At 68.3% G+C, this 371666-nt stretch carries 340 protein-coding genes, 3 tRNA genes, 2 rRNA genes, 1 pseudogene and 2 riboswitches (1 of these 348 running past the window's edge); of the genes and pseudogenes, 124 read left to right on the forward strand and 222 right to left on the reverse strand.

Features of this window, described 5'->3' with window-relative positions:
• The 5 genes in view from ftsY to ABZS29_RS32335 are tightly spaced (at most 43 nt apart) and all read right to left on the reverse strand, a layout consistent with a single transcriptional unit that may run on beyond the window.
• Positions 1-607 carry the 5' portion of a signal recognition particle-docking protein FtsY gene (ftsY, locus tag ABZS29_RS32315; RefSeq protein ID WP_355467736.1) on the reverse strand. The gene continues 575 nt to the left of window position 1, outside the view, so the window shows 607 of its 1182 coding nt (coding positions 1-607); its start codon is at positions 605-607; its stop codon lies beyond the left edge, outside the window.
• A 43-nt stretch (positions 608-650) separates the two neighbouring features.
• Positions 651-2321: a thiol reductant ABC exporter subunit CydC gene (gene cydC, locus ABZS29_RS32320; RefSeq protein WP_355467738.1), complete on the reverse strand. Its 1671-nt coding sequence runs from the start codon at positions 2319-2321 to the stop codon at positions 651-653.
• Positions 2318-3943 carry a thiol reductant ABC exporter subunit CydD gene (gene cydD / locus ABZS29_RS32325; protein WP_355467739.1) on the reverse strand — a complete coding sequence of 542 codons (1626 nt, stop codon included), beginning with the start codon at positions 3941-3943 and terminating at the stop codon, positions 2318-2320. The genes cydC and cydD overlap by 4 nt, the downstream gene beginning before the upstream one ends.
• Positions 3940-4923, reverse strand: coding sequence for a cytochrome d ubiquinol oxidase subunit II (gene cydB, locus ABZS29_RS32330; RefSeq protein WP_355467741.1), 984 nt, complete (start codon positions 4921-4923; stop codon positions 3940-3942). The genes cydD and cydB overlap by 4 nt, the downstream gene beginning before the upstream one ends.
• A gap of 11 nt (positions 4924-4934) precedes the next feature.
• Positions 4935-6350: a cytochrome ubiquinol oxidase subunit I gene (locus tag ABZS29_RS32335; protein ID WP_355467743.1), complete on the reverse strand. Its 1416-nt coding sequence runs from the start codon at positions 6348-6350 to the stop codon at positions 4935-4937.
• 80 nt (positions 6351-6430) lie between these two features.
• On the opposite strand from ABZS29_RS32335, the gene ABZS29_RS32340 reads away from it, so the two are divergent.
• Both ABZS29_RS32340 and ABZS29_RS32345 read left to right on the forward strand, forming a co-directional pair.
• Positions 6431-6817 carry a BlaI/MecI/CopY family transcriptional regulator gene (locus tag ABZS29_RS32340; protein WP_355467745.1) on the forward strand — a complete coding sequence of 129 codons (387 nt, stop codon included), beginning with the start codon at positions 6431-6433 and terminating at the stop codon, positions 6815-6817.
• The gene (locus tag ABZS29_RS32345) at positions 6814-7719 is read left to right on the forward strand and encodes a M56 family metallopeptidase (RefSeq protein WP_355467747.1); all 906 of its coding nucleotides are present in this window, start codon (positions 6814-6816) and stop codon (positions 7717-7719) included. The genes ABZS29_RS32340 and ABZS29_RS32345 overlap by 4 nt, the downstream gene beginning before the upstream one ends.
• On the opposite strand, the gene ABZS29_RS32350 is transcribed toward ABZS29_RS32345, so the two are convergent.
• From ABZS29_RS32350 to ABZS29_RS32370, 5 genes are all read right to left on the reverse strand, one after another.
• Positions 7712-8254: a dihydrofolate reductase family protein gene (locus ABZS29_RS32350; protein WP_355467749.1), complete on the reverse strand. Its 543-nt coding sequence runs from the start codon at positions 8252-8254 to the stop codon at positions 7712-7714. The genes ABZS29_RS32345 and ABZS29_RS32350 overlap by 8 nt on opposite strands.
• Positions 8255-8411: 157 nt before the next feature.
• Positions 8412-9503, reverse strand: coding sequence for a beta-eliminating lyase-related protein (locus tag ABZS29_RS32355; RefSeq protein ID WP_355467751.1), 1092 nt, complete (start codon positions 9501-9503; stop codon positions 8412-8414).
• 32 nt (positions 9504-9535) lie between these two features.
• The gene (locus ABZS29_RS32360; protein WP_355467753.1) at positions 9536-10207 is read right to left on the reverse strand and encodes a zf-HC2 domain-containing protein; all 672 of its coding nucleotides are present in this window, start codon (positions 10205-10207) and stop codon (positions 9536-9538) included.
• Complete coding sequence (locus ABZS29_RS32365; protein ID WP_355467755.1) at positions 10204-10728, reverse strand: sigma-70 family RNA polymerase sigma factor; 525 nt, start codon at positions 10726-10728, stop codon at positions 10204-10206. Before ABZS29_RS32365 ends, ABZS29_RS32360 begins: the two co-directional genes overlap by 4 nt.
• A 37-nt stretch (positions 10729-10765) precedes the next feature.
• A complete protein-coding gene (locus tag ABZS29_RS32370; RefSeq protein ID WP_355467757.1) occupies positions 10766-11242 on the reverse strand; it encodes a hypothetical protein in 477 nt (158 codons plus the stop codon).
• 22 nt (positions 11243-11264) lie between these two features.
• On the opposite strand from ABZS29_RS32370, the gene ABZS29_RS32375 reads away from it, so the two are divergent.
• On the forward strand, positions 11265-11636 hold the full coding sequence (locus ABZS29_RS32375) for a nuclear transport factor 2 family protein (RefSeq protein WP_355467759.1): 372 nt from the start codon (positions 11265-11267) through the stop codon (positions 11634-11636).
• On the opposite strand, the gene ABZS29_RS32380 is transcribed toward ABZS29_RS32375, so the two are convergent.
• From ABZS29_RS32380 to ABZS29_RS32435, 12 genes are all read right to left on the reverse strand, one after another.
• A complete protein-coding gene (locus tag ABZS29_RS32380) occupies positions 11626-12576 on the reverse strand; it encodes a zinc-dependent alcohol dehydrogenase family protein (protein WP_355467761.1) in 951 nt (316 codons plus the stop codon). The two genes, ABZS29_RS32375 and ABZS29_RS32380, sit on opposite strands and share 11 nt — an antisense overlap.
• Before the next feature lie 80 nt (positions 12577-12656).
• Positions 12657-13223 (reverse strand): TetR family transcriptional regulator C-terminal domain-containing protein, encoded by a 567-nt coding sequence (locus tag ABZS29_RS32385; RefSeq protein ID WP_355467763.1) that lies wholly within the window; start codon positions 13221-13223, stop codon positions 12657-12659.
• Positions 13224-13501: 278 nt separating this feature from the next.
• Complete coding sequence (smc, locus tag ABZS29_RS32390; RefSeq protein ID WP_355468357.1) at positions 13502-17065, reverse strand: chromosome segregation protein SMC; 3564 nt, start codon at positions 17063-17065, stop codon at positions 13502-13504.
• A gap of 247 nt (positions 17066-17312) precedes the next feature.
• The gene (locus ABZS29_RS32395) at positions 17313-17468 is read right to left on the reverse strand and encodes a hypothetical protein (RefSeq protein ID WP_238176310.1); all 156 of its coding nucleotides are present in this window, start codon (positions 17466-17468) and stop codon (positions 17313-17315) included.
• 192 nt (positions 17469-17660) lie between these two features.
• The gene (gene mutM, locus ABZS29_RS32400; protein ID WP_355467765.1) at positions 17661-18515 is read right to left on the reverse strand and encodes a bifunctional DNA-formamidopyrimidine glycosylase/DNA-(apurinic or apyrimidinic site) lyase; all 855 of its coding nucleotides are present in this window, start codon (positions 18513-18515) and stop codon (positions 17661-17663) included.
• A gap of 9 nt (positions 18516-18524) precedes the next feature.
• A complete protein-coding gene (gene rnc / locus ABZS29_RS32405) occupies positions 18525-19277 on the reverse strand; it encodes a ribonuclease III (RefSeq protein ID WP_355467767.1) in 753 nt (250 codons plus the stop codon).
• 13 nt (positions 19278-19290) lie between these two features.
• Positions 19291-19482: a 50S ribosomal protein L32 gene (gene rpmF / locus ABZS29_RS32410; RefSeq protein WP_131355175.1), complete on the reverse strand. Its 192-nt coding sequence runs from the start codon at positions 19480-19482 to the stop codon at positions 19291-19293.
• A gap of 67 nt (positions 19483-19549) precedes the next feature.
• Positions 19550-20065, reverse strand: coding sequence for a DUF177 domain-containing protein (locus tag ABZS29_RS32415; protein WP_355467769.1), 516 nt, complete (start codon positions 20063-20065; stop codon positions 19550-19552).
• A gap of 126 nt (positions 20066-20191) precedes the next feature.
• On the reverse strand, positions 20192-20665 hold the full coding sequence (gene coaD, locus ABZS29_RS32420) for a pantetheine-phosphate adenylyltransferase (protein ID WP_355467771.1): 474 nt from the start codon (positions 20663-20665) through the stop codon (positions 20192-20194).
• A complete protein-coding gene (gene rsmD / locus ABZS29_RS32425; RefSeq protein ID WP_355467773.1) occupies positions 20658-21218 on the reverse strand; it encodes a 16S rRNA (guanine(966)-N(2))-methyltransferase RsmD in 561 nt (186 codons plus the stop codon). Before rsmD ends, coaD begins: the two co-directional genes overlap by 8 nt.
• Positions 21215-23470: an ATP-dependent DNA helicase RecG gene (gene recG / locus ABZS29_RS32430; protein WP_355467774.1), complete on the reverse strand. Its 2256-nt coding sequence runs from the start codon at positions 23468-23470 to the stop codon at positions 21215-21217. The genes rsmD and recG overlap by 4 nt, the downstream gene beginning before the upstream one ends.
• Before the next feature lie 2 nt (positions 23471-23472).
• A complete protein-coding gene (locus ABZS29_RS32435; protein WP_355467776.1) occupies positions 23473-25089 on the reverse strand; it encodes a DAK2 domain-containing protein in 1617 nt (538 codons plus the stop codon).
• Positions 25090-25339: 250 nt separating this feature from the next.
• Here ABZS29_RS32435 and ABZS29_RS32440 point away from each other — a divergent pair, with 250 nt between their 5' ends.
• Positions 25340-26326 carry an SAM-dependent methyltransferase gene (locus tag ABZS29_RS32440; RefSeq protein ID WP_355467778.1) on the forward strand — a complete coding sequence of 329 codons (987 nt, stop codon included), beginning with the start codon at positions 25340-25342 and terminating at the stop codon, positions 26324-26326.
• A 73-nt stretch (positions 26327-26399) separates the two neighbouring features.
• Here the strand turns inward: ABZS29_RS32440 and rpmB are convergent, their stop codons facing one another.
• The 5 genes from rpmB to ABZS29_RS32465 all read right to left on the reverse strand — a co-directional run bounded on the left by rpmB (position 26400) and on the right by ABZS29_RS32465 (position 31831).
• The gene (gene rpmB, locus ABZS29_RS32445; RefSeq protein ID WP_355467780.1) at positions 26400-26621 is read right to left on the reverse strand and encodes a 50S ribosomal protein L28; all 222 of its coding nucleotides are present in this window, start codon (positions 26619-26621) and stop codon (positions 26400-26402) included.
• Positions 26622-26705: 84 nt separating this feature from the next.
• Positions 26706-28688 carry an aldo/keto reductase gene (locus tag ABZS29_RS32450; protein ID WP_355467782.1) on the reverse strand — a complete coding sequence of 661 codons (1983 nt, stop codon included), beginning with the start codon at positions 28686-28688 and terminating at the stop codon, positions 26706-26708.
• A 24-nt stretch (positions 28689-28712) separates the two neighbouring features.
• The gene (locus tag ABZS29_RS32455) at positions 28713-29543 is read right to left on the reverse strand and encodes a carbohydrate ABC transporter permease (RefSeq protein ID WP_355467784.1); all 831 of its coding nucleotides are present in this window, start codon (positions 29541-29543) and stop codon (positions 28713-28715) included.
• Entirely contained in the window at positions 29530-30552 is a 1023-nt protein-coding gene (locus ABZS29_RS32460; RefSeq protein WP_355467786.1) for a sugar ABC transporter permease, read from the reverse strand. Before ABZS29_RS32460 ends, ABZS29_RS32455 begins: the two co-directional genes overlap by 14 nt.
• A 1-nt stretch (position 30553) precedes the next feature.
• Positions 30554-31831: an ABC transporter substrate-binding protein gene (locus ABZS29_RS32465; RefSeq protein WP_355467788.1), complete on the reverse strand. Its 1278-nt coding sequence runs from the start codon at positions 31829-31831 to the stop codon at positions 30554-30556.
• Between the two features lie 120 nt (positions 31832-31951).
• On the opposite strand from ABZS29_RS32465, the gene ABZS29_RS32470 reads away from it, so the two are divergent.
• A complete protein-coding gene (locus ABZS29_RS32470) occupies positions 31952-32563 on the forward strand; it encodes an HAD-IA family hydrolase (protein ID WP_355467790.1) in 612 nt (203 codons plus the stop codon).
• 18 nt (positions 32564-32581) lie between these two features.
• Here ABZS29_RS32470 and ABZS29_RS32475 read toward each other — a convergent pair whose 3' ends face one another.
• Entirely contained in the window at positions 32582-33736 is a 1155-nt protein-coding gene (locus tag ABZS29_RS32475) for an MFS transporter (protein ID WP_355467792.1), read from the reverse strand.
• The gene (locus ABZS29_RS32480; protein WP_355467794.1) at positions 33733-34347 is read right to left on the reverse strand and encodes an HAD-IA family hydrolase; all 615 of its coding nucleotides are present in this window, start codon (positions 34345-34347) and stop codon (positions 33733-33735) included. The genes ABZS29_RS32475 and ABZS29_RS32480 overlap by 4 nt, the downstream gene beginning before the upstream one ends.
• A 47-nt stretch (positions 34348-34394) precedes the next feature.
• Between ABZS29_RS32480 and ABZS29_RS32485 the strand changes: the two genes are divergently transcribed.
• Positions 34395-35552, forward strand: coding sequence for an ROK family transcriptional regulator (locus tag ABZS29_RS32485; RefSeq protein ID WP_355467795.1), 1158 nt, complete (start codon positions 34395-34397; stop codon positions 35550-35552).
• On the opposite strand, the gene ABZS29_RS32490 is transcribed toward ABZS29_RS32485, so the two are convergent.
• Genes ABZS29_RS32490 through ABZS29_RS32500 form a run of 3 tightly spaced genes read right to left on the reverse strand, consistent with a single transcriptional unit; the run spans position 35542 to position 37920 of the window.
• Entirely contained in the window at positions 35542-36159 is a 618-nt protein-coding gene (locus ABZS29_RS32490) for a DinB family protein (RefSeq protein WP_355467796.1), read from the reverse strand. The two genes, ABZS29_RS32485 and ABZS29_RS32490, sit on opposite strands and share 11 nt — an antisense overlap.
• The gene (gene thiD, locus ABZS29_RS32495) at positions 36156-36956 is read right to left on the reverse strand and encodes a bifunctional hydroxymethylpyrimidine kinase/phosphomethylpyrimidine kinase (RefSeq protein WP_355467797.1); all 801 of its coding nucleotides are present in this window, start codon (positions 36954-36956) and stop codon (positions 36156-36158) included. The genes ABZS29_RS32490 and thiD overlap by 4 nt, the downstream gene beginning before the upstream one ends.
• A gap of 1 nt (position 36957) precedes the next feature.
• Entirely contained in the window at positions 36958-37920 is a 963-nt protein-coding gene (locus ABZS29_RS32500; RefSeq protein WP_355467799.1) for a thiamine-phosphate kinase, read from the reverse strand.
• Between the two features lie 131 nt (positions 37921-38051).
• On the opposite strand from ABZS29_RS32500, the gene ABZS29_RS32505 reads away from it, so the two are divergent.
• Complete coding sequence (locus ABZS29_RS32505) at positions 38052-38285, forward strand: Lrp/AsnC ligand binding domain-containing protein (RefSeq protein ID WP_041290445.1); 234 nt, start codon at positions 38052-38054, stop codon at positions 38283-38285.
• Positions 38286-38311: 26 nt separating this feature from the next.
• Entirely contained in the window at positions 38312-38767 is a 456-nt protein-coding gene (locus ABZS29_RS32510; protein WP_355467801.1) for a DUF3515 domain-containing protein, read from the forward strand.
• A 16-nt stretch (positions 38768-38783) separates the two neighbouring features.
• Here the strand turns inward: ABZS29_RS32510 and ABZS29_RS32515 are convergent, their stop codons facing one another.
• Both ABZS29_RS32515 and ABZS29_RS32520 read right to left on the reverse strand, forming a co-directional pair.
• A complete protein-coding gene (locus ABZS29_RS32515; RefSeq protein ID WP_355467803.1) occupies positions 38784-39884 on the reverse strand; it encodes a D-alanine--D-alanine ligase family protein in 1101 nt (366 codons plus the stop codon).
• A 19-nt stretch (positions 39885-39903) separates the two neighbouring features.
• The gene (locus ABZS29_RS32520) at positions 39904-41106 is read right to left on the reverse strand and encodes a cytochrome P450 (RefSeq protein WP_355467805.1); all 1203 of its coding nucleotides are present in this window, start codon (positions 41104-41106) and stop codon (positions 39904-39906) included.
• A gap of 111 nt (positions 41107-41217) precedes the next feature.
• Here ABZS29_RS32520 and ABZS29_RS32525 point away from each other — a divergent pair, with 111 nt between their 5' ends.
• Both ABZS29_RS32525 and ABZS29_RS32530 read left to right on the forward strand, forming a co-directional pair.
• On the forward strand, positions 41218-41853 hold the full coding sequence (locus tag ABZS29_RS32525) for a TetR/AcrR family transcriptional regulator (protein WP_355467807.1): 636 nt from the start codon (positions 41218-41220) through the stop codon (positions 41851-41853).
• The gene (locus ABZS29_RS32530) at positions 41843-43090 is read left to right on the forward strand and encodes a PLP-dependent transferase (RefSeq protein WP_355467809.1); all 1248 of its coding nucleotides are present in this window, start codon (positions 41843-41845) and stop codon (positions 43088-43090) included. The genes ABZS29_RS32525 and ABZS29_RS32530 overlap by 11 nt, the downstream gene beginning before the upstream one ends.
• On the opposite strand, the gene ABZS29_RS32535 is transcribed toward ABZS29_RS32530, so the two are convergent.
• Positions 43074-44237: an MFS transporter gene (locus ABZS29_RS32535; protein WP_355467811.1), complete on the reverse strand. Its 1164-nt coding sequence runs from the start codon at positions 44235-44237 to the stop codon at positions 43074-43076. The genes ABZS29_RS32530 and ABZS29_RS32535 overlap by 17 nt on opposite strands.
• On the reverse strand, positions 44234-44986 hold the full coding sequence (locus ABZS29_RS32540; RefSeq protein ID WP_355467813.1) for a DeoR/GlpR family DNA-binding transcription regulator: 753 nt from the start codon (positions 44984-44986) through the stop codon (positions 44234-44236). Before ABZS29_RS32540 ends, ABZS29_RS32535 begins: the two co-directional genes overlap by 4 nt.
• Positions 44987-45062: 76 nt before the next feature.
• Here ABZS29_RS32540 and ABZS29_RS32545 point away from each other — a divergent pair, with 76 nt between their 5' ends.
• Together ABZS29_RS32545 and ABZS29_RS32550 are read left to right on the forward strand one after the other, a co-directional pair.
• Entirely contained in the window at positions 45063-46223 is a 1161-nt protein-coding gene (locus ABZS29_RS32545; protein ID WP_355467815.1) for an MFS transporter, read from the forward strand.
• 2 nt (positions 46224-46225) lie between these two features.
• Positions 46226-47419: an MFS transporter gene (locus ABZS29_RS32550; protein ID WP_355467817.1), complete on the forward strand. Its 1194-nt coding sequence runs from the start codon at positions 46226-46228 to the stop codon at positions 47417-47419.
• Positions 47420-47481: 62 nt separating this feature from the next.
• Here the strand turns inward: ABZS29_RS32550 and ABZS29_RS32555 are convergent, their stop codons facing one another.
• From ABZS29_RS32555 to ABZS29_RS32565, 3 genes are read right to left on the reverse strand one after another with little or no spacing between them, the layout of a single operon-like run.
• Positions 47482-47730, reverse strand: coding sequence for a hypothetical protein (locus tag ABZS29_RS32555; protein WP_355467819.1), 249 nt, complete (start codon positions 47728-47730; stop codon positions 47482-47484).
• 10 nt (positions 47731-47740) lie between these two features.
• On the reverse strand, positions 47741-48748 hold the full coding sequence (locus ABZS29_RS32560) for a sugar phosphate isomerase/epimerase family protein (RefSeq protein ID WP_355467821.1): 1008 nt from the start codon (positions 48746-48748) through the stop codon (positions 47741-47743).
• A 14-nt stretch (positions 48749-48762) separates the two neighbouring features.
• Positions 48763-49839 carry a Gfo/Idh/MocA family oxidoreductase gene (locus tag ABZS29_RS32565; RefSeq protein WP_355467823.1) on the reverse strand — a complete coding sequence of 359 codons (1077 nt, stop codon included), beginning with the start codon at positions 49837-49839 and terminating at the stop codon, positions 48763-48765.
• 74 nt (positions 49840-49913) lie between these two features.
• Between ABZS29_RS32565 and ABZS29_RS32570 the strand changes: the two genes are divergently transcribed.
• Positions 49914-51023: an ROK family protein gene (locus tag ABZS29_RS32570; protein ID WP_355467825.1), complete on the forward strand. Its 1110-nt coding sequence runs from the start codon at positions 49914-49916 to the stop codon at positions 51021-51023.
• On the opposite strand, the gene ABZS29_RS32575 is transcribed toward ABZS29_RS32570, so the two are convergent.
• From ABZS29_RS32575 to ABZS29_RS32590, 4 genes are read right to left on the reverse strand one after another with little or no spacing between them, the layout of a single operon-like run.
• Positions 51012-52658: a hypothetical protein gene (locus tag ABZS29_RS32575; RefSeq protein ID WP_355467827.1), complete on the reverse strand. Its 1647-nt coding sequence runs from the start codon at positions 52656-52658 to the stop codon at positions 51012-51014. The genes ABZS29_RS32570 and ABZS29_RS32575 overlap by 12 nt on opposite strands.
• Positions 52659-52684: 26 nt before the next feature.
• The gene (locus ABZS29_RS32580) at positions 52685-53596 is read right to left on the reverse strand and encodes an aminoglycoside phosphotransferase family protein (RefSeq protein WP_355467829.1); all 912 of its coding nucleotides are present in this window, start codon (positions 53594-53596) and stop codon (positions 52685-52687) included.
• A complete protein-coding gene (locus tag ABZS29_RS32585; protein WP_355467830.1) occupies positions 53593-54594 on the reverse strand; it encodes an NAD(P)H-dependent glycerol-3-phosphate dehydrogenase in 1002 nt (333 codons plus the stop codon). The genes ABZS29_RS32580 and ABZS29_RS32585 overlap by 4 nt, the downstream gene beginning before the upstream one ends.
• Positions 54591-55370 carry a lysophospholipid acyltransferase family protein gene (locus tag ABZS29_RS32590; protein ID WP_355467832.1) on the reverse strand — a complete coding sequence of 260 codons (780 nt, stop codon included), beginning with the start codon at positions 55368-55370 and terminating at the stop codon, positions 54591-54593. The genes ABZS29_RS32585 and ABZS29_RS32590 overlap by 4 nt, the downstream gene beginning before the upstream one ends.
• Before the next feature lie 16 nt (positions 55371-55386).
• On the opposite strand from ABZS29_RS32590, the gene cofC reads away from it, so the two are divergent.
• The gene (gene cofC / locus ABZS29_RS32595) at positions 55387-56058 is read left to right on the forward strand and encodes a 2-phospho-L-lactate guanylyltransferase (RefSeq protein ID WP_355467834.1); all 672 of its coding nucleotides are present in this window, start codon (positions 55387-55389) and stop codon (positions 56056-56058) included.
• A gap of 1 nt (position 56059) precedes the next feature.
• Positions 56060-56266 (forward strand): hypothetical protein, encoded by a 207-nt coding sequence (locus ABZS29_RS32600; protein ID WP_355467836.1) that lies wholly within the window; start codon positions 56060-56062, stop codon positions 56264-56266.
• Between the two features lie 83 nt (positions 56267-56349).
• Here ABZS29_RS32600 and ABZS29_RS32605 read toward each other — a convergent pair whose 3' ends face one another.
• The 4 genes from ABZS29_RS32605 to leuC all read right to left on the reverse strand — a co-directional run bounded on the left by ABZS29_RS32605 (position 56350) and on the right by leuC (position 60686).
• Entirely contained in the window at positions 56350-56952 is a 603-nt protein-coding gene (locus tag ABZS29_RS32605) for an HU family DNA-binding protein (RefSeq protein ID WP_355467838.1), read from the reverse strand.
• A gap of 168 nt (positions 56953-57120) precedes the next feature.
• The gene (gene corA / locus ABZS29_RS32610) at positions 57121-58281 is read right to left on the reverse strand and encodes a magnesium/cobalt transporter CorA (RefSeq protein ID WP_355467840.1); all 1161 of its coding nucleotides are present in this window, start codon (positions 58279-58281) and stop codon (positions 57121-57123) included.
• A 366-nt stretch (positions 58282-58647) separates the two neighbouring features.
• On the reverse strand, positions 58648-59247 hold the full coding sequence (gene leuD, locus ABZS29_RS32615) for a 3-isopropylmalate dehydratase small subunit (RefSeq protein WP_355467842.1): 600 nt from the start codon (positions 59245-59247) through the stop codon (positions 58648-58650).
• Positions 59248-59261: 14 nt separating this feature from the next.
• On the reverse strand, positions 59262-60686 hold the full coding sequence (gene leuC, locus ABZS29_RS32620; protein WP_355467844.1) for a 3-isopropylmalate dehydratase large subunit: 1425 nt from the start codon (positions 60684-60686) through the stop codon (positions 59262-59264).
• Positions 60687-60798: 112 nt separating this feature from the next.
• Here leuC and ABZS29_RS32625 point away from each other — a divergent pair, with 112 nt between their 5' ends.
• Positions 60799-61518, forward strand: coding sequence for an IclR family transcriptional regulator (locus tag ABZS29_RS32625; RefSeq protein WP_012922430.1), 720 nt, complete (start codon positions 60799-60801; stop codon positions 61516-61518).
• A gap of 239 nt (positions 61519-61757) precedes the next feature.
• Here the strand turns inward: ABZS29_RS32625 and ABZS29_RS32630 are convergent, their stop codons facing one another.
• The 6 genes from ABZS29_RS32630 to ABZS29_RS32655 form a co-directional block, all read right to left on the reverse strand.
• Positions 61758-62636: a nucleoside hydrolase gene (locus tag ABZS29_RS32630; protein WP_355467847.1), complete on the reverse strand. Its 879-nt coding sequence runs from the start codon at positions 62634-62636 to the stop codon at positions 61758-61760.
• A 59-nt stretch (positions 62637-62695) separates the two neighbouring features.
• Positions 62696-62771 (reverse strand) — tRNA-Glu (locus tag ABZS29_RS32635).
• A 78-nt stretch (positions 62772-62849) separates the two neighbouring features.
• Positions 62850-62921, reverse strand: a tRNA-Gln gene (locus tag ABZS29_RS32640).
• Positions 62922-63039: 118 nt separating this feature from the next.
• Positions 63040-63924 carry a CPBP family intramembrane glutamic endopeptidase gene (locus ABZS29_RS32645; RefSeq protein ID WP_355467849.1) on the reverse strand — a complete coding sequence of 295 codons (885 nt, stop codon included), beginning with the start codon at positions 63922-63924 and terminating at the stop codon, positions 63040-63042.
• Positions 63924-65456: a glutamate--tRNA ligase gene (gene gltX / locus ABZS29_RS32650; RefSeq protein WP_355467851.1), complete on the reverse strand. Its 1533-nt coding sequence runs from the start codon at positions 65454-65456 to the stop codon at positions 63924-63926. Before gltX ends, ABZS29_RS32645 begins: the two co-directional genes overlap by 1 nt.
• Entirely contained in the window at positions 65449-66237 is a 789-nt protein-coding gene (locus ABZS29_RS32655) for a fumarylacetoacetate hydrolase family protein (protein ID WP_355467853.1), read from the reverse strand. Before ABZS29_RS32655 ends, gltX begins: the two co-directional genes overlap by 8 nt.
• A 41-nt stretch (positions 66238-66278) precedes the next feature.
• On the opposite strand from ABZS29_RS32655, the gene ABZS29_RS32660 reads away from it, so the two are divergent.
• From ABZS29_RS32660 to ABZS29_RS32690, 7 genes are all read left to right on the forward strand, one after another.
• Entirely contained in the window at positions 66279-66761 is a 483-nt protein-coding gene (locus ABZS29_RS32660) for a GNAT family N-acetyltransferase (RefSeq protein WP_355467855.1), read from the forward strand.
• On the forward strand, positions 66758-67624 hold the full coding sequence (locus ABZS29_RS32665; protein ID WP_355467857.1) for a 3-methyladenine DNA glycosylase: 867 nt from the start codon (positions 66758-66760) through the stop codon (positions 67622-67624). The genes ABZS29_RS32660 and ABZS29_RS32665 overlap by 4 nt, the downstream gene beginning before the upstream one ends.
• A gap of 9 nt (positions 67625-67633) precedes the next feature.
• The gene (locus ABZS29_RS32670; RefSeq protein WP_355467859.1) at positions 67634-67831 is read left to right on the forward strand and encodes a hypothetical protein; all 198 of its coding nucleotides are present in this window, start codon (positions 67634-67636) and stop codon (positions 67829-67831) included.
• Between the two features lie 22 nt (positions 67832-67853).
• Positions 67854-69764, forward strand: coding sequence for a potassium transporter Kup (locus ABZS29_RS32675; protein ID WP_355467861.1), 1911 nt, complete (start codon positions 67854-67856; stop codon positions 69762-69764).
• A gap of 82 nt (positions 69765-69846) precedes the next feature.
• Entirely contained in the window at positions 69847-70428 is a 582-nt protein-coding gene (locus ABZS29_RS32680; protein WP_355467862.1) for a DinB family protein, read from the forward strand.
• Between the two features lie 56 nt (positions 70429-70484).
• A riboswitch (cobalamin riboswitch) is annotated at positions 70485-70607 on the forward strand.
• A 134-nt stretch (positions 70608-70741) separates the two neighbouring features.
• Positions 70742-73576 (forward strand): ribonucleoside-diphosphate reductase subunit alpha, encoded by a 2835-nt coding sequence (locus tag ABZS29_RS32685; protein WP_355467864.1) that lies wholly within the window; start codon positions 70742-70744, stop codon positions 73574-73576.
• On the forward strand, positions 73558-74613 hold the full coding sequence (locus tag ABZS29_RS32690; protein WP_355468359.1) for a ribonucleotide-diphosphate reductase subunit beta: 1056 nt from the start codon (positions 73558-73560) through the stop codon (positions 74611-74613). Before ABZS29_RS32685 ends, ABZS29_RS32690 begins: the two co-directional genes overlap by 19 nt.
• 47 nt (positions 74614-74660) lie before the next feature.
• On the opposite strand, the gene ABZS29_RS32695 is transcribed toward ABZS29_RS32690, so the two are convergent.
• The 8 genes from ABZS29_RS32695 to ABZS29_RS32730 form a co-directional block, all read right to left on the reverse strand.
• Complete coding sequence (locus tag ABZS29_RS32695) at positions 74661-75488, reverse strand: hypothetical protein (protein ID WP_355467865.1); 828 nt, start codon at positions 75486-75488, stop codon at positions 74661-74663.
• Positions 75481-79992, reverse strand: a complete 4512-nt coding sequence (locus ABZS29_RS32700) for an AAA domain-containing protein (protein WP_355467867.1) — start codon at positions 79990-79992, stop codon at positions 75481-75483. Before ABZS29_RS32700 ends, ABZS29_RS32695 begins: the two co-directional genes overlap by 8 nt.
• A 347-nt stretch (positions 79993-80339) precedes the next feature.
• Positions 80340-80582, reverse strand: a complete 243-nt coding sequence (locus ABZS29_RS32705; protein ID WP_355467868.1) for a hypothetical protein — start codon at positions 80580-80582, stop codon at positions 80340-80342.
• Positions 80579-82168, reverse strand: a complete 1590-nt coding sequence (gene cimA / locus ABZS29_RS32710; protein WP_355467870.1) for a citramalate synthase — start codon at positions 82166-82168, stop codon at positions 80579-80581. Before cimA ends, ABZS29_RS32705 begins: the two co-directional genes overlap by 4 nt.
• 208 nt (positions 82169-82376) lie before the next feature.
• The gene (locus ABZS29_RS32715) at positions 82377-82781 is read right to left on the reverse strand and encodes a hypothetical protein (protein ID WP_355467872.1); all 405 of its coding nucleotides are present in this window, start codon (positions 82779-82781) and stop codon (positions 82377-82379) included.
• Between the two features lie 93 nt (positions 82782-82874).
• Positions 82875-83963: a branched-chain amino acid aminotransferase gene (locus ABZS29_RS32720; RefSeq protein WP_355467874.1), complete on the reverse strand. Its 1089-nt coding sequence runs from the start codon at positions 83961-83963 to the stop codon at positions 82875-82877.
• Between the two features lie 46 nt (positions 83964-84009).
• Complete coding sequence (locus ABZS29_RS32725) at positions 84010-85059, reverse strand: 3-isopropylmalate dehydrogenase (RefSeq protein WP_355467876.1); 1050 nt, start codon at positions 85057-85059, stop codon at positions 84010-84012.
• The gene (locus ABZS29_RS32730) at positions 85056-85235 is read right to left on the reverse strand and encodes a hypothetical protein (protein WP_132413808.1); all 180 of its coding nucleotides are present in this window, start codon (positions 85233-85235) and stop codon (positions 85056-85058) included. The genes ABZS29_RS32725 and ABZS29_RS32730 overlap by 4 nt, the downstream gene beginning before the upstream one ends.
• A gap of 123 nt (positions 85236-85358) precedes the next feature.
• Here ABZS29_RS32730 and ABZS29_RS32735 point away from each other — a divergent pair, with 123 nt between their 5' ends.
• A complete protein-coding gene (locus ABZS29_RS32735; protein ID WP_355467877.1) occupies positions 85359-85925 on the forward strand; it encodes a class I SAM-dependent methyltransferase in 567 nt (188 codons plus the stop codon).
• Between the two features lie 99 nt (positions 85926-86024).
• Here the strand turns inward: ABZS29_RS32735 and serA are convergent, their stop codons facing one another.
• The 6 genes and pseudogenes from serA to ilvD all read right to left on the reverse strand — a co-directional run bounded on the left by serA (position 86025) and on the right by ilvD (position 94572).
• Positions 86025-87623 (reverse strand): phosphoglycerate dehydrogenase, encoded by a 1599-nt coding sequence (gene serA / locus ABZS29_RS32740; protein WP_355467879.1) that lies wholly within the window; start codon positions 87621-87623, stop codon positions 86025-86027.
• Between the two features lie 80 nt (positions 87624-87703).
• Positions 87704-88888 carry a serine protease gene (locus ABZS29_RS32745; RefSeq protein WP_355467881.1) on the reverse strand — a complete coding sequence of 395 codons (1185 nt, stop codon included), beginning with the start codon at positions 88886-88888 and terminating at the stop codon, positions 87704-87706.
• Between the two features lie 133 nt (positions 88889-89021).
• Positions 89022-90041, reverse strand: a complete 1020-nt coding sequence (ilvC, locus tag ABZS29_RS32750; RefSeq protein WP_355468361.1) for a ketol-acid reductoisomerase — start codon at positions 90039-90041, stop codon at positions 89022-89024.
• 178 nt (positions 90042-90219) lie between these two features.
• Positions 90220-90723 (reverse strand): annotated as a pseudogene (ilvN, locus tag ABZS29_RS32755) (acetolactate synthase small subunit); the annotation flags it as partial.
• Positions 90723-92471, reverse strand: coding sequence for an acetolactate synthase large subunit (locus ABZS29_RS32760; protein WP_355467883.1), 1749 nt, complete (start codon positions 92469-92471; stop codon positions 90723-90725). The pseudogene ilvN and the gene ABZS29_RS32760, both read right to left, overlap by 1 nt.
• 433 nt (positions 92472-92904) lie before the next feature.
• Complete coding sequence (gene ilvD / locus ABZS29_RS32765; RefSeq protein WP_355467884.1) at positions 92905-94572, reverse strand: dihydroxy-acid dehydratase; 1668 nt, start codon at positions 94570-94572, stop codon at positions 92905-92907.
• A 54-nt stretch (positions 94573-94626) separates the two neighbouring features.
• Here ilvD and ABZS29_RS32770 point away from each other — a divergent pair, with 54 nt between their 5' ends.
• Positions 94627-95340 carry a class I SAM-dependent methyltransferase gene (locus ABZS29_RS32770; protein ID WP_355467888.1) on the forward strand — a complete coding sequence of 238 codons (714 nt, stop codon included), beginning with the start codon at positions 94627-94629 and terminating at the stop codon, positions 95338-95340.
• Here ABZS29_RS32770 and ABZS29_RS32775 read toward each other — a convergent pair.
• A complete protein-coding gene (locus ABZS29_RS32775) occupies positions 95337-96317 on the reverse strand; it encodes a hypothetical protein (protein ID WP_355467890.1) in 981 nt (326 codons plus the stop codon). The two genes, ABZS29_RS32770 and ABZS29_RS32775, sit on opposite strands and share 4 nt — an antisense overlap.
• 61 nt (positions 96318-96378) lie before the next feature.
• A riboswitch (ZMP/ZTP riboswitch) is annotated at positions 96379-96458 on the forward strand.
• Positions 96459-96475: 17 nt separating this feature from the next.
• On the opposite strand from ABZS29_RS32775, the gene ABZS29_RS32780 reads away from it, so the two are divergent.
• The gene (locus tag ABZS29_RS32780) at positions 96476-97387 is read left to right on the forward strand and encodes a 5-aminoimidazole-4-carboxamide ribonucleotide transformylase (RefSeq protein ID WP_355467892.1); all 912 of its coding nucleotides are present in this window, start codon (positions 96476-96478) and stop codon (positions 97385-97387) included.
• A 99-nt stretch (positions 97388-97486) separates the two neighbouring features.
• Here ABZS29_RS32780 and ABZS29_RS32785 read toward each other — a convergent pair whose 3' ends face one another.
• From ABZS29_RS32785 to ABZS29_RS32800, 4 genes are read right to left on the reverse strand one after another with little or no spacing between them, the layout of a single operon-like run.
• Complete coding sequence (locus tag ABZS29_RS32785) at positions 97487-98026, reverse strand: AAA family ATPase (RefSeq protein WP_355467894.1); 540 nt, start codon at positions 98024-98026, stop codon at positions 97487-97489.
• Between the two features lie 23 nt (positions 98027-98049).
• The gene (locus ABZS29_RS32790; protein ID WP_355467896.1) at positions 98050-98313 is read right to left on the reverse strand and encodes a MoaD/ThiS family protein; all 264 of its coding nucleotides are present in this window, start codon (positions 98311-98313) and stop codon (positions 98050-98052) included.
• Between the two features lie 2 nt (positions 98314-98315).
• A complete protein-coding gene (locus tag ABZS29_RS32795; RefSeq protein ID WP_355467897.1) occupies positions 98316-99401 on the reverse strand; it encodes an exo-alpha-sialidase in 1086 nt (361 codons plus the stop codon).
• A 25-nt stretch (positions 99402-99426) separates the two neighbouring features.
• On the reverse strand, positions 99427-100335 hold the full coding sequence (locus ABZS29_RS32800; RefSeq protein ID WP_355467899.1) for a 2-hydroxyacid dehydrogenase: 909 nt from the start codon (positions 100333-100335) through the stop codon (positions 99427-99429).
• Positions 100336-100426: 91 nt separating this feature from the next.
• Here ABZS29_RS32800 and ABZS29_RS32805 point away from each other — a divergent pair, with 91 nt between their 5' ends.
• From ABZS29_RS32805 to ABZS29_RS32830, 6 genes are all read left to right on the forward strand, one after another.
• Positions 100427-101806 (forward strand): FAD-binding oxidoreductase, encoded by a 1380-nt coding sequence (locus ABZS29_RS32805; RefSeq protein ID WP_355467901.1) that lies wholly within the window; start codon positions 100427-100429, stop codon positions 101804-101806.
• Positions 101803-103086, forward strand: coding sequence for a cyclopropane-fatty-acyl-phospholipid synthase family protein (locus tag ABZS29_RS32810; protein WP_355467903.1), 1284 nt, complete (start codon positions 101803-101805; stop codon positions 103084-103086). Before ABZS29_RS32805 ends, ABZS29_RS32810 begins: the two co-directional genes overlap by 4 nt.
• Positions 103087-103180: 94 nt before the next feature.
• Positions 103181-104089, forward strand: a complete 909-nt coding sequence (locus ABZS29_RS32815; protein WP_355467905.1) for an LLM class flavin-dependent oxidoreductase — start codon at positions 103181-103183, stop codon at positions 104087-104089.
• A gap of 31 nt (positions 104090-104120) precedes the next feature.
• Entirely contained in the window at positions 104121-105203 is a 1083-nt protein-coding gene (locus tag ABZS29_RS32820) for a PQQ-dependent sugar dehydrogenase (RefSeq protein ID WP_355467907.1), read from the forward strand.
• A gap of 125 nt (positions 105204-105328) precedes the next feature.
• Entirely contained in the window at positions 105329-106036 is a 708-nt protein-coding gene (locus tag ABZS29_RS32825) for a general stress protein (protein ID WP_355467909.1), read from the forward strand.
• A 5-nt stretch (positions 106037-106041) separates the two neighbouring features.
• Positions 106042-106893 carry a nucleotidyltransferase domain-containing protein gene (locus ABZS29_RS32830; protein ID WP_355467911.1) on the forward strand — a complete coding sequence of 284 codons (852 nt, stop codon included), beginning with the start codon at positions 106042-106044 and terminating at the stop codon, positions 106891-106893.
• Positions 106894-106956: 63 nt separating this feature from the next.
• Here ABZS29_RS32830 and gatB read toward each other — a convergent pair whose 3' ends face one another.
• The 3 genes from gatB to gatC are packed head-to-tail and all read right to left on the reverse strand — an operon-like array spanning position 106957 to position 110256.
• Positions 106957-108456, reverse strand: a complete 1500-nt coding sequence (gene gatB / locus ABZS29_RS32835; protein ID WP_355467912.1) for an Asp-tRNA(Asn)/Glu-tRNA(Gln) amidotransferase subunit GatB — start codon at positions 108454-108456, stop codon at positions 106957-106959.
• Entirely contained in the window at positions 108453-109958 is a 1506-nt protein-coding gene (gatA, locus tag ABZS29_RS32840) for an Asp-tRNA(Asn)/Glu-tRNA(Gln) amidotransferase subunit GatA (protein ID WP_355467914.1), read from the reverse strand. The genes gatB and gatA overlap by 4 nt, the downstream gene beginning before the upstream one ends.
• A gap of 1 nt (position 109959) precedes the next feature.
• Positions 109960-110256 carry an Asp-tRNA(Asn)/Glu-tRNA(Gln) amidotransferase subunit GatC gene (gatC, locus tag ABZS29_RS32845; RefSeq protein WP_344155145.1) on the reverse strand — a complete coding sequence of 99 codons (297 nt, stop codon included), beginning with the start codon at positions 110254-110256 and terminating at the stop codon, positions 109960-109962.
• Positions 110257-110468: 212 nt separating this feature from the next.
• Between gatC and ABZS29_RS32850 the strand changes: the two genes are divergently transcribed.
• On the forward strand, positions 110469-111113 hold the full coding sequence (locus ABZS29_RS32850) for an amino acid-binding protein (protein ID WP_355467916.1): 645 nt from the start codon (positions 110469-110471) through the stop codon (positions 111111-111113).
• 17 nt (positions 111114-111130) lie between these two features.
• Here the strand turns inward: ABZS29_RS32850 and ABZS29_RS32855 are convergent, their stop codons facing one another.
• The 6 genes from ABZS29_RS32855 to ABZS29_RS32880 form a co-directional block, all read right to left on the reverse strand.
• The gene (locus ABZS29_RS32855) at positions 111131-111355 is read right to left on the reverse strand and encodes a hypothetical protein (protein WP_355467918.1); all 225 of its coding nucleotides are present in this window, start codon (positions 111353-111355) and stop codon (positions 111131-111133) included.
• Between the two features lie 19 nt (positions 111356-111374).
• Complete coding sequence (locus ABZS29_RS32860) at positions 111375-112814, reverse strand: hypothetical protein (protein WP_355467920.1); 1440 nt, start codon at positions 112812-112814, stop codon at positions 111375-111377.
• Positions 112815-112904: 90 nt separating this feature from the next.
• Entirely contained in the window at positions 112905-115010 is a 2106-nt protein-coding gene (gene ligA / locus ABZS29_RS32865; protein ID WP_355467922.1) for an NAD-dependent DNA ligase LigA, read from the reverse strand.
• Between the two features lie 66 nt (positions 115011-115076).
• A complete protein-coding gene (locus tag ABZS29_RS32870) occupies positions 115077-116054 on the reverse strand; it encodes a methionine synthase vitamin-B12 independent (protein ID WP_355467924.1) in 978 nt (325 codons plus the stop codon).
• The gene (mnmA, locus tag ABZS29_RS32875; protein ID WP_355467926.1) at positions 116051-117142 is read right to left on the reverse strand and encodes a tRNA 2-thiouridine(34) synthase MnmA; all 1092 of its coding nucleotides are present in this window, start codon (positions 117140-117142) and stop codon (positions 116051-116053) included. The genes ABZS29_RS32870 and mnmA overlap by 4 nt, the downstream gene beginning before the upstream one ends.
• Positions 117142-118344: a cysteine desulfurase family protein gene (locus tag ABZS29_RS32880; RefSeq protein ID WP_355467927.1), complete on the reverse strand. Its 1203-nt coding sequence runs from the start codon at positions 118342-118344 to the stop codon at positions 117142-117144. Before ABZS29_RS32880 ends, mnmA begins: the two co-directional genes overlap by 1 nt.
• A gap of 193 nt (positions 118345-118537) precedes the next feature.
• Between ABZS29_RS32880 and ABZS29_RS32885 the strand changes: the two genes are divergently transcribed.
• From ABZS29_RS32885 to ABZS29_RS32910, 6 genes are read left to right on the forward strand one after another with little or no spacing between them, the layout of a single operon-like run.
• On the forward strand, positions 118538-121807 hold the full coding sequence (locus tag ABZS29_RS32885) for a serine hydrolase (protein WP_355467929.1): 3270 nt from the start codon (positions 118538-118540) through the stop codon (positions 121805-121807).
• Complete coding sequence (locus ABZS29_RS32890) at positions 121807-122892, forward strand: M20 family metallopeptidase (protein WP_355467931.1); 1086 nt, start codon at positions 121807-121809, stop codon at positions 122890-122892. The genes ABZS29_RS32885 and ABZS29_RS32890 overlap by 1 nt, the downstream gene beginning before the upstream one ends.
• On the forward strand, positions 122889-123671 hold the full coding sequence (locus ABZS29_RS32895) for a GNAT family N-acetyltransferase (protein WP_355467933.1): 783 nt from the start codon (positions 122889-122891) through the stop codon (positions 123669-123671). Before ABZS29_RS32890 ends, ABZS29_RS32895 begins: the two co-directional genes overlap by 4 nt.
• On the forward strand, positions 123668-124765 hold the full coding sequence (gene menC, locus ABZS29_RS32900; protein WP_355467935.1) for an o-succinylbenzoate synthase: 1098 nt from the start codon (positions 123668-123670) through the stop codon (positions 124763-124765). Before ABZS29_RS32895 ends, menC begins: the two co-directional genes overlap by 4 nt.
• Positions 124766-124813: 48 nt before the next feature.
• Positions 124814-126385, forward strand: coding sequence for a helix-turn-helix domain-containing protein (locus tag ABZS29_RS32905; protein WP_355467937.1), 1572 nt, complete (start codon positions 124814-124816; stop codon positions 126383-126385).
• Positions 126379-127176, forward strand: a complete 798-nt coding sequence (locus tag ABZS29_RS32910) for a MerR family transcriptional regulator (protein ID WP_355467938.1) — start codon at positions 126379-126381, stop codon at positions 127174-127176. The genes ABZS29_RS32905 and ABZS29_RS32910 overlap by 7 nt, the downstream gene beginning before the upstream one ends.
• On the opposite strand, the gene ABZS29_RS32915 is transcribed toward ABZS29_RS32910, so the two are convergent.
• From ABZS29_RS32915 to ABZS29_RS32925, 3 genes are all read right to left on the reverse strand, one after another.
• Positions 127173-127814, reverse strand: a complete 642-nt coding sequence (locus ABZS29_RS32915; RefSeq protein ID WP_355467940.1) for a hypothetical protein — start codon at positions 127812-127814, stop codon at positions 127173-127175. The two genes, ABZS29_RS32910 and ABZS29_RS32915, sit on opposite strands and share 4 nt — an antisense overlap.
• A 69-nt stretch (positions 127815-127883) precedes the next feature.
• Positions 127884-128831 (reverse strand): electron transfer flavoprotein subunit alpha/FixB family protein, encoded by a 948-nt coding sequence (locus ABZS29_RS32920; RefSeq protein ID WP_355467942.1) that lies wholly within the window; start codon positions 128829-128831, stop codon positions 127884-127886.
• A gap of 15 nt (positions 128832-128846) precedes the next feature.
• Entirely contained in the window at positions 128847-129641 is a 795-nt protein-coding gene (locus tag ABZS29_RS32925; RefSeq protein ID WP_355467944.1) for an electron transfer flavoprotein subunit beta/FixA family protein, read from the reverse strand.
• 278 nt (positions 129642-129919) lie between these two features.
• On the opposite strand from ABZS29_RS32925, the gene ABZS29_RS32930 reads away from it, so the two are divergent.
• Together ABZS29_RS32930 and ABZS29_RS32935 are read left to right on the forward strand one after the other, a co-directional pair.
• Entirely contained in the window at positions 129920-130678 is a 759-nt protein-coding gene (locus ABZS29_RS32930) for a PRC and DUF2382 domain-containing protein (RefSeq protein ID WP_355467945.1), read from the forward strand.
• Between the two features lie 71 nt (positions 130679-130749).
• Positions 130750-131484: a class I SAM-dependent methyltransferase gene (locus ABZS29_RS32935; protein WP_355467947.1), complete on the forward strand. Its 735-nt coding sequence runs from the start codon at positions 130750-130752 to the stop codon at positions 131482-131484.
• Here ABZS29_RS32935 and ABZS29_RS32940 read toward each other — a convergent pair.
• The 6 genes from ABZS29_RS32940 to ABZS29_RS32965 are packed head-to-tail and all read right to left on the reverse strand — an operon-like array spanning position 131471 to position 136954.
• Positions 131471-132304 (reverse strand): hypothetical protein, encoded by an 834-nt coding sequence (locus ABZS29_RS32940; RefSeq protein ID WP_355467949.1) that lies wholly within the window; start codon positions 132302-132304, stop codon positions 131471-131473. The two genes, ABZS29_RS32935 and ABZS29_RS32940, sit on opposite strands and share 14 nt — an antisense overlap.
• On the reverse strand, positions 132297-133133 hold the full coding sequence (locus tag ABZS29_RS32945; protein ID WP_355467951.1) for an acyltransferase: 837 nt from the start codon (positions 133131-133133) through the stop codon (positions 132297-132299). The genes ABZS29_RS32940 and ABZS29_RS32945 overlap by 8 nt, the downstream gene beginning before the upstream one ends.
• A gap of 4 nt (positions 133134-133137) precedes the next feature.
• The gene (locus tag ABZS29_RS32950; protein WP_355467953.1) at positions 133138-134088 is read right to left on the reverse strand and encodes a class I SAM-dependent methyltransferase; all 951 of its coding nucleotides are present in this window, start codon (positions 134086-134088) and stop codon (positions 133138-133140) included.
• Positions 134088-134867 carry an enoyl-CoA hydratase-related protein gene (locus ABZS29_RS32955; RefSeq protein ID WP_355467955.1) on the reverse strand — a complete coding sequence of 260 codons (780 nt, stop codon included), beginning with the start codon at positions 134865-134867 and terminating at the stop codon, positions 134088-134090. The genes ABZS29_RS32950 and ABZS29_RS32955 overlap by 1 nt, the downstream gene beginning before the upstream one ends.
• A 45-nt stretch (positions 134868-134912) precedes the next feature.
• Positions 134913-135950, reverse strand: a complete 1038-nt coding sequence (locus tag ABZS29_RS32960) for a Gfo/Idh/MocA family oxidoreductase (protein WP_355467957.1) — start codon at positions 135948-135950, stop codon at positions 134913-134915.
• Entirely contained in the window at positions 135947-136954 is a 1008-nt protein-coding gene (locus ABZS29_RS32965) for a Gfo/Idh/MocA family oxidoreductase (protein ID WP_355467959.1), read from the reverse strand. The genes ABZS29_RS32960 and ABZS29_RS32965 overlap by 4 nt, the downstream gene beginning before the upstream one ends.
• Before the next feature lie 165 nt (positions 136955-137119).
• Here ABZS29_RS32965 and glgX point away from each other — a divergent pair, with 165 nt between their 5' ends.
• The 6 genes from glgX to ABZS29_RS32995 all read left to right on the forward strand — a co-directional run bounded on the left by glgX (position 137120) and on the right by ABZS29_RS32995 (position 143605).
• Entirely contained in the window at positions 137120-139216 is a 2097-nt protein-coding gene (glgX, locus tag ABZS29_RS32970; protein ID WP_355467960.1) for a glycogen debranching protein GlgX, read from the forward strand.
• 62 nt (positions 139217-139278) lie between these two features.
• On the forward strand, positions 139279-140031 hold the full coding sequence (locus ABZS29_RS32975; RefSeq protein WP_355467961.1) for an SGNH/GDSL hydrolase family protein: 753 nt from the start codon (positions 139279-139281) through the stop codon (positions 140029-140031).
• A 40-nt stretch (positions 140032-140071) separates the two neighbouring features.
• Complete coding sequence (locus ABZS29_RS32980; protein ID WP_355467963.1) at positions 140072-140896, forward strand: MerR family transcriptional regulator; 825 nt, start codon at positions 140072-140074, stop codon at positions 140894-140896.
• Entirely contained in the window at positions 140896-141759 is an 864-nt protein-coding gene (locus tag ABZS29_RS32985; RefSeq protein ID WP_355467965.1) for a transglutaminase-like domain-containing protein, read from the forward strand. The genes ABZS29_RS32980 and ABZS29_RS32985 overlap by 1 nt, the downstream gene beginning before the upstream one ends.
• Before the next feature lie 48 nt (positions 141760-141807).
• Positions 141808-142383: a TetR/AcrR family transcriptional regulator gene (locus tag ABZS29_RS32990; protein ID WP_355467967.1), complete on the forward strand. Its 576-nt coding sequence runs from the start codon at positions 141808-141810 to the stop codon at positions 142381-142383.
• A gap of 13 nt (positions 142384-142396) precedes the next feature.
• Positions 142397-143605, forward strand: coding sequence for a Cmx/CmrA family chloramphenicol efflux MFS transporter (locus ABZS29_RS32995; RefSeq protein WP_355467969.1), 1209 nt, complete (start codon positions 142397-142399; stop codon positions 143603-143605).
• Positions 143606-143719: 114 nt separating this feature from the next.
• Here the strand turns inward: ABZS29_RS32995 and glgP are convergent, their stop codons facing one another.
• A complete protein-coding gene (gene glgP, locus ABZS29_RS33000) occupies positions 143720-146317 on the reverse strand; it encodes an alpha-glucan family phosphorylase (protein WP_355467971.1) in 2598 nt (865 codons plus the stop codon).
• Positions 146318-146556: 239 nt separating this feature from the next.
• On the opposite strand from glgP, the gene ABZS29_RS33005 reads away from it, so the two are divergent.
• Entirely contained in the window at positions 146557-148545 is a 1989-nt protein-coding gene (locus ABZS29_RS33005) for an alpha-1,4-glucan--maltose-1-phosphate maltosyltransferase (protein WP_355467973.1), read from the forward strand.
• Between the two features lie 570 nt (positions 148546-149115).
• Here the strand turns inward: ABZS29_RS33005 and ABZS29_RS33010 are convergent.
• A complete protein-coding gene (locus ABZS29_RS33010) occupies positions 149116-149670 on the reverse strand; it encodes a winged helix-turn-helix domain-containing protein (RefSeq protein ID WP_355467975.1) in 555 nt (184 codons plus the stop codon).
• Between the two features lie 290 nt (positions 149671-149960).
• On the opposite strand from ABZS29_RS33010, the gene ABZS29_RS33015 reads away from it, so the two are divergent.
• On the forward strand, positions 149961-154370 hold the full coding sequence (locus tag ABZS29_RS33015) for a S8 family serine peptidase (protein ID WP_355467977.1): 4410 nt from the start codon (positions 149961-149963) through the stop codon (positions 154368-154370).
• Positions 154371-154442: 72 nt separating this feature from the next.
• On the opposite strand, the gene ABZS29_RS33020 is transcribed toward ABZS29_RS33015, so the two are convergent.
• Positions 154443-154973 (reverse strand): winged helix-turn-helix domain-containing protein, encoded by a 531-nt coding sequence (locus ABZS29_RS33020; protein ID WP_355467978.1) that lies wholly within the window; start codon positions 154971-154973, stop codon positions 154443-154445.
• A 279-nt stretch (positions 154974-155252) separates the two neighbouring features.
• On the opposite strand from ABZS29_RS33020, the gene ABZS29_RS33025 reads away from it, so the two are divergent.
• The 7 genes from ABZS29_RS33025 (at position 155253) to ABZS29_RS33055 (ending at position 164265) form a co-directional block, all read left to right on the forward strand.
• On the forward strand, positions 155253-156335 hold the full coding sequence (locus ABZS29_RS33025; protein ID WP_355467980.1) for an OmpA family protein: 1083 nt from the start codon (positions 155253-155255) through the stop codon (positions 156333-156335).
• Between the two features lie 103 nt (positions 156336-156438).
• Positions 156439-157416, forward strand: coding sequence for a hypothetical protein (locus ABZS29_RS33030; protein WP_355467982.1), 978 nt, complete (start codon positions 156439-156441; stop codon positions 157414-157416).
• Between the two features lie 54 nt (positions 157417-157470).
• On the forward strand, positions 157471-157680 hold the full coding sequence (locus ABZS29_RS33035; protein ID WP_355467984.1) for a hypothetical protein: 210 nt from the start codon (positions 157471-157473) through the stop codon (positions 157678-157680).
• Positions 157681-157959: 279 nt separating this feature from the next.
• A complete protein-coding gene (gene treS, locus ABZS29_RS33040) occupies positions 157960-159657 on the forward strand; it encodes a maltose alpha-D-glucosyltransferase (RefSeq protein ID WP_355468362.1) in 1698 nt (565 codons plus the stop codon).
• Positions 159654-161075: an aminoglycoside phosphotransferase gene (locus tag ABZS29_RS33045; protein ID WP_355467986.1), complete on the forward strand. Its 1422-nt coding sequence runs from the start codon at positions 159654-159656 to the stop codon at positions 161073-161075. The genes treS and ABZS29_RS33045 overlap by 4 nt, the downstream gene beginning before the upstream one ends.
• Before the next feature lie 69 nt (positions 161076-161144).
• Entirely contained in the window at positions 161145-163379 is a 2235-nt protein-coding gene (gene glgB / locus ABZS29_RS33050) for a 1,4-alpha-glucan branching protein GlgB (RefSeq protein ID WP_355467988.1), read from the forward strand.
• Between the two features lie 10 nt (positions 163380-163389).
• Positions 163390-164265 carry a GNAT family N-acetyltransferase gene (locus ABZS29_RS33055; protein ID WP_355467990.1) on the forward strand — a complete coding sequence of 292 codons (876 nt, stop codon included), beginning with the start codon at positions 163390-163392 and terminating at the stop codon, positions 164263-164265.
• Here ABZS29_RS33055 and ABZS29_RS33060 read toward each other — a convergent pair.
• The 3 genes from ABZS29_RS33060 to ABZS29_RS33070 are packed head-to-tail and all read right to left on the reverse strand — an operon-like array spanning position 164258 to position 166732.
• Positions 164258-165088, reverse strand: coding sequence for a phosphotransferase (locus ABZS29_RS33060; RefSeq protein ID WP_355467992.1), 831 nt, complete (start codon positions 165086-165088; stop codon positions 164258-164260). The two genes, ABZS29_RS33055 and ABZS29_RS33060, sit on opposite strands and share 8 nt — an antisense overlap.
• Positions 165089-165099: 11 nt before the next feature.
• Positions 165100-166344 carry a sigma-70 family RNA polymerase sigma factor gene (locus ABZS29_RS33065; RefSeq protein WP_355467994.1) on the reverse strand — a complete coding sequence of 415 codons (1245 nt, stop codon included), beginning with the start codon at positions 166342-166344 and terminating at the stop codon, positions 165100-165102.
• Between the two features lie 16 nt (positions 166345-166360).
• A complete protein-coding gene (locus ABZS29_RS33070) occupies positions 166361-166732 on the reverse strand; it encodes a YciI family protein (protein ID WP_355467996.1) in 372 nt (123 codons plus the stop codon).
• Between the two features lie 155 nt (positions 166733-166887).
• On the opposite strand from ABZS29_RS33070, the gene ABZS29_RS33075 reads away from it, so the two are divergent.
• Positions 166888-168366: an NAD(P)/FAD-dependent oxidoreductase gene (locus ABZS29_RS33075; protein ID WP_355467998.1), complete on the forward strand. Its 1479-nt coding sequence runs from the start codon at positions 166888-166890 to the stop codon at positions 168364-168366.
• Here the strand turns inward: ABZS29_RS33075 and ABZS29_RS33080 are convergent.
• Entirely contained in the window at positions 168311-169450 is a 1140-nt protein-coding gene (locus tag ABZS29_RS33080) for a citrate/2-methylcitrate synthase (protein WP_355468000.1), read from the reverse strand. The two genes, ABZS29_RS33075 and ABZS29_RS33080, sit on opposite strands and share 56 nt — an antisense overlap.
• Positions 169451-169524: 74 nt before the next feature.
• Here ABZS29_RS33080 and ABZS29_RS33085 point away from each other — a divergent pair, with 74 nt between their 5' ends.
• Together ABZS29_RS33085 and ABZS29_RS33090 are read left to right on the forward strand one after the other, a co-directional pair.
• Complete coding sequence (locus ABZS29_RS33085; RefSeq protein WP_355468002.1) at positions 169525-170754, forward strand: citrate/2-methylcitrate synthase; 1230 nt, start codon at positions 169525-169527, stop codon at positions 170752-170754.
• Positions 170755-171468: 714 nt separating this feature from the next.
• Positions 171469-171639, forward strand: coding sequence for a hypothetical protein (locus ABZS29_RS33090; RefSeq protein ID WP_355468004.1), 171 nt, complete (start codon positions 171469-171471; stop codon positions 171637-171639).
• A gap of 431 nt (positions 171640-172070) precedes the next feature.
• On the opposite strand, the gene ABZS29_RS33095 is transcribed toward ABZS29_RS33090, so the two are convergent.
• Complete coding sequence (locus ABZS29_RS33095; protein ID WP_355468006.1) at positions 172071-172946, reverse strand: MurR/RpiR family transcriptional regulator; 876 nt, start codon at positions 172944-172946, stop codon at positions 172071-172073.
• A gap of 41 nt (positions 172947-172987) precedes the next feature.
• Complete coding sequence (locus ABZS29_RS33100) at positions 172988-173953, reverse strand: hypothetical protein (RefSeq protein ID WP_355468008.1); 966 nt, start codon at positions 173951-173953, stop codon at positions 172988-172990.
• 99 nt (positions 173954-174052) lie between these two features.
• On the opposite strand from ABZS29_RS33100, the gene ABZS29_RS33105 reads away from it, so the two are divergent.
• Entirely contained in the window at positions 174053-174499 is a 447-nt protein-coding gene (locus ABZS29_RS33105) for a MarR family transcriptional regulator (protein WP_355468010.1), read from the forward strand.
• Between the two features lie 6 nt (positions 174500-174505).
• Here ABZS29_RS33105 and ABZS29_RS33110 read toward each other — a convergent pair whose 3' ends face one another.
• From ABZS29_RS33110 to ABZS29_RS33125, 4 genes are all read right to left on the reverse strand, one after another.
• Positions 174506-175438: a tetratricopeptide repeat protein gene (locus ABZS29_RS33110; RefSeq protein ID WP_355468012.1), complete on the reverse strand. Its 933-nt coding sequence runs from the start codon at positions 175436-175438 to the stop codon at positions 174506-174508.
• 76 nt (positions 175439-175514) lie between these two features.
• Positions 175515-177191: an NAD-binding protein gene (locus ABZS29_RS33115; RefSeq protein WP_355468014.1), complete on the reverse strand. Its 1677-nt coding sequence runs from the start codon at positions 177189-177191 to the stop codon at positions 175515-175517.
• Between the two features lie 34 nt (positions 177192-177225).
• Positions 177226-178899 carry a methylmalonyl-CoA mutase family protein gene (locus ABZS29_RS33120; protein ID WP_355468016.1) on the reverse strand — a complete coding sequence of 558 codons (1674 nt, stop codon included), beginning with the start codon at positions 178897-178899 and terminating at the stop codon, positions 177226-177228.
• Between the two features lie 69 nt (positions 178900-178968).
• Complete coding sequence (locus tag ABZS29_RS33125; RefSeq protein WP_355468018.1) at positions 178969-179472, reverse strand: MarR family transcriptional regulator; 504 nt, start codon at positions 179470-179472, stop codon at positions 178969-178971.
• A gap of 44 nt (positions 179473-179516) precedes the next feature.
• On the opposite strand from ABZS29_RS33125, the gene ABZS29_RS33130 reads away from it, so the two are divergent.
• From ABZS29_RS33130 to ABZS29_RS33140, 3 genes are all read left to right on the forward strand, one after another.
• Positions 179517-180269 carry a maleylpyruvate isomerase family mycothiol-dependent enzyme gene (locus ABZS29_RS33130; RefSeq protein WP_355468020.1) on the forward strand — a complete coding sequence of 251 codons (753 nt, stop codon included), beginning with the start codon at positions 179517-179519 and terminating at the stop codon, positions 180267-180269.
• Between the two features lie 75 nt (positions 180270-180344).
• The gene (locus ABZS29_RS33135) at positions 180345-180707 is read left to right on the forward strand and encodes a YciI family protein (RefSeq protein ID WP_355468022.1); all 363 of its coding nucleotides are present in this window, start codon (positions 180345-180347) and stop codon (positions 180705-180707) included.
• Positions 180708-180710: 3 nt separating this feature from the next.
• Positions 180711-181964, forward strand: a complete 1254-nt coding sequence (locus ABZS29_RS33140; protein WP_355468024.1) for a DUF6596 domain-containing protein — start codon at positions 180711-180713, stop codon at positions 181962-181964.
• On the opposite strand, the gene ABZS29_RS33145 is transcribed toward ABZS29_RS33140, so the two are convergent.
• The 4 genes from ABZS29_RS33145 to ABZS29_RS33160 form a co-directional block, all read right to left on the reverse strand.
• Entirely contained in the window at positions 181930-182637 is a 708-nt protein-coding gene (locus tag ABZS29_RS33145; RefSeq protein WP_355468026.1) for a PH domain-containing protein, read from the reverse strand. The two genes, ABZS29_RS33140 and ABZS29_RS33145, sit on opposite strands and share 35 nt — an antisense overlap.
• 89 nt (positions 182638-182726) lie before the next feature.
• On the reverse strand, positions 182727-182885 hold the full coding sequence (locus ABZS29_RS33150) for a hypothetical protein (protein ID WP_355468028.1): 159 nt from the start codon (positions 182883-182885) through the stop codon (positions 182727-182729).
• 290 nt (positions 182886-183175) lie between these two features.
• Positions 183176-184132, reverse strand: a complete 957-nt coding sequence (gene meaB, locus ABZS29_RS33155; protein ID WP_355468030.1) for a methylmalonyl Co-A mutase-associated GTPase MeaB — start codon at positions 184130-184132, stop codon at positions 183176-183178.
• Positions 184132-185334 carry an acetyl-CoA C-acetyltransferase gene (locus ABZS29_RS33160; RefSeq protein WP_355468032.1) on the reverse strand — a complete coding sequence of 401 codons (1203 nt, stop codon included), beginning with the start codon at positions 185332-185334 and terminating at the stop codon, positions 184132-184134. The genes meaB and ABZS29_RS33160 overlap by 1 nt, the downstream gene beginning before the upstream one ends.
• A gap of 93 nt (positions 185335-185427) precedes the next feature.
• On the opposite strand from ABZS29_RS33160, the gene mce reads away from it, so the two are divergent.
• The 5 genes from mce to ABZS29_RS33185 all read left to right on the forward strand — a co-directional run bounded on the left by mce (position 185428) and on the right by ABZS29_RS33185 (position 191564).
• Positions 185428-185844, forward strand: coding sequence for a methylmalonyl-CoA epimerase (gene mce / locus ABZS29_RS33165; RefSeq protein WP_355468034.1), 417 nt, complete (start codon positions 185428-185430; stop codon positions 185842-185844).
• Between the two features lie 77 nt (positions 185845-185921).
• Positions 185922-186824, forward strand: coding sequence for a sensor histidine kinase (locus ABZS29_RS33170; RefSeq protein WP_355468036.1), 903 nt, complete (start codon positions 185922-185924; stop codon positions 186822-186824).
• Between the two features lie 136 nt (positions 186825-186960).
• On the forward strand, positions 186961-188292 hold the full coding sequence (ccrA, locus tag ABZS29_RS33175; protein WP_355468038.1) for a crotonyl-CoA carboxylase/reductase: 1332 nt from the start codon (positions 186961-186963) through the stop codon (positions 188290-188292).
• An 87-nt stretch (positions 188293-188379) separates the two neighbouring features.
• The gene (locus ABZS29_RS33180) at positions 188380-190194 is read left to right on the forward strand and encodes a transposase (RefSeq protein ID WP_355468040.1); all 1815 of its coding nucleotides are present in this window, start codon (positions 188380-188382) and stop codon (positions 190192-190194) included.
• Complete coding sequence (locus tag ABZS29_RS33185; RefSeq protein WP_355468042.1) at positions 190191-191564, forward strand: AI-2E family transporter; 1374 nt, start codon at positions 190191-190193, stop codon at positions 191562-191564. The genes ABZS29_RS33180 and ABZS29_RS33185 overlap by 4 nt, the downstream gene beginning before the upstream one ends.
• 403 nt (positions 191565-191967) lie before the next feature.
• On the opposite strand, the gene ABZS29_RS33190 is transcribed toward ABZS29_RS33185, so the two are convergent.
• From ABZS29_RS33190 to ABZS29_RS33215, 6 genes are all read right to left on the reverse strand, one after another.
• On the reverse strand, positions 191968-192687 hold the full coding sequence (locus ABZS29_RS33190) for a PIG-L family deacetylase (RefSeq protein WP_355468044.1): 720 nt from the start codon (positions 192685-192687) through the stop codon (positions 191968-191970).
• Positions 192688-192699: 12 nt separating this feature from the next.
• Positions 192700-193644, reverse strand: a complete 945-nt coding sequence (locus ABZS29_RS33195) for a GNAT family N-acetyltransferase (protein ID WP_355468046.1) — start codon at positions 193642-193644, stop codon at positions 192700-192702.
• A gap of 102 nt (positions 193645-193746) precedes the next feature.
• On the reverse strand, positions 193747-194514 hold the full coding sequence (locus tag ABZS29_RS33200) for an alpha/beta fold hydrolase (protein ID WP_355468048.1): 768 nt from the start codon (positions 194512-194514) through the stop codon (positions 193747-193749).
• A gap of 10 nt (positions 194515-194524) precedes the next feature.
• Positions 194525-194824, reverse strand: a complete 300-nt coding sequence (locus ABZS29_RS33205; RefSeq protein WP_355468049.1) for a hypothetical protein — start codon at positions 194822-194824, stop codon at positions 194525-194527.
• A gap of 51 nt (positions 194825-194875) precedes the next feature.
• Positions 194876-196267 carry a M28 family peptidase gene (locus ABZS29_RS33210; protein ID WP_355468051.1) on the reverse strand — a complete coding sequence of 464 codons (1392 nt, stop codon included), beginning with the start codon at positions 196265-196267 and terminating at the stop codon, positions 194876-194878.
• A 75-nt stretch (positions 196268-196342) separates the two neighbouring features.
• A complete protein-coding gene (locus tag ABZS29_RS33215; protein WP_355468053.1) occupies positions 196343-197389 on the reverse strand; it encodes an acyl-CoA desaturase in 1047 nt (348 codons plus the stop codon).
• A gap of 131 nt (positions 197390-197520) precedes the next feature.
• On the opposite strand from ABZS29_RS33215, the gene ABZS29_RS33220 reads away from it, so the two are divergent.
• Both ABZS29_RS33220 and ABZS29_RS33225 read left to right on the forward strand, forming a co-directional pair.
• Entirely contained in the window at positions 197521-198816 is a 1296-nt protein-coding gene (locus ABZS29_RS33220) for a sensor histidine kinase (RefSeq protein WP_355468054.1), read from the forward strand.
• Positions 198768-199412: a response regulator transcription factor gene (locus tag ABZS29_RS33225; protein ID WP_355468056.1), complete on the forward strand. Its 645-nt coding sequence runs from the start codon at positions 198768-198770 to the stop codon at positions 199410-199412. The genes ABZS29_RS33220 and ABZS29_RS33225 overlap by 49 nt, the downstream gene beginning before the upstream one ends.
• A 103-nt stretch (positions 199413-199515) precedes the next feature.
• Here the strand turns inward: ABZS29_RS33225 and ABZS29_RS33230 are convergent, their stop codons facing one another.
• The 4 genes from ABZS29_RS33230 to ABZS29_RS33245 are packed head-to-tail and all read right to left on the reverse strand — an operon-like array spanning position 199516 to position 202752.
• Complete coding sequence (locus ABZS29_RS33230; RefSeq protein ID WP_355468058.1) at positions 199516-200247, reverse strand: amino acid ABC transporter ATP-binding protein; 732 nt, start codon at positions 200245-200247, stop codon at positions 199516-199518.
• Entirely contained in the window at positions 200244-201095 is an 852-nt protein-coding gene (locus ABZS29_RS33235; RefSeq protein WP_355468060.1) for an amino acid ABC transporter permease, read from the reverse strand. The genes ABZS29_RS33230 and ABZS29_RS33235 overlap by 4 nt, the downstream gene beginning before the upstream one ends.
• Complete coding sequence (locus ABZS29_RS33240; protein WP_355468062.1) at positions 201092-201946, reverse strand: ABC transporter substrate-binding protein; 855 nt, start codon at positions 201944-201946, stop codon at positions 201092-201094. Before ABZS29_RS33240 ends, ABZS29_RS33235 begins: the two co-directional genes overlap by 4 nt.
• A 17-nt stretch (positions 201947-201963) precedes the next feature.
• Positions 201964-202752 (reverse strand): helix-turn-helix domain-containing protein, encoded by a 789-nt coding sequence (locus ABZS29_RS33245; protein WP_355468063.1) that lies wholly within the window; start codon positions 202750-202752, stop codon positions 201964-201966.
• 49 nt (positions 202753-202801) lie between these two features.
• Here ABZS29_RS33245 and ABZS29_RS33250 point away from each other — a divergent pair, with 49 nt between their 5' ends.
• The gene (locus ABZS29_RS33250) at positions 202802-203584 is read left to right on the forward strand and encodes a phytanoyl-CoA dioxygenase family protein (protein WP_355468065.1); all 783 of its coding nucleotides are present in this window, start codon (positions 202802-202804) and stop codon (positions 203582-203584) included.
• On the opposite strand, the gene ABZS29_RS33255 is transcribed toward ABZS29_RS33250, so the two are convergent.
• From ABZS29_RS33255 to ABZS29_RS33270, 4 genes are all read right to left on the reverse strand, one after another.
• Positions 203572-204603, reverse strand: coding sequence for a hypothetical protein (locus ABZS29_RS33255; RefSeq protein ID WP_355468067.1), 1032 nt, complete (start codon positions 204601-204603; stop codon positions 203572-203574). The genes ABZS29_RS33250 and ABZS29_RS33255 overlap by 13 nt on opposite strands.
• 51 nt (positions 204604-204654) lie before the next feature.
• Positions 204655-206433: a 3-hydroxybutyryl-CoA dehydrogenase gene (locus ABZS29_RS33260; protein WP_355468068.1), complete on the reverse strand. Its 1779-nt coding sequence runs from the start codon at positions 206431-206433 to the stop codon at positions 204655-204657.
• Between the two features lie 72 nt (positions 206434-206505).
• Complete coding sequence (locus tag ABZS29_RS33265) at positions 206506-206949, reverse strand: NUDIX domain-containing protein (RefSeq protein WP_355468070.1); 444 nt, start codon at positions 206947-206949, stop codon at positions 206506-206508.
• Positions 206949-207830: a class I SAM-dependent methyltransferase gene (locus tag ABZS29_RS33270; RefSeq protein WP_355468072.1), complete on the reverse strand. Its 882-nt coding sequence runs from the start codon at positions 207828-207830 to the stop codon at positions 206949-206951. The genes ABZS29_RS33265 and ABZS29_RS33270 overlap by 1 nt, the downstream gene beginning before the upstream one ends.
• Positions 207831-207888: 58 nt before the next feature.
• On the opposite strand from ABZS29_RS33270, the gene nucS reads away from it, so the two are divergent.
• The 3 genes from nucS (at position 207889) to glmS (ending at position 210764) form a co-directional block, all read left to right on the forward strand.
• Positions 207889-208548 carry an endonuclease NucS gene (nucS, locus tag ABZS29_RS33275; RefSeq protein ID WP_355468074.1) on the forward strand — a complete coding sequence of 220 codons (660 nt, stop codon included), beginning with the start codon at positions 207889-207891 and terminating at the stop codon, positions 208546-208548.
• A gap of 80 nt (positions 208549-208628) precedes the next feature.
• Positions 208629-208907, forward strand: a complete 279-nt coding sequence (locus tag ABZS29_RS33280; RefSeq protein ID WP_132400825.1) for a hypothetical protein — start codon at positions 208629-208631, stop codon at positions 208905-208907.
• Positions 208908-208943: 36 nt separating this feature from the next.
• Positions 208944-210764 carry a glutamine--fructose-6-phosphate transaminase (isomerizing) gene (glmS, locus tag ABZS29_RS33285; protein WP_355468076.1) on the forward strand — a complete coding sequence of 607 codons (1821 nt, stop codon included), beginning with the start codon at positions 208944-208946 and terminating at the stop codon, positions 210762-210764.
• Here glmS and ABZS29_RS33290 read toward each other — a convergent pair whose 3' ends face one another.
• Both ABZS29_RS33290 and ABZS29_RS33295 read right to left on the reverse strand, forming a co-directional pair.
• Entirely contained in the window at positions 210765-211052 is a 288-nt protein-coding gene (locus tag ABZS29_RS33290; RefSeq protein WP_355468078.1) for a transcriptional regulator, read from the reverse strand.
• On the reverse strand, positions 211052-211612 hold the full coding sequence (locus ABZS29_RS33295) for a hypothetical protein (RefSeq protein ID WP_355468080.1): 561 nt from the start codon (positions 211610-211612) through the stop codon (positions 211052-211054). Before ABZS29_RS33295 ends, ABZS29_RS33290 begins: the two co-directional genes overlap by 1 nt.
• An 82-nt stretch (positions 211613-211694) precedes the next feature.
• Here ABZS29_RS33295 and ABZS29_RS33300 point away from each other — a divergent pair, with 82 nt between their 5' ends.
• A complete protein-coding gene (locus tag ABZS29_RS33300) occupies positions 211695-212819 on the forward strand; it encodes a mandelate racemase/muconate lactonizing enzyme family protein (RefSeq protein ID WP_355468082.1) in 1125 nt (374 codons plus the stop codon).
• A complete protein-coding gene (locus ABZS29_RS33305) occupies positions 212816-213502 on the forward strand; it encodes a FadR/GntR family transcriptional regulator (protein ID WP_355468084.1) in 687 nt (228 codons plus the stop codon). The genes ABZS29_RS33300 and ABZS29_RS33305 overlap by 4 nt, the downstream gene beginning before the upstream one ends.
• Here the strand turns inward: ABZS29_RS33305 and ABZS29_RS33310 are convergent.
• The 4 genes from ABZS29_RS33310 to ABZS29_RS33325 are packed head-to-tail and all read right to left on the reverse strand — an operon-like array spanning position 213477 to position 217646.
• Entirely contained in the window at positions 213477-214727 is a 1251-nt protein-coding gene (locus tag ABZS29_RS33310; RefSeq protein WP_355468085.1) for a glucarate dehydratase family protein, read from the reverse strand. The genes ABZS29_RS33305 and ABZS29_RS33310 overlap by 26 nt on opposite strands.
• Entirely contained in the window at positions 214724-216226 is a 1503-nt protein-coding gene (locus ABZS29_RS33315) for a tripartite tricarboxylate transporter permease (protein WP_355468087.1), read from the reverse strand. Before ABZS29_RS33315 ends, ABZS29_RS33310 begins: the two co-directional genes overlap by 4 nt.
• Positions 216226-216666, reverse strand: a complete 441-nt coding sequence (locus ABZS29_RS33320; protein WP_355468089.1) for a tripartite tricarboxylate transporter TctB family protein — start codon at positions 216664-216666, stop codon at positions 216226-216228. The genes ABZS29_RS33315 and ABZS29_RS33320 overlap by 1 nt, the downstream gene beginning before the upstream one ends.
• Entirely contained in the window at positions 216663-217646 is a 984-nt protein-coding gene (locus ABZS29_RS33325; protein WP_355468090.1) for a tripartite tricarboxylate transporter substrate binding protein, read from the reverse strand. Before ABZS29_RS33325 ends, ABZS29_RS33320 begins: the two co-directional genes overlap by 4 nt.
• A gap of 101 nt (positions 217647-217747) precedes the next feature.
• Here ABZS29_RS33325 and ABZS29_RS33330 point away from each other — a divergent pair, with 101 nt between their 5' ends.
• Genes ABZS29_RS33330 through mmuM form a run of 6 tightly spaced genes read left to right on the forward strand, consistent with a single transcriptional unit; the run spans position 217748 to position 222857 of the window.
• A complete protein-coding gene (locus ABZS29_RS33330) occupies positions 217748-218626 on the forward strand; it encodes a LysR substrate-binding domain-containing protein (RefSeq protein ID WP_355468092.1) in 879 nt (292 codons plus the stop codon).
• Between the two features lie 52 nt (positions 218627-218678).
• Entirely contained in the window at positions 218679-219584 is a 906-nt protein-coding gene (gene kdgD / locus ABZS29_RS33335) for a 5-dehydro-4-deoxyglucarate dehydratase (protein WP_355468094.1), read from the forward strand.
• Entirely contained in the window at positions 219581-220900 is a 1320-nt protein-coding gene (locus ABZS29_RS33340) for an enolase C-terminal domain-like protein (protein WP_355468096.1), read from the forward strand. Before kdgD ends, ABZS29_RS33340 begins: the two co-directional genes overlap by 4 nt.
• A gap of 43 nt (positions 220901-220943) precedes the next feature.
• Entirely contained in the window at positions 220944-221081 is a 138-nt protein-coding gene (locus ABZS29_RS33345; protein ID WP_355468098.1) for a hypothetical protein, read from the forward strand.
• A gap of 14 nt (positions 221082-221095) precedes the next feature.
• Complete coding sequence (locus tag ABZS29_RS33350) at positions 221096-222004, forward strand: FAD-dependent oxidoreductase (RefSeq protein WP_355468100.1); 909 nt, start codon at positions 221096-221098, stop codon at positions 222002-222004.
• Entirely contained in the window at positions 221994-222857 is an 864-nt protein-coding gene (gene mmuM / locus ABZS29_RS33355) for a homocysteine S-methyltransferase (protein WP_355468102.1), read from the forward strand. Before ABZS29_RS33350 ends, mmuM begins: the two co-directional genes overlap by 11 nt.
• Here the strand turns inward: mmuM and ABZS29_RS33360 are convergent.
• Positions 222846-224225, reverse strand: coding sequence for a PLP-dependent aminotransferase family protein (locus ABZS29_RS33360; protein ID WP_355468104.1), 1380 nt, complete (start codon positions 224223-224225; stop codon positions 222846-222848). The genes mmuM and ABZS29_RS33360 overlap by 12 nt on opposite strands.
• A gap of 46 nt (positions 224226-224271) precedes the next feature.
• Between ABZS29_RS33360 and ABZS29_RS33365 the strand changes: the two genes are divergently transcribed.
• Both ABZS29_RS33365 and ABZS29_RS33370 read left to right on the forward strand, forming a co-directional pair.
• Entirely contained in the window at positions 224272-224733 is a 462-nt protein-coding gene (locus tag ABZS29_RS33365; RefSeq protein ID WP_355468106.1) for a carboxymuconolactone decarboxylase family protein, read from the forward strand.
• Positions 224730-225431 carry an isocitrate lyase/phosphoenolpyruvate mutase family protein gene (locus ABZS29_RS33370; protein ID WP_355468108.1) on the forward strand — a complete coding sequence of 234 codons (702 nt, stop codon included), beginning with the start codon at positions 224730-224732 and terminating at the stop codon, positions 225429-225431. The genes ABZS29_RS33365 and ABZS29_RS33370 overlap by 4 nt, the downstream gene beginning before the upstream one ends.
• A 42-nt stretch (positions 225432-225473) precedes the next feature.
• Here the strand turns inward: ABZS29_RS33370 and ABZS29_RS33375 are convergent, their stop codons facing one another.
• From ABZS29_RS33375 to ABZS29_RS33385, 3 genes are all read right to left on the reverse strand, one after another.
• The gene (locus tag ABZS29_RS33375) at positions 225474-231476 is read right to left on the reverse strand and encodes a DNRLRE domain-containing protein (protein ID WP_355468110.1); all 6003 of its coding nucleotides are present in this window, start codon (positions 231474-231476) and stop codon (positions 225474-225476) included.
• 125 nt (positions 231477-231601) lie between these two features.
• Positions 231602-232585 (reverse strand): helix-turn-helix transcriptional regulator, encoded by a 984-nt coding sequence (locus tag ABZS29_RS33380; protein ID WP_355468111.1) that lies wholly within the window; start codon positions 232583-232585, stop codon positions 231602-231604.
• 134 nt (positions 232586-232719) lie between these two features.
• On the reverse strand, positions 232720-234579 hold the full coding sequence (locus tag ABZS29_RS33385) for a hypothetical protein (RefSeq protein WP_355468113.1): 1860 nt from the start codon (positions 234577-234579) through the stop codon (positions 232720-232722).
• 85 nt (positions 234580-234664) lie between these two features.
• Between ABZS29_RS33385 and ABZS29_RS33390 the strand changes: the two genes are divergently transcribed.
• Positions 234665-235156 (forward strand): pyridoxamine 5'-phosphate oxidase family protein, encoded by a 492-nt coding sequence (locus tag ABZS29_RS33390; RefSeq protein WP_355468115.1) that lies wholly within the window; start codon positions 234665-234667, stop codon positions 235154-235156.
• Here ABZS29_RS33390 and ABZS29_RS33395 read toward each other — a convergent pair.
• The 3 genes from ABZS29_RS33395 to ABZS29_RS33405 all read right to left on the reverse strand — a co-directional run bounded on the left by ABZS29_RS33395 (position 235153) and on the right by ABZS29_RS33405 (position 239646).
• On the reverse strand, positions 235153-237186 hold the full coding sequence (locus ABZS29_RS33395; protein ID WP_355468117.1) for a sialate O-acetylesterase: 2034 nt from the start codon (positions 237184-237186) through the stop codon (positions 235153-235155). The genes ABZS29_RS33390 and ABZS29_RS33395 overlap by 4 nt on opposite strands.
• Before the next feature lie 87 nt (positions 237187-237273).
• Positions 237274-239256: a protein meaA gene (locus tag ABZS29_RS33400; RefSeq protein ID WP_355468119.1), complete on the reverse strand. Its 1983-nt coding sequence runs from the start codon at positions 239254-239256 to the stop codon at positions 237274-237276.
• A 75-nt stretch (positions 239257-239331) separates the two neighbouring features.
• The gene (locus ABZS29_RS33405; protein WP_355468121.1) at positions 239332-239646 is read right to left on the reverse strand and encodes an STAS domain-containing protein; all 315 of its coding nucleotides are present in this window, start codon (positions 239644-239646) and stop codon (positions 239332-239334) included.
• Between the two features lie 125 nt (positions 239647-239771).
• On the opposite strand from ABZS29_RS33405, the gene ABZS29_RS33410 reads away from it, so the two are divergent.
• The 3 genes from ABZS29_RS33410 (at position 239772) to ABZS29_RS33420 (ending at position 243771) form a co-directional block, all read left to right on the forward strand.
• On the forward strand, positions 239772-240104 hold the full coding sequence (locus tag ABZS29_RS33410; protein ID WP_355468123.1) for a hypothetical protein: 333 nt from the start codon (positions 239772-239774) through the stop codon (positions 240102-240104).
• Positions 240105-240357: 253 nt separating this feature from the next.
• Positions 240358-241257 (forward strand): methyltransferase domain-containing protein, encoded by a 900-nt coding sequence (locus tag ABZS29_RS33415; protein ID WP_355468125.1) that lies wholly within the window; start codon positions 240358-240360, stop codon positions 241255-241257.
• 15 nt (positions 241258-241272) lie between these two features.
• Positions 241273-243771, forward strand: a complete 2499-nt coding sequence (locus tag ABZS29_RS33420) for a DUF3516 domain-containing protein (protein ID WP_355468127.1) — start codon at positions 241273-241275, stop codon at positions 243769-243771.
• 99 nt (positions 243772-243870) lie between these two features.
• On the opposite strand, the gene fabV is transcribed toward ABZS29_RS33420, so the two are convergent.
• The gene (gene fabV / locus ABZS29_RS33425; RefSeq protein ID WP_355468128.1) at positions 243871-245058 is read right to left on the reverse strand and encodes an enoyl-[acyl-carrier-protein] reductase FabV; all 1188 of its coding nucleotides are present in this window, start codon (positions 245056-245058) and stop codon (positions 243871-243873) included.
• 70 nt (positions 245059-245128) lie between these two features.
• Positions 245129-246415 (reverse strand): UDP-N-acetylglucosamine 1-carboxyvinyltransferase, encoded by a 1287-nt coding sequence (gene murA / locus ABZS29_RS33430; protein ID WP_355468130.1) that lies wholly within the window; start codon positions 246413-246415, stop codon positions 245129-245131.
• 50 nt (positions 246416-246465) lie between these two features.
• Here murA and ABZS29_RS33435 point away from each other — a divergent pair, with 50 nt between their 5' ends.
• Positions 246466-247053, forward strand: a complete 588-nt coding sequence (locus ABZS29_RS33435) for a cob(I)yrinic acid a,c-diamide adenosyltransferase (protein ID WP_355468132.1) — start codon at positions 246466-246468, stop codon at positions 247051-247053.
• 363 nt (positions 247054-247416) lie between these two features.
• Here ABZS29_RS33435 and sppA read toward each other — a convergent pair whose 3' ends face one another.
• The 4 genes from sppA to ABZS29_RS33455 all read right to left on the reverse strand — a co-directional run bounded on the left by sppA (position 247417) and on the right by ABZS29_RS33455 (position 254383).
• Positions 247417-249069 (reverse strand): signal peptide peptidase SppA, encoded by a 1653-nt coding sequence (gene sppA, locus ABZS29_RS33440; RefSeq protein ID WP_355468134.1) that lies wholly within the window; start codon positions 249067-249069, stop codon positions 247417-247419.
• A gap of 78 nt (positions 249070-249147) precedes the next feature.
• Entirely contained in the window at positions 249148-252537 is a 3390-nt protein-coding gene (locus ABZS29_RS33445) for a S8 family serine peptidase (RefSeq protein ID WP_355468136.1), read from the reverse strand.
• Positions 252538-252650: 113 nt separating this feature from the next.
• Positions 252651-253757 carry a CU044_5270 family protein gene (locus tag ABZS29_RS33450; RefSeq protein ID WP_355468138.1) on the reverse strand — a complete coding sequence of 369 codons (1107 nt, stop codon included), beginning with the start codon at positions 253755-253757 and terminating at the stop codon, positions 252651-252653.
• Positions 253757-254383 carry an RNA polymerase sigma factor gene (locus ABZS29_RS33455; protein WP_355468140.1) on the reverse strand — a complete coding sequence of 209 codons (627 nt, stop codon included), beginning with the start codon at positions 254381-254383 and terminating at the stop codon, positions 253757-253759. Before ABZS29_RS33455 ends, ABZS29_RS33450 begins: the two co-directional genes overlap by 1 nt.
• Before the next feature lie 232 nt (positions 254384-254615).
• On the opposite strand from ABZS29_RS33455, the gene ABZS29_RS33460 reads away from it, so the two are divergent.
• Positions 254616-254966 carry a TraR/DksA C4-type zinc finger protein gene (locus ABZS29_RS33460; RefSeq protein WP_355468142.1) on the forward strand — a complete coding sequence of 117 codons (351 nt, stop codon included), beginning with the start codon at positions 254616-254618 and terminating at the stop codon, positions 254964-254966.
• Between the two features lie 15 nt (positions 254967-254981).
• Positions 254982-256244, forward strand: coding sequence for a replication-associated recombination protein A (locus ABZS29_RS33465; protein ID WP_355468144.1), 1263 nt, complete (start codon positions 254982-254984; stop codon positions 256242-256244).
• On the opposite strand, the gene ABZS29_RS33470 is transcribed toward ABZS29_RS33465, so the two are convergent.
• The 13 genes from ABZS29_RS33470 to ABZS29_RS33530 form a co-directional block, all read right to left on the reverse strand.
• Positions 256235-256666, reverse strand: a complete 432-nt coding sequence (locus ABZS29_RS33470) for a DUF2550 domain-containing protein (protein ID WP_355468146.1) — start codon at positions 256664-256666, stop codon at positions 256235-256237. The two genes, ABZS29_RS33465 and ABZS29_RS33470, sit on opposite strands and share 10 nt — an antisense overlap.
• A gap of 141 nt (positions 256667-256807) precedes the next feature.
• Positions 256808-257212 carry a F0F1 ATP synthase subunit epsilon gene (locus tag ABZS29_RS33475; RefSeq protein WP_355468148.1) on the reverse strand — a complete coding sequence of 135 codons (405 nt, stop codon included), beginning with the start codon at positions 257210-257212 and terminating at the stop codon, positions 256808-256810.
• Positions 257213-258667, reverse strand: a complete 1455-nt coding sequence (gene atpD, locus ABZS29_RS33480) for a F0F1 ATP synthase subunit beta (protein WP_355468150.1) — start codon at positions 258665-258667, stop codon at positions 257213-257215.
• A gap of 5 nt (positions 258668-258672) precedes the next feature.
• Positions 258673-259584 (reverse strand): F0F1 ATP synthase subunit gamma, encoded by a 912-nt coding sequence (locus tag ABZS29_RS33485; RefSeq protein WP_355468151.1) that lies wholly within the window; start codon positions 259582-259584, stop codon positions 258673-258675.
• Between the two features lie 6 nt (positions 259585-259590).
• On the reverse strand, positions 259591-261228 hold the full coding sequence (gene atpA / locus ABZS29_RS33490) for a F0F1 ATP synthase subunit alpha (protein ID WP_355468153.1): 1638 nt from the start codon (positions 261226-261228) through the stop codon (positions 259591-259593).
• Between the two features lie 94 nt (positions 261229-261322).
• Positions 261323-262120, reverse strand: coding sequence for a F0F1 ATP synthase subunit delta (locus ABZS29_RS33495; protein WP_355468155.1), 798 nt, complete (start codon positions 262118-262120; stop codon positions 261323-261325).
• A complete protein-coding gene (locus tag ABZS29_RS33500; protein ID WP_355468157.1) occupies positions 262120-262695 on the reverse strand; it encodes a F0F1 ATP synthase subunit B in 576 nt (191 codons plus the stop codon). The genes ABZS29_RS33495 and ABZS29_RS33500 overlap by 1 nt, the downstream gene beginning before the upstream one ends.
• A 29-nt stretch (positions 262696-262724) precedes the next feature.
• Complete coding sequence (gene atpE, locus ABZS29_RS33505; RefSeq protein ID WP_355468159.1) at positions 262725-262961, reverse strand: ATP synthase F0 subunit C; 237 nt, start codon at positions 262959-262961, stop codon at positions 262725-262727.
• Positions 262962-263038: 77 nt separating this feature from the next.
• Positions 263039-263821, reverse strand: a complete 783-nt coding sequence (gene atpB / locus ABZS29_RS33510) for a F0F1 ATP synthase subunit A (RefSeq protein ID WP_355468161.1) — start codon at positions 263819-263821, stop codon at positions 263039-263041.
• A 118-nt stretch (positions 263822-263939) separates the two neighbouring features.
• A complete protein-coding gene (locus tag ABZS29_RS33515; protein ID WP_355468163.1) occupies positions 263940-264155 on the reverse strand; it encodes a hypothetical protein in 216 nt (71 codons plus the stop codon).
• 90 nt (positions 264156-264245) lie between these two features.
• Positions 264246-264710, reverse strand: a complete 465-nt coding sequence (locus ABZS29_RS33520; RefSeq protein ID WP_355468165.1) for a hypothetical protein — start codon at positions 264708-264710, stop codon at positions 264246-264248.
• A gap of 219 nt (positions 264711-264929) precedes the next feature.
• Positions 264930-266051, reverse strand: a complete 1122-nt coding sequence (locus ABZS29_RS33525; protein WP_355468167.1) for an MraY family glycosyltransferase — start codon at positions 266049-266051, stop codon at positions 264930-264932.
• Positions 266051-266962: an L-threonylcarbamoyladenylate synthase gene (locus tag ABZS29_RS33530; protein WP_355468169.1), complete on the reverse strand. Its 912-nt coding sequence runs from the start codon at positions 266960-266962 to the stop codon at positions 266051-266053. Before ABZS29_RS33530 ends, ABZS29_RS33525 begins: the two co-directional genes overlap by 1 nt.
• 120 nt (positions 266963-267082) lie before the next feature.
• Between ABZS29_RS33530 and ABZS29_RS33535 the strand changes: the two genes are divergently transcribed.
• Positions 267083-268102, forward strand: coding sequence for an adenosine deaminase (locus tag ABZS29_RS33535; RefSeq protein WP_355468171.1), 1020 nt, complete (start codon positions 267083-267085; stop codon positions 268100-268102).
• Positions 268103-268108: 6 nt separating this feature from the next.
• Here the strand turns inward: ABZS29_RS33535 and ABZS29_RS33540 are convergent, their stop codons facing one another.
• Positions 268109-268264 (reverse strand): RICIN domain-containing protein, encoded by a 156-nt coding sequence (locus tag ABZS29_RS33540; RefSeq protein ID WP_355468364.1) that lies wholly within the window; start codon positions 268262-268264, stop codon positions 268109-268111.
• Positions 268265-268287: 23 nt separating this feature from the next.
• Between ABZS29_RS33540 and ABZS29_RS33545 the strand changes: the two genes are divergently transcribed.
• Together ABZS29_RS33545 and ABZS29_RS33550 are read left to right on the forward strand one after the other, a co-directional pair.
• The gene (locus ABZS29_RS33545; RefSeq protein ID WP_355468173.1) at positions 268288-268509 is read left to right on the forward strand and encodes a hypothetical protein; all 222 of its coding nucleotides are present in this window, start codon (positions 268288-268290) and stop codon (positions 268507-268509) included.
• Positions 268510-268583: 74 nt separating this feature from the next.
• On the forward strand, positions 268584-268721 hold the full coding sequence (locus ABZS29_RS33550; RefSeq protein WP_355468175.1) for a hypothetical protein: 138 nt from the start codon (positions 268584-268586) through the stop codon (positions 268719-268721).
• Here ABZS29_RS33550 and prmC read toward each other — a convergent pair.
• From prmC to ABZS29_RS33610, 12 genes are all read right to left on the reverse strand, one after another.
• Positions 268718-269539 (reverse strand): peptide chain release factor N(5)-glutamine methyltransferase, encoded by an 822-nt coding sequence (prmC, locus tag ABZS29_RS33555; protein WP_355468177.1) that lies wholly within the window; start codon positions 269537-269539, stop codon positions 268718-268720. The genes ABZS29_RS33550 and prmC overlap by 4 nt on opposite strands.
• Positions 269536-270612: a peptide chain release factor 1 gene (gene prfA / locus ABZS29_RS33560; protein WP_355468179.1), complete on the reverse strand. Its 1077-nt coding sequence runs from the start codon at positions 270610-270612 to the stop codon at positions 269536-269538. The genes prmC and prfA overlap by 4 nt, the downstream gene beginning before the upstream one ends.
• Positions 270613-270702: 90 nt before the next feature.
• The gene (gene rpmE / locus ABZS29_RS33565; protein ID WP_355468181.1) at positions 270703-270909 is read right to left on the reverse strand and encodes a 50S ribosomal protein L31; all 207 of its coding nucleotides are present in this window, start codon (positions 270907-270909) and stop codon (positions 270703-270705) included.
• A 476-nt stretch (positions 270910-271385) separates the two neighbouring features.
• Entirely contained in the window at positions 271386-273527 is a 2142-nt protein-coding gene (gene rho / locus ABZS29_RS33570) for a transcription termination factor Rho (RefSeq protein ID WP_355468183.1), read from the reverse strand.
• Positions 273528-273841: 314 nt separating this feature from the next.
• Positions 273842-274732, reverse strand: a complete 891-nt coding sequence (thrB, locus tag ABZS29_RS33575) for a homoserine kinase (protein ID WP_355468185.1) — start codon at positions 274730-274732, stop codon at positions 273842-273844.
• A 1-nt stretch (position 274733) separates the two neighbouring features.
• Positions 274734-275798, reverse strand: a complete 1065-nt coding sequence (thrC, locus tag ABZS29_RS33580; RefSeq protein ID WP_355468187.1) for a threonine synthase — start codon at positions 275796-275798, stop codon at positions 274734-274736.
• Between the two features lie 4 nt (positions 275799-275802).
• Entirely contained in the window at positions 275803-277095 is a 1293-nt protein-coding gene (locus ABZS29_RS33585; protein WP_355468188.1) for a homoserine dehydrogenase, read from the reverse strand.
• Complete coding sequence (gene lysA / locus ABZS29_RS33590; RefSeq protein WP_355468190.1) at positions 277092-278576, reverse strand: diaminopimelate decarboxylase; 1485 nt, start codon at positions 278574-278576, stop codon at positions 277092-277094. Before lysA ends, ABZS29_RS33585 begins: the two co-directional genes overlap by 4 nt.
• A complete protein-coding gene (gene argS, locus ABZS29_RS33595; RefSeq protein ID WP_355468192.1) occupies positions 278573-280231 on the reverse strand; it encodes an arginine--tRNA ligase in 1659 nt (552 codons plus the stop codon). The genes lysA and argS overlap by 4 nt, the downstream gene beginning before the upstream one ends.
• Before the next feature lie 62 nt (positions 280232-280293).
• Complete coding sequence (locus tag ABZS29_RS33600; protein ID WP_355468194.1) at positions 280294-280797, reverse strand: hypothetical protein; 504 nt, start codon at positions 280795-280797, stop codon at positions 280294-280296.
• 11 nt (positions 280798-280808) lie between these two features.
• On the reverse strand, positions 280809-280997 hold the full coding sequence (locus ABZS29_RS33605; protein ID WP_355468196.1) for a PspC domain-containing protein: 189 nt from the start codon (positions 280995-280997) through the stop codon (positions 280809-280811).
• Between the two features lie 119 nt (positions 280998-281116).
• Positions 281117-281950, reverse strand: a complete 834-nt coding sequence (locus tag ABZS29_RS33610) for a hypothetical protein (RefSeq protein WP_355468197.1) — start codon at positions 281948-281950, stop codon at positions 281117-281119.
• A gap of 78 nt (positions 281951-282028) precedes the next feature.
• On the opposite strand from ABZS29_RS33610, the gene ABZS29_RS33615 reads away from it, so the two are divergent.
• A tRNA-Arg gene (locus ABZS29_RS33615) sits at positions 282029-282100 on the forward strand.
• 209 nt (positions 282101-282309) lie between these two features.
• Here the strand turns inward: ABZS29_RS33615 and ABZS29_RS33620 are convergent.
• The 5 genes from ABZS29_RS33620 to ABZS29_RS33640 all read right to left on the reverse strand — a co-directional run bounded on the left by ABZS29_RS33620 (position 282310) and on the right by ABZS29_RS33640 (position 290405).
• The gene (locus tag ABZS29_RS33620) at positions 282310-283173 is read right to left on the reverse strand and encodes an SDR family NAD(P)-dependent oxidoreductase (RefSeq protein WP_355468199.1); all 864 of its coding nucleotides are present in this window, start codon (positions 283171-283173) and stop codon (positions 282310-282312) included.
• A gap of 49 nt (positions 283174-283222) precedes the next feature.
• The gene (locus ABZS29_RS33625; RefSeq protein ID WP_355468201.1) at positions 283223-283765 is read right to left on the reverse strand and encodes a DJ-1/PfpI family protein; all 543 of its coding nucleotides are present in this window, start codon (positions 283763-283765) and stop codon (positions 283223-283225) included.
• A 14-nt stretch (positions 283766-283779) separates the two neighbouring features.
• Positions 283780-286608, reverse strand: coding sequence for a glycoside hydrolase N-terminal domain-containing protein (locus ABZS29_RS33630; protein WP_355468203.1), 2829 nt, complete (start codon positions 286606-286608; stop codon positions 283780-283782).
• Positions 286609-286737: 129 nt separating this feature from the next.
• Entirely contained in the window at positions 286738-288372 is a 1635-nt protein-coding gene (locus ABZS29_RS33635) for a ricin-type beta-trefoil lectin domain protein (protein WP_355468204.1), read from the reverse strand.
• A complete protein-coding gene (locus ABZS29_RS33640; RefSeq protein WP_355468206.1) occupies positions 288369-290405 on the reverse strand; it encodes a cellulase family glycosylhydrolase in 2037 nt (678 codons plus the stop codon). Before ABZS29_RS33640 ends, ABZS29_RS33635 begins: the two co-directional genes overlap by 4 nt.
• 215 nt (positions 290406-290620) lie before the next feature.
• On the opposite strand from ABZS29_RS33640, the gene ABZS29_RS33645 reads away from it, so the two are divergent.
• Positions 290621-293269, forward strand: a complete 2649-nt coding sequence (locus ABZS29_RS33645) for a glycoside hydrolase family 9 protein (protein ID WP_355468208.1) — start codon at positions 290621-290623, stop codon at positions 293267-293269.
• Here ABZS29_RS33645 and ligA (ABZS29_RS33650) read toward each other — a convergent pair.
• The gene (gene ligA / locus ABZS29_RS33650; protein WP_355468210.1) at positions 293266-295257 is read right to left on the reverse strand and encodes an NAD-dependent DNA ligase LigA; all 1992 of its coding nucleotides are present in this window, start codon (positions 295255-295257) and stop codon (positions 293266-293268) included. The two genes, ABZS29_RS33645 and ligA (ABZS29_RS33650), sit on opposite strands and share 4 nt — an antisense overlap.
• A 50-nt stretch (positions 295258-295307) precedes the next feature.
• Here ligA (ABZS29_RS33650) and ABZS29_RS33655 point away from each other — a divergent pair, with 50 nt between their 5' ends.
• Positions 295308-296051: an MBL fold metallo-hydrolase gene (locus ABZS29_RS33655; RefSeq protein WP_355468212.1), complete on the forward strand. Its 744-nt coding sequence runs from the start codon at positions 295308-295310 to the stop codon at positions 296049-296051.
• Here the strand turns inward: ABZS29_RS33655 and zwf are convergent.
• The gene (zwf, locus tag ABZS29_RS33660) at positions 296048-297544 is read right to left on the reverse strand and encodes a glucose-6-phosphate dehydrogenase (RefSeq protein ID WP_355468214.1); all 1497 of its coding nucleotides are present in this window, start codon (positions 297542-297544) and stop codon (positions 296048-296050) included. The two genes, ABZS29_RS33655 and zwf, sit on opposite strands and share 4 nt — an antisense overlap.
• Positions 297545-297639: 95 nt before the next feature.
• Here zwf and ABZS29_RS33665 point away from each other — a divergent pair, with 95 nt between their 5' ends.
• From ABZS29_RS33665 to ABZS29_RS33675, 3 genes are read left to right on the forward strand one after another with little or no spacing between them, the layout of a single operon-like run.
• The gene (locus tag ABZS29_RS33665; protein ID WP_355468216.1) at positions 297640-297957 is read left to right on the forward strand and encodes a YciI family protein; all 318 of its coding nucleotides are present in this window, start codon (positions 297640-297642) and stop codon (positions 297955-297957) included.
• Entirely contained in the window at positions 297954-299144 is a 1191-nt protein-coding gene (locus tag ABZS29_RS33670; protein ID WP_355468218.1) for an RNA polymerase sigma factor, read from the forward strand. Before ABZS29_RS33665 ends, ABZS29_RS33670 begins: the two co-directional genes overlap by 4 nt.
• Before the next feature lie 18 nt (positions 299145-299162).
• Complete coding sequence (locus ABZS29_RS33675; protein ID WP_355468220.1) at positions 299163-299753, forward strand: maleylpyruvate isomerase family mycothiol-dependent enzyme; 591 nt, start codon at positions 299163-299165, stop codon at positions 299751-299753.
• Here the strand turns inward: ABZS29_RS33675 and ABZS29_RS33680 are convergent.
• Entirely contained in the window at positions 299716-301308 is a 1593-nt protein-coding gene (locus ABZS29_RS33680; protein ID WP_355468222.1) for a serine hydrolase domain-containing protein, read from the reverse strand. The genes ABZS29_RS33675 and ABZS29_RS33680 overlap by 38 nt on opposite strands.
• Before the next feature lie 76 nt (positions 301309-301384).
• Here ABZS29_RS33680 and ABZS29_RS33685 point away from each other — a divergent pair, with 76 nt between their 5' ends.
• On the forward strand, positions 301385-301933 hold the full coding sequence (locus tag ABZS29_RS33685; RefSeq protein WP_355468224.1) for a helix-turn-helix domain-containing protein: 549 nt from the start codon (positions 301385-301387) through the stop codon (positions 301931-301933).
• Between the two features lie 19 nt (positions 301934-301952).
• A complete protein-coding gene (locus tag ABZS29_RS33690) occupies positions 301953-302573 on the forward strand; it encodes a TMEM175 family protein (RefSeq protein WP_355468225.1) in 621 nt (206 codons plus the stop codon).
• On the opposite strand, the gene ABZS29_RS33695 is transcribed toward ABZS29_RS33690, so the two are convergent.
• Both ABZS29_RS33695 and cobF read right to left on the reverse strand, forming a co-directional pair.
• Positions 302492-304087, reverse strand: a complete 1596-nt coding sequence (locus tag ABZS29_RS33695) for a carboxylesterase family protein (protein ID WP_355468227.1) — start codon at positions 304085-304087, stop codon at positions 302492-302494. The genes ABZS29_RS33690 and ABZS29_RS33695 overlap by 82 nt on opposite strands.
• A 69-nt stretch (positions 304088-304156) precedes the next feature.
• Entirely contained in the window at positions 304157-304903 is a 747-nt protein-coding gene (cobF, locus tag ABZS29_RS33700) for a precorrin-6A synthase (deacetylating) (protein ID WP_355468229.1), read from the reverse strand.
• A gap of 94 nt (positions 304904-304997) precedes the next feature.
• Between cobF and ABZS29_RS33705 the strand changes: the two genes are divergently transcribed.
• The 9 genes from ABZS29_RS33705 (at position 304998) to ABZS29_RS33745 (ending at position 312343) form a co-directional block, all read left to right on the forward strand.
• Positions 304998-306161, forward strand: coding sequence for an MFS transporter (locus ABZS29_RS33705; RefSeq protein ID WP_355468231.1), 1164 nt, complete (start codon positions 304998-305000; stop codon positions 306159-306161).
• Between the two features lie 42 nt (positions 306162-306203).
• On the forward strand, positions 306204-307268 hold the full coding sequence (locus tag ABZS29_RS33710; protein ID WP_355468233.1) for a precorrin-3B synthase: 1065 nt from the start codon (positions 306204-306206) through the stop codon (positions 307266-307268).
• On the forward strand, positions 307262-307897 hold the full coding sequence (locus ABZS29_RS33715; protein ID WP_355468235.1) for a precorrin-8X methylmutase: 636 nt from the start codon (positions 307262-307264) through the stop codon (positions 307895-307897). Before ABZS29_RS33710 ends, ABZS29_RS33715 begins: the two co-directional genes overlap by 7 nt.
• Positions 307894-309390, forward strand: a complete 1497-nt coding sequence (locus ABZS29_RS33720) for a precorrin-2 C(20)-methyltransferase (RefSeq protein WP_355468237.1) — start codon at positions 307894-307896, stop codon at positions 309388-309390. The genes ABZS29_RS33715 and ABZS29_RS33720 overlap by 4 nt, the downstream gene beginning before the upstream one ends.
• Positions 309391-309468: 78 nt before the next feature.
• Complete coding sequence (locus tag ABZS29_RS33725; protein WP_355468238.1) at positions 309469-310065, forward strand: hypothetical protein; 597 nt, start codon at positions 309469-309471, stop codon at positions 310063-310065.
• Positions 310066-310120: 55 nt separating this feature from the next.
• Positions 310121-311170 carry an FAD-dependent oxidoreductase gene (locus ABZS29_RS33730; RefSeq protein WP_355468240.1) on the forward strand — a complete coding sequence of 350 codons (1050 nt, stop codon included), beginning with the start codon at positions 310121-310123 and terminating at the stop codon, positions 311168-311170.
• Between the two features lie 44 nt (positions 311171-311214).
• Positions 311215-311544, forward strand: a complete 330-nt coding sequence (locus ABZS29_RS33735) for a metalloregulator ArsR/SmtB family transcription factor (protein ID WP_355468242.1) — start codon at positions 311215-311217, stop codon at positions 311542-311544.
• Between the two features lie 2 nt (positions 311545-311546).
• Positions 311547-311984 carry an SRPBCC family protein gene (locus tag ABZS29_RS33740; protein WP_355468244.1) on the forward strand — a complete coding sequence of 146 codons (438 nt, stop codon included), beginning with the start codon at positions 311547-311549 and terminating at the stop codon, positions 311982-311984.
• Between the two features lie 2 nt (positions 311985-311986).
• Positions 311987-312343 (forward strand): VOC family protein, encoded by a 357-nt coding sequence (locus ABZS29_RS33745; protein WP_355468246.1) that lies wholly within the window; start codon positions 311987-311989, stop codon positions 312341-312343.
• Between the two features lie 11 nt (positions 312344-312354).
• On the opposite strand, the gene ABZS29_RS33750 is transcribed toward ABZS29_RS33745, so the two are convergent.
• The 3 genes from ABZS29_RS33750 to ABZS29_RS33760 form a co-directional block, all read right to left on the reverse strand.
• A complete protein-coding gene (locus ABZS29_RS33750; RefSeq protein ID WP_355468248.1) occupies positions 312355-313410 on the reverse strand; it encodes a DUF5937 family protein in 1056 nt (351 codons plus the stop codon).
• On the reverse strand, positions 313411-313881 hold the full coding sequence (locus tag ABZS29_RS33755; RefSeq protein ID WP_355468250.1) for a GyrI-like domain-containing protein: 471 nt from the start codon (positions 313879-313881) through the stop codon (positions 313411-313413).
• Positions 313882-313966: 85 nt separating this feature from the next.
• Positions 313967-314338: a cupin domain-containing protein gene (locus ABZS29_RS33760; protein ID WP_355468252.1), complete on the reverse strand. Its 372-nt coding sequence runs from the start codon at positions 314336-314338 to the stop codon at positions 313967-313969.
• Between the two features lie 63 nt (positions 314339-314401).
• Between ABZS29_RS33760 and ABZS29_RS33765 the strand changes: the two genes are divergently transcribed.
• Complete coding sequence (locus tag ABZS29_RS33765; protein WP_355468254.1) at positions 314402-314866, forward strand: MarR family transcriptional regulator; 465 nt, start codon at positions 314402-314404, stop codon at positions 314864-314866.
• On the opposite strand, the gene ABZS29_RS33770 is transcribed toward ABZS29_RS33765, so the two are convergent.
• The 8 genes from ABZS29_RS33770 to ABZS29_RS33805 form a co-directional block, all read right to left on the reverse strand.
• A complete protein-coding gene (locus tag ABZS29_RS33770) occupies positions 314863-316107 on the reverse strand; it encodes a serine hydrolase domain-containing protein (protein ID WP_355468256.1) in 1245 nt (414 codons plus the stop codon). The two genes, ABZS29_RS33765 and ABZS29_RS33770, sit on opposite strands and share 4 nt — an antisense overlap.
• Positions 316108-316180: 73 nt before the next feature.
• The gene (locus ABZS29_RS33775; RefSeq protein WP_355468257.1) at positions 316181-319036 is read right to left on the reverse strand and encodes a DEAD/DEAH box helicase; all 2856 of its coding nucleotides are present in this window, start codon (positions 319034-319036) and stop codon (positions 316181-316183) included.
• Between the two features lie 41 nt (positions 319037-319077).
• Positions 319078-319956 (reverse strand): alpha/beta hydrolase, encoded by an 879-nt coding sequence (locus ABZS29_RS33780; protein WP_355468258.1) that lies wholly within the window; start codon positions 319954-319956, stop codon positions 319078-319080.
• Positions 319957-320055: 99 nt separating this feature from the next.
• Positions 320056-320880: a chitosanase gene (locus tag ABZS29_RS33785; protein ID WP_355468260.1), complete on the reverse strand. Its 825-nt coding sequence runs from the start codon at positions 320878-320880 to the stop codon at positions 320056-320058.
• 110 nt (positions 320881-320990) lie between these two features.
• A complete protein-coding gene (locus tag ABZS29_RS33790; protein ID WP_355468262.1) occupies positions 320991-321863 on the reverse strand; it encodes a YegS/Rv2252/BmrU family lipid kinase in 873 nt (290 codons plus the stop codon).
• A complete protein-coding gene (gene tatC / locus ABZS29_RS33795) occupies positions 321863-322678 on the reverse strand; it encodes a twin-arginine translocase subunit TatC (RefSeq protein WP_355468264.1) in 816 nt (271 codons plus the stop codon). The genes ABZS29_RS33790 and tatC overlap by 1 nt, the downstream gene beginning before the upstream one ends.
• Before the next feature lie 21 nt (positions 322679-322699).
• A complete protein-coding gene (locus ABZS29_RS33800; protein ID WP_355468266.1) occupies positions 322700-323002 on the reverse strand; it encodes a twin-arginine translocase TatA/TatE family subunit in 303 nt (100 codons plus the stop codon).
• Positions 323003-323060: 58 nt separating this feature from the next.
• Entirely contained in the window at positions 323061-323225 is a 165-nt protein-coding gene (locus ABZS29_RS33805; RefSeq protein ID WP_165952621.1) for a hypothetical protein, read from the reverse strand.
• Positions 323226-323351: 126 nt separating this feature from the next.
• Between ABZS29_RS33805 and ABZS29_RS33810 the strand changes: the two genes are divergently transcribed.
• On the forward strand, positions 323352-324542 hold the full coding sequence (locus tag ABZS29_RS33810) for a winged helix DNA-binding domain-containing protein (protein WP_355468269.1): 1191 nt from the start codon (positions 323352-323354) through the stop codon (positions 324540-324542).
• Here ABZS29_RS33810 and ABZS29_RS33815 read toward each other — a convergent pair.
• Together ABZS29_RS33815 and ABZS29_RS33820 are read right to left on the reverse strand one after the other, a co-directional pair.
• Positions 324539-325510, reverse strand: coding sequence for a WYL domain-containing protein (locus ABZS29_RS33815; RefSeq protein WP_355468271.1), 972 nt, complete (start codon positions 325508-325510; stop codon positions 324539-324541). The genes ABZS29_RS33810 and ABZS29_RS33815 overlap by 4 nt on opposite strands.
• Positions 325503-326459: a WYL domain-containing protein gene (locus ABZS29_RS33820; RefSeq protein ID WP_355468273.1), complete on the reverse strand. Its 957-nt coding sequence runs from the start codon at positions 326457-326459 to the stop codon at positions 325503-325505. The genes ABZS29_RS33815 and ABZS29_RS33820 overlap by 8 nt, the downstream gene beginning before the upstream one ends.
• A 78-nt stretch (positions 326460-326537) precedes the next feature.
• On the opposite strand from ABZS29_RS33820, the gene ABZS29_RS33825 reads away from it, so the two are divergent.
• Both ABZS29_RS33825 and ABZS29_RS33830 read left to right on the forward strand, forming a co-directional pair.
• Complete coding sequence (locus tag ABZS29_RS33825; RefSeq protein WP_355468275.1) at positions 326538-327638, forward strand: DUF3866 family protein; 1101 nt, start codon at positions 326538-326540, stop codon at positions 327636-327638.
• A gap of 31 nt (positions 327639-327669) precedes the next feature.
• Positions 327670-328125, forward strand: a complete 456-nt coding sequence (locus ABZS29_RS33830) for a hypothetical protein (protein ID WP_355468277.1) — start codon at positions 327670-327672, stop codon at positions 328123-328125.
• 33 nt (positions 328126-328158) lie between these two features.
• Here ABZS29_RS33830 and ABZS29_RS33835 read toward each other — a convergent pair whose 3' ends face one another.
• The 10 genes from ABZS29_RS33835 to ald all read right to left on the reverse strand — a co-directional run bounded on the left by ABZS29_RS33835 (position 328159) and on the right by ald (position 339036).
• Positions 328159-329127, reverse strand: a complete 969-nt coding sequence (locus ABZS29_RS33835) for an FKBP-type peptidyl-prolyl cis-trans isomerase (RefSeq protein ID WP_355468279.1) — start codon at positions 329125-329127, stop codon at positions 328159-328161.
• Between the two features lie 142 nt (positions 329128-329269).
• Complete coding sequence (locus ABZS29_RS33840) at positions 329270-330544, reverse strand: GNAT family N-acetyltransferase (protein WP_355468281.1); 1275 nt, start codon at positions 330542-330544, stop codon at positions 329270-329272.
• A 52-nt stretch (positions 330545-330596) separates the two neighbouring features.
• Positions 330597-331958: a Pup--protein ligase gene (pafA, locus tag ABZS29_RS33845; RefSeq protein WP_325056951.1), complete on the reverse strand. Its 1362-nt coding sequence runs from the start codon at positions 331956-331958 to the stop codon at positions 330597-330599.
• A gap of 78 nt (positions 331959-332036) precedes the next feature.
• A complete protein-coding gene (locus ABZS29_RS33850) occupies positions 332037-332771 on the reverse strand; it encodes a pseudouridine synthase (protein ID WP_355468283.1) in 735 nt (244 codons plus the stop codon).
• A complete protein-coding gene (scpB, locus tag ABZS29_RS33855; RefSeq protein ID WP_355468285.1) occupies positions 332764-334419 on the reverse strand; it encodes an SMC-Scp complex subunit ScpB in 1656 nt (551 codons plus the stop codon). Before scpB ends, ABZS29_RS33850 begins: the two co-directional genes overlap by 8 nt.
• Entirely contained in the window at positions 334416-335387 is a 972-nt protein-coding gene (locus tag ABZS29_RS33860; protein WP_355468287.1) for a segregation/condensation protein A, read from the reverse strand. Before ABZS29_RS33860 ends, scpB begins: the two co-directional genes overlap by 4 nt.
• Positions 335388-335389: 2 nt before the next feature.
• Entirely contained in the window at positions 335390-335755 is a 366-nt protein-coding gene (locus tag ABZS29_RS33865; RefSeq protein WP_355468289.1) for a hypothetical protein, read from the reverse strand.
• Positions 335740-336777, reverse strand: a complete 1038-nt coding sequence (locus tag ABZS29_RS33870) for an AAA family ATPase (protein WP_355468290.1) — start codon at positions 336775-336777, stop codon at positions 335740-335742. The genes ABZS29_RS33865 and ABZS29_RS33870 overlap by 16 nt, the downstream gene beginning before the upstream one ends.
• A 217-nt stretch (positions 336778-336994) precedes the next feature.
• Positions 336995-337924, reverse strand: coding sequence for a site-specific tyrosine recombinase XerD (xerD, locus tag ABZS29_RS33875; RefSeq protein ID WP_355468366.1), 930 nt, complete (start codon positions 337922-337924; stop codon positions 336995-336997).
• The gene (gene ald / locus ABZS29_RS33880; RefSeq protein WP_355468292.1) at positions 337921-339036 is read right to left on the reverse strand and encodes an alanine dehydrogenase; all 1116 of its coding nucleotides are present in this window, start codon (positions 339034-339036) and stop codon (positions 337921-337923) included. Before ald ends, xerD begins: the two co-directional genes overlap by 4 nt.
• Before the next feature lie 276 nt (positions 339037-339312).
• Here ald and ABZS29_RS33885 point away from each other — a divergent pair, with 276 nt between their 5' ends.
• Entirely contained in the window at positions 339313-340143 is an 831-nt protein-coding gene (locus ABZS29_RS33885) for an LLM class F420-dependent oxidoreductase (RefSeq protein WP_355468294.1), read from the forward strand.
• Positions 340144-340236: 93 nt separating this feature from the next.
• Positions 340237-340932: a DUF4386 family protein gene (locus ABZS29_RS33890; protein ID WP_355468296.1), complete on the forward strand. Its 696-nt coding sequence runs from the start codon at positions 340237-340239 to the stop codon at positions 340930-340932.
• A 21-nt stretch (positions 340933-340953) separates the two neighbouring features.
• Here ABZS29_RS33890 and ABZS29_RS33895 read toward each other — a convergent pair whose 3' ends face one another.
• A complete protein-coding gene (locus ABZS29_RS33895; protein WP_355468298.1) occupies positions 340954-341370 on the reverse strand; it encodes a cupin domain-containing protein in 417 nt (138 codons plus the stop codon).
• A 28-nt stretch (positions 341371-341398) separates the two neighbouring features.
• Between ABZS29_RS33895 and ABZS29_RS33900 the strand changes: the two genes are divergently transcribed.
• Entirely contained in the window at positions 341399-341986 is a 588-nt protein-coding gene (locus ABZS29_RS33900) for a hypothetical protein (protein WP_355468300.1), read from the forward strand.
• Here the strand turns inward: ABZS29_RS33900 and ABZS29_RS33905 are convergent, their stop codons facing one another.
• From ABZS29_RS33905 to ABZS29_RS33915, 3 genes are all read right to left on the reverse strand, one after another.
• The gene (locus ABZS29_RS33905; RefSeq protein WP_355468301.1) at positions 341987-342706 is read right to left on the reverse strand and encodes a peptidylprolyl isomerase; all 720 of its coding nucleotides are present in this window, start codon (positions 342704-342706) and stop codon (positions 341987-341989) included. It abuts the gene before it with no gap.
• On the reverse strand, positions 342703-346020 hold the full coding sequence (locus ABZS29_RS33910) for a GH92 family glycosyl hydrolase (RefSeq protein ID WP_355468303.1): 3318 nt from the start codon (positions 346018-346020) through the stop codon (positions 342703-342705). The genes ABZS29_RS33905 and ABZS29_RS33910 overlap by 4 nt, the downstream gene beginning before the upstream one ends.
• A 113-nt stretch (positions 346021-346133) precedes the next feature.
• The gene (locus ABZS29_RS33915) at positions 346134-348695 is read right to left on the reverse strand and encodes a GH92 family glycosyl hydrolase (protein ID WP_355468305.1); all 2562 of its coding nucleotides are present in this window, start codon (positions 348693-348695) and stop codon (positions 346134-346136) included.
• 98 nt (positions 348696-348793) lie between these two features.
• Here ABZS29_RS33915 and ABZS29_RS33920 point away from each other — a divergent pair, with 98 nt between their 5' ends.
• Positions 348794-349144 (forward strand): VOC family protein, encoded by a 351-nt coding sequence (locus ABZS29_RS33920; protein ID WP_355468307.1) that lies wholly within the window; start codon positions 348794-348796, stop codon positions 349142-349144.
• Positions 349145-349263: 119 nt separating this feature from the next.
• On the opposite strand, the gene ABZS29_RS33925 is transcribed toward ABZS29_RS33920, so the two are convergent.
• Positions 349264-349590 (reverse strand): hypothetical protein, encoded by a 327-nt coding sequence (locus ABZS29_RS33925; protein WP_355468309.1) that lies wholly within the window; start codon positions 349588-349590, stop codon positions 349264-349266.
• Between the two features lie 15 nt (positions 349591-349605).
• Here ABZS29_RS33925 and ABZS29_RS33930 point away from each other — a divergent pair, with 15 nt between their 5' ends.
• Together ABZS29_RS33930 and ABZS29_RS33935 are read left to right on the forward strand one after the other, a co-directional pair.
• Positions 349606-351057, forward strand: a complete 1452-nt coding sequence (locus ABZS29_RS33930) for a helix-turn-helix transcriptional regulator (protein WP_355468311.1) — start codon at positions 349606-349608, stop codon at positions 351055-351057.
• A gap of 48 nt (positions 351058-351105) precedes the next feature.
• Positions 351106-351636: a flavoprotein gene (locus ABZS29_RS33935; protein ID WP_355468313.1), complete on the forward strand. Its 531-nt coding sequence runs from the start codon at positions 351106-351108 to the stop codon at positions 351634-351636.
• Between the two features lie 198 nt (positions 351637-351834).
• Here ABZS29_RS33935 and ABZS29_RS33940 read toward each other — a convergent pair whose 3' ends face one another.
• The 7 genes from ABZS29_RS33940 to steA are packed head-to-tail and all read right to left on the reverse strand — an operon-like array spanning position 351835 to position 359754.
• Positions 351835-352482, reverse strand: a complete 648-nt coding sequence (locus ABZS29_RS33940) for an NUDIX hydrolase (protein WP_355468315.1) — start codon at positions 352480-352482, stop codon at positions 351835-351837.
• On the reverse strand, positions 352482-354209 hold the full coding sequence (locus ABZS29_RS33945; protein ID WP_355468317.1) for a CTP synthase: 1728 nt from the start codon (positions 354207-354209) through the stop codon (positions 352482-352484). The genes ABZS29_RS33940 and ABZS29_RS33945 overlap by 1 nt, the downstream gene beginning before the upstream one ends.
• A 21-nt stretch (positions 354210-354230) precedes the next feature.
• Entirely contained in the window at positions 354231-355256 is a 1026-nt protein-coding gene (locus ABZS29_RS33950) for a glycosyltransferase family 4 protein (RefSeq protein ID WP_355468319.1), read from the reverse strand.
• Positions 355253-356818: a lipid II flippase MurJ gene (locus tag ABZS29_RS33955; RefSeq protein WP_355468321.1), complete on the reverse strand. Its 1566-nt coding sequence runs from the start codon at positions 356816-356818 to the stop codon at positions 355253-355255. Before ABZS29_RS33955 ends, ABZS29_RS33950 begins: the two co-directional genes overlap by 4 nt.
• On the reverse strand, positions 356815-357627 hold the full coding sequence (locus tag ABZS29_RS33960) for a hypothetical protein (RefSeq protein WP_355468323.1): 813 nt from the start codon (positions 357625-357627) through the stop codon (positions 356815-356817). Before ABZS29_RS33960 ends, ABZS29_RS33955 begins: the two co-directional genes overlap by 4 nt.
• A gap of 1 nt (position 357628) precedes the next feature.
• Positions 357629-358576, reverse strand: coding sequence for a copper transporter (locus tag ABZS29_RS33965; RefSeq protein ID WP_355468325.1), 948 nt, complete (start codon positions 358574-358576; stop codon positions 357629-357631).
• Positions 358573-359754: a putative cytokinetic ring protein SteA gene (gene steA, locus ABZS29_RS33970; protein WP_355468327.1), complete on the reverse strand. Its 1182-nt coding sequence runs from the start codon at positions 359752-359754 to the stop codon at positions 358573-358575. The genes ABZS29_RS33965 and steA overlap by 4 nt, the downstream gene beginning before the upstream one ends.
• Before the next feature lie 102 nt (positions 359755-359856).
• Between steA and ABZS29_RS33975 the strand changes: the two genes are divergently transcribed.
• Positions 359857-360333 carry a MarR family transcriptional regulator gene (locus ABZS29_RS33975; RefSeq protein ID WP_355468329.1) on the forward strand — a complete coding sequence of 159 codons (477 nt, stop codon included), beginning with the start codon at positions 359857-359859 and terminating at the stop codon, positions 360331-360333.
• Position 360334: 1 nt separating this feature from the next.
• Complete coding sequence (locus ABZS29_RS33980; RefSeq protein ID WP_355468331.1) at positions 360335-360727, forward strand: hypothetical protein; 393 nt, start codon at positions 360335-360337, stop codon at positions 360725-360727.
• On the opposite strand, the gene recN is transcribed toward ABZS29_RS33980, so the two are convergent.
• The 6 genes from recN to ABZS29_RS34010 are packed head-to-tail and all read right to left on the reverse strand — an operon-like array spanning position 360724 to position 366353.
• The gene (recN, locus tag ABZS29_RS33985) at positions 360724-362448 is read right to left on the reverse strand and encodes a DNA repair protein RecN (protein ID WP_355468333.1); all 1725 of its coding nucleotides are present in this window, start codon (positions 362446-362448) and stop codon (positions 360724-360726) included. The genes ABZS29_RS33980 and recN overlap by 4 nt on opposite strands.
• The gene (locus tag ABZS29_RS33990) at positions 362448-363377 is read right to left on the reverse strand and encodes an NAD kinase (RefSeq protein WP_355468335.1); all 930 of its coding nucleotides are present in this window, start codon (positions 363375-363377) and stop codon (positions 362448-362450) included. Before ABZS29_RS33990 ends, recN begins: the two co-directional genes overlap by 1 nt.
• Positions 363378-363388: 11 nt before the next feature.
• Positions 363389-364207 carry a TlyA family RNA methyltransferase gene (locus ABZS29_RS33995; protein WP_355468337.1) on the reverse strand — a complete coding sequence of 273 codons (819 nt, stop codon included), beginning with the start codon at positions 364205-364207 and terminating at the stop codon, positions 363389-363391.
• Positions 364207-364674 (reverse strand): hypothetical protein, encoded by a 468-nt coding sequence (locus ABZS29_RS34000; protein ID WP_355468338.1) that lies wholly within the window; start codon positions 364672-364674, stop codon positions 364207-364209. Before ABZS29_RS34000 ends, ABZS29_RS33995 begins: the two co-directional genes overlap by 1 nt.
• 1 nt (position 364675) lies before the next feature.
• Positions 364676-365197: a polyhydroxyalkanoate synthesis protein PhaF gene (locus ABZS29_RS34005; protein WP_355468340.1), complete on the reverse strand. Its 522-nt coding sequence runs from the start codon at positions 365195-365197 to the stop codon at positions 364676-364678.
• 43 nt (positions 365198-365240) lie between these two features.
• Positions 365241-366353, reverse strand: a complete 1113-nt coding sequence (locus tag ABZS29_RS34010) for an HAD-IIA family hydrolase (RefSeq protein WP_355468341.1) — start codon at positions 366351-366353, stop codon at positions 365241-365243.
• 24 nt (positions 366354-366377) lie between these two features.
• Here ABZS29_RS34010 and ABZS29_RS34015 point away from each other — a divergent pair, with 24 nt between their 5' ends.
• The gene (locus ABZS29_RS34015; RefSeq protein WP_355468343.1) at positions 366378-367538 is read left to right on the forward strand and encodes a DUF1015 domain-containing protein; all 1161 of its coding nucleotides are present in this window, start codon (positions 366378-366380) and stop codon (positions 367536-367538) included.
• Positions 367539-367540: 2 nt separating this feature from the next.
• Here ABZS29_RS34015 and ABZS29_RS34020 read toward each other — a convergent pair whose 3' ends face one another.
• The 5 genes from ABZS29_RS34020 to ABZS29_RS34040 all read right to left on the reverse strand — a co-directional run.
• The gene (locus ABZS29_RS34020; RefSeq protein WP_355468345.1) at positions 367541-368371 is read right to left on the reverse strand and encodes a CHAD domain-containing protein; all 831 of its coding nucleotides are present in this window, start codon (positions 368369-368371) and stop codon (positions 367541-367543) included.
• 216 nt (positions 368372-368587) lie between these two features.
• On the reverse strand, positions 368588-369532 hold the full coding sequence (locus tag ABZS29_RS34025) for a hypothetical protein (protein WP_355468347.1): 945 nt from the start codon (positions 369530-369532) through the stop codon (positions 368588-368590).
• A 26-nt stretch (positions 369533-369558) separates the two neighbouring features.
• Positions 369559-370698 carry a hypothetical protein gene (locus tag ABZS29_RS34030; RefSeq protein ID WP_355468348.1) on the reverse strand — a complete coding sequence of 380 codons (1140 nt, stop codon included), beginning with the start codon at positions 370696-370698 and terminating at the stop codon, positions 369559-369561.
• A gap of 592 nt (positions 370699-371290) precedes the next feature.
• A 5S ribosomal RNA gene (rrf, locus tag ABZS29_RS34035) occupies positions 371291-371408 on the reverse strand.
• Positions 371409-371570: 162 nt separating this feature from the next.
• A 23S ribosomal RNA gene (locus tag ABZS29_RS34040) occupies positions 371571-371666 on the reverse strand; the annotation flags it as partial.

The raw sequence follows: 371666 nt of genomic DNA on the forward strand, positions 1-371666 counted from the left end.
TGACGCCGACGACCAGGACAACGGCCGGCTGAGTGTCCCTGCGGCTCACCGCGAGCGACCGATCCATCGCCGGGTTCACCAGCTCGATCAGCTCCTCGCGGAGGATCTCCCGCGCCTGCGCGGGCCCGACTCCCTCGACCCGCATCCGCGTCCGCAGCTTCTCCACCAACTCCTGGGTGGGCGCGACGCCGACGTCGGCCGTGATGAGGGTGGTCTCGATGTCCTCCCACGCCTCCTCGTCGAGCTTGTCCCGCGACAGCAGCGCGAGCAGGCCCTTGCCGAGCGAGCCCTGCGACCGGGCCAGCCGCGCCCGCAGCCGAACCAGCCGGCCCTGCGCGGACTCGGGCTTGTCGAGCGCCGGCGCCTCCTCGGGCAGCTCGGTGTCCTCGACCGTGCGCGTCGGGGTGTCCCGCGGTGTCTCGGCGTCCTCACCGACCGTCGGCTCCGCCGTGTCGAGCGGGGCCGGACGCTGCGCCGGCGGCAGTTCGGAGCGGCGGCGCCGGGTCACGACCAGTCCGGCCGCGCCGCCCAGTACCACCACCGCGACGACGATGATCGCGATCAGGACCTGGTCAGTCAGCAAGGTGACAAGCTCTGGGGTCAACACGGTTCCCCATCTTGGCAGACGCCCGGCCCGCCGCCCGCATCAATCACGGCAGCCGCACCGACTGTCGCAGTGCGTGAGCGGGCGCTAACTCTGGCCGGTGGGTCAGCAGCACGACGGTCCGCTGCCCCGCCGCGGTGAACAGATCCTCCAGCAACGCCCGACCGGTCTCCTCGTCCAGATGCTCGGTCGGCTCGTCCAGGACCAGTACGTCGCGGTCCGCGAGCAGCAACCGGGCGAACGCCAGCCGCTGCCGCTCACCACCGGACAACCGGGCGCCGTGCTCACCGACCATCGTGTCCAGCCCGTCCGGCAGCCCCTCGACGAACACCCCGAGCCGGGCGAGGTACAGCGCGCGCCACAACCGCAGGTCACTGGCGCCGGGCTGGGCGAGCAGCAGGTTCTCCCGGATGGTCGTATCGAACACATGGCTCTCTTGTGTCAGCAGCCCGACCACCGACCGCACCTGGTCACCGTCAAGGCTCGCCAGATCCACCCCGTCGAGGAGCACTTCGCCGCTGCGAGGCTCCAGGAACCGAAGCAGCACCGCCGCCAGGGTGCTCTTGCCCGAACCACTCGGTCCGGTGATCACCACGCGACTTCCAGCTGGCATGCTCAAACTGAGCCCGTCCAGCACGTCGTCGTGCCGAAGCGGGTCGCTGCCTCGTCCGTAGTCGTCGTACCCGACGTGGAGCTGCTTCACCTCCAGGTCGCGTCCGCGCGGGAGCGGCGCGGGCGTGGTGGGCTCGTGCACCGGCTCCGGGGCGTCGACCAGCTCCTGCACCCGGGCGAGGGCCGCACGCACCCGGATGGCGAGCTGTGCGGCGGCCGGGATACCACCGAGAACATCGGCCAGGGCGAGCGGTGTCAGCACGAGCACCGCGAAGACCGCGCCGGTGATGTTCGCCGTACTGCCCAGCACGAGTCCGGCGATGCTCGCGCCGCCCACACACAGCACGAGGAGCGCTCCGCCGAGCCCAGCACTCCAGGCCGAGCGGCGCTCAGCCGCCGCCAGCCTCGCGTCCCGCGCGCTGAACTCCGCCAGTACGTCGTCCACCGCGTTGAACGCGACGATGTCACCAGCCGTCAGCAGCGTCTCGGTGGCAGCCGCGGCCACCTCACCACGCTCGCCCGCCAGCCTCCGCTCCGCCCGCGCCGCTGTCGCCGCCGTCAGCCAGGGCACGACGGTGCACGCGATCAGCACCGCCACCGCGACAGCAGCTCCCGCAGTCGGCAGCAGCAGCGCGAGGAGCGCCACAGTCGCAGTAGCCGTCACCATCGCGACCGCCACCGGCAGCAGCACGCGCAGCCACAGGTCGAGCACTGCGTCCACATCCAGCACCAACCGCGCCAGCAGATCGCCCTGCCTGCGACCGCTCAACCCACCGGGCGCGATCCGCTCCAACCGACCGGTGATCCGCGCCCGCGTCTCCCCCAGCACTCGGTACGCCGCATCGTGGCCCGCCAGGCGCTCGACGTACCGGAAGACGCCCCGGCCGACACCGAACGCGCGCACGGCCACGATCGGAACCATCAAGATCAGCACCGGCGGCTGAGCCGCAGCGGTCGTAATCAGCCACGCCGACGTCGCCAGCAACGCCACCGCAGAACCAGACGCAGCCACCCCCGCCAGCAACGCAAGCCCCAACCGCCACCAAACCCCACGCTCCGGCCGCACCAACCCCCAGCTCGCCGCGGCTTTGGTTCGCTTGCTCATGCGGTCACCAACTCTCGGGTCCCCACCACGACACTTCGGTCGGCGGCCGCCATCAGCGCGGGCCGGTGCGCGACCATCAGGACAGTCCGGCCGGTTGCACGCAGCCCGGCAACCACCGCCGCCTCAGCTTCGGCGTCCAGGCCCGCGGTTGGCTCGTCGAGCAGCAGCACCGGCGCATCGGTGATCAGTGCGCGCGCCAAGGCCACCCGTCGCTGCTGACCTCCCGACAGCAACTGGCCGCGCTCACCCACCGCCTTGTCCAGCTCCAGCTCACCAGCACCGGCTGCGTGCAGCGCCAGCCGCACGTCGTCATCCGAAGCGGACGGCCGACCCAACCGCACGTTGTCCGCGACTGTCCCCATCCGCAGGCCTGCCCGCTGCGGCACCCAGGCGAACTGCCGCCGCCACTCGGCCGGTTCGAACTCGTCCGCCGCACTGCCACCCATCACGACCACACCGCGCTCCGGCGCAACAAAGCCCAGCAGCACCGCGAGCACTGTCGACTTCCCAGCACCGCTGGCTCCGGTGAGCGCGACCACCTCGCCCGGCCGAACCTCCAGGTCAAACCCCTCGAGCGCCGGCTCCGACCGTCCCGGATACCGCACGGTCACGTCGAACAACTGCAGAGTGTGCGTCCGCAGGTCCGGTACGTCGGTCCGCTCGCCGCGCTCCGGCAGTGGCGTCTCCAGCACCCGGAACACCTCCTCACTGGCGGCAACCCCGTCCGCGCTGGCGTGGAAGTGCAGACCGACCTGACGCAGCGGCAGGTAGGCCTCCGGCGCGAGGATCAGCACCATCAGCGCGGTCTCCAGTCCGAGGTGACCATCGATCAGCCGAAGCCCGACGCCGACCGCGACCAGCGCCACCGAGATGCTGGCCAGCAGTTCGAGGACGAACGACGACAGGAACGCGACCCGCAGGCTGCTCATCGACGCCACCCGGTGCCGATCGGTCACCCGGCGTACGGCGTCCTGCTGGGCCTTGGCGCGACCGAACAGCTTCAGCGTCGGCAGACCCGTCACCACATCCGTGAAGTGATGAGCCAGCACGCCGAGCGCCTGCTGACGTCGTTTGCTGTGCGCCTGAGTCGCCCAGCCGATCAGCGCCATGAAGATCGGTATCAACGGAAGCGTGACGACGACCGTCCCGGCCGCGATCAGGTCACCGGTCGCCATCCAGCCGACCACTCCGGCCGGAACCGTTGCCGCGAGCACCAATTGGGGCAGGTAGCGGGCGAAGTACGGATCGAGGTCGTCGAGGCCCTTGGTCAGCAACGTGGTCAGCGCGCTGCTCCGCTCACCACTCAGCCACACCGGACCGAGCTTCAGGGCGTGCTCCAGCACCTGCCGCCGCAGCGTGGACTTCACGGCCGCCGCAGCACGCTGTGCCACCACCTCCTGCAGCCATAGCAACGCCGCACGCCCTGCCACTACTGCAGCGAGCGCCCAGGCGACGCCAGTCACGTCCTGGCCGTGCAGCACCGCCCCTGCGATGCCTTTGGCCAGCAGCACGGCCTGGACGATGATCAGGACACCGCTGGCGATACCGATCAGCACCGACGTCGCCAGGAAGGCGCGGGCCGCCTTGGCTCGCCGTAGCAACCGAGGATCGAGAGGCTTCATGCCACCACGACCCGCTTGCGGAACACCCAGTACGTCCAGCCTTGATAGAGCAGCACCATCGGCGTGAAGATCGCCGAGATGATCGTCAGGATCTTCAACGTGTACGCCGTCGACGCCGCCTCGACCGCGGTGAGCGTCGACTGCGGATCCAGCGTGGACGGGATCACCACCGGGAACAGCGCTGCGAACAACGACACCACGGCCAGGCCGGTTGCGACCGCCGTACCGGTGAAGGCCCAGCCCTCACGGCCGAACCGGTTGGCCACCAGCCCGCCGACGAAGGCCAGCGCCGCGGCACCGGCCACGAGAGCCGAAGCAGTGTCACCGCGCAGCGCCTGTGCCCACCAGAGGAAGGCGACTGTCAGCAGTGCCGTCACCACACCGAGCCGTCCTGCCAGCCGGTTCGCTCGCTCGCGCAGCACGCCCTCGGTGCGCAGCGCCAGGAAGATCGCGCCATGCGTGACGAACACCGCCACGAACGTCACCCCGCCGAGGAGTGCGAACGGACCGAACAGATCGCCCAGGCTGCCGACGAACTCGTGTGAGTTGTCCAGCGGTACGCCGCGGACCAGGTTGGCGAACGTGATCCCCCAGAGCAGCGCCGGCACCACCGACCCGATCGTGATCAACGTGTCCATCCGGCCGCGCCACGCCAGGTCGGCGCGCTTGCCGCGGTACTCGATGGCGACACCACGCAGGATCAGCCCGACCAGGATCGCGAACAGCGGCAGGTAGAACCCGCTGAACAGCGTCGCGTACCACTCGGGGAACGCAGCGAACGTGGCCGCGCCGGCCATCACCAGCCACACCTCGTTCCCGTCCCAGACCGGTCCGATCGTGGTGATCGCCGCCCGGCGCTCCGGCTCGTCCCGGCCGATCACCCGCAGCAGCGCCCCCACCCCGAAGTCGAACCCCTCCAGCACGAAGTACCCGGTCCACAGCCCCGCGATCACGAGGAACCAGACAGTCGTGAGCTCCATCAGTCAGCCCTTCAGTACGCGAACGAGAGCGGCTTGGCGGTTTCGGGATCGTCGTCCGGCTCAGATCCCGGTGCCGGTGCGTCCGTCCCGGCCAGGCCGGCGCGGATGGTGCGGAGCATCAGCTTCACCTCGACCACCGCGAGCACGCCGTACAGGACGGTGAAGCCGGCCAGCGACGTGATCACCTCCCCGGCTGTGGTGCCTGGCGAGACGCCGGAGGCGGTGGGCAGCAGCCCGAAGACCAGCCAGGGTTGGCGTCCGGTCTCGGTGAAGATCCAGCCGAAGCAGTTCGCCACCAGCGGCAGCAGCGGTAGCGGCGCGACCGCCCAGATCAGCCATGGGGCCGGCGCCCGGCCCTTCCTTGTTGCCCAGAGCAACCACAGGGCGATCGCGCCGGACGCCATCCCGACGCCGATCATCAGCCGGAAGGTCCAGTAGGCCAGCGGCACGTTCGGGCTGTAGGAGCCGGGGCCGTAGAGCTTCTCGTACGCCTCCTGCAGCGAGTTGATGCCCTGCACCTCGCCGTCGAAGTGACCGGTGCCGAGGAACGACAACAGGTACGGCACCTTGATCGAGAAGATCTCCTTCGACCCGTCCAGCGTGCCGATCGTGAAGACCGAGAACGAAGCCGGCTTCTCGGTCTCGTAGAGCGCCTCGGCGGCTGCCATCTTCATCGGCTGCACCTCGGTCATCACCTTGCCCTGCTGGTCGCCGCTGATCGCGACGCCGGCGCTGGCCGCGAGCACGATCACCGCGCCGATCTTGAGCGCGGTCCGGAAGATCTCCCGATCCACCGTCGGCCGTCGGAGCAGGTGCCAGAGCGCTACCGCGGCGACGAACGCACCGCCGACCATGAACGCGGCGAAGATCGTGTGCGGGTAGGTGACCAGCACGACCTTGTTGGTCAGCACCGCCCCGAGGTCGGTCAGCTCGGCCCGGCCGCGCTCGGCGTTGTAGCGGAAGCCGACCGGGTTCTGCATCCAGGAGTTGGCGGCGAGGATGAAGTACGCCGAGAGTTGCGTGCCCAGCACCACCATCCAGATGCAGCCCAGGTGCACGAGCTTCGGCAGCCGGTCCCAGCCGAACATCCACAACCCGATGAAGGTCGACTCGACGAAGAACGCGAGCAGCCCCTCCAGGGCCAGCGGCGCGCCGAAGACGTCGCCGACGAAGCGCGAGTAGTCGCTCCAGTTCATCCCGAACTGGAACTCCTGGACGAGACCGGTGACGACGCCCATCGCGATGTTGATCAGGAACAACTTGCCGTAGAACTTGGTCAGCCGCAGGTACTTCTCCTTGCCGGTCCGGTACCACGCGGTCTGCAGGCCGGCGGTGATCGCGACCAGCGAGATCGTCACCGGCACGAAGAAGAAGTGGTAGACCGTGGTGACGGCGAACTGCCACCGGGCCAGATCCAAGGTGTCCATGAGACCCTCCAGGGCCATCTACGACGGTACGTAGTAGATCGTAGCGCGGATCTACTACAACGCGTAGTTATACTGGTCACGTGACCAGTGAGGAAAAGGCCCCGCGGCCGCTCGGCGACCTCGAGCGGGTCGTCATGGAGCAGTTGTGGGCGGCGCCCGACGCACTCACCGTGCGCGCGGTCTACGAGCAGGTGTCGACGACGCGCGACCTCGCTTACACGACCGTGATGACGGTGCTGGACCGGCTGGCCAAGAAGAAGCTGACCGAGCGCGAGCGCGACGGCAAGGCCTGGCGGTACCGGGCGGCCGCACCGCGCGAGGAGCTGGCCGCCGACCTGATGCGCGACGCCCTCGACCGCGCCGGCGACCGGCGCGAGGCCCTGGTCCGGTTCGTCGACCAGGTCAGTGACGAAGAAGCGGCCTTGCTCCGGGAGGCGTTGGCCCGGCTGGAGGAGCGGGAGGGGTGATCACCCCGGTCCTGCTCGCCGTCCTGGCCCTGGTGCTGACCGGACCGGCGCCGGCTCTGCTGGCACGTTCCGCGTGGCCCTATCGGGTCCCGCGCGCTGCGGTCGCTCTGTGGCAGGCCATCGCGCTCGCCGCCGTACTGGCCGCGCTCGGCGCCGGTATCGCGCTGTCCTACTCCACCGCCGGCCAGCCTGGTGAGCCACGCTTCAATCCGTCCTCGCCCCGCGACCTCCTGGCCGCAGCGATCCTCGCCATGACCGCACTGGTCGTGCTGCGACTGCTGTGGGCCACCGGCAAGGTGGCTGTCGGCACCCGTGCCCGGCGCCGCCGGCATCGCGACCTGGTCGACGTACTGGCCACACCGGACGGTCTGGTTCCCGGTCTGCGTGTGCTGGCCGAGGAGACACCACTGGCCTACTGCCTCCCAGCCCTGCGCGGACATCGCGTGGTGGTCTCCGTCGGCGCCCTCGAGCGTCTCGACGAGTCCGAGCTCAAGGCAGTGCTCGCTCACGAGCAGGCACACCTACGCGCCCGGCACGACCTGGTGCTGGAGGCGTTCACCGCGCTCCACGCCGCGTTCCCGCGCTGGGTGCGCAGCGAGGTCGCACTGGAGCAAGCACGCACACTGGTCGAACTGCTGGCCGACGACGACGCACGCCGCCGCAACGGTCCGCGCCCGTTGGCGCGGGCACTGGTCGCTCTGGCCGGCTCACCCGCACCCGAGGCCGGCCTGGCTGCTGCCAAGTCGTCCACCGTGTTGCGAGTCCAACGACTGGCCGACCCGGAGCCAGGCAGCCCAGCACTCGCCGCCGGCACCTACACGCTCGCCGCACTGCTCCTGGTCGTCCCGACCATCACCGTCGCCGCCCCCATCGTGAAGGCGATCGTCAACGCGGTCAGTTAGGCCGATAGCGCAGCAGCACGCCGTTCCCAGCCCAAGGACGCGCCTCGATCAGCTCCAGACCCAGCCTGGAGCCGTCGGCCGGGAACAGGCTGCGCCCGGCGCCGAGCAGCAGCGGGCAGACGCGCAGCTCGACCTCGTCGACCAGGCCGGCGGCCAGCAGCGAACGGAACAGCGAGATGCTGCCCCACAGCATGATGTCTTTGCCGTCCTCGGCCTTCAGTGCGCGCACGGCGTCCAGGTCGCGAACCACCGTCGCCGGCTCGTGCGATCCCCACGGCGCATCCTCGATGGTCGTCGAAACGACTACCTTGCGCAGTGCGTTCAGCAACGGAGCCATCGGATGGTCCGCCGACGGCCAGACGCCGACGAACAACCGGTAGGTCTCGGCGCCGAGCAGCATCGTGTCGATCCGCTCGAAGGTCGCCCGGTCCTCGGCCTCGTGCTCGCCGATCGTGCCGAAGAACGAAGGCTCCCCAGCGGCGTCGGCGGCGTACCCGTCGAGAGTGACGTACTCCTGGAAGATGAGCTGTCTCATCGGAGGAGGCTAGCCGAAGTGTTTGCCTTCGCCGCGGGCTACAGCCAGCAGGACCAGCCCGGCCAGCACCAGCAGAACAACCATGGCAACAACGAACGTCAGCACTTCTCTCCCCGATTCCCCACACAGATCCCCAGCGTCTACGGGGTTGACGTCCTCAAGCCCGTAAAAGTTCCCCGTAGGCCTTGGTGATCTCGGCCACCGGCCACTGCAGGGTCTCCGGCGTGATCACCAGCTCGATCCACGACCACCCCGGTATGGCGGCCGCCTGCCACGGACCGCAGATCGACTCGCGGGTCCGCTCCATGCGATCGATGGCAGCAGCCTCGATCGCGGCGGTGTCCCGCGGCGCGTACACCTGGAACGAGTTGGTGTGCGGCGGATCGGGCACCACCCGATAGCCCTCGCCCTGCAAGGCGATTGCCACCTCGATCGCGCGCTCGTGCAGCTCGCCCATCAGTGGGAGCGCCGTACGGAGTCCCTCGCGCGCAGCGACGGCGTACGGGAGCATTGTGTAGAGGTTGCCGCCGAGTCGGCGCTGCCAGCGCCGGGACTCCGCGATCAGGTCCTCGGGTCCGGCCAGGACTGCACCGGCCAGACCGCCAAGGCCCTTGTAGAACGAGACATAGACCGAGGTGGCCAGCGCGGAGATCTCCGCCGGGCTGTGCTGCAGGTACGGCGTGCTCTCCCACAGCCGCGCACCATCCAGATGCAGCGGTACGCCGCGCTCCGCACAAGCCTCCGCGAACACGACCAGCTCATCCCAGGTCGGCAGTAGGAACCCCGGCTCACGGAGCGGCAGTTCCAGCGTCACTGCGGCGAGCTTGCCGGGAATGGCGGCCAGCTCGTCCGGCCGTGGCTGCCGCGGCTCGGACGTCAGGCGTTCGATGCGGAGCTGGTGCACCTCCTCCAGTGCGTTCAGTTCGTGCACCAGCAGGTGGGACTGCCCGTGGACCGCAACCCGCTTGCTTCCGGAGCGGTCGGCGTACACGCGCAGGACGCTCTGCTGCGCCATGATGCCGGACGGCATGAACACAGCGGCCGGCTTGCCGAGCAGCTCCGCGACCTCCTGCTCCAGGGCCTCGATGGCTCCGCCGCGGCCATAGGTGTCGTTCTCGTCTTCAGTAGCCGCCTCAGCCAGGCGTCGCAATCGCTCCGGCGCCGGCACCGACGCACGCGACAACCAGCGGTCGCAGTTCTCAGCGGCGGACTTGCGGCGGGCTCGGAGGTCGTCTGCGGAGGTAGCCACGAGTACATCCTCTCGCGCGCCGCAAGAAGATTTCAGACCGGTGTAGTGACGACGTGCTCGCCCTGCACCGTCTTGATCTCCACCGACTGCACCTGATCCGGAGGCACCAGCACTCCACCACCGAACCGGCTACCGCCCTGCGCGGCCTGGTCCGACACGAGCCAACTGCCCGCGGTCCACGTCTTGCCGGCCTTGTCGGTCACGACCATCACGCACTCCGCACCAGACTTCAGACCGGTGATCTGGACGCGCACCCAGGTCCAGCCCTCGCGGGGCTCCACAGTCGTCGTCATCGTCGTACCGCTGTTCGCATCTGTCGCCGTCACCTGCCTGGAACCCGGGACAGGCGCATCGGCCTGATCCACGGTCTGACGACCGATCAACACGCCGCCACCCAGCACCCCCGCCAGCACGACCACCGCGGCCGCAACCAACAGCCATGGCTTCCGTTTGCGGCTTGGCGCACGGGTGTCCCGCACCTCTCGCAAGGTGCGCTGCAGCAGCAGGTCACCGTCATCGGGAGCTCCGTCCAGGAACGCCTCCGGCGGCACCTCGCCGAGGAACTCCTTCATCTCCTCGAGCTCGGCCAGCTCGGTCCGGCACTCGGCACAGGTGGCCAGGTGCTCGTCCACCGCACGGCTCTCGGCAGGATCCAGCGCGCCCAACGCATAGGCGCCCAGCTGCGAGCGATCATGCTCACTCATTGGGTCACCTCCGGTCGAGCCAGCACCGCGCGCAGAGCTCGGAGGGCGTAGTACGTTCTCGATTTCACGGTACCTGGCGGCACACCGAGCTCCTTGGCCGCCTCGGCGACCGAACGACCTCGGTAGTACAGCTCCACCAGCACCTCGCGGTGCTCGGGCGAGACCTGGTCCAGAGCGCTCAGCACCACCATGGTGTTCACCACCGACTCGGAGTGGTCACCTTGGACCGGTGGCCGGTCTACAACGTCCGCTACCTCGACAGGTCGTGCTGCTCGCGCTCTAGCGCGGTCGGTGACGATGTTGCGAGCCACCGTCAGCAGCCAACCGCGCACCGAGCCTTTGGTCTGATCCAGGTCATCAGCGTGCTTCCACGCCCGCACCAGAGTCTCCTGTACGACGTCCTCCGCCGCAGCGCGGTCGCCGGTCAAACGGGTCGCGTACGCGAGCACGCTGCGCCCGTGCTCGGCGTACAGGGAGCGGACGAATGTCTCGGCCGCGTCCTGACCCTCGTAGGCACCCACCGTCGGAACGATAGCGGGTGCCCACGTGGGGTAGTACTCAGTAGCCGGAGTTGCCATCGCTCGACGGCTGAGTCGTGATCTTCTTGCCGTCCGGACCGACAACCCACCAGATACCGCCGACGGCCTGCCCCTTGGTCTCACCGGCTTTGGAGTCGGCGGCGAACAGGTAGAGCGGCATTCCTCCGACCGCCAACTGCTTGCTGCCGTCGGACCGGGTGATCGTCGAGACCTCCACGCCGTCCAGCTTCGGAGTGCTGTCGCCGGCCGCTACCGCCGGCCACTTGGCCAGGCAGTCGCCCTCACAGTTCGACTTTCCCGCAGTGTCCTTGTCGAACACGTACACGGTACGGCCGTTGCCGTCGACAAGGATCTTGCCGAGTCCACTGTCCGCCGTCTTGAGCTGAGCCGCAGCCCCCGTACTGGAGTTGCTGTCCGCGCCCTTGTCGTCACCGCAAGCAGTCAGTACACCGAGCCCCAGCACCATCGCTGCCACCACACCGGCCACACGCCTCATCAGGTCCTCCTCGAAATCTCCGTTGAACACCTGCCATACGTGCGGTCGCAGTCAGTGGTTCAATCGCGTTACGAGCCAAGAGATCCCAGCCGCGGTCCAGCGTGCGCTTACCGCGATCGACGAGCAGGACAACGACGCGTTCGTGGCAGCCTTCGCCGACGACGGGTACGTCGACGACTGGGGCCGCCAGTTCCGCGGTCACGAGCAGATCCGTTCCTGGAGCGACAACGAGCTGATCGGCAAGCGAGCGACGTTCACCGACACACAGGTGGCCACCCCGGGCAACCCGATCACCCTGCTCACGCAGGTCGGTGGCGACGGCTTCAACGGCCCGTCGCACTTCACCTTCGACGTCCAGGGTGATCAGCTCGCCTCGATGACGATCACGGCCTGAAGAGCACCTTCCCGCCACCACGGCCCGCGTGCTCTAGCGCCTTGGCGTACTCGGCGACCGGATAGGTGGCCGCCACCTCGGTGCGCAGTACGCCGTCCACGGTCAGCCGCACCAGGTCGCCGTACACGCTCTCGAGCTCGGCGCGGGGCGCACTGGTCGTCCAGTTGATGATCCACAGGCCGACGATGCGCAGCTGGCGATAGATGATGTCGCGCAGACCGACCGGCGGCGTCTGCCCGGTCACCGACGAATAGGTCACCACTGTGCCACCGAACTCGGCCGCCGAGGCGAGTGCTGCGGTTGTGGCGTCACCGGTCCCGTCGAGCACCAGCCGCAGCTGGTCATCGCCCAGCTCGGACCTGATCCGCTCGGCCAGGTCCGGACCGTCGACCAGCACCACATCCGACTCCAGCCCAGCAGCCGCTTCAGGACTCCGTACGACGCTCAACGTGCGCAGCCCGGCGTGGCGCGCCAACTGGATCACGGCCCTGCCGACCGCAGAGTTCCCGAGGTTCTGACCGACCCAGTCACCCGGCCGCAGGTCCACCTGCTTCAGCGCGAGGTAGGCGGTTAACGGGTTGACCCCGACCGTCGCGAGCTGCAGGGGATCACCCGCTTCCGGAAGCTCGATCAGGTTGGCGGTCTTCACTGCCACTACCTCTGCCCAGGTGCCCTGCTCGTAGTTCGGCACGATCAGCACGCGCTTGCCGAGCCACTCGCTGTCCGCCGGACCGCTCACTCGCCCGATGCCCTCGGTGCCGATCGCGAACGGCAGTTCCTGCGGCCGATAGCCGTACTTGCCCTCGGCAAGCTTCACGTCGGACGGGTTGACCGTCGCCGCCTCGATCGTGACCAGCACCTCCTCCGGCCCGGCCGTCACCACGCTCTCGTCGGCCACGATGTTCGCCACCGCACCGACCTCCTTCAGTACCAGTTTCATCGAGCTGCTCCTTCTAAGACGGTCGGTCATCTTGAGATCCTCGAACGAAAGCCGTCCTCAGTTGAGGACGGCTGAAAAGCTCAGGCCAGCAGCGCGTCGAACGTGACCGCGAAGAACGCCTCAAAGGCCTCGCCGGACTTATCGGTCCGCGCTTGCAGCAGCGCGCCTTCCCAGGCGCTGGTCAGGTAGCGAGCCGTCTGCTGCGGGTCGAGCGAGGCCCGGATCTGCCCCTCGGCCTGCCCCTGCGCGATCGCCTCGGCCAGGAGCTGCACCCAATTCCCCCAGCCGTCCTTCACGCGCAGCCGCAACGGCTCACTGTGGTCGACGATCTCGGCGCCGAAGTTGCCGAACATGCAGCCCTGGCTGAACTTCGGCTGGTCACCGCGCAAGAACTCGAAGTGCCGGCGCACCCGCTCCACCGGCGGCACCGTGCGGTCAGCCAGATCCGCCATCCGCAGCCGCTCGCCGTACCGCTCCAGCGCGACCGCGCCCAACGCTTCCTTGCTCTCGAAGTGGTTGTAGAACGACCCCTTCGGCACCCCCGCCCGGTCGGTGATGTCCTTCACCGCCGCCGCATTGAACCCCCGCTCCAGGAACAACTCCACCCCGGACTCGAGGATCTCCTCCCGCATACTCCGTCTGGCCATGACCCCAATATGACCGGTCGTCTCAGCAAACACAAGCCACCCCACCTTGAGCACCCCTCAACCACTCAGCGCGCGACCAAACGATCGATCCGTGCTCAAGGCGCCCGGCAGCCGCACTTTGAGCATCCCTCGACCGTCCTGCGCCCGGCCACATGGTCGAACCGTGCTCAAGGCGCCGGGAGGACGGCCCAGGCCATCACAACTGCCGATTCGGACGCAGGCTCACGCTCGGCTGGAGGGGATCCGGGGCCGATTGTGATGGGCTGGCGGTCCGCCTGCTACACGGGTTCGGGTTCGCGGATGCGTTGGGAGATGACGGCGGAGACGCCGTCGCCGCGCATGGTGACGCCGTAGAGGGCGTCGGCGACCTCCATGGTGCGCTTCTGGTGGGTGATGACCAGGAGCTGGCTGTTCTCGCGGAGCTCTTCGTAGATCTCCAGGAGGCGGCCGAGGTTGGTGTCGTCGAGGGCCGCTTCGACCTCGTCCAGGATGTAGAAGGGCGAGGGGCGGGCCTTGAAGAGAGCGACCAGGAAGGCGACCGCGACCAGGGAGCGCTCGCCGCCGGAGAGCAGTGAGAGGCGCTTGACCTTCTTGCCGGGCGGGCGGGCCTCGACGTCGATGCCGGTCGCCAGCATGTCGCTGGGGTCGGTCAGGATGAGCCGGCCTTCACCGCCGGGGAAGAGCCGGCTGAAGACGTGCTGGAAGGCGATCTCGACGTCGCGGTAGGCCTCGGTGAAGACCTGCTCGACGCGGTCGTCGACCTCCTTGACGATGTCCATCAGGTCGCGGCGGGACTTGCGCAGGTCCTCGAGCTGCTCGGACAGGAAGCGGTGCCGCTCCTCCATCGCGTCGAACTCCTCGAGCGCGAGCGGGTTGATCCGGCCGAGCTGGTTCAGCGAGCGCTCGGCGGACTTGAGCCGCTTCTCGACCTTGGCCCGGTCGAACGGCTCGCCCTCGAGCTCGAGGGTGTTGTCGTCGCCGTCCTTGGGCAGCGGCGGCACGAGCTGGTCGGGACCGTACTCCGCGACCAGCTGCTCGACCGCGATGCCCAGCTCGCCGAGCGCCTTCTCGTACAGCGCTTCGAGGCGCATCTTCTGCTCAGCCCGGGCCAGCGCGTCCCGATGCACGGTGTTGGTCAGCTGCTCCAGCTCGGAGCTGAGGTTGCGGCTGGCCGAGCGGGCCTGCGCGAGCGCCTGCTCCCGATCGGCGCGCTGTGCCTGGATCGCGGAACGCTCCGTCGCGGCCAGCTGCAGCGAGTGCTCCAGCCGGGCCAGCACGTGGCCGGTCGCCAGGTGCACGGCCTGCGCGGCCTCGGACTGGCGAGCGCGCCGAGCAGCTCGGGCAACCGCCCGGGCCCGCGCCTCGCGCTCCTGGCGGGCCGCACGCTCCAGCTGGTCGGCCCGGCCGGACAGCGCCCGGGCGCGCTCCTCGGTGGTACGCAGCGCGAGCCGCGCTTCCATCTCGGCCGCCCGGCCGGCCTTCGCCTCTTCGGCGAGCCGGTCGCGCGCCGACGTGTCAGGCTCGTCGCCCTCTTCGTCGAACATCTCGGCGTCGGTCAGCCGCTCTTCGAGCTCGGCCAGGCCGGACAGGTTCTTGTCGCGCTCGGCCTCGGCCGCGGCGATCGCCTCGGCCATCCGCTGCGCCTCGCCGCGGGACGCCTTGGCCAGCGACCCGAAGTGCGCGAGCTGCTCGGCCACCGCCGCCATCGCGGCATCCGACTCGTGCAGCCGGGCCAGCGTGATCTCGACGTGCTCCTTCTGCCGGGAGCGCTCGTCCTCCAGCGCCGCCAGCTCGAACCGCAGCCGCTCACTGCGCGCGGTCGCCTCGATCAGCTTCTCCGCGGCCTCGTCGACCGCCGACTGCACCTCGATCAGGCTCGGTGCCGCGTCGGATCCGCCGTACGCGAAGTGTGCACCCAGTACGTCGCCCGCCCGCGTAGCGCAGGTGACGTCGGGCAAGGTGCGGATCAGCGACTGTGCTGCCGCCACATCCTCGACGACCGCGACCTTGCGCAGCAGCCGGCGCAGGGCGGGCCGCAGGTTCTGCGGGCACTCGACGACATCGACGGCGTACAGAGCGCCGTACGGGAGGGTGGGCCAGGTCGCGTAGTCGTCGGCCGGCGCGTCACCGAGCAGCATCCCGGCGCGGCCGAGGTCGTGCTCCTTGAGATGACCGACGGCGGCCAGCGCTGCGTCCACATGCGTGATGGCGACCGCGTCGGCGGCCTCGCCGAGCGCGGCCGCGATGGCCGTCTCGTAGCCGGAGCGGACGCTGAGCAGCGCCGCGACCGAACCCATCAGGCCGGTGACCTGCTCGGAGGCGGCCAGCAGAGCGCCGGCGCCGTCCTTGCGGTTCAGGCCCAGCTCCAGGGCCTCCTTGCGGGCGCTCAGACCGGTCCGCTCACGCTCGGCGTCCCGCTCCTCGGCACGCAGCTTGGCCAGCCGCTCGTCCAGCTCGTCGAGAACCGACTGAGCCGCCTCGTACTGATCGTCGAGGCCGCGCTCACCGGCATCCAGGCCGGCGACCTGGGTCTCCAGGGCTGTGAAGTCGTGCTGGGCCTTGGCCGCGCGGGCCTCGGCCTCGTTCATGTTCGTGGTGAGCCGGCCGATCTCGGACTCCGCGGCGGCCGCGCGGCTCTTCAGCGCGTTCACCTGGCCGGTCAGCCGGGCCAGACCCTCACGACGGTCGGCGGCGGCCCGGATCAGCGCGGAGATCCGGCGCTCCTCCTCGGCCTCCTGGTTCTCCAGCAGCTGGCGGCGCTCGACGGCCTCGGCCAGCAGCTCGGAGTGGGCCTCGACCTCGGCCTCGATCTGCGCCTCGGTCTCGCGCACCCGGGCGGCCTCGAGCTCCAGCTCGTCGGGGTCGCGTCCCGAGCGCGGGCCGTCGTCGGCCTCGTCGTTCAGCGAGCGGATCCGGTCGGCGGCGATCCGGGCGGTGCCCTTGATCTTCTCGCCGAAGCCGGACAGCTGGTACCAGGTGTCCTGCGCGGCCTGCAGCGCCGGAGCGTCCTCGCGCAGCGCCTCTTCGAGCTCGGCCTCCAGGTCGCGCGCCTCGCGCAACTTGGCCTCGATCTCGGTACGGCGTTCCGTCATCCGCGCCTCGTCGGCCAGCTCGGCCTCGAGCGCGGACTGGGCCTGGACGATGTCGTCGGCGAGCAGCCGGGCGCGGCCGTCGCGGACCTCGGCCTGGATCGTCACCGCCCGGCGCGCCACCTCCGCCTGGCGCCCGAGCGGCTTCAACTGGCGGCGGATCTCGGTGATCAGGTCGCCGAGCCGGTGCAGGTTGCCCTCGGTGGCCTCCAGCTTCCGGATCGCCTTCTCTTTGCGCTTGCGGTGCTTGAGGACACCGGCGGCCTCCTCGACGAAGCCGCGGCGGCCCTCCGGGGTCGCGCGCAGGATCGAGTCGAGCTGGCCCTGGCCGACGATGACGTGCATCTCGCGGCCGATACCGGAGTCGCTGAGCAGCTCCTGGACGTCCAGCAGCCGGCAGCTCTGGCCGTTGATCTGGTAGTCCGAGCCGCCGTTGCGGAACATCGTCCGGCTGATCGTGACCTCGGCGTACTCGATCGGGAGGGCGCCGTCGGTGTTGTCGATGGTCAGCACCACCTCGGCGCGGCCCAGCGGCGAACGGCCGGAGGTGCCGGCGAAGATGACGTCCTCCATCTTGCCGCCGCGCAGTGACTTCGCGCCCTGCTCACCCATCACCCAGGCGAGCGCGTCGACGACGTTCGACTTCCCGGAGCCGTTCGGACCGACGATGCAGGTGATCCCCGGTTCGAAGTTCATCGTCGTGGCCGACGCGAACGACTTGAAGCCTCGGAGCGTCATGCTCTTGAGATACAAAGCGATGCTCTCCAACCCGTGAAAGGACAGACGATACCGAAGGAACCGTCGCAACTCGTAACGCTGTCGCTACCCGGGGAAGTAGTTCCGCCGCCCAGTCTACAAACCGGCGCGGGCAAAACCGTGCAGGCCTACCGGTCGGAGCGGCAGGCGGATGGATGGTGGGCGCACAACATTGAGAACAGCACAATCGGCGGAGGCCCGGAACGGGGGCCACCGCCGCCCTTGTGCAAGTAGTGCCAGGTCCTCAGACCGTGGCGGGAGTACGCAGAGCCTCGTCGACCGTCAGCAGCCGGCCCTCATGGACCTGTGCGACGAGATGGTCGTTCTCTGCCTGCAGACGCATCACGTGCGCCTCCAGATCGGCGACACGCCGGTTGAGCAGACGAACCTGCTCGAGCATGCGCGGGTCAGTGCCTCCAAGGTGCCCTAAAAGAGCCTTGGCCATTGTGCTGTCCTCCGGAAGGGTTCTGGCCGGGTGTGGCGCACCCCTGCTCAGATCGCGATGGGGAGCGCTGAAAATGTGTACCGTCTTTCAGAGTGACACCCGTTCGGCGGGCGGTCAACCTGGGCCACACTTATTAACAATACCTCGTCACCAGCGGACCAGCCGCGGAACCGGCTGACATCTCGGACAGCGGAACGAGGAGCGGTTCATGAACGGCTCGCGGCGGATCGGCCGGCCGTCCCGCGGGCACGGCGAACCCTCTTGTCCATAGACGTTCAGGCCGCGTTCGAAGTAGCCCGATTCGCCGTTCACGTTGACGTACAGGGCGTCGAAGCTGGTCCCGCCGACGCCGAGCGCCTCGGCCATCACCTCGTGGGCGTGCCGGAGAATTTCCCTTGCCTGCAAGGGTTTCAGCGAATCCGTGGCCCGCGCGTAGTGCAGTTTCGCCCGCCACAACGCTTCGTCCGCGTAGATGTTGCCGATCCCGCTGACCACGGTCTGGTCCAGCAACGCCCGTTTCAGCCCCGTACGACGGCGGCGGAGCGCGGCCGCCGCGGCCTCGGCGTCAAACAGCGGATCGAACGGATCCCGGGCGATATGGGCGATCTCGGCGGGCAGCTCGGCGCCACCCTCGGAATAGGACAGACCACCGAACATGCGCTGGTCCACAAACCGGACCTCTCCGCCGTCGTCGGCGAAGCGGAACCGGACCCGCAGATGCGCTTCGTCCGGCGCGCCGACCGGCTGAACCCGGAACTGGCCGCTCATTCCCAGATGGGTGAGGATCGCGTCACCCGAGGTGAGCGGTAGCCAGAGGTACTTCCCGCGCCGGGCCGGCTCCGCGAACACCTGCCCTTTGAGCCGGGCGACGAAATCGTCCGGGCCGGCGAGATGACGCCGGACCGGGCGGGGATGCAGGACCTCGACCGCGTCGATGGTGCGGCCGGTGGTGAAGTCCGCCAGACCGCGGCGGACCACCTCTACCTCTGGGAGCTCGGGCACCAGCGGATGTTACGGCTGCTGGGACGGGTCCGTGCTGTCGGGGTGCGCGGCGCGCAGGGCCTTCCAGGCGGTCTCGGCAGCTTGCTGCTCGGCTTCCTTCTTGCTCCGGCCGATGCCGTGACCGTAGGTGTCGGCCCCGATCCGGACCCGCGCCTCGAACGTCTTGGCGTGGTCGGGACCGGATTCGGCGATCACGTACTCCGGGACGCCGACACCGAGCTGGGCGACCAGCTCCTGCAGCGACGTCTTCCAGTCCAGGCCGGCGCCGAGCCGGGCCGAGGACTCCATCAGGTCGTCGAACAGCCGGTGCACGACGCTGCCGGCCACCTCGAACCCGCGGTCCAGGTAGACGGCGCCGATCAGTGCCTCGACGCAGTCGGCCAGGATCGACGATTTGTCGCGGCCGCCGGTGGCTTCCTCCCCACGGCCGAGCCGCAGGTACTTGCCCAGGTTGAGCTCACGGGCGACGCCCGCGAGCGCACGCATGTTGACCACGGCGGCGCGCAGCTTGGCCAGCCGGCCCTCCGAGAGGTCCGGATGGTTGCGGAACAGCGACTCCGTCACGATGACCCCGAGCACGGAGTCCCCGAGGAACTCCAGCCGCTCGTTGGTCGGCAGCCCGCCGTTCTCGTACGCGAACGAGCGGTGGGTGAAGGCGTGCTCCAGCAAATTGTCAGCCAGCGCCACGCCGAGCCGTTCGTTCAGCTCGGCGTAGAGCCCCCCGTGCGCCGGGTCAGGCCCGGCGTCGACTGATGAATTCACTGATGGGTGCCGTTTAGCTCTCGACGACCTGGCGACGCTCGCCCTTCGCGCCGTACTGGCCGCAGGTGGGGCAAACGGTGTGCTGCAGGTGCTTGGCGCGGCAGGCGGGGTTCACGCAGGTCACCAGCGACGGGGCAGTGGTCTTCCACTGAGCCCGGCGGTTGCGGGTGTTGCTGCGCGACATCTTCCGCTTCGGAACGGCCACGGTTATGACTCCTCGGTTCGGCCGGGGGCTGGTAGACCCGGCCGGCTGGTGTGCGTGTGTTCGTTGTTCAGTTGTCTTGCTGGTCGTTCTGGAGCAGTCCGCCCAGGGCGGCCCACCGGGGGTCTCCCCCGTCCTCGTGCTTGTGGCCGGGCTCCTCCACCAGGCGCACCCCACACTCGGGGCACAGTCCCGGACAGTCGTCCGAACACAGCGGCTGGAACGGTAGCGCGAGCACCACCTGATCCCGCAATGCCGGCTCGAGGTCGATCAGATCGCCCTCCATCCGGCTGGCCTCGTCCGGCTCGGCCTCGCTCTCCGGGTAGACGTACAGCTCCTGGACGTCAGCGAGGAACTCGTCCTCGATATCGACCAGGCACCGCGCGCACTCCCCGACCAGCCGGCCACTGGCCGATCCGGTCACGAGAACCCCTTCGACAACCGCTTCCAGCCGCAAGTCGAACTGGATGGGGTCGCCCTCGGGGACGCCGATCACGTCGATACCGAGATCTGCCGGTGCTGCGGCCGTGAAAGAGACTTCGCGCTGGGACCCGGCGCGGCGTGACAGCTCGTGGGTTTCGATCACGAGTGGGGACCGCGGATCCAAGACGCTCAGGACATCCCTTTCAGGCGTGGGCAGGCATAAATCTCGGTCTCAGCGAGACCGGTAGACCACATTATCAACTACCCGGCCCGACACCCAATTCGGGGCCTATCGGTGTTTCGCCTGTAACCGAGTGTGAACAGCCGGTGTCACAAAGGACGTGACGTCGCCGCCGAGTTTGGCGATCTCCTTGACCCAGCTCGAGGAGATGAACCCGTGCTCGGCCGCGCTCGGCAGGAAGACCGTGTCGACGCCGGTCATCCGGCGGTTCAGATGGGCCATCTGGAGCTCGTAGTCGTAGTCGGCCGCGGTCCGCAGGCCCTTCACGATCACGCTCGCGCCCTGCTCGGTGCAGAAATCGACGAGCAGGCCGTCGAAGGTGGTGATCCGCACGTTCGGGAACGGCTCGGCCAGCTCGGTCAGCATCTCGACCCGCTCCTCGTCGCTGAACAGCCGCTGCTTGGACCGGTTCACCCCGGCCGCGACGATCAGCTCGTCGAAGGCGTGCGCCGCCCGGGCGATGACATCGAGGTGGCCGATCGTGGGCGGGTCGAACGACCCGGGGAACACCGCCTTAGCCATGCCGGTGACCGTACCAAAGGCGGGCCTCGCCGTACTTGCGGTCGCGGAGCGCCGCGAACCCCTCCGGCCACTCCCACGGCTCCCGCTTCCCGCGCTCGACGACCACGAACGCGTCCGCGGCCAGCCAGCCGTTGCCGGCCAGCGCGACCAGCACGTCCTGCAGCTCGGCGGTCTCCAGCCGGTACGGCGGGTCGGCGTACAGCAGGTCGAACTCCGCCGGAGGCTCCCCCGCGGCCAGCTTCTCGACCGGCCGGCTCAGCACGGTCACTCCGGGCAGCCCGACCACCTTGATGTTCGCCGCGATCACCTCGACGGCCTTCCGGTCCGACTCGACCAGCACCACCTTGGCCGCGCCACGCGACAGCGCCTCGAGCCCGATCGCCCCGGACCCGGCGTACAGGTCGAGGACGTTCACGCCGTCGAAGCTGCTGAACTCCGCCTCCAGCGACGAGAACAACGCTTCCCGGGTCCGATCCGTGGTCGGCCGCGTCCCGTCCCCCGCCGGTACGGCGATCCGCCGCCCGCCGGCGACGCCACCGATGATCCGCGTCATGTCTTCTCCAGGTATTCGGTGGACTCGGACTCCAGGGCGCTGCGGACGAAGGACCTGAGCGCCGGGTAGTCGTTGAGCTCGGGGTCGATCGAGACCAGCGACTGGGCCACGTGCCGGGCGGTGAGGATGATCTCCTCGTCGCGCAGCACGCTGAGCAGCTTCAGGCTGGTCCGCTTGCCCGACTGGGCGACGCCCAGGACGTCACCCTCGCGGCGGGTCTCCAGGTCGATGCGGGACAGTTCGAAGCCGTCCGTCGTCGACGCCACCGCGGCCAGCCGACCGTACGACTTGGTGCCGTCCCACAGGTCGGTGACCAGCAGGCACAGCCCGGGCACCTTGCCGCGGCCGACCCGGCCGCGCAGCTGGTGCAGCTGCGAGATCCCGAACCGGTCGGCGTCCATGATCACCATCGTCGAGGCGTTCGGTACGTCGACGCCGACCTCGATCACCGTGGTCGCGATCAGCACGTCGACCTGGCCGGCCGCGAACCGGGACATCACCGCGTCCTTCTCGTCGGCCGGCAACCGGCCGTGCAGGATCTCCACCCGCAGGTCGTGCAGGATCTCGCCGAGGGCCTCGGCCATCTGCAGCACCGAGATCGGCGGCCGGGCCTGCTTCTTGCCGTCGCCGCCCTCCTCGTCGCCGGCCGCCAGCTCGCCTTCCTCGTCGGCCGCGTTCTTCACGTCGTCGCCGATCCGCGGGCAGACGACGTACGCCTGGTGGCCCTTGCCGACCTCCTCACGGACCCGTGTCCAGGCCCGCTCCAGCCAGTCCGGCTTCTGCTTGGCCGGGACGACGGAGGACTGGATCGGCGACCGTCCGGCCGGCAGTTCGGTCAGCGTCGAGACCGAGAGATCGCCGAAGACGGTCATCGCGACTGTCCGCGGGATCGGCGTGGCGGTCATCACCAGCACGTGCGGCGTGTTGTCACCGGACTTGGCGCTGAGCGCGGCCCGCTGCTCGACGCCGAACCGGTGCTGCTCGTCGACCACCACCAGTCCGAGATCGGCGAACTGCACCTTGTCCTCGAGCAACGCGTGCGTCCCGACCACGATCCCGGCGGCTCCGCTCGCGGCGTCCAGCATCGCCGTACGGCGGGCTGCCGCGTTCAGCGAACCGGTCAGCAGACCGACCTTCGTGGCGTGCTCCGCGCCGCCGAGCATGCCCTGCAGGGCGAGGTCACCGAGCATCTTGGTCAACGTCTTGTGGTGCTGCGTCGCGAGCACCTCGGTCGGGGCCAGCAGGACCGCCTGGCCGCCGTTGTCGACGACCGACAGCATCGCGCGCAGCGCCACCACGGTCTTGCCGGAGCCGACCTCGCCCTGCAGCAACCGGTGCATCGGGTGCGGCCGCTCCAGGTCCGCGAAGATCTCCTCGCCCACCTCGGCCTGGCCCGCGGTCAGCGAGAACGGCAGCCGCTCGTCGAACTCGTCGAGCAGCCCACCGGAGACCCTCGGCCGCGGGACCGCCTTCAGCGCGTCGGTGACCGCCCGCCGCTGCGCCAGAATCGTCTGCATCACCAGCGCCTCCTCGAACCGGAACCGGTTCTGGGCGTCGCTGATGTCCTTCTCGGTCTCCGGCAGATGCACCTTCCGCAACGCCTCGACCAGGCCGACGAGCTTCTCCTGGCGCCGGATCAGTTCCGGTACCGGATCCTCGAGATCCTCGCTCAGGTTGTCCAGGACGATCTTGATACTGCGCTCGATCGTTGCGGTGGGCAACTTCGCGGTCGCCGGGTAGAGCGGCCGGAACGGCCGGGCCCGGCGCTCGATCTCGGCCTCGCTGAGGTCCTCGTCGTCGAGGATCTCGGTGCCCGGAGCCTTGAGCTGCATGATGTCGCGGAACATCGTCACCTCGCCCCAGAACAGCGCCGCCGTACCGGGGGTCAGCTTGGTGGCCAGCCAGGGCTGGTTGAAGAACGCCAGCTCCAGATCGTGCTTGCCGTCGGTGACCACGACCTTGGTCAGCGTCCGGCGCCGGCTCCACTTGGAGACCTCGACCAGCGGGATCTCGGCCTTGGTGTCGAGCGAGCGGACGGTGACCTTCTTGACCCGGCCGTTGACCGTCGCCTGGTCGCCGACCTCCAGCTCGTCGAAGGGGGTCAGCTCGCCCTTCTTCAGGTACCGCCGTGGGTAGTGGCGCAGCAGGTCGCCGACGGTCTCGATGGCGAGCACGTCCGCGAAAGTCTTGGCCGTCTTGGCTCCGACGAAGTCGCGGAGCTTGCGGTCCATGTCGGCCGAAAAATTGACCACAGTCATTCCACCCCGATCAGCAACGGGTACCTGTCCTGCCCTCCGTCGTACACCACGACATCGACATCTTTGCGGTGCCGCCGTACGTGCCGCTCGATCGCGGCGGCCAATTCGGGGTCCGCGTCCCGCCCGGTCACGATGGTGAGCAGCTCACCGCCACCACCCAGCAGCCGGTCGACGACCCCGACCGCGGCCTCGGTCAGATCCTCGGTGATCAACGCGAAATCGCCGTCGACGACCCCCAAGGCGTCGCCGATCCGGCAGCGACCGGCCATCGTGTAGGCGTCCTTCACGGCGATCGTGACCGCTCCGTGCCGCGTCTGTCCGGCGGCAGCAGATTGGTGGACGACATCGTCGTCGAAGCTCGCCGCGGCGTCGTGGACGGCGATCGCCGCCAAGCCCTGGACCTGCGCCCGGGTCGGGATCACCGCGACTCGCAGACCGCCCTGGCGGGCCGCGGTGGCGGCGGCCTCGGCGACTGCGATGGAGTCCTTGTCGTTCGGCAGCAACACGATCTCGGTCGCCTGCGACTTCTCGATCGCGGCCAGGATCTCGCCGGTCGAGCAGCGTCGGCCCGGTCCGCCGACCACCACCTTGGCGCCGGCCTCGGTGAACAGCTCAGCCAGCCCGGCACCCGCGGCAACCGCGATCACCGCGCGACCCAGCGGCGCCTCGTGGTGTGGCTGGTCGGCGAAGTGAGTCACCCGGATCCGGTGCGGACGCCCGATCGCGATCCCGAGCTCGATCGCGGCCCCCACGTCATCGGCGTGCACGTGGACGTTCCAGAGGCCGTCTCCGCCGACGACGACCACGGAGTCACCCAGGGCTGCCAGCTGCCGCCGGAAGTCCGCCACGGCCTCGTCAGCGGCGTCCAGGAGGTACATCACCTCGTACGCCGGCCCCTCCGGATCCAGATCCCCCGCAACCTCCTGCGGTTCGACCCGAGCCGGTACGTCGATCGTGACCGCCCGGCCGGTGAGCACGGACTCCATCGCCCCGAGGATCACGACCAGCCCTGCTCCCCCGGCGTCGACCACGCCCGCCCGGCGCAGTACGTCGAGCTGCTCCGTCGTACGGGTGAGTGCGTGCCGCGCGGACGCGACCGCCGCCAGGCAGACCTCGGCGAGGCTCTTGCCGTCGTTAGCAGCCGTCATCGCCCCGGTGGCGGCCGCGCGGGCGACGGTCAGCATGGTTCCCTCGACGGGCTCCGCGACCGCGCCGTACGCGGCATCGGCGGCGTACGTGAGCGCATCGGCCAAGGCCGCGGCCTCACTCATCCGCGGATCAGCCAGTACGCCGTCGCTGTCGCGGTCCCGCGGCAGATTCTCGGCGAGCCGCATGCCGCACGCGCGCACAAGCTGCGAGGTGATGACGCCGGAGTTGCCGCGTGCCCCCAGCAACGCGCCACGGCCGAACGCCTGCACCGCCTCCGCGAACGTCAGCTCGCCCTGCGGCAGCGCCTCACACGCCGCCTCCCAGGTCAGGTAGAGGTTGGTCCCGGTGTCACCGTCCGGCACCGGGTACACGTTCAGCTCGTCGATCCCGGCACGCGCCCGCCGCAACTCCACCAACGCGGTCCGAGCCCACGCGCGCAACGCCCCGACCGTCAGTTCCTCCACGCCCGGAAGGTTAGTGCCTCCCACCTCACCCCGCTCGCCGGCCGACGCCACCCCGCCGTACCGGCACCTTGAGCACCCACCAACCACGCCCGTGCCCCACGAACGACTGATCCGTGCCCAAAGGTGGGTCGGCTGCTCTTTGGGCACGCGGCGGGGTGAGTGCCAGTACGGCGGGGTGCCGGGTACCCGGGGGCGAGTCGTTCGGGCGGTGGATGGGTGGATCCGCGTTCTGTTTCGGTACGGTCTGGTGGTGAGCGTGTTGTTCTCGGTTGCGGCCGACAGTTATGACTGGGCCGTGCGCGAGATCCGCGGCGAGTTCGGGAAGGTGCCGATCCAGCGGGTCGGTGCCGACATCGGCCGGGTGACCGGGCCGGAGGTGCACGAGCTGGCCGCGGCCTGTGCTGCGGGGCGGATCATGTTCGTGCGGCATCTGACGACCGAGCTCGGGACCTTCGACGAGTTGCCGCCGACCTACGAGCTAGCCGAGCTGATCCTGGGCGAGCTGCCGGAGTATCCGAAGGCGCTCGCGGTGCAAGCGTGGACGGATCGCGCGGGGACCGGCGGTTCGTACTACCACCGGATCGAGGAGGCTCTCACCGAGCGCGGGGTGGCGGTGACGCGCTCCGGGCAGAAGTGGGTGGTGTCGTGCTTCGAGAGTCCGCGGGCGGTGCTGCTCGGCGTCAACCGGCTCGCGGACAGCCTGTCGGACTGGCCGGGCGGCCGGATGCGGCTGGCGCGCGGCGAGGAGCGGGTGTCGCGGTCGGAGTTCAAGCTGGAGGAAGCGATCGCGACCTTCGGGCTGGAGCTGCGGCCCGGCGGCAAGGCGGTCGACCTGGGCGCCTCACCGGGCGGCTGGACACGGATCCTGCGGCAGCACGGCCAGGAGGTGTGGTCGGTCGACCCGGGCTACCTGGACGAGCGGCTGCTGGGTGACCGCGGGATCCATCACGCGGCGACGACAGCCGGCCGGTTCTTCGCGGAGAACCGGGTGCGGTTCGACGTCGTGGTGAACGACATGCGGATGGACCAGGTGCTGAGCGCCCGGATGATGCTCGACGCCGCCGCGCACCTGCGTCGTGACGGGTTGGCGATCGTCACGCTCAAGGGCGGCGGCAAGAACCCGCTCGACGGCGCCCGCCGTGGACTCGACGTGCTTCGCGCGGAGTACGACGTACTGCATGCGCGGCAGCTGCACCACAACCGCAACGAGATCACGGTCGTCGCCGAAAGACGGTGAACACACGAAGAGGCGCCCGGTGTGACACCGGGCGCCTAGTCAGGCCCTACACGGAAGGAACTGCGGGTCGGCTTCAGCTCTGGACGCGCTGGACCTTGCCGGCCTTGATGCAGGACGTGCAGACCTTCAGGCGGGTCGGGGTTCCCTTGATGATCGCCCGGACCGGCTGAATGTTGGGGTTGAAGCGACGGGGCGTACGCGCCTTGACCCGCCGGATCATCGCGCCCTTACCCAGACGGGCAACGCTCTTGCCAAACATCGGCTGCTTGCCGCAGACATCGCAAATCTTAGACATGATTCTCCGTGTTCAGGGTCTTGACACCGACAAACCATGTTACATGGGTGTGATGGCTCGACCAATTCGGTCCGCAGGCGCTCCTCAGGCAGTGAGGTACGCCACTTCTTCGTCGGTCAGCGAGACGGTCAGGCCAGGAGTAGAGGTCCGTGTCTCACTGATGTGCCGCGGCCCGATCAGCGGGAACACCGGGTACGGCTGGTGCAGCAACCAGGCCAACGCGATCGCGGTCGGCTCGACTCCCTTGGCCGTCGCGAGCTCGCGGGCCCGGTCCAGCCTACGGAAGTTCTCGTCGGAGTAGAAACACCGGACCAGTTCCTCGTCCGAGCGGTCCTCCGGTTTCGCCCGGCCGGTGAAGAATCCGCGCGCCTGACTCGACCACGGGAAGAGCGCGACCTGCCGCTCCCGAAGCCACGCCTGCGACTCGTCGTCCGACACGTGCCGGCACCCCGCCCACGGTACGTCGTACGCCCGGGCGAGGCTGAGGTGGTTGCTCAGCAGGGTGAACGGCTGCTTGCCGTTCGCCGCCGCGTAGGCGTTGGCCTCGTCGAACCGCTCCAGAGACCAGTTGGACCCGCCGTACGCCTTGATCCGGCCGGCCCGGAAGTGCTCGTCGAGGACGTCGACGAACTCCCCGACCGCGATCTCCTCGTTGTCGCGGTGCATCAGGTACAGGTCGACGTGGTCGGTCTGCAGCCGCTCGAGGCTCTCGTCCAGCTGCCGGTTGATCGACTCGGGGTCGCAGTGCGGCGTGTGCGCACCCTTGCCGATGACAACCACTTCGTCGCGGTTGCCGCGGGTCTTGATCCACTGCCCGAGCAGCTTCTCGCCGTACCCGCCGCTGTAGATGTAGGCGGTGTCGAACGTCGTCCCACCGCGCTCGACGAAGTCGTCGAACATCGTGGCGGCATGGCTCAGGTTGCGCTGGTTGTCGACGCCCATGACGAGCCGCGACACCGGCTTGTCGAGGCCGGGAACCGACCCGTACGTCATAGGCGCGTCGGACCGCTTGGTCAGCGGCCGGCCGCTCGCGGTCGGAACCGCCGCGTCGTCGCGCTCACTCGAGTACTGCTGGCCGATCGCTGCCCGCCAGGCGTCCTGGACCGTCAGGTTGCCGAGGGTGTCGGCCCAGGTCATCTCCGGCGCCTGCCGCGCCGAGATCGCGGCGGCGACCGCCTCGGCCTCGGCCGCGTAGATCAGCGCCGGCTCTGCGGAGATCTCGCGGGCCTCTTCACCGACCTTGTGCAGGGTGACGTGGGTCGGCTTGCCGTCGCCGCCGAACCACGGGTCCTCGACGATCAGGTAGCCCTTGCTGCCGACGATCCGCACCTGGTTCTGGTCGCCGAGCCGGACACCGGTCGTGACGTGGGCGGTGACCCCACCGTCGAAGAACAGCGTCGCGGCGGTCCACTCGTCCACGCCGGTCTCGCCGACGGTCCCGACCGCGTTGACGGCGGCAGGCTCGGCGTACGGGAGGCCGGTGGCGGCGCCCGCGATCAGACGCGCGAACGAGACCGGGTAGCCGCCGACGTCCAGGATGCCGCCGCCGGCGAGCTCGTCGGCGTAGATCCGGCTGGTCGGGTTGAAGGACGCGTTGAAGGCGAAGGTCGCCTCGATCTGGTGCACGGTCCCGAGCTCGCCGTCACGGACCAGCTGGGCGACCAGCTTGGTCTGCGGGAGGCAGCGGTACATGTACGCCTCCATCAGGAAGACGTCGTTGCGCACCGCCGCCTCGATGATCGCCTCGCCCCAGGCCCGGTTGATCGCGAGCGGCTTCTCGCAGAGCACGTGCTTGCCGGCCTCGGCCGCCTTGATCGCCCACTCGGGGTGGAGCGGATGCGGGGTGGCCACGTACACCGCGTCCACGGTCTTGTCGGCGAGCAGCTCGTCGTACGAGCCGTGCCGGTTCGGGATGCCGAAGCGCTCGCCGAACTCTTCGGCCGAGGCGAGCGACCGGCTGCCGACCGCGACCACCTCGTTGGTCGGCGACGTCGGCACCTGGTCGGCGAACCGGGACGCGATGTTCCCGGTTCCGAGGATGCCCCAGCGGAGTTTGCTGTCAGTCAAGAGAAGTCCGTTCGGGTTGTGAGGTCAGAATTTCATCGCACCGGCGGCGAGGTCCGCAATGAACGAGCGGGCCCCGATCAGGAACACACCGATCAACGGGATCACACTCATCAGTGCTCCCGCCATCACCATCGAGTAATCGGTGCCGTAGATGCCGTTGAGCTGGTCGAGCGCGACCTGCAGCGTGAGCCGGTTCGGGTCCGTCATCACGATCAGCGGCCACAGGTAGTCGTTCCAGACGTTGATGAAGGTGAAGATGCCGAGGAACGCCAGCCCGGGCCGCAGGACCGGGAGCCCGACGGTCAGGTACTGCCGGAAGAAGCCGGCGCCGTCGACCTTGGCCGCCGAGATCAATTCGTCCGGGATCGCGCCCGCGGCGTACTGGCGCATCCAGAAGATGCCGAAGGCGTTCGCGGCACCGGGGATGATCAGCGCCTTCAGCGAACCGATCCAGCCGAACTGCGCCAGCGTCACGAACTGCGGCACCAGCGACAGCTGGGCCGGGATCATGAAGGTCGCCAGCAGAATGCCGAACAGCACCTTCCGGCCGGGGAACTCGTACTTCGCGAACGCGAACGCGGCCAGCGAGTCGAAGAACAGCACCAGCACGGTGACCGACAGCGATGCGATCAGCGTGAGCAGCATCGAGCCGAAAAAGTCGACGTTGTCGAGCACCTTGCCCATGTTCTCGAACAGGTGCGAGCCGATCAGCAGCTTCGGCGGGTAGGCGAAGATGTCGGGCGTGGTGTTGGAGGCCATCACCACCATCCAGTAGAACGGGAACAGCGAGACCACGACGCCGAGCATCAGTACGACGTGACCGACGGTGATCCGCAAGCGCTCAGCGGGCGTCATCAGCAGCCTCCTTCTGTACGGCGATCTTCCGGTCCGCCCGGCGTTTGGCCCGGCTCGTCAGCCGCTCGGCGTCGCTGCCGCCGATCAGCCGCCAGTTGATGATGCTGAACAGCACGATCAGGATGAACAACGCCCAGCCGATCGCGGCGCCGTACCCGAACTGGTTCTTGATGAACGCGCTCTGGTAGAGGTACGAGACGATCGTCATGCCGGCGTCGCCCGGACCGCCGATGTTGTTGGTGTCGCCGAACAGCACCCGGGACTCGGTGAAGATCTGCAGCCCGCCGATGGTCGAGGTGACCGCGGTGAACAGGATCACCGGACGCATCATCGGCACGGTGATCCGCCAGAACGTCTGCCGGGAACTCGCACCGTCGACCTTGGCGGCCTCGTAGACGTCGGCCGAGATCGCCTGCAGGCCGGCCAGGTAGATGATCGCGTTGTAGCCGACCCAGCGCCAGGTGACGATGGTGGCGATCGCGACCTTGATCCCCCACGGCTGCGTCAGCCACTCGACCTTGCCGAGCCCGATCGACTGCAGGAAGGCGTTCAGCAGACCGAAGTTGTTGCTGAAGATCGAGCCGAAGACCAGCGTGACCGCGACCACCGAGGTGACGTTCGGGATGAAGTACGCGATCCGGTAGAAGGTGCGGAACCGGGTGGCGTTGTGCAGCGCGTTCGCGATCACCAGCGCGAGCAGCAGCATCGGGACCGTCGACAGCACCCAGATGATCATCGTGTTGCCGATGGTGTGCCAGAACTTCGGATCGCTGAGCAGGTAGCTGTACTGCTGGAGCCCGACCCACTTCATCGGGCCGATGCCGTCCCAGGAGTGGAACGAGATCCAGATGGAGAACAGGATCGGGAACGCGCCGAAGATCGCGAACAGGATGAAGAACGGCGAGATCGCGACGTACTGCGGGAAGGCCTGCCGGAACCGGTTCGGCCGCTTCTCCTCGGTCTCCTCGCCCGCGGACACGGCGGCGGGCAGGGCTTTGCTGACAGCCATCTCAGATCGCCCCCGCCCGGGTCAGCTCACGTTCGATCTGGTGCTGCGCGTCGTTCCACGCCTGGTCCGGCGACTTGCCGCCGGTCTCGACGTTGACCAGCTCGGCGCTGAGCGGCGACCCGATGATCGAGTCGTACGGCGAGAAGTACGCGCCGGGGTACTTCTTGGCGGACTCGGCGAAGGTGTCGACGATCCGCTGCCCGCCGAAGAACTCGTCCGGCCCGGAGAGTTTCGGGTCGGTGTAGGAGGCCGGCGTGGACGGGAAGAGCACCGGGTCGAGGAACGCCTGCGCTTGGTTCTTCGCCGTCTCCAGCCAGCTGATGAAGGCGAAGGCCGCCTCGGGGTTCTTGCAGTACTTCGTGATCGCCAGGAAGGACCCGCCGCGGTTGCCGGCGCCACCAGGAGACGCAGTCACCCGCCAGAGTCCCTTCGTCTTCGGAGCCGCGTTCTTCGGGCCGAGCTGTGCCCACCAGACGGCGCCGATGAACGCGACCAGCTTGCCGTTGCTGATGATCGCCTTCGCGTCGGTCGAGCCGTCCTGCGCGTTGGCCGACAACCCCTCTTTCACGACCCGGACAGCGAGATCGAATGCCTCCCGGACGTGGTCCTGGTCGCCGATGTACTGGCCGTCCGCGGTCATGTACCGCTTCGGCTGCTGCGCCATCCGGTAGGAGAAGATGCTGTTCACGTTGTCGGTGATCGACGATCCCGGCACGGCCTGCTGGATCTTCTTGCCGAGGGCGATATAGGTGTCCCAGTCCGGCGCCTGCCCGGCGATCGCCGCCGGATCGACGTCGATCCCGGCCTTGGCCAGGATGTCGCTGCGGTAGAACAGCGCGGTCGGGCCGGTGTCCATCGGGTAGGCCATCATCTTGTTCTGCGGGGTGACGCCGAGTTTCCACTTCCAGGGCAGGAAGTCCGCCTCGCGCTCCTTCGCGCCGAGCTCGTACAGATCGTGGAACTGGTCCGCGTTCGGGAAGTACGTCGCCACGTCGTCGTTGATCGCGACGATGTCCGGGACCAGCGACTTGCCGGCCAGTGCGGTCAGCACCTTGGTCTTGTAGTTGCTGCCGATCCGGGTCATCGCGAGCTTCAGCCCGTCGTACCCGGGGATGCTCTTCTCCGCCTGGCCGATCAGGTCGTCGTTGACCGAACCGACCCAGGTCCACATACTCAACTCGTTCGCGGCACCCAGCGAACTGCGGGAACCACAGCCGGTCAGCCCGGCGGCAGCGGCGGCGGCACCAGCTGCGAGGAACGTCCTTCTGCTCAACGGCATACGCCTCACCTGGCGCTTTCTGTTGGTTTTCGCCGGAAGGTGTCCAACTATGTTTACGTAGCCATTAGGTAAGCGCATACCGCTTAACCGGTCAAGGGGTGCGACTGACAGGATGTAGACATGGCGCCCTCAATTACCACAGTCCTCTTCGATGCCGATGGCGTCGTTCAGCGCGGCACCCACGACTGGGCCGCGCGGCTGCACTCGTTCGTCGACGGGGACGGCGAGGTCTTCGTCACCGATCTGATGATCTCCGAGCACCCGGCGCTGGTGGGCAAGGAGGAGTTCCGCGACGCGGTGGCCGGAGTCATGCAGCGGTGGAACGTCAAGGCGACGCTCGAAGAGGTGCTCGAGCCATGGAGCTGGTTCGAGGCGGAGCCGGTCGTGGTCGAGCTGATCCAGGGCCTGCGCCGGGCCGGCATCGAGTGTCACCTGGCCACCAACCAGCACGCCTACCGGCGAGCCATCATGAACGACGAGCGCTCGTACGGCGACTGGTTCGACCAGTCGTTCTATTCGTGCGACCTGGGTCTGCGCAAACCCGACCCCGAGTACTTTCGCGCGATCCTGTCCGCGACCGGCGCGCCCGCGTCGTCGGTGCTCTTCCTCGACGACCTCGAGGTGAACGTCGACGGCGCCCGCTCGATCGGCATCAACGCCGAGGTCTACGACTTGGCCACCGGCACCGACACGCTGGTCGACCTCCTGCGGAGTTACGGCCTACCGGTCTGAGGGCGGACGCCCAGGCCATCACAATCGGCGGGAGCGCACCTCGTCACGCGGGGACGCGCTCGCCGAGCTCAGTTGTGATGGCGTGGCGGTCCGGCTCAGCGCGAAGAGCGCCAGCAGGAGCGGGATCGTGATCAGGTAGGCGAGGCGGAGGTCCATGACGCGCGCCAGGGCCGCTAGGGCGGCTGGGGTGATCAGGATGGCGGTTCCGGAGGCCAGAGCGCCCAGGGCGGCCAGGCGGGTTGGGCTTAGGCCTGGCATGGCGACCAGGGCCGCGATGGTGACCGGGTAGAGCGGAGCGACACCGACACCGGCGATGACCAAGCCGATGGCGATCAGCGAGGGCGCATTGAGCAGACTGACCAGCAGCGTGCCCAAGATCGCCAGACTGCCGCCCACGACGACCGGGGACACGGAGCGCCAGTGGACCGGGCCGATGGCTCGCCCGATGGCCATTCCGATCGGGAAGCTGGTGCCCAGCAGCGCTGCGATGGCCAGAGCGAGCCCGGAGTCGACCAGCCGCGCCACTGCCCACACGACGAAGCAGAACTCCACCCCAACAGCCAGTACGACGCGCAGCCAGCCGAGGCCGACAGCCCGCCCGACCGCATGCCCGGACGGAGCCTCGGACAGCAGAGGCGGCACGGAGTCCGAGCCCTTGAGCGTGGCCAGCACCAGCAGCGGCGGTACGGCGATCAGCATCGCGGCCCGGCCGGTGATGCCGAGCGCATCGATCAGCCCGATCGTCAGTGGCGCGAGAATGCCGGCAGCACTGGCCACCGCGTTGACGCGACTCAGCTGTGCGGCCGCCGTAGCGCCGTGCAGCATCAAGGGCGCCACCAGCACGAGCAGGGCACCGCCTAGGCCGACACACAGCCCGCCGACGACCACGACGGCGTACACGGGAGCGAGTGCGAGCAGCGCGCCACCGGCGGCGCAGATGAGCGACCCGACCCGCAGCACGATGCCGATCGACCAGGAGCGAAGCAGCGCCGGACCTACCGCGGCGACGATGAACAGGCCGACGGCGAAGGCGGAGGAGAGCAGCGCCAGCCGGCCGGTGGGCTCATCGAGGTCGCGGGCCAGGATGGCGATACACGCGCCGAGACCGGCGAGCAGGAAGCCCAGCGACGAGAGAGCAGCTCCGATCTGGAACTGGTCGGACCGGGCGCTCATTCGGTGAACAGCTGGACGAGTCGGTGCAGGTCAGGCAGCCGGATGTCAGCCGCGATGCCCTTCAGACCGGCTGTGGTCGCGCCGGACGCGCGCCCGGCGGCCAGGCCGACCTCGGTGTCCTCGACGACCAGGCAGCGCTCGATCTGCACATCCAGCAGCTCGGCCGCCCGCAGGTACCCCTCGGGATCGGGCTTGCCGCGCTCGACGTCGTCGATGGTGATCAGGATCGAGGGCGAGATGCCGGCCGCCTCGAGCCGGATCTTCGCGAGCTGCCCCGGCGCACTCGTGTACACCGCCCACGGCAGGCCGAGCCGCTCGAGCGTCGCGACGATCTCGAGCGCACCGGGCGTCGGCGCGACATCGGAGACGTCGTCGAGCTCCAGGTCGAGGATGCGGGCGCCCGCGGCCGCACGCTCGGCGTCGGTCAGGTCAGGCAGGAAGTGGGCGACGGTAGCCCGGGCCGGATTGCCGTGCGCGACCGCCAGCACCTCGGCCGGCGGGAGCCCGTACTCGACCGCCCAGCGGCTCCAGCTCCGATCCACGACCGCGTCGGAGTTGACCAGCGTCCCGTCCATGTCGAACAGCACGGCCGCGATGTCCCGGATTCCCACTGCCCCTCCATTAAACTCGTACTCCGAGCATAAGGTAGGACAATGTTATGACCAGTAGCCGCCGGGGACAATGGCAGACCGCCGCGGAGATCCTCGCCCGGGTGAGCCGGGAGCCGGGGATCACGCGGGCGGCCGTGGCGCAGGCGCTCGGGCTCAGCAGCAGTTCGGCGACCGAGGTCACCGCGAAGCTCCGCGAGGTGCAACTGGTCGCCGAGGTCCCGGCACCGAGCCGGCGGCGCGGTCGGCCGACCACACTGCTGCGGGCGCATCCATCCGGACCGGTAGCGCTCGTGCTGGACCTCCGGCAGAGCAACTGGCGCAGTGCGGTCGTCACACTCGACGGCTCCTTCCTGAGCCAGGACGATCGGCGGCACCGCACTCGGCGAGCTGAGGTCGTCCTCGGTCACCTGCACAGCGCCGTACTGGCTGCGCAGGACCAGTACGGCGATCGGTTGCGAGCCGTCGGCCTCGCCGTACCGGGGACGCTGCGTGAGAACCACCTACTGCAGGCTTCGGCGCCGGAGTGGTTCGAGCTGGACCTCAACACGGTCACAGCGGGCACCGGCGTACAACTGCTGGTCGGCAACGACGCAACGCTCAGTGGTGTCGCCGAGGCGCGTACAGGTGCTGCAGCCGGGGCCGGTACGGCGCTGCACCTGATCATCGAGGCAGGTATCGGCGGGACGCTGCTGATCGACGGCGTACCGGTGCAGGGAGCGTCCGGTGCGGCAGGCGAGTTCGGGCACACACCCTTCGGCGACCGCAGCCAGCAGTGCCTGTGCGGCGCTCGTGGTTGCTGGAACCTGGAGATCGACGGTCGCGCGCTCGCCCGCCACCTGCAGGACCCCGACCCCGACGACCCCCATGCCTACACGCAAGCGATCCTGCGTCGCACAGACCGTACGGCGGTCCGCGCGGTCGAACAGGTGGTCACGGCGATCGCCGCCGGGCTTGCCGGACTGGCGAACGCCCATGACCCGGATGTCATCACGCTGGGCGGACTCGCCGTACCGCTGCGGGCAGCGGCGGAGGAACTGTTCGACAGGACTTTCCTGGAGGGCCTGATGACCTTCCGCCGCACTGCTCCCCCGCCTGTCCTCGCGGCCGCCCACCAGACGGACGGCCCGCTGCGAGGCGCCGCCGCACTGGCTCTCGACCATCTGACGACCGAAGACGCGATCGCCACCTGGGCAGCTACTCGGTAGTCGCTTCCACCGTCTCGGAGTCGGTCTCCTCGGCCACCTCAGGCTTCGGCTTGGGCACGATCGGAGGCTCCACCTTGGCCAGGATGCTGATGATGTCGTGCCGATGGTGCTGGATCTCGTGCGCGGTGTGCCGGATCACCCAGCCGAGTGAACGCGGCATCCGCACCGGGTAATTGTACAGACCGAGCTTGCCCAGCTGCGGCGGCGTCAGCACACGAGCGGCGGCGCCGAACTCCTTCGCGAAGCGGACCAGCGCGGCCGCGACCTCCATCGGGTCCTGGTGCTCGTACTTGGCCTGCTTGACCCGGCCGGTGCGGTCCATCGGCGCGTACACCGGACGGTCCTCGGCCAGACACTGGGCGATCCGCAGCCGCTGCACCTCCAGTACGTCGCGCACGTGGCACGCGTACTCGATCGCCGACCAGACCTCAGGCTCCGGCCGCAGCCGTACGACGTTGGCGTCCGGACCCGCGGCGGCCTTGATCAGCGCCATGCTGCAGTCGGCCGCCTGGCGGACCAGCAGCGTCACTGTGCCCTGCAGGTCACCGGTGTCGTAGTTGAACCCGCACTGCTCGCAGTACCCGTCGACCGGGGGCTGCTTCGTCAACTGCCACTCCCTCGAAATCTCCACGCGTGATCGACCGGACCGATGCCGCCGCCGAGGGCGAACCCGGCCTGGATCGCACCGGTCACGTACTCCTTCGCCGCACCGACCGCACTCTCGACGTCGTACCCACGTGCCAGGTAGGACGCGATCGCGCTGGCCAACGTACATCCGGTGCCGTGCGTGTGCCGATTGTCGGCCCGGACCGCACTGTAGGCCCGCCGGACCCCAGCGCCGTGCAGGACATCAACCGACTCCGTCCCCGAATCATGCCCGCCCTTGACGAGTACCCAGGACGCACCGGCCTCCAGCAGCGTCTTGGCGGCCAACTCGCGGTCGCCAGACGTCACACCGGCGACAGGACCCAGCTCCGTCAGGTTCGGTGTCAGCACAGTCGCCAGCGGCACCACCTCGGTCCGTACGGCGTCCATGGCGTCCGCAGCGAGTAGCGCGTCACCATGCTTCGACACCGAGACCGGATCGACCACCACCGGTACCGACGGCGGCAGTGTCCGCAGCAGCGACGCCACAACGCGCACCATCGAGGCCGAGGCCAGCATGCCGGTCTTCACCGCGTCCACACCGATGTCGTCGACGACACTGCGGAACTGCGCCCGGACCTGTTCCTCCGGCAGCTCCCACGCGCCCTGCACACCCAGACTGTTCTGCGCGGTGATCGCGGTGATCACAGTCATCCCGTGCACGCCGTTGGCCAGCATCGCCTTCAGGTCGGCCTGGATCCCGGCGCCTCCCCCGGAGTCCGAGCCGGCGATCGTGAGCACGCGTGGCGGTCGGTTCATCTCAGCTCCTGAAGTGGGTATGGCCGGCCTCGGCGGCGTACAGCGCTCCGTCGACGGTGACCGTCCCGGCCGGACGGTCCTCATTGCCTTCGGCAACCGACCCGATGACGGTCCAGCCCTCCGGAACGTCGGCCGGCTCAAAGGTCCCGACCAGTGCGTGGTCGTCGCCACCGGTCAGCACGAACTTCATCGCATCGATCCCAGTGGCCGCCGCGACCGCCTGCAGCGGCTCCGGCACCGCCAGCGCCTTCGTGTGCACGTCGATGACGACCCGGCTCGCCACAGCGATGTGACCGAGGTCGGCGAGCAGTCCGTCGCTCACGTCACACATCGACGACGCACCGGCGCGTGCTGCCCGCGGACCCTCGTCGTACGGCGGTTGTGGGCGGCGGTGCGCCTCGACGACCGTCCGCGGGGAGCGGAAGCCGCGCGTCAGCACGGTATAGCCGGCCTCTGCCCAGCCCAGTCGACCTGTGACGGCCACCTCGTCACCGGGCCGCGCACCGGACCGCAGTACGGGCGCACGTCCCTCCAGGGAGCCGAAGGCGGTCACAGCGATCACGATCTTGTCCGACTGCACGGTGTCGCCACCGACGATGGCCGCAGACACCAATTCGCACTCGTCGACGAGCCCCTGGTAGAGCTCCTGGACCCAGGCGACCGGTAGCTCGGCAGGCGCACCGAAGCCGATCACCAGTGAGGTCGGACGGGCTCCCATCGCCACGATGTCGGCCAGGTTCTGCGCGGCTGACTTGCGGCCCACGTCGTACGCCGACGACCAGTCCTGGCGGAAGTGCCGCCCCTCGACCAGTAGATCGGTGGTGATCACCATCCGGCCGTCGGGCGCGGCGACCACGGCCGCGTCGTCACCCGGCCCGACCAGGACGTCCGCACTCGTGGACAGCCCCTTGGTGACGGCCTCGATGAGACCGAACTCACCTGTGCTCCCCAACGTCTCTGTCACGTCAGCAGACCTCCCATGTACCGGAACGGAGTCTAGGCGGTACCGTGACCGGGCAACGAAGAGTACGCCCGGCCCTTTGTCAGTACAGTGGCCGGTGCCCAGCTGAGGACGACTGAGTGGAGAACGACGTGGTGGTCCAGGCCTACATTCTGATCCAGACCGAGGTCGGCAAGGCTGCCGATGTCGCGGCGCAGATCGCCGAGGTCCAGGGCGTCACCCTGGCCGAGGACGTCACCGGTCCGTACGACGTGATCGTCCGCGCGGAAGCCCGCAACGTCGACGAGCTGGGCAAACTGGTGGTTGCCCGGGTCCAGAACGTTCCGGGGATCACCCGCACGCTGACCTGCCCTGTCGTCCACATCTGAGCCGACGGGAACCGCCCGCTTCTCCGATGCGCAAAGTTCTGCTCGCTGCACTCGGCCTGCTCGTGCTGGCCGGGTGCAGCCCAGGCCCCACGCCCGTCCCCGTGCCGTCACCGGCGCCGGAGGTCGAGGCCGCCTGCGAGCCCCTGATCAAGGCGATGCCGGCCACGGTGCTCGACGCCGAGCGCCGCAAGACCGAGCCGGCCAGCCCGCTCACCACCGCGTACGGCGATCCGCCGATCGAGGTGACCTGCGGAGTCGCCACGCCGGCCGGGATGGCCGAGGCGCAGTCGCAGTGTTTCGAGGTGAACGGCGTCGGCTGGTTCGCCAAACAGGTCGGGAACGGCACGATCTTCACCACGATCGGCCGGGCGATCTACCTGGAGATCGCCGTACCGGTGAAGTACCGCCCCGAGGCGAACGCGCTCGTCGACGTCTCCGAGGTCGTGAAGAAGTACAACAAGCTGATCACGCCCTGCACGTGATCAGCCCTGTACTTGATCAGCGCAGTCCGGTCTCCCGGGTCATCGCGAGCGTGAGCAGGCGGTCGACGAGTGCCGGATAGTCGAGGCCGGAGTAGTTCCACAACAACGGGAACATGCTCTTCGGCGTGAAGCCCGGCATCGTGTTGATCTCGTTGATGACGACCCGGCCGTCGGCCTGGAGGAAGAAGTCGACCCGAGCCAGCCCTTCGGCCTCGATCGCCTCGAAGGCGGTCACGGCCTGCGCGCGGATCTGTGCCGCCACCTCGTCCGGAAGTGCTGCCGGGATCGACAGCGCGGCGAAGTCGTCACCCTCGGGCAGGTACTTCGTCTCGAAGTCGTAGAACTCGTGCCCGCCACCGGAGACCGTGATCTCGCCGCAGACACTCGCCTCGGGCCGGCCACCGTCCAGACCCTGCAGTACGGCGACCTCGATCTCGCGCGGGTTGGTCGCCGCGGCCTCGATCAGCACCTTCGGGTCGTGGATCCGCGCAGCGGCGATGGCGGCGTCCAGCTCGTCCGGCCCGTCCACCTTGCTGATCCCGAGACTCGATCCGCCGCGGGCCGGCTTCACGAACACCGGGTACCCGAGCGCGTCCACCGCTGCCCGATCCACCTGAGCACCGCGGACGACGACGTACGGCGTGACCGCCAGGCCGGCCGCGGCGAAGACGACCTTCATGTAGTGCTTGTCCATGCCGACCGCGCTGGCCAGTACGCCGGAGCCGACGTACCGGATGTCGGTCATCTCGAGCAGGCCCTGGATGGTGCCGTCCTCGCCCCACGGCCCGTGCAGGAGCGGGAAGACGACATCGACCTCGCCGAGCGTGTCCGGCACCGCGCCGGGGGCGTTCACGACGAGTTCGCGGTTCGAGCCGAAGAGCACCGGCATCGCGGTGACGTCGACCTCCGGCAGCTTGCCGTCGCTGATCGACAGACGCTCGGGGTCGCCACTCTCCAGCACCCAGTGACCACTGGTGCTGATGCCGATCGGGATCACCTCGTACTTGTCCCGGTCGATCGCCTGGAGGACGTTGGCGGCCGTGACGCACGAGATGGCGTGCTCGCTGGAGCGGCCGCCGAACACCACCGCGACCCGGATCTTGCGTTCAGAGCTCACCGGGCGACTGTAGCGGCCCTCACCAGGTGACCGGCAACGCCTGTACGCCGTACACGAGGGTGTTGTCCTTGAACTTGATCTCCTCGAACGGCACAGCGAGCCGCAAGGTCGGGATCCGCGCGTAGAGCCGGCTGAAGACCTCCTGCAGCTCGACACGGGCCAACTGCTGGCCGAGGCACTGGTGCGGGCCGAAGCCGAAGGCCACGTGCGCCGAGCCGGTGCGGGTCACATCCAGCTCGTCCGGGTTCTCGAACACTTCGGGGTCACGGTTGGCCGCCGACAGCGCCGCCACCAGGAAGTCGCCTGCCTCCAAGGTCGCGGGGCCGGCCGGAAGGTCGTCCGTGACGTGCCGGAACAGGCCGAACTGGACGACCGAGAGGTAGCGCAGCAGTTCCTCGACCGCGGTGACCGCGAGATCGGGATCCTTCTGGAGCGCTGCGAGCTGGCCGGGCTCGCGGAGCAGAGCGAGGGTGCTGAGCGCGATCATGTTCGCGGTCGTCTCGTGCCCGGCGATCAGCAGGGTGAAGCCGATCGACACCAGCTCTTCGAGCGTGAGGTCCTCCCCCAGCTCCTCGCCGCGGGTGATCACGCGGGACAGCAGGTCGTCGTCCCGCTTGGCCTGCTTGGCCAGCACCAGCCCGGCGAGGAACTGATTCAGGCCCTCGACGGCCGCCCAGGACTTCTCCGGGTCGGTGTCGATCGCCACCAGTACGGCGCTGCGCTCCTGGAACTGCTCGCGGTCCTCGTACGGCACGCCGAGCAGCTCGCAGATCACGAGTGACGGGATCGGCAGTGCGAACGCCTCGACCAGGTCGATCGGACCGCCGTGAGCCAGCATCGCGTCGATGTGCTCGTCGACCAGCGCCGCGATCCGCGGCCGGTACGCCTCCATCCGCTTGACCGCGAACTCCGTGGCCAGCAACCGCCGTAGCCGACGATGCGCCTGGCCGTCGTTCTGCAGGATCGACCCCGACTCGAGCTCCCGGTCGAGCTCCGCGTCCACGACGACGTGTTCGGACGGCGCGTTGCGCGAGCTCAGTCGCGGGTCTCGCAGCACGGTCCGGACATCGTCGTACCGGGTGACGACCCAGGCGTCGACGCCGGCCGGGGTGGTCACCTTCGACGGCGCCTTGCGATCGCGCAGCTCGGCGTACCCGGTGGCCGGGTCGAACGGGCAGCCCGAGGGCCGCTCGAGTGGGAAGGCCGGCCTGGTCTCGTTCATGCGGTGCCCCTGTCGCGTCGATTATGGAAGTGACTACCATATGACTGTAGTTGCCGATCGGCAGCAGCTATCGGAGCGTCGCGACCCGGTACTCTGCCCGCGGAGGTGCAGATGGGACTGCGGGAGCTCAAACGGGAACGGACCCGCCGGCTGATCGCCGACAAGGCGTTCGAGCTGTTCTGTCACCACGGCTTCGGCCGGACGACGGTCGAGCAGATCGCGGCCGCCGCCGAGGTCGGCCCGAGCACGCTCTACCGGTACTTCCCGACCAAGGAGACGCTGGTCCTCGAGTTCGTCGAGGACTCCCTGATGGGCGCCGTCGCCTGGTTCCGCGGGCAGCCGCCGGTGGACCTGCCGGACGGTCTGCAGGCGGTCATCGAGCGCGTCCTGGACGAGCTGGAGCGCAACCCGGACCGGGTCCGCGCGGTCTACGAGATGGCCGACCAGACGGTGTCGGTCGCTGCCCACCTGCAAGCGCTGATCTGGCGCTTCCGCGAAGAGCTCACCGAAGAACTGGTACGCCGGATGTCCGGCCCGGACCCGGTGGTGGTCAAGTTCACCGCGGCCCTGTCGGCCGGGAGCGCGATGAACATCATCGAGACCGTGGTCGGGATGTGGGTGGAGAACCCGGACGGCCTGGACGTCAGGGAGCTCGCCCGGCGCGCGATGGGCCTGTTGCACGGTGGCGGCATCCCCCTGCCCGCCGCGGTTCCCGGCCCCGGCGACAATGCTCGGCATGGCTCCTGATCTCGACCCGTCCACTGTCGTCGTCCACGCCGGTCGCCCCGAGCGGGTGCCGAACGCACCGGTCGGCGACTCACCCGTCTTCAGCTCGACGTACGTCGCCGGCGGCGACCGCGGGTACGGGCGCTTCGGCAACGACGCATGGACGGCCTTCGAGGAGACCCTCGGCGCCCTCGAAGGCGGTCGCGGACTGGCGTTCGCTTCCGGCATGGCGGCCGCTGCGGCGGTCTGCGATCTCGTCCCGGTCGGCGGCCGGGTCGTCGCGCCGATCCACGCGTACTCCGGGGTGCTCGCGCTACTCGACCAGCAGGCGGCCACCGGCCGGCTGACGGTCGATCGCGTGGATGTCGCAGACACCGAGGCTGTAGCGGCAGCTGTGGTCGGGGCCGACATGCTCTGGATCGAGTCGCCTACCAACCCGGCCATGGAGGTAGCAGACCTCCCGAAGCTCATCGCCGCCGCCCACGCCCCAGCCACACGTGCCGGGGCCACCGCACACCCCTCAGCCACATCTGCCGGGGCCGCCCCACACCCCTCACCCAACACACACGCCGCCGCCCCACACACCGCCCCCACCGCGTCCACCGCGTCCACCGCGTCCACTGGCGGGACGATCGTGGTTGTTGACAACACCTTTGCGACACCGCTGCTGCAGCAGCCGCTGGGGATGGGCGCGGACATCGTGATGCACTCGGCGACCAAGTTCATCGCCGGCCACTCGGACGTCGTACTCGGCGCGGTGATCACGGCGAACGACGAGCTGTGGTCGGCCATCGAGCTGCGTCGGCGCAGCCTGGGCGCGATCCCAGGCCCGATGGAGACCTGGCTCGGGCTGCGCGGTCTGCGCACGCTCGCGCTCCGGCTGGAGCGGTCGCAGTCGACCGCGGCGTTCATGGCACAGCGGCTGCTCGAGCACCCGCAAGTCAGCCGGGTGCGCTACCCCGGACTCCCCGACGATGCCGGGCACGCCCGTGCGGCGGCGCAGATGTCCGGGTTCGGCGCGATCCTCTCGTTCGAGGTCGGCGGCGACGCGGAGTTCGCGCAGCGGATCTGCGAGAGCACCAAGTTGTGGCTCCACGCCACCAGCCTGGGCGGCGTGGAGTCACTGCTCGAACGGCGTCGCCGGTGGCCGATCGAGGTGCCGACCATCCCCGACGACCTGATCCGGCTGTCGGTCGGAATCGAGCACCCGGACGATCTGTGGGCCGATCTGGAGCAGGCGATCACTTCCGCGAGTTGAGCACCGGCCCGCCGAAGAAGGTCAGCACGCAGAGCACGAGCGGCAGGATGAACGCCAGGTTCAGCGGCATGAAGTGCGCGAGCCCGCCGATCAACGCCGGGCCGGCGAGCAGACCGACGTACCCGAGGCCGACCACGCGCGCCATCAACGCACCGGCCGCACGCGGATCGAGGTTGCCGGCGGCGGTGAACAACTGCGGTACGCCGCCGGCCAGGCCGATCCCGAACAGCGCCCAGCCGAAGAGCCCGAGCGCCACCCAGGGACTGACGATGACGATCGCGATTCCGACCGCGGCGATCGCCGCACCCCAGCGCACGATCGCGGCCGGTCCCACGACGGCCGCGACTCGGTCGGTGAGGAAGCGGCCGACGGTCATTGCCACGGCGAAGGCGCCGTACGCGTAGGCCGCCGTACTGACTGAGGTGCCGAGGACGTCGCGGAACTGCAGTGCCGCCCAGTCGTTCGCCACGCCCTCGGCGAGCATCAGACCGAATGCGAGACCGCCGAGCGCCCAGACCAGCTTGGCCGGCGGCTTGGCCCGGTCCTCGGCCTGCTCGTCCTCGGCCGGTTCGGTTGCCTCTAGCAAGAAACGACCGGCGCCGAGCGAGACGAGGATGCAGATGACACCGGCCACACTCAGCGTGGTCTGCGTCGGTACGCCGGCCCGCAGCGTGGCCGCGCCGATCAGCGCGGCGATCGCACCACCGATCGACCACATCGCATGGAACGCCGCCATGATCGGCCGCGGATAACCGCGCTCGACCACGACTGCTTGCGCGTTCATACCGACGTCGATCGAGCCGTTGCAGAAGCCCAGCAGGACAAGGGCGAGTCCGAGACTCCACCAGTTCTGCGCGAGACCTGGACCGAACAACGCGATCCCGAGCAAGACACCGGTCGCCGGCAGGAGCTTGCGCTGACCAAGGCGATCGACGAGCGGACCAGCCAGCTGCATGCCGGCGAACGCCGCGCCGCCGAGGGCGAGCAGCAGCAGGCCGAGCGTGCTGTGCGAAATCCCGGTCGCGCGCTCGATGTTGGGGATGTGAACGACCCACATGCCGACCGCGAACCCGTTCAGGCCGAAGTACAGCCAGGTCGCAACGCGGGCGGCTCGCGGCGGGGCGAGCTGGGGTGCAATGGCGGTCAAGAGGTTTCCTCCGGGTCCGTTACCTCGACCAGCGTGCCGCGCTGCGCGAGCAGCGTGCGCTGGTCCACCGGTGCGGACGGGTCGGTGATGATCAGGTCGGGCCGGTCGGCCGGGCAGACATAGGCGAGGGCGGCGCGGTCCCACTTGGCGCCGTCGGCGAGCACGATCGAGCGGGCGGCCACGCTCATGGCCTCTTGTTTGACCTCGGCATCACCGAGGTCGAACGCCGTCAGACCGGCCTCCAAGCTGAACGCACAAGGACTCAGTACGGCGACGTCGAAGCGCAGCGCCCGCAGCGACGCGACGGTCAGCGGGCCGACCAGCGACAGCTCACCCTTGCGCGCCTCTCCCCCGGGCATCAGCAGCCGAACGCGCGGCGCCTCGGCGAGCTCCTGCGCGACGCGGAGCGACAACGGCATCACCGTCACCGCGCGATGCTGCAGCAGCCGCGCCACCTCGAGGGCCGTCGTACCGCTGTCGAGAACGATCGTGTCGCCGTCCTTGAGATGCGCGACGGCAGCCCGCGCGATCGCCTGCTTGGCGATGACCGCCTCCTGCGACCGCAGCGAGTACGGCGGCTCGACGCCGGACGGCATCGCCGGCACCGCCCCGCCGTGGACCCGCTTCAGCACGCCTTGCGCGGCGAGGAAGTCGAGATCGCGCCGGATCGTCATGTCCGAGGACGAAGTGGCCTCGACCAGTTCCTGGACGGAGATTCGGTTTCCGCCACGCAGTCGATCTACGATCATTTGATGCCGTTCTGCACTTCTCACGCGCAGAAATCTACCATCCGCATGGTCGATCGAACAGATGGATTGTTTACTTGTGGCTGACTCCGCTCAACTGATCAAGCGCTCGCGGTACGCCGTGGCCGCCGTCTTCTGTGTGCACGGCGCGGTGACGGGGTCGTTCGCGACCCGGGTGCCGTGGATCCAGGACCACGCCGGACTCTCGGCCGGTGAGCTGGGGCTGGCGCTGGCCTTCCCGGCGATCGGCGCCGCGCTGATGATGCCGCTGGCCGCCCGGATCACCCACCGCTTCGGGACTCGGACCGCGCTGCGCGGCCTGCTCGCGCTCTGGACGCTCGCGCTGATCCTGCCGTCGTTCGCGCCGAACCTGCTGACGCTGTGCGCCGCACTCCTCGTGTACGGCGGCACGTCAGGGATGGCGGATGTCGCGATGAACGCGCTCGGCGTGGAGGTCGAGCACCGGCTGGAGAAGTCGATCATGTCCGGCCTGCACGGCATGTGGAGTCTTGGTGCGCTGATCGGGTCAGCGGTCGGCACGGTCGCCGCGCACGCCGAGCTGAGCGCGCAGGTGCATCACGTCATCGCGGCCGTCGTACTGACTGTGCTCGGAGCCGTCGTCTGCCAGTTCGTGCTGAACATTCATCCGGAGGAGGACGATGAGCCGCCGGCGCGGTTCGCGTTGCCGCCGCGGTCGGCGTTGCTGATCGGCGCGGTCGGGTTCTGCGCGGTCTTCGCCGAGGGCGCGAGTCTGGACTGGTCGGCGGTCTATCTGCGCGACATCCTGGACAGCTCGGCGGGGGTGGCCGCTGGTGCGACGACCGGGTTCGCGCTGACGATGGCGGTCGCTCGGTTGACCGGCGACGCGGTCGTCAATCGCTTCGGTGCGGTTCGGACGGTTCGGTGGAGCGGGCTGATCGCGGTGATCGGCGGGGTGCTGGTGGTTCTGGCGCCGAACGCGGTTGCCGCGATGGCTGGGTTCGGGCTGATCGGGATTGGGGTGGCGGTCGTCGTACCGCTGGCTTTTGTTGCTGCGGCTCGCAGTGGTTCGAATGCCTCGCACGCGATCGCTGGTGTCGCGACCATCACCTATGCCTCGGGGCTGGTCGCGCCGTCGATCATCGGCGGTATCGCGCAGGCCAGCAACCTGACGGTGTCGTTCATCGTCGTCACGTTGCTGACCGTGGCACTCGCTGTGTTCGCCCCTGTCCTCCGACCTCGCGCGGCAGATCGGGTCTAGGCGTGTCCGCCCCGCGCGACGGCATCCGCGATCAGCCCGCCGGGCGCCGGGTCGCGGTGATCACGGCCACCGTGTTCTTGGTTGCCTTGTGTCTGCGGCCCGCGCTCACGGCGGTCGGTCCCGTGCTGCCTCGGATCGGCGCCGACGAAGGACTCGGCGAGAGCGCGCAAGGCTTGCTGGCAACGCTGCCACTGCTCGCCTTCGCCGCCGCGTCACCGCTGGTGCACCTCGGGTCGCGGCGGTTCGGAATGGAGCGGACCGTCCTGATCTCACTGCTGGTGCTGGCGGTCAGCAGCGTCGCCCGCTCGTACACCGGCGCGGCCGGTCTCTGGATCGGTACGGTCGTCATCGGCGCGTCGATTGCCGTCGGCAACGTTCTGGTCCCGGTGCTGCTCAAGCGGGACTATGCCGCGCACGTCTCCCGCGCGACCGGCGTGTACACGGCCTTCATCACCGGTGGCGCCGCATTGGCCTCGATCCTCGCCGTACCGATCGCTGATGCTGTCGACTGGCGGCTGTCTCTCGCAGTCTGGGGCGGCCTCGCCCTGCTGGCCGCCGTCGTTTGGCTGCCCCGATCCTTGGGCGCCTCAGCTCCGGTGGCTGTCGAGTCGCACGAGACGACCGCTGTCACCGTCTGGCGGCAACCCATGGCCTGGCTGGTGACCGGCTTCATGGGCCTGCAGTCGACCAGCTTCTACCTCCTCGTGAACTGGCTCCCCACCATCGAGATCTCCAACGGCATCTCCGAACGCACAGCCGGCGTACACCTGTTCCTCTTCCAAGGCTTCGGCCTCATCGGCGGCCTCACCATCCCCCGCCTGATGAAGAACCCCGTCAGCCAACGCGCCGGCGCCGTCACCGCCAGCACCCCCATCCTGATCGCCCTCCTAGGCCTCCTCCTGGCCCCGGACCTAGCCGTCCTCTGGGCGATCATCGCCGGCCTCGGCCAAGGCGCCGCCCTGGTAGCCGCCCTCACCCTGATCAGCCTCCGCGGCCGCACCCACCACGAAACCACCCAACTCTCCGGCATGGCCCAATCCATCGGCTACCTGCTAGCCGCCACCGGCCCCGTCCTAGCCGGCACCCTCACCGAACAAACCCACACCTGGCACACCGCCCTCATCACCTTCGCCGCCCTCTCCGCCGTACAAGTCGGTCTAGGCGTAGCCGCCGGCCGCCCCCGCCCCATGCGTTAGTCGGTACTTTTTCGTCGCCTGGACCCGAAAAATCCACGACTAGCGGAAGTCGAGTCGGGCGGTCAGAGGAGGGCGTTGAGGACTTCGGCGGCTTCGGCGTAGCCGGCGTCGCTGATGCGTTGGAGTTCCAACAGGTCTTTGGCGGCGGCGGCTCGGCGGGTGAGGTGTTCGCCGGCGCGGTCGTTGCCTTCGTCGAGGAGTTCGTTCAGTACGGCGAGGTCCGAGCGCTGGTCGGCGAGGTCGGCCAACTTGTCGGCGGCCTTTTCGTTGCCTTCGTCGGCCAGCGCTCGGAGGGTGTCCCAATCGGTCATACCGCGAGTATTACTTGTCGGTGGCGAAGGCTGCGTCGAAGGCGGCGGCGGGCTTGTCGAAGGCGAGGGCGCGGATGACGTTGACGGCCTCGGCGGCGCCGACCTTGCGTTCCATGCCGGCGTCTTCCCATTCGACGGAGATGGGGCCGTCGTAGCCGATCGAGTTCAGGACGCGGAAGCAGTCTTCCCACTGGACGTCGCCGTGGCCGGTGGAGTAGAAGTCCCAGCCGCGGCGCGGGTCGCCCCAGGGCAGGTGGGAGCCGAGGCGGCCGTTGCGGCCGCCGCCGACGCGCATGCGGGTGTCCTTGCAGTCGACGTGGTAGATGCGGTCCTTGAAGTCCCAGAGGAACGCGACCGGGTCGATGTCCTGCCAGACCATGTGCGACGGGTCCCAGTTGAGGCCGAAGGCCTCGCGGTGGCCGATCGCTTCCAGGGCCAGCGTGGTGGTCCAGTAGTCGTACGCGATCTCCGACGGGTGCACCTCGTGCGCGAACCGGACACCTTCGGCGTCGAACACGTCCAGGATCGGGTTCCAGCGGTTGGCGAAGTCCTCGTAGCCGGCGTCGATCACCGAGGCCGGGACCGGCGGGAACATCGCGACGTACTGCCAGATCGAGGAGCCGGTGAAGCCGATCACCGTGTTCACGCCGAGCTTGGCCGCGGCGCGGGCGGTGTTCTTCAGGTCCTCGGCAGCGCGCTGCCGGACGCCTTCGCCGTCTCCGTCGCCCCAGATCCGCGAGGGCACGATCGCCTGGTGCCGGAAGTCGATCGGGTTGTCGCAGACCGCCTGGCCGACCAGGTGGTTGGAGATCGCGTAGACGTTCAGGTTGTACTTCGCGAGGATGTCCTTGCGGGTCTGGACGTACGAGTCGTCGTCGACCGCCTGCTGGACGTCGAAGTGGTCGCCGGAGCAGGCGATCTCCACCCCGTCGTACCCGGCCTCGGAAGCGAACTGGCAGACCTCCTCGAACGGCAGGTCGGCCCACTGACCGGTGAACAGCGTGATCGGGCGTGGCATCTGGCGAGCTCCTCTTAGACGGTGATCCAGGCGCTGTCCGCGGCGGCCGAACGCAGTACTGCGTCGATCAGCTGAGCGGACCGCGCACCGGCGGCGAAATCGGGCAGGCCGTCCGGGCGGTCACCCAGTACGGCGGCGTAGCTGTCCGCGACGAACGAGTCGAACGCGTCCTGGTAGCCCTGCGCATGACCGGCAGGCAGGCGGTTCACGCGAGCCGCACCGGGGCTCAGCGTCTCGGGGTCGCGGGTCAGAAGCTGAGAGGCAGTACGGCGGCCGGCCCACAGCCGGTCGGGGTCCTCCTGGTCGAAGCCGAAGCTCCCCTCGGTACCGGAGACCTCCAGGTAGAGGCGGTTCTTCCGCCCGGCGGCGACCTGGCTGACGACGATCGTGCCGACCACTCCAGCCTCGGTGCGGAACTGTGCGGTGGCCAGGTCCTCCGTGCGAACCGGTACGCCGCCACGCTCCGCGCGGACCGTCCGCAGCTGCGCACTGATCGCGGCAATCCGGTCACCGGTGACGAACTCGGTCAGGTCACACCAGTGCGAGCCGATGTCCGCGAACGTGCGCGACGGCCCACCTGTGGAATCGTCCACTCGCCAGTTCTGGTCGTCCGCACCGGCCAGCCAGTCCTGCAGGTACGAACCGTGCAGGCTGGTGATCTCACCGGCCTCCCCCGCCGCCAGCCGGGCGCGCAGCTCGCGCACCATCGGGTGGTAGCGGTAGACGAACGGTACGGCGCCCACCAGCCCGGCCTCGTGCGCCGCAGCCTCCAGACCCGTCGCATCGGCCACAGACGTCGCCAGCGGCTTCTCACAGACCACGTGCTTGCCTGCGGCGAGCGCCTGCAGGGTCACCTCGCGGTGCGTGTTGTTCGGCGTACAGACGTGGATCACGTCGACGTCGGTGGCCAGTAGGTCGGCGAGCGTCGCGAACCCGCGCTCGGCTCCGGCTGCCTCGGCTGCCGCCTCGGCTCGCTCCGGGCTCGATCCGACCGCACCGACGATCTGCGCGCCGGAGACCAGCGCCGATCGGCCGTGCACCCGGCCCATGAAACCGCCGCCGACAATCCCGACCTTCAGCTTGGTGGACACATCGAAGGACGCTATGTGAGACTTTTGAGCCCTGTCAAGCAAAAGTCCAGCGCCCCGGTGACGGAAGTTCGGTGATGAGCGAAACGCCCGACGCGGTTCTGCGGTTGCTGCTCGACGGCCGCCCGCGCACCCGCGCCGAACTGATCGACTCCAGCGGTCTCGCCCGCTCGACGGTCACCGCCCGGATCGAGTCGCTGCTCGCGTCCGGGCTCGTCGTACCGTCGGGTGAGGCTGCGTCGACCGGTGGCCGGCCGCCGGGGCGGTTCCGGCTCAACCCGATGGCCCGGCTGATCCTCGCCGCGGATGTCGGCGCGACCCACCTGTCGGTCGCGCTGACCGACCTGACCGGCGCGATCGTCGCGCGCTCGACGACCCCACTGAACATTGCCGAAGGCCCCGAAATCGTCCTAGCCGAGGTCGTCCGCACCGGACAGTCGCTCCTCAAGAAGGCAGGTCGGTCCCTCGCGGACCTGGCGGGCACTGGCGTCGGTCTGCCCGGCCCGGTCGAGCACTCGACCGGACGCCCGAACCATCCGCCGATCATGCCCGGCTGGGACTCGTACGACGTCGCCGAGCGCCTGAGCCGTGAGCTACCGGGCCCGGTACTCGTCGACAACGACGTGAACATCATGGCGTTGGGCGAGCACGCCACCGAGTACGCCGACGTCGAGCACCTGCTGTTCGTGAAGGTTGCCACCGGCATCGGTGCCGGTGTGATCAGCGGCGGCCGGCTGCATCGTGGCGCCCAAGGCGCAGCCGGGGACATCGGCCACATCCAGACCCCAGGTCACACCGAGCTCTGCCGCTGCGGCAACGTCGGCTGTCTGGAGGCGGTCGCCTCCGCCGCCGCCATCGCCTCCCGCCTGAACGTCCGCGGCAGCCAAGACATCATCGAGCTCGTTCGTGCGGGCAACACCGCAGCCACCACCGCCGTCCGCCAGGCCGGCCGCGAGATCGGCACGGTCCTCGCCGCCGCGGTCAGCCTGCTGAACCCGTCCGTGCTCGTGATCGGCGGTTCGCTCTCCCAGGCCGGCGACAACCTGCTGGCCGGTCTCCGCGAGAGTATCTACTCCCGATCGTTGCCTTTGGCCACCAAAGACCTCCGCATCGTTCCGTCCCGGAGCGGTCCGGACGCGCCGTTGCGGGGCGCGGCGGTTCTGGTGCAGCGGCAGCTACTCGGCTGACACCTGCGCGATCAGGGCGACCATCTCCGCACGCTGGGTCGCCAGGGTCTCGCGCAACGCGGTGAGCTCGGCCTCGGTCAACGGCCCGGGCCGCCCGATCCGTTCACGGAACAGGCCGTCGAAGTCGAATCTGCCCAGGTCGATCTGAACGCCTGGCTGCAGCTTGTCCAGCTCGGCACTCATCGACTCGTGCCAGGCCAGTTGGTCGCGCAGCAACAGCAACAGCTGCTTTTGGTTCGGCTCGCCACCAGCCGCCGCCCCGGGCCACATGGTGAGGTAAGCATGCAGCCGGGTGCCGCTCAGGCGATCGACGGCCGGCGTGACCTGAGAGCCGAGCTGGGCGAGCAAGGCGAAAAGGGTCATGCGTTCGGCGCCGTCGTCCGAGGTCAGCAGCGCGTCGACCAACTGGTGTGCGAACGCCATCGGGTCCGCCGTCTTCATCCACGTTTGCCAGGTTCCGTCGGAGATCTTTCGGTTCAGGCTCGCTGCCAGCCAAGCCCGTACGTCCGCCGTGGTGAGATCCGGCCGCCACTCCCCTGCCGTCAGGCTCCAGCGGCCGGGCGTGTCCCAGTTGAGCCAGTGGAACAGCAGCCCCTGCACACCAAGCGGGCTGAGCCGCGTCCCGGTGTCGTCGAATGCTCCCAGGCGCCGGAGCCGATCGATCGCCGTGCGCGCGAGATCGCCGGCGATAGGCTCGGCCGAGCGACCTGGATGGTAGGCCGCGTAGATCGCCGCCATCACCTCGTCGCGATCGGGGTCCGGTACGTCGACCACCACGGCATCCGCCATCGCGTGCCAGCACTCCAGCCGCCGCCCGGGGTCCTGCCAGGCGGCGAACTGCGGTCCTGGTACGACGCGCGCACCCGTCGAACCAACGAGCTCGGACAAAGCCGCGATCCGCCAAGCCTCTTGTACGGCGGTCGCGTCGGCGAGCGTGGTTCCGGCGAGCGCCTTGGCCACGGTGTCGTCGTCGAGAGACCCGCCGGCTGCGATCGGCGGCTGCGCCACCAGCCACTGCGCCAACTCGACCACAGCGAGCGCGAGCGGCGCCTCGCCGGCAGCGGCGGCGAGGACCGACGGAAGCAGCGTCGTCGGTGCCGGCACCGTCGTCCCGCTGTAGGGATCGCCCCCTGTCGACACAGCGTGGCGCCGCAGCGGACCAACCAGACGATCCTTCTCGTCCCAGGGCGCGGCATCGAAAGTGGCCTGCCACGCCTTCGCATCGGCAACGGCCTTGCGGCGGTGCGTCATCCGCATGAGCGTGGACCAGCGGTACGGCACGTCGAGATGCGGCGCCAGTGGCCCGTCGAGGATCTTCAGCACCGAACCGACGTCATCGCGCACCGACGCTGCGGATTCCCGATCGCCCTCGAACACGATGATCTCGCGCAGCACCGGCAGCGTCACCGCCGCGGCCGCACGCCAGTCCTCGTCGATCGTCACCACGTACGGCGCGACCTCGAGCACCGTGTTCGCCAACGACTCGTCCGGCCAGATCCACGGATCCGTGTGCCCGAGCACCGCGGCCCGGCAGGTCAGCAGGTCCCGCAACAGTCCGAGATCCGGCTCGGCCATCGCCCCGGTCTCGTCCAGCCAGCCGGGGATTCGGTTGACGAAGGCATCGATCTGGTCCATGCCGAAACGGTAGTCAGGCCCGGGGGTCACGCCCAGTTGATCGCCAGCTCGTCGATCATCCGGACGGCCGGGTCGATCGCGATGTCTCCGCGCCGGGTCGCCCCGACACCGCCGTACCGGCGCAGCCAGTACGACGTTCGCACCAGCTCGAGCTGAATCCACCGCCGTACATGCACGCGGTCGAGCTCGGCCGCCTCGCAGTACGCCGCCAGCTCCCGCTCCAGGCCCGCGAGCAGGTCGCCCTGCATCAGCACGAGCGTCCGCGCCTTCAGGAACGTCACCGCGTCGTACGCCGGATCCCCGATCAACCCCTTGGGATCAATCGCCAGCCACGGTTCGCGGTCCGCGCTCAGGATGTTCCGGTGATGCAGGTCCCCATGAATCAGTACGTCGGGCTGCTGCCGCACCAAGTCGTCGATGACTGCTGAAGCCCGGGCGACCACCACGTCAGGCAGGAGACCGCTGAACTCCGCCGCGTCCTTCTGTAGTTCCGAGGCCCACTCGTCAGCGCGATCCTGCAGCCGAGGGAGACCTGCAGGTGCCGGTACCGACAGCAGGCGGCTCATCTCGCCACCGACCACGGCGACATCTGCGCCGGAGTCGCGCAGGGTCGTGGCGTGGGCTCGTTCCAGGAGCATCGCGTAGTGCTCGTCGGCGCGTTCGTGCAACCGCACCGCACCGCAACCGTTCCAGGCCTCGTACGCGTCAGGCTCGTGGACGTTGCCTGGATGGGTGAACGACACCTTCAGCACCAGCGGTTCGTCGACGCGTCGGACCGGAACGATCACACCGACCTCGCCGTGCATCCACTCGCCGTCCGGCGTGCAGTCCCAGCGGTCCACCAACTCGTCGACGATCCCGGGCACGGTCGCGAGCCACGCCGTACCGGCTTCTCCCTCGCGGGCGGTCGTCCCGGCGGCGAACGCTTCCGGGATCACCAGCGCTCCGCCTTCGCAGAACGGGAGACGAGACTGAACAGCATGTCCTTCGGGGTCATCTCCCCCGCGACCACCTTGGTGACGGCTTCCGCGATCGGCATCTCGACGTCGTGCCGGTGCGCGAGCTCGGCGATCGACGAGCAGGACTTCACACCTTCGGCGACCTGCCGCGTCGCACCCGCGATCTCGGCCACCGTCATGCCCTGGCCGAGCTTCTCGCCGAACGTACGGTTGCGCGACAACGGCGACGAACACGTGGCCACCAAGTCACCAAGGCCGGCCAGCCCGGAGAACGTGTGCTCGTCCGCGCCCAGCGCCGCACCGAGCCGCGCGGTCTCGGCCAGACCCCGCGTGATCACGGACGCCCGCGCGTTGTCGCCGAACCCGAACCCCACGGCCATCCCCACGGCCAGCGCGATCACGTTCTTCGTCGCGCCACCAAGTTCACACCCAACGACATCAGTATTCGTGTACGGACGGAACGCTCCCGAGTGACACAGCTTCTGCAGCCGGTTCGCCGTACCTTCATCCGCACAAGCAACAACCGCCGCCGCAGGTTGTCCCTCCGCGATCTCGCGCGCCAGGTTCGGCCCTGACACCACCGCGATGCGCTCAGGCCCGGCGCCGGTCAGCTCCGCGATCACCTCGGACATGCGCAACGTCGTACCGACCTCGACGCCCTTCATCAAACTCACCAGCGGTACGGCGTCCGGCAGCACACCGGCCCAGTCGCGCAGGTTCTCACGCAGTGACTGCGAAGGCACCGACAGTACGACGGCCTCCGCGCCATCGGCCGCCGCCGCCGGATCGTGGGTCGCGGTGATCGCCTCGGACAACCGGATGCCCGGCAGATAGTCCGGGTTTTCGTGCTGGGTGTTGATCACGTCGCAGACCGACTGCCGCCGGGCCCACAACGAGACCTGGTTCCCTGCCCCCGCCAGCACCGTGGCGAACGCAGTCCCCCACGACCCCGCACCGAACACCGCAATCTTCGTCATTCCTTCTCCTCACGATCGGCGGCACGGGCCTTGCGCAGGTCGAACAGTTCCTTGGGCGGGGTCTCGCCACGCAGCTCGCCGAGCGTGTCGGCGAGGGCCCGCATGATCACCTCGGTTGCCTCGTGCAACAGCTGGTTGGTGATCGGCTTGCCCTCGAACGCGCTCAGGTCGACCGGCTTGCCGGCCCGCGCCATCACGGTCTTGCGCGGCAACAGGCGGAACCGCATCTTGCCGGTGTAGGAGCGGAGGATCTCCTGCGCGCCCCAGTTCGCGATCGGGATCACCGGAGCGCCGGTCATCAACGCGATCCGGGCGGCGCCGGTCTTGCCGGTCATCGGCCACAGGTCCGGGTCCCGGGTGATGGTGCCTTCGGGATAGACGCCGACGCACTCACCGCGTTCGACCGCTGCCACCGCGTCGCGGAACGCGTCCGCGGCCTGAGTGGAATCGCGGTGCACGGGAATCTGCCCGGCGCTGGTGATGATCCGGCCCGCGATCGGCAGCTTGAACAACGACGCCTTGCCGAGCAGCCGCGGAATCCGCCGGCATTCCCAGATGAAGAAGCCGAGCACGAACGGGTCGAAATGGGAGATGTGATTCGGGACGAAGACGACGCCACCGTGCCGGGGCATGTTCTCCCGGCCGCTGAACACCGGCTTGGTGAAGATCAGCATGAACGGTTTGACGAGCGCGACGATCACGCCGAACCAGAAACCCCGTCGCGGTCTGGGGTCGTCCACTGCTGCCTCCTGGTGCTGGTCGTGCTTGTCCGCCATGGGAGAATCCTGCCTGATGGCAGACCTACAGGTCGTTCCCTGGATCTTGGCGATCCCGGTGAAGCGTACGGCGATCGCGAAGAGCCGGCTGGCTGCGGCATACCCGCAACACCGGCCGGAGCTCGCTCGCGCCTTCGCTCTCGACACTACTGCGGCCGCGCTGGCTTCGGGCCTGGTGTGGGCGGTTCTGGTGGTCACCGACGACCCGGTGGTGGCCGCGGACGTGACCGCGGTCGGCGCCCGCGTCGTACCGGATCTGGCGGCCGACGGACTGAACGGCGCACTCCGGTACGGCGCCACGATCGCCGCTGCGGAGTTCCCGGGCCATGGGGTGGCCGCCCTGTCGGCCGACCTGCCCGCGTTGCGCCCAGCCGAGCTCACGGCCGTCCTGGCGGCCTGTGTGGCGCCACGCTCGTTCGTGATCGACCAACCAGGCACCGGTACGACGTTGCTCGCGGCCTCGGCCGGTGTCGAGCTCGATCCGCGGTTCGGGGTCGGCTCCGCCCTGGCTCACCAGGCTTCTGGCGCGGTCCCGATCGACGTACCGAACATGGACTCGGTACGGCGTGACGTCGACACCGCGGCGGATCTCGCGCACGCCGTACAGCTGGGTGTCGGTCCGGCGACCGCTGACGTGATGTCGCTGGTGCTCGGTTCCGCAACGGGGACCGAGGGCCTAGCCTGCTGATATGCAAGCCACTGTGAGCCGGTACGACAGCGAGACCTTCTCCGGAGCGGTGCTGACTGACACCGGAGTCGAGCTTCCCTTTACCGTGCATGCGATCGCGGAGACTCCGATTCGCCTGCTCCGCGTGGGACAACGCGTGCGCATCCAGACCACCGGCGACGGCGCGGACCTCGCGATCACCAAGGTCGACTTCGCAACCGTCTTGTAAACAAGCACAGTCCCTTTGGGGACAAGCGAAGGCCGGTCGCTCCTGGAGGGAGTGACCGGCCTTCTGCCGTCGTGCTAGTTACTTCAGCGTGCTGCGCGCTTGGCCGGAGCCTTCTTCGCGGCGACCTTCTTGGCGGGGGCCTTCTTGGCCGGCGCCTTCTTCGCCACGGCCTTGACCGGAGCGGCCTTCTTGGCCGGCGCCTTCTTGGCGGCGGCCTTGACCGGAGCAGCCTTCTTGGCAGCGGCCTTGACGGGCGCAGCCTTCTTGGCCGGCGCCTTCTTGGCGGCGGCCTTGACCGGAGCGGCCTTCTTGGCTGCAGCCTTGACCGGTGCGGCCTTCTTGGCCGGCGCGGCCGCCTTGGTGGCGGTCGCGGTGGCCTTCGGGGTCACCAGCTTCGGCAGCTTCTTCGCACCGGAGACAACGGCCTTCAGCTCCGCACCCGCGCGGAACTTCGGAACCACGGTCTTCTTGGCCTTGAGAACCTCGTTCGTGCGCGGGTTCCGGACCAGGCGTGCCGGGCGATCGATGGCTTCGAAGGCACCGAAACCGGTGATGGCGACCTTGCCACCCTTCTTGGTCAGCTCGCGCTGAATGGTGTCGATGATCGACTCCAGAGCGTGCTGAGCCTGGCGGCGGTTTCCGTCGAAGTGCACTGCGAGCGCTTCGACCAACTGGCTCTTGTTCACTGTCTTCCCTCCGTGAACTGGGTTGTCGAGCACAGCGCTCGATCTCTCAGGAACGTTATGGACTCCACAGGCCATTGCCAAACACCCACGCGGCATTTCGGCTTGTTTTTAGGCGATTCTTGCCACAAATCGCCCGGATCCGGTGTTCCTGCGGGCTTTTGGCCCGATTCAGAGCCAGCCGCGGCGCTTGAAGATCTGGTGCAGACCGACACACACCAACCCCATCAGGCCGATCGCGAACGGGTATCCGTACTGCCAGTGCAGCTCTGGCATGTTGTCGAAGTTCATCCCGTAGACGGTGCCGATCAAGGTCGGTGCGAACAGGATCGCCGCCCAGGCGGAGATCCGCTTCACTTCTTCGTTCTGCTCGCTGCCGGCCAGGGCCAGACTCTTCATCTCTTCGTTCTGCTGCTGGGCCACGAGGGTCGCGTTCACGGTCAGGATGTCGCGCAGCAGTTCGCGGAAACCGTCGACCTTCTCCACGACCTCGGTGACGTGGTCGGCCACGTCGCGCAGGTACCGCTGCAGTTCCTCGTCGACGCCGTACTTGTCGAAGCCGCCGCGCAGACCTTGGAGGATCCCGACCAGCGGCCGGGTCGCGCGCTGGAACTCGATCACCTCACGGGACAACTCGTAGATGCGCCGCGACACCTTCGGGTCACCGCGGAACACCTCGGTCTCGATCTCGTCGATGTCGTTCTCGAGACCGGCGACCACCGGGGCGTAGCCGTCGACGACCTTGTCCATGATCGCGTAGAGCACGGCTTCGGTGCCGAGGTTGAGCAGCTCGGGGTCGTGCTCGACCCGGCGCCGAACCGCTGCCAGGTTGGGCGCTTCGGCATGCCGGACCGTCACCACGAAGTCCGGGCCGACGAACACGTGCACCTCGCCGAACTCGACCTCCTCGGTCGCGTCCCGGTACCGCGCGGCCTTCAGGACGACGAACAACGTGTCGCCGTACCGCTCGAGCTTCGGCCGCTGATGGGCCTGGATGGCGTCCTCGACGGCCAGCTCGTGCAGGTCGAACTCCTTGGCCAACGAGTTCAGCTCGCGCTGGTCCGGCCGGTACAGGCCGATCCAGGCCAGGCCCCGCGGTGCGTTGCGGAGCACGCGATACGTCTCGGCGAGGGATTCCGGTGAGGCGATCCGGCGGCCGTCGCAGTAGATCGCGCTGTCGACAACGCTGTGCCCCTTGGGCTTGGCGTTGTCGCGCGGCTTCTCGACGGCCGGCTCGATCACGGGAGCGGGCGCGGCATGCTTACGCGCGGTGCCACGCAGTGACGGCGTACGGCTGAAGGCGCGCATCGTGCGCAGGCGCAGGTCGGACATGAGTCCTCCAGGTGCGGTGGAACGGGTGAGTGAGCGCATGTCACGTCTGCCCGACCACTACTGCAGGAGGAGAGAAAACTCAGCCTCACAAAGGTCGAGCGAGACCCATATGTCTGGAGGGTTCGCTGTTCATCAGCGCCTCACCTCCTTGGTCTCGCAAGCCTTGTTCTGACAACCCTCGCAAGGGTAACACCAGAGTTATCGCCCCCGAACCGGCAAACGTTACTGCACCATTGGCGACGCCTCCGGCGCCGCAGGTCATGGGGCCTTGATTCCCGTTCTTCCCTCGTCGCTCCAGTCGCTGCGCTCCCTGCGCTCCTCAGTCCAGAACGGGGGCCCCATGACCGGGGCGAAAACTCTGTCTGTTCAGGCCTTTGCCGGCAGGGTGGCCGGCTTGAAGGCCGGCCGGGTCGCCTCGTACGCCGAGATGTCGGCCTCGTGGGACAAGGTGATGCCGACGTCGTCGAGACCGTTCAGCAGCCGGTACCGCGTGTAGTCGTCGATCTCGAACGGCGCCGACAGCTCACCGGCGGAGATCGTCTTCGCCTCGAGATCGACGGTCACCTTGGTGCCCGGGTCCTTCTCGATCGTTGCCCACAACTGCTCGACGACGTCCTGGGTGACCAGGGCGGCGAGCAGTCCGGCCTTGCCGGAGTTGCCGCGGAAGATGTCACCGAACCGCGAGCAGACCACGACCCGGAAGCCGTAGTCGAGCAGGGCCCAGACCGCATGCTCCCGCGACGATCCGGTACCGAAGTCCGGTCCGGCCACGAGCACCGAGACACCGTCGTACTCCGGCTGGTTCAGGACGAACTCGGGATCGTTGCGCCAGGCAGCGAACAGGCCGTCCTCGAAACCGGTCCGGGTGACCCGCTTCAGGTACACGGCCGGGATGATCTGGTCGGTGTCGACGTTGCTGCGCCGCAGCGGGGCCGCCGTACCGATGTGCTGGGTGAAGGCATCCATGATTCTTCTGCTCCTCAGGCGTTCGCGGGGACGGCGACGGGCGGCAGGTCGGCCGGGGCCGCGAGGGTCCCGGTGACGGCGGTCGCGGCGGCGACCAGCGGCGAGACCAGGTGCGTCCGTCCGCCCTTGCCCTGCCGGCCTTCGAAGTTGCGGTTCGAGGTGGAGGCGCTGCGCTCACCGGGAGCCAGCGTGTCCGGGTTCATTCCCAGGCACATCGAGCAGCCCGCGCCGCGCCACTCGGCGCCGGCGTCCTTGAAGATCTTGTCCAGGCCCTCGGACTCGGCCTGCAGCCGGACCCGCCCCGAGCCCGGTACGACGAGCATCCGGGTGCCCTCGGCAACCTTCCGCCCGGCCAGTACGCCGGCGGCCGCGCGCAGGTCCTCGATCCGGCCGTTGGTGCAGGAGCCGAGGAAGACCGTGTCCACCTTGACCTCGCGCAACGGCGTACCGGCGGTGAGGCCCATGTACTCCAGCGCGCGCTCGGCGGCCTTCTTGTCGTTCTCGTTGTCGAAGTCGTCCGGCGACGGCACGGTGGCCGACAGCGGCACACCCTGACCGGGGTTGGTGCCCCAGGTGACGAACGGCGCGATGTCCTCGGCGCGCAGCACGACCTCACGGTCGAAGGTCGCGTCCTCGTCGGTGGCCAGGCTCTTCCAGTACTCGACCGCGGCTTCCCAGTCGACGCCCTCCGGCGCGTGCGGCTTGCCCTTCAAGTACTCGAAGGTGGTCTCGTCCGGCGCGATCATGCCGGCCTTGGCGCCCCACTCGATCGACATGTTGCAGATCGTCATGCGGGCTTCCATGCTCAGCGCGCGGATCGCCTCGCCGCGGTACTCGACGATGTAGCCCTGGCCGCCGCCGGTGCCGACCTGCGCGATCAGCGCGAGCACCAGGTCCTTGGCCGAAACACCTTCAGGCAGTACGCCGTCGACCGTGACCGCCATCGTCTTCGGGCGGGCCTGCATCAGCGTCTGGGTCGCCAGCACGTGCTCGACCTCGCTGGTACCGATGCCGAAGGCAATCGCACCGAACGCGCCGTGCGTGGAGGTGTGGCTGTCACCGCAGACCACAGTCATGCCGGGCTGGGTCAGGCCGAGCTGCGGGCCGATCACGTGCACGACGCCCTGGTCCGGGTCGCCGAGCGTGTGGATCCGGATCCCGAACTCCTCGGCGTTCTTGCGCAGCGTCTCGACCTGCGTGCGCGAGACCGGGTCAGCGATCGGCTTGTCCACATCGAACGTCGGGACGTTGTGGTCCTCGGTCGCGATCGTCAGGTCGGGCCGCCGTACGGGCCGGTTGGCCAGCCGTAGCCCGTCGAAGGCCTGCGGACTCGTCACCTCGTGCACCAGGTGGAGATCGATGTAGAGGAGGTCGGGCTCTCCGTCTGCATGGCGCACCACGTGCGCGTCCCAGACCTTTTCCGACAACGTCCTACCCATCAGACTCTCCTTTGAGGTTTCCTGTGTGGTGAGGGTGCTTTCGCTCACAGTGCTCTCGATCGAGGCTCTCGAGCGACTTGCGTTCCACGATTCGAGACGGCAGTATCGTCTCATGGACAACTCTAGCGGAGTCGGCGTGCTCGACAAAGCAGCTCTCGTTCTGTCCGCACTCGAATCCGGGCCGGCGACCCTGGCCGGACTCGTGGCGGCGACAGGGCTGGCGAGGCCGACGGCACACCGGTTGGCGGTCGCTCTCGAGCACCACCGGCTGGTCGGCCGGGACATGCAGGGACGCTTCGTGCTCGGCCCGCGACTCAGCGAGTTGGCGTCGGCCGCTGGCGAGGACCGGCTGCTCGCCACCGCCGGTCCGGTGCTCGCGCGACTGCGGGACATCACTGGTGAATCGGCCCAGTTGTTCCGTCGTCAAGGCGAGTACCGCGTCTGTGTCGCCGCTGCCGAGCGTCCGTCCGGTCTGCGCGACACCGTGCCCGTGGGAAGCCAGCTGACCATGGCGGCCGGGTCGGCTGCCCAAATACTGCTTGCCTGGGAGGACCCGGAGCGCATGCACCGCGGCCTTCACAACGCGACCTTCAACGCGGCCGCACTGGCCGGCGTACGGCGTCGCGGCTGGGCGCACTCGGTCGGTGAGCGCGAGCAGGGCGTTGCCTCGGTCTCCGCACCGGTCCGCTCCCCCAGCGGCAAGGTGATCGCCGCCGTCTCGGTTTCCGGTCCGATCGAGCGCCTGTCCCGTCAGCCCGGCCGCATGCACGCCCCCGCCGTCATGGCCGCTGCCGAGCGCCTCTCCGAGGCTCTGCGTCGCGCCTCGGAGTAATCAGTTTTCAGAAATAGACGCTGGCCGCCTCCCGATCGGAGGCGGCCAGTGGCATATCTAGCGTCCGACAGCCACAAGATGGAGGTGGCCGGTGGCCTATCTACAGTCGGGGAGCCACGAGACGGAGTCGGCCGGCGGCGACGATCCCGTGCGGCGATCTCCTCGCTAGCGACCCGCAGCCACGATCCGGAGGCGGACCGGCGGCACATCTACAGCCCCGCAGCGACGGGCCAGGGTTCCTAGCGCCCGGCGGCGACGATTCGTGCGGTGATCTCCTCGGCAACAGCCGGCGCATCCAACTCGGTGACGATGCGCACGGTGCCAGTCGGATCCGGTGTGAACGTGCTGAGACCGTCGGCGCCGATCGCGACGCGGCCACGCTCCGACACCGTGAACAGATCCGGCCGAGCCAAGGTCAGGACCGCGACCGGGTCGTGCGGGACGTTCCACGTCTCGTTCCAGTACGCCCACCACTGCTCGATGTCCGCGCCCAGCGCCGCCCCGAGCGGCCCAGCGGCCCGAATCCGTTGCAGCAGTGGATCCGTGATGCTGACCTGCCGGGTGATCTCGATCGCAGTGATCGTGGTGGGGATCCCCGCGGTGAGGACAGCTCGCGCCGCCACGTCATCACTCTTGAAGTTGTGCTCGGGCTCGGCGTCCGCGCCGAACCAGCCGCCCATGACCCACAGGTGATGGATCCAGTCCACGATCCGCGGCTCCAGCTCAAGCGCGGCGGCGAGATTGGTCAGCGGGCCGATCGCAACCACATCAAGCTCGCCTTGGTTGCTGCGCAGCCGTTCGATCAGGTCCTCGGGCGCACTGCCCGGCGCGAAGGTTTCTGCCTCCAGGTTCTCGTGGAGCGTGCCCTCGTGTCCGGCCCACCACACTTCCCGCCCCGACAGCGGTTCCGCGGTTCCCGCGACCACGGTCAGGTCGCGTCCGGACAGAGCGCCGTACCGGCGGGCGACCTGGGCGCGCAGCCGGGTGTCGCCGTACACGGTGTGGATCGCGACCAGGTCGAAACCGGGTGTCCCGAGAATCAGCGCCAGCGCCATCGCGTCGTCGACGTCGGAACCGATGTCGGTGTCGAGAATCACCCGGTGGGAATCAGCAGCCATGCTCCGAGTCTCCCAGAACGACAAAGACCCTCAACCGATGAGATTGAGGGTCTTCTCTCTGGTAGCCCCGACGGGATTCGAACCCGCGCTACCGCCTTGAGAGGGCGGCGTGCTAGGCCGCTACACAACGGGGCCAGAGTTTTGCCGACCGGCCCTTGCGGGCCGGGCAACGAGGTTGAACTTTACCGATTTTCACCGGTGCGGTCCAATCCGCTGGGGTACTAGGACTCGAACCTAGACTAACTGAACCAGAATCAGACGGGCTGCCAATTACCCCATACCCCAAAGGCATTTCACTGAGCTGGAGAGTTTGTTTCCGCCCTCACCAACCCGGCTCGGAGAGCTTACCCGAGGCTGGTCCCGGACACCAAAACGAGGTCCCCCGGGCGGGTTGTCACTCCTGTCACACCAGCCTCGGCAGCTGCGCCAGCGGCAACCTGCAGGTGGTTTCCAGCTGCTCCCGGCGGCTGATCAGCAGCACAACCGCGCCGAAAGCGGCGAACTTCGCGATGTCGAGAATCACCAACGACCACGGCGCATCCGTGGCTCCAAGACTCGACCCGACGGAGTTGGTCAGGGCGGCGTAGATGAACGTCACGACGTTGTTGGCCGCGTGCGCCGCGATCGAGGCCTCGAGTCCGCCGGTGCGGATCGCCAGAATGCCGGCGACCATGCCGAAGGCGAAGCGGTCCAGGAACAGCGCGGGACTCTGCCACGGCCAGACGCCGTGCGCCATCGTGAACAACACAGTCGTCACCAGCACCGCCACCAGCGGGCTCCGCACGAACGCACCGACGCCCTGCAACAGGTAGCCGCGGAAGAAGTACTCCTCCCCGGCGGCCTGGAACGTCGACGTCAGCAGCGCGACGGCGATCACTCCGACGACATCCGGCGCCATCCCGGACTTGCTGTTGTCGAGTACGTCGACCACACCGGTCTTGAGCACGAGGAGCGCCAGCAGCTCGAGCGCGACCGCGGCCGCCGCGAACCAGGCCAGCGGCTTCCAGCGCAGCCGGCCGACCACCGACGACAGCAGTCCCGGCGTCTGCCGGTTCAGGAGCCGAGCGATCCAGATGCTCAACGGGATCAGCGAGATCAGGTAGAAGTTCGTCATCAGGAGCGTGATCCACGACGTCGTCCCCGGCGGATCCACCCGGATCGCCCGTCCGATGCTCAGGAACACGATCCCGGCGATCATCCAGCCGACGAAGATCGTCAGGGCGCCGAGAACGACGTACCCGGTGGGCGCCTGGTCGTTCTTCAACAGGCGTTGGTACGTCGGGGCCATCAGTGCTCCACCTTCACGAGCGCCTGCTCGATCCGCCGCAGAGAGGTCTCCCGGCCGAGCAGCTCCATCGATTCGAACAGGGGCGGCGAGACCCGGCGGCCGGAGATCGCCACCCGGACCGGGCCGAAGGCGTTCTTCGGCTTCAGGCCGAGCCCATCGACCAGTGCGGAGCGCAACGCGGCCTCGATCGCCTCGGTGGTCCACTCGACGGCTGCGAGAGCGGTGGTCGCGGCCTCCAGCACCCTCCCGGCGTCGCCGGCCAGCACCTTCGCGGCAGCGTCCGGGTCGATCGCGAAACGGTCGCCCGCGAACAGGAAGCCGAGCAGTTCGACCGACTCCCCCATCGCGTCCATCCGCTCCCGCACCAGCGGTACGGCGGCCCGCAGTACGGCGAGTTGTTCGTCACTAGGCACGGTCGGCAGATACCCGGCCGTGACGAGGAACGGGACCGTCCGCGCAGCGAACTCGTCCGGCGGCAGCATCCGCATATGCGCGGCGTTGATCGCCTCGCACTTCTTCTGATCGAAGCGGGCGGCGTTCGAGTTCACCTTGCGGATGTCGAAGGCCTCGATCATCTCCGTCATCGTGAACACGTCGCGGTCGTCGGCGATCGACCAGCCGAGCAAAGCCAGGTAGTTCAGCAGGCCCTCCGGCAGGAAGCCCTGGGTCCGGTACTCGTCCAGGCCCGCGCCGAGGTCGCGCTTGGACAGCTTCTTGTTGCCTTCGGAACCCATCACCATCGGCAGGTGCCCGAACCGCGGCGTCCGGCCGGCGCCGATCCCGATCTCGGCGAGCGCCTCGTAAAGCGCGATCTGCCGGGGCGTCGAGGAGAGCAGGTCCTCGCCGCGCAGGACGTGGGTGATGTCCATCAGCGCGTCGTCGACCGGGTTCACCAGTGGGTAGAGCGGATAACCGTTGGCCCGGACCAGCACGTAGTCGCCGAGGTTCTCCGGGAGGAACGTGATCTCACCACGGACCAGGTCGTCGAAGACGATCGGCCGGTCCGGCATCCGCAGCCGGACGACCGGCCGCCGGCCCTCGCCACGGAACGTCTCCGCCTGCTCGGCGGTCAGCTCGCGGCAGTGGCCGTCGTACCCGCTGGGCTGTCCGGCCGACCGCGCGCTCTCGCGGCGGTCGTCGAGCTCCTCCTGCGAGCAGTAGCAGTGATACGCCTTCCCGGCCGCCATCAGCTTGGCGACGACGTCGGCGTAGATGTCCATCCGCTCGGACTGCAGGTAGGGCCCGTGCTCGCCACCGGCCTCCGGACCCTCGTCCCAGGTCAGGCCGAGCCAGCGCAGCGCGTCGAGCGTGTACTCCAGCGCCTCGGGGGTGTTGCGGACCTGGTCGGTGTCCTCGATCCGCAGTACGAGCTTGCCGCCGTAGTGCCGGGCGAAGGCCCAGTTGAACAAGGCACTGCGGATGTTGCCGACGGTGAGCAGACCGGTCGGGGACGGTGGGAACCGGACCCTGACCTGCTCGGGTGCGAGGCCGCCTAAGACGTCCTCGTCATCGCGGGCGGGCCGCTCAGTCACGCACGATCACCCTGTTCGTCAGGGTTCCGAGACCTTCGACGGTGATCGAGACCGAGTCACCGGGCAGCATCGGGCCGACGCCCGCCGGCGTACCGGTCAGGACGACGTCACCGGGCAGCAGCGTGGTGAACGAGGTGATGTGGGCCAGCACGGTCGGGATGTCGAAGATGAACTGCGACGTCCGCCCGTCCTGCTTGGTCTCGCCGTTGAGCGTCGTGGTCACCCGCAGATCCGCCACGTCGAGGTCGGTCTGGATCCACGGGCCGAGCGGGCAGAACGTGTCGTAGCCCTTGGCCCGGGCCCACTGCCCGTCGGACTTCTGCAGGTCGCGCGCGGTCACGTCGTTGGCGATCGTGTAACCGAAGATCACTTCCTCGGCGCGCTCCTTGGGCAGGTCCCGGCAGATCCGGCCGATCACGATCGCCAGCTCGCCCTCGAACTGCAGGTCGTTGGTCTGCTCGGGGTAGACGATGCCGTCCAGCGGGCCGATCACCGAGGTGTTCGGCTTCAGGAAGATCATCGGCTCGGTCGGCACCTCGTTGCCCAGCTCGGCCGCGTGCGCGGCGTAGTTCCGCCCGACGCAGACCACCTTGCTGCGCGGGATCACCGGGGCCAGCAGCCGAACTTCGGCCAGCTGCAGCCGCTCTCCGGTGAGCTGGACCGGCCGGTAGAGCGGGTCGGAGTCGAGGACGGCAACAGTGCCGACAAGGCCTTCGGGGTCGTCGGTCTCGACGATGCCGTACTTCGGTTCGTCGTCGACGGAAAATCTGGCGATACGCACGGGCCGAGCCTACCGTCGCGATGGAATGAGACAGTGGTGCGGTGACGACCGACATCCGCCAGGCGCTCCCGGAGGAGTACGACGCCGCCGGTGAACTGACCGTTGCCGCCTACAGCCAGGACGGTTTCGTCCGCGGTGAGTACGCGATGACGCTGCGTGCCGCCGCCGACCGGGCCGCCAAGGCCGAGCTCTGGGTCGCGGCCGACGAGACCGGGCTGCTCGGCACGGTCACCTACTGCCCGCCGGGCTCCGTCTACCGCGAGATCGCGCTTGAGAACGAGGGCGAGTTCCGGATGCTCGGAGTCGCCGGGCGCGCGCGGGGACTGGGGATCGGGACCGCTCTGACCGAGCGCTGCATCGAGCGGACCCGTGAGCTCGGCCTGCCGCGGCTGGTGCTCTGTTCTGCTGTCTATATGAAGCCTGCCCACCGCATCTACGAGCGGCTGGGCTTCTCCCGGCTGCCCGAGCGCGACTGGTCCCCGATTCCCGGTGTCGATCTCTACGCGTTCGCCCTGGACCTATGACCACGACGCCTGTCCGAGTGGAACTACCCCGGAGCGAGTGGGAGCCCTTCCAGCGCGCGCACGCTCAGCGAGTCGACGAACTCCTCGCCGGTCACCTCGCCCGCCGTGAGCGCCGGGAAGCGCATCCAGTCGAGGACTTCCTTTTCACGTACTACCCAACCCGGCCGAACCAGCTACGCATCTGGCATCCCGGCCCGGGGCTGCGGTTGCTCGAGGCCCCCGAGTACGCCGATCGCCGGGGCTACGTGGTTGTCGACGGTGCCGCGCAGCTCGACCCGGCCGAGATCGACCGGCGGGTGGACAGCATCCGGTGGATCCGCGCGCTACTCGCGTCCACCTTGGATCGGCAACCGCAGTTCGGCTGCTTCGGCTTGCACGAATGGGCGATGGTGTACCGGACGGACGCCGTACGGCATCAGAAGTGGCCGCTGCGATTGGGGGCCGAGGGCACCGATCAGGTGGTCGAGTCGCACAAGATCGGCTGCTCGCACTTCGACGCGTTCCGGTTCTTCACCGACGCGGCCCGGCCGCTGAACGTACTGCAGCCGACCCGCGAGGCGCAGCCGCAGCTGGAACAGGGCGGTTGCCTGCACGCCAACATGGACCTCTACAAGTGGGCCACCAAGCTCGCGCCGTTCACGCCGAGCTCGCTCGTCCTGGACTGCTTCGAGCTGGCCCACGACATCCGGACCCTCGACATGCGCGCCTCTCCTTATGATCTGGCGCCGCTCGGCTATCCGCCCGTCCAGATCGAAACCCCCGCCGGCAAGGCCGAGTACGCCGCCGCCCAGCGCACGTTCGCCGCCCGCGCCCGCCCGCTCCGCGAGCGACTCGTAGCCCTGTGCAACCAACTTCTGGACTAACCTCCGTCCATGGGAAAGATCGTCGCCATCGCTTTCGGGGTGTTGCTGACCGCGCTCGGCGCCGTCTGGGCCCTGCAGGGGCTCGGGTACCTGAAAGGCAGCTCGATGACCGGCAGTTCGCTGTGGGCCATCCTCGGGCCGATCGTCGCCGCGTTCGGTGTCTCGTTGCTGATCGTGGCGATCCGGGGGCCGCGCTCGAAGCGGTAGCCACCGTGCTTCAATTCCTAGCGTGACGAGCCAGACGACGGGGGCACGGACCCCGGCCAAGGTCGCTTTGATGATCGGCGCCCTCGGCGTCGTCTTCGGCGACATCGGGACCAGTCCGATCTACACGATCCAGACGATCTTCAATCCGGGCGACCCGCACCCGGTGGAGACCGCGCTGCCGAACGTCTACGGGATCATCTCGCTGATCTTCTGGTCGGTCACCATCATCGTGACGATCAAGTACGTGCTGCTCGTCCTGCGCGCCGACAACGACGGCGAGGGCGGCATCCTGGCGATGATCACCCTGATCCAGAACATCCCCCGGGCCAGCGGACGCCGGACGACGGTGATCCTGGCCGGGCTCGGGATCTTCGGCGCGTCGTTGTTCTTCGGCGACTCGATGATCACGCCGGCCATCTCCGTGCTGTCGGCGGTCGAGGGGGTGAAGGTGATCCAGCCCGGGCTGCACGCCTGGGTGGTGCCGATCACCGCGGTGATCATCATCGGCCTGTTCAGTGTGCAGAAGCACGGCAGCGGGCGGATCGGGCGCTCGTTCGGGCCGATCATGATCGTCTGGTTCGTGACGATCGCCGTCTGCGGAATCGGCGGCATCATCGACCACCCGAGCATCCTCAAGGCGCTCTCGCCGACGTACGCGCTGAGCTTCCTGACCGGCAACTTCGGCACCGCCTTCTTCGCGCTGGCGGCCGTCGTACTGGCGATCACCGGCGCCGAGGCCCTGTACGCCGACCTCGGGCACTTCGGCCGGCAGCCGATCACGCGGGCCTGGCTGTTCCTCGTTTTCCCGGCGTGCATCCTGAGCTACCTCGGCCAAGGCGCCCTGGTGCTCGAGGACCCGAACGGTTACACCAGCCCGTTCTTCCTGCTCGTGCCCGAGTGGGGCCGGATCCCGATGGTGTTGCTGGCGACGGCCGCGACCGTGATCGCCTCGCAGGCCGTCATCACCGGCGCCTTCTCGGTCGCCCACCAGGCCGTCCGGCTCGGCTACCTGCCGCGGCTGCGGATCCAGTACACGTCCACCGAGACGGCCGGGCAGATCTACGTCCCCTGGGTGAACTGGGCGCTGATGATCGCCGTACTGACGCTGGTGTTCGCGTTCGAGACCTCGGCCGCCCTGGCCTTCGCCTTCGGGATGGCGGTCACCGGGACGATCGTCATCAACTCGCTGCTGTTCTTCTACATCGTGCGGAACCACTGGCAGAAGCCGTTGTGGATGGTCATCATCGGCGCGGCCTTCTTCCTCTCGGTCGAACTGCTGTTCCTCGGCGCGAACCTGACCAAGTTCGTCCACGGCGCCTGGCTGCCGCTGCTGATCGCGGTCAGCGTCTTCACGGTCCTGACCACCTGGCAGCAGGGCCGCCAACTCGTTACCGCCAAACGCGAGCGCGAAGAAGGCCCGCTGCGCGAGTTCATCGACACCCTGCACGAGCGCCCGATGACCCGCGTCGACGGTACGGCGGTCTTCCTCAATCGCGGCAACACCACCGTGCCGCTGGCGATGCGTGCCAACGTCGAGCACAACCACGTCCTGCACAAGAACGTGGTGATCCTCTCCATCGAGACCATCACCGTGCCGCACGCCCCGGACGAGGACCGCATCGTCGTCGACGACCTCGGCTACACCGACGACGGCATCATCCACGTCACCGCCCGCCTCGGCTACGTCGAGAGCGCCGACGTCCCCGCGATCCTCAACCAGGCCGCCGCCCAGAGCACCGAACTCACCGTCGACCCCGACGACACCTCCTACTTCCTCTCCGCCATCGAACTCAAGCTCGGAGACACCCCCGGCCTCCCCCGCTGGCGCAAACACCTCTTCCTCGCGACCACCGCCATCACCGCCGACGCCGCCGAGTACTTCCACCTCCCCCGCGAACAGGTCGTCATCGTGGGGTCGCAGATCACCGTCTGACCAGGGCGTTTGACTTCACCGCACTCCAGAGGGAGACTTCGAACAGGTGTTCGAATAGATCTTCGAGTGGAGTGGTGCGGTCATGCCCGAGGCGTTCGACTGGGAGATCCTGCATCGGCCGTCGGCGATGGCCATGGTGCGGGGGCAGCTGGGGTTCAGTTGGATGGTGCTGTCCGGGCGGTTGGCGCGACTGACGGACGAGGAGTACTTCTGGCAGCCGCAGGGCGAGGCGCTCACCGTCGTGCGGCGGCACTACTCGGGGCATTACCGGCCACTCGGATCCGGCGAGTGGGTGGCGCAGTGGCCGGACGAGCCTGATCATCGGGGGCCGCGGACGATCGCCTGGCTGATCGCGCACCTGACCGAGACCTTCTTCGAGCGGTGGGAGTGGACGTTCGGGCCACGGCAGCAGAGCCGGACCGACATCACCTTGCACGGGAACGCGCGGGACGCGGTGGCGTGGCTGACGCACTGGGTGGAGGCGTGGCAGGAGGGGATCGCGTCGTTGCCGGAGGAGCAGGTGACGACCGTGGGGCTGAGTCAGGCCACCGAACTGGACGCCGGCGAACCGTTCGGGCACGTCGTACTGCGGCTCAACCGGGAGCTGATCCATCACGGTTCGGAGATCATGACGCTCCAGGACCTGTATGGCGTCGCGGCCTGAAGACCACAACATGTGGATGCGCGGCGTGTCGGCACCACTAGATATGGGGTCTGACTTAGAGTCTTCCTGCTGGCGGTCAGGGGAATCCGGTGTGAGTCCGGAGCTGCCCCGCAACGGTGAGCGGAGCCATGGAGTCGTGGCCGCGAGTCCGGATACCTGTCGCCGGCGTGTGCACCGCCGGTGCACGCGGTCCGAGACCTCGAGGGTGGGTCGCAGGGCGAGACGACAGCTTTCCGGCCGGTGCTGTCCGTCCCGTCATGCATGCCCTCCTGTGGTCGCGGTCCTCCGTACGCGCAGGGAGAGAAGAGCTTCTGTGACCATCGCTTCAACATCTCGCTCGGCTGCCGACGAGGCAAGCCGAGCGGCCCAGCTGACCGTCGTCCGCCGCGACGGCAGCAATACCGTGTTCGACCCGACCAAGATCTCGGTCGCCGTCACGAAGGCCTTCCTGGCCGTCGAGGGCAACGACGCCGGAGCCACCCACCGGGTCCGCGACCTGGTGGCCGACCTGACCGGCCGGGTCGTCGAGGCGCTGACGAGCCGCGGCGACGCCCGTCGCAGCGTCCAGGTCGAGGACATCCAGGACCAGGTGGAGCTGGCGCTGATGCGTGCCGATGAGCACCAGGTGGCCCGGGCCTACGTCCTGTACCGCGAAGAGCGTTCCAAGGCCCGCACGCCCGCCGACGCGGCCGAGCTGGCCACTACCAAGCCAGTCGTGTCGGTCCGCCAGGCCGACGGCACCCGCGTACCGCTCGACATCGAGCGGCTGCGTGTGATCGTCGCCGAGGCTGCCGCCGGGCTGGACTCGGTCGACCCCGAGCAGATCCTCAACGAGACGATCGGCTCGTGCTACGACGGCATCGCCCAGCACGAGGTCGAGCTGGCCCTCGTGATGGCTGCCCGGTCCTACGTCGAGACCGAGCCGCAGTACAGCTATGCCGCCTCTCGCCTGCTGCTCGACCAGATCCGCCGCGAGGCGCTCGGCCGAGTGCACGGCGAGCCCCGGCAGGCCAGCCAGGCCGACATGACCACGGCGTACGCCGAATACTTCCCGCGCTACCTCGCGACCGGGATCGAGGCCGGCCTGCTCGACCCCGAGCTGGCCACCTTCGACCTCGACCGCCTCGCCGCGGCGATCCGCCCCGAGCGCGATCTCGACTTCGCCTTCCTCGGCCTGCAGACGCTCTACGACCGCTATCTCCTGCACATCGACAAGACCCGCTTCGAGCTGCCGCAGGCGTTCTTCCTGCGGGTCGCGATGGGGATGGCGCTGCGCGAGGACGACCGCGAAGCCCGAGCGATCCAGTTCTACGAACTGCTCAGCTCGTTCCGCTTCATGTCCTCGACACCAACCCTGTTCAACTCCGGTACGACGCGCCCCCAACTCTCGTCCTGCTTCCTCACCACCGTGGACGACGACCTGGCCGGCATCTTCACCGGAATCCGCAACAACGCCCTACTCGCCAAGTACTCCGGCGGCCTCGGCAACGACTGGACCCCCGTCCGCGGCATCGGCGCCAAGATCCGCGGCACCAACGGCGAGTCGCAAGGCGTCGTACCGTTCCTGAAGATCGCCAACGACACCGCCGTAGCAGTCAATCAAGGCGGGAAACGTAAAGGCGCGGTCTGCGCTTATCTCGAGACGTGGCACGTGGATATCGAGGAGTTCCTCGATCTGCGGAAGAACACCGGGGACGAGCGGCGCCGGACGCACGATATGAACACGGCGAACTGGGTGCCGGATCTGTTCCTGCAGCGGGTCGAGTCGGACGGTCAGTGGACGTTGTTCTCGCCGGACGAGGTTCCCGATCTGCACGATCTGTTCGGGCCGGCGTTCGAGGCGGCGTACGAGAAGTACGAGGCGGCCGCGGACCGGGGTGAGATCCGCGTCTTCAAGCGGATGCGGGCGGTCGAGTTGTGGCGGCGGATGCTGACGGTGCTGTTCGAGACCGGGCACCCGTGGATCACGTTCAAGGACGCGTGCAACCTGCGCTCGCCGCAGCAGCACAGCGGTGTCGTCCACTCGTCGAACCTCTGCACCGAGATCACGCTGAACACGACAGTCGACGAGACCGCGGTCTGCAACCTCGGCTCGGTCAACCTGGTCGCGCACCTGACCGAGATCGGCCTCGACGCCGACCTGCTCCGGGACACGGTGAAGACCGCGGTCCGGATGCTCGACAACGTCATCGACGTGAACTTCTACACCACGCCGGAATCAGAGCGCGCCAATCAGCGGCACCGCCCGGTCGGCCTTGGCCTGATGGGGTTCGCCGACGCGCTGTTCTCGCTGCGCATCCCCTACTCGTCGGAGGCCGCGGTCGCGTTCGCCGACAGTTCGATGGAGGCGATCAGCTACCACGCGATCGAGGCGTCCAGCGATCTCGCCGCCGAGCGCGGCCGCTACTCGACGTACGACGGTTCGCTGTGGAGCCAGGGTGTGTTGCCGATCGACTCGCAGGAGCTGCTGCGGTCGGCGCGGCAGGGCGACGTGATCCTGGACGACGCGACGACGCTCGACTGGGACGCGCTGCGGGCCAAGGTGCTGCGCGACGGCATGCGGAACTCCAACGTGATGGCGATCGCGCCGACCGCGACGATCTCCAACATCTGCGGGGTGAGCCAGTCGATCGAACCGGCGTACAGCAACCTGTTCGTGAAGTCGAACATGTCCGGTGAGTTCACGGTCGCCAACCCGTACCTGGTCGCCGACCTGAAGGCGCGCGGGTTGTGGGACCAGGTGATGGTCTCGGATCTGAAGTACCACGACGGCATCTTGGCGAATATTGAGCGCGTCCCTGCCGACCTGCGGGAGCTGTACGCGACGGCGTTCGAGATCGAGCCGCTGTGGCTGATCAAGGCCGCCTCGCGCCGGCAGAAGTGGATCGACCAGGCGCAGTCGCTCAACCTCTACATGGCATCGCCGTCGGGCAAGGCGCTCGACGAGCTCTACCGCAACGCGTGGCGCTATGGATTGAAGACGACGTACTACCTGCGTTCGCAGTCGAAGACACACGTCGAGAAGTCGACACTGCAAGGCACCGACGGCCGGCTGAACGCCGTCTCGGCGACGCTGCCGATGCCACTGCCCGAACCGACCGGAGCGATCTGCTCGCTCGACGACCCTGACTGCGAGGCCTGCCAGTGAGCACCATCTCGATCGGCGCCGACCGGATCAACGTCTCCGACAAGGCGATGATCAACGCCCGCGCCGACGTCAACCAATTGCTTCCATTGAAGTACAAGTGGGCCTGGGACAAGTACTTGGCCGCCTGCAACAACCACTGGATGCCGACCGAGGTCTCCATGCAGGCGGACATCTCGCTCTGGAAAAGCAAAGACGGCCTCACTGACGACGAGCGGATGATGCTGAAGCGCAACCTCGGCTTCTTCGCCACCGCCGAGTCCCTGGTCGCGAACAACATCGTCCTCGCCGTCTACCGCCAGCTCACCAACCCCGAGTGCCGGCAGTACCTGCTCCGCCAGGCGTTCGAGGAAGCCGTGCACACGCACACCTTCCAGTACATCTGTACGTCGCTCGGTCTCGACGAGGGCGAGCTGTTCAACATGTATCGCGAGGTCCCGTCGATCTCCGACAAGGACGCCTGGGCGCTCAAATACACCCAGCACCTGGAGGATCCGGACTTCAGCACCGGTACGCCGGAGTCCGACACCGCGTTCCTGCGCGACCTGATCGCGTTCTACGTGGTCTTCGAAGGCATGTGGTTCTACACCGGCTTCGCCCAGATCCTCTCCCTCGGCCGCCGCAACAAGATGGTCGGCATCGCCGAGCAGTACCAGTACATCCTGCGCGACGAGTCGATCCACCTGAACTTCGGCATCGACTGCATCAACCAGATCAAACAGGAGAACCCGCACCTGTGGACCGACGCCTTCCAGGCCGAGGTCCGCCAGATGCTCACCGAAGCCTGCGAGCTCGAAGTCGCCTACGGCCGCGCCACCCTGCCCAACGGCATGCTCGGCCTCACCGCCGACCTCTGCGAGCAGTACATGCACTTCATCACCGACCGCCGCGCCGAACAGATCGGCCTCGCCCCGATCTTCGGCGAGACCCGCAACCCGTTCGGCTGGATGTCCGAAGTCATGGACCTCAAGAAGGAGAAGAACTTCTTCGAAACCCGAGTCATCGAGTACCAGTCCTCCTCAGGCCTCAGCTGGGACTGACCGAGATAGACGGTGCCCCTCGAGTTCTCGAGGGGCACCGTGCTCGGTCAGGCCGTCACAGCTCTAGAGCTGACGGCCGCGAGGTCGTTCAACGCCGCAACCACCACATTCCATGCGATCCGGACAGTGTCCGGACCTGGACGGTAGTCGTCGCGCAGTTGCCGCCGAGGATGCACGATGTTCCGATGATTGCGCAGTACATGGGCGTAGTCGGCAACGTCGGACGAGATCCAGGTCTGCTCCCGGGCCAGGTCGATCAGGGCCTCGAATCGATCGGTCGGGCGGGTGCCCGGGATCGGGTGATGGAGAAGGTAGTCGTAGAGCACGCCCTCGAGCAGGCTCCCCAGCATGATGACCGCAGCAGTCGGCGCACCGTTCAGCCAGCAAGCATGCGCTTGCTCAAGGCGCCCGCGAAGCTGATCGGCGAACGCCTCGTCTCCCACGATATCCGCCAGGTTGGCGGTCAGCTCAACGGGAATCTCCGACGTCATTCGGTCGGATCCGGGCGTGCCGAGCTCTGCCAGGATTGGGCGGGTCCCTTCGAAGGCGATCGTCAGGTTCTCGAACGCGAGCAGCCGGTTAAGCTCAGCCAGTACCGCGTCATGCAAGTCGGGCTCGTCGATGTATTCGCGCCGATCCGCGAGTCTCAGCAGCAACGGCCGCATGATCTCGGGCTTGGTTCGCGCTTCACGAATCCGGTCGCGGGTCCAGGCAAACCGTCCACCGTCGAGCCCGAAACGTAGCTTCCAGCCGGCTTTACGAAACAGTGCCTCGATCTCTGCACCCGAGCGATACCTGAATCCGTCGTCTCCGCAGATCAACGAGGCGAGGCTGTCCGCAACGTTCTCGTCGAGCACGACCTGAAGCTCAGTCATCGGTGTTCTCCTCGTCGTCGTCCAGCTCTACCGGTTGCCATTCCGCCGTGCCCTGGTCGGTCAGGTCTCCAGGACCGATCCCGCGGTCCTTCAACAACTGCCAGAGACCGCCGAGCTCTCGGTCGGCATCAAAGACGAACTCGCTCTCCCTGATCCGCATCGTCTCCCAGCCCATCCGCGCAAGCTCGCTATCTCGGCGTGCGTCGTTGGCCTGCTGGTCGACACCCGAATGCCAGTAGTCGCCGTCGCATTCGACGGCGATCCGCCCGCCGGCGCCCGCGACTACCAGATCCAACGTGCGGCTCCCAACCGCGAACTGCGGCACCACGTGGAATCCGCGCGCTTTGACAGCCCGGAAGACACGTTGCTCGAACAAAGAGTCGAACGGCGCAACCCGTTCGTTCGCCGGCACCGACTCCAAGGCCGGTGACTGCCCGTAGACCGACGGTGGGTTACTCATGTAGGCCAGCAACGAGGCCCGCAGATCGCCGGGGTTCAGGTCCGCAGACTTCAGCGAGGTAACCAGCCACAGCTGATCACGTGCGCGGCTCACGGCCACATTGAAGGCCTGCTGGAAGGGCTGCGATCTGGCCAGGTGCGGCCGTCCGGTGACGACCGTCGTCAGGAAGACAACATCACGTTCATCGCCTTGGAAGTTGGGCGCGGTCCCGACGCGGATCTTGCGGGACTCACGATCTTCCACCGAGATCTCGTCCCCGATCAGCCGCTCGATGAGCTGCACATGCAGGGGCGCAGAGGCTAGAACGACCACTCCGAAAGTCTTGTCCTTGTACTCCGGGCGGGTCAGGCACGACTTCAGCAGCTCGATCAGCTCGCGAGCTTCGACCGGGTTCCGGCGGCGCGCATCCCGTCCTTCGAGCACGCCACCCTCGACAGTCACCACCTGCAGCGGCGCCAAGTCGTCGGCGCGGCGCTCACGCAACGGGATCAGTCCCCCCTGTCCGGAACCGTACGCATAGAACTGGTCCGACGACCAGCGAATGATCTCCGGGACACAGCGGAAGTGTTCACGCAGCCGCACCAAGCCGTTCTTTCCGGCCCGGGCCGACAGGACGCCGTACAGGTTCGACTTCGGCGTCAGGTTGGTGCGGATGTCTTCTTCCAGCCGAGCCAAGCGATCCCGTTGCCGGTCGAAGACCTCGTCGAGGGTCCCCATCCCGGAGACGCCCGGGGTGCACTGCTTGTCGTCGCCGACCACGATGACGCGAGGCGCCATCCATAACAGGTAAAGGTGTTCGATGCCGACCTGACTCGCCTCGTCCACGATGACGACGTCGAAGCGGTCACGATGCGCCGGCAGGTTCTCCAGAAGGTTGCCCAAAGGAACGACCCAGGCGGGAACCGCGTCTCTGGCTTTCTCCATTGCGACTCGAGCAGCCTTCCGGAAATCCGCTGCCTTTCGGCCGGTGCCGGCGCCGACCTTGCTCATGAGCTCCCGATACGTGTTCAACGCCCTGGTGTGCTCATCGGTCAGTCGTCCCAGACAGGCCCTGAGCGCCTCCGCCGCAACTAGCTCCCCGGTCACATGGCTGAGCTGATCCGTTAGCTGCGTGTACTCAGCCACCAACTGGCGCTCTTCGGCGACCGTCCGATGCTGTTCGACGAAGGCGGCGGCGTGCGACCATGCCCATGCCGCGGCAATGTCGCGATCCGCCCAGACATCCGAGGGCTGCTGCCTGATCCGTTCCAGCAGGGCCGGGTGGGCGGAATACAACCGCTCGGCGAGGGCCCTGCATCGCAGCTCTCGCGCATGCTCCGACCGGAGCCGCGCAAGCTCACGCAGCACCATCTCAGCTGATTCAGCGTCCCTTTTGGTCACGGCATCAGCCAGCGCCGAGAGCTCATGCGGCCGCACATCGCGCCCGACCAGGTCCCGGAGATACGACGCCGTCGCTTCGACCCGCCGAGTCGCATCCCGCGCCGCCCGCGCTCGGCGTACCCCGGGGATCGCATCCGCTACGGACCGGAAATCATCGAGTGAGCGGACCGCGATCGGCAGGCTCTGCAACGCCTGCCTGAACTGTTCAATGGTGTCGCTGACGGCAATTGCCTGACTGAGCACACTCGCATGGTCGGCGAGCTCGGACAGGCGCAGGCGCAGTCTGTCGGCGGAGATATCGACGCCCAGCTCCGTCCAGCGATCCGCCAGCCGGATCGAAGCGACCTCGGCTCGCAGATGAACCAGTGCCGCCTCCACGTCAGCAACGGTCTCGGGTGGCCGACCATCGACCAACACAGCTGCGAGGAACGGCTCAGCGTCCTTCTGCGGCTTGGGCACCGGCCATCGCGAGCGCAGCTTGCCGCCGCCGCGCAGATGATTCAGCAACCTGTCGCCCACTGTGATTCGATGCTGAGTCTCCGCCACCGTGGCGGCTGCCACCGGCTGCACGACCTCAACAGCCCTGGTGGCATTCTGATTCAGCTCGAGGAGGACTCTGCCCGCTTGATCGCCTACGTCCAGCAGGCTTCGCCAGAGTCCTCCTTTCCGATGCGAGACAAGATCGTCAACGGCACGGCGGGACCACTCGATGGACATGGTGGCGGTGGTGCGAATCAAGCGTTGATATTCCTCGGCGGAAGCCTGCAGGATGTCGAGGGTCGCCTCAGCCGTATCCATCAAGCATGCTGCCGGCCCGGCAGGTGGCTCTGCACTCGCGGCCTGCTCATCCGCGAAGATCCGCCGCAGCTCACCATTGGTCGGAAGTTTGTCAGCCGGAGGCGGCGCGTTCTCGATCAATGCGCTGCGTTCAGGCGACTCGGTCGCCACCAAGGCCGCCAACTCCCGGAACTCCTCCCTCGACAACGGCGGCACCAGCGATCCGGAAGGGACGGGAGGCATCCAGACAAAGTCCGCTGCCTCGTCCCGCGTCTTCCGAACGATGCCGGCCAGTGTTCCTTCGTACGTCGTCCCCTCGTACTCCGGCACGACCGACTTCCAGACCTTCCGTTCCACCGCACGGAGGTCTTCGACCTGTTCGTTCACGATCTGAGCTCGCTGCAACAGGCGCACTCGCTCGGCCGATAGGGCGTCCGCCTTCGACTTGAGATCTCGTTCGTCGGTCGATGCGATCGCCGCCGAGAGCGCTTCGATGCCCTGCTCCAACTCGGCGGCCGCATCCCGGCTCCCGCCGGCCAGCAAGACGCAGAGTTGCTGCAGGGGAGCCGGGATCTTCTCCCTCAGCACGCGCAGAGCCTGGTCCTTCTGACTCGTCACCAGGACTCGCTGACCGCGCGCGAGCAACGCCGATATCAGGTTGGCGATCGTGTGTGTCTTGCCGGTCCCAGGTGGGCCCTGGACGACGATGCCGGTCTCCGTCCGAAGGAGCTCCATCACGCGCGACTGCTCGGTGTTCGAGGCCAGCGGAAACAGCGGGTCCTGCCCTAGCACATCGCCACGGGCTGCGTTTCGAGCGGCGAGCCATCGCTCCCGGGTGGGCTGGTCGGTTTCGGTCACTATCTGTGCGAGGCCGACCGGAATGTCGCTGTCGCTCTCTTCGAGAGCCGCCGCGATCGCGCGGTAAGCCTCCGCGATCAGAACCTTAGTGCGAGGCCGTAACAAGAAGGCCGGCGCGGACTGGATTCGCGGCCTGTTCAGCGGAGGGTCCGAAGGCGACCACGCCGTACCCCGTTCACAGGCGACACCGACAGCCAGGCCGACCCAGTCGTCGAGTTGTTCCTGTGCCTCCTGGCTGTCGATCGGCGTACTGCCCGCCTGTAGCGCCTCTTGAGCTTCGCGGGCCCGCTCCGGGTGATAGTGCTCCAGCCCGTACAGCACGTCGTGATCCTCCAGCCTGCGAGTACCAGTTCGCCGGAGGGTGACGGCTCCAGAGCGCTCGGCTTTTGGGTGCACCTTCTCCACCACCAGATGCCGCCGGATGAGGTCTCGATCGGGATGCTCCCACGAGAGAAAGCCAGCGGCCATGACGAACTCGTACTCGTCGTCGCGCTGCTCCAGCAGTCGGGCCGCCCGCATCACGCGCTCATACACTCGCTGGCGATGGAGCCTGGCCGGCTCACCTTCGGCCCACGCCTCCCAGATCGCGAACCACTTGTCGAAGGCTCCTTGCCGGGACGTTCGCTGGCGTTCCGCACGCTCTCGCCGCTCATCATCGTCATCGCCCTCGGCATCATGAGCGAGGGCGGCATCCGCGGTGAGCGGTGCGGGCAACAGCGCGGGCTTCGGATGCCCTGGGTGATGGACACGATCGGGAATGACCCAACCGATAAGCTCCGCAGGCAACGCCGGTGGCGGAATCATCGTCACCGGTTTGATGCGTAGCAGGAGATCGTCGTCTCTTGGGTCGGGTCGGACGACATCGTCTGGCAGTTCGGAATGCCAGATGCAGTCCTCGGGTGCCTGCGGGGACCCGTCCATGATGTCTGCGGTGGAATACCTTCGGCTGTGGTCTGTCAGCTCTGCGAGATACGCGACCAAGTCCCTGGTGCGCAGCAGTGCATCGTTGTCCTGATCCTGAATGCTCATCCGTCTCCCCAAATGAAGGCAGCCTTCCAGGATATGCCCCGATACTTTCAGTAGGCAATGCCCCCCTGGGAATGACTGTCGGTGACATCATCGACGGCGCGGACTGTGGCTGCCACTCGGCGGGGCGTGTCCCGCGACGGAATGCGATCTCCCGTTCGACCGATCAGCTACAGGGGAACAAGGGCGGAGCTCGGTCAGGCTCATGGCCGAGCTGGATGAGACCATCCGGCGAGCAGCGATTCCGCGAGCGGGGCCAGCCTGCTATCCGAGCCAACAGGCCAATCCCCAACAACCCGATTCCAACGTGGGTTGCCAAGCCGGACATCGCCGACGTCTGCTGCGGGCGATCAGCTGACGGTGACGTCCAGGACGCCGATGACCTTCTCCAGGCGGGCGGCGACGCGGCCGGCGTCGAAGCCGTTGCCGGCGACAACGATCCGCAACTCGCGCGTCTCCAGGGACAGCGCGAGCTCGCGGACGTCGTACGGGTTGAGGAGGACGGCGATGCGGGCGAGCATGCCGCGGGTTTCGACGACGTCGGCGGTGAAGACGGTGGCTACGGTGGCGGGGGCTTCGAGGACTGTGGTCATCGGGCGACCTCCTTGTGGCGCAGGAGGCCGAAGGTGAAGGCGTCGACGAGGGCCTCCCAGGAGGCCTCGACGATGTTGTGGCCGACGCCGACCGTGACCCAGGAGCCTTCGCCGTCGGCAGTCTGGATGAGGACTCTGATCACCGCGTCGGTTCCGTGGCCCTGGTCGAGGATGCGGACCTTGTAGTCGACGAGCTCGAATTTGTTCACGACCGGGTAGGCGCGTTCGATGGCGGTGCGCAGGGCGTGGTCGAGGGCGTTGACCGGGCCGTTGCCTTCGCCGGTGACGATCTCGCGCTCTCCCCCGGCGACCAGCTTCACCGTCGACTCCGAGACTGCTTCGCCGTCGGCGCGGGACTCGGTGATCACGCGCCACGACTCGACGTCGAAGAACGACGCCCGCCGGCCGGTGACCTCCTCGGTGAGCAGGAGCGAGAAGGACGCGTCGGCCGACTCGAAGGTGTAGCCGCGGTTCTCGAGCTCCTTGACCCGGTCGGTGACTCGGCTGACCAGTTCGCGGTCGTTGCCGAGGTCGAAGCCGAGTTCGCGACCCTTGAGCTCGACGCTGGCGCGGCCGGCCATCTCGGAGACGAGCATCCGCATGTCGTTGCCGACCAGTGCCGGATCCGTGTGCTGGTAGAGATCCGGGTCGACCTTGATCGCGCTGGCGTGCAGCCCCGCCTTGTGGGCGAAGGCGGACAGGCCGACGTACGGCTGCCGGGTCGACGGCGGCACGTTCGTCACTTCGGCGATCGCGTGCGCGATCCGGAACGCGTCGGCCAGGTTGCCCGGCGGCAGCAGTTCCATTCCGCGCTTGAGTTCGAGGTTGGCCACGACCGCGAGCAGGTCGGCGTTGCCGGTGCGTTCGCCGTACCCGTTGATGGTGCCCTGGACGTGGGTGACGCCGGCCTCGACGGCGGCGATCGAGTTCGCGACCGCGCAGCCGCCGTCGTTGTGGGCGTGGATGCCGAGCCGCGCGCCGGTGCTCTCGAGGACGTCGCGGACGATGTCCTGCAGCTCGCGCGGCAGCGTCCCGCCGTTGGTGTCGCAGAGCGCGACCACATCGGCGCCGGCCTCGGCCGATACCCGTACTACTTCCAGTGCGTACGCACGGTTCGCGCGGTACCCGTCGAAGAAGTGCTCGGTGTCGAGGAAGACCCGCTGCCCGTGCTCACGCAGGTGCTTGATGGTGTCGGCGACCATCCGCAGGTTCTCGTCGAGAGTGGTCCGCAGCGCCCGCTCGACGTGCGCATCGTGGCTCTTGGCAACGAGTGTGACGACCGAGGCGCCGGACTCGCGCAGCGCCGCGACCTGTGGGTCGTCGGCCGCGGCGGTCGTCGGCTTGCACGTCGCGCCGAACGCGGCGAAGGTCGCGTTCCGCAGGTCCAGTTCGGTGCGCGCCCGCTGGAAGAACTCCGTGTCCTTCGGTACGGCGCCGGGCCAGCCACCCTCGATGAATCCGACGCCGAGATCGTCCAGGTGCTGCGCAATGGCAATCTTGTCCGCCACGGACAGCGCGAGCCCCTCCTGCTGCGCACCGTCGCGCAGGGTCGTGTCGTAGACGTGGAACTCGTCGGAGATGCTCATGATCGAGGCCTTCCGGTGGGACTGGCGAGTCAAATCGGGCAAACAAAAAACCCCCCGCAAGGTGCGAGAGGTCCGCGCGCTCAGGTACTGCTGCTGAGCGCGCCTAGGGAATAATCACCCGGTGGTTGTTCATGACAATTCGCAGTCTGCCACACAAAGTCCGTCAGGTAACGAGACCGTCTCGCATCACGAACATCCGGTACTCGACTCAGTACTGCGGAGTAGCCGATAGTTCAGGATCGTCCCACGCGGCGTAAAAGTCCTCGCGGGACAGCTCTCGCAGTCCCCAGGCCTCCCGGTCGAGCGCCTTATCGGTCAGCATGCCCTCGTCGTCCTCGAGCCGCTGCCACCAGTACCGCGTGACCTCGCCGTCCTCGCGCACACCCAGCTGCCGTACGACGACCCACTCGCGCTCGTGCCAGACCGCCTCGAACAACCAGTCCGTACGATCGTCCGCCGCCACCGCGCCGTACGTCCGGGGTGCCGTGCTCCGGTCCAGGTCGCGGATCAGGTCAACCGTCGTACGGACCGCGATCACGACCTCGGGCGACCAGTCACGCCGTTCCGCAAGCTCCGCGTAGTAGGCCTGCACGTCCTCCGGAAGGCTGCTCATGCCGCCCGACCCTATCGTGAGCGGCTGAGAGGTTGCTGTGAAGCAACGACGGCCTCCCCGGAAGCACCGGGGAGGCCGTCAACGGTCAGAGATTCAGCAGACCTTGGTCATCCAGTTGTGCGGGTCGGCGGCACGGCCGTACTGCAGGTCGAGCAGGGCGCTGCGGACGGCTGCGGTGATGGGACCGCCCTGGCCGTCGGCGACCTGGACCTCGCCGTCCTTCCACTTGAGGGAAGCGACGGGAGTGATCACCGCGGCGGTACCGCAGGCGAAGACCTCGCGGATCCGGCCGGAGGCGGCGCCTTCGCGCCACTCGTCGACCGAGATCTTCCGCTCGGTGACCGGGTGGCCGAGGTCGGTGACGAGCTTCAGGATCGAGTCCCGGGTGACGCCCTCGAGGATGGTGCCGGACAGCTCCGGCGTGACGACCGAGTTGTCGTCGAGGACGAAGTACAGGTTCATCCCGCCGAGCTCTTCGACCCACTTCTTCTCGACCGCGTCGAGGAAGGCGACCTGGTCGCAGCCGTTCTCGATCGCTTCGGCCTGGGCCAGCAGCGACGCGGCGTAGTTGCCGCCGGTCTTGGCCGCGCCGGTACCACCGGGGGCTGCCCGGGTGTACTCCTCGCTCAGCCAGATCCGGACCGGCTTCACACCGCCGCTGAAGTACGACCCGGCCGGTGACGCGATCACGCAGTACGTCACCTGGGCGGACGGGCGGACGCCGAGGAACGGGTCCGAACCGAACATGAACGGGCGCAGGTACAGCGAGGTCTCACCGCCGCTCGGCACCCAGGCCTGGTCCAGCTCCACGAGCTGCCGGACCGAGTCCAGGAACGCGGACTCGGGCAGCTCCGGCAGCGCGAGCCGGCGGGCCGACTTCGCGAACCGGGCCGCGTTGGCCTCGGGGCGGAACATGTGGATCGAGTCGTCGGGATGCCGGTAGGCCTTCATCCCCTCGAAGATGGTCTGGGCGTAGTGGAACACCGAGGTCGCCGGAGACAGCTCCAGCGGCCCGAAGGCGGTGATCCGTGCGTCGTGCCAGCCGTCGTTCTTCGTCCAGGTGGCGATCGCCATGTGGTCGGAGAAGTACTGCCCGAATCCCGGGTTCGCCAGGATCTGGGCGCGCTGGTCGTCGCTGGCCGGTTGGGTGTTCGGCTCGACGGTGAACTCAAGGGCGCTCATAGCCGCACCGTACCTGTTGACCGAGTGGTCATGCGAGAGTCACCTTTCAGCCGGCCGCGCGCTTGGCGATCGCGTCACCGATCTCCGCCGTGCTCCGGACACTGCCCGTGCGCTCCTCGATATCGGCCGTGACGGCCGCCTCGATCGCCGCGGCCGCCTCGGTCAGCCCGAGGTGGTCCAGCAGCAGCGCGGTGGACAGGATCGCGGCGGTCGGGTCGGCCTTCTGCTGGCCGGCGATGTCCGGCGCGGAGCCGTGCACCGGCTCGAACATGCTCGGAGCGGTCCGGTCCGGGTTGATGTTGCCGCTGGCGGCCAGGCCGATCCCACCGGAGATGGCCGCGGCCAGGTCGGTGATGATGTCGCCGAACAGGTTGTCGGTGACGATCACGTCGAAGCGCGCCGGGTCGGTGACCAGGAAGATCGTCGCCGCGTCCACGTGCAGGTAGTCGACGGTGATGTCCGGGAAGTCGGCCTTCACCGCGTCCACGGTCCGGGTCCACAGGTGACCGGCGTGCACGAGCACGTTGTTCTTGTGCACGAGCGTGAGCTTCTTGCGCGGCCGCGCCTGGGCCCGGGCAAACGCGTCCCGTACGACGCGCTCCACCCCGTACGCCGTGTTGACCGAAACCTCGGTCGCGATCTCGGCCGGCGTACCGACCCGGAGCGCGCCGCCGTTACCGACGTACGGGCCCTCGGTGCCCTCGCGGACAACGACGAAGTCGACCTCGCCCGGGTTCGCCAGCGGGGAGCCGACGGACGGGTAGATCTTCGAGGGGCGCAGGTTCACGTAGTGGTCGAGGGTGAACCGCAGCTTGAGCAGCAGACCGCGCTCGAGCACGCCGGACGGGACCGTCGGGTCGCCGACCGCGCCGAGCAGGATCGCATCGTGCTTGCGAATCTCCTCGAGCTCGGCGTCCGGCAGGGTCTCACCGGTGGCGTGCCAGCGCTTCGCGCCAAGGTCGAACTCGGTCCGCTCGAACGTCACGCCGTACTGCGCGGAGACCGCATCGAGGACCTTGAGCGCCTCGGTGATGACCTCCGGTCCGATCCCGTCCCCGGGAACGACGGCCAGCGTGAAGTTCTTGTTGTCGCTCACTTCTTGGGTTCTCCCCCGTTGTCGCGGCGGTTCATGGCCTCTTGGACAGCCTTGACCTCGTCACCGGCGGGGCGGGCGGGCCGGCGACGGCGCGCCGCCTTCCGCTCGCGGCCGTCGATCGCGGGCCAGTTGGCTGGATACATGTCGTACATGCTGCACTCTCCCCGGTTGGACATGGGCGGCAGGATGGGTCCGAATTTACTCTGGCATGCGACTATTTCGCCACAATGCGGGCATCTGATCCCGATATGTGAGATGTCGGTGCAGGCGCTGGACCGGAGCTGTGCAACTCTCAACCGGTGAGTGCTCCTCCAGAACTGCCGCCGCTGGTTTCCGCGGCCCTCAGCCTCTCCGGACGGCGTGGCTTCGTCAGCTCCACCAGGAACGAGACCGGCCGGCTGCTGGCCAGCCTGGCCGCGTCCAAGACCGGCCTGCTCGGCGAGCTCGGCACCGGCTGCGGTGTCGGTTCGGCCTGGCTGCGCAGTGGTGCGAACGAGGGCACCAAGATCGTCACCGCGGAGAGCGACCCGCAGCTGGCCCAGGTGGTCGCTGAGCTGTTCGCCGACGACGAGCGGATCGAGGTCGTCTCGGCCGACTGGACCGCACTGATCGAGCGCGGCCCGTTCGCACTGCTCTTCGTCGACGCCCGCGAGGCCAAGCTCTCGGCCCGCGACGTCATCGCCGACGTGGTCGAGCCCGGCGGCTTCGTCGTCCTGGACGACTTCACGCCGTCGGCCGTCTGGCCGCCGATGTACGAGGGCCGCGTGGACACGCTCCGCCAGGAGTGGCTGATGGACCCGCGGTTCACCACCGTCGAGGTGATGGTCGCGCCCGACGCCGCCGTACTGCTCGCAACTCGGCACTAGACATAGGTCGGGCCCGGACACTTGGGTCCGGGCCCTGGCCAGCCACCATGCGCCTGCGGGTGGCTGGCTACCTAGCAGTTAAACAGCTATCGGTGTTAGTCAGGCGTCAAGGTCCACAGTGCGGGCAGTGTCCGCCTGGACGACCGAGGCGATGTCGTCCAGGAGCGCCGGCGCGACGGCCGAGTCGACCGACAGCGCGACCAGCGCCTTGCCGCCCTTGCGGTCGCGGCTGACCTGCATGCCGGCGATGTTGACCTCGGCGTCGCCGAGGATGCGCCCGATCTGGCCGACGATGCCCGGGCGGTCCTCGTAGGTGAAGAAGGCCAGGTGCGCGGCCAGCTCGACCTCGACGTCGAACCCGTCGACCTCGACCAGCCGCTCGGACTGCCGAACGCCGACCAGCGTGCCGCTGACCGAGACCTGCGCGCCGTCGGCGAGGGTGCCGCGGAGCGTGATCAGGTTGCGGTGCTCGGGGCTGTCGTGGTCGGTGACGAGCCGGACCTCGAGGCCCCGCTCGGCCGCGAGCAGCGGCGCGTTCACGTAGGAGACGTTGTCCTCGACCACGTCGGCGAAGACACCCTTGAGGGCGGCCAGCTCGAGCACCTTGACGTCGTACTGCGTGATCTCGCCGCGGACCTCGACGTCGAGCTGCTGCGCGACGCCGCCGGCCAGTGCGGTGAAGATGCGGCCGAGCTTCTCGGTCAGGGCGATCCCCGGCCGGACGTCCTCGGCGATGACGCCGCCCTGGACGTTGACCGCGTCCGGGACGAGCTCACCCGACAGGGCGAGCCGGACCGACTTCGCGACGGCGATACCGGCCTTCTCCTGCGCCTCCTCGGTGGACGCGCCCAGGTGCGGTGTGGCGACGACGTTCTCGAACTCGAACAGCGGCGAGTCGGTGCACGGCTCCTTGGCGAAGACGTCCAGGCCGGCCGCGGCAACGCGGCCTTCCTTCAGCGCCGAGTAGAGCGCGGTCTCGTCGACGATGCCGCCACGGGCAGCGTTCACGATGATGACCTCGGGCTTGACCTTGTGCAGCTGCTCGTCACCGATCAGGCCGATGGTCTCCGGGGTCTTCGGCAGGTGCACCGAGATGAAGTCCGACGCGGCCAGCAGCTCGTCGAGCGAGGCGAGCCGGACGCCCATCTGCGCGGCGCGGCCGGCCTGGACGTACGGGTCGTAGGCGATCACGTTCATGCCGAAGGCGGCCAGCCGCTGCGCGACCAGGACGCCGATCTTGCCCAGGCCGACGATGCCGACGGTCTTCTCGAACAGCTCGACACCGGAGAACTTCGACCGCTTCCACTCGCCGTTCTTCAGCGAGAGGTCGGCGGCCGGGACCCGGCGCGCGGCGGCCAGCAGCAGCGCGACCGCGAGCTCGGCGGCGCTGACGATGTTGGAGGTCGGCGCGTTGACCACCATCACGCCCGCCTGGGTGGCGGCCTTCACGTCGACGTTGTCCAGGCCGACCCCGGCCCGGGCGACGACCTTCAGCTTCTTCGCCGCGGCGAGCGCCTCGGCGTCCACCTTGGTGGCGCTGCGGATCAGGATCGCGTCGACGTCGGCGATGGCGGGGATCAGCTCGGCGCGGTCCGCGCCGTTCGCGTGCCGGATCTCGAAATCGGGTCCGAGCGCCTCGACGGTGGCCGGGCTCAGCTCTTCGGCGATCAGGACGACGGGACGAGTCGCATCAGTCATGGGAGATGTCTCCTGCGAAAGCGGTAGGGGCTCGTGAAGGTTCAGAGCACCGCGCTGTGCCCGCTGAAAGCGATCGTACCTCAGGTGCCGTCACAGGGAGTGGGCGAGGTCTGCTGACTGGACTTGTCGAGCAGGAGCGTGGCACCCGACCGGACCAGGGTGTAGCGCGTGTCGAGCCGGTTGCAGGTCTGGCCGTTCGCCTGATGAGCGGTCGAGGCGAACAGAGCGACCATCGACACCCGTACGTTCACGCTGGTGTCGGCGTTCTGCGTGACCTCGGTGATCGTGGGGTCGAAGAAGTACGTCGTCTGGTGGCTGAGCCGGTCTTGCTGCGGCGACAAGGCGCCGAGCAGGCGCGGCGAATAGAACTTCCGGACGCCCTCGAAGTCGTGCCGGTTCTGCAGGACCAGGTAGTTGGCGAGCAGTTTCTGAGCCTGCGTTGCGAGTGCCGTCGCCGCTACCTGCAGCTTCGGGTTGACGGCACCCTGCGGGCCGCGTGACTCGGCACAACGCCCGCCCTCCTCCGCCACTCCGCCGTCGCCGGCGACGAACGGGCGCAGGTCCGCGACCGGGGCGATCCGGCTGTCGGCTGCCGACGTACCGGTCACCATCCCGACCAGCTGGCCGGACTTGGCGACCACCGGTCCCCCGAGCTTCGCGGAGTTCATCACCTCGCCCAGCGACCGCGGCCTGCGTGCGGAACCAACCTGCTGTACGACGAGTTCGGCGGACTGCGTGTAGCCGAACAGAGCACGCTCGGCCTGCGGATCCGGCGTACCGGTGGCCAGCGGCAAGGCCGGCTGACCCATCCGGCCGATCACCTGAAGCAGCGCGATTCCGTTCCCCGAGCTGAGCACGTTGGCCCGCCGTACGGCGCCGTCCGAGGTCACGACCGCGACGCCCTTGGGCTCTTGGACGACGACTCCGGCGGTCAGCACCAGACCGTTGCCGACGATCGTGCCAGTGCCCTCCCCCGTCCCCGAGCAGGTCGTCGCGAGCACCCGGACGACACTCGGCGAATACGCGGCGCGCGTTGCGGCCGGGTCGATCGACAGCCGGTCCTCGCGGATGAACCAGCCGGCGGCGACGCCACCCGCCACGACGAGCAGGAAGACGACGAGACCGGCCAGGAAGCGGCCGAAGAGCCACGGACGACGCACGGGCGGCGGAGTACGGCGTACTGCGGGCTGCAACTGGGTGAGCGGGGGCGCGCCGGCGGGGATCCGCCGGGGCGGTCGCGGCGGCGCCTGCCTGCCGTCGTGCACCACCGAATCGTCCTCCTCGTCACCCTGCGCGAACCGTTGCCGACGATTCTGCCAGCTCGGACGGGCAATGCCCGGGATAAACGAAAGGCCCGGACCGTCCACCTGAACGGTCCGGGCCTTCGCGACTACTGGATCAGCGGGCGGACGAGCCCTCGACGTAGTCGTCGTCGTGCGACTTGACCCACGCCATCAGACCGCGCAGTTCCTTGCCGACTGCCTCGATCGGGTGCTCTTCGCTCTTCTTGCGGAACTCGGCGAACTCCGGCGCACCGGCGTCCTGGTCGGCGATGAAGCGGGCCGCGAAGGTGCCGTCGGTGATGTCACCGAGAACCTCCTTCATCCGGGCCTTCACCGACGCGTCGATGATCCGTGGGCCGGACACGTAGTCGCCGTACTCGGCGGTGTCGGAGACCGACCAGCGCTGCTTGGCGATACCGCCTTCGTAGATCAGGTCGACGATCAGCTTGAGCTCGTGCAGGCACTCGAAGTACGCGACCTCGGGCTGGTAGCCGGCCTCGGTCAGCGTCTCGAAACCGGCCTGGATCAGCGCCGACACACCACCGCACAGAACGGCCTGCTCACCGAACAGGTCGGTCTCGGTCTCCTCGGTGAACGTGGTCTTGATACCGCCGGCCCGCAGGCCACCGATGCCCTTGGCGTACGACAGCGCCAGATCCCACGCCTTGCCGGACGCATCCTGCTCCACCGCGACCAGCACCGGGACGCCACGGCCCTCGGTGTACTCACGACGAACCAGGTGCCCCGGACCCTTCGGCGCAACCATGAAGACGTCGACACCGGCCGGCGGCTTGATGTAGCCGAACCGGATGTTGAAACCGTGCCCGAAGACGAGCGCGTCACCGTCGACCAGGTTCGGCTCGATCGCCTCGGCGTACAGCTTGCGCTGCGCCGGGTCCGGAGCGAGGACGACGATCACGTCGGCCTCCTCACACGCCTCGGCCGGGGTGACGACGCGCAGGCCCTGGGCCTCCGCCTTCGCCCGGCTCTTCGATCCCTCAGGCAGGCCGACGCGGACGTCGACGCCGGAATCGCGCAGCGAGAGCGCGTGCGCGTGGCCCTGCGAGCCGTAGCCGAGAACGGCCACGTGACGGCCCTGGATCACCGACAGGTCGGCGTTGTCGTCGTAGAACATTTCTGCTGCCACTGGGAGCCTTCTCCTTGGTAGTTGCTGAGTACTGCGGTCAGCCCTGGCGGGCCGGAGCTGCGGGACGGCCCGGCGGCGGCGCCGGCACCGGGTGGTGACGTTGTGGGGGCTGGGCCTGCACGGTCGGGGTCCCCGACTGGACGTGCGGCGGGGGCACCGGGACCGGCCGGAGCGTGCGGTCGGAGATCGAGCGGCTGCCCCGTCCGATCGCGACCATGCCGGACTGCACCAGCTCGCGGACGCCGAACGGTTCCAGCACCCGCAGCATGGCCTCGAGTTTCTCGGGATTGCCGGTCGCCTCGATCGTGATCGCGTCCGGTGCCACGTCCACCACCTTCGCACGGAACAGCTGGACGGTCTCCAGCACCTGTCCCCTGGTCAGGGTGTCGGCCTTCACCTTCACCAGCAGCAGTTCGCGCTGAACCGTCTGCGTGGGCTCGAGTTCGACGATCTTGATCACGTTCACCAGCTTGTTCAGCTGCTTGGTGATCTGCTCCAGCGGCTGCTCGTCGACGCTGACCGCGATCGTCATCCGGGACACCTCGGGGTGCTCGGTCGGACCGACCGCGAGCGAGTCGATGTTGAACCCGCGCCGCGAGATGAGCGCGGCCACGCGGGCCAGCACACCGTGCTTGTTCTCGACCAGAATGCTCAGAGTGTGCTTGCTCATCACAGCTCCTCGGTGTCCCACTTGGGGGCCATGTCGCGGGCGATCTGGATCTCGTCGTTGCTGACGCCGGCGGCGACCATCGGCCAGACCATCGCGTCGCGGTGCACGACGAAGTCGACCACGACCGGCTGGTCGGTCACCGACATCGCCTTGTCGATCGTCGCGTCCACGGAAGCCTTGTCGGAGCAGCGCAGCCCGACGCCGCCCATCGCCTCGGCGAGCTTGGCGAAGTCCGGGATCCGGGTCGAGTGCAGGTCGGTGTTGGAGTAGCGCTTGTCGTAGAACAGCGTCTGCCACTGCCGAACCATGCCCAGCGACTGATTGTTGATCACGGCAACCTTGATCGGGATGCCTTCCAGCGCACAGGTGACGAGCTCCTGGTTGGTCATCTGGAAGCAGCCGTCGCCGTCGATCGCCCAGACGGTCTTGTCCGGCCGGGCCACCTTCGCGCCCATCGCGGCCGGCACCGAGTACCCCATGGTGCCGAGGCCGCCGGAGTTCAGCCAGTGCCGCGGCTTCTCGAACGGCAGGAAGTGCGCGGACCACATCTGGTGCTGGCCGACGCCCGCGGTGTAGATCGTGTCCGGGCCGGCGATCTGACCGATCCGCTGGATCACGTACTGCGGCGACAGGCTGCCGTCCTCAGGCTCGTCGTACCCGAGCGGGTACTTCTCCCGCACCGACTCCAGCTGGTGCCGCCAGGTGTCGTACGACGGGGTCCGGCCGCTGTTCGCGATCTCGGTACGGAGCGCGGCGAGCAGGTCGGTGATGACCTCTTTGCAGTCACCCACGATCGGCACGTCGGCGACGCGGTTCTTGCCGATCTCGGCCGGGTCGATGTCTGCGTGGATGACCTTCGCCTCCGGGGCGAACGAGTCCAGCTTGCCGGTCACGCGGTCGTCGAATCGGGCGCCGAGGGTGATCAGCAGGTCCGAGCGCTGCAGTGCGCCGACAGCCGAGACGGAGCCGTGCATGCCCGGCATTCCGAAGTGCAGCTCGTGGGTGTCGGGCAGTGCGCCGCGGGCCATCAGAGTGGTCACGACCGGGATCCCGAGCAGCTCGGCGAGCTCCTTCAGCTCCACCTCGGCCTGCGCGCGGATGACGCCACCGCCGACGTACAGAACCGGCTTCTCGGCAGCGACGATCAGCCGGGCCGCCTCGCGCACCTGCTTGGGGTGCGGGCGGGTGACCGGGCGGTACCCGGGCAGCGACAGCTCGGTCGGCCACTGGAAATCGACCTTCGCCTGCATCGCGTCCTTGGTCACGTCGACCAGGACCGGACCGGGCCGGCCGGTGGAGGCAATGTGGAACGCCTCGGCGATCGTGCTGGCGATGTCGTTCGGGTCGTTGACCAGGAAGTTGTGCTTGGTGATCGGCATCGTGATGCCGCGGATGTCGGCCTCCTGGAAGGCGTCGGTCCCGATCGCGGCGCTGGCCACCTGGCCGGTGATCGCGACCAGCGGGACCGAGTCCATGTAGGCGTCGGCGATCGGCGTCACCAGGTTCGTCGCGCCGGGGCCGGAGGTCGCCATACAGACTCCCACCTTGCCGGAGGCGGCGGCGTACCCCTGGGCCGCGTGGCCGGCGCCCTGCTCGTGGCGTACCAGGATGTGGCGGATCTGGGTCGAGTCGAGCATCGGGTCGTACGCCGGGAGGATCGCGCCGCCCGGGATGCCGAAGACGGTGTCCACTCCGGCATGTTCCAGTGCGCGGATCAGAGCCTGTGCCCCGGTCAGCTGCTCACTCATGAGTGCCTTCCCTCAATCCTGGTCACGTTCATTGGCCTAGCTTTTCGCGACCGATCCATCCTCGCTGGTGGTCGTTACCGCCGCTTGTCCGGGTCTCGGATAGTCGCATTGGCAACAAAAAACCCCTTCCGCCGGTTGGCTGAAGGGGCGCGCTCGACTCAGTGGTCGCGTCAGTCGGCGCGCCGCACAAGTACGAGGAGAATCGATCGCATGTAGGCATTATTCGCCCGCGCACCGTCGCCAGGTCAAGTTCGGGCACCGCCCGTCCCACCATCCGAGACACCCATCCCATCCCGTGGCGCCCCGCACCCCCTCCGCCCCCGGGTGCATTTGAACGGATATCCCCTCAACTGCACCCTTCTCCCCTGAAATAACGAGCAGAGAAGGGGCGACTTGAACGGTTATCCCCTCAAATTGCCGGGGCGGGCGGCGGTCAGATGCAGACGGCGCCTTCGGAGGCGGAGCGGACGAGGCGGGTGTATTTGCCGAGCACGCCCTTGGTGATCGCGGGTTGCTTCGGGGTCCAGCCCTCGGTACGGCGGGTCAATTCTTCGGGGTCGACGTGGAGTTCGAGGGTGCGGTTGGCGACGTCGAGGGTGATCCGGTCGCCGTCGCGGACGAACGCGATCGGTCCGCCGTCGACCGCTTCCGGGGCGACATGACCGACGCAGAGGCCCGTCGTACCGCCGGAGAAGCGGCCGTCGGTGAGCAGCAGCACGTCCTTGCCGAGGCCGGCGCCCTTGATCGCGCCGGTGACCGCCAGCATCTCGCGCATCCCCGGCCCGCCCTTCGGGCCTTCGTACCGGATGACGACGACGTCGCCCGGCTGCAACTCCGGTACGGCGTCCATCGCGGCCCGCTCGCCGTCGAACACCCGCGCGGTCCCCTCGAACACGTCGGAGTCGAAGCCGGCGCTCTTCACGACCGCGCCTTCCGGGGCGAGCGTGCCGTGCAGGATCGTGATGCCGCCGGTCGGGTGGATCGGCTTGTCCAGCGCTCGGATGATCGCGCCGTCGACGTCGGGCGGAGCGATGTCGGCGAGGTTCTCGGCCATCGTCTTGCCGGTGACGGTCAGGCAGTCGCCGTGCAGCAGACCGGCATCGAGGAGCGCGCGCATGATCACCGGGATGCCGCCGACGCGGTCCACGTCGGTCATCACGTACCGGCCGAACGGCTTCAGATCACCGAGGTGCGGCACCTTGTCGCCGACCCGGTTGAAGTCGGCGAGCGTCAGATCGACCTCGGCCTCCCGGGCGATCGCGAGCAGATGCAGTACGGCGTTCGTCGAGCCGCCGAGCGCCATCACGACGGCGATGGCGTTCTCGAAGGCTTCCTTGGTGAGGATCTGGCGTGCCGTGATCCCCTTCTGCAGCAGGCCGACCACGGCCTCGCCGGACTTCCGGGCGTAGCCGTCCCGACGGCGATCCACGGCGGGCGGCGCAGCCGAACCAGGCAACGACATCCCGAGGGCTTCCGCGGAGGCGGCCATCGTGTTGGCCGTGTACATGCCGCCGCAGGCACCTTCGCCCGGGCAGATCGCGCGCTCGACGGCGTCGACCTCCTCCCGCGTGATCAGACCACGAACGCACGCACCGACGGCCTCGAAGGCGTCGATGATCGTGACGTCCTTGTCGCCCAACCGGCCGGGCATGATCGAACCGGCGTACAGGAAGACGCTCGCGAGATCGAGCCGCGCGGCCGCCATCAGCATGCCGGGCAACGACTTGTCGCAGCCGGCCAGCAGGACCGAGCCGTCGAGACGCTCGGCCTCCATCACCGTCTCCACCGAGTCGGCGATGATCTCGCGGCTGACCAGCGAGTAGTGCATGCCGACGTGACCCATCGAGATGCCGTCGGAGACGCTGATCGTGCCGAATTCCAGCGGGTACCCACCGGCCGCGTGCACGCCCTCCTTGACCGCCTTCGCGAGCCGATCCAGCGAGAGGTTGCACGGGGTGATCTCGTTCCAGCTCGATGCCACCCCGACCTGCGGTTTCACCCAGTCGTCATCGCCCATTCCGACCGCCCGGAGCATTCCCCGGCTGGCGGTGGCTTCCAGACCGTCGGTGACTGTGCGGCTGCGCGGCTTCACATCGACCATGGGCTCACTCTAATCACGTTGCCGTGGGGATTCGGGCTCTCTAGCGTTCGCGCTGTGGATCCTTATGGTGACGAGAAGCTGGTCGAGCTCTACGACGTCGACAACCCTTCCGGTTCCGATCACGACTTCGTCCGCGCGCTGGCCGACAGTCTCGGCGCGCGCAAGATCGTCGATCTTGGCTGCGGTACCGGGCTGCTGACCCGGACGTTGGCGGTCGGCGACCGTGAGGTGATCGGGGTCGATCCCAGCCCGACGATGCTGAACTACGCGCGCCGCACCCCGAGCACAGTCACCTGGATCGACGGGGACCACTCCGCCATCAAGGCCACCGGGGATGTCGATCTCGCCCTCTCCACCGGCAATTCGGTCATGCACATCCCCGATCTGCCGGCAGCGCTGACCACTCTGGCCGGTGCGCTGCGGACTGGCGGCGTACTGGTCTTCGAGTCGCGGAACCCCGAGGCGCGAGCCTGGGAGTCGTGGACGCGCGAGGCGACGTACGGGGAACGGGATACTCCTGTCGGCCACCTCACCGAGTGGCTCGATCTGATCGAGGTCGCCGACGGCCGGGTCGTCTTCGACGCACACAACCTGTACGACGATGGCCGCGACGATGTCTACCGCACCGAGCTGTATTTCCGCTCGGCGACCGAGATCAGCGACGCGTTGGAGGCGGCCGGGTTTGCCGTTCAGGTGCTGGGCGGTTGGCGCGGCGAGGCGTTCACGCCGGAGTCGCGGTTGATGGTGTTTCGCGCCGAGAAGGCTTAGTCCATCTGCTTCGCGAGGGCTTCTGCGAAGCCGCTGACGCCGCCAACGTAGCCCCACGGCACGCTCTCGATCCGGCCCTTGGTCGCGCAGGCGTGCTCCATCGCCTGCGGCTTCGCGCTCGCCCACTTGAGCGCGAATGCCATCGCGCCGTTCGCCGAGACATCGGCGGGATCCGGCGTACGGGCGTCGCTCCACCACTTGTCGCGGGCGGCCATCAGCTCGGGCCGGCGGCCGGTCACCTCGCGCGCGTACCGCCGCATGCGCTGCACGCGCGGCGGGTCCTTGTCGGAGGCGACCTCGAGCCAGACCTCGTTGAAAACATGGGCCGCAATGCTGCAGAGCACGCTGCCGGGCCGCGCCCGCGCCACCACCGCGTCGCCGAAATCGACCAGCTCGGCGAGCTCCAGACCGGACCACTTCTTCGCCAGCACCTGAACCCGGCCGGTGTGCGCCGCATAGCTGCCCGGGTGGCGGACCAGCGCGGCATGGAAGATCTCGGCCTTGTCCTCGAGCTCCGCCTGCAGTCCCAGGGCCGCCCACTGCAGCACCTCCCACGGCACCGCGTCGTCCGCGGCCGCGATGATCGCGCCCTGCAGCACCTCGGCCGCCGTACGGAGAATGTCGTGGAACATCGCGAGCCGCTGCTCCGACACGTCCTGCGCCAGCTGCCCGGTCCGCACCGCCCACGCCTCGAAGACCAGCGTCTGCCCGAACCACAACAGCAGATCGGGATCCTTCGGATAAGCCTCCAGCCGCAGCTCCAGCTGCTCGCTCCGCCCGATCGCCGCCTTCGCCAAGCCGGTCGCCCGGATCGACCGCAGGTTCGTGTTGGCCGGCGTCACCTTGAGCAGCGCCAGCCCGGTCGACAACTCGCCCTGCCGGACCGCCGCGTACGCCGCGTCGAGGTCGTCGTCGAGCCAGGCCTGGTCGAGCCTGAGGCCGGACGCGTCCGCCACCTTGCGCGTGAAGAACCCCATTCGCGGATCGTAGGACTCCGGGGAGGGCTGTGGTTCGAAATTGCACTTTCCTGCAATAGGCTTTGGTTACCGCGACTGGCGAGGGTGGGTTACCACCGGGGAGCGGACAGCTACGTGGCGTCGTCCGCCTGGGCGCCTCCTTTTCGGGAGGTGTGCTCATGCGCTACGGAATGAATCCTCACCAGGCCGCTTCGACGACGGCTGTTGGTTCAAAGGCACCGTTCACGGTGGTGGCCGGGAGTCCGTCGTACATCAATGTGCTGGACGCGCTGACCGGGTGGCAGCTCGTGCGGGAGGCAGCTGGTGCTTTCGGCGTGCCTGCGGCGGCGTCGTACAAGCACGTCTCGCCGGCCGGCGCTGCACTCGGTATGTCGGTCGCCAACGCGTACCGGCGGGCACGGGATGCCGACCCCAAGTCGTCGTACGGCGATTTCGTGGCGGTCTCGCATCCGGTGGACTTGGAGCTGGCTGGTGTCCTGCGTGGTGTGGTGAGCGACGGCATCATCGCGCCGGGCTACGCACCTGGTGTGGTCGAGGTGCTCGCGGCCAAGAAGCGTGGGACGTATCTGGTGCTGGAGGCGGATCCTGCGTTCGAGCCGCCGTCTTCGGAAGTGCGTGAGCTGTACGGTCTCCGCCTTGAGCAGTCGCGCGACGACCTACCGCTCACGCGCGACCTGCTGTCCGTCGATGTGAACGACGCCGCCGCTCGCGACCTGTTGCTCGGCCTGATCGTCGTCCGCTACACGCAGTCCAACACCGTGGCTCTCCTGAAGGACGGCATGGCCATCGGCATCGGCGCCGGTCAACAGTCCCGCGTCGACTGCACCCGCCTGGCCGGCCTCAAAGCGGCCGACTGGCAGTCCCGCCAGTCCGCCGAGCCGCTCACCGGCGTGTGCATGGTCTCCGACGGTGCCCTCCCCTTCCCCGACAACGTAGAAGTCGCGGCCGGGTTCGGCGTCACCCACATCGCCGAGCCCGCCGGCTCCATCCGCTCCGACCAGGTAGCCGCCGCCTGCGCCGAACACGCCATCAACTGGTCCCCCACCGGCGTCCGCCTCTTCCGCCACTGACGTCTCGTCGGTAACGACACGTAGTACTACCTCCGCGGCCACACGCCCAGGCGTGCACCACCCCACGCCGCCCCACCACTACGTGTCCTTCCCGACGCCTCACCGAAGCCGGAACGTCCCAGCCACCAGCCCGCGCCGCACTGCCTCAGCTGTCCCCGTCACCGACTCGTTGGTGGTGTCGAGAGCGTGGTGCTCCAGCGGCCCCAGGTCGGCGAAGGCACCGTACATGTGACTGATGGCGCCTTCGTCACGGAGCGATTCGGGACCACGGGTTTGAGCGCGAACGATGGTTTCGTCAAGCGCCGGCCGCAGCACGACATACGACAGGACCAGACCGTCGTTCCGCGCGACCGCCCGAAACGGAGGCACGTAATGCGGGCCGACAACACCGTCGACAATCACGTCGTAACCGCCCCGCGCGTACGTTGCCGCCGCGGCTACGTAGGCGTCGACGACCACGTCGTTCTGCGCCGCGGCCTCCGGCAGGTACGGCGGGATGAAGCCCGTGCGGATCGCGGTGAAGAACTGGTCCGTGACGAGATGCACGGCCGGCCGGTCAGCGTCCGACGCGAGCAGCTCGGCAACTGTCGACTTACCGGCCCCCGGCGGACCGGTCAGCACGATCACTTCACCCGTCATCCCGCGAAGCTATCGCGCCGGTGTTAGCCGCCGGCGACGCTGGGGAGGATCAGCAGTTCGGCGCCGTCGGGCAATGGGGTGTCGGGGCCGTCGAGGTCGCGGATGTTGTCGGAGCCGAGGTAGACGTTGACGTGGCGGCGGACTGCTCCTTGCTCGTCCGTGAGGCGACGCCGGAGCGCCGGAGCCGTGGCTGCGAGGGCGTCGGCCACGGTGGTGCCTTCGACCTCGACGCAGTCGGCTCCGCCCGCGAAGGGGCGCAGGACGGGCGGGAGCCGGAGCGTGATCATCGTCAGATCACCGCGGCGCGCAGCGTCAGTACGTCGGGCAGGTGGCTGGCGACCTCGACCCAGGTGTCCCCGGCGTCCGCGCTGGCGTAGACACAACCGTCACGCGTGCCGACGTACACACCCGCCGACTCAGCTGCGTCCGTGGTCAGCGCGTCGCGAAGCACCGGCACATACGAAACCTCCGGAAGCCCCTTCGTCAGCGGCTCCCAGGTCGCACCCGCATCACGTGACCGATAGACGCGACAGCTGGCATCCGTCGGGATTCGGTTGCCGTCGGCCACCAACGGGAAGACGTACACCGTGTCGGGCTCGTGCGGGTGCACTGCGATCGGGAACCCGAAGTCTGACGGCAGTCCGTCCGCGATGCTCTTCCAGATCTGACCGCCGTCGTCGGACCGGTACACCCCGTGGTGGTTCTGCGCGAACATCCGCTCCGGTACGTCGGGATGCCCGGCCAGCTTGTGCACGCACTGACCGAACTCGGGATCCGGGTCCGGCAGGAAGTACGCCTTGATCCCGTGATTCGCCGGGGACCACGTCGCTCCGCCGTCAGTCGTTTGGTAGACCCCGCCGGTCGACATCGCGACACTCACCCGCGCCGGGTCGACCGGATGCGGCAGCACGGTGTGCACCGCCTGACCGCCGAAGCCCGCGCCCCACTGCTCGCGATGCGGGTGGTCCCACAACCCGCGGACCAGCTCGAACGTCACTCCCCCGTCGGTCGACTTCCACAACGCCGACGGCTGACTACCGGCGTACACAACTCCAGGCTGGGAAGCCGGCGCCGGCTGGATCTGCCAGACCCGCTCCAGCGACGCGTCCGTCCCGGCCGGGAACCCGATCGAGCCCTCCGGCGGCTCGTCCCACGTCTGCCCGAGGTCGTCGGAGTGGAAGACCGCCGGTCCCCAGTGCTCACTCGTGCCACCGGCGAAGAGTCGCGGTCGCTCACCGCGCGTGTCGATGCCCACGGCGTACACGCCCTGCATCTCGAACGCGGGTCCGTCGAGCCTCCACTCCCGGCGCGCAGCGTCGCTGCGGCCGATCCAGAGCCCCTTCTTGGTCCCGATCAGCAGTACGGCCTCGGACATCGTTGTCCTCCAGTGGATCGACGAACTAGCGTGGCGGCCCCGCCACCACATTGACGAGTGCTTCCCCCTGCGCGAACCGCTCCAGCTGCGCCCGCACCAACCGGGCGACCCGCGGCTCGAACGCCGTCGAGGCACCCCCGCGATGCGGGTTGATCAGCACATTCGGAGCAGACCACAACGGATGACCTGACGGCAACGGCTCGGGGTCGGTGACGTCGAGGGCGGCCGAGATCCGGCCGGTGCCGAGCTCGGCCACGAGCGCGCCGGTGTCGACGATGACACCGCGCGCGACGTTGACCAGCAGCGCGCCGTCCTTCAGCTGCGCGAGGAACTTGGCGTCGACCATGCCGCGTGTCTCGTCGGTCGCCGGCGTCAGCAGTACGACGACGTCCGCGCGAGGCAGCAGGTCGGGGAGCTCGGTCGTCGGGTGGACGCCCTCGCGCGGACGCCGGGCCACCCGGATGACCTCGCACTCGAACCCGGCCAGCCGCCGCTCCAGCGCCTCCCCGATCGACCCGTACCCGACGATCAGCACGGTGCGATCAGCGAGCGAGTCGTCCATCTCGACGTAGTCGGTCGGCCACACCCCGAGCTCCTGGTTGCGGACCGCCCGCGGCAGCCGCCGGTACGACGCCAGGATCAGCCCGACCGTCAACTCGGCCGTCGAAGCGTCGTGGACCCCGCGGGCGTTGCACAAGGTGACGCCCTCCGGCAGATGCGGCAGAACGGCCTCATATCCCGCCGTCTGCAGCTGCACGACCTTCAGCTCCGGCATCGCCGCGAACGCCGCGGGCAGGTCGACGCCCACCATGTACCCCGGCACGAAGAACTCGGCCCCTTCGGGCCCATCCTGCGCGGACACCCCCGCCGGCACCCCGTCGAGCACCCGCTCGGAGTCGTCCCACGGTAGCCACGCCCTCACGACATCACCCATGAGGAAAACCTACTCGCCGCCACGGACAGTTCGCCGTACGAGGCGTGAGAAGTCCCGTGCGGCGGCCGGACCACCGTCGTACTCTGATTAGGTGCCTTCGACATCGGATGCAGCAGCGACGCTCGCGCACGATCAGGCGGTAGGCCGGCTCCGCACGTCGTACGAGCGGATTCCGGTCGGTGAGCCCGTGCGGCTCGCCAAGCGCAGTTCGAACCTGTTCCGCCCGCGCACCGAGCTCGAGCGGCCGGGGCTGGACGTCTCCGGGCTGACCGGTGTGATCAGCGTCGACCCGGTCGCGCGGACGGCCGACGTCCAGGGCATGTGCACCTACGAGGACCTGGTCGCGGCGACCCTGCCGCACGGGCTGACGCCGATGGTGGTCCCGCAGCTCAAGACGATCACGCTGGGCGGCGCGGTGACCGGGCTCGGGATCGAGTCGTCGTCGTTCCGCGCCGGGCTGCCGCACGAATCCGTGCTGGAGATGGACATCCTCACGGGTGCGGGTGAGGTGGTGACCGCGCGACCTTCGGGCGAACATGCCGAGCTCTTCCGGATGTTCCCGAACTCCTACGGCACGCTCGGCTACGCCACCCGGCTGCGGATCTCGCTCGACCGCATCTCGCCGTACGTCGCGCTCCGGCACGTGCGCCTGGAGCTCGACCAGCTCGCGCCGGCCATCGACGAAATTGTTGCCTCAGGCTCCTACCGCGACGAGCCCGTGCACTTCGTCGACGGGGTCGCGTTCAGTCCTTCCGAGGCGTATCTGACGCTCGGCCGGAACAGCGACGCGGCTGTCCACACCAGCGACTACACCGGCCAGCAGATCTACTACCGCTCGATCCAGCAGCGGCAGACCGACTTCCTCACCGCGCACGACTACCTGTGGCGCTGGGACACCGACTGGTTCTGGTGCTCCGCCGCCTTCGGTGCCCAAAACCCTTGGGTACGGCGGTTCTGGCCGCGCCGGTGGCGTCGCAGCGACGTGTTCCACAAGCTCGTTGGTTTCGAGAATCGTCACCACGTCGCTGCGCGGATCAGCGAGCGCCGCGGTGCTGCGCCGCGCGAGCGCGTCGTACAGGATGTGGAGATTCCGGTGGCGCGGCTGGCCGACTTCCTGCGGTGGTTCGATGCTTCGGTCGGCATGCGACCGGTCTGGCTGTGCCCGCTGCGGCTCCGCGGATCCGAGTCCTGGCCGCTGTATCCGCTGGAGCCTGGCGAGACGTACGTCAACGTCGGCTTCTGGGGCACCGTTCCGATCGCACCCGGCGCTGCGGACGGCGACGTCAACCGCGCGATCGAGGACGCCGTCGCCCGCTTCGGTGGCCACAAGTCGCTCTACTCCGACGCGTACTACGACCGAGACACCTTCGACCGCCTCTACAACGTCCCGGCTCTGACCGAGGTGAAGAAACGCTATGACCCGGACGCCCGGCTCACCGGGCTCTACGAAAAGGCGGTGACGCGCCGATGACGACGCTCGCAACCCAGGTATCCATCGCAGACGCCCTGACCACAGTGACGCCGGAAGGCCTCCCCTTCCGCTTCACGGCGTACGACGGCAGTGCAACCGGCCCCGCGGACTCGCCGATCCATATGCACCTCGCGAACGAACGCGGCCTGTCCTACGTCCTCACCGCACCCGGCGACCTGGGCATGGTTCGCGCCTATGTCATGGGCGACCTCGAGATCACCGGCATCCACCCCGCGAACCCGTACGACTTCATGCGGATGATGCTCAACCAGGTCCATTTCGAGCGCCCCACCCCGGCCGAAGCCCTCCGCATCGTCCGCGGCCTCGGCTGGTCCCACCTGAAGCCGCCACCGCCGCCACCGCAGGAGCACCTGCCGAAGTGGCGCCGTACCTTCGAGGGCCTGCGCCACTCCCGCCTGCGCGACAAGGTCGCCATCCACCACCACTACGACGTGTCCAACACGTTCTACGAGTTCGTCCTCGGCCCCTCCATGACCTACACCTGCGCGGTCTATCCGACCGCGGAGGCTTCGCTGGAAGAGGCGCAGTACGAGAAGTACGACCTGGTCGCGCGGAAGCTCGACCTGAAGCCCGGCATGCGCCTACTCGACGTCGGCTGCGGCTGGGGTGGCATGGTCCGCCACGCGGCCCGCGAGTACGGCGTCAAAGCCCTCGGCGTCACCCTGTCGGCCGCCCAAGCCGAATGGGCCTCGGAGGCCATCAAACGCGAAGGCCTGGAAGATCTGGCCGAAGTGCGCTTCCTCGACTACCGCGACGTCGCCGAACGAGACTTCGACGCGATCAGCTCCATCGGTCTCACCGAACACATCGGCGTCCGCAACTACCCGTCGTACTTCGGCTTCCTGCTCGACCGCCTGAAGCCCGGCGGCCGCCTCCTCAACCACTCCATCACCCGCCCCGACAACCGCTACCGCTCCACCGGCGCCTTCATCGACCGCTACATCTTCCCCGACGGCGAACTCATCGGCTCCGGCCGCATCATCGCCGAAGCCCAAGACGCCGGCTTCGAAGTCCGCCACGCCGAAAACCTCCGCGAGCACTACGCCCTGACCCTGGCCGCCTGGTCCGACAACCTGGAGTCCCACTGGGACGAGGCCGTCGCCGAGGTAGGCCCCGCCACCGCCAAGATCTGGGGCTTGTACCTAGCCGCCTGCCGAGTCGGCTTCGAACGCAACAACACCCAGCTCCACCAGTTCCTCGCCGTAAAACTCGACGGCACCGACGCCCACTTCCCCCTCCGCCCCACCTGGCTCAGCTAGCCGGCTGGGTATGCGTCTGGTCGATGTCGGGTGTGCATGAAGTGTGCTCGACATCGGCATTGGACGCCTGGGTGGTGGCGGGTGACGGTGGGGGATGGTTCTTGAGTTCGGGGTTTTGGTGGATGTTCGAGGAGACCGTTACGGCGGGGTGGGGGCGGAGGTCGCTGCGGCTGAGGGGCTCGGGTTTTCGAGTGCTTGGTTGTCGGAGCATCATCTGGCGCGGGACGGGGTGCTGCCTTCGCCGTTGGTGATGGCGGGGGCTTTGCTGGGGCGGACCGAGTGGATCCGGGTGGGGACGAACGTGCTGGTGTTGCCGTTTCGGCATCCCGTCTTGGTGGCGGAGGAGGCCGCCGTACTGGATCTGGTGTCGGGTGGGCGGTTCGTGTTGGGCGTGGGGCAGGGGTACGCCGAGCGGGAGTTCGAGGTGTTCGGGGTGGATCGGCGGCGGCGCGGGCGGTTGCTGGAGGAGGGCGTGGACACGATCCGGCGGGCGTGGGCCGGGGAGTTGGGGGTGACGCCGCGGCCGGGGCATGACGTGCCGATCTATGTGGCGGGGGTGACCGCGGCAGGGATCCGGCGGGCGGCGCGGGTTGGGGACGGCGTGATCGTCTACTGCGCGACGCCAAAGGATTTCGTGGCTCGGCAGCGGTTGATGGACGAGGTGCTCGCGGAGGTGCCGCCGCTGATCTGTACGGGGATCATGCATGTGCACGAGGACGCGGATCAGGCGTGGGCCGAGGCGGCGCCGGGGATCGCGTATCTCGAGGGCGAGATCGCGTCGTACGGCGGGAACGAACCGCCGGTGTTGCGGCAGGACGACTACCTCGTCGGTACGCCGGACGACGTCGTACAAAAGTTGATCGCGCTGCACGCGGAGACGCGGTTCGTGGAGTTCGCGCACTGGATGCGGTTGCCGGGGATGGCGCACGAGGTGGCGATGCGGTCGCTCGAGTTGGTGGCGCGGTACGTCGTACCGGGGGTTCGGGCTGGGGTGGGGCGATAGCTTGGGGGGACCTGCGAGCTGAGGAGACGGCGTGGTCGGACGGGTTGTGGTGGCGGTGGCCGCGCTGGCTTTGGTGGCGGGGTGTTCTTCGGAGGGAGGCGCTGCGCCGTCACCGACCAGCTCCGGTACGACGAGCGCGCCCGCGACAGGGGGCAGCCGGATCGGGCTGACTGTGGCGTCGACGGTGGTGAGTGGGATCGAGGTGCCGTGGGGGTTGGCGTTCTTGCCGGACAAGAGCGCGTTGGTGGCTGAACGGGACAGCGGCAAGGTGAAGCGGATCGTTGACGGGCAGGCCACCGAGGTTGGCACTGTCGACGGGGTGGATGCCTCGTCGGAGGGTGGGTTGCTCGGCCTCGCGGTCGACCCCAAGGCGCCGTACGTGTATGCGTACTTCTCGAGCTCTAACGACAACCGGATCGCGCGGCTGAGCTACAAGGACGGTCGCCTGTCGGAGCAGACGACGATCCTGGAGGGGATTCCGCAGGCGGCGATCCACAACGGCGGGCGGTTGCGGTTCGGACCGGACGGCTTCCTGTACGTCGGGACCGGCGACGGCGGCGAGCGGCCGAACTCGCAGGACGACAACTCGCTCGGCGGGAAGATCCTGCGCATCACGACCGAGGGCAAGGCGGCACCGGGGAACCCGGGCGGCCGGATGTGGATCAGCAAGGGGCACCGGAACGTCCAGGGGCTGGCGTTCGACGGGAGCCAGCTGTACTCCGCGGAGTTCGGGCAGAACACCTGGGACGAACTGAACGCGATCACTCCGGGCGCGAACTACGGCTGGCCGGCCGCGGAGGGGATCAGCGGACTGGACGGCATGGTCGACCCGATCGCGCAGTGGGCGACGAAGGACGCGTCGCCGAGCGGGATCGCGTTCGCCAAGGGACACATCTTCATGGCGTCGTTGCGGGGCGAGCGGTTGTGGGCGATCCCGGTCGCGGGCGGCAAGCGAATCGGCGAACCGCAGGCCTTCTTCGTCGGCAAGTACGGGCGACTGCGGACGGTCGAGGTCGCGCCGGACGGCTCGTTGTGGCTGACGACCTCGAACACCGACGGCCGCGGCAACAGCCGAGACGGCGACGATCGGATCCTGCGGGTGACGATTGGGTGAGGTCTGGTTGAAGCACAGTTGTTGTCCGACTGTCATCTGACTCGTCAACCGTTTGAGGATTTCGGCCGTCTGGTACTAGTGGGGAGGAACCCCTTACACAAAAGGCTTTTTTCGGAGGAGTTGGTATGCGGCCCGACCAGGCGTCCGTCGTCCCAAGCAGTGTCGTCGCTTCGGTGAGCACCTTTGCGGATGCTCAGCAGACAGTCGGCTACCTGCGCAGTTTCGGGATGGACTCACGAAGCCTGGAGGTGGTCGGCGCCGAGCTCCGGCTGTCGCGCAGACAGGCCGCGGTGCCCGTCGTACGCCGTACTCTGGCGAGCGCCGGCGCGGGCGCGCTGCTCGGCGTGTTGAGCGGCGTGTTCGTGACACTGGTCGCGGAGACGACGCTGTCGGCGTTCTCGGTGCTGCTGTGGGGCTTCGTGTACGGCGTGCTCGTCGGGGCGCTGTGGGGACTGTTCCAGGGGCTCGTGCGGAACCGGCCGGATGCACCGCCGGTCGAGGTGATCACGCCGACGTACTACGAGGTCCGGTGCGCCGTGGACGACGCGGCCGTCGCGCTTCGCTTGCTGGACAGCGAGCTGGAGCCGAGGCCGGAGGTCGAGGCTGTGCTGCCAGTGGAGGCTGAGCCGGTGGTTGCTTCGCAGCCGGCGCCTGAGCCGGTCGTTGAGCCGGAGCCTGTGGTGAGCGCACCTGAACCCGAACCGGCCGCGGAGTCCAAGCCCGCCGATACCGAGCCTGTTGTCGACCAGAAGCCGCCGGTGCGGCGGCAGCCTGCCCAGACGAGCCGCAAGACCCGCGCCAAGAAGAAGACAGCGCGCTCGAACGCAGCCTGACCAGCATGAATCACGCCGACTACCGGCGTACGGCGGTAGCACTCGTGCTGGCCGCGTACGCCGGAATGCCCGGCGTGGATGCGGTCATGCTCGGCGGATCCACCGCTCGTGGTGACGCGGATCGATGGTCGGACGTCGAGGTCGGCGTGTTCTGGGCGCGGCCGCCGACGATGGCTGAGCGGCTGGCGCCGGCGCCGAGTGTTCGGGCAGGTACGCCGGAGGGTGGGCGCTCGCCGTGGTTCGACTACCTGTCGGTCGACGGGTTGGCGATCGACGTCGAACACGCCCTGTCGAGCGCGGTCGAGGAGACGCTCGATCTTGTCCTCGATGCGTGTGTTCCGGACGCGGACGGCCTCGGGCTGCTCAAGGGACTCGTCGATGGCCGAGAGGTTGGCGGGCGACGACCGGAGCTTGTCGAGCGATGGCAGCGGCGGGCGGCGACGTACCCGCGCGGGCTCGCGATCGCGATCGTCGAGCGGGACGGGGCGATCGACAAGTTCTGGCGCTGTCAGATGCTGGCCGAGCGTGACAACCCGATGCTGCTCGCCCGCGAGTTCCTTCGGATCACTCATCAGATGCTCGCCGTGCTGCACGCGGTGAACCGGCGCTACAGCGGGCACGTCCTCGCGTTCAAGCGACTGGATGCGATGGAGGCTGAGCTTGTCCACGCGCCGCGTGAGCTGGCGCGGCGGTTGCGCGAAGTCTTCACCGCTCCCCCGCCGGTGGCCGGTGAAGTGCTCCGTGAGCTGGTCGAAGAAACCTACGACGTGATCGAGACCCAGCTGCCCGAAGTAGACGTCGCTCCCCTACGAGCCCGCTTCCGCACAACTCGTACGCCGATCGGACCCGCCGACTGAGTAAGCCGGGCCGCGAGGGCGACGGCGGGTGGTGAGGCGAAACCCCACCACCCATCGCGCTAACTACGAAATACCCAGCTTCGCGTTCAGCAGCTCGCGGACCTTCGCGGCGTCTGCCTGGCCGCGCATGTCCTTCATGACCGCACCGATCAGCGCACCGGCCGCGGCGGGCTTGCCGGAGTTGACCTTTTCGACCACGCCGGGGTTCGCGGCGATCGCTCGATCAATCGCCTCGATGAGCGGGCCGTCGTCGGAGACCAGGGCCAGGCCGCGCTTCTCGATGACCTCAGCCGGGCTGCCTTCGCCGGCCAGCAAGCCCTCGAAGACCTGGCGGGCCAGTTTGTCGTTGAGGGTGCCTTCGTCGACGAGCTTCTGAACCTCGGCGACCTGCGCCGGGCCGACCGGCAACGCATCCAAATCCGTGCCGGACTCGTTGGCGAAGCGGGCGAGCTCGCCGAGCCACCACTTCTTGGCGGCGGAGGCGGCGACGCCGAGGTCGATCGTCGCGACGATCGGCTCCAGGGCGCCGCTGTTGATGACGTCGCGCATCTCCAGGTCGGTGAAACCCCACTCGGCTTGCAGCCGCGCGCGACGCAGGGACGGGGCCTCGGGCAGGGTGGCCCGCAGTTCCTCGACCCATTCGCGCGAGGGCGCGACCGGGACCAGGTCCGGCTCCGGGAAGTAGCGGTAGTCGTCGGCGTCGGACTTCTCCCGGCCGGAGGTGGTGATGCCGGTGTCCTCGTGCCAGTGGCGGGTCTCCTGCAGGATCTTCCCGCCGGCGTTCAGTACGGCGGCCTGCCGGGTGATCTCGTAGGTGATGGCGCGCTCGACCGAGCGGAACGAGTTGACGTTCTTGGTCTCGGTGCGCGTCCCCAGAGCCGTCGTACCGGTCGGCTTCAGCGACACGTTCGCGTCACAGCGCAGCGAGCCCTGGTCCATCCGGACGTCCGAGACGTCCAGCGCCAGCAGCAGATCGCGCAGCTGGCTGACAAAAGCACGCGCCACTGCGGCGGCCTTGGCCGGCGGGACCTCGATCGTCTTGGTGACGATCTCGATCAGCGGGATGCCGGCCCGGTTGTAGTCGACCAGCGAGTGCGACGCGCCCTGGATGCGGCCGGTCGCGCCACCGACGTGGGTGGACTTGCCGGTGTCCTCCTCCATGTGGGCGCGCTCGATCTCGATCCGGTACGTCTCGCCGTCGACCACAACTTCGGTCCAGCCGTTGAAGGCGATCGGCTCGTCGTACTGCGAGGTCTGGAAGTTCTTCGGCATGTCCGGGTAGAAGTAGTTCTTCCGGGCGAACCGGCACCACTCGGCGATCTCGCAGTTCAGCGCGAGGCCGATCTTGATCGCGGACTCGACGCCGCGCCGGTTCACGACCGGGAGCGCGCCGGGCAGGCCGAGGCAGACCGGGCAGGTCTGCGTGTTCGGCGGGGCGCCGAACTCGGTCGGGCAGCCGCAGAACATCTTCGACTTGGTGTTCAGCTCGACGTGGACCTCGAGACCCATGACCGGGTCGTACTGCGCGAGGGCATCTTCGATTGCTACGACATCCGCGGTCATCGGGTCACCTCCAGCTCCGGGGCCTTCGACATCAGTACGCCGCCCCACTGCTCGGCCAGCGCGGACTCGAGCGCGGCGCCGACCGTGTACAGCAGGTCGTCGCGCAGCACCGGGGCCATCACGTGGAAGCCGACCGGCAGGCCGTCCTCGTCGGCCAGGCCGCACGGGAATGACGCGGCCGCGTTACCGGCCAGGTTCGACGGGATCGTGCAGAGGTCGTTCTTGTACATGGCGATCGGGTCGTCGATCCGGTCGCCGATCGCGAACGCGGTCGTCGGCGTGGCCGGCGAGACCAGCACGTCGACCTGCTCGTAGGCCTTCGTGAAGTCTTGCGCGATCAACGTGCGGACCTTCTGCGCCTGGCCGTAGTACGCGTCGTAGTAACCGCTCGACAGCGCGTGCGTACCGAGGATGATGCGGCGCTTGACCTCGTCGCCGAACCCGGCCTCGCGAGTCAGGCTCGTCACCTTCTCGGCGCTGTTCGTGCCGTCGTCACCGACGCGCAGCCCGTACCGCATCGCGTCGAACTTGGCCAGGTTGGACGAGGCCTCGCTCGGCAGGATCAGGTAGTACGCCGGGAGTGCGTACTGGAAGTGCGGGCAGGAAACCTCGACGACCTCGGCGCCCAGCTTGGTGAGCAGCTCAACCGCTTCGTGGAAGCGAGCCTCGACACCCGGCTGGTAGCCCTCGCCACCGAGCTCCTTGACGACACCGATCCGCAGACCGGAGACGTCACCGTTGCGGGCAGCCGCCACGACAGGGGGGACGTCCTGGTTGATCGAGGTGGAGTCCATCGGGTCCCACCCGGCGATGGCCTCGTGCAGCAGCGCCGCATCCAGCGTCGTCCGGGCACACGGCCCCGGGGTGTCGAGCGAGGAGGCCAGTGCGATCAACCCGTACCGCGAAGTCCCGCCGTACGTCGGCTTGACGCCGACCGTACCGGTGAACGCACCGGGCTGCCGGATCGAGCCGCCGGTGTCGGTGCCGATCGCGAGCGGTGCCTCCCACGCCGAGATGGCCGCGGACGAACCGCCGCCGGAACCACCGGGGATCCGGGTCAGGTCCCACGGGTTGTGGGTCGTCCCGTACGCCGAGTTCTCCGTGGAGGAGCCCATCGCGAACTCGTCCATGTTGGTCTTGCCGAGGATCACGATGCCGGCCGCCTTCAGCCGCTTCACCACGGTCGAGTCGTACGGCGGCTTCCAGCCCTCGAGAATCTTCGAGCCGGCGGTCGTCGGCACACCCTCCTGGGTGAGCACGTCCTTGAGCGCCAGCGGAACACCGGCCAGCGGACCGAGCTCTTCACCGGCCACACGCTTGGCATCGACGGCGGCGGCCTGAGCCAGCGCCCCCTCGGTGTCGACGTGCAGGAACGCCTTCACGCTACCGTCGACGGCGGCGATCCGGTCCAGATGCGCCTGCGTCACCTCGACCGAGCTCGCCTGCTTCGAAGCCATCAGCTCCGACAGCTCAGCCGCGGTCTTCCTGGTCAGATCTGACATGTCAGTCCTCCTCCAGGATCCGCGGCACCCGGAACCGCTGCGCCTCGGCTGCCGGAGCGCCGGACAGCGCCTGCTCCGGGGTGAGGCACGGGACGTTCTCGTCGGCGCGCATCACGTTCGTCAGCGGCAGGGCGTGCGAGGTCGGCGGAATGTCGTCCGCCGCGACCTGGCTGACCTGCCCGACCAGGGTGATGATCTGGTCGAGCTGTGGCGCGAGGTGGTCGAGCTCGGCGTCGCTGAGCTCGATCCGCGCCAGTCGCGCCAGGTGCGCAACCTCTTCGCGGGTAATCGATGGCATGAACCGATCCAATGTGTCTGCAGTTGCTGGAGGAAACACACAACGCCTGTGTGTGTTACCCGGGCCATCCTAGAGGGCCGCTGTGACAGGTTTATTTCCTCGTCCCCTGATCACCCCTCGAGAGGGCCCGGGCGTGTTGCGGGTTCCGCTCTGTAACATGGGCCGCGACAGGGCGTTACGCGCAAGGTGATCGGCTGGGAGATGATCGTTCGGTGTTCCTGCTGAGATTGATCATCCCGGACCGGCCCGGTTCGCTGGGTACCGTCGCCACCGCCCTCGGTGAGGTCAGTGCCGACATCCACGCGATCGAGATCGTCGAACACCGCCGGGAGAACGGCACCGCGGTCGACGACATCGTGGTCGACCTGCCGCCCGGTGTGCTGCCGGACCGCCTCGTCTCGGCCTGTAACAGCGTCGAGGACGTCGAGGTGATCTGGTTCTCGCGGTACGGCGCCGGCGGCGGCCTGCACATGGACCTCGAAGCCGTCGAGCAGATGACGTCGGCTCCCGCGGACGCGATCGACCTGCTGATCGAGCAGACCCCGGCGGTGCTGCACGCCGACTGGGCCGTCCTGCTGGACGGGACGGGCTCGGAGGTGAAGGTGGCGCTGGAGACCAGCGCCACTCCGGAGTTCGGTGACGTCGCCGCGGCCTGGTTGCCGCTGGAGAAGGCCACCACACTGGAAGCCCCGGACCACAAGGGCCTGGCCGAGTCCGTGCTGGTCGCGGCTCCGCTGGAGTCCGACCGCCGGATCATCCTGGTCGGCCGGCGCGGCGGGCCGGAGTTCCTCGGCTCGGAGGTCGCTCGACTGAGCTACCTCGCCTCACTCGCTGTCACCATCCGCGCCACCGCCTGACGCTGACGACCTACTTCCTAGCCCAGCTGGAAGTAGGTGATCGTCCACAGGCCGGCCAGGAGCAGCAGCACCAGGACTCCGACCAGCGACACGATCAGGATCGTCTGGCTGTTGCTGCCGCTGCGCTCCGGGAGCTCGAACTGGGTGGGGCCCCAGGCCCCACCCCCCTCGATCCGCTGCACCGCCTCAGGCGGTGGTGCGACCACCGCCTGCTCGTCCCGCTTCTCCCGGGGCAGCTTCATCAGATTCCCGCCGATCGGCTCAGAAGTACTCGTACCTGATCGTAAACCGGCGGGACAAGTAGTCCTCGCGATCGTTGTTCGACACCTCGACCCGCCAGCCGGCCACGTAGGCCACGGCCGCCTTGCCGTCGTTGTGCTTCTCGATGAACTCCTTGAGCGCGGCGCTGTCCTCGCCCTTCAGGATGCCGAACGCGTCGCCGACCAGGCCCGGCCAGGCCGCCTTCACGTCGGCCTCGCGGCCGGACAGGCTGAGCTCGACCTGCCGCAGGCCACCGCTGGAGCTGCCGAAGCCGTAGATCCGCTGGGTGCCGAAGTCGCCGATCTTCTTGCCGCAGATGATCTTGCAGTCGTAGCCCTTGGCCGCCAGCGCGGACTTCAGCTGCGCCTCGGTGGTCTGCCAGGACTTCTCCGGCAGCTTCATCTCGTCCTCGCCGGACTTGCGCCCGCTCAGCGAGAGCGAACCGTTGTTGCTGAGCCGGAACTCGCCCCAGGTGGTACCGACCCGGTCCGACTTCTGACCGGTCTTGACCGCGTCCTGGATCTTCTTGACCTCACTGCCACCGAAGGTGTCGTTGCCGAGCGCCTGCAGCGCCGCGTCGAAGTTGACCGCCGCGTTGTTGACGTTCTCGTCGTCCTCCGACTTCAGCTGGACGGCGATGATCGAGCCGTCCTTGGTGAACTGGAAGACGGCGTCCGCCTCGGTCGCACCCTCGTACTTGAAGCAGCCGCGGTGCCCGCCGGAGTCGTTGTTGAACAGGTCGCTGCACTGGTAGCCGATGCCCTGGAGCTTCTGGGTCGCGGCTTCGGCCTGACCCGACGAGTTCCCGGGTCCGGCGCCGGTCGTCGTACCCGAGGTGGGCTGCGTGGGATCCGGGTCGGCAGTCTTGTTGTCGTCGCCGCTGAGACCGCGCACGATCAGGAAGATGACCAGACCGAGCACCAGGATGGCGGCCACGCCACCACCGATCACCAGCGGCAGCTTGTTCTTGCCGAGACCGCCGCCACCACCGGGTCCAGCTGGACCCTGCTGCCACGGCTGCTGGCCGGGCTGACCACCCTGCTGCTGATGCCAGCCGCCCTGCTGGGTGCCTTGCTGGCCCCACGCCTGCTGCTGGTACGGCGGCGGCTCCTGGCCACCTGCCGGGGTGCGCTGACCCCAGCCCTGAGCAGGCTGACCCTGCTGGGCAGGCTGACCCTGCTGCGGAGGCTGGCCCTGTTGCGGGGGCTGGCCCTGCGGCTGACCGGGCTGCGGCCGGCCAGGCTGCTGACCCCAGCCGCCACCACCCTGCTGCGGAGGTTGCCCCGGCTGCGGCTGCGGGGGCTGCTGTCCCCAGCCGCCACCACCCTGCGCCGGTGGCTGCTGTCCCCAGCCGCCTTGCCCTCCTTGGCCCCCGTGCTCTCCGCCCGGCTGGCCCCCCGGCTGCCCGGAACCCCACGGTCCCTGTGGCGGCGTCGTCATATTCGCTCCCTTTGACCCATGCGTGGACGTGCAAAACTAACAGTCGGACGGATCAGGTACTCCGTCGGATCCCCTTCGTGGACAGGTTCTTCAGGACGCGTCCGGTTCGGGGGTGCTCGCGACCGCCGCGGCCGCCTCCGACCCCTCGTCCAGCAGCACCCGGAATCCGGTCGCGTCCAGGATCGGTACGCCGAGCTGAACCGCCTTGTCGTACTTGGATCCCGGCGAATCACCCACCACGACGAACGACGTCTTCTTCGACACCGAACCGGCCACCTTGCCGCCGCGGGAGACGATCGCCTCGGTCGCCTCGTCCCGGCTGAATCCCTCGACCGTCCCGGTCACCACGACGGACAGCCCGGTCAGGGTCTGCTCGACGGTCGGCCCGGTCCGCTCCTGGCGCATCACGACGCCGGCAGCCTTCCACTTGTCGACGATCGCCTGGTGCCAATCCACCGCGAACCACTCGATCACCGCGTGCGCGATGGTCGGTCCGACACCCTCGATCTCGGCCAGCTCTTCTTCGCTCGCAGCCCGTACGGCGTCGATGTCGTCGTACACCGCGGCCAACGCCTGAGCGGCCGTGGGACCGACATGCCGGATCGACAACGCGACGAGTCCGCGAGCCAGCGGCTGGGTCTTGGCCTGCTCCAGATTCGCCAGCAGCTTCTGGGCATTCGCCGACAACGCACCGGCCTTGGTGGTGAAGAACGAGCTGCGAACCAACTCGTCCGCGGTCAGCGTGAAGAGGTCGCCCTCGTCGACGATGAGGTCGTCACCGATCAGCGCATCGGCGGCCTTGAAGCCGAGCACCTCGATGTCGAAGGCGGCCCGGCCGGCCAGGTGGAACAACCGCTCCCGCAACTGCGCCGGGCACGACCGTGAGTTGGGGCAACGAATATCGATGTCGCCCTCCTTCATCGGCCGCAGCTCGGTGCCGCAGGACGGGCAGGTGGTCGGCATCACCCACGGCTCGGCGTCATCGGGCCTCAGCTCGAGAACCGGCCCGAGGATCTCCGGGATCACGTCACCGGCCTTGCGCAGCACGACGGTGTCGCCGGGGACGACGCCCTTGCGCTCGACCTCCTTGGCGTTGTGCAGGGTCGCGAACTCCACCGTCGATCCGGCGACGCGCACCGGCTCCATCACGCCGTACGGAGTGACGCGGCCGGTGCGGCCGACATTCACCTCGATGCGCAGGAGCTTGGTGGTGACCTCCTCCGGCGGGTACTTGAACGCGATCGCCCAGCGCGGTGCGCTCGACGTGGAACCGAGAGCGCGCTGCAGATCGATCTCGTCGACCTTCACCACGACACCATCGATCTCATGGTCGACCGAGTGCCGGTTCTCGCCGTAGTACGCGATGAACTCGTTGACCTCGTCCAGCGTCTCGACGCGGCGGGCGCGATCACTCACCGGCAGGCCCCAGGCCTTGAGCTGCTCGTACGCCTCCGAAAGCCGGCCGAGGCGATAGCCCTCGACCTTGCCGATGCCGTGCACAACGAATCGCAGGGGCCGGCTCGCGGAGACCCGGGAGTCCTTCTGCCGCAGCGATCCGGCCGCGCCGTTGCGCGGGTTGGAGAAGACGTCCTTGCCCGCCTCGACCAGCTGGGCGTTCAGCTCGGTGAAGTCCTCGACCCGGAAGTAGACCTCGCCGCGCACCTCGAGGAACGCCGGAACGTTGTCACCCTGCAAGCGCTCCGGGATGCTCTTGATCGTCCGCACGTTCGGCGTGACGTCCTCACCGGTCCGTCCGTCGCCGCGCGTCCCGCCGCTGACGAGGCGACCGTTCTCGTAGACGAGGTCGAGCGCGAGTCCGTCGACCTTGAGCTCACACAGGAAACCCGAGTCGTGGATCTGCTGGGCGGTCACCTCGCGCTCGAGGCGTTTGGCCCAGGCCTCCATCTGCTCGGCGGAGAACGCGTTGGCCAGGCTCTCCATCCGCATCGGGTGCTGGATCGGCGCGAACAGCGTGGAGATCGGCGCGCCGACCTTCTGCGTCGGCGAGTCCGGCGTCCGGAGCTCGGAGTACTGCTCCTCGAGCGCTTGCAGCTCGTGCATCAGCGCGTCGAAGTCGGCATCGGAGATGACCGAGCTCCCCAGGTAGTACTTCGCCCGGTGCTCCTCGATCTCGTTGCTCAGGGCAGCATGCCGCTCACGCACCTCAGGCGGCGCCGCCGGAATCTCCTCGCTCATAACCAGAATCTACCGCCGCCCACCGACAAAACGCCGAAGGATCTGATCGGTGCGACGGACGGCGGGTCAGGCGTCGGCGGCTTCGCCTACTACGTCGACGATTTTGCGGAGGAGGTCGAGGCGGGCTCGGGCGTCGCGGGGTGAGGGGGCCGCGGCGAGACCGCAGGCGGGGGTGATGACGACCTTCTTCATCAGCTCCGGGTCGAGGCCGAGCTCGCGCCAGCGGCGGATCAGCGGGGCCGCGGCCTGCTCCTGGTTCGGCAGGGCGCCGGTGGTGGGGACGAGACCGGCGTAGATGGTCGAGCCGGCCTCGGCGGCGATCGCGAGTTGGTCCCAGCCGGGTTCGTTGAGCAGCGAGATGTCGACCGCGATCCCAGCAGCACCGGACTTGGTGAACACCTCGATCGGCGGCCGTTCTGCACAGCAGTGCACCACGGTGGGCACAAAACCGGTGAAGAGGCTCAGCAGCTCCACAGCACCCGGGCCGTCGATGGACCGGTGCTTTCCCCAACCAGATGCGGTCGGTACAGCTCCAGCCAGTACGGCGGGCAGCGCCGGCTCGTCCACCTGCAGTACGACGCTCGCCCCGGGCACGCGCTTGCGCACTTCGGCCAGATGCTGCTCAACGCCGTACGCCATGGCCTGTGCGAGATCGCGTCGAGCGCCATGGTCCGCCAGAACCTTGTCACCGCGCGGCCGCTCCACTGTCGCGGCCAGCGTCCACGGTCCGGTGACCTGCACCTTCAACGGACCGACATAGCCGTCCGCGAACTCCTCCAGCACATCCAGGTCTTCGCGCAGCAGTGCGCGCGCTCGGCGCTGATCCAGGCTGGCTGTCGCGTCACCGCCCCCGGTCAACCGCCAGCCGGCCGGCTGCAGGTCCGCGGCCAGCTCGGTGACCAGAGCGATCGCGCGGCTCAGCATGTCGCCGTACGGACGGGCTGGCAGCTCAGGGAGGAACGGGATGTCGACAGCTTCGAGCAGGACCTTGGTCCACTCCCGCATGTCGTCGCCGGGCAGCGAGCCCAGACCAGTTGTCGTCATGCGTGCTGCGGAGTGACACGGTTGACCGTGTCGATGGTGGCGGAGCCGATGACGCGAGTGCCGTCGTACAGGACGACGGCCTGTCCGGGGGCTACTGCGGAGGCCGGCTCGGTGAAGTCGACCAGGACCTGGTCACCGTCGAGCCGTGCGGTCACAGCGATCTCCTCGCCGTGGGCGCGCAGCTGCGCGGTCACCTGCAGCTCGGACTCGGGCGCCGGTCCGCACCAGCGCGGCTTCGACGCGGTCAGTCCGGTCACTGCGAGCTCCTCGCGCGAGCCAACCGTCACGGTGCGGTCCACCGGGCTGATGTCCAGGACGAACCGCGGCTTGCCGTCGGCGGCCGGCGTACCGATCCGCAGGCCCTTGCGCTGACCGACGGTGAAGCCGTGCGTGCCACTGTGGTCGCCGAGCTTGTTGCCCTGCGCGTCGACGATGTCACCGGGCGCCTCGCCCAGGTGCTTGCTGAGGAAGCCCGCGGTGTTGCCGTCGGCAATGAAGCAGATGTCGTGACTGTCCGGCTTGTCCGCCACCGACAGTCCACGGCGCGCGGCCTCCTCGCGGATCTCGGTCTTGACCGTGTCACCGAGCGGGAAGAACGCATGCGCCAACTGCTGCTGTGTGAGCACGCCCAGCACGTAGGACTGGTCCTTGGCCGGGTCGACCGCCCGGTGCAGCTCGCGACCTTCAGGTGTGTCGACGATCCGCGCGTAGTGACCCGTCACCACCGCGTCGAAGTCCAGCGCGAGCGCTCGCTCCAGCACCGCGCTGAACTTCACCTTCTCGTTGCAGCGCAGGCAGGGGTTCGGAGTGCGGCCCGCGGCGTACTCGTTGACGAAGTCCTCGACCACGTCGGCGTGGAACCGCTCGGCCAGATCCCAGACGTAGAAGGGGATGCCGATCACGTCCGCGGCCCGGCGTGCGTCGCGCGAATCCTCGATCGTGCAGCAGCCGCGAGCACCGGTCCGGTACGACTGCGGGTTGCGGCTCAAAGCCAGGTGCACTCCGACGACGTCGTGCCCGGCCTCGACCATCCGCGCCGCCGCGACGGCGGAGTCCACCCCGCCGGACATGGCTGCGAGTACCCGCATCAGTTGTTCCTTCCCACGTTCTGCAGACCGGCGGACTGTGCCCGCTCCACCACCGATCCGATGTTCTCCAGTACGGCGTCGATGTCGGCCTGACTCGACGTGTGTCCCAGGGTGAAGCGCAGCGACCCGCGGGCGCGCTGGTCGTCGTACCCCATGGCGAGCAGCACGTGGCTGGGCTCCGCGACTCCGGCGTTGCAGGCGGAACCGGTGGAGACCTCGATCCCCCGTGCATCGAGCAGCAACAGGAGCGAGTCGCCCTCGCAGCCGCTGAACGACAAGTGTGCGTTACCCGGCAGGCGTCCGACCGGGTCTCCGGACAGCTGAGCGCCGTCGACAGTCGCCAGGATGCCGTTGATGAGCTGGTCCCGCAGTGCGGTCAGCCGCTCGGACTCCACCGGCTGGTCCTTGATCGAGTGCTCCACCGCCACTGCGAATCCCGCTATGGCCGGCGCATCGAGCGTGCCGGAGCGCACATCGCGCTCCTGACCGCCACCGTGCTGCACCGGCGTCAGCTTGGTCTCCTTGCGCACCACCAGCGCGCCCACGCCGTACGGGCCGCCCAGCTTGTGCGCGGAGACCGTCAGAGCGTCGACACCCAGCGCGGCGAAGTCCACCGGGACCTGTCCGATCGCCTGGACGGCGTCGGTGTGCACCGGGATACCCCACTCGCCGGCCAGCGCCGCGATCTCTTGGATGGGTTGCAGCGTGCCGACCTCGTTGTTGGCCATCATCACCGTGACGAACGACACCGTCTCCGGAGCGGACTCGATCGCTCGCCGTACGTCGTCCGGCCGCACCCGGCCGAGGTCGTCCACCGGCAGCCACTCGATCTCAGCGCCCTCGTGCTCGGCCAGCCAGACCGCAGGGTCGAGGACGGCGTGGTGCTCGATGCCACTCAGCAGGATTCGACGGCGGCGCGGGTCCTCGGCCAAGCGAGCCCACCAGAGCCCCTTGAGGGCCAGGTTGTCCGCTTCGGTGCCACCGGAGGTGAAGACCACCTCGCTCGGCTGCGCCCCCAGTGCGGCGGCGATCGTCTCCCGGGACTCCTCGACCGTACGGCGGGCAGCTCGCCCGGCGCCGTGCAGGGAGGATGCGTTGCCGGTGCGCCCCAGGTGCGCCGCCATCGCCTCGATCGCTGCCGGCAGCATCGGTGTCGTCGCAGCGTGATCGAGGTAGACCGCACGAGGGCGCAAAGAGGTCATAACACCTTCAAGGGTAAGTCCTGCCGGGATGTTCCCGATCCGCCGCCAGATTCCGGGCGGTCGGCGCTCCCCGCGGGCCGCTTCGTCGGAGCGGATGAACAACTGCCGATCACTCGTCGAATCCGACAAGTCCATCCGCTACCGCAGCCGCCTAGCATCGCCTCAGGCCGCTGCCGCATCTGAGGAGGACTTCGTGACCCGACGTCTGCGCATCGACGACCTGGCCGAGCTCGCCGTCCCGGAGGAGCCTGCGCTCTCCCCCGACGGCAGCCAGATCGTGTACGTCCTGCGGACCACCGATCTGAAGGCCGACCGCGACCTGCGGAACCTCTGGCGGGTTCCCGCGGCCGGCGGCGAGCCGAGGCAGCTCACGAGAGCCGACGGCGACAGGACCCCGGTCTGGTCACCGGACGGCACCCAGCTCGCGTTCCTGCGAGCCAAGGACGGACCGGCGCAACTGTGGGTGCTGCCCAGCGACGGCGGTGAGCCTGAGCAGCTCACGACGCTCCCCCTGGGAGCGGGCGCGCCCCGGTGGAGTCCAGACGGGACGCGGATCGCGTTCAGCGCACCGGTCGACATCGCTCCCAGCAGCGACAACGCACCGATCGTCACTGAGCGGTTGGACTACCAGGCAGATGGCGTCGGCTGGCTCGGGACAGTCCGCAAGCACGTCCACGTCCTGGAGGTCGCGTCGAAGGAGATCCGGCAAGCCACTGAGGGTGACTGGCATGCCGGTGACCCAGCCTGGTCGCCGGACGGCACCAAGCTGGCGTTCGGCGCAGCCACTGCGCCAGACGCTGACCTGACCGCGAAAGCACCGGCGTACGTGCTGGACGCGACCGACCCGAAGGCCAAGCCCGAACTGGTCGGCCTGGCCGACGGACAGGTCACCGCATCCGGCTGGATGACGGATGGTGCGTCGCTGCTGCTGGTCGGCAACCTGGACGGGCAGGTGGGACACAACCGCCTGCTGCGTCTGGAGATCGCGTCCGGAAGCGTCACCGACCTCACCGAGTCCTTCGACCGCAACGTCATGGTCGGTGGACCGGCCTACCCCGGCGGCCAGCCTGTCGTCACCGGCGACACCGTCTTCTTCTGCGCGCGCGACCGCGGCTGCACCCACCTGTACGCCGTACCGGTGGCTGGCGGCTCGCCTGAGCGAGTACTGGGCGAGGCCGGGCACAACATCTCCGGTCTGAGCGTCGCCGGTGGCGTCGCGACCACCACACTGACCACCGAGACGTCGTACGGCGAGGTCGTCACCATAGAACTCGCAAACGGTGCGAGCACCCCGCGGACGTCGTACGGCGAGAGGCTTGCCGACGTGGAGCACTTCCGCCGGGTCGAGCGTGAGTTCACGATCTCGGACGGGACTGTGGTCGCGGCCTGGCTGATCCGCGACCCGGAGGCGACCGGAGCGCAGCCACTGCTGCTGGACATCCACGGCGGGCCGCACGGAGCCTGGAGCGCCGCGGCGGACGAACTGCACGGCTACCACCAGGAGCTGGTCGCCCGCGGCTGGAGTGTGCTGCTGGTGAACCCCCGCGGCAGCGACGGGTACGGCGAGGACTTCTTCACCGGCGTGGTGAACGGCTGGGGCACCTCCGACGGCAAGGACTTCCTGGAGCCGATCGACGAATTGGTTGCCGAAGGCATCGCCGATCCGAACCGGCTGGCCGTCGCCGGCTACAGCTACGGCGGCTTCATGACGTGCTACCTGACCAGCCGCGACAACCGGTTCGCCGCAGCGGTCACCGGCGGTGTGATCAGCGACCTGACCAGCATGACCGGGACGTCAGACCTCGGGCACTACCTGACTGCCTTCGAACTGGCCGGCGGCGACCTGGCCGCGATGTCTCCGATGACGCAGATCGACCAGGTGCAGACGCCGACACTGGTCATCCATGGTGATGCCGACCGACGCTGTCCGCTCGGACAGGCGCAGCAGTGGCACACCGCACTGCGAGAGCGCGGCGTACCGACCCAGCTGGTGCTCTACCCGGAGGCGGACCACCTGTTCATCGTGCAAGGCAAGCCTTCGCACCGCCTCGACTTCAACCGCCGAGTGCTCGACTGGGTAGAGCAGTACGCCAACAAGCGTCGTCCGCGGATCGATGCGGCGCACTGGCAGCGCAGACTGACCAAGCTGGCCGCCAAGTATGGAGTCCCCGGTGCCACGCTCGGAATCCTGCGCGGTGACGAGCTCGTGCAGGCAGCCACCGGCGTACTGAACAAGAAGACCGGAGTCGAGGTCACCACCGACTCGCTGTTCCAGATCGGCTCGATCACCAAGGTCTGGACGACCACTCTGGTGATGCAGCTTGTTGAAGAGGGCCTGCTCGACCTGGATGCGCCACTGATCGCGGTACTGCCCGAACTAAAGCTGAGCGATCCGGATGCGGCCAAACAGGTCACCATGCGGCACCTGCTCACGCACACGAGCGGCATCGACGGTGACGTGTTCGAGGACACCGGCCGTGGTGACGACTGTCTGGAGAAGTACGCCGAACTGCTGGCCAGTGTCAGCCAGAACCACCCCCTCGGCGCAACCTGGTCCTACTGCAACTCAGGCTTCTCGCTGGCCGGGCGGGTGATCGAAAAGCTCACCGGCAAGACCTGGGACCAGGTACTGCGCGAGCGGATCATCACTCCGCTCGAGCTGGAGCACACGGTCACATTGCCCGAAGAAGCCCTCCTGCACCGCGCCGCAGCGGGCCATGTCAACGGAGACCAGCTGGCACCCGTCTGGGGTCTGCAGCGTTCGGCCGGACCAGCAGGACTCATCTCCTCGACAGTCGCCGACGTACTGGCCTTCGCCAAACTGCATCTGGACAACGGACTGGCTCCGAACGGCAAGCGCCTCCTCTCAGAGGCGGCGGTGGCCGAGATGGCCGCCAAGCACGCGGACGTGCCGGACAAGGCGGTCGTCGACTCGTGGGGACTCGGCTGGATGCGATTCACGTGGGACGGACAGCAGGTGATCGGCCATGACGGCGGCACGATCGGCCAAGCGGCCATGCTGCGCATCCTGCCCGCCGAGGGTCTGGCGGTCGCACTGCTCACCAACGGCGGCAGCGCCGGTGACCTGTACAACGAGCTGTACCGGGAGATCTTCGCCGAGCTCGCCGACCTCACCTTACCGGCTCTCGTGACACCACCGGTCGAACCGCCCACTGTGGATCTGGAACGGCATGCCGGACGCTACGAGCGCGCAGGGACGACGCACGAGGTGCTCATCCGCGACAACACCGCCGTGCTGCGAACCACTGTGACCGGACCGCTCGCGGCGCTGGTGCCTGAGACGACGCAGGAACGCACGCTGGTCCCTGTCGATGACAGCGGCAACCTGTTCGCGATCCGGCCGGACGGCGCGTTGGCTTGGAGTCCCGTGACGTTCCATTCACTGCCGACAGGTGAGAAGTATCTGCACCTCGGCTCCCGCGCCACACCGAAGGTGGACTGATGGATCTGCTCACGGATATTGAGACCCTGGTGACGTGCGAGTCGCCGTCGGCCGACAAGGCCGCCGTCGCGGCCAGTGCGGATGTCGTTGCCCAGCTGGGAACTGAGCGCCTCGGCAAAGCTCCGGAGTACGTCGTCATCGACGGTTGGACGCACCTGCGCTGGAAGTTTGGCGACGGCCCGACGAAGGTGCTCGTCCTCGGTCACCACGACACGGTCTGGCCGCTCGGCTCCCTGGCGACGCACCCGTTCCAGATCGAGAACGGTGTCATGCGCGGACCAGGTTGTTTCGACATGAAGACCGGTGTGGTGATGGCGTTCCACGCGATCGCCGCACTGCCTGACCCAAGTGGTGTGACGCTGCTGGTGACCGGTGACGAGGATCTGGGCTCACCGTCGTCGCGCGCGTTGATCGAAGCCGAGGCAGCCGGCTGCCTGGCCGCTTTGGTGCTGGAGGCATCGGCGGACGGCGCACTGAAGCTGGAGCGCAAGGGCGTCTCCAACTACGAGCTCCTGATCACCGGACGCGCCTCCCACGCCGGACTGGAGCCAGAGCTCGGAGTGAACGCCAGCATCGAGGCTGCGCACCAGATCCTCGCGATCAATGAGCTGGGCAACCCAGCAGCCGGTACGACGGTCACACCGACCAAGCTGGTCTCCGGTACGACGCGCAACACCGTCCCAGCCGCAGCCAGCTTCCTGATCGATGTCCGCGCCCGAACCGTCGCAGAGCAACTGCGAGTGGACGAAGCGATGCGTGCACTTCAACCTGTGCTGCCAGAAGCAAAGCTGGAACTGATCGGTGGTCCCAACCGACCGCCGTTCGAGCGCAAGATGGCCGAAGCTCTCTACGAACACGCGTCCCGGCTGGCCGCAGAGCTCGGTCAGCCGCCCCTGCGGCAGGTCTCCGTCGGCGGTGCCTCCGACGGCAACTTCACCGCCGGCATCGGTACGCCGACCCTCGACGGACTCGGCGCGGTCGGCGGCGGAGCGCACGCGGACGACGAGCACGTCATCGTCGACGAGATCGCCCCACGCACAACCCTGCTCACCACACTGATCGCCGACCTGCTGGGCCAGCGATGACCGGCACAGTCACCGACGTGCAGGTGCGTGAACTGACCGCACTGACCGATCTGGAAGCGGTGTACCAGCTGTTCGACGCCATCTGGCGGCCCGACCCGCACAACCCGCCAGTGACCACCGAACTGCTGCGTGCACTCTCCAAAGCCGGCAACTACGTGAGTGGTGCGTACGACGGCACCGAACTGGTCGGTGCCTGTGTCGGATTCTTCGGTGCACCGTCAGAGCGGACTCTGCACAGTCACGTGGCCGGTGTGTCTCACCAAGCTCGCAGCCGGAACGTCGGCTTCGCCCTGAAGCTGCACCAGCGGGACTGGGCGCTGCAGCGCGGTCTGTCCGCGATCGAGTGGACCTTCGATCCGCTGATCCGGCGCAACGCCTACTTCAACCTCGTGAAGCTCGGTGCGCGGCCGGTGCAGTACCTGACCAACTTCTACGGCCAGATGCGCGACGAGATCAACGGCAACGACCAGAGCGATCGCCTGCTGGTGCGCTGGCAGATCGACGAGCCGGTCGGAGGTATCGAGCCGTCAGCAGCGAGCATCGCGCTGGATCGCGGGAGTGACGGTCGGCCGGTCCGCACCGAACCGGCGACGACGGGTGCGGTGGCGATCGCCGTACCGGCTGATGTGGAGGCCTTGCGGACAACGGACTTCGCTGCAGCGCAGGAGTGGAGGCTGGCCGTGCGTGAGGCGCTCGGCGGTTTGCTGGCAGCAGGTGCTCGCGTGACGGGCTTCGATCGGGCCGGATGGTACGTAGTCGAACGAGAGGGAGTCGCATGAAGCTGACCGGAGTCGAACTGCGACGGGTGTCGCTACCGCTGGTCTCACCGTTCCGTACGTCGTTCGGGACGGAGACCACGCGCGACGCACTGCTCGTCCGGGCCGTCGGCACCGAAGCCGAAGGGTGGGGCGAGTGCGTCGCAATGACCGCACCCCTGTACTCCGAGGAGTACGTCGACGCAGCGATCGACGTACTGCGCCGGTACTTCGTCCCTGCCGTGGCCGGCGTGGATCGAGCTACCCAGGTGGCTCCGGCGCTGGCCAAGTTCCACGGGCACCGGATGGCGAAGGCTGCGCTGGAGACCGCCGTACTGGATGCGGAGTTGCGGACCGAGGGCCGGTCGCTGGGACGTGAGCTAGGTGCCGTCCATGACCGCGTGCCGTGCGGGGTGTCGGTCGGGATCATGGACTCGATTGATCAACTGTTGACGGCAGTTGATCAATACCTCGACGAGGGATACCTCCGCATCAAGCTGAAGATCGAGCCGGGCTGGGACATCAAGCCGGTGGCTGCAGTGCGCGAGCGGTACGGCGACATCCTGCTGCAGGTGGACGCCAACACGGCGTACTCCGTCTCGGACGCCCGGCACCTGGCACAGCTCGACGCCTTCGACCTGCTGCTGATCGAGCAGCCGCTCGACGAGGAGGACATCCTCGGGCACGCCGAGCTGGCCAAGCAGGTCAAGACGCCGATCTGCCTCGACGAGTCGATCACCTCGGCCCGCGCAGCGGCTGCGGCCATCAGCCTGGGCGCGTGCTCGATCGTCAACGTCAAGCCCGGCCGGGTCGGCGGCTACCTGGAGTCGCGCCGCATCCACGACGTCTGCGTGGCCAACGGCATCCCGGTCTGGTGTGGCGGCATGCTCGAGACCGGCCTCGGTCGCGCCGCCAACGTCGCGCTGGCCGCCCTGCCCGGTTTCACGCTGCCCGGCGACACCTCCGGCTCGTCGCGGTACTACCGCACTGACATCACCGCGCCGTTCACGCTGGCGGACGGTCACCTCGCCGTACCGACCGGGCCGGGAATCGGCGTCGACCCGCTGCCCGACGAACTCGCCGCGGTCACCACCTCGACCGAATGGCTGCCACTGTAGGAATCAACGAAACCCAGAGCCGATGCTGTCCGGATGCACAATGGCTGGGTGACCCAACGACCCCGAGCCAGCCTCGGCCGTGTGCTGGACGACCTCGGCGCGACGCTTCTCGAGCTCGTGGCCGGAGACCGCGACCGGCCGATCGGCGGTGTCGTCATCCATGATCCTCTCGACGACCCGGTCCTCCCCCAGCAAGCACTCGTCCTCGGGGTCGGCCTGCACGACCCCGAGGAGATCACCCGCGTACTGCGGGACCTCGGCCGTCAGGATGCAGCCGGTCTGGTGCTGCGCAGTCCGGTCACAGTTGACGAGGCCCTAAGCAACGAAACCGGCGTAGCTGTCCTCGCACTGACCAAAGGCGCCACCTGGGACCAGTTGAGCATCCTGCTGCGGTCGGTTCTCGATGTCGGAATCGCAGAGTCTGAAACGCTCGGAGGCATGCCGTCCGGCGACCTCTTCGCGCTGGCCAACGCCACTGCGGCTTTGCTCGACGCACCGGTCACCATCGAGGACCGCAGCTCCCGAGTGCTCGCCTACTCCGGCCGCCAGGACGAGGCCGACACCGCACGCGTCGAGACAGTCCTCGGCCGGCAGGTGCCCGAGCGCTACTCCCGGCTGCTCTCCGAGCGCGGTGTCTTCCGAGAGCTCTATCGAACCGACCAGCCGGTCTATGTCGCACCCCTGCCGGCTACTGAGCCAGACGTCGCGCTTCCGCGCGTGGCCGTCGCAGTGCGCGCCGGCGACGAGATCCTGGGCTCTATCTGGGTCGCTGTGCATGAGCCGCTGAGTGATGAGCGTTCCGAGGCGCTGCGCGATGCGGCCAAGGTCGTTGCCCTGCACATGTTGCGCATCCGCGCCGGTGCGGATGTCGAACGGCGGCTCCGCGCCGACCTGATCAGTACGGCGCTCGACGGGTCTCGCGAGGCACTGGACCGACTCGGACTGGCCGACCAGGCACTCGTCGTACTGGCGTTGGCCGTTGGACCGGCCACTGAGCGGCAGCGCGTGGCGGATGCGTTCGCCCTGCATCTCGGTGCGGTCTTTCCGCGATCGGCAGCGGCGTTGGTGGGTGACGTGACCTACGGACTGATTCCGGCGAGCAGTGAGGAACGCGCTGCACAGGTCGCGCAGGACTTCCTGGACCGCGTCGGCGACCGGTCCGGAGCACACATCGGCGTCGGCGCTGCTGTGCGGTTGCCGCAGGCGCGGGCCGGTGCTGATCGCGCTCTGCGAGTACTGCGGACCAGTCGGCGTACACAGCGCGTGGCTCGGCTGGCCGACATACAGGTTGAGGCGCTGCTGCTGGAACTGCGTGACCTCGTCGAGGCGCGCGGTGAGCCGCTGACCGGACCGATCGCGCGTCTGGTGGCCTACGACCGCGACCACAACGCCGCACTGGTCGAAACACTACGGGCCTGGCTGGATGCCTTCGGTGACGTGACTACCGCGGCCGCTGCGGCCTACGTGCACCCGAACACCTTTCGGTACCGGCTGCGACGGCTTGCGGAGGTCGGTCAGCTCGACCTGACCGATCCGGAGGCACGGTTCGCCGCGATGCTTCAGTTACGCATCCTTGCAACTGACACGGTGTCAGGCAGTTCGCTGGTCGAACCATGTTGAGTATCGGAGACCTCGCCCGCCACACCCGCATCTCGGTACGGATGCTGCGGCACTACGACGCCCTGGGACTGGTTGTGCCCGAGCGCGTCGACCCGCACACCGGACACCGGTTCTACGCGCTGTCGCAGATCTGGCGTGTCGACAGTCTGATCGCGCTGAAGGAGCTGGGCTTCACGCTGGAGCAGTGCGGCGCAATCCTCGACGAACAGCTCCCGGTCGAGGAACTGCGCGGCATGCTGCGGCTCCGACGAGCCCAGCTCGAGCAGCGGATGACTGCGGACGCGGACCGGCTGACGGAGGTCGAGCGGCGGCTCCGATCGATCGAAAGAGGACTGACCATGACCAACCGCACCCTGAAGCTCGGCCCGCTGCCCGCCCTGCGCCTGCTGCACCTGCAGGCCGAGGTGAACGACGAGTCCGAGATCGGCGGCGCTGTAATGACACTGTCCGAGCAGCTGGACGCACTGCAGCTCAGCGGGCAACGCGTCCACACGTACTACGGCCGCCCAGACGGCTCCAAGATCGAGGTCTCGGTCGGAATCGCCGTCGGCGCGACGGACACCGATGCGGCCGGTCTGGACCTCACCGACCTCCCCGCCGTACCGCAGGGCGCGTCGGTCACCTATCGAGGACCGAGCGACGGCATCGCCGACACCTGGCGGACGCTGGATGTCGCACTGGACGAACAGGGCCTCGAGTCGTACGGCGTCTATCGCGACATCCGCGTCAGCACGGAAGACCCGGAGCAGGTGGTCGTGGAGCTCCAAGCGGCCGTCCGCCCAGCGTCCTAACGAATCCGGGCCGGCCAGGCGTGACCGGGATGCAGGTGGTCGATCATGTCGGCCAGCCAGACCCGCTGCTCGGTTGAGAGCAGTGGGAGTGCGGCCTCGAGGTCCAGCTCGTCCTTCGGCCGGCCCAGCTTCGCCTTGTAGGCCAGCGCGACCTCAGGGTTGAGGTAGCGCACACCGTCCGGCCCTCGCCAGGTGATGTCTTCCAGAGCGAAGTCGAGAGCCGGATCGCGGCGGAAGATCCAGCGTCCGTCGCGGTCCGGGTTCACGACCACGTCGAACTCCCAGGGCGCCAGTGCGTGCTTGCGGAGCCAGATCTGCTCGGCGTCCTCCGGCAGCTCGGGCCGTCGATCGACGAGGGGCTGGAGACGCCCACTCCCGTTGGACCACAGGTCGTACGTACCGCGCAGGTACACCCGGAGCTTCTCGACGTCGCGTCGCCACAGCGACACGTCGACATCCTCGTGCTCGCGGTGCACGCCGGTGAACGCGTCGATCGCCCATCCGCCGGCGATCCACCACTCCCCGTCGTACTGGCTCAGCATGGCCTGCGCGTCGGCCGGAGTCGACTGCTTCCACGGCCCGTACAGCCGCTGGAACGCCAGCTCCTCGGCGTCGAGTCCCTCGGGATAACCGGTCACCGACCGATCCTCACACACGAACGAAGCGCCCGGCTCGGCAATCAGCCGAGCCGGGCGCTTCCGAGCATTTCAGGACTTGCGCTTGGTGACCTCTTCGGTGGCGGCCGGGAGGACCTTGTGCAGGTCACCGACGACACCGAAGTCGACCAGCTCGAAGATCGGCGCCTCGTTGTCCTTGTTGATGGCAACGATCGTCTTCGAGGTCTGCATACCGGCCCGGTGCTGGATCGCGCCCGAGATCCCGGCGGCGACGTACAGCTGCGGGGAGACGGTCTTGCCGGTCTGGCCGACCTGGTAGGCGTGCGGGTACCAGCCCGAGTCCACCGCGGCGCGGGACGCACCGACAGCGGCGCCGAGCGAGTCGGCGAAGGCCTCGACCGGACCGAAGTCACCGCCGGTACCGCGGCCACCGGAAACGATGATCGCGGCCTCGGTGAGCTCCGGACGACCGGTCGCCGCGCGCGGCTTCGAGTCGGTGATCTTCGCCGTCTTGGCGGCGTCGGAGATCGTCACGTCGAACTCCTCCACCTCCGGCGAGGTCTCGGCGGCCTCCGGGGTGGCCGCGTTCGGCTTCACGGTGATGATCGCGATGCCCTTGGTGATCTTCGACTTGACGCTGTAGTTGCCCGCGAAGACGGACTGCGTCGTGACGGGACCTTCCTGCACGTCGACGGCGTCGGTGATCAGGCCGGACTCCAGCTTGACCGCGAGCCGGGCCGCGATCTCCTTGCCCTCGGCGTTCGACGAGATCAGGATCGCCGACGGCTCGACCTTGGCCGCGACCTGCTGCAGCGCCTCGGCCTTCGGGGCCACCAGGTACTGCGTGAGCTCCGGAGCGGTCAGCGCGATCACCTTGGTGGCGCCGTACTGACCGAGGGCCGGAAGGGCCTCCTGCACGCCGTCACCGATGAAGACCGCGACGGGCTCGCCGAGCCGGCGCGCGATGGTGAGGAGTTCGGCGGTCGTCTTGCGTACGACGCCCGCGGTGTGGTCAACGAGAACCAGAACGTTCGACATCAGACTGCTCGCCCCTCAGAGGAACTTGTTGGTGGACAGGAACTCGACGAGCTGACCCGCACCGGAGCCGTCCTCATCGGTCACGATGGTGCCCGCGGTGCGCGCCGGACGGGCGGTCACCTCGACCACCTCGGTCCAGGCCGACGAGCCGCCGACCTGCTCCGGCGTCAACTCCAGGTCGGCCAGCGACCAGGTCTCGACCGGCTTCTTCTTCGCGGCCATGATGCCCTTGAACGACGGGTACCGCGGCTCGTTCGCCTGGTCGGAGACGCTCAGCACCAGCGGCAGCGTGCCCTCGACGGTGTCGCTCGCGGTGTCCCCGTCCCGGCGGATCTTCACGCTCGTGCCGTCGACGGTCACCTCCGAGCCCAGCGTGACGGCCGGCAGGCCGAGGCGCTCGGACACCATCGCGGGGATGACGCCCATCGAGCCGTCGGTCGACCCCATGCCGAAGACGACCAGGTCGGCCTCGAGCTTGGCCAGCGCCTTCGACAGCACCAGCGAGGTGGCGACCGCGTCGGAGCCGTGGATGGCGTCGTCGAGGACGTGCACGCCCGCGTCGGCACCCATCTGCAGGCCCTTCTTCACCGCGTCGGCGGCCTGCTCCGGGCCGACGGTGAGGATGGTCACCACTGTGTCTCCAGGGTCGCCGGCCCCCTCTTTGACGGTCAATGCGGTCTCAACGGCATATTCGTCCAGTTCGGACAGCAGCCCGTCCACACCGGCGCGATCCACGGTGTTGTCCTCCGGGCGGAAGCGGCGGTCCGCCGTGGCATCCGGCACGAACTTCGCGCAGACGACGATCTTCATAGCGTGTGGGACCCCTTCTGGTTAACGGTCTCTCCAAGCCTGCCACGGATGTTACTCGCGGGAAACATTGCCACGTGCGAGTCCCATCACACCGCCGGCGCCCGCCCAGGCTATCCCCTGGCGTCCCGGCGGTCAGCGGCGGCGGCCGAGGCGTCCGACACACCAGGCCCGACCGTTATCCGAACACAGCTCGTGATCAAGTGTTTGCCTTCCGTGAGGTCGGGCACCGGTCTGTCGTTCGTTGCTGTACGCAAACAATCGACACGGGGTTGATAACGATGACCATGCAGGGAATCGAGCAAGTCGTCGGCGAGACGGCGTACGACGCGTCCGGCGACAAGATCGGGTCGGTCGGCAATGTCTACGCCTCCGACGCGACCGGACGCCCGGAATGGGTCACAGTGAACACGGGAATGTTCGGCACCAAGCACACCTTTGTGCCGCTCGACGGTGCGCACGTCGAGAAGGACGGCCTGCACCTGGCGACGTCCAAGTCGAAGATCAAGGACGCACCGCGGATCGACGCCAACGGGCACCTCAGCGAGGGTGAAGCGTCCGAGCTGTACCGCTACTACGGCATGCAGTTGCCGCAGCCGAACGCCGGTACGGCGCCGCGCGGGCGCAAGGCTGAGCAGGGCCGGATGGCCGAGGACGGGTCGATGGTCCGGCACGAGGAGAAGCTGCACGCGGGGACCGAGACGGTCGAGACCGGCCGGGTCCGCCTGCATAAGCACGTCGTGACCGAGGAGCAGCAGGTCACGGTACCGGTGAGCCACGAGGAAGTGCGCGTGGTTCGGGAGCCGGTGGCGGATGGCGAGCTTCGCGGCCGCTCCGGTGAACTCGGCGACGAGGAGCGCGAGGTCGTGCTGCACGAAGAGCGCCCGGTGATCGGTAAGGAGACCGTCGCCGTCGAGCGGGTCGGCCTCGAGACCGAGACCGTCCGCGGCGAGGAGAACGTCACCGAGACCGTCCGCAAGGAGCGGGTCGAGGTGGATGGTCTCGACGACGACGGAACCGGCAAGCACAAGCGGCACTAACGGGTAGATCCAACAGCGGCGGTGTTCGGGCGGGCGGGCCCGGACACCGCCGCTGTGCATAAGCTGACCGCGTGACCGAGACCCTGACGCTGACCGGCGAGCGGACCGCCCCCGGCATCTGGCACGAGAATTACTGGTTCGCGCGGCACGAGGCGGCGTACCGGTGGATCGTGGCGGAGCTGCTGCCGACGAGCGGCCGCGTGCTCGAGGCGGGTTGCGGCGAGGGGTACGGCGCCGAGCTGCTCCGGACCGCCGGTACCGAGCCGGTGTTCGGGCTGGACTACGAGCCCGACACCCTCCAGCACGTACGGCGGGTCTATCCGCAGGTGAGCGTCGTCCGGGGGAATCTCGTGCAGACCGCCTTCGCGGACGCGAGTTTCGGGCTACTGACGTCGTTGCAGACGATCGAGCATCTGTGGGAGCAGCCGCGGTTCATCACCGAATGCGCACGGATCCTCGCGCCGGGCGGGACCGCCGTACTGAGCACTCCGAACCGGCTCACCTTCCCGAGCGGGAACTGGTACCACACGCGTGAGCTGACGATGGCGGAGTTCACCGAGCTGGTCGAACCCGAGCTCGGGATCACGCACACGCTCGGGCTGCATCACGGGAAGCGCTTGCAGGACTGGGAATCCGAGCACGGGTCGTGTGTGGATGCTCAGCTTGCGGCACCACACGACGAATGGCCGACAGACCTCCGCGAGTTGGTCACCAACACGACGTACGACGACTTCGAGATCAGGCCGGGCGACCTCGACGAGTCGCTCGACCTGATCCTGGTGGCCGTGAAACCTACGGCCGGATGAAGCGTTCGAGGATCTTGCCGGCGATCAGGTAGACCAGCGCGGCGATCCCCCAGTTCACCAGCAGGGTGTTCTTGGCGGTCTCGAGCCGGAACAGGTCCTTGAACGGGCCGACCAGGTCGTGCCCGCGCTCCAGCACCCAGCGGACGATCTCGTTGCTCTGGTTGGTCTGGTCGAGCGCCGTGAAGAGCGCGCCCAGTGCGAGCAACGCCGCGGCCAGAACAGCGATCAGCCAGACCACCGAGGCCAGCAGATTGCGGAACTGACGGACGCCGGTGCCGACCGTGCTCATCGCCTGCTTGCCGGCCGCGGCCTTCTTCACCGGCGCCGCAGCGGTCTTGGTCGCCGTCGCCGCCGGCGTCGTCACCCGGCTGACCGGTTTGGTCGCCGTGGTGTCGTCCGAGCCGCTGCCCGACGGAGTGGCCGAAGCCGAAGCAGCGGCCTCCTCGCGCGCCTTCTGCTCAGCGACGATCTCGGCCGCCGTGCGGGGCTTGGCGGTCTTGGTCGCGGTCGAGCCGGCCACTGGAGTGTCCTCGGGTACGCTCGCCGCTTTCTCGGCCGCGGCCGCCTTCGCATTGTCGTCGTTGCCCACGTCACCCATCTCCTCAGCCGGGTTCGGTTCCTCGAGCGCGCCCGGGTCCGGTGCGGCCGCCTTCTTCCGGCGGCTGACCGGGACCGGTCGCGGCGACAGCCTGCGCCGGGCCCCGGCGATCGGGGCCGGCGCGGCGGTCGTTGTCACGTCGTCGGTCGTTCGCAGCGCTGCATCCAACGTAGCGCCCAGCGGGTCGGCATCGGAACCGTCGGTCCTGGCGTGCTCAGCCACGCTGCGTCTCCTCTCCGACGGCCATCCGGTCGTGCGGGACATAGTGCCCGACCGGTGAGTAACTTGAGAACCCCTCGGCACCGGATTCGTCACCGCCGGCAGTCGGAGTCACGGTGAGCTGGGGTGTCGCGAGCTGTATCTGGTCTGGTGGAACGGACGAGCGCAACTGGGCGGCGGTGGCTGCGTTCACCTCGGCGAGACCGGCCAAATAGGCACGGCGCGGCGCGTCGGCGGCATAGCGGGTGGTGCGGTCGGCGACGACGACCGCCGGAACCCCGGCGGCGACGGCGTACGCAGGAATGTTGCCACGGGCAACGCTGTTCGCGCCGATCACCACGCCGCGACCGATGTCGGTTCCGCGGGTGACGGTCACCTTGGTGGCCAGCCAGCAGTCCGGACCGATCCGGACCGGCGACTTCACCAGGCCCTGGTCCTTGATCGGCAGCCCGAGCTCCTCGGTCTTGTGGTCGAAGTCGCAGATGTAGGTCCAGTCCGCGATCAGCGTGGAGGCGCCGATCTCGATGTCCAGGTAGCAGTTCACCGTGACATCGCGGGCGAACACCACCTTGTCGCCGATCCGCAGGGTGCCCTCGTGCGCGCGCAGCCGGGTCTCGTCACCGAGGTGCACCCATTTGCCGAGGATGATCCGGCCGTGTCCCCGGCGCGCGACGATCTCCAGGTTCTTGCCGAGGAAGACGAAACCCTCGGTGATCACCTGCGGATGACGCAGCTTGAACCAGGCGAACCGCCAGTACCGCTTGAGGTAGTACGGCGTCCACGCCCGGTGGCGCACCACCCAGCGCAGATTCGCCACGGACAACAACCGCATTGAGTTACCTTACTGCTACTCCAGTGATGGAGACGTTGTAGTAAAGCTCATCGGGCACGACGTTCGACAGCACCTTGTCCACCTTGGACAGCTGCAGCCACGACTTGTAGGCGAACATCCGCCAGCCGAAGCCGAGCTTCTGCTCCGGTACGGCGGCCTCGAACGTGCGGATCGGCCAGCCGAGCCAGGCGGCGGTGAGCTCCTCGGTCACGGTCTTGACCTCGGCCGCGCCGGCCCGCGTGGCCGTGCGGGCCAGCGTGTCCGGGTCGAAGGTGTGCAGGTCCACAACGGCTTCCAGCGCGGCGGCGCGCGAGGACTCGTCGAGCTCGGCCTGCGGGCGGCGCCAGTCCGACAACGCGGGCAGCTTGGTGACGTTGGTCGTCGCCCACCAGGTCAGACGGGACAAGCGGCGGGCGATGAAGTCGCCGTACCGGGTGGGTTCGCCGCAGATGACGAAGCGGCCGCCGGGCTTGAGGACGCGGAGCATCTCGCGGAAGGCGAGCTCGACGTCCGGGATGTGGTGGATGACGGCGTGGCCGATGACGAGGTCGAAGGTGTCGTCGTCGTACGGGAGTTTCTCGGCGTCGGCGACCCGGCCCTCGACCACGAACCCGAGCGTCTTCGCGTTCTTCTTGGCAGCCTCGACCATGCCCGGAGACAGGTCGGTGACGTGCGCCTCGTCCAGCACACCGGCCAGCTTCAGGTTCAGCGTGAAGAAGCCGGTGCCGGCGCCGATCTCGAGCGACTTCCCGTACGGCCAGCCCTGGTCACCGGCGATCGCGGTGAACCGGTCGCGGGCGTAGCTGACGCAGCGCTCGTCGTACGAGATCGACCACTTCTCGTCGTACGTCGAGGCTTCCCAGTCGTGGTAGAGGACCTGGGCCAGCTTGTTGTCGTTCCAGGCCGCCTCGACCTCTTCGGCAGTGGCAGCGGGCTTCTCGGCAGAGGTGGTCATCAGATTCCCTTGAACTCAGCTTTTCCGGGGCCGTTCTCGACGAAGGACTTCATCCCGATCGCGCGGTCCTCGGTGGCGAAGAGCGCGGCGAACTGCTGCCGCTCGATCTCCAGGCCGGTGGCGAGATCCACGCCGAGGCCGGCGTCGATCGACTCCTTGGCGGCGCGCAGCGCGAGCGCGGCACCCTTCGAGAACTGGGATGCCCAGGCGACCGCGGCGTCGTACACCTCGGCGGCCGGGACGACCTTGTCCACCAGGCCGATCTGCAACGCCTCGGCGGCGTCGACGAAGCGACCGGTGTAGATCAGGTCCTTGGCCTTCGACGGGCCGACCAGGCGGGCGAGCCGCTGGGTACCGCCGGCGCCGGGGATGATGCCGAGCAGGATCTCCGGCTGGCCGAGCTTGGCGTCCTCGGCGGCGATCCGGTAGTCGGTGCAGAGCGCGAGCTCACAGCCGCCGCCGAGCGCGTAGCCGGTGACGGCCGCGACCGTCGGCTTCGGGATCGCGGCCACGGCGGTCAGCGAGGCCTGCAGCGGACCGGAGCGCTTGACCATGTCGGCGTACGACATGTCGGCCATCTCCTTGATGTCCGCGCCGGCGGCGAAGACCTTCTCGCCGCCGTACACGACCACCGCGCGGACGTCGTCGTTCGCCGTCGCCTCCTCGGCAGCGGCCCGGATCTCGTCCTGGACCTGGACGTTCAGGGCGTTCATCTTCGGCCGGTCCAGCCGGATCGTCCCGACCCCGTCACTCACGGTCAGGTTGACGAACTCGCCCATACGTCGCTCCTCCTACTACCGGCCGGTCACATCCCCGGAACCGTACTACAGGTCGATCGGCTGACCGGAAACGGCAGAGCGACGAGCAGCGTCCACGATCTGCAGCGTGCGCAGGCCCACAGCGCCATCCGGCTGCGGCACCACGGCAGGCTGCTTACCGGGGACCGGTGCGCCGGACTCCCGAACCGCATGCAGGAACGTCGCCAGCATTGACTCGTCCAGGTTGCCGCCGACCGCCAGGAAGACCTCGCCATTCGGGTCGGTCCCGCCGACGTGCGGCAGGAACGGCTCGATCTCGACCGAACCGTTGGTGCCGGTGACCTGCAACGAGACACCGCCCCAGGTCGGACCGTTGTCCGGAACGCTCCACGAGCAGTCGATCGTTGCCAGTAGCCCGTTGTCGTAGGTGATGGTGACCAGTCCACCGGTCTCGACCTGGACGCCCTTGTCCTGGTGCAGCACGTGGTTCGCAGCGGCGTACACGCGTGATGCCGACGCTCCCCCGGTCAGACCGTCGATCAGATCCGCACAGTGCACGGTGTGGTCGACCAGAGCACCACCACCGGCCAGATCCTTGTCGGTGAACCACTGGCGGGCGTCGTACGGGATTTTGCCGTTGTTGGTGCCCAGTACGGCGAAGACGTCGCCGAGCCGGCCGGCCTCGACCATGGCACGCAGTCGCAGGTACGACGGCGCGAAGCGCACCGGGTACGCGATCATCAGGATCGATCCCGCAGCTGCGCAGGCATCCAGCATGGCTTGACCGTCAGCGACCTCAGTGGCCAACGGCTTCTCGCACAGCACATGTGCGCCGGCTGCTGCCGCCCGCTCGACCAGTGCGCGGTGGCCGGCGTTCTCGGACGTCACTACGACGGCATCCGGGCCCCACGCGAACAGCTCGTCGTACGAGTCGACATAGGGCACTCCGAGCTTTGCGGCGAACTCTGCGCCGCGTGGTCCCGCGTCAGGCGCCGCTGCGCCGTCCGGGTCCGCGGACAGCACCTCGACATCGGGCATCTGGCCCAGCAGGTACGCGTACGAAGCAGCGTGGGTGTGGGCGAAAGAGGCGATCGCTACCTTCATGCCACTGCTCCCGTCAGCTCGATGGTCTTGCCGGACTCCATGGACAACCGGGCAGCTTCGGCGAGGTCGACGGCTGCCACGCCGTCGACGCCGAGCACGCGTGGCTCTGGGCCGCCGCGTAGTCCGATCGCCAGCTCACGCAGCTGCGTCAGATACGGACTCTCCCCCAGTGCGGACGCCGGAATCAGCAGGTCCGCGGCATCCGCGTCATTCTGCAGCTCTTCGGTGAAGCCGGTGTCCACACCAGACGTGTGCTTCAGTACGCCGGTCGCACCGGCGATGTGGAAGCCGGTCCGGAACGGAGTGCCGGGCACACCCCAGGTCGCACGGCAGAGCGAGATCGCACCGGACTCGTGAGTCAGCGTCACGTGCGCGGAGACGTTGACCGGGCTGATGCCGTCCACGGTCGGCGGGTTCTGGACGGCGTAGACGCTGGTGACCTTGCCGCACAGCCACTGCGCCTGGTCGAGGTCGTGAACCATCAGGTCCATGATCACGCCGCCGGAGCGGGCGACATCGCGGTACCAGCCCGCACCGGCCGGCGAGGAGGCCTGCCGGAAGAAGCGCGCTACCGCGACCGGGCCGATCCGGCCGGCCTGGACGGCGTCGTACGCGGCCTTGTACTCGGGGAAGTAGCGCACCACGTGGGCCGGGTAGACCTTCACCCCGGCAGCCTCGGCGGCGGAGAGTACCTCGTGCGAGTCCGCCGCGGTCAGGCTCAGCGGCTTCTCGCAGATCACGTCCTTCCCGGCCTTGATCGCGGCCAGGGCGATCTCTTTGTGGGTCGGGGACGGCGTGACGATGTCGACGAACTCGACCTCGGAGAGCAGCCCGTCCAGCGACGGCGCCACCTCCAGGCCGTACTGCTCGGCGAGTGATTCGGCCCCTTCGACCGAGTACACGACCACGCGCGCGCCGAGCGCCTTCCACGCCGCGACATGGACATGGGCAATGTTGCCGGCGCCGATCAGACCAACGGTCAGACCGGCGAGCTGTTCCGCCATGAGACCCTCACAGGAGGCTGGAGTAGGTACTTACTTAGTAACGGTCCTTGCCTATCATTGCGCACAGACGTTCACAACTACCGTCTCACGATCACTCCCCGGACAATCACGGTCAATACACCCCGCCGAGTGATGGGTTTGCCAGGACTTGTGCACAATGTGCCGGTGACTGACACGACCGCGCCTCCGACCGCAGCCGGTCCAGCCGGCGACCTGGGGCCGCGGTTGGGCGCGGTGGTCCAGACCGACGGGACCACGTTCACGCTGTGGGCGCCGGCCGCCGAGCGGGTGGAGCTGGCCCTGATCGCCGACGACGGCAGCCAGCGGAACCTCGACCTCGCGCACACCGGCGAGTTCTGGACCGGGTTCGTCGCCGGCGTCGGTCCCGGCCAGCGCTACGGGTACCGCGTGCACGGTCCGTTCGACCCGTCGCACGGACTGCGGTTCAACCCGTCGAAGCTGCTGCTGGACCCGTACGCCCGGGCAGTCGACGGCTCCTTGGATTTCGCCAGCCCGCTGATCTACGACTCTTCGGACGGGGACTCGGCCGGACATGTGCCGGTCAGTGTCGTGGTCGGCGACTCCGAGCCGCCACCGCCGATCTGCAAGCCGGTGCACTGGGGCGAGACGGTTGTGTACGAGTTGCACACCAAGGGCTTCACCAAGCGGCATCCCGACGTGCCGGAGCACCAGCGCGGCACGTACGCCGGTCTGGCGCACCCCTCCGTCATCAGCTACCTGCACGAGCTCGGTGTCACGTCGGTCGAGCTGCTGCCGATCCACCAGTTCCTGACCGAGCCTGCGATCGCAGCGCGCGGTCTGCCGAACTACTGGGGCTACAACACGCTCGGGTTCTTCGCTCCGCACGGGGCGTACTCGTCAGCGGGTACGCGTGGTGAGCAGGTGGCCGAGTTCAAGGCCATGGTGGCCGCGTTCCACGCTGCCGGCATCGAGGTGATCCTGGACGTCGTCTACAACCACACCGCCGAGGGCGGCTTCGACGGGCCGACACTGAGCTTCCGCGGCATCGACAACCGCGCGTACTACCGGCTCGGCGACAGCGGCACCATGTACGACGTCACCGGGACCGGCAACTCGGTCGACACCTCACACCCGCAGGTCCGGCGACTGATGATGGACTCGCTGCGCTACTGGGTCGAGGAGATGGGCGTCGACGGGTTCCGGTTCGACCTGGCCGTCACGCTGGTTCGCAACGAACGGCACGAGGTCGACCTGGTCGACCACCCCTTCTTGTCCGAGGTGGCGGCCGATCCGGTGCTCGGCCGGGTGAAGCTGATCTCCGAACCGTGGGACGTCGGCAACTTCGGCTATCAGGTCGGCAACTTCGGCACCCCGTGGTCGGAGTGGAACGGCAAGTTCCGCGACAGCGTGCGGGACGTGTGGCGCAACGCCTCCGACGGCGTGAAGGACCTCGCCTACCGACTCTCCGGCTCCAGCGACCTGTACGGCGACGACGGCCGCTACCCGTACGCGTCGATCAACTTCGTCACCGCGCACGACGGCTTCACGCTGCGCGACCTGGTCAGCTACAACCACAAGCACAACGAGGCCAACCACGAGGACAACCGGGACGGTACCGACGACAACCGCTCCTGGAACTGCGGTGTCGAGGGCGAGACCGACGACCCCGCGGTAGTTGCCTTGCGCAAGCGTCAGATGGCGAACCTGATGTCCACGCTGATCCTGTCCACCGGCGTACCGATGATCACCATGGGCGACGAGTGCGGGCGGACGCAGGGCGGTAACAACAACGCGTACTGCCAGGACAGCGAGATCTCGTGGTTCGACTGGTCGCTGCCACAGCAGTGGGCGGATCACCTCGCGCTGACGAAGAAGCTGATCGCACTGCGCGCGGCACACCCCACCCTGCGGCAATGGCACTACTTCTCCGGACAACCCGTCGTACCGGGTGGGCGGAAGGACCTGTCCTGGATCGCACCGCACGGTGGCGAGATGACCGAGTCCGACTGGCACGACGGGAACCTGCGCACGATCGGCATGTTCCTGGCCGGCGATGCACTGCGGGCTACTGACGCTGAGGGCAATGCGCTGACGGACAGCTCGTTTCTGCTCGCTCTGAACGCCACGTCCGAGGTGCGGGAGGTCGTCGTACCGGATGCGTCGTGGGCACCGGCGTACGAGGTGGTGCTGGACACCAGCAACAGCATGGTGACCGAGGTCGAGGCCGGTGCGACCGTGCCGCTACCGCCGCTGTGTCTGGTGCTGCTCCGCGCTCTCTGAGGGTTGTTAACCTTCGCTCTGTACCTTCACTGGTCACCTGTTGTTCATCGTGTGGGGGACCAATGTTTGGGCGTGAGCGAACGACGCCGATCGGTGCGCTGCACCGGGCGATCATGCGCTGGGGTGAGGCCGAGCGGACCAGCTCCCGGCTGGCTGTGCAGCGCTGGCTGGACGGTGTCGCGTACGTCGACGTCCAGGCGCGCACCTATGCGGAGTACTGGACTCGCCAGAACACGCAGGCCGCTGCGGCCGACGGACCGCTCTGGGTGGTACTCGGCGACTCCACTGCGCAAGGACTCGGCGCCTCCAGCCCACTGCACGGGTACGTCGGCCAGGTGCTCAACGCACTCCGTCGTACCGGGTCTCCGTGGCGCGTGCTCAACCTGTCCCGCTCCGGTGCACAGACGCGGCACGTGCTCGACGACCAACTCCCCCTGCTCGCCGGTCTGCAGCCTGCACTCGTCACCTGCGGCATTGGCAACAACGACATCCTCGCTACCCCGCCGAAGCGTTTCCGCGACCACCTGCGCGCAGTGATCGAGCAGCTGCCCGCCTCCTCGGTCGTGATGGACCTGACCGTGCCGGACCGGCTCTGGCGCGTCGGCGGTGCCGTCAGTCCCTATGTCTCCGGAATCAACCAGCACATCAGCACCACCGCCTCGAACCGCGGTCTCCCCGTAGCCGAGGTCTCCCGGCATGCCCGTCCCCCGTGGCGCGGCATGCTCGCCCCGGACAACTTCCACCCCAACAACCTCGGCTACCGCCGCCACGCGGACGCCCTGCTGGCTGCGCTTCCCTCCGGTGTCCGGGGCTGATTCTTTACTCTGCCCCTAGGGCAGGGGGTTTGATGATCGCGTGTTGACGATCAGTGAGTTCGGGCGGCGGGCGGGGCTTTCCCAGAAGGCCCTGCGGCTGTACGACGTCTCAGGACTGCTCGCGCCCGCCCAGGTGGACCCCGGCAACGGCTACCGCCTGTACGACGAGGAGCAACTGGAACGCGCTCGCCGGATCAGCGTGCTCCGGCAGCTCGACATGCCGCTGGCCACGATTGCCGACGTACTGGCTGGGTCGGACGAGGAGGCTGTCATCCGGCTCGACCGCTGGTGGGCAGCCGAAGAGGCGACGACCGCGGCCCGCCGGGCGACGCTCGAGTACCTGCGGAGCCGGCTCAACCGGACCGGGGTGTCCGGACTCACCCCGCGGCCGGTGCAGACCCGCGAGGTCCCGGCCACCAAGATCGCGGCGATCCGGGCCGAGACGAACCAGCAGATGCTGGTCGGGGTGATCGTCTCGGCGACCGACGAGATCGCATCGTACCTGCGCGCAGCCGGTGCGACCTGCACCGGAGCCTCGTGGGTGATCTACCACGACGCCATCACGCCCGAGTCGGAAGGAACCGTCGAGATCTGCGTGCCGTTCGAGGGTCTCGTCGACCCGGCCGGATCTATTGCGATCCGCGTCGAGCCGGCCCATCAGGAGGCGTACTGCACGATCACGATGGACGAGTGCTCGTACCCGCGGATCATGCTCGCCTACGACCTGGTCTTCGACTGGGTCCGCGGCCAGGCACTGCCCGAGGCCGGAGCGCCTCGCGAGATCTACCAGCCCGACTGCCACCTGCTCCCCCGCGACGCACTCGCCGTCGACATTGCCCAACCGATTCTTGTGAGGAGACCTTGATGGACTACGTGAAGCAGACGCCGTACAGCGATCCGGGTGAGTATGCCCACCTGTTCGACGCCCTGCCCGACGACATCCCCGCCATCGGCGCTGTCGTCCGCAACCTGCTCATCCACTACCGCGGCGGCGGGATCGAGTTCACCGGCGACCGCCTGGCCGAGATCGACCACCGCTGGGTCGCGTCCATCATCGCCACCGACCAACGCCGCAACGGTACGCCGCTCGCCGTACCGCGGGAGCCGTTCGACCGCGTCGTCTGTTGCTGCCGCGACTACACGTTGCTGTTCGTCTCCGCCCTGCGCCACAAGGGCATTCCGGCCCGCAGCCGGGTCGGCTTCGCCGTCTACTTCAACGAGAACTTCAACCACGACCACGTCGTCGCCGAGTACTGGAACGGCGAACGCTGGGTCATGACCGACGCCGAGCTGGACCCCGCCGACAACCACCCGTTCGACAGCCTCGACATGCCGGCCGGCCCGTTCCTCTCCGCCGCCGAAGTCTGGCTCGGCGCTCGTGCCGGCCACCTCGACCCCACCCTGTACGGCGCCGTCCCCGGTCCCGGCGACGGACTCACCCTGAACGGCCTCTGGTTCATCCGCACCTACGTGCACTACCAGCTCGCCCACCTGATGGGCGACGAACTCCTGCTCTGGGAAACCTGGGGCACCCTCGCCCCCACCTACACCGAGGCGGACGCCGCCGAGACCGACGAACTGGCCGCGCTGCTGATCGCCGCCGACACCGGCGACGAAACCGCCTTCAAGGAGCTCATGAGCCGCTACCCGGCACTGGCTCCCAACGGCCGCACGCTGCTCACTTCGCCTTCCGGGCGGCCGCACGAGTGGGTCCAACTGGTGCGGTGACCTCGATGGTTTTGGATAGCTCGGTCCAAAACCTGTTATGGTCGGTGCATGGTCAGGCCGAGGATGTTCGACGAGGAGCAAGCCGTCGATGCCGCGATGCGCGTGTTCTGGGCTTCGGGGTACGAGGCGACGTCCACGCAGGCGCTGTGTGCGGCGACCGGGCTTGGCCGGAGCAGCATCTACAACACGTTCAGCAGCAAGCGGGCGCTGTTCGATCTCGCGCTGCATCGCTACATGGAGCAGACGACCTCGGCGCAGCTCGAGCTCATCCGCCGCGACGATCTGCCGATCCGGGAACGGGTCTGGCAGATCTTGTGGCGCGCGGTGGAGCCTGATCCGGGCGACCCGTCGGGATGCCTGGTGGTGAACACGGTCGTCGAGCTCGGGCCGACCGATCCCGAGCTCGTCGAGATCCTCGACCGGGACCACGCCGTGAAGCTCACCGCCCTCGCCGACGCGATCCGCGCCGCGCAGGCCACGGGTGACGTCGACGCCGATCGCGATCCTGCCGCGCTGGCCGATTACGTGTACGTCGTACTCGGCGGGCTGCGGGTCGCCGCCCGGCGTGGCGCACCGGCCGCTGCTCAACAGTCCGTCATCGAGGCTGCGCTCCAAGCCTTCTGAGCCAGAGGAACCCATGTCCGACCAAGGCAAAGCCCTGCCCTTCGCCGTCTACCTGCTCGGCGCCGCGATCTTCGCCCAGGGAACGTCGGAGCTGATGCTGGCCGGCCTCCTGCCGGAGATCTCGGCCGACCTGCACGTCTCGATCCCCGCCGCCGGGTTGCTGATCTCCGCGTTCGCCATCGGCATGCTGGTCGGCGCTCCGGTGCTCGCGGTCGTCACGTTGCGCTGGTCGCGGCGTACCGCGATGCTCGCCTTCCTGCTCGCGTTCGCGCTGACTCACGTGGCCGGCGCACTGACCACGGACTACGGCGTACTGCTGGCGACGCGCGTCGCGGGCGCCTTCGTGTACGCCGGATTCTGGGCTGTCGCCTCCGTCACCGCGATCGAGCTCGCCGGACCGCAGTCCCGGGCCCGCGCGATGAGCGTCCTGGCCGGCGGACTCACCGTCGCTTCCATCGTCGGCCTCCCGGCCGGCACCGCCCTCGGCCAGCACCTCGGCTGGCAATCCGCGTTCTGGGCGGTCGCCGCGATGTCCGCAGTCGCCATGGTCGGCCTCCTCTTCACGATCCCCGGCGGCCGCTCCGGCACCACTCCCGAACTTCGCCTCGAGCTACGCGCCCTCCGCAACCCAGCCCTCTGGCTCGCCTACGGAACCACCGCGCTCTCCACGGCGGGCATCCTGGCGATCTTCTCCTACCTCGCGCCACTACTCACAGACTCCACCGGCCTCTCCTCCGGCTGGATCCCCGCAATCCTCGCTTTCTACGGCGTTGGCGCTCTGATCGGCATCACCACGGCCGGCCGCACCGCCGACCGCCGCCCGTTCACCACGCTGACCGTCGCCCTCACCGGTCTTCTAGTCGCCGCTCTCCTGCTCGCGCTCGGCGCCGGTACGCCGTGGCTCGCCGTACCGGCTGTCATTCTCGTCGGCACCTTCGGCTTCGCCACCAACCCCGCCGTCAACGCCCGAGTCTTCGCCCTCGCCGGCGCCGCCCCGACTCTCGCCGCCGCCTTCAACATCTCAGCCTTCAACGTGGGCATCACGGTAGGTCCCTGGCTGGCCGGACTGCCTCTGGACGCCGGCGCGGGCTATCCCACGGTCGGCTGGGTCGGCGCGCTGTTCACGGTGCTTGCCCTGGGCACCGTCGTTGTCGCCACACGCCTGCGCGGACCTGCGCCACTCACCAACGCTGCTACAAGCGAGTCGCTGACCAGCCGCTGAGCGTGAACCGAACGAGCCGCGCTTACTTGGTGAGTGGTGGCGGTCCGCACAGCGACGGGCGGACGCGGGGAAAGAGAAACCCCGCCTGGTGAGGCAGGCGGGGTCTTGGGGAATTTAGAACTCGGAGCCAGCAGGCAAGTCGGGCGCGCTGGGGTCGTCCGGGTCGGACGGGCCGGCGGCCAGGCCTAGCTCGGCGGGGCTGGCCAGGGCCTTGTGGTTGGGGACCACTCGGACCGTGTAGCCGAAGGGGCCGGTGCGGTCGAGCTTCAGCTCGCCTTCGTAGCGGTGGCGGTTGCCTTCGTAGGTTTCAGCCAGCGACAGCGTCGCGCGGACGGGATCGGTGATCTCGTCGTTGGCGTCGACGCGGCCGTGCAGCACCTCGACGCAGATGTCTGCCGGCTCGAGGTCGCCGAGTGCGGCGAAGGCGCGGACGCCGACGGTCGTACCCAGCTGCGGTACGTCGCCGAGGCCCTGCAGCTCCACGTGGTCGACGCGGATGGCCGGCCAGGCGGCGCGGACCTTCTTCTTCCAGGCGGCCAGTTCGCGGGCGCCGTCGTACGTCGCGTTCAACGCACGCGAGGACAAAGCCGCCGGGACGTAGAGCTGCTCGACGTAGTCGCGGACCATGCGGGTCGCGAGGACCTTCGGGCCGAGCTCCTTGATGGTGTGCCGGAGCATTTCGATCCAGCGGCCGGGGACCTCGCCGTCGTAGAAGCGCGGGGCGACCTGCTTCTCGATCAGGTCGTAGAGCGCGTGCGCCTCGAGGTCGTCACGGCGGTCGGTGTCCTCGATGCCTTCGGCCGACGGGATCGCCCAGCCGAACTCGTCGTCGTACCACTCGTCCCACCAGCCGTCCCGGATGGAGAGGTTCAGCGCACCGTTCAGAGCCGCCTTCATGCCGGACGTGCCGCAGGCCTCGTACGGGCGCAGCGGGTTGTTCAGCCAGACGTCGCAGCCCGGGTACATCGGCTGTGCCAGCGCGATGTCGTAGTCCGGCACGAAGACGATGCGGTGCCGCACCTCAGGGTCGTCGGCGAAGCGGACCATCTCCTGGATGAGCTTCTTGCCGCCCTCGTCGTGCGGGTGCGACTTGCCGGCGATGACGATCTGCACCGGACGCTCGGGGTGCAGCAGCATCGCCTTCAGCCGCGCGGGGTCGCGCAGCATCAGCGTCAGCCGCTTGTACGACGGGACGCGGCGCGCGAAACCCATCGTGAGGACGTCGGGGTCGAGGATCTCGTCGACCCAGCCGAGCTCGGCCTCGCTGGCACCGCGGTTGATCCAGGACTGCCGGACCCGGGCGCGGGTGTCGTCGATGAAACGCTGGCGCAGGACCCGCTTGGTCTCCCAGATCTGCGCGTCGGTGGTCTTGTCGAGGCCGTGGAAGACGTCGTCGGACTCGGACCGGTCGGTCGTCGCCAGCGTGAGCTCATTGATCTCGCGGGCCACCCAGGTCGGCGCGTGGACGCCGTTGGTGATCGACGTGATCGGTACGTCGGTGGAGTCGAAGCTCGGCCACAGACCGGCGAACATGCCGCGGCTGACCAGCCCGTGCAGCTTGGAGACGCCGTTCGCGCGCTGGGCGAGCCGCAGCCCCATGATCGCCATGTTGAAGACGCCCGGGTCGCCGCCCTCGAAGTCCTCGGCGCCGAGCTGCAGGATCCGGTCGATCGGTACGCCGTCGCCGAACGCGTCGGGCGAGAAGTGCTGCTGGATCAGCTCGACCGGGAACCGGTCGATACCGGCCGGGACCGGGGTGTGCGTGGTGAAGACGGTGCCACCGCGGTTGACCTCGAGCGCGGTGTCGAAGTCGAGCCCCTTGTCGGCGGCCAGCTCGCGGATCCGCTCGATGCCGAGGAACCCGGCGTGGCCCTCGTTGGTGTGGAAGACCTCGGGCGCGGGGTGGCCGGTGATCCGGCAGTACTCACGGACCGCGCGGACGCCGCCGACGCCGAGCAGCAGTTCCTGGAGCAGCCGGTGCTCGGTGGTACCGCCGTACAAACGGTCGGTCACCTCGCGCTCGGCGGGCTCGTTCTCCTCGATGTCGGAGTCGAGCATCAGCAGCGGCACGCGGCCGACCTGGGCAACCCAGATTTGGGCGCGCAGCTCGCGGTCACCGGGCAGCGTCAGCGTGACGGTCGCCGGGGCGTCGCCGTCGCGGAGCAGGCTGATCGGCAGCCCGTCCGGGTCGACGAGCGGGTAGCGCTCCTGCTGCCAGCCCTCGCGGTTCAGCGACTGGGCGAAGTACCCGTGCCGGTACAGCAGACCGACACCGATCAGCGGTACGCCGAGGTCACTGGCCGCCTTCAGGTGGTCACCGGCCAGGATGCCGAGACCGCCGGAGTACTGCGGCAGCACGTGCGTGATGCCGAACTCCGGGGAGAAGTAGGCCACCCCGGTCACCGGGGAACCCGCCTCGGTCTGGAACCAGCGGTCGTCGGAGACGTAGCCGTTCAGGTCGGAGACGGCCAGCTCGAGCCGGCGCAGGAAGGCCGGGTCGCTCGCCAGCTCGTCGAGTCGGGCCGCCGGCACCTCACCGAGCAGCCGCACCGGGTCACCGCCGGTGCTGCGCCACAGCTGAGGGTCGACAGCCTCGAAGACATCCTGCGTCTCCGGGTGCCAGGCCCAGCGCAGGTTGTTCACCAGGGTGCCGAGACCGGTCAGCGGCTCGGGCAGGACAGGGCGGACGGAGAATCGTCGTATCGCTCGCACCGGGACACCGTACCGGCCATCTGCGCTGAGAACACCCTCGGCGTGCATCTTTTTTGCAACGCGAGCAAGACTTTGCAGGCCTTGTCAGTACTGCTGGTCCGGTGACCGAACGTTCACGTTCCAAACCGTGGACCGAACCGTGACCCCCGCTTGCGATGGATGGACGCTGGGAATCGATAAGGTCAGTGCTGTAGTTCCGCCGTGACACCTAACTCAGAGAGTGAAGGTCTTCTTACGCCATGACTGGGCGCATCCCGATCACCGACGTCACCCCGACCGTCGACGCCGGAGCGTATCCGGCCAAGGCCGCCGTCGGCGAGACGTTCACCATCGCGGCCACGGTGTTCCGCGAAGGCCACGACGCGGTGAACGCGAACGTCGTACTGACGTCGCCGACGGGACAGACCAGACGGATGCTGATGGCACCAGGTGCCCCCGGCACCGACCGCTGGAGTGTCGACGTCACCCTGCAGGAGCAGGGCGCGTGGACGTTCGCGGTCGAGGGCTGGAGCGACCCGTACGGGACCTGGCGGCACAACGCCGAGATCAAGATCCCGGCGGGGATCGACGTCGAGCTGATGTTCGCCGAGGGCGCGGCGTTTTTCGACCGCGCGGCCGCCGGCGTACCGCCCGCCGTACGGGCTGATCGGGCCACCCTGGGCGACGCCGCGCAGGCGTTGTCCAACAGCGCGTTGCCACCGGAGGCACGGCTCGCCGCGGGCATCTCGCCGCAGGTGCGGGCGGCGCTTGGGCGCTACCCGGTGCGTGAACTGATCACCTCGTCGGAGACCTACCCGGTGTGGGTCGACCGCGAGCGTGCGCTCTACGGCAGTTGGTACGAGTTCTTCCCGCGCTCCGAAGGCGCCGAGTACGACGAGGCCACCGGCGAGTGGAAGTCCGGCACCTTCCGGACGGCCGCCGAGCGGCTCGAAGCCGTCGCAAAGATGGGCTTCGACATTCTCTACGTGCCGCCGATCCACCCGATCGGCAAGGCCTTCCGCAAGGGGCCGAACAACACGCTCGACCCGAAGGAAGGCGACCCGGGGTCACCGTGGGCGATCGGCTCCGAGGAGGGCGGCCACGACGCCATCCACCCCGAGCTCGGCACCTTCGAGGACTTCGAGTACTTCGTCGGCCGCGCCCGCGAGGTCGGTCTCGAGGTCGCGATCGACCTGGCGCTGCAGGCGTCGCCGGACCACCCGTGGGTCAAGGATCACCCGAAGTGGTTCAACGTCCGCGCCGACGGCTCGATCGCGTACGCCGAGAACCCGCCGAAGAAGTACCAGGACATCTACCCGATCAACTTCGACAACGATCCCGAAGGCATCTACGCCGAGGTCCTGCGGATCGTGAAGCTGTGGATCGACAAGGGCGTCACGGTGTTCCGGGTCGACAACCCGCACACCAAGCCGGTCAACTTCTGGGAGTACCTGCTCGGCGAGATCCGCAAGACCGACCCGGACGTGGTCTTCCTGTCCGAGGCGTTCACGCGCCGGCCGATGATGCACGAGCTCGCCAAGGTCGGCTTCCACCAGTCGTACACCTACTTCACCTGGCGCAACGAGAAGTGGGAGCTCGAGGAGTACCTGACCGAGCTGACCAAGGACAGCGGCCACTTCCTGCGGCCGAACTTCTTCGTCAATACCCCGGACATCCTGACTGCCTACTTGCAGTACGGCGGTCCTGGCGCGTTCAAGATCCGTGCGGCGATCGCGGCCACGGCATCACCGTCGTGGGGCGTGTACGCCGGGTACGAGTTGTTCGAGCACGTCGCGCTGCGGCCGGGTTCGGAGGAGTACCTCGACACGGAGAAGTTCCAGTTCCGTCCGCGCGACTGGGCCGCCGCTGAAGCCGAGGGTCGCACGCTGGCGCCGTACCTGACGTTGCTGAACACGGTCCGCCGTCGCCACCCGGCACTGCAGCAGCTCCGCAACCTCTCGCTGCACACCACCGACGACGAGGCGATCATGTGCTTCTCCAAGCGCACAACCGCCCCCGACGGCCACAGCGACACCGTCATCGTCGTCGTCAACACCGACCCCCACGCCGTACGGGAAACCGTCGTCCACCTCGACATGGCCGCCCTCGGCATGCGCCCCGAAGACACCTTCACCGTGTACGACGAGATCACCGGCGCGACCTGGCGCTGGGGCCAGCAGAACTACGTCAAGCTCGACCCCAACGGCGAGCCCGCCCACATCCTCGCCGTACGCCGCGGCCAAGCCTGACCCCCGCGGCGCTAACGCACGGCTCCTCCGTCGCCGAGCTTCGCGCCGCACCCGCCCACCCCCCGCTCGGCGCGGTCCATCCCCATCCGGCTACCGCCGGGACCTACCAGCTACCGCTGGCGATTGCGAGCTATCGCTCGCCGACAACAGCCCGGGGCCGTCGTCTCTTCGGAGACGCCGGCGGGGTGAGGGGTGGGGTGCGACGCGGGTGCGGCGCGGGTGCCGTGTGGTGCGGTGCGAGTGTGGTGCGGCGCGGGTGCCGTGCGGTGCGAGTGTGGTGCGGTGCGAGTGCGGTGCGAGTGTGGTGCGGCGCGGGTGCCGTGCGGTGCGAGTGTGGTGCGGTGCGAGTGTGGTGCGAGGGCGGATGCGAGGGCTGCACCCGGGAACGCGGTTGGAGCGGGGAGAGCCCAGGGCGCGGCGTGAGGGTGACACTCGGGAGCGGGCGCGACACCCGGGGCGCGGTACGCGTGATGATGCACGGACTGACGCCACGCCGGGTGAACCGACGCGCGCTCCCACGCGTACCTCCCTCGACTCAATCGCTTGCCTCGAGCAACAAACTCCTGCCGGTCAGCCTGCTCGCAATGACGTGATCGACGGGTGCTGATGATCCGTCAGCCGGAAGCCCGTGCCGCGGACGGCGTCGATGGTGACCGTAGTCCCGAGCTCGTCGAGCTTGCGACGGAGGCGTTTGACCACCGAGTGAACGTCCGCTGTGCCCCGGAGCTCCCGGGTCCCCCAGACGGCCTGATGCAGAGCGTCGTACGTCCATACCCGCACCGGCGCGGACATCAGGCGAGCCAGCAGGTCGTGCTCCAGTTCCGTCAGCTGGACCTCGCGGTCGCGCCAGCGGGCGACCGACCGGACCCGATCAATAGTCAGTACGTCGGCTTCCGGCGGATCAGCCGCCGTACCAGCAGGCGGGGGCTGGCGACCGGGAACCAACAGCTTGCGGAGTTCGTCGAGACTGGAGACGAGCAGGAGCGGTGCGACGTCGTCGATGAGTTCGGCGAGGCGGACGCGTTGCTCGGGTGAGGCTGCCACGGCGATCAGCAGCGGGAACGGTTGGGCGTCGGTCGTGGTCAGATCGACGTCCGCTGGGGCGGGGACACGGGCGGTGACCATACCGTCACGATGTCAACCTCTGCCTCAGATCGTCAACGGATGGCCAATCTTTGACTACGTTGCTTCGATCTGTGCGACTGTTAGTCACACTTTGCTCACCAAGTGTGCTTGTGACCCGGTTCAGCTGACACATAGTGTCCTCGGCAGGCTCGCCGTGTCACACGCGGCGACCTGGGGGGCACGCAGCGTTCGTCCATCGATTCACCGCCAGGCCGGGCGCCTGCACCCCTCTGCGCACCACATGACTCGGGGGAGTCAACTCGGGGTCGTCAAGTGAGGGGCTGCGAAGAATGTCAGACAGCAGACGTAGGGGGCTCGCCAGAACTCTGGTCGGCGCCCTGGCGACGGTGGCCGTCGTCGCGACGGGGTTGGGCGCCACCGGCGCCGCCCTGGCCGCACCGCCCACCAAGCCGGCCGGGACCGACCCGGCCGCCAAGATCAAGCCGGACCTGATGGCCAAGCTCAGCGGCAAGGACGCGAAGGCCGCCAACGACTACTGGGTCTACTTCGGTCAGAAGGCGGATCTCGCCTCCGCCAGCAAGATCACCGACTGGACCGAGCGTGGCACCGCGGTGGCCGAGAAGCTGCGCGCGACCGCCGCCGCGAGCCAGAAGAGCGTCAAGGCCGAGCTGGACGCACAAGGCGTCAAGTACAAGGCTTTCTGGGCCACGAACGCGATCCGGATCAACGGTGGATCGTTCGACCTGGCCAAGAAGCTGGCCGCGCACAGCGAGGTCGCCGGGCTCTACAACCCGACGCAGGTCGAGGTCCCGAAGGTCACCGAGGGCACCTCGGAGCACGAGATCAACGCGGTCGAGTGGGGCGTCGCCAACATCAAGGCGAACCAGGTGTGGTCGCAGTTCGGCGACAAGGGCGCCGGCATCACGATCGCCAACATCGACACCGGGGTGCAGTACGACCACCCGGCCCTGGTGAAGCAGTACCGCGGAAACCTCGGCAACGGGACGTTCGACCACAACTACAACTGGTTCGACGCGGCCGGTACGTCGCCGAACCAGCCCGCCGACGGCAACGGCCACGGCACCCACACGATGGGCACGATGGCCGGTGACGACGGCGCCGGGAACCAGATCGGTGTCGCGCCCGAGGTCAAGTGGATCGCCGCGAACGGCTGCTGCCCGAGCGACGAGGCACTGATCGAGTCCGGCCAGTGGATGCTGCAGCCGACCAACCTGGCCGGGCAGAACCCCGACGCCAGCAAGCGGCCGAACGTCATCAACAACTCGTGGGGCTCGACGCTGCCCTCGAACGACCCGTTCATGGAGGACGTCACCCTCGCCTGGGCCGCCTCCGGCATCTTCGGTGCGTTCGCGAACGGCAACAGCGGCTCGGCCTGCAACACGTCCGGTTCGCCGGGCAGCTCGACGAGCAACTACTCGGCCGGCGCCTACGACATCAACAACAACATCGCCTCGTTCTCCGGCCGCGGTGCCGGTCAGAACGGCACGATCAAGCCGAACATCTCGGCCCCGGGCGTCAACGTCCGATCGAGCCTGCCCGGCAACACGTACGGCGCCTTCAACGGTACGTCGATGGCCACGCCGCACCTCGCGGCCGCGGTCGCGCTGCTGTGGTCCGCCTCGCCGACGCTGAAGGGTGACGTGGCCGCGACTCGCGCGCTGCTGAACACGACGGCGATCGACACGGCCAGCACGCAGTGCGGTGGCACCACCGAGAACAACAACGTCTTCGGTCAGGGCCGCCTCGACGCACTCGCGCTGCTGAACGCCGCTCCGGTCGGCAACACCGGCACCCTGTCCGGCAAGGTCACCGCCGCCACCGGCGGCGCTCCGCTCGCCGGCGCCAGCGTGACCGTCAAGGCGGCGGGCCAGGCCGACAAGGTCCTGACCACCTCCAGCACCGGCACCTACTCGAGCGTGCTGCCGGCCGGGTCGTACAACCTGACCGTCGCCTCGTTCGGCTACAAGTCGCAGACGGCGACCGCGGTGATCACCACCGGCCAGACCACCACGAAGGACTTCGCGCTGGCGAGCTCCCCGCAGGTCAGTGTCGGCGGCACCATCTCCGACGGCTCCGGCCACGGCTGGCCGCTGTACGCGAAGGTCAGCGTCGAGGGCGCCGGTGGCGTGTTCGACTACACCACCCCGACCAACGGCCGGTTCAGCTTCAAGGTTCCGGGCGGGGCGTCGTACAACCTGAAGGTCGAGTCGCAGATCCCCGGCTACGAGACCACCACCGTTCCGGTCACCGTCGGCACGACCAACGTGACCAAGAACGTCGCCGTCAAGGTTCGGCAGGACTCCTGCCTGACCGCGCCGGGTTACAAGAACGGCTCCGACGGCGTGTACGAGACGTTCGACGCCGCCGCGGCGCCGAACGGCTGGACCGTCCAGGACGGCAAGGGCAACGGCCAGGTCTGGAAGTTCGACGACCCGGGCAAGCGCACCAACCTCTCCGGCGGTACCGGCGGCTTCGCGATCATCGACAGCGACAAGTACGGTTCCGGCGGCGCGCAGGACACCTCGCTGGTCAGCCCGTCCGTGGACCTGTCCGCGGTCACCGCTCCGGTGATCCGGTTCAACCAGGACCTCAACTGGCTCGGTGGTGAGAAGGCCGACGTCGACCTCTCGATCGACGGCGGCGCCACCTGGACCAACGTGCTGCGCCAGGCCACGGCCGACGCCCGCGGCGTCAAGGAGATCGCGATCCCGACCGCGGCCGGCAAGTCCGCCGTCCAGGTCCGCTTCCACTACTACGACGCGTCGTACGAATGGTGGTGGGAGGTCGACAACGTCCTGATCGGCAGCCAGGTCATCTGTGAGCCGGTCGGCGGCGGTCTCGTCGTCGGCAACGTCAAGGACGCCAACACCGGCGGCGCCGTCAACGGCGCGGTCGTCACCCGGGACGGTTCCACCGAGTCCGGTACGACGGTTGCCACGCCGGAGGACACCGGTCTGGCCGACGGCTTCTACTGGCTGTACTCGTCGGCCGACGGCGACCAGGGCTTCACCGCCAAGGCCGGCAACTACGTCAGCGCGAAGTCGACCGTCTCGGTCGAGGCGGACTGGGTGACCAGTGCCGACTTCACGCTGGCCGCCGGTCAGCTCAGCGTCACCCCGGGCGACATCGGCGCGACCCTGCCGCTCGGTGGCAAGACCAGCAAGACGGTCACCGTCACCAACACCGGCGGTGCGCCGGTCAAGGTGAAGTTCGGTGAGAAGGACGGCGGGTTCGTCCTGGAGAACGCCAACGGTTCCAAGACCACCAAGGCGCAGGTGCTGAGCAGCAAGGGCGCCCCGCTGCAGCGGATCCAGGTGCCGACGTCGTTCGCCCAGACCCTGTCCGGCAAGCCGATCGAGGTTCCGGAGAGCACGGTTCCGGGCGCGGCGCCCTGGACCGGGATCGCGAACTACCCGGCCGTCGTGATGGACAACCGCGTCGTCACGGTCGACGGCACGGTCTACTCGATTGCCGGTGGCAACGGGTCGGCGTCGTCCGCGGACAGCTACAAGTACGACGCGGCCGCCAAGGCCTGGACCGCGATCGCCCCGCTGCCGGGTGCCCGTAACGCCATCACGGTCGGTGCGGTCAACGGCAAGATCATCGCCAGCTCCGGCTGGGGTGCGTCCGGTCCGGACGCGGCGACCTGGTCCTACGACCCGGCCGCGAACGCCTGGACCGCAGTGGCCGCCAACCCGGCCCCGCGGGCCGCGGCCGGTCAGGCCGTTGCCGGAGGCAAGCTGTACGCCGTCGGCGGCTGCACCACCGCGGACTGCCTGCCGATGAGCAACACGGTGGTCAGCTACGACCCGGCGAGCAACACCTGGGCCACGCTGGCCAACTACCCGAAGTCGGTCGCGTTCGCCTCCTGTGGCGCGATCGATGGCAAGGTCTACTGCGCCGGTGGTAACGACGGCACCAACTCGCTGAAGAACGCCTACGTCTACGACCCGGGTGCGGACTCGTGGACCGCGGTGGCCGACGCTCCGGCCGACCACTGGGCCGGTGCGTACGCCGTCGCCGGTGGCAAGCTGCTCGTGGTCGGCGGTGTCCAGGCGGGCGCCGTCACCAACGCCGGCTTCGCCTACGACCCGGCCAGCAACACCTGGGCAGCCCTGCCGAACGCCAACCAGGCCCGGTACCGCGGTGGCGCAGCCTGTGGCTTCTACAAGGTCGGTGGCTCGTCCGGTGGCTTCACCGCCACCGCGGACTCGGAGAACCTGCCGGGTCTGGAGGACTGCTCGGAGTCCGCGGCCGACGTGAGCTGGCTGGCGCTGGACAAGACCGAGGCCGAGCTGGCCCCGGGCGAGTCCACCACCGTCAAGGTCAGCATCTCGGCGAACGTCGACCAGCCGGGCACCTACACCGGCGCGGTCACGATCGGTGAGGACACGCCGTACTCGGTCAACCCGGTCGACGTCAAGATGACCGTCACGCCGCCGAGCACCTGGGCCAAGATCCAGGGCACGGTGACCGGAGTCAGCAAGACCGGTACCCGGGCCCCGCTGCCGGGTGCGACCGTCCAGGTCGACTCGTGGGCGCAGTCCTACACGTTCATCACGGACAAGGACGGCAACTACGCCTACTGGCTCGACATCCGCAACAACCCCCTCACGCTGATCGCGGCCAAGGACGGCTACAAGCCGCAGACTCGCAGCACCGAGCTGCTGTCCGGCGAGCCGATCACGGAGGACTTCGCACTGCTCGCCACCAAGTAACCCACCAAGTAACACTGCCAACTGAATAGTCAGGCCCCCGGACCGCGATGGTCCGGGGGCCTGATCTTTTGTTCAGGTGGTCGGCAGCAGGTGGAAGCCGACGCCGCGGACGGCATGGATGGTGACCGTGGCGCCCAGGTTGGCGAGCTTCTGCCGGAGCCGCTTGACGACGGAGTGGATGTGCGAGCCGTGGCCGAGATGCTCGTTGCCCCAGACCGCGTGGTGCAGCCGCTGGTACGTCCAGACCTGACCGGGCTCCTCGACCAGGCAGTGCAGGAAGTCGTGCTCGAGCCGGGTCAGCGGCACCTCACGATCCTCCCAGCGGACCACGCGGCGCTCCATGTCGAGCAGTAGCCCGGACTCCGCGCGTACCGGCGGCTCGTCGGGCACCGGTACGACGGACTGCGCCATCACGACCGGTGCGGCCGGAGAGCCCGGGTCGGTGAGCTCCAGGAACGCCCGCGCCTGTTCGGCACTGGACACGAGCAGCAGCGCGTCGGCGTCGCCGAGCAGCCGGGCCAGTTGCACCCGCTCGGCCGTCGAAGTGGCCACGCCGATGATCAACGACGACTCTGCCGGCCTTTGATCAGCTAGCCTCTCCATCCGATCCCCTCCCTCTCCCCCGGACGCCGCCCACCAGACGCAGTAACGCACGCACAAGTACGGTTTACGACGCGAACTAAGTCAAGGGATTCCCTGCACGTCGAGCTGGCACATATGCGACCTGTCCGAGGTAGGACAGTTCTGACCGGATCCGGTCAGCCGACACGCTGTATCGATTTGCCTGACCGGCGTGCGTCCTGTGTGCACGGCGGAGTAGTCTCCTCGCGCACGGTCACTTCGGCCCGCACCCGTCGGAGGACCGCTTCTGACGGAGGAACAGTGCCCGGACTCGTTCGGCGGCCGGTCGTCGTCTGGCTGCTCGCGGCGGTTGCCGTACCTGTGTTGTTGACCGCTGTGCTGCTACCGGTGAGGGCCGACTCGATCGAGGACGAGCTTCGGTCACAGGCCGTTGCGGCGCTCACCGCGCGTGGTATCAACGGCGCGACCGTCGTGATGGACGGCCGTGACGCGTCGGTCCAGGTCGCGACCGACGTGGACGCCGCGGCGATCCGCGAGATCGTCGGCGGGGTCGACGGCGTCCGCAGCGTCACCATCGCGACCGGCCCGGGTGAGCCCGCGCCGACGACCCCGGGCCCGGAGCAACCGGCGGAGCCGGGCTTCGAGATCGGCCGGACCAACACCGCGCTGCGCGTCCAGGCGACAGTGCGGAGCGAGCTGGCCAAGGACGCGATCAAGACCGAGGTGGAGAAGGTCCTCGGGCCCGACCGCGAGTACGACCAGCGCGTGACCGTCGACTCGACGAAGGGCATCGAGGACGTCAGCACGCTGTCCGCGCTGCTGCACGCGATGGCGATCGGTACCGGCGACGCCTCGGTCCGGTACGACGGGACCACCGTCACGCTGAGCGGCGACGTACCGGATCAGGCGACGAAGGCGATGGCGGCGCGGGCCGCGGCACAGGCCGTGCCCGGCGCGGTGATCGCCAACGAGCTCCGCGTCCCGGCCGGCAAGCCGACCGTGAGCGAGGCCTGCCGGACGTTCAAGACACGGCTGGCGGAGTTCGGCCGGCAGAACCGGATCAACTTCCTGTCCGGTACCGCGATCGTCAACGATGCCTCGAAGCAGGCAGTCGCCCGCGCCGCCGCCCTGCTCAAGACCTGCGCCACCGCGCGCGTCGAGGTCGCCGGCCACACCGACAACCTCGGCTCCCCCGCCACCAGCCTCCCGCTCTCCGAAGAACGCGCCGCCGCCGTCAAGACCGAGCTGGTCCGCCTCGGCGTGGCAGCCGACCGCATCACCGCCACCGGCTACGGCCAGGCCTTCCCGATCGCCCCCAACACCACCGCCACCGGCCGGGTCGCCAACCGCCGCGCCGAGATCAGAGCCCTGCAGGAGAACTGATGACCCGCCTCGCCCTCGACACCTGGATCCTGCTCCTGCTCGCCTTCTTCCTGGGCAGCGCGCTGGCCTACCTACTCCACCGCACCACGAAAGGAGCCCGCCGATGAGCTGGCTCCTCCGCCACAACTGGCCCTGGACCCTCCTCGCGTTCCTGCTGGGCGCGGTAGTCACCTGGCTCCTCCTGTCGCGCCGTACGCCGGCCGAAGCGCCGGCTGAAGCCGAGGTAGAGGTAAAGGAAGAAGCCCTGGTAGGCGCCGCCTCCTCCCCCGCCGCCGCGGCCGCAGCACCCGCACCAGCCGCACCACCCGCGCGCAAGCCCGCCCGCGACGAACCAGTCCGCGCCGAACCCGCACCTGTTGCCTCACCACGCACTGAGCCCACCAAGCAGGCGAAGGCCGAGCCGAACCAGCCACAACCCAAGCCGGCCAAGCCTGCGCCCGCCCAGCCCGAGCCGCCCAAGGCCGAGCCGACCCCCGAAGCTGTGCAGGCGAAGGCTGAGCCGGAACCTGCCCAAGCCGAACCCGCTGTCGCCACACCGGCGCGCGAGGCGGAGGCTGCTCCCACGCTCGTAGCCGAGCCGCAGGTTGTTGCTGCGCCGAAGGCTGCGGACGAGCCGGCGGTTGCCGCCGAGCCGCAGGTTGTTGCCGAGCAGGTTGCCGCCGAGCAGGTTGCCGCCGAGCAGGTTGTTGCCGAGCCGGAGGTTGTTGCTGCACCGGCCGCGACCGAGCCGGAGGTTGTTGCTGCGTCACCGCATGTTGCGGAGCCGGCGATGGCCGAGCCTATGACCATCTCGGCCGACAGTGAGTTCTCGCGGGTGATGGGTGAGCCGACGCTGTTCGACGACGAGGTGCCGGTCGGGCGGTTCGGGCCGGGCTCGGCGGACGCCGTACCGCATCAGGGACCGCCGGACGGCTTCACCATCAAGGGGAACGCGCAGTCGATGCTGTTCCACACTCCGGACTCCCCGTACTACGGCCGCACCAAAGCCGAGGTCTGGTTCCGCACGGAGGGTGACGCCGAGCGCGCCGGCTTCACGAAGTACGTCCGCAAACCGCGCAAGTCCACCCAGCCCGGCAACTGAACCATCGCCGGTCCTACGATCGCCACACGTAGTGACGACTTCAGGAGGTCAGCGGTGCAGCGAGAAATCAGCGTTTCCTACACCCTCGAGCAGGACGAGAACGGCGAGTGGTGTGCCGAAGCCGCGCTGAGCCCGAAGTCGTTCGCGAACGGCTCAGGCCCGACGCCTGAGGCCGCGCTCGAGGACCTGAAGGAAGCCATCGCAGTGCTCGCCGAGACCGTCGGCGTACCGGACCAGATCACCGTCACGGTCGAGGTGGACTGATGGCCGCGCCCAAGAAAACGGGGGCGCTGACCCAGACCAGCAGGCCAATGGTTTTACTCTGCGGGATGTTTGCGGGTCTATTTGCTTGTACTGGCAAAGGGCCGTCAGACTAAGCGCAACGCACTCGCGGACCGTCCATCGCGCTGCGTCACCACATCATCGGCCTCACCGGTTCCTGTGTTTTACCTTCCTTTTCAGCGACTCCGGTTCGGGGTACGAGAAGGTGCGGGCACTGGCGAGTCCCCCACAACACTCCCGATGGAGGTGAGCGTGACCGACATGCTGCCGGAGCAGCACCACGGACTGACGAAGAAGGATCCGCTGTGGTTCAAGCGGGCTGTCTTCTACGAAGTTCTGGTGCGGTCGTTCAAGGATTCGAACGCCGACGGCATCGGCGACCTGCAGGGCCTGACCGAGAAGCTGGACTATCTCGAGTGGCTCGGCGTGGACTGCCTTTGGCTGCCGCCGTTCTATCCGTCACCGCTGCGCGACGGCGGTTACGACATCTCCGATTACACCGGCGTGATGCCGGAGGTCGGCACGATCCAGGACTTCGCCGCCTTCATGGACGCGTGCCACGCGCGCGGGATGCGCGTCATCGTCGACTTCGTGATGAATCACACCTCGGACCAGCACCCCTGGTTCCAGGAGTCGCGGGCCAACCCCGACGGTCCGTACGGCGACTTCTACGTCTGGTCGGACACCGACGAGCCGTACGCCGACGCGCGGATCATCTTCGTCGACTCGGAGCAGTCGAACTGGACCTGGGACCCGGTGCGCGGGCAGTACTTCTGGCACCGGTTCTACTCCAGCCAGCCGGACCTCAACTTCGAGAACCCGGCCGTCGGCGACGCGATGATCGAGGCGCTGAAGTTCTGGCTGGACCTCGGCATCGACGGGTTCCGCCTCGACGCCGTGCCGTACCTGTTCGAGGAGGACGGCACCAACTGCGAGAACCTGCCGCGCACGCACGAGTTCCTGAAGCGGGTGCGCAAGGAGGTCGACGCGAACTACGAGGACCGGATCCTGCTCTGCGAGGCGAACCAGTGGCCGGCCGACGTGGTCGACTACTTCGGTGACCGCGAGTCCGGTGGCGACGAGTGCCAGATGGCGTTCCACTTCCCGGTGATGCCGCGCATCTTCATGGGCGTCCGCCGCGAGTCCAGGTTCCCGATCTCGGAGATCCTGGCGCAGACCCCGGCCATCCCGGACACCTGCCAGTGGGGCATCTTCCTGCGCAACCACGACGAGCTGACGCTCGAGATGGTCACCGACGAGGACCGCGACTACATGTGGTCGGAGTACGCGCAGGACCCGCGGATGAAGGCGAACATCGGCATCCGCCGCCGCCTCGCCCCGCTGCTGGACAACGACACCAACAAGATGGAGTTGTTCACCGCGATGCTGTTGTCGTTGCCGGGATCACCGATCCTGTACTACGGCGACGAGATCGGCATGGGTGACAACATCTGGCTGGGTGACCGCGACGGCGTCCGGACCCCGATGCAGTGGTCGCCGGACCGGAACGCGTCGTTCTCGACCGCGACCCCGGGCAAGCTGAGCCTGCCGGTCATCATGGACCCGGTCTACGGCTACCAGGCGGTGAACGTCGAGGCCGAGATGGAGAACGCCTCGTCGCTGCTGCACTGGACCCGGCGGATGATCCAGACCCGCAAGCAGCACCCGTGTTTCGGGATGGGTACCTTCACGGACCTGGGCGGCTCGAACCCGAGCGTCCTGTCCTACATCCGGGAGTTCGGCGACGACGTCGTGCTCTGTGTGAACAACCTGTCGCGGTTCCCGCAGCCGATCGAGCTGGACCTGCGGCAGTGGCAAGGAGTGGAACCGGTCGAGCTGCTCGGCGGGGTGCACTTCCCCGCGATCGGTGAGTTGCCCTACCTTTTGACGCTCGGCGCGCACGGTTTCTACTGGTTCCGGCTGCCCAAGCCGGCCGACCACGAGGAGAGCATTTCGTGACTTCCCATCTGGACCAGGTCCAGTCCTTCTGCGCGGGCCAACGCTGGTTCGGGGAGAAGGGACACGACGTCGTCGTCGACGCGGTGGCCACGTCCGAGTGGCTGTCCGACGAAGGGGTCTGGCCTGCGGTCCGGATCGGGTTCGTCTATTGCTCAGGGCCGCCCGGAACGGACATCCCGATCCGGGTGTACCAGCTGCCGCTCAGCTACCACCAGCGCCCGGTCGAGAACCTCGGCCACGCGCTGGTCGGTGACTGGGACGAGCAGGACCTCGGCGACCAGCGGGTCTGGGTGTACGACGCCTTGCACGACAAGGAAGCCACGCCGTACTGGCTGGACGGCCTCACCCATGGCCGCCGGCTGGACGGGCTGGAGTTCCACCCGGTGCACGCACCGGAGCGGGCGACGGTGGTGCCGGAGGACGCACAGTCTCTGGTGCTGACCGTCGAGCAGTCGAACACGTCGCTGGTCTTCGGCGACGTGGCGCTGCTGAAGGTCTTCCGCCGGCTCGAGCCCGGGAGCAATCCCGGTGTCGAGATCGAGTCGGCGCTCACAGAGTCCGGCTCGGAGCTGGTCCCGGAGGTGCTCGGCTCGGCGCGCGGCAGCTGGCCGCGGGCCGGTGGCGGCACCGACAGCGGTGAGCTGGCGATGATGACGGCCTTCCAGAAGAACGCCACCGACGGCTGGTCGTTCGCGACCTCGTCGGTGCGCGATCTGTACGCCGAGGCCGACCTGCACGCCGAAGAGGTCGGCGGCGACTTCGCCGGCGAATCGCACCGGCTCGGTGCCAGCACCGCCCAGGTGCACGCGGAGCTGGCGAAGGCGCTCGGCACGGATGTCTGGGAGCAGTCCAAGCTGGTCGAGCACGCTGCCGCGATGCAGCGCCGGCTCGACCACGCCGTGGCCGCGATCCCCGAGCTCGCGCCGTACGCCGAAGGTCTGAGTCGCGCGTTCGCGAATCTGGCGGCGGCCGACCGGCCTGTGCTGGTGCAGCGCATCCACGGCGACTTCCACCTCGGTCAGGTGCTGCGCACCATCGAGGGCTGGAAGCTGATCGACTTCGAGGGTGAGCCGGCCAAGTCGCTCGTCGAGCGGCGTGCGCTGGACACTCCGGTCAAGGACATCGCGGGCATGCTGCGGTCCTTCGACTACGCGGCGCGTTCGTTGCTGCTGACCGATCACGACGGCGATCAGCAGATCGCCTACCGGGCCGCGGAGTGGGCCAGCCGCAACCAGCAGGCGTTCTGCGACGGCTATGCCGAGGTTGCGGACACCGATCCGCGTGAGCACTCGGCTTTGCTGGACGCGTTCCTGGCCGACAAGCTGATCTACGAGGTCCTGTACGAAGCACGCAACCGCCCGACCTGGTTGCGGATCCCGCTCGCTGCTGCCGCGCAGCTCGCGGGCGTCGAGCACTAACCCGTGTAGCTCAAGACTTGTCGGGTACGGGGTGCAGTGAATGTGTTCGCGATCGGGCAGGATGGGTGCATGGGATCGAGTGAGAGCGAAGCCATGGAGCAGCCGGTGGTTCCGGTCGAGGAGCCTGTGGTGACAGCCGTTCCGGTGGACCGGACCGTGCTGGAGCGAGTGGTTGGCGGGACGTATCACGATTCCCATCAGGTGCTCGGGCCGCATCTCGGTGAGCACGGGGTGACGGTGCGCGCGCTGCGCCCCTTCGCCAGTGCGGTGACCGTGCTGTACGACGGCAAGCAACTCCCGCTGCGGCACGAGTTCGACGGGATCTGGGTCGGCGTACTGGACACCGACAAAGTGCCGGACTACCGGCTCGAGGTCAGCTACACCGACGGTCCGTCGGTCGAGGTCGACGACCCGTACCGGTATCTGCCGTCGCTCGGCGAGGTCGACCTGCATCTGATCGGCGAGGGCCGGCACGAGCAGCTGTGGACGGTGCTCGGCGCGCACGTCCGCCGGTACGACGGCCCCGCGGGCGCTGTCACCGGTACGTCGTTCGCCGTCTGGGCGCCGAACGCGCAGGGTGTCCGGCTGACCGCCGACTTCAACTTCTGGGACGGCCGCGCGCATCCGCTGCGGTCGCTCGGCGGCTCCGGTGTGTGGGAGCTGTTCGTACCGGGCATCGGCCCGGGCACGCGGTACAAGTTCGACATCTGCGGACGTGACGGCGTCTGGCGGCAGAAGGCCGACCCGATGGCGAACCTCGCCGAGGTTCCCCCGGCGAACGCCTCGGTCGTGCACGAGTCGACGTACGAGTGGGACGACGCTGCCTGGCTGGAGCGCCGGGCCGCGGCGGAGAGCCACGCCGAGCCGATGAGCGTCTACGAGGTGCATCTCGGGTCGTGGCGCAAGGGCAAGTCCTACCGTGAGCTCGCCGACGAGCTTGTTGCCTATGTCAACGATATGGGCTTTACGCATGTCGAGTTCATGCCGGTGATGGAGCACCCGTTCGGCGGTTCCTGGGGCTACCAGGTCACGTCGTACTTCGCGCCGACCTCACGGTTCGGCGATCCCGACGACTTCCGGTTCCTGGTCGACAAGCTGCACCAGGCAGGCATCGGCGTACTGGTCGACTGGGTGCCGGCGCACTTCCCGAAGGACGCGTGGGCGCTGGCCCGCTTCGACGGGACCCCGCTGTACGAGCACCCGGACCCGCGTCGCGGCGAGCAGCCCGACTGGGGCACGCTGGTCTTCGACTTCGGCCGGCCGCAGGTGCGCAACTTCCTGGTCGCGAACGCGATCTACTGGGCCGAGGAGTTCCACATCGACGGCCTGCGCGTGGACGCGGTCGCCTCGATGCTCTACCTGGATTACTCGCGCCAAGAGGGCCAATGGGTCCCCAACCAGTACGGCGGCCGCGAGAACCTCGAGGCGGTGTCGTTCCTGCAGGAGATGAACGCGACGCTCTACAAGCGCGTGCCCGGTGTGATCACGGTGGCCGAGGAGTCGACGTCGTGGCCCGGCGTCACCCGCGACACCCACCTCGGCGGTCTCGGCTTCGGCTTCAAGTGGAACATGGGCTGGATGAACGACTCGCTCCGCTACCTGGAGCACGAGCCGGTGCATCGCCAGTACCACCACCACGAGCTGACGTTCTCGATGATGTACGCCTACTCCGAGAACTTCGTCCTTCCGCTGTCGCACGACGAGGTCGTGCACGGCAAGGGCTCACTGTTGCGCAAGATGCCGGGCGACCGCTGGCAGCAGCTGGCGAACCTGCGCGCCTACCTGGCGATGATGTGGGCGCACCCCGGCAAGCAGCTGCTGTTCATGGGCTGCGAGTTCGGCCAGGAGTCGGAGTGGTCCGAGAAGGGCGAGCTCGACTGGTGGCTGCTGGACCACGAGAACCACCGTGGTCTGCAGAGCCTCGTCCGCGACCTGAACGGCGTCTACACCGGTACGCCGGCCTTGTGGCGCACCGATCAGGCTCCGGAGAAGTTCAGCTGGATCGACGCCAACGACGCCGGGAACAACGTCTTCTCGTTCGTCCGGTTCGGCGACGAGGGTGAGCCGACGGTCGCCTGTATCGCGAACTTCTCGGCGGTCCCGCACCACGGCTACCGCCTCGGCCTGCCGTACGCCGGTCGCTGGTCCGAGGTGATCAACACCGACGCCGGCAACTACGGCGGCTCCGGGGTCGGCAACCTGGGCGCTGTCACCGCCGACGGCCCGGAGTGGCACGGCATGACGACCAGCACCGAACTGTCCGTTCCGCCCCTCGCCACCGTCTACTTGCGGTACGACGGGTAGCGTTCGTGGAGTGACCGCCGTACAACCGCTGACCGATGGTGACCTGACGCTGCACCTGTCCGTACAGGATCAGCAGGTGGTGACCTTCGAAGTCGAGAACGGAAACCCGCTCGGCACAGTGGAGGTGCGGCGGACCACGCCTGGCGCCGGTCTGGTCGTCTGGGCGCTGGACGGCGGTCCCGAGTTCGCACAGCGAGCGGTTCGGCTGCTGTCGGAGTACGCGTTCGGTGAGCTCGGCCTGCATCGGCTGCAGATCGACGTGGACCCAGAACTGCACGCCTCGATGCGAGTGGCGATCCGAGCCGGCTTCCGCCGTGAAGGTCTGCTGCGCGGCGCGGCCTCGGTCGACGGCGAGCGTCGCGACGTCGTCGTCTACGGGATGCGCAGCGACGACCCGCGTCCGGATTCCATCCTCGGCTGGACCACCTTGATGGACTCGACGCTGCCGAAGAAGCGCGTCATCGCCCACGTTGTCGTCCGGGACACCACCGGTCGCGTCCTGCTCTGCAAGGTCAGCTACAAACAGGACCTCGAGTTACCCGGCGGCGTCGTAGAGCCAGACGAGGACCCTGCCACCGGCGCCTCCCGCGAGATGGAGGAGGAGCTCGGCATCGCCCTCCCCCTGCACGGCGTCCTCGCCATCGATTGGCTCCCGCGCTGGGAAGGCTGGGGCGACGCCGTCGAGATTCTGTACGACGGCGGTGTCCACGACCCGTCGCTGCTGGAGACCCTGCACCCCGACGGCCGCGAGATCCTCGGCCTGTCGTGGCACTCCCCCGACGCCCTCGACGGGCTCGTCTCACCGCTGAACGTCCGGCGCCTCCCGCTGGTCCTGGCCAAGCCGGACCAGCTTCACAACCTCAGCAACGGTTCGCCGATCACCTAGGCAGCCGGTTGAGGTCGGCGACGCACCACTGGTAGTGCCCGTCGCCGGCTTCGGCATCGTAGATCGTCGCGCTGGTGATCGCGTAGGCCTGGCGGTAGAGGTACATCCGCTCGCGGTCGTGCCCGAGTGCCTCGAAGCGCTTGAGCAGCACAGTGTCGAGGCGGCGCGCCTCAGGCCCGTACATGTCGAAGAACCCGGCAGCGAGCGCAGCATCAAGGGTGTTGTCGCCAGCCATCGAGTAGAAACCCCAGTCGAGCAGGGCGGCCGGGCGGGCGCCGTCCATCAGCAGGTTCGGCGGGCAAACGTCACCGTGGACGATGCTCAGCTTCTCCAGTTCGATCGAGGCCAGCCGGCGGGTGACGCTGTCGAGCAACGCCGCGAAGTTCGTGACATCGCGCTCGAAATGCCGGTACGACGCCTCGGCGCGACGCCGGACCAGCGCGGCGAACGATTCGCCCCAGGACAGTCCGGGAAGCCAGAACGGTTCGTTCAGCACGAACAACCCCTTGCCGGCCGGCCCTGCCGTCGTCGTGCTCAATGCTTCGACAACGGTGACGAACGCGTCCAGGGCGTCGCTCTCGGCGACCTCGGCCGAGGGCAACGGCGTACCGGTGAGCTTGTCCTCGATGCTGATGGCCAAGCCGTTGTCAGCAGCACCGATCTCCCGGATCCGCGGTGTCCGGAACGGCAGCTCGGGGATCTCGTCGAGGAAGGCCTGCATCAACCGCACGTCGTCGGGACGTCGCTCGAACCAGTCCTTGCGGACCCGACCGTCCCCGAGGTCGTAGACGGCGCCTTCCATGCCCTGTCCGATCAGCTCCATGACCCCGAACTCTATAAGACCAGCTCCGCGCGACGACGGTTCAGGAACCGGCGCTCGGCCTCGTTCGTGGTGAGCGCCACGGCCTCGCCGTACGCCTCGGCCGCTGCCTTGCTCCGGCCCAACCGCGCCAGTACGTCGGCCCTGGCGGCGGGCAGATAGGCATAGCTGCGGAGCGCCGGTTCGTTGCCTAAGGCATCCAGCTCTTCGAGCACCTCGGTCAGGTCCGCGCCGGGGACCAGGCTGCGGGCGGCGGCCCGGTTCAGCGCGACGATCGGCGTCGGCCAGCTCACCATCATCGCGTCGTACATCCGGACGACCTGAGGCCAGTCCGTCTGCTCCCAGGACCGCGCGGTCACGTGCAGCCCCGCGACCGCTGCCTGCAAGGCGAACCGGCCGTGGCCGCGCAACAGTGCTGCCGTCGCTCGCGACACGCCTTCGGCCAGCATTCGCACGTCCCACCGCGACCGATCCTGATCCGCGAGCAGGACCAGCTCACCGTCTGCGCTCATCCGGGCGGTGCCGCGCGCCTCATTCATCAGGAGCAGGCCGAGCAACGCCTCTGGCTCGGTCTCGGTCGGCATCAGCCGGACGAGCAAGCGGGCGAGTTGCAGCGCCCGCTCGGTCAGATCCGTTCTCGTCAGCTCCGCACCGGCCGCCACGTGCCCGGCGGTGTAGACGAGGTGGACCACGGTGAGCACGGCGTCGAGCCTGGCCGGCAGCTCGTCGTCGGCCGGGATCCGGTACGGAATGCCGGCCGCTGCGATCTTCTTCTTCGCGCGGGTGATGCGGGCCGCGGCGGTCGGTTCACTGATCAGCAACCCGGCTGCCACCTCGCGAGTGGTCAATCCGCAGATCAGCCGCAGCGTCAGCGCCACCTGGGACTCCTGGGCCAGTGCCGGGTGGCAGCAGGTGAACACCAGCCGGAGCGGATCGGTCGGCTGCTCCTCCTCGCCCGGCTCCTCGATGAGCAGCGGCAGCTTCCGCCGTAGCGTGGTCTCGCGCCGGAGCCGGTCGAGCGCCAGCCGCCGTGCGACCGTGGTCAGCCAGCCGCCCGGGTTGGCCGGGATCTCGTCCGGCCAGGTCCGCAGCGCCTGCACGAAGGCGTCCTGCGCGCAGTCCTCGGCCAGATCGAGGTCGCGGGTCAGTCGCACGACCGAGGCCAGCACGGTCGACCAGCTCTCCCGGTGCGCCCGCTCGACGGCGGCAACGACCGCCCGCGGATGGGCCGCGGGAGGTCGTTGCGGTGCGTCGTGCATCAGTCGGCCCGTGACATCAGGCCGGCGGCGCGGCTTCCGCGGAGGTGTCCATCACCGGACGGACCTCGATGTTGCCGGACGGGCAGAGCTTCGCCAGCTCGAGCGCTTGGTCCAGGTCCCGCGCCTCGATCAGGTAGAAGCCACCGAGCGCCTCCTTGGTCTCGAGGAACGGCCCGTCGGTGACGAGCGGCTCCGCACCCTCGCGCTGCTTGACGGTGCTCGCCGTACCGGAGCGCTCCAGCGCCGCGCCGCCGAGGATGCTCGCCCCCGCCTGCTCCACCGCCTCCGCGAAGGCGTTGTGCAGCTTCATCGTCGACTGCCACTCCTCCGCGGTGATGTTGTCGTACCACTCCTCGCTGTCGAAGAGGAGGAACATGTACTGCGCCATCTCGGGCTCCCTTGTCTCGGGCTTGCTACTGGTCATCTTGCTGACGAACGGCCCGAAACGGAATCGACAGCCGCGCCGGAGAAGTTTCCGGGCTGCTGATTTCGAGCTACTGTTGAGTAGTCACTCAACAAGCCTTCCGCCCTGGAGGAACCTGCATGGAGCACTTCGACGTCCTGATCGTCGGCGCGGGCTTGTCCGGAATCGGTGCGGCGTACCGGCTGCAGACCCAGTCGCCGGACCGGTCGTACGCGATCCTCGAGGCGCGGGACGCGATCGGCGGCACCTGGGACCTGTTCCGCTATCCGGGGATCCGGTCGGACTCGGACATGTTCACGCTCGGCTTCCCCTTCCACTCCTGGGCCGGGAAGGCGATCGCGGACGGGCAGGACATCCGGGAGTACGTCAACGACACGGCCGCGACGTACGGGATCGACAAGCAGATCCGGTTCGGGCAGCGGGTCCTGCGGGCGTCCTGGTCGTCGGAGACCGCGCAGTGGACGGTCGAGACGGACGACTCGACGTACACGTGTTCGTTCCTCTACACCTGCAGCGGGTACTACGACTACGACCAGGGGTACGTCGTGGACTTCCCGGGGCAGGAATCGTTCGAGGGCCAGGTGGTTCATCCGCAGCACTGGCCTTCTGACTTGGACTACGCCGGTAAGCGCGTGGTGATCGTCGGGAGTGGCGCGACTGCGGTCACGCTGGTGCCGGCGATGGCCGAGACCGCCGCGCACGTGACGATGCTGCAGCGGACTCCGAGCTACATCGCGTCGCGTCCGGCGGTCGACGCTTTCGCGGATCGGGTGCGTGGGGTGCTGCCGCAGAAGCTTGCGCATCGGGTCGTTCGCACGAAGAACATCGCCCTGAGCACGCTGACCTACAACGCTTTTCGTAGGTTTCCTGCGCACGCGGCCTGGTTGTTGAACCGGATGGCGGCTCAGCAGTTGCCGGACTCGATTCCGGCGGATCCGCACTTCACGCCGCGGTACAAGCCCTGGGATCAGCGACTGTGCCTGGTGCCGGACTCCGATCTGTTTCGGGCCTTGCGCCGTGGCACTGCGTCGGTGGTGACGGACGAGATCTCGCGGTTCACTCCTGGCGGTCTGCTGTTGAAGTCCGGCGCCGAACTGGAGGCGGACATGGTCGTGACGGCGACCGGTCTGAAGATGGTTGCCCTGGGCAAGATCGAGCTCACCGTCGACGGACGGCCGGTCCCGGTCAGCGAGACCTTCGTCTACCGCGGGCTGATGCTGAGCGGCGTACCGAACCTGGCGTGGTGCGTTGGCTACACCAACAACTCCTGGACTTTGCGGTCCGACCTGAGTTCGCAGTTCGTCACTCGGTTGCTCAACCACATGCGGGCCACCGGCACCGAGATCTGCCTGCCTGAGATCGACCCCGCCGAGTACGACGCGCCTCGGCGGCCTGTGGTCGACCTGTCGTCGGGGTACATCCAGCGTGCTGCCGCCATCCTGCCGCGCCAGGGTCCGAACGGTCCCTGGCGGTTGCGGCAGAACTATCCCCGGGATCTGCTCACCTTCCGGTTCGGGGCGATCGAGGACGGCGTACTGAAGTTCAGTCGACGGGAGCCGGCGGCGGCGGGCCGACGTACTGCGCACTCGGGCGGATGATCTTGGGGTCGGCGGCCTGCTCGAGGATGTTGGCGGACCAGCCGATCACCCGGCTGACGGCGAACGTCGGCGTGAACATGGCGCGCGGGATCCCGCAGAGCTCCATCACCACGCCGGCGTAGAACTCGACGTTCGCGTAGAGGTTGCGGCCGGGCTTGAGCTCGGCCAGTACGTCGACGATGCGGCGCTCGACCGTCGTGGCGAAGTCGACGAGGTCGCCGCCGATCCCTTTGGCGATGTCTCGCAGCATGAGCGAGCGCGGGTCGTCGGTCCGGTAGACCGCGTGGCCGAAGCCCATGATGCGGTCGCCGGCCTCGACCTTGGCGCGGACCCACGCGTCGATGCGGTCCGGCGTACCGATCTCGTCGAGGCTGGCCAGCGCGCGGTCGGGCGCGCCGCCGTGCAGCGGTCCGGAGAAGGCGCCAATCGCTCCGGCGACGGCCGCGACCAGGTCGGCGCCGGTCGAGGTGATGACGCGGGCGGTGAAGGTCGAGGCGTTGAAGCCGTGGTCGACGGTGGCGATCAGGTAGTGCTCGATCGCGGTGGCCTCGTCGGCGGTCGGCACCTTGCCGGTCACGAGGTAGAGCCAGTTCGCCGCGGCGGTGAGATCGGCGCGCGGCTCGAGCGGCTCCTGGCCCTCGCGGAGCCGGTAGAGGCTGGCGAGGATCGTGGGGGTGACCGCACAGACGAGCATTGCATCGGCTTTGCGGCGGGCCGGGTCGGCGTCCCACAGCGGCGGCAGGCTCTTGACCGCAGCGAGCAGTGACAGCGCGGTGCGAAGACCCGCTAGCGGATTGAACGTCGGTCCTGCTGCGGCGATAGCCGGCAGAACCGCGCGGACCTCGTCCGGTAGCACCCGCAGCGGCGCGAGCTCGGCGATGAACTTGTCGCGTTCGGCAATGGTCGGCAGTCGGCCCTCGAACAGCAGATACCAGACATCTTCCAGCGTCTTGGACCTGGCGAGGTCGATCGCCGAGTACTGCCGGTAGTGGTAGAACCCTTCATCACCACGGACGTCACCAAGGGTCGTCTCGGTGACGACGACATTGCGGAGCCCGGGCGGAACATTGATCGTCGTTGACATGACTTCAGGGTTGATTCGCAATCAAGTATTGTCAATATTGATCCAGTCAATATGAAGGTGTGGTGCAGCGCGCGATGGCAGCAGAAGGTGATGAGGATTACCTGACGACAGCGCAGGTCGCGCGGCGACTGCGCGTGAAACCGGAGACGGTCTACGCGTACGTGAGCCGCGGTCTCCTCACGAGCGTGCGCGCCCGCGGCCGCCGCGGCAGCCTCTTCGCCGCAGCCGACGTCGAGCGAGTCGCAAGCCGCTCAGTCGAGCACTCCGGCGTGGTCGAGGAGATCGAGTCCGCCCTGACACTCCAATCCGGCGACGAGCTCTACTACCGCGGCCGCTCAGTCCCCGACCTGGCCACCAGGTCGACGCTGGAGTCGGTCGCCCACCTCCTCTGGACCGGCGAGCTCACCGAGCAACCCCCGTTCCCCGTAGACCGCCCCTCCGTCGACCTCGCCCGAGCCGCCATCGCCGTCCTGCCGCCAACCGCCCGCCGCACCGACCAACTCCGGATAGCAGTAGCCGCCCTAGGCGCCGCAGACCCCCTCCGCTTCGACCTCGACCCCACCGCCATCACCACCGCAGCCCGCACCCTCCTAGGCACCCTCATCACCGCCCTCCCCGGCCCCACAGCCGCAGCAGACGCCTCCCCCGGCACCCGCCTGCTCCCCAAACTCCAAGCCAACCCCAACGCCACCCCCTCAGGCGCTCCCGCTTCCCAGGATTCTGAGGGCGCGACTCCGCCCTCTGCATCAGCTGCCGCGGCACTCGACGCGGCACTCGTCTTACTGGCGGACCACGGTCTCGCGGTCTCTACCGTCGCCGCCCGCGTAGCCGCGAGCGCCCGGGCAAACCTGTACGCCGTGGTGTCCGCCGGCCTCGGGGCACTCGACGGCCAGTACCACGGCACCGCCCCCACGCTGGCCTACGACTTCCTCGCCCGCGCCAAGCACGACCCACTCGGCGCCCTCTCGGACCACCTCCGCACAGGCACCGGCGTACCGGGTTTCGGCCACAAGATCTACCGCACCCGCGACCCCCGAGCCGAAGCCCTCTTCACCCTCCTCGGCGACCACCCGATCATGCAGGTAGTCCAAACGATCACCACCCATACCAAGTCCTTCCCCAACAGCGACCTCGCCCTAGCCGCCCTCTCCCACGCCCACAGCCTCCGCCCCGACGCCGGCGAAGCCCTCTTCGCCCTGGCCCGCATCGTCGGCTGGACCGCCCACGCCCTGGAGGAGTACGCCGCCCCCGCCCTCCGCTACCGAGCCCCCGGCATCTACACCGGCACCCCCACCCCCGACTAACCGCCGCCATGCGGTGGGTCCACCCACCCCCATCTGCTCGGCCCCCCGTCCCCCTTTGCTGGGCCCGCCCATCGTCACGTGGGTGAGCCAGCGCCGGAACCCGAACCAGGACAGATGCGGGATCGACCTCGGCGACCCCGCGTCGATTCGCCACCCGAACGCCCTGGAGGAGTACGCCGCCCTCGCCCTCCGCTACGCGCCCTCGCCCTCCGGCACGCGCCCCCGCCCTCCGGTACGCCGCCCCCGCCCCCGGTACGCCGCCCCCATCTACTCCGGCACCCGACCCCGACTAACCGCGGCCCAGTTGCTGAGTCCGGCCTTCCCCATTGCTGGGCTCACCCACCACCATGTGGGTGGGCCAGCCGCATGCGATTGGCCCACCCACACTCCCGTGGGCCAGCCCACCAACGAGGAGGTCCTTGATCCCGAACCCGGGCGGGACCTCCCACCGCGTGGATCCCACCCACCGCGTGGACCCCACCCATCGAATGGGCTATCCAGAGCCCCCGCGTCGGGAGCAACACGTAGTCGTAGGCGACGGGTTGCACCTACAGGCGCACGAGACTCACCGGTGGGGACGGAGTGGACACCAGTCCGTGTCCTTGGCGACACGTCGTCTGTCGTGGCGGTGTCCCCGGGGGGACGGTCTCGCGGGTGCTCATGGTCCGGGTGGGTTTGCGGATGATCGCGGTCGCTCCGCGGCAGTAGGACTCCGTGGATCTTCTGTGGCGACCGAGGCGATGGCCGGCGCGAGGCGGCGGTCGGCGAGCGCCGGTCCACGGTCGCGTTGCCGGGCATGCGGCGTACGTCGTCCCGGCGTACGTCGTCCCGGCGTACGTCGTCCCGGCGTACGCCGGTGGTGGAGTCGATTCGGCCGGCGGCTGACGAGATGGCCGGGTGGGCCGAGCCGCGGAAGTCGAGACGCCGGGAGCAGATGGTCGTGGATGGGGTGCTGGCGAACTCGGCGACGGCGTACCCGCCGCCTCCGACTGACGGTCTGTGGTTGCTACCAATGCCGCGCGTTCCGGCGACCTTGATCGGGCGCAGGAACGGGACCGAGGCAAGCCGGCCGAGGCGCGCGGGACCGGGGCCGAGGCAGGCCGGCTGGGGCCGGCGGGCCGAGTGGGGGGAGCCGACGCGGAGGAGCTGAGGCGGGCGGGGGCGACGCGGGCGCGGTCGACGCGCGGAGGAGCCGAGGCGGGCGGGCCGAGGTGGGCGGGCCGAGGTGGGCGAGGTCGGCACGCTGCGGTGACCGGTGCGATCGCGGACCTGCGGCTCGGGGCCGACGCGCGGGAGGAAAACAGATGAACGTGGGCTCAGCGGTGGCGGTGGGTGGTTACGGCTTCGGCGGTGATGTCGAAGGCTTGGGACGCCAGCGGGTAGTCGCGCTGGGCCACGCCCAGGTACAGGGCGTCGATGACGATCATTTGGGCGTGCCGGCCGGCCAGGGCGCCGGAGCGGAAGGTGAGGTCGCGGGCTGCGGTGAGCAGGACTATGTCGGCGGTTTGGGCGAGTGGCGAGCGAGGGTAGTTGGTGAGGGCGACCGTGGTGGCGCCTTGAGCACCGGCTCGGCTTAGGGGCTCGAGGACTTCCAGAGTCTCGCCGCTGTGGGAGATGCCGACAGCTACATCACCCGGACCGAGCAGAGCCGCACTGGTCAGTGCGTTGTGTACGTCGCTCCAACTGTTCGCGCCGCGGCCGATCCGGTGCAGCCGCAGGCGCAGTTCGTCCGCAATTGCAGCCGATCCGGAGACGGCGTACAGGTCGATTCGGCGCGCATCCGAGATCGCCTGTACGGCGTGACCGAGCGCATCCACGTCGAGCGCCGCGACCGTGTCCTCGAGGGCCCGCGTGTCGGCGCGGAGCAGGGTGCGCAGCACATCGTCGAGCGAGTCGTCCGGACCGACCTCGGTGCCGGTACCGCGTTCCCAGCTCGGACTGCCGCGGCCTGTCTCAGCAGCGAGCGCGAGGCGGAGTTCGGCGTAGCCCGACAATCCGAGCGCGATACAGAAGCGAGTCACACTCGGCAGCGACGTACCGCAACGCGAAGCCAGTTGCCCGATCGTCGACGACGCGACGCCGGCCGGATCGCGCAGCACCTCGGTCGCGATCCGGACCTGCGCCGGACTGAGCACCGGCAGCAGCCCACGGATCCGCGCCTCAACACTCGGCGGCGGATCCGAAGCATTCATGTGAATTATTCTCAGACCAGCTCACAACACATTGCAAGAGTTCACACGAGCCGGCGGATGGTGAAGCGGTCGGAGGAGCCACCCGCCAGCAGTACGTCGATCTCGCCGCTCAGCACATAGGTCCCGTCCGGTGCGACTGCCGCCGTGGTCGGCGCAGCGACCGGCCATGCCTCGGCGGACCGCACGCGAGCACTGCGGAAACCGTCCACGCTCGACAGCACGGTGACCTCCTCGACGCCCGGCGCACCGAGCTTGTTGGTGACGGCTATCAGCCGGTGGTTCCGCGTCATCGCCAGCCCGTCTCCTCCGACCAAACGCTTGCCTACAGCAACCTCTGACATCCGACCGGCCGGCGTGATCCGCAGCAGTACGCCGGTGTCGTACCGAACTGCCAGCAGGAACCCCGCCGAATCCCACACGATCCCGTTGACCCCGATCGAGTCGCTGCGCAGCCGCGCGTCGCGGACCAGCACCGACGCCCGCCCGCCGCGGTCGATCTTGTAGATCGCATCCCCCGCTGGATCACTCACATAGGCGTTGCCCACGGCATCGATCGCCAGATCGTTAGCACCGTGCTTACCGCTGGCCGGATTCAGCCGCGGCGTGTTCAGATCAATCCGCCGAAGCAACCGGCCGTTCCGCAGGTCGTACACCGCCACCCCGGACTCCTGGTACGACGTCGCCTCCGACGACCGCTCGCCCGCGCCAATATCGGCGTACGTGACAAGCACGCGGTTGCGCGGCGCGTCGACATGCAGCCCGAAGGTGGAGACGCCGGGCGCAACGCCGAACGGATGCGGGACGCCATCGCGGCCGACCACCGAGATCCGGCCGGTCGCGATCGAGCCGACCAGGAACGCCCGCCGGGCCGGATCCCAGGCGATTCCCTCTGGATAACGGTCGGCGGTCCGGCCGGTGATCGACACCTCTGTTGCCAAAGCCTGCGCGGGCGCGGCCGGTGAGGTCAGGACGAGCAAAGCGGCCAGAGCCGCGGTGATACGCAACATCGACGAACCCCTCTCGAATGGATACGACCACAGAGACTAATCAGAGCTCTGATACTCGTCAATGCATATACGCCGAGAAGTCTTCGTACGATGGGTGGTATGCGGATGTCCTTCGACGAGCGGCTCGGCAGTCACCTGAAGCGGGTCGAGCAGGACCTGCACGCCGCCAAAGCGGCCGCCGTGAAACCGGCGGGGCTCACCGTGCCGCAGTATGCCGCTCTGTTCGTGCTGGTCGAGCAGCCCGGGATCTCAGCAGCTGAGCTGGCTCGGCGCTGTCTGGTGACCCCACAGACGATGACGACGATCCTGCGCAATCTCGAAGGGGCCGAGCTGATCGAGCGCACGCCGCATCCGCTGCACCGGCATGTGATCGAGACCCGCCCGACGCCGGCTGGGCGGAAGGCGCTGGATCAGGCCGACGAGCGGGCCACCGGCGTCGAACGCCGGCTGGCCGCTGCCTTCACGGACGAGGAGCTCGACGTCCTGCGCGCGCTCCTCGCCCGGGTGTCAGAAACGCTGACGACCGATCCGATCCTGGACCGGTAGAGACCGTTAGAACAGCGCCGCCATCAGCCGGCGGCGGGCCTTGCCAACGCGCTCGTCCTCGGCGCCGACCACCTCGAACAGCTCCAGCAGGTGCAGCCGGACCGTGTTGCGCTCGTCGCCCGAGGTCGTCTGGATGACCTTGATCAACCGCGCGAAGGCGTCCTCGACGTGCCCGCCCATCAGGTCGACGTCGGCGACCAGCAGCTGCGCCTCGATGTCGTCCGGGTTGTCGGCCGCGCGGGTGCGGATGTCGGCCGGCGCTTCCTGGGTCCGCTTGAACAGCTGGACCCGAGCGAGGCCTGCCTTCGCCTCGGCGTCGTTCGGCGTCTCCTTGAGCAGCTCCTGGTACGCCGCGATCGCGCCGTCGAGGTCACCCTCGCCGACAGCGTCCTCCGCCTTGGCGTAGCGCGGGTTCGGAGCGTCTTCCTCCTCGGCCGGCGCTTCGGCGGCCGGTCCGACCGGCTCGGCGCGGCCGGTGACGCCGTTCGCCACGGCCAGCGTGAGCAGCTGATCGAGGTACTGCTTGACTTCGGCCTCGCCGAGCGGGCCCTGGAACAGCGGGACGACCTGCCCACGCAGTACGGCGATCACCAGCGGCACCGTCTGCACGCCGACCGCCTGGGCCAGCTGCGGGTTGGTGTCGATGTCGATCCGGGCCAGCAGGAACTTGCCGGCGTACTCGGTCGACAACTTGGCCAGCGCCTGGCCGAGCTCGGCCGAACCGGGTGCCCGCGGCGACCAGAACTCGACCACGACCGGCACCTGCAGGGAGCGCTCGATCACGTCGCTCTGGAAGGTCGGCTCGCTGACGTTCAGCACGTACGATCCCGCGGCTGAACCTCCTGCGGCCGCTGCCGGTGCGCCGGCCGGCGCACCGGCCGGCTTGCGCAGCGCCGACAGATCGATCGCCCCGGGACGGGAGAAGTTGGACTGACTCACCACTGCCCTCGCATTCCGCTCGCGCCCATCGGGCGCCCACCGCGTACGTTCACAGGTCTATCCTCTCCGACGCCGTTCAAGCGCTGGGTGCCCGGGTCGCCAGGAGTAGTCGCGCGAGGCCGCTCCGGGTACCGGCGACCGCGATCCGGTCGCCGCCACTGAGCACTCCGTCGTACGGCGGGGTCCAGTTCCACTGCCCGGCCGCCTGCTTGTGCGCGAGCACGCGGAGACCGCCCACCTCGTCCAGTTCGCCGAGCCGACGGCCGACCGCGCCCGACTCCGGGTCGACGGCGACCTCGGTCAGCAGCAGAACGCGACGACCGGCCGGCACGGTCACCTGGCTGCGTCGACCGGCCGCCGCGGCCGCGATCGCCGGGGCGACCAGCATCGACACCGAGCGGCTGTGCCCGAGGCCGAGCCGCCGCTCGACCCGCTGCGCCAGGTCGTGGTCGAACATCCGCATCGTGATCCGGGCATCCGGATTGAGATCGCGGACCACCATCGCGGACTCGAGATTGGTGATGTCGCCGTCGGTCAGTGCGAGCACCGATTGCGCCCGCTGCACGCCGGCCGACCGCAGGGTCTCCTCGTTGCTGCTGTCCCCGATCACGACCGGAATGCGCAACCGATGGGCGGTCTGTACGCCGGGCGCGTCCTCGTCGCGCTCGACCCCGATCACCGCGACACCGCGCTCGGCGAGGATCTCCAGCACCCGGGCGCCGACCGTACCGAGACCGCAGACGACCACGTGATTACGTGGGCGACCGCGCACGCCGCCGATGACCCGGGACAGCCGCGCCCCGATCAGCGAGTCGACGATCACCGCGGTCAGCAACGCCATCAGCACGATGCCGGTCAGCTGGACGATCACGCCGGCGACCTTGGCCCACGGCGCCGCCTCGGAGAACTTGTCGTCCTCGATCCCGGCCGACGTCACAGCTCCGGCGACCAGGTACAGCGCGCGCAGCCAGTCCATCTTCCCGATGTAGTGCGTGAGCACAGTTCCGATGATCACCAGGAACGCCATCACGGCCGCGATCCGCCGGACCCGGCGATCGAGTACGTCGCTCAGAGCCATCAACCACCCAGCCCGCCGTACGTCGCGGGTCCGCCAGACCGTGCGGATGCCGGTACCGAGAACGATGTCGCCACTTGGATCGGCACTCGACATCGGCAGCAGCTCAGGCGTGGCCGACGAGGTCGTGTCGGCGAGCACGGTCAGGTGCGGTTCCCGGATCAGCTCAGCCTGTCCGGCGACCAGCCGTCGGTCGCCGATCTCGAGCCAGGTGAGCTCATCGTCCTCCAACGCGTCCGCGACAAAGGCAGGCGCGGCCAACGACGGCCCGGAGATGACGACGCAGTCGCCGAGCAGGCTGTGCAGCTGCTTGCCCAGTCGCGGGTTGACCATCTGGACGATGATCCGCAACGTCGGATCCATATCGCGCGCGGTCAGCGCGGTGTGGACGTTGTGGACGTCGTCGGTGTCGAGCAGCACCAGGGCCCGCGCTGTCGACGGCTGCCCGTCCTTCGCATCGATCCCGGCCCGGCGCAGCAACGACTCACTGATCACCCGGACGCCCATCACGTGCGCGCCGAGCTCGCTGATCCGGTCGTAGTGCCGGGACGCCGGGTTGACGATCGCTGTCACCTGCTCGCCGGAACTCACCAGCTCGGTGACCACCCGCAGCATCGTGCGGTCGGAACCACAGACGACGACGGCCCGCCCGTCGGGTGGACCGGCCGCCGCCTGCACACGGGACGCCGTACCGGTCCCTGCGGGGGGTTCGTCAGAAGCGGGCGGGCTCTCGGTACTCGCCCCACTCGTCCCGAAGAACGTGACAGATTTCCCCCATCGTGGCCTCCGCACGCGCCGCCTCCAGCATGGGCTCGATCAGGTTGCCAGTCCCCCTGGCCGCCTCGACAAGAGCCGCCAGCGTACGCCGTACCAGGTCCTCGTCGCGGCTCGCCTTGCGCGCCGCGAGCACCCGGCACTGCTCGACCTCGACCTCGTGGCTGACCCGGAGGATCTCCAGGCCGCCGGAGACGGTGTCGGTCAGCGTGTTCACACCGACGATCTTCTTCTCGCCCTTCTCGAGCTTCTGCTGGTACTCGAAGGCCGCGTCGGCGATCTCGGCCATGAACCAGCCGTCCTCGATCCCGCGCAGGATGCCGCCGGTCATGGTCTCGTCCGGGCTCATCTCCTTGATCCGCGCGAAGATCTCCTCGGCCTCGGCCTCGATCTTGTCGGTGAGCGCCTCGACGTACCAGGAGCCGCCGAGCGGGTCGGCGACGTTCGTGACGCCGATCTCCTCCATCAGCACCGACTGCGTGCGCAGCGCGATCTCGGCGGACTGGTCGGTCGGCAGCGCCAGCGTCTCGTCGAGCGCGTTGGTGTGCAGCGAGTTCGTGCCGCCGAGAACGGCAGCCAGCGCCTCGACAGCAGTCCGTACGACGTTCAGCGTCGGCTGCTGAGCGGTCAGCGAGACGCCCGCGGTCTGGGTGTGGAACCGCAGCCACTGAGCCTTGTCGGTCTTGGCTCCGTAGACATCGCGCATCCAGCGGGCCCAGATCCGGCGGCTGGCGCGGAACTTCGCGATCTCCTCGAAGAAGTCCAGGTGGCTGTCGAAGAAGAACGACAGCCCGGGCGCGAAGACGTCGACGTCGAGACCGCGCGACAGCCCGAGCTCGACGTACCCGAAGCCGTCGGCGAGCGTGTAGGCGAGCTCCTGGCCGGCCGTCGATCCGGCCTCGCGGATGTGGTAGCCGGAGACGCTGAGCGGCTTGTACGCCGGGATGCCTTCCGCGCAGTACTCCATCAGGTCACCGATCAGGCGCAGGTGCGGTTCCGGCGGGAACAGCCACTCCTTCTGCGCGATGTACTCCTTGAAGATGTCGGTCTGCAGCGTGCCGTTGAGCTTGGAGATGTCCGCGCCCTGCCGCTCGGCGGCGACCAGGTACATCACGAACGCCGGTACGGCGGGTCCGGAGATCGTCATCGACGTGGTGACGTCCTGCAGCGGGATCCCCGCGAACAGCCGGTCCATGTCGGCGGCCGAGTCGATCGCGACGCCGCAGTGGCCGACCTCGCCGAGCGACTTCGGGTCGTCGGAGTCGCGGCCCATCAGCGTCGGCATGTCGAAGGCGACCGACAGGCCGCCGCCACCGCCGTTCAGGATCATCTTGTAGCGCTCGTTGGTCTGCTCGGCGTTGCCGAACCCGGCGAACTGCCGGATCGTCCACGGCTTGCCGCGGAAGCCGGTCGCGTGCAGACCGCGGGTGAACGGGAACTCGCCCGGCCAGCCGATCCGCTCCATCCGCGGGTCGGCGGAACCCTCGGGCGGGCCGTAGACCGGCTCCACCTCGGTCCCGGACAGGGTGGTGAAGTCGGCCTCCCGCTTGCGGGCGGCGTCGTACCGCTGCTGCCATCGGCTACGTCCGGCGGCGATCTCCTCAGCATCCATGATCCAAAAGTACTAGGACGTCCAACTATTTCCAACCGCCGAAGCCTGCCGACTCGTCCGTCAGCAGGATCAGTTGAAGTCGCCGGCGCTCTGCCGCAACGGCTCGAGCACCGACCAGAGCATCTTGAGCTGCTCGTCGGTGAGGCCCTTGAGGGCGAAGTCTGCCGCGACCAGATCCGCGGTGGCCCGCTCGACCAGGTCGCGTCCTTCCTGGGTGATCTCACACAGGACAGCGCGGCCGTCGTCGGGATGCGGCGTCCGCAGTACGAGGCCGGCGGCCTCCAGCCGCCGGACGATCGACGTCACCGAGGTCGGGTGTACCTGCAGGCGCTCGCCCATCTTGCCCAGTGGCAGCGACCCGCGCCGGGAGAACGTGAGCAGCACCAGCGCCTCGAACCGGGCGAAGGTCAGCCCGTGCTTGCGCAGGATGTCGTCGAGCTCACCGATCACGATCTGCTGGGCCCGCATCAGCGACGTGACCGCACGCATCTGCTCGACCGCGCCCCACCGCTGTCCCCACTGCCGCGACGCCTCGTCGATCGGATCGAACGGCAACGCCCGTCTCCTCGCCATGAACCGAAGAGTAACTGTCGGCGCGCTGTGGGAGGGTCCCGGACATGGGTACAGACATGGGATTGTCAGCGGAGTACTACCTGGAACAACTCGACGTCGAAGCCGCCCGCTTGCGCGAGGCCGCTGAGCTGGGTCTGGACGCGGCGGTGCCGAGTTGCCCGGGCTGGACGGTCGAGACCGTCGTCCGTCATGTCGCGCAGGTGTACCTGCACAAGATCGAGGTGCTCCGGCTCGGCGCCCTGCCGAAGCCCTGGCCGCCGGCCGGCATCAACGACCGCGACGCCCTCGAGCAGTACGACGAAGCCCGGGCCGCGATCGTGGCTGCCCTGCGCGAAGCGGGCACGACGAAGCCGACCTGGACCTTCAACCCCGACGACAGTACGTCGGCCTTCTGGTTCCGGCGGATGGCGATGGAGACCGTCGTGCACCGGATCGACGTCGAGCAGGCGCACGACGTGGTGACGCCGATCGCGGCTGAGCTCGCCCTGGACGGGATCGACGAGGTGCTGTTCCCGTCACTCGCCGGTCCGTGGTGGGCCGAGGGCGACACCAAGTACCCGATCGACGCGACGCTGCGGATCACCGCCGAGGGCCGGTCCTGGACCATTCAGGCCGATGCCAAGGCGATCACCGTGAGCCAGGGCGCCGAGGGCGACGTGGCCGCGGAGATCTTCGGCGACCCGGCGGCGGTCTACCTGTGGCTGTGGGGCCGGGTGGGCGACGACGCCGTCCAGTTCGCGGGCTCCGACGACGTCGTCCGGGCGTTCCGCGGCCGTCTCACCGAAGCAACCCAGTAACAATGTCCTGATGACACGGTGCTGTTCGTTCTTCTTGCGAGGGACCACAGTGGTCCTGACCGAAGGAGACGCACGATGACGCAGTACCTCGCTCTCACCTACACCGCCGACGTGGACTGGTGGGCACCGGAGCAGGCCGCCGAGCTCGCGGAGTACCGGCAGTTCGCGATCGATCACGCCGACAAGATCCAGGCCAGCGCCGTTCTGCACCCGACGACGACCGCGACCGTGGTCCGCGTCGAGGGCGCCCGCGGCGGCCAGGTCGTCACCACCGACGGTCCGTATGCCGAGACCAAGGAAGCCCTGACCGGCTACTACCTGATCGAGGCCGACGACCTGGAGGCCGCGGTCGCGATCGCCGCCGAGCTCCCCGCGGCGCGGAACGGCGCCGTCGAGCTCCGGCCCGTCATCCTGGCCCGGGCCGCCGAGGCTCAGTAGGTCGTGTACGACGCGGTCGCCGAGACGGTCCGGATCGAGGGCGCACGGATTCTGGCGACCCTGATCCGGACGGTCGGCGACGTCCAGCTCGCCGAGGACGCGGTCCAGGAAGCCACCCTGGCCGCCCTCGGCGCCTGGCCGGTGACCGGGGTACCGCCAGAGCCGCGTGCCTGGCTGACCGTCACGGCCCGCCGCAAGGCGATCGACATCATTCGCCGCGAGCGCGCCAGGGCCGAGAAGGAACGCCAGGGCTCGGAGTTGCTCGAGCTGAGCCGGCCGGCAACGGTGACGGGTGACCCGGCCGGGATCGAGGCCGGTCAGGCTACCGACGACGACCTGCTGCGGCTGATCTTCACCTGCTGCCATCCGACGCTGTCACCGCCGACCCGGGTCGCTCTCGCGCTCCGGACGCTCTGCGGACTGTCGCCGGCCGCGATCGCCGACGTCATGCTCACGACCGAGGCCGCCACCGCCAAGCGGCTCACGCGGGCGCGGCACAAGATCGCGGCCGCCAATATCCCGTACCGCGTTCCGCCCGAGGCCGAGCTCGCGGATCGGCTGCCCGCGGTCTGCGCGGTCATCCACGGGCTGTACACGTCCGGTCATGCGCCGCCGGACGGGGAACCGGCGTACAACCTTGATCTTTGTACGGAGGCCATTCGGCTGGCGGAGCTTCTGCATGGGCTGCTCCCCGAGCAGCCGATGCCGACCGCCGTACTGGCTTTGTTGCTGCTGACCGAAGCGCGTCGGCCGGCGCGGCTCGATGCTGATGGCGAGGTCGTCACGCTCGAGCGGCAGGACCGATCGCTCTGGGACGCCGCGGCGATCGATCGCGGCATCGCGCTGCTGAACGATTCGCTCGAGCGCTCCGGGCGGCAGGCCGATCCCTATCAGCTGCAGGCCGCGATCGCGGCCGAGCATGCCCGCGCGGCGGTGTACTCGATCACCGACTGGCGCGAGATCGTCCGCCTCTACGAGCTCCTGCTCTCGGTCGCGCCGACACCATCAGCGCAGCTCGCACACGCCGTCGCGGTCGCCGAGACAGCCGGCCCCGAGGCAGGGCTGGCCTTGCTGGCAGAGCAGCGCGGTTCCCGCACCCACGCCGTACGGGCTGAGCTGCTCGCGCGGCTGGAGCGCTACCCGGAGGCGATCGACGAGCTGTCCCGAGCGGAGCCCGCGACCGCCGCCGAACGGCGGCACCAGGAGCGCCGGATCGAGGAGCTCAGTCGTCGGTCCAGTTCCCGCGGTCGCTGTTGAAGATCGACTTCGACGCGGACGGCGCGGAGGTCGGCGCCGGGCGGGAGTGATGCACCGGCGCCGTGGTCGTGGTGACCTCCTGCGCCGAGTCCATCCCGATCGGGCCGGTGCCGTCGTCGTCGGAGTCCTCGTCGCTCTGGACCACGTCGACGCTGGCGGAGGCGCGCAGGCCGGTGCGCTGGATGACGCGCTGGATGGTCAGGTCACGGTCGTCGGGCCGGCTGACCCACTTGATCTCACGGAAGCCCTGGTCCTGCGCGGCCGACTCGAACACGAAGTGGCCGTAGCCGAGCATCCGGCCGATGATCGGCTTCTGCAGCGTGATGTCGAGAACCCGCGCGATCGGGGTGGTCGCGACCGTCTGGGAGAAGACGCCGCGGATCCGCATGACGCGCATGTTCGTGACCACGAACCGGTCGCGGTGATGGGTCAAGAAGTTCCAGAACGCATGCGTGAGCAGCACAAGCACGATCGCCAGCAGCACCGGCTGCCCACCGATCGGCGTGGTCACCATCGCGATCAGCAGCGCCGCGGCCAGCACGACCTCGAGCATCGGGATCGTGAAGACGATCCAGTGCTGCCGGACCTCGTCGATGACGACTTCGCCCTCGTCCGAGATCAGATGGCGCCGGACCTTCGGATCGAACATCCGGAACAGGCCAATGCCGGCCATCCGCTCACTCCCCTGTCACGCGTCTGTTATGACCCCGTACAGCCAAGTGTCCCGCACGATCACTCGTCACGGGACACTTGGGCAGCAGATCAGTTGAACAGCGCGGTCAGGAACGTGATCACACTCCCGAACAGATCGCCGACGGCGGAGAAAGCTCCTCCGACCGCATCGGCGGCGTTGGCCGGCTGCGTGAACAGATAGAAGCCGGCAAAGGCGATGAGCGACCAGATCAGCAGCTTCTTCGGCATGTCACCACTCCTCGTTCCAAACCACTGGGTCGACTGCGTTTATATCACGGACCGTTACGGCATGTCACTGACTGAACACAGCCCACCGCACAATGCTCACCAGCTACAAGCTCCATTGTGTAACGGATCCGGGGGCAAGGCATCGGTCGGCGCGCCGCCATGAGACGTGGATCGCAGACGGTGCCCGAATAGTGACACATCTGCCCGAATGCGGGACAAACAAGCCTTTTCAGATGGCGATTACACGCTGTGACATCGACCGGCCCAGTGTCGCATCGACGAGAGCAAGGTCACAGTGCGGCCATGAGTTCGTCGGCCGCGCTGTAGGGATCCGTGTTGCCCTCGGCCACCTTCGCGGCCAGTACGTCGAGCCGCGCGTCCCCGTGCAGATGCGCGAACCGCCGCCGCAGCGCCGTCATCGCGATCGCCTCGATCTCGTCCCGGGCCCGGCTCCGCCGCCGCTCGTCCAGGACACCGTTGCCGCGCATCCAGGTCAGCCGATCCTCGATCGCCGTGACGACCTCGTCGACGCCTTCGTTGCGCGAGGCCACTGTCTTCAGGATCGGCGGCGTCCACGCACCCTCGGGCCGTTCGGCCAGCGCCAGCATGTGCCGCAGGTCGCGGGTCACGTTCTGTACGCCGTCCCGGTCGGCCTTGTTCACGACGTACAGGTCGCCGACCTCGAGGATGCCGGCCTTGGCCGCCTGGATGCCGTCGCCCATCCCCGGCGCCAGCAGGATGATCGTGGTGTCGGCCATCCCCGCGATCTCCACCTCGGACTGCCCGACGCCAACCGTCTCGACGAACACGACATCGAAGCCGGCTGCGTCCAGCACCCGCAGAGCCTGCGGGGTCGACCACGACAGCCCGCCCAGATGCCCACGTGACGCCATCGACCGGATGTAGACGCCCTTGTCCAGCGCGTGCTCCTGCATCCGCACCCGGTCGCCCAACAGCGCACCACCGGAGAACGGCGACGACGGATCCACAGCCAATACGGCGACCCGCTTGCCCGTCGCCCGGTACGCCGACACCAGCGCCGAGGTCGACGTGGACTTTCCCACGCCCGGTGAGCCGGTGATGCCGACGATGTGCGCGTGACCGGCGTACGGCGAAAGTGCGGCCATCACCTCGCGCAGCAGCGGCGACTCGTCCTCGACCAGCGAAATGAGCCGGGCGACGGCCCGGGAGTCACCCTCCCGGGCTTGCTCGACCAGTTCGCCTACTGGCGGCGTACGGCGAGGCATTACTTCTTGGCTACGCGAACAATGAGTGCGTCGCCCTGACCGCCGCCGCCACACAGCGCGGCCGCGCCGACGCCACCGCCGCGGCGACCGAGCTCGAGCGCGAGGTGCAGCACGAGCCGCGCCCCGGACATCCCGATCGGGTGGCCGAGCGCGATCGCACCGCCGTTGACGTTGACCTTGTCCGCGTCGATTCCCAGCTCGCGCGTGGAGGCGATGCCGACGGAGGCGAAGGCCTCGTTGATCTCGATCAGGTCGAGGTCGGCGGCGTCGATGCCTTCCTTGCTGCACGCCTTCTTGATCGCGTTCGCCGGCTGGCTCTGCAGGGTCGAGTCCGGCCCCGCGACCGAACCGTGCGCACCGATCTCGGCGATCCAGGACAGCCCGAGCTCCTCGGCCTTGGCCTTGCTCATCACGACGACAGCGCAGCCGCCGTCGGAGATCTGCGACGCCGAACCGGCCGTGATCGTGCCGTCCTTGCCGAACGCCGGGCGCAACCGCGCCAGCGTCTCGACCGATGTGTCACCGCGGACGCCTTCGTCGCTGTCGATCACCAGCGGGTCGCCCTTGCGCTGCGGCACCTCGACCGGAACCACCTCGTCGGCGAAGACGCCGTTCTTCCAGGCGGCCGCGGCCTGCTGGTGCGAACGAGCGCTGAACTCGTCCTGCTCCTCGCGCGTCAGCTGGATGCCAGACGTGTTCGCCTGGTCGGTCAGCGCGCCCATCGCCTGGTCGGTGAAGGCGTCCCACAGACCGTCGTACGCCATCGAGTCGACGAGCGTGGTGTCGCCGTACTTGAAGCCCTCGCGGGACTTCGGCAGCAGGTGCGGCGCGTTGGTCATCGACTCCATGCCGCCCGCCACGACCACGTCGTACTCGCCGGCGCGGATCAGCTGGTCGGCCAGCGCGATCGCGTTCAGGCCGGAGAGGCAGACCTTGTTGATCGTGATCGCCGGGATGTTCATCGGGATGCCGCCCTTGACCGCGGCCTGGCGGGCGGTGATCTGACCGCCGCCGGCCTGCAGGACCTGGCCCATGATCACGTACTCGACCTGGTCCGGCGCGACGCCGGCCTTCTCCAGTGCGCCCTTGATCGCGAACCCACCGAGCTCGGCGCCGGTGAAGCCCTTCAGACCGCCGAGCAGCTTCCCGATCGGGGTGCGCGCGCCGGCGACAATAACGCTTTGGTTCCGCGTGTCAGACATGGTCTTCACGATACCTGCGAGAGCACTGGTACGGGTCTGTCGAACGGGTCACACGAACGACCTCTTGCCCGATCTGCCTTCTAGGCTGACGGGATGGACGAGCTCTTCGAGGCAATCGATCACGTCGGCATCGCGGTTCCCGACTTCGACGCGGCGGTGCGGCACTACGCCGACGTCTTCGGGATGACGGTCGCGCACGAGGAGATCAACGAGGAGCAGGGCGTCCGCGAGGCGATGCTGTCGGTCGGCGCCTCCGGCTCGTCGATCCAGCTGCTCGCACCGCTGTCGGACGCGTCGCCGATCGCCAAGTTCCTGACCAAGCGCGGGCCGGGCATCCAGCAGCTGGCCTACCGGGTCCGCGACATCGACCAGGTGAGCGCCGTACTGCGAGAGCGCGGCGCCGAACTCCTGTACGACGAACCGCGCCGCGGGACCGCCGGATCCCGAGTGAACTTCATTCACCCGAAGTCGGCCGGCGGAGTGTTGGTGGAGCTCGTCGAGCCTGCCTAGTGTTACGGCTCCCCGACAGTCGGTGACGGCACGCGCTGAGCCCCTCGGAACGGCCCTTTCCGGACTACGCTGATCGGGTGCTGAAGGACAGCGCCACCGACTCCTTGGACGGTGTGCCGACAGGTTTCCAGCACGAAGCCTTCGTCTATTCGGGCGACGAGGAGTTCGTGCGGCAGTCGGCACCGTTGGTTCACGACGGTCTGGCAACTGATGCGGTGATCGTGGCGGTACTGCCGCCGGATCGGGCCGCGCTGTTGCGCGAGACCCTCGGAGAATCCGCGGCGCGGGTGCGTTTTATCGATATCGCTCTCGTCGGCCGCAACCCCGCGCGGCTGATCCCGTTCTGGCGGGATGTCGTCCAGCAGTCCGGCGGCCGGCCCGTGCTCGGCCTCTGCGAATCCGTTTACCCCGGCCGCACGGCAGCGGAGTACGACGAAGCCTTGCTGCACGAGGGTCTGACCGACCTGGCCTTCGCCGCCGACTCCGGTTTCCGGCTCTGCTGCCCGTTCGCCGCGGACACCGGCATCGATCCGACCGCCACGCACTCTGGCGCGGAGGCGCTGGCCGAGAAGACGTTCCGTACGCCGCTGAACGACGTACCGGATCGGGCTGAGCGGTGGGATTTCGGACTGACCGACCTCAACCAGGTACGGCGCTGGGTGAACGGGCAGGCCTCGTCGCACGGGGTGTCGCGGGACCGGATGGACGACCTGGGACTGGCGCTGCACGAGATCTGCACGAACAGCATCCGGTTCGGCGGCGGCCGCGGCGCACTGTCGGTCTGGATCGAGAACGGGTCGCTGGTCTGCGATGTCGCCGATCAAGGTCGCATCGACGACTTTCTCGTCGGCCGAGTGATGCCACCGCTGGACGGACTCGGTGGGCGCGGCGTCTGGCTGGCCAACCAGCTCTGCGATCTGGTCCAGCTGCGGTCGGGTGACGGGTTCACCCAAGTGAGGCTGCACACCCGCCTGCGCTGATAAGACCACTGACAACGGTGGACTGAAAAAGTGACGGTGGTCTCACCGGCCCCGGACTGTGTCACAAGGCACAGCCCGCGAGGCATACTCAACGGTAACGTCCGCTCACCAGTCCGCTCCTTGCAGGAGGTACGACGTGAAGCAGATCCTCGATGCGATTCTCGCCGGTGACAGTGCGGCGGTCGGTGCGCTCGACGTACCGGACCACTACCGCGGGATCACCGTGCATGCCGACGACGCCGACATGTTCGAGGGCCTGGAGACCAAGGAGAAGGATCCGCGCAAGAGTCTGCACCTGGACGACGTACCGACTCCTGAGCTCGGCCCGGGCGAAGCACTCGTCGCGGTGATGGCCAGCGCGATCAACTACAACACCGTCTGGACCTCGATCTTCGAGCCGGTCTCGACGTTCTCGTTCCTCAAGCGGTACGGGAAGCTGTCGCCGCTGACCGCTCGCCACGACCTGCCGTACCACGTGGTCGGCTCCGACCTGGCCGGCGTCGTCCTGCGCACCGGCCCCGGTGTGAACGCCTGGAAGCCCGGCGACGAGGTGGTCGCGCACTGCCTGTCGGTCGAGCTCGAGTCGCCGGACGGGCACAACGACACGATGATGGACTCCGAGCAGCGGATCTGGGGTTTCGAGACCAACTTCGGCGGGCTCGCCGAGATCGCGCTCGTGAAGTCGAACCAGCTGATGCCGAAGCCGGCCCACCTCACCTGGGAGGAGGCCGCGTCCCCCGGTCTGGTGAACAGCACGGCGTACCGGCAGCTCGTCTCGCCCAACGGCGCGAACATGAAGCAGGGCGATGTCGTGCTGATCTGGGGCGCCTCCGGCGGACTGGGGTCGTATGCGACTCAGTTCGCGCTGAACGGCGGCGCGATCCCGGTCTGCGTGGTGTCGTCGCCGGAGAAGGCGGAGATCTGCCGCGCGATGGGCGCGGAGCTGATCATCGACCGCTCGGCCGAGGGCTACAAGTTCTGGAAGGATCCGTCGACGCAGGATCCGAAGGAGTGGAAGCGCCTGGGCGCTCGGATCCGCGAGCTGACCGGCGGCGACGATCCGGACATCGTCTTCGAGCACCCGGGCCGCGAGACCTTCGGCGCCTCGGTGTTCGTGGCTCGCAAGGGCGGCGTGATCGTCACCTGCGCCTCAACGTCCGGCTACATGCACGAGTACGACAACCGCTACCTGTGGATGAACCTCAAGCGCATCGTCGGCTCGCACTTCGCGAACTACCGCGAGGCCTGGGAGGCCAACCGGTTGATTGCCAAGGGCATGGTCCACCCGACGGTCAGCCGCGTGTACGCGCTCGAGGAGACCGCCCAGGCGGCGTACGACGTCCACCACAACCTGCACCAGGGCAAGGTCGGCGTACTGACGTTGGCGCCCGAGGAGGGGCTCGGGGTGCGCGACCCGGAGCTGCGCGCGAAGCACCAGGACGCGATCAACCGGTTCCGCAACCGGTAGGCCGGGGTCGATTGGCTGGTCGGGGCTCGGGTCTGACAGGCTTAAGCTGGGGGATTCAGCTGAGCCGCCAGAAGGGAAACCTCAGGAATGCCTGACGAGTCGAGCCTGCCGTTCTTCGACCGCACTGCGACCGCGGCCGGAGGATTCCCGGTCAGTCGGCGTGGCTACGACAAGCAGGCCGTGGACGACTATGTCCGCGCCCTGGAGATGCAGCTGGTCGAGGTCCGGCAGCGGGCCGATCAGCTGCAGGGCAGCGTCGCGCCGCTGCAGCGGGAGCTCGACGAGACCCGCCGCCAGCTCGACGCCAGCGCCAACCCGTCGTACGCCGGCCTCGGTGACCGCGCCGCGCAGATCCTGCGGCTCGCCCAGGACCAGGCGGCCGAGGCGCTCGAGGAGGCTCGGCGCGAGGCCGACGAGCTGCGGACCACCGCCGCCAAGGAGGCCGCCGCACTGCGGGCCACCGGCGAGCGCGAGGCCGAGGACATCCGGACTGTCGCCCTCAACGAGTCCGACAGCATCCGCCGTACCGCCGAGGGGGACGCGGCCGAGCTGCGGCGTACCGCGGAGACCGAGTCCGCCGAGGTGCTGCAGGCCGCCAAGCGCAAGGCCGAGCAGCTGACGCTCACCGCCGAGTCGCAGGCGAGCACGCTGAAGAACGGCGCACTGCACGAGGCCGAGAAGATCCGGACCGCGATCCAGCGCGAGTCGGCCGCCCTGCGCGCCCGGCTGGCCGACGAGCGGGAGCAGCAGGCGAAGGAGCTGGCCGACAAGCACCAGCAGATCGCCGCCGACACCGAGAACCTGACCTCCCAGATGCAGGAGGCCGCCGAAGCCTCCGAGCGCCGGGTGGCCGAGGCGACCGAGCAGGCCCGCAAGATCCGCGCCGAGGCGGAGGAGTCCGCCGAGCGCACCCTGAGCCGCGCCCGCCGCGAGGCCGAGCAGGTGCTCACCACCGCGCGTACCCGCGCCGAGGCCGAGCTGGCCAGCGCGGCCGACGAGGCCGAGCGCTCGCGCACGATCGTGGCCCGCGAGACCGAGCGGCTCGCCAAGCGCCGCGACGGCATCCTGACCCAGATCGCCGGCCTGAACGAGATCGCGAGCAACATCGCGCGTCAGGCGGCCGAGCTCGACACCGAGACCGCGTCGGCGACGCCGTACGTGAACCCGTTCAGCCGGCCGGCTGCGAGCGAGAGCCCGGCCGCGGGGCTGGCGTCGGACTTCGGTTCGAAGGCCGACTCTTACGGTGCTGGTACGTCGTCCTCGGCCACCGAAGGCTCGTCGGCGAGCGCCGGCGCCGAGGCCGCCGCTGCGTCGTCGCCCTTCGCACCTTCGTCGCCCTCCTCCACTTCTGCGGACCCGTCCACCGGTTCCTCGGCGTCGCCATCCTTCGCGCCCTCCGACGCTTCCTCGGATTCGTCGACTTCTTCGGCTTCGTCATCATCCGACTCCTCCGCATCGTCCTCCGCGTCGTCGCCGTTCGCGCCGTCCTCGGACTCGTCGCGTACTGCGGCCTCGTCGCCGTCTGACGCCTCGGCTTCCTCGGCAGCCTCGCCGTTCGCGCCGTCCTCGGACTCGTCGCGTTCTGCGACCTCATCGCCTTCCGCGACCGACGAGGACGGCCCGTTCACCGGTTCGAGCCCGTTTGTCGGCTCGGACGCCGGCGACGCCCGGGTCGACGAGACCCGGCTCGACACCAGCCTGCGCGTGGACCCGGCGATCGCCGAGGAGTTGACCAGCAGCAGGTCCGCCGGTGGTCCGGCCGCCGCGCACGCGGACGACGACGAGCCGGCCGACTCGACGAAGATCGACGAGTTCCGCCTCGGTGACCTCGGGACCGACAAGACTTCGGGCACCGAGAAGACCGACAAGCGCGGCGCGCGATCCCCGAAGGACACGATGTGACGCCATCCGGCGACGACAACTCGACAGCGACCACCCCGGAGCAGGAACTCGCCACGGCGACCCGCGAGGCCCAAGCGGCCGCCGCGCACGCCGAGGCCGCTGCCGAGCACGCGGAGAAGTCGGCCGACGAGGCGGAAGAGTCCGCCGATCAGGCCGACGACTCCGCCGATGAAGCGGTCGACTCCGCGGGTAAGGCGGTGGTGTCGGCCGACCGCGCCGAGGATTCCGCCGTACTGGCTGCCGCGGCCGCCGAGAAGGCGGACGTGGAGCTCGCCGACTCCGACCAGATGCTGATCGAGGAAAGGCACCCCGACGAGGGCATGGGCCGCCCTGGTCCGCCGATCCAGCGGTCGAACCCGTTTGTCTTCGGGTTCTTCGCGGCCCTCGGCGTACTGGTCGCGTGGGGAATGTGGCACGCCCTGGGCCAGGCCCGCTCGGTGCTGATCCTGCTGGTCGTCTCGATGTTCATCGCGGTCGGCCTGAACCCGCTCGTCGAGTGGTTCATGCGCCGCGGCCTGAAGCGCGGCCTGTCGGTCGGCGTCGTCTTCCTGATCATGCTCCTCGCCGTCTCCGGCGTCGGCTTCGCGATCGTCCCGGTCGTCACCGACCAGATCGACGGCCTGATCAAGAACGCCCCGCAATGGCTCGACCTGTTGCAGAAGTCGAAGACCCTCGACGAACTCGACAACAAGTACCACTTCATCCAGAAGGCCCAGGACTACATCCAGGACCCGGCCCTTGCCCAGAAGGCGTTCGGCGGCATCCTCGGCGTCGGCAAGGTCGTCGCCGGTGCCCTCTTCAACACCTTCACGATCCTGATCCTGACCCTGTACTTCCTGGCCTCGCTCCCCTCGGTGAAGCGCGCCGCCTACAGCCTCGTCCCCCGCTCCCGCCGCAACCGCGTCTCGATCCTCGGCGACGAGGTCCTGACCCGCGTCGGCGGCTACGTCAGCGGCCAGTTCACCGTCGCCCTCTGCGCCGGCGTCTTCATGTTCATCTTCCTCGAGATCGTGGGCCTCCGCGAGTACGCCGTCGCCCTCGCGATCGTGGTCATGTTCACCGCCTTCATTCCGATGGTCGGCGGCCTGATCGGCGTCGTCGTCGTCGCCCTGATCGGCTTCACCGACGGCCTCTGGGTAGGCATCGCCTGCCTCATCTACGGCATCGTCTACCAGCAGATCGAGAACTACGTCGTCGCTCCCCGCATCATGCGCCGAGCCGTCGACATCCCCGGCGCCGTCACCGTCATCGCCGCCCTCCTCGGCGGCGCCCTCCTCGGCGTCGTCGGCGCCCTCCTGGCCATCCCGTCGGCCGCAGCCATCCTGCTGATCATCCGCGAAGTCTGGGTCCGCAAAGCCGACGCTTCTTAACGCCGCCGCGCGGGGCCGCGTTCTGCCGTCATATCCCGCACCCCGATAGGCGTTCCGCCGGCCACGCGCTTACGTCGTCGGCCGGACCGCCACGCCATCACAACTGCCCGCCGCAGACGCGTCCACGCCTGAGCCCGCCGCCCGCACGCTAATTGTGATGGCCTGCAGCTCCGGTCCCATCGCGAAGGACGCTCGGAGAGCCCCACCAGCGGATTGGGCTCCACCCTCGTCGCGAAGAACACGTAGTAGTCGGTCTGAGGCGCCGGGCGCAGGCGTGAAGGACAGCAGAATGCCGGCCGCCGAGGGACTACTACGTGTTCTTACCGACGGCCAGAGGCGACGTGGGCGGTGCGCCGCTCGTGGTGGGGTCGAGGGAGACTCGGGCGAGGAGGCCGGTGGGGCGTTAGGGCGCGGGGAGTTTGGTTAGTTCCGGGGTTGGTGTCGCGTGGAAGGCTGCGGCTCTCGGGTAGCCGGCTAGGCAGCCTCGGGTGGTGAGCAACGCTGTGTAGTAGTCGATGTGGCGGAAGCCTTGTTCGCCGCGGGCGAAGGGCTGGTGGCGGATGGCGGAGATCCAGCGGTAGAAGGCTTCGTCGGGGATGGGGACGTAGAGGGTGGGGTGGAAGCCGTCCATGTCTTGCCAGTTCTCGGTGTGCAGGAGGGTGCGGACGGGGTGGCGCGGGAGGTCGGCGAGAGGTTGCAGGTGGGGTGGGTCGGAGGGGTCCAGGGGGAGGTCGGCGAGGTAGCGGGCTCGGGTGGTGAGGCGGGCTGCGTGTTCGTGGTCTCGGTGGCGGCTTTGGCGCCAGTGGGTGATGAGGGTGTCGGGTTGGTGATGGCGGATGACGGTGGCCAGTTCGGCGGCGGCCTCGTCGGTGTCGGGAAGGAAGCCGTCGCTGTGGTTGAGGACGATGAAGTCGGCGCCGATGGCGGTGGCGAAGGCTTCGCCTTCGGCGATCTTCTGCTTCTTGTACTCCGCCGGCGTGAGCCGGGGGTGGCCGCGTTCGCCGGGGGTGAGGGCGACGATGGCGACGTTGGCGCCGTCGAGGATGAGTTTGGCCAGCGTCGGACCGGCGGTCAGGTCCATGTCGCCGATGTGGGCGCCGATGGCGAGCACGGTTCTGGTCATGACTGACTCCCGTCAGAGGTTGGCACGCAGGATGGTGAAGGTGCGGGTGACGGTGAACCCGGCGCCGAGGTAGAGCCGACCCGCTGCGGACTTCTCCCCTGTCCACAGGAACCAGGCACTGTGCGCACCGGCCGCGACCATCCGAGTCAGGGTCAAATGCAGCAACAGCTTGCCGAGCCCAGTACCGCGGCATTCCGGCAGTACGCCGAACGGCCCGAACCGCTCGACCACACCCTCGTACGTCGCATGCTGCGCCCACCCGACAATCCGCCGTACCGGGTCGCGTGCCACCACGATGCGATCGAGCGGCATCCCGCCCAGCACGGCTTCGCGGATTGCCCGGGCCCAATCCGGCGAGAACTCGTCCCCCGCCAGCTGGATCAACGCGGGCAGCTCATCACCGGTCGGCGTACCGAAGCTGTAGCCCTCCCCCGCCAACTCGTCGAGCAGCTTCAAAACCTCGGCGGGCATCGCGTATCCGACCAAACTCCGGTCCATCGCGACGGCGTCGTACTCAGGCTCGAAGCCCACGCGAGCAAGCAGCCGATCCGCGGCCGGGTAGCGAGCCCGATCGAGGCCAGGCAGGAAGTAGTTCGGCGTGTACGACGAGAAGGACACCTCAGTGCATCCCAAGCCCCGCAACCAATCCAGAGCAGACGCCACGAGCTCGCGCCCCACCCCGTGTCCCCGAGCATCAGGATGCACAAAGAAGAACGGGATCCACCCGGTCCCCGGCTCGAGATCAGCACCGCTCAGCGGAATCAACCGACGCACCGCGTACGCTGCGCCCACCACCTGACCGTTGCGCACGGCAACTTTCAGGCCGGCCGGATCGAAGTTCCGGTCGAGCAGGAACAGATCGCGGAACCGCGAGTACCCGATCGGGTCGGCCGGCGCCGCCGCGGTCCAGGCTGCGGCCAGCTCCGGACCGTCTCCCACCGCGAACGAACGGATCATCGACACCTCGGATCGGAGCACGCCTTGTTGAAAACTTACCGCCGAAAGCGCAAAGCAGTCAACGTGTTACAGGCGTCCGTTCGAGGCGGACGGTGAGCGTTGTCAGTCCACGAAGGGGCTGAGCGCTGCGAGGAAGTCGTCGAGGCGTTCGGCGTGCACCCAGTGCCCCGCCTCGGCGACCTCGGCGTACTGAACCTGCGGGAAGTAGGCCGCGATCGTGTCCCGGTGGTCCTGCTGGACGTAGTCCGACTTCCCGCCGTAGATGAACAGCGTCGGCCCGTCGTACCGGCGGCCTTCGAGACCGGTCGGCCAGCCGGAGATCTGAGGCAGCGCAGCCTCGATCACCGGCAGGTTCGGCCGCCACCGGGCGCCGGCCTCGTCGAGGATGAGGTTCTGCAGCAGGAAAGCCCGCGTCCCAGGCGTCGGTACGGCGTCAGCCAGCTGAGCGTCGACGTCGGCCCGGCGCTGTACGGCGGAGAGGTCGGCGTTCCGCATCGCCTGCGCGTACTCGACGAACGCGGGCGGATAGGTCACCGGCGCCGCGTCGACGACCACCAGTCGCTCGACCACTGACGGGTAGAGGAGGGCGGTCAGCATGGCGGTCTTGCCGCCCATCGAGTGCCCGACGAGAGCGACCGGGCCGGTGCCGAGGCTCTCGATCGTCTCCCGGACGTCGTCGGCCATCTCCGGGTAGCTCATCGTGTCGACGTGCGGCGACGAGCCGTGGTTGCGCAGGTCGAGCGCGAAGACGCGGTGCTGTCCCGCGAGCCGCCGGGCGGCCGTCATCCAGTTCCGGCCGGAGCCGAACAGGCCGTGCATGACCACGATCGGCGTACCGGTCTCGCCGTATGACGTGACGGGAAGCTTCATCAACGACCTTTCACCGCCGCCGACCCCAGCACGCGGTGTGCCAGTGGCGTCGTTCGTCGAGGGACTGCGCGCCACCGATCGCAGCGAGCAGGCTGGGGTTGTCCGGCCAGACCACCACGTGCGGCGTGACCGGCGGGATCAGCTGGTCGCAGCCGGGGCAGCGGTAGGACTTGCCGGAGGCGGAACCCGACACCCGCCGGACGTTCCACTCACCGTCCGTCCGCTGCTCGCGCGCCTGGGAACCACCCAGTAGCGGCCGGTCGCTGACGGGCCGCTGCCACTTCGACGGTTTCCTGCTCCGGGGCGACATAGCCTCTCAAGGCTAGCCGTATGAGCCATGTCACCCCGGTGCAGGCAGTCCCTAGCTCCGGGCGGTCGCGTACGCCGCCGTGCCGATCAGCTCCATCGAGACCTGGAGGCGTTCCAGGCTGACGTTCTTCGCGATCGTGTCCTCCGGCGAGTGGTACGGCGGCTCGAGGTGGGCCGGCGAGATCTCACCGCGCCAGGAGAAGTTCGCCGACGCGATGCCGACCTCCTGGAACGACTGGTGGTCGGAAGCGCCACGCAGTACCGGGCCGACCATCTGCGGGTCGTAGCCGAGCCGCTGACCGGAAGCGCGAACCGCGTCGGTCGCCGTGTTCGCCAGACCGGTGAACGACAGGATCCAGTACGTCACCGCCGGGTCCCAGCTGGTGGCGACCATGTCGTTCTGGAACACGGCCTTGTACCGGTCGCGCTGATCCTGCGGCAGCTGTGCGACGTGGTACCGGGAGCCGATCAGACCCTGCTCCTCAGAGCCCCAGAGCGCGAACCGCAGCGTTGCGTTGGTGGGGAGACGGCTCATCACCCGGGCGAGCTCCATCGTGAGCACAGTCCCGGAGCCGTCGTCGTTCGCACCCGGTGCGCCGATGACCGAGTCGTAGTGACCACTCACCATCACGATCGGGCCGTTGGGGCCGCTGCGGCCGCGGCGCTCACCGATCACGTTGTTGGAGACCAGGCCGCGATGGGCCTTGGTGCTGATCTTCAGCGGCAGCGAGGTCACCACGGCGAGCGCCTCGCGGAGCAACCGCTTCTGCACCTGCGCGACCCCGATCACCGGGATCGGCGCGTCGGTCAGACCGGCAGGTGAGAAGGCCGAGGCGCGGCGTGGGAACACCAGGTCGGCCGGCAGCAGGATGACACCGACAGCACCCCGCGCCGCGGCCTCCGCGACTAAGGTCGGGCGCGCGGCCGCGGTGTCATCGGCGATCACGATCGAGCCGGCCACGTCGGCGGGCCAGACCGGCGCGGTCGCCGGGCCGACGTCCCGGACCGGTCCCTCCACGCTCACGTCGAGCTTGCCGCCGGGTGCGGCGCCGGCCTGCCAGCACAGGTCGTCCGGCAGGATGCCCCGGACGTCCTCGATCTGGGCGAGGAACTTGTCCGCCACCGGGAACGGCTCCAGCCGGGTGTTGTAGCCGAACTTGTCGAGCTGACCGGCGATGTAGTCGGCGGCCCGCTTCTCGCTGCTGGTGCCGCCGATCCGGGGACCGATGTGCTCGGACAGGACCTGCAGATGCCGCAACGCTCGCTCCGAGGACAGCTCGGTGACGATCTGGCGGTCGTACTTGTCGAGCTTGGGATGGCTGAGTGCACCCGGCCGCTGGTCGTCCGCAGCCCAGGCCGGAGCTGCGGGAAGCGCGGTCGCGGCGGTGACACCGGCGACCGCGCCCAACAGTCCGCGGCGGCTCAAACCGGACGTTTCGGTCATGCAGGTCTCCTCACAAGGTGGGCGGCTCCGAGAGAAGTGAAGGTAATCGAGCAATCCCAGTTAGAGAAGGAGTTTTCACTGCGAGAAGCTCTTTTCGTCCCGCAATTCGCTGCCGACCTCGTGCATGTGCCGTAAACCCATTCGGTACGAATCGATTAGTCCGGTGCTGAGGTACGGCAAGCCGATCCGCTCGCAGTACTGCTGGACGATCGGCTGGGCGAAGCGCAGGTTGGCGCGGGGCATGCTCGGGAAGAGGTGGTGCTCGATCTGGTAGTTCAGCCCGCCCATCATCCAGTCCGTGACCAGACTGCCGTTGACGTTGCGCGACGTCAGCACCTGCTTCTCCAGATGTCCCCAGTTGCTGTCCTCGTCCGGCATCTCCATGCCCTTGTGGTTGGGCGCGAACACGCTGCCCAGGTGCAGACCGAAGATCATGTGGTGCAGCAGCGCGAACACCAGCGCCTGCGCCGGTGACAGCAGCACGAACAGCGCGGTGAAGTACAGCACCAGGTGCGCGACCATCAGCCCGATCTCGACCTGCTCGGTCCGGCGGCGCTGCAGCAGGAAGCGGATGCTGGAGACCTTGAGGTTGAAGCCCTCCAGGGTCAGCAGCGGGAAGAAGATCCGGGCCTGGTTGCGGCTCAGCCATCCTTCGAGGCCCTGACGGCCGCGAGCCTGCTCCTGGGTCCAGACCAGGATGCCCTCGCCGACATCCGGGTCCTTGTCGGTGTGGTTCGGGTTGGCGTGGTGGCGGTTGTGTTTGTCGTTCCACCAGGCGTAGCTCATCCCGAGCACGAAGTTGCCGTGCAGCATCCCGATCCAGTCGTGCAGCCGGCGCGAACCGGCGATCTGCTGGTGGCCGGCGTCGTGGCCGAAGAAGGCGGCCCGCGTGGTCAGGATGCCGAGCGGGAGCGCGAGCAACAGCACCCACCACGAGCTGCCGACGGCGGCGATCGCCACCCAGGTGAGTGCCATCAGCGCCACGTTGACGCCGATGGAGATCGCATAAGCCGCCGTACGGCGCTCGAGCAGGCCGGCGGCCTTGATCTCGCGCAGCAACGGCGCGAATCCGCTCCCGCGGGTGTCTGGTGTGGTCCCGGACGTCGTCACAGTGCTGGTCATGCACCAAGCCTCGCCGCCGGAGCCGCCCGGCGCAGGCCTGCTATCCCCCGAATCCGGCCGGGGGTTAATCCCCTTCCAGAAGGGGGGTTAGCACCACTGGCTGCGGCCTCACTCTCGGTCATGATGGATGCATGACCACCGTTGCCACCGTCGCGCCGCCGATGCGCTATCCGAAGCTCGCGCAGCCGTGGATCGCGCTGGCCCTCGCCGTGATGGCGGAGATCGGGATCGCGTTCTTCGTGCTGAACGTCGTCGCTGTGCCGCTGATCGCCGTCTGGGTCGGCATCCCGCTGCTGCTCGCGTTCGTTCCGGCCACCCGCTGGTTCGCGAACTGCCACCGGACGATCCTGGCCGGCTTCATCGGCGAGCCGATCCCCCGGCCGTACAAGAAGCCCCCGATGCCCGGCCTGCTGATGTGGCTGCGGACGACGCTGACCGACCCGGCTACCTGGCGCGACATCATCTGGCTGCTGGTGAACGCGGTGGTCGGCTTCGCGCTGAGTCTGGTCAGCGCCGTGCTGTTCCTCAGCACGCTGTTCTACGGGGTCTACCCGCTGCTGGTCGGCGTCACCCCGGAGGGCGTCTTCACCGAGCCGTTCGGCGGGCTGTTCACGGTCAACTTCTGGACCAGCTTCCTGGTCATGCCGATCGCGCTGATCGGGTTCATGATCTGGCAGGCCGCCGGTGAGCGGCTGCTGAAGGCGAACGCCTACATCGCCCGGTCACTGCTCGGCCCGACCGAGAGCGCCAAGCTGGCGCTGCGGGTCCGGGAGCTGGCCGAGTCCCGGGCCGAGACCGTCGACACCCAGGCGGCCGAGCTGCGCCGGATCGAGCGCGATCTGCACGACGGCGCCCAGGCCCGGCTGGCCGCGCTGAGCATGAATCTCGGCATGGCCGAGGAGATGGTCGCCCGCGACCCGGCCCAGGCCGCCGCGCTGCTGACCGAGGCCCGCCAGTCGGCCAGTACGGCGCTGTCCGAGCTGCGCGACCTGGTCCGCGGGATCCACCCGCCGGTGCTCGCCGATCGCGGCCTCGAAGGCGCGGTCAAGGCGCTCGCGATGTCCTGCCCGTTCAAGGTCGACGTCACTTTCGACGTGCCGGGCCGGCCGCCCGCGCCGGTCGAGTCCGCGGCGTACTTCGCCATCGCGGAGTGCCTGGCGAACGCGGTGAAGTACTCGACCGCCACCACCGCCTGGATCCAGATCACCCACGAGCACGAGAAGCTGCACATGATCGTCGGCGACGACGGCGTGGGAGGCGCGGTCGTCCGTCCCGGAGGCGGTCTGTACGGTATCGAACGGCGGTTGGCCGCCTTCGACGGTACGTTGACCGTGGTCAGTCCGAGCGCCGGGCCGACCACCGTGATCATGGAGCTGCCTTGCGAGTCCTCATCGCTGAAGACCACGCCCTCCTCCGGGACGGCCTGATCCGTCTCCTGGAGGCGCACGACTTCGAGGTCGTCGAGGCAGTCGACAACGGTCCCCGGCTGGTGCCCGCCCTGGTGGAGCACCGGCCGGATGTGGCCGTTGTGGACGTCCGGCTGCCACCGACCTTCACCGACGAGGGACTCCGGGCCGCGGTCGAGGCCCGCAAGCAGGTCCCCGGTCTGCCCATCCTCGTCCTCTCCCAGTACGTCGAGCAGCTGTACGCCCGGGAGCTGCTCACCGGCGGCGGCGCGGTCGGCTACCTGCTGAAGGACCGCGTCTCCAACGTCGCCGACTTCCTCGACTCGGTCCGCCGGGTCGCGGGCGGCGGCACGGCGATGGATCCGGACGTGATCGGTCAGCTGCTCGCCCGGAACACCCGCGACGAGCCGATCGGCCGGCTCACGCCGCGCGAGTCCGAGGTCCTCGGGCTGATGGCCGAAGGCCGCTCGAACGCCGCGATCGCGAGCGCCCTGTTCGTCACCGAGAAGGCCGTGTCGAAGCACACCAACAACATCTTCGCCAAGCTCGACCTTCCGCCGTCCGAGGACGACAACCGCCGAGTCATGGCTGTCCTCCAATACCTCTCCGCCCGCTGACCCTCCCGCAGCGTGGGCGCGCCATCTGATGGGTTAACCCATCAGATGGTGGGTTCTGCACCCGCATGCGGTGGGGGAACCCACACGCTCGTGGGTTCACCCATCAGGTGCGGATGCGGCTCAGGAACTCCTGGGTGCGGGGTTCGCGGGGATTGTCGAGGACCTGGGCCGGTGGGCCCACCTCGAGCGGCCGCCCGCGATGCAGGAAGCAGACCCGGTCGGCGACGTCGCGCGCGAACCCCATCTCGTGGGTGCAGACGAGCATCGTCATCCCCTCGGACTTCAGCTCGCGGAGCAGGTCGAGCACCTCGCCGACCAGCTCCGGGTCGAGGGCCGAGGTGACCTCGTCCAGCAGCAGGAGCTGCGGCGAGTCCACCATCGCGCGGGCGATCGCGGCCCGCTGCTGCTGACCTCCCGACAGCTCGTCGGGCTTGGCGCCGGCCTTGTCGTAGAGGCCGACCCGGTCGAGCATCTCGAGCGCCCGGTCCCGCGCCAGATCTTTGGCTACGCCGTGCACGCGGATCGGCGCGAGGGTGATGTTGTCGAGCACGGTCAGGTGCGGGAACAGGTTGTAGGACTGGAAGACGAACCCGATCTCCGATCGCACCTGGTCCGCGTTCACCCGCGGGTCGGTGATGTCGGTCCCGGCCAGCTCGATCACACCGTCGTCGACGACCTCGAGCAGGTTGACGCATCGCAACAACGTCGACTTCCCTGACCCCGAGGCGCCGATCAGCACGACACACTCGCCCTCGTCCACCTCCAGATCGAAGGACTCCAGCACCACGTTGGCGCCGTACGACTTCCGCACTCCACGCAGGGACAACAAGCTCATACCGGTCCTCCTCCCCCGCCGTACCAGCCTTGTTTGCGGGCGACGTAGTCGGTCAGCCGGGTCAGCGGGATGGTGAGCGCGACGAACAGCAGCCCGGCCACGACGTACGGGGTGAAGTTGAAGTCGATCGCCGTCTCCAGCTGGGCGGCGCGGATCGCGTCGATGACGCCGAGGACGGCGATCAGGCCGGAATCCTTCTGCAGGCTGACGAAGTCGTTCAGCAGCGGAGGCAGCACGCGGCGCACGGCTTGAGGCAGTACGACGAAGCGCAGCGTCTGCCGGTAGGTCAGTCCGAGCGAGCGCGCGGCGGCGCGCTGGGACGGGTGCACAGACTCGATGCCGGCGCGGAACACCTCAGCGACGTACGACGAATAGGTGAGGACCAACGCGGCACCGCCCCAGATCACCGCGTCGTTGGGAAGGCCGCGCAGCTGCAACGCCGGTACGCCGAAGCCGAGCAGGAAGATCACCAACAGCAACGGCAGACCGCGGAACACGTCGGTGTAGGCGGCGGCGAAGACGCGGAGCGGGAAGAAGATCGGCCCGCGCAGCGTCCGCAGGATCGCCAAGGTGAGGCCGAGGATGACGATCAGCACGGCGCAGATCAGCATCACCCGGATGTTCAGCCAGAGACCCTGAGCCACCGTCGGCAACGCCTCCCAGGCCCGGTCGACGTTGAAGAACGTCTCCCGGACCCGCGGCCAGCCCGGCGTCGAACCGATGCCGAAGGCAACCAGTACGACCAGGGCGATCGAGCTGCCGGCCGCGATCAGCGTGGAACGCTGCGCCTGCCGCCGACGGAAGGCGGTCCGCTCCTGTTGCAGAGCGGACGGTTGCCACTCACTCATGAGAGTTCGGGCGCGCCTTCCTCGGTCAGGTACTGCTTCTGCAGCTTGGCCAGCGTGCCGTCGGCCTTCAGCGCGTCAACCGCCTGAGACACGCAACCAGTCAGCTTCGAGCCCTTCTCCAGCACGAAGCCGAACTGCTCGGCGGTCCCGGACGCCGGCAGCTGGCCGACGATCTTGCCGTTGTCGAGCTGCGCCGCGGTCATGTAGAAGGCGGTCGGCAGGTCCACCACGATGCCGTCGAGCTGCTTGTTCTTCAGCGCCTGCACGGCCAGGTCGTTGGTGTCGAACGCCGCGACCTGCTGCTTCGGCTTGATCTGGTCCTTCGCGACCGTGTAGCTCGTCGTCCCCACCTGCGCGCCGAGCTTGGCGTCCGCGAGCTCGGCGACCGACTTCGCACCTGCGATCTTGCTGCCCGCGACGGTGATCACGGTCTGCCGGACCTCGTAGTAGCCCGACGAGAAGTCGACCGCCTTACGGCGGGCTTCGGAGATCGACACCTGGTTCACGTCGAGGTCGAACTTCTTCGGACCCGGCGCGAACGCGGCGTTGAACTGCACCGTCTGCCACTTCACCTCGGTCTTGGCGAAGCCGAGCTTCTCGGCGACCGCATAGGTGACCGCCGACTCGTAGCCCTGCCCGTTGCTCGGGTCGTCCTTGCTGAACCACGGCTCGTACGCCGGTTTGTCGGTCCCGACCGCCAGCGTCCCGGCGGTCCGCAGCGCCAGCTTGTCCTTGCCACAGGCATCGGCCCCGGTCGGAGCCGGCGTACCGGTCGTGTCGTTCTCCGGAGCGCAGGCGGCCAGCCCAAGCATCGCCACCGCCGCCGCCACTGCTAGTGCACGCGAAGTCATGCGCAGAAGCGTACGCGTCAACGACGCCGGTACGCCGTCGGACTGGTTCCCGTGGACAGCTTGAAGCGCGTGGAGAAGTAGAGCGGGTCGGGGTAGCCGACCTCGGCCGCGATCGACGCGATCGGTCTGGTCGTCAGTTCGAGCAGCCGGCACGCGGCCTCGATCCGGCGTCGCTCGACGAATTGCTGGGGGCTCACCCCGAGCTGCTCGCGGAAGATGTGCGCGAACCGGGAGACCGACAGATTGGCGACCCGAGCCAGCGCGGGGAGGTCGAGCGGAGCCTTCAGGTCCTGGTCGATGAGTTCGACGACGCGCAGCAGCCGGTCGTCGATTCTGGCTGCCTTGGGATTCTGGGTGTCGCACCACAGGATCGCGGCTTCGAGGGCGTTGACGCTGAGCGCCTCGCCTTGGGGTAGCGGCCAGCGCTGGAACCTGCCCGCGTCGCTGAGATAGTCGGCGATCTGGCCGATGGCCGTGAGCTGGAGACGCAAGATGCCGGGGGCGACCTCCGGCCAGTCGAGCAGCGGCAGCCAGTCCGGCTTGGGATGCATGTGGACGTAGCAGAAGTGCCACCGGTCCCCCACCGTTCCGTAGTCGTGCCGCGTGCCGGGCCGCACCAGGATGACCGTGCCCGGCTCGGCGGGAATTCCGCTGAAGTGCCCAGCGCCGTGCAGGGTCAGGACGAGCAGCCAGTCGGTGGTGCCACGACGGCGGAAGGTCGCGTACTCCGGCCCTTCGTCGAACTCGCCGGCCACCAGGCGGCGCACCACCGGGGTCGGCGCGTCAGCAGGATCTCGAAGGTTCATAGCGCAATACGCTATCGTCTCCCGGCTTGTCCGGCGGCACTCTGGAGGCATGACAGTCGCCGAGATCTACGCCACCGAGGGCATCGTCCAGGTCCCCCAGCTGCTCGCCCCCGACGAGGTCGAGCGCGTCCGAAACGCTTTCATGCAGCAGGTTGAGACCGACAGATCGATGGCCATCGACGACGGGATCCCAGACGGCGATCCACTGGCGCGGTACCCGCGCTTCGTGCACCCGCACCGCCGGACCGACGTGGAAGCCGGGCAGCTGGCGCTGGATCTGATGCTGGACAGCCGAATCCTCGATGTGGTCAGCGCGCTGATCGGGCCGCCGCTGGCGGCGCAGTCGATGTTCTACTTCAAGCCGCCGGGTGCGCGCGGTCAGGCGCTCCACCAGGACAACATGTTCCTGCGCGCCGATCCGGAGACCTGCCTCGCGGCCTGGATCGCGATCGACGACGTCGACGCGGAGAACGGCGGGCTGGCCGTGGTCCCCGGTTCGCACCGGACCGAGCTGGTCTGCCCGGAGCCGGCCGACCTGACCGAGTCGTTCACGAACGCCGAGGTGCCGATCCCGGACGGCTTGCACAAGGTCCAGACCAAGATGAAGGCCGGCGACGTGCTGTTCTTCCACGGCAGCGTCGTGCACGGCTCGCGCCCGAACAGCAGTACCGATCGGTTCCGGCGTTCGCTGATCTTCCACTACGTGCCGGAGGCGAGCACCGAGATCGCCTCCTTCTACAACCCGCTGATCCGCCCCGACCACCGCTCGACCATCCTGCCCGAGGCGATCGGCGGTGGACCATGCGGCAACTACGGCGATCAGGAACCGTAGATCGACACCGCCGCGAAGCAGGACAGATAGGTCAGACCGAGCAGGCTTCCTGCGAAGAGGAACATCCGGGCCAGCACGACGTTGTTGGACACCTCTGCCACGCGAAAACTCAGGCCACGCCCGGGGGTGGTCCCGGCGTACTGCCCGTAGTCCTCGGCGACATGCCGCGGGACGGTGACGCGGTCCAGTGCCGTGAGCCCGCGGGCGAGCGATTCGGTCAGCGGACCGTCGTCGTACAGGACGAGTGCCGCCCGGTTGATGACCAGACCGATCGGCCGGGCTTCGAGGAGGGCCTGCATGTTCCGCGGGTGCAGGGCCGCGGTCAGGTAGCGGGGATCCTCGCCGAGAACATCGAAGCTGCGATTGAACTCGCCGCTTTCCAGGTCGAGGTCGGAGCGTGCCAGTCCGCCTGGCCGTACCTCGAGCGGTGGAAGCGCGACCTCGAGGATGCGAGTAAAGACGCTCAGCCGGCGCCGATGAGCGATCAGCCAGTGCCATTGCAGCCATCGCACCTCGAAGGCGACACCGGTCGAGGTGCGGACCGCGTCGCGGACGCTCCAAGCCCGGCCGACCGGGAGCGGCAGTTCGGGCAGGTTCAGCTTTCGGGCATCCTCCACCTGCCAACCGTGGCGCGCGGCGAGCTCCCTCAGCGGCCGGGACGACCGGGGCCAGGTGTAGACCAGCCAGAGGGCCGCACCCAGCAGGAGCAACAACAAGGGGAGGACTGCGACCGTCGCCGACCATCCGCCCGCGTAGGCCGTCCACAGCAGCCGCAGCAAGACACCGCCGACCGCTACCGCGGCGATCCATCGGGCCGCGGTCACTCCACCGACCGACATCACGATGAGGGTGAAGGCCGTCGGAATCACCGTCAGCCCGACCAGGACCATCGACGACTTCCACCCCGGCCAGTCCGCGCCGACAGCATCCGGCATGAACATCAGCCCGAATGTGGTGATGCCAGGCAGCATCATCCAGCACAAGCCGTACACATGCTCCATCCCGAACATTTTCCGCACCTGCGGAAGTGTGTCAGGTCACTGGGCCGTGCTGGCCGTGCAGCGTCGCTCCTAGCTCGCGTAGTCGCGGAAGCCTCGCGCGGTCTTGCGACCGAGGTAGCCGGCGGTGACCAGGTGCTCGAGCAGCGGCGCCGGGGCGAAGCCGGGCTCGCGGAACTCGAGGTACAGCGTGCGCTGGATGGCCAGGGAGACGTCCAGCCCGACGACGTCGAGCAGCTCGAACGGGCCCATCGGGAGCCGGCAGCCGAGCTTCATGGCGGCGTCGATCTCGTCGACGCCGGCGTAGTGCGCCTCGAGCATCCGGACCGCGTCGTTCAGGTAGGGGAAGAGCAGCGCGTTGACGATGAAGCCGGCGCGGTCGCCGCAGCGGACCGGGTGCTTGCCTGCGGCAACGGCCAGGGCGGCGACGGTGTCGGCGACGTCCGGGGCGGTGCTGACCGTGCTGACCACCTCGACCAGCTTCATCACCGGGGCCGGATTGAAGAAGTGCAGGCCGACCACCGCGGCCGGGCGCTTGGTCGCCATCGCCAGGTCGATCACCGGCAGCGACGAGGTCGTCGTGGCGAGGATCGCGGACGGCTTGCAGATCTCGTCGAACGTCTCGAACAGCGCCTGCTTGACGCTCAACTCCTCGACCACGGCCTCGATCACCAGGTCGGCGGTGGCCAGGTCGTCGAGCCGCGCCGTACCGGTGATCCGGCGCAGCGCCGCGTCGCGCTCCTCCTCGGAGAGCTTGCCGCGCTGGACGCCCTTCTCCAGCGAGCGCTCCAGGCCCGCGCGGACCTTGTCCACCTTCTCGGTCCCGCGGGCGACGTACAGGACGTCGTAGCCGGCCTTGGCGCAGACCTCGATGATGCCGACGGCCATCGTGCCGGAACCGACCACGCCGACCTGCTGGATCGGGCGGATCACCGTGTCGGCGCCGTTCGGCTTCGGCGTCTGCTCGTCGTCGACGACGACCGGGGAGTCCGCCGACTCGTAGGTGTAGAAGCCGCGGCCGGTCTTGCGGCCGAGCAGGCCCGCGGTGACCATCTGCTTGAGGATCGGGGCCGGGGCGTGCAGCCGGTTGCGGCCCTGCTTGTACATCGTGTCGAGAATCTCGTACGCCGTGTCCAGCCCGATCAGGTCGAGCAGCGCGAGCGGGCCCATCGGGTAGCCGCAGCCCAGCCGCATCGCGGCGTCGACGTCCTCGCGGGTCGCGTAGTGCGACTCGACCATCGAGACGGCGTGGTTCAGGTAGCCGAACAACAGCGCGTTGGCGATGAAGCCGGCCCGGTCGGCCGCGACCACCGGGACCTTGTCGAGGCGGCGGGCCAGTGCCTGCACGTCCTCGACCACGTCAGGTTCGGTGACGACGGTCTTGATCACCTCGACGAATTCCTGGACCGGCGCCGGGTTGAAGAAATGCATGCCGACGACGCGGCGCGGGCGCTGGGTGGCGACCGAGATCTCGGTGACCGACAACGACGAGGTGTTGGTGGCCAGGATCGCGTCGTCCCGCACGACCTTGTCCAGCGCGGAGAAGATCTCCCGCTTCAGTTCGAGCCGCTCGATGACGGCCTCGATCACCAGGTCGCAGTCCGCGAGCGCCTCCAACGAGGTGGCGAAGGTGACCCGGTCGAACAGCGCCTGCTGGTCCTCGACGGACAGCTTGCCGCGCTTCACCGCCCGGTCGGTCGAGTGCTGGATGTGACCGCGACCGCGCGCGACCGCCTCGTCGTCACGCTCCACCCCGACCACGGTCAGGCCGTTGCGCGCGAACACCTCCGCGATACCGGCACCCATCGTGCCGAGACCGACCACACCGACAACCTGCAGTTCCCGAGCCATGCTGGCACTATGCCAGTCCGCGACTGGTCAGCCCATGAGCTGAGTCACCCGCGAGGCCAACCTCACACCGCCTCACACCTCGTCGACGCCCAGCGGAGCGGTCAGCCAGTCCGTCGCGAGTGCTTCCGGATCCGGTACGGCGGCCAGCGCGGCACCGATCGGCTTCGGCTTCAGCTCGCCGTACCGGTGCGGCGGCAGCCACATCGCACGGTAGCTGCCCGCCTCGGAGTCGACCGGGCTGCGCATCTCCGGGCCGTCGCCGGTCCCGAGCTCGCCACCGATCGCCTCGGCGAGGAAGTAGTGCTGCGTCTGCTGGTTGAAGTTCACGACTGCCACCAGACCGTGGATCTTCACCTGCACTCCGAGTTCCTCGACGGCCTCCCGCCGGGCAGCCTCGGCCGTCGTCTCGCCGTCTTCGAGCTGACCGCCGGGCAGCGTGTAGTACGTCGTACCGGCGCGGACGCGTTCGATGACCGCAATGCCGTCGGGCGAGAACAGCAGGACGCCGCCACGCATCACGAGCGGACCGCCAGCACCTGGAACCAGACCCCGCCGGGCAGCTCGCTGCGGACGAGGTCGCGGACCGTCCAGCCGGCGGCGGTCAGGAGGTCGCGGAGAGGCTGCTCTTGCCACATCACGAAGTGCCGCGGAAGGTCGAGGAACCGGTTGGACCACTCTTCGCCCGAGCCTTCCTTTGTGCTGAAGGCGAGGACGGGCGCTGCGCGCAGCGCCTTACGCAGTACGCCGGTCAGCTGGGTGCGGTCGAAGTGCAGGAAGACCGCGTCGGCGAAGACCGCGTCGTACGGTCCGCCGAAGTCGTCGGTGATCGCGTCGAGCCGATCGGCGGCATGCCCGTCGGCGCGCATCATCTCCAGGAAGGCCTCGGTCGCGTCGGTACGCCGGACCACGAATCCTCGACGCTCGAGCGCTACCGCGTCCCGCCCAGCGCCACTGCCCAGCTCCAGCACCCGCGCGCCGGGCGCAACCGCCGCGCCGAGCAGACCGATGAGGTCGTGGTTGGCCTCGGAAGGGATCGACGCGCGGAACTTCTCCGCCGCCTGCTCGTACGCCGCCAGCGTCAGCTCGTTGTCGGTCGGAACCCGGCTCCAGCCGTCGCCGGTGTGCTCCACGACGGCCGGCAGCCTCAACCCGAGGTCGACGCCGAGGACGACCACGGTCTCGCCGCGGTGCAGGTCCGCGATCGACTGCAGTTCCGCGTCCGGGCGCTGCACCAGATCAGGCAGGACGGTCAGCTGGACGCCGAGCCGCTCGGCCAGCCGCGAACCGGCAGACGCGTCGAAGGTGGCGGCGTACACCTGGGCGATCCGCTCACCGACCACCGCGTCCTGCCCGTCGCCGGGCAGGAGCAGGATCCGCGCCGGGCACATCAGGTTCATACGAACCACCTTTGCACGGCAGCCCGATAGCGGTCGATGTGCTGTAGCGTCACTCCTCGTGCGCTTGGTGATTGCAACCTGTTCCGTGGACTACTCCGGCCGGCTGACCGCCCATCTCCCGATGGCGCCGCGGTTGCTGATGGTGAAGGCGGACGGCTCCGTGCTGATCCACGCCGACGGCGGTTCGTACAAACCGCTCAACTGGATGTCCCCACCGTGCAAGCTGGTCGTGGACGAGGACGTCTGGAGCGTCACGAACAAGGCCGGCGAGGAGCTGCGGATCACCATCAAGGAGGTCCACAGCGACACGGCGTACGAGCTCGGTACCGACCCCGGCCTGATCAAGGACGGCGTCGAGGCACACCTGCAGGAGCTGCTCGCCGAGCACGTGCAGACCTTCGGCGAGGGCTTCACGCTGGTACGCCGGGAGTACCCGACCGCGATCGGCCCGGTCGACCTGTTGTGCCGCGACGCCGACGGCAAGCACGTCGCGGTCGAGATCAAGCGCCGCGGCGAGATCGACGGCGTCGAGCAGCTCACCCGGTACGTCGAGCTCCTGAACCGCGACCCGCTGCTCGCCCCGGTGCGCGGGATCTTCGCCGCCCAGCTGATCAAGCCGCAGGCCCAGTTCCTGGCCACCGACCGCGGCCTCGAGTGCGTCACCGTCGACTACGACCTGCTCCGCGGGATGGAATCAGACGTTCTGCGACTGTTCTAGGTTGACAATTCAGGAATCTTGCCCGATTTCGGGCAGATCCTTTGTGTTGGACCCCGAAGAGCTGCAGAGTTGTCCGGGTGATCAGTGAGGCGGCGGCAGCGCCGGTGGACGAGCTGGCCGAGCAGGTCAGCCGGACGACCGGGCTGTCCGCGGACGACGCGCGACGAGTGGTCGCGGATGTGCTGGCGTACTTCACGGAGACCGCCGAGGAGTACGTCCGGCGCCGGCATCGTGAGTTGCAGACCTACGGCGCGCGCAACGACGAGATCTTCGCGCGTGTGGGTTCCGAGCTCCGGCACTGGCCGGTGCGCTCGCCCGAACTGTCCGCGCGTCAGCTCCGACGGATCGTCTACGGCTGACGGCTGCTACCCAAGACCTACGAAAGGCACCAACACATGTGCGGAATCGTCGGGTACGTCGGCACCAAGCCGGCCACGCCCATCCTGGTGGACGGCCTGGCCCGGCTGGAGTACCGCGGTTACGACTCGGCCGGAGTCGCCGTCCTCGGGACCAGCGAGCTGAAGGTGCACAAGGACGCCGGCCGGGTGCGTGAGCTGGAGGCCTCGCTGCCGAAGCGGTTCGGCGGCAAGCTCGGCATCGGCCACACCCGCTGGGCGACCCACGGCGGTCCGAGCAAGGACAACGCCCACCCGCACGCCAGCGGCAACGAGCGGATCGCCGTCGTCCACAACGGCATCTTCGACAACGCGGGCGCGCTGCGCCGCCAGCTCGAGGACGCCGGCGTCAAGCTGCGCTCCGAGACCGACACCGAGGTTCTCGCGCACCTGATCGAGCAGTCCGACGGCGCCACCCTCGAGGAGAAGGTGATGGCCGCGCTGCGCCGGATCGAGGGCACCTACGGCATCGCCGTGATCGACCTGGACTTCCCGGACCGGATCGTGGTCGCCCGCAACGGCAGCCCGCTGATCCTCGGCATCGGCGACGGCGAGATGCACGTCGCCTCCGACGCGGCCGCGCTGATCCGCTACACCCGCCAGGTCGTCTACCTGGACGACGGCGAGATGGCGACCGTCAAGGCCGACGGCTACCGCACCTTCACCCAGGACGCCTCGCCGACCACCAAGACCGCCAAGACGGTCGACTGGGAGGCCGACGAGTACGAGCGCGGCCTGCACGAGCACTTCATGATGAAGGAGATCCACGAGCAGCCGGACGCGGTCGGCCGCGCGCTGCGGGGTCGCCTGGACGAGCGCTTCCACACCGTCCACCTGGGCGGCCTGAACATGGACGCCCGCGAGGCGCGCGAGATCAAGCGGGTCAAGATCCTCGGCTGCGGCTCGGCGTACTACGCCGGCCAGATGGGCGCGCAGTTCATCGAGGAGGTCGCCCGGATCCCCGCCGACGCCGAGCCGGCCTCGGAGTTCCGCTACCGCAACCCGGTGGTCGAGCGCGACACGCTGTACATCGCGGTCAGCCAGTCCGGCGAGACGCTGGACACGCTGGTCGCCGTCCAGGAGCTCAAGCGCAAGGGCGGCCGGGTGATCGGCCTGGTGAACGCGGTCGGTTCCAGCATCGCCCGCGCGGTCGACGGCGGTGTCTACCTGCACGCCGGCCCGGAGGTCTCGGTCGCCTCGACCAAGGCGCTGACCAACATGGCGGTCGCGTTCGCGATGCTCGGCATCCACCTCGGCCGGATCCGCGACGTCTCCCCCGCCGACGGCCGCCGGCTGATCGAGGGCCTGAAGAAGCTCCCCGAGCACATCCAGGCGATCGTCGACCAGGAAGAGGAGCTGGCCAAGATCGCCGGGCGGCTCGCCCAGCACGAGAGCCTGTTCTTCGTCGGCCGGACCCGTGGCTACCCGGTCGCCCGCGAAGGCGCGCAGAAGCTCAAGGAGATCTCGTACCGGCACGCCGAGGCGTACCAGACCTCCGAGCTCAAGCACGGCCCGCTCGCGCTGATCTCGCCGGACGTCCCGAGTGTCGCGATCGTCCCGCAGGACGAGCTGCTGGACCGCAACATCGGCGCCCTGCACGAGATCGCCGCCCGCTCCGGCCCGCTGTACGTCGTCACCCACCCGGGCGTCGACGTCCCGGACGGCGTCGCCGCGAAGATCGTGGTCCCGAAGAACGAGCCGGAGCTCGACCCGATCCTGCTCACGATCCCGCTGCAGATCCTCGCGTACTACGCCGCCGTCGCCCTCGGCCACGACGTCGACAAGCCCCGCAACCTGGCGAAGTCCGTCACGGTCGAGTAGTCATTCGACATTCGCCACGATGGCCCTCAGTACGGCGACATGCGTGCTGAGGGCCTTCCGGCCGATGCCGGTGATCGAGATCCAGGTGGTCCGCCTGCCCTGGTGACTGCCTTTGCGGCTGCGCAGGTAGCCGACCTGAGCTAGGGCTGCGACATGTTTGGACAGGACCGAATCGCTGACCTCGAGCTGTTCGCGCAGGGTGGCGAACTCCAGTTCGGAGACGGTCACCAGCAGGCTCATCAGTTTGAGGCGAGCCGGGGCTTGCAGGTGCGGATCCAGGTCAGCCATCAGCTACTCGCAACGAGCAAGCATGCGCCCGCCACTGCGAGCCCGCACACGGCGGCAACCCACCACACCGCCTCGCCCCGTCCGTTCTGCTGCGGGTCCGCCCGATACAGACGCACCCAGCGCATCCCGCTGGCGACGTACCCCGCACCGCCGGCCAGCGCACAAAGCGCAGTCAGCCACCAATTGGCGGCAAATGCCGCCCACACCGCACCCGCCAACGCCGCGGGATAGGTGACCGACGACAACGTCGCCCCACCCAGGACCACCTTGCTGACCAGGCTGCTCACCCACGCCCCGTTGAGGCGGCGAAAGCGCAGGACCTGAACGCCGGCCACCACGGCGAAGACACCGAGGCCGATGACCATGAGCAGCGGGAACTGTTGCGTCCCGGCAGCCAGGCTGCGCGCGGTCAAAAAGATCTGAACGCTGATCGCGAGCCCGATCGTCAGGTAGAAGCCGGACGGCAGGCGCAGCTGAGCGGCCAGCTTGGTCTGTGAGCGGTGCAGGTCGTCCAGCGCCGCGGCCGCCGCAGCGGGGTCGGGCCTCCCATTACTTTCCATGATGGAAAGTATGAATCGAACTTTCCAGATTGGCAAGTACGAGAAGCTCGTCATACAAGCTAACCACTTGTATGATCACCGCATGAGCGACCAGATCCGCCATGTCCGGTTGTCGTCCGTCGTGCTGCCGTTGGAGCAGGCGATCAGCGATGCGAAGGTGCTGACCGGCCGGCAGCGGCCGATGACCGAGATCGTGCTGCTCTTCGCGGAGATCAGTACGGCGCAGGAGCAGCACGGGATCGGGTTCTCGTACTCCAAGCGGGCCGGCGGACCGGCGCAGTACGCGCATGCCCGGGAGGTCGCCGGGGAGCTGATCGGCGAGGACCCCTCGGATATCGCGAAGGTGTACGACAAGCTGCTCTGGGCCGGCGCCTCCGTCGGGCGCTCGGGGGTCGCGACCCAGGCGATCGCCGCGATCGACATCGCGTTGTGGGACCTGAAGGCGAAACGCGCCGGGCTGCCGCTGGCCAAGCTGCTCGGCGCACATCGCGACTCGGTCCAGGCGTACAACACCTCCGGCGGCTTCCTGCAGGCGCCGATCGAGGAGGTGAAGGACCGCGCCAAGCGGTCGCTCGCCGAAGGTATCGGTGGCATCAAGATCAAGGTCGGCCAGCCGGACTCGCGCGCCGATCTGGAGCGGGTGCAAGCGATCAGGGAGCACATCGGCGACGACGTACCGCTGATGGTCGACGCCAATCAGCAGTGGGATCGGCCGACCGCGCTGCGGATCGGCCGGAGTCTGGAGCAGTTCGGCCTGGTCTGGATCGAGGAACCACTCGACGCGTACGACGCCGAGGGGCACGCGCAACTGGCGGCCGCGCTCGACACCCCGATCGCGACCGGCGAGATGTTGTCGAGTGTCGGCGAGCACGTGCGGCTGATCGAGGCCCGGGCGGCCGACATCATCCAGCCCGACGCACCGCGGATCGGCGGCATCACGCCGTTCCTCAAGCTGGCGACGCTGGCCGATCACGCCGGTCTGCAGCTCGCACCGCACTTCGCGATGGAGATCCATCTGCACCTCGCGGCCGCGTATCCGCGCGAGCCATGGGTCGAGCACTTCGAGTGGCTGAATCCCTTGTTCAACGAGCATCTGGAGACGGTCGACGGCCGGATGCTGGTCCCGGACCGTCCGGGCCTCGGCTTCACCACCAGTGAGCAGTGCGCGGCCTGGACGGTCGACGCCTGCGAGTTCGGCACCCGATGAGACGCGGTCTCGCGTACGACGTCGTCGCGGAACTGAAGCGCCGGATCCTGGCCGGCGAACTCCCGCCGGGCGCGAAGCTCCCCGGTGAGAACGGCCTGGTCGAGGAGTTCGGCGTCAGCCGGACCGTCATCCGCGAAGCCGTCTCACGGCTCCAGGCGGCCGGCCTCGTGGAGACGTTCCAGGGCCGCGGATCCTTCGTGCTGGAGGTACCAGGGCCGGTCGAGCTCCAGGAGGTCCGCACCCACCAGGACGTGCTCGAACTGCTGGACTTCCGGACCGGCGTCGAGAGCGAGGCCGCCGCGCTCGCCGCAGCTCGGCGTACCGAGCCGCAACTGCTTGGGATCAGCCGGGCGCTGGACGACTTCCGGCAGGTCGGCGCCGACCCGGCCCGTTCGGTCGAGGTGGACTTCGCCTTCCACCTCAAGATCGCCGTTGCCTCAGGCAACCGGTTCTACACCGACGTGGTGAACGGCTTCGGGCCGATGATGATCCTGCTGCCGCGGACCCGGCTCGATCCGGCGTACGAGATGTCCGATCCGGACCACCTCACCCGGGTGATCCACGAGCACGAGAACATCCACACCGCGATCGTTCACAGTGACGCCGACGCGGCCCGCGCGGCGATGCGGGTGCACCTGACCAACACGCGGCACCGACTCACCAGCGACTCCCGTTCGGAGTGAAGTCCGGCTCGATCGTCCGCCGGTACGCCGTGTCGTCGCGGCGCCGGATTCCGCACGCGAGGTACTGCTCGTGGAGCCGCCCGAGAGCGTCGGTGTCCAACTCGATCCCGAGCCCGGGACCGGTCGGCACCCGCACGCTGCCATCCGCGAAGTCGAGCACGCCAGGCTTGATCAGGTCCTCGGTCTTCCACGGGTAGTGCGTGTCGCAGGCGTAGGTGAGGTTCGGCGTCGCGGCCGCCAGATGCGTCATCGCCGCCAGGCTGATCCCGAGATGTGAGTTGGAGTGCATCGACAACCCCATCCCGAACGTGTCGCAGATCCCCGCCAGCAACTGCGATCGCCGCAGCCCGCCCCAGTAGTGATGATCCGAGAGCACGACCTGCACGGCATCAGCCAGCACCGACGGCTTCAGGTGCGCGAAGGCGATCACGCACATGTTGGTGGCCAACGGGATCTCGGTCTGCGCCGCGACCGCGGCCATCCCCTCGATCCCTGGCGTCGGATCTTCGAGGTACTCGATAACACCGGTCAAAGCTTTCGCGACGGTCACTGACGTATCGACCGTCCAAGCGCAGTTCGGGTCGATCCGCAGCTTGTGCTCGGGGAAGGCTTCGGCCAGCGCCCGCACCGCCTCAATCTCCTGCTCGGGCGGGAACAGTCCGCCCTTGAGCTTGATCGCGGTGAATCCGTACTGGTCGACCATCGACCGGGCTTGAGCAACGATCCCCGCCGGATCGAGAGCCTCGCCCCACGAGTCCTCCGCACCGCCAGGATGCGCAGCCCACTTGTAGAACAAGTAGGCACTGAACGGCACCGCGTCCCGCACCGCCCCGCCGAGCAGGTCAGTGACCGGACGGCCGACCTCCTTGCCCTGCAGATCCAGCAGGGCAACCTCGAACGGAGACAGTACGACGTCGACCGGGTCCTGCAGGTTGAGCATGCCGCCGACCTCGGCACCCCGCTCAGCCCCCAGTACGTCGGCCACCCGGCTCCGCAGGCCGTGCAGATCGAACGTGTCCAGACCGGGCAGCGCAGCGGCGACCGCGGTGAGCCGGGCCAGCAGAGTCTCGTCGCAGTACGTCTCGCCGAGGCCGTGGTTACCGTCGTCGGTCCAGACCTGCACGATCGTCCGCAACGCGAACGGCTGATGCACGCCGGAGACGTTCAGCAGCGGCGGATCCGCGAAGGCGACCGGCGTCAGCTCGATCCGGGAAATCCTGCTCACACCAGCTCCTTGTCTTGAGAACGGCGGCGCATCACCAAGCGAAGAGCCGGAAGCGCAAGCACCACGATCAGTACGGCGAGCACCGTGCCCGAGATCGGCCGCGTGAAGAAGCCGGCCGGGTTACCGCCGAAGATCAGCAACGACTGCCGGATCGCCGTCTCCATCACACTGCCGAGCACGAACGCCAGCACCAGCGGACCGGGCTCGAAACCGAACTTCTTCATCAGGTAGCCGAGGACGCCGAAGACGATCACCAGGAAGATGTCGAAGACCTGGTTGTTCACGGTGTAGACGCCGAGCAGCGTGATCAGGACCGTGATCGGCGCGAGGATCGCCGGGCGGACCCGGAGGATCTTCACGAACAGGCCGACCATCGGGATGCTCATGATCAGCAGCAGGATGTTGCCGATGTACATCGAGTTCACCACGCCCCAGAACAGATCCGGGTGCTCCGACACCAGTTGCGGACCGGGCGGAATACCCTGGATCAGCAGCGCGCCGAACATCAGCGCCATCGTCGCGTTGGCCGGGATGCCCAACGTCAGCAACGGGATGAACGACGAGGTCGCGGCCGCGTTGTTCGCCGTCTCCGGCGCAGCGACACCTTCGATCGCGCCCTGCCCGAAACGCTCAGGGTGTTTGGCGCGGCGCTTCTCGATCGCATAGGCGACCAACGAGGACAGTGTCGCCCCGCCGCCGGGCAGCACGCCGAGGACGAACCCGATCACCGAGCCCCGGCCGATCGCACCGCTGGACTGGCGGAGATCAGCGCGCGACGGCCAGACGTTGGTGACCTTGGCGGGCGCCGGTACCGTGCGGTGCCGCTCCTCGAGGTTGTGCAGGATCTCGCCGAGGCCGAACAGGCCCATCGCGATCGGAACGAAGTCGATGCCGTCGGCAAGGTTCAGGGTGTCGAACGTGAACCGGCTCGCCCCGGTGAAGGTGTCCCGGCCGACCGTTGCCAGCAGCAACCCGAGTCCGGCGGCGATCACCGACTTGGTCCGGCCGCCGTTGCCAACGGTCGCGACCAGGAGGACGCCGAACAACGACAACGCGGCGTACTCCGGCGGTCCGAAGTCGAGCGCGACGTCGGCCACCACCGGGGCCAGCAGGGTGAGCCCGATGATCGACACCGTGCCGCCGATGAACGACCCGATCGCCGCGACGCCGAGCGCCGTACCGGCTTTGCCTTGTTTGGCGAGGGCGTAGCCGTCGAACACGGTGACCACGGACGATGCTTCGCCGGGGAGGCGGAGCAGGACCGACGTGATCGTGCCGCCGTACTGGGCGCCGTAGAAGATGCCGGCCAGCATGATGATCGCCGAGACCGGTTCGACGCCGTATGTGACCGGCAGCAGGATCGCGATCGTTGCCGCCGGCCCCAGTCCGGGCAGGACGCCGATGAGCATCCCGATCACGACACCGATCAGGCAGTACAACAGATTGGTGGGCTGAAGGACGACGCCGAAGCCGTCGATCACCGGAGAGAAGAAGTCCATCAGATCAACCGCGGCAACGGGATCTCGAGGACCGTCACGAACAGCACGTAGAACGCGACCACCGTGCCGACGCTGACTGCCACCGATGACACCCAGCGCTCCCTACCGAGGAAGCGCATCCAGACGAACACCAGCAGCAGCGACGGAATCTCGAACCCGATCAACGGCAGCAGCACGGCGAACACCACCAGACTCAGTACGGCGGCCGCCGTCTGCACACTCGCCGCGGTGAACGGCTCGGTGTCGGTCCCGTGCCGCCCGGTCAGCGCCAGCACCACCGCGAGCACGGTGATCACGACGCTGACCGTGAACGGCCACAGTCCGGGGCCGGGAGCGGTCAGCCGGCCGAGACCGAGCGCGATCGAGCCGATCAGCCCGAACACCCCGATCGCGCCCGCGACGCCTGCCGCGCCCAGTTGAGCCAGGGGTCGCTCGGTCACTTCTTGCCCAACGAGATCTGGTACTGGTCGAGCTGCGCCTTGTACTTGGTCGCGTACTCGTCGAGGATCTTGCGGACCTCGTCCGGCGTGCCCTCGATCGGGGTCAGGCAGTGGTCGTCGTTGAACTTCTTGTACGCCTCGGTCGCGAAGGTCTTCTTGGCCGCGTCCAGCAGCTTGGTCTTGATCGCGTCCGGCGTCCCCTTCGGCGCGGTCAGGAATCGGTACTGCGACACGACCACGTCGTACCCCTGCTCCTTGGCCGTCGGGACGTCGGGCAGGAACTTGATCCGCTCGGCCGAGAAGACCGCGAGCGGGACGACCTTCTTCGCCTTGATCTGCGCGATGCTGTCGCCGACCTGGATGGTGGCGACATCGACCTGGCTGCCGAGCAAGGCGGTCAGCGCCGGCGCACCACCATCGAACGGTACGTCGGTCGCCGGGATCCCGGCCTGCTTGAAGGCCAGCGCGGACGCGAGCTGCGCTCCGGTCCCGACACCGGTGGTGCCGTACTTGATGTTCTTGCCGGACTTCTTCAGATCGGCGATCGACTTCACCGTCGACGAGGCCGGGGCGAGCAGGACGTAGTCGTCCTGGGAGATCCCACCGATGAGGTCGAAGTCGTCGAGCTTCACGGCTTCGTTCGCAGAGACGGCGAGCGGCGTGATCGTGAACAGCGAGGCGTTCTGGACCGCGATCTTGTAGCCGTCGGGCTTGGCCGACTGCAGTTCCTTCGCGTTCAGCGCGCCGTTCGCACCGGGTTTGTTCACCACCGGCACCGGCACGCCCAGTTCCTTGCCGACGCCTTCGGCGATCGCGCGGGTGATCAGGTCGGTGCTGCCACCAGGCGCGGCGCCGACAGTCATCTGGATGTTGCCGGTCGGGTAGTCACCGTCGCCGCCGGTCGCTGTCGTCTTCACTCCGCCGCAGCCGGCCAGGAGCGCGACGACCCCCGTGGCCGCGGCCATCTGGATGAGCCTCATCAAACATCCTCCTCGGGTCGGCCCCGTTGGCGTGAGCGTAGGGAGACCCGTTGATGCCTGTCCAAGGCTGTTTATGCATCGAGTGATACCTTTCGGGAATCATGTTCTCGCTGGACCAGCTGACCGCGTTCGTGGCTGTCGCCGAGGAGTTGCACTTCGGCCGGGCGGCCGAGCGGCTCAACATGACTCAGCCGCCGTTGAGCCGGCAGGTGCAGAAGCTGGAGCGAGCGGTCGGTGTCCAGTTGTTCGAGCGGGACAACCGCCGGGTGGTGCTGACCGAGGCCGGGCACGCCTTTCTGGGCGAGGCCCGGCGACTGCTGACCTTGGTCGAGACCGCCGGTGACCTGGCTCGCCGCGTCGATCAAGGCGCGGCCGGCACGCTGCGACTGGGCTTTACCGCGGTGTCGGCGATCCGGACGCTCGGACCGTTCCTGCGCCGGGTTTCCGACGAGCTGCCCGAGGTCGACGTGATCCTGCACGAGCGGGTCACCTCGGCGCAGATCAACGGCCTGCTGCACGGTGAACTCGACCTCGCGCTGGCAAGACCGCCGTACGACGCTCAGCTCCTCGACTCGCTGGTCGTGGCACGGGAGCCGCTATGCGCGGTGTTGCCGGTCGGCCATCCACTGGCGACACTCGACCGGTCGCTCACCGCGGCCGACTTCGCCGCGGAAGAGCTGATCAGCTACGACCCGGACCGGGCCGGGTACTTCCACGAGCTGACTGTGCGGTTTCTGGCCGGGTCCCAGCACCGCATCACGCAGCGGGTGCAGCAGGTGCTCACCGTCGTCCTGCTGGTCGCGGCGGGTCGCGGGGTCGCGCTCGTCCCCGAGTCGGCGCGCGATCTCGGCGTACCGGGGGTCACTTTTCAGGCGATCGATCTGGCCGGCGAGCCGGTCGAGCTGCACGCGATCTGGCACCGGGATTCCGCCAATCCGGTGCTGCATCGGGTCCGCGCGATGCTCTCAGAGCATCAATAGATCCAAAAACAGTCTTAGACAGGTATCCACCGGCGTTCCTAGGCTGATCAGCGTGACCCCCGACGAACTCGCTGCCCACCTGAAGACCGGACTGCTCTCGTTCCCGGTCACACACTTCCGGCCCGACCTGAGCTTCGACGAGCAGGCCTACCGCAAACACCTCTCCTGGCTCAGCCAGTACGACGTCGCCGGGCTCTTCGCCGCGGGTGGGACCGGCGAGGGATTCTCGCTGACCGCCGCCGAGATCGACACCGTCGTTCACGTGGCTGTCGACGAGGTGGCCGGCCGGGTGCCGGTGATCGCACCGGCCACCGGCGGGACGGCGACAGCGATCGCCCAGGCGCAGGCGGCCGAGGCGGCGGGCGCGGACGGATTGTTGCTGCTCCCGCCCTATCTGACCGAAGCCGGTCAGCGCGGACTCGTCGAACACGTGTCGGCCGTCTGCCGCAGCACTCGGTTGGGTGTGACGGTCTACAGCCGGGCGAACGCGATCCTCAGCGATGTCTCGGTGGCAGAGCTTGCCGACCGCAACGACAACCTGATCGGCCTGAAGGACGGCGTCGGCAACGTCGAGCTGATGACGCGCACCTATGCCCGCGTCGGCGAACGCCTGACCTACATCGGCGGACTGCCGACCGCGGAGACGTTCGCCCTGCCGCTGCTGCAGCTCGGAGTCAGCACCTACTCGTCGGCGATTTTCAACTTCGTCCCCGAGTTCGCGCTCGGCTTCTACGCCGACGTGCTCGCGCAGGACCGCGAGGCGGTCTACCGCAAGCTGAACGACTTCGTCATCCCGTACCTCGACATCCGCGACCGCACCAAGGGGTACGCCGTCTCGATCGTCAAAGCCGGCGTACGGGCGATCGGTCGCGACGCCGGCCCGGTCCGGCCGCCGTTGCAGGATCTGACCGATGACGAACTGGCTGAGCTCACCGCACTGATCGGCGACCTCAAGTGACGCCAAAGGTCGTCTCCGTCCAGGTCGTGCCGGTGGCCGGCTACGACAGCATGCTACTCAACCTCAGCGGCGCGCACGGCCCGTTCTTCACCCGGAACGTGGTCATCGTGACCGACAGCTCCGGGAACACCGGACTCGGCGAGGTCCCGGGCGGCGCGAAGATCGCGACCACGATCACCGAAGCCGCCGAGCTGCTGGTGGGACACGAGATCGCGCGCTATCGGCAACTGCTCCGCCGCGTCTCGGCCGCTTTCGCCGATCGAGATGCCGGTGGGCGCGGGCTGCAGACCTTCGACCTGCGGACGACGGTGCACGCGGTGACCGGGCTCGAGTCCGCGCTCCTCGATCTGCTCGGTCAGCATCTCGGTGTGCCAGTGGCCGAATTGCTGGGCGATGGTCAGCAGCGCGATCACGTGCCGGTGCTCGGTTATCTCTTCTACGTAGGCGATACGGCTCTGACAGATCTGCCCTACCTGGACGATGCCGCCGATGACCGCTGGTCGCAGTTGCGGCGGCGGTCCGCGTTGACGCCGGAGGCCGTCGTGGCGTTGGCCGAGGCAGCACAGGAGCGATACGGGTTCGCAGACTTCAAGCTCAAGGGTGGGGTGTTCGAGGGCTCGGCGGAGATCGCTGCTGTTCACGCGCTGGCCGAAAGGTTTCCGCGGGCCCGGATCACGATCGATCCGAACGGCGCCTGGCCGCTCCGCGAAGCCATTGCCTTGTGCAACGGTTTGGACGACGTTCTCGCGTACGTCGAGGATCCGTGCGGCGCCGAAGGCGGGTACTCCGGCCGCGAGACGATGGCCGAGTTCCGCCGTACGACGGGGTTGCGGACGGCCACGAACATGGTGGCGACCGACTGGCGCGAGCTGGCGCAGGCGGTCCGGATCGGCGCCGTCGACATCCCGCTGGCCGATCCGCACTTCTGGACGATGGCCGGGTCAGTCCGGGTCGCGCAGCTCTGCGCCGACTTCGGGCTCACCTGGGGTTCGCACTCGAACAATCACTTCGACATCTCACTGGCTATGTTCACGCACGTCGGAGCGGCGGCTCCGGGCGAGATCACCGCTCTCGACACGCACTGGATCTGGCAGGACGGCCAGGCGCTGACGAAAGACCCGCTGCGGATCGTCGACGGCGCCATCGCGGTGCCGGCCCAGCCGGGTCTCGGCGTCGAACTCGACCGGGATGCGCTGGCGGCGGCGCATGAGGTGTATCTGCAGCAGGGACTCGGTGCCCGGGACGATGCGGTCGCCATGCAGTATGTGATCAAGGACTGGGTCTTCGATCCGAAACGGCCCTGTCTGGTGCGCTGAACAAGACGACGTACGACGGGCAGCTGGTCTCGGGCTGTCCGCGTTGCTGGACAACGTCGAGGCGCTCGCGCTCGGCGGCTACCTGCCCGGTGGGCGGCGGCAGCTCTACCTGCTGTCGGACGACAACAACGGTTCCAAGCAGATCACTCGCTTCTACTCGTTGGCGGTTGACCTGCACTAAGCAACACTGTGCGTATGCGCGTGATTGTGGTGGGTGCCGGTGTCATCGGACTGACGTGTGCCGTCAGGCTGGCCGAGAGCGGCTACGAGGTGGCGGTGCTGGCTCGCGATCTGCCACTGGAGACCACGTCTTCGGTGGCAGGCGCGATCTGGGGTCCGTACCTCGCCGAGCCCGCGGACCGGGTGGCCGGCTGGGCGCGGACGTCGTACGACGAGTTCACCAAACTGGCCGAGAGTGAACAGTCGGTGCAGCTGCGGCACGGCCGCGAGCTACTGGTGGAGCGGAAGCCCGACCCCGCCTGGGCCGACGTGCTGCCGGATCTGACCCGGGTGGCATCGCCGCCGACCGGGTTCGCGGACGGCTGGGCGTACACGGCGCCGGTGGTCGAGATGCCGCTGTACTTGCCGTCGTTGGTGAAGCGACTCGAGAATGCCGGCGGCACGTTGACCCGCGCCGCGTTGTCCGGCCTCCCAAGCTCGGCGGATCTCGTGGTCAACTGCACCGGTCTCGGCGCTCGCCTGACTGCGGCCGACCCGACCGTGACTCCGGTGCGTGGGCAAGTGCTGAGCGTGGCGCAGTGCGGGCTGTCCGAGTGGCTGATCGCGGTCCGGCCGGAGGGCCTCACTTTCGTGATCCCGCGCTCGAACGATGTCATCGTCGGCGGTACCAGCGAGCCGGACAACTGGAACCTGGCGGCCGATCCTTCGGTGAGTACGGCGATTCTGGAGCGTGCTGCCGAGCTGGTCCCGCAGTTGCGCAAGGCAACGGTTCTGCGGGCGCGCGTCGGGCTGCGGCCGAGCCGGCCGCAGGTCCGCTGCGAGCTGGTCGGCAAGGTCATCCATTGCTACGGCCACGGCGGCTCCGGCATCACCTTGTCGTGGGGCTGTGCCGATGAGGTTCTGGCGTTGGCCAATGGGCTCTGAGCCGCCGATCGTCCTCGACGGCGGTCTGTCGAACGCGCTCGAGGACCGCGGTCATGACCTGTCCGACGCCTTGTGGTCGGCCCGGCTATTGAAGGACGCTCCGGCCGAGATCGCCGCGGTCCATCGCGCCTATTTCGAGGCGGGTGCGATGGTCGCGACCACTGCGAGCTACCAGGCGAGCGTCAGCGGTTTCGCACAGGCCGGCGTACCGGTTGCGGAGGCGGAAGCGTTGATCGCGTCCAGCGTGCGCATCGCCCGGGAGGTCCGTGACGAGTTCGGTGGCGACCGGTTGGTCGCCGCGTCGGTCGGCCCGTACGGCGCGGTCCTTGCCGACGGCTCCGAATACCGCGGCCGGTACGGCGTCAGTGCGGCCGCGCTGCGCGATTTCCACGGGCCGCGGCTGGAGTTGCTGATCGGCGCGGGTCCTGACCTGCTCGCGGTCGAGACGATTCCCGATGTCGACGAGGCGGAGGTTCTCGTCGAACTGCTGCAGGAGCTCGACTTCCCAGCCTGGCTGTCGTTCAGCGCTGCCGATGGCCGGACTCGAGCCGGCCAACCGCTGGCGGCTGCGTTCGCACTCGCCGCGGTCGACCAGGTGGTTGCCGTGGGCATCAACTGTTGCGCACCGGAGGAAGTCGCTGCGGCCATCGCGCTCGCCGTGAAGCCGGCCGTCGTCTACCCCAACAGTGGCGAGACCTGGGATGCCGATGCGCGCAGCTGGACCGGCTCATCAGCGACGCTCACCGACCTTGCCCCGGCCTGGGCCGCGGCCGGTGCTACCTACATCGGCGGCTGCTGCCGCGTCGGTCCGGCCGATATCCGCGCGATGGCCACCGCGATCTCACACGCCTAGGACCTGACACAGCAGGTCGAGCGCACCTGGATAGGCGTGATCGGGTGGCGTGCCGTAGCCGACGATCACGGCTTGGCGAGTCGCCGGGGTCGGCGCGAAGTGGTAGGTGCTCATGCTGGCCAGGCCGAGCCCCTGCCGGGCAGCGCGCTCGACGATGTCCTCGGCATCACCCGGTACGTCGAGCAGGACGTGCATCCCGGCCGAGATGCCGGCGACCTGCACGTTCGGGGCGCGTTCGGCGAGCAGCTCGACGAGGCGGTCGCGGCGACGCCGGTAGTGCAGCCGCGATCGGCGTACGTGCCGGTCGTAGTGGCCGGAGGCAATGAACTCGGCGAGGACGAGTTGCTCGAGAGTTGCGGTCTGGAAGTCGGCGACGCGCTTGACCGCGATCACCGGTTCGAGCAGGTGTTGCGGGAGAACCATCCAGGCGAGCCGGACGCCGGGCGCCAGGCTCTTGCTGGCTGTGCCGGTGTAGACGACATGCTCAGGATCCAACGCCTGCAGGGCTCCCACGGCTTGCCGGTCGTAGCGGAACTCGCCGTCGTAGTCGTCCTCGATCAGTACGGCGCCGGTGCGGGCTGCCCACTCGACGGCCGCGGTCCGGCGTTCCGGCGAGAGCGGTACGCCGGTCGGCATCTGATGGGCGGGCGTCAGCAGTGCGGCTTGGCCGGTCAGCTGGGACACGTCGGCGCCGTACTCGTCGAGGGCGAGTGGGACGGGCCGGAGGCCACGCGCCCGGATCACGTCGCGATGCAGGCCGTAGCCGAACTCCTCGGTGGCGACCGTCGAACCGCCGAGGTTGCGGATCGCCTCGCAGAGCAGGCTGACCGCCTGGACGTAGCCGGAGCAGATCAGGATCCGCTCCGGATCGGCGCGGACGCCGCGGGCCCGGGCGAGATAGTCGGCCAGCGTCCGGCGAAGCTCGATCCGGCCGCGCGGATCGCCGAGACCGAACGCCTCGTTCGGGGCGGCCGGCCAGGCCTTGCGAGCGGCGGCCAGCCACTCACCGCGCGGGAACGTCGAGACATCGGGGGCGCCGGGCGTGAGGTCGTAGCGAAAGCTCCGCACCGGCGGCAGGGTCGCGACCGGAGCCGGGGCGGTGCTGGCTCGGTTGGCGACGACCGTGCCGGATCCTTGGCGGGCGGTCAGCCAGCCCTCGGCGACGAGTTGGCCGTAGGCGTCGGCGACCGTGTTCCGGGCGATGCCGAGGTCTTTGGCGAGCGAGCGCGAGGAGGGCAGCCGGGTCCCGGCCGGGAGCCGGCCGCTCCGGATCGACGCGTGCAGAGCCTGAACCAGGTCGTTGCGCCCGCGCGACGCGGCCAGGTCGAGGTGTAGATCAGCTCCCGAATTGGCCCCTTGATCTTCCATGGAAGTGGACCATACACCTGGGCCGATCCGCGCCTAGGTTAGAACCATGAGCACAACGACAACCCGCCGCGTCAAGCTGGCCACCCTGGTCCCCGACTTCTACCAGGCGATGATCGCCATCGACGCGGTCTCCGCGACCGGCCTCGACGAGAACTTCGCCAATCTGCTGCGCGTGCGCGCCTCACAGCTGAACGGCTGCGCCTACTGCACCGACATGCACAGCCTCGACTACCTGCACGGTGACGGCCCGCAGCAGAAGCTGAACCTGCTGCCGGTCTGGCGTGAGTCCCGCAACCTGTTCACCGAGCAGGAGCAGGCCGCGCTCGAGCTGACCGAGGCGATCACGTTGGTCAGCGACGGCCATGTGCCCGACGAGGTCTACAACCTGGCCGCGCAGCACTTCGAGGACAAGGAACTGGCTCAGATCATCGCGTTGATCATCACCATCAACATGTGGACCCGAGTCGGCGTCACCGGCAAGATGGCGCCCGGCCACTACAAGCCATGAGCGCGGAAGCCTTCCGGGCTCTGCACCACTCGGGCCCGCCGTTGATCCTCCTGAACGCCTGGGACCCGGTCAGCGCGCGGATCGTCGCCGCCGGCGGCGCACCGGCCATCGCGACCAGCAGTGGCGCGATGGCCCGGATCCTCGGGTACGACGACGGTCAGCTGACCCCGGTCGCGGAGATGCTGACCGCGGTCGCGCGCATCGTCCGGGCGGTCGACGTACCGGTGACGGCGGACATGGAGGCCGGGTACGGCCTGCCGGCCAAGGAGTTCGCCGAGCGGTTGCTGGGGACCGGTGCGGTCGGCTGCAACCTCGAGGACTCGGTGGACGACAAGCTGGTCGACCCTGCTTTCTTCGCGGACTATCTGGCCGAGGTACGGGCGACCGCGGGAGCCGAGCTGGTGATCAACGCCCGGGTGGACACTTTCCTGCTGCAGGGCACGCCGGCCGACGCCGTCGCCCGTGGCCGGAGCTATCGGCGGGCCGGTGCGGACTGCATCTACCCGATCTTCGCGCCGCTCGACGTACTGCCCGAGCTGGTCGCCGAGATCGGCGGTCCGATCAACGCGCACGCGGCACCCGCCGGGCCGACGCCGGCCGAGCTGATCTCGGCCGGCGCCCACCGAATCTCTTACGGGACGAGTGTGCACACGCATCTGATGGACTCGCTGCACAAGCTCCTCCCGAGCCTGCAGTGAGACAGGGTGGGCCGTTGCAGCGGCCCACCCTGCTTGTCTAACTCACCACCATCCCTTCCTGCGGGCGTGGTAGCCGATCACGCCTCCTACACACCCGGCGACGCCCCAGCGCCTGCCCTTCTTCAGGAAGTTCTTCCAGCCGTTCTTGATGGTGTCGACGGTCATGACCAGGAACGCACCGCCGGCGCAGGCGCGCACGTAGCGATTGCGGGTCACCTTGCGGACGTATTTGAAGCGGTTGAAGTACTTGCCCCAGCCCTTCAGGATCTTCTTCGTCTTCTTGTAGTGGCACCACGGCGACCAGCAGCCCTTCTTGCCGTCCAGGTCGGTTCCGTTGACCGGGTCGGCACAGGTGTACTCGTAGGCGTTGCAGCTACCGCCGTACACCGGGTCCATCTGCAGGAAGCGGCCGGTGACCGGGTTGTAGAGACGCACGCCCATCAGCACGATGCCGGCCGGTGCGTCCGCGGCCCGCTGCTGCGCACCGAGCCAGCCGTACCGCTGCTTGCCGACAGTCTCCGAGTCACCCGGCAGGCCGTACTCGGAGACCTGGTTGGTGGTGGACAGGCCTTCCTCACCGGCGTGGATGGTAGCCACGATGTCGCCGGACAGGTCGGTCACCTGCCACTCGGCCACCGCGGAGTCGCTGTCGATCACCGCAGTCAGGCCGTCCAGGCCTTGGACGACGCGAGTCCAGCGGTCCGGTCCTTCCTGGGTCCAGGCCGGGCTGTCCTCGTCGTCCTCGTAGTGGTTGACGTTCTGCACGACCGCACCGGTCGCATTGTCGGTCCAGGACCGGATCCGCTCCCCCATCACGTCGATGGTGTAGTCGGTGGTCCGTCCGCCCTGGGTGATCGTGTCGACGAGGTCATCGGCGTGGTAGGTCGCGGTCAGGTTCCCCGCGGCCGGCGTACCGGTGTCGGCGGCAGGGACGGTCGTCGTGCGACCCAGAGCGTCGTACACGTAGCCGGTGTTGGTGACCCGGCTGGCCGCGTCGTACGTCCAGGACTTGGAGCCGGCCGGTGTAGCGATCTGGCAGCTGCCGTCCGCCGCCGGTGCGTACTCCTTGACGTCATTGCGGTCAGTAGCCGTGCTGAAGCCGTAGACGCGCGTGACGCACTGTTCGCCGACCACTTCCTCGACCTTGGTGACCCGACCGACCTTGTCCTGCGTGTAGACCTCAGCGGACAACGTCGAGACCCGCTTGCCGGTCTCGCCCTGACCGGAGCTGGTCAGCACCTCCCGGAACAGCGTGCAGTCCGCAGCGGCACACCCTGGCTTGCTGTAGGTGATGCCGGACTTCTTACCGCTCGGGTCGTAGGTGGTATCGACCTTCACGCCGTTCGGCCAGGTCTCGGTGATCAGTTGACCGTCGGCGTTGTAGTCGCCGGTGTAGGCGCCGGCCTGGTCGTCGGTGACGGAGGTCAGCAGACCGCGGTAGTCGTAGCCGTAGGTGCGGTTGCCCTTGCCGTCGCTAGTGGTGGCCTTCCGGCCGAGCAGGTCGTAGGTCGTTGTCGACAAGTTGCCATCGGCATCCTTGTACGACGTGAGCCGGCCGAGCGGGTCGTAGGTACGGACCACCTCGGACACGACCGTCCCGTTGACCACCGACTGCGTGCGGAGGATGTCACCGGTCGCAGCGTCGTACACGTTGCGCTTGACCGGCGGTGTGCTGCCCAAACCGGCTGCTGCGACCACACTGGTCTCCAGCACTCGCCCGGCGGCGTCGTACGTGGTGGTGCTCGTGCGGAGCACACCGGCACTCGTCTTCTCGGTCTCCACGCGCGCCTGGTTGTAGATGTCGTACGTCGTCACCAGGGCCGCCAACTCGGGCCCCGTTGCGGGCTGTCCACCCGGCTGTACCCGGCACGGCAGGTTGGCCCACTCGGGTCGCAGGTCGCACTCGGCGTACCCGGAACCGGAGGTGGCTCGGTAGTTGATCGTCTTGCGGGTCGCTGGGGTGTTGGTGCTCGTCCCGCCGGACGGCTGCGTGGTGGCGGTCTGCAGACCCGTCACCGGATCCAGCGTGGTGCGTGTCGCCTGCCCGAGGCCACCGGGGTCGACAGTGACCACGGTCGGCTGGCGCAGAGACCAGTTGTAGGCGGTGGTCGTCGACCGCTTGTCGGCCTCGACCGTCGTACCGCCGGTTCCCCAGACGCGAACCTGCGCGTCTTCGGTGGTGACCAGGTTGTAGGGACCACCGCTGGTCGGTGCGCCCTGGTCGTAGGAGCTACGCGTCAGCGCACGGCCCTTGGTGAGCGTGCCATCGGCCAGCCGTACGTCGGACTCCGGCGCGAGCACCGTCTCCAGACGCACTCCGTCGAGCGAGTAGGTGTTGATGGTCGAGTAGTTCTGGGCCAGCGTCTGCTCGGCCGTCTCGTTGTCGTTCGGCGACTGGTTGAGCGCCCGGGCCCGGTTCGCCGCAGTGAGCTTGCGGACCTCGTTGCCGAAGCCGTCGTACCAGCTGGCCGAGATCGCGCCACCCGGCTCAGCCTCGTTGACTGAGCGTCCGTTGGCGTCCAGGTAGCTCACAGTGGCCCGCTGGTAGTTGGAACCGTCGGGCTGCTGGTCTGCCGGGAAGACAGCAGTTGCGTCGGTCGGAGCCTCCGGCTGTCCCCAGCGCTTGGTCTGCGCCGGCGACAGGTCGTACGGCGCGGTCAGCGGAACCTTGTAGACCACAGTCTCGGTCGCCGCCGCCCGGGTCACCTTCTGCAGGCGGCCTGCACCGGGGTCGTTGGCCGTGGTGGCATAGGCGAGCTGCCACGGATCCTGCCCGGCCGGCTTCACCGACGCCAGTACGCCGTCGGCCTGGTAGCTGTAGGTCTCCTGAGCACTTGTACCGATCCGAGGGTCCCAGCTCGCACGGAGCCGCCCGCTCGAGTCATAGCTGTACTGACGCATCGGAACAGTCCGCAGCGCCGGCGTGGCGAGATCCGGATCCCAAGCAGTGAAGGAGATCTGCTTCACTCGGCCGACGTAGTCGCCGAGCGTGCTACCGGTCGCCGTGGTGGCAGTGGCATAGGTGAAGCTCAGCGCGCGACACCCACGGGACAGCGTGGTGCAGTTGACGCCATCCGGTACCGGCGCGACCACTCTGGTCGGCCTCACCACGTCAGCCCCGTTGACGGTCACCTTCTCCCACGAGTACGACGTGGTCTGGTTGGAGCCCGGCAGTGTGGTGGTCGTCGGGAAGTACTTGCCCGCCGCCGAACCGGTCACCCGGCCGAAGACCACAGCGGTGCCACGGTCGTCGGTGAGCTTGTAGGTGTCGGTGGTGCTGGCGTAAACGAGCTTCAGCGTCTCCTGGCCGACCTGAGGGTCGAAGTTGACGCCGTCGCGGGCGGTGAAACCGACTGTGTCGCCGTCGGGCGTGCCGATCTGGCGGAGCGAGCCGAAGACCTCGAGCGAGGTGTACGGCGTCTCTGCCTCGTCGACGATCGCACCGGAGATCCAGCCCGGACCGAACATGCCGGACGGGTCGGTCTTGGTCGCCTGCCGGCTGTTGTAGGTGCGGCTGACGGTCAGGTCGCTGCCATAGGCCTCGACGGTGACGTCGGTCTCCGACAGCGTGACGTTGCCGGTCAGGAGGTTCACATCACCCGGTCCGATCGGCTTCGAGGCCGCCGTCGCGAGATTGCGGTCGAAGGTCAGCTTCACACCGCCCGAGTTGGCCGCCGTACCGCCACTGAACGCACCGCGGAGCTGCACGGGTCCGTCACGCGGAATCGACAGTGCGTCGACGGATGCGAGGGTGGCCTCCAGATCCCAGTTCAGCTTGGGGAACTGGCCACCGCCTGACGTCGGGAGCGGCCAGGTCACTGCGCCACCACCGGAAGCCAGCGTGACGTGACCGGCGGGGATGTTGGTCCAGGTGTCCGTGTCGCCGCGCCGCCACTGGTAGGTGACACCGGTCGCCGTACTGCGGCCGACACCGGTGATCGCGGTCTTGGCAGCACTCACGTCACCGGGCTTGGGGCTCAGCACCGCTCCCCCGCCGACAGCGAACTGGTACGACGTCAGCGGCGACCGGTTGCCGGCCCGGTCCCGCGTGCGGACCCACATCGTGTGCGGTCCGTCGGTGGTCGGCGTGATCGAGATCGACGTACTGGCACCGAGCGTTGCCGCGTTCACGACCTGGTCCGGCGGGTTGGTGTCGACGCCGTACTCGTACGCCGCCACATCGCTCACACCGGAAGCCCCGAACGAGAAGGTGCCTGCAGTACCGGCTGCTCCCGACCATTCCGAGACCGGATAGGTCGTCGAGGCCACTGTCGGAGCCGCGGCCGGAGACATGGTGTCCACGGTGAACTCACACCAGTTGGACCACGCACCAGGCGACGTACCGTCGGAGCCACTCACGCGCCAGGCGTACGTGCCGCCTTCGGCGAAGGTGCCTTCGGGGATATAGGTGCCGAGCCATGAGCCGGATGCGCCCGGTCCCTCGGTCACTGTGGTGGTGGCAGTTGCCCCGACCTGCTTGTACTCGAAGTTCGCGTACACGTTGGCAGCCAGACCGTCACTGACCTGTGCGCGCAACTGCGGCGTCAGGCTGGAGATGTACGGCCGGGTCGCACCGGTGGCGCAGGTGGTGTCGGGCGCGGTGGCGACCGCGTCGACCGACGTCTTGGTCTGGTAGGTGATCGTCACCGACGGCGGGTTCGACGCCGCCTCACGCGATGCGAACCGCTTCCAGCCGTAGCTGTCGGTCTCGCTCGTCGCCCGGATGCCGATGCTCGTCTTGGCAAGCTTGTTGGTCGCCGTGTACTGGAACGCGGCCGTCACCGGGATGGTGACCCAGCCGTCGCCACAGTCGGACCCGAAGCCCTTGGTCTGGGTCGAGGTCCCGACGCGGTCGTTCCAGGCCGGCTGGTTCGACCACCGGATCGCACTGGTGACGTCCGGCGTGCGGTAGGCCTGCCACTCCTTGGCGGTGCAGGAGTAGGAGTGGTGCTCCCACAGGTTCAGCGTGGCGGACTGGACCTGCTTGTCCCACAGCCACTCCTGGTTGTCGAACCGCAGGTACGAGCGCGCCTTCGTCGTACCGCCGTCGTGCGTGCCGAGCTTCAGCTCCGTCGCGGCGGACTGGTCGTTCGTGTACGAGCTCTCGACGAACGCGTCGAAGCTCGCACCCGCCGACTGCGCCGGGTCGATGGTCACCGGGTAGACCGTCTTGGGGTCCTTGAGGAACGCTGCGTCGGGCGTGAGCAGTAGTGCGTTCTTGGCCAGCCCGAGCCCGACCGGCGCTCGGCGCAGGTGCTCACCCGAGGCCTGGTCCACCGTCGCGTCCCACATCATCGGCGCCGGTACGTCGTACTGCGTGCTGCCGGAGCGGACCGCGAGACCGCCCTTGCCGTCGGACTTGGCCGTGAGACCGGTCATGGCCCACGGCATCCGGATCTGCGCCAGCTGGGTCGCAGCAGACCGGTTCTTCACCAGCAACCGCTGCGCGTAGCCGGTGCGGGTCGCCTCGACGACGAGGTCGACCCCCGGCTTCACGTCGCGGTAGGTCGCGATGGTGCCGTCCAGCTCCGGGGCGGGCAGCTGGCCGGACCAGCCGAGAGCAGAACGCTTGCCCTCGGCCCCTATCGAGACGAGCTGGTGGTCACCGGGACCGGCCGCGCCGGCCAGCTTCAGGCCGTACGGATGCGCGATCGGCGCCACGGTCCCGTCGGCCTGCCGGACCAGAGTGGCGTCGACGTCGATCCAGTCGCCGTCGGTGTCGCGCATCCGGACCGGACCGCCGGCGACGGTGGCCTCGATCCGGCCGTCGGGCAGCGCGCGGAACTCGGTGGTCTCAGTGGTGCGGCCGCTGATCAGCACCGGCTTGCCGGTGATCCGCGCGGTCACCGCGGCGGAGGCGTCGTCGGGCCGCTCGAGCGGGAGGTCGTCGATGGTGGTGGTCTGGGTGATCGGCGGCGGCGCGGCGACGGCGTCGTGGGGCAGGGCCGTCGCAATCAGCGCCAAGCCGGCGGTGACGGCCACCCAGCGCACCGAGTGGCGGCTGGGGAACCCGTCGAACAGGCGAGATCTCGGGAATGCGGACATGGGGTACCTCGAGAACTTGGGGGCGGGACGCCCTCAGAGTGCGGCTCTCGAGGACCGGCTCGACAGAGCATTTGTGGACAACTTCCAGAACTGGCCAGTGCAGCACGGAAGTGTTCAGCTCCGGTTCACCCCAGTAGACCGAGGCGGTACGCGGCCGCGCCGGCAGCGAACCGCGTCGGCGCATCCACGAAGTCCATGATCGCCGAGATGTGGCGCCGTACGGTCCGGACGCTGATCTGCAGATGCCGTGCGATCGCCTCGTCCTTGAGGCCGTGCACGAGCAACCGCAGCACTTCGCGCTCTGTCTCGCCGATGCCCTTTGTCTGCGTCGGCACGACCGGTGTGGCGCTCTCCCACAGCTGGTCGTAGTACTGCGTCAGTGCGGCGACCAGTGGCGCAGAACGGACCAGCAAAGCGCCAGTACTGCCGCCGCCGGCCAGACCGACCAGTGCGAAGTGGTCGTCGACGATGGCCATCCGGGCCGGCAGGGCGCGGACAGTACGCACCTCGACGCCCGCGTTGATCGCAAGGTGCGCTCCATGCGCAGCCAGGTACTCCGGCGTACACAGCTCGCGGAACTTCATGCCGGAGCACTGGCCGTTGAGCGGTGACGGCAGCGCGCCCGGAGGCCCGTCATCGGTGAGGATGGACCGGTAGGTGCACTGGACGGTGTGGATCGACGTAGTCCAGCGTGCGGTCAGCTCGTCGGCATCGGTCAGCACCTGAGCCAGCACCGAAGGCACCTGCTCGGACCGACGGTCGTGCAGCTGGAGCTGGTGCATCTCGGCAGCGGCGACGTAGCCCTGTAAGAGGCGGTCGTGCTGCTTGGTGAGCTCATGATGGACCTGCGTGAGCAGTCCGGTGACAGCGATCAGTGGATCGACCGCTCGGAGCAGCACACCGTCCGGTGCGTGTTGCAGGTAGGCCAGGTGCCGGCTGAGCAGCTCCTGATCGATCGGATCCTCCGGGTAGGCCACCCGGGCACCTGCGAGGGTCAGCTCGAGGTAGGCGTCGGCAACATCATCGGGGAGCAGCTCGCGGACGAGCTTCTCGTGTTCGGACAAGTCCTCCGGCTGCCGGCTGAAGCCGGCGGTGATTCCTGCGACCACGGCACATCCCCCACCACGATCCGGCCACCAGGGCGAGTGGCCTTCGGTGTCGTGAAGTTACCATTCGCCACCCCCGTGAAGGTAGGTATCTTTCGAAAACTGCCGGTGGTAATTCTCACCCTGAGATGGTGCTTTTAACACTTTCTATCGATAGAACGCGCAGTCAATTGGCGCAATGCATAGACGAGAGCCCAATCCTGGTCGTTCGCGAGCGGATCGGCGACATGAGCCGGCTGACCGTTGACGCAACTCGGGTAGACGAACGCACAGGTCGCCGTACCGTCGGGGGCGAAGTTGACCAGGTTCGCGCGCAGGATGGCCTCCGCTGCCGCGTCCAGCCAAGCAGCCTGTGACTCCGTGACCAGCTCGCGCGGCCAAGCGCCGTACACGATCGCACTGAGCACGGACCAGTAGTGCGGGAAGACGTCGCCCCAGAGCCGCAGCCGCCCGAACCAATAGCCGTCCCAGTGCCGGATCGGTACGTGCCGCAGCCGTACGTCGGGCTGGTCGGCAGCGAACGCGGTGAGCCACGGCAGTCGGCGGCTGAGCTCCGCACCGTCAATCTGCTCCGGCGCGATCCGGTACGCCGCCACCAGCAGCTCCAGCAGGGGCGCCACCATCGACTGCTCGTAGTTGACCTCATGCGGCGGCAGTTCGTCGCCGTACTCGATGAACGTGCGCGCGTGCCGGATCAGGTGCTCATGCAGTCCGAGCTCGGTCAGCAGCGGACCGAGGTCGAAGGCGAGGAAGTGATCGCCGCCCAACGCGTAGTACCGGTTGAGAATGCGCGCCGCACCCTCACGGTCGCCCTGGCCGAGCAGGAACCGCGCGAACCAGGGGAAGTTGTAGAGCCGCACATCGCCGCGGTGGTCGCTGTCTTCGCCCACTGTGCCGTTGTCGTCGACCAGATAGTCATGAACGAAGCGCTCATAGCCGGCCAGCGCTTCGTCGAGTTGGCTCCGGTCACCCCAGCCCTGGTCCCGGACCTCCTGCAGCAGGATTGCCATGCCTATCCGCTCCCGGCCGTCGGACCAGTCCCGCCAGTCATCGGCCAGCACAGTCAGCCCGCTCTCGACGTCGTACGGGACGAAGGCGTGCTGGCGGCTGTCCGACAGCTCCGGGCGGCGCTGGTGATCGAGGATGAAGCGCACTCGGCGTTCTGCGATCACGCGCAGCGGCTCATGGAAGAGCAGCGCGATCCGCGCACCATCCGCCTCGACGTACTTGAGTCCGGGCTGGTCGCTGGTGACGGGACCGTGGCCGCGCACCTCGATCGTCTCCCCCACCTCGGCCGCCAGCTGGTCCGCCGCGAGCCGTGGCTGCCGATCCGCGTGGAAGGCGGACAGATCGTCGTACCAGCCGAGCTGCCAGGTCCACCGGTACGACGCCCCTGGGGCGAGCGTGAGCTGCGGCTGACCGCCCATGGCGTGCGGAGCGCGCGCGTGGTCGGTGACATGGAGGTAGAGGTGACCGCGGGTGTTGCTGCCGCTCTTCGGCTCGCGTGCCTCGACGGAGTACGCCCAGAGCTCACCCTCTTTGAGCTGCAGCCCCAGGCCGGGACTACTGCCGTCCATCGGGACTGCCCAGACCCAGGCGTCCGCTCCACCGGTCCAGATGTGCGCATGGACAGCACCCGTGAGGCTCTCCCGGCTGGAGCGGTACACATCGCGGTACGGCGTACTGATCGCGAGAGAACCGACCTGGACCGGGTCTGCGGTCGGATTGCGCAGCTCGTACGTCTCGGTCCAGTGCTCACCGAAGCGGCGGCCGACGCGAAGCTCCAGGTCGCCCAGCTGATGGAGCAGGTCGAGTCCGCTGCTGCGCCAGCGCACCAGCGCCGGGTGGTCGAGGCGGTAGCTGCCGCGGTCGGTGCTCAGGAAACCCTTGCCCCACGGCCGCTGTAGCACCTCGCGGCCGTCAGGGTGCAGCACCTGCGCGACCGAGCCGTCGTCAGCGACCTGAACCGTCCCGGGACCGAATCCGAAAGATTCCACAGTTCCCCAACCTATCGATGTCGAAGACCGCCGGGCGGCTCCGTCCCAGCAGTGAAAGCAACCCCCTGACGATTGGATGCGAGAGATGAACCCCGAAGAGATCGCCGCGGTCCTGGCCAAGCCCTACTCCCAGCAGCTGCTGAACGGCCCGGAGCCGGCGCGCTTCGCGTACAACGGCCTGGACGGCGACCCGCGGGTGGTTCCGATCGGCTTCTGGATGGAAGGCGACCAGCTGCTGATCGCGACCGTGCCGAAGGCGGCCAAGGTCGCCGCGCTCAAGAAGAACCCGAAGGTCGCCCTCACCATCGACAAGGCCGCGTTCCCGCCGAAGGTCCTGCTGCTCCGCGGCACCGCCGAGGTCGAGCTGTACCCGGGCATCCCGGAGGGCTACCTGATCGCCGGCCGCAAGGTGATGGCCGACGAGGAGCAGTACCTGGGCTGGGTGGCCGGCGTGAAGGGCCTCTACACGGAGATGACCCTCATCACCGTGACGCTCACGTGGGCGAAGCTGCTCGACTTCGAGACCACTATTCCGAAGGCCGTCCAGGACCTGGTCGACGAGAAGATGGGCGCCTAGATGGGCAGACTGAAGGCCAGCAGGCCGACTCCGGTGGTGTTGGTGATCCAGGGTCCCGCCTTGAGGTGTCCCTGGTACACCAGTGCGGTCGCACCGGTCGGCGTACCGGACAAGGTGAGTCGGAGTGAGCCATCGGCTTGGTAGACGACCGAGGTGACCGTGACAGTGGAGCCGACCAGCCGGAAGTCGGCTCCCACTCCGGAGTCCACTGTCAGCGGATCGGTCGACCGCAGTTTCACTGTGAGCGTCGTACCGCTCTTGGTCACGCTCGCCGGGTTCGGCGGAGCCACGCCGGCCGAGGGGCCGCCGTACAGGTCTCTGGCCAGTACGGCGAACGTGTAGTCGCCCATCTCGCGATAGCCGTCGGCATAGGCGTAGTGGCAGCCGTCGTGACCGGACAGGCCGTTCGTCGACAGCAGCGTGACGTTGTGGGTGTCGCCGAGTTTGCGCTGGGCCTCGCGGAGGTTGATGGCCGTGGTGTTGTTGCAGGGCGACGTACGGACTTGGTAGACGAAGTACTTGGCAGCACTCATCTCTGTCCGCCAGTCGGCCAGCAACGAGGTGAAGCCGCTGATGTGGACGGACGCGTTGTCGCTCTCCGCCTCGCCCTGGTACCAGAGCACGCCCTTGACCTTGCTGAGCACGCCTGATGCCTGCAGGCGACTGCGCAGTCGTCCGTAGTTCGTGGAGAGGTCGTTCGGCGTGGTGTCGTTGCGTTGGAAGAAGCTGATCGGCTTGCCACCGTGGGAGCCGTTGAACAGCGCTACCGGGACGCCGTAGGTGTCGACGATCCTGCGGCCCATGCGGATCGCCCACTGGCCGGCTGAGCCGGACTGCTGCGTCACGTCACCAGTCGCGTAGTGCCAGACCCGGTCTGCGCCGGAGATCGCCGATTCGGCGTTCGAGCTGCCAAAGCTGCGCAGGTACGGCGACTCCTCGACGTTCGCGGCACCTGTGCGTTTGGCCGCTTCGGCGTTCGACTGTCCTTGGACGACGTACACGTCGCCGGAGACGATGCCTGTGCGCTTGGCCACGACGCGGTCGATGGCGGGACCGACGGCTCGTAGCTCGAAGGCGTACTCCCACAGACCCGCCTCGATGCGCGGAGTGAACCGGAACGGCGCGGAGGCCGGGGCGGTGAAGGTCTGCGTCTCGCCGTGACCGGTGACGCTTAGCTCGACGTGATCGACTCCGGCAGCGGTGACCTCGCCGGCGACCGCAGGGTTGGCGCCGTTCGCGCTGTCCCGCGGAATCAGCTTCAGGTCTTGCGGCATCTCGGTCAGCTTCACCAACGACGGCCGGGCGTAGACCGTCAGCTTGCGCTGCGTGTACGTCGCCGCGTTGTCGGTCAGCGTCCAGTCGGGCGCACCGCTGGGGTTAGTGCCGATGCCGAGCCCCAGCACATCGCTGGCCGATTCGGTGAACCTGTTGATCGAGAGCACGGGCTTGGCCGGAACGGTCGACGGCTTGGTGGCGCCGATCTGATGGATCTGAAAGGTTCCGTGGCCGATCACGGTCGTCGGGCTGTCATCGGCGTCGTACGTGCTCGCGGAGGCGTTCGGTACCTGGCCGCTGGCGGATCCGCTGTACTGGTTCGGCCACATCTCGATGTAGCCGGTCTGACCGCTCCCGGTGGTCACACCGGCGACGTTCGAGGCGACCTCGAGGTCGCCGACCTGCTGCCGGAAGATCTGGCCGGTGGCGGTCTGCAGACCCAGCCGCCTGGCGTCGCTGGTGAACGGCGCCATCGCCGTCCACACCCACTGCACGCCGTTCGGGCCGTTCAGCTCGAGGCAGTAGCCGACCCGATCGAAGTTGGAGCCGATCGCCGCGGTGTTGTTCAGGCTGTACGGCGGTGTGGTGTTGAGCCAGTTCGCCGACGTGGGCAGGTTGAGTTGCAGGGCCGGGGTGTAGCCGGCCGCGGCTGCGTCGCAGCCAGCGGCCTGGACGTCGGCCTCGGCGGGGCTGGATCCCAGGACTGCTAGGGCGGCGAAGATCGTGGTCAGGACGATAGGCACGGTTCGAGGCATGGCAGGACCTCTCGACAGAGGGGCGATGTCGGAAGTTAGGAACCTACCACTGGACAACGATTGCTGACAGAAACCTTCGCGCGTCGGCTACAGCTTGTTCGCGGCCCGGATCACGTCGACCATGTCCGACATCATCCCGGTCAGGTCGTAGTCCTTCGGCGTGTAGACGGCAGCGACGCCGCTTGCCAGCAACGCCCGCGCGTCGGCATCCGGCACGATCCCGCCGACCACCACCGGGACATCCTCGAGACCGGCCTCACGTAGTCCCGCCACGACCGCCGGGACCAGCTCCATGTGCGATCCGGACAGGATCGACAGCCCGACACAGTGCACGTCCTCGGCGACCGCGGCCGCGACGATCTGCTCCGGAGTCAGCCGAATGCCCTGGTAGATCACCTCGAAGCCGACATCGCGCGCTCGGACCGCGACCTGCTCGGCGCCGTTCGAGTGACCGTCCAGGCCAGGCTTGCCGACCAGGAACCGCAGCCGGCCGCCCAGCTCTTCGGAGGTCGTGGCGACCTTCTCGCGCACTTTAGCGATTGCTTCGCCGCCGGCCGAGACACCGACCGACCCGGAGACACCCGTAGGTGCGCGATACTCGCCGAACATCTCCCGCAGCACACCGGCCCATTCGCCCGTCGTGACGCCGGCCCGGACACACTCCAGCGTTGCGGGCATCAGGTTGTCGGTGCCCTTGGCAGCCTCACGTAGCTTCGCCAGAGCGGTCTCAACCGCCTTCTGATCCCGCTGCGCTCGCCACTCGCGCAGGGAGTCCAGTGCGGCCTGTTCCGCGGCCGGATCGACAGTCTGAATCGCAGTGTCCAGGTCAGCGGTCAGCGGCGAGGGCTCGGTGTTCTCGAACTTGTTGACGCCGACGACCACCTGCTCACCGGACTCGATCCGCTGCCAACGCTCGGCATGCGAACCGACCAGAGCCTGTTTCAAATATCCGCTCTCCACAGCCGCGACCGCACCGCCCATCGCCTGCACACGATCGATCTCCTCGCGCGCACCAGCGACCAGCTCAGCCACCTTCGCTGCTACGACATGCGAGCCGTCGAAGATGTCGTCGTACTCGAGCAGGTCGGACTCATACGCGAGCACCTGCTGCATCCGGAGCGACCACTGCTGGTCCCACGGCCGCGGGAGACCGAGTGCCTCGTTCCACGCCGGCAACTGCACCGCACGCGCCCGGGCGTTCTTGGAGAGCGTGACGCCGAGCATCTCCAGCACGATCCGCTGCACGTTGTTCTCGGGCTGCGCTTCGGTAAGACCCAGCGAGTTCACCTGTACGCCGTACCGCAGGCGGCGTGCCTTCGCGTCCGTGACGCCGTACCGCTCCAGCGTCAGCTCGTCCCACAGCTGGACGAACGCACGCATCTTGCACATCTCCTCGATGAACCGCACCCCGGAGTTCACGAAGAACGAGATCCGCTGCACCACATCACCGAACTGCTCCGGCGCCACCTGCCCGCCGTCCCGCACCCGGTCCAGTACGGCGATCGCCGTACTGAGGGCGAATGCGAGCTCCTGCACGGGAGTCGCACCGGCCTCTTGCAGGTGGTAGCTGCAGATGTTGATCGGGTTCCACTTGGGCACATTCGCGACCGTGTACGCGATCAGGTCGGTCGTGAGCCGCAGCGATGCGTCCGGCGGGAAGGCGTACGTGCCGCGTGACAGGTACTCCTTGACGATGTCGTTCTGCGTCGTACCGGTCAGCTCCGACGGCAACGCGCCCTGCTCCTGCGCGGCAACCTGATACAGCGCCAGCATCCACATGGCCGGCGCGTTGATCGTCATCGACGTGTTCATCTCCGCCAGCGGGATCTGGTCGAACAGCGCCCGCACATCCCCCAGATGCGCCACCGGCACCCCGACCTTGCCCACCTCGCCCTTCGCCAGCGGGTGGTCAGCGTCGTACCCGGTCTGTGTCGGCAGATCGAACGCCACCGACAGCCCCGTCTGCCCCTTGGCCAGGTTCCGCCGGAACAGCGCATTCGACTCCGCCGCGGACGAGTGCCCCGCGTAGGTCCGCATCACCCACGGCCGGTCCCGCTCACCAGTCGTCATGTACCCGAGAGTAGGACTGTGTGACCTTGTGAGTCGCCCCCTCGTGACTCGTGTCACGAGGGGCCTACATCACAGTCAGGCGGTCATCGGTAGTGGTGTCCGCTCGACGTGCAGGATGCGGTGCAGCCGCGTGACCGCCAGGATCCGCACGACGGACGGGAGTGGGTGCCAGAGGACCAGTTGCCGGCCGAGTAGCTGGGTCCGGCGATGGGTCGCCACCAGGAGACCCAGGCCGGTCGCGTCGACGGCGTCCACGGCTTCGAGGTCGACGATCACGTCGCCCTGCGAGGTGTCGATGAGGTGGTTGAGAGTCTGCCGGACGTCGCCCACCGAGCGGACGTCCAGAATGCCGGTCAGGTGTATGACGTTGTCATGGGTCGGTGCGTGCATGTCCGTGCCCTCCGCTCGTCCGGCGGCCCCCGAGTGATCGGCCGCTGTTCAGCGTTGTGTTGGTAAAGACTCCCTGGAGACACGGAAGGTTGCCAAGACCCCACGAGATTTTCTTCTGCGCGACAATGGGGTATGTGTTCGCCGAGCGGTACTTCCTCTTCCCCGTCGTCGCCCTGGCCTTCGCCGGCGTGATGGTGCTGCTGTGCCGCTGGGCCTTCTCCAAGGCCAAGCGCGGCTCCCTGGTCCGCCGCATCGACGACCGCCCCGCCGAGCGCGACGCCTTCGGCCTCCTCATCGACGTCCGCACCGAGCCCACCTACAACCAGGCCCGCGTCACCGTCTCCAAACTCAAGGACTTCGGCATCAAGGCCACCACCGCCCGCACCAACGACGGCTGGACCGTCTACGTCTGGCCCAAGGACGAAGCCGCCGCCCGAGGCCTGCTCGACACGCACTGAAAATCGGTCGAACCCCGCGGGCGGCCCCTGCCATCATGCAGGGCATGTACGCGTACTTCTTCCCGGCGGCCTGACCTCCCGCTGGTCAGCTCGAGGCAATTGCCCGCTGTCAGCGATGCGGGGGCGACCATGAGGTTGCCCCCGATTGCTCACCGGGAGAAAACGCATGCCCTTGGTGCTTGTGCGCACTGTGACGGGTTTGGAAAGCATGGCGGCCGAGGAGGTCGCCGCAGCGGGACACCAGGTGGCCGGGGTGTCCAGACGGCAACTGGTCGTCGATGCGACGACAGAACTCATCGCTGCTCCCCCACGACTGGCTGACGACCTGTTCGTCGTACGGGCGGCTGTCGGTGATCCAGGACATCTCAAGGCCGGGCTGGCGTCGGCGGGTGCGGCGCTGAGGCGGGTACTGATGGTGCCGAGGCAGGGCGCCTATGCGGTGACAGCGTCCCTCGACGGTTCGCGGAACTTCAATCGGTACGACGTGGAGGATCTGATCGGAACCCTGCTCGGCGGGGCGTACCACTCCCGTCGGGACGGGAGCACGCCGCCGGCAGAGCGGTCGGAGTGGCGGGTCGTACTGGACGGGAAGACGATGTGGGTCGCCCTGCGGCCGTACGACGTACCGCTGCATCGGCGGGCGTGGCGGCAGCGGACTGTGGTCGGGAGCCTGCATCCACCGGTGGCCGCGGCCATGGCCCGCCTAGCTGGGTTGGCTGCCGGACAGCTCGTGCTCGACCCGTTCTGTGGAGCGGGGACAGTGTTGCTCGAGGCGCATGCTGTTCAGCCCCGCGCGGCGTACCTGGGAAGCGATCTGTCGTCCGCAGCGATCACCGCCGCGCAGGTCAACTCGGCCGGCACGGCTGACGTGCGGTGGCGGGTCGGGGACGCTGCGCGGCTCAGCGGCCCCGTGGACCGGATCCTGACCAATCCGCCGTGGGATGTACGGATCGGGATCGGCGACCTCACGCCGTACCAGCGACAGTGGCGACGGGTGCTGCGGCCGGACGGCCTGCTGGTAGCGATCCTCAACCACGCGCAGGCGGCCCAACTGGCCACGGCACCGGGGTGGCGAGTGCGGGGCGTGTACGACGTGGCTGTCGCCGGGCGGCACCCGCGGATCGTGGTGGCGGCGAGACGCCCGGCGCGGTGAGGGACAATAGGGTTGATGACGCTGACCGAGATGTTGCCGGGGACTACCGAGCCTGACGAGCTGTACGACGCGTTCGCGCGGTGGGTGGCGGAGCAGGGGATCTCGTTGTACCCGGCGCAGGAAGAGGCGTTGATCGAGGTGATGACGGGATCGAACGTGATCCTGTCGACGCCGACCGGGTCGGGGAAGAGCCTGGTGGCGACGGGGTCGCACTTCGCGGCGCTGGCGCACGGGAAGCGGACGTTCTACACGGCGCCGATCAAGGCGCTGGTGTCGGAGAAGTTCTTCGCGTTGTGCGACGTGTTCGGTGCGGACAAGGTCGGGATGCTGACCGGGGACGCGTCGGTGAACGCGGGCGCGCCGATCATCTGCTGTACGGCGGAGGTGCTGGCGAACGTCGCGTTGCGTGAGGGCGCGGCGGCCGACGTCGGCCAGGTGGTGATGGACGAGTTCCACTTCTACTCCGAGCCGGATCGCGGCTGGGCGTGGCAGGTGCCGTTGCTGGAGCTGCCGCACGCGCAGTTCATCCTGATGTCGGCGACGCTCGGGGATGTCGAGCGGTTCAAGATCGATCTGTCCCGCCGGACCGGCAAGCCGACCGCGATCGTCTCGTCGGGCGAGCGCCCGGTCCCGCTGATCTACAAGTACGTCACGTCGCCGCTGCACGAGACGCTCACCGAGCTGCTGGTGACCCACCAGGCTCCGGTCTATGTCGTCCACTTCACCCAGGCGTCGGCGCTGGAACGCGCGCAGGCGCTGACCAGCATCAACGTCTGCACGAAGGAGGAGAAGGACAAGATCAAGGAGCTGATCGGGCACTTCCGGTTCGGCTCCGGGTTCGGCAAGACACTGCAGCGCCTGATCATGCACGGCATCGGCGTCCACCACGCCGGCATGCTGCCGAAGTACCGGCGGCTGGTCGAGCAGCTCGCACAGGCCGGTCTGTTGAAGGTCATCTGCGGCACCGACACACTCGGCGTCGGTATCAACGTACCGATCCGCACGGTGCTGCTGACCGCGCTCAGCAAGTACGACGGGCGCCGGCAGCGCATCCTCAAGGCGCGTGAGTTCCACCAGATCGCCGGTCGCGCCGGACGCGCCGGGTACGACACGTCGGGCACGGTCGTCGTCCAGGCGCCGGATCACGTCGTGGAGAACGTGAAGCTGCTCGCGAAGGCCGGTGACGACCCGAAGAAGCAGCGGCGGGTCCAGCGCAAGAAGCCGCCGGAGGGTTTCGTCACCTGGGGCGAGGACACGTTCGACCGGCTCGTCGCCGCCGAACCCGAGCCGCTGCAGTCGCGGATGCGGGTCAACCACGCCATGCTGCTGAACGTGATCGCCCGCGACGGCGACGCGTTCGCGAGCATGCGGCACCTGCTGCAGGACAACCACGAGGACGCCAAGGCGCAGCGGCGGCTGATCCGCCGCGCGATTCAGATCTACCGCACGCTGGTGACCGCCGGCGTGGTCGAGCGGCTGCCGGAGCCCGACGAGTTCGGCCGGTACCTGCGGCTGACCGTGGATCTGCAGAAGGACTTCTCGCTGAACCAGCCGCTGTCGACCTTCGCGCTGGCGGCGTTCGACCTGCTCGATCCCGAGGATCCGCTCTACGCGCTGGACGTGGTGTCGGTGGTCGAGGCGACGCTGGAGGATCCGCGCGCGATCCTGATGGCGCAGCTGCACCACGCCAAGGGCGAGGCTGTGCAAGGGATGAAGGCCGACGGCATCGAGTACGACGAGCGGATGGAACTGCTCGAGGAGATCAGCTGGCCGAAGCCGCTCGAAGAGTTGCTCGAGGCAACTTTGGAGATCTACCGGCAGACGCACCCGTGGATCGCCGAGGCCGGGCTCTCCCCGAAGTCCGTGGTCCGGGACATGTTCGAGCGGGCGATGACGTTCGGCGAGTACATCCAGTACTACGGCCTCGCGCGCTCCGAAGGCATCGTGCTGCGCTACCTGAGCGACGCCTACAAGGCCCTGCGCCAGACCGTCCCGCCGGACAAGGCCAACGAGGACCTGACCGACCTGATCGAGTGGCTCGGCGAAGTCGTCCGCCAGACCGACTCCAGCCTGCTCGACGAGTGGGAAGAGCTCACCAACCCGGTCACCGAAGAGGTCGAGGTCACCCCGGTCGGCCCCCGCCGGATCACCCTCAACAGCCGCGCCTTCCGCGTCCTCGTCCGCAACGCGATGTTCCGCCGCGTCGAACTCGTCGCCCGCCACCGCTGGGCCGAGCTCGGCCAGCTCGACTCCGACGCCGGCTGGGACGCCGGCCGCTGGGCCGAAGCCGGTACGGCGTACTACGCCGAACACGACACCGTGGGTACCGGCCCGGCCGCCCGCGGTCCCGCCCTCTTCATGGTCGAGGAACACCCCGGCTACTGGGAGGTCCAGCAGATCATCGACGACCCCGAAGGCCACCACGACTGGCGCATCTCCGCCTCCGTCGACCTAGCGGCGTCCGACGAAGCCGGCGACCTCGTCCTGGAACTGGTCTCCTTCAAGGCGCTGTAGCCGGGAAATGGTTCGCGCCCGGCTCATCCGGCGCCGAATACTGCTGCTCATGAGCCACCAGCCAGACCGCACGAATCCGGCCGACAGCCCGGCCCGCGACTACTTGGCCGGCCAGGGGACGTCGACTTCTACCTCGGCTTCGTAGTTGATGCCTTCGACGTCGAAGCCGTAGAGGCGGCGGATCTCGGTGTAGAACCACTCGTGGTCGGCGAGGTCGGCGATGGTGTCCTGGGTGACGGCTTGCCAGGCGGCGTGGACCTGGGCCTGGACGTCGGGGGTGAGTTCCCAGCGGTCGAGGCGGATGCGGTTGTCCTCGTCCAGGTCGTCCGGTGTGCCGGTGAGCTGGTTCCAGAGGCTGACGGACTGCTGGATGGGTGTCTGCATCGCGTCGCCGAGAGTTTTGTGCAGGAGGCTGGTGTAGAGGCCGATGCCGGGGATGGCGGAGGAGGCTTGGGTGACAGCCGCGCCGTTGACCGAGGTGTAGGCGCGGATGCCTTCCTTGGTGAGCCTGAGGGCGGTCTGTTCGAGGTCGGCCTTGGCGGCGCCGATCGAGCCCTGGCGGTAGATCGGGCCGGTGATGTCGGAGCCGATGTAGGTGAGCGCGACGGTGTTGAAGTCCTCGCTCATCAGGTCGCGCTCCTGCAGAGCGGTCACCCAGCGGGCCCAGTCCTCGCCGCCCATCACCTTGACGGTCTGGGCGAGGTCGTCGTCGGTGGCGGGGTCGACGGTGACCTCGGTCAGCTGCGGCTCGGCGCCGTCGTACGCGAGCGACTTCGTCGTGTACGGCGAGCCGATCGTCTTCAGCGCGGACTGGTAGGTCTCGCCGGTGCGTGGGTCGGTCCGGCGCGGGGCGGCGACGCTGTAGATCAGGTGGTCGATCTTGCCGAACCGCTCGGCGATCAGATCGAGCACCTCGTCCTTGGTGGTGTCCGCGAAGGCGTCGGCGTTCACGAAGGTGAAGTTGCGGCCGAGCTCGTCGGCGAGCTTCGCGGTCTCGGCCGTCCGGTACCAGCCGGCGGTCGCCGTCCGGCGGGCGGTCGCATCCTTCTCGAAGGCGACCCCGACGCCCTTGACGCCGAAGGCCGTCAGACCGGCGATCGTGGTGGCCAACCCGTAGCCCGAGCTGGATCCGATCACGAGCGCGACCGGGGCTTCCTCCGGCGCACGGGGCTCGACGACCGGCTGCACGGCGGCGGCCAGGTCTCTGACCACCTTGGCGCACCCCGCCGGATGCGAGTCCAGGAACAGGAAACCTCGGCCTACTGGCTTGACCACGCGCTCACTCATGCCAGGACCCTAACCCGCCGAACGAAGCTACCGGCCAGGAGTTCCAGAAGAGTGCCGGAAGAATGCCTGCTCAGTTCCAGTACACGTCCGCGTCGTCCGGCTCCACCGTGACATCAGCGCCGAGACGGCGCAGGTTGCCGGCGAAGTCGGTGTAGCCGCGGTGCACGTGGTGCGCGGCCGAAACCAGGGTCTCGCCTTCTGCCGCGAGGCCGGCCAGCACGAGGGCAGCGCCCGCGCGGATGTCAGAAGCGACCACCGGCGCTCCGGACAGCCGCGGCACGCCGCGAACGACCGCGTGGTGACCGTCGGTCTGGATCTGAGCGCCGAGCCGAGTGAGCTCCTGGGCGAACGTGAACCTGCCCTCGAAGAGGTTCTCGGTGACCATCGCGGCACCGTCACTGATCGCGTTCAGCGCGATCACGAAGGCCTGCAGGTCGGTAGCGAACCCGGGGTAGGGCAGCGTGACCACGTCGACCGGCTTCGGCCGATCGTGCATCCGGACCCGGAAGCCAGGGTTCAGTACCTCGATCTCCGCGCCGGCCTTGTGCAACTTGTCCAGCGGCAGTTCGAGATGCTCGGCGTGACCGTTCGTGATCGTGATGTCGCCGCGCGTGATAGCAGCGGCGAAGGCCCAGCTCCCGCTGACGATCCGGTCCGGTACGACGACGTGCTCGACCGGCTTCAGCAGACCGCTGACCCCGGTGATCTCGATCCGCGGCGACCCGGCGCCGTCGATCTGAGCGCCCATCGAGACCAGCAGCGCCGCGATGTCCTGGATCTCCGGCTCGCGAGCGGCGTTCTCGATGACCGTCGTACCACGGGCCAGTACGGCGGCCATCATGATCGTCTCGGTCGCCCCGACGCTCGGGAAGTCCAGCCAGACCTCGGCGCCGTGCAGCCCCTGCGGAGCCTCGGCGATCACGAAACCGTGCTCGATGTGCACCTTCGCGCCCATCGCCTCCAGTCCGGCGACGTGCATGTTCAGCCCACGGGAGCCGATGTTGTCCCCACCGGGCAGTGCGACCTCCGCGCGGCCACAGCGGCCCAGCAGCGGTCCCAGCACCGAGATCGACGCTCGGAGCTTCCGCACCAGGTCGTAGTCGCACTGGTAGCCGATCTCCCCCGGTACGGCGATCGTCGCCAGCCCGGCCTCCGCATCGACGGTGACCGTGCAGCCCAGGGTGTTCAGGAGCTGCGCCATGAAGGTGACGTCCAGGATGCCGGGCACCTGCCGCAGCGTCGTCGTCCCCTCCGCCAGCAGTGCCGCCGCCATCAGCTTGAGCACGCTGTTCTTCGCCCCAGCCACCTCCACGGCTCCTTCGAGCCGTGCCTCACCCGCGATCCGAAACCGTTCCACTGGTCGACTGTAGCGTTTACAGGTTCCCACCTTTGCGTAGAGTCCCTGCCATGGCTGTGAACTTGACGCGGATCTACACCCGCACCGGTGACGCTGGCGAGACCCGCCTGGGCGACAACTCGACCACCTCGAAGACCGATCCGCGGCTGGCGGCGTACGGCGACGTGGACGAAGCGAACTCGGCGATCGGGGTCGCGATCGCGGCCGGGCACCTGAACAGCACCCTGGTGTTGCTGCTGACCAGGATCCAGAACGACCTCTTCGACGTCGGCGCGGACCTGTGCAACCCGATCACGCCGAACCCTGCCTACGAGCCGCTGCGGATCACCCAGGAGTACATCGACCGCCTCGAGGGCTGGTGCGACGAGTACAACAGCCGCCTCACCAAACTGCGCTCGTTCATCCTGCCCGGCGGCGCTGTCGGCGCGGCCCACCTCAACGTCGCCCGCACGGTGGTCCGGCGCGCGGAGCGCACCGCGTGGGCAGCGGTCGAGCAGCACGGCCCGACGGTGAACCTGCTCGCCATCACCTACCTGAACCGGCTGTCCGACCTGCTCTTCATCCTGGGCCGCGTCGCCAACCTGTCCTCCGGGGGCGACGTCCTCTGGGTGCCGGGCGGAGAGCGCGACCAGGCCTGACGCCTGCCCGGCTTGCGGATTCAGGTACGTACCGCAACCACCTGCATGCTCTTCGAATGGGTCCTGGATCGATGGACAAGCGCTTGAACACCATGGTTGCGTGAGTGTCTCGTACTCGTCCGAGGAGGAGCTCGATGGCACGAAGAAACCCGCTGACCGCCGCCCTGGCCGTGGCCGCCACCTGCACAGCCGCACTGGGCGCTGTGGCACTTCAGGCCGGCGCAGCCCAGCCACCGTCGACATCCGCTGACCCAGCAGCCGTCGCGTCCCGACCGACCGACGCACCCGCAGCGGCTGCGTCCAGGCCGACTGACGCACCGGCAGCGGTTGCGTCCAGGCCGACCGACGCACCCAACCGCTGAGTCAGCTGAGGGTCCAGGCCAGCGGCATCGTCAGTACGCCGGTCGGCGGAAGACCGAGTGCTGCATAGATGCCGCTGGCCACCCCGTCCAGGCTGAGCGGCCGGGTGGTCACTGCGAGGTCGTCGGTGGTTGTGGGCGGCCGCAGCTGGTCGAGCAGATTGCGGTGCGGGACGGTCGAGAGCTGGATGTGGTCGCGGTCGAGCCCAGCGCGGTTGCAGGCGAGCGTCAGCGCGTGCTGGAAGCCGCCGAGCTCGTCGACCAGCTTGCGCTCGAACGCGTCCGCACCTGTCCACACCCGGCCGCGTGCGAGCGCCTCCAGCTCCTCCTCCGGCAGTCCGCGGTCCAGCGCGGCCTTGGCGACGAAGTCCTGGTAGATCCGGTCGAGCGTCTCCTCCAACCGGTCCCACTGGTCGTCACTGAACTCCTCCTGCGCGGAGTACATCCGTGCGTTCTCGCCCTCCGACACAGCCGAATGCGAGATCCCGATCCGAGCCAGCGCATCCCGTACGACGCCCTTCCCGGTCAGCACCCCGATCGACCCGGTGATGGTGCCCGGCTGAGCGACGATCACGTCAGCCGGCATCGCGACGAAGTACCCGCCGGATGCGGCCACACTGCCCATCGACGCGATCACCGGCTTCCCCGTCGACCGCAGGCGCAGCACCTCGTTGCGGATCGCGTCAGAAGCGACGTACGAGCCACCTGGGCTGTCCACGCGCAGTACGACGGCCTTCACCTTGTCGTCGTCCGCAACCGCGCGGAGCGCCGCACCGACCGTGTCGGAGCCGGATCCAGGTCCGCCGAGCGGGCTGTTCGCGTTCCGCCCAACTGTGATGCCACCGGAGACGCGCACGACCGCGACGACCGGCTTCTGCGGCCACGGGAGCTGTCGCTGCAACTCGTTCAGAGTGCGCGGGCCACGTCGTACATAGCGTTCGGCCAGCAGGCGGGTGGTCTCGCCGAGCGTCTTCTCGAGCTCGTCGTACACGTCGGAGCGGTAGCCGAGGCGATCGACCAGTCCGGCGTCCAGAGCGGCCTGTGCGTGCAGTGGGGCGCTGTCGACCAGCTCGCGGACGCGGTCCGGCGACAGCCGGCGGCGTACCGAGATGCCGTCGACGATCTGCTCGAACACCGACTCGGCCAGCCGCGAAGCCATCTCCCGGGCCGGACCGGTCATCTCCTTCTCGGTGAACGTGTCCGCGGCGGTCTTGTACTCACGCCGCTTGCCGAACTGCGGAATCACTCCTGCCTTGTCGAGTGCGCCGCGGATGAAGACCGCCTGCATGCTCACGCCGGTGATCCCGAGATCACCCGACGGCTGCACCCAGATCTCGTCGAACGCGGTAGCGAGGTAGTACGGCACGGTCCCGCCGCCGGCCTCACCGAACGACTCCGTCCATGCGACCGCGGGCTTGCCCGACGTACGGAAGTCCGCCACCGCGTCGCGCAGGTCCTGCACCTGGGACAGCGACAGCCGCGCACCACCCAGGTGTGCGACCAGACCGGCCACGGACTCGTCCCGTGCCGCCTTGCGCAGCGCTGAGACCAGCTCACGCAAGGTCGGCAGGTGCCGCGCGCGGAAGGCGGCGACGGGCGAGGCGGGCGGCGTCTCGAGCACGCCCCGAGTCAGATCCAGCTCCAGTAGAAGGCCCATACCCCGACCCTAGACCTGCCCGACAAACCCGCCCTGGTGGCTCACGGCCCCTCAACCGTGAGCCACCAGGAGTCTGGGCTACTTGACCTCGTACGCCCGGGTGATCGTCTGGTCGACGCGGTTACCCGCGGCGTCCACTGCCTGTGCCCGGAGCGTGACGAAGCCGGACGTCTGGTTGAGCGACGCCTTCCATCCGCTGGCACCAGTACGTCGTACCGGCACGGGCTGCCACGTCTTGCCGTCGTCGAAGGACGCCGACAGTTGCAGCGAGACAATCGGCCGCACCGGCGCCTTGAACGCCGTCTGCACCGTCACCGGGAACTCGACTCGCCCTTGTGACGAACGGTTGTGCTCGTCCAGCTGTGGTGTGTAGCGGACGTTCAGCAACGGCAGAGCGGTCTCCACACCGTCCGGAGTCCGCTTGGACCGGAAGGTCCAGCGCGACGAGATCACCGGTGACAGCTTGGTCCAGTTGTCGGCCCGCTGGGTCACCTTGGTCAGCTCGTACGTCGCCTCGTCCGCAGGTACGGCGAACGTCTGGAGCGCGAGTGAATCGGACGCACCGATCTCCTGGCCGTTGCGGATCAGCGTGGTGTGCTCGGACTCGAGCGTGGCGTCACCCAGCCGCTCAGGAGTGCCGTCGGCGAACGACGGCACGTAGATGCCGATGCTGTCGCCGTCCCGAGCGGACCAGGGCAGCGGATCGCGGCCCGGGTTGCCGATGCGCGGGTCGGGCATGCTCGGCCCGAAGACACCGCGCTGCCAGTCGACGCGCGTGGTCCGGCCGGCTGGGTAGGCCTTAGCGGCCGAGTCGACCAGAGTCAGGTACTCGTAGCCCGCCTCCGGTGTGTATTTGTAGACCTCGTTGCTGAAGGCCCACTGCACGTTCTTCGTCGAGTAGTACTCGTCGCGGCGGAAGGGCAGGTTCATCCCGATCGCCGGTGTGAAGACGAAGGCCGGCACCCGGCGACCACTCGGGTCCCGCTGCGGCAGCGTCGGGAAGGTGTAGTTGGTCGCCCGGTAGCCGGTCTCTCCGGCGTACGACGCGTCCAGGTGGGCGTAGTCGCGCGGAGCGGTGACGACCGACGGGGCGGCCGGAATCTGCTCCGGCCAGACCGCTGCGTCGTGGTAGAGGTACGGGCTGTCCAGGAACACCTCACCGCCCGGGTCCTGTCCGTCGGGCATGCCGACCCAGGCGACATGTGCGAAGGCGTTGTACTTCTTCGCCGCAGTGGTCCGGTTGGGGACGACGTACAGGTTGGGTGAGTAGTTCGGCGTTGCGTTGTTGTCGACGCCGACGCCGCTCACGTAGGTGCCGTCACCGATGGTGCGGACCGCACCGACACCGCCAGTCGATGCGGTTGCATCAGTGACCGGCGGCCGGACAGCGATCTTGCGGGCCTGTCGCCCGTCCAGCGTGATCGGACCTGCGGCGCCGATCACCAGGTCAGGCTCGGTGAAGTAGGTGACGTCAGCGAAGCCGGAGCCGTTGTCGTGCATGGTCGCGGTGTAGCCGTCGACGATGTAGTGGCCGGGCGGAAGCTTGACGGACTCCCCCGCCGAGACGGAGTACATCGCCAGCCGGTCCACATCGACCAGATACGTGCCGGAGACGTGCAGGTCGTCGTTGAGTGCCGGTGCGCCGGTGCGGTCGAGCATCTGGAGCTTGTGCTCGTAGCTGGTGAGTTCCTTGCCCACGCCGACCGTGCTGCGCACTGTCATGCCGTTGCCGGTGGCAATCAGCCAGGCGCCGTACGCACCCTCGGCCTCCGGCCCAGAGGTGTCCGCAGTGACGTCGACGGTCGCACTGCCGTGCGCCGGTACATCAAGCGTGGAGGTGCTCAGCTTGAACAGCTTCGCGCCGTCCAGCTTCAGCGTGAGGCGCACAGTCTGGGCACTGCTGTTGAAGTAGGTCATCGGCTTGGTGACCGGCTTGTCGTCGTTGTGCGGAGCCGCCTGCAGTCCCAGGTTCAGACTGCTCGGCATGGCCAGCACGGGCTGCTTGAGCGCCGCTGCAACGTCCACCCGGCCTGCACCTTGCGTGTAGATGCTCTGGCCGCGCAGACCGAGTGACGAGCCCATCAGCGCCGACTTCAGCTGCGGCGCCTTCCAGTCCGGATGAGCTTGGGCCAGCAGTGCAGCAGCACCCGCCACGTGCGGCGCGGCCATCGACGTTCCCGAGAGTTCGGCGTACGACGCGTTGATCGCGAACGGATCGAGTGGCGTGTTCGCGGCCCGGGCAGCGACGATCCGGCTCCCCGGTGCGGAGATGTCGGGCTTGACGGCCAAGTCTCCGAACCGCGGCCCCTGGCTGGAGAAGCTGCTGTGTCCGTCGGACTTGGTCACCGATGCGACCGCCAGTGCGGCATCTGCCGCCGCCGGCTCGGACACTGTCGACGCAGCACCGAAGTTGCCGGCCGAGACGACGAAAAGCGTTCCTGTGCTGGCAGTCAGCTTGTTCAGCGTCTCGGAGAGGATGTCGGTGCCGTCGGACGGACCGCCACCGATGCTCATGTTGACGACGCGGGCACCAGACGCTGCGGCCCACTCCATTCCGGCGATGATGGCTGACGTTTCGCAGTTGCGGCCGCCGCACACCTTGCCGATCATCAGGTCTGCGTCCGGTGCGACTCCGCGGTACTTGCCATCCGACGCGGCACCCGTTCCCGCCACTGTGGAGGCGGTGTGCGTGCCATGGCCGATGACGTCCAGCACGTCCTTGTCGTCATCGCTGGTGAAGCCCTTGGTGGCGATCACTCGGCTCTTGAGGTCCGGGTGGGTGGCGTCGTACCCACTGTCGAGTACGGCGACCTTCACCCCCTTGCCGGTCAGTCCGGCCTTCCACGCCGCCGGTGCGCCGATCTGCGGCACACTGCGGTCCAGGTTCGGCGTCACACCGCCGTCCAGCATCAGCTTCTTCACAGTGCCCGCCAGTCCGGTACGGCGCTTGGCCTGCGGACTGTTGAGCCAGCTCCACCACAGATCTCCGGCCTGAGCGCGGTCCTGACTGATCGCAACAGCGTCGATGATCGGCAGGTCTCGCTTGACCTCAGTACCTTCAGGCAGTGCACTCCGTACGGCGCGCGCGGCGCTACCAGCGGCGTACTGGACCAGGAGCGGGAGCTTCGGCGCGGACTTGTCGTCCAGCCCGAGCTCACCGAGCAGAGCGACGTCGAACAGCCGGGAGTCGACCACACCGGCGTTCACCAGCGGCATGGCGTCCAGTGGGACCACCAGCTGCTTCTTGCCGAAGGCAACCTTGTGGAACGCCATCTGGTTCCGGCCGGGACCGGGGCGGACATCGATGGGCACGACACCGCTACTGGTGCGCCGGGCGAAGACCTTGTCGCCGGTGACCAGCGTGAAGGTCAGCTGTGCAGCACTGCTCGAAGCTACGGGAGTAGCACCAACAGCGGATGGGACAGTCGCAGCCAGTACGACGAGTGCGACGGCTGCGGCGGTCGCCACAGCTCTACGGGGACGGAATCTGGGCAAGAGTCACCTCGTGAATGGGCGGATTCAGGGCAGGGTGAAGCGCGGTGGCGGCTCAGAGCGAGCCGGCACCGGGTTCTAGGGGTAGGTCAGCGCACCGTGGTGGAGGGCGGTGTGGGGCGTTCGTCGGTCCAGCCGGACTCGAGGACGAGGTCGGTGCTGTCCTTCGGGCCGGTCGACTCGGAGGCGAGCAGCCGGCCGTGCACCGGGTCGATGATGTAGTCCACGCGGCCACCGCTGTACAGCGTCGGCTGCGCGCCGGGTTTCACGCGATTGAAGTCGGTGGTCAGCGAGATCTTCGTGCCGACGCGGCCGAGCGAGTCCTTGGCGTTCTGCTCGATCGTCACGCCGGGGATCATCGACAGCACCCGCAGGGCGGCGCCGCGCAGCTTCGGCGGGGACGGAGCCTCGAAGAGCAGCCGGCCGGCCGCGGTGTACACGTTGTAGTCGATCGCAGCTTCGCCCCGGACGTCGATGCTGCGGCCGAGGACCGCACGCAGCTTCACCGGATCTGTGGGCAGCGCTGCGATCTGCTGTGCGGTGAGCGGCTTGTCGCCAGAGACGAAGTAGCCCGGCGGCACGTCCTCGAAGGACATCTTGTTCACCACCGGCGTGGTGGGAGCCATGGTGATCGGGTCGGCCAACTCGCTCTGCGTCCAGGAGGTCGGTGCGCCCTGAGCGCGCCACTTGGCCTCGTCGCCAGGGGTGGCGGGCTTGTAGCCGAGCTCCACCCAACCGAACCAGGACTGCACACCGGGCTTCATCGGCATCCAGCGCTCGGTGATGCTCTCGCGCTTCAGTGTGTACTTGGGGTTGCCGACGCGGGTGCCGGTGGTGACCTGCAGCGTGCGGACCCGGAAGTACTTGCCGGCCACCTTCTCGTTGGCCTCCTGCTTGACCGCTGCGGCGATCAGCACCTCACTGGCGCTGGCCAGCCGCGGCGGCGTCAGGGTCGCGGGTGCAACGCCCACGTCACCGCTGCTGGGACCCTGCAGCAGCGGTACGCCGAGAGCGACCACAGTCACCACTGCCGTCGTGGCGGTGACCACGCCACCGACCCAGGCCAGCGTGGAGCGACGGCGGTGCTTCTCCTCGTGGATCAGGGACTGCAGTTGCCGACGCGCTGCGGCGGACACCTCCGGGCTGGGCCCGTCGTCTTCGGGGAAGGCCTTGCGGATCGACTCGAGCTCGTTCATCAGGAGTCAGCTCCTGTCGGATCGGTATGGCCGAGGGATTCGCGGATGACGCGCCGGGCCCGGGACAGCCGCGAGCACACCGTGCCGTACGCGATACCGAGTGCGGTGGCGACTTCGTCGTACGTGAGCTCGCCGAGGGCGACCAGCAACAGCACCTCGCGGTCCTTGGCGGAGACCTTGGCCAGTGCGGCCGCGAGCTCGCGGCTGACGCCCTGTGCGGTCACCTGCGCTGCCACGCGCTCCTCGTGCCCACTGGTCGGCTCCGGCGGCGGTAGCTTGCTCGTCGCTCGCCAGGCCCTGACCTCGTTGCGGCGGTGCCGCCGGATCAGATTGGTCGCAATGCCGTACAGCCAAGCGCGGACCACACCGTTACGGCTGTTGAACCGCTCTCGCTGCCGGAACGCGATCAGGAACGTCTCCGCGGCCAGGTCGTCGGCCAGATCGCTCCCGAGCCGTCTGGCGACGTACGAGTGCACCTGCCCGAAGTACCGGTCGAAGATGTGCGTGAACCGGTCCGGCTCCCGCACCGACGCCTCGAGCACCCGGCTGTCCTCGTCCGCCGAGCTGGGCACACTCTGCACCCGCCCCGGGAACGCGATGGCCGCCAAGGCCACATCGGGCGTCATCGGACTCCTCACCTCTGCTGGGTCGCCGCCGAACGGCTCGCCCTGTTCTTGCCCGATGTCCCCAGACCCCTTCTCGTGACCCCCGTCACACCCGTCTCAGCACAACCAGTACCGGCGGATAGACGCGCAGCCACGCACGCTGGAGGACACGCACGGCGAAAGAGTCACCCTGTCCGAAAGCCGCTCGCCATACGCGACAGCAGGTGTCGTGATTGGGTGAGAGTCTGGAGGCATGGCGCGAACAGACCTTGCTGAGCTCCGCGGTCTACTGGAGGCGGACCGCAAGCGCACGCGCGATCTGATCGCCGCACTGTCCGGGAACTTCAGTTCGATCGTCGAGGCGGCACGACTCACGGCCACCGATGACGAGCACGACCCCGAGGGCGCGACGATCGCCTTCGAGCGCTCACAAACCAGCGCACTGCTCTCAGCGGCCACGACGCATCAGGCCGATGTGGACCTGGCGCTGGAACGAATCGCCAACGGCACCTACGGCGAGTGTGAACAATGCGCCAAGAGCATCTCACCAGAGCGGCTGCTGGCTCGGCCGGCCGCCCGCACCTGCATCACCTGCGCGTCCTAGGAGGGCCCCGCTCACGTGTCCAGCACAGATGGACTGTTCGAACTGCCTCAGCCCGCAGAGCAAGTACTGGGTACGGCGCCACTGGCGGCGCGGATGCGGCCGCGCACACTGCATGAGGTCGTGGGGCAGGCGCACCTGCTGCGGCCCGGCGCTCCGCTGCGACGACTGCTTGAGGGCGGCACTGCGGCATCAGTCTTGCTGTACGGACCGCCCGGCACCGGCAAGACCACCATTGCGCGACTGCTGGCAGCTCAAGAAGCCCGGTACTTCGTAGCGCTCTCCGCACTGTCGAGTGGAGTCAAAGAGCTGCGAGATGTCATCACCGATGCCCGGCGGCGCCGCGACCGCCAGACGGTGCTGTTCATCGACGAGGTGCACCGCTTCTCCAAGACCCAGCAGGACGCTCTGCTCGCAGCCGTTGAAGACCGCCTCGTGCTGCTTGTCGCTGCTACCACGGAGAACCCGTCCTTCTCCGTGGTTACGCCGTTGCTCTCACGCCTGCTGGTACTCCAGCTGCAGTCGCTCACTGCCGACGACATCCGCGAAGTACTCCGTCGCGCGGTGACCGAGGAGCGCGGCCTGAACAGCGCAGTGGCGCTCTCGACCGAGGCCGAGGACGCACTGGTGCGGCTGTCCGGTGGTGACGCTCGCAGTGCGTTGACGGCGCTCGAAGCCAGCGCCGACGGGCTGAACGACACCGGCGGCACACTGATCGACGTACCGGCTGTCGAGCGCGCTGTGGCCGAGGCGAGCGTGCGCTATGACCGGCAAGGAGACCAGCACTACGACGTCATCAGCGCGTTCATCAAGTCGATCCGTGGCTCCGACCCGGACGCCGCACTGCACTACCTCGCGCGGATGCTGGTCGCCGGTGAGGACCCGCGCTTCATCGCACGCCGTCTGCTGGTGCACGCCAGTGAGGACATCGGCCTGGCTGATCCGACCGCCCTGAACGCTGCTGTGGCGGCAGCACAGACAGTCCAGCTCATCGGCATGCCGGAAGCCCGCTTGGCGCTGGCGCAGGCCACCGTGCACCTGGCGGTGGCGCCCAAGTCGAACACCATCGTCAAGGCGATCGACGCGGCCATGTCCGACGTACGGGCCGGTCTGAGCGGCGACGTACCGGCGCATCTGCGGCAGGGGCGCTACCAGGGCGCCCAGGAACTGGGGAACGCCGTCGGCTACCGCTCACCACACAACAATCCCGAGGGGCTTCGGCAGCAGTATCTGCCCGACCCGCTGCTGGGGAAGCGGTACTACCGCCCAGCTCAGAGGTAGGTCTGGGTGCTGGGGGGTGCGGATTCCATCCAGGCGAGGACGCCGGTGAGGGCTTCTTCGGTCATCGCGAAGTGGACGGTGCGGTCGCGGAGCTCGGCGTCGACGATGACGTGGCCGGCGTACGTGACCAGGGGCTCGTTGCCCATCGGGCGGCGGGTCTTGATGCCTTCGAGCTGGCGGCGGTTGACGGTGAGCTTGGGCCACCAGGCGAGGCTGAAGACCCGGAACCACTGGAGGTCGTCGCCGACGTAGCGGGCCAGGCCGAGCGCCCAGCCGCGGCCGTGGTCCTTCTCGGCGAGCTGGAGGCTGCAATCGAACGTGCCGCCATCCCTGGTCAACCAGCGACGACGGCACGCGAAAGCGATGATCAGCAGTACGGCGGCAGCCAAACAGACCCCGACCACATCGAGGACTGTTCCCATACCTTGCCGACCCCATTTCCGGTGCCCACTGTGTCTGAAACCCACTGTCCGGCACCGCCGGAGAATCCGTACTGTCAGTGACGTTCTTCGATTATGACAGGTGGGGTGGAGCCAGGATCGGCCCCACCCCACCCGTTTGGATCAGGATGCCGTTTCGGCGGCCCGGACCCGGGCCTCGGCGGCGCGGACCTCGTCCGCGTCGGCCTCACCGGCGGTGCCGGTCGCGAGCGCCTGCTCGAGCTCGCGACGGGCCTCCTCCAGGTCGATGTCGTGACCCATCTCGGCGTTCTCGGCCAGGATCGAGACCCGGTCGTTCGCCACCGAGATGAACCCGTCCGGGGCGGCCGCGACGAGGAAGTCCCCGTCGACGGTCCGGACCTGGACGGTACCGCCCTGCAGCAGACCCAGCAGCGGAGCGTGACCCGGGAGGATACCGACGTCACCGTCGGTGGTGCGGGCGATCACGATCGTCGCCTGCCCCTCCCAGACCACCCGCTCGGCCGCGACCAGCGCGACCTCGAGGTGCTTGCCGCTGTCGTCAGCCATTTACAGCTCCTTCTGGAGCTCAGCCCAACGCCGCTCGACGTCGTCGAGCGAACCGACGTTGAAGAAGGCCTGCTCGGCGATGTGGTCGCACTCGCCGTCCGCGATCTTCTTGAACGACTCGATGGTGTCCTTCAGCGGCACCGTCGAACCCGGCGTGTTGGTGAACTTCTCGGCCATGTAGGTGTTCTGCGAGAGGAACTGCTCGATCCGGCGCGCGCGGGCGACGGTGATCTTGTCCTCTTCGGAGAGCTCGTCGACACCGAGGATGGCGATGATGTCCTGCAGTTCCTTGTTCTTCTGCAGGATCTGCTTCACCCGCACGGCCACGTCGTAGTGCTCCTGGCCGATGTACTGCGGGTCGAGGATCCGCGACGTGGAGGTCAGCGGGTCGACGGCCGGGTACAGACCACGCGACGCGATCACTCGCGAGAGCTCGGTGGTCGCGTCCAGGTGCGCGAACGTGGTGGCCGGCGCCGGGTCGGTGTAGTCGTCGGCGGGCACGTAGATCGCCTGCATCGAGGTGATCGAATGACCACGCGTCGAGGTGATCCGCTCCTGCAGAACGCCCATCTCGTCGGCCAGGTTCGGCTGGTAACCCACGGCGCTGGGCATCCGGCCGAGCAGCGTGGAGACCTCGGAACCGGCCTGGGTGAACCGGAAGATGTTGTCGATGAAGAGCAGCACGTCCTGCTCCTTCACGTCGCGGAAGTACTCCGCCATCGTGAGGGCCGACAGCGCGACGCGAAGACGCGTGCCCGGCGGCTCGTCCATCTGACCGAAGACCAGCGCGGTGTCCTTGAAGACGCCGGCGTCCTCCATCTCGTGGATCAGGTCGTTGCCCTCACGGGTCCGCTCACCGACCCCGGCGAACACCGAGGTGCCACCGAAGTTGTGGGCGATCCGGTAGATCATCTCCTGGATCATGACGGTCTTGCCGACGCCCGCACCGCCGAACAGGCCGATCTTGCCGCCCTGCACGTACGGCGTGAGCAGGTCGAGGACCTTGATCCCGGTCTCGAGCATCTCGGTCTTGGACTCGAGCTGGTCGAAGGCCGGCGCCTTGCGGTGGATCGGCCAGCGCTCGGTGATCTCGAACTCGGACTCGTCCTGGTTCAGGCACTTGCCGGTCACGGACCACACGCGGCCCTTGGTGACGTCGCCGACCGGGACGGAGATCGCGGCACCGGTGTCGCGCACCTCGGTGCCCCGGACCAGACCGTCGGTGGGCTTCATCGAGATCGCCCGGATGATGTTGTCGCCGACGTGCAGCGCAACCTCGAGGGTGATCGTCGAGGTGACCTCGCCCAGGGTGATGTCCACCTCGAGGGCGTTGTACATCTCCGGCATCGCGTCCGCGGGGAACTCGATGTCGACGACCGGGCCGATGACCCGGGCAACCCGGCCCACGGCACCGGCCGCGCCGTTGTTGTCTTTCTCGGTAACCGTCGCTGTCATCTCTCTCACTCGCTCCCGGCTGATGCGTCAGCCAGCGCGTTGGCGCCACCGACGATCTCGCTGATTTCCTGGGTAATGGCCGACTGCCGCACCTGGTTGTACTCGCGGGTCAGTCGTTCGATCAGATCCTGCGCGTTGTCGGTCGCCGACTTCATCGCGCGCTGCCGGCTGGCCAGCTCGGAGGCCGCCGCCTGCAGCATGCAGTAGTGGATCCGGCTGGCGACGTACTTGGGCAGCAGGCCGTCCAGCACGTCCTCGGCGGACGGCTCGAACTCGTACAGCGGCAGCACGTCCTCGGCGGACGGCGCCTCCTCGCCCTCGACGACCTCGAGCGGCAGCAACCGGATCACGTCCGGCTTCTGCGTCAGCATCGACACGAACCGGGTGAAGACGATGTGGATCTCGTCCACGCCGCCCTCCTCGGTCGGGGTCAGGAAGGCCTCGATCAGGGCGTCGGCGATCTCCCGGGCGCGGGCGAACGACGGGGAGTCGGAATCGCCGCTCCACGACTGCTCGATCTCGCGCTGCCGGAAGGTGTAGTACGCGATGCCCTTACGGCCGCTGAGGTACGGCACGATCTCTTTCTCGTCCTCGCGGAGCAGCTGGTTCAGCCGCTCCCCCTCGCGGATCACCGAGGACGAGTAGGCGCCGGCCTGGCCACGGTCCGAGGTGATCAACAGCACCGCGGCACGCTTCGGGTTCGGCTTCTCCGTGGTCAGCGGGTGGTCGACGTTCGAGAACGTCGCCACCGCCGACACGGCACGGGTGAGCTCACGCGCGTACGGACCGGCCGCCTGGGCGCGTTGCTGCGCCTTGACGATCCGGGACGCCGCGATGAGCTCCATCGCACGGGTGAGCTTCTTGATCGTCGTGACGGAGTCACGCCGATCCTTCAGCTCGCGTTGGGTTGCCGGCATGGACGATCAGCCCCGCTTCTGCCGGACGATCTGCTCCTGCTCGACGTCCTCTTCGGCCATCGCCTCGGTCTCCTCGCGACCGACCAGCAGCTGGCCACCGGAGGTCTGGAAGGTCGGCTTGAAGGCGTCCAGCGCGGCCACCACGGCCTGCTGGGCGTCGTCCTCGAAGAGGTTCGACTCACGGATGCCGTCGAGCACCTTGCTGTCCCGCCGCAGGTACTCGAGGAACTCGCGCTCGAACCGCAGCACGTCCTCGACCGGCACGTCGTCGAACTTGCCCGTCGTACCGGCCCAGATCGAGACGACCTGGTCCTCGACCGCGTACGGCGAGTACTGCGGCTGACGGAGCAGCTCGACCAGACGCTGACCGCGGTCCAGCTGACGGCGCGAGGTGGCGTCGAGGTCGGAGGCGAACATCGCGAACGCCTCCATCGCGCGGAACTGCGCGAGGTCCAGCTTCAGCGTTCCGGACACCTTCTTCATCGCCTTGACCTGCGCGGCGCCACCGACTCGCGACACCGAGATACCGACGTCGATCGCCGGGCGGATGTTGGCGTTGAACAGGTCCGACTGCAGGAAGATCTGGCCGTCGGTGATCGAGATGACGTTGGTCGGGATGAAGGCCGAGACGTCGTTCGCCTTGGTCTCGATGACCGGCAGACCCGTCATCGAGCCGGCGCCGAGCTCGTCGCTCAGCTTCGCGCAGCGCTCGAGCAGACGGCTGTGCAGGTAGAAGACGTCACCCGGGTAGGCCTCACGGCCCGGCGGGCGGCGCAGCAGCAGCGACATCGAGCGGTAGGCCTCGGCCTGCTTGCTCAGGTCGTCGAACACGATCAGGACGTGCTTGCCCTGGTACATCCAGTGCTGGCCGATGGCCGAGCCGGTGTAGGGAGCGACGTACTTGTAGCCGGCCGGGTCGGAGGCCGGGGAGGCGACGATGGTGGTGTACTCCATCGCGCCGGCCTCTTCGAGCGCGCCGCGCACGGAGGCGATCGTCGAGCCCTTCTGGCCGATCGCGACGTAGATGCAGCGAACCTGCTTCTTCGGGTCGCCGGACTCCCAGTTGGCCTTCTGGTTGATGATCGTGTCGACCGCGATCGCCGTCTTACCGGTCTTGCGGTCGCCGATGATCAGCTGCCGCTGGCCGCGGCCGACCGGGATCATGCCGTCGATCGCCTTGATACCGGTCTGCAGCGGCTCGCGGACCTCCTGGCGGTCCATCACGCCGGCCGCCTGCAGCTCCAGGGCGCGGGTGCCGTCGATGCCGTCGATCTCGCCGAGGCCGTCGATCGGGACGCCCAGCGGGTCCACGACGCGACCGAGGTAGCCGTCGCCGACCGGAACCGACAGGACCTGGCCGGTACGACGTACCTGCTGGCCCTCCTCGATGCCGCCGAACTCACCGAGCACGGCCACACCGATGTCACGGACGTCGAGGTTCAGGGCGATGCCCTTGGTGCCGTCCTCGAACTCGAGCAGCTCGTTGGTCATCGCCGAGGGCAGACCCTCGACGTGCGCGATGCCGTCACCGGCGTCGATCACAGTGCCGACCTCTTCGCGGGCCGCTTCGGCCGGCTGGTAGTCGGTGACGAACCGATCCAGGGCGTCCCGGATCTCCTCCGGCCTGATCGTGAGCTCAGCCATATCGTGTTTCCTGCTTCCTTGACCTTGCTGGCCTGTTGTGGCTCTAAAGGCTTGTGCCGACCCCTAGCGCCGCTGTTCTGTCGTTAAGGGGCGGTCAGCCCGCGATGCGCCGTTGCGCTTCGTCGAGCCGGGCCGCGATGGTTGCGTCGATCACTTCGTCGCCGATGTCCACCCGGACGCCGCCGATCACCTTGGGGTCGACAATCACGTTCAGCTGGATGTCCCGGCCGTACTGGCGGCCGAGCGCCGTGGCGAGCCGCGTCCGCTCCGCCTCGGACAGGTCGGTGGCGACCCGGACCGTGGCGATGCTGGCACTGCGCCGCGCGGCGGCAGCGACCTGGTAGGACCGCAGCGAGGCCGCGAAGCTCCGCCCACGGCCGTCGACGGCGCGCTCGGCCAGCCGCACCGTCACCGGGTCGGCCTTGCCGCGCAGCAGCCCGGCCAGCAACTCCTGGCGGGCGGCGACCGGGATGTTGCGGTCACTGAGCTTGTCGCTCAGCCCCCGCTCGGCGGTGACGATCCGCTCCAGCCGGAACAGCTCGTCCTCGACGTCGTCCAGCTTGCGCCGGCTGTCGGCGAAGGCCACCTCGGCCTCGACGCTCAGCTCGTCCAGCGCGTTGCCGAGGTCCCGGCCGCTGACCCAGCGACCGGCCACGGCGATGGTCAGGATCTCCTGCGCCTGGGCGGAGATCTTGCCGCCGAACAACTGCTGGACGAGCGCGATCCGCTGGTCCTGCGAACGGGCCGGGTCGGTCAGCGCCCGGCGCAGCGCGCCGGTGCTGTCCAGCAGCCGGGCCACCGAGAACAGCTCGGCGCCCAGCCCCTCGGTCACCACCGCACTCGCCAGGGCCTCCTGGGCCTTGGCGAGCGACTGGTTCGATGCGCCGCGCATCAGCCGTCCGTTCCGACGGCCGCGCGCGCCGACTCCGATGCCTCGAGCTCGGCCAGGAAACGCTCGACGGTCCGGCGCTGCCGGGCCTCGTCCTCCAGCGACTCCCCGACAATGCGACCGGCCAGCGTGGTCGCCATCGTGCCGACCTCGCCCCGCAGCGAGGCGACCGCCTGCGTCCGCTCGGCGTCGATCTGGGTCCGGGCGTGCGTCACGATCCGCTCGGCCTCGACCTGCGCCTGCTCACGCATCTCCGCGATGATCTGCGCACCCTGCTCACGCGCGTCCTCACGGATCTTCGCAGCCTCCGAGCGGGCCTCGGCCAGCTGCGCGTTGTACTTCTCCAAAGCCGCCTTCGCCTCGGCCTGGGCCTGCTTGGCCTCGTTCATCCCGCCTTCGATCGCCGCGGTCCGGTCGGCGTACGCCTTCTCGAACTTCGGAACGACGACCTTGGCGAAGGCGATGGCCAGCAGGATCAGGAAGACGAAACCGAAGATGATCTCGGCGGTGTGCGGCATCAACGGGCTAGGGGTTTCCTCGCCCGCTGCTTCGGCCAGCGGTAGCACCAACGTCAACATGTCTTGATCCTGTCAGTCAGGGGTTTGGGTCAGGCCTTCTGGAAGACGAACGCCAGGGCGATACCGATGATCGCGAGCACCTCGGTGACGCCGAAGCCGATCCAGGCGATCGACTGCAGCTTGTTCTGAGCCTCCGGCTGACGCGCGGTGCCGTTGATGACGGCCGCGAAGATCAGGCCGACGCCGACGCCCGGGCCGATCGCCGCAAGGCCGTAACCGAGGACCGCGATGTTTCCGCCCATTTCGAGGGCCAGTCGAGAAACCATGGTTCCGGTGTTTCCTTTCAGTACGGATAGGGGCTATCCGGTTTCCGTTTACTACGGGTCTGTTGGGTGGTGCGGGATCAGTGCTCGTCGGCGAGTGCGGTGCCGATGTACTGCGCGGTCAGGACCACGAAGATGTACGCCTGGATGCACTGGACGAACAGCTCCAGGCCGGCGATCGCGAGGCCCATCAGGAAGGTGAGGATGCCGACGCCGCCGAGGGCGATGTTGCCGGACTCGAACACCATGTACTCGCCGCCGAGAACGAACACCAGCAGCAGGATGTGACCGGCGAACATGTTCGCGAACAACCGCAGGCTCAGCGAGACCGGCCGGACCAGGATGTTCGAGATGAACTCGATCGGAATCATCAGCGGCATCAGCCAGCCGGGGACGCCGGCGGGCATCGTCTGGTGCTTGAAGTAGCCCCAGAGGCCCTTCTTCTTGATGCCGACCGCGTTGTAGATGACCCAGCTCATGATCGCGGCCACGTACGCCCAGCCGATGTGGCTGAAGGTCGGGAACTGGAACAGCGGGATGCTGGCGGCAACGTTGTTCAGGAGGATGAAGAAGAACAGGCCGGTCAGGTACGGCACGAACTTCATGTAGTCCTGGCTGCCGATCGCGTCGCGCGCGATCGAGTTGCGGACGAAGTTGTAGCCCAGCTCGCCGGCGAACTGCAGCTTGCTCGGCACCACCGCGGCCTTGCGGGACGCACCCCAGAAGAACCAGATGATGACGACAACCGTCAGCGCGGCCACCAGGACGGGCTTGGTGAACCAGTCCACGCCATCGATGATCGGTGGGGTGTCGAAACTCTGTGGACCGGGCGGGGTGAACTCGGTCGGAACGCCGGTGATCACCGGGTCTCCTCTCGCGTCGTGCTCAAGTCGGACGCCTTGTAGCAAAGGGCAGGGCGGCTCAGGGCATGGCGGTCAACAACGTCAGACCCGGTGCGGATCGGACTGTTCCCCGAAGGGATCAGGACCGCGACCCGTACCGGTAGTTCAACAGCAGGATGGAGAGCCCGGCGCCGAGCGCGATGCCCACCAGAACCAGAAACTGAGTGCCGAACAAGCGATCCAGCCCGAACCCGATGCCCCCGTAGAGCAGGACACCGCCGATCAAGTAGGACAGGACCCGCCAGCCGTCGCCGGAATTCTGCGGTGATGGCTTCGGATCCTTGTGCTCGCTCATTGGCACCCGAAAGGTACCAGTCCGCGACACGCCGGGTCACATCGGCACCCGCGACCTCAGTCACAGCGGTGAAACCGTTACCACACGTGGTCATGGGTTCACCTCGTTGTCGAGGTCGTAGATCGGCACCCGCAGCCGCGACCAGGCCCACATCTCGCCGGCCATCCAGCCCAGCACGACCACCATCGCGACGATCCCGAGCACGGTCAGATTCACGTGCTCGGCAAGGCTGTCCGAGCTGATCGCAAGAGCCAGCAGGCCCCCGAAGATCGCGATCCGTCCTGTGTACGACGCCATCGCCATCGCCAGCTGCATCTGCGGTGAGGTGTGCCGCGAAAGGTGCAGCGCGAACAGCCCGAGACCGGAGAAGACGATGACCATCAGCATCCCGAGCAGCGCGCCCCACAAGCCCTTCAGACCAGCGGCAACGGCAGACACCGCGGCGGCGTTGAGGCCGACCACGAGCGCCGCGACCAACGCGCCGCGCAGCATTGCCAGCGCCGGGTGCCGAGTAACCTGGCCGGCGACTTTGGGGCTGTGGGCCATGGAAGCCATCTGGTGGTTCCGTCCTGCGGGCGACCAGGTCTCGCGGCCAGGTCGTCGGGTGGGCGGGGTCAGGGGTGTCAAAGTTCTTTGCTGGTGCTTGTGAAAACTAGCACAAAGTCTGCACTGTCAGCAAAACGAGTCCCCTGCCGCTGTACAACCACACCTTATAGGTAGCCCACATACCCCAGTGGTCTGGTCCCCGGATCCGCCGGGAGACCGGTACCCGCGTCAGACTTTGCTGAGGGGTTTTGCGGCGGCGCGGCGCGGGAGGCCGGTGGTGAGGACTACGGCGACGGCGGCGATGGTGAGGACGATGAGGGCTGTCCACCAGGTGAGGACGAGGCCGAGGACGACGACGCCGAAGGCGATCAGGACGGTCCACAGGTACATCAGGAGGACGGCTCGGCGGTGCGAGTGGCCGCGCTGCATGAGGCGGTGGTGGAGGTGCAGTTTGTCGGCGGCGAAGGGTGAGCGGCCGGCTTTGGTACGGCGTACGTAGGCCATCGTCAGGTCGAGTGCGGGGATGGCGAGGACGGCGATCGGGAGGACGAGTGGCAACAGGGCGGGCAGGAGGCTGGAGCCGCCGACCTCGTAGGGGACGGCGTTCGGGTCCATCTGGCCGGTGAGGCTGATCGTGGACGCGGCCAGCATCAGGCCGATCAGGAGGGCGCCGGAGTCGCCCATGAAGACCCTGGCGGGGAAGAAGTTGTGCGGCAGGAAGCCCAGGCAGGCGCCGGCCAGGGCGACCGTGATCAGGGTCGAGGTGGTGGCGCGGTCGAGGTCCTGCTCGACGTTCAGCAGGTACGAGTAGGTGAAGAACGCGAGCGCGCCGATCGCGGTCACACCGGCGGCCAGGCCGTCGAGGCCGTCGACGAAGTTCACGGCGTTGCAGGAGACGAGCAGGATGCCTGCGGTCAGTACGGCGAGGAGTGCGGCGGAAGGCGAGATGACGCCGCCGGGGAGCGGCAGCCAGTACAACTGGATGCCTTGGACAACCATCACGCCGACCGCGAGCACCTCGCCGGCGAGCTTGGTGATCGCGTCGAGCTCGTACAGGTCGTCGATCACGCCGACCGCGCAGATCACCACGCCGCCGATCAGGATCGCGCGGCCGTCGTGCGCGACCTGCAGGCTGTCGCCGAGGAACGGCAGGCTGGAGGCGACCGCGAACGCCGCGATCAGTCCGCCGAGGATGGAGACTCCGCCGAAGTACGGGATCGGGACCTTGTGCACGTCCCGGGCACGGACCTTGGCCACGGCGCCGTACCGAAGAGCGATCTGCCGGGCCACACCGGTCAGCAGGAAGGTCGTGGCCATCGCCACGAACAGGACCAGCAGGTACTCGCGCACTAGTCCGCAGGCCTCACATCAGGGTTAGCAGGCTTCTCGTCCACCTTGGACGCCGCAACCCCACCATCGGTTGGCTTCGCGTCCAGATCAGTCGGCTTGTCATCGGCCGGTACGGCGGGGGTGTCGTCCGTTGCAGGCGAGGCCGGCGTCTCGTCCGCGCTCACGGCAGAGGGCTTCCCGTCCACGAGAGCCTCCGCCGGCTTGTCGTCGGCTACGACGTCCGCCGGCTGGTCCGCGACCGCCTCGGCGGGCTTCTCGTCCGTGGCGGGCTCTTCGCCTTCTACCTCGGGGGCTACCTCGCGGAGCTGGGCGAGCGAGAGAGCGCCCAGCCGGATGACTCGCGGGGTTTCGGTGGTGATGTCGACGATGGTTGAGGGCTGGCCGCCGGTGACTTCGCCGCCGTCGAGGTAGACGGCGACGGTGTCGCCCAACTGCTCTTCGGCGTCGTAGACGTCCAGGGCGGCGGGCTGGCCGCTCTTGTTGGCGGAGCTGACGGCGAGCGGGCCGGTGCGGGACAGCAGCTCGCGGGTGTTCTCGTGGTCGGGGACGCGGAGGGCGACGGTGCCCTGGGTCTCGCCCAGGTCCCACATCAGCGAACCCTGGGCGTGACAGATCACGGTCAGGGGGCCGGGCCAGAACTTCTCGCACAGGGCGCGGCCGGCGTCGGGGATGTCGGTGGCCAGGGCGTCCAGGGACTCGACGACCGAGATCAGGACCGGCGGCGGCATGTCGCGGCCGCGGCCTTTGGCGTCCAGCAGGCGCTGGACGGCGTCGGACTTGAAGGCGTCCGCGGCCAGTCCGTAGACGGTGTCGGTCGGCAGGACCACCAGGTCGCCGGCCTCGATGGCGTCCACTGCCGCGCGGTACGCCGGGGCCAGTTCGTCACCCGTGAAATCGAAGCGCTCACTCACGCACCGAATCGTGCCACTCACCCAGGCCTACGCCTAAACCGGGCCACCCCGCAGCAAAACCTGACAATCAATTGTAAATTTCCCGGCCGACCGGGCCAGAGACTCCCTAGGATCCGGGACATGACTGTCACCCGTGAGTTCCTCGAAGGGCTGCCGAAGGCCGAGCTGCATGTCCACCACGTCGGCTCCGCCTCGCCGCGGATCGTCGCCGAGCTGGCCGCCCGGCATCCCGGGTCCCCGGTGCCGACCGACCCCGAAGCGCTGGCGGCGTACTTCAGGTTCACCGACTTCGCCCACTTCATCGAGATCTACCTGAGCGTCGTCGACCTGATCACGACGCCCGAGGACGTCCGGCTGCTGACCTACGAGATCGCCCGCGAGATGGCTGCACGGAACATCCGGTACTCCGAACTCACCGTCACGCCGTACTCGTCGGTCAAGCGCGGCCTGGCCGCGGAGGCGTTCTGCGAGGCGATCGAGGACGCCCGGACGGCGGCGGAGAAGGAGCTCGGCGTCACCCTGCGCTGGATCTTCGACATTCCCGGCGAGTCGGGACTGCCGGCCGCCGAGGAGACACTGCGGATCGCGACCAAGGTCCGCCCGGACGGGTTGATCGGCTTCGGCCTCGGCGGTCCGGAGATCGGCGTACCGCGGCCGCAGTTCAAGCCGTTCTTCGACGCGGCCATCGCGGAAGGCCTGCACAGCCTGCCGCACGCCGGCGAGACCACCGGCCCGGAGACGATCTGGGACGCGCTGCGAGTACTGCGGGCCGAGCGGATCGGCCACGGTACGTCGGTCATGCAGGACCCGGCTCTGGTCGACTACCTGGGTGAGCACCGGATCCCGCTCGAGGTCAGCCCGACCTCCAACCTCGCCACCGGCGCAGTCGCGTCGTACGACGTACATCCGCTGCCGGCGATGGTCGAGGCCGGACTGGTCGTCACGATCAACTCCGACGACCCGCCGATGTTCGGCACCAACCTGACCAACGAGTACGCCGTCGCCGCCGACCTGCTCGGTCTGGACGCCACAGGGGTCGGCGAACTCGCCAAGACCGCCGTCCGGGTGTCCTTCGCCGAGGACTCGCTGAAGGACACCCTGACCGCCGAGATCGACGCGTACGTCGCAGCCAACGGCTGAGACCCGCTAGACCAGGTCGAAGTACCAGCGCTGGCAGGAGCCGCCGTGGAACGGCCAGATGATCACGTCGGCTCCTGCTGCCGGACTGCAGCCCGCAACGTCGAGTGACTTGCCGCTGCCCACGCCGAGGATCTGGTAGGCACCGTTCGAGAGCGCACTGATCCGCCACTGGCGGCGTACGGCGGGTGGCGCTCGGAGGCGACCTCAACATGCCGAACCCCGGTGACGTCTTCGGCCCGCTCGGGCTGGTGGACGCATTCCCGGATCCGCCTCCGGCGACGACGCCCGACGGCCGGTCGATCGACCGTGTATTCACCGGTCCGAGCCTCCGGGTCGACTCGGTCGGAGTCCTGGAACTGCCGGGTGCAGATCACTTTCTGGTCACGTGCGGGATCGATCACGTTTAGCAACGGCCGGGAGGGTTACATCTGTTCGCGGGTGCAGCACAGCCGCCCGCCGCCTCGCGCGAAAGCAGTGTGTGATGACAAGCAGTCTGTACGACGCCGTTGACCGAATCCGAGCGTTCTGGATGGTGAAGGGCTCCCGGGCCGAGCTGGTGCTCGCGGGAATCCTGTTGGTTCTGGCAATCGCGGCGTTCGGATCGAACGCCCTTCTCTAGACTCTGCGGCCGGTCGCGAATCTGTTGCGGCCGGCCAAGTCCTTGTTGTCCCGCACTTCGGTGAAGTAGCCAGTGGCGGCGAAGACCGCCGGCGCCGACTCACCTTGGACGTCGGCGTGCTCGCAGGCGAACCAGCCGCCGGGCTTGAGCAGGCGCGCGGCAGTAGCAGCAACCACCTTCACCTCGTCGAGGCCGTCGTCGCCCGACCACAGCGCCAGCGCCGGATCGTGGTCGCGGACCTCGGCGGTGACCGACTCCCAGGCCGTCAACGGGATGTACGGCGGATTGCTGATCACAGCATCGACCAGACCGTCCAGCTCGGGCAGGCAGCCATCGATGTCGCCCTCATGCAGGGTGGCGCCGGTGCCGGCCAGGTTGCGGCGGGCCCAGACACACGCCTCGGGCGACAGCTCGACAGCATGTACGACGGCGTCCGGCCGCTCAGTCGCGACCGCACCGGCGATCGCGCCAGAACCTGAGCAGAGGTCAACCACCAGCGGGGACTTCACCGCGGCGATCCGGTCGAGGATCCAGCCGACCATCACCTCGGTCTCCGGCCGCGGCACGAAGACCCCCGGTCCAACGGCCAGTTCGCGGTACCGGAAGGCCGCCGTACCGGTGAGGTGCTGTAGGGGCTCCCGAGCCGCGCGGCGGGCGACCAGCTCGTCATACGTACGACGCTCAGCCTCAGAAGGCTCGCGCAGGTTCAGTCGCGATGAACCGGTGACGAACGCGAGCAACTCGGCCGCGTCGAACTCCGGCGACGCGACCCCGGCCGCGCGGAGTTGGTCCGCGGCCGCAGTGATCAGCGCCTTCACTTGGAGTCGACAGCCTCGAGCCGTGCGGTCAGATCGGCTTCGGTCAGCGCCTGGATGACCGGGGCGAGGTCGCCGCCGAGCACCTGGTCGAGATTGTGCGCCTTGTAGCCGACCCGGTGGTCGGAGAACCGGTTCTCCGGGAAGTTGTACGTGCGGACGCGCTCCGAGCGGTCGACGGTCCGGATCTGCGACCGGCGAGCGTCGGACGCCTCCTGGTCGGCGGCCTCCTGCGCTGCGGCGAGCAGCCGGGACCGGAGCACGCGCATCGCCTGCTCGCGGTTCTGCAGCTGGGACTTCTCGTTCTGCATCGAGACCACGATGCCGGTCGGCAGGTGGGTGATCCGGACGGCGGAGTCGGTCGTGTTGACGCTCTGCCCACCCGGTCCCGACGAGCGGAAGACGTCGATCCGCAGGTCGTTCTGATCGATCTCGACATCGACGTCCTCGGCCTCCGGCAGCACCAGGACACCGGCCGCCGACGTGTGGATCCGGCCCTGCGACTCGGTCACCGGCACCCGCTGCACGCGGTGCACGCCGCCCTCGAACTTCAGCTTCGCGTACGGCGCCTCGCCCGGCTCCGGCGTGCCCTTCGCCTTCACGGCGACCGTGATCGACTTGTACCCACCCAGGTCGGAGTCGGCCGCGTCGATGATCTCGGTCTTCCAGTTCTGCGACTCGGCGTACTTCAGGTACATCTTCAGCAGATCCCCGGCGAACAGCGCCGACTCGTCGCCACCCTCACCGGCCTTGATCTCGAGAATCGCGTCCTTGTCGTCGCTCGGGTCCCGCGGGACGAGCAGCATCTGCAGCTTCTCGGCCAGCTCGTCACGCCGGTGGGCCAGCTTCACGGCCTCCTCGGCGAACGCCGGATCCTCGGCCGCCAGCTCCTTCGCGGCCTCGATGTCGTCGGCCGTCTGCAGCCACTCGTCATACGTCCGTACGACGGGCGCCAGGCCGGCGTACCGCTTGCCGACGCGGCGCGCGTTCGCCTGGTCGGAGTGCAGCTCCGGGTCGGACATCTGCCGCTCCAGCTCGGCGTACTCCGCCTTGAGCGTCTGAACCGCCTCGAACATGCCGCACTCCTCCTCTCGGGAAACTCCCTGACAACACAAACCGCGCGCCGGTCCACCCCGTGAGGGGCAGACCGACGCGCGGTAGGAAAGCTACTTCTTGGCGTAGCGCTTCTCGAAGCGCGCGACCCGGCCGCCGGTGTCGAGGATCTTCTGCTTGCCCGTGTAGAACGGGTGGCACTGCGAGCACACGTCGGAGTGGATGGAACCGCTCTCCGCCGTGGAGCGCGTCTCGAACTGCGCGCCGCAGGAACAGGTCACCTTGGTGACCACGTAGGTCGGGTGGATGTCGCTCTTCAAGACAATCTCCTAGGAATCAGGTGCTCCGGGTCGTCCACGGCGTGAACGTGAACCGGAACCAACAGACAATTCTGCCATCCGCCACTCTCCCGTGGCCAATCGCCCCCACCAAGCCGCCATTCCCACCCCACGCTGGCTTCAGTGGCGCGACACGGTGGCGCCACTCGCCGTACAAGCGCCGAGTGTGCCGACTGTGCCGCCGACAAGCGCTTACCAACGACAATCTCCACACGCTCGACACTCACTCGCACGCTGGGCTCACTCGCGACGAGCAGCCATCCGCACGGTGGCTTCAGTGGCGGGCGCCCCGTCGACATCACGTCGAGTGTGGGAAGTGAGTCGCTGGAAAACCTTTACCGGCAACCTACTTCCCACATTCACCTGCAGACTTGACGCCCTCGCACGGTGGCTTCGGTGGCGGCGCACGGTGGGTTCAGTGGCTGCTGCGGGTGGGCAGCAGCCACTGGACTCAGGTACTAGTCGCCGTTGGTGGTGCTGTGGGTGCTGCCGGCCGACGGGGTGGTCTTGTTGACCTGCATCAGGAACTCGATGTTCGACTTGCTCTCCTTGAGCTTGCCGATCAGCAGCTCCAGGGCGGCCTGGCCGTCGAGTGCGGACAGCACCCGGCGGAGCTTCCAGACGACCTGGGTCTCCTCCTTGCTCATCAGCAGCTCCTCGCGGCGAGTGCCGGAGGCGACCACGTCGATGGCCGGGAAGATCCGGCGGTCGGCGAACTCGCGGCGCAGCCGGAGCTCCATGTTGCCGGTGCCCTTGAACTCCTCGAAGATCACCTCGTCCATCTTCGAGCCGGTCTCGATCAGCGCCGTGGCGAGGATGGTCAGCGAGCCGCCGTCCTCGATGTTGCGGGCCGCACCGAAGAACCGCTTCGGCGGGTAGAGCGCCGAGGAGTCGACACCACCGGACAGGATCCGGCCGCTGGCCGGGGCCGCGATGTTGTACGCGCGGCCGAGCCGGGTGATCGAGTCGAGCAGCACGACCACGTCGTGGCCGAGCTCGACCAGCCGCTTGGCGCGCTCGATGGCCAGCTCGGCGACCGTGGTGTGGTCGTCGGCCGGGCGGTCGAAGGTGGAGGCGATGACCTCACCCTTGACCGTGCGCTGCATGTCGGTGACCTCTTCGGGGCGCTCGTCGACGAGCACGACCATGAGGTGGACCTCGGGGTTGTTCGTGGTGATCGCGTTGGCCAGCGCCTGCAGCACCATCGTCTTACCGGCCTTCGGCGGTGAGACGATCAGGCCGCGCTGGCCCTTGCCGATCGGGCTGACGATGTCGACGATCCGGGTCGTCAGCACGCCCGGCTCGGTCTCGAGGCGGAGCCGCTCGGTCGCGTACAGCGGGGTCAGCTTGTTGAAGTCCTGCCGCTGCTTGGCGATCTCCGGGTCCGACCCGTTCACGGTATCGATCCGGACCAGCGGGTTGAACTTCTCCTTGCGCTCACCCTCCTGCGGCTGCTTCACCGCACCGGTGATCGCGTCGCCCTTGCGCAGGCCGTAGCGCTTCACCATCGAGAGCGCGACGTACACGTCGTTCGGGCCGGGCAGGTAGCCGCTGGTCCGGACGAAGGCGTAGTTGTCCAGGACGTCGAGGATGCCGGCGGCGGGGACCAGTACGTCGTCCTCGCTGATCGTCGGCTCCGGGTCGAACCGCTCGCCACGGCCGCGGTTGCGGCCGGAATCACGGCCGGAGTCCCGGCCCGAGTCGCGCCCGGAGGTGACCGGCTGACCGTCGCGGTTGCGATCGCGGTCGCGGCCCCGGCGGCGGCGCCGGCGGCTGTCGCCCTCCTCGCCGCCCTGCTCCTGCTGCCGGTCCTGCTGGCGGTCCTGCTGCCGGTTGTCCCGGCCGGCGTCCCGGTTGCTGTCCCGGTTCGCGTCGCGCTGGCCGTCCCGGCCTTGGCCGTCGCGGTTCGGGTTGCTGCGGTCCCGGTCCCGGTCGCGGCCCTGGTTCTCGCGGTTGCCGTCCCGGTTCTGGTTCTCCCGGTTCGCGTCGCGCTGGCCATCGCGGTTCTGGCTGTCGCGGTTCTGGCCGTCACGGTTCTGGCCATCGCGGTTCCGGTCCCGGTCGCGGCCCTGGTTCTCGCGGTTGCGGTCCCGGCCCTCGCGGTTCTGCTCGCGGTCGCCGGTCTGCTCCGTGCGGGCCTCGACGGCGGTGCCGTTCTGCGCCGCCTGGACGGCGGGCGCCTCGGCGGCCGGAGTGCTCGCTTCGGCCGGAGCCGTGGTCTTCGCCGGCGCCTGCTCGGCCACCTTCGGGGCCTCGGCGACCGGAGCCTCGGTGGCTGCCGCGGCGGCGCGGGTCCGGCGGCTGCCGCCCTCGCGCTTGGCCGGAGCCTTCGCCACCGGCGCGTCGGCGGCCTCGTCGAGCGTCGGCTGGGTGGCAGCCTTGGCCCGGGAACCGCCGGTCGAGCCGCCCGGCTGGGCGGCCTTGATCGCCTCGATCAGCTGGCCCTTGCGCAGCGCGCCGGTGCCCTTGATGCCGAGCGTCCCGGCGAGCTGCTTGAGCTCGGGGAGCAGCATGCCCTCGAGGCCGCCACCAGCCTTGCGGCGACGCGTCGCGGTGGTCGCCGCGGCGTCGGAGCTGGAGGCTTCAACAGTTTCTGTCACGTGAGGTCCTTCCCACACGGATCGTCGAGGTGCGACAGCACCATCGACCGTTTCATGCCCACGGCCGAACGAAGTGGCACGTGAGGTTCAAGAGACTCTCGCTCTGATCTGAGTCCCCCCGGACATCCCCGGCGCAGGCGGCGCAAGATCACGTTCACAGGGGGGTCGCCACACAACGCGGGAGCACAGCCCGGATCGTGACGAGAGTTCACCGATCACCTGGAGGGGATCGGGTGAGTCGAGACTAGCACCCCGAGGGGTCGCCGGTCTGGCTCAGGGGTTCAACGCGTGTCAGTTTCCCGCTATTCCCGGACTCACCCGGCCTCCATCGACCAGACCTGTACGCCGACTGGGTCAACGGTCAGGTCGTGCCGCTCCCACCCGTCCGGCGGCGGGGGAAAACCAGTACCTCCGAGTACGACGACCGTCGGCCCGGCGCCGCTGACGATCGCGGCCAGCCCGCTCCCCCGCAGCTTGTGCACCAGCGCCAGGCTCTCCGGCATCGCCGGCTCCCGGAACTCCTGATGCAGCCGATCCTCGGTCGCGGTCAGCAGCAGCTCGGGCCGCTGCGTCAACGCAACGACAAGCAGAGCAGCCTTTCCGGCGTTCGCCGCCGCATCACCATGCGGTACGACGCTCGGCAGCAACCCACGTGCTTCTTTCGTCAGCACGCGGGTCGACGGCACGTACGCGACCGCGCCAATACCGTCCGCCGGATCCAGCCGCACGGCCCGCCCGTCCTCACCATCGAGCCACGCGACCGTGAATCCGCCGTACACGGCGGCTGCCACGTTGTCCGGGTGTCCCTCGAGCTCGTTCGCCATCCGGAGCAGCCGCTCCCGATCCACCGGCTCACCCGCCAGTCCGTACGCCGCCGCGAGGCCGCCGACGATCGCGGCCGACGACGACCCGAGCCCACGCCCGTGCGGAATCCGGTTCTCACACCGCAGCGTGAACCCGGGCACCTCCACTCCGAGCGCTTCGAGCCCGTACCGGATCGACCGAACCACGAGGTGCGACTCGTCCAGCGGTACGTCGTCCGCCCCGCAACCGCTCACCTGGACGGTCACCCCGGATCCGCCCGGGGTGACGACCAACTCGTCGTACAGGGTGAGGGCGAGGCCGAAGGCATCGAAGCCGGGACCGAGGTTCGCACTCGTCGCCGGAACCCGGACCCGAACCTGGTCACACGGACGATCACCCATGTCAGATCAAACCGGCAACGCGAGCGACGGCATCCGTGTCAGCGGGTGTCACCGGGGACTCGTTCACCTTGGCGTGGTCGAGCGCGGTGTCGATGTCCTTCAAACCATGCCCGGTCACCGTGATCACCACGGTCGAACCACCGGGCAGCCAACCTTGCGCCTTCGCGTGCAACAGCCCCGCGGCACCGGCCGCGGAGGCGGGCTCGACGAAGACACCTTCGTTCGCGGCGAGGGCACTCTGGGCGGCGAGGATCTGCTGGTCGGTGAGCATCTCGATCCGGCCGCCGGACTCGTCCCGGGCGGCCTCGGCCAGCGTCCAGGACGCGGGGTTGCCGACCCGGATCGCGGTCGCGACGGTGTCCGGCTTCTCGACGATCGCGCGGCGCACGATCGGCGCCGCGCCCTCGGCCTGGAAGCCCCACATCTGCGGCTTCTTCGTGGCCAGCTTGTCCTTCGCGTACTCCTGATAGCCCTTCCAGTAGGCCGCGATGTTGCCCGCGTTGCCGACCGGCAGCAGGTGCAGGTCCGGAGCGTCGCCGAGCGCGTCGCAGACCTCGAAGGCGGCGGTCTTCTGCCCCTCGAGGCGGACCGGGTTCACCGAGTTCACCAGGGCGACCGGGTAGTGCTTGCCGAGCTCGCGAACGATCCGCAGGCAGTCGTCGAAGCTGCCGTCGATCGAGACCAGCTTGGCGCCGTGGACGACGGCCTGGGCCAGCTTGCCCTTCGCGATCCGGCCGGCCGGGATCAGCACCAGGGGCAGCATTCCGGCCCGGACGGCGTACGCCGCGGCCGACGCCGAGGTGTTCCCGGTCGAGGCGCAGACGACCGCCTTGTCACCGGCCTGGGCGGCCAGCGAGATCGCCATCGTCATCCCGCGGTCCTTGAACGAGCCGGTCGGGTTGTTGCCCTCGACCTTCAGCCAGACCTCACAGTTGGTCTGCTCGCTCAGCCACTGCGCGGCCACCAGCGGCGTACCGCCCTCGCCGAGCGTGACCACCGGGGTGTCCGTCGAGACCGGAAGCCGGTCGCGGTATTCCTCGATCACGCCTCGCCACTGGTGGGCCATTGTTCTACTCGCCTTCTACCCGCATCACACTGCTGACTTCCCGGACGATGTCCATGTCGCGCAGGGCCTCCACGGTCGCGGACAACGCGGCGTCGGTCGCGCGGTGCGTGACCACGACGAGCTCGGCGTCGCTGCCCCGGCCCTCTTGGCGGACGGTCTGGATCGACACGTCGTGCTCCGCGAAGGCCTGGGCCACGGCCGCGAGCACGCCGGCCTTGTCGGCGACGTCCAGGGACACGTGGTAGCGGGTCACCGCCTCGCCCACCGGGCGGACGGCCCGCTGGGTGTACGACGACTCGCCGACCCCCGGCACACCCTTGAGCCGGTTGCGCGCGGCGGAGACAAGATCCCCGAGGACAGCACTGGCCGTCGGGGCGCCGCCGGCACCACGACCATAGAACATCAGCTCGCCGGCCGCTTTCGATTCCACGAAAACGGCGTTGTAGGCGTCCCGGACACTGGCCAGCGGATGGGTCTTCGGGATCATCGCCGGGTAGACCCGGGCGCTCACCGAATCGGTCAGCTCGTCCAGCTCGCAGATGGCCAGCGACTTCACCACACAGCCCATCTCGCGGGCCGAGGCGATGTCGGTCGCGGTCACCTCGGTGATCCCCTCGCGGTGCACATCGGCGATCGAGACCCGGGTGTGGAAGGCCAGGCTGGCCAGCAGAGCGGCCTTGGCGGCCGCGTCGAAGCCCTCGATGTCCGCGGTCGGGTCGGCTTCGGCGTACCCGAGGGCCTGGGCCTCTTCGAGCGCCTCGTCGAAGCCGGCGCCGGTGGACTCCATCTTGTCGAGGATGAAGTTCGTCGTGCCGTTGACGATGCCCATCACCCGGGTCACGTCGTCACCGGCCAGCGACTCGCGCAGCGGCCGCAGGATCGGGATCGCGCCGGCGACGGCGGCCTCGAAGTACAGGTCGCGCTGGTACTTCTCGGCGGCGGCGAAGAGCGTCGGGCCGTCCTCGGCCAGCAGCGCCTTGTTCGCCGTGACGACGGAGGCGCCGTTCTCCAGCGCCGTCAGGATCAGGCTGCGGGCGGGCTCGAGACCGCCGATCACCTCGATCACCAGGTCCAGGTCGCCGCGGGCGACCAGCGCTTGCGCGTCGGTCGTGATCAGGGACGGGTCGACCGCGATATCGCGCTCGCGCCCGGCCCGCCGGACGGCGATCCCGGCGATCTCCAGCCGGGCGCCGACACGGGCCGCCAGATGGTCCGCCTGCTCGGTCAGGATCCGCACCACCTCGGTGCCGACCACACCACAACCGAGCAGGCCCACCTTCAGAGGTTTGTCGCTCATTCCTCCACCTCGCTAGCGCTCGGCTCCGGACTGAGCGAGGGAGTCGGCTCTATTGGATTGTTCGCTTCGCTCACTTGGCCTTCGACTCCCATGTCCAGCAGCAACAGGTCGTCCTCGGTCTCCCGGCGTACGACGACTCTCGTCTGACCGTCCTTGACCGCGATCACCGGCGGCCGCGGTACGTGGTTGTAGTTGCTCGCCATCGAGCGGCAGTACGCACCCGTCCCCGGTACGGCGACCAGGTCGCCCGGCCCGACGTCGCCCGGAAGGAACTCGTCCTTCACGACGATGTCACCGGACTCGCAGTGCTTGCCGACGACCCGGGCCAGCGTCGGCGGGGCGTCGGAGTACCGGTTGGCGAGCGTGCAGGAGTAGTCGGCGTCGTACAGCGCGGCGCGGATGTTGTCGCTCATACCGCCGTCGACCGAGACGTAGGTGCGCGCCGCGTTGTTGTCGAGCTCGACCTCCTTGACCGTGCCGACCGAGTAGACCGTGCACATCGCCGGGCCGACGATCGCGCGGCCGGGCTCGATCGAGATCTTCGGAACGTCGACGCCGAACGCGCGGCACTCGTGCTCGACGATCTTGCCCATCTCGGTCGCCAGCTGCGCGGGGTCGGACGGGTCGTCCTGAGTGGTGTAGGCAATGCCGAAACCACCACCGAGGTCGATCTCCGGCATGTCGACGCCGAGCTCGTCGGAAACCCTTGCGTGCAAGGCGATCACGCGCTTCGCGGCCACCTCGAAACCGGACGAGTCGAAGATCTGCGAACCGATGTGCGAGTGCAGGCCGAGCAGCTCGAGCTCGGCCGCTTCGTTGACCTTGGCAACGGCTTCGAAGGCCGCGCCCGACGTGATCGAGAAGCCGAACTTCTGGTCCTCGTGCGCGGTCGCGATGTACTCGTGGGTGTGCGCCTCGACGCCCGCGGTGACCCGGATCATCACCGGCGCGACGACGCCGCGCTCCCGCGCCAGCGCGATCAGCCGGTCGATCTCGTAGAGCGAGTCGGCGATGATCCGGCCGACCCCGGCGTCCAGCGCGCGGGCCAGCTCGGACTCGGACTTGTTGTTGCCGTGGAAACCCAACCGCTTCGGGTCCGCGCCGGCCTTCAGCGCCACGGCCAGTTCGCCGCCGCTGCAGACGTCGAGATTCAGCCCCTCCTCCATCACCCAGCGGACGACCGTCGTACTGAGGAAGGCCTTGCCGGCGTAATAGACGTCGAAGTCCTTGAACGCGTTCTTGAACGCGCGGGCGCGGGTCCGGAAGTCGTCCTCATCCAGCACGTACGCCGGGCTGCCGTGCTCGGCGACCAGATCGCGCACATCGACACCGCCGACGACCAGCGAACCCTCGCCGGTCTTCTTCGCCGTGGACGACCACAGCTGCGGGACCAAGTCGTTGACGTCACGCGGAGCGCTCAGCCAGGGCGGCGCGCGGTGGCCGGCCTGGGCGTGCAGCGCGCCCGCCTCGTGGGCCCTCACATCCGCTCCGGAGCGGAGACGCCGAGCAGGTCGAGCCCGTTGGCGAGCACGGTCCGCGTCGCGGACACCAGGGTCAGGCGAGCCTTGTGCACCGGCTCCACCTCCTCGTCACCGCGGGGCAGCACCCGGCAGCTGTCGTAGAACTTGTGGAACGCGCCGGCGGTGTCCTCGAGGTAGCGGGCGATCCGGTGCGGCTCGCGCAGCTCGGCCGCCGTCGCCACGATCCGCGGGAACTCGGCCAGCGCGCGGAGCAGGTCGCCCTCGCGCTCGTGGCTGAGCAGACCGGGCTCGAACTCGTCCAGCTTGATGCCGAGCTCGTCGGCGTTGCGCAGGATCGAGGCCAGCCGGGCGTGCGCGTACTGCACGTAGTAGACCGGGTTCTCGCTGGCCTGCTTGGTCATCTCCTCGATGTCCAGCGTCAGCGGCGAGTCGACCGGGTAGCGGCAGAGCGTGTAGCGCAGCGGGTCGACGCCGCCCTCCTCGACCAGTTCGGCCAGCGTGACGATGGTGCCGGCCCGCTTGGACAGCCGCATCTCCTCGCCGCCCTTGAGGATCTTCACCAGCTGGCCGATCAGGATCTCGATGTTGTGCTCGGGGTCGTCGCCGGCGCAGGCCGCGATCGCCTTCAGCCGGTTCACGTAGCCGTGGTGGTCCGCGCCGAGCAGGTAGATACAGACCTCGAAACCGCGCTCGCGCTTGTTCACGTAGTACGCCGCGTCGGAGGCGAAGTACGTCGGTTCGCCGTTGGTCCGGATCAGCACCCGGTCCTTGTCGTCGGTGAAGTCCGTCGTCCGCATCCAGAGCGCGTCGTCGGCCTCGAAGAGGTGCCCCTGCTGACGCAGCTTCTCGATCGCGTGCCCGACCCCGTCCTGCTCGTGCAGGCTGCGCTCCGACATCCACACGTCGAACTTGGTCCGGAAGTGCTCCAGCTGCTCCTGCTGCTCCTTGAGCTGCCGCTCGTACCCCGCCTCGCGGAACGCGACCGTCTGCTCGTCGACGGGCAGCTCGAGGATCTCCGGCAGCTCGGCGACGATCCGCCGGGCCAGCTCGCCGATGTACTCCCCGTGGTAGCCGTCCTCGGGGATCGGCTCGCCGTGCGCCGCCGCCTTCAGGCTCGCGCCGAACTTGTCCATCTGGTTGCCGCGGTCGTTGACGTAGAACTCCCGCGTCACCTTCGCGCCGGCCGCGATCAGCACCCGCGCCAGCGCGTCCCCGACGGCAGCCCAACGGGTGTGCCCCAGGTGCAGCGGCCCGGTCGGGTTCGCCGAAATGAACTCCAGGTTCACCGCGAGGCCCTGCAGCGTGTCACTCGACCCGTACGCCGCGCCCGCGTCCACGATCGCCTGCGCGATCTTGCCCTGGGCATCGGCCGCGACCCGGATGTTGATGAAGCCCGGCCCGGCGATCGACACCTCGGTGATCACCTCGTCGTCGGTCAGCTTCGCCGCCAGCAGCTCCGCGAACGCCCGCGGATTCATCCCCGCCCGCTTGCCCAGCTGCATCGCGACGTTGGTCGCGTAGTCCCCGTGCTCGGGGTTCTTGGGTCGCTCGACCTTCAGCTCACCGGGCAGTCCGCCCTCGACGGTGATGGCGCCGTCGGCGGCGAGCGCGGCCAGGGCCTGCAGGATCTTCTCAGCGAGCTGTTCCGGAGTCACCGCCTTAGCCTAATGGCGAACCGTCCGTTGGCTGGAACCACCATCCACAGCCCGGTACGGAGTCACCGATCCGCACTCACTGTGATCTTGGCCCCACCCCGAAACGGGACGTCCCACGGCGCGGGCTGCCCATCGACGGTGATCTTCAGGTCACGGCACGCATCGGCGAGGCATTTTTCGTCGTAGCGGAGGCCCCAGAGGGTGAAGAACTGGGCGAGAGTCGGGCGCTCGGAGGCGGTTTTGGCCTCGACGTAGACGAGGCCGTCGGTGGTGTGGGTGTGGACGGCGGCCTGTTCGGCGCGGAGGCGGTCGACGCCGATTCCGGCCGGGATCTGGACCGGCTGGCCGTCCAGGGTGACCTTCAGGCGCAGCGTGTACGGCGCTGGGCCGGAGAAGTCGAGCGGTAGCCGCTCGAAACCGGCCTTGTCGATGTAGGAGACCGCGTCCCGTGGAGCGTCCCAGGGTGGGGCTGTGGTGCGGAGCTCGGCCGCCGCCGGTGCGGCGGGGCCGACTCCACAGCCTGCGAGCAGTAGTACCGCGGCCAGCGCACCCACTCCTGCTCTCACGAAGGGTCAGATTAGTACTTCTCGGACGGCATCATGATCCAGAGGGCGATGTAGATCAGGAACTGCGGACCGGGCAGCAGGCAGCTGATCACGAAGATCAGCCGCACCGTGTTCGGGGTGGTGCCGAACCTACGGGCCAGTCCGGCGCAGACACCGCCGATCCAGCGACCGTTCGACGGGCGAACCAGAGAGCTAGCCATGAGAACCGACGTCCTTTCGTGGTTGGACTTACAACCACTATGACGCCGGTTCGGCCTGGTCCGATCCCGCCGCACCGGTGTTCCAGGGTCCCGTCAGGGAGAGCCCTTACGTCCTTCGGCTAGCGCTGGAAGCGGTAGGTCTTGCTGTCGGTGGTGATGCAGACGCTCGGGGACAGCACGATCACCCGCAGCGTCCCGTCCGCCTCGAAGTAGTCGATGCCCTCGACCTCGAAGTTGCCGGTGCAACCACTCTGCAGCGGCAACTGCCCGAGCGACGTCACCTGCCCGGTCACATCGGCAGCGCCGACCGGTCCCGACAGGTCCACCTGCAGCAGCGGCTTCGTCGTACCGAAGAGTGTGCCGGCCGGGTCGTCGGACGCACACAACAGCCGCGTCGCCGTCACGAAGTCACAGCCCTGTACGTCGCGCACCGGGTGGTCGAGGTTGATCCGCGAAGCCAGCGGCAGGTTCTGCTTCGGGTTCGTCGCACCCACACCCGGCATCGGGAAGACCAGCAGCCTATCCATCGTGCCCCACTCACCGTTCACCATCCACCGCGTGTCCGGCGACACCGCCGACCAACTGTTGTTCGTCGCCTCCCACGACTCCAGCGCGTGCTTGTAGTTGGCCCACGCCCCGGTCGGTGACTGCACCCGGAACAACTTCCCGCCGCGGTCGTCCCGCTGGTACGGCTCGACGTACCAGCCCTGCGCCGCACCGGGGTCGCCCACGTGGTTCCACCCGTTCACCAACAGGTCGAGCGGGATGGTCGCACTGCCCGTGTACCGGTACTGCGTTGTGCCGCCACGCGTCACCGTGGCAAGCCCCTGACCCTCATCCAGCGGCCGGGCATTGTCCGAGCCCACCACCCGCCAGCCGTCGACAGCATGAGCCTGAGCCGGCCACATCACGGCGACAAGCACGACCACCAAAGCGATCCCCAGTTTGCGCATGGCCGAGTTCTACCCCACCCCGCCGCCCCCAATTCGGAGATGGCAGGAACATGCTGCTAATGTTCACCTCGTTCCTGAGCCCCCGTAGCTCAGGGGATAGAGCACCGCCCTCCGGAGGCGGGTGCGCAGGTTCGAATCCTGCCGGGGGCGCGCGATTCTAGGCGATTCCTGTCCGCACACTGCGCGGACTTGGAATCGCTTTTGTGCTTTCTGGGGGCGGAGCCCCCAGACCCCGCCCCGGGAGGGCTGCGCCCCCCGGACCCCCTGCTGCGCGGGGCTGGGGTTGCGGGTCTGCTTGCGGTGGCGGGAGGCTGGGGTGTTGGCTTTTGCGCAGTGGGTGAAGGTTTTGGCGGGGTGGCTTAGGAGTTGCCCTGCGCTTCGGCGGAGAGGTCTTGCCAGTCGGCCCAGGTCTTGAGGCGGTCGGCGTAGGCCTGCTGGATCATCGGGTAGAAGCCTGTGCCGAACAGGATTCGCAGCGGCGGGGCGTCGGAGTCGACGATCTTGAGCAGGGCCTGGGCCGCGGCTTCGGGATCACCGGCGGGCTGCTTGCCCGCGAACGCGCCGAGGCGTTGGCGTAGACCGTCGTACGCCGGGTTCGTCGCAGCCATGTGGCCGTTGTTGAGGGGATCGGGGTTGTTGCCCTTCCTGGTGGCGAAGCCGCCCGGTTCGATGATGGTCACCTTGACGCCGAACTCGGCGACCTCACTCGCGAGAGCTTCGTTCAGGCCCTCGAGGGCCCACTTGGAGGCGTGGTACGCGCCGCCGAGTGACGTGGCGATGAGCCCGGCCGCCGAGGACAGCTGGATGATGTGTCCCGAGCCTTGCGCCCGCAGGTGCGGCAGCGCGGCCTGGATCACCCACACGGCACCGAACACATTGGTTTCCAGCTGGTCGCGCAGCTCTTGCTCGGTCAGTTCCTCGATCGCGCCGATCTGGGCGTAGCCGGCGTTGTTCACGATGACGTCCAGACGGCCGAAGTGCTCCTGGGCCCGCTGCACGCTCGCGAAGACGGCCGCCTTGTCGGTCACGTCCATCGCGAGCGGCAGCACCGCGTCGCCGTACACGGCAACCAGGTCGTCGAGGCTTTCGGTGGTCCGGGCCGTCGCGGCCACCTTGTCGCCACGGGACAGGGCGGCCTCGACGAAGTTGCGGCCGAGGCCACGCGACGAACCGGTGACGAACCAGACCTTGCTCTTGCTCTTGCTCTTGTTCTTTTCGATCATGCCCACAGGACCCCGGGTCCGGCGCGGCTGTGACGATCTGTGAAGGACCTCACAGGAGGGCGAGGAAGGCTCGGGACCAGAGCGGGAGGTCGGGCCAGCCTCGGCAGGAGACCATGGCGCCGTCTACTACGTCGGGGGCGTCTTTGTAGGTGGCACCGGCTTGTTCCATGTCGGTTTTGAGGGGTGGGTAGGCAGCTGTGATGCGGCCGCGAAGGAGACCTAGCGCGGCTGGAACCTGGGGGCCATGGCAGATGGTGCCGACCGGTAGGTGTTGTTCGAAGAAGTGGGGGACGATGCGGGCTACGTGGGGGTCGATGCGGATGTATTCGGGTGCTCGGCCGCCGGGGATGACCAGGGCGTCGTAGTCCTCGGGTCTGACGTCGGCGAAGGCGAGGTCCACGGGGAGCAGGCGGCCGGGTTTTTCGGTGTAGGCGTCGCAGCCGGGCTCGAAGTCGTGGATCACGAGTCTGACCGGACGTGTGGTCGGAGCGGTAACGACTGCTTCGTGGCCGGCTTCGCGAAGCCGGAAGATCGGATACATCGAGTCGAGTTCCTCGGCGGCGTCGCCGAGAAGGATCAGTACTCGCGCCATGGCTCTCCTTTGTCTTAGATGCGTTGCAGCTGGAACCGCTGGTTGGCGGCGCCGTTGAGCGTGTACTGCGAGACGCGGGCGCCATCGGCTGTGCTGGCTGACCACACGTCCATGGCCAGACCGCTCTGCCGGTTGACCAGACTCACCGCGCCACCGCCCTGGTCGACCAGCCGCCACTGCTGACTGGTCGCCTGAGTGTCGGGCTGCTGGGTGATATCGACGCCGCTGCCGTTCCCGGCGACCTGGAGGACCAGACCGCTGTGCCGGGCCCGGATGCGATAGTGGCCGCCGTCGGAGGGCAGGAAGTCGAACTGCTGGTTGAGCCCGCTGTGCAGCTGCCACTGGATCAGCGTCGCGCCGGCGGCGGTGGACGCACCGTTGATGTCGGTCGCCTTGCCGCTGTGCTGAGCCACCAGCCGGTAGTAGACGCCGGGCTCGACCGGACCGGACTTCACTGCGGACACGCGATAGCTATGACCGGCCTGGCCGAGGTACTGGATGACGTCTGGCTCGGGCTTCGTCGGCTGGAGCACCTGGCCGCTCGTCTCGTCGCGCAACTCGAACTGGCCGGTGAGGATCCGGCTGCGGATCCGCACCGTGCCGGCCCGGTCCGGCGTCACGGTCAGGTCGGTCCGACTGCTGTTCCACGAGGCGCCGACGGTGTAGCCGCCACGCCCGCGGAGTCCCGCGACACTCCCCGCCGGCCACGCAGCCGGCAGTGCGGGCAGCAGGTGCAGCTCGTTGTTGTGGCTCTGCAACAGCATCTCCGCGATGCCGGCCGTCGCACCGAAGTTGCCATCGATCTGGAACGGCGGATGCAGGTCGAACACGTTGGGCGCGAGCCGCTCCGGCGTCACCAGGTAGCGGATCAGGTCGTGGGCCCGGCTCGCCTCCTCCATCCGCGCCCAGTAGTTAATCTTCCAGGCCAGCGACCAGCCGGTCCCGGCATCACCGCGCAATTGCAGTGTCCGGCGAGCGGCCTCGAACAGCTGCGGCGTACCCCGCTTGGTGATCTGGTTGCTGGGATAGAGGCCGTACAGGTGCGAGATGTGCCGGTGGTTCGGTTCGGTCTCCACCCAGTCGTACAGCCATTCCATGACGTTGCCGCGCGATCCGACCCGCATCGGCGCCAGTCGTTGCCTGGCCGCCTGGACCTGCCCGCGGAAGTCGGCATCCACCCCCAGTACGTCGGCAGCGGCGGCACAACCGTCGAACAGGTCGCGCAGGATCTGCGTGTCCATCGTCGGGCCGGCGCAGATGCTCACGTTGGCGTGATGAGGGAGTTCCGGCGAGTTCGACGGATTGGTGACCAGCCATTTCAGCGTCGGTTCTTCCACCAGGGTGTCGAGGAAGAACTGGGCAGCGCCCTTCATCGCGGGATAGTTCGCGCGCAGGAACCCGACGTCGCCGGTGAACCGGTAGTGGTCCCAGATCATCGTGGCCAGCCAGGCGCCGCCGGTCTGCCACATCCCCCAGGCCGCACCGTCGACGACAGAGGTCCCTCGCCAGGCGTCGGTGTTGTGGTGCGTGACCCAGCCGCGCGCGCCGTACTGCACCTGCGCTGTCCGGGCGCCGGTCACCGTGAGGTCGCCGATCATGCCGAACACCGGCTCGTAGCACTCGGCGAGGTTCGTAGGACCGGCCGGCCAGTAGTTCATCGGCAGGTTGGCGTTGAGGGTGTACTTCGAGTCCCAGGAGGGCGTCAGCTGGTCGTTCCAGATGCCCTGCAGGTTGGCCGGTTGGGTCCCTGGCCGTGACGACGAGATCAGCAGGTACCGGCCGTACTGGAACAGCAGCGCGGAGAACTGCGGATCGTCGACCGTGTTGTGCCGAGCGATCCGTACGTCGGTCGGCTGGTCCGCCGCCGCGGTCCGGCCGAGATCGAGGGTGGTCCGCCCGTACAGCCGCTGGTAGTCGGCGACGTGCCGGGCAAGCAACGTGCTGTACGGCGTGACCTGCGCGGCGGCGAGGTGCTGCCGGGCAATGCCCTGGTAGTCGCCGGAGACGTTGCGGTAGTCCACGTAACTGGTGCCGATCGAGATCAGCAGTGTGACGCTGTTCGCGTTGGTGACCCGCAGCGTGCCGCCGGAACTGGTGGTGGTTCCACCCTCGGCGACCGCCTTGGCCAGCACGAGGAATCGAACCGCTCCGGCGATACCCCTCTGATCGCCGGAGCGGCCGTCCAGCGCGATCGTCGTACTGTCCGGGCTGGACGGCGTCGCTCGCTGCGGAGTACTGAACGCGGCGGAGAACGTGATCGACCCGGGCGTCTCGGCAGTCAGGCGGATGGCGATCACCTGGTCCGGAGCACTGGCGATCACCTCACGCCGGTACCGGACGTTGTTGGCCACGTAGGTCACCGAGGTGGTCGCGGTGGCGAGGTCGAGCCGCCGCTGGTAGGTGGAGACGCCACTCGTCCCGGGCAAGGTGAGCCGGAGGTCGCCGACAGTCTGGTAGGCCAACTGGGCGGCCGGATTGCCGAGCATCGTCTGGTTGGCCAGATCCTGGGCCGCGCCCCACTGGTTCGCGAACACCAGCCGCCGGATCTCCGCCAGTGCGCCCGCGCCACGCGGATTGCTGTAGTCGTGCGGGCCACCGGCCCACACGGTGTCCTCGTTGAGCTGCAGGCGCTCGGTGTCGGTGTTGCCGAACACCATCGCGCCCAGGCGGCCGTTGCCGATCGGCAATGCCCGCAGCCAGTCCGAACCGGCCGGCTGGTCGTACCAGAGCGACAGATCGTCGACCGCCGCGCTCTCCTGGGCCGCGGCCGTCGTCTGCTGACCAGGGACCAGTACGGCGCCCGCACCCGCCGCACCGGCCAGCAGCACCTGCCGTCGAGTCACATCCGACATTTCAACCCCCAGGCTCGGCAAACATCCTATGTATGTGTAGGGGATGCCGAGCCATCCGTCCAGAGCGGAGCGTCCTAAGCGCTTAGGGCCGGAACCAACACGCTTCTTCCACGGCATTCATCACATGTTTGTCGTACGATCGCGGACCCACTGCTGGTTGGGCTGGTTGTTGCAGGTCCAGAGGATCAGCCGGGACCCGTTGGCGGTTGCCGCCTGGTTGACGTCGAGGCACAGTCCGGACCGGACGTTCACGATCGATCCGTCGGAGCGGAACGTCCATTGCTGGTTGTTCTGGCCGTTGCACGGCCAGCTGAGCACCCGGGTGCCGTTAGTGGTTCCGGAGTTCTCGGCGTCCAGACACTTGTCACCGAAGACCCGGATCTCGCCGCCGGGCCACGACGTCCACGACTGGCTGGCTGCGGTCTGGCAGTCCCGGATCACCGCGAGCGCACCCGCCGCGGTCGACGAGTTGTCGGTGTCGAGGCATCGGCCCGAGCCGGCGCCCCGGAGCCGAGAGGTCGTGCTGGTCACGGGCGACCCGCCGGAGACCCGGTACACCGCCACACCGTGCGCGGGTACGCCGGCCGACAGTTGCCCGGTGCTCGTGGAGGTGGCGCCGGTCCACAGGTCGGTCAGCGTGAATGACCCGCCGGACAGCCCGATCTGTGCTGTCGTGGTCGAGACGGTCGCCGCCGCGTTGCCACGGTTGAACAGTCCGACCGCGACCGACCCGTCGGCCAGTGGTTTGGCGAACACCTCGGTCGTACCGTCGTCACGCACCCGCCGCCCGCCCGCACCCAGCGAGTCCTGGTTCACCGCCAGCAACCGCGGACTGCGCAGGATCGCACTGACGTCGGCGGACATGGTGCGGATGTCGTTGCCCGCCATCAAGGGCGCGGCCATCAGCGCCCAGAGCGCGAAGTGCGATCGGGACTCGGTCAGCGTCAGGCCGGGGCGACCGACCACCAGCATGTCCGGGTCGTTCCAATGGCCTGGCCCGGCTTGTACGGCGAGTGGCGCGGTGACGTCGACGACGTTGCCGACGCCCATCGGGTAGCTGTTGGTGTTGCCGTTCTGCCAGATGTCCAACAGGTCCTCGGTGGTGCGCCACAGATCGGCGACCTCACCCCAGTTGTACTTGTCGCCCGTGGGTGCGTGGTAGCTGTTCGGGTTGATGCTGTAGACGATCGGCCGCCCGGTCGCCCGCAGCGCGTCGCGCATGATCGTGAACCGGGCGACCTGCTGGTCCCGCGTACCGCTCGAGGAGCACCAGTCGTACTTGAGGTAGTCCACACCCCAGGACGCGAACGAGCGCGCGTCCTGCACCTCGTGACCCATGCTGCCGGTGGACCCCGGATGCGCGCCACCGCCCTGCGCGCAGGTGCGCTCGGTCGGCACCTGGTAGATCCCGAACTTCAGGCCGCGGCCGTGAATGTAGTCGCCCAGAGCCTTCATGCCGCTGGGAAACTTCGCCGGGTGCGCCCGCAGGTTGCCCTGCGGATCACGTTGCGGATCGAACCAGCAGTCGTCGACGACGACGTACTGGTAGCCCGCGTCCCGCATGCCCGAGGAGACCATGGCGTCCGCGGCCTGCCGGATCACCGTTTCGTTGACACCGGCACAGCCGAAGCTGTTCCAGCTGTTCCAGCCCATCGGAGGGGTGAGCGCCGGGCTGCCGGGCGCAGCCTGTGCCACGGGCGGACCGGGGACGGCAACGAGCATCGCCAGCACCAAGGCGCCGATCGCGGCCCTCATGCCGTCGTACCGGTGACGGTGGTGCCTGACTTGGTGATGTAGTAGGTCACCTTGGTGCCGCTCCAGTAGTGGAACGTCAGGGTCACCCGCGCGTTGTCCTTCACGGCGGCGAAGAAGTCCGGCGTCAACGTGGTGACTCCGGTTGGGTAGTCGGGGGCGAACGCCCGGTCGAACTCCTTGTACGACGTCCAGTCCTGCTCACCCGCATTGGTGCCGTCGTCGTACTTGGCTTCCATCGTGGCCAGCAGGTCACCGCGGAACGCAGTGGGGATGGCGAAGGAACTGGTGGTGCCGGTGGCGTTGCTCAGCACCGGTGTGTCGTAGGTGATGAGGTTGATCCGCCAGGGCACGCCTTGGGAGAAGCGGGCCGACAGTACCGCGTTCGTGCCGTACTCCCAGGAGCCGCTCAATCTCGTCAGCAACGGCGCGGTCAGCGTGAGCTGGTCGCCCTGGATCGTGTAGTCGGTTCCGCGCACCAGTTCGGTGGTGCCGTGGCGCAGGCCCACGAACGAGGTGCCGTTGAGGTTCAGAGTGATCGTCTGGGCGGTGATCGCGGTCGACTTGGCGCTGAAGACCTGGTCCGTCGACGCCGTACCGGAGCGGGTGGTCCAGCTCGACTTGATCTGCGCGATGAGCTCAGGATCGCTCCACTGGAACGAGGTGCGGCCGAAGTGCTGACCGTTGTCCCAGAGCATGGTGGTGAGCTGCTTGGCGCGCGCGTAGTAGCCGAAGTACTCGAAGAACTTGAGCTTCTCACCTTGCTCGATGGTGCCGGTGTGCCGGTCGAAGCCGAGCAGGCCGTACTCACCGATGATCACCGGGATGCCGCGGGCAACGAACGTGGCATTGACCCGGTCGAACGTGTCGGTCAGGTCCTTCTGCGCGGTGGCGTCGAAATGGGTGCCGCCGGCAATGTTCACGCTGAACGGCCAGTAGCCGTAGTAGTGCACGGTAGCGATCAGGTTGGGATCGTTGTAGCCGCGGATCGACGTCGCCAGCGCGTCGAGCAGTACCTGGTCGGACGAGGTGTGCAGCGTCGGCAGGACAAGCAGACGAGTCGCGTTGTTGCCACCGGATCGGCGCACGATGTCGCGGAACGAGGTGTTCAGCTCGGTGAGCAACTGGACTTCCTGGGCCTGGCCCGAGCTACCGGTGAACTGCGGCTCGTTGACGCTCTCGAGCGTCAACTTGGGATCGAAGGTCTTGAAGGCTTCGGCCAGTTGCGTCCAGACCGCGTTGTACTTGGCCAGTACGCCGTCATGGTCGGACGGCATGGTGTTGATCCACTGCCAGGAATCGTGATGCAGGTTGATCATCACGTACAGACCGCGCGCGGTCGCCCAGCCGGCGACCTCCTTGACCCGATCCAGGTACGCCGCCTCGATCGGAGCGCCCGGCGCCGAACCCAGGTGCTGGCTCCAGGTCACGGGGATGCGGATGCTCTTGAAGCCCTGCGCCTTCACCTGGTCCAGCAAGGCTTCCGTGACCCGTGGGTTGCCCCAGGACGTCTCGTCACTGCCGGTCGAGTCCAGCGTGTTGCCCAGGTTCCACCCCGGCTGCATCGCCGCGACGGTGGCCATCGCGTCGGAGCTCGCGCTGCCGGTACACAGGACACCGTTCAGCTCGAAGGACGACGGCACCGGATTGGATCCCGTCCAGGTGCCGGTAAATCCGAAGGACACCTTCGCGTTCGTGCCGATCCTGGCGTTGTAGCCGGCATCCTTGGCCGTCGCCCGGCTTCCGGAGGTCGTGATGGTCGCGTTCCACGCCTGGGTGCTCCGCTGTCCGGACGGCCATGTCCAGACCAACTGCCAGCCGTCGACCGGTGCACCGAGGTTGGTCACGGCGACGTCGGCGTTGAAGCCACCTTGCCACTGGCTCGTCACCGAGTACGAGACGCTGCACCCGCTCGCCGCCGGCGCGGCAGTGACAGTGGCGGCGGCGTCGACCGCCGTCAGGCCGGCGGTAATGGTGGCGAACGCAGCCGCCACAACGGCGGCCACTCTGACTATGAACGGTTTTCTTGAACGCATGAGGAACCTCGCAGCGTCGGGGCGGACGGGGGTGGGAGCGCTCCCAAGTTTGCCGAACTGTAACCGGACGACATCAGCCCGTAAAGAGCTCATGACAAACTCCCAGGAGCTCCTGGAGCTTGCGTTCAGCAGGCCCGGATCCGAAACGTTTAAGCCCCTATCCGAGGCCGATGCGGTTCTTTACGCTCCCGAGGAACCGCCCCTCGGAGGCTCCTATGCGAACCTGCTTCCTGCGAGTGTTGACCGCCCTCGCCATCCTGTTCACCGCCCTGATCAGCCCGCCGCCACCGACCGCGTCAGCAGCGGCCACCTTCAACTACGGCGAGGCGCTGCAGAAGGCCGTCTGGTTCTACGACGCGCAACGCTCCGGCAAGCTGCCGGCGACCAATCGCGTCAGCTGGCGCGCGGACTCGGCGCTGCAGGACGGCAGCGACGTTGGACTCGATCTCTCCGGCGGCTTCTACGACGCCGGCGACCACGTGAAGTTCGGGCTGCCGTTCGCGTTCAGTATGTCGATGCTCGCCTGGGGCGCGGTGGAGAACCGCGCTGCGTATGTGAGCTCCGGCCAGCTCGACCCGCTGATGGCGAACCTGCGCTGGGGCACCGACTGGATCATCAAGGCACACCCGTCGGCCAACGTCGTTTACGGGCAGGTCGGCGCCGGCGATCCCGACCACGCCTGGTGGGGTTCCGCGGAGGTGATGCCGATGGCGCGGCCGTCGTACAAGGTGGATCCGTCGTGTCCGGGCTCGGACCTCGCCGGTGAGTACGCCGCCACGATGGCGTCCGCCTCGATGGTGTTCAAGAGCTCTGATCCTGCGTACGCGGCGACTCTGGTGACGCACGCGAAGCAGCTCTACAGCTTTGCCGACACCTACCGGGGCAAGTACAGCGACTGCATCACCGATGCGGGCAAGTTCTACAACTCGTGGAGCGGGTACCAGGACGAGCTGGTGTGGGGCGCGATCTGGCTCTACCGGGCCACCGGTGACGCGGTCTACCTGACGAAGGCCAAGGCGGAGTACCAGAAGCTCTCGACCGAGTCGCAGACCTCCGAGCGCTCCTACAAGTGGACGATCGCCTGGGACGACAAGGCTTATGGCGCGTATGTGCTGATGGCCCAGCTGACCGGCGAGCAGGCGTACATCACCGACGCCAACCGCTGGCTGGACTACTGGACCACCGGCTACAACGGCGCCAGAGTCCGGTACTCCCCCGGTGGTCAGGCAGTGCTCGATACCTGGGGCTCACTGCGCTATGCAGCCAACACTGCGTTCGTCGCACTGGTGTACTCCGACTGGCTGACCAGTCGGGACAGTGCACGCGCCAGGACCTATCACGACTTCGGCGCGCGGCAGATCAACTACGCACTCGGTGACAACCCCCGCAACTCCAGCTATCTCATCGGCTTCGGCGCCAACCCACCACGCAACCCACATCACCGCACGGCGCACGGGTCCTGGGCCGACAGCATTCAGGAGCCCGTCGTCAGCAGGCACACCCTGTACGGCGCCCTGGTCGGCGGACCGAAGAGCAATGACGACGCGTACGCCGACAGCCGCAGCGACTACGTGATGAACGAGGTCGCACTGGACTACAACGCCGGCTTCACCAGCGCACTGGCCCGCCTGTACGGCGAGTACGGCGGCACTCCCCTGGCGAACTTCCCGGTGGCGGAGACCCCGGACGGGCCTGAGCTGACCGTGCAGGCTTCACTGAGCCAATCGGGCGCACAGTTCAGTGAGATCAAGGCTTTCGTGCTCAACAAGAGCGCCTGGCCGGCAAGGTCGTTCAACGGGACACTGCGCTACTACTTCACCCTGGATGGCTCTACTACTTCGAGTCAGGTCAGCGTGACCACCAACTACAACCAGTGCGGTACGGCGAGCGCTCCGATCCACTACAGCGGTTCGACGTACTACGTGGAGATCCCGTGCACCGGCGTGACACCGGCCGGGCAGTCGGCGTACCGGAAGGAGGTGCAGTTCCGCATCACCAGCACCGGTACGTGGGACCCGACCAACGACTGGTCAGCCGTTGGCCTCGGCACCGGCAACGCGGTCGCGCAGACGGACCGGATCGTGCTGCGCCAGAGCGGCAAGGTGGTCTGGGGTGTCGAGCCGAGCGGCACAGTCGACAGTGTGCCGCCGAGCACGCCCACTCAGCTCACAGCGTCGGCTGTGACCGGCAGCAGCGTCGTACTGAGCTGGACTGCGTCCACCGACAACGTCGGCGTCGCCGGGTACGACGTACTCAACGGAACCACGGTTGCCGGGTCCACGGCCACGACGAGCCTGCAGGTCACCGGTCTGACACCAGATACGTCGTACACCTTCGCGGTCCGCGCTAAAGATGCCTCCGGCAACGTATCAGGCGGCTCTAGCCCAGTCACCGTGCACACCACCCAGACGCCGGCGAGCACCCTGGCCGTGCAGCACAAGGGTTCGTCCGGAGCGACGTCCGGTCAGATCGGCGCGACACTGCAGGCGACCAACCGCGGTACGACGGCCGTGAGCCTGTCGACCGTGTCGCTGCGGTACTGGTTCACCGGTGACGCTCCTTCGCCCACCTACCAGGTGTGGTGCGACTGGGCGCAGGTCGGCTGCGCCAACCTCACGGCGAGGGTCGTCAAGCTGACCACCGCCCGCACCGGGGCCGACGCCTATCTGGAAATCACCTTCGCCGCGGGCAGCCTCGCCCCCGGCGCGAGCACCGGCGATATCCAGTTCCGCGTGGCGAAGTCCGACTGGTCGGCCTTCAACCAGGCCGACGACCACAGCTACCGCGTCAGCAACACCCTGACCGACTTCGACCGCGTCACCGGCTACTTCAGCGGCACCCTCGCCTGGGGCGTCGAACCCTAGGCGACGCCGGCCTCCTGAAGGAGCTTCCAGATCTCCGATTGGTCGACGACCTCTACTTCGAGTTTCTCGGCCTTGGTGAGTTTGGAGGCTCCGACGTCGGCGCCGGTGATGAGGTAGTCGGTGCTGGCGGAGACGGAGGAGGCGATGGTGGCGCCGGCCCGCTCGCAGAGACGCTGGAAGGCGGGGCGGGTCACCTTCTCACCGGTGCGGGGATTGGAGATGGAGCCGGTGACGACGACCGTCTTGCCCTCCAGCGGCGCCCCGGCGGCCACCACGGGCGGCAGGTCTTCCTCACGGACGTCGAGGGAGACGCCTGCGGCGCGGAGGCGCTCCAGCTCGGGACGCAGCCGGTTCAGATGTTCGATGAGGGAGGCGGCGACCTTCGGGCCGATGTCGTCGACGGCCACGACGCCTTCCTCGCCGGCCTCCAGAACCGCTTCCAGGGAAGGAAAGCCCGCCCGGCACAAGCGCGCCGCCGTGCCCTCCGAGGCCATCGGGATGGCCAGGCCGATCAGGGCGCGGCGGAGGCCGACCTGCTTGCTGGCTTCGATGGAGTCGATCATGCGCGTGGCGGAGACCTCGCCGACGCGGTCGAACTCGAGCAGGCGCTCTTTAGTGAGGCTGTAGAAGTCCGACGGGTTCTCGAGGTCGCCGGATTCGGCCAGGCGCTCGATCCAGACGCCGCCGATGGCGTCGATGTCGGCGGCGGCGCGGGAGGCCCAGTGGATCAGGCGGCGCACGGTCTGGGCCGGGCAGGCGACGTTGGTGCAGAACAGCTCGCGGCTGTTGCCCTGCTCGGTCAAAGGCTCGTTGCACGACGGGCAGTGGGTCGGCGGGACGATGTCGACCTCAGCCCCGGTACGACGGGATGCGTCGAGCACACCGGCCACGAACGGGATCACATCACCGGCCCGACGGACCAGGACGGTGTCGCCGATCTTGATGCCGCGGGCCTTGATCACTTCCTGATTGGCGAGCGTCGCGCGGGTGACCGTCGTACCGCCGACGAAGACCGGCTCGAGCCAGGCGACCGGAGCGATCTTGCCGGTCTTGCCGACGTCCCAGCGGACCTCGAGCAGAATCGTGGTCTTCTCCTCGGCCGCGAACTTGAACGCCAGCGCGCCGCGCGGTGAGTTCGACCGGGTCCCGGCCGCGGCATACGCGTCGCGATCGGCAAGCCGCAGTACGGCGCCGTCGAGGTCGTAGTCGAGCTCGTTGCGCTGCTGCTCGATGCCCGTGATGACTTCCTGCGCAGCCGCGGCGTCGGTGCAGTGCCGCATGTCGGCCGCGGTGAAGCCGAGAGTCTTGAGCGCGCGCTCCAGGTCGGCCTCAGTGCTGTCCGGGTCGGTGTGCAGATCGAAGGCGAGGAACTGGAGCCGCCGCTCGGCGACCGTTGCCGGGTCCTTGGCCCGCAGCGTGCCGGCCGCGGCGTTGCGCGGGTTGATCAGCGGCTTGTCTGGATGCGCCGCGTTGTACGCCGCGAAGGTCGACCGCAGCATGACGGCCTCACCACGCACCTCGACGCGTCCCGGCGCCTCCAGCTTGTGCGGTACGCCGTCCGCCAGCGCCCGCACGAGCGGAGTGACGTCGTCACCCGTGGTGCCGTCGCCGCGGGTGATCGCGCGAGCGAGCCGGCCGTCCTCGTAGACCAGCGCCAGCGAGAGCCCGTCCAGCTTCGGCATCACCACGACCGGCTGGCCGGGGAACCGGCTGAAGAACGCCTCGACCTGCTCCGGCTTGGTCGCCTTCTCCAGCGACAGCATCGGCCGCGAGTGCCGGATCGGTGCGTGCAGCACCGCCGGCGCACCCACCTCGTCCAACGGGTTCGGGTCCGGCGTCAGCTCCGGGTTCGCGACGATCAGGCTGCGCAGCTCGTCCTCGATCGCGTCGTACTCCGCGTCCGCGACCACCGGGGAACCTTGGTAATACGCGTCGCGGAGCTCGACGATCCGGCCGGCCAGCTCCTGAATGCGTTCTTCGACGTTCACGCAACCGGACGTTACCTGGCCCTGGGGACAATCGCCGTACCATCGAGCGCGTGACTGATAGCGGCGTGGTGGAAGCGGCAGAGAACGTCTTCTTCGTGCAGGGCCCGGCGGTCAACTGGGTGATCCTGCGCGACGGGTCCGCCCTGACGCTGGTCGACGGTGGCTACCCCGGAGACCTGGACGCCGTGGAGGCGTCGATCCGGGAGATCGGGCATCGGCCGGAGGATGTGCAGGCCGTGCTGCTGACGCATGCGCACGTCGACCACATGGGTGCGGTGAACCCGTTCCACGCTCGCTACGGGACGCCGGCGTACGCGGATCCTACTGAGGTCGGTCACGCCCATCGGGACTATCTGGACCAGCTGGCTCCGGCCAAGCTGATCGGCAACCTGTGGCGGCCGCGCGTGCTGCCGTGGGCGGTCGGAATCATCCGCAACGGCGCAATGCAGGACGTGACCGCGCCGCACGTCCAGGCGTTCCCGACGGACGGTGCGCTCGACCTGCCGGGCGCACCGGTGCCCGTGCCGACTCACGGTCACACTGCCGGGCACACGGCGTACTTCGTGCCGTCGGCCGGCGTGGTGATCACAGGCGACGCTCTGGTCACCGGACACAAGATTGTGGCGGCCGTCGGTCCGCAGCTGATCCCACCGCTGTTCCAGCACGGTGATCCCGCGGACTTGCTCGGTGCGCTGAAGCCGCTGGTGGATCTGGACGCGAATGTCGTACTACCCGGGCACGGCGGACTGCACCGCGGTCCCATCCGCGAAGCAGTCGGCGCCGTACACCTCTAAGGCTTGTGCTCGCGCCACTCGCGCTCGAACGGCAGCCGCCAGGCACGCGGTGCGATCAGCTGGTGAATGGCGTTCGGGCCCCAGGTGCCGGGCTGGTACGGCTTGACCGGCGGCGGGTCCTCCAGCAGGTGCGCGGAGCGATCCCAGAGCGACTCGATGCCCTCAGCGGTCGTGAACAGCGTGTGGTCGCCGCGCATGGCGTCCAGAATCAGCCGCTCGTACGCCTCCAGTACGTCGCCCGCGCTGCCGGTCTCCTGGGTCGAGAACTGCATCGACAGCTTCTCCAAACGCATCCCCGGGCCGGGTCGCTTGCCGTAGAACGACAGCGAGACGCGGGACGAGTCGGCCAGGTCGAAGGTCAGGTGGTCCGGGCCCTCCGAGCCGACGCCGGAGCCGGTCGGGAACATCGTCTTCGGCGCCTCCTTGAAGGCGATCGAGATGATCCGCTGGCCCTGCGCCATCCGCTTGCCGGTGCGCAGGAAGAACGGGACCCCGGCCCAGCGCCAGTTGTCGATCTCGACCTTGAGCGCGATGAACGTCTCGGTGTCGGAGTCCGGCGCGACCCCCTCCTCCTTGCGATAGCCGGCGTACTGGCCGCGGACCACGTCGGTCGGCGAGATCGGCAGCATCGACCGGAAGACCTTGTTCTTCTCCTCCGAGATCGCCCGCGGCTCCAGCGCCGTCGGCGGCTCCATCGCGACGAACGACATCACCTGCATCAGGTGCGTGACGACCATGTCCTTGAACGCGCCGGTCGGCTCGTAGAAGGTGGCGCGCTGGTCGAGGCCGAGCTCCTCGGGGATGTCGATCTGCACGTGGTCGATGAAGTTGCGGTTCCAGATCGGCTCGAACAGGCCGTTGGCGAACCGGAAGGCGAGGATGTTCAGCGCCGCCTCCTTGCCCAGGAAGTGGTCGATCCGGAAGATCTGCGCCTCGTCGAAGGTCTCGTGGACGAAGTCGTTCAGCTTGATGGCGCTGGCCAGGTCGTCACCGAACGGCTTCTCCATCACCACCCGGGCGCGCTCGACCAGTCCGGCGTCGCGCAGCATCGCGATCACGGCCTGTGCGGCCTTCGGCGGCACCGACAGGTAGTGCAACCGGCAGACGCCCTCGCCCAGCAGCTCCTCGGCGGCCTGCACCGTCGCGGCCAGGGCCTGCGGACCGGCCGACACCGACACGTAGTCGAGCCGGCTCGCGAACTGCTCCCACTCGTCGTCGCTCATCCGGTGCGTGCCGTAGGTCTCGACCGCCTGCCGGGCCCGCTCCCGGAACTCGTCCGTGGTCAGGTCCTCGGTGGCCGACCCGATGATCCGTACGTCGGGCGCGAACTTGGACTGCTGGAGGTAGGCCAGACCGGGCAGCAGCTTGCGCTTGGCCAGGTCGCCGGTCGCGCCGAACAGCACGATGACGTGCGGTGCCAGGGGCTCGGTGTCCCGTCGGGACGGCCGCGAGCCGACTGCCGGGTACGCGATGGTCTGGGTACGGTCAGGCATAGAAGGCAGTGTAGGTCGTGTCTGTTTCCGCAGAGCGTGTTCGTCGGTGAACTGTTAGGGCCTGTTGTTGGCACTGGGAAGTCGGAGGGACGACTGTGAAGTACCTGCTGATGATTGCCGGTGACGAGAGCGCCGCAGAGCACGCGAACGACGGTTGCGGCGGCTGGTCGGAGGAGATGGAAGCGCGCGGCGTGGTGATCGGCGGCGCCGGTCTGTACCCGCCGAACGAGGCGACGTCGGTGCGGGTGCGTGAGCAGGAGCTCCTGCTCACCGACGGGCCGTTCGCCGAGACCAAGGAGCAGATCGGCGGCTTCGTGCTGATCGAGTGCGCCGACCTGGACGAGGCGATCGAGATCGCCGCCAAGCACCCCGCGGCGACCTACGGCACGATCGAGATCCGTCCGGTGTTGTGACGTACGCCGACGTCTTCCGGGCGGAGTGGGGCCAGGTGGTCGCCACGCTGATCCGGATGACCGGGGACTGGGAGCTGGCCGAGGAGTGCGCGCAGGAGGCGTGCGCCGCCGCTCTCGAGCGCTGGCCGCGCGACGGCGTGCCGGACCGGCCGGGTGCATGGCTGACGACCACTGCGCGCAACCGCGCGATCGACTGGATCCGTCGCGAGGCAGTCGGAGCCGCCAAGCTTCAGGAGGTCGCTGCGATGATGTACGAGCCCGACGCCCCCGCGTACGACGTACCGGACGATCGGCTGCGGTTGATGTTCACCTGTTGCCATCCGGCGCTGGCGATGGAGGCGCGGGTCGCGTTGACGCTGCGCACGCTCGCCGGACTCAGTACGACGGAAATCGCGCGAGCGTTCCTGGTCGGCGAACCGACCATGTCCAAGCGGCTCACCCGAGCCAAGCGGAAGATCCAGCACGCCGGAATCCCGTACCGCGTTCCTCCGGCGCATCTGCTGCCCGAGCGGACTCCCGCCGTACTCGCGGTGCTGTACCTGCTGTTCAACGAGGGGTACTCCGATGTCACGCGGAGCACTCTGAGTGAGGAGGGCATCCGGCTCACCAGACTGCTCGTTGAGCTGATGCCGGATGAGCCAGAGGCTGCGGGACTGCTCGCACTGATGCTCTTCCACGACTCTCGTCGGGAGACGCGCCTCTCCCCCGACGGCGTTCTCGTCACACTGGATGAGCAGGACCGGACGCGATGGAACTGCGAGCTGATTGCGGAGGCCGAGCAACTACTCGACCGCACGCTTCAGCGACGCAGTCCGGGTCCCTATCAAGTGCAGGCCGCCATTGCTGCGTGCCATGCGACCGCTCGGACTGCGGCCGATACGGACTGGCCGCAGATCGCAGCTCTGTACGCACAGCTCCCCCAGACTCCAGTGGTCGCGCTCAATCGAGCTGTCGCGATCGGTATGGCTGATGGGCCCGCGGTTGGACTCGCTCTGGTCGATCGGCTCGCCGCAGGGTCGCTGGCCGGGTACCACCTGCTCCCAGCCGCCAGGGCTGACTTCCTGCGCCGGCTCGGCCGCCGTACGGACGCGGTGACGGCGTACCGACAGGCCGTCGCGCTGGCCACCACAGATGCCGACCGGAGGTACTTGGAGCGGCGGCTGGCCGAGGTGTCCGTCCAGAGCTGAGCTGTTCGTCGGTCAGGTATGACAGAGATTCGAGAGCTCGTTGCCGCCGAACGTACCGACCTGGTCGAGCTACTGGCCGGGCTGTCCGCCGAGGACTGGGACAAGCCAAGTCTGTGTAGCGGCTGGCGGGTGCGTGAGGTGGTCGCCCACATCACCATGCCGTACCGCTACTCCACTGCCCGCGTGCTGCTCGGGATCGCGAAGGCAGGTGGCCGCTTCAACAAGTTCTCCGAGCGTGCGGCACGCGCCGACACCGCGGCGTTGAGCAACGCCGAGCTGCTCGAGTGTCTGCGGGACAACACCAACCACCCGTGGCAGCCGCCGGGCGGCGGCTACGAGGGCGCGTTGTCCCATGACGTCATCCACGGCCTCGACATGACCGTTGCGCTGGGCATCGGTCGTCGAGTACCGCTGGAGCGGCTGCAGGTCGTTCTGGGCGGTGTACAGGCCAAACACATCAAGTACTTCGGTGTGGACCTGTCCGGCACCCAACTGCGTGCTACCGACCTGGACTGGTCCTACGGTGCCGGTGAAGTGGTCACCGGCACCGCTCAGGACCTGCTGCTCCTGGTCAGCGGACGGGAGACGTCAGTGCGGCGAAACTCGTGAGCGGCCGGGTCGCAGCAGCCCGGTTCGCAGCGCTCCGGGCCGCCGTGGTCTGCCGGCGGTACAGGCGGCCGCCGTACCGGAGGAAGGCGGGCCTGCCATCGTGCCCGGGGACGAAGTTCGCGCGGACGTGGTCCGGGGTGCCGTCGAGCCCGAGCGACAGCACATAGTCGCGACGGTAGAAGCCGAAGCGGAGGGCCGGCTGCCCTTCGACCGAAGCCAGGAGCTGACCGTGGTCGCCCGTCAGGTCGAGCGCGAACGAGCTCTCCACTCCGTCGACGCCGACCTGGCTGGCGACGTAGCGGCCCTCGTACGGCGCGAGCTGCCGCGGTGTCAGCGGACGCTGCACGGCGGGCAGGTTGTGTACGCCGGCCAACTCGGCCAGCGCCCAGTCGTCGGCGAACAGCTCGGCCGTGAGCGCCGGACCGCTCTCCGAGTTCGTCAGCACTGTGAGCGCGAAGTCGCGCTTCGGCACCATCAGGAAGCCAGAGTGCTGGCCGGACCAGTCACCACCGTGCTGGATCACCTTCACGCCCTCAGCGGTCGGCCGGATCATCCAGCCGACGCCGACGCCGTCCAGCTCGACGAAGAGCGTGCCGCCCGGCCCGGGGTTGGACTGCATCGCCACGCGGGTCCGGTCGCGCAACAACCGCGGGAATCCGTGGTGGCCGAGCTGGAATCGCGCATAGCGCAACTGGTCGTGCGCACTGGAGATCAGACCGCCGAACGAGTGCAGACTGCGCGGCATCGCGTCGAACGCCGGCTCGACGACAGCCTTCCCGTCGACGACGTTGTGCGACGCGGCGACGCTGAATCCGCCCAGTTCACTGCGGAAGAACCGGCTATGCGCCAGTCCGAGCGGGTCGATCAGCATCTGCCGGGCAGCGGTCTCGTACGGCTTGCCGGTGACGACTTCGATGATCCGGCCGGCCACGCCGATCGCCGCGTTGTTGTACGCGAACACCTTGCCGACCGGAGTCAGCTGCGGCGCCGCGGACAGCGCTGCGACGTACCGGGCCAGTGCATCGTCACCATCACCGGTGTCGACGAAGGTGTCACCCCGCCAGCCGGCGGTGTGGTTCAGCAACTGCCGGACAGTGACCCGCGGCCCGACTGTGGGGTCGGCGGTGGCGAAGTCGGGCAGGTAGGCGCGGACCGGCCGGTCCAGGTGCACCAACCCGCGCTCGACCAGCTGCATGATCACCGTCGCGGTGAAGGTCTTACTGGTGGAGCCGATCCGGAAGACGGTGTCGGCGGTCACCGGAGACGGGTTGTCGACGCTCGTGACACCGAAACCGCGGACGTACTCACGGCCGCGGTACCAGACGCCCAGGCCGGCCCCAGGGATCGCGTACTTCGCCATCCCGGCCTCGATCTTGTCGAACAGCCGCCCGACCGCGGCCGGCGTCGTACGGGACGGTTTGGTGGCGACTGGGGCAGCGGAGGCTGGCGAGGCAGCCAGAGCACTAGCTGGTACGGCGACGGCGGCCGCGGCGAGCATGGTGCGCCGCGAGATTCCGGAGGTGTTCGGACGATCGGGCTGCTGGTGGTTCGACACGGCAGACTCCTCGGTCGAGGGCGATTGGTTCCACTAAGAGTATTATTCCCATACTTGGAATCAATAGGGGTAGACCATGACCGAACCCTCAACGCCACCGACCACTCCGATGGCCGACCTGCTGCTGCATCCGATCCGCTGGCGCGTCGTCCAGCGGGTGCTCGGCCGCGAGGTGACCACCACCGACCTGAAGCACGATCTGCCCGATATCCCGGCCACGACGCTGTACCGGCACGTGGCCGCCCTGATCGAGGGCGGAATCCTGACCGTCGTTCGCGAGCGACGGGTTCGCGGCGCGATCGAACGCACGCTCACTCTCGATCAGGCCACGACCAGCGCCCGGATCGAGGTGGACGAGGCACGCGCGATGACGCCGGATCAGCACCGGCGTGGCCTCCTGCTGCTGCTCACGCAACTGACCGCCGACTTCGATCGGCTGGTCGAGCGCGGCGACCTCGACAGCAGACTCGAGCAGTTCGGCTACAGCCAGGCGTCGCTGTATGTGGACTCCGCCGACCTGGACTCCCTCCGCGAGGGGATCAAGGCTCTGATCGAGCCCTACCTGCAGGCCGCGCCCGGCAAGGACCGGATCACTTGGTCGATGTTCTCGCTGCCCGACACCTGAGCGCACTAGGGTGACCGCCGTGAGTGACACAAACAGCCCGGACCGCCTGATCCTGTTCACCGACGCAGTGGTCGCCATCGCGGTCACGCTGCTGATCCTGCCGCTGGTCGACGTTGTCACCGAGTCGGCGGCGCACGACCAGAACGCCGTCCACGTGGTGACCGAGCACAAGTCGCAGATCTTCACGTTCCTGCTGAGTTTCGTGGTGATCTCGAGCTTCTGGCTCGGGCACCACCGGGTCTTCGCCCATGTCCGCGCCTACACCGCGCCGATGATGCTCGTGAACCTGCTCTGGTTGCTGGCGATCGTGTTCCTGCCGTTCCCGACCCAGATCGTCGGCGCCTACGAGAGCAGCCAGTTCACCGCCGGCCTCTACACCGGGGTGATCCTGGTACTCAGCATCACCCAGACCTGGCTGACCCGGATGGTCCACGGCCACGACAAGCTCGAGAACCCGGCCAACCCGGTCAGCGCGCGGGAGCTCACCAACTCCTATCTGCTGACCGGGCTGACCCTGCTCGCCTTCCTGCTGGCGGCCTTGGTACCGGGCGTGACCTTCTACGCGTTGTTGTTGCTGACGCTGTCGCCGCTGGTGATGCGGCTCGTGGAGCGCGTGAGGCCGGCCCAGAACGCGCAGTGATGCTCGCTGCTCAGATTGACCGGCTGGATGCCGGACTGGTCCGTCGGAGCCAGTGAGATTCCCTTGACCTCCCCCTGACCGGTCGGCGACCACTGCGGCCGGTCGGGGCCGTTCGGGTTACCCGTGCGGACGAACGACGTCCAGTAGTCGATCATCTGGTTCGACAACTGTTGCTGGGTCTCGGAGAGCGGCCAGTCGTAGTTACCGAGGCGGAACAGGTACGGGAGCTCAGCAGCATGGGAGGCGCCTTGGCCGGGCTGGCTGATCGGCGAGTATTTGTCGGCGAACTCGTAGGCGTAGACGGGCACTTTGCGAGCCGCCTGCTGATCAGAAGCGACCTGCGTGCACGACCAGATCCGGTCGGTGGTGACGGAAGCCCAGGCGGCCGCTGGGGACTCGTAGCGGCTCAGCGGGTACTCCCGCAGGACCTTCGGTGCCTGCTTGGCGCCGACCATGTCGGTGACGAGCTTCGGGTAGTCCGTGATCTCTCCGAATGCCGCGAGCCACCCAGTGGACTCGTCGTGGTTGTTGCCGGACATGATCGGCACCCGGTGGAACAGGCCGGCGCGTAACGCCGTTGCCGGACTCAACGGCAGTACGGCGCTGCCGCCGTACGCGAGCTGGGTGAACTGCAAGGTGTCCTCGACCAGTACGTCGGGATCCAGGCGCCGGAGGCAGTCGATGGTGAGCCGGCAGTTCAGCTTGGCCTTCTGACTCGCCGCCCAGTCCTTTCCGGTCGCCTCGACGTCGCGGACCGGAATCCAGGGCGAACCGGCGGCCTGCTGGGGGTACTGGCTGTTCTGGGCCCAGTTGAACGCACACGAGCCGCTCTGCATGGTCGCCTTGCTGAACAGCCCGGCCGACGTCGGCGAGGTGAGCTGCGCGCAGACGCTCATGCCACCGGCAGACTCCCCAGCCACCGTCACGTTGCCCGGGTCTCCCCCGAAGGCCCGCGCGTTGCGCTGCACCCACCGCAGCGCGGCCTGCTGGTCCTGCAGCCCGAACGTGCCCGAGCCAGGCAGTCCCGGGTAGCCGAAGAAGCCGAAGATGCCCAGCCGGTAGTTGACCGTCACCACGACCACATCGCCGCGACTGGCGAGCTTCGACGCCTCGTAGCTGTTGCCGGCGCCCTGGAAGAACCCGCCACCGGGAATCCACACCATGACTGCCCGTGGCTTGGGCGATGCCTTGGCCGGCGTGGTGACGTTGAGAAAGAGGCAATCCTCGGACGTCGAGCCGTCAGGCACTTCGGGGTTGGCTTGCTGCGCACAGGGGCTGCCCAGCTTCGACTCACGGACGCCGGTCCACGGCTGCACCGGCTGCGGAGCCTTCCAGCGCAGTACGCCGACCGGTGGCGCGGCGTACGGGATGCCGTCGAAGACGCGGGCCTGTCCGACGGTCTTGCTCCGAACGAGTCCCGCATCCGTCCGTACGACGTCCGTCGCGGCCGCCGGGCCCGGTATTGCCAGTGGGAGCATCGCTGCACTCAGCAGCGCCAAGAGTTTCTTCGTCATGCCCGCAGCTTGCGCCGGGGTAGCGCACTGGTGCTTCGGCCGGACGGCCAAGGCACCACCACCTTTGGTCTAGGGGCGCCGCAGCAGATAGGTGTCCATGATCCAGCCCTTGCGCTCGCGGGCCTCGGCACGCACCTTCTCGATCTCCGCCGCCACCTCGTGCACCGGACCGGCGATCAGCAGCTCGTCCGGCGTACCGAGGTAGGCGCCCCAGTAGATGGTCGCGTCCTGGTCGAGGTGCGCAGTGAAGGCGGTCTGGGCGTCGAGCATCACCACCACATCGTCCACACCGTCCGGCCACTCCTTGGCCAGCCGGCGGCCGGTGGTGATCTGAACCGGACGTCCCACCTGGTTCAGCGGGACGCGGTGCCGGGCAGCCAGCGTGGAGACACTGCTGATGCCAGGGATCACCTCGATCTCGAACGAGAGCTCACCGCGGGCCAGGATGTCGTCCAGGATCGCCAGCGTGCTGTCGTAAAGCGACGGGTCGCCCCAGACCAGGAAAGCGCCCACCTGGTCCGCACCGAGGTTCGCTGCGATCAGCTCCGCGCACACGTCCGCCCGGCGTCGCCGCCAGTCGTCGACGGCCTCGACGTACGCCGTGGTCGACCGGTCCCGCTCGGGGTCGCGGCCGACGACCACCTGGTAGTCGGAGGCGTGCCGTTGCAGGATCTCCGTCCGCAGGTCGACCAGCTCCTGCTTGACGTCGCCCTTGTCCAGCACGAAGAACACATCGACCCGTTGCAACGCGGCCACCGCCTGCAGCGTGAGCTGCTCCGGATCGCCTGCACCGATACCGATCACCACGATCTGCATGCGGGCAGACTAGCCATAGCGAGAACGCGACATCGTGATCGGGGTGTCGCAAATCCGCCAGTGTGACGTGGTCGTTCCCGGTTGGCTCGACGTCATGACACTGCAGACGACGCGAACGCAGGCCAACCATCGGCTTGGCGTGGCCGCGGTGACGCTGGGCATCTTCACCATCGTCACCACCGAGATCCTGCCGGTCGGTCTGCTCACCCCGATCGGCGCCGACTTCGGGCTGACCCCGGGCCGGACGGGCCTGCTGATGACGATGCCCGGTCTGGTGGCTGCCGTCGCCGCGCCGGTCGTCACGGTCACCACGGCGCGACTCAACCGCCGGCTGATGCTGTGCGCCCTGATGGGACTGCTCGCCGTGGCCGGCGTCCTCGCAGCCGCTGCTCCGTCGTACGAGCTCGAACTGCTCGCCCGGGTTTTGGTCGGCCTCACCATCGGCGGCTTCTGGTCGATCGGCGCCGGTCTGGCCGGTCGACTCGTCCCTGCGCAGTGGACAGCCCGCGCGACCGCAGTGATCTTCTCGGCGGTTCCGCTCGGCACGGTGCTCGGCGTACCGGGCGGGACCTTTCTGGGTGAGCTGCCGGGCTGGCGGGCGTCGTTCGCCGCACTCGGTGGGCTGTCGCTGGTCGTGATGGTTGCTCTTTGGGTGACGGTGCCTCCGCTGCCGCCACTGCAGGTCACCCGGCTTTCCGTCCTGCGTGGCGCGCTCCGGGGCAGCAACCGCGCACTGCTGGCCACCTGTCTGATCGTGACCGGCCACTTCATGGCGTACACCTATGTGACGCCGTTCCTGCGCCCTGTCGTGCACTCCGACCAGATCAGCCTGCTTCTACTCGTCTACGGCGTCGCCGGGCTGGCCGGCAACCTCATCGCCGGTACGACGGCCGCCCGGAACCTCCGGCTGACCTTCGCCACCTGCGCCGGTTTGATGGCCGCAGCGATGCTCCTGCTCCCCCTCTTCGCAGCCAGTACGCCGGGAATCGTTGCACTGCTGGTGGTGTGGGGCCTCGGGTACGGCGGCGTACCGGTCTGCACGATGACCATGTTCGCCGCGGCGGCTCCGCAGGCGCGGGAGGCGGCGACCGTCCTGTTCACCTCGTCGTTCCAGGCGGTGTTGTCGATCGGTGCCTTGCTGGGCGGCCTGGTGGTCGATGCGTGGTCAGTGCCGACCGCAATGGTCTTGGGCGGGCTGTGCGCCGTACTGACGGTTGGAGCCGTGACGTGGTCCAGGACACAGCAGGCTGCCACGTAGCATCACGGTGTGGTGCGGACTTCGACGGACAGATGCCCTGGTGTGCTGGCAGTGCACCAGGCGGCTGACGGAGGTCTGGCCCGGGTCCGGGTGCCCGGTGGGTTGCTGAGCGTGACGCAGCTCGACGTACTGCGGTCAGCGTCATTGGATCTCGGCGACGGACGGCTGGAGCTCACCTCCCGTGGCAACGTGCAGATCCGCGCCCTGCGACCGGATGGACCGCGAGAGCTGTCGGACCGCCTCTTCCAGGCTGGGCTGCTGCCCTCGCTGACGCACGAGCGTGTCCGCAACATCCTCGCCTCCCCGCTGTCCGGTCTCGACAGCCGGTACGACGTGTTGCCGGTCGCCACCGCGTTGGACCGGGCTCTGTGCGCGCGCCCCGGACTGGCAGAGCTGCCGGGGCGGTTCTTGTTCGCACTGGACAACGGCTCCGGTGATCTGGTCGCGTCCGGTGCAGACGTGCTGGTCCAGGCGATCGACTCGCGTGAAGCGCTGCTGAGCCTTGGTACGCGCAGTGTCCGCGTCGACTGGAGTTCTTCGGTCGAAGTGATGCTGGCGGTCGCTTCTGCGTTTCTCGAGGTGCGGGACTCTGCCGAGTGGCGGATTGCTGAGGTGGCGGACGGCTCCGAGCGGATTCTGGAAAGGCTCGGGCTGCAGGCGACTGATGAGCTGCCGACAGCCGGTGCGCCGGTGGAGGCTGGGCCGCACGGCCCGGCACTGGCAGTCACCGTTCCACTGGGGAGTCTGACCCCGGAACAGGCCCTGATGCTGGCTGAGGTCGCCGAGTGGGTCCGAGTGACGCCCTGGCGATCAGTAGTCCTTCCCACGGTCGCTACCGAGCCGTTGGAGGCTGTCGGGTTGATCACAACTCCTGACTCCATCTGGAACGGTGTGACAGCGTGTGCGGGCCGCCCCGGATGTGCGAAGGCGCTGGCCGATGTCCGCGGCGACGCCCAGCGGATCGTGCCGGAGCTGGTCCGGGACGGCCGGCGGGTGCACTGGTCGGGCTGTGAGCGCCGGTGCGGGAAACCGGCGGGTGGTTTTGTCGACATACTTGCCGTCGGCAACGGGTATCTGGTCGACGGTGCGGTGAAGGAGAAGTGGTGAGCGGGTTCGAGTACGTGCGCGACGGCGCGGAGATCTACCGGCGGTCGTTCGCGACGATCCGGTCCGAGGCCGCCCTCGACCACCTGCCGGCGGACGTCGCCCAGGTCGCGGTCCGGATGATCCACGCCTGCGGCATGACCGATCTGGTCGCCGACCTGGCCTGGTCGCCCAACGTGGTCAAGAACGCGCGGGCCGCGCTGCAGGACGGCGCACCGATCCTGTGTGACGCCCAGATGGTCGCTGCCGGTATCACTCGGCGCCGGCTGCCGACCGACAACGAGGTCATCTGCACCCTGAGCTCCCCTGGCGTGCCAGAACTGGCCGCCCAGCTGGGAACGACGCGGAGCGCAGCCGCAGTGGATCTGTGGGCCGAGCACCTGGCCGGTGCGGTCGTCGCGGTGGGCAACGCACCCACCACCTTGTTCCGGCTGCTCGAGGTGATCGCGGCGGGCGGTCCGCGGCCGGCCGCCGTACTGGGGATTCCGGTCGGGTTCATCGGTGCTGCCGAGTCCAAAGAAGCGCTGGCCGCGAACACGCTCGGCCTGGAGTACCTGGTGGTGCGCGGCCGCCGCGGTGGCAGTGCGATCACCGCCGCCGCCATCAACGCGATTGCGAGCGAGGAAGAGTGACCGGACAGCTGTGGGGCGTAGGACTCGGACCGGGTGACCCCGAACTCGTTACGGTCAAGGCTGCTCGCCTGATCGGTGCTGCGGACGTGATCGCGTTCCACAGTGCACGGCACGGGCGGAGCATCGCGCGCTCGGTCGCCGCGCCGTACCTCCGGGACGGACAGATCGAGGAACACCTGGTCTATCCGCTCACGACCGAGACCACCGACCACCCTGGCGGCTACCAGGGCGCCATGGACGAGTTCTACGCCGAGTGCGCAGCTCGGCTCGCTGCGCATCTCGACGCGGGGCGGGACGTCGTCGTACTGGCTGAGGGCGATCCGTTGTTCTACGGGTCCTACATGCACATGCACAAGCGGCTGGCTGACCGGTACCCGTGTGAGGTGGTTCCGGGAGTGACTTCGGTGAGTGGGGCGGCCGCCGTACTGGGACGACCGTTGTGTGAGCGCGACGAGATCCTCACTGTGCTGCCGGGGACACTGCCGCCGGACGTGCTCGCGGAGCGGCTGCGGAACACCGACGCTGCCGCGGTGATGAAGCTGGGGCGCACTTTCAGCAACGTACGCGAGGCTTTCGAGCTGGCTGGTCGCGCTGACGAGGCCTGGTACGTCGAACGCGCTACTACCTCCGAGCAGCGCATCGCACCGCTGTCCGAGGTCGATCCGGACGCGGTTCCATACTTCTCGCTGGCGCTGCTGCCCAGCCCGATCAACAACACGTTCAGTACGCCGTCTCCCCGCGTGGTGCACGAGGGCTCGGTGACGGTCGTCGGGCTCGGCCCGGCTGGGCCGGAGTGGATGACGCCTGAGGTACGCGCGGCGATCGCCGGGGCCGACGATCTGATCGGCTACGGCCCGTACGTCGATCGGCTGCCGGACCGCGCTCGACAGCGCAAGCACGGGTCGGACAACCGGGTGGAGTCGGAGCGGGCCGCGTTCGCGCTCGACCTGGCGCGCAAGGGATCAGCGGTGGTTGTGGTCTCGTCCGGTGATCCGGGAGTGTTCGCCATGGCCAGTGCGGTCACGGAGGTCGCTTCCGAGCCGGAGTACGCGGACATCGCCGTACGGGTGTTGCCGGGGATGACTGCGGCACAGGCTGTGGCCAGTCGAGTCGGTGCGCCGCTGGGACACGACTACTGCGTGCTGTCGCTGTCAGACCGGCTCAAGCCGTGGGACGTCATCGCACAACGACTGGCTGCTGCAGCGGCTGCGGACTTGGCGATCGCGATCTACAACCCCGCTTCGAAGTCCCGCACGTGGCAGGTGGCCGCAACGCGGGACCTGCTGCTGGAACACCGCTCTGCGGACACACCGGTCGTTGTGGGGCGTGACGTCGGTGGCGCGGCGGAAACCATCACTGTCACCACTCTGGGTGAGCTGGACCCGAATACTGTCGACATGCGTTGCCTGCTGCTCATCGGTTCGTCACAGACACGCGCTGTCGCTCGTCCGGCCGGATCGCTTGTTTTCACGCCACGTCGCTATCCCGGTTAAATCCAGTCGGCTACTGGTGTCAGCACCGAGCCGGGAGGGTACTGGTCGCATCAAGCTCACTGTGAGGAGAACGGAACGATGAGCAACGTGACCACCGCCCCGGACCGGCCTGTGGCCGCCGCACCGGATCGCGTACCGGCCGCCGACGCGGCGCTGCTGGTCTATCGGGGATTCAAGTTCGGCGCGGCCTTCTTCGGCTGGCTGATCGCGATCGCCATGTCGGTTCTGCTCTCCGCCGCGGTCTCCGCAGTGGCACTGCTGACCGCCGAGATCCTGGACTACAACCGCGGTGATGCCGAAGCCGCCCCGGCCGCCGCAGGCCTCACCGCCTCCGTCATGGGGATCGCAGTGATCACCGTCGCGTTCTACAGCGGCGGGTACGTCGCCGGCCGGCTGGCGCGCTTCGACGGCGCCCGCAACGGCTTCGGGGTGTGGCTGATCGCGATTCTGGTCGCCATCCTCGCCGCCGGCGCCGGCGCGCTGCTGAACAGCCAGTACGACTGGCTGGGCGACGTACAGCGTCCTGACATCGCACTGTCCACCGAAGCAATGGCCACCGGCGGCGTGATCGCCGGGGTGGCACTGCTCGTCCTCACCCTGCTGGCCGCGGTCGTCGGCGGCAAGAGCGGCCAGCGCTACCACGAGAAGATCGACCGTCTGATCGTCGAGGAGTGACCCAGCCCGCCGGCCCGGCGGGAAGATGCGTCGCCGGGCCGGTGTTGTGGCTGGTGTGCTTCAGGTAGTGGTGATCGGCGCGGGCCAGGCGGGGTTGTCGGCCGCCTACCACCTCGTGCGGCTGGGATTCACGCCGTACGAGGAGGTCGTCGTACTGGACCGGAATCCGGAGCCGGGCGGCGCGTGGCAGCACCGGTGGGACTCGCTCACCATGCACGACGTCCACGGGATCGCGAACCTGCCCGGCGTACCGGTGCCCTCGAGTGCTGGTTCCGAGCGGGCCAATGAGTTTGTGCCGTCGTATTTCGCGTCGTACGAGAAGCGGTTCGGGCTGCCGGTGGTGCGGCCGGTGGCAGTGGAGACGGTGCGGCGGATCGACGGTGGATTCGAGGTGGTGACGGACCAGTCGACGTACCGGACCGCGGCGCTGGTGAACGCAACGGGCACGTGGAACCGGCCGTTCATCCCGTGGTACCCGGGCATCGAGACGTTTGCCGGCCGGCAGTTGCACACCGCTGACTATCGCGGCGCTGCGGAGCTGGTCGGTCAGCAGGTGCTCGTGGTCGGCGGCGGCGCATCCGCCGTACAGCTCCTCGCAGAGATCTCCGAAGTCGCCACCACCACCTGGGTGACCCGCCGCCCACCGGAGTGGCACACCGGCGAAGAGTTCGGCCCCGAACTCGGCCGCCAGGTCGTCGCCAAAGTCGAAGAACGCGTCCGCGCCGGCCTCCCACCCCGCAGCGTCGTCAGCGTCACCGGCCTGCACCTCCGCCCCCAAGAACAACCCGCCTGGGACCGCGGCGTCTACACCCGCCTCCCCATGTTCGACCACCTCACCAAAGACGGCCCCACCTGGCCCGACGGCCACCACCAACACATAGACACCATCCTCTGGGCCACCGGCTTCCGCGCCGACCTCGCCCACCTCTCCCCCCTCCACCTCCGCGAACCCTCCGGCGGCATCCGCATGGACGGCACAGCAACCGTCCTCGACCCGCGGGTGCACCTCGTCGGCTACGGCCCCTCCGCCAGCACCATCGGCGCCAACCGAGCCGGCTTCACCGCCGCCCGAGCTCTCCGCACCCTCCTCAAGCCCAACGGTTAACCAACTACTTGACTTTCTCGAGCTCCGCTCTGATAGTTAAGTACATGCCTAACCATTCTGGGGTCGATGTGGTCGGTCGCGTGTTTCATGCGCTGGCTGATCCGTCGCGGCGGGCGATCGTGGAGCGGCTGGTGCGCGGGCCGGCGGCGGTGAAGGAGCTGGCGGAGCCGTTGGCGATGTCGCTGCCGGCGGTGATGCAGCACCTGAAGGTGCTCGAGGACGCGGGTGTGATCGTCACGGAGAAGGTTGGTCGCGTCCGCAGTTGCCGGGTCGAACCGCAGACGCTGCGCGACGCCGAGCGCTGGCTGTCCGGTCAGCGCACCGAGTGGGAACGGCGACTCGATCAGCTCGACGACTATCTGAAGGGAAACTGATCATGGGAGTAACGCATTCGACCTTCACGCTCGAACGGCGGTACCCGGTGCCGGTTGAGCGAGTGTTCGAGGCGTGGGCGCAGCCGGAGGCGCGCAAGCGCTGGATGGCTTCGGGAGCCGAGCATTCGCAGGACTTCACGGTCGGCGGCCTCGAGACCGTCAAAGGCGCCGACGGCGAAGGACGCCCGCTGACCTACGAAGCCCGGTACGCCGAAATCGTCCCGAACGAGCGCATCGTCACCACGTCGACGTTGCGGACAGGCGACGTACTGTCGACCGCCTCCGTCACCAGCGTCGAGTTCCAGTCCGAAGGCGACGAGACCGTGCTGGTGCTCACCGAGCACGGCATGTACGTCCCCGGCCAGGAGAAGCCCGAGTGGCGCGAGCAAGGCACGGCGCAACAACTCGATGCCCTCACCAACGAGTTCAAGGAGGCATGATCATGGCGCACGTCGAGCATGTCCTGTCAGTTGTTGCCGTTAGCAACATCGAGACCAGCAGGGCTTGGTACACCAGGCTCTTCGGCCGCGAACCCGACAACAACCCGATGCCGAGCCTGATCGAATGGCAGGTCACCCCCAACGGCTGGGTCCAGGTCACCGAAGACCCCGAGCGAGCCGGCCACAGCCTCCTCAACCTCGCCGTCTCAGACCTCGACGAAGGCGTCCGCGAACTCCACGAACTCGGCGTGACGACCGGCGAGATCACCGAAGCCAACAAAGGCGTCCGCCTCTGCCCGATCACCGACCCCGACAACAACCAGGTCACCCTCGTCGGCAACTTCCGAGTGAAGTACTGAGCCGCGAAGGCCTACCTGAGGATCAGCGTGAGGAGGTGGGCGCCTAGGGACTGGAAGGTGGGTTCGTTGAGGTGGTAGGTGACGAAGCGGCCTTGGCGTTCGGCGGTGACGAGGTTGGCTCGGGTGAGGGCTTTGAGGTGGCGGGTTACTTGGGTGGGGTGGAGGTTCCAGAGGGCGGCGATTTCGCCGGCGGTGCGGGGTTCGCTAGCTACGGCTCGGCAGACTTGGAGGCGGTCGGGGGCGGCCAGTGCTTCTAGGCGGGCCTTGATTTCTTGGGCGGTGGGGACGGCGGGGCCGCGGCCGGTGGCGGGGTAGATGACGGTGAGCGGTGCGCCGGGGATCTCGCCGAGGAAGAGGTGCGGGGCGATGTGGTTGCTGGGGACAAGCAGCAGGGAACGGTCAGTCAGGTCGATGCGCTTGTTCTGCACCTTCTGTACGACGGCGCTGTCGTGGTCGCGGACAGCAATAGAACTGTCCAGCGACTGCAGCATCGCCAGTACGCCGTCTCGTACGGCGAGGTCACGGTCCTGGCGGCCACGGGCGGCCAGTGCGTCACGCGACGACTCCCACACCGCGTGGAACCACGTAGACCAGCAATCGTCCAGCAGGTCGAGGAAGCGGCGTACCGGCTCGGCAGGTGAGTCCAGCAACGCCTCGACGAGGGAGGCGATGTCGCGACCACGACTCCGCGACCAATGCCGTACGGCGTCGATGTCGACCTCGCGACTACTCAACGGACGGCCGCGCAGCGGGCGCACTAGCTCAGCAGCAATGTCCTCAGCAGCACGGGCACGCAGTGCGGCCATTTCGTCAGCCCACGAAGGGACTCCGGTCGCTGACGTGGTTGCGAAGAAGCGTGCGCGCACTGCGCGCACTGTCCACGTCCACTGCGCCAGCTCTGCACGCAGCGCAGGAGACAGCGGTACGTCGGCAGCCCAGTCCACCCGACTGTGGTGCCGGGGCTCGGCCAGCACGTGGAGTGCGCAGCCGAGCTCGATCAGGGGTGAGGCGACGTGCCGGATGCGCTCCGGGGCGAGCCGGCCGGCACCTGCGAGAACTGTGGGCACCTACTTGAGCTTGAACTGCAGCTCGGTGTCCCAGTCCGCCATGTCCGGGACCTCACGCGGGTCGGACCGGTAGATCTCCAACCGGGATGCCCACTTGTCACCGTCGACGTCCCACTCAAGGCCCTCTGCCTCAGCCCACTCCAGCAACTCGCGGGTAGCGTTCATGAGGCCTTCCGGGTGACCGTGGTGGGTCGCAGTGGCGTACCGCCCAGCCGGAAGCACTCCAGTGACGATCTCACCCTCACCGGCGTGGACGTCGTCCACCGGGAAGCCGATCTCCATCACGAGACCCGCGTCCATGTCGATCTGCTCGTACCGGAAGAACGGGGCGTCGTTCGGCGCGATCTCGCGCGCCGCCAGCCAGCCGATCACCTCGTGCATCCGGTCCGCGAACGCACTGATGCCGTCCATCGGCACCGTCCCTCGCAGTGCGACGTACGGCCGCTCCGCCAGTTCCACGATCTCCGGCATCACACAGTCCTCCCACTCGGCAACGCGGTCAGCTCAACTTAACCCGTCCGGCCGCCGGCGGGAGAGACCGGCGGCCAGATGGCGCTCATCGGGACCAGGGCGGCTGGACGGTGGTGCCGTCAGCCATGGTGCCGGTGAAGCCGGCGGTGATGACGACCTGGATCTCGGCGTGCCCCTCGCCCAGGTTGGTGATGCCGATCGGCTCACCGGCCGGGACGATCAGGGAATCACCAGCGGTGAGCTTCTCGCCGTCCGGGGTGATCTGAACCTCGCCACTGAGAACAACGAAGACCTCGTCGGCATCCAGGGTGTGCGGTGCGTCGACCTGGAAGCCCGGGTCGACGCGAAGCCGCCAGGTGCAGACGCTGGGCGAGCCGAGGCTCGGGGCGGCCTGCACGGTGAACTCGAGTCCTGGCGCCTGCATCTTCGGCGCGTCGGCCGCACGAACGACTGGCATGAAATCCCCTCCGATATTTAGTCAATCCAGCTTGACCAAGCTGACTTGACTATCATGGGGCCTATGACGGCATCCCGCAACCTCGATTTCGGAATTCTGCTGCTGCTGGCCGACCAGGAGTTCGTCCGCGGCCTGCGCGCGGCCACGGCCGAGCAGGGCTTCACCGACCAGGGCAAGTCGGACGGGTTCGTGCTGCGCACGCTCGGCGACGGGCCGGCGACGATCAGCGCGATGGCGGAGCGGCTGGAGATCACCAAACAGGGCGCCAGCCAGCTCGCCGACGACATGGAGCGCCGCGGGTACGTCGAACGCCGCCCCGACCCGTCCGACGCCCGCGTTCGCCTGCTGTACCTGACCGGCCGCGGCGAGGCGGCGCTCAAGACCGCCCGCAAGTACCACCAGGCCTACGAGCGCAAGCTACGCACCCGCTTCGGCGATCAGGCTATCGACAGCATGCGCGACGTCCTGACCGCCATGGCGGGTGAGGCGGAGGTCATCACTCCGCACTTCAAGTCGTTGATGTTCTAGCTGAAGTACTGCGGGAAGAGGTCGTTGGCCGGCCACGTGCGGACGCCGTTGGCGGCGGTCCACATCGCCGCGTCGATGTCGCCGTACGACTTGCCGGACGCGTCGTCGCGCCGGTTGAACAGCACCGCCCAGCTCATGCCGTTGTACGTGCGGACCAGCAGGGTCGACGTACCGGGCAGGCTGCCGGTGTGCCAGGTGTTGCGACCGGTGCCGCCGGTGGTGACCGGACGGACCTGCCAGCCGAGACCGTAGTACCAGCCGGCCGGATCGATGCCGATCTCCGGCTTGGCCCAGACGCGACCGAGCGAGGTGCTGTTCAGTACGGCGCTCGGCGCGTCGAACATCTTCGCCCAGCGAACCAGGTCCGGAGCGCTCGCGATCCAGCCCCCGTTGGCGTCCTGCGTCCGCATGCTGAAGGCCCCGTACGGCGCTGCCACCGTCGCGCCCGAACCGTCGAGCACAGTCCGGCCCGTGTACTGCGACTGGTACGTCATCTCGCCGGTGTGCTTGGCGATGCTCCAGCCGAGCGCCATCCGCTTGATCTTCAACGGCGCGAGCAGCTTCTGCTGCACGTAAGCCTCGTAGGTCAACCCGGACACCTTCTCGATCACCCGGCCTGCGAGCAGGTAGCCGAAGTTCGAGTACGCGTACTTCGTGCCCGGTGCGACGTCCAGCTTCTGGCTGGTCATGTACTTGATGACGTCGGCGTGCTTGAGCTCCATCGGAACACCGAGCGCCTGCGAGATCGTGGCGTCCTTGAAGTTCGGGTCACCGGAGACGGTGCTGTCCCAGCCGCCGAGGTGCTGCAGCAGCCGCCACAGCGTGATGTTCGACCAGCGTGGGTCGACCGGTGCGGTGATGCCGAGGATGTCGACGACCTTCGAGCCCAGCTTCAGCTTGCCGTCCTGCTCGAGCCGCAGGATCGCTGCCGCGGTCAACGACTTGGACAGGCTCGCGATCCGGAACAGCGAGGTCGGCTGCACAGCCACGGACTCGCTGGTGCTGTAGCCGCGGGCAAGTACCAGGCGACCCTTGTACGTCACGGCGAGCTGGCCCGCCGTCACCCCACGGGCCTGCATGAACGTCTTCATCTGGTTGTCGAACCCGGCCAGCGCCGGCACCGCCGTACCGGTCACCTTCCAGGTGGCGGCGTCGGCCGATCGCGCCACCACCGTCCCGACCGCAGCGGCCGCTCCGGTGGCGACGGCAACTTTTCCGAGGGTGCGACGGGACAGGTCCACGCGGGAAGCTCCTTCAAGGGCAGGCGGATGCCATCGAACCTTATAGACCAATCGGTCCATCGAGGCGCGTGAACTAGCCCTCCTCCACCACCGTCGCGTAGGCGATGACACCGCGCCGGATCTGCTCCACGACCTGGCGGGCGGTGTGCCGCAGCGGGGTGTCGCCCGCGGCGTCGGCCACCTGCTCGGTGAGGTCGATGAGCTGCTTGGTCCAGCGGACGAAGTCACCGGCGGCCAGGTCGGACTCGTAGAGCACCTCGGCCAGCGAGGCGCCGGCCGACCAACGGAACGCCGGCCAGCAGAAGCCGAGGTCCATCGAGCGCAGGAAGTCGACCCGCATGTCCCGCTCGAGCATCGACAGCTCGCGCCAGATCTGGCCCATCCGGTCCAGTGCGATCCGGACGTCACCACGCGGCAACCGCGGTGAGGTCGGCTCGTCCTTCGAGCGCGACTCGTAGACGAGCGCGGCCAGCGCGGCCGCCAACTCGGGCACGGTGAGTTCGTCGAAGACGCCCTGGCGCAGACACTCGGCCGCGACCAGGTCGAGCTCGGTGTAGATCCGCGCCAGCCGGTCGCCGGCCTCGGTGGTCTTGTCACCGTCCAGGTAGTGCAGAGCGTCGAGCACCTGGCAGACCCGGTCGAACTGGCGGGCGATCGTGTTCGTCCGCTGCTCGATCTTGCGCTGGACATCGCGGTTCTCCCGATCGAGCCGGAAGTACCGCTCGGCCCACCGGGCGTGGTCCTCGCGGTCCGAGCAGCCGTGGCACGGATGCGCGCGCAGCTCCGCCCGCATCTCCTGCAGCTCCGGGTCGTCCGCATGACTGACGACATCGCGACCACGGGTGCGCGACGGCGGCCCGTCCTCACCGAGCAGGTCGGTGCGGACCCGCAGTACCTGGGCCAGCTCGCGCCGCTGCTGCGGGTTGCGGGCGTTGAACTTCTTCGGGATGCGCAGAGTGCTGATCGCCTCGACCGGAGTCGGGAAGTCGATCATCGACAGCTTCCGCACCTGCCGGTCCAGCGTCAGCACGGTCGGCCGCGGCCCCTCCCGCTCCGAACGCATACCGGCGTCGAGCACCAGCGCCCAGCCCGCACTGCGGCCGGCCGGGATCCGGATCACGTCGCCCATCCGCAGCTTCTCGATCGACTCCTGCGCCTCGACCCGGCGGTCCTGCTTGCGCGCCTTCGACCCCGAGGACTCGCGCTCCCCGATCCGGCGGCGGAGAGCGGCGTACTCGAGGAAGTCGCCGAGGTGGCAGTCGATCGACTCCTTGTAGCCCTCGAGCGCCTCGGTGTTGCGCTGCACCTGGCGCGCCAGCCCGACCACGGCCTGGTCGGACTGGAACTGCGCGAACGACAGCTCGAGCATGTCCCGAGCACGCGTGCGCCCGACCTGACGGACCAGGTTGACCGCCATGTTGTACGACGGGGAGAACGACGACCGCAGTGGGTACGTTCGCGTGGACGCGAGCCCGGCGACCGCGCGCGGATCGAACCCGGGCTGCCAGAGCACGACCGCGTGCCCCTCGACGTCGATGCCGCGTCGGCCCGCCCGCCCGGTGAGCTGCGTGTACTCCCCCGGGGTGATGTCGACGTGCGCTTCGCCGTTCCACTTGCTCAGCTTCTCCAGCACCACTGTGCGCGCCGGCATGTTGATGCCCAGGGCAAGCGTCTCGGTGGCGAAGACGACCTTGATCAGGCCGCGGGCGAACAACTCCTCGACGACCTCCTTGAACGCGGCCAGCATGCCCGCGTGGTGCGCCGCGATCCCGCGGCTCAACGCCTCGGCGAAGTCGTGGTACCCCAGCACGCCGAGGTCCTCGTCCGGCAGGTCGACGGTCCGCTCGGCCAGCACCCGCTTGATCTCGTCGCGCTCCGACGGCTTGGTCAGCCGCAGGCCGGAGCGCAGGCACTGCAGCATCGCGTCCTCGCAGCCCTTGCGCGAGAAGATGAAGTAGATCGCCGGCAGCAGCGCGCCCGCGTCCAGCTCCTCCACCACATCCGACCGGTACGGCGTGAAGTGCGAACGCTGCGGGCGGTTCTTCGGAAGGTCCCGGCGCCGGCGTGGTTTGCGCGAATCGTCGCGGAAGACGCGGTTGTCGTCGCGGGCGATCTTGACCAGCTGCGGGTTGACCAGGTCGCGCAGGTCGGTGGACGACCCCTGGCTCGCGGCCTTCGCCGGGTTCCCCGAGCGGATCGGACGACCGGCCGACGGGCCGAACTGCGCCTGGGCGCCGGCACCGGCCGTCGGCGTCTCACCGGCGAACAGATCGTGCAGCCGCTTCCCCACCATCACGTGCTGGAACAGCGGCACCGGCCGCTTCTCCTCCAGCACCACGACCGTGTTGCCCCGGACCGTGGCCAGCCAGTCACCGAACTCCTCGGCGTTGCTGACGGTGGCGGACAGCGAAACCACCGAGACCGAGTCCGGCAGGTGGATGATCACTTCTTCCCAGACCGCGCCGCGGGCCCGGTCGGCCAGGTAGTGCACCTCGTCCATCACCACGTACGACAGGCCGAGCAGGGTGCGGGAACCGGCGTACAGCATGTTCCGCAGGACCTCGGTCGTCATCACGACGATCGGGGCCTCGGAGTTGACCGAGTTGTCGCCGGTGAGCAGTCCGACCTGATCAGCGCCGTACCGGCTGACGAGGTCGGCGTACTTCTGGTTGCTCAGGGCCTTGATCGGCGTCGTGTAGAAGCACTTCTGCCCACGCTGCAGCGCGAGGTGGACGGCGAACTCGCCGACCAGCGTCTTCCCGGAGCCGGTCGGCGCGGCGACCAGCACTTGGTGCCCGTCCTCCAGCGCGGCGCAGGCCCGCAGCTGGAACTCGTCCAGCGCGAAGTCGTACAGCCCACGGAACTCCTTGACCGCAGGATGCTCCTGGTCCGAGCGGAAAGTTGCGTACTTCTCGGACGGGGTGGTCATAGGGCCACACTATTCGAGACCACCCCCAAAACCCCACGCACTTACTCCGCCAGGCGGGCCTTCAGGAAGGTCGCGGCGTGGTCGAGGGCCTCGTCCGCCTCGGGAACCATAGCGGCGAAGTACTGGTAGACGTGGGGTGCGCCGGCGAGCACATCCAGGCTCACGTCGACCTCACACTCCGCGGCCCGGGTCACCAGGCGCAGGGAGTCGTCCAGCAGCACCTCGGCCGTTCCGACCTGGATCAGCAGCGGCGGCAGCCCGGTCAGGTCCGCCAGCACCGGACTGGCCAGCTCATCCCGCGGATCCGCGTCGCCCAGGTAGAACGCGGCCGACTCAGCCATGTTCGCCCGGGTGAACAGCGGGTCGTCGTCGGACCGCCCGTCCATACTCGCCCCGCTCAGCGTCAGGTCCGTCCAGGGCGAGAACAGTACGGCGCCCGCGGGCATCGGCACGCCCGCCCGCCGCGCGGCGAGCAGCGTGGCGAGCGCCAGCCCACCACCGGCGGAGTCCCCAGCCAGTACGACGCGCTGTCCCGTCCCGATCAGCTCCCGGTACGCCGCGAGCGCATCGTCGACAGCGGCCGGAAACGGGTGCTCCGGGGCGAGGCGGTAGTCCAACGAGATCGCCCGGACTCCGGTCCGTCGCGCGAGCGGTACGGCGAGGTTGGCGCCGGTGCGGGCGCTTCCGATCACATAGGCACCGCCGTGCAGGTACAGGATGACCCCGCCGCCATCAGCACCATCGACCACCACATCCAGCGCCGGTACGCCGCCGAGCGTGCTCGGTGTCAGCGTGACGTCGTCACCCACCGGCAGCTCGAGGAACTGGGCGTCGAAATCCGCGCGCTGCTCTTGCGGAGTCCGTCCGAGCTCGAGCTTCTGGATCAGTCCACGGGCCATCTCACGGTCTGCACGACTCATGCAGCATCAGAACACTGCGGCACCCTGAAATCATCCCGATCAGCAAACGCAGCCGGACCCCACCCTGGTGGTGTGGGGTCCGGCTGCGGCTGGGGGCGGTCAGCCGATGTGGTAGCTGTCGCCGTAGACCTTCCAGTCGAGCGGCGTGTTCAGGTCGAGGTTGCCGTTGCGCAGCCAGACGCGCTGAGCGGTGTCGACGCGGCTGGTGTCGCTGTGCGCCTCTTCCTGCTTCATCGCCCAGACCCGGGCATCCAGGAACGCGTTCAGCCAGGTGGTCTCGTTGCCGCCCTGAGCCGGCGGCTTCGCCTTGGCCAGCGCCCGCTTGCGGATGCCACCGAAGCTGGTGCCGTCGTCACCGTCGCCGTGCATGACGATGGCGTCGTAGTACGCGAACTGCCCGAGGGCGCGGACGCCGTCGGACTTGCCGCGGGAGACGGCCGGGTTGAAGTAGACCCGGTCGCGCTCGTCGTTCTGGCACTGCTGGAAGACGGTGTCCTTGGCGGCCGTCGCCCAGTCGCGGGTGTAGTTCGGGTCGAGCCCGGAGTGCGAGTCGCTGCCGTCCACCCGGCGCAGGGCCGGCAGGTACTTGGCCAGGATGTTGCCGGACTTGCGGCTGGTGTAGAGCTCGACCAGCTCGAGCATGTCGTGGGTGCCCGAGCAGAACCCGATGATGCCCGCGGTGTAGCCGCGGCCGTCGTCGATGTCCTCGATGTACTTGTACTGCGCCTTCCAGTTCAGCGACGAGTTCTCGGCGCTGCAGACGATCTTCATCGCGATCTCCTTCTTCGCGGGATCGTCGAGGTTGACCGCCTGGACGGCGGCGTCGGCGGCGGGTGCGTAGCGCGAGATCAGCGCGGCAGCGGGTACGGCGGCAAGGCCGGCACCGAGCAGCAGGGCGCTACGACGGGTGGGGCGGTACTCCATGTGATCCTCCGTGGGGGCGTCCGGAAGTAACGTGAACTGATAGGAAGCTTTACTATCAGACCAACCACAGAGTTGAGAATAGTTCAGCGACAAATGTTTGTTCGCGCCGTTCAGGCAAAAACTGTCAGGGCGCCCGGAGCGATCGAGATGTCGACCGGGAGCGGCCCCAGCGGCTCGCCGTCGGCGTACGCCGTGATGCCGGGCGACTCGATCCGGACCGAGCGGCCGCGGAGCGCGCGCACCATCGGGTGCCCGACATGGGTCCCCTTGGACAGCTTCGGGAACAGCTGCAGCAGTGTCAGCCGCGAGACCGGCTGGATGATCGTGATGTCGAGCAGCCCGTCGTCGATGACCGCACCGGCACAGATCTGCAGTCCCCCGCCGTACGTCGGGCCGGTGCCGACCGCGACCAGCATCGCGCGGGTCTCGATCACCTCGCCGTCGACCGTGACGACGTACTCGAGGGGGTTGAAGGTGCGCAGCTCGGCGAGCGTGGCGACGGTGTAGCGGGAGTTGCCCTTGGGCCAGCTCATCGCGTTGGCGCGCCGGTTCACCAGCGAGTCGAACCCGCCGGCCACGACCGTGGTGATGAACTCGTCCTTGGCGACCGCGAGATCGACCGCGCGGGTGTTGCCGGCCACGATCAGATCGGCGGCCGCGGCCGGATCCTTCAGCGGTACGCCGATGCCGCGGGCGAAGTCGTTACCGGTCCCGGCCGGGATGACGCCGAACGGCATCCCCGACCCGGCCAGCACCTGAGCACCGAGGTGGACCGTCCCATCGCCGCCGACGAGTGCGACCGCGTCCGCACCGGAGCCGATCACCTCGGCCGAGATCCGGCCGACGTCCTCGGCGCAGGTCGTCTGGTAGCTGTCGACGGTCAGACCGGCCGACTCCAGGCGCGCCCGGACCACCGGAGCAACGCGTGCGCCCAGCCCCCGGCCGCTGGTGGGGTTCACCACCAGCGCGATCCTGCGGGTCATCAGGCTTCCGCTAGGTCTTCGGCTTGCCCCTTGCGGCGGTCGTTGATCCGGGCAATGACTTCGGCCACGAAGAACAACAGACACATCGGGATCGCCAGCAGACACATCGTGAACGGGTCACCAGACGGCGTCGCCACGGCGGCGAAGACGAAGATGACCAGGATGATGTACGGCCGGAACTTGCCCAGGGCAGCCGCCGGGACGATGCCCAGCATGTTCAGCAGGACCACGACCAGCGGGATCAGGAACGCGATGCCGAAGACCAGCATGGTCCGGATCACGAAGTCGAGGTACTTGCTGATCTCCACCAGGTTCTGAATCGCCTCGGGGGTGAACCCGAGCAGGATCTCGATACCCTTCGGCAGCGTCCAGTAGGCGACCGCGAGACCACTGGCGAACAGGGGCGCGGCGATCGCCGCGAACAGGTACGCCCACTTCTTCTCGTTGCGGTGCAGCCCCGGCGCGATGAACGCCCAGAGCTGGAACAGCCAGATCGGGCCCGAGGTGACCAAGCCGATCATCGCGGAGACCTTGATCCGGAACGTCAGCGGATCACCGACACCCTGCAGGGTGAGCTGCGGCTTCAGCTCGCGGGCCTCGGCGTACGGCCGGATGGCGGTGTTGAACGGCTTGGTGAGGAAGGCGAACGCCTCGTTGTAGAAGAACCAGGCCGCGATCGTGCAGACCACGATCGCGAGCACACTGATCAGCAGCCGGTTCCGGAGCTCGACAATGTGCTCGCGCAGGGTCATCCGACCCTCTTCGTCCTTCGGGCGGCGCTCCTTCTTCTCCTTGCGCCGTCCGAACCTCACCATCGACAAGACGTACTACTCGGCTCAGTTGGCCGTGTGCGTGGGCGGCAGACCTTCGCCGGGCGCCTGGCCGTTGGCGGCCTGGTTCGGCTGGGCCTGCGCCTGCGGGGCCGCCTGCTGCACGGGAGCCTGGGCCGGCGGCGTGCTCGCCTCCTCGGTCAGCTCCGCGTCCTTCTTGCGGGGACTGACCTCTTCCTCCCAGATCTTCTTCGACTTGCCCAGCTGGCGGACCAGCGCCGGCAGCTTGGTCGATCCGAAGAGCAGCACAACGATCGCGAGGACGACCAGCCACTCGGCGCCCGAGGGCATCGCGATGAGCGGGTTCATGTCGGTCTCCCTTTCAAAACTTCTATTCGTGGCTCACGCCGGAGATTCGGAACGGATACTACGCCCGGACCCGGTCCTCCGACATCGCAGCGTCCAGCTTGGACTGGGCGGCACCCAACTCACGCAGGAGCGCCTTGGACTTGCCCCACAACTTCTTGGCGAGCAGAGCGAGGACCAGGAGCCACACCGCCACCACCGCGAGGAAGAGCAAGAGCCAGTACATGCCCCTGAGCCTAGCCGGTTCCTCCCCAGGGCCCACGCCGATCGGGGCGTCACGTTCTGACAACGGTGTCGGAACGTAGTGGTAAAACCAGGTGTCCACCGGGCGATGTGAGCGTGAGGGAGCGGAATGCGGCAGATCGGGGTCGAGGAGCGGCGGGCGCGGATCGGGCGCCGGCACCGGCTCGCCACGGAGTGCCAGGCGGCGACCGCGACTGAGGCGGCCGCGGCCATGGTCGCGCTGCACGCCACGGATCCGGCCACCGTGCATCTGTCCGTCGCCGCCAGGGTCCCCGGCAGTGAGGTCGCGGCTACAGAGCGTGCCCTGTACGACGAGCGCTCGCTGATCCGGATGCTCGGCATGCGCCGCACGGTGTTCGTCGTACCGACGTCGTTCGCGCCGATCGTCCAGGCGGCTTGTGCGGACGACATCGCGGTGAAACAGCGCAAACTGCTGGTCAAGCACCTCACCGAGGCCGGGGTGGCAGGCGACGCAGAGGCCTGTGGCCAATGGCTGCGAGCCGTTGAGGAGTCCACTGCGACCGCACTGGCGCTGCGTGGCTCGGCCACCGCACAGGAGCTGGCCGCAGACGAGCCTCGGTTGCGGACGCGGCTCAACATGGCCGAGGGCAAGCCGTACGCCGCTGCGCCGTATGTGACGAGTCGAGTGCTGTTCCAGCTGGCTGCTGAAGGTCGGATCGTCCGTGGCCGACCACTGGGCACCTGGCTCAGCAGCCAGCACCAGTGGTCACCGGCAGCGGACTGGGTCGCGGGTGGGTTCAGTGACAAGCCGGTGGCCGAGGAGGCCCGGGTGGCGCTGGCGCGCGCGTGGCTGACGGCGTTCGGGCCGGGGACGGCTGCTGACCTGCAGTGGTGGGCCGGCTGGACCGGCGGGCGGACGAAGAAGGCCTTGGCTGCTGTGGAGGCCATAGCAGTCGATTTGGATGGTCAGGTCGGCTATGTGCTGCCTGGAGACGAGGAGCCAGAGGTTCCGGTCGATCCGTGGGTGGCATTCCTGCCCGCGCTCGACCCGACGCCGATGGGCTGGAAGGACCGCGAGTGGTATCTCGGTGCGCACAAGGCGAGGCTCTTCGACACCACCGGCAACATCGGCCCCACCATCTGGGCGGACGGCCGGATCATCGGCGGCTGGGGCCAGCCGGAGTCCGGTGAGGTGCGGTTCCAGCTGCTCGACGACGTAGGCCGCGAGACCGAGTCACTGGTCGAGGCCGAGGCAGCCCGGTGGACCACTTGGCTGGCCGGAGTCCGGGTGACACCCCGTTTCCGCGTTCCGCTGGAGCGACTGCTCAGCCAGGGCTAGAGGTCGTACGCCGAGAGCGCGTCGCGAGCCGTATCCGCGATCTGACTGCTCAGATCGGGCGGATCGAGCACGGTGGCCGCACCGCCGAGGCGGAGCACCAGACGCTGCAGCCACGCGATGTCGGCGACCCGGAGCTTGACGATGAGCGACCCCTCGGGGCCCTCCTCGACCGACTCGTTCGGGTAGTACTCCGCGACCCAGCGGGCCGGGGGTGCGAGCCGGATCGTCGCCAGCAGGTCCCGCTCGGACGGCTGGAACATGCCGTTCGAGAGGTCGCGCGGAGTTGCCTCGGGTGGCGGCTCACTCGGCAGGTCCAGCAGCTTGACGTCAGCGATCCGGTCCAGCCGGAACAAGCGCACGTCCTCAGCCAGCCGGCACCACGCCTCCAGATAGCTGCGTCCGTCGGAGACAACCAGCCGCATCGGGTCCACATCGCGCTCAGTGGTCTCGTCCCGCGACGGTACGTCGTACGTCAGGTGCAGGCGGCGCTTGCCAGCCAGTGCTCGGTTGACCGTCTCAGCGATCTCCGGTGCGGCCGGTTCGACATGCACGTGCGCAGCCGAGCCCTCATGCGCCGCAGCGGCCTCACCTGCGGCCCGCTCCAGCTTGGCGATCGCCCGGTCGACCGCATCCCGGTCATGGCCGGCCGTCACCTCACGCAGCGTCCGCAGCGCGGTCAGCAACGCGAGCGCCTCGTCAGCCGCCAGCCGCAGCGGCCGGGCCAGGTAGTCCGCGTTGTTGATGTGGATGACGCCTTCGCCCTCGGCGGACTCGATGTCGATCTCGATCAGGTCGCCCATCTGCGCACCGGGCAGACCGCAGAACCACAGCACCTTCAGGTCCGCGAGGATCTGCTTCGGCCGGACGCCGAACTCCTTCGCGACGTCGTCGACGCGGGCTCCGTCGTTCTCCCGCAGGTACGGCACCAGGGCGAGCAGGCGCTGCACCTGGTCACGGGCGTTAGACACCGGCCACCGTCCGGAGTCTCCACAGCACCCCGTCCAGCACGTCCCCGGGTCCCTCGACCACCGCATCCGGCCCGTACGACGCGATCTCCTCGGCCAGTACGGCGGAGTCGGCGTACGGGACGTGGAGCAGGTCCCAGCCCTCCTCGTACGGCTCGATGGCGTTGGCGCGGCGCCGCAGGCTCACACAAGAGCCGCTGCGGGCCCGGACCTTGGCCTCCGAGGTCGGACGCGGCGGAGCGAGCTCCGAGACGAGCGAGCGCAGGTCAGTGCCTTCGGGGACGGTGAACGCGCCGGCCTCGCCGACAGTCTTCACGTCGCCGCCGATCCGGCTCAGCCGGAACATGCGGGTGGCCTGACGGTCCCGGTCGCGGCCGACGACGTACCAGCGGCCGTGCCACGAGACGATGCCCCAGGGCTCCAGGGTTCGCGTCATCGGCTCAGTAGCGCCACTGCGTAGATGCTGGAACCGCACTGCCGTCCGGCTCACGACTGCTGCCCAGACTGTGTCGAAGGCAGGCTCCGACGCTCCGACATGCGGCTCGATCGCACTCAGCGCAGACTGGTCGGTCTGAATCCCGGCCGCCTTCAGCTTGAGCACAGCCGACGTCGTGGCCTCGGACAGCCCCGCGTGCTGCCAGACCCGCGCGGCTACGCCCAGCACGGCCGCCTCGTCCGGCTCCAGGTGCACCTCGGGCAGTTCGAAGACGTCCCGGCGGATCCGGTAGCCGATGTCGTCGGAGAAGAACTTGTCGATCGTGCCCATCTCGATCGGGATGCCGAGGTCGCGCAGCTCGTCCTTGTCGCGCTCGAACATCTTCTCGAAGGCGTCGTCGGTCTGGCCCGCGTACCCCTCGACGACCTCGCGGATACGCTCCTTGGTCACGTAGGTGCGCGCGACCAGCAGGCAGATGACCACGTTGAGCAGTCGCTCACTCTTCCGCGCCGACACCTGACCACCTTACGGCCTTCTCCGGCCAAAACCCTCCTCCCCGCACCGAACAGGTGTTCGGACGACTAGGGTCGCGTTGTGATTCGGTGGCGTGATGGTGTGGTGGCGCAGGTCGGGCGGAGCTGGGCAGGTGCGGTCGAGCTGACAGTGCTCGTCGGTGAGCAGCCGGTGCGCGCGCTGGCCTACCCGGAGCTGGTCGGTACGCCGGTCGCCGGTGACCGCGTGCTGCTGAACGTCGGAGCGCTCGACAAGGGCCTCGGCACCGGCGGCTACGCCCTGGTGGTGGCACTGCCGGACCGTCTCCCGGAGGACCCGCCTGAGGGCGGGCATCTGGTGAAGGCGCGCTACACACCGTTGCAGGCGATGGTGATGGGCGCCGACGACCAGGAGTCGCCGGACCACGACGTACTGCGGGATGCGGACGACCTCTTCGGTACGCCGGTGGTCGTGGCCGACCTGCACTCCGCTCTGCCGGCCGTACTGGCCGGGGTTTACGAGGCGCGGCCGAACACGCGGATCGTCTACGTGATGACCGACGGTGGGGCGTTGCCGCTCGCGTTCTCGCGCACTGTGGCCGCGCTGCGCGAGGCGGGCTGGCTGAGCAGCACAGTGACCGTCGGCCAGGCGTACGGCGGCGACCGCGAAGCCGTGACCCTACACACCGGACTACTGACCGCTGTGCACGTGCTGGCGGCGGAGCTCGTCGTAGTGACGCAGGGACCGGGCAACCTGGGGACGGGGACTCGCTGGGGCTTCAGCGGAGTGCAGTCCGGCGAGGCAGTCAACGCCGTCCAGACGCTGGGCGGCCGCGCTGTGGCGTCGCTGCGGATCTCTGAGGCTGATCCCCGGCCACGGCACCGCGGAATCTCGCACCACAGCCTCACGGCGTACGGCCGGGTCGCACTGCAGCCGGCGGACATCGTCGTACCGGATCTGGACGGCGCCTTCGGTGATGCGGTCCGTGACGCCGCCGAGCCGCTCAAAGCGCGCCACCGCGTCGTACGAGTCGGTGTGGACGGCCTGTACGACGCCATGCTGGCCGCACCGGTCAAGCTGTCCACCATGGGTCGCTCACTCGACGAGGACCGCGCGTACTTCGAGGCAGCGGCTGCCGCAGGCCGTCATGCGGCCGGACTGGTAGACGTACCACCACTGGAAGTGTGGTCACAGGGCTCCTGAGCGCAACGCCGTACTGGGTCAGCCTGGGAGCATGACAGTTCTCGTACGCTCCCCAGGACCGCTGACCGCGCGATGGGCCACGCTGCTCTGGCTGCTCGCTGTCTGCGCCGGAGTAGCGGAGTCCGTGGTCGGAGTCGTCGGTGCGATCGGTGACGGCGTCGCCATGCCCGCCATCGCCGCCCAGATCGCCATCAGGACCCTCCTGTACGGCGCCCTGTTCGTCGTCATCGACCGCTACTTCCAGCGCGGAGTCGCGTGGTCCCGGTACCTGCTGGCCGGCCTCCTCGGCACCGTCGGCATCGTCTCACTCGTCCTCGCTCCGATCGGCTGGCTCCTTGACCACGACTTGAGCAGCCTCGACTGGGGTCCGCAGTTCCTGCTGACCGCCGTACTGCGCAGCGTGCACCTGACCGCCGTACTGACAGCTCTCGTGCTGTCCTTCCACCCCGACACCAACCGCTGGTTCAGCAACGCAAAAACCGCCTGACCACGTCGGTGGTCAGGCGGTCTTCGGCAAGTACTACTGGCCCTGCTGCTTCGGGGCCGGGAAGGCGTTCAGGACGTCGATGACCGCGAACGCGTTCACCGCCTTGCCCTTCGCGTCCTTGGTGGCGGGGAGCTCGACCAGGACGCGGCTGCCGATCGGGATGCCGGCGAGACCGTCGAGAGCGCCGGTCTGACCGCCCGGGCCAGGACCGACCTGGAGCTGGTCCGTCGGGGCGCCGGGCTGAGCCGGTCCGGTCTGGCTGGCGGGCTGGCCGTCCCAGGTGCTGGCCTGCTTCTTACCGGTGTAGTCGTAGACGACGTAGCGGCCGATCAGCTGGCTGCCCTTCTCGATCGGCTTGCCCTTGCCGAGCGCGACGACGACCGGCTTGCCCGGCTTCGCCGGCGGCTTGGTGCCGGCCGGGACGGCCACCTTGGGCTCGGCGTTCAGCTCGCCGGTGACCTTGATCTTGGAGTCCGCGGAGGTGACCGGCTCGGCGTCGAGCTTGGTGTCGTTCGCGGCCGCGCCGACCAGGTCGACGACGAAGATCAGCGTGTCGTCGCCCTTGATGCCGGCCTTCTCGTTGCCCTCGGCCTTGTAGCCCTTGTCGGACGGGATCGAGAGCATCACGCGGCTGCCGATCTTCTTGCCGACCAGACCCTCGTCCCAGCCGCCGATGACGCCGCCGACGCCGATCGGGAACGACGACGGAGCACCGCGGTCGTAGGAGTTGTCGAAGACCTTGCCGTCGCGCCAGATCTGGCCCAGGTAGTTCGCGGTGAGCAGCTCGCCCTTCTTCACCTCGGGGCCGTCGCCCTCCTTGAGGACCTCGGTCACCAGGGTCTTGTCCGGCTCACCCTCGCGGTGCGTGATGGTCGGCTTCTGGCCGAACTCCGACGTCACCTTGATCCCACCGGCTCCGAAGTCGTCCTTCTTGTCGGAACCACAGGCCGCCATCGACGACCCCAGGGCCACCACTGCGACCAGACTCAGCAACTTGCGCACGAACCAGCACCTCGAAACATCCCGGCGCGATCCGCGCCATTCGATCGACGGTCAACAACGCGGACCACCCTAGCTTGCGCACGCAACCGCGCCAGTGGTCGCCTGCGTCACCATTGGGTCACACCACGTACAGTCACGCGCCTCAGAAGCCGACTGCGTTGTGCGGTGCGCGGTCCGGTCGCAACAGAGCGTCAAGCCGAGTCACCGCTCCAGCGGTGTACTCGGTGATCCGCCCGGCGTCACGGAACTCACTGGCGCGGACTCCGCCGAGGTACAGCGATCCCAGCTCGTTCACAGTCAGACTGACGTCCGCCCTCGCCCCCGGCGCCGCCGTACAGGCTGCTCCGTCTGGTGACGCGTCCAGCGCCCAGCTGACGCCATCCACCTCTAGAACGAGCGCACCGGTTGCGGAGTAGGTGCGTGCCTCCAGAGCACGTCGTACGTCGAGGATGTTGAGCCAGAGGTTGTCGCGCGTCCGGGTGAGCTTCAGGGCACGTGAGTTGGTCAGTATCCAGCGCAGGGGCTCGTCCACCGGTCGCCGTGCGGCCACCACTCGTTTGGTCAGGTCGAAATCGAGCAGGAGACCCCATAGCGCTCGGTAGGCATTCTGGTTGAGCGCTTCGAACGCCTCGACCTGCAACTCACCCGCGTGCTCGGGATCTGGCGACCATGGCAGCCGGAAGATCGCTGCGCCGTCCACCTCACCTGCTGCATCGCGGTGGATCAGGTGGTACGCCGGTCCGCTGCCGTCTGCCGGCAGAGCGCCATCACCAAGCCCGCTCCACTTCCCGGGCAGCGGACTGACCTCACCGACTCGCACTGCGCGCACCTGCTCGTGCAGAACCGGCCACACAACCGCTGCCTCAGCACCGTCGACCAGTTCCAGCTGTCCGGGGTCTGTGAATGGCGTCTGGAACGCGACATCGGTACGCCGTACCTCCCACCGGTGCTGGAAGGTCGCCGGAGAGAACCCGTACCGACCGTAGATCGTCGCCTCACTCGCACTGAGCCCAGCCAAGAACTCACCACGCTCGCGGCAGTCGTCCAGCATCGCGGTCATGATCTTCCGCAGCAGCCCGCGCCGCCGGTACGTCGGCAGCACAGCCGTCGATGTGACTCCGCCCATCGGGACCTGCCGACCGCCGGGCAGCGTGAGCTCGACCGACACGATCGCGGAACCGCCGGCGATCTTGCCGTCCACGAACGCCGCTTGTGGGCGGAACCAGTCGGTCAGCAGGCTCTCGGCGTACTGGTCGAGCTGCTCGGGCGTTGCCTTGCGCTGCGGCGGGTTGACCGCGCGACCGGCGTACCAGGCGGAAGGTTCCGGTTCTTCCTGCGGGAAGCCGTTCACGTACGGCAGGACCTGCAGGTACTCCGTGGCCTCGGCTCGGGTGATCGGCCGGATCTCGATCGTCATGCCTTCTTTCTAGAAGGCCCGACCCCGACCGGTCACCCGATTTAGCGCTCGGCTACATGCTGGCGATGAGCTTCTCGACGCGCTCGTCGTGGGACTTGAACGGGTCCTTGCACAGCACGGTGCGCTGGGCCTGGTCGTTCAGCTTCAGGTGCACCCAGTCGACGGTGAAGTCCCGGCGGCGCTCCTGCGCGCGCTTGATGAACTCACCGCGCAGCCGCGCCCGCGTGGTCTGCGGCGGCACCGACTTCGCCTCGAAGACGCGCAGGTCGTCGACCACCCGGGTGACCGCGCCGCGGCGCTCGAGCAGGTAGTAGAGCCCGCGCGGCCGGTGGATGTCGTGGTAGGCCAGGTCGAGCTGGGCGACCCGCGGGCTGGCCAGACCGAGGTTGTTCTGCTGGCGGTAACGCTCGATCAACCGGTACTTGATCACCCAGTCGATCTCGCGCTCGATCCCGGACAGGTCGCCGGACTCGATCGCCTTCAGGCAGCGCTCCCACAGGTTCAGCGCCCGCTCCACGGCCGGTGTCCCCAGCTCGCGGCGGTCGACGAAGTCGCGCGCCTTGTTCAGGTACTCCCCCTGGATGTCCAGGGCGCTCGCCTCGCGACCGTTGGCCAGCCGGACCTCGCGGCGACCCGTCATGTCGTGACTGATCTCGCGGATCGCCCGGATCGGGTTGTCCAGGGTCAGGTCGCGCATCACGATGCCGGCCTCGATCATCCGCAGCACCAGGTCGGTGCTGGCCACCTTGAGCAGCATCGTGGTCTCGGACATGTTCGAGTCGCCGACGATCACGTGCAGCCGGCGGAACCGCTCGGCGTCCGCATGCGGCTCGTCGCGCGTGTTGATGATCGGCCGGGACCGCGTCGTCGCGCTGGAGACGCCCTCCCAGATGTGCTCGGCCCGCTGGCTCACGCTGTAGACCGCACCGCGCGGCGTCTGCAGCACCTTGCCGGCCCCGCAGATCAGCTGCCGGGTGACCAGGAACGGGATCAGCACATCGGCCAGCTTGGCGAAGTCGCCGTGCCGGCTGACCAGATAGTTCTCGTGGCAGCCGTAGCTGTTCCCGGCCGAGTCGGTGTTGTTCTTGAACAGGTAGACGTCACCGAAGATGCCTTCGTCGTGCAGCCGCTTCTGTGCGTCGACCAGCAGCCCTTCGAGGATCCGCTCACCGGCCTTGTCGTGCGCGATCAGGTCGGTGACCGAGTCGCACTCGCCGGTCGCGTACTCCGGGTGGGAGCCCACGTCGAGGTAGAGGCGTGCCCCGTTGCGGAGGAAGACGTTACTGCTCCGCCCCCAGGACACAACCCGCCGAAACAGGTACCGCGCCACCTCGTCGGGGGTCAGTCGGCGCTGACCGCGAAAGGTACACGTGACGCCGTACTCGTTCTCCAGTCCGAAGATTCGCCGGTTCACATCCACCACACTACGTCCCGCCTCCGACAACCGTGCGCTGTCTCAGGCGCGCCGCGACCCGGCGTTATCCCTTTGTGGTCAGAGATCGACGATGTCGAGCAGCTGGCCGAGCTCCTTGGGATCGAGTTCGCGGAGCTCGCCGGTGTGCAGGTTGCCCCGGCGTACCGGGCCGATCGCGGTGCGGGTCAGGCGCTTCACGGGGTGCCCGATCGCGTCGAACATGCGGCGAACGATGCGGTTGCGGCCCTCGTGCAGGGTGATCTGCACCAGGGTGCGGCCGCGGATGCTGGACATCTCCTTGACCGTGTCGGCCTGGGCCGGGCCGTCGTCGAGATTCACGCCGTCGAGGAGGCGGCGCAGGGTCCCCGGCTTCACGTTGCCCTCGACCTCGGCGACGTACGTCTTCGAGACCTCGTACGACGGGTGCGCGAGGCGGTGCGCGAACTCACCGTGGTTCGTGAGCAGCAACAGCCCCTCGGTGTCGGTGTCGAGCCGCCCGATGTGGAACAGCCGCTCCGGCCGGTCCTGCACGAAGTCCGCGATGCACTCGCGCCCTTCGGGGTCGGCCATCGTCGTGACGACGCCGCGTGGCTTGTTGAGCACGAGGTAGACATGCGCGCTGGTCGGCGGGATGCGCTCGCCGTCGACCCGGATGACCGAGACCGCCGGATCCACCCGCGTCCCGAACTCGGTCACCACCTTGCCATCGACCTCGACCCGGCCCTGCTCGATCAGAATCTCGGCATTCCGCCGGCTCGCGACCCCAGCCTGCGCCAGCGCCTTCTGCAGCCGAATACCCTCGTCGTCACTCACCCGGCGCACGCAACTCTCTGTCTGTTCCAGCATTCGGTACGTCCGCGGAGCCGATCTCCTCGGCAGTCTGGTCGTACGGGTACCACCGGCTCTGCGCCGGAGCGTCGTCCGCCGGGATTTCGTCCTCGGTCCCGGAGGTCGGCTCAGGCTGCTCGTCCGCCGAAGCCATGTCGTCTCCGGAGGTGTCCGTCTGGTCGGAATCGGATTCAGCGGAGGAGCCGTCGGACTCGATCTGCTCGGTCGCCGTGACGTCGGCGTACTCGGGTTCGGGCTCGTCCTCGGACGACTGTTGAGAGGACTCAACCTGCGTTGGCGTCGTGAAGTCGGCGTACTCGGGCTCTTCTTCGTCGTCGTCCTCGGTGTCCGTGGGGGTGACGACGGGTGGGGCCAGGTCGTTCTCGAGGGGGCCGCTCTCCTCTTCCTCTTCCGGCTCGGCGGGCTTCGCCTCTTCGGCGGCCGGCGGGAGGGACTGGGCGGCGAGCTCGTCCTCGATGTCGTCCATGTCAGGCAGGTACGGCGCGAGCTCGGGCAGGTCGTCGAGCGACTGCATGCCCATCCGCTCGAGGAAGAACGAGGTGGTGCGGTAGAGCGTCGCCTGCGACTCAGTGTCGGCGCCGGCCTCTTCAACCAGACCGCGCGCGATCAGCGTGCGCATGACGCCGTCCACGTTCACGCCGCGAATGGCAGAGACGCGCGCCCGGCTGACCGGCTGCTTGTACGCGACCACCGACAGCGTCTCGAGCGCCGCCTGCGTGAGCCGTGCCTGCTGCCCGTCGAGCACGAACCGCTCCACGAACGCCGCCGCCTCGGGGCGCGTGTAGTACCGCCACCCACCACCGATCTCCCGCAGGTCGAACCCACGCCCCTGCTCGGTGTACTCCCCCGACAACTCAGCCAGCGCCGCCGCCACATCCCCCGACGGCCGCCCCACCGCCCGCGCCAGCGTCAACACCGGCAACGGCTCGTCCGTCACCATCAAGATCGCCTCGATCGCCCGACGCATCGTCTCGTCGTCGATCACCACCTCGTCGCCGACCGGCACCTCAGTCTGCCCAGGCGGCAAATGCTCTTCCCCCGGTACGCCGTCCCCGCCGTCACCAGCCGGTACGTCGTCGTCTCCACCAGCCGCTGCGTCGTCCGCACCCGCCGGTACGTCGCCGGCGTCACCAGCTGGTACGTCGTCGTGTCCACCAGCCGGTGCGCCGTCCACACTCGCCCGCGCGTCGTCGGCGCCCGCACCACCCGGTACGTCGTCGGCGGCGTCGTCACCCAACCCGGCGTCGCCCGACTCCACATCCACCGACGTGTCGTCCGCACCCGCGTCAACCGCCGAAGCGTTGTCCGCCGAGTCAGCGTCCACCGGAGACGTGCTCTCGGGGGTAGTGGGTTCGGAGAAGGTGGTGTCGCCCTGCTCGGAGTCCGCCAAGGCGGTGGCGCCGGAGGCGTCCGAGGCGGTGGGCTCGCCGTCGTTGCCCACCGAGGCGGTGGCGCCGGAGGTGTCCGAGGCGGCGGGCTCACCGGAGTTGCCTGCCGAGGCGGCGTCCGCCGGAGCCTCGTCCGCTTCCGACGTAGTGACGTCCTGCGCCTCGTCTACCTGCGACGTGGCATCGGTCGACTCTTCGGCTGAGTGGGGGGTGTTGGGGGTCACTGGGGCACCGTCTCGTGGGGTGGTTCGGGCTGGGCGGTGTCTTCGGTGAGGGAGTCGCCGGGCTCCAGGAACGAGTCGTCGTCGGTGACTGTGGGGGCTTCGCCTTCGTCGGAGGGCTTGGCGGCTTCCTCGTCGAACTCGTCGCTGACGGCGATCTCGCCGTCGTCGGGGCCGGTCCAGCGGATGGTGAGTTCACCCAGCGGCGTGACCTGGTCGAAGGAGACGTCGGCGGAGCGGAAGAGCTCCAGCAGGGCCAGGAAGCGGCAGACCGTGGTGACGGTGTCGGGCGAGTCGGCGACCAGCATGCGGAACGTCGTACTGCGCTGGCGGCGGAGGCGGTCGACGATGACGAGCGCCTGCTCGCGGACCGTGACCGCGGGGGCGTGCAGGTGGGCGAGCGAGACACCCTCGGGGATGTTGTCCTTCGGCGCCAGCGCCTTCTGCGCCAGCAGCATCAACCCGTTCGGATCGATCCCGAGCAGCACCTCAGGCAGCAGCTCGGCGAACCGCGGTTCGACACCGACCGAGCGCGGGAAGCTCTTGGCCTGCTGCGCCATCCGCTCCTGCACCAGAGCAGCGATCTGCTTGAACGCGCGGTACTGCAGCAGCCGCGCGAACAACAGGTCTCGCGCCTCGAGCAGCGCGAGGTCCTCGTCGTCCTCGACCTCGCCCTTCGGCAGCAACCGCGCCGCCTTCAGGTCCAGCAGGGTCGCCGCGATCAGCAGGAACTCCGACGTCTGATCCAGATCCCACTCCGACCCCAGCGCCTTGATGTGCGCGATGAAGTCGTCGGTGATCACCGACAACGCGATCTCGGTGATGTCCAGCTTGTGCTTGCTGATCAGCTGCAGCAGCAAATCGAACGGCCCGTCGAAGTTCTCCAGGTGAACCTCAAAACTCTTGCCCTCGGCAACAACCGGTACGGCGTCGTCGCCGGCGCCGATCTCCAAGGGCAGGGAGTCCGCCACGGTCACTCCGACGCCTTGAGCCGCCGTACCAGCACCGAGTCCGGTCCGTGGTCGACGAAGTCGGCCAGCAGGACGTCGATCGCCTCCCGGACGATCCGGCCGCGGTCCGCGCTGAGGCCGTGTTCGGCCCGCAGCGCCAGCCGCACCTGTTCCAGTCCGAGCAGCTCTTCCTCCGTCACGTACACGGTGATCTTCGTGTCGTGGCGGATCCGTCCACTGGATTTCCGGTCGTCGGCGACCGCCGTGCGGGATCGCACGGAGCTCGACGCCGGTCCGTCAGTGGTGGTGCGCTTCTCGGGTCTGGTCTGCTGCGGTGCCGTACCCCCGAAGAGTTCACTGGCACCTGGCAGGCTCACCCGGCGGGACAACGCGCGAGCACCTCCTTGGCAAGGTCGCGGTACTGCGTGGCCGCTTGGGACGAGGGCGCGTACGTCGTGATCGGTTCGCCGACGACCGTGGTCTCGGGGAACTTCACGGTGCGCCGGATGACGGTGTGGAAGACCCGGTCGTCGAAGGCCTGGACGACGCGGTCGAGCACCTCACGCGCGTGCGTGGTGCGCCCGTCGAACATGGTGCCGAGGATGCCGACGATCTCCAGCTTCGGGTTCAGCCGGTCCTTCACCTTGCCGATCGTGTCGGTCAGCATCGCGAGCCCGCGGAGCGCGAAGAACTCGCACTCCAGCGGCACGACGAGACCGTTCGACGCGGTCAGGGCGTTCACCGTGAGCAGACCGAGCGAGGGCGCGCAGTCGATCAGGATGATGTCGTAGTTCGGGATGATCGGCTCGAGCACCCGCTGCAGCGTGTACTCACGGGCGACCTCCTGGACCAGCTGGACCTCGGCCGCGGACAGGTCGATGTTGGCCGGCAACAGGTCGAGGTTCGGCACCCGGGTCGGCTGGATTACCTCGGCCGGCGTGATGTCGCGCTGCATCAGCAGGTTGTAGACCGACAGTTCCAGGTCGTGCGGCTGCACGCCGAGGCCGATCGAGGCCGAGCCCTGCGGGTCGAAGTCGATCAGCAGCACCTTGCGGCCGGTCTCGGCGATCGCGGCGCCGAGGTTGATCGTGGTCGTGGTCTTGCCCACGCCACCCTTCTGGTTGCACATGGCGATCACCTGCGCCGGACCGGTCTTGGTCGGCGGCAGGGGCTCCGGCAGGTCCGGCATCGGCCGGCCGGTCGGCCCGATCTTGCGCGGGCCGCTCAGATCGCTCACAGGTGCAAGGTCCTCCGCGGTGAGCTTGGCCGTGGGCCTCGGCATCGCCGCATAGTTCTCGGGTGGGGTCAAAGTGGTGCGCTGGGGCGGCGCGCTCGGTTCGGCAGGCGTCGCCGGCTCGGACTGCGCGCCGTCGAAGTGCTGCTCGGTGCCCGGGAATGTCGACTCGTTCATGACTCGCCAAACCTTTCAACCGATACGGGCGACGCAAGCGACTGTAAGCGTGCATTCAAGCACTCTCAAGCGGCCACTCCGCACCCGGGTCGAGCGGTTTACGGTCGGCATTCCACAGGAGGCCGATCACCCCGTTGCGGTGACCGACTGTGAGCAGATCATTGCACACCGTCGAGATTCACCGCGCACCGGGGTCTACTCTCTCACGAGTCGCCGCCTAGGAAAGCGCGCGCGGGTGCGATGTCGCGTAGACCTCACGCAGTTTGTCCACTGTCACCAAGGTGTAGACCTGTGTAGTCGTCACCGACGCATGTCCGAGCAGCTCCTGCACAACTCGTACGTCGGCGCCCCCGTCCAGCAGGTGCGTCGCGAACGAGTGGCGCAGCGTGTGCGGGGAGATCTCTTTCGCGATCCCGGCTCGCTCCGCCGCACGCCGCAGTACTGTCCAAGCACTCTGCCGTGAGAGCCGACCACCGCGCGCATTCAGGAACAGAGCGTGCGTACCGCGTCCTCTGGCCACCAGATCAGGACGCCCACGCACCTGGTACGCCGAAAGCGCCTTGAGCGCGTAGGTGCCGACCGGAACAACCCGCTCCTTGCTGCCCTTACCGCGCAGCAGCACCGCACCGACCTCGAGGTCGACGTCATCGACATCCAGTCCCACGGCCTCAGAGATGCGCGCACCAGTCCCGTAGAGGAACTCCAGCAGCGCAGCATCCCGAGTAGCCAGTACGGCGGGCTCCGCCTCCGCACCGGCCGCCGCGGCAAGGATCCTGGTCACCTCGTCGACGGACAGAGCCTTCGGCAGCCGCTGTGGCGGTGCCGGCGGCTTCACCGCTGCGGCCGGGTCGGTCGCAGTCAGCCCTTCCCGCAGGCAGAACTTGTGAAAGCCCCGCACTGCAACGACGGTGCGTCCCGCGCTGGAAGCAGTGAGCGGCGGGTGGTCCTCGTCGCCCTCACGCAACCGCATCAGGAAGTCACTCACCACTGCCTCGGTGACGCGACCGAGATCGTCGATCCCGGTCGCGGCGAGGTAGGCGCCGTACCGGCGCAGGTCACGCCGGTACGACGCCAGGGTGTTCGCGGCGAGGCCGCGTTCGACGGTCAAGTGGTCGAGGTAAGCACCAACCGCACGGCTGATGCTCAGACCAGGACCTCGTCCAGCTTCAGCTGCGAGACGTCGTGCGCCTCCGCGACCGGACCGTAGGTGACGTGGCCGTCGTAGGTGTTCAGGCCGAGCGCCAGGCTGTGGTCCGACTTCAGCGCCTCCCGCCAGCCGAGGTTGGCCAGCTCGATCGCGTACGGCAGCGTCACGTTGGTGAGCGCGTACGTCGACGTGTTCGGCACCGCGCCGGGCATGTTGGCGACGCAGTAGAACAGTGAGTTGTGCACCTGGTAGACCGGGTCCGCGTGGGTGGTCGGACGCGAGTCCTCGAAGCAGCCGCCCTGGTCGATCGCGATGTCGACGAGCACACTGCCCGGCTTCATCTTGCTGACCAGTTCGTTGCTGATCAGCTTCGGCGCCTTCGCACCGGGGACCAGCACCGCACCGATGACGAGGTCGGCCTCCAGGGCCGCGCGCTCGATCTCGTAGGCGTTCGAAGCGATCGTCAGCAGGTGACCCTGGTAGATCTGGTCGGCCTGGCGGAGCCGTGCGATGTTGCGGTCGAACAACTGCACCTGGGCCTGCATGCCGAGGGCGATCGCCGCAGCGTTCATCCCGGAGACACCGGCGCCGAGAATGACCACGCGGGCCGGGTGCGTACCGGAGACACCGCCGAGCAGCACACCACGCCCACCACCGCTGCGCATCAGGTGGTAGGCGCCGGACTGCGGCGCGAGCCGGCCGGCGACCTCGCTCATCGGGGCCAGCAGTGGCAGCGAACCGTCCGGCAACTGCACCGTCTCGTAGGCGATACCAGTGACGCCGGCGGTCAGCAGAGCGTCGGTGCACTCCTGGCTGGCGGCCAGGTGCAGGTACGTGAACAGCACCTGTCCCTTCCGCATCCGGTGGCACTCCTCGGCGACCGGCTCCTTCACCTTCAGGACCAGTTCGGCTTCACCCCACACCTCGTCGGCGGTCGGCACGATCCGTGCCCCGGCCGCGACGAACTCCTCGTCGGGGATCAGCGATCCGCTGCCCGCGCCCTGCTCGATCAGAACCTCGTGCCCGTGGCGTACGAACTCGTGCACACCGGACGGCGTGATGGCCACCCGGTACTCGTGGTTCTTGACTTCCTTCGGAACTCCGACCTTCACTGCTTGCCCTTCTTTCCTTCCAGGAGGACGGCGCACATCGTTGTGACCGCGGCCCGGCGGTGAGCGGATGATGCCAGGTCGCTGCCGAGTGTATGCCCGCAAGGGGCATACCACCTGACTGGATGGTCTGATCGCCAAGTGACCGGCAAGTAGCGTTCCGGGTCACCTTTGACGTGACAACCATCATTGACTCGGGCCCCGTCCCACGGGAGATGCTTGGACCTACCCGACCGCCCCGGGTGCGCCTGGACAGTGGGATGACGAGAGGGGTACGACGTGGCGATCGAACTGGGACGCTTCGGGGTCTGGCACGGTGCGCAGCACTGGGGTCCGGAGCTCGCGGCCGGGCTGGAGCAAGCCGGGTACGGCGCGCTGTGGCTGGGCTCGTCCCCGGGAGCCGGTCTGCGCGACGCCGAGGTGTTGCTCGCTGCAACGAGTTCTGTTGCGGTCGGCACCAGCGTGGTGAACATGTGGAGCTCACCGGCGGCGGATGTGGCGGAGTCCTACCACCGCCTCGAGGAGGCCGCGCCGGGGCGGTTCCTGCTCGGTGTCGGGATCGGGCACCGGGAACACAGCGCGGGGTACCGGTCGCCGTACGAGACGATCGTGTCCTACCTGGACGAACTGGACGACGCGAAGGTGCCGGTGGAGCGCCGGGCGCTGGCCGCACTCGGTCCGAAGGTGCTGCAGCTGTCGGCTCGGCGTACGGCCGGAGCACTGCCGTATCTGACGACTCCTGAGCACACGCGGGAGGCACGTCGCAGTCTGGGCGGCGGAGTGCTGCTGGCACCTGAGCAGAAGGTGGTGCTGGAGACCGATGCGGACATCGCTCGGACCACAGCGCGCGACTACCTCGCTACCTATCTGGCACTGACCAACTACGTCAGCAACCTGAAGCGGCTCGGTTTCACCGACGAAGACATCGCCGACGGCGGTAGCGACCGGCTGGTCGACGCACTGGTCCTGCACGGCTCCGCGGTCGAGATCGCCGAGGGGCTGAACGCCCATCTGGAGGCCGGCGCCGACCACGTCGCGATCCAGCAACTAGGGCGAGAGGGCATCGACCTGCTGCCCGGATACGAGGCGTTGGCAACGGTTCTCCAGTAGGTGCATCGCGCCCCTTGACGGCCGGGCGAAGCGGAGGAATATCAGCAGTAGACGCACCACATTTCGTGGTGTGCACACTGGAGGTGTTTCCCCATGACTGAGCGACACGAGTTGCGGTGGGGTGGCTTCGCCGGGCTGGCTTTCGTCGTCCTGGCTCTCCTGGGCAGGTTCCTGCCCGGCAACCCACCGAACGTCGACGAATCGCAGAGCACGATCACGAGCTGGATCGCCGACAACCGCGGCATGATGCTCACCAGTGCACTGATGTGGGCCGCGGCCGGTGGGTTGGTCATCTGGTTCGCGTCCGCCTTCGCCGAGGCGATGCGGGAGCGGGACGAGCGCAGTGACGTCCACCTGGCGCTGCTGGCGGGTTCGGTGCTGGTCGGTGGTGCGATCTTCGTCAATGCGGCGATGACCGGCGCGACCGCCTTCGGTATCGACGGCCGGGACGCCGCGCTCACGATGATGCTGTTCCAGCTGACGTCGGTGATGACGACGATGATCGGGTTCGCCGCAGCGCTGCCGCTGGCCGCGGCCGGCATCGGTGTGCTGCGCACACACCTGATGCCGAACTGGCTCGGCTACCTGGCCCTGCTGGCGGCAGTGGTGTCCGTCGCCGGCTCGTTCGGCATCTTCGCCTCGACCGGCACGTTCGCTGCCGGCGGCTTCCTGATGACCGGTGTCCCGTTGTTGCTCTCGGCCGTCTGGATCGCCTGCGCCGGCGGCTACATGGTCCGCGAGCACCTACCCGAGCTGACCACCGGGGAGGCCGCCGTACCGCAGATGTAACGGGCTACATGGTGCTGTGCTCTACATGGTGAAGTCAGCGAAGTCGAAGCCTGGCGACACCACACACGAAACGAGCACTTCTTGATCTCCGGCCGGCCGCGCGGCCTGCCAAGCGCCGGCCGGGATCACCACCTGTGGCTGCTCACCAGCCGCCACCTCAGGTCCCAGCGTGACCGACACCGCCTGCTCCGGCGATTCGCCGTACTGGAGCGTGAGCGGTCCCCCGGAGTGCCACAGCCAGAGCTCCGTCGACCGCACCGCATGCCACTGCGACTCCTCCCCCGGGGCAAGCAGGAAGTAGATCGCGGTAGCGCTCGCCCGCTCACCGTCGTACCCGTCGGGCTGGAAGCTCACCTCCGACCGCCACGTCTCGCGGTACCACCCACCCTCCGGGTGCGCTGTCAGTTCCAGCAACTCGGCAAGCTTCGGCTTCTCCATGACTCGATTGTCCGGCAGAGTGCGGGCCATGACTGAGCTGCCCTCGGAGTACCACCGCAGGCTGCCGTACGGCGAACGGATGTCGGCCGCGGAGTTGATCGGCCATCCGTTCTTCCCGTTCGAGGGGGAGGTGTCCGTGGTGCCGCTCGACGAGCCGGTGCTGCCGGAGCCACCTCGGTCGGGAGAAGTGGGTGGTGCGAGTTGTCACGGGTGCCTGCGGGACAAGGCGATCTGGGCCGACGACCAGTGGATGCTGAAGGCGTTCGACCCGACCGGGCTGCCGATGGTGGCGCTGCTGGTGCCAGTCGAGCATTACCAGCTGGACGACCTGCCTCCGGAGCTCACCGCGACCTTGGGACCGATGATCCAGCGAGTCGCTGGTGCGGTGCGACGGATCGACGGCGTAGGGCGCACGCATTTCAACCGGTGGGGTGACGGAGGTGCGCACTTCCACGTCTGGTTCCAGGCGCGGCCGCTCGGGATGATGCAGTTGCGAGGGGCGATGATCGCCGCGTGGGACGACATGTTGCCGAAGGTGCCGGCGGACGAGCATCTGGCCAACAAACGCACAGTGGCCGCCGCCCTGGCTGAGGGCGGCGGCCAGATGCTGGTCTGACTACCTGCTGCCGAGTGAGCGGGCGATCAGGATGTCGGTCTTGCGAACCGGCGGGCCGTCGAGGTTGTCCGGGTTGTCGGCGCTGATGACAGTGCCGGCGGCGGCCACCTTGTCGAGGGTCTTGAGGCCGAGGCGGTCGACCGAACCGAAGACGGTGTAGTCGGGACGCAGGCGGGAGTCGGCGAAGACCAGGAAGAACTGGCTGCCGTTGGTGTTCGGGCCCGCGTTGGCCATGGCGAGGGTGCCGCGGGCGTACACCTTGCGGGTGCCGGTGGTGTCGCCAGGCCAGTTCGGCAGGTCGGTCGGGAGCTCGTCCTTGTACGAGTAGCCCGGACCGCCCTCACCGGTGCCGCTCGGGTCGCCGCACTGCAGGACCTTGAGCGTCGGGTACAGCGTGAGCCGGTGGCAGGTGGTGAAGTCGTAGAACCGGCTCTTGGCCAGGTGCAGGAAGCTCTGCACCGTGCAGGGCGCCTTGGCGCGGTCCAGCGACAGCAGCATCGGTCCCTGGTTGGTCGCGACCACTACCTTCACCACGCCCTTGTCCGGCGTGTGCGCCGGGTCCGGCGGCAGCGAGACCGGCCGGGCCGGTGGCTCGTCCGGAGTCTTCGTGTAGCCGCACGGGCCGCTGGTACCGGTCGTTGGGGCAGCCTGCGCCGGCGTGACGGTCAGCAGACCGGCCACCATCAGCGTCGCCCCCGCGATCAGAGCCGTTACCTTCATGAATCTCCTCCCACTGCCACGGTGAAGAGCCGCAGGTCGCGGTTCTTCGGAAGCGTGATGCTCACCGGAGACCTGGTCAAGGCCACCGGTGCTGTGGCGAAGATATGTGTAGTCACGTTGTCACGGCCACCCCCGGACTCGTTCCGGTACGGCGTGGTCGCGACGATCAGGTTTCCGAAGTGCACCGTGTCCCCGCCACCGCCCAGTGTCCAGTCGCTGAAGGACAGGTCGATCGGCTGCGTACTGCCGTCGCTGAAGTTCAGCGTCGCGGTCCCCTGCTGGTTTCCGTTCACCGCGCTGCCGATGAACGACAGCTTCGTCGTACCGGCCGGCAGGTTCAGGTTGAGCAGCTGCCCGTCAGCAGGCACGTTGTCCGGATCACCAACCGGTACGTCGGGCCACGTAAACGTCAGTCCTTGAACGGAGCCGGTGCCACCTGGTGTCAGACCGGCCGCGGCCAGCGCCTGTCGGGAGTAGCTCACTCCCCCACCGTCGTAGTCGGCCTCGGTGTGGTCGCCGGCATCGTCAGAAGCGGCCGTGCCTTCACGCAGCACGAAGAACGAGTTCGGCAGCCCGACCACCACTGTGAAGCCCACCTGCGGCAGTGCGGTGCCATCGGCCGCCTTGACCGACACAGTCACTGGATAGCGGCCGTCCGGCGTACCGGGCGCGGCTGTGATCGTGATGGGCGCACTGCCGTCCTGCTCTACGCGGAAGGAGCCAGTGGCCGGGCTGGCGGTCAGACCGGCCGGCGTCTGCACTGTGTACGTGACGTCCTGCGGCGTACCGCTCAGGCGGTGCGCCTTGATCGTCACCGGTGTACTCGTGGCACCAGGTGCGATCACCACTCGGCTCAGGTCGGTCGACGTCTGGAACGGGATCTCCCCGGTACGCCACGACGGCGGTGCGTCGGCCGGCTTCGAGCCCCACGACACGTTGGCCGTCGTACCGAGTGTGAAGTCGAGAGTGCCGCCGTGTTTGACGAAGCTCTCCGGCAACCACGGCTTCGTCGACGTACGCCCGTTGACCTTCAAGGACTGCACGTACGGCGCGTCCGCGCCCGGAGCATTGATGCGGATCGTCCGGCCGCCATCGCGGTGAATCACAGCGCGCGGGAACAGCGGTGCGGCCACCTGCAGCTCAGAACGACTCGGTACGTCGGGGTAGAGCCCCAGCGCCGTCCACACGTACCAGGACGACATAGCGCCCAGGTCGTCGTTGCCAGGAATGCCACCGGTGCTGGTGTTCCACAGCTGAGTCATTGCCTGCCGCAACGTTTCCTGCGTCTGGTAGGGCTTGCCGATGTAGTTGTAGATCCACGGTGTGTTGATCGACGGCTCGTTGTCCATCTCGGCATGCAGCTCACCGGCCTTGGTCAGCGCCCACGTGCCATCCGGGTTCTTGAAGAACGCATCCAGCCGCTGGTTCGTCTTCGCCACGCCACCGATCGCATCGACCAGACCGGCGCGATTGTGCGGCACCATCCACGTGTACTGCGCACTGCTGCCTTCAGCGAACCCGTCACCCGTCGACGGTGTGAACCCTGGCCACGCGCCGTTCTCGTCCCGGTTCTGGACGTAGCCGCCGTTCTCCGGGTTGAACACGTTCTGCCAGTACTGCGACCTGTCCAAGAAGCGCTGGTACGTCGACTTGTCGCCGGTCCGCTGGGCCAGTTGGGCCAGCGCGAAGTCGGCGGTCACGTCCTCGAGTGTTTCGACCGCACCGCCCCAGGCGTTGGACTTGGTGGGGATGTAGTGCAGCGCGAGGTACTTGTCGAGGGACGGTCGCTGACCGATCGACATCACCGGCTTGCCAGCCGAGCTGAGGTCCTTCGCAGTCGGAACCGTCGCCGCCTGCACCAGCGACTTCAGAGCTCGCCGTACGTCGAAGTTGGTGCCACCGAACGCGTAGATGCCAGCCACCGCAGGAGCTGCCGGGTCACCGGTCATTACAGCCGTGCTGCCAGATGCATGAGTCCAGCGATCCCAGATGCCGCCGTTCTGGTCGGCCTGGTTGAGCAGCGACTGCGCGATGTCACCTGCCTTCTCCGGTTCCAGCAGCGCGAGCAACTGCACCTGTGACCGGTAGACATCCCAACCGGAGAACGTCGCGTACTGCGCCTTCTGACCACGGGCAACGCGATGCACCTTCTGGTCGAAGCCCCAGTACTGCCCGTTGACGTCGCTGAAGACGTTCGGGTGCAGCAGTGCGTGGTACAGCGCACTGTAGAAGGTAGTGCGCTGGTCGGTGCTGCCACCGGTGATCTCGACCCGGTTGAGCTGCTTTCGCCAAGCCTGCTTGGCTTTCGCGGCCGTAGCAGCCACGGACGTGCCCCGCGGGTTCTCGGCCCGCAGGTTGGCCAGTGCGTTCGCCTTGCTCACGTAGGAGATGCCGATGCGCATCGTCACCGTGCTGCTGTCGAACCCGACGTACCCGCCCGAGCCCTTGTTCGCCGGCATCCACCCGTCCGCGCCGTACGTCGTACCGCCGCGCGCGCTGGTGCTGTCCGGAGTGACCGTGCTGTCGGTCCAGGTGCCGGTGTTCTTGAAGGGCTGGTCGAACTCGGCGACGAAGTGCAGCGTGTAGTAGCTTCGGCGACCGACACTGGCCAGGTAGCCGCAGAAGTTGCCACTAGTCACCTCACCGGAGACAGTGCGCGTCTTCGGATCGATGCTGACCTGCGCATCGCTCGAGCCGACCTCGGAGTTGGACGTGCGGAACAGTAGCGACTTCGCCTTGTCCGCCGGAAACGTGAACGCGGCCGATCCGGTGCGTGGTGTGGCGCTCAGCTCGGCCGTAGCGCCCGAATCGAGCCCCACCTTGTAGTACCCGGCCTTGGCGACCTCATTGGCGTGGCTGAACGTGCTGGCGTAGACAGCGTCCTTGGCGTCGCTCTGCGGCGAGGTGGCGACCTCACCGACGTACGGGAAGATGGGGATGTCACCAGACCCGCCAGCACACCCAGTGCCGCTCATGTGAGTCAAGCTGAAGCCACGGATCTTGTTGGCCGAGTACAGGTACCCACCAGGCGCAGCCGTCCGGTAGGCGTTCCCCCGGCTGGTCTCCGGACTGAACGAGAACATCCCGAACGGCGACACCGCCCCGGGAAACACATCCCCGAGGTTCGACGTCCCGATCAGCGGGTCCACGTGCTCGGTCGGATCAGCCGACGTACTGGTGATGCGAGTAGGCGCGATGGCTTCCCGGAAGTCCAGCGGAGGCTGTGGTGTTGCCTGAGCCGCCGGGCTCAAGACGAGACCAACAGCCATCGTTGCGAGCACGGCTGTACTACGGCGCAGGGCGGTGCGCGACATAGGTGTTCCCCACCTTCGACGTCGGAACAGGGCGGTGTGACATCGTTGTCAGCTAGGAATACCCGCACACCGCGCACCGCGTCAAGCACTCAGAGTCAGAGCACTCGGACTGCTCAGGGAAGAGCCCAGTTCTGAGCGGCCGACCCGTTGCAGTCGTACAGCTGCAACTGGACGCCGCTGTCAGGCTTGCCGCCGGGGACGTCCAGACAGCGACCGGAAGGCGGGTTCATCAGCACACCGCCCGGCCGCGGCCACCACTGCTGGGCACCGCTGCCGTTACAGGACCACAGCTGGATCTTCGCGCCGTTGTCCCGACTGCTCGAGGAGACGTCGAGGCAGTGCCCGCGCGCACGCATCGTCCCGTCGGATGCCAGCGTCCAGGTCTGGTTGATCGTCGCATTGCAGTCCCACAGCGCCACCGGCGCTGCCAGCGTCGGCTCACCGCCGCGAGCGTCCAGGCACTTCCCGGCAACCCCCTTCACCGCAGTGCTGGTGCGCGGCTGGGCTGGGCCGACATCGAACGACGGCGGTGCGTCTGCAGCGGCACTCCCCCACGCTGTGTTCGGTGTGGCCCCGAGGGTGTAGTCGAGCGTGCCCCCGGTCGCGACGAAGTCCTCGGTCAGCCAGGCCCGGGTGGATGCCTGTCCGTTGACTCGCAGGCTCTGCACGTACTTCACGCTGTCCGAGGCGTTCGGTGCGTTGATGGTGATGGTCTTGCCGTTGCCACGGTCGATCCGGATGGTGGAGAACTGCGGGCTGGCCAGCACGAGCTCGGAGCGACCCGGTACCTGCGGGTACAGCCCGAGCGCCGCCCAGACCGCCCAGGACGACATCTGGCCGAGGTCGTCGTTACCGACCAGGCCGTCCGGCGTCGGCTTGTACAGCGACGTCAGCGCGCGCCGCACGACGTCCTGCGTCTTGTACGGCGTTCCGGCGTACGCATAGGCCCAGGGGATGTTGGCGGACGGCTCGTTGCCCAGGTAGGCGAAAGCCTTGTGCGGGCCGGCGTTGAGCTCACTGAAGAAGTTGTCGAGGCGGGAGTTGACTGCCGCGTCGCCGCCCATCATGTCGAACAGACCACGATAGTTGTGCGGCACCATCCAGGTGTACTGCGCGGCGTTGCCCTCGACGTAGCTGTCCTCCATCTCCGGGGAGAACGGCGGGAAGCTGAGGTCGGCGTTGCGTGGCTGAATGATGCCGTTGATGTGGAGGTTGCGCCAGCCCTGGGACCGGCGCAGGAACTTCTCCGCCTCGGGCTTGTGCCCGAGCCGCGCTGCGAGCTGGGCGACGGCGAAGTCGGCGACGCCGTACTCGAGTGTGGTTGCCGTCGGCCACGAAACGTTCGGCTGGTTGTAGGGGACGTAGCCGATCGCGTTGTACTGCTCGTGTCCCGGCCGCTGTTTCGGGTGATCGGCGCCGACGACCATCCGCCACCAGCCGTCGTTCGCGTCGAACGCCGTCGCGCCGAACGCGTAGAGGGTCGAGACGATCACCGGCATCGGATCACCGTTCATCACCTGGGTGCCGGAGTTCGCGTAGGTCCAGCGGTCGTAGTAGCCGGACTGCGCGGCCTGGTTCACCGCGGACTGCGCGATATCCGTCGCCTGGCCCGGCGCGATCAGCCCGAGCAGTGCGATCTGCGAGCGATAGATGTCCCAGCCGGAGAAGTTCGCGTACTGCGTGTGTCCGGCCGGCGCGGTGTGCACCTCCTTGTCCATGCCGACGTACTTGCCGTCGACATCGCCGAAGACGTTCGGGTGCAGCAGCGAGTGGTAGAGCGCGGTGTAGAAGGTCTTCAGCTGGCTGTCGGTACCACCACCGACGTCGATCCGGCCGAGCAACGCGTTCCAGTCGGCCCGCGTGCCATCGCGGACGGCGTCGAAGCTCCGGGTCCCGGTCTCAGCGGCCAGGTTCGCCTTGGCACCGTCGAGGCTGACGAAGGACACCGCCGCCTTGGCCTCCACCGTGCGGTTCGTAGTGGTGTCGAAGGAGACGAAAGCCGAGGCGCCGGTGGTGTTCACGCTGCTGAACGGGCGGTCGAAACTCAGGTGGAAGTAGACCCGGTACTGGGTGGATGCGAAGCAGAACCCACCGCTGTCGGCCCACCCCGAGATCGTGTCCGTCCCAACCGTCACCGCCCCCGTCCCGCCCGTCCCGGACTTGCCCGCGTCCACCGACAGCGACGCCTGCTGACCGGCCGGATAGGTGAACCGAGCGGCACCGCTGCGCTGCGTGGCCGTCAACTCGGTCCGCAACCCGTTGTCGAACGTGACTGCGTAGGCCCCGGGAGCGGCCGCCTCGTTCGCATGACTGAACCTTGACGACGCGACCGGAGCATTGCCGAGAACAGGCATGATCGGGATGTTCTGGAAGTTGATACAACCCGCACCGGACAGATGCGTCAGGCTGAATCCTTTGATCTGGTTGTCTGCGTAGGCATACCCGCTCTGCGTCGACGTGACAGTGTCAGGGCTCCACTGCAGCATCCCGAACGGCGCAACCGCCCCCGGGTAGGTGTTCGCTCGACCCCCACCATCCCCGAAGTCCGGCCCGCCGTCCTTCGTCCCCACCAACGGATTCACGTACTGCGCAGGGTCACTGACCTGCGGTGCCGCCTGCACAATCGGCGGCGCCACTGCGACGACAAGAGCGAAAGCAAGAGCTCGAACGAACATGACGGCCTCCGGGACGGTAGGCCGCCATGATTTCCCGGCCAACCCCCGCCGGCCACGCTTTCAACCCACGTCGAACGTGCCGGCGTTATCGTCGGCAGATGATCAACGGCGCGCACGTCATCATCTACAGCCAGGACGCCGAGGCCGATCGGACGTTCCTGAAGGATGTGCTGGGCTATCCGCATGTCGACGCCGGCCACGGCTGGCTGATCTTCAAACTCCCCCCGGCCGAGGTCGCGGTGCACCCGGCCGCCGGTGCGGAGTCGCACGAGCTCTACCTGATGTGCGACGACCTCGAGCAAACGGTCACCGAACTGACAGCCCAAGGTGTCGAGTTCGTCCGCCCAGCCGAGGACCAAGGCTGGGGCATCCTCACCTCGATCCGCCTCCCAGGCGGCGGCGAGCTGGGGCTGTACCAGCCCCGGCACCCACTGGCCTACGAAGTCTGACGAGCACTAGCCCTGACCACAGAGGACATGGACCGGCGAGCTGTCGAGCAGGACTGCCTGGGACGGGTTGGTTCGGCGGACGAGCGCAGATGCAGGGATCAGTACGCCCGCCCGCCGGTTCATGGGGTCGATCCGCCGACGATCAACGCGTGTGCGCCAGTCTCGCGATGCAGCCGCTGCAGTTTCGTCTCACCGTCGCCGACGGCGCTCAGGTGTACGTGCGCAAGCACGATCACCGCGGCGACCTTGCGCCGTCTCGCAACTTTGATCAGAGCATCGAACGCTGCCGGGTCAGTTGCCATCTCTTCAACGAACACGTGCCGCAGGACGAATCCGCACTCCTGGGCCGCTGCGGCGATCTGCGCTTTCGCACGGGCAAGCTCGCAGTGCGTCATCGCCGGATACTGCCGCAGGTAGCCAACTGCGAGCGTGCCGCTGGTGGTCATCGCTCACTCTTCTGAGTGACACCGAGCCAGCAGTACAGAGCAATTGTCACGGCGTACATCACCACGAATCCGGCGTGCATGGCGTCCTCTCTCACATCGGCTTGTGTGGTCAATTCTGGGCACCGCATTCGCCGTAAAGTTGCACACTTGGTGCAACAGACGGCACGCTCAGCGAGCATCCGAACCACCGCGCGGGTAGCGTCAGATCCGGACAACCGTTGGCTAGACCGGAGACAACCGATGTCGTCAGATCGCAGGCTCACCACCGGCGCCCGGATCGCGGCGTACCGCCGGCTGAATCGTCTGACCCAGCGCAGCCTCGCCGCACGGGCGAACGTGTCCCACAGCCTCCTGACCAAGGTCGAGACCGGGGCCCGGCCAGCCTCACAGGCTTTCCTCGCAGCGTGTGCGCGGGCGATGTCGATTCCGGTAACGCATCTGACGGGGCAACCGTTCATCGAGGAGCACAGCGAAGACCGGCTCGCTGGCCCGCTCACCGATCTGCGTGCCGCCCTCGAGAACTTCGACTTGGTCCTTGAGGACCTCCCCGTACGGCCGCTCGCTGACATCCGCCCCGAAGTCCATGAGATGCTCCTGGCCCGGCGGGATGCGCAGTACTCGCGGATCCTGGGCCAGGCCCCCGCCCTCATCGATGAGCTAGTACAGCAGTCGCAGACGTTGACCGGTTCTGAGCGCGAACAGGCCCACCATCTTCTCGCCCAGCTGTATCGCGCAGCCGCAGATGTTGGCTACGGTCTCGGACTGCCAGACTTGGTTTCCCTACTGCTCGCCCGGATGGAGTTCTCGGCCTCTCGTTCCGGGGACCCTTACCAGGTTGCGACCTACCGCTACATGCGGGCGTACTCAACCTTCACGACCGGACGGCACGAGGTCGGGCGCAAGATCATCCAGGTCGCGCTCGAAGACATCGACGTCGGTGTGCGGCGCAAGGATCCAGTGGCGTTGTGTGCAGCCGGGAATCTCCGGCTCCGCGCGTCGATCCTCGCTACGCGCCAAGGCGCTCCGGACGCAGCCCGCTCGGAACTCGCGGAAGCCCGACAGCTTGCTCACGTTCTTGGCCGTGAAGTCCGTGAGAGCGAGATGGGGACTGGCTACGCGGGCGCGATGTCTTTCGGCACAACCAACGTCGCGATCCACGCGGCCGCGGTGGAGATGGAGCTTGGCAACCACGGCCAGGCCGTCCATCTCGCACGCGCGGTTCGAATGCCCAATGGCTACCCACCGGACCGGATCGGGCACCACTACATCGATATGGCCCGCGCACAGCTGTGGACAGGCGACCGCGACGGCGCGATGACCTCATTACAGATGGCTCGGCGGATCGCACCTCAAAAGACGAAGTACCACCCGAGTGTTCGCGAGACTGTCGCTGCTCTCGTCCACGCCAGTCGCCACGCTCCCGACAACCTCATCGGGTACGCCAACTGGGTTGGTGTGCAACTCTGACGCCGCACAGCCACATCCCTTCACCGAGGCCAGCACAGGAGTTCGCCCGTGGGTGACCGCATTTTGCTACTTGTGACCTGTGGGGCTCCGCTTGCGGCGCGGCTCGAGGACGGCGTACGAACTGCCCATGAGCTGGGTTGGACGCCGTACGTCATCCCTACCGAGGCGGCAATGCCCTGGCTGGAGGAGCTGGACCTGACCGACGTACCGATCGTCGTGGGCAATCGAAAGCCTCATGAGCCTCGGCGCACGCCGACTGCGGATGCCGTGCTGGTGGTTCCGGCGACGTTCCACACACTCAATGCTTGGGCTGGTGGGATGGCGAGTTCGTACCCTCTGACCACGCTGTGTGCGGCTCTTGGCGCCCGGACGCCGACGGTTGCCGTGCCGTACGCCAGCGCGGAGCTCACCAATCATCCTGCCTGGGCTGCGTCGGTTGCTGTGCTGCGGCAAGCGGGTGTGCGGATGGTTGACCCTCAGACTGGCTCGACCGAGTCGCTGGAACCAGTTGTGTCGGGCACGCGTGGGCGAATCGTCAGGGATTTCCGCTGGGAGTGGGCGTTCGGCTGCCTCGCCTAGACAGCCTCCGCGGTACTGCGAAGCACGTGTCGGCGCCGCTGCGGGTGTACGCAGGCAACGCCAGCCATGAGTCGTCGGGCGCGGGCGATAGCCCGCAGGGTCCGGGCGGTAGCCCGGAAGGACCTACGGGTGGGCGGGTGCGCGCGTAGCAGGCGCGACGAAGGAGTGACTGCGTAGCACGCGGGGAAGATCTCCCCCTTACAAGTCCTTCGCCGGCCAGGGTGAGTCTGCGGGCCGCAGGGACTCGAAGCCGGGGCCGTTGAGCGCGGTCCAGGCGGCGAGTGCGCCCATCACCAGGATGGGGTTTTGCAGGTGACCGGCCAGGACCGCGCCGACCACCTCGACGAGCGGGGCCCACACCGTCTCCATGTCGGCTTCCTCGTGGAGGCGGGTGTAGGCCTCGTCGGCGGGTGAGAGGTCGCGGGCCAGGAAGATCCGCACCGCCTCGTTGGTGAGGCCGGGCGAGGTGAAGGCGTCGACCAGGATCCGCCAGTCGGCGGCCTTGGTGCCGGTCTCCTCCCAGAGCTCACGCTCGCCGCCGAGGCGGTACTGCTCACCCTGTACGTCGAGGAGCCCGGCCGGCGGCTCGAGCAGCCGGTAGCCGACCGGATGCCGGTACTGGCGCACCAGCAGCATCCGGTTCGACTCGTCGAGCGCGATCACGCCGACCGCGCCCGGGTGCACGACCACGTCGCGAACGAACGTTTCGCGGCCAGGCGGTTCGATGGTGTCCCGGCGTACCGAGATCACCCGGCCAGTCGAGTGCACCGTCTCCGACGACGATACCGGCCAGTGCTCCGGTACGTCGGTCAGTCCGGCGCCGAAGCGCAGTTCGGGATGATCCATCAGGCCTTGACCGCTTCGGGCTTGGTCTTGGCGCCGGTGGCCTTCTTCGAAGCGGGCGCGGGCTCCTCTACCGGGAGGCGGGACTCGCGCTGGCGGACCAGGGCGGCCGCGACCAGGCCGGCGAACAGCGGGTGCGGCTTGGTCGGCCGCGAGCGCAGCTCCGGGTGCGCCTGGGTGGCGACGAAGTACGGGTGCTGGGACTTGTCGAGCTCGATGAACTCGACCAGCTCGTGGTCCGGCGACAGACCGCTGAACACGAGACCGGCGGCCTCGAGCTTGTCGCGGTAGGCGTTGTTCACCTCGTAGCGGTGGCGGTGCCGCTCCTGGATCGTGGCGGCGCCGTACAGGCCGCGGACGATCGAGCCCTCGGCGAGGTTCGCCGGGTAGAGGCCGAGGCGCATGGTGCCGCCCAGGTCGCCGCCACCGGCGACGATGTCCTTCTGCTCCTCCATGGTCGCGATCACCGGCTGCTCGGCGTCGGGGTCGAACTCGGTCGAGTTCGCCTCGGTGAGACCGGCCAGGTCGCGCGCGACCTCGACCACCATGCACTGCAGACCCAGACACAGCCCCAGGATCGGTACGCCGTTCTCGCGGGCGAACCGGATCGCGCCGATCTTGCCCTCGATCCCGCGCACCCCGAACCCGCCGGGGATGCAGATCGCGTCGACGTCACCGAGCAGCTTCGCGGCGCCCTCGGGCGTGGCGCACTCGTCGGAGGCGATCCAGCGCAGGTTGACCTTGGCGTCGTTGCCGAAACCGCCGGCCCGCAGCGCCTCGGCGACCGACAGGTACGCGTCCGGGAGGTCGATGTACTTGCCGACCAGGGCGACGGTGACCTCGTCCTTCGGGTGGTGCACGACCTTCAGCAGCTCGTCCCAGCGGGTCCAGTCGACATCGCGGAACGGCAGGTTGAGACGCCGTACGACGAAGGCGTCGAGCCCCTCGGCGTGCAGCACCTTCGGGATGTCGTAGATGCTCGGCGCGTCCGCGGCGGCCACGACGGCGTCCACGTCGACGTCGCACATCAGCGAGATCTTGCGCTTGACGCCGTCCGGGATCGGCCGGTCGGCGCGGCAGACGATCGCATCCGGCTGGATACCGATCGAGCGCAGCGCGGCCACCGAGTGCTGGGTCGGCTTGGTCTTGAGCTCACCCGCGGGCGCCATGTAGGGCACCAGCGAGATGTGCAGGAAGAAGACGTTGTCGCGGCCGACGTCGTGCCGGACCTGCCGGGCCGCCTCCAGGAACGGCAGCGACTCGATGTCGCCGACGGTGCCGCCGATCTCGTGCAGGACGACGTCGACATCGGGGCCCGCCATCGCGAGCATCCGTTCCTTGATCTCGTTGGTGATGTGCGGGATGACCTGGACGGTGTCGCCCAGGTACTCACCGCGACGTTCCTTGGCGATCACGTGCTGGTAGACCTGCCCGGTCGTCACGTTCGCGACCTGGGACAGGTCGCGGTCCAGGAACCGCTCGTAGTGGCCGATGTCGAGATCGGTCTCGGCACCGTCGTTGGTGATGAACACCTCGCCGTGCTGGAAGGGGTTCATCGTGCCGGGATCGACGTTGAGATACGGATCCAGCTTCTGCATGGTCACCCGGATGCCCCGCGCCGTCAGCAGACTGCCGAGGCTTGACGCCGTCAGCCCCTTGCCGAGACTGGAGGCCACGCCACCGGTGACGAAAACGTGCTTGGTCTGCTGCGAGCTCGAAACCCTGTCCACGGGCCTCCAGCCTACCTGCTGTCAAGGGGTGGTCGCGACGAGACCCGCGTAGAGGTCGAGCAGATTCTTCGCCGCGCCGTCCTCGTCCGGCCACTTCGCGGCCAGTTCCCGGCCACGTGTCCGCATAGCGTTCGCCGTACCGGGCTCGGCGAGGATCGCCCGGACGCCGTCGGCCAGCCCGTCCGCGTCCCCGGGAAAAGCCAGTACGGCGCAGTCCTCGACCAGCTCCGGGATACCGCCGACCGCGGTCGCCACCACCGGTACGCCGACCTGCATCGCCTCCTGGACGACCAGCGCCCGCGCCTCCCAGTGCGAGGTGAGCAGGAAGACGTCGGCCGCGCCCAGCAGGTTCGCCACGTCGCTGCGGTGGCCGAGCATGCGCACCGGCAGCTGCTCCGCGTCGATCCGGGCCTGCAGGTTCTCGCGCAGCGGACCGTCACCAACGACCACGAACACCGCATTCGGCGTGGACTCGTGCACTCGCGCCGCCACGGACAGCAGCGTCGGGTAGTCCTTCTGCGGTGCGAGCCGGCCGACGGTGAGTACGAGCGGCTGATCGGTCAGACCGAGCTCCGCGCGGATGTCGGCGGCTGAGATGGTCGGCAGTGCCATTGTGGGCGCAGCGACCGGCGCGAGCCTGGCGTCACGCGCTCCGAGGCTCTTGGCGAGCTCTACGAGGTCGCTGGAGGCTCCCAGCGTCAGGTCTGCACCCTTGGCGACCATGCGCTGCCCCAGCCGCATCACAAGGCCCTTGGGGCCGGGGGCGATCACAGCGTTGTGCCAGGTGACCACGAGTGGCCGCAGCTTCGACCGGTCACGCAGAGCGGTCATTCCAGCGCGATAGCCGTGCGCGTGGATGACATCGGAGCCGCGGAGAGCCGGAGCCTGGCTGACGACGGTCGCTGCACCGAAGTCGAAGTGCTCGGCGGTACCAGGCGGTGCGCAGACGACCACCTCGTGACCGGCTGCGATGAACCGCGGTACCAGGGAGGCGACGTGCTGCCCGATCCCGCCGCGCGACTCTGCGAGCAGGAGACCGATCCTCATGTCACAACCTTTCGACGGAGCAACGCACGGGTGTCCGCGCGATCCAGTACGACGGCGACTCCGGCGTACACGATGACGATGGCCAAGCCCGACAACACCGAGAACAAGACCGCAGTACCCACTCCGGCATCACCTGCCGGCAGAGCGACGATCCAACCGACCGCACCAGCCAGTACAGCGCCAACCACCGCCGCCAGCGTCGCGCGGGTCAGCCCGGCCAGTGCGACGCGGCCTGCGTCCCGACTGAGCACCACAAGAAGCACTACTGCTCCGACGACCATGCCGATGGACATCGCAGCGGCCAGCGCAGGTACTGCGTCCCACTGGGCTGTCAGCACCACTGCCGACACAGCGACCAGCACCCACGCGGCCGACGTGACGATGGCGACCTGCCGGCCGGAGTGCCGTGCATAGAGCACGCGGCCGACATGCATGAGTACGGCGAACCCGATGGCTGCCGGGGCGAACGCGACCAGCCCGTTGCCGAGCGAGGTCGCCTGCGCCTGCTGCACCGCGCCGTCGTCGTACGCGAAGATGCGCGCGACCGGTACGGCGGTTCCGACGAGCAATGCGGCACCAGCGCCTCCGGCCAGCATCACCGCGCGAGTCGAGGCGGCGGCGTACAGGTCGAACTGCTCCCCTGCTTCGTACGCCGCTGCCAGACGCGGGAACACGGCCGTGGTGATCGGTACGGCGAGGACCGCGTACGGGAGCAGGTAGACCGCGTTGGCCCAGGTGTAGACGGCGATACTGCCCGCGACACCGCGGTGGTTCGCCAGGTACGTCGTGACGACGAAAGTGAGCTGCTGAGCAATCAGCACGGCCAGTCCGGCCAGTGCGAGCTTCCGCAGTACCGGACCGACGCCGGGATCGAGTCTGAGCGTCAGTCTGATCGGCAGCCGCAGTAGCAGCATCGGAATCAGCACTGTGAACGCCAACGCAGCAACGCCTGCGGTGGTCCCCCAGGCGAGCAGATCGTTCGCACTACCCGACGCGTGATCAGCGTCGGGAGCCATGGCCGCGAAGGCGAAGTACGTGCCGACAACCACGAGGCTCGAGACCAGCGGTGCCCAGGCTCCAGCCCCAAACCGCTTGTGAGACTGGAGAACCGCAGTAGCGATCACAGCTAACGCGTACCCGAAGACCTGCGGCACAAAGATGACGAGCATCCTGGTAGCCGTCGCCGCCGAGCCCGCGCAGTCTGCTCCAGGATCCAGCAGGGCGTCCGTGTAGCTCGAAGCCAGCACCCACGACAGCACCGCGAACGGCGCCAGCAGCACGAACGACCACGACAGCAACGCGCCGATGATGCGGCCCTGCGCAGCCCGATCCCCGCGAGCCACCGGGCCCGCCAGTACCGGGATCACCGCGCCTGCCAGCGCACCGCCCGCCACGATCTCGAACAAGATGTTCGGCAACTGATTGGCGGTGGTGTAGGCCTCAGCCAAACACCCAGCACCGACAGTCTTCGAGAACACCAGCCACCGCCCAAACCCAACCACCCGGGCAAGCACGGTGACGCCGGCAACCAGAAGAGCCGCCTGCGCAATGCGCGATTTCACCGGGGGCGTCGGCCCCACTGGTCGATCTTGTCCAGCGTCGGGTTCTCCGCGATGACCTTGGTGAAGCTGACCTTTTCACTCGCCAGGTTCAGAGCAACCACGGCTGCGAGGACGAGGGTCTTCAGAGGACGCGGGAGGGAGGCGGCCAACGCGGTGCCCGTGATCGCACCTAGTCCGTTGGCGCCGCAGTCGCCGAGCATGGAACGTTCGCCGAGGTCGGACGGCGCGGCGGCGACGGCTGCGCCGAGGACAGCGGCGGAGGGACCGTTCACCACAGCCAGCGGGGCGTTCACGGCGGCGACCGCCTTCAGCGCGCGGCCGGGGCGGAGGTCGAGCAGGTTGGTGAGGTTCGCCGTACCGGCGATCAGAGCGCCGTCGGCGACCACGCCGGCCAGCGCCTTCACACCAGACGACTTGCGCGGTAGCAACGCGGCAGCGGCCAGGCCAGCGGCACCGACGCCGAGGATCTTGACCGCGCCGCTGGTCACCTCACCGCGCTTCAACGCGGACAGGTGTCCCCGGAAGCCCTTGGCCTGCGTGGTCCCGCGCAGGTCGTCGTACGCGCCGACTGCACCCGACACCGATCCCGCCAGCAGCGCAGCGGCCTTCACCTTGCCGGGAGTCGACGGCGCCGCGAGGACACCGGCCAGTGCGCCGAGGACGGCGACCGGTCCTTCCAGCAGCGTGACCGGCTCGCCGCGGTGGTTGGTCCGCTCGAACGGCTCCCGGTTCTCCTTCGGCAGCTGCTCGGCGGCGCGTTCCAGACCAGCAGTCGCAGCGGCCGCGATGACAGCGCTCAGAAATCCCACGTCAGTTGTCCTTCACCTGTACGGCGGCCGGCGCGATGCCGTCCTTCGCGTCGAAGGCGCCGTACTGGCCGGCCTTACCGGTGGTCTGCTCGACCAGCGCGAAGACGACGGTCATCTGCCCGGCGGGCAGATCGGCCACGTCCACCGAGGAAACGATCTTGGTGGCGTCGGAGTCACTCCGCAACGCCTTCAGCAGCCCGCCGTCCTTCGCGGTGTCCGGCGTACCGGCGACCACCACACCCGCGCTGCCCTGGTCGAGGCCCTCGATCAGATCCACGGCGTCGGCGTACGACGTCGTCGGAACCGCCGGTACGCCGATCTTGCCGGCCACGACGACGATCAGCGTGGCGCGGTCCTTGATCGTCGACGGCTTCAGCGACACCAGCTCCGAGCTGGTCAGGCCGCTGAGGATCCGGTTCGCGTCGTTGTCGACCGTCCGGGCCGGGTCCTTGGCGGCGATCCCGCGCGCCAGGATCAGACCGGCCCGCTCGTACGTCGTGGAATCCTTCGGCACCGTGACGTCGGGGGTGATCAGCTGGGTGACGAGCGGCTCGACCAGCTGGCGCTGACCGGGGTCGAGCAGCTTGGGGTTGACCGCGGCCCGCACCGTGACCTGAGCGCCGGCCTTCTGCAGCTCGTCGTCGATGGCGTCGACCAGGCCGCCGTCGGCGTTCGGCATTGTGACGATCGCGACCTTGCGGTCGGTCAGCTTGCCGTTGGCCAGCCCGGCGGTCACCTTCGCCTCGTAGTCCTGGTGGTACTTGTTCAGCGCCTTGAGCTGGAGGTTCTCCGCCCGGGACAGGACCAGGTTGTCACGGTCGACGTTCGCCTGGTTCTGGATCACGTCGCTGCCGGTGCCCTTCAGCGGGCCGGCGCCGAGCACCACGCCCGCGCCCAGGGCGAAGAAGATCGCCACGATCGAGACGATGTGGTACCGAAAGTCGATCACGTGAACAGCTCCTGGATCCAATAGACGAAGTCGTTCCAGCGCGCCCGCAGGATCGACCACAGCACTTCGTCGGCGTCGATGGCGACCATCGCCATCCCGAGGGCGAACAGACCGGCCGCGACCAGCGAGACGATCTGGAACGTCGAGACCCGGCTGCGGTACAGCCGGCCGACGCCCTTGGCGTCCACCAGCTTGGCGCCGACGCGCAAGCGGGTGATGAAGGTGCTGGCCATGCCGGAGCGGCCCTTGTCGAGGAACTCGACCAGCGAGTTGTGGGTACCGACCGCGACGATCAGCGAGGCGCCCTTCGAGTCGGCCAGCAGCATCGCGACGTCCTCACTGGTGCCGGTCGCGGGGAACTCGATCGACTGCACACCGAGCCGCTCCAGCCGCTCCGACCCCGGCGCGCGACCGTCGCGGTACGCGTGCACGACCACCTCGGCGCCGCTCTTCAGCGTCTCGTCCTTGACCGAGTCCATGTCGCCGACGATCAGATCGGGCGCATAGCCGTTCTCCACCAGCGCGTCCGCGCCGCCGTCGACCCCGATCAGGACCGGCCGGTACTCACGGATGTACGGCCGCAGCGCGACCAGGTCCTCGCGGTAGTCGTAGCCCCGGACGACGATCAGCACGTGCTTGCCGTCCATCGGGGTGTGGATCTCGGGGACACCGACACCGTCGAGCAGCAGATCGCGCTCGCGCCGCAGATAGTCCAGCGTGTTCGCGGTGAACGCCTCGAGCTGCGTGGAGAGCCCCGCCCGGGCGTCGTCCATCAGCTCGGCCACCGTCTGGCTGTCCTGCGCGACACCCTTCGCGATCACCTCGTCACCGCGGTACAAGGTGCCGTCGTGCAACCGCACGTGCTCACCTTCGTGCAGGATCGAGAAGACCTCTCGGCCGACACCGTCGACCAGCGGGATACCGGCCGCGACCAGAATCTCCGGGCCGAGGTTCGGATAGCGGCCGCTGATCGAGTCTGCGACGTTCACCACCGCCGCGACCTTGCAGTCCACCAGCGCCTCGGCGCTCACGCGGTCCAGATCGACATGGTCGATCACCGCGATCTCTCCCGGCTTCAGCCGTTTGGTGAGATTCTTGGTACGCCGATCCAGCCGGACCACACCGGTGGACCCGGGCAGTTCAGTCGGGCGTGCTCTCCGCAGGCTGGGCAGTTTCATCGCGCTCTCATCCTGCCACGTCGGCGGCCCGGTTCTGCCTCAATACCCCGTCCCCCGCCCGATTCATCCTTTGGAACGATCGCTTGAGCTACACTTCGTTTCATGTCGCAACGAAATGATCGGGAGCGGCTCGCGCTCGCCGTGATGGATCTGATCGAGACCGGGCAGCGCCGGATCGCCCGGAAACTCGACCTGACCAGGCTCCGGATCCTTGCCACCGTGGCCGATCAGGGCCCGCTCCGCCCGCGGGAGCTGGCCACGGCGCTCGGGCTGACGGCATCGGCGGTCAGCCGGCACCTCGCCGTACTGGAGGACGCCGGCGAGGTCACTGTCACACCGGATCCGGCTGATGCCCGGACCTTTCTCGTCGCCGCCACCAAGGCCGGCCGGCGTGCGCTCACAGCAGCAACAGAAGCCGGTACGGCGGCCTTCGTGTCGGTCGTGGCCGGGTGGACCGACGCGCAGGTCGCCGAGGCGCTGCGCGGCGTGAACCGGCTCAACGAGGTCTGGGCCGAGCACCACCGCCGTACCGACGCCCCGGCACCGGTGCTGAACCGATCGGCCAGAAGAAGGAGCTGACATGAAACCGGCACGCGTTCTACTACTGGTGATTGCCCTTGCACATCTGGTGATCCCGGCAGTGATGCTGGCGCGATCGGACACGCTGCGCGGCGAGGTCGCTGCCCAGCACCCCGACTTCGGATCGAGCGAGCTGGACGCGTCGGTGCAGGTCGCACTGACGTCTGCGACCGTCTTTCACCTGCTGCTGGCGGTTCTGTGCGTCTTCCTGGCCTGGAAGCTCGATGGCACCCGCCGCTGGGCGGTCCGGCTGACCGTGGTGTCGCAGGCGTTGTCGATCGTGTTCAGTCTGGTGTCTTGGTCGACGTCCGCGATGTTCCACGCGGTCATCCCGGTTGTCGTGCTCCTGCAGCTCGCAGTGATCGTGCTGGTCCTGCGAGCCCGTCGTACCTAGCGCCTTTTCTTCTTGGGTTTGTTGTGACGTTCCGCGGCCAGGGCGAGCAGTTCTTCGGCGTGAGCCTGGGCTGCATCCGAATTCTCGAGGCCGGCCATCATCCGCGACAGCTCCTTCAACCGGGCGTCGTCGTCGAGCGCGACCAGACCGCTCGTCGTCACCGAACCGTCGTCACTCTTCAGTACGACGGCGTGCCGGTCAGCGAAGGCTGCTACCTGCGGCAGGTGGGTCACCACGATGACCTGGGCCTTCTCGGCCAGCCGGGCGAGTCGTTTGCCGACCTCGACCGCGGCGCGGCCGCCGATGCCGGCGTCGATCTCGTCGAAGACCAGGGTCGGCACCTTGTGCGTGTCGGAGAGGATCACCTCGAGCGCCAGCATCACGCGGGAGAGCTCACCACCGGAGGCCGACTTCTGCAGCGGCCGAGCCGGGCTGCCCGGGTTCGCCGCGAAGCAGAACTCGATCTCGTCAATGCCAAACGGACCGGCCGACGTCTCGTGCACCTCGACCGACAGCGTCGCGTGCGGCATCGCAAGTCCGGTCAGCTCCTCCGAGACCAGCACACCGAGCCGCTGCGCTGCCTCGATCCGGGCCTCCCGCACCTGGCGGCCGAGCTCGGTCAGCGTTGCATCCAGCTCGGCCAGCTCTGCGGTCAGAAGCTCAACGCGCTCATCGCTGCCGTCCAGCTCGGCCAGCCGCTCGGCGGACCGCTTCGCCCAGTCGAGCACCTCGTCAACAGTGCCCTGCTCACCGCCGTACTTGCGGATCAGGTTGGTCAGCAGCGATCGCCGCTCGCTCACCACGGACAGCCGCGCTGGATCGGTGTCCACATCAGCGGCGTACGACGAGAGCTCACCAGCGAGATCCGCAGCCAGGTAACCAAGCTCGCCGGCCCGGTCCGCGAGCTCGGCCAGCTTGGCGTCGTGCTCGCGTTCGCCGTCCAGCAGCTGCTTGGCCAACGCCAGCAAACCCAGTACGTCGCTCGGTCGCGTCGACTCGAGATCCTCGGACGCGAGCGCATCGGCCGCGTTGGTCGCCGCGGTCCGCAGACCGTCGGCGTACGCGAGCCGATCCTCCTCGGCCGCCAGCTCGGTGTCCTCACCGGGCAACGGCTCGGCCTTGGCCACCTCCTCGAGCCCGAACCGCAGCCGGTCCGCCTCGGCGAGCCGATCGCGTTGCCTCGTGGTCAGCTCGGTCAGCTCGGCCTCGATCTCGCGATGCCGCTTGTACGACGTCGCGTACTCCTGCAGCGGCACCAGGACCGGCTTGCCGGCAAAGGTATCCAGGGTCTCGCGCTGACGAGCAGGCTGCAGCAGCCGCCACTGGTCGGCCTGGCCGTGAATCGCGACCAGGTCACCGGACACCTCGGCGAGCACCGACACCGGCACCGACGCGCCGCCGAGGAAGGCCCGGGAGCGTCCCTCCGACGACAGTTCGCGCGCGATCAGCAGCTCTTCGTCGTCCATCTCGCCGCCGCGGTCCTCGGCCTGCTGCACGATCGACTTCGGGACGTTGGTCGCCCGCCCCTCGACGCGCGCCCGCCGGACACCGTGCCGCACCAGCCCGCTGTCGGCGCGACCGCCGAGCAGCATGTTCACGCCGGTCACGACCATCGTCTTACCGGCACCGGTCTCACCGGTCACGGCCGTGAATCCGGGGTCGAGGTCCAGTGTCGCGTCCTCGATCACACCCAGGCCGGTGATGCGGATCTCCGAAAGCATCAGGACTCCTGTTGACCGTTGGGATTGCGTTTGCGTTCGGCGGCGCCGCGCCAGCCGAGCACCGGGAGGTCGAACTTCGCGACCAGCCGGTCGGTGAACGGCGCCTCGTGCGCGCGGGCCAAACGAACCGGGCGGGCGCCCCGGCGGACCACGATCTCGGCCCCAGGCGGCACCTCGACCATCCGCCGGCCGTCGCACCACAGCACACCGCGACCGTTCCAGGTTCGGACCAGCTCGATCGACAACCGCGACGACGGCGCCACCACGATCGGCCGCGAGAACAGCGCGTGCGCGCTCACCGGGACCAGCACGATCGCCTCGACCTCGGGCCACACGATCGGACCACCCGCCGAGAACGCGTACGCCGTACTCCCGGTCGGCGTCGCGACCACGACCCCGTCGCAGCCCCAGCGCGACAGCGGCCGGTCGTCGACCTCGATCAGCACCTCGAGCATCTTCTCCCGGGCGGCCTTCTCGACACTCGCCTCGTTCAGCGCCCAGGTCTCGAAGATCAGTTCGTCGTCGAGGCGGACGTCGACAGCCAGCGTCATCCGCTCCTCGACCGTGTAGCTGCGGTTGACCACAACCTGGACGATCCGCTCCAGGTCGTCGACCTCGGCCTCGGCCAGGAACCCGACATGCCCGAGATTCACGCCGAGCACCGGCGTACCGTGCGGGCGGGCCAGCTCGACACCGCGCAGGATCGATCCGTCGCCACCGAGCACGATGATCAGCTCGACGTCGAGCGCGGCCTTCTCAGGGTCGTCGGCGATCTCGACCGGGTCGACTTTCAGGTCCTCGGCCTCGTTGGCGAGCAGGCGGACCAGGAGACCGGCGCCGGTCAGCAGCCGGTGCGCGTCCCGCGCCACCTCGACCGCTTCGTCCCGTCCGGTGTGCGTCACCAACAGCACGCGCCGCGGCTCAGCCACTCTGTACCCTCCTATTGCGGTCCACGCTCGATCGCGTCCTGCAGCATCGTCTCATCCAGCGGCGGCGCCGAACGCCGTATCCACAGGAAGTACTCGACATTTCCGGAGGGACCGGGCAGCGGACTGGCCGCGACTCCGGCAATCCCCCAGCCCAGTTGCTGCGCCTTGACCGCCACCTGCCGTACGGCGTCCGCCCGCAACTCGGGGTCCCGGACCACGCCACCCTTGCCGAGCCGCTCCTTGCCGACCTCGAACTGCGGTTTCACCATGAGCATCAGTTCGCCGTCCGGTTTCACCACTGCGAGCAGCGCCGGGAGCACCAGCGTGAGCGAGATGAAGCTCAGGTCGCTGACCACGAGGTCAACCGGTTCACCACCGATCTGCTCGAGCGTGAGGGTCCGGACGTTGGTCCGGTCCATCACCGTCACCCGGTCGTCAGTCTGCAACGCCCATACCAGCTGGCCGTAGCCGACATCGACCGCGAACACGTGCTGAGCCTCGTTGCGAAGCAGTACATCGGTGAAGCCGCCGGTGGACGCACCCGCGTCGAGCGCGACCCGGCCCTTCACCTGCACCTCGGGGAACGCCTCCAGCGCACCGATCAGCTTGTGCGCACCACGGCTCGCGTACCCAGGGTCGTCGGTTTCGGACGTGTCGACCACGATCGCCGCATCGGTTCCGACACCGGTCGCCGGCTTCGAGGCGACTGCTCCGGACACCTTCACCTTGCCGGCCGCGATCAGCTCGCTCGCCTGCTCCCGCGATCGCGCCAGACCCCGCCGTACGAGCTCTGCGTCGAGCCGCGCGCGCTTCGCCGCTCCCTTGGCCACTACGGGGTGCGGTCGCCCTGGTCGGCGTCCGCCTCGACCAGTGCGGTCTGCAGCCGCTCGTGCAGATCGGCGTAGACGTCGGCGTGCTCCGCGACCGGCTTGTCGCGCAGATCGTGCAGCCGGCCCATGACTTCCTCGACCAGCGGGTGCCCGGAGTCGTCCTCGTCCTGCGAGTCGGCGGCCCCGTCGTCGATTGCCTCTGCCACGAACGCGTGCTCGTGCTGCTCACCGGGCTCGCGGGCGAACTCCGACCCGAACTCAACCTCGGCCGGATCCACGGCCGCGTGCTCCACCGGCTCCGGCTCCGCGGTCTCCTGCGACTCCTCGCCGTACTCGAAGTCCTGCGATCCGGGCTCCGCGTCGTAGTCGGGGCGTGCCGGGACGTCCTCGCCCTCCTCCGGCGCGTAGTCCGGTTCCACGTCGGGGTCGACGTCCGGGGGGAACTGCTCGCCAGGGTGTTCGGTCACGTCAGGCCTTCTTCGCTGCCGTCTTCTTCGCTGCGGTCTTCTTCGCCGGCGCTGCCTTCTTGGCGGCCGCCGCCTTGGCCGGAGCCTTCTTGACCGCAGCCTTCTTCGCCGGCGCCTTCTTCGCGGGAGCCTGCGTCGAGGCGGGCTTCGCGGCAGCCACCGACGCGGCCGCTGCGCGCTCGGTCGCCGCGGCGGCCTGCTCATGCGCCTCGGCGAGCTCGCTCTCCAGCTGCTCGACCCGCCGGGTCAGCGCCGCGACCTCCTCGGAACGGACGAACCCGAGCCGCGCCACGGCGCCCTCGACCTCGTTCGTCACGATCGCCTGCAGGAGCTGCCGGTTGCTCTTGCTGGTGGCAACGATCTCGTCGGCCAGGTCACCCACCTTGGTGGTCAGCCCGCTCGTCAGTGCATCCGCACCGGTCTGCTGCAGCAGCGCCTTCGCCGCCGCCTGGGCCTTCTGCTTGCTGACCTCGGTCAGGCCGTTCGCCAGCTGTACGTAGCCGCGCAGTGCGTCCATCACCATGACTGCCTCCTCGCTTCGTTCCAGCAACGGTAGCGCTTCGAAGTCACTTGTCCAGGCCGACCCGGTGCAGCGCCTCGTTGATCGCGATCGTCCCGAGCGCCGGTGCGGGCTTCGGCAACGGACGGCGGCTGCCGCGGGTCGCCGACTTCGCGGTCTTGCCGGTCGGCTTCGCCGGAGCGTCGACAGCGGTCCAGACCGCGGACAGGATCGCGCGCAGGCCGTCGTACGGCTCGCCTTCCCCCTTCACCGCAACGGCGTTGTTGACGACCTCAGCGGTCCAGCCGCCGCAGCTGTGGTTGCTGCCGTCAACGGTCACGCCCGGTTGCTTCTGGGCGAGCGCGGCCAGGTCCGGCGCGATGTACGTCGGCCGCTGGTCCTTCGGCGCCTGCGCCAGGTCGTGCGCGTCGTGCACACCGGTCGACACCCACAAGCTGGCAATGCCGACCGCGTGCGCACCGGCGATGTCGGAGTCCAGCCGGTCCCCGATCATCAACGGCTTCTTGGCTTTGAGCCGCTCGATGCTGGTCTCCAGCAACGGCGGTGCGGGCTTGCCCGCAACAACCGGGTCCACCTCGACAGCAGCGCGCACAGCCTGAACCAGCGTGCCGTTGCCCGGCGCCATCCCCGCTGCGGTCGGAATGGTCAGGTCGAGGTTGGTGGCGAACCACTTGGCGCCCTCGTTGATCGCATGCGCGCCGTCCGCGAGCATCACCCAGTTCACATCCGGGTGGAAGCCCTGCACGACGGCCACCGGGCGCGCGTCGCTGCTGCGAACCGGCGTCAGCCCGTACTCCTCCAGCGCCGCGTACAGCCCCTCGCCGCCAATGACGAGCACTGGCGAGCCCTTCGGGTACTCGGACGCGATCAGCTTCGCTGCGGCCTGTGCAGACGTCACCACGTCGTCGGCGATCACATCCAGTCCGAACGACGCCAGGTGCTCGGCGACGACTCGCGCCGGCCGACTGGCGTTGTTGGTGATGTAGCCGATCCGCATGCCTTCCTTGGCCGCGTTCCGCAGGTGCTCCGGCGCATCCGGCACCGGATCGGGTCCGACGTACACAACGCCGTCCAGATCCAGCAGCGCGACGTCGTACCGGCTCGCGAGCGGTTCATCACACTCTGACAGCGGTGCGGGCGCTTCACCATGCGCTGTCATGAGTCCGCCCGTACGATGCGGCTCATGCCGGATTCGGAGCCAAGCGTGCTGCGGCTGGAGCCGCTGCGGGCGTGGCGGTTCGTGGCGGGGATGGTGAGCGGGCTGGGCGCGGTCACGTCGCCGCCGTACGACGTGCTCGAACCCGCGCTGGTCCGGCGGCTCACTGCGGCTGATTTGCACAACATGGTGAGGCTCATCCTTCCACGCGACCCAAACCTCGGTCCGAGCCGGTACGACGAGCCTGCCGCGCGACTGGCCGAGTGGCAGCGCACCGGTGTGGTCATCCAGGATCCACGGCCCGCCTTGTACGTGTACGAGCAGCGGCTGGGCGACGCCGTACTGTGCGGGCTGGTCGGTGCGCTCGCCCTGGATCCGCTGCGACGCGTGGTCCTGCCGCACGAGAACGTCATGCCGCACTGGGTCGACGACCGCCTGGAACTGATGGAGGCGACCGACGCGGACCTGGAACCCATCCTGCTCGCGTACGGCGACGGCCGGGCGGCCAGCGACGCCGTGGACGCCGCCCGAACCGGAGTGCCGTGGGTGGAGGCCGAAACCGAGAACGGCGCCGAACACCGCATCTGGCGGATCGAAGACCCCGAAACCCTTGCCGTGATCGCCAGCGAGATCGCCAGGCACGAAGCGCTGATCGCCGATGGCCACCACCGCTACGCCGCCTACCTCGAACGCAGCCGCCGCGAACCGGACCGCCCCAGTACATCGGTCGGACTGGCGATGCTGGTCGACTACAACCGGCACCCGCTGACGCTGGACCCGATCCACCGCGTAGTGCCCGGCCTGACCCTGGACATGGTCCAGTCCCGCACACCAGCCGGTTGGAACGTCCTCCCCGGCCGGTCCGAGAAGCTCCCCGATCACATCTCGCTGACAGACGGCACAACCTGGCTCACAGTCCGCCCGGCCAACGGTCAGACCGTCCCGGTCGTCTCATCCCTCCACGAGCACCTGTTGCCCGCCTGGGGCGCGCCCGTCGACGACATCACCTTCCACCACACCTGGTCCGACGCAGCAGCCCTGGCCGGCCCTTCGCAGGTCTCCATCGAGCTCACAGCTCCTCGTCTGGACCAAGTGCTGGCGTCGGCGCTGCAGGGCGTCGTACTGCCGCAGAAGGCGACGTCGTTCGGTCCGAAGCCTCGGGTGGGGCTGCTGTTCCGGATGCTCTGACGTCAAGCGCGGTGGTACAGGCTGAGGAACTCCTCGCGCAGCGGCTTTCGGGCCGCCCGATGCCGCTCGACCAGGCGTCCGAGGGTGAAGGCCAGCTGAGGCTCAGCGGCCGCTGCGAGCGATGTCAGCGCGTCCGCGGCGGCACAGTGGTCCTGGTGCTGACCGAGCAGCTCCTGGTACCTGGCAGCCTGTACGGCGGTTGCTTTCGCTTCGTCGCCAAGCACGGTCGCGCACGTGTTGGCGGCGTACCGGACTCGCTTGGCCAGCAACCGCACCTCATGCCAGTCGTCGTCCGCCGTCCACGGCTGCAGCTTGTCCGCCTCACGCGCAAACTGTCGCGCTGCGCCGTCCAGCAGCTCGGGGAGCGCCTCACCGCAAGTGGTCCGCGCCTTCGGTGACAACTCCGGTGCCGTCTCGAGTCTGCGCAGCAGCGTCGCGGTCCGCTCGCCGAGCACCACCTCGGACGACCGCGCCGACGCCTGCTCCAAGCCTGCGGTCAGCGTGTCCAGGATGCTTGCCAGGTGCTCCGGGTCGTCCTCGCTGGTCGAACTCTCCTTGACCAGCGCCGCAATCACCTCAAGGTCCCGAGCCTCCCCACAAGCCTGCGCCAACGCGGCCAACTCCGCCCGCAAGGCATTCGTGGATTCCCCCGCAAGCAACTTCCGGAACAGCCTCAGGTCACTCCGCAACCGCCGGCACGCAACCCGCACCTGGTGGATGGCATCGTCCTCGCCCTTCTCCACCATCCGCACAGCCTTCTGCAACCGCCGCGCCCCCTTGGCCAAGGCGGCCTCCACCAACACCCCCACAGCCTCGTCCGCCAACACCCTCATCCCCTCATTCTCCCGGTCCCGACACGGCGCCGGCCGTCCTCCGCGAGTCCCCAGCAACCCGCCCCCTCATGGGCTCCCCAAACCGCTTTGGGGAGCTGTCCGGACGGATTCGGTGGGTGAATCCTCCCCGAACCGGTTTGGGGCGAATGTGTCGCGGGGGGGAAACGCGAAGGAGCCGCCGGCATCAGCCGACGGCTCCTTCGTCACACCTTGGTCCTACTGCTCGGGCTTCTCCGGCTTCTCCTCCGCGACCACCTCGGTCACGTCAGAGTCCTCGTCCTTGTTCACAGGCTCGTCGTCTTCGTCCGCAGGCTGGTCGTCCTCGGCGTCCACGAGATCGCCGGCGGCGGCATCTTCCTCCGCGAGTTCACTCTCGGCAAGGTTCTCGTCGTCCGAGTCCTCGTCCTCGTCGGACTCGTCCTCGTTCAGGTCGCCGAAGTTGTCCTCGGTGTCGGTCTCGTCGACCTCGACGATCGTCGCGGACCCGGCTTCGTCGAACTCCTCGTCCTCGATGTCCTCGTCGAGGTCGGTGAACTCGAGGCCTTCGAGCTCGGCGGCACGCTCAGCGGCTCCAGTGGAACCGTCGGCGTCCGCGCCGGCAGCACGGTGGAACCAGATCAGCGCTTCTTCGGTACGGTCCGCAGCGGCCAGCGCATCGGCGTACGCGTAACGCAGTCGCGGCAACCACTCGGCCCGGGTGCGCTTGGTCAGCTCCGGTACCTCGAGCACCTGGATCGCAGCAGCCGTCTGGCCCATGTCACGCCGCGCACCGGCCGTCACGATCAACAGCTCCATCTGCGTCGGCTCGGACAGGTCCCGAACATGCTTGTCCTGCGCCAGCGCCAGCGCCTTCTCCGGCCGCCCGAGCGCGCGCTCGCAGTCGGCCATCATCGCCAGCACCTCGTGGTTGCCGGTCATCCGCCGTACGGCGCGGAACTCGGTCAGGGCCTCGTCGTAGTGCTCAGCCAGGTACGCCGTGATCGCCACTGCCTCGCGAACACCGCCCAGCCGAGCAGCAAGCCGCCGAGCCGTCCGGGCATGCAGGTACGCCAGCTCCGGGTCGTCGTCCAGGAACCGCCCGGACGCCACCAGGTGCTGCGCAACCAGGTCCGCCAGACTGCGCGGCAACGAGCGCAGCTCCGCCTTCACACTGCGGTCCAACTCCGCACCAGTGATGCCCTCAGGAATCACCGGGTCGTCGCGACGCGGACCGACCTTCTCTTCGTCGTCGCGACGCGGTCCGCCACGACGGTCGTCACGTCCACCACGCCCACCGCGGTCATCGCGCTTGAACGCACCACGCTCACCGCGCGCCGGCCCCGCACTGCGAGCACCACCGCGTACGCCGCCCCGGTCGTCCCGAGCCGACCGCTGGTCGCGCCGCCCCTCGCCCCGGTCGTCGCGCCGGACCCCACCAGCGCGGTCATCCCGAGCCGGTCGGTCATCCCGGTTGTACCCAGTACGGTCGTCCCGCGCCGGACGCGTGTCCCGGTTGAACCCACCGCGGTCATCGCGCCCAGGCCCATCGCTCCGCCGAGCCGGCCCGCGGTCGTCGCGGTTGTACCCGCCCCGGTCATCACGCGCCGGACGGTCACCCCCACGGAACCCGCCGCGGTCGCCACCACTCGAGCGATCATCACGCTTGTATCCACCACGGTCGCCACCACCGGACCGGTCATCACGGTTGTAGCCACCGCTCGCAGGACGGTTGTACCCGCCACCAGCGCGGTCGTCACGACCAGCCCCACCAGCAGGACGGCTGTACCCACCACTGGAGCGGTCATCACGACCGCCACCAGCCGGGCGGCTGTATCCACCGCGGTCGCCGCCGCCAGAGCGGTCATCACGGTTGTAGCCGCCGGTACCCGAACCGCGGTTATCGCGGTTGTACCCGCCACTGGCGCGGTCATCACGCCCACCAGTCGGCCGGCTGTACCCACCGCGGTCGCCACCACCGGAGCGGTCGTCGCGACCCCCGCCGGCTGGGCGGCTGTATCCGCCGCTCGAACGGTCATCACGACCGGCTCCGCCGGCAGGACGGCTGTACCCACCACGATCGCCACCGCCAGAACGGTCGTCACGGCGGTATCCGCCGCGGTCCCCGCCCGCAGAGCGATCGTCACGCTTGTATCCACCGCGGTCGCCGCCACCAGAGCGATCGTCACGGCTGTAGCCACCACGGTCGCCACCGCCGGAGCGGGCGTCGCGGTTGTAACCTCCGCGGTCGCCTCCGGTGGGACGGTCGTCGCGGTTGTAGCCACCGCGGTCGCCTCGGGAGTCGCCGCTGCGGTCGTCGCGACCTGCCAGCTGGCCTCCGAAGGGATCACGGCGGCCCTTGTCGTCACCACGGGAGCCGGCGAAACCACGCCGGTTCTCGGTACGCGGCTCATCCCGGTTGCCAGAACTGCGGGGAGCGCCCGTCCGCGGGCTGTCCCCACGGCTCGAAGCACCACGGAACCCACCCGGGCTCCGCTGTCCACCACCGGAGCCCGAACCGCCACCGCTCCGGTTCCCGCCGTACCCAGAACCGCCACCCGAGCCACCGCTCGATCCGGAGCGACCGCCGAAGCTGGAACCACCACCGGAGCCTGAGCCGGAGCGCTTACCGCTGTAGCCGGCACCACCGGATTCGGGACGTCCCCCACCGCTACGGCCGGGACGTCCACTGTTCCCGGAGGAACCGCGTCGGTCCCCCGAGCCGGACCGGGGATTGCGAGGTGGCGTCGCCACTGTGACTCCTAACGATGCTGTGTAGTGCGGGCTAACCGCACAAACTTACCGCTCCGGGCCCCGGACACCCGCATCGAGCGGCCCGGAGACCAGCCTGCGAGCACCGCCAGAGATCGGCGCAGCGTGAAAAAAAGGGCCAGACAAATGTTAAGGGCCACCCCTCGCGGGGTGGCCCTTAACAGTGTGAATGTCCGGCGGCGTCCTACTCTCCCACGACCTCCCGGTCGCAGTACCATCGGCGCTGAAGGGCTTAACTTCCAGGTTCGGAATGGAGACTGGGTGTTTCCCCGACGCTATGACCACCGAAACTCTATCAAAATATCAACAACCAACCCTGCACAGTCACAACCCCACCAGTGGTGGCTGGGGTTGGTGCTGGGGGTCCTGTTCATATTCTGGGAACCGTACAGTGAACGCGAGTTACTTGTAGCGCAGCGGTCTGTGTCATCGCTCACCTCGAGGGTGAGTGTGTGACAAGCCCTCGGCCTATTAGTACCAGTCAGCTCCACACCTTACGGTGCTTCCACTTCTGGCCTATCAACCCAGTGGTCTACTGGGGGCCTTA

The sequence above is a fragment of the Kribbella sp. NPDC005582 genome (assembly GCF_040605415.1).
Lineage (GTDB): Bacteria > Actinomycetota > Actinomycetes > Propionibacteriales > Kribbellaceae > Kribbella.

Excerpts from the sequence above, each read along its gene's own strand:
- ABZS29_RS33160 (WP_355468032.1), bottom strand. The coding sequence starts at position 185,334 with ATGTCTGACACGCGGAACCAAAGCGTTATTGTCGCCGGCGCGCGCACC.
- zwf (WP_355468214.1), bottom strand. The coding sequence starts at position 297,544 with ATGCCTGACCGTACCCAGACCATCGCGTACCCGGCAGTCGGCTCGCGG.
- atpE (WP_355468159.1), bottom strand. The coding sequence starts at position 262,961 with ATGGTTTCTCGACTGGCCCTCGAAATGGGCGGAAACATCGCGGTCCTC.
- ABZS29_RS33210 (WP_355468051.1), bottom strand. The coding sequence starts at position 196,267 with ATGACCGAAACGTCCGGTTTGAGCCGCCGCGGACTGTTGGGCGCGGTC.
- ABZS29_RS33240 (WP_355468062.1), bottom strand. The coding sequence starts at position 201,946 with ATGACTTCGCGTGCACTAGCAGTGGCGGCGGCGGTGGCGATGCTTGGG.
- ABZS29_RS34005 (WP_355468340.1), bottom strand. The coding sequence starts at position 365,197 with ATGGTGATGGACGCACTGCGCGGCTACGTACAGCTGGCGAACGGCCTG.
- ABZS29_RS33295 (WP_355468080.1), bottom strand. The coding sequence starts at position 211,612 with ATGGAAAGTAATGGGAGGCCCGACCCCGCTGCGGCGGCCGCGGCGCTG.
- thrC (WP_355468187.1), bottom strand. The coding sequence starts at position 275,798 with ATGGCCCACCAGTGGCGAGGCGTGATCGAGGAATACCGCGACCGGCTT.
- ABZS29_RS32800 (WP_355467899.1), bottom strand. The coding sequence starts at position 100,335 with ATGGGTGATGTCGTGAGGGCGTGGCTACCGTGGGACGACTCCGAGCGG.
- ABZS29_RS33085 (WP_355468002.1), top strand. The coding sequence starts at position 169,525 with ATGGCAGCAGAAGGTGATGAGGATTACCTGACGACAGCGCAGGTCGCG.
- ABZS29_RS33810 (WP_355468269.1), top strand. The coding sequence starts at position 323,352 with ATGCGGCAGATCGGGGTCGAGGAGCGGCGGGCGCGGATCGGGCGCCGG.
- ABZS29_RS33895 (WP_355468298.1), bottom strand. The coding sequence starts at position 341,370 with ATGGAGAAGCCGAAGCTTGCCGAGTTGCTGGAACTGACAGCGCACCCG.
- ABZS29_RS33315 (WP_355468087.1), bottom strand. The coding sequence starts at position 216,226 with ATGGACTTCTTCTCTCCGGTGATCGACGGCTTCGGCGTCGTCCTTCAG.
- ABZS29_RS33375 (WP_355468110.1), bottom strand. The coding sequence starts at position 231,476 with ATGTCCGCATTCCCGAGATCTCGCCTGTTCGACGGGTTCCCCAGCCGC.
- ABZS29_RS33095 (WP_355468006.1), bottom strand. The coding sequence starts at position 172,946 with ATGAATGCTTCGGATCCGCCGCCGAGTGTTGAGGCGCGGATCCGTGGG.
- ABZS29_RS32370 (WP_355467757.1), bottom strand. The coding sequence starts at position 11,242 with ATGAGGCGTGTGGCCGGTGTGGTGGCAGCGATGGTGCTGGGGCTCGGT.
- ABZS29_RS32470 (WP_355467790.1), top strand. The coding sequence starts at position 31,952 with ATGGCGCCCTCAATTACCACAGTCCTCTTCGATGCCGATGGCGTCGTT.
- ABZS29_RS33200 (WP_355468048.1), bottom strand. The coding sequence starts at position 194,514 with ATGAAGCTTCCCGTCACGTCATACGGCGAGACCGGTACGCCGATCGTG.
- ABZS29_RS32530 (WP_355467809.1), top strand. The coding sequence starts at position 41,843 with ATGGCTCCTGATCTCGACCCGTCCACTGTCGTCGTCCACGCCGGTCGC.
- ABZS29_RS33915 (WP_355468305.1), bottom strand. The coding sequence starts at position 348,695 with ATGTTCGTTCGAGCTCTTGCTTTCGCTCTTGTCGTCGCAGTGGCGCCG.
- ABZS29_RS33060 (WP_355467992.1), bottom strand. The coding sequence starts at position 165,088 with ATGGAGCTGATCGGACAGGGCATGGAAGGCGCCGTCTACGACCTCGGG.
- ABZS29_RS33515 (WP_355468163.1), bottom strand. The coding sequence starts at position 264,155 with ATGAGCGAGCACAAGGATCCGAAGCCATCACCGCAGAATTCCGGCGAC.
- ABZS29_RS33685 (WP_355468224.1), top strand. The coding sequence starts at position 301,385 with ATGACCGAACCCTCAACGCCACCGACCACTCCGATGGCCGACCTGCTG.
- ABZS29_RS32465 (WP_355467788.1), bottom strand. The coding sequence starts at position 31,831 with ATGCCGTTGAGCAGAAGGACGTTCCTCGCAGCTGGTGCCGCCGCCGCT.
- ABZS29_RS34010 (WP_355468341.1), bottom strand. The coding sequence starts at position 366,353 with ATGACAGCGCATGGTGAAGCGCCCGCACCGCTGTCAGAGTGTGATGAA.
- ABZS29_RS32670 (WP_355467859.1), top strand. The coding sequence starts at position 67,634 with ATGGGAAAGATCGTCGCCATCGCTTTCGGGGTGTTGCTGACCGCGCTC.
- ABZS29_RS33890 (WP_355468296.1), top strand. The coding sequence starts at position 340,237 with ATGACTGAGCGACACGAGTTGCGGTGGGGTGGCTTCGCCGGGCTGGCT.
- ABZS29_RS33265 (WP_355468070.1), bottom strand. The coding sequence starts at position 206,949 with ATGCGTGGCGGCGTCCTGCTGTTCTCGCCCGACGGCATTGCGGTCATC.
- ABZS29_RS32485 (WP_355467795.1), top strand. The coding sequence starts at position 34,395 with ATGACCAGTAGCCGCCGGGGACAATGGCAGACCGCCGCGGAGATCCTC.
- ABZS29_RS32975 (WP_355467961.1), top strand. The coding sequence starts at position 139,279 with ATGTTTGGGCGTGAGCGAACGACGCCGATCGGTGCGCTGCACCGGGCG.
- atpD (WP_355468150.1), bottom strand. The coding sequence starts at position 258,667 with ATGACAGCGACGGTTACCGAGAAAGACAACAACGGCGCGGCCGGTGCC.
- ABZS29_RS33080 (WP_355468000.1), bottom strand. The coding sequence starts at position 169,450 with ATGTCAACGACGATCAATGTTCCGCCCGGGCTCCGCAATGTCGTCGTC.
- ABZS29_RS32795 (WP_355467897.1), bottom strand. The coding sequence starts at position 99,401 with ATGTCCGAGGCCGTACTGCTGATCGGGACCAAGAAGGGGCTCTGGATC.
- ABZS29_RS32585 (WP_355467830.1), bottom strand. The coding sequence starts at position 54,594 with ATGACGAAGATTGCGGTGTTCGGTGCGGGGTCGTGGGGGACTGCGTTC.
- ABZS29_RS32965 (WP_355467959.1), bottom strand. The coding sequence starts at position 136,954 with ATGGCGGAACAGCTCGCCGGTCTGACCGTTGGTCTGATCGGCGCCGGC.
- ligA (WP_355467922.1), bottom strand. The coding sequence starts at position 115,010 with ATGAGCGAGGAGATTCCGGCGGCGCCGCCTGAGGTGCGTGAGCGGCAT.
- ABZS29_RS33485 (WP_355468151.1), bottom strand. The coding sequence starts at position 259,584 with ATGCCGGCAACCCAACGCGAGCTGAAGGATCGGCGTGACTCCGTCACG.
- gatC (WP_344155145.1), bottom strand. The coding sequence starts at position 110,256 with ATGCCATCGATTACCCGCGAAGAGGTTGCGCACCTGGCGCGACTGGCG.
- ABZS29_RS33640 (WP_355468206.1), bottom strand. The coding sequence starts at position 290,405 with ATGCGTTCAAGAAAACCGTTCATAGTCAGAGTGGCCGCCGTTGTGGCG.
- ABZS29_RS33325 (WP_355468090.1), bottom strand. The coding sequence starts at position 217,646 with ATGAGGCTCATCCAGATGGCCGCGGCCACGGGGGTCGTCGCGCTCCTG.
- ABZS29_RS33635 (WP_355468204.1), bottom strand. The coding sequence starts at position 288,372 with ATGAGGGCCGCGATCGGCGCCTTGGTGCTGGCGATGCTCGTTGCCGTC.
- ABZS29_RS32955 (WP_355467955.1), bottom strand. The coding sequence starts at position 134,867 with ATGGGCGAGTTCGTCAACCTGACCGTGAGTGACGGGGTCGGGACGATC.
- ABZS29_RS33250 (WP_355468065.1), top strand. The coding sequence starts at position 202,802 with ATGACAGTCGCCGAGATCTACGCCACCGAGGGCATCGTCCAGGTCCCC.
- ABZS29_RS33100 (WP_355468008.1), bottom strand. The coding sequence starts at position 173,953 with ATGTTGCGTATCACCGCGGCTCTGGCCGCTTTGCTCGTCCTGACCTCA.
- ABZS29_RS32860 (WP_355467920.1), bottom strand. The coding sequence starts at position 112,814 with ATGACGACGCCGCCACAGGGACCGTGGGGTTCCGGGCAGCCGGGGGGC.
- glgB (WP_355467988.1), top strand. The coding sequence starts at position 161,145 with ATGGGATCGAGTGAGAGCGAAGCCATGGAGCAGCCGGTGGTTCCGGTC.
- ABZS29_RS32880 (WP_355467927.1), bottom strand. The coding sequence starts at position 118,344 with ATGACCTCTTTGCGCCCTCGTGCGGTCTACCTCGATCACGCTGCGACG.
- ABZS29_RS32830 (WP_355467911.1), top strand. The coding sequence starts at position 106,042 with ATGAATCACGCCGACTACCGGCGTACGGCGGTAGCACTCGTGCTGGCC.
- ABZS29_RS33455 (WP_355468140.1), bottom strand. The coding sequence starts at position 254,383 with ATGACGCCCGATGTGGCCTTGGCGGCCATCGCGTTCCCGGGGCGGGTG.
- ABZS29_RS33800 (WP_355468266.1), bottom strand. The coding sequence starts at position 323,002 with ATGAACCCGCTCATCGCGATGCCCTCGGGCGCCGAGTGGCTGGTCGTC.
- ABZS29_RS33305 (WP_355468084.1), top strand. The coding sequence starts at position 212,816 with ATGAGACGCGGTCTCGCGTACGACGTCGTCGCGGAACTGAAGCGCCGG.
- corA (WP_355467840.1), bottom strand. The coding sequence starts at position 58,281 with ATGTCCGACCTGCGCCTGCGCACGATGCGCGCCTTCAGCCGTACGCCG.
- ABZS29_RS32950 (WP_355467953.1), bottom strand. The coding sequence starts at position 134,088 with ATGACCACCTCTGCCGAGAAGCCCGCTGCCACTGCCGAAGAGGTCGAG.
- ABZS29_RS33370 (WP_355468108.1), top strand. The coding sequence starts at position 224,730 with ATGAGCGCGGAAGCCTTCCGGGCTCTGCACCACTCGGGCCCGCCGTTG.
- ABZS29_RS33130 (WP_355468020.1), top strand. The coding sequence starts at position 179,517 with ATGGGTACAGACATGGGATTGTCAGCGGAGTACTACCTGGAACAACTC.
- ABZS29_RS32680 (WP_355467862.1), top strand. The coding sequence starts at position 69,847 with ATGCCCGAGGCGTTCGACTGGGAGATCCTGCATCGGCCGTCGGCGATG.
- ABZS29_RS33830 (WP_355468277.1), top strand. The coding sequence starts at position 327,670 with ATGACAGTTCTCGTACGCTCCCCAGGACCGCTGACCGCGCGATGGGCC.
- ABZS29_RS33180 (WP_355468040.1), top strand. The coding sequence starts at position 188,380 with ATGCCTGACGAGTCGAGCCTGCCGTTCTTCGACCGCACTGCGACCGCG.
- cydC (WP_355467738.1), bottom strand. The coding sequence starts at position 2,321 with ATGAGCAAGCGAACCAAAGCCGCGGCGAGCTGGGGGTTGGTGCGGCCG.
- ABZS29_RS32715 (WP_355467872.1), bottom strand. The coding sequence starts at position 82,781 with ATGAGCAGCCTTCCGGAGGACGTGCAGGCCTACTACGCGGAGCTTGCG.
- meaB (WP_355468030.1), bottom strand. The coding sequence starts at position 184,132 with ATGCCTCGCCGTACGCCGCCAGTAGGCGAACTGGTCGAGCAAGCCCGG.
- sppA (WP_355468134.1), bottom strand. The coding sequence starts at position 249,069 with ATGGGCCTTCTACTGGAGCTGGATCTGACTCGGGGCGTGCTCGAGACG.
- ABZS29_RS32645 (WP_355467849.1), bottom strand. The coding sequence starts at position 63,924 with ATGGCCCCGACGTACCAACGCCTGTTGAAGAACGACCAGGCGCCCACC.
- ABZS29_RS33220 (WP_355468054.1), top strand. The coding sequence starts at position 197,521 with ATGACCACCGTTGCCACCGTCGCGCCGCCGATGCGCTATCCGAAGCTC.
- ABZS29_RS32395 (WP_238176310.1), bottom strand. The coding sequence starts at position 17,468 with ATGCTCGAGCAGGTTCGTCTGCTCAACCGGCGTGTCGCCGATCTGGAG.
- mce (WP_355468034.1), top strand. The coding sequence starts at position 185,428 with ATGGACGAGCTCTTCGAGGCAATCGATCACGTCGGCATCGCGGTTCCC.
- ABZS29_RS32910 (WP_355467938.1), top strand. The coding sequence starts at position 126,379 with ATGTTGAGTATCGGAGACCTCGCCCGCCACACCCGCATCTCGGTACGG.
- ABZS29_RS32630 (WP_355467847.1), bottom strand. The coding sequence starts at position 62,636 with ATGGCTGCTGATTCCCACCGGGTGATTCTCGACACCGACATCGGTTCC.
- ABZS29_RS32385 (WP_355467763.1), bottom strand. The coding sequence starts at position 13,223 with ATGGCCAGACGGAGTATGCGGGAGGAGATCCTCGAGTCCGGGGTGGAG.
- ABZS29_RS32810 (WP_355467903.1), top strand. The coding sequence starts at position 101,803 with ATGACGACGCTCGCAACCCAGGTATCCATCGCAGACGCCCTGACCACA.
- ABZS29_RS32870 (WP_355467924.1), bottom strand. The coding sequence starts at position 116,054 with ATGACGACAACTGGTCTGGGCTCGCTGCCCGGCGACGACATGCGGGAG.
- ABZS29_RS32930 (WP_355467945.1), top strand. The coding sequence starts at position 129,920 with ATGACCATGCAGGGAATCGAGCAAGTCGTCGGCGAGACGGCGTACGAC.
- ABZS29_RS32895 (WP_355467933.1), top strand. The coding sequence starts at position 122,889 with ATGACCGGCACAGTCACCGACGTGCAGGTGCGTGAACTGACCGCACTG.
- ABZS29_RS33460 (WP_355468142.1), top strand. The coding sequence starts at position 254,616 with ATGGCGCGAACAGACCTTGCTGAGCTCCGCGGTCTACTGGAGGCGGAC.
- ABZS29_RS33410 (WP_355468123.1), top strand. The coding sequence starts at position 239,772 with ATGGGGTATGTGTTCGCCGAGCGGTACTTCCTCTTCCCCGTCGTCGCC.
- ABZS29_RS34020 (WP_355468345.1), bottom strand. The coding sequence starts at position 368,371 with ATGAGGGTGTTGGCGGACGAGGCTGTGGGGGTGTTGGTGGAGGCCGCC.
- ABZS29_RS32475 (WP_355467792.1), bottom strand. The coding sequence starts at position 33,736 with ATGAGCGCCCGGTCCGACCAGTTCCAGATCGGAGCTGCTCTCTCGTCG.
- gatA (WP_355467914.1), bottom strand. The coding sequence starts at position 109,958 with ATGTCAGATCTGACCAGGAAGACCGCGGCTGAGCTGTCGGAGCTGATG.
- ABZS29_RS33190 (WP_355468044.1), bottom strand. The coding sequence starts at position 192,687 with ATGACCAGAACCGTGCTCGCCATCGGCGCCCACATCGGCGACATGGAC.
- ABZS29_RS33765 (WP_355468254.1), top strand. The coding sequence starts at position 314,402 with ATGACGGCATCCCGCAACCTCGATTTCGGAATTCTGCTGCTGCTGGCC.
- leuC (WP_355467844.1), bottom strand. The coding sequence starts at position 60,686 with ATGGGTAGGACGTTGTCGGAAAAGGTCTGGGACGCGCACGTGGTGCGC.
- ABZS29_RS32775 (WP_355467890.1), bottom strand. The coding sequence starts at position 96,317 with ATGGGGTTCTTCACGCGCAAGGTGGCGGACGCGTCCGGCCTCAGGCTC.
- ABZS29_RS33625 (WP_355468201.1), bottom strand. The coding sequence starts at position 283,765 with ATGGCGCGAGTACTGATCCTTCTCGGCGACGCCGCCGAGGAACTCGAC.
- ABZS29_RS32455 (WP_355467784.1), bottom strand. The coding sequence starts at position 29,543 with ATGACGCCCGCTGAGCGCTTGCGGATCACCGTCGGTCACGTCGTACTG.
- ABZS29_RS33245 (WP_355468063.1), bottom strand. The coding sequence starts at position 202,752 with ATGAACCTTCGAGATCCTGCTGACGCGCCGACCCCGGTGGTGCGCCGC.
- ABZS29_RS33905 (WP_355468301.1), bottom strand. The coding sequence starts at position 342,706 with ATGAAGGTAACGGCTCTGATCGCGGGGGCGACGCTGATGGTGGCCGGT.
- ABZS29_RS32600 (WP_355467836.1), top strand. The coding sequence starts at position 56,060 with ATGCAAGCCACTGTGAGCCGGTACGACAGCGAGACCTTCTCCGGAGCG.
- ABZS29_RS32705 (WP_355467868.1), bottom strand. The coding sequence starts at position 80,582 with ATGACCACAGTCCTCGAAGCCCCCGCCACCGTAGCCACCGTCTTCACC.
- ABZS29_RS33215 (WP_355468053.1), bottom strand. The coding sequence starts at position 197,389 with ATGACCAGCACTGTGACGACGTCCGGGACCACACCAGACACCCGCGGG.
- treS (WP_355468362.1), top strand. The coding sequence starts at position 157,960 with ATGCTGCCGGAGCAGCACCACGGACTGACGAAGAAGGATCCGCTGTGG.
- ABZS29_RS33605 (WP_355468196.1), bottom strand. The coding sequence starts at position 280,997 with ATGGCTAGCTCTCTGGTTCGCCCGTCGAACGGTCGCTGGATCGGCGGT.
- ABZS29_RS33365 (WP_355468106.1), top strand. The coding sequence starts at position 224,272 with ATGAGCACAACGACAACCCGCCGCGTCAAGCTGGCCACCCTGGTCCCC.
- ABZS29_RS32720 (WP_355467874.1), bottom strand. The coding sequence starts at position 83,963 with ATGAGCGCCCTTGAGTTCACCGTCGAGCCGAACACCCAACCGGCCAGC.
- cydD (WP_355467739.1), bottom strand. The coding sequence starts at position 3,943 with ATGAAGCCTCTCGATCCTCGGTTGCTACGGCGAGCCAAGGCGGCCCGC.
- ABZS29_RS33495 (WP_355468155.1), bottom strand. The coding sequence starts at position 262,120 with ATGCGCGGCGCATCGAACCAGTCGCTCGCCAAGGCCCAGGAGGCCCTG.
- ABZS29_RS33620 (WP_355468199.1), bottom strand. The coding sequence starts at position 283,173 with ATGATCGAAAAGAACAAGAGCAAGAGCAAGAGCAAGGTCTGGTTCGTC.
- ABZS29_RS33105 (WP_355468010.1), top strand. The coding sequence starts at position 174,053 with ATGCGGATGTCCTTCGACGAGCGGCTCGGCAGTCACCTGAAGCGGGTC.
- ABZS29_RS33120 (WP_355468016.1), bottom strand. The coding sequence starts at position 178,899 with ATGGATGCTGAGGAGATCGCCGCCGGACGTAGCCGATGGCAGCAGCGG.
- ABZS29_RS33435 (WP_355468132.1), top strand. The coding sequence starts at position 246,466 with ATGGCTGTGAACTTGACGCGGATCTACACCCGCACCGGTGACGCTGGC.
- ABZS29_RS33975 (WP_355468329.1), top strand. The coding sequence starts at position 359,857 with ATGTCGCAACGAAATGATCGGGAGCGGCTCGCGCTCGCCGTGATGGAT.
- ABZS29_RS32925 (WP_355467944.1), bottom strand. The coding sequence starts at position 129,641 with ATGAAGATCGTCGTCTGCGCGAAGTTCGTGCCGGATGCCACGGCGGAC.
- gatB (WP_355467912.1), bottom strand. The coding sequence starts at position 108,456 with ATGACCGCGGATGTCGTAGCAATCGAAGATGCCCTCGCGCAGTACGAC.
- cimA (WP_355467870.1), bottom strand. The coding sequence starts at position 82,168 with ATGAGCATCTCCGACGAGTTCCACGTCTACGACACGACCCTGCGCGAC.
- glmS (WP_355468076.1), top strand. The coding sequence starts at position 208,944 with ATGTGCGGAATCGTCGGGTACGTCGGCACCAAGCCGGCCACGCCCATC.
- ABZS29_RS33390 (WP_355468115.1), top strand. The coding sequence starts at position 234,665 with ATGAACCCCGAAGAGATCGCCGCGGTCCTGGCCAAGCCCTACTCCCAG.
- ABZS29_RS32890 (WP_355467931.1), top strand. The coding sequence starts at position 121,807 with ATGGATCTGCTCACGGATATTGAGACCCTGGTGACGTGCGAGTCGCCG.
- ABZS29_RS32560 (WP_355467821.1), bottom strand. The coding sequence starts at position 48,748 with ATGCCACGCCCGATCACGCTGTTCACCGGTCAGTGGGCCGACCTGCCG.
- ABZS29_RS32990 (WP_355467967.1), top strand. The coding sequence starts at position 141,808 with ATGGTCAGGCCGAGGATGTTCGACGAGGAGCAAGCCGTCGATGCCGCG.
- ABZS29_RS33125 (WP_355468018.1), bottom strand. The coding sequence starts at position 179,472 with ATGGCGAGGAGACGGGCGTTGCCGTTCGATCCGATCGACGAGGCGTCG.
- ABZS29_RS33520 (WP_355468165.1), bottom strand. The coding sequence starts at position 264,710 with ATGGCTTCCATGGCCCACAGCCCCAAAGTCGCCGGCCAGGTTACTCGG.
- ABZS29_RS32815 (WP_355467905.1), top strand. The coding sequence starts at position 103,181 with ATGGTTCTTGAGTTCGGGGTTTTGGTGGATGTTCGAGGAGACCGTTAC.
- ABZS29_RS33780 (WP_355468258.1), bottom strand. The coding sequence starts at position 319,956 with ATGAGTCGTGCAGACCGTGAGATGGCCCGTGGACTGATCCAGAAGCTC.
- thrB (WP_355468185.1), bottom strand. The coding sequence starts at position 274,732 with ATGGGTGATCGTCCGTGTGACCAGGTTCGGGTCCGGGTTCCGGCGACG.
- cydB (WP_355467741.1), bottom strand. The coding sequence starts at position 4,923 with ATGGAGCTCACGACTGTCTGGTTCCTCGTGATCGCGGGGCTGTGGACC.
- ABZS29_RS32570 (WP_355467825.1), top strand. The coding sequence starts at position 49,914 with ATGAGCGAAACGCCCGACGCGGTTCTGCGGTTGCTGCTCGACGGCCGC.
- ABZS29_RS33745 (WP_355468246.1), top strand. The coding sequence starts at position 311,987 with ATGGCGCACGTCGAGCATGTCCTGTCAGTTGTTGCCGTTAGCAACATC.
- ABZS29_RS33470 (WP_355468146.1), bottom strand. The coding sequence starts at position 256,666 with ATGGGAACAGTCCTCGATGTGGTCGGGGTCTGTTTGGCTGCCGCCGTA.
- ABZS29_RS33790 (WP_355468262.1), bottom strand. The coding sequence starts at position 321,863 with ATGACCCGCAGGATCGCGCTGGTGGTGAACCCCACCAGCGGCCGGGGG.
- menC (WP_355467935.1), top strand. The coding sequence starts at position 123,668 with ATGAAGCTGACCGGAGTCGAACTGCGACGGGTGTCGCTACCGCTGGTC.
- ABZS29_RS34015 (WP_355468343.1), top strand. The coding sequence starts at position 366,378 with ATGCCGGATTCGGAGCCAAGCGTGCTGCGGCTGGAGCCGCTGCGGGCG.
- ABZS29_RS33500 (WP_355468157.1), bottom strand. The coding sequence starts at position 262,695 with ATGTTGACGTTGGTGCTACCGCTGGCCGAAGCAGCGGGCGAGGAAACC.
- fabV (WP_355468128.1), bottom strand. The coding sequence starts at position 245,058 with ATGAGTGAGCGCGTGGTCAAGCCAGTAGGCCGAGGTTTCCTGTTCCTG.
- ABZS29_RS33395 (WP_355468117.1), bottom strand. The coding sequence starts at position 237,186 with ATGCCTCGAACCGTGCCTATCGTCCTGACCACGATCTTCGCCGCCCTA.
- steA (WP_355468327.1), bottom strand. The coding sequence starts at position 359,754 with ATGAAACTGCCCAGCCTGCGGAGAGCACGCCCGACTGAACTGCCCGGG.
- ABZS29_RS32520 (WP_355467805.1), bottom strand. The coding sequence starts at position 41,106 with ATGAACGAGACCAGGCCGGCCTTCCCACTCGAGCGGCCCTCGGGCTGC.
- ABZS29_RS33405 (WP_355468121.1), bottom strand. The coding sequence starts at position 239,646 with ATGCACGCACCGACCCATGACAACGTCATACACCTGACCGGCATTCTG.
- ABZS29_RS33235 (WP_355468060.1), bottom strand. The coding sequence starts at position 201,095 with ATGAGTGAGTGGCAACCGTCCGCTCTGCAACAGGAGCGGACCGCCTTC.
- ABZS29_RS33330 (WP_355468092.1), top strand. The coding sequence starts at position 217,748 with ATGTTCTCGCTGGACCAGCTGACCGCGTTCGTGGCTGTCGCCGAGGAG.
- ABZS29_RS33760 (WP_355468252.1), bottom strand. The coding sequence starts at position 314,338 with ATGCCAGTCGTTCGTGCGGCCGACGCGCCGAAGATGCAGGCGCCAGGA.
- ilvD (WP_355467884.1), bottom strand. The coding sequence starts at position 94,572 with ATGGTCGATGTGAAGCCGCGCAGCCGCACAGTCACCGACGGTCTGGAA.
- ABZS29_RS33725 (WP_355468238.1), top strand. The coding sequence starts at position 309,469 with ATGAGCAACGTGACCACCGCCCCGGACCGGCCTGTGGCCGCCGCACCG.
- ABZS29_RS33645 (WP_355468208.1), top strand. The coding sequence starts at position 290,621 with ATGCGAACCTGCTTCCTGCGAGTGTTGACCGCCCTCGCCATCCTGTTC.
- ABZS29_RS33550 (WP_355468175.1), top strand. The coding sequence starts at position 268,584 with ATGACAAGCAGTCTGTACGACGCCGTTGACCGAATCCGAGCGTTCTGG.
- ABZS29_RS32985 (WP_355467965.1), top strand. The coding sequence starts at position 140,896 with ATGGACTACGTGAAGCAGACGCCGTACAGCGATCCGGGTGAGTATGCC.
- ABZS29_RS33775 (WP_355468257.1), bottom strand. The coding sequence starts at position 319,036 with ATGACCACCCCGTCCGAGAAGTACGCAACTTTCCGCTCGGACCAGGAG.
- ABZS29_RS33675 (WP_355468220.1), top strand. The coding sequence starts at position 299,163 with ATGACAGAGATTCGAGAGCTCGTTGCCGCCGAACGTACCGACCTGGTC.
- ABZS29_RS33145 (WP_355468026.1), bottom strand. The coding sequence starts at position 182,637 with ATGGCCGGCATTGGCCTGTTCCGGATGTTCGATCCGAAGGTCCGGCGC.
- ABZS29_RS32360 (WP_355467753.1), bottom strand. The coding sequence starts at position 10,207 with ATGAGTGAGCATGATCGCTCGCAGCTGGGCGCCTATGCGTTGGGCGCG.
- ABZS29_RS33695 (WP_355468227.1), bottom strand. The coding sequence starts at position 304,087 with ATGACGAAGAAACTCTTGGCGCTGCTGAGTGCAGCGATGCTCCCACTG.
- ABZS29_RS33260 (WP_355468068.1), bottom strand. The coding sequence starts at position 206,433 with ATGGCTCGGGAACTGCAGGTTGTCGGTGTGGTCGGTCTCGGCACGATG.
- ABZS29_RS32555 (WP_355467819.1), bottom strand. The coding sequence starts at position 47,730 with ATGACCGATTGGGACACCCTCCGAGCGCTGGCCGACGAAGGCAACGAA.
- ABZS29_RS33805 (WP_165952621.1), bottom strand. The coding sequence starts at position 323,225 with ATGTACTGGCTCTTGCTCTTCCTCGCGGTGGTGGCGGTGTGGCTCCTG.
- ABZS29_RS32945 (WP_355467951.1), bottom strand. The coding sequence starts at position 133,133 with ATGCGGTTGTTGTCCGTGGCGAATCTGCGCTGGGTGGTGCGCCACCGG.
- ABZS29_RS33705 (WP_355468231.1), top strand. The coding sequence starts at position 304,998 with ATGACACTGCAGACGACGCGAACGCAGGCCAACCATCGGCTTGGCGTG.
- ABZS29_RS33450 (WP_355468138.1), bottom strand. The coding sequence starts at position 253,757 with ATGAACGAGCTCGAGTCGATCCGCAAGGCCTTCCCCGAAGACGACGGG.
- ABZS29_RS32350 (WP_355467749.1), bottom strand. The coding sequence starts at position 8,254 with ATGAGACAGCTCATCTTCCAGGAGTACGTCACTCTCGACGGGTACGCC.
- ABZS29_RS32575 (WP_355467827.1), bottom strand. The coding sequence starts at position 52,658 with ATGGACCAGATCGATGCCTTCGTCAACCGAATCCCCGGCTGGCTGGAC.
- leuD (WP_355467842.1), bottom strand. The coding sequence starts at position 59,247 with ATGGATGCCTTCACCCAGCACATCGGTACGGCGGCCCCGCTGCGGCGC.
- ABZS29_RS33005 (WP_355467973.1), top strand. The coding sequence starts at position 146,557 with ATGACTGGGCGCATCCCGATCACCGACGTCACCCCGACCGTCGACGCC.
- ABZS29_RS33870 (WP_355468290.1), bottom strand. The coding sequence starts at position 336,777 with ATGAACGAGTCGACATTCCCGGGCACCGAGCAGCACTTCGACGGCGCG.
- ABZS29_RS32995 (WP_355467969.1), top strand. The coding sequence starts at position 142,397 with ATGTCCGACCAAGGCAAAGCCCTGCCCTTCGCCGTCTACCTGCTCGGC.
- ABZS29_RS32920 (WP_355467942.1), bottom strand. The coding sequence starts at position 128,831 with ATGTCGAACGTTCTGGTTCTCGTTGACCACACCGCGGGCGTCGTACGC.
- mmuM (WP_355468102.1), top strand. The coding sequence starts at position 221,994 with ATGGGCTCTGAGCCGCCGATCGTCCTCGACGGCGGTCTGTCGAACGCG.
- ABZS29_RS33360 (WP_355468104.1), bottom strand. The coding sequence starts at position 224,225 with ATGGAAGATCAAGGGGCCAATTCGGGAGCTGATCTACACCTCGACCTG.
- cofC (WP_355467834.1), top strand. The coding sequence starts at position 55,387 with ATGGCAGACCTACAGGTCGTTCCCTGGATCTTGGCGATCCCGGTGAAG.
- ABZS29_RS32540 (WP_355467813.1), bottom strand. The coding sequence starts at position 44,986 with ATGATCGTAGATCGACTGCGTGGCGGAAACCGAATCTCCGTCCAGGAA.
- ABZS29_RS33150 (WP_355468028.1), bottom strand. The coding sequence starts at position 182,885 with ATGCCGAAGAAGCTGCTGATCTGGTCGCTCATCGCCTTTGCCGGCTTC.
- ABZS29_RS33950 (WP_355468319.1), bottom strand. The coding sequence starts at position 355,256 with ATGAGGATCGGTCTCCTGCTCGCAGAGTCGCGCGGCGGGATCGGGCAG.
- ABZS29_RS32590 (WP_355467832.1), bottom strand. The coding sequence starts at position 55,370 with ATGGCGGACAAGCACGACCAGCACCAGGAGGCAGCAGTGGACGACCCC.
- ABZS29_RS32695 (WP_355467865.1), bottom strand. The coding sequence starts at position 75,488 with ATGACTGAGCTTCAGGTCGTGCTCGACGAGAACGTTGCGGACAGCCTC.
- ABZS29_RS32730 (WP_132413808.1), bottom strand. The coding sequence starts at position 85,235 with ATGTCCAACCGGGGAGAGTGCAGCATGTACGACATGTATCCAGCCAAC.
- ABZS29_RS32510 (WP_355467801.1), top strand. The coding sequence starts at position 38,312 with ATGCGCAAAGTTCTGCTCGCTGCACTCGGCCTGCTCGTGCTGGCCGGG.
- ABZS29_RS33785 (WP_355468260.1), bottom strand. The coding sequence starts at position 320,880 with ATGGAGTACCGCCCCACCCGTCGTAGCGCCCTGCTGCTCGGTGCCGGC.
- ABZS29_RS33840 (WP_355468281.1), bottom strand. The coding sequence starts at position 330,544 with ATGACGATCGAGATCCGGCCGATCACCCGAGCCGAGGCCACGGAGTAC.
- ilvC (WP_355468361.1), bottom strand. The coding sequence starts at position 90,041 with ATGTTCTACGACGACAACGCCGACCTGTCGGTGATCCAGGGCCGTCAC.
- ABZS29_RS32380 (WP_355467761.1), bottom strand. The coding sequence starts at position 12,576 with ATGAAACTGGTACTGAAGGAGGTCGGTGCGGTGGCGAACATCGTGGCC.
- rsmD (WP_355467773.1), bottom strand. The coding sequence starts at position 21,218 with ATGACGCGGATCATCGGTGGCGTCGCCGGCGGGCGGCGGATCGCCGTA.
- rpmB (WP_355467780.1), bottom strand. The coding sequence starts at position 26,621 with ATGTCTAAGATTTGCGATGTCTGCGGCAAGCAGCCGATGTTTGGCAAG.
- ABZS29_RS33070 (WP_355467996.1), bottom strand. The coding sequence starts at position 166,732 with ATGGCGCAGTACATGTTCCTCCTCTTCGACAGCGAGGAGTGGTACGAC.
- recN (WP_355468333.1), bottom strand. The coding sequence starts at position 362,448 with ATGCTTTCGGAGATCCGCATCACCGGCCTGGGTGTGATCGAGGACGCG.
- ABZS29_RS33925 (WP_355468309.1), bottom strand. The coding sequence starts at position 349,590 with ATGACCACCAGCGGCACGCTCGCAGTTGGCTACCTGCGGCAGTATCCG.
- ABZS29_RS32665 (WP_355467857.1), top strand. The coding sequence starts at position 66,758 with ATGACCACGACGCCTGTCCGAGTGGAACTACCCCGGAGCGAGTGGGAG.
- ABZS29_RS32335 (WP_355467743.1), bottom strand. The coding sequence starts at position 6,350 with ATGGACACCTTGGATCTGGCCCGGTGGCAGTTCGCCGTCACCACGGTC.
- ABZS29_RS33350 (WP_355468100.1), top strand. The coding sequence starts at position 221,096 with ATGCGCGTGATTGTGGTGGGTGCCGGTGTCATCGGACTGACGTGTGCC.
- ABZS29_RS33755 (WP_355468250.1), bottom strand. The coding sequence starts at position 313,881 with ATGCCGGAGATCGTGGAACTGGCGGAGCGGCCGTACGTCGCACTGCGA.
- ABZS29_RS33740 (WP_355468244.1), top strand. The coding sequence starts at position 311,547 with ATGGGAGTAACGCATTCGACCTTCACGCTCGAACGGCGGTACCCGGTG.
- ABZS29_RS33270 (WP_355468072.1), bottom strand. The coding sequence starts at position 207,830 with ATGAACCTGATGTGCCCGGCGCGGATCCTGCTCCTGCCCGGCGACGGG.
- atpA (WP_355468153.1), bottom strand. The coding sequence starts at position 261,228 with ATGGCTGAGCTCACGATCAGGCCGGAGGAGATCCGGGACGCCCTGGAT.
- ABZS29_RS32790 (WP_355467896.1), bottom strand. The coding sequence starts at position 98,313 with ATGATCACGCTCCGGCTCCCGCCCGTCCTGCGCCCCTTCGCGGGCGGA.
- ABZS29_RS33195 (WP_355468046.1), bottom strand. The coding sequence starts at position 193,644 with ATGATCCGTTCGTTCGCGGTGGGAGACGGTCCGGAGCTGGCCGCAGCC.
- ABZS29_RS32825 (WP_355467909.1), top strand. The coding sequence starts at position 105,329 with ATGCGGCCCGACCAGGCGTCCGTCGTCCCAAGCAGTGTCGTCGCTTCG.
- ABZS29_RS33610 (WP_355468197.1), bottom strand. The coding sequence starts at position 281,950 with ATGCGCAAACTGGGGATCGCTTTGGTGGTCGTGCTTGTCGCCGTGATG.
- ABZS29_RS33475 (WP_355468148.1), bottom strand. The coding sequence starts at position 257,212 with ATGGCTGACGACAGCGGCAAGCACCTCGAGGTCGCGCTGGTCGCGGCC.
- ABZS29_RS33015 (WP_355467977.1), top strand. The coding sequence starts at position 149,961 with ATGTCAGACAGCAGACGTAGGGGGCTCGCCAGAACTCTGGTCGGCGCC.
- prfA (WP_355468179.1), bottom strand. The coding sequence starts at position 270,612 with ATGTTCGAGGCGGTTCAGACGCTCAAGGCGGAGTACGCCGAGCTGGAG.
- coaD (WP_355467771.1), bottom strand. The coding sequence starts at position 20,665 with ATGGCTAAGGCGGTGTTCCCCGGGTCGTTCGACCCGCCCACGATCGGC.
- ABZS29_RS32700 (WP_355467867.1), bottom strand. The coding sequence starts at position 79,992 with ATGAGCATTCAGGATCAGGACAACGATGCACTGCTGCGCACCAGGGAC.
- ABZS29_RS32780 (WP_355467892.1), top strand. The coding sequence starts at position 96,476 with ATGCGCTACGGAATGAATCCTCACCAGGCCGCTTCGACGACGGCTGTT.
- ABZS29_RS33585 (WP_355468188.1), bottom strand. The coding sequence starts at position 277,095 with ATGAGCGACAAACCTCTGAAGGTGGGCCTGCTCGGTTGTGGTGTGGTC.
- ABZS29_RS33900 (WP_355468300.1), top strand. The coding sequence starts at position 341,399 with ATGACTGAGCTGCCCTCGGAGTACCACCGCAGGCTGCCGTACGGCGAA.
- tatC (WP_355468264.1), bottom strand. The coding sequence starts at position 322,678 with ATGGTGAGGTTCGGACGGCGCAAGGAGAAGAAGGAGCGCCGCCCGAAG.
- ABZS29_RS33290 (WP_355468078.1), bottom strand. The coding sequence starts at position 211,052 with ATGGCTGACCTGGATCCGCACCTGCAAGCCCCGGCTCGCCTCAAACTG.
- ABZS29_RS32855 (WP_355467918.1), bottom strand. The coding sequence starts at position 111,355 with ATGAAGCTGCCCCGGGAGAAGCGGGACGAGCAGGCGGTGGTCGCACCA.
- ABZS29_RS33230 (WP_355468058.1), bottom strand. The coding sequence starts at position 200,247 with ATGAGCTTGTTGTCCCTGCGTGGAGTGCGGAAGTCGTACGGCGCCAAC.
- ABZS29_RS32625 (WP_012922430.1), top strand. The coding sequence starts at position 60,799 with ATGGACAACTCTAGCGGAGTCGGCGTGCTCGACAAAGCAGCTCTCGTT.
- ABZS29_RS33300 (WP_355468082.1), top strand. The coding sequence starts at position 211,695 with ATGAGCGACCAGATCCGCCATGTCCGGTTGTCGTCCGTCGTGCTGCCG.
- ABZS29_RS33010 (WP_355467975.1), bottom strand. The coding sequence starts at position 149,670 with ATGGTCACCGCCCGTGTCCCCGCCCCAGCGGACGTCGATCTGACCACG.
- ABZS29_RS33980 (WP_355468331.1), top strand. The coding sequence starts at position 360,335 with ATGAAACCGGCACGCGTTCTACTACTGGTGATTGCCCTTGCACATCTG.
- ABZS29_RS33735 (WP_355468242.1), top strand. The coding sequence starts at position 311,215 with ATGCCTAACCATTCTGGGGTCGATGTGGTCGGTCGCGTGTTTCATGCG.
- ABZS29_RS32760 (WP_355467883.1), bottom strand. The coding sequence starts at position 92,471 with ATGAGTGAGCAGCTGACCGGGGCACAGGCTCTGATCCGCGCACTGGAA.
- ABZS29_RS33065 (WP_355467994.1), bottom strand. The coding sequence starts at position 166,344 with ATGCACGACGCACCGCAACGACCTCCCGCGGCCCATCCGCGGGCGGTC.
- ABZS29_RS32460 (WP_355467786.1), bottom strand. The coding sequence starts at position 30,552 with ATGGCTGTCAGCAAAGCCCTGCCCGCCGCCGTGTCCGCGGGCGAGGAG.
- mnmA (WP_355467926.1), bottom strand. The coding sequence starts at position 117,142 with ATGCGGGTACTCGCAGCCATGTCCGGCGGGGTGGACTCCGCCGTCGCG.
- ABZS29_RS33940 (WP_355468315.1), bottom strand. The coding sequence starts at position 352,482 with ATGGATCATCCCGAACTGCGCTTCGGCGCCGGACTGACCGACGTACCG.
- ABZS29_RS33400 (WP_355468119.1), bottom strand. The coding sequence starts at position 239,256 with ATGACGACTGGTGAGCGGGACCGGCCGTGGGTGATGCGGACCTACGCG.
- ABZS29_RS32525 (WP_355467807.1), top strand. The coding sequence starts at position 41,218 with ATGGGACTGCGGGAGCTCAAACGGGAACGGACCCGCCGGCTGATCGCC.
- ABZS29_RS32960 (WP_355467957.1), bottom strand. The coding sequence starts at position 135,950 with ATGAAGGTAGCGATCGCCTCTTTCGCCCACACCCACGCTGCTTCGTAC.
- ABZS29_RS32785 (WP_355467894.1), bottom strand. The coding sequence starts at position 98,026 with ATGACGGGTGAAGTGATCGTGCTGACCGGTCCGCCGGGGGCCGGTAAG.
- ABZS29_RS33910 (WP_355468303.1), bottom strand. The coding sequence starts at position 346,020 with ATGTCGCGCACCGCCCTGCGCCGTAGTACAGCCGTGCTCGCAACGATG.
- cobF (WP_355468229.1), bottom strand. The coding sequence starts at position 304,903 with ATGCAGATCGTGGTGATCGGTATCGGTGCAGGCGATCCGGAGCAGCTC.
- ABZS29_RS33535 (WP_355468171.1), top strand. The coding sequence starts at position 267,083 with ATGACTGTCACCCGTGAGTTCCTCGAAGGGCTGCCGAAGGCCGAGCTG.
- serA (WP_355467879.1), bottom strand. The coding sequence starts at position 87,623 with ATGACTGATGCGACTCGTCCCGTCGTCCTGATCGCCGAAGAGCTGAGC.
- ABZS29_RS33420 (WP_355468127.1), top strand. The coding sequence starts at position 241,273 with ATGACGCTGACCGAGATGTTGCCGGGGACTACCGAGCCTGACGAGCTG.
- ABZS29_RS33205 (WP_355468049.1), bottom strand. The coding sequence starts at position 194,824 with ATGTCGCCCCGGAGCAGGAAACCGTCGAAGTGGCAGCGGCCCGTCAGC.
- ABZS29_RS33075 (WP_355467998.1), top strand. The coding sequence starts at position 166,888 with ATGGAGCACTTCGACGTCCTGATCGTCGGCGCGGGCTTGTCCGGAATC.
- ABZS29_RS33020 (WP_355467978.1), bottom strand. The coding sequence starts at position 154,973 with ATGGAGAGGCTAGCTGATCAAAGGCCGGCAGAGTCGTCGTTGATCATC.
- ABZS29_RS33135 (WP_355468022.1), top strand. The coding sequence starts at position 180,345 with ATGACGCAGTACCTCGCTCTCACCTACACCGCCGACGTGGACTGGTGG.
- ABZS29_RS33920 (WP_355468307.1), top strand. The coding sequence starts at position 348,794 with ATGATCAACGGCGCGCACGTCATCATCTACAGCCAGGACGCCGAGGCC.
- thiD (WP_355467797.1), bottom strand. The coding sequence starts at position 36,956 with ATGAACCGACCGCCACGCGTGCTCACGATCGCCGGCTCGGACTCCGGG.
- ABZS29_RS33030 (WP_355467982.1), top strand. The coding sequence starts at position 156,439 with ATGAGCTGGCTCCTCCGCCACAACTGGCCCTGGACCCTCCTCGCGTTC.